General features: G+C 61.9%; 451 protein-coding genes, 10 tRNA genes and 1 other RNA gene (1 of these 462 running past the window's edge). 245 read left to right on the top strand and 217 right to left on the bottom strand.

Features of this window, described 5'->3' with window-relative positions:
- From GRI34_RS00735 to sppA, 4 genes are all read right to left on the bottom strand, one after another.
- Positions 1 to 1,476, bottom strand: partial view of an NAD(P)-binding protein gene (locus GRI34_RS00735; RefSeq protein ID WP_160594306.1) — the start only. Its footprint begins 1,578 nt before the window's first position; only the first 1,476 of its 3,054 coding nucleotides appear in the window; the start codon lies at positions 1,474 to 1,476; the stop codon falls past the left edge of the window.
- Positions 1,473 to 2,438 (bottom strand): carotenoid biosynthesis protein, encoded by a 966-nt coding sequence (locus tag GRI34_RS00740; protein WP_160594307.1) that lies wholly within the window; start codon positions 2,436 to 2,438, stop codon positions 1,473 to 1,475. Before GRI34_RS00740 ends, GRI34_RS00735 begins: the two co-directional genes overlap by 4 nt.
- Before the next feature lie 138 nt (positions 2,439 to 2,576).
- A tRNA-Val gene (locus GRI34_RS00745) sits at positions 2,577 to 2,651 on the bottom strand.
- An 86-nt stretch (positions 2,652 to 2,737) separates the two neighbouring features.
- A complete protein-coding gene (gene sppA / locus GRI34_RS00750; protein WP_160594308.1) occupies positions 2,738 to 4,615 on the bottom strand; it encodes a signal peptide peptidase SppA in 1,878 nt (625 codons plus the stop codon).
- A gap of 111 nt (positions 4,616 to 4,726) precedes the next feature.
- Between sppA and GRI34_RS00755 the strand changes: the two genes are divergently transcribed.
- Together GRI34_RS00755 and GRI34_RS00760 are read left to right on the top strand one after the other, a co-directional pair.
- Positions 4,727 to 5,752, top strand: a complete 1,026-nt coding sequence (locus GRI34_RS00755; RefSeq protein ID WP_160594309.1) for an aspartate carbamoyltransferase catalytic subunit — start codon at positions 4,727 to 4,729, stop codon at positions 5,750 to 5,752.
- The gene (locus GRI34_RS00760; RefSeq protein ID WP_160594310.1) at positions 5,749 to 6,981 is read left to right on the top strand and encodes a dihydroorotase; all 1,233 of its coding nucleotides are present in this window, start codon (positions 5,749 to 5,751) and stop codon (positions 6,979 to 6,981) included. The genes GRI34_RS00755 and GRI34_RS00760 overlap by 4 nt, the downstream gene beginning before the upstream one ends.
- 63 nt (positions 6,982 to 7,044) lie before the next feature.
- Here GRI34_RS00760 and GRI34_RS00765 read toward each other — a convergent pair whose 3' ends face one another.
- From GRI34_RS00765 to GRI34_RS00775, 3 genes are read right to left on the bottom strand one after another with little or no spacing between them, the layout of a single operon-like run.
- Positions 7,045 to 8,373 carry an SPOR domain-containing protein gene (locus GRI34_RS00765; protein ID WP_160594311.1) on the bottom strand — a complete coding sequence of 443 codons (1,329 nt, stop codon included), beginning with the start codon at positions 8,371 to 8,373 and terminating at the stop codon, positions 7,045 to 7,047.
- Positions 8,374 to 8,415: 42 nt separating this feature from the next.
- Entirely contained in the window at positions 8,416 to 8,946 is a 531-nt protein-coding gene (locus GRI34_RS00770; RefSeq protein WP_160594312.1) for a hypothetical protein, read from the bottom strand.
- 30 nt (positions 8,947 to 8,976) lie between these two features.
- Positions 8,977 to 9,693 (bottom strand): ParA family protein, encoded by a 717-nt coding sequence (locus GRI34_RS00775; RefSeq protein ID WP_100260617.1) that lies wholly within the window; start codon positions 9,691 to 9,693, stop codon positions 8,977 to 8,979.
- Between the two features lie 214 nt (positions 9,694 to 9,907).
- Here GRI34_RS00775 and GRI34_RS00780 point away from each other — a divergent pair, with 214 nt between their 5' ends.
- From GRI34_RS00780 to bfr, 4 genes are all read left to right on the top strand, one after another.
- A complete protein-coding gene (locus tag GRI34_RS00780; protein ID WP_160594313.1) occupies positions 9,908 to 10,900 on the top strand; it encodes an SPOR domain-containing protein in 993 nt (330 codons plus the stop codon).
- A gap of 67 nt (positions 10,901 to 10,967) precedes the next feature.
- Positions 10,968 to 12,230: a DUF418 domain-containing protein gene (locus tag GRI34_RS00785; RefSeq protein WP_234028109.1), complete on the top strand. Its 1,263-nt coding sequence runs from the start codon at positions 10,968 to 10,970 to the stop codon at positions 12,228 to 12,230.
- Between the two features lie 66 nt (positions 12,231 to 12,296).
- The gene (locus GRI34_RS00790; protein WP_160594314.1) at positions 12,297 to 12,488 is read left to right on the top strand and encodes a (2Fe-2S)-binding protein; all 192 of its coding nucleotides are present in this window, start codon (positions 12,297 to 12,299) and stop codon (positions 12,486 to 12,488) included.
- 120 nt (positions 12,489 to 12,608) lie between these two features.
- Positions 12,609 to 13,106, top strand: coding sequence for a bacterioferritin (gene bfr / locus GRI34_RS00795; protein WP_160594315.1), 498 nt, complete (start codon positions 12,609 to 12,611; stop codon positions 13,104 to 13,106).
- On the opposite strand, the gene GRI34_RS00800 is transcribed toward bfr, so the two are convergent.
- Positions 13,107 to 13,598 (bottom strand): DUF2721 domain-containing protein, encoded by a 492-nt coding sequence (locus GRI34_RS00800; protein ID WP_234028110.1) that lies wholly within the window; start codon positions 13,596 to 13,598, stop codon positions 13,107 to 13,109. It abuts the gene before it with no gap.
- A complete protein-coding gene (gene der, locus GRI34_RS00805) occupies positions 13,598 to 15,031 on the bottom strand; it encodes a ribosome biogenesis GTPase Der (protein WP_160594316.1) in 1,434 nt (477 codons plus the stop codon). Before der ends, GRI34_RS00800 begins: the two co-directional genes overlap by 1 nt.
- Before the next feature lie 88 nt (positions 15,032 to 15,119).
- On the opposite strand from der, the gene GRI34_RS00810 reads away from it, so the two are divergent.
- Complete coding sequence (locus tag GRI34_RS00810; RefSeq protein ID WP_160594317.1) at positions 15,120 to 15,698, top strand: CHAP domain-containing protein; 579 nt, start codon at positions 15,120 to 15,122, stop codon at positions 15,696 to 15,698.
- Here the strand turns inward: GRI34_RS00810 and GRI34_RS00815 are convergent, their stop codons facing one another.
- Together GRI34_RS00815 and GRI34_RS00820 are read right to left on the bottom strand one after the other, a co-directional pair.
- Positions 15,699 to 15,983, bottom strand: a complete 285-nt coding sequence (locus GRI34_RS00815) for a DUF3297 family protein (RefSeq protein ID WP_160594318.1) — start codon at positions 15,981 to 15,983, stop codon at positions 15,699 to 15,701.
- A 54-nt stretch (positions 15,984 to 16,037) separates the two neighbouring features.
- Entirely contained in the window at positions 16,038 to 16,283 is a 246-nt protein-coding gene (locus GRI34_RS00820; RefSeq protein WP_160594319.1) for a hypothetical protein, read from the bottom strand.
- Between the two features lie 147 nt (positions 16,284 to 16,430).
- Between GRI34_RS00820 and GRI34_RS00825 the strand changes: the two genes are divergently transcribed.
- Positions 16,431 to 16,515: transfer RNA gene (locus GRI34_RS00825), tRNA-Leu, on the top strand.
- A gap of 68 nt (positions 16,516 to 16,583) precedes the next feature.
- Complete coding sequence (gene tig, locus GRI34_RS00830) at positions 16,584 to 18,182, top strand: trigger factor (protein ID WP_160594320.1); 1,599 nt, start codon at positions 16,584 to 16,586, stop codon at positions 18,180 to 18,182.
- Positions 18,183 to 18,251: 69 nt separating this feature from the next.
- On the opposite strand, the gene GRI34_RS00835 is transcribed toward tig, so the two are convergent.
- The 3 genes from GRI34_RS00835 to GRI34_RS00845 are packed head-to-tail and all read right to left on the bottom strand — an operon-like array spanning position 18,252 to position 23,256.
- Positions 18,252 to 19,619, bottom strand: a complete 1,368-nt coding sequence (locus GRI34_RS00835; protein ID WP_160594321.1) for a cation:proton antiporter — start codon at positions 19,617 to 19,619, stop codon at positions 18,252 to 18,254.
- Positions 19,620 to 19,625: 6 nt separating this feature from the next.
- A complete protein-coding gene (locus GRI34_RS00840; protein WP_160594322.1) occupies positions 19,626 to 21,167 on the bottom strand; it encodes an amidase in 1,542 nt (513 codons plus the stop codon).
- A 40-nt stretch (positions 21,168 to 21,207) separates the two neighbouring features.
- Positions 21,208 to 23,256: a TonB-dependent receptor plug domain-containing protein gene (locus GRI34_RS00845; RefSeq protein WP_160594323.1), complete on the bottom strand. Its 2,049-nt coding sequence runs from the start codon at positions 23,254 to 23,256 to the stop codon at positions 21,208 to 21,210.
- 258 nt (positions 23,257 to 23,514) lie between these two features.
- Between GRI34_RS00845 and GRI34_RS00850 the strand changes: the two genes are divergently transcribed.
- The 3 genes from GRI34_RS00850 (at position 23,515) to GRI34_RS00860 (ending at position 26,506) form a co-directional block, all read left to right on the top strand.
- Positions 23,515 to 24,228, top strand: a complete 714-nt coding sequence (locus tag GRI34_RS00850) for an ATP-dependent Clp protease proteolytic subunit (protein ID WP_090478160.1) — start codon at positions 23,515 to 23,517, stop codon at positions 24,226 to 24,228.
- Positions 24,229 to 24,418: 190 nt separating this feature from the next.
- On the top strand, positions 24,419 to 25,684 hold the full coding sequence (gene clpX / locus GRI34_RS00855; RefSeq protein ID WP_090478163.1) for an ATP-dependent Clp protease ATP-binding subunit ClpX: 1,266 nt from the start codon (positions 24,419 to 24,421) through the stop codon (positions 25,682 to 25,684).
- Between the two features lie 147 nt (positions 25,685 to 25,831).
- Positions 25,832 to 26,506, top strand: a complete 675-nt coding sequence (locus GRI34_RS00860; RefSeq protein ID WP_325065164.1) for a response regulator transcription factor — start codon at positions 25,832 to 25,834, stop codon at positions 26,504 to 26,506.
- A 76-nt stretch (positions 26,507 to 26,582) separates the two neighbouring features.
- On the opposite strand, the gene GRI34_RS00865 is transcribed toward GRI34_RS00860, so the two are convergent.
- Positions 26,583 to 29,336, bottom strand: a complete 2,754-nt coding sequence (locus GRI34_RS00865) for a TonB-dependent receptor domain-containing protein (protein WP_160594324.1) — start codon at positions 29,334 to 29,336, stop codon at positions 26,583 to 26,585.
- Between the two features lie 108 nt (positions 29,337 to 29,444).
- Positions 29,445 to 31,013, bottom strand: a complete 1,569-nt coding sequence (locus tag GRI34_RS00870; protein WP_160594325.1) for a hypothetical protein — start codon at positions 31,011 to 31,013, stop codon at positions 29,445 to 29,447.
- A gap of 265 nt (positions 31,014 to 31,278) precedes the next feature.
- On the opposite strand from GRI34_RS00870, the gene GRI34_RS00875 reads away from it, so the two are divergent.
- The 10 genes from GRI34_RS00875 (at position 31,279) to GRI34_RS00920 (ending at position 42,796) form a co-directional block, all read left to right on the top strand.
- Complete coding sequence (locus GRI34_RS00875) at positions 31,279 to 31,662, top strand: hypothetical protein (protein WP_160594326.1); 384 nt, start codon at positions 31,279 to 31,281, stop codon at positions 31,660 to 31,662.
- A gap of 147 nt (positions 31,663 to 31,809) precedes the next feature.
- Positions 31,810 to 32,442, top strand: coding sequence for a lytic transglycosylase domain-containing protein (locus tag GRI34_RS00880; protein ID WP_234028111.1), 633 nt, complete (start codon positions 31,810 to 31,812; stop codon positions 32,440 to 32,442).
- A 6-nt stretch (positions 32,443 to 32,448) separates the two neighbouring features.
- Positions 32,449 to 32,751, top strand: a complete 303-nt coding sequence (locus tag GRI34_RS00885) for a TrbC/VirB2 family protein (RefSeq protein WP_160594327.1) — start codon at positions 32,449 to 32,451, stop codon at positions 32,749 to 32,751.
- Between the two features lies 1 nt (position 32,752).
- A complete protein-coding gene (locus GRI34_RS00890; protein ID WP_090478181.1) occupies positions 32,753 to 33,037 on the top strand; it encodes a type IV secretion system protein VirB3 in 285 nt (94 codons plus the stop codon).
- Entirely contained in the window at positions 33,027 to 35,462 is a 2,436-nt protein-coding gene (locus tag GRI34_RS00895; RefSeq protein WP_160594328.1) for a VirB4 family type IV secretion/conjugal transfer ATPase, read from the top strand. Before GRI34_RS00890 ends, GRI34_RS00895 begins: the two co-directional genes overlap by 11 nt.
- 20 nt (positions 35,463 to 35,482) lie before the next feature.
- Positions 35,483 to 36,631, top strand: coding sequence for a type IV secretion system protein (locus GRI34_RS00900; protein ID WP_234028112.1), 1,149 nt, complete (start codon positions 35,483 to 35,485; stop codon positions 36,629 to 36,631).
- The gene (locus GRI34_RS00905; protein ID WP_160594330.1) at positions 36,628 to 37,401 is read left to right on the top strand and encodes a TrbG/VirB9 family P-type conjugative transfer protein; all 774 of its coding nucleotides are present in this window, start codon (positions 36,628 to 36,630) and stop codon (positions 37,399 to 37,401) included. The genes GRI34_RS00900 and GRI34_RS00905 overlap by 4 nt, the downstream gene beginning before the upstream one ends.
- The gene (locus tag GRI34_RS00910; RefSeq protein WP_160594331.1) at positions 37,401 to 38,534 is read left to right on the top strand and encodes a TrbI/VirB10 family protein; all 1,134 of its coding nucleotides are present in this window, start codon (positions 37,401 to 37,403) and stop codon (positions 38,532 to 38,534) included. Before GRI34_RS00905 ends, GRI34_RS00910 begins: the two co-directional genes overlap by 1 nt.
- A 14-nt stretch (positions 38,535 to 38,548) precedes the next feature.
- Complete coding sequence (virB11, locus tag GRI34_RS00915) at positions 38,549 to 39,577, top strand: P-type DNA transfer ATPase VirB11 (protein WP_160594332.1); 1,029 nt, start codon at positions 38,549 to 38,551, stop codon at positions 39,575 to 39,577.
- A gap of 201 nt (positions 39,578 to 39,778) precedes the next feature.
- On the top strand, positions 39,779 to 42,796 hold the full coding sequence (locus GRI34_RS00920) for a TonB-dependent receptor (protein WP_160594333.1): 3,018 nt from the start codon (positions 39,779 to 39,781) through the stop codon (positions 42,794 to 42,796).
- A 56-nt stretch (positions 42,797 to 42,852) separates the two neighbouring features.
- Here GRI34_RS00920 and GRI34_RS00925 read toward each other — a convergent pair whose 3' ends face one another.
- Positions 42,853 to 43,569, bottom strand: a complete 717-nt coding sequence (locus tag GRI34_RS00925; protein ID WP_160594334.1) for a queuosine precursor transporter — start codon at positions 43,567 to 43,569, stop codon at positions 42,853 to 42,855.
- A 60-nt stretch (positions 43,570 to 43,629) separates the two neighbouring features.
- Here GRI34_RS00925 and GRI34_RS00930 point away from each other — a divergent pair.
- Positions 43,630 to 43,706: transfer RNA gene (locus GRI34_RS00930), tRNA-Arg, on the top strand.
- Positions 43,707 to 43,711: 5 nt separating this feature from the next.
- Here the strand turns inward: GRI34_RS00930 and GRI34_RS00935 are convergent.
- The 10 genes from GRI34_RS00935 to leuC form a co-directional block, all read right to left on the bottom strand.
- Positions 43,712 to 44,494, bottom strand: a complete 783-nt coding sequence (locus tag GRI34_RS00935; protein WP_160594335.1) for an NUDIX hydrolase — start codon at positions 44,492 to 44,494, stop codon at positions 43,712 to 43,714.
- Positions 44,495 to 44,776: 282 nt separating this feature from the next.
- Complete coding sequence (gene grxD / locus GRI34_RS00940) at positions 44,777 to 45,109, bottom strand: Grx4 family monothiol glutaredoxin (RefSeq protein ID WP_090481791.1); 333 nt, start codon at positions 45,107 to 45,109, stop codon at positions 44,777 to 44,779.
- Positions 45,110 to 45,150: 41 nt separating this feature from the next.
- Positions 45,151 to 45,384 (bottom strand): BolA/IbaG family iron-sulfur metabolism protein, encoded by a 234-nt coding sequence (locus GRI34_RS00945; protein ID WP_090481794.1) that lies wholly within the window; start codon positions 45,382 to 45,384, stop codon positions 45,151 to 45,153.
- Between the two features lie 4 nt (positions 45,385 to 45,388).
- Positions 45,389 to 45,715, bottom strand: a complete 327-nt coding sequence (locus GRI34_RS00950; RefSeq protein ID WP_160594336.1) for a DUF1476 domain-containing protein — start codon at positions 45,713 to 45,715, stop codon at positions 45,389 to 45,391.
- Positions 45,716 to 45,788: 73 nt separating this feature from the next.
- Entirely contained in the window at positions 45,789 to 46,787 is a 999-nt protein-coding gene (locus tag GRI34_RS00955) for an NADPH:quinone oxidoreductase family protein (protein WP_160594337.1), read from the bottom strand.
- The gene (gene leuD, locus GRI34_RS00960; RefSeq protein ID WP_160594338.1) at positions 46,784 to 47,395 is read right to left on the bottom strand and encodes a 3-isopropylmalate dehydratase small subunit; all 612 of its coding nucleotides are present in this window, start codon (positions 47,393 to 47,395) and stop codon (positions 46,784 to 46,786) included. Before leuD ends, GRI34_RS00955 begins: the two co-directional genes overlap by 4 nt.
- The gene (locus GRI34_RS00965) at positions 47,395 to 48,237 is read right to left on the bottom strand and encodes an N-acyl homoserine lactonase family protein (protein ID WP_160594339.1); all 843 of its coding nucleotides are present in this window, start codon (positions 48,235 to 48,237) and stop codon (positions 47,395 to 47,397) included. The genes leuD and GRI34_RS00965 overlap by 1 nt, the downstream gene beginning before the upstream one ends.
- Positions 48,238 to 48,259: 22 nt before the next feature.
- Positions 48,260 to 48,418, bottom strand: coding sequence for an isopropylmalate isomerase (locus GRI34_RS00970; RefSeq protein ID WP_160594340.1), 159 nt, complete (start codon positions 48,416 to 48,418; stop codon positions 48,260 to 48,262).
- A gap of 68 nt (positions 48,419 to 48,486) precedes the next feature.
- Complete coding sequence (locus tag GRI34_RS00975; RefSeq protein ID WP_160594341.1) at positions 48,487 to 48,870, bottom strand: GFA family protein; 384 nt, start codon at positions 48,868 to 48,870, stop codon at positions 48,487 to 48,489.
- 23 nt (positions 48,871 to 48,893) lie between these two features.
- Positions 48,894 to 50,327 carry a 3-isopropylmalate dehydratase large subunit gene (gene leuC, locus GRI34_RS00980; protein WP_160594342.1) on the bottom strand — a complete coding sequence of 478 codons (1,434 nt, stop codon included), beginning with the start codon at positions 50,325 to 50,327 and terminating at the stop codon, positions 48,894 to 48,896.
- 93 nt (positions 50,328 to 50,420) lie between these two features.
- Here leuC and GRI34_RS00985 point away from each other — a divergent pair, with 93 nt between their 5' ends.
- The 3 genes from GRI34_RS00985 to GRI34_RS00995 are packed head-to-tail and all read left to right on the top strand — an operon-like array spanning position 50,421 to position 52,131.
- Entirely contained in the window at positions 50,421 to 50,816 is a 396-nt protein-coding gene (locus tag GRI34_RS00985) for an acyl-CoA thioesterase (RefSeq protein ID WP_100260674.1), read from the top strand.
- A gap of 56 nt (positions 50,817 to 50,872) precedes the next feature.
- On the top strand, positions 50,873 to 51,634 hold the full coding sequence (locus GRI34_RS00990; RefSeq protein WP_160594343.1) for a fatty acid desaturase: 762 nt from the start codon (positions 50,873 to 50,875) through the stop codon (positions 51,632 to 51,634).
- Entirely contained in the window at positions 51,631 to 52,131 is a 501-nt protein-coding gene (locus tag GRI34_RS00995; RefSeq protein ID WP_325065165.1) for a sterol desaturase family protein, read from the top strand. The genes GRI34_RS00990 and GRI34_RS00995 overlap by 4 nt, the downstream gene beginning before the upstream one ends.
- 36 nt (positions 52,132 to 52,167) lie before the next feature.
- Here GRI34_RS00995 and GRI34_RS01000 read toward each other — a convergent pair whose 3' ends face one another.
- From GRI34_RS01000 to GRI34_RS13170, 13 genes are all read right to left on the bottom strand, one after another.
- Positions 52,168 to 52,326 carry a YqaE/Pmp3 family membrane protein gene (locus GRI34_RS01000; protein WP_090481816.1) on the bottom strand — a complete coding sequence of 53 codons (159 nt, stop codon included), beginning with the start codon at positions 52,324 to 52,326 and terminating at the stop codon, positions 52,168 to 52,170.
- A gap of 80 nt (positions 52,327 to 52,406) precedes the next feature.
- Positions 52,407 to 52,757, bottom strand: a complete 351-nt coding sequence (locus GRI34_RS01005; RefSeq protein WP_100260677.1) for a YbaN family protein — start codon at positions 52,755 to 52,757, stop codon at positions 52,407 to 52,409.
- 1 nt (position 52,758) lies between these two features.
- Positions 52,759 to 53,166, bottom strand: a complete 408-nt coding sequence (locus tag GRI34_RS01010) for a SufE family protein (RefSeq protein WP_160594345.1) — start codon at positions 53,164 to 53,166, stop codon at positions 52,759 to 52,761.
- Positions 53,167 to 53,209: 43 nt separating this feature from the next.
- Complete coding sequence (locus tag GRI34_RS13165; RefSeq protein ID WP_198507657.1) at positions 53,210 to 53,383, bottom strand: hypothetical protein; 174 nt, start codon at positions 53,381 to 53,383, stop codon at positions 53,210 to 53,212.
- On the bottom strand, positions 53,380 to 53,616 hold the full coding sequence (locus GRI34_RS01015; RefSeq protein ID WP_100260679.1) for a hypothetical protein: 237 nt from the start codon (positions 53,614 to 53,616) through the stop codon (positions 53,380 to 53,382). The genes GRI34_RS13165 and GRI34_RS01015 overlap by 4 nt, the downstream gene beginning before the upstream one ends.
- Before the next feature lie 32 nt (positions 53,617 to 53,648).
- Positions 53,649 to 53,942, bottom strand: a complete 294-nt coding sequence (locus tag GRI34_RS01020; RefSeq protein WP_160594346.1) for a hypothetical protein — start codon at positions 53,940 to 53,942, stop codon at positions 53,649 to 53,651.
- Positions 53,939 to 54,253: a hypothetical protein gene (locus GRI34_RS01025; RefSeq protein ID WP_160594347.1), complete on the bottom strand. Its 315-nt coding sequence runs from the start codon at positions 54,251 to 54,253 to the stop codon at positions 53,939 to 53,941. Before GRI34_RS01025 ends, GRI34_RS01020 begins: the two co-directional genes overlap by 4 nt.
- Positions 54,253 to 54,564, bottom strand: coding sequence for a hypothetical protein (locus GRI34_RS01030; protein ID WP_160594348.1), 312 nt, complete (start codon positions 54,562 to 54,564; stop codon positions 54,253 to 54,255). The genes GRI34_RS01025 and GRI34_RS01030 overlap by 1 nt, the downstream gene beginning before the upstream one ends.
- Positions 54,564 to 54,869: a hypothetical protein gene (locus tag GRI34_RS01035; RefSeq protein WP_199800089.1), complete on the bottom strand. Its 306-nt coding sequence runs from the start codon at positions 54,867 to 54,869 to the stop codon at positions 54,564 to 54,566. Before GRI34_RS01035 ends, GRI34_RS01030 begins: the two co-directional genes overlap by 1 nt.
- 24 nt (positions 54,870 to 54,893) lie before the next feature.
- A complete protein-coding gene (gene pspC / locus GRI34_RS01040) occupies positions 54,894 to 55,268 on the bottom strand; it encodes an envelope stress response membrane protein PspC (protein WP_090481839.1) in 375 nt (124 codons plus the stop codon).
- Positions 55,265 to 55,561, bottom strand: coding sequence for an envelope stress response membrane protein PspB (pspB, locus tag GRI34_RS01045; RefSeq protein ID WP_090481842.1), 297 nt, complete (start codon positions 55,559 to 55,561; stop codon positions 55,265 to 55,267). Before pspB ends, pspC begins: the two co-directional genes overlap by 4 nt.
- Before the next feature lie 3 nt (positions 55,562 to 55,564).
- The gene (gene pspA / locus GRI34_RS01050) at positions 55,565 to 56,437 is read right to left on the bottom strand and encodes a phage shock protein PspA (protein ID WP_407692127.1); all 873 of its coding nucleotides are present in this window, start codon (positions 56,435 to 56,437) and stop codon (positions 55,565 to 55,567) included.
- Complete coding sequence (locus tag GRI34_RS13170; protein ID WP_199800090.1) at positions 56,434 to 56,586, bottom strand: hypothetical protein; 153 nt, start codon at positions 56,584 to 56,586, stop codon at positions 56,434 to 56,436. Before GRI34_RS13170 ends, pspA begins: the two co-directional genes overlap by 4 nt.
- Before the next feature lie 158 nt (positions 56,587 to 56,744).
- On the opposite strand from GRI34_RS13170, the gene pspF reads away from it, so the two are divergent.
- From pspF to rbfA, 10 genes are all read left to right on the top strand, one after another.
- The gene (gene pspF, locus GRI34_RS01055) at positions 56,745 to 57,767 is read left to right on the top strand and encodes a phage shock protein operon transcriptional activator (protein WP_160594349.1); all 1,023 of its coding nucleotides are present in this window, start codon (positions 56,745 to 56,747) and stop codon (positions 57,765 to 57,767) included.
- Positions 57,768 to 57,894: 127 nt separating this feature from the next.
- Positions 57,895 to 59,478, top strand: a complete 1,584-nt coding sequence (locus tag GRI34_RS01060; RefSeq protein ID WP_234028114.1) for a type II secretion system protein GspD — start codon at positions 57,895 to 57,897, stop codon at positions 59,476 to 59,478.
- Between the two features lie 265 nt (positions 59,479 to 59,743).
- The gene (locus GRI34_RS01065) at positions 59,744 to 60,871 is read left to right on the top strand and encodes a S8 family serine peptidase (RefSeq protein ID WP_160594351.1); all 1,128 of its coding nucleotides are present in this window, start codon (positions 59,744 to 59,746) and stop codon (positions 60,869 to 60,871) included.
- 192 nt (positions 60,872 to 61,063) lie between these two features.
- Positions 61,064 to 61,621: a ribosome maturation protein RimP gene (rimP, locus tag GRI34_RS01070; RefSeq protein WP_160594352.1), complete on the top strand. Its 558-nt coding sequence runs from the start codon at positions 61,064 to 61,066 to the stop codon at positions 61,619 to 61,621.
- Positions 61,621 to 63,288 carry a transcription termination factor NusA gene (nusA, locus tag GRI34_RS01075; protein ID WP_160594353.1) on the top strand — a complete coding sequence of 556 codons (1,668 nt, stop codon included), beginning with the start codon at positions 61,621 to 61,623 and terminating at the stop codon, positions 63,286 to 63,288. Before rimP ends, nusA begins: the two co-directional genes overlap by 1 nt.
- Entirely contained in the window at positions 63,269 to 64,018 is a 750-nt protein-coding gene (locus tag GRI34_RS01080) for a DUF448 domain-containing protein (protein ID WP_160594354.1), read from the top strand. The genes nusA and GRI34_RS01080 overlap by 20 nt, the downstream gene beginning before the upstream one ends.
- Entirely contained in the window at positions 64,015 to 66,534 is a 2,520-nt protein-coding gene (infB, locus tag GRI34_RS01085; protein WP_160594355.1) for a translation initiation factor IF-2, read from the top strand. The genes GRI34_RS01080 and infB overlap by 4 nt, the downstream gene beginning before the upstream one ends.
- Positions 66,531 to 66,956, top strand: coding sequence for a PaaI family thioesterase (locus GRI34_RS01090; RefSeq protein WP_325065166.1), 426 nt, complete (start codon positions 66,531 to 66,533; stop codon positions 66,954 to 66,956). Before infB ends, GRI34_RS01090 begins: the two co-directional genes overlap by 4 nt.
- Positions 66,953 to 67,495 (top strand): DUF1697 domain-containing protein, encoded by a 543-nt coding sequence (locus GRI34_RS01095; RefSeq protein ID WP_160594356.1) that lies wholly within the window; start codon positions 66,953 to 66,955, stop codon positions 67,493 to 67,495. The genes GRI34_RS01090 and GRI34_RS01095 overlap by 4 nt, the downstream gene beginning before the upstream one ends.
- Positions 67,495 to 67,896 (top strand): 30S ribosome-binding factor RbfA, encoded by a 402-nt coding sequence (rbfA, locus tag GRI34_RS01100; protein WP_160594357.1) that lies wholly within the window; start codon positions 67,495 to 67,497, stop codon positions 67,894 to 67,896. The genes GRI34_RS01095 and rbfA overlap by 1 nt, the downstream gene beginning before the upstream one ends.
- Positions 67,897 to 67,899: 3 nt before the next feature.
- Here the strand turns inward: rbfA and GRI34_RS01105 are convergent, their stop codons facing one another.
- A complete protein-coding gene (locus tag GRI34_RS01105; protein WP_160594358.1) occupies positions 67,900 to 69,531 on the bottom strand; it encodes an AbgT family transporter in 1,632 nt (543 codons plus the stop codon).
- A 103-nt stretch (positions 69,532 to 69,634) separates the two neighbouring features.
- On the opposite strand from GRI34_RS01105, the gene GRI34_RS01110 reads away from it, so the two are divergent.
- The 7 genes from GRI34_RS01110 (at position 69,635) to GRI34_RS01140 (ending at position 76,665) form a co-directional block, all read left to right on the top strand.
- Positions 69,635 to 70,213 (top strand): thymidine kinase, encoded by a 579-nt coding sequence (locus tag GRI34_RS01110; RefSeq protein ID WP_160594359.1) that lies wholly within the window; start codon positions 69,635 to 69,637, stop codon positions 70,211 to 70,213.
- A gap of 37 nt (positions 70,214 to 70,250) precedes the next feature.
- Positions 70,251 to 70,940 carry a site-2 protease family protein gene (locus tag GRI34_RS01115; protein ID WP_090481887.1) on the top strand — a complete coding sequence of 230 codons (690 nt, stop codon included), beginning with the start codon at positions 70,251 to 70,253 and terminating at the stop codon, positions 70,938 to 70,940.
- On the top strand, positions 70,940 to 71,938 hold the full coding sequence (gene truB, locus GRI34_RS01120) for a tRNA pseudouridine(55) synthase TruB (protein WP_160594360.1): 999 nt from the start codon (positions 70,940 to 70,942) through the stop codon (positions 71,936 to 71,938). The genes GRI34_RS01115 and truB overlap by 1 nt, the downstream gene beginning before the upstream one ends.
- 7 nt (positions 71,939 to 71,945) lie before the next feature.
- Positions 71,946 to 72,215 (top strand): 30S ribosomal protein S15, encoded by a 270-nt coding sequence (gene rpsO / locus GRI34_RS01125; protein ID WP_090482753.1) that lies wholly within the window; start codon positions 71,946 to 71,948, stop codon positions 72,213 to 72,215.
- 182 nt (positions 72,216 to 72,397) lie between these two features.
- Complete coding sequence (pnp, locus tag GRI34_RS01130; protein WP_160594361.1) at positions 72,398 to 74,683, top strand: polyribonucleotide nucleotidyltransferase; 2,286 nt, start codon at positions 72,398 to 72,400, stop codon at positions 74,681 to 74,683.
- Between the two features lie 182 nt (positions 74,684 to 74,865).
- Positions 74,866 to 75,927 carry a methyltransferase domain-containing protein gene (locus GRI34_RS01135; protein WP_160594362.1) on the top strand — a complete coding sequence of 354 codons (1,062 nt, stop codon included), beginning with the start codon at positions 74,866 to 74,868 and terminating at the stop codon, positions 75,925 to 75,927.
- A 57-nt stretch (positions 75,928 to 75,984) separates the two neighbouring features.
- On the top strand, positions 75,985 to 76,665 hold the full coding sequence (locus GRI34_RS01140; protein ID WP_160594363.1) for a spermidine synthase family protein: 681 nt from the start codon (positions 75,985 to 75,987) through the stop codon (positions 76,663 to 76,665).
- A gap of 14 nt (positions 76,666 to 76,679) precedes the next feature.
- Here GRI34_RS01140 and GRI34_RS01145 read toward each other — a convergent pair whose 3' ends face one another.
- Positions 76,680 to 77,831: a GGDEF domain-containing protein gene (locus GRI34_RS01145; RefSeq protein ID WP_234028115.1), complete on the bottom strand. Its 1,152-nt coding sequence runs from the start codon at positions 77,829 to 77,831 to the stop codon at positions 76,680 to 76,682.
- Positions 77,832 to 78,052: 221 nt separating this feature from the next.
- Positions 78,053 to 78,730 carry a GcrA family cell cycle regulator gene (locus tag GRI34_RS01150; protein ID WP_160594365.1) on the bottom strand — a complete coding sequence of 226 codons (678 nt, stop codon included), beginning with the start codon at positions 78,728 to 78,730 and terminating at the stop codon, positions 78,053 to 78,055.
- A gap of 71 nt (positions 78,731 to 78,801) precedes the next feature.
- On the opposite strand from GRI34_RS01150, the gene GRI34_RS01155 reads away from it, so the two are divergent.
- On the top strand, positions 78,802 to 79,704 hold the full coding sequence (locus GRI34_RS01155; RefSeq protein WP_160594366.1) for an ABC transporter permease: 903 nt from the start codon (positions 78,802 to 78,804) through the stop codon (positions 79,702 to 79,704).
- Positions 79,705 to 79,751: 47 nt separating this feature from the next.
- Complete coding sequence (locus GRI34_RS01160) at positions 79,752 to 80,849, top strand: FAD-dependent oxidoreductase (protein ID WP_160594367.1); 1,098 nt, start codon at positions 79,752 to 79,754, stop codon at positions 80,847 to 80,849.
- On the opposite strand, the gene GRI34_RS01165 is transcribed toward GRI34_RS01160, so the two are convergent.
- Both GRI34_RS01165 and queF read right to left on the bottom strand, forming a co-directional pair.
- The gene (locus tag GRI34_RS01165; protein WP_160594368.1) at positions 80,839 to 81,627 is read right to left on the bottom strand and encodes a DUF1499 domain-containing protein; all 789 of its coding nucleotides are present in this window, start codon (positions 81,625 to 81,627) and stop codon (positions 80,839 to 80,841) included. The genes GRI34_RS01160 and GRI34_RS01165 overlap by 11 nt on opposite strands.
- Before the next feature lie 12 nt (positions 81,628 to 81,639).
- Entirely contained in the window at positions 81,640 to 82,098 is a 459-nt protein-coding gene (gene queF / locus GRI34_RS01170; protein ID WP_160594369.1) for a preQ(1) synthase, read from the bottom strand.
- Between the two features lie 103 nt (positions 82,099 to 82,201).
- Here queF and GRI34_RS01175 point away from each other — a divergent pair, with 103 nt between their 5' ends.
- The 9 genes from GRI34_RS01175 to GRI34_RS01215 all read left to right on the top strand — a co-directional run bounded on the left by GRI34_RS01175 (position 82,202) and on the right by GRI34_RS01215 (position 90,458).
- Positions 82,202 to 83,335, top strand: coding sequence for a hypothetical protein (locus tag GRI34_RS01175; protein WP_160594370.1), 1,134 nt, complete (start codon positions 82,202 to 82,204; stop codon positions 83,333 to 83,335).
- Positions 83,336 to 83,372: 37 nt separating this feature from the next.
- The gene (locus GRI34_RS01180) at positions 83,373 to 84,206 is read left to right on the top strand and encodes a sulfurtransferase (protein WP_160594371.1); all 834 of its coding nucleotides are present in this window, start codon (positions 83,373 to 83,375) and stop codon (positions 84,204 to 84,206) included.
- Positions 84,207 to 84,208: 2 nt separating this feature from the next.
- Entirely contained in the window at positions 84,209 to 85,417 is a 1,209-nt protein-coding gene (gene metC / locus GRI34_RS01185) for a cystathionine beta-lyase (protein WP_160594372.1), read from the top strand.
- A 2-nt stretch (positions 85,418 to 85,419) separates the two neighbouring features.
- Positions 85,420 to 86,487: a mechanosensitive ion channel family protein gene (locus GRI34_RS01190; protein ID WP_160594373.1), complete on the top strand. Its 1,068-nt coding sequence runs from the start codon at positions 85,420 to 85,422 to the stop codon at positions 86,485 to 86,487.
- 97 nt (positions 86,488 to 86,584) lie between these two features.
- Positions 86,585 to 87,343, top strand: a complete 759-nt coding sequence (gene cobA, locus GRI34_RS01195; protein WP_160594374.1) for a uroporphyrinogen-III C-methyltransferase — start codon at positions 86,585 to 86,587, stop codon at positions 87,341 to 87,343.
- Positions 87,340 to 87,636 (top strand): DUF2849 domain-containing protein, encoded by a 297-nt coding sequence (locus GRI34_RS01200; RefSeq protein ID WP_090481934.1) that lies wholly within the window; start codon positions 87,340 to 87,342, stop codon positions 87,634 to 87,636. Before cobA ends, GRI34_RS01200 begins: the two co-directional genes overlap by 4 nt.
- Complete coding sequence (locus GRI34_RS01205) at positions 87,636 to 89,267, top strand: nitrite/sulfite reductase (protein ID WP_160594375.1); 1,632 nt, start codon at positions 87,636 to 87,638, stop codon at positions 89,265 to 89,267. The genes GRI34_RS01200 and GRI34_RS01205 overlap by 1 nt, the downstream gene beginning before the upstream one ends.
- The gene (locus GRI34_RS01210; RefSeq protein ID WP_160594376.1) at positions 89,260 to 89,706 is read left to right on the top strand and encodes a DUF934 domain-containing protein; all 447 of its coding nucleotides are present in this window, start codon (positions 89,260 to 89,262) and stop codon (positions 89,704 to 89,706) included. Before GRI34_RS01205 ends, GRI34_RS01210 begins: the two co-directional genes overlap by 8 nt.
- Positions 89,703 to 90,458: a phosphoadenylyl-sulfate reductase gene (locus GRI34_RS01215; RefSeq protein ID WP_160594377.1), complete on the top strand. Its 756-nt coding sequence runs from the start codon at positions 89,703 to 89,705 to the stop codon at positions 90,456 to 90,458. The genes GRI34_RS01210 and GRI34_RS01215 overlap by 4 nt, the downstream gene beginning before the upstream one ends.
- A gap of 48 nt (positions 90,459 to 90,506) precedes the next feature.
- Here the strand turns inward: GRI34_RS01215 and GRI34_RS01220 are convergent, their stop codons facing one another.
- The 4 genes from GRI34_RS01220 to obgE form a co-directional block, all read right to left on the bottom strand.
- A complete protein-coding gene (locus tag GRI34_RS01220; RefSeq protein ID WP_160594378.1) occupies positions 90,507 to 90,929 on the bottom strand; it encodes a hypothetical protein in 423 nt (140 codons plus the stop codon).
- Between the two features lie 112 nt (positions 90,930 to 91,041).
- Positions 91,042 to 91,953, bottom strand: a complete 912-nt coding sequence (locus GRI34_RS01225; protein WP_160594379.1) for an NAD-dependent epimerase/dehydratase family protein — start codon at positions 91,951 to 91,953, stop codon at positions 91,042 to 91,044.
- Complete coding sequence (gene proB / locus GRI34_RS01230) at positions 91,950 to 93,071, bottom strand: glutamate 5-kinase (protein WP_160594380.1); 1,122 nt, start codon at positions 93,069 to 93,071, stop codon at positions 91,950 to 91,952. Before proB ends, GRI34_RS01225 begins: the two co-directional genes overlap by 4 nt.
- Positions 93,072 to 93,078: 7 nt before the next feature.
- Positions 93,079 to 94,140, bottom strand: coding sequence for a GTPase ObgE (gene obgE / locus GRI34_RS01235; protein ID WP_160594381.1), 1,062 nt, complete (start codon positions 94,138 to 94,140; stop codon positions 93,079 to 93,081).
- A gap of 112 nt (positions 94,141 to 94,252) precedes the next feature.
- On the opposite strand from obgE, the gene GRI34_RS01240 reads away from it, so the two are divergent.
- Positions 94,253 to 94,522 carry a hypothetical protein gene (locus tag GRI34_RS01240; protein ID WP_160594382.1) on the top strand — a complete coding sequence of 90 codons (270 nt, stop codon included), beginning with the start codon at positions 94,253 to 94,255 and terminating at the stop codon, positions 94,520 to 94,522.
- A gap of 10 nt (positions 94,523 to 94,532) precedes the next feature.
- Here GRI34_RS01240 and GRI34_RS01245 read toward each other — a convergent pair.
- The 3 genes from GRI34_RS01245 to GRI34_RS01255 all read right to left on the bottom strand — a co-directional run bounded on the left by GRI34_RS01245 (position 94,533) and on the right by GRI34_RS01255 (position 96,828).
- Positions 94,533 to 94,608: transfer RNA gene (locus tag GRI34_RS01245), tRNA-Thr, on the bottom strand.
- 29 nt (positions 94,609 to 94,637) lie between these two features.
- A complete protein-coding gene (locus GRI34_RS01250) occupies positions 94,638 to 95,519 on the bottom strand; it encodes a hypothetical protein (RefSeq protein WP_160594383.1) in 882 nt (293 codons plus the stop codon).
- Positions 95,512 to 96,828, bottom strand: a complete 1,317-nt coding sequence (locus GRI34_RS01255; protein ID WP_160594384.1) for a replication-associated recombination protein A — start codon at positions 96,826 to 96,828, stop codon at positions 95,512 to 95,514. Before GRI34_RS01255 ends, GRI34_RS01250 begins: the two co-directional genes overlap by 8 nt.
- A 101-nt stretch (positions 96,829 to 96,929) precedes the next feature.
- On the opposite strand from GRI34_RS01255, the gene GRI34_RS01260 reads away from it, so the two are divergent.
- Together GRI34_RS01260 and GRI34_RS01265 are read left to right on the top strand one after the other, a co-directional pair.
- Entirely contained in the window at positions 96,930 to 97,577 is a 648-nt protein-coding gene (locus tag GRI34_RS01260) for a PadR family transcriptional regulator (protein WP_234028116.1), read from the top strand.
- A 74-nt stretch (positions 97,578 to 97,651) separates the two neighbouring features.
- Positions 97,652 to 98,089 carry a hypothetical protein gene (locus GRI34_RS01265; protein ID WP_157799495.1) on the top strand — a complete coding sequence of 146 codons (438 nt, stop codon included), beginning with the start codon at positions 97,652 to 97,654 and terminating at the stop codon, positions 98,087 to 98,089.
- Positions 98,090 to 98,101: 12 nt separating this feature from the next.
- Here GRI34_RS01265 and GRI34_RS01270 read toward each other — a convergent pair whose 3' ends face one another.
- The gene (locus GRI34_RS01270; RefSeq protein ID WP_160594385.1) at positions 98,102 to 99,271 is read right to left on the bottom strand and encodes a glycosyltransferase family 4 protein; all 1,170 of its coding nucleotides are present in this window, start codon (positions 99,269 to 99,271) and stop codon (positions 98,102 to 98,104) included.
- A gap of 174 nt (positions 99,272 to 99,445) precedes the next feature.
- On the opposite strand from GRI34_RS01270, the gene GRI34_RS01275 reads away from it, so the two are divergent.
- From GRI34_RS01275 to GRI34_RS01285, 3 genes are all read left to right on the top strand, one after another.
- Entirely contained in the window at positions 99,446 to 100,603 is a 1,158-nt protein-coding gene (locus tag GRI34_RS01275) for a phosphoserine transaminase (protein ID WP_160594386.1), read from the top strand.
- Positions 100,604 to 100,694: 91 nt separating this feature from the next.
- Positions 100,695 to 102,278, top strand: coding sequence for a phosphoglycerate dehydrogenase (gene serA, locus GRI34_RS01280; RefSeq protein WP_160594387.1), 1,584 nt, complete (start codon positions 100,695 to 100,697; stop codon positions 102,276 to 102,278).
- A gap of 28 nt (positions 102,279 to 102,306) precedes the next feature.
- Positions 102,307 to 103,419: an ATP phosphoribosyltransferase regulatory subunit gene (locus tag GRI34_RS01285; RefSeq protein ID WP_160594388.1), complete on the top strand. Its 1,113-nt coding sequence runs from the start codon at positions 102,307 to 102,309 to the stop codon at positions 103,417 to 103,419.
- Here the strand turns inward: GRI34_RS01285 and GRI34_RS01290 are convergent.
- The 3 genes from GRI34_RS01290 to GRI34_RS01300 are packed head-to-tail and all read right to left on the bottom strand — an operon-like array spanning position 103,416 to position 105,836.
- Complete coding sequence (locus GRI34_RS01290) at positions 103,416 to 104,027, bottom strand: glutathione S-transferase (RefSeq protein WP_160594389.1); 612 nt, start codon at positions 104,025 to 104,027, stop codon at positions 103,416 to 103,418. The two genes, GRI34_RS01285 and GRI34_RS01290, sit on opposite strands and share 4 nt — an antisense overlap.
- A complete protein-coding gene (gene trhO, locus GRI34_RS01295; RefSeq protein WP_160594390.1) occupies positions 104,020 to 104,973 on the bottom strand; it encodes an oxygen-dependent tRNA uridine(34) hydroxylase TrhO in 954 nt (317 codons plus the stop codon). Before trhO ends, GRI34_RS01290 begins: the two co-directional genes overlap by 8 nt.
- A gap of 47 nt (positions 104,974 to 105,020) precedes the next feature.
- Complete coding sequence (locus GRI34_RS01300) at positions 105,021 to 105,836, bottom strand: aldo/keto reductase (protein WP_160594391.1); 816 nt, start codon at positions 105,834 to 105,836, stop codon at positions 105,021 to 105,023.
- A 126-nt stretch (positions 105,837 to 105,962) separates the two neighbouring features.
- Between GRI34_RS01300 and GRI34_RS01305 the strand changes: the two genes are divergently transcribed.
- The 3 genes from GRI34_RS01305 to GRI34_RS01315 all read left to right on the top strand — a co-directional run bounded on the left by GRI34_RS01305 (position 105,963) and on the right by GRI34_RS01315 (position 108,831).
- Positions 105,963 to 107,252 (top strand): adenylosuccinate synthase, encoded by a 1,290-nt coding sequence (locus GRI34_RS01305; protein WP_160594392.1) that lies wholly within the window; start codon positions 105,963 to 105,965, stop codon positions 107,250 to 107,252.
- 28 nt (positions 107,253 to 107,280) lie between these two features.
- Positions 107,281 to 107,793 (top strand): L,D-transpeptidase family protein, encoded by a 513-nt coding sequence (locus GRI34_RS01310; RefSeq protein ID WP_160594393.1) that lies wholly within the window; start codon positions 107,281 to 107,283, stop codon positions 107,791 to 107,793.
- A gap of 66 nt (positions 107,794 to 107,859) precedes the next feature.
- Positions 107,860 to 108,831: a helix-turn-helix domain-containing protein gene (locus tag GRI34_RS01315; RefSeq protein ID WP_160594394.1), complete on the top strand. Its 972-nt coding sequence runs from the start codon at positions 107,860 to 107,862 to the stop codon at positions 108,829 to 108,831.
- Here the strand turns inward: GRI34_RS01315 and GRI34_RS01320 are convergent.
- From GRI34_RS01320 to argH, 4 genes are all read right to left on the bottom strand, one after another.
- On the bottom strand, positions 108,828 to 109,601 hold the full coding sequence (locus tag GRI34_RS01320) for a precorrin-2 dehydrogenase/sirohydrochlorin ferrochelatase family protein (RefSeq protein WP_160594395.1): 774 nt from the start codon (positions 109,599 to 109,601) through the stop codon (positions 108,828 to 108,830). The two genes, GRI34_RS01315 and GRI34_RS01320, sit on opposite strands and share 4 nt — an antisense overlap.
- Positions 109,601 to 110,860: a diaminopimelate decarboxylase gene (lysA, locus tag GRI34_RS01325; RefSeq protein ID WP_160594396.1), complete on the bottom strand. Its 1,260-nt coding sequence runs from the start codon at positions 110,858 to 110,860 to the stop codon at positions 109,601 to 109,603. Before lysA ends, GRI34_RS01320 begins: the two co-directional genes overlap by 1 nt.
- A 63-nt stretch (positions 110,861 to 110,923) precedes the next feature.
- Positions 110,924 to 111,160, bottom strand: a complete 237-nt coding sequence (locus GRI34_RS01330) for a hypothetical protein (protein ID WP_160594397.1) — start codon at positions 111,158 to 111,160, stop codon at positions 110,924 to 110,926.
- On the bottom strand, positions 111,160 to 112,494 hold the full coding sequence (argH, locus tag GRI34_RS01335) for an argininosuccinate lyase (RefSeq protein WP_234028117.1): 1,335 nt from the start codon (positions 112,492 to 112,494) through the stop codon (positions 111,160 to 111,162). Before argH ends, GRI34_RS01330 begins: the two co-directional genes overlap by 1 nt.
- A 55-nt stretch (positions 112,495 to 112,549) precedes the next feature.
- Between argH and GRI34_RS01340 the strand changes: the two genes are divergently transcribed.
- Positions 112,550 to 113,107, top strand: a complete 558-nt coding sequence (locus tag GRI34_RS01340) for a TlpA family protein disulfide reductase (protein ID WP_234028118.1) — start codon at positions 112,550 to 112,552, stop codon at positions 113,105 to 113,107.
- On the opposite strand, the gene GRI34_RS01345 is transcribed toward GRI34_RS01340, so the two are convergent.
- From GRI34_RS01345 to GRI34_RS01355, 3 genes are all read right to left on the bottom strand, one after another.
- Positions 113,108 to 113,183: transfer RNA gene (locus GRI34_RS01345), tRNA-Val, on the bottom strand.
- 56 nt (positions 113,184 to 113,239) lie between these two features.
- Positions 113,240 to 114,013, bottom strand: a complete 774-nt coding sequence (locus tag GRI34_RS01350; protein ID WP_160594400.1) for a Crp/Fnr family transcriptional regulator — start codon at positions 114,011 to 114,013, stop codon at positions 113,240 to 113,242.
- Positions 114,014 to 114,159: 146 nt separating this feature from the next.
- On the bottom strand, positions 114,160 to 114,972 hold the full coding sequence (locus GRI34_RS01355) for a Crp/Fnr family transcriptional regulator (protein WP_199800091.1): 813 nt from the start codon (positions 114,970 to 114,972) through the stop codon (positions 114,160 to 114,162).
- A 63-nt stretch (positions 114,973 to 115,035) separates the two neighbouring features.
- Here GRI34_RS01355 and GRI34_RS01360 point away from each other — a divergent pair, with 63 nt between their 5' ends.
- Complete coding sequence (locus GRI34_RS01360) at positions 115,036 to 116,013, top strand: asparaginase (protein ID WP_160594401.1); 978 nt, start codon at positions 115,036 to 115,038, stop codon at positions 116,011 to 116,013.
- Between the two features lie 3 nt (positions 116,014 to 116,016).
- Here GRI34_RS01360 and GRI34_RS01365 read toward each other — a convergent pair whose 3' ends face one another.
- The 3 genes from GRI34_RS01365 to fmt form a co-directional block, all read right to left on the bottom strand.
- Entirely contained in the window at positions 116,017 to 117,126 is a 1,110-nt protein-coding gene (locus GRI34_RS01365) for a zinc-binding dehydrogenase (protein WP_160594402.1), read from the bottom strand.
- An 82-nt stretch (positions 117,127 to 117,208) separates the two neighbouring features.
- Positions 117,209 to 117,958: a tRNA pseudouridine(38-40) synthase TruA gene (gene truA, locus GRI34_RS01370; RefSeq protein ID WP_160594403.1), complete on the bottom strand. Its 750-nt coding sequence runs from the start codon at positions 117,956 to 117,958 to the stop codon at positions 117,209 to 117,211.
- Entirely contained in the window at positions 117,955 to 118,863 is a 909-nt protein-coding gene (gene fmt / locus GRI34_RS01375; RefSeq protein WP_160594404.1) for a methionyl-tRNA formyltransferase, read from the bottom strand. Before fmt ends, truA begins: the two co-directional genes overlap by 4 nt.
- Positions 118,864 to 118,915: 52 nt before the next feature.
- On the opposite strand from fmt, the gene recR reads away from it, so the two are divergent.
- The 4 genes from recR (at position 118,916) to GRI34_RS01395 (ending at position 121,777) form a co-directional block, all read left to right on the top strand.
- Positions 118,916 to 119,512, top strand: a complete 597-nt coding sequence (gene recR / locus GRI34_RS01380; RefSeq protein ID WP_160594405.1) for a recombination mediator RecR — start codon at positions 118,916 to 118,918, stop codon at positions 119,510 to 119,512.
- A 63-nt stretch (positions 119,513 to 119,575) separates the two neighbouring features.
- Entirely contained in the window at positions 119,576 to 120,142 is a 567-nt protein-coding gene (locus GRI34_RS01385; RefSeq protein WP_160594406.1) for a peptide deformylase, read from the top strand.
- On the top strand, positions 120,129 to 120,326 hold the full coding sequence (locus GRI34_RS01390; protein ID WP_160594407.1) for a hypothetical protein: 198 nt from the start codon (positions 120,129 to 120,131) through the stop codon (positions 120,324 to 120,326). Before GRI34_RS01385 ends, GRI34_RS01390 begins: the two co-directional genes overlap by 14 nt.
- A gap of 53 nt (positions 120,327 to 120,379) precedes the next feature.
- The gene (locus GRI34_RS01395; RefSeq protein ID WP_160594408.1) at positions 120,380 to 121,777 is read left to right on the top strand and encodes a DNA recombination protein RmuC; all 1,398 of its coding nucleotides are present in this window, start codon (positions 120,380 to 120,382) and stop codon (positions 121,775 to 121,777) included.
- Between the two features lie 3 nt (positions 121,778 to 121,780).
- On the opposite strand, the gene GRI34_RS01400 is transcribed toward GRI34_RS01395, so the two are convergent.
- From GRI34_RS01400 to GRI34_RS01435, 8 genes are all read right to left on the bottom strand, one after another.
- Positions 121,781 to 123,532, bottom strand: a complete 1,752-nt coding sequence (locus GRI34_RS01400; protein ID WP_160594409.1) for an amidohydrolase — start codon at positions 123,530 to 123,532, stop codon at positions 121,781 to 121,783.
- Between the two features lie 46 nt (positions 123,533 to 123,578).
- Entirely contained in the window at positions 123,579 to 124,409 is an 831-nt protein-coding gene (locus GRI34_RS01405; protein WP_160594410.1) for a TrmH family RNA methyltransferase, read from the bottom strand.
- Position 124,410: 1 nt separating this feature from the next.
- Complete coding sequence (locus GRI34_RS01410) at positions 124,411 to 124,689, bottom strand: HPr family phosphocarrier protein (RefSeq protein ID WP_160594411.1); 279 nt, start codon at positions 124,687 to 124,689, stop codon at positions 124,411 to 124,413.
- On the bottom strand, positions 124,686 to 125,111 hold the full coding sequence (locus GRI34_RS01415; RefSeq protein ID WP_100260748.1) for a PTS sugar transporter subunit IIA: 426 nt from the start codon (positions 125,109 to 125,111) through the stop codon (positions 124,686 to 124,688). The genes GRI34_RS01410 and GRI34_RS01415 overlap by 4 nt, the downstream gene beginning before the upstream one ends.
- Before the next feature lie 69 nt (positions 125,112 to 125,180).
- Positions 125,181 to 126,077, bottom strand: coding sequence for an RNase adapter RapZ (gene rapZ, locus GRI34_RS01420; RefSeq protein WP_160594412.1), 897 nt, complete (start codon positions 126,075 to 126,077; stop codon positions 125,181 to 125,183).
- Entirely contained in the window at positions 126,074 to 126,532 is a 459-nt protein-coding gene (locus GRI34_RS01425; RefSeq protein ID WP_160594413.1) for an HPr kinase/phosphorylase, read from the bottom strand. The genes rapZ and GRI34_RS01425 overlap by 4 nt, the downstream gene beginning before the upstream one ends.
- On the bottom strand, positions 126,529 to 128,094 hold the full coding sequence (locus GRI34_RS01430; RefSeq protein WP_160594414.1) for an ATP-binding protein: 1,566 nt from the start codon (positions 128,092 to 128,094) through the stop codon (positions 126,529 to 126,531). The genes GRI34_RS01425 and GRI34_RS01430 overlap by 4 nt, the downstream gene beginning before the upstream one ends.
- On the bottom strand, positions 128,087 to 128,851 hold the full coding sequence (locus GRI34_RS01435) for a response regulator transcription factor (RefSeq protein WP_100260752.1): 765 nt from the start codon (positions 128,849 to 128,851) through the stop codon (positions 128,087 to 128,089). The genes GRI34_RS01430 and GRI34_RS01435 overlap by 8 nt, the downstream gene beginning before the upstream one ends.
- Positions 128,852 to 128,983: 132 nt before the next feature.
- Between GRI34_RS01435 and GRI34_RS01440 the strand changes: the two genes are divergently transcribed.
- Positions 128,984 to 130,624, top strand: a complete 1,641-nt coding sequence (locus tag GRI34_RS01440) for a phosphoenolpyruvate carboxykinase (protein ID WP_160594415.1) — start codon at positions 128,984 to 128,986, stop codon at positions 130,622 to 130,624.
- Positions 130,625 to 130,700: 76 nt separating this feature from the next.
- Here GRI34_RS01440 and GRI34_RS01445 read toward each other — a convergent pair whose 3' ends face one another.
- Positions 130,701 to 132,245, bottom strand: coding sequence for a DUF1570 domain-containing protein (locus GRI34_RS01445; RefSeq protein ID WP_160594416.1), 1,545 nt, complete (start codon positions 132,243 to 132,245; stop codon positions 130,701 to 130,703).
- A 183-nt stretch (positions 132,246 to 132,428) separates the two neighbouring features.
- On the opposite strand from GRI34_RS01445, the gene GRI34_RS01450 reads away from it, so the two are divergent.
- Positions 132,429 to 132,905 (top strand): DUF937 domain-containing protein, encoded by a 477-nt coding sequence (locus GRI34_RS01450; RefSeq protein ID WP_160594417.1) that lies wholly within the window; start codon positions 132,429 to 132,431, stop codon positions 132,903 to 132,905.
- A 3-nt stretch (positions 132,906 to 132,908) separates the two neighbouring features.
- Here the strand turns inward: GRI34_RS01450 and GRI34_RS01455 are convergent, their stop codons facing one another.
- The 3 genes from GRI34_RS01455 to GRI34_RS01465 are packed head-to-tail and all read right to left on the bottom strand — an operon-like array spanning position 132,909 to position 136,822.
- Positions 132,909 to 134,540: an FAD-dependent oxidoreductase gene (locus tag GRI34_RS01455; RefSeq protein WP_160594418.1), complete on the bottom strand. Its 1,632-nt coding sequence runs from the start codon at positions 134,538 to 134,540 to the stop codon at positions 132,909 to 132,911.
- Between the two features lie 24 nt (positions 134,541 to 134,564).
- Positions 134,565 to 136,418 (bottom strand): DUF885 domain-containing protein, encoded by a 1,854-nt coding sequence (locus tag GRI34_RS01460; protein WP_160594419.1) that lies wholly within the window; start codon positions 136,416 to 136,418, stop codon positions 134,565 to 134,567.
- Between the two features lie 38 nt (positions 136,419 to 136,456).
- Entirely contained in the window at positions 136,457 to 136,822 is a 366-nt protein-coding gene (locus GRI34_RS01465; protein ID WP_160594420.1) for a DUF3597 domain-containing protein, read from the bottom strand.
- A gap of 118 nt (positions 136,823 to 136,940) precedes the next feature.
- Between GRI34_RS01465 and GRI34_RS01470 the strand changes: the two genes are divergently transcribed.
- Complete coding sequence (locus GRI34_RS01470; protein WP_318247367.1) at positions 136,941 to 137,153, top strand: hypothetical protein; 213 nt, start codon at positions 136,941 to 136,943, stop codon at positions 137,151 to 137,153.
- Positions 137,154 to 137,172: 19 nt separating this feature from the next.
- Here the strand turns inward: GRI34_RS01470 and GRI34_RS01475 are convergent, their stop codons facing one another.
- Together GRI34_RS01475 and GRI34_RS01480 are read right to left on the bottom strand one after the other, a co-directional pair.
- Positions 137,173 to 137,844 carry an energy transducer TonB gene (locus tag GRI34_RS01475; protein WP_160594422.1) on the bottom strand — a complete coding sequence of 224 codons (672 nt, stop codon included), beginning with the start codon at positions 137,842 to 137,844 and terminating at the stop codon, positions 137,173 to 137,175.
- 163 nt (positions 137,845 to 138,007) lie between these two features.
- Complete coding sequence (locus GRI34_RS01480; protein WP_090482077.1) at positions 138,008 to 138,664, bottom strand: alpha/beta hydrolase; 657 nt, start codon at positions 138,662 to 138,664, stop codon at positions 138,008 to 138,010.
- A 126-nt stretch (positions 138,665 to 138,790) separates the two neighbouring features.
- Between GRI34_RS01480 and GRI34_RS01485 the strand changes: the two genes are divergently transcribed.
- The 3 genes from GRI34_RS01485 (at position 138,791) to GRI34_RS01495 (ending at position 141,487) form a co-directional block, all read left to right on the top strand.
- Positions 138,791 to 139,837: a cysteine desulfurase family protein gene (locus GRI34_RS01485; RefSeq protein WP_160596343.1), complete on the top strand. Its 1,047-nt coding sequence runs from the start codon at positions 138,791 to 138,793 to the stop codon at positions 139,835 to 139,837.
- Positions 139,838 to 140,054: 217 nt separating this feature from the next.
- The gene (locus GRI34_RS01490; protein ID WP_160594423.1) at positions 140,055 to 141,161 is read left to right on the top strand and encodes a cysteine desulfurase family protein; all 1,107 of its coding nucleotides are present in this window, start codon (positions 140,055 to 140,057) and stop codon (positions 141,159 to 141,161) included.
- Positions 141,158 to 141,487, top strand: coding sequence for a 2Fe-2S iron-sulfur cluster-binding protein (locus tag GRI34_RS01495; protein ID WP_160594424.1), 330 nt, complete (start codon positions 141,158 to 141,160; stop codon positions 141,485 to 141,487). The genes GRI34_RS01490 and GRI34_RS01495 overlap by 4 nt, the downstream gene beginning before the upstream one ends.
- On the opposite strand, the gene GRI34_RS01500 is transcribed toward GRI34_RS01495, so the two are convergent.
- Together GRI34_RS01500 and GRI34_RS01505 are read right to left on the bottom strand one after the other, a co-directional pair.
- Complete coding sequence (locus GRI34_RS01500; protein ID WP_160594425.1) at positions 141,484 to 143,172, bottom strand: mechanosensitive ion channel family protein; 1,689 nt, start codon at positions 143,170 to 143,172, stop codon at positions 141,484 to 141,486. The two genes, GRI34_RS01495 and GRI34_RS01500, sit on opposite strands and share 4 nt — an antisense overlap.
- A gap of 101 nt (positions 143,173 to 143,273) precedes the next feature.
- On the bottom strand, positions 143,274 to 143,831 hold the full coding sequence (locus GRI34_RS01505; protein WP_160594426.1) for a DJ-1/PfpI/YhbO family deglycase/protease: 558 nt from the start codon (positions 143,829 to 143,831) through the stop codon (positions 143,274 to 143,276).
- A 98-nt stretch (positions 143,832 to 143,929) separates the two neighbouring features.
- Here GRI34_RS01505 and parC point away from each other — a divergent pair, with 98 nt between their 5' ends.
- Positions 143,930 to 146,227 carry a DNA topoisomerase IV subunit A gene (gene parC / locus GRI34_RS01510; RefSeq protein WP_160594427.1) on the top strand — a complete coding sequence of 766 codons (2,298 nt, stop codon included), beginning with the start codon at positions 143,930 to 143,932 and terminating at the stop codon, positions 146,225 to 146,227.
- 76 nt (positions 146,228 to 146,303) lie between these two features.
- On the opposite strand, the gene GRI34_RS01515 is transcribed toward parC, so the two are convergent.
- The 6 genes from GRI34_RS01515 to GRI34_RS01540 form a co-directional block, all read right to left on the bottom strand.
- Entirely contained in the window at positions 146,304 to 146,834 is a 531-nt protein-coding gene (locus GRI34_RS01515) for a hypothetical protein (protein ID WP_160594428.1), read from the bottom strand.
- Between the two features lie 276 nt (positions 146,835 to 147,110).
- Complete coding sequence (locus tag GRI34_RS01520; protein WP_160594429.1) at positions 147,111 to 148,295, bottom strand: CCA tRNA nucleotidyltransferase; 1,185 nt, start codon at positions 148,293 to 148,295, stop codon at positions 147,111 to 147,113.
- A 19-nt stretch (positions 148,296 to 148,314) separates the two neighbouring features.
- Complete coding sequence (locus GRI34_RS01525) at positions 148,315 to 148,908, bottom strand: CoA pyrophosphatase (RefSeq protein WP_160594430.1); 594 nt, start codon at positions 148,906 to 148,908, stop codon at positions 148,315 to 148,317.
- Positions 148,905 to 149,453 carry a DUF1285 domain-containing protein gene (locus tag GRI34_RS01530; protein WP_160594431.1) on the bottom strand — a complete coding sequence of 183 codons (549 nt, stop codon included), beginning with the start codon at positions 149,451 to 149,453 and terminating at the stop codon, positions 148,905 to 148,907. Before GRI34_RS01530 ends, GRI34_RS01525 begins: the two co-directional genes overlap by 4 nt.
- A gap of 38 nt (positions 149,454 to 149,491) precedes the next feature.
- The gene (locus GRI34_RS01535; RefSeq protein ID WP_160594432.1) at positions 149,492 to 150,013 is read right to left on the bottom strand and encodes a GNAT family N-acetyltransferase; all 522 of its coding nucleotides are present in this window, start codon (positions 150,011 to 150,013) and stop codon (positions 149,492 to 149,494) included.
- 50 nt (positions 150,014 to 150,063) lie between these two features.
- Positions 150,064 to 151,248 (bottom strand): PQQ-dependent sugar dehydrogenase, encoded by a 1,185-nt coding sequence (locus GRI34_RS01540; protein ID WP_160594433.1) that lies wholly within the window; start codon positions 151,246 to 151,248, stop codon positions 150,064 to 150,066.
- On the opposite strand from GRI34_RS01540, the gene GRI34_RS01545 reads away from it, so the two are divergent.
- The 3 genes from GRI34_RS01545 to GRI34_RS01555 all read left to right on the top strand — a co-directional run bounded on the left by GRI34_RS01545 (position 151,247) and on the right by GRI34_RS01555 (position 154,150).
- On the top strand, positions 151,247 to 151,873 hold the full coding sequence (locus GRI34_RS01545; RefSeq protein WP_160594434.1) for a ribonuclease HII: 627 nt from the start codon (positions 151,247 to 151,249) through the stop codon (positions 151,871 to 151,873). The two genes, GRI34_RS01540 and GRI34_RS01545, sit on opposite strands and share 2 nt — an antisense overlap.
- A complete protein-coding gene (locus tag GRI34_RS01550; protein ID WP_199800308.1) occupies positions 151,870 to 152,790 on the top strand; it encodes an oxidoreductase in 921 nt (306 codons plus the stop codon). Before GRI34_RS01545 ends, GRI34_RS01550 begins: the two co-directional genes overlap by 4 nt.
- 211 nt (positions 152,791 to 153,001) lie before the next feature.
- A complete protein-coding gene (locus tag GRI34_RS01555) occupies positions 153,002 to 154,150 on the top strand; it encodes a site-specific DNA-methyltransferase (protein ID WP_160594436.1) in 1,149 nt (382 codons plus the stop codon).
- A gap of 30 nt (positions 154,151 to 154,180) precedes the next feature.
- On the opposite strand, the gene GRI34_RS01560 is transcribed toward GRI34_RS01555, so the two are convergent.
- Positions 154,181 to 154,840, bottom strand: coding sequence for a ferredoxin reductase domain-containing protein (locus tag GRI34_RS01560; RefSeq protein ID WP_234028120.1), 660 nt, complete (start codon positions 154,838 to 154,840; stop codon positions 154,181 to 154,183).
- Between the two features lie 355 nt (positions 154,841 to 155,195).
- Here GRI34_RS01560 and GRI34_RS01565 point away from each other — a divergent pair, with 355 nt between their 5' ends.
- The gene (locus GRI34_RS01565) at positions 155,196 to 155,975 is read left to right on the top strand and encodes an outer membrane beta-barrel protein (RefSeq protein WP_160594438.1); all 780 of its coding nucleotides are present in this window, start codon (positions 155,196 to 155,198) and stop codon (positions 155,973 to 155,975) included.
- A gap of 192 nt (positions 155,976 to 156,167) precedes the next feature.
- Positions 156,168 to 157,283 carry a dihydropteroate synthase gene (gene folP / locus GRI34_RS01570; RefSeq protein ID WP_160594439.1) on the top strand — a complete coding sequence of 372 codons (1,116 nt, stop codon included), beginning with the start codon at positions 156,168 to 156,170 and terminating at the stop codon, positions 157,281 to 157,283.
- On the opposite strand, the gene GRI34_RS01575 is transcribed toward folP, so the two are convergent.
- A complete protein-coding gene (locus GRI34_RS01575; RefSeq protein WP_160594440.1) occupies positions 157,280 to 158,062 on the bottom strand; it encodes an SDR family oxidoreductase in 783 nt (260 codons plus the stop codon). The genes folP and GRI34_RS01575 overlap by 4 nt on opposite strands.
- Positions 158,063 to 158,191: 129 nt before the next feature.
- On the bottom strand, positions 158,192 to 159,607 hold the full coding sequence (locus GRI34_RS01580; protein WP_160594441.1) for a sigma-54-dependent transcriptional regulator: 1,416 nt from the start codon (positions 159,605 to 159,607) through the stop codon (positions 158,192 to 158,194).
- A 186-nt stretch (positions 159,608 to 159,793) separates the two neighbouring features.
- Here GRI34_RS01580 and GRI34_RS01585 point away from each other — a divergent pair, with 186 nt between their 5' ends.
- The 14 genes from GRI34_RS01585 (at position 159,794) to GRI34_RS01650 (ending at position 171,850) form a co-directional block, all read left to right on the top strand.
- The gene (locus GRI34_RS01585; RefSeq protein ID WP_143089643.1) at positions 159,794 to 159,919 is read left to right on the top strand and encodes an aa3-type cytochrome c oxidase subunit IV; all 126 of its coding nucleotides are present in this window, start codon (positions 159,794 to 159,796) and stop codon (positions 159,917 to 159,919) included.
- An 11-nt stretch (positions 159,920 to 159,930) separates the two neighbouring features.
- The gene (locus tag GRI34_RS01590) at positions 159,931 to 161,055 is read left to right on the top strand and encodes an NAD(P) transhydrogenase subunit alpha (protein ID WP_160594442.1); all 1,125 of its coding nucleotides are present in this window, start codon (positions 159,931 to 159,933) and stop codon (positions 161,053 to 161,055) included.
- 28 nt (positions 161,056 to 161,083) lie between these two features.
- Positions 161,084 to 161,368, top strand: a complete 285-nt coding sequence (locus tag GRI34_RS01595) for an NAD(P) transhydrogenase subunit alpha (protein ID WP_160594443.1) — start codon at positions 161,084 to 161,086, stop codon at positions 161,366 to 161,368.
- On the top strand, positions 161,368 to 162,885 hold the full coding sequence (locus tag GRI34_RS01600) for an NAD(P)(+) transhydrogenase (Re/Si-specific) subunit beta (RefSeq protein ID WP_234028121.1): 1,518 nt from the start codon (positions 161,368 to 161,370) through the stop codon (positions 162,883 to 162,885). The genes GRI34_RS01595 and GRI34_RS01600 overlap by 1 nt, the downstream gene beginning before the upstream one ends.
- Before the next feature lie 3 nt (positions 162,886 to 162,888).
- Positions 162,889 to 163,230, top strand: coding sequence for a hypothetical protein (locus GRI34_RS01605; protein ID WP_160594444.1), 342 nt, complete (start codon positions 162,889 to 162,891; stop codon positions 163,228 to 163,230).
- A 56-nt stretch (positions 163,231 to 163,286) separates the two neighbouring features.
- A complete protein-coding gene (locus GRI34_RS01610; protein WP_160594445.1) occupies positions 163,287 to 164,471 on the top strand; it encodes a parallel beta-helix domain-containing protein in 1,185 nt (394 codons plus the stop codon).
- Between the two features lie 2 nt (positions 164,472 to 164,473).
- Positions 164,474 to 165,472 (top strand): SO2930 family diheme c-type cytochrome, encoded by a 999-nt coding sequence (locus GRI34_RS01615; protein ID WP_160594446.1) that lies wholly within the window; start codon positions 164,474 to 164,476, stop codon positions 165,470 to 165,472.
- Positions 165,469 to 166,446: an alpha/beta hydrolase gene (locus tag GRI34_RS01620; protein ID WP_160594447.1), complete on the top strand. Its 978-nt coding sequence runs from the start codon at positions 165,469 to 165,471 to the stop codon at positions 166,444 to 166,446. Before GRI34_RS01615 ends, GRI34_RS01620 begins: the two co-directional genes overlap by 4 nt.
- 76 nt (positions 166,447 to 166,522) lie before the next feature.
- The gene (locus tag GRI34_RS01625; RefSeq protein ID WP_160594448.1) at positions 166,523 to 167,218 is read left to right on the top strand and encodes an aspartate/glutamate racemase family protein; all 696 of its coding nucleotides are present in this window, start codon (positions 166,523 to 166,525) and stop codon (positions 167,216 to 167,218) included.
- 112 nt (positions 167,219 to 167,330) lie between these two features.
- Positions 167,331 to 168,491 (top strand): deoxyguanosinetriphosphate triphosphohydrolase, encoded by a 1,161-nt coding sequence (locus tag GRI34_RS01630; RefSeq protein ID WP_160594449.1) that lies wholly within the window; start codon positions 167,331 to 167,333, stop codon positions 168,489 to 168,491.
- On the top strand, positions 168,484 to 169,182 hold the full coding sequence (locus GRI34_RS01635; RefSeq protein WP_160594450.1) for an NAD(P)H-binding protein: 699 nt from the start codon (positions 168,484 to 168,486) through the stop codon (positions 169,180 to 169,182). Before GRI34_RS01630 ends, GRI34_RS01635 begins: the two co-directional genes overlap by 8 nt.
- A gap of 10 nt (positions 169,183 to 169,192) precedes the next feature.
- The gene (locus tag GRI34_RS01640; protein WP_160594451.1) at positions 169,193 to 169,633 is read left to right on the top strand and encodes an ABA4-like family protein; all 441 of its coding nucleotides are present in this window, start codon (positions 169,193 to 169,195) and stop codon (positions 169,631 to 169,633) included.
- A 56-nt stretch (positions 169,634 to 169,689) separates the two neighbouring features.
- On the top strand, positions 169,690 to 171,246 hold the full coding sequence (locus GRI34_RS01645; protein WP_160594452.1) for a long-chain-fatty-acid--CoA ligase: 1,557 nt from the start codon (positions 169,690 to 169,692) through the stop codon (positions 171,244 to 171,246).
- Positions 171,247 to 171,256: 10 nt separating this feature from the next.
- The gene (locus GRI34_RS01650; protein ID WP_160594453.1) at positions 171,257 to 171,850 is read left to right on the top strand and encodes a DUF938 domain-containing protein; all 594 of its coding nucleotides are present in this window, start codon (positions 171,257 to 171,259) and stop codon (positions 171,848 to 171,850) included.
- A 61-nt stretch (positions 171,851 to 171,911) separates the two neighbouring features.
- Here the strand turns inward: GRI34_RS01650 and GRI34_RS01655 are convergent, their stop codons facing one another.
- Positions 171,912 to 172,043, bottom strand: a complete 132-nt coding sequence (locus GRI34_RS01655) for an entericidin A/B family lipoprotein (RefSeq protein ID WP_090482176.1) — start codon at positions 172,041 to 172,043, stop codon at positions 171,912 to 171,914.
- 122 nt (positions 172,044 to 172,165) lie between these two features.
- On the opposite strand from GRI34_RS01655, the gene GRI34_RS01660 reads away from it, so the two are divergent.
- On the top strand, positions 172,166 to 172,390 hold the full coding sequence (locus GRI34_RS01660; protein ID WP_234028122.1) for a hypothetical protein: 225 nt from the start codon (positions 172,166 to 172,168) through the stop codon (positions 172,388 to 172,390).
- Between the two features lie 8 nt (positions 172,391 to 172,398).
- Here GRI34_RS01660 and GRI34_RS01665 read toward each other — a convergent pair whose 3' ends face one another.
- Complete coding sequence (locus GRI34_RS01665; protein WP_199800093.1) at positions 172,399 to 173,931, bottom strand: CpaF family protein; 1,533 nt, start codon at positions 173,929 to 173,931, stop codon at positions 172,399 to 172,401.
- A 190-nt stretch (positions 173,932 to 174,121) separates the two neighbouring features.
- Between GRI34_RS01665 and GRI34_RS01670 the strand changes: the two genes are divergently transcribed.
- Complete coding sequence (locus GRI34_RS01670; RefSeq protein WP_160594455.1) at positions 174,122 to 175,846, top strand: hypothetical protein; 1,725 nt, start codon at positions 174,122 to 174,124, stop codon at positions 175,844 to 175,846.
- Positions 175,847 to 175,863: 17 nt separating this feature from the next.
- Here GRI34_RS01670 and GRI34_RS01675 read toward each other — a convergent pair whose 3' ends face one another.
- Genes GRI34_RS01675 through rfbF form a run of 5 tightly spaced genes read right to left on the bottom strand, consistent with a single transcriptional unit; the run spans position 175,864 to position 180,368 of the window.
- Positions 175,864 to 176,769 carry an NAD-dependent epimerase/dehydratase family protein gene (locus GRI34_RS01675; RefSeq protein WP_160594456.1) on the bottom strand — a complete coding sequence of 302 codons (906 nt, stop codon included), beginning with the start codon at positions 176,767 to 176,769 and terminating at the stop codon, positions 175,864 to 175,866.
- Positions 176,769 to 177,995 (bottom strand): class I SAM-dependent methyltransferase, encoded by a 1,227-nt coding sequence (locus GRI34_RS01680; RefSeq protein ID WP_160594457.1) that lies wholly within the window; start codon positions 177,993 to 177,995, stop codon positions 176,769 to 176,771. Before GRI34_RS01680 ends, GRI34_RS01675 begins: the two co-directional genes overlap by 1 nt.
- Positions 177,995 to 178,552 (bottom strand): dTDP-4-dehydrorhamnose 3,5-epimerase, encoded by a 558-nt coding sequence (rfbC, locus tag GRI34_RS13455; protein ID WP_160594458.1) that lies wholly within the window; start codon positions 178,550 to 178,552, stop codon positions 177,995 to 177,997. The genes GRI34_RS01680 and rfbC overlap by 1 nt, the downstream gene beginning before the upstream one ends.
- A complete protein-coding gene (gene rfbG / locus GRI34_RS01690; protein WP_160594459.1) occupies positions 178,549 to 179,601 on the bottom strand; it encodes a CDP-glucose 4,6-dehydratase in 1,053 nt (350 codons plus the stop codon). Before rfbG ends, rfbC begins: the two co-directional genes overlap by 4 nt.
- Positions 179,601 to 180,368: a glucose-1-phosphate cytidylyltransferase gene (gene rfbF / locus GRI34_RS01695; RefSeq protein ID WP_160594460.1), complete on the bottom strand. Its 768-nt coding sequence runs from the start codon at positions 180,366 to 180,368 to the stop codon at positions 179,601 to 179,603. Before rfbF ends, rfbG begins: the two co-directional genes overlap by 1 nt.
- 108 nt (positions 180,369 to 180,476) lie before the next feature.
- Between rfbF and GRI34_RS01700 the strand changes: the two genes are divergently transcribed.
- From GRI34_RS01700 to GRI34_RS01710, 3 genes are read left to right on the top strand one after another with little or no spacing between them, the layout of a single operon-like run.
- Positions 180,477 to 181,436 carry a glycosyltransferase gene (locus tag GRI34_RS01700; protein WP_160594461.1) on the top strand — a complete coding sequence of 320 codons (960 nt, stop codon included), beginning with the start codon at positions 180,477 to 180,479 and terminating at the stop codon, positions 181,434 to 181,436.
- 2 nt (positions 181,437 to 181,438) lie between these two features.
- Positions 181,439 to 182,068, top strand: a complete 630-nt coding sequence (locus GRI34_RS01705; protein WP_160594462.1) for a class I SAM-dependent methyltransferase — start codon at positions 181,439 to 181,441, stop codon at positions 182,066 to 182,068.
- Positions 182,061 to 182,447: a GtrA family protein gene (locus GRI34_RS01710; protein ID WP_160594463.1), complete on the top strand. Its 387-nt coding sequence runs from the start codon at positions 182,061 to 182,063 to the stop codon at positions 182,445 to 182,447. The genes GRI34_RS01705 and GRI34_RS01710 overlap by 8 nt, the downstream gene beginning before the upstream one ends.
- 56 nt (positions 182,448 to 182,503) lie before the next feature.
- Here GRI34_RS01710 and GRI34_RS01715 read toward each other — a convergent pair whose 3' ends face one another.
- Positions 182,504 to 183,727, bottom strand: a complete 1,224-nt coding sequence (locus GRI34_RS01715) for a glycosyltransferase family 2 protein (protein WP_160594464.1) — start codon at positions 183,725 to 183,727, stop codon at positions 182,504 to 182,506.
- A gap of 148 nt (positions 183,728 to 183,875) precedes the next feature.
- Between GRI34_RS01715 and GRI34_RS01720 the strand changes: the two genes are divergently transcribed.
- The 3 genes from GRI34_RS01720 (at position 183,876) to GRI34_RS01730 (ending at position 189,082) form a co-directional block, all read left to right on the top strand.
- On the top strand, positions 183,876 to 184,775 hold the full coding sequence (locus tag GRI34_RS01720) for a DMT family transporter (protein WP_160594465.1): 900 nt from the start codon (positions 183,876 to 183,878) through the stop codon (positions 184,773 to 184,775).
- 55 nt (positions 184,776 to 184,830) lie between these two features.
- A complete protein-coding gene (glmS, locus tag GRI34_RS01725) occupies positions 184,831 to 186,654 on the top strand; it encodes a glutamine--fructose-6-phosphate transaminase (isomerizing) (RefSeq protein ID WP_160594466.1) in 1,824 nt (607 codons plus the stop codon).
- Positions 186,655 to 186,727: 73 nt separating this feature from the next.
- Positions 186,728 to 189,082: a putative bifunctional diguanylate cyclase/phosphodiesterase gene (locus GRI34_RS01730; RefSeq protein WP_325065167.1), complete on the top strand. Its 2,355-nt coding sequence runs from the start codon at positions 186,728 to 186,730 to the stop codon at positions 189,080 to 189,082.
- Here GRI34_RS01730 and purQ read toward each other — a convergent pair whose 3' ends face one another.
- The 3 genes from purQ to GRI34_RS01745 form a co-directional block, all read right to left on the bottom strand.
- Positions 189,083 to 189,760, bottom strand: a complete 678-nt coding sequence (gene purQ, locus GRI34_RS01735; RefSeq protein WP_160594467.1) for a phosphoribosylformylglycinamidine synthase subunit PurQ — start codon at positions 189,758 to 189,760, stop codon at positions 189,083 to 189,085.
- Positions 189,760 to 189,993 (bottom strand): phosphoribosylformylglycinamidine synthase subunit PurS, encoded by a 234-nt coding sequence (gene purS / locus GRI34_RS01740; protein WP_160594468.1) that lies wholly within the window; start codon positions 189,991 to 189,993, stop codon positions 189,760 to 189,762. The genes purQ and purS overlap by 1 nt, the downstream gene beginning before the upstream one ends.
- A gap of 126 nt (positions 189,994 to 190,119) precedes the next feature.
- The gene (locus GRI34_RS01745; protein ID WP_160594469.1) at positions 190,120 to 193,032 is read right to left on the bottom strand and encodes a M16 family metallopeptidase; all 2,913 of its coding nucleotides are present in this window, start codon (positions 193,030 to 193,032) and stop codon (positions 190,120 to 190,122) included.
- Positions 193,033 to 193,421: 389 nt separating this feature from the next.
- Between GRI34_RS01745 and GRI34_RS01750 the strand changes: the two genes are divergently transcribed.
- Entirely contained in the window at positions 193,422 to 195,656 is a 2,235-nt protein-coding gene (locus GRI34_RS01750; protein WP_160594470.1) for a TonB-dependent receptor, read from the top strand.
- A gap of 94 nt (positions 195,657 to 195,750) precedes the next feature.
- Positions 195,751 to 196,632, top strand: a complete 882-nt coding sequence (locus GRI34_RS01755) for a diacylglycerol/lipid kinase family protein (RefSeq protein ID WP_160594471.1) — start codon at positions 195,751 to 195,753, stop codon at positions 196,630 to 196,632.
- Positions 196,633 to 196,636: 4 nt separating this feature from the next.
- On the opposite strand, the gene purC is transcribed toward GRI34_RS01755, so the two are convergent.
- Positions 196,637 to 197,443, bottom strand: coding sequence for a phosphoribosylaminoimidazolesuccinocarboxamide synthase (purC, locus tag GRI34_RS01760; RefSeq protein WP_090482785.1), 807 nt, complete (start codon positions 197,441 to 197,443; stop codon positions 196,637 to 196,639).
- Positions 197,444 to 197,623: 180 nt separating this feature from the next.
- On the opposite strand from purC, the gene GRI34_RS01765 reads away from it, so the two are divergent.
- Positions 197,624 to 198,520, top strand: a complete 897-nt coding sequence (locus tag GRI34_RS01765) for a hypothetical protein (RefSeq protein ID WP_160594472.1) — start codon at positions 197,624 to 197,626, stop codon at positions 198,518 to 198,520.
- 5 nt (positions 198,521 to 198,525) lie between these two features.
- Here the strand turns inward: GRI34_RS01765 and GRI34_RS01770 are convergent.
- The 5 genes from GRI34_RS01770 to infA form a co-directional block, all read right to left on the bottom strand.
- A tRNA-Phe gene (locus tag GRI34_RS01770) sits at positions 198,526 to 198,600 on the bottom strand.
- A gap of 92 nt (positions 198,601 to 198,692) precedes the next feature.
- Complete coding sequence (gene yacG / locus GRI34_RS01775) at positions 198,693 to 198,881, bottom strand: DNA gyrase inhibitor YacG (protein WP_160594473.1); 189 nt, start codon at positions 198,879 to 198,881, stop codon at positions 198,693 to 198,695.
- Positions 198,874 to 199,824, bottom strand: coding sequence for an Rne/Rng family ribonuclease (locus GRI34_RS01780; protein WP_160594474.1), 951 nt, complete (start codon positions 199,822 to 199,824; stop codon positions 198,874 to 198,876). Before GRI34_RS01780 ends, yacG begins: the two co-directional genes overlap by 8 nt.
- On the bottom strand, positions 199,817 to 200,392 hold the full coding sequence (locus GRI34_RS01785; protein ID WP_160594475.1) for a Maf family protein: 576 nt from the start codon (positions 200,390 to 200,392) through the stop codon (positions 199,817 to 199,819). Before GRI34_RS01785 ends, GRI34_RS01780 begins: the two co-directional genes overlap by 8 nt.
- A 6-nt stretch (positions 200,393 to 200,398) precedes the next feature.
- Positions 200,399 to 200,644, bottom strand: a complete 246-nt coding sequence (gene infA / locus GRI34_RS01790) for a translation initiation factor IF-1 (RefSeq protein ID WP_007163491.1) — start codon at positions 200,642 to 200,644, stop codon at positions 200,399 to 200,401.
- 260 nt (positions 200,645 to 200,904) lie between these two features.
- Between infA and GRI34_RS01795 the strand changes: the two genes are divergently transcribed.
- Positions 200,905 to 203,592, top strand: coding sequence for a TonB-dependent receptor (locus GRI34_RS01795; protein WP_160594476.1), 2,688 nt, complete (start codon positions 200,905 to 200,907; stop codon positions 203,590 to 203,592).
- 13 nt (positions 203,593 to 203,605) lie between these two features.
- Here GRI34_RS01795 and GRI34_RS01800 read toward each other — a convergent pair whose 3' ends face one another.
- The 4 genes from GRI34_RS01800 to GRI34_RS01815 form a co-directional block, all read right to left on the bottom strand.
- Entirely contained in the window at positions 203,606 to 204,394 is a 789-nt protein-coding gene (locus GRI34_RS01800) for an esterase/lipase family protein (protein ID WP_325065168.1), read from the bottom strand.
- A complete protein-coding gene (locus GRI34_RS01805) occupies positions 204,391 to 206,001 on the bottom strand; it encodes a WS/DGAT/MGAT family O-acyltransferase (protein WP_160594477.1) in 1,611 nt (536 codons plus the stop codon). The genes GRI34_RS01800 and GRI34_RS01805 overlap by 4 nt, the downstream gene beginning before the upstream one ends.
- Before the next feature lie 120 nt (positions 206,002 to 206,121).
- Positions 206,122 to 207,309 (bottom strand): BaiN/RdsA family NAD(P)/FAD-dependent oxidoreductase, encoded by a 1,188-nt coding sequence (locus GRI34_RS01810; protein WP_160594478.1) that lies wholly within the window; start codon positions 207,307 to 207,309, stop codon positions 206,122 to 206,124.
- Between the two features lie 7 nt (positions 207,310 to 207,316).
- Positions 207,317 to 208,591, bottom strand: a complete 1,275-nt coding sequence (locus GRI34_RS01815) for an APC family permease (RefSeq protein ID WP_160594479.1) — start codon at positions 208,589 to 208,591, stop codon at positions 207,317 to 207,319.
- Between the two features lie 77 nt (positions 208,592 to 208,668).
- Between GRI34_RS01815 and uvrC the strand changes: the two genes are divergently transcribed.
- Positions 208,669 to 210,636 (top strand): excinuclease ABC subunit UvrC, encoded by a 1,968-nt coding sequence (uvrC, locus tag GRI34_RS01820; protein ID WP_199800094.1) that lies wholly within the window; start codon positions 208,669 to 208,671, stop codon positions 210,634 to 210,636.
- A 162-nt stretch (positions 210,637 to 210,798) separates the two neighbouring features.
- Positions 210,799 to 211,617: a universal stress protein gene (locus GRI34_RS01825; protein WP_160594480.1), complete on the top strand. Its 819-nt coding sequence runs from the start codon at positions 210,799 to 210,801 to the stop codon at positions 211,615 to 211,617.
- Between the two features lie 25 nt (positions 211,618 to 211,642).
- On the opposite strand, the gene GRI34_RS01830 is transcribed toward GRI34_RS01825, so the two are convergent.
- The 9 genes from GRI34_RS01830 to hisG all read right to left on the bottom strand — a co-directional run bounded on the left by GRI34_RS01830 (position 211,643) and on the right by hisG (position 222,294).
- The gene (locus GRI34_RS01830; RefSeq protein WP_160594481.1) at positions 211,643 to 213,430 is read right to left on the bottom strand and encodes a DEAD/DEAH box helicase; all 1,788 of its coding nucleotides are present in this window, start codon (positions 213,428 to 213,430) and stop codon (positions 211,643 to 211,645) included.
- Between the two features lie 201 nt (positions 213,431 to 213,631).
- Positions 213,632 to 214,561, bottom strand: coding sequence for an acyl-CoA thioesterase (locus GRI34_RS01835; RefSeq protein ID WP_160594482.1), 930 nt, complete (start codon positions 214,559 to 214,561; stop codon positions 213,632 to 213,634).
- 31 nt (positions 214,562 to 214,592) lie between these two features.
- Entirely contained in the window at positions 214,593 to 215,435 is an 843-nt protein-coding gene (locus GRI34_RS01840) for a cupin domain-containing protein (RefSeq protein WP_160594483.1), read from the bottom strand.
- Positions 215,432 to 216,592 carry a GNAT family N-acetyltransferase gene (locus GRI34_RS01845; RefSeq protein ID WP_160594484.1) on the bottom strand — a complete coding sequence of 387 codons (1,161 nt, stop codon included), beginning with the start codon at positions 216,590 to 216,592 and terminating at the stop codon, positions 215,432 to 215,434. Before GRI34_RS01845 ends, GRI34_RS01840 begins: the two co-directional genes overlap by 4 nt.
- 147 nt (positions 216,593 to 216,739) lie before the next feature.
- Positions 216,740 to 218,896 (bottom strand): sodium-translocating pyrophosphatase, encoded by a 2,157-nt coding sequence (locus tag GRI34_RS01850; RefSeq protein ID WP_160594485.1) that lies wholly within the window; start codon positions 218,894 to 218,896, stop codon positions 216,740 to 216,742.
- A 146-nt stretch (positions 218,897 to 219,042) separates the two neighbouring features.
- Complete coding sequence (thiL, locus tag GRI34_RS01855; protein WP_325065224.1) at positions 219,043 to 219,906, bottom strand: thiamine-phosphate kinase; 864 nt, start codon at positions 219,904 to 219,906, stop codon at positions 219,043 to 219,045.
- A complete protein-coding gene (nusB, locus tag GRI34_RS01860; protein ID WP_160594486.1) occupies positions 219,903 to 220,355 on the bottom strand; it encodes a transcription antitermination factor NusB in 453 nt (150 codons plus the stop codon). Before nusB ends, thiL begins: the two co-directional genes overlap by 4 nt.
- Complete coding sequence (gene hisD / locus GRI34_RS01865; protein ID WP_160594487.1) at positions 220,352 to 221,641, bottom strand: histidinol dehydrogenase; 1,290 nt, start codon at positions 221,639 to 221,641, stop codon at positions 220,352 to 220,354. Before hisD ends, nusB begins: the two co-directional genes overlap by 4 nt.
- Positions 221,641 to 222,294, bottom strand: coding sequence for an ATP phosphoribosyltransferase (hisG, locus tag GRI34_RS01870; RefSeq protein ID WP_090482266.1), 654 nt, complete (start codon positions 222,292 to 222,294; stop codon positions 221,641 to 221,643). The genes hisD and hisG overlap by 1 nt, the downstream gene beginning before the upstream one ends.
- A 43-nt stretch (positions 222,295 to 222,337) precedes the next feature.
- Between hisG and GRI34_RS01875 the strand changes: the two genes are divergently transcribed.
- Complete coding sequence (locus GRI34_RS01875) at positions 222,338 to 223,405, top strand: DUF2332 domain-containing protein (RefSeq protein ID WP_160594488.1); 1,068 nt, start codon at positions 222,338 to 222,340, stop codon at positions 223,403 to 223,405.
- Here GRI34_RS01875 and GRI34_RS01880 read toward each other — a convergent pair.
- The 4 genes from GRI34_RS01880 to GRI34_RS01895 are packed head-to-tail and all read right to left on the bottom strand — an operon-like array spanning position 223,402 to position 226,306.
- On the bottom strand, positions 223,402 to 224,304 hold the full coding sequence (locus tag GRI34_RS01880) for an alpha/beta fold hydrolase (protein ID WP_407692139.1): 903 nt from the start codon (positions 224,302 to 224,304) through the stop codon (positions 223,402 to 223,404). The genes GRI34_RS01875 and GRI34_RS01880 overlap by 4 nt on opposite strands.
- Entirely contained in the window at positions 224,304 to 225,119 is an 816-nt protein-coding gene (locus tag GRI34_RS01885; protein ID WP_160594490.1) for an SDR family NAD(P)-dependent oxidoreductase, read from the bottom strand. The genes GRI34_RS01880 and GRI34_RS01885 overlap by 1 nt, the downstream gene beginning before the upstream one ends.
- 12 nt (positions 225,120 to 225,131) lie before the next feature.
- Positions 225,132 to 226,022: a pirin family protein gene (locus tag GRI34_RS01890; protein ID WP_160594491.1), complete on the bottom strand. Its 891-nt coding sequence runs from the start codon at positions 226,020 to 226,022 to the stop codon at positions 225,132 to 225,134.
- A gap of 11 nt (positions 226,023 to 226,033) precedes the next feature.
- A complete protein-coding gene (locus GRI34_RS01895) occupies positions 226,034 to 226,306 on the bottom strand; it encodes a BolA family protein (protein WP_160594492.1) in 273 nt (90 codons plus the stop codon).
- Between the two features lie 60 nt (positions 226,307 to 226,366).
- Between GRI34_RS01895 and GRI34_RS01900 the strand changes: the two genes are divergently transcribed.
- Positions 226,367 to 226,960 carry a J domain-containing protein gene (locus tag GRI34_RS01900; RefSeq protein ID WP_160594493.1) on the top strand — a complete coding sequence of 198 codons (594 nt, stop codon included), beginning with the start codon at positions 226,367 to 226,369 and terminating at the stop codon, positions 226,958 to 226,960.
- Here GRI34_RS01900 and GRI34_RS01905 read toward each other — a convergent pair.
- The gene (locus GRI34_RS01905; protein WP_160594494.1) at positions 226,957 to 227,586 is read right to left on the bottom strand and encodes a glutathione S-transferase family protein; all 630 of its coding nucleotides are present in this window, start codon (positions 227,584 to 227,586) and stop codon (positions 226,957 to 226,959) included. The two genes, GRI34_RS01900 and GRI34_RS01905, sit on opposite strands and share 4 nt — an antisense overlap.
- 51 nt (positions 227,587 to 227,637) lie before the next feature.
- Positions 227,638 to 228,483 (bottom strand): oxygenase MpaB family protein, encoded by an 846-nt coding sequence (locus tag GRI34_RS01910; RefSeq protein ID WP_160594495.1) that lies wholly within the window; start codon positions 228,481 to 228,483, stop codon positions 227,638 to 227,640.
- Between the two features lie 55 nt (positions 228,484 to 228,538).
- On the opposite strand from GRI34_RS01910, the gene GRI34_RS01915 reads away from it, so the two are divergent.
- Both GRI34_RS01915 and GRI34_RS01920 read left to right on the top strand, forming a co-directional pair.
- The gene (locus GRI34_RS01915; RefSeq protein ID WP_160594496.1) at positions 228,539 to 229,531 is read left to right on the top strand and encodes an AAA family ATPase; all 993 of its coding nucleotides are present in this window, start codon (positions 228,539 to 228,541) and stop codon (positions 229,529 to 229,531) included.
- Positions 229,532 to 229,628: 97 nt separating this feature from the next.
- A complete protein-coding gene (locus GRI34_RS01920; RefSeq protein WP_234028124.1) occupies positions 229,629 to 231,767 on the top strand; it encodes a transglycosylase domain-containing protein in 2,139 nt (712 codons plus the stop codon).
- A gap of 11 nt (positions 231,768 to 231,778) precedes the next feature.
- On the opposite strand, the gene GRI34_RS01925 is transcribed toward GRI34_RS01920, so the two are convergent.
- Both GRI34_RS01925 and GRI34_RS01930 read right to left on the bottom strand, forming a co-directional pair.
- Complete coding sequence (locus tag GRI34_RS01925; RefSeq protein WP_160594498.1) at positions 231,779 to 232,180, bottom strand: PaaI family thioesterase; 402 nt, start codon at positions 232,178 to 232,180, stop codon at positions 231,779 to 231,781.
- Entirely contained in the window at positions 232,173 to 232,631 is a 459-nt protein-coding gene (locus GRI34_RS01930) for a PaaI family thioesterase (RefSeq protein ID WP_160594499.1), read from the bottom strand. The genes GRI34_RS01925 and GRI34_RS01930 overlap by 8 nt, the downstream gene beginning before the upstream one ends.
- 138 nt (positions 232,632 to 232,769) lie before the next feature.
- On the opposite strand from GRI34_RS01930, the gene GRI34_RS13175 reads away from it, so the two are divergent.
- Genes GRI34_RS13175 through GRI34_RS01940 form a run of 3 tightly spaced genes read left to right on the top strand, consistent with a single transcriptional unit; the run spans position 232,770 to position 234,787 of the window.
- Positions 232,770 to 232,931, top strand: coding sequence for a hypothetical protein (locus GRI34_RS13175; protein ID WP_199800096.1), 162 nt, complete (start codon positions 232,770 to 232,772; stop codon positions 232,929 to 232,931).
- 15 nt (positions 232,932 to 232,946) lie between these two features.
- Positions 232,947 to 233,912, top strand: a complete 966-nt coding sequence (locus GRI34_RS01935; protein WP_160594500.1) for a hypothetical protein — start codon at positions 232,947 to 232,949, stop codon at positions 233,910 to 233,912.
- On the top strand, positions 233,900 to 234,787 hold the full coding sequence (locus GRI34_RS01940) for a transposase (RefSeq protein ID WP_160594501.1): 888 nt from the start codon (positions 233,900 to 233,902) through the stop codon (positions 234,785 to 234,787). Before GRI34_RS01935 ends, GRI34_RS01940 begins: the two co-directional genes overlap by 13 nt.
- A gap of 7 nt (positions 234,788 to 234,794) precedes the next feature.
- Here GRI34_RS01940 and GRI34_RS01945 read toward each other — a convergent pair whose 3' ends face one another.
- From GRI34_RS01945 to pyrE, 10 genes are read right to left on the bottom strand one after another with little or no spacing between them, the layout of a single operon-like run.
- Complete coding sequence (locus GRI34_RS01945; protein WP_160594502.1) at positions 234,795 to 234,935, bottom strand: hypothetical protein; 141 nt, start codon at positions 234,933 to 234,935, stop codon at positions 234,795 to 234,797.
- 14 nt (positions 234,936 to 234,949) lie between these two features.
- Positions 234,950 to 235,435 (bottom strand): Holliday junction resolvase RuvX, encoded by a 486-nt coding sequence (gene ruvX, locus GRI34_RS01950; RefSeq protein WP_090482313.1) that lies wholly within the window; start codon positions 235,433 to 235,435, stop codon positions 234,950 to 234,952.
- Positions 235,414 to 236,655 carry a DUF3089 domain-containing protein gene (locus GRI34_RS01955; protein ID WP_160594503.1) on the bottom strand — a complete coding sequence of 414 codons (1,242 nt, stop codon included), beginning with the start codon at positions 236,653 to 236,655 and terminating at the stop codon, positions 235,414 to 235,416. The genes ruvX and GRI34_RS01955 overlap by 22 nt, the downstream gene beginning before the upstream one ends.
- A gap of 1 nt (position 236,656) precedes the next feature.
- On the bottom strand, positions 236,657 to 237,766 hold the full coding sequence (locus GRI34_RS01960; RefSeq protein WP_160594504.1) for an AI-2E family transporter: 1,110 nt from the start codon (positions 237,764 to 237,766) through the stop codon (positions 236,657 to 236,659).
- Complete coding sequence (gene lepB, locus GRI34_RS01965) at positions 237,767 to 238,669, bottom strand: signal peptidase I (RefSeq protein ID WP_160594505.1); 903 nt, start codon at positions 238,667 to 238,669, stop codon at positions 237,767 to 237,769.
- A complete protein-coding gene (gene acpS, locus GRI34_RS01970) occupies positions 238,627 to 239,028 on the bottom strand; it encodes a holo-ACP synthase (protein ID WP_090482326.1) in 402 nt (133 codons plus the stop codon). Before acpS ends, lepB (GRI34_RS01965) begins: the two co-directional genes overlap by 43 nt.
- The gene (locus tag GRI34_RS01975) at positions 239,025 to 239,297 is read right to left on the bottom strand and encodes a hypothetical protein (protein ID WP_160594506.1); all 273 of its coding nucleotides are present in this window, start codon (positions 239,295 to 239,297) and stop codon (positions 239,025 to 239,027) included. Before GRI34_RS01975 ends, acpS begins: the two co-directional genes overlap by 4 nt.
- Positions 239,294 to 240,034 carry a pyridoxine 5'-phosphate synthase gene (locus tag GRI34_RS01980; protein WP_160594507.1) on the bottom strand — a complete coding sequence of 247 codons (741 nt, stop codon included), beginning with the start codon at positions 240,032 to 240,034 and terminating at the stop codon, positions 239,294 to 239,296. Before GRI34_RS01980 ends, GRI34_RS01975 begins: the two co-directional genes overlap by 4 nt.
- Complete coding sequence (locus tag GRI34_RS01985) at positions 240,031 to 241,056, bottom strand: serine hydrolase domain-containing protein (protein ID WP_160594508.1); 1,026 nt, start codon at positions 241,054 to 241,056, stop codon at positions 240,031 to 240,033. The genes GRI34_RS01980 and GRI34_RS01985 overlap by 4 nt, the downstream gene beginning before the upstream one ends.
- Before the next feature lie 8 nt (positions 241,057 to 241,064).
- A complete protein-coding gene (pyrE, locus tag GRI34_RS01990; protein WP_160594509.1) occupies positions 241,065 to 241,643 on the bottom strand; it encodes an orotate phosphoribosyltransferase in 579 nt (192 codons plus the stop codon).
- Positions 241,644 to 241,843: 200 nt separating this feature from the next.
- On the opposite strand from pyrE, the gene coxB reads away from it, so the two are divergent.
- The 14 genes from coxB (at position 241,844) to GRI34_RS02060 (ending at position 253,197) form a co-directional block, all read left to right on the top strand.
- Positions 241,844 to 242,920 (top strand): cytochrome c oxidase subunit II, encoded by a 1,077-nt coding sequence (gene coxB, locus GRI34_RS01995; RefSeq protein WP_407692128.1) that lies wholly within the window; start codon positions 241,844 to 241,846, stop codon positions 242,918 to 242,920.
- 54 nt (positions 242,921 to 242,974) lie between these two features.
- Complete coding sequence (gene ctaD / locus GRI34_RS02000; RefSeq protein WP_160594510.1) at positions 242,975 to 244,687, top strand: cytochrome c oxidase subunit I; 1,713 nt, start codon at positions 242,975 to 242,977, stop codon at positions 244,685 to 244,687.
- A gap of 82 nt (positions 244,688 to 244,769) precedes the next feature.
- A complete protein-coding gene (locus GRI34_RS02005; RefSeq protein ID WP_234028126.1) occupies positions 244,770 to 245,729 on the top strand; it encodes an alpha/beta fold hydrolase in 960 nt (319 codons plus the stop codon).
- Positions 245,730 to 245,809: 80 nt separating this feature from the next.
- A complete protein-coding gene (locus tag GRI34_RS02010) occupies positions 245,810 to 246,730 on the top strand; it encodes a heme o synthase (protein ID WP_160594511.1) in 921 nt (306 codons plus the stop codon).
- 123 nt (positions 246,731 to 246,853) lie between these two features.
- Positions 246,854 to 247,426, top strand: a complete 573-nt coding sequence (locus tag GRI34_RS02015) for a cytochrome c oxidase assembly protein (protein ID WP_160594512.1) — start codon at positions 246,854 to 246,856, stop codon at positions 247,424 to 247,426.
- 67 nt (positions 247,427 to 247,493) lie between these two features.
- Positions 247,494 to 248,315 (top strand): cytochrome c oxidase subunit 3, encoded by an 822-nt coding sequence (locus GRI34_RS02020; protein WP_160594513.1) that lies wholly within the window; start codon positions 247,494 to 247,496, stop codon positions 248,313 to 248,315.
- Between the two features lie 85 nt (positions 248,316 to 248,400).
- A complete protein-coding gene (locus tag GRI34_RS02025) occupies positions 248,401 to 248,979 on the top strand; it encodes an SURF1 family protein (RefSeq protein ID WP_160594514.1) in 579 nt (192 codons plus the stop codon).
- Positions 248,980 to 249,030: 51 nt separating this feature from the next.
- The gene (gene thrC, locus GRI34_RS02030) at positions 249,031 to 250,422 is read left to right on the top strand and encodes a threonine synthase (RefSeq protein WP_160594515.1); all 1,392 of its coding nucleotides are present in this window, start codon (positions 249,031 to 249,033) and stop codon (positions 250,420 to 250,422) included.
- Positions 250,422 to 251,312, top strand: a complete 891-nt coding sequence (locus tag GRI34_RS02035) for a class I SAM-dependent methyltransferase (RefSeq protein ID WP_160594516.1) — start codon at positions 250,422 to 250,424, stop codon at positions 251,310 to 251,312. The genes thrC and GRI34_RS02035 overlap by 1 nt, the downstream gene beginning before the upstream one ends.
- Positions 251,313 to 251,320: 8 nt before the next feature.
- Positions 251,321 to 251,692: a dihydroneopterin aldolase gene (locus GRI34_RS02040; protein WP_160594517.1), complete on the top strand. Its 372-nt coding sequence runs from the start codon at positions 251,321 to 251,323 to the stop codon at positions 251,690 to 251,692.
- Complete coding sequence (locus tag GRI34_RS13250) at positions 251,692 to 251,997, top strand: Rossmann fold domain-containing protein (RefSeq protein ID WP_160594518.1); 306 nt, start codon at positions 251,692 to 251,694, stop codon at positions 251,995 to 251,997. The genes GRI34_RS02040 and GRI34_RS13250 overlap by 1 nt, the downstream gene beginning before the upstream one ends.
- A gap of 26 nt (positions 251,998 to 252,023) precedes the next feature.
- Positions 252,024 to 252,236, top strand: coding sequence for a MoaD/ThiS family protein (locus GRI34_RS13255; protein ID WP_234028127.1), 213 nt, complete (start codon positions 252,024 to 252,026; stop codon positions 252,234 to 252,236).
- Positions 252,229 to 252,696 (top strand): molybdenum cofactor biosynthesis protein MoaE, encoded by a 468-nt coding sequence (locus GRI34_RS02055; RefSeq protein ID WP_325065169.1) that lies wholly within the window; start codon positions 252,229 to 252,231, stop codon positions 252,694 to 252,696. The genes GRI34_RS13255 and GRI34_RS02055 overlap by 8 nt, the downstream gene beginning before the upstream one ends.
- A gap of 75 nt (positions 252,697 to 252,771) precedes the next feature.
- On the top strand, positions 252,772 to 253,197 hold the full coding sequence (locus GRI34_RS02060) for a hypothetical protein (RefSeq protein ID WP_160594520.1): 426 nt from the start codon (positions 252,772 to 252,774) through the stop codon (positions 253,195 to 253,197).
- A gap of 59 nt (positions 253,198 to 253,256) precedes the next feature.
- On the opposite strand, the gene GRI34_RS02065 is transcribed toward GRI34_RS02060, so the two are convergent.
- The gene (locus GRI34_RS02065) at positions 253,257 to 253,769 is read right to left on the bottom strand and encodes a hypothetical protein (protein WP_234028128.1); all 513 of its coding nucleotides are present in this window, start codon (positions 253,767 to 253,769) and stop codon (positions 253,257 to 253,259) included.
- A gap of 189 nt (positions 253,770 to 253,958) precedes the next feature.
- On the opposite strand from GRI34_RS02065, the gene rplU reads away from it, so the two are divergent.
- The 3 genes from rplU to GRI34_RS02080 all read left to right on the top strand — a co-directional run bounded on the left by rplU (position 253,959) and on the right by GRI34_RS02080 (position 255,484).
- Positions 253,959 to 254,450 carry a 50S ribosomal protein L21 gene (rplU, locus tag GRI34_RS02070; protein ID WP_160594522.1) on the top strand — a complete coding sequence of 164 codons (492 nt, stop codon included), beginning with the start codon at positions 253,959 to 253,961 and terminating at the stop codon, positions 254,448 to 254,450.
- A 12-nt stretch (positions 254,451 to 254,462) separates the two neighbouring features.
- Positions 254,463 to 254,732: a 50S ribosomal protein L27 gene (gene rpmA / locus GRI34_RS02075; protein WP_006833595.1), complete on the top strand. Its 270-nt coding sequence runs from the start codon at positions 254,463 to 254,465 to the stop codon at positions 254,730 to 254,732.
- Between the two features lie 212 nt (positions 254,733 to 254,944).
- Entirely contained in the window at positions 254,945 to 255,484 is a 540-nt protein-coding gene (locus GRI34_RS02080) for a GNAT family N-acetyltransferase (RefSeq protein ID WP_160594523.1), read from the top strand.
- A 57-nt stretch (positions 255,485 to 255,541) separates the two neighbouring features.
- On the opposite strand, the gene GRI34_RS02085 is transcribed toward GRI34_RS02080, so the two are convergent.
- On the bottom strand, positions 255,542 to 256,420 hold the full coding sequence (locus tag GRI34_RS02085) for a metal-dependent hydrolase (protein WP_160594524.1): 879 nt from the start codon (positions 256,418 to 256,420) through the stop codon (positions 255,542 to 255,544).
- A gap of 114 nt (positions 256,421 to 256,534) precedes the next feature.
- On the opposite strand from GRI34_RS02085, the gene GRI34_RS02090 reads away from it, so the two are divergent.
- The gene (locus GRI34_RS02090; RefSeq protein ID WP_160594525.1) at positions 256,535 to 257,131 is read left to right on the top strand and encodes a TetR/AcrR family transcriptional regulator; all 597 of its coding nucleotides are present in this window, start codon (positions 256,535 to 256,537) and stop codon (positions 257,129 to 257,131) included.
- Here the strand turns inward: GRI34_RS02090 and GRI34_RS02095 are convergent.
- Positions 257,128 to 258,222: a S41 family peptidase gene (locus GRI34_RS02095; protein ID WP_160594526.1), complete on the bottom strand. Its 1,095-nt coding sequence runs from the start codon at positions 258,220 to 258,222 to the stop codon at positions 257,128 to 257,130. The genes GRI34_RS02090 and GRI34_RS02095 overlap by 4 nt on opposite strands.
- A 66-nt stretch (positions 258,223 to 258,288) precedes the next feature.
- On the bottom strand, positions 258,289 to 259,026 hold the full coding sequence (gene ygfZ / locus GRI34_RS02100; RefSeq protein ID WP_160594527.1) for a CAF17-like 4Fe-4S cluster assembly/insertion protein YgfZ: 738 nt from the start codon (positions 259,024 to 259,026) through the stop codon (positions 258,289 to 258,291).
- Between the two features lie 17 nt (positions 259,027 to 259,043).
- On the opposite strand from ygfZ, the gene GRI34_RS02105 reads away from it, so the two are divergent.
- Together GRI34_RS02105 and pyrC are read left to right on the top strand one after the other, a co-directional pair.
- Positions 259,044 to 259,889 carry a patatin-like phospholipase family protein gene (locus GRI34_RS02105; RefSeq protein WP_160594528.1) on the top strand — a complete coding sequence of 282 codons (846 nt, stop codon included), beginning with the start codon at positions 259,044 to 259,046 and terminating at the stop codon, positions 259,887 to 259,889.
- Between the two features lie 13 nt (positions 259,890 to 259,902).
- Entirely contained in the window at positions 259,903 to 260,940 is a 1,038-nt protein-coding gene (gene pyrC, locus GRI34_RS02110) for a dihydroorotase (protein ID WP_160594529.1), read from the top strand.
- Here pyrC and rarD read toward each other — a convergent pair.
- A complete protein-coding gene (gene rarD / locus GRI34_RS02115; RefSeq protein ID WP_160594530.1) occupies positions 260,918 to 261,820 on the bottom strand; it encodes an EamA family transporter RarD in 903 nt (300 codons plus the stop codon). The two genes, pyrC and rarD, sit on opposite strands and share 23 nt — an antisense overlap.
- A gap of 180 nt (positions 261,821 to 262,000) precedes the next feature.
- Between rarD and GRI34_RS02120 the strand changes: the two genes are divergently transcribed.
- Entirely contained in the window at positions 262,001 to 262,492 is a 492-nt protein-coding gene (locus tag GRI34_RS02120) for a glycine zipper 2TM domain-containing protein (RefSeq protein ID WP_160594531.1), read from the top strand.
- Between the two features lie 212 nt (positions 262,493 to 262,704).
- Positions 262,705 to 263,418 carry a hypothetical protein gene (locus GRI34_RS02125; RefSeq protein WP_160594532.1) on the top strand — a complete coding sequence of 238 codons (714 nt, stop codon included), beginning with the start codon at positions 262,705 to 262,707 and terminating at the stop codon, positions 263,416 to 263,418.
- A gap of 12 nt (positions 263,419 to 263,430) precedes the next feature.
- Here the strand turns inward: GRI34_RS02125 and astD are convergent, their stop codons facing one another.
- Complete coding sequence (gene astD, locus GRI34_RS02130; RefSeq protein WP_160594533.1) at positions 263,431 to 264,831, bottom strand: succinylglutamate-semialdehyde dehydrogenase; 1,401 nt, start codon at positions 264,829 to 264,831, stop codon at positions 263,431 to 263,433.
- A 100-nt stretch (positions 264,832 to 264,931) separates the two neighbouring features.
- Positions 264,932 to 266,329: a protein adenylyltransferase SelO family protein gene (locus tag GRI34_RS02135; protein WP_160594534.1), complete on the bottom strand. Its 1,398-nt coding sequence runs from the start codon at positions 266,327 to 266,329 to the stop codon at positions 264,932 to 264,934.
- Positions 266,330 to 266,409: 80 nt separating this feature from the next.
- On the opposite strand from GRI34_RS02135, the gene GRI34_RS02140 reads away from it, so the two are divergent.
- The 5 genes from GRI34_RS02140 to GRI34_RS02160 all read left to right on the top strand — a co-directional run bounded on the left by GRI34_RS02140 (position 266,410) and on the right by GRI34_RS02160 (position 272,114).
- Positions 266,410 to 267,276 (top strand): alpha/beta fold hydrolase, encoded by an 867-nt coding sequence (locus GRI34_RS02140; protein ID WP_160594535.1) that lies wholly within the window; start codon positions 266,410 to 266,412, stop codon positions 267,274 to 267,276.
- Positions 267,273 to 268,418, top strand: a complete 1,146-nt coding sequence (locus tag GRI34_RS02145) for a glycosyltransferase (protein WP_160594536.1) — start codon at positions 267,273 to 267,275, stop codon at positions 268,416 to 268,418. Before GRI34_RS02140 ends, GRI34_RS02145 begins: the two co-directional genes overlap by 4 nt.
- Positions 268,419 to 268,555: 137 nt before the next feature.
- Positions 268,556 to 269,332 (top strand): tetratricopeptide repeat protein, encoded by a 777-nt coding sequence (locus GRI34_RS02150; RefSeq protein ID WP_325065170.1) that lies wholly within the window; start codon positions 268,556 to 268,558, stop codon positions 269,330 to 269,332.
- A 21-nt stretch (positions 269,333 to 269,353) separates the two neighbouring features.
- The gene (locus tag GRI34_RS02155; protein WP_160594537.1) at positions 269,354 to 270,706 is read left to right on the top strand and encodes an outer membrane protein assembly factor BamB family protein; all 1,353 of its coding nucleotides are present in this window, start codon (positions 269,354 to 269,356) and stop codon (positions 270,704 to 270,706) included.
- A 52-nt stretch (positions 270,707 to 270,758) separates the two neighbouring features.
- The gene (locus GRI34_RS02160; RefSeq protein WP_160594538.1) at positions 270,759 to 272,114 is read left to right on the top strand and encodes a methyltransferase family protein; all 1,356 of its coding nucleotides are present in this window, start codon (positions 270,759 to 270,761) and stop codon (positions 272,112 to 272,114) included.
- Between the two features lies 1 nt (position 272,115).
- Here the strand turns inward: GRI34_RS02160 and GRI34_RS02165 are convergent, their stop codons facing one another.
- The 3 genes from GRI34_RS02165 to GRI34_RS02175 are packed head-to-tail and all read right to left on the bottom strand — an operon-like array spanning position 272,116 to position 274,599.
- On the bottom strand, positions 272,116 to 272,418 hold the full coding sequence (locus GRI34_RS02165; protein WP_160594539.1) for a putative quinol monooxygenase: 303 nt from the start codon (positions 272,416 to 272,418) through the stop codon (positions 272,116 to 272,118).
- A 14-nt stretch (positions 272,419 to 272,432) separates the two neighbouring features.
- Positions 272,433 to 273,803 carry a glutamate--cysteine ligase gene (locus tag GRI34_RS02170; RefSeq protein ID WP_160594540.1) on the bottom strand — a complete coding sequence of 457 codons (1,371 nt, stop codon included), beginning with the start codon at positions 273,801 to 273,803 and terminating at the stop codon, positions 272,433 to 272,435.
- 40 nt (positions 273,804 to 273,843) lie between these two features.
- Complete coding sequence (locus tag GRI34_RS02175) at positions 273,844 to 274,599, bottom strand: 16S rRNA (uracil(1498)-N(3))-methyltransferase (RefSeq protein WP_160594541.1); 756 nt, start codon at positions 274,597 to 274,599, stop codon at positions 273,844 to 273,846.
- Positions 274,600 to 274,638: 39 nt separating this feature from the next.
- Between GRI34_RS02175 and ubiA the strand changes: the two genes are divergently transcribed.
- The 3 genes from ubiA to cobT all read left to right on the top strand — a co-directional run bounded on the left by ubiA (position 274,639) and on the right by cobT (position 278,155).
- Positions 274,639 to 275,556, top strand: a complete 918-nt coding sequence (gene ubiA / locus GRI34_RS02180; RefSeq protein WP_160594542.1) for a 4-hydroxybenzoate octaprenyltransferase — start codon at positions 274,639 to 274,641, stop codon at positions 275,554 to 275,556.
- A 99-nt stretch (positions 275,557 to 275,655) separates the two neighbouring features.
- A complete protein-coding gene (gene fsa / locus GRI34_RS02185) occupies positions 275,656 to 276,315 on the top strand; it encodes a fructose-6-phosphate aldolase (protein WP_100260882.1) in 660 nt (219 codons plus the stop codon).
- Positions 276,316 to 276,325: 10 nt separating this feature from the next.
- Positions 276,326 to 278,155: a cobaltochelatase subunit CobT gene (gene cobT, locus GRI34_RS02190; RefSeq protein WP_160594543.1), complete on the top strand. Its 1,830-nt coding sequence runs from the start codon at positions 276,326 to 276,328 to the stop codon at positions 278,153 to 278,155.
- Here the strand turns inward: cobT and GRI34_RS02195 are convergent.
- Positions 278,152 to 278,682, bottom strand: coding sequence for a DUF2306 domain-containing protein (locus tag GRI34_RS02195; RefSeq protein ID WP_160594544.1), 531 nt, complete (start codon positions 278,680 to 278,682; stop codon positions 278,152 to 278,154). The two genes, cobT and GRI34_RS02195, sit on opposite strands and share 4 nt — an antisense overlap.
- 101 nt (positions 278,683 to 278,783) lie before the next feature.
- Here GRI34_RS02195 and GRI34_RS02200 point away from each other — a divergent pair, with 101 nt between their 5' ends.
- The 3 genes from GRI34_RS02200 to GRI34_RS02210 are packed head-to-tail and all read left to right on the top strand — an operon-like array spanning position 278,784 to position 281,909.
- Complete coding sequence (locus GRI34_RS02200; protein WP_160594545.1) at positions 278,784 to 279,458, top strand: nitroreductase; 675 nt, start codon at positions 278,784 to 278,786, stop codon at positions 279,456 to 279,458.
- Positions 279,459 to 279,484: 26 nt separating this feature from the next.
- Complete coding sequence (gene cysS, locus GRI34_RS02205; RefSeq protein ID WP_160594546.1) at positions 279,485 to 280,930, top strand: cysteine--tRNA ligase; 1,446 nt, start codon at positions 279,485 to 279,487, stop codon at positions 280,928 to 280,930.
- Between the two features lie 40 nt (positions 280,931 to 280,970).
- Complete coding sequence (locus GRI34_RS02210; protein WP_160594547.1) at positions 280,971 to 281,909, top strand: D-2-hydroxyacid dehydrogenase; 939 nt, start codon at positions 280,971 to 280,973, stop codon at positions 281,907 to 281,909.
- Here the strand turns inward: GRI34_RS02210 and GRI34_RS02215 are convergent, their stop codons facing one another.
- The gene (locus GRI34_RS02215; RefSeq protein WP_234028129.1) at positions 281,910 to 282,269 is read right to left on the bottom strand and encodes a hypothetical protein; all 360 of its coding nucleotides are present in this window, start codon (positions 282,267 to 282,269) and stop codon (positions 281,910 to 281,912) included.
- A complete protein-coding gene (locus GRI34_RS02220; RefSeq protein ID WP_160594548.1) occupies positions 282,259 to 282,474 on the bottom strand; it encodes a hypothetical protein in 216 nt (71 codons plus the stop codon). The genes GRI34_RS02215 and GRI34_RS02220 overlap by 11 nt, the downstream gene beginning before the upstream one ends.
- Before the next feature lie 175 nt (positions 282,475 to 282,649).
- Between GRI34_RS02220 and GRI34_RS02225 the strand changes: the two genes are divergently transcribed.
- Positions 282,650 to 283,291 carry a S24 family peptidase gene (locus GRI34_RS02225; protein ID WP_160594549.1) on the top strand — a complete coding sequence of 214 codons (642 nt, stop codon included), beginning with the start codon at positions 282,650 to 282,652 and terminating at the stop codon, positions 283,289 to 283,291.
- A 32-nt stretch (positions 283,292 to 283,323) separates the two neighbouring features.
- Here the strand turns inward: GRI34_RS02225 and GRI34_RS02230 are convergent, their stop codons facing one another.
- Positions 283,324 to 284,265 (bottom strand): hypothetical protein, encoded by a 942-nt coding sequence (locus GRI34_RS02230; protein WP_160594550.1) that lies wholly within the window; start codon positions 284,263 to 284,265, stop codon positions 283,324 to 283,326.
- A gap of 144 nt (positions 284,266 to 284,409) precedes the next feature.
- Here GRI34_RS02230 and GRI34_RS02235 point away from each other — a divergent pair, with 144 nt between their 5' ends.
- A complete protein-coding gene (locus GRI34_RS02235) occupies positions 284,410 to 285,051 on the top strand; it encodes an MBL fold metallo-hydrolase (RefSeq protein ID WP_160596355.1) in 642 nt (213 codons plus the stop codon).
- A 36-nt stretch (positions 285,052 to 285,087) separates the two neighbouring features.
- On the opposite strand, the gene GRI34_RS02240 is transcribed toward GRI34_RS02235, so the two are convergent.
- Positions 285,088 to 285,486 (bottom strand): MAPEG family protein, encoded by a 399-nt coding sequence (locus GRI34_RS02240; protein ID WP_199800098.1) that lies wholly within the window; start codon positions 285,484 to 285,486, stop codon positions 285,088 to 285,090.
- 243 nt (positions 285,487 to 285,729) lie between these two features.
- Between GRI34_RS02240 and rpmF the strand changes: the two genes are divergently transcribed.
- The 5 genes from rpmF to GRI34_RS02265 all read left to right on the top strand — a co-directional run bounded on the left by rpmF (position 285,730) and on the right by GRI34_RS02265 (position 288,736).
- Positions 285,730 to 285,909: a 50S ribosomal protein L32 gene (gene rpmF, locus GRI34_RS02245; RefSeq protein WP_090482457.1), complete on the top strand. Its 180-nt coding sequence runs from the start codon at positions 285,730 to 285,732 to the stop codon at positions 285,907 to 285,909.
- 27 nt (positions 285,910 to 285,936) lie between these two features.
- Complete coding sequence (plsX, locus tag GRI34_RS02250) at positions 285,937 to 286,974, top strand: phosphate acyltransferase PlsX (protein WP_160594551.1); 1,038 nt, start codon at positions 285,937 to 285,939, stop codon at positions 286,972 to 286,974.
- Complete coding sequence (locus tag GRI34_RS02255) at positions 286,971 to 287,936, top strand: beta-ketoacyl-ACP synthase III (protein WP_160594552.1); 966 nt, start codon at positions 286,971 to 286,973, stop codon at positions 287,934 to 287,936. The genes plsX and GRI34_RS02255 overlap by 4 nt, the downstream gene beginning before the upstream one ends.
- A gap of 106 nt (positions 287,937 to 288,042) precedes the next feature.
- Entirely contained in the window at positions 288,043 to 288,342 is a 300-nt protein-coding gene (locus GRI34_RS02260) for an integration host factor subunit alpha (protein ID WP_090482821.1), read from the top strand.
- 16 nt (positions 288,343 to 288,358) lie between these two features.
- Positions 288,359 to 288,736, top strand: a complete 378-nt coding sequence (locus tag GRI34_RS02265) for a MerR family transcriptional regulator (protein WP_160594553.1) — start codon at positions 288,359 to 288,361, stop codon at positions 288,734 to 288,736.
- On the opposite strand, the gene GRI34_RS02270 is transcribed toward GRI34_RS02265, so the two are convergent.
- The 5 genes from GRI34_RS02270 to GRI34_RS02290 all read right to left on the bottom strand — a co-directional run bounded on the left by GRI34_RS02270 (position 288,719) and on the right by GRI34_RS02290 (position 295,188).
- Positions 288,719 to 289,528 (bottom strand): class I SAM-dependent methyltransferase, encoded by an 810-nt coding sequence (locus GRI34_RS02270; protein WP_160594554.1) that lies wholly within the window; start codon positions 289,526 to 289,528, stop codon positions 288,719 to 288,721. The two genes, GRI34_RS02265 and GRI34_RS02270, sit on opposite strands and share 18 nt — an antisense overlap.
- A gap of 43 nt (positions 289,529 to 289,571) precedes the next feature.
- Entirely contained in the window at positions 289,572 to 292,994 is a 3,423-nt protein-coding gene (gene smc, locus GRI34_RS02275) for a chromosome segregation protein SMC (protein ID WP_160594555.1), read from the bottom strand.
- Positions 292,995 to 293,024: 30 nt separating this feature from the next.
- Entirely contained in the window at positions 293,025 to 293,771 is a 747-nt protein-coding gene (locus tag GRI34_RS02280) for a thioredoxin domain-containing protein (protein WP_160594556.1), read from the bottom strand.
- 114 nt (positions 293,772 to 293,885) lie between these two features.
- Positions 293,886 to 294,614 carry a thioredoxin domain-containing protein gene (locus tag GRI34_RS02285; RefSeq protein WP_160594557.1) on the bottom strand — a complete coding sequence of 243 codons (729 nt, stop codon included), beginning with the start codon at positions 294,612 to 294,614 and terminating at the stop codon, positions 293,886 to 293,888.
- Positions 294,601 to 295,188 carry a DUF721 domain-containing protein gene (locus tag GRI34_RS02290; protein WP_160594558.1) on the bottom strand — a complete coding sequence of 196 codons (588 nt, stop codon included), beginning with the start codon at positions 295,186 to 295,188 and terminating at the stop codon, positions 294,601 to 294,603. The genes GRI34_RS02285 and GRI34_RS02290 overlap by 14 nt, the downstream gene beginning before the upstream one ends.
- Positions 295,189 to 295,202: 14 nt before the next feature.
- On the opposite strand from GRI34_RS02290, the gene mutY reads away from it, so the two are divergent.
- Entirely contained in the window at positions 295,203 to 296,222 is a 1,020-nt protein-coding gene (gene mutY / locus GRI34_RS02295) for an A/G-specific adenine glycosylase (protein ID WP_160594559.1), read from the top strand.
- Here mutY and GRI34_RS02300 read toward each other — a convergent pair.
- Positions 296,219 to 296,440, bottom strand: a complete 222-nt coding sequence (locus tag GRI34_RS02300; RefSeq protein ID WP_160594560.1) for a hypothetical protein — start codon at positions 296,438 to 296,440, stop codon at positions 296,219 to 296,221. The two genes, mutY and GRI34_RS02300, sit on opposite strands and share 4 nt — an antisense overlap.
- A gap of 110 nt (positions 296,441 to 296,550) precedes the next feature.
- Between GRI34_RS02300 and GRI34_RS02305 the strand changes: the two genes are divergently transcribed.
- The 3 genes from GRI34_RS02305 to GRI34_RS02315 all read left to right on the top strand — a co-directional run bounded on the left by GRI34_RS02305 (position 296,551) and on the right by GRI34_RS02315 (position 299,404).
- Positions 296,551 to 297,855: a serine hydrolase domain-containing protein gene (locus GRI34_RS02305; RefSeq protein ID WP_160594561.1), complete on the top strand. Its 1,305-nt coding sequence runs from the start codon at positions 296,551 to 296,553 to the stop codon at positions 297,853 to 297,855.
- Positions 297,856 to 297,935: 80 nt separating this feature from the next.
- Positions 297,936 to 298,718 carry an NAD(+) diphosphatase gene (gene nudC / locus GRI34_RS02310; protein WP_234028244.1) on the top strand — a complete coding sequence of 261 codons (783 nt, stop codon included), beginning with the start codon at positions 297,936 to 297,938 and terminating at the stop codon, positions 298,716 to 298,718.
- On the top strand, positions 298,715 to 299,404 hold the full coding sequence (locus GRI34_RS02315) for a DsbA family oxidoreductase (RefSeq protein WP_160594563.1): 690 nt from the start codon (positions 298,715 to 298,717) through the stop codon (positions 299,402 to 299,404). The genes nudC and GRI34_RS02315 overlap by 4 nt, the downstream gene beginning before the upstream one ends.
- Positions 299,405 to 299,441: 37 nt before the next feature.
- Here GRI34_RS02315 and GRI34_RS02320 read toward each other — a convergent pair whose 3' ends face one another.
- From GRI34_RS02320 to mgtE, 5 genes are all read right to left on the bottom strand, one after another.
- Positions 299,442 to 300,749 (bottom strand): YjiH family protein, encoded by a 1,308-nt coding sequence (locus GRI34_RS02320; RefSeq protein ID WP_160594564.1) that lies wholly within the window; start codon positions 300,747 to 300,749, stop codon positions 299,442 to 299,444.
- A 187-nt stretch (positions 300,750 to 300,936) separates the two neighbouring features.
- Positions 300,937 to 301,182 carry a hypothetical protein gene (locus GRI34_RS02325; RefSeq protein WP_199800099.1) on the bottom strand — a complete coding sequence of 82 codons (246 nt, stop codon included), beginning with the start codon at positions 301,180 to 301,182 and terminating at the stop codon, positions 300,937 to 300,939.
- 173 nt (positions 301,183 to 301,355) lie between these two features.
- Entirely contained in the window at positions 301,356 to 301,490 is a 135-nt protein-coding gene (locus tag GRI34_RS02330; protein ID WP_100260903.1) for an entericidin EcnA/B family protein, read from the bottom strand.
- A gap of 119 nt (positions 301,491 to 301,609) precedes the next feature.
- Positions 301,610 to 301,999 (bottom strand): DUF1489 family protein, encoded by a 390-nt coding sequence (locus tag GRI34_RS02335; protein WP_160594565.1) that lies wholly within the window; start codon positions 301,997 to 301,999, stop codon positions 301,610 to 301,612.
- 198 nt (positions 302,000 to 302,197) lie between these two features.
- Positions 302,198 to 303,649, bottom strand: a complete 1,452-nt coding sequence (gene mgtE / locus GRI34_RS02340) for a magnesium transporter (RefSeq protein ID WP_160594566.1) — start codon at positions 303,647 to 303,649, stop codon at positions 302,198 to 302,200.
- A 103-nt stretch (positions 303,650 to 303,752) separates the two neighbouring features.
- On the opposite strand from mgtE, the gene GRI34_RS02345 reads away from it, so the two are divergent.
- The 7 genes from GRI34_RS02345 to GRI34_RS02375 all read left to right on the top strand — a co-directional run bounded on the left by GRI34_RS02345 (position 303,753) and on the right by GRI34_RS02375 (position 309,512).
- On the top strand, positions 303,753 to 304,214 hold the full coding sequence (locus GRI34_RS02345; RefSeq protein WP_090482517.1) for a peptidylprolyl isomerase: 462 nt from the start codon (positions 303,753 to 303,755) through the stop codon (positions 304,212 to 304,214).
- Positions 304,214 to 304,645 (top strand): hypothetical protein, encoded by a 432-nt coding sequence (locus tag GRI34_RS02350; RefSeq protein ID WP_160594567.1) that lies wholly within the window; start codon positions 304,214 to 304,216, stop codon positions 304,643 to 304,645. Before GRI34_RS02345 ends, GRI34_RS02350 begins: the two co-directional genes overlap by 1 nt.
- Before the next feature lie 13 nt (positions 304,646 to 304,658).
- A complete protein-coding gene (miaB, locus tag GRI34_RS02355) occupies positions 304,659 to 306,002 on the top strand; it encodes a tRNA (N6-isopentenyl adenosine(37)-C2)-methylthiotransferase MiaB (RefSeq protein WP_160594568.1) in 1,344 nt (447 codons plus the stop codon).
- 93 nt (positions 306,003 to 306,095) lie between these two features.
- A complete protein-coding gene (locus GRI34_RS02360) occupies positions 306,096 to 307,127 on the top strand; it encodes a PhoH family protein (RefSeq protein ID WP_160594569.1) in 1,032 nt (343 codons plus the stop codon).
- On the top strand, positions 307,128 to 307,619 hold the full coding sequence (gene ybeY / locus GRI34_RS02365; protein WP_160594570.1) for an rRNA maturation RNase YbeY: 492 nt from the start codon (positions 307,128 to 307,130) through the stop codon (positions 307,617 to 307,619). It begins immediately after the preceding gene.
- A gap of 17 nt (positions 307,620 to 307,636) precedes the next feature.
- Positions 307,637 to 308,557: a hemolysin family protein gene (locus GRI34_RS02370; RefSeq protein WP_160594571.1), complete on the top strand. Its 921-nt coding sequence runs from the start codon at positions 307,637 to 307,639 to the stop codon at positions 308,555 to 308,557.
- Positions 308,558 to 308,627: 70 nt separating this feature from the next.
- Complete coding sequence (locus tag GRI34_RS02375) at positions 308,628 to 309,512, top strand: LysR substrate-binding domain-containing protein (RefSeq protein ID WP_160594572.1); 885 nt, start codon at positions 308,628 to 308,630, stop codon at positions 309,510 to 309,512.
- On the opposite strand, the gene GRI34_RS02380 is transcribed toward GRI34_RS02375, so the two are convergent.
- The 7 genes from GRI34_RS02380 to GRI34_RS02410 form a co-directional block, all read right to left on the bottom strand.
- Positions 309,509 to 310,411: a lysophospholipid acyltransferase family protein gene (locus GRI34_RS02380; protein WP_160594573.1), complete on the bottom strand. Its 903-nt coding sequence runs from the start codon at positions 310,409 to 310,411 to the stop codon at positions 309,509 to 309,511. The genes GRI34_RS02375 and GRI34_RS02380 overlap by 4 nt on opposite strands.
- A complete protein-coding gene (locus GRI34_RS02385) occupies positions 310,383 to 310,805 on the bottom strand; it encodes a Fur family transcriptional regulator (protein ID WP_090482542.1) in 423 nt (140 codons plus the stop codon). Before GRI34_RS02385 ends, GRI34_RS02380 begins: the two co-directional genes overlap by 29 nt.
- Before the next feature lie 72 nt (positions 310,806 to 310,877).
- Complete coding sequence (locus GRI34_RS02390) at positions 310,878 to 311,315, bottom strand: MucR family transcriptional regulator (RefSeq protein ID WP_160594574.1); 438 nt, start codon at positions 311,313 to 311,315, stop codon at positions 310,878 to 310,880.
- A 117-nt stretch (positions 311,316 to 311,432) separates the two neighbouring features.
- Positions 311,433 to 311,885, bottom strand: coding sequence for a GNAT family N-acetyltransferase (locus GRI34_RS02395; protein WP_160594575.1), 453 nt, complete (start codon positions 311,883 to 311,885; stop codon positions 311,433 to 311,435).
- Positions 311,882 to 312,499, bottom strand: coding sequence for a tRNA (adenosine(37)-N6)-threonylcarbamoyltransferase complex dimerization subunit type 1 TsaB (tsaB, locus tag GRI34_RS02400; protein ID WP_160594576.1), 618 nt, complete (start codon positions 312,497 to 312,499; stop codon positions 311,882 to 311,884). Before tsaB ends, GRI34_RS02395 begins: the two co-directional genes overlap by 4 nt.
- Before the next feature lie 36 nt (positions 312,500 to 312,535).
- Positions 312,536 to 313,144: a malonic semialdehyde reductase gene (locus GRI34_RS02405; RefSeq protein WP_160594577.1), complete on the bottom strand. Its 609-nt coding sequence runs from the start codon at positions 313,142 to 313,144 to the stop codon at positions 312,536 to 312,538.
- A gap of 27 nt (positions 313,145 to 313,171) precedes the next feature.
- Complete coding sequence (locus GRI34_RS02410; protein WP_160594578.1) at positions 313,172 to 313,753, bottom strand: NifU family protein; 582 nt, start codon at positions 313,751 to 313,753, stop codon at positions 313,172 to 313,174.
- Positions 313,754 to 313,850: 97 nt separating this feature from the next.
- On the opposite strand from GRI34_RS02410, the gene GRI34_RS02415 reads away from it, so the two are divergent.
- From GRI34_RS02415 to GRI34_RS02455, 9 genes are all read left to right on the top strand, one after another.
- Complete coding sequence (locus GRI34_RS02415) at positions 313,851 to 316,787, top strand: M16 family metallopeptidase (RefSeq protein WP_160594579.1); 2,937 nt, start codon at positions 313,851 to 313,853, stop codon at positions 316,785 to 316,787.
- Between the two features lie 111 nt (positions 316,788 to 316,898).
- Complete coding sequence (locus tag GRI34_RS02420) at positions 316,899 to 318,272, top strand: class II 3-deoxy-7-phosphoheptulonate synthase (protein WP_160594580.1); 1,374 nt, start codon at positions 316,899 to 316,901, stop codon at positions 318,270 to 318,272.
- Between the two features lie 481 nt (positions 318,273 to 318,753).
- A complete protein-coding gene (locus tag GRI34_RS02425; RefSeq protein WP_234028130.1) occupies positions 318,754 to 319,470 on the top strand; it encodes a GGDEF domain-containing protein in 717 nt (238 codons plus the stop codon).
- Positions 319,471 to 319,640: 170 nt separating this feature from the next.
- Positions 319,641 to 320,876 carry an ergothioneine biosynthesis protein EgtB gene (gene egtB, locus GRI34_RS02430; RefSeq protein ID WP_199800203.1) on the top strand — a complete coding sequence of 412 codons (1,236 nt, stop codon included), beginning with the start codon at positions 319,641 to 319,643 and terminating at the stop codon, positions 320,874 to 320,876.
- Complete coding sequence (egtD, locus tag GRI34_RS02435; RefSeq protein ID WP_160594582.1) at positions 320,873 to 321,871, top strand: L-histidine N(alpha)-methyltransferase; 999 nt, start codon at positions 320,873 to 320,875, stop codon at positions 321,869 to 321,871. Before egtB ends, egtD begins: the two co-directional genes overlap by 4 nt.
- A gap of 53 nt (positions 321,872 to 321,924) precedes the next feature.
- Positions 321,925 to 322,584, top strand: coding sequence for a retropepsin-like aspartic protease family protein (locus GRI34_RS02440; protein ID WP_160594583.1), 660 nt, complete (start codon positions 321,925 to 321,927; stop codon positions 322,582 to 322,584).
- A 40-nt stretch (positions 322,585 to 322,624) separates the two neighbouring features.
- Positions 322,625 to 323,368: a trehalose-phosphatase gene (gene otsB, locus GRI34_RS02445; RefSeq protein ID WP_160594584.1), complete on the top strand. Its 744-nt coding sequence runs from the start codon at positions 322,625 to 322,627 to the stop codon at positions 323,366 to 323,368.
- Entirely contained in the window at positions 323,353 to 325,152 is a 1,800-nt protein-coding gene (locus tag GRI34_RS02450; RefSeq protein ID WP_160594585.1) for a glycoside hydrolase family 15 protein, read from the top strand. The genes otsB and GRI34_RS02450 overlap by 16 nt, the downstream gene beginning before the upstream one ends.
- A complete protein-coding gene (locus tag GRI34_RS02455) occupies positions 325,149 to 326,537 on the top strand; it encodes an alpha,alpha-trehalose-phosphate synthase (UDP-forming) (RefSeq protein ID WP_160594586.1) in 1,389 nt (462 codons plus the stop codon). Before GRI34_RS02450 ends, GRI34_RS02455 begins: the two co-directional genes overlap by 4 nt.
- 7 nt (positions 326,538 to 326,544) lie before the next feature.
- Here GRI34_RS02455 and GRI34_RS02460 read toward each other — a convergent pair whose 3' ends face one another.
- Positions 326,545 to 327,003, bottom strand: a complete 459-nt coding sequence (locus GRI34_RS02460; RefSeq protein ID WP_160594587.1) for a response regulator — start codon at positions 327,001 to 327,003, stop codon at positions 326,545 to 326,547.
- Between the two features lie 135 nt (positions 327,004 to 327,138).
- Between GRI34_RS02460 and GRI34_RS02465 the strand changes: the two genes are divergently transcribed.
- Positions 327,139 to 327,918, top strand: coding sequence for a tyrosine-protein phosphatase (locus GRI34_RS02465; protein WP_160594588.1), 780 nt, complete (start codon positions 327,139 to 327,141; stop codon positions 327,916 to 327,918).
- A gap of 64 nt (positions 327,919 to 327,982) precedes the next feature.
- A complete protein-coding gene (gene trxB, locus GRI34_RS02470) occupies positions 327,983 to 328,948 on the top strand; it encodes a thioredoxin-disulfide reductase (protein ID WP_160594589.1) in 966 nt (321 codons plus the stop codon).
- A 22-nt stretch (positions 328,949 to 328,970) separates the two neighbouring features.
- Here trxB and GRI34_RS02475 read toward each other — a convergent pair whose 3' ends face one another.
- Genes GRI34_RS02475 through GRI34_RS02485 form a run of 3 tightly spaced genes read right to left on the bottom strand, consistent with a single transcriptional unit; the run spans position 328,971 to position 330,880 of the window.
- Entirely contained in the window at positions 328,971 to 329,420 is a 450-nt protein-coding gene (locus GRI34_RS02475; RefSeq protein WP_160594590.1) for an MAPEG family protein, read from the bottom strand.
- Between the two features lie 11 nt (positions 329,421 to 329,431).
- The gene (locus GRI34_RS02480; RefSeq protein WP_160594591.1) at positions 329,432 to 329,866 is read right to left on the bottom strand and encodes an MAPEG family protein; all 435 of its coding nucleotides are present in this window, start codon (positions 329,864 to 329,866) and stop codon (positions 329,432 to 329,434) included.
- A 54-nt stretch (positions 329,867 to 329,920) separates the two neighbouring features.
- On the bottom strand, positions 329,921 to 330,880 hold the full coding sequence (locus GRI34_RS02485) for a threonine ammonia-lyase (RefSeq protein WP_160594592.1): 960 nt from the start codon (positions 330,878 to 330,880) through the stop codon (positions 329,921 to 329,923).
- 65 nt (positions 330,881 to 330,945) lie between these two features.
- On the opposite strand from GRI34_RS02485, the gene GRI34_RS02490 reads away from it, so the two are divergent.
- The 6 genes from GRI34_RS02490 to GRI34_RS02515 all read left to right on the top strand — a co-directional run bounded on the left by GRI34_RS02490 (position 330,946) and on the right by GRI34_RS02515 (position 337,278).
- Positions 330,946 to 332,157, top strand: coding sequence for a saccharopine dehydrogenase family protein (locus GRI34_RS02490; RefSeq protein WP_160594593.1), 1,212 nt, complete (start codon positions 330,946 to 330,948; stop codon positions 332,155 to 332,157).
- On the top strand, positions 332,157 to 333,446 hold the full coding sequence (locus GRI34_RS02495) for a S41 family peptidase (protein WP_160594594.1): 1,290 nt from the start codon (positions 332,157 to 332,159) through the stop codon (positions 333,444 to 333,446). Before GRI34_RS02490 ends, GRI34_RS02495 begins: the two co-directional genes overlap by 1 nt.
- A 183-nt stretch (positions 333,447 to 333,629) precedes the next feature.
- On the top strand, positions 333,630 to 334,325 hold the full coding sequence (locus tag GRI34_RS02500; RefSeq protein WP_160594595.1) for a hypothetical protein: 696 nt from the start codon (positions 333,630 to 333,632) through the stop codon (positions 334,323 to 334,325).
- Positions 334,326 to 334,336: 11 nt separating this feature from the next.
- Entirely contained in the window at positions 334,337 to 334,969 is a 633-nt protein-coding gene (locus tag GRI34_RS02505) for a hypothetical protein (RefSeq protein ID WP_090482613.1), read from the top strand.
- 99 nt (positions 334,970 to 335,068) lie between these two features.
- On the top strand, positions 335,069 to 336,058 hold the full coding sequence (locus tag GRI34_RS02510) for a peptidyl-alpha-hydroxyglycine alpha-amidating lyase family protein (protein ID WP_160594596.1): 990 nt from the start codon (positions 335,069 to 335,071) through the stop codon (positions 336,056 to 336,058).
- Positions 336,059 to 336,099: 41 nt separating this feature from the next.
- Positions 336,100 to 337,278 (top strand): carboxynorspermidine decarboxylase, encoded by a 1,179-nt coding sequence (locus tag GRI34_RS02515; RefSeq protein WP_160594597.1) that lies wholly within the window; start codon positions 336,100 to 336,102, stop codon positions 337,276 to 337,278.
- Between the two features lie 9 nt (positions 337,279 to 337,287).
- Here GRI34_RS02515 and GRI34_RS02520 read toward each other — a convergent pair whose 3' ends face one another.
- Positions 337,288 to 338,259 (bottom strand): hypothetical protein, encoded by a 972-nt coding sequence (locus GRI34_RS02520; RefSeq protein ID WP_160594598.1) that lies wholly within the window; start codon positions 338,257 to 338,259, stop codon positions 337,288 to 337,290.
- Between the two features lie 129 nt (positions 338,260 to 338,388).
- Positions 338,389 to 339,351, bottom strand: a complete 963-nt coding sequence (locus GRI34_RS13410) for a DUF3137 domain-containing protein (protein WP_160594599.1) — start codon at positions 339,349 to 339,351, stop codon at positions 338,389 to 338,391.
- Between the two features lie 65 nt (positions 339,352 to 339,416).
- On the opposite strand from GRI34_RS13410, the gene GRI34_RS02530 reads away from it, so the two are divergent.
- On the top strand, positions 339,417 to 339,974 hold the full coding sequence (locus GRI34_RS02530) for a LemA family protein (protein WP_160594600.1): 558 nt from the start codon (positions 339,417 to 339,419) through the stop codon (positions 339,972 to 339,974).
- Between the two features lie 188 nt (positions 339,975 to 340,162).
- Positions 340,163 to 341,365, top strand: a complete 1,203-nt coding sequence (locus GRI34_RS02535; RefSeq protein ID WP_160594601.1) for a type III PLP-dependent enzyme — start codon at positions 340,163 to 340,165, stop codon at positions 341,363 to 341,365.
- 12 nt (positions 341,366 to 341,377) lie between these two features.
- On the opposite strand, the gene GRI34_RS02540 is transcribed toward GRI34_RS02535, so the two are convergent.
- The 6 genes from GRI34_RS02540 to GRI34_RS02565 form a co-directional block, all read right to left on the bottom strand.
- The gene (locus GRI34_RS02540) at positions 341,378 to 342,145 is read right to left on the bottom strand and encodes a hypothetical protein (protein ID WP_160594602.1); all 768 of its coding nucleotides are present in this window, start codon (positions 342,143 to 342,145) and stop codon (positions 341,378 to 341,380) included.
- 49 nt (positions 342,146 to 342,194) lie between these two features.
- Positions 342,195 to 342,887: a nitroreductase gene (locus GRI34_RS02545; protein ID WP_160594603.1), complete on the bottom strand. Its 693-nt coding sequence runs from the start codon at positions 342,885 to 342,887 to the stop codon at positions 342,195 to 342,197.
- Between the two features lie 66 nt (positions 342,888 to 342,953).
- Positions 342,954 to 343,943: a hypothetical protein gene (locus GRI34_RS02550; RefSeq protein ID WP_160594604.1), complete on the bottom strand. Its 990-nt coding sequence runs from the start codon at positions 343,941 to 343,943 to the stop codon at positions 342,954 to 342,956.
- 78 nt (positions 343,944 to 344,021) lie between these two features.
- A complete protein-coding gene (hemA, locus tag GRI34_RS02555) occupies positions 344,022 to 345,242 on the bottom strand; it encodes a 5-aminolevulinate synthase (RefSeq protein ID WP_160596360.1) in 1,221 nt (406 codons plus the stop codon).
- Between the two features lie 106 nt (positions 345,243 to 345,348).
- Complete coding sequence (gene murI, locus GRI34_RS02560) at positions 345,349 to 346,146, bottom strand: glutamate racemase (RefSeq protein ID WP_160594605.1); 798 nt, start codon at positions 346,144 to 346,146, stop codon at positions 345,349 to 345,351.
- A gap of 55 nt (positions 346,147 to 346,201) precedes the next feature.
- Complete coding sequence (locus tag GRI34_RS02565) at positions 346,202 to 346,909, bottom strand: LuxR C-terminal-related transcriptional regulator (protein WP_160594606.1); 708 nt, start codon at positions 346,907 to 346,909, stop codon at positions 346,202 to 346,204.
- Between the two features lie 184 nt (positions 346,910 to 347,093).
- Here GRI34_RS02565 and plsY point away from each other — a divergent pair, with 184 nt between their 5' ends.
- The 5 genes from plsY to GRI34_RS02590 all read left to right on the top strand — a co-directional run bounded on the left by plsY (position 347,094) and on the right by GRI34_RS02590 (position 352,279).
- Entirely contained in the window at positions 347,094 to 347,693 is a 600-nt protein-coding gene (gene plsY / locus GRI34_RS02570; RefSeq protein ID WP_160594607.1) for a glycerol-3-phosphate 1-O-acyltransferase PlsY, read from the top strand.
- On the top strand, positions 347,690 to 348,805 hold the full coding sequence (gene dprA / locus GRI34_RS02575; protein ID WP_160594608.1) for a DNA-processing protein DprA: 1,116 nt from the start codon (positions 347,690 to 347,692) through the stop codon (positions 348,803 to 348,805). The genes plsY and dprA overlap by 4 nt, the downstream gene beginning before the upstream one ends.
- Positions 348,802 to 349,467 (top strand): hypothetical protein, encoded by a 666-nt coding sequence (locus GRI34_RS02580; RefSeq protein WP_160594609.1) that lies wholly within the window; start codon positions 348,802 to 348,804, stop codon positions 349,465 to 349,467. The genes dprA and GRI34_RS02580 overlap by 4 nt, the downstream gene beginning before the upstream one ends.
- A gap of 83 nt (positions 349,468 to 349,550) precedes the next feature.
- A complete protein-coding gene (gene topA / locus GRI34_RS02585; RefSeq protein WP_160594610.1) occupies positions 349,551 to 352,097 on the top strand; it encodes a type I DNA topoisomerase in 2,547 nt (848 codons plus the stop codon).
- Positions 352,097 to 352,279, top strand: coding sequence for a hypothetical protein (locus GRI34_RS02590; protein ID WP_160594611.1), 183 nt, complete (start codon positions 352,097 to 352,099; stop codon positions 352,277 to 352,279). Before topA ends, GRI34_RS02590 begins: the two co-directional genes overlap by 1 nt.
- A 10-nt stretch (positions 352,280 to 352,289) precedes the next feature.
- On the opposite strand, the gene GRI34_RS02595 is transcribed toward GRI34_RS02590, so the two are convergent.
- From GRI34_RS02595 to lepB (GRI34_RS02610), 4 genes are read right to left on the bottom strand one after another with little or no spacing between them, the layout of a single operon-like run.
- Complete coding sequence (locus GRI34_RS02595; protein ID WP_160594612.1) at positions 352,290 to 353,543, bottom strand: MgtC/SapB family protein; 1,254 nt, start codon at positions 353,541 to 353,543, stop codon at positions 352,290 to 352,292.
- Between the two features lie 12 nt (positions 353,544 to 353,555).
- Positions 353,556 to 354,461 (bottom strand): GTPase Era, encoded by a 906-nt coding sequence (era, locus tag GRI34_RS02600; RefSeq protein ID WP_160594613.1) that lies wholly within the window; start codon positions 354,459 to 354,461, stop codon positions 353,556 to 353,558.
- On the bottom strand, positions 354,458 to 355,129 hold the full coding sequence (gene rnc / locus GRI34_RS02605; protein WP_234028131.1) for a ribonuclease III: 672 nt from the start codon (positions 355,127 to 355,129) through the stop codon (positions 354,458 to 354,460). Before rnc ends, era begins: the two co-directional genes overlap by 4 nt.
- Positions 355,126 to 356,025, bottom strand: coding sequence for a signal peptidase I (gene lepB / locus GRI34_RS02610; RefSeq protein ID WP_160594615.1), 900 nt, complete (start codon positions 356,023 to 356,025; stop codon positions 355,126 to 355,128). The genes rnc and lepB (GRI34_RS02610) overlap by 4 nt, the downstream gene beginning before the upstream one ends.
- Positions 356,026 to 356,078: 53 nt before the next feature.
- On the opposite strand from lepB (GRI34_RS02610), the gene pgi reads away from it, so the two are divergent.
- The 10 genes from pgi (at position 356,079) to GRI34_RS02660 (ending at position 366,362) form a co-directional block, all read left to right on the top strand.
- Positions 356,079 to 357,662: a glucose-6-phosphate isomerase gene (gene pgi / locus GRI34_RS02615; RefSeq protein ID WP_160594616.1), complete on the top strand. Its 1,584-nt coding sequence runs from the start codon at positions 356,079 to 356,081 to the stop codon at positions 357,660 to 357,662.
- Entirely contained in the window at positions 357,659 to 358,645 is a 987-nt protein-coding gene (locus GRI34_RS02620; protein WP_160594617.1) for a calcium/sodium antiporter, read from the top strand. The genes pgi and GRI34_RS02620 overlap by 4 nt, the downstream gene beginning before the upstream one ends.
- A 206-nt stretch (positions 358,646 to 358,851) precedes the next feature.
- Complete coding sequence (locus GRI34_RS02625; RefSeq protein ID WP_160594618.1) at positions 358,852 to 360,243, top strand: DEAD/DEAH box helicase; 1,392 nt, start codon at positions 358,852 to 358,854, stop codon at positions 360,241 to 360,243.
- Positions 360,244 to 360,307: 64 nt separating this feature from the next.
- Positions 360,308 to 361,663 (top strand): glutathione-disulfide reductase, encoded by a 1,356-nt coding sequence (gene gorA / locus GRI34_RS02630; RefSeq protein WP_160594619.1) that lies wholly within the window; start codon positions 360,308 to 360,310, stop codon positions 361,661 to 361,663.
- A gap of 46 nt (positions 361,664 to 361,709) precedes the next feature.
- Complete coding sequence (locus tag GRI34_RS02635; protein ID WP_160594620.1) at positions 361,710 to 362,558, top strand: hypothetical protein; 849 nt, start codon at positions 361,710 to 361,712, stop codon at positions 362,556 to 362,558.
- A 132-nt stretch (positions 362,559 to 362,690) separates the two neighbouring features.
- Positions 362,691 to 363,245: a TspO/MBR family protein gene (locus tag GRI34_RS02640; RefSeq protein ID WP_160594621.1), complete on the top strand. Its 555-nt coding sequence runs from the start codon at positions 362,691 to 362,693 to the stop codon at positions 363,243 to 363,245.
- A 31-nt stretch (positions 363,246 to 363,276) separates the two neighbouring features.
- Positions 363,277 to 363,522 carry an accessory factor UbiK family protein gene (locus tag GRI34_RS02645; RefSeq protein WP_090482686.1) on the top strand — a complete coding sequence of 82 codons (246 nt, stop codon included), beginning with the start codon at positions 363,277 to 363,279 and terminating at the stop codon, positions 363,520 to 363,522.
- 32 nt (positions 363,523 to 363,554) lie between these two features.
- Positions 363,555 to 364,154 (top strand): DNA repair protein RecO, encoded by a 600-nt coding sequence (recO, locus tag GRI34_RS02650; protein WP_160594622.1) that lies wholly within the window; start codon positions 363,555 to 363,557, stop codon positions 364,152 to 364,154.
- On the top strand, positions 364,151 to 365,218 hold the full coding sequence (leuB, locus tag GRI34_RS02655) for a 3-isopropylmalate dehydrogenase (protein WP_160594623.1): 1,068 nt from the start codon (positions 364,151 to 364,153) through the stop codon (positions 365,216 to 365,218). The genes recO and leuB overlap by 4 nt, the downstream gene beginning before the upstream one ends.
- Positions 365,219 to 365,249: 31 nt before the next feature.
- Positions 365,250 to 366,362, top strand: coding sequence for a glycosyltransferase (locus GRI34_RS02660; protein WP_160594624.1), 1,113 nt, complete (start codon positions 365,250 to 365,252; stop codon positions 366,360 to 366,362).
- Between the two features lie 4 nt (positions 366,363 to 366,366).
- Here the strand turns inward: GRI34_RS02660 and GRI34_RS02665 are convergent, their stop codons facing one another.
- Together GRI34_RS02665 and GRI34_RS02670 are read right to left on the bottom strand one after the other, a co-directional pair.
- The gene (locus GRI34_RS02665; protein WP_160594625.1) at positions 366,367 to 367,638 is read right to left on the bottom strand and encodes a phospholipid carrier-dependent glycosyltransferase; all 1,272 of its coding nucleotides are present in this window, start codon (positions 367,636 to 367,638) and stop codon (positions 366,367 to 366,369) included.
- Positions 367,639 to 367,681: 43 nt separating this feature from the next.
- Entirely contained in the window at positions 367,682 to 368,068 is a 387-nt protein-coding gene (locus GRI34_RS02670) for a hypothetical protein (protein ID WP_325065171.1), read from the bottom strand.
- Between the two features lie 71 nt (positions 368,069 to 368,139).
- On the opposite strand from GRI34_RS02670, the gene GRI34_RS02675 reads away from it, so the two are divergent.
- The 3 genes from GRI34_RS02675 to GRI34_RS02685 are packed head-to-tail and all read left to right on the top strand — an operon-like array spanning position 368,140 to position 370,533.
- Positions 368,140 to 368,679, top strand: a complete 540-nt coding sequence (locus GRI34_RS02675) for a TetR/AcrR family transcriptional regulator (RefSeq protein WP_234028132.1) — start codon at positions 368,140 to 368,142, stop codon at positions 368,677 to 368,679.
- 40 nt (positions 368,680 to 368,719) lie between these two features.
- The gene (locus tag GRI34_RS02680; protein ID WP_160594626.1) at positions 368,720 to 369,925 is read left to right on the top strand and encodes a trans-sulfuration enzyme family protein; all 1,206 of its coding nucleotides are present in this window, start codon (positions 368,720 to 368,722) and stop codon (positions 369,923 to 369,925) included.
- Positions 369,922 to 370,533 (top strand): 2-hydroxychromene-2-carboxylate isomerase, encoded by a 612-nt coding sequence (locus tag GRI34_RS02685; protein WP_160594627.1) that lies wholly within the window; start codon positions 369,922 to 369,924, stop codon positions 370,531 to 370,533. The genes GRI34_RS02680 and GRI34_RS02685 overlap by 4 nt, the downstream gene beginning before the upstream one ends.
- Before the next feature lie 4 nt (positions 370,534 to 370,537).
- On the opposite strand, the gene GRI34_RS02690 is transcribed toward GRI34_RS02685, so the two are convergent.
- The 3 genes from GRI34_RS02690 to GRI34_RS02700 are packed head-to-tail and all read right to left on the bottom strand — an operon-like array spanning position 370,538 to position 372,684.
- Positions 370,538 to 370,936, bottom strand: a complete 399-nt coding sequence (locus GRI34_RS02690) for a TadE/TadG family type IV pilus assembly protein (protein WP_160594628.1) — start codon at positions 370,934 to 370,936, stop codon at positions 370,538 to 370,540.
- On the bottom strand, positions 370,936 to 371,415 hold the full coding sequence (locus GRI34_RS02695; RefSeq protein ID WP_090482707.1) for a TadE/TadG family type IV pilus assembly protein: 480 nt from the start codon (positions 371,413 to 371,415) through the stop codon (positions 370,936 to 370,938). The genes GRI34_RS02690 and GRI34_RS02695 overlap by 1 nt, the downstream gene beginning before the upstream one ends.
- Before the next feature lie 3 nt (positions 371,416 to 371,418).
- Entirely contained in the window at positions 371,419 to 372,684 is a 1,266-nt protein-coding gene (locus GRI34_RS02700; protein WP_160594629.1) for a TadE/TadG family type IV pilus assembly protein, read from the bottom strand.
- Between the two features lie 239 nt (positions 372,685 to 372,923).
- Here GRI34_RS02700 and apaG point away from each other — a divergent pair, with 239 nt between their 5' ends.
- Entirely contained in the window at positions 372,924 to 373,322 is a 399-nt protein-coding gene (gene apaG, locus GRI34_RS02705; protein ID WP_090482842.1) for a Co2+/Mg2+ efflux protein ApaG, read from the top strand.
- 7 nt (positions 373,323 to 373,329) lie between these two features.
- On the opposite strand, the gene GRI34_RS02710 is transcribed toward apaG, so the two are convergent.
- From GRI34_RS02710 to argJ, 4 genes are all read right to left on the bottom strand, one after another.
- Entirely contained in the window at positions 373,330 to 374,868 is a 1,539-nt protein-coding gene (locus tag GRI34_RS02710) for a Ppx/GppA family phosphatase (RefSeq protein ID WP_160594630.1), read from the bottom strand.
- Positions 374,865 to 376,994 carry an RNA degradosome polyphosphate kinase gene (locus GRI34_RS02715; RefSeq protein ID WP_160596363.1) on the bottom strand — a complete coding sequence of 710 codons (2,130 nt, stop codon included), beginning with the start codon at positions 376,992 to 376,994 and terminating at the stop codon, positions 374,865 to 374,867. Before GRI34_RS02715 ends, GRI34_RS02710 begins: the two co-directional genes overlap by 4 nt.
- Positions 376,995 to 377,151: 157 nt before the next feature.
- Positions 377,152 to 377,949 (bottom strand): inositol monophosphatase family protein, encoded by a 798-nt coding sequence (locus tag GRI34_RS02720; protein ID WP_234028133.1) that lies wholly within the window; start codon positions 377,947 to 377,949, stop codon positions 377,152 to 377,154.
- Positions 377,946 to 379,172, bottom strand: a complete 1,227-nt coding sequence (gene argJ / locus GRI34_RS02725) for a bifunctional glutamate N-acetyltransferase/amino-acid acetyltransferase ArgJ (RefSeq protein WP_160594631.1) — start codon at positions 379,170 to 379,172, stop codon at positions 377,946 to 377,948. The genes GRI34_RS02720 and argJ overlap by 4 nt, the downstream gene beginning before the upstream one ends.
- 113 nt (positions 379,173 to 379,285) lie before the next feature.
- Between argJ and GRI34_RS02730 the strand changes: the two genes are divergently transcribed.
- The 3 genes from GRI34_RS02730 to secA all read left to right on the top strand — a co-directional run bounded on the left by GRI34_RS02730 (position 379,286) and on the right by secA (position 383,153).
- Positions 379,286 to 379,906: a TonB family protein gene (locus GRI34_RS02730; protein WP_160594632.1), complete on the top strand. Its 621-nt coding sequence runs from the start codon at positions 379,286 to 379,288 to the stop codon at positions 379,904 to 379,906.
- 104 nt (positions 379,907 to 380,010) lie between these two features.
- The gene (locus GRI34_RS02735) at positions 380,011 to 380,280 is read left to right on the top strand and encodes a hypothetical protein (RefSeq protein ID WP_100260971.1); all 270 of its coding nucleotides are present in this window, start codon (positions 380,011 to 380,013) and stop codon (positions 380,278 to 380,280) included.
- Positions 380,281 to 380,390: 110 nt separating this feature from the next.
- Complete coding sequence (gene secA, locus GRI34_RS02740) at positions 380,391 to 383,153, top strand: preprotein translocase subunit SecA (RefSeq protein WP_160594633.1); 2,763 nt, start codon at positions 380,391 to 380,393, stop codon at positions 383,151 to 383,153.
- Positions 383,154 to 383,172: 19 nt separating this feature from the next.
- On the opposite strand, the gene GRI34_RS02745 is transcribed toward secA, so the two are convergent.
- Positions 383,173 to 383,787, bottom strand: a complete 615-nt coding sequence (locus GRI34_RS02745; RefSeq protein ID WP_160594634.1) for a GNAT family N-acetyltransferase — start codon at positions 383,785 to 383,787, stop codon at positions 383,173 to 383,175.
- A gap of 60 nt (positions 383,788 to 383,847) precedes the next feature.
- Here GRI34_RS02745 and GRI34_RS02750 point away from each other — a divergent pair, with 60 nt between their 5' ends.
- Positions 383,848 to 384,585, top strand: a complete 738-nt coding sequence (locus tag GRI34_RS02750; protein ID WP_160594635.1) for a sulfite exporter TauE/SafE family protein — start codon at positions 383,848 to 383,850, stop codon at positions 384,583 to 384,585.
- 8 nt (positions 384,586 to 384,593) lie between these two features.
- Here the strand turns inward: GRI34_RS02750 and GRI34_RS02755 are convergent.
- Both GRI34_RS02755 and GRI34_RS02760 read right to left on the bottom strand, forming a co-directional pair.
- Positions 384,594 to 384,668, bottom strand: a tRNA-Asn gene (locus GRI34_RS02755).
- 98 nt (positions 384,669 to 384,766) lie between these two features.
- Positions 384,767 to 385,549, bottom strand: coding sequence for an NAD kinase (locus GRI34_RS02760; protein WP_090480121.1), 783 nt, complete (start codon positions 385,547 to 385,549; stop codon positions 384,767 to 384,769).
- A gap of 126 nt (positions 385,550 to 385,675) precedes the next feature.
- On the opposite strand from GRI34_RS02760, the gene GRI34_RS02765 reads away from it, so the two are divergent.
- Positions 385,676 to 386,995: a bifunctional diguanylate cyclase/phosphodiesterase gene (locus tag GRI34_RS02765; protein ID WP_160594636.1), complete on the top strand. Its 1,320-nt coding sequence runs from the start codon at positions 385,676 to 385,678 to the stop codon at positions 386,993 to 386,995.
- Here GRI34_RS02765 and mfd read toward each other — a convergent pair.
- Together mfd and GRI34_RS02775 are read right to left on the bottom strand one after the other, a co-directional pair.
- Positions 386,992 to 390,477: a transcription-repair coupling factor gene (gene mfd, locus GRI34_RS02770; protein ID WP_160594637.1), complete on the bottom strand. Its 3,486-nt coding sequence runs from the start codon at positions 390,475 to 390,477 to the stop codon at positions 386,992 to 386,994. The two genes, GRI34_RS02765 and mfd, sit on opposite strands and share 4 nt — an antisense overlap.
- Before the next feature lie 55 nt (positions 390,478 to 390,532).
- Positions 390,533 to 390,811: an FAD assembly factor SdhE gene (locus tag GRI34_RS02775; protein WP_090480114.1), complete on the bottom strand. Its 279-nt coding sequence runs from the start codon at positions 390,809 to 390,811 to the stop codon at positions 390,533 to 390,535.
- 57 nt (positions 390,812 to 390,868) lie between these two features.
- On the opposite strand from GRI34_RS02775, the gene recG reads away from it, so the two are divergent.
- Together recG and GRI34_RS02785 are read left to right on the top strand one after the other, a co-directional pair.
- Positions 390,869 to 392,932, top strand: coding sequence for an ATP-dependent DNA helicase RecG (recG, locus tag GRI34_RS02780; protein WP_160594638.1), 2,064 nt, complete (start codon positions 390,869 to 390,871; stop codon positions 392,930 to 392,932).
- A 41-nt stretch (positions 392,933 to 392,973) separates the two neighbouring features.
- A complete protein-coding gene (locus tag GRI34_RS02785) occupies positions 392,974 to 393,654 on the top strand; it encodes a hypothetical protein (protein WP_160594639.1) in 681 nt (226 codons plus the stop codon).
- Here GRI34_RS02785 and GRI34_RS02790 read toward each other — a convergent pair whose 3' ends face one another.
- Both GRI34_RS02790 and GRI34_RS02795 read right to left on the bottom strand, forming a co-directional pair.
- Positions 393,655 to 394,986, bottom strand: a complete 1,332-nt coding sequence (locus tag GRI34_RS02790) for an ABC1 kinase family protein (RefSeq protein WP_160594640.1) — start codon at positions 394,984 to 394,986, stop codon at positions 393,655 to 393,657.
- Positions 394,979 to 395,452, bottom strand: a complete 474-nt coding sequence (locus GRI34_RS02795) for a low molecular weight protein-tyrosine-phosphatase (protein WP_160594641.1) — start codon at positions 395,450 to 395,452, stop codon at positions 394,979 to 394,981. The genes GRI34_RS02790 and GRI34_RS02795 overlap by 8 nt, the downstream gene beginning before the upstream one ends.
- Before the next feature lie 111 nt (positions 395,453 to 395,563).
- Here GRI34_RS02795 and GRI34_RS02800 point away from each other — a divergent pair, with 111 nt between their 5' ends.
- From GRI34_RS02800 to GRI34_RS02820, 5 genes are all read left to right on the top strand, one after another.
- Positions 395,564 to 397,426 (top strand): putative nucleotidyltransferase substrate binding domain-containing protein, encoded by a 1,863-nt coding sequence (locus GRI34_RS02800; protein WP_160594642.1) that lies wholly within the window; start codon positions 395,564 to 395,566, stop codon positions 397,424 to 397,426.
- Positions 397,419 to 398,093, top strand: coding sequence for an exonuclease domain-containing protein (locus GRI34_RS02805; protein ID WP_160594643.1), 675 nt, complete (start codon positions 397,419 to 397,421; stop codon positions 398,091 to 398,093). The genes GRI34_RS02800 and GRI34_RS02805 overlap by 8 nt, the downstream gene beginning before the upstream one ends.
- Before the next feature lie 111 nt (positions 398,094 to 398,204).
- Positions 398,205 to 398,483, top strand: a complete 279-nt coding sequence (locus GRI34_RS02810) for a DUF4212 domain-containing protein (protein ID WP_090480089.1) — start codon at positions 398,205 to 398,207, stop codon at positions 398,481 to 398,483.
- 11 nt (positions 398,484 to 398,494) lie between these two features.
- Positions 398,495 to 400,270 (top strand): sodium:solute symporter family protein, encoded by a 1,776-nt coding sequence (locus tag GRI34_RS02815; protein ID WP_160594644.1) that lies wholly within the window; start codon positions 398,495 to 398,497, stop codon positions 400,268 to 400,270.
- 103 nt (positions 400,271 to 400,373) lie between these two features.
- Entirely contained in the window at positions 400,374 to 403,739 is a 3,366-nt protein-coding gene (locus tag GRI34_RS02820; protein ID WP_160594645.1) for a hybrid sensor histidine kinase/response regulator, read from the top strand.
- Here the strand turns inward: GRI34_RS02820 and GRI34_RS02825 are convergent.
- Positions 403,709 to 404,344 carry a response regulator transcription factor gene (locus GRI34_RS02825; RefSeq protein ID WP_160594646.1) on the bottom strand — a complete coding sequence of 212 codons (636 nt, stop codon included), beginning with the start codon at positions 404,342 to 404,344 and terminating at the stop codon, positions 403,709 to 403,711. The two genes, GRI34_RS02820 and GRI34_RS02825, sit on opposite strands and share 31 nt — an antisense overlap.
- A 6-nt stretch (positions 404,345 to 404,350) precedes the next feature.
- On the bottom strand, positions 404,351 to 406,282 hold the full coding sequence (gene acs / locus GRI34_RS02830; RefSeq protein WP_160594647.1) for an acetate--CoA ligase: 1,932 nt from the start codon (positions 406,280 to 406,282) through the stop codon (positions 404,351 to 404,353).
- A 141-nt stretch (positions 406,283 to 406,423) separates the two neighbouring features.
- Here acs and GRI34_RS02835 point away from each other — a divergent pair, with 141 nt between their 5' ends.
- From GRI34_RS02835 to GRI34_RS02875, 9 genes are all read left to right on the top strand, one after another.
- Positions 406,424 to 407,812 (top strand): DcaP family trimeric outer membrane transporter, encoded by a 1,389-nt coding sequence (locus GRI34_RS02835; RefSeq protein ID WP_234028134.1) that lies wholly within the window; start codon positions 406,424 to 406,426, stop codon positions 407,810 to 407,812.
- 316 nt (positions 407,813 to 408,128) lie between these two features.
- Positions 408,129 to 409,865, top strand: coding sequence for a site-specific integrase (locus GRI34_RS02840; RefSeq protein ID WP_234028135.1), 1,737 nt, complete (start codon positions 408,129 to 408,131; stop codon positions 409,863 to 409,865).
- 614 nt (positions 409,866 to 410,479) lie between these two features.
- Positions 410,480 to 411,757: a hypothetical protein gene (locus tag GRI34_RS02845; RefSeq protein WP_160594649.1), complete on the top strand. Its 1,278-nt coding sequence runs from the start codon at positions 410,480 to 410,482 to the stop codon at positions 411,755 to 411,757.
- Positions 411,758 to 411,800: 43 nt separating this feature from the next.
- Positions 411,801 to 412,223, top strand: coding sequence for a MucR family transcriptional regulator (locus GRI34_RS02850; RefSeq protein ID WP_234028136.1), 423 nt, complete (start codon positions 411,801 to 411,803; stop codon positions 412,221 to 412,223).
- A gap of 718 nt (positions 412,224 to 412,941) precedes the next feature.
- The gene (locus GRI34_RS02855; protein WP_160594651.1) at positions 412,942 to 415,662 is read left to right on the top strand and encodes a hypothetical protein; all 2,721 of its coding nucleotides are present in this window, start codon (positions 412,942 to 412,944) and stop codon (positions 415,660 to 415,662) included.
- Positions 415,659 to 416,165: a hypothetical protein gene (locus GRI34_RS02860; protein ID WP_160594652.1), complete on the top strand. Its 507-nt coding sequence runs from the start codon at positions 415,659 to 415,661 to the stop codon at positions 416,163 to 416,165. Before GRI34_RS02855 ends, GRI34_RS02860 begins: the two co-directional genes overlap by 4 nt.
- A 256-nt stretch (positions 416,166 to 416,421) precedes the next feature.
- A complete protein-coding gene (locus tag GRI34_RS02865) occupies positions 416,422 to 417,003 on the top strand; it encodes a recombinase family protein (protein ID WP_160594653.1) in 582 nt (193 codons plus the stop codon).
- Positions 417,004 to 417,274: 271 nt separating this feature from the next.
- A complete protein-coding gene (locus tag GRI34_RS02870; protein WP_160594654.1) occupies positions 417,275 to 421,051 on the top strand; it encodes an N-6 DNA methylase in 3,777 nt (1,258 codons plus the stop codon).
- A gap of 170 nt (positions 421,052 to 421,221) precedes the next feature.
- Entirely contained in the window at positions 421,222 to 421,671 is a 450-nt protein-coding gene (locus tag GRI34_RS02875; protein ID WP_160594655.1) for a DpnI domain-containing protein, read from the top strand.
- A 132-nt stretch (positions 421,672 to 421,803) separates the two neighbouring features.
- Here the strand turns inward: GRI34_RS02875 and GRI34_RS02880 are convergent.
- A tRNA-Pro gene (locus GRI34_RS02880) sits at positions 421,804 to 421,880 on the bottom strand.
- Positions 421,881 to 421,997: 117 nt separating this feature from the next.
- On the opposite strand from GRI34_RS02880, the gene thyA reads away from it, so the two are divergent.
- The 5 genes from thyA to GRI34_RS02905 all read left to right on the top strand — a co-directional run bounded on the left by thyA (position 421,998) and on the right by GRI34_RS02905 (position 427,060).
- Complete coding sequence (thyA, locus tag GRI34_RS02885; protein WP_160594656.1) at positions 421,998 to 422,924, top strand: thymidylate synthase; 927 nt, start codon at positions 421,998 to 422,000, stop codon at positions 422,922 to 422,924.
- Between the two features lie 77 nt (positions 422,925 to 423,001).
- Positions 423,002 to 424,333, top strand: coding sequence for a 3-methyl-2-oxobutanoate dehydrogenase (2-methylpropanoyl-transferring) subunit alpha (locus tag GRI34_RS02890; protein ID WP_160594657.1), 1,332 nt, complete (start codon positions 423,002 to 423,004; stop codon positions 424,331 to 424,333).
- Positions 424,330 to 425,391 (top strand): alpha-ketoacid dehydrogenase subunit beta, encoded by a 1,062-nt coding sequence (locus GRI34_RS02895; protein WP_160594658.1) that lies wholly within the window; start codon positions 424,330 to 424,332, stop codon positions 425,389 to 425,391. Before GRI34_RS02890 ends, GRI34_RS02895 begins: the two co-directional genes overlap by 4 nt.
- Before the next feature lie 5 nt (positions 425,392 to 425,396).
- Complete coding sequence (locus GRI34_RS02900; RefSeq protein ID WP_160594659.1) at positions 425,397 to 426,692, top strand: dihydrolipoamide acetyltransferase family protein; 1,296 nt, start codon at positions 425,397 to 425,399, stop codon at positions 426,690 to 426,692.
- Between the two features lie 291 nt (positions 426,693 to 426,983).
- Positions 426,984 to 427,060, top strand: a tRNA-Asp gene (locus GRI34_RS02905).
- A 65-nt stretch (positions 427,061 to 427,125) separates the two neighbouring features.
- Here the strand turns inward: GRI34_RS02905 and GRI34_RS02910 are convergent.
- From GRI34_RS02910 to GRI34_RS02930, 6 genes are all read right to left on the bottom strand, one after another.
- A complete protein-coding gene (locus GRI34_RS02910) occupies positions 427,126 to 428,577 on the bottom strand; it encodes an MFS transporter (RefSeq protein ID WP_234028137.1) in 1,452 nt (483 codons plus the stop codon).
- Between the two features lie 47 nt (positions 428,578 to 428,624).
- On the bottom strand, positions 428,625 to 428,858 hold the full coding sequence (locus tag GRI34_RS02915) for a DUF2842 domain-containing protein (protein ID WP_160594660.1): 234 nt from the start codon (positions 428,856 to 428,858) through the stop codon (positions 428,625 to 428,627).
- Positions 428,855 to 429,427 (bottom strand): 5-formyltetrahydrofolate cyclo-ligase, encoded by a 573-nt coding sequence (locus GRI34_RS02920; protein WP_160594661.1) that lies wholly within the window; start codon positions 429,425 to 429,427, stop codon positions 428,855 to 428,857. Before GRI34_RS02920 ends, GRI34_RS02915 begins: the two co-directional genes overlap by 4 nt.
- 80 nt (positions 429,428 to 429,507) lie before the next feature.
- Positions 429,508 to 429,675: non-coding RNA, 6S RNA (ssrS, locus tag GRI34_RS13475), on the bottom strand.
- 10 nt (positions 429,676 to 429,685) lie between these two features.
- Entirely contained in the window at positions 429,686 to 430,027 is a 342-nt protein-coding gene (locus GRI34_RS02925; protein ID WP_160594662.1) for a cell division protein ZapA, read from the bottom strand.
- Positions 430,024 to 430,215 carry a hypothetical protein gene (locus tag GRI34_RS02930; RefSeq protein WP_160594663.1) on the bottom strand — a complete coding sequence of 64 codons (192 nt, stop codon included), beginning with the start codon at positions 430,213 to 430,215 and terminating at the stop codon, positions 430,024 to 430,026. Before GRI34_RS02930 ends, GRI34_RS02925 begins: the two co-directional genes overlap by 4 nt.
- A 176-nt stretch (positions 430,216 to 430,391) precedes the next feature.
- Between GRI34_RS02930 and tkt the strand changes: the two genes are divergently transcribed.
- From tkt to GRI34_RS02945, 3 genes are read left to right on the top strand one after another with little or no spacing between them, the layout of a single operon-like run.
- Complete coding sequence (gene tkt / locus GRI34_RS02935; protein WP_160594664.1) at positions 430,392 to 432,371, top strand: transketolase; 1,980 nt, start codon at positions 430,392 to 430,394, stop codon at positions 432,369 to 432,371.
- A 27-nt stretch (positions 432,372 to 432,398) separates the two neighbouring features.
- Positions 432,399 to 433,406 carry a type I glyceraldehyde-3-phosphate dehydrogenase gene (gene gap, locus GRI34_RS02940; RefSeq protein ID WP_160594665.1) on the top strand — a complete coding sequence of 336 codons (1,008 nt, stop codon included), beginning with the start codon at positions 432,399 to 432,401 and terminating at the stop codon, positions 433,404 to 433,406.
- An 11-nt stretch (positions 433,407 to 433,417) separates the two neighbouring features.
- The gene (locus tag GRI34_RS02945; RefSeq protein ID WP_160594666.1) at positions 433,418 to 434,617 is read left to right on the top strand and encodes a phosphoglycerate kinase; all 1,200 of its coding nucleotides are present in this window, start codon (positions 433,418 to 433,420) and stop codon (positions 434,615 to 434,617) included.
- Here GRI34_RS02945 and GRI34_RS02950 read toward each other — a convergent pair.
- Positions 434,614 to 435,372, bottom strand: coding sequence for a flavodoxin family protein (locus GRI34_RS02950; protein ID WP_160594667.1), 759 nt, complete (start codon positions 435,370 to 435,372; stop codon positions 434,614 to 434,616). The genes GRI34_RS02945 and GRI34_RS02950 overlap by 4 nt on opposite strands.
- Positions 435,373 to 435,492: 120 nt before the next feature.
- Here GRI34_RS02950 and GRI34_RS02955 point away from each other — a divergent pair, with 120 nt between their 5' ends.
- From GRI34_RS02955 to GRI34_RS02970, 4 genes are read left to right on the top strand one after another with little or no spacing between them, the layout of a single operon-like run.
- Positions 435,493 to 436,386: a fructose bisphosphate aldolase gene (locus tag GRI34_RS02955; RefSeq protein ID WP_160594668.1), complete on the top strand. Its 894-nt coding sequence runs from the start codon at positions 435,493 to 435,495 to the stop codon at positions 436,384 to 436,386.
- Positions 436,387 to 436,440: 54 nt separating this feature from the next.
- Positions 436,441 to 437,070, top strand: coding sequence for a thiamine phosphate synthase (thiE, locus tag GRI34_RS02960; protein ID WP_160594669.1), 630 nt, complete (start codon positions 436,441 to 436,443; stop codon positions 437,068 to 437,070).
- A gap of 50 nt (positions 437,071 to 437,120) precedes the next feature.
- The gene (locus GRI34_RS02965; RefSeq protein ID WP_234028138.1) at positions 437,121 to 438,332 is read left to right on the top strand and encodes a L,D-transpeptidase family protein; all 1,212 of its coding nucleotides are present in this window, start codon (positions 437,121 to 437,123) and stop codon (positions 438,330 to 438,332) included.
- 17 nt (positions 438,333 to 438,349) lie between these two features.
- Complete coding sequence (locus GRI34_RS02970) at positions 438,350 to 439,024, top strand: M23 family metallopeptidase (protein ID WP_160594670.1); 675 nt, start codon at positions 438,350 to 438,352, stop codon at positions 439,022 to 439,024.
- Position 439,025: 1 nt separating this feature from the next.
- On the opposite strand, the gene GRI34_RS02975 is transcribed toward GRI34_RS02970, so the two are convergent.
- Positions 439,026 to 439,397 (bottom strand): elongation factor P, encoded by a 372-nt coding sequence (locus GRI34_RS02975; RefSeq protein WP_234028139.1) that lies wholly within the window; start codon positions 439,395 to 439,397, stop codon positions 439,026 to 439,028.
- Between the two features lie 162 nt (positions 439,398 to 439,559).
- Between GRI34_RS02975 and efp the strand changes: the two genes are divergently transcribed.
- From efp to GRI34_RS03010, 7 genes are all read left to right on the top strand, one after another.
- Positions 439,560 to 440,123: an elongation factor P gene (gene efp / locus GRI34_RS02980; RefSeq protein WP_090480322.1), complete on the top strand. Its 564-nt coding sequence runs from the start codon at positions 439,560 to 439,562 to the stop codon at positions 440,121 to 440,123.
- Positions 440,124 to 440,126: 3 nt separating this feature from the next.
- A complete protein-coding gene (locus GRI34_RS02985) occupies positions 440,127 to 440,480 on the top strand; it encodes a hypothetical protein (RefSeq protein ID WP_160594671.1) in 354 nt (117 codons plus the stop codon).
- Between the two features lie 9 nt (positions 440,481 to 440,489).
- Positions 440,490 to 441,308, top strand: coding sequence for an inositol monophosphatase family protein (locus GRI34_RS02990; protein ID WP_160594672.1), 819 nt, complete (start codon positions 440,490 to 440,492; stop codon positions 441,306 to 441,308).
- Positions 441,309 to 441,367: 59 nt separating this feature from the next.
- Positions 441,368 to 441,452 (top strand) — tRNA-Leu (locus GRI34_RS02995).
- An 83-nt stretch (positions 441,453 to 441,535) separates the two neighbouring features.
- Positions 441,536 to 442,132 (top strand): hypothetical protein, encoded by a 597-nt coding sequence (locus tag GRI34_RS03000; RefSeq protein WP_160594673.1) that lies wholly within the window; start codon positions 441,536 to 441,538, stop codon positions 442,130 to 442,132.
- Positions 442,133 to 442,195: 63 nt separating this feature from the next.
- Positions 442,196 to 444,031, top strand: coding sequence for an SLC13 family permease (locus tag GRI34_RS03005; RefSeq protein WP_199800100.1), 1,836 nt, complete (start codon positions 442,196 to 442,198; stop codon positions 444,029 to 444,031).
- Positions 444,032 to 444,192: 161 nt separating this feature from the next.
- The gene (locus tag GRI34_RS03010; protein ID WP_160596370.1) at positions 444,193 to 445,485 is read left to right on the top strand and encodes an amidohydrolase; all 1,293 of its coding nucleotides are present in this window, start codon (positions 444,193 to 444,195) and stop codon (positions 445,483 to 445,485) included.
- A 113-nt stretch (positions 445,486 to 445,598) separates the two neighbouring features.
- Here the strand turns inward: GRI34_RS03010 and GRI34_RS03015 are convergent, their stop codons facing one another.
- Together GRI34_RS03015 and GRI34_RS03020 are read right to left on the bottom strand one after the other, a co-directional pair.
- Positions 445,599 to 445,781, bottom strand: coding sequence for a hypothetical protein (locus GRI34_RS03015; RefSeq protein WP_006832439.1), 183 nt, complete (start codon positions 445,779 to 445,781; stop codon positions 445,599 to 445,601).
- Positions 445,782 to 445,802: 21 nt separating this feature from the next.
- The gene (locus GRI34_RS03020; RefSeq protein ID WP_160594674.1) at positions 445,803 to 447,401 is read right to left on the bottom strand and encodes an isocitrate lyase; all 1,599 of its coding nucleotides are present in this window, start codon (positions 447,399 to 447,401) and stop codon (positions 445,803 to 445,805) included.
- Positions 447,402 to 447,410: the final 9 nt, after the last annotated feature.

Consider the following 447,410-nt stretch of genomic DNA (forward strand, 5'->3'; position numbering starts at 1 on the left):
ACTGCGAATCGTGTTGTTGAAGCGCGCCCACTCCGACTTTTGCGCGATCAGGTCGCGGCAGATGATCGGATGGGCAGCCGGGGGGATGGCCAAGACCAGGGCGTCGTAATCGTCTCCCGCTGTCAGCGTCAGGGGAGGCAGGGCGTCTTCCCACTCGGTCCAGTGGGATTCGAGATCGGCACCGGACGCGCGCAGCTTGTCCCCGTCCCTGATCTGTTCGAACCGGGGGCGGTCCGGCCAGACATATTGCCCGCTCTTGAGCTGGCGTAGCGGGTCGTAGTCGCCGCCGAGCAGTTCGACCTGCCGGCCCAGCTCGACGCTTTCGATCTGCTTTCCGTCGGCGGATGGCACCAGCCGATCGACGCGATGGAAGAATTCGACCTTCACGCCGCGCTGCTTAAGGACCTCGTAGATCGGCTGGACTATCGCATCACCGGTGGCGCTGTTGAACTTCCAGATGATTGCGCCCTGATAGGTCGCCGTGTTCATCAACGAGACGACCATGGTCCCCGCCTCGACTTCGCCCGGCTTCGTCCAGTCGCCTTGCGGATATGCGAAGATCAGATCGTAAAGACTGCGGATGAGGGACGAATCCAGCGTGATCTCGTCGGCGCCATGCGATCTCAGCCAGTCGCGATAATCGAGGTGATTGACGCGCTCGAGATTGGCTTCGGGATCGAACAGGAGACCGTCGCGGAGCGAGCCGATCAGGCTGGAAAGGCCAAGATCGACGAAGATCCAGAAGTGCCGGAGGTCCGCATCCTTCTCGAGGAGAGGACGCGCGCGGCGCTGGATCCAGCTGCGCAATCCCGATGCCGCATCGGCCAATAAGTTATGATGGTGGGCGCCATGCTTCGCCGGATTTTCGACAAGCGTCTGCACAAGCTGCATGGCATCGCGGATCAGGACGCTGGCAGCTTGGGCGACGAGGTGTTCAATTCCGAGAAACAGCCGCACGATCATGCGGCGCCACCACGGCAAGGAAGACAGGTCGGGATGGTTGGAGAACGTGATCCCGTGCGTGCCGAGCATTTCGCTCTCGATCCATTCAAGAACCTGGGCAATGCGGCCCCAGATATCGGGCGCCTCGGTTAGGCCAGGCGTCCCGGGCATCACGGGCACGCAGAAAGGCCATGGTTCATACTCGCCGTTGCGGCGATCCATCAGTGTCAGCGTCGTCTGCTGGGTAAAGGCCTTGTCCCAAGTTTCGAAAGGCAGGTTTTGCGCTTCGCCATAGGCTTCCTGCACCATGCGGAATGCGTTCTGGTAAGCACCCATGAACACATGGAGGCCGTGCTCCTGCACCCGCTCGCCGTGTTCGGGATTGCGCCCGGTGGCGCATTTGCCGCCCAGCCTCCAGCCCAGCTGGTAGATGGTAATATCGTACTTCCTGCGCTGCTCTGGCGCGCTGAGATAGAAGGCGGTGACAATGCCAGATAGGCCGCCGCCGAGGATGGCAACGCGAGTCTTGGTCATGGATTTGCCTCCGCACGATCCTGGAGCGTTTCAGCCACGACCTCGCCCTGCTGCGGGTAAAGCGGCAGGTCCGTACGGTTCGCGAAGAGGTGGAATGCGGCGAAGAAAGCCGGAATTCCCATCACGAACGGCGAAATCAGGTGGACATCCTCGATTTCCGGATAGCCGAGCCAGGTGTCGATCAGGGCCATGCTGGCGTAGAGGCCGACGGGAATGGCGATCATGAACCGTGAATTCATGCCGGGTGCCGGATCGAGCGGCAGGCGTCGTTCCACCAGGCGATAGAGGAAGAAGACGGTAAAGCTCGCGAGAAGCCAGCCGCGGAAGTTCTCGAGCGGCACGCCGAAATGCGGACCCGGATCTACCCAAACCCATGCCGGATGGCCCACCTCTCCGGGCTGCAGTTTCTTGGTCAGGCAATCCAGGCTGTGATCGGGGCAGGGATGGTAACTCATGACCGGGTCCATGGTCAGGTCCCATGCGGTCATCACCATGGCGCTCAGAAGGCTCAGCCAAATGATCGGGACGATTGCCGTACGCCGCGAGACCGGCCCGCCTTCCGCAATCAGGTTTGTGATGATGTAGCTGGGGTAGAACATCATGTACCAGGCAAGCGGGATCAGCAGCGGTATGCGGTCGAACAGTTTCCAGCCCAGGACGTGCGTATAGAAATAGGGGCCGAAAATCATTCCCGTGCTCTCGCCGACGAACTCGAAGCCGAACGAAATGAAGACCGCCATGAGGAAGAGGGTAAGCGCACGCTTCCAGCCAAGCAGCATAAAGGAATGGCCGAGGCAGATCGCGGCGGCCGCTGGCACAAGAATGCCCCACGGTATCCGTTCCAGCGACATGTTGAACCCGCCGGTCCTTATGCCGACATAGAACAGCACCACTGTTAGAAGTGTCAGGATCAACCAAACGGCGGCCGGAATCCGGCCCAGCCTGCTGGTAATAGCCCCCATAAATTTCCCTCCGCACAAGTGGGCGTTACCGCCTCTGTCTTATGCGACCACGAAGAGCATCGTAGGAGTGCGCGGCGGAAATGCAAGCTGGGCTCCATAACGGAGACGCTGTCGATCCAAGTGCGATGGGAAATGTCATGGTGGGCGCGGCAAGGATTGAACTTGCGACCCCACCCGTGTGAAGGGTGTGCTCTACCACTGAGCTACGCGCCCGTCGCATGCGGTCGCGGCGGGGGCCGGACGCTGGACAGGGACGCGCCTTTACGCAGCGAATCGGGGCATTGCAAGTGCGCCGGGCGCTACTGCCCGAACAGGGAAATCAGGCCTTTCAGGAAGCCACGGTCTTCCGATGCCTGTCGCCCGCCACGCTCGGTCGTGGGGCAGGCGAGGCAGTAAGCCTGCGCGCCACGCGTGCCGAGAAGCCTTCCGGCATCAGTCATCACGCGGTCCAGTGCCTGCGTTTCCTTGCGGGCGAAAAGCGCAAAGACATCGCGTCCTTGCGCGTCCTCTTCGCCAACCAGCCATTGCCGCAACAGGGTATCGGTCGTGCTGGGCGGGGTGCCAAGGTAGGCCGCATGCCATTCCCCGTCTGCCAGTTCGGCCTGTCCGGCGACCCAGGCGAGCGCTTCTTCCAGACCGCCATATTCATCGACCAACTGAAGTTGGCGCGCGGTGCCGCCGTCCCAGACGCGGCCCTGACCAACCTCGTTGGCTTGCTCCATCGTCATATTGCGAGCCTTCGAAACCCGCGTCAGGAAGTCGCGATAGCCGTCCTCGATCGACGCCTGGAGGATGCGGTCGACTTCGGGAGTGAGGCCGCCGACGATGTCCGGCTGGCCGGACAGTGGCCCGGTACGTACCCCGTCGCTGGTCACGCCAATGCTGTCTGCCGTCCTCTCGAAAGTGGGAAGCACGGCGAAAATGCCGATGGAACCGGTAATGGTTTCCGGCTCTGCAAAGATGTGGTCGGCGGGCGTGGAGACCCAGTAGCCGCCGCTCGCGGCGACATTGGCCATCGAAACCGCAACGGGAATGCCGCGCGCCTTGTGGCGCAGGATCGCATCGCGGATGGCCTCGCTGGCGAGGACCGACCCGCCTGGCGAATCGACCCGCACGACGAGGCCCGCGAAGTCGCGCTCGAGCGCCGCGTCGAGGAGATCGGCGATACGCGTGCCGCCCGCGGTACCGGGGCCAGCCTCGCCGTCGACGATTTCGCCGGCGATGGTCACGATACCGATGGGTTTACCGTCACTCGGCAGCGGATTGTCCTTCAGCCAGGCGTCAAATTCGGTTGCGGGGAAGGCGTTGGGCAGCTTGCTCCATTTGTCCGTTCCGACCAGTTCGACCACGCGCGCGTTGAAGGCATCGCGATTGCCGAGCTTGTCGACCAGCCCTGCATCGAATGCCGCCTGCGCCAGGTCGCCCTGCGCCGCTTCGACCCATTCGGCGGGCGATTGTGTAATCAGATCGAGGTCGACAGCCGGCCGCGCCTTTTTCACGTTCGCCTGCCACTCTTCCCACAGCGCTCCGTAAAGCGCCCGGGCGTTCTCACGCGCAGGCTCGGACATGGCGGTTTGCGTGTAAGGTTCGACCGCGCTCTTGTATGTGCCAACGCGGTAGACCCGTGCGTTGACGTTGAGGCGGTCGATCAGGCCCTTGTAATAGAGCCGGTGCCCGCCCGGCCCGGCCACCACTGCGCCGCCCAGCGGGTTCATCCAGACCTCGCTTGCGTGCGCGGCCAGAAAGACGCCGTCGTCTGCGTAGGCGGTGGCATAGGTCAGCACGGGTTTGTCCGCCGCCCGCACGCGGTCCATTGCCTCGCCGATGTCTTGGAGATGCACCTGGCCGGCGCCGAGAAACCGCTCTAGGTCGAGCACGACAACATCGATACGATCGTCACCGGCCGCGGCATCCAGAGCACGTACGATATCGCGGGCTTGGTACTCGCCGACGGGCGCTTGCGATGAAAGCAAGGCCTGCAGCGGATCGATCCGGCTGCGCTCTTCCACCACGACCCCATCGATTTCCAGCAGCAGCGCACCCTCGCGAACCTGCGCAGGGCTAGGGCGGGTGGTGAGGATTACGAACAGCATGCCGAAAAACAGCAGCATGAACAGCAGGACAAGGCCGTCCTTCACGCCAACCAGAAGCCGCCAAACCTTGCCCGCAAATCGCATTATAACTTACCCCGGAATACTCTTCGGCAACCGATCTAGGGAAGCTTTGCCGCCCTTGCCAGCCGAATGTGCTTGAGGGTGCGATGGCTCTCGACTAAGGGCGTGGCTTTAATGACAGCTTCGCAATCACAGCCCCACGCATCCCGCTATCCGGCGGGAGCGCAGGCCTTCCCGCATCGCGACCTGCTCGGCATCGGCCAGCTGGAGCGCCACGAAATCCTGTTTCTGCTCGACGAGGCGGAACAGTGGGTCGATCTCAACCGCCAGCGGCAAAAGCATAGCGACAGCCTTGCCGGACTGACGATCATCAACGCATTTTTCGAGAACTCGACCCGGACGCTGCTGAGTTTCGAGATCGCGGGGAAGCGTTTGGGGGCTGATGTGGTCAATATGCACGCCGCTCAGTCCAGCGTGAAGAAGGGCGAGACGTTGATCGACACAGCGATCACGCTCAACGCCATGCGGGCCGATGCCATCGTCATCCGGCACGGATCGAGCGGGGCGACGGGCCTTATCGCGGACAAGGTCGACTGCCCGGTTCTCAACGCAGGTGATGGCCAGCACGAACATCCGACGCAAGCCCTGCTGGACGCGCTGGCCCTGCGCCATGCGCTGCGGGAGAGAGGGCAATCCGGCGATGATTTCACCGGCCTCACCATTACCATATGCGGCGATATCCTGCACAGCCGGGTCGCGCGATCGAACCTCTTGTGCCTACAGGCGCTGGGGGCAACCGTCCGCCTTTGCGCTCCACCCGCGCTCATGCCTTCGGGCATCGAAGCCATGGGTGCGCAAGTGTTTCATGATTTCGACGCCGCGCTGGACGGAGCGAATGTGGTTATGATGCTGCGTCTCCAGACAGAGCGCATGAGCGGACAGTTCATTCCCTCCGCGCGGGAGTACCACCACCTCTACGGCCTGACTGCCGCCCGCCTTGCCAAGGCCGGAGAACATGCGCTGGTCATGCATCCCGGGCCGATGAACCGTGGCGTGGAAATCGACAGCGACGTAGCCGACATGATCGACCGCTCGATAATTACCCGGCAGGTCGAAATGGGCGTGGCTATCCGCATGGCTTGCCTCGATGTCCTGACTCGCCGTGCGCGCGGGGTCGAAGGATGGGGAGAGGTCGCATGAAGCAGACGCGCGCCCTGACACTTACCGGCGGCAAGCTGGTAGCACCCTGCGGAATTATCGATGGCAATTTGCGCATCGCGGAAGGCCGTATCGCTGCATGCGGCGATGCCCAGCCGCAGGATGGGGACGAGATTGTCGATGCTGGCGGCAAGCTGGTCGCGCCGGGGCTGGTCGACCTTGGCGTCTTTGCGGTCGACAAGCCCGCATTCCATTTTGGCGGCATTACCCGTGCAGCGCTGATGCCCGACCAGTCTCCCGCGCTCGATCTGCCGAGCCGCGTTTCCTATATCGCGAAGAGCGGGAAGCTCGACCTGTGGGTGCATCCGCTGGCAGCCGCGACGCGCGGACTTGCGGGAACCGAGATTGCCGAGATCGCGCTGATGCGCGAGGCGGGGGCGCTAGGCGTTTCTACCGGTCGTGGCTGGATAGCCGATTCCGGCGTCATGCTTCGCCTGCTGCAATATGCAGCCATGCTCGACATGCCGGTCATCGCCCATTCCGAAGATGCAGCCCTTGTCGGCGATGCGGTTGCAACGGCAGGCGAATACGCAACGCGGCGCGGACTGCCCAACGCACCGGCCGAAGCCGAAGCAATCGCCATCGCGCGCGACCTCGCTCTGGCGGAGATGGCGGGTGCGCGCATCCATTTCAGGCAAGTGACAACGCGGGCCGGGCTCGAACTGGTGCGGCGCGCGAAGGCTGGCGGCCAGCGTGTCACCGCAGGCGTGACGCCCGCGCATTTCATGCTGTCCGATCTTGCCACGGTCGATTTCCGCACGTTCGCGCGCCTGTCACCGCCCTTGCGCAGCGAAGACGACCGCCAAGCGGTCCGCGAAGCGATTGCGGACGGCACCATCGACGTGATTTCCAGCGGCCACGACCCCCGCGGTCCGGAAGACAAACGCCAGCCCTTCGCCGATGCGGAACCCGGCATGGCAGGGGCGGAAACCCTGCTCGCGATGGCGTTGACCCTCGTTACTGACGAAATTGTCGACATGGCCCGTGTATTCGATCTTGTGTCGACCAATCCGGCCACGATCCTCGGGGTCCCGTCTGGATCGCTGGAAGTGGGACTGGAAGGGGACGTCGCGCTGATCGATGCGGAGAAACCCTGGGTCGTCCAGAGCGCGCGCATGGCAGCCACGGCAGGCAATACGCCGTTCGACGGGCAGCCCACGCAAGGTCGCGTGCTGCGCCTGTGGAAGGGCGGCGTGGAAATCGGACTCTAGGATAAACGAACCCCCGCCGGATTGCTCCAGCGGGGGTCAGGTCTTGGCTTATGGCTGCGCGTCTTAGCGCGCTGCGACCCTTATTGCCGCATCGCCCAGGTGCCCGGGGAGCGGATTGGTGGAAGCGTAGGCAATGCAGCCTCCGCCCTTGCCCTTGACGCTGGAGCACATGCCCTGCGCTGAATCCTTGGCGAAACCGGCTGCGGCAACGCGATAGTAGATCTTGCCGTTCACGCGCGCCTTGGTGATTACCTTCTGCGCATCTGCGAGTTCGGGATACATCTGTTGGAACTTGCGCCAGCCGTCCTGAGCATCGGACATCGAGAAATACGATCCGAGCTGAATGTTATAATCGCCCTTTGCCAGCGCGATACTCGGGGCAACCTTCGGAGCGGGCTTCGCAGCGGGGCGCGATGCCGGAGCTGCAGCTTTAACTTCGGCCTGCGGAGCCGCAGCGATTGCGACAGGTGTAGGCTGGACCATCTCTTCAGCGACGAATTGCTTGCGCGGAGCGGCCTCGAGACCGGCATCTGCAAGCTGTGCATCACCAAAATCCTGCACCTGCGGAGCCGCGTTTACGGCAGGCAGTTCGCCGGCAAGGGCGAAGCTTGGTGCGGGCTCTTCGACCACGACCTCTTCTTCGACCGTTTCGGCAGCCAGCATCGGAACGCTGGGATTGTTCGAGAGGGCGAGCATTGCAGGCTGGCCGGAGTCGGCAGCGAAATCGACACCCATGAGGTGAGCGACACGAAGGCGGGTCATCCGCGGATCGGCGAGGGCGCCCCATTCGGCCATGCGCTCGCCGACTTCGTTGGCAGGCACGTCTTCCATCGCCATCAGGCGGGCTTCACGCCACTGGCCCGCAAGGGCGTAGGCATAGGCCAGGTTCTGGCGCGTCTTGGCGGTATTCTGACCGCCGCGAATAGCGTTGCTCAGCACGTGGACGCCGCGTTCCGGCTGGCCGGCCAGCGCGATTGCGAGGCCGAAATCAGCCGGGTCGAGCGAGGCTTCCCAGCGCTCGAGCGTTTCGATCGCACCGAGTTGGTCGCCGGCACCGATCTGGGCGAGGGCAAGGCTCACGACGGTGCGCGGACCCGTGTCGCCGAGAGCGACTGCGTCGGAAAAGGTCTGCGAGGCAGACTGGAAACGGCCTGCTTCGAGATAGGCATTGGCCAGCAGCGTCCGGCTGTGCGCATCGCGCGGCGATGCCAGCACGGCAGCTTCTGCGTGCTTGACCGCCTTGTCGGCCTTGCCCTTTTGCAGCGCGACTTCGGCTTTGGCAGCCGAATGCGAAGCGGTAGGTGCGACCTTGCCGGTGCAGCCGGCGAGGCCCGTGGTTGCCAGGGCCGTGGTGACGGCCAGACGGACGAAGAGTTGGTTTCTGGTCTGCATTAGTGCTTACCCCCTAAAGGCGATCCCACGTCCTTGGTTTGCTTACTTGCCGTCATGCTGCACCTGGGCAGCAAGGGCGGCGATTTCCGGCATTTCGGCCAAAAGGCCGTCGAGTGCGTCCGTTACCAGTTGCTGTGCGCTGGACCCGCGGACGGTGCAGGCGAGGCGCAGCATCAGGTGACGTTCCTGGTCGAGGCGCAGCGTGAAGGCTGCGCGCTTGCCCCGGCGCAGCGCGGATTTGCGCTGGACGGGTTGTTTGTTTTCCGGCTTCTTCTCGAGCTGAGTTGCAATGCGATCGAGCGAAGCGCGTACCTGATTCGGCTCGCCACTTTCGTTGGCGGCTTTCGGAGCGATCGAGACTACGTCGGCAGGCATTTTCACCAGCCCGGCCTCAGGTACGGCGCTTTGCGCTTCGTCACCCATGTCGTTCCAGCCCAGATCTTCCAGGTTTGCTGCCGCTGCTGCGCCGTCGACCGGCCCGATGGCCGTGGACTGCGGCCGCATGGCAGGCTTGGCGCCGCCCTTGCGTGCGAGCAGGGTGGAAGAGAGCGATGCGAAATTGGCGTCAGACATCCGGCTAGCCCCGCCTTTCCTTGTTTGCTCTTACTGGGCGACCCGACGGCCGAAGCCACCGGCGGGACGATAGGCACCTGGTTGCGCGGCCTGCGTATTGGGCGCGGCGAAGACGGTGCGGCGGAAATTTTTCTCAAGGCGATCCGCAATGTATTTCCACAAAGCGGTCACCTCGGCAGCCGAACGGCTTTCGGGATCGACTTCCATCACGGTACGGCCATCGATCATCGAAGCAGCGAAATCCGTGCGGTGGTGAAGTGTGATCGGGGCGACGGTACCGTGCTGCGACAGCGCGACGGCGGCTTCCGATGTAATCTTGGCTTTCGGCGTTGCCGCGTTGACCACGAAGATCAGCGGCTTGCCGGCGCGTTCGCAAAGGTCGACCGTGGCACCCACGGCGCGCAGGTCGTGCGGGCTGGGGCGTGTCGGAACGACGATCAGTTCAGCCACCGAAATCACCGACTGGATAGCCATGGTGATCGCCGGCGGCGTATCGAGAACTGCAAGCTTGAAACCCTGCTGGCGGAGAACCGCCAGGTCGTTGGCAAGCCGTGCGACGGTAGTCTGGGCGAAAGCGGGAAGTTCCGCCTCACGCTCATTCCACCAGTCGGCAAGCGAGCCTTGCGGGTCGATGTCGATCAGGACGACCGGGCCTGCGCCCGCTCGTTGCGCCTGAACGGCCAAATGTCCGGAGAGCGTGGTCTTGCCCGATCCGCCCTTCTGCGATGCCAATGCCAATACACGCAAGGCTGGTCCCCCTGATTGCGCTTCTAACCAGTCGAGCCACAAGGTTGTGACCCTCTCGATAGAAGGAGATCGCAGACTACCCCTAATTTAGGGTTAATTTTGCGGCACATTCATTTGCGAGGGCTGGGCCGCGCGAGGATTGGACTTTGTTAAGTTTGGCTTTCGTATAGGATCGCGCGAACCGGGATACGCGGCGGACAGGTGAGGGGCAGCGATGAAATTACGAGAAAGCACATCCGCAGTCGCACTGCTGTGCATGGTCCTTGCAGTTCCGGCGCAGGCGGACGTGAAGGCGGGGGTCGATGCGTGGACTGCAGGGAATTTTGCTGCCGCTGTCGAGGAATGGAAGGGCCCTGCCGTGCAGGGCGATCCCGACGCCCAATTCAATCTCGCCCAAGCCTATCGTCTGGGTAGAGGCGTTGAAGCCGACCTCGGGCGAGCGGAGGCCTTGTACGCGCAGGCTGCGGCGAGCGGTCATATCCGCGCTGCCGACCAATACGGGTTACTGCTGTTCCAGACCGGCCAGCGCGAACAAGCAATGCCGTATATAGAAGCAGCCGCAGGGCGGGGTGAACCGCGTGCGCAGTATCTGCTCGGCATAGCGCATTTCAATGGGGACCTCGCCGCAAAGGACTGGCCGCGCGCGTATGCCCTGCTGACCCTGGCAAACGGTGCGGGCATGCCGCAGGCTGCGGGTGCGTTGGCGCAGATGGACGAGTATATTCCTCTCGAGCAACGCCAGCAGGCACAGCCGCTTGCCGCATCGCTCAAGGCAGAGGCAGAGGCCACTCGTGCTCGCGAACTTACTGCTGTCGATCTCGCTCTCGGAAAACCTCCTACTGCCGGCGATGCACCGCAAGTCGTTGAAAAACCGCAACCGGTCACGGTGGCAAAGGCGGAGCCGACTTCCACACCTGCGCCCATTGCGCGCGCGGTACAGCCCAAGCCCCCAGCGCCTCGAAAAACCGCACATGAGGCAACCGGCCCCTGGAAAGTCCAGCTCGGCGCCTTCGGTGTCCCGGGTAATTCGGAGCGCCTCTGGTCGAGGATTTCCTCGCGCGGTGAAATCGCCGGGCGCGAACGGATCGAGCGCAAGGCCGGCAATCTGACGATCCTCCTCGCCGGTGGCTATGCCAGCAAGCAAGAAGCCTCCGCTGCCTGCGCTTCGTTGAAGCGGTCGGGACAGGAGTGCCTTGTCACCCGCTAGGCGGGACCAGTCCACTGAAGGGCTTCCAGGCCGCGCCTATCGCCCTATGAGGGGGCGAGGGGGAATCATGGACCAAGACATCGCCACGCCCGACCGGCCGCAGCCGGTAGCCGTTTCAGGCAGTCGGATCACCAGCCTGGACTTCATTCGCGGCATCGCCGTGATGGGCATCCTCGCGGCGAATATCTTCGCCATGGGGCAGCCGTTCACGGCCTACATGTATCCCACGGCGTTCACCGTGCCGCACTCGGCGGCAGAAGGCTGGATGTGGGTGACGCAGTTCGTGCTCATCGACGGAAAGATGCGGGGTCTTTTCAGCCTGCTCTTCGGGGCGGGGCTTTACCTCTTTATGGAAAAGACCTGGGCGAAGGGCGGGACCGTGTGGCTCCAGATCAAGCGCCTCCTGTGGCTTAGCCTGTTCGGGGCGATCCACTTCTTCTTCATCTGGCGTGGGGACATCCTGTTCCTATACGCCCTTTGCGGCCTCATCGTCGTCGCCATCTTCATCGGCATGAGTATGCGTAAGCAGCTCGCCTTCGGTATCCTCGCCTATATTGTCGGGACACTCCTCTACGGCAGCCTCATCGCAATGCAGTTCGTCGCAGATGCCGAGGTGGACAGCGCGGTCTACGGGCAGATGCAGGAAGAGCTTCAAAAAGGCGCCGAAGAGGACCTGCAGGACGGCAGGCTCGAAACCCAGATTCGGCAGGACGGCACCTATGGGGACTACGTGACGCATAACATCTCGGCCCATGCCGGGGACCTTGCCTTCGTGATGTTCTTCGCATTCGAAACGCTGCCGCTGATGCTCTTTGGGATGGTGCTTTATCGAAAAGGCCTCTTCGACGGACGCTGGAGGCCGCGATCCCTCGGCGCCTCGGCATGGGTAAGCCTGCTGGTCGGGGGCGTGCTGACTCTATGGATTGCGCTCGCGACGAAGGCGGGCGGCATCACATATTACGGCTCGCTCGCCGCTTTCGTCGGCTGGACGCATATCCCGCGCCTGTTCATGGTGCTCGGTCTCGTGATCCTGCTGGCCATCCATGCGCCAACAGCGGGCGGCTGGCTTTCCGACCGGATCACCGCCGCCGGGCGGGCCGCATTCACGAATTACCTCGGCACCTCGATCGTGATGCTGTTCGTGTTCGGAAATTGGGGCCTCGATCTTTTCGGGCGCTTCGGCAGGACGGAGCTTTACCTGGTGGTCCTGGTCAGCTGGTTCGTGATGTTGCTTTGGTCGAAACTGTGGCTCGACCGATTCCGCTTCGGTCCGTTCGAATGGGCCTGGCGCTGCCTTACATACGGCAGGGTGTTTCCGATCCGCCGCTGAGGACTTGCTATTGCGAGTAAGTCGCAATATACCTGCTCTTGCGAATCAATCGCAAGGAGTTCGGCGGTGTATACCTGCATCTGCAATGCCATCAGGGAAACGGACCTTCGCGCCACCGCTCGCCGCGTGTCCGGTGACGCCGAAGCTTGCTATGCAGCGCTGGGCAAGCGGCCCAATTGCGGTGCCTGCCTCGACGAGGCCGATGCGATCATCTTCGAAGAACGCGAGATGGCATTCGAGCCGGCCGGACGTTCCTGATCGCTACTGAAAATCGCTTGCAACTGTAGGTTTTCTGCCGTTTTTTGCACTCGGCGGGCTTGCCGCCCGTCAGCTCCTCGCGCATAATCCTCTCGCTCAACAACACGAGGGAACAGTGCCATGAAGGGCGATGCCAAGACGATCGAGTTTCTCAACAAGGCGCTGACCAACGAGCTGACGGCAATCAACCAGTACTGGCTGCACTACCGCGTCCTTGCGGATTGGGGCGTGTCCAAGCTGGCCGAATACGAGCGGCACGAATCCATCGACGAGATGAAGCACGCCGACATCCTCGCCGAGCGCATCCTGTTCCTGAACGGGCTTCCGAACTTCCAGGCTATCCACAAGCTGAAAGTCGGTGAAACGGTCGAGGAAATCCTGAAAGCCGACCTCGCTATGGAAAACGAGGCCATTCCGCTGCTGCGCGATGCGATCGAGCATTGCGAAAGCGTCCGAGATTTCGTCAGCCGCGAGATCTTCGCCCGTATCCTGGAAAGCGAGGAAGAGCACGTGGACTTCCTAGAAACGCAGTTCGACATGATCGAACGGATGGGGCTGCAGAACTACGTGCAGCTCAACTCCGAACCTGCAGGCGACACGCAGGTCAACGCCGGCTGATCAGCCGCGTTTTTTGCGCTGCATCATGCGTTCGTGATTGCGCCGCGCAGCTGTCCGGGTTTCTAACAGAAAGGACGCGAGGCCAGCCATCAGCAGCGCCATCGTGACCAGCCATGACACGGCCACCAGCGTGCCAAGCGGCGTCCGCACGAAGGCGCTGATGAAGAGCAGCATGATGACCACGCTGATCGTGAACGCAGAGGCAGTGCTCAGCATAACGGCCCGCTGGGCGTAGACGCGCCTTTGTTCGAGCGCGGGCAATTCCTCGACGAGGTCGCCTGCGGTGTCGTTCTCGTCCGCGGCAAGGATACGCTCGATCTTGTTCGCCACCCAGATCAGGCGATTGGTCATCACATTCATGACCGCACCGATACCCGCGAGGAGGAAGGCGGGCGCCAGGCTGAGCTGGACCACGTTCTGAACGCGGAGGCTCGAACTCGTCCGCTCGATCAGGTCGATACCGGGCAGGCTGACCAGCAGGTCGAACAGCATCAGCGCCCGCCGCTGTAATTGCCGCCGCCGCCCTTGTTGGCGTTGTAAGGGTTCTTCGGGCTTTTAAGGACCACGCGCACCGGAACGGCATCGAAGCCGAGCTTGGCGCGGATGCCATTGACGAGGTAGCGCTCGTAACTCTTGGGCAGATCGTCGAGGCGCGTACCGAACACCACGAAGCGGGGCGGGCGGGTGCTGGCCTGCGTGATGTAGCGCAGCTTGATGCGGCGACCGCCGGGGGCGGGGGGCGGATTGGCCTCCAGCGCATCGTCGAACCAGCGGTTGAGTGCTGCTGTGGGCACACGGCGGCTCCATGCCTCGCGGATTTCGAAGGCTGCCGACAGCATGGTGTCGAGGCCCTTGCCGGTCTTGGCCGACACGGCGAAGAGCGGCACGCCGCGCACCTGCGAGAGGCCCTCGTTCAGTGCCTCGCGAATTCCGTTGAACAGGGAGCTGGCGTTTTCCGCGATGTCCCATTTGTTGATCGCGACCATCAGTGCGCGACCTTCTTCCAGCGCCTGGCTCGCGATCTTGAGATCCTGGTGTTCGAGTCCCTGCGTCGCATCGAGCAGGAGAACGACAACTTCGGCGAAGTCGATGGCGCGCTTGGCATCTGCGACGGACATTTTCTCGATCTTGTCCGTCACGCGGGCACGCTTGCGCATACCGGCGGTATCGATGAGCCTTATTTCGCGGGTCTCGTTCGCCTTGGGGTCGAACCATTCCCAATCGACCGCGATCGAATCGCGGGTGATGCCTGCTTCCGGACCCGTCAGCAGTCGATCTTCGCCGAGCAGCCGGTTGATCAGGGTGGATTTACCTGCATTCGGCCTGCCCACGATGGCGAGCTTGAGAGGCCCGGCAGGGGCGTTTTCATCATCGCCTTCGAGGGATGCGGCTTCTTCTGCCGCCTCAGCCTCTTCCGACTTGGAACCGATGATAGGCCAGAGACCGCCGAACAGGTCGGCGATACCTTCGCCGTGTTCTGCCGAGACGCCGAGCGGCTCGCCGAGGCCGAGCGAGTAGCTTTCGTAGATGCCAGCCTCTGCCGCCTTGCCTTCAGCCTTGTTGGCCACCAGGACGACCGGCACTTCCTGCTCGCGCAGCCAGCGGGCGATTTCTTCGTCCAGCGGAGTGATCCCGGCGCGCGCATCGATGACGAACAGCGCCGCGTCTGCGCCTTCGAGGCTGACTTCGGTCTGCTTGCGCATCCGGCCGGGCAGCGTGGCGTCGTCCTCGTCTTCCCACCCTGCGGTATCGACGACCGTGAACTGGAGTCCGGCAATCTCGGCGTCGCCCATCCGGCGATCGCGCGTGACGCCGGGCTGGTCGTCGACCAGGGCAAGTTTCTTGCCGATCAGCCGGTTGAACAGGGTCGATTTGCCGACATTGGGTCGGCCAATAATGATTACGGTGGGTTTGGTGGCGTTCATTCTGCGCGGCAAGTGGCGTTTTGCGGGCGCTATGGCAAGGAAAAGGCGCTTAGGCAGGTATTAACCATGGCGCGCTATCCGTTACGTCATGGGTACGAAAAGGATCGCCGCAACGCTCTTTGTCGCCTGCCTCGCACAGGAGGCACCGGCGCTTGCGAACAGCGAAACCGCCGAGTTGAGCGCCTATATCCAGTGCGCTCCTTACGCCCGCGAAATCTCAGGTATTGAAATTTATGGCGATGCGCGGACCTGGTGGACCCAGGCGCAGGCTCGCTACGAAACGGGAACCCTCCCGCGAGAAGGCGCGGTCATGACATTCCGCCCGCACCGCTCGATGCAGCTTGGCCATGTTGCCACGGTAAGCAAGGTGCTCGATTCGCGAAGGGTCCTGCTCGATCACGCCAATTGGTCGCCGATCGACGGCAAGCGGGGTCAGGTCGAGAAAGACGTTCTCGCCATCGACGTATCGCCCGACAACGACTGGAGCGAAGTGCGCGTCTGGTACGCGCCAATCGCCGATCTCGGTAAAACGCCCTGGCCGATCGAAGGCTTCATCTACGCGGACAAGCGAAAGGCAGGCGAGAGCGCACCTCGTCCGCGCATAGCGACAGCACGTCCCGACCCTTCAAGGAATTTCCTGTCGGCTTTCGCCGAATACGCTGACTGATCAGTCGGCCTTGCGAACAGGCGCGTCGTCGCCGAGATCTTCGTACCAGGCTTCGACCGGGCCGTTCAGCTTGAGCGTCAAGGGATTGCCCTTGCGGTCCAGCGTCTTTCCGGCCTGCACACGGACCCATCCGCCCGAGATCGAATATTCCTCGATATCGGTGCGCTGACGGCCCTTGAAGCGGATGCCGACGCCGCGCTTGAGCACTTCGACGTCGAACTTGTCGCTCTTCGGATTGACCGAAAGCTGGTCGGGCGGGAGGTCGGTTTTGGTGTCTTCGCTCATGGAGCGCGCCCCTAATCTGGCTTTGCCCGTGCTGCAAGGCCAATTAGCCCAGCGTCAGTCTGGCGGCATGACGGCGGCGTCCATCGCGATTTCGCCAGCGCCGTCTTTCCCGCCTTCCATCGCCGCGCCCATGCGCTTCTCTGCCTTTTTGTCCTGTCTATCAGGCGCGCCCCGGTCCTGGAGCACATCGCCTTCGCGTTCCCCCTCTGCCGCCATTTCGCGTGCAGTCTTGGGATCGGCGTCGGGGTCGATCGCGGGTGGGGTTGCGGGAGGAATGGCCGGTTTGTCGTAATCACTCATGGGGATTTCCTTTCCCCTTGCGAACGAACCCGGTGTACAGGCTGTTCCTGCGTCCATCGCCGCGCTTGCCCTTTTCGCCCGACACGACTAGAGGCACGCGCCTATACGCGTGGCGTGCGCCGCTAACGCGCAGCTTCGTTCGGGTTAGCGGGCGTGGCGGAATTGGTAGACGCGCTGGTTTTAGGTACCAGTATCGAAAGATGTGGGGGTTCGAGTCCCTTCGCCCGCACCAATCCGTCACGGACACGTTCAGCCTTCGCGCCTTATTAGACACTTGGAAAGTCACGAGTTCTCAAACCCATGCAGATCAAAGAAACCGCCAACGACGGCCTGAAGCGCGCCTACACGATCACCCTGACCGCCAAGGAAATCGACGGTCGTGTCGATGCCGAGGTCGCGAAGATCGCCCCGCAGGTAAAAATGCCCGGCTTCCGCCCCGGCAAGGTTCCCGCGAATCTCGTTCGCAAGATGCACGGAGAGCAGCTCCACGCGCAGTCGCTCAACGACATGATCCGCGAATCGGTCGACAAGGTGATGGCCGACAACGAACTGCGTCCTGCCATGCAGCCCAAGGTCGAACTGAACGAGGGTTATGAAGAAGGTAAGGACGCACAGATTTCGGTCGAACTCGAAATCCTGCCCGAAGTAGAAGCGCCGTCGACCGACGGTCTCGAAATCGAACGCCTGACCGTTCCGGTTTCCGACGAGCAGGTGATGGAATCCATCAAGACGCTCGCCGACAACAACAAGAGCTACAAGGACGCTGCCAAGTCCAAGAAGGCCGCCGACGGCGACCAGCTGATCATCGATTTCGTCGGCCGCGTCGACGGCGAGGAATTCGAAGGCGGCAAGGCCGAGAACACCCCGCTCGTCCTGGGTTCGGGCATGTTCATCCCGGGCTTCGAAGAACAGCTCACCGGCTCCAAGACCGGCGACAAGAAGACCATCGAAGTCACCTTCCCCGAAGATTACCAGGCGCAGCACCTCGCCGGTAAGAAGGCCGAATTCGACGTCACCGTCCAGCAGGTGAAGGTCGAGGGCGAAACCAAGATCGATGACGAGTTCGCGAAGAACTTCGGTCTCGACGGTCTCGACAAGCTTAAGGAACTGATGCGCGGCCAGCTCGAGCAGGAAACTGCCGGCCTCACCCGCACCCAGATGAAGCGTTCGCTGCTCGACCAGCTTGCTTCGGGCCATGACTTCGCCGTGCCGCAGGGCATGGTCGATGCCGAGTTCGAGCAGATCTGGACCCAGCTCCAGCAGGAAGCCGCCCGTTCGGAAGATCCCGAAGCGATGCTGAGGGAAATCGAAGCCGAAAAGGACGACTACCGCTCGATCGCCGAACGCCGTGTGCGCCTCGGCCTGCTGCTGTCGGAAATCGGCCAGCAGAACAACGTTCAGGTCACGCCGAACGAGATGAGCATGCTCATCCAGCAGGCTGCCCAGCAGTACCGCGCGGAAGATCGTGAGCGGTTCATCCAGTACGTCCAGTCCGAACCGATGGCTGCCGCCCAGCTGCGTGCGCCGCTCTATGAAGACAAGGTCGTCGACTTCCTCTTCGACAAGGCCGAGATCACCGAACGCGAAGTGACGCGCGAGGAACTCGAAGCCGCGATCGAGGCGGACGAAAGTGAAGAAGCGGCGAAGCCGAAGAAGAAGGCTGCGGCGAAGAAGAAGGCGCCGGCCAAGAAGGCTCCGGCCAAGAAAGCTGCAGCGAAGAAGGACAAGAAGGCTGACGAAAAGCCTGCGGCGAAAAAGGCTGCTGCAAAGAAGGCTCCGGCCAAGAAAGCTGCTGCCAAGAAGGATGAGGGCGAGAAGAAAGCCCCCTCCAAGAAGGCCGCTGCCAAAAAGTCTGCCGCCAAGAAGGCTCCGGCCAAGAAGGCTGCAGCAAAGAAATAAGCTCAATAGCTTGAGCAGATTTAAGGGGCGGCGGGAGCGATCCTGCCGCCCTTTTTCTTTGCCTGAATATCATAGGGGCTTCTTCACCTTTTCCACCGAGAGCGGGGTGTCGTCGGGGCTAAGGCAGTCGATGTTGTCTTCCTGCCCTTCGTGAATGTGGGCCCGCTTGTTCTCCACGTGCCGGATCAGCGGACCGGCCAGCACGCCGTGTACGACGACCGAGACAAGGATAATAAAGCTCGCTGTCGCCCACAAAAGGTCCAACCCTTCGAAATCGGCGTGGTTCTGCCCGTAGGCGAGGTAATAAATCGACCCCATGCCGCGCACGCCCAGGAACGCGACGGCGAACTTCCCCACCAGCGGCAGGTCGCAATTCGCCTCGGCCAGAAGGCCTGCAAGCGGACGGATCACGAAGATCAACGCGAGGCCGACTAGGGCTGCAGGCCATGTCAGCGCATCCAGCACGCCGCTCGCCAGCATTGCACCGAAGCTGAAGAGCACGGCGACGAGCACGATCTGTTCGATCTGATCGATAAAGTGGTGGCTGAGCTTGTGATACCGGCTGCGATTTTCGCGCTGGCGGGCGGTCACAGCGCCAACGAAGACGGCAATGAAACCGTACCCTTCGACCATTTCCGCAAGCCCGTAGCCGAGGAGGAGGGTGCCGAGAACGATCAGGCCCTCGCTGGTCGAATATTTTGGGTGCTTGGCGACGTCCCCATCTTCTTCCACGTCTTCCATCTTGGCGTCAGCTTCGCGTTCGAACACGTACCAAGCACCGGCGCGCCCTACGATCCAGCCCATGGCAACGCCCGCGACAATCCGCCAGACCAGGTCCAGCGCAACCCATTCCAGGGTCCAGGCGCCCAGAGACGTCATCCCCACCGCCGCAATAGCGAGATAGGTAAAGGGAAATGCGAGGCCGTCGTTGAGGCCCGCCTCGACAGTCAGCGAAAAGCGCACGTCGTGTCGCTCGTTCTCGCCGGGAGGGCCCACTTGCACGCTGCGCGCGAGCACAGGGTCAGTCGGCGCCATCGCCGCGCCGAGAAGCAGGGCCGATGCAGGTGCGAGGCCCAGAGCCCACCAGCCAAGCAGCGATACGGCGAGGATGGTCAGTGGCATGGCGATGAGCAGGAGCGGCCAGATCTGCCTCCAGTTCTTCCAGTTCGCGGGCCTATCGATCGCGATGCCTGCAGCCATCAGTGATGCGATAACGATGAATTCGGTCACATACTCCAACGCCACGGCATCGAAGCCGTCGACGGTCGGATTGATATGCGGCAAGCCCAGAGGCAGCGAGAATAGGAGATAACCCGCTGCGACATAGACGATAGGCAGCGAGAGCCAGAACCGCGCCAGCCATTTTTCGAGCGATACAGCCAGGATGAGGCCGAGCCCGAAGATGACGAACATGAAAATGCGCGGATCAAATTCCATGTCTTACTACTGCTCGGCGCTGCTATCGGGTTCCCACCTGCGGAAAGATGGCTCCGGTATCTGGGCGCTGCGGACGGCTTCGTATCCTGCGCCAAGCTGAAGCACCTCGAAGTCCCGCCACTTCGCGCCGTAGAAGCTGATGCCGACGGGAAGGCGTTCGATCGCTCCCATGGGTACGGTCAGGTGGGGGTAGCCGGCGATGGCCGCGGGGGATCCGAAGCCGATGCTTCCGTTGAAATTGTCCCCGTTCACGAGATCGCTCGTCCAGGAAGGACCGCGCGTGGGCGCGACGAGGAATTCAACGTCGTGCTGTGCCAGCAGCGCGTCCAGCGTCTCTTCCCCTGCGATCCTGACCGCATTCTCGCGCGCTTTTTCATAGGCTTCGCGGTCGGTCGTCGTCTCCGCCAACTCGAAGAGTCCCTGACCGAACCAGCGCATCTCCTCGCCCGCGTTGAACTTGTTGAAGGCGATCACTTCGGCGAGCGTGCGCGGCAAGTCTTCGCCCGGCAGGCTGGCGAGGTACTTGCCCATCTCTTCGCGCAATTCGAACATCAGCACGGTGAAGCTGTCTTCGTACATCTGCCCGTTCACATCGAATTCGATGTCGACCAGCACCGCACCAGCATTTTCCAGGTCGGACAGGGCCTGTTCGAAGACTTCGGCAACATCGGCGCGATTTCCGATCTGCTTGCGCATCACACCGATCCGCTTCCCGGCAAGCGAGAAATCCGTCAGCCCGTTGAAATAGTCAGCCCTGCGCGGCACGCCGACAGTGGCTTCATCGGCGGCGTCTTCGCCTGCGATAGCAGAAAGCAGGAGCGCGGCATCAGCAACCGTGCGGGTCATCGGCCCGGCAGTGTCCTGCGTGCTGGAAATCGGCACAACGTGTGTCCGGCTGACGAGGCCGACGCTCGGCTTGAAACCGACAATACCGTTGATGCTGGCCGGGCAGGTGATGGAGCCGTTCGTCTCCGTCCCGATCGCCGCCCAGGCAAGCCCGGCCGCCACCGCCGATCCGCTTCCGGAGGATGATCCGCAGCTATTGCGGTCGATGGCGTGCGGGTTGCGGGTCAGGCCGCCGACGGCGCTCCATCCGCTGGTCGAGGAATCGTCCCGGATATTGGCCCATTCGGACAGGTTCGTCTTGCCGAGCACCAGCCCGCCTGCGCGCCGCAAGTTCGCGATAAGCGGTGCGTCGCGTCCGGTCATGTTGTCGATCAGGGCAAGACTACCCGCTGTCGTGGGCCATTCGCGGGTTTCGATATTGTCTTTCACCAGCACGGTTCGCGCCGCAAGCAGGCTGGCCGCATTGATGGCCTGTGCTTCGTGGCCTGGATCGGGGTCGTAGGCGATGACGGCGTTGAGCGTCGGTCCGGCATCGTCGAGCGCGGCAATCCTCTGCGCATAAAGCCGCGCCGTCTCTGCCGCGTCGGGAGTACGCTCCGACACATCCATCTGCTCATTGGCAGGAGGCGTCGCGACCCCCTGTGCTGCGAGCGGGGTGGCAAATGCGAACAGCGCAGCGGCGCTAAGGAGGCGAGGCGTCATGACGCCTTCCTGCCACAGCCATCAGGCTTTGCAAATCGGGCTAGAAGTCCCCGCTGACCGAGAAGCGGAAGATCGGGCCGATCCGGCGGTCGACTTCCTCGCTGAAGAGCACGTCGCCATCGGGCCGCGGACCATCGAATACGGTGCGCGAGAAGTAATTTCGCGCGCCGAACGCGTTGCCGTAATTTGCCCGTACCGTCAGGCCGAAGACGTCCTTGTTCTCGATGAAGAAGTTCGCGAATGTCGGGCCTTCCCAGCCGCGTCCGATTTCGAACCTGCGCGAATAGCCCGCAGGATTGTTCGAGAACAGGCTTACGCCATAGGCCCAGTCACTGCGCGGCACGTCGTGTCGGAAATCGACGTCGATCATATCGATCAGGTCATAGGAAAACGGGCGATCCTCACCTGTGAAAGGGTCCGTCACGCTCATCCAGCGCTTCACCGCGTCGAAATCGATGCGCGCACCGGGTATCCCGATCGGGTCGAGATTGAGCGTGCCGGACAGCTCCAGGTGCAGGCGGTCGGCGCTGCCGATGTTTCCGCGCGCCTCTCCGCCATCCTCAAGCGGGAACCAGTCGATGAAATCCTCGAACCAGCCCTGGCGCGCTTCGAACTTTATCGATCCCCATTTGCCAAGGCCCTTGTTGACTTCGAGCTCGAGGTCCCAGCTCTGGTAGGGCACAAGCTCGTTATTCCCACCATTCTCGTTCTCGTCATTGAGCGAGACGCTGGCGAGGAAGTCGCCGAAAGATAGCTGGCTCACGCGGCGTGCCGCTGTGATCGAGATGTCGAGATCCTCTTCGGGTTTCCAGGTGAGGGCAAGAGAACCCTTGGGGCGCTTGAAGCTGCGTGAGTTCGCAGCTGCGCCGGTCTGTTCGATGGTCGAGAATTCGGCCGATGCGATCGCTTGCAGGGATAGAGTCGGGGACAGGCTCTTCGAATAGCTTAGCGACCCCTCGTAGCGATCCTCGCTTACACCGCCATTACCGCCTGGGAAGGGAATGGGTTCAAATTCGCCGCCCGGGCCGAGTGTGAACAGTGCAGAGACCCGGTCGAGGCGGTTGAATGCCGCTTCGCCGGATAGTTGCCAGTCCGCATCCCACATCGACCAGCCATATTCGAAGCGACCGATCCGTTCGCCTTCACCATTCGTCTGGTGATAGCGCGACCCGTCCGAAGGCGTGTCGTCGTCGAACGTATCGATCAGGTCGTTGGTGAAGTTATCGCGCTCGAAGCGCTCCAGCGCGATGAGCTTCAGGCGGCCGGGACCAAGCGGGAACTCGATGTCTCCGCCGATCTCATATTCCGGGCCATCCTCTTTGACGCGCACGTCGCGAAACCGCATCGGCCCGATAACCGGCGTGCCGGTTTCCGGCACATTGCGGAACAGGAAATCCTCCCCGTAGCTGAGATTGAGGTTGGCAGTGACATCCTCGCTGAAATTGTACGTGAAATTCGTCGACAGCTTGGGATTGTCGTAGCCGCCAGAGAACTTCGATACCTGCTCCTCGATCAGGGAGCCGTCCGGGCCGAACACGAGAGTGGGTCCGTCCGCGCCGAAACGATTGTTGTCGTTGGAAAGGGAGACGGTGTAATCCAGTCGACCGCTGCTTCCCGACAGCGAGATTTCGCCTCCGAACAGCTGGGCTTCGGTGTTGTAGGCACGAAAGCCCGTGTTCCAGCGAAACTGGCCCGACGGTCCCGTGCTTTCGTAAATGACATTGGCAACCAGGCCGGTAAGGCCGGGGATGTCGGTCGTGTTGCCGTCCACCAATTCGATCCGGATCACGTCATCGGCAGGGATACGGGCCAGCTGGTCGCGCAGACTGTCGGACTTGCTGGAAAAACGTTCTCCGTTGACAATAACGTTCTGGCTGGCCTGGCCCAGACCGCGTTGCCCGTTGTCATTACCGCCTGAGATGCTGAAGCCAGGAATGCGGCTGACCATGTCGAGCGCGTTGCGCGGGGCAAACTGGGTGAAGAAGGCAGGTTCGAACACGCGCGAACCGGTGTTCTGCGGGGCGGGCTCACTCGGCGGTGCGGCCGCATCGTCATCCGCTTCCTGGGCGATGGCAGGCGACGCCAGCATAGCAATCGCGGCGCAACTACACAGCGCTAAATATCTGTTCGACAAGGGTTTTGCTTTCCTCTCCATATCCCTCGTTTACAAACGTAGGCGATGGGCGGAATGCGGCATCGACAAAGGACTCGCTACGCCCGACGAACGGCATTTTCGTCCGACGAACGGCTTGCAGTGCGTGCTAGTGGTACGGGCCGTGGTTAAAACCCTTGAACATCGCGCTAGCTATCGCGACATAGACGCGAACCAATCGATACGAGGAATTTCATGATCAACCTGTTCGGCGACGATGCACACGGCACCCAAGGCCAGTTTACCCGCGATCCCGTGACGGGGGCGCTGGTGCCGACCGTTGTCGAACAATCGAGCCGCGGCGAGCGCGCTTTCGACATTTTCAGCCGCCTGCTGCGCGAACGCATCGTGTTCGTGACTGGCCAGGTCGAAGATACGATGGCTTCGCTGATCGTGGCGCAGTTGCTGTTCCTCGAAAGCGAAAACCCTTCCAAGCCGATCAGCATGTATATCAACTCGCCGGGCGGCGTGGTGACGGCTGGCATGGCGATCCATGACACCATGCAGTACATCAAGCCGCGCGTGTCGACGGTCTGCATCGGACAGGCCGCTTCCATGGGCAGCTTCCTGCTGGCCGCAGGCGAGCCGGGCATGCGTATTGCGCTGCCCAATGCCCGCGTCATGGTGCACCAGCCTTCGGGCGGCGCACGCGGCATGGCATCGGACATCGAGATCCAGGCACGCGAGATCCTGCGCATCCGCAAGCGGATGAACGATCTTTATGTGAAATACACCGGCCAGAGCCTGACCGACATCGAAAAGGCGATGGATCGCGACACCTTCCTCGAAGCCGACGAAGCCATGAAATTCGGCATTGTCGACAAGGTCTTCGAGGCGCGTCCGGAAAACGAAGGCGACGACGAGCCCACCAAGGACGAAGACAAGGGTTCGGGCGGCGCGCCTGAATAAATAGTGTTAATCGGCGCGGGATTTCCGTCCCGCCGCCGGACTGTTGCGAAATTGTCGTAGGAATTGAGCAACCTTGCCGCTTCAGCTTGTGGCAAGGGGATGGAATTACCTAGGATATTGACCCAATCCCGCACCGGCCTAGAGTCGGCGAATCCCAGTCTGTGGGCGGATCAGCGGGGCAGAGCAGGAAATGACCAAGTTGAGCGGAACCGATAGCAAATCCACGCTGTACTGCAGCTTCTGCGGAAAATCGCAGCACGAAGTTCGCAAGCTGATCGCGGGCCCGACCGTGTTCATCTGCGATGAATGCGTGGAATTGTGCAACGACATCATTCGCGAAGAAACCAAGGCCGGCATTTCGGGCAAGAAGGACGGCGACGTCCCGACCCCGTCGGAAATCTTCGCCACGTTGAACGATTACGTGATCGGCCAGGACCGCGCGAAGCGCGTCCTCTCGGTTGCCGTGCACAATCACTACAAGCGCCTGAAGCATGCCGGTAAGGCCGGCGATGTCGAACTGGCAAAGTCGAACATCCTGCTCGTCGGTCCTACCGGCTCGGGCAAGACGCTGCTGGCGCAGACGCTGGCGCGCACCTTCGACGTGCCCTTCACGATGGCCGATGCGACCACGCTGACCGAAGCCGGTTACGTGGGCGAGGATGTCGAGAACATCATTCTCAAGCTGCTCCAGTCTTCCGACTACAATGTCGAAAAGGCCCAGCACGGCATCGTCTACATCGACGAAATCGACAAGATCACCCGCAAGGCGGAAAATCCCTCCATCACCCGCGACGTTTCGGGTGAGGGCGTGCAGCAGGCGCTGCTCAAGCTGATGGAAGGCACGACCGCCAGCGTTCCGCCGCAGGGCGGTCGCAAGCATCCGCAGCAGGAATTTCTGCAGGTCGACACTACGAACATCCTGTTCATCTGTGGCGGTGCTTTCGCAGGCCTCGAAAAGATCATTGCCGACCGCCTGCAGAAGCGTTCGATCGGCTTCGGCGCGCATGTCGCCGATCCGGACAAACGCCGCGTGGGCGAACTGCTGGAAAAGGGCGAGCCCGAAGATCTGCTGAAGTTCGGCCTCATCCCCGAATTCGTCGGTCGTCTGCCCGTCATCGCGACGCTGCGCGACCTGGATGTCGATGCGCTGGTTACCATCCTGACCGAACCGAAGAACGCACTGGTCAAGCAGTACCAGAAGCTGTTCGAGCTCGAAGATGTCGAACTGACATTCCAGGAAGATGCGCTCAAGACGGTTGCCGAGAAGGCGATCAAGCGCAAGACGGGTGCCCGCGGCCTTCGTTCGATCGTGGAAGGCATCCTCCTCGACACGATGTTCGACCTGCCCGACATGGACGGCGTCACCGAGATCGTGATCGATGCCGATGTAGTCGAAGGCAAGAAGGACCCGATCCAGGTCCACGGCGGGAAAAAGAAGAAGGAAGAGGCAGCCTAAGCCTCTCTCCCATCTCGAGAAACATGACGGCGTCCGCTTCCAGACCGAAGCGGGCGCCGTTTTGTTACAGCCTGCGAAAACCGGTCATATGGCAGTCACATCCCGCCGCCATCACTCCTGAAATATTGGGGCTTAAGGACTTCGCGGGTGAGCGTAACCACTATCTTGATGACCGGCGATGACGGGGACGTCTTCGGCGATTTCGACCATGGCGATGTGCAATATGTTTTCGGGCGCCTGACGCCTGCCGGGCCGGGCCGGCTGATCGAGGGGCCGATCTGCGCCTTCATCGACTGGGTTCTGACGGACATGTCCGGCCTCGAAATGTGTCGCCGGCTGAGGGCAGATCCTCGCACGTCGTCGGCCCACATCACGATGATCCTCGAAAGCTGCGATGCGGAAGACAAGCGGCGCGCGCTGGCTGCCGGGGCGGATGATTATCTCGTTGGCCCGGTTGACCGCACCACGGTGCTCGATCGGGTGCTGGCCCTGGGAACAGGGCGCTCGGGAACTGCAGCGCTCAAGACTTTCACTCTGGGCGAGCTGGAGATCGACATGGATGCGCTTCAGGCCCGCTGGGCGGACAAGCCCATATCGCTACGCCCGAACGAATTCCGCCTGCTGCGATACTTCGCGGAAAATGCGGACCGTGTCCTTTCGCGCGACGACCTGATTGAGGGGCTCGGAAAGCAGGAACCGCCGATCGACGAAAGAACGGTGGACGTGTGGATAGGTCGCTTGCGCCGCGCCCTGCGCGCAGCCGGTGCGGGCGAACCCATCCGTACAGTCAGGTCGCTGGGCTACGTTTACGACAGCCACTGATCGGCGACCGGATAACAAGAAAAAGGGCCGCCTCTCATATCGAGAAGCGGCCCTTTTCCGTTGGGAGCTGGCAGTCCTAGAATTTGAGCGAGGCGCCGAGGCTGATGCTGCGGCCGACCTGATAGCTGTTCACGTCGATGCGTGTCTCGCCATTGGTCTGGAACTCTTCGTGATCGGTGCCCGTGAGGTTGCGCGCTTCAAACTTGAATTCAAGCTCGCTGCCGAGGAATTCGACGCCTTGGCGGGCCACGAAATCGAGCTGCAGTCCGGGCTCCTCAATGATGTCGGGCAGGGGGCCTGCACCACGGCTCGTCACACGTTCGCTGGCGTATTTCACCAGCACGGTGAACTGGCTGAGACGGTCGAGATCTTCGAGGCCCAGTTGCAGATTGACGATATGATCCGACTGCCCGGTCAGAGGCACGCCGTCGTCGAAGAAATTCGTCGCCGGCTGGTCTGCGAACGGGAAGACGGAAGCGATGTCATCATCGGCAACGGAGATTTCCGACTGCGTGTAGGTGTAGTTGGCAATCGCGACGAAGCGCTTGCTGTCGAACCATTCGCCCAGATCGTAGAGATCGTAATTCCACTGGAACTCGACCTCACCGCCGTAAAGCTGCGCCTTGGGGGCATTGGCGAAGCCCGAAATGATATCGTTGTCCGAGAAGCTGGTGAAGACCTCAATCGGGTTCTCGATATCCTTGTAGAAGCCAGCCGCACTAATGCGGCTGCCTGCGCCGAAGTAATATTCGAAACGCGCCTCGGCGTTGATCAGCTCGCTGTCGACCAGGCGAGGATTGCCGTTAAACTGGCGGTTCGTTTCCGGATCGAAATAAGTCTGGAAGATAAGCTCGCGGAACTGGGGCCGGGCGATCGTCTTGGATGCGCTGGCACGGAACTGCAGATCGTCGCTGATTTCCCAGGTCAGTGTGCCGCCCGGCAGCCAGTAGTCGTTCGACAGCGAGGTGCCGCTGGTGGAACCCAGCGGTTCGGCGAAAACCTCGACCGCTTGGACCGATTGCTCTGCATCCTCGTAACGCACGCCGATATCCAGTGCGACCACATCGAAGGGCGTGATCGCCAGCTTCGCGTAAGCCGCATGGATTTCGAGGTCGGCGGCGAATGCGGGGTCGCTCTGGGTCGTTTCGAAGATGTTGTATTCGAACGGTCCGATGCCGGCTGCTTCCTGCGCATCGCGATCGAAGCCGAGCGCGATCAGCGAATCGCCCAGCAGGTTGTCGGGGCGGAACGCGCCGAATGCATCGGGATAGGCGCTGGAGGCGCGGATATCGAACTCGCGGCGGGTCGAGAAACGGCTGGTATCGGTATAGGCATAGCCCACCGTCGCGCTCAGCCAGTCGGCGAAGAAATAGCCGACGTCGGCACCGCCGTAATAGAGGTCTTCCTTGAGATCGGAAAAGGCCACGATCGCGCCACCGCGCTGCGGGTCCAGCGTGTTGAGGAATATGCCGCCGAGCGGGTCGTTCTCGTTATTGGTGCGTACGTAGGTGAACTCGTACTCAAACGGGGCCTCGCGCTTGGTCTGGGCATAGCCCCCGCGCAGGTCGACCGACAGATCGCCGAACTTCAGTTCCGCCACGCCTTGCGTGTTGAAGAGCTGGCGTTCGAACCACGAGGTGTCCTGGATGATTTCCTCGTCATCGTCCTGGAAGTCGATCCCGCGTGCGAGCGAGGCGCGCTTGAGCGTGTCGTGGATGAACAGGTTGGTGAGGCGGAACTTGTGCTGTCCCACCTCCAGCCCGAAGCCGAGCATGGCGTTCGCCAGCATGCGGTTGTCGGTCACGAACTGGTCGAAGTCGGTATCGAGATCCAGAGCCTCGTTGGCCGCGGTCTGGCGCGTGATGAAGCGGTTGCGCCACTTGTTGCTGAGAGACGCCGTGGCAATCACGCCGAACTGGCCGTCCTCGAATACGTCGAACGCCGTACCGGCCGTGATGCCGCCGGAGAAATTGACCGGAAGATCGCCCTTCTGGAGAAGGATGAGGTTGGGATCGTTGAGCTCGCCAAGGATGCCCTGCAGGTCGACATCGTCGTCCCCGATACGCGCGCCGCTGTCGAAGAAGCCCTGCAGCGCGTCGTAATTGGAAACCTTGCGGCGACCGTTATCGAAACCGGTACAGTCGTAGTCGCTGCCGTAGTATGTGTAGCCTGGGCCGAAGGTTGTCTCGCTATCGCCGCTGATCGAAGCGGACACGGTGACGAAGCTTTCGGTCGGGATGGCGCGAGTGGTCAGGTTGATCACGCCGCCGCCGAATTCGCCAGGGAAGTTGGCCGAATAGGTCTTCTGGACGAGGCTGGATGCGACAACGCTGGTCGGGAAGATGTCGAGCGGCACCACGCGGCTGAGCGGCTGGGGCGAGGGCAGAGGCAGGCCGTTGAGCAGGGCGAGCGAGTATCGGTCACCGAGACCGCGGACATAGACTAGCCCGTTGCCTTGGGTCGAGAGGCCGGTCACGCGGCCGAGCGCGCCCGCGATATCACCCTCGCCGGTGCGGGCGATGCTTTCGGTATCGAGAACCGTGATGACCTGGCTGGACGATCGGGTCACGTCGCGCTGGCGGCGACCCGTGACGATGATCGAACCGCCGGGGACGGAAATGTCGGGCTGGGCCTGCTCTTCGACATCGGCGATGTCGTCGGGAACGGTATCGTTCGCGTCCACGATATCGTCGGTCAGCTCCTCATCCGGCACCTCTGCTTCTGTCGGTGGCGGGCCTTCGGCGCCCGTGCTCTGCGCCAGAGCGGCTGCCGGAAAGGTGAGGGCGGTTGAAAGCAGGAGCAGCCCTGCCAGCTGCTTGCCAGTGGACATTTGATGACCCCCTTAAAAAACTAGGTCGAAACTGGAGAGGCCTGGGCCTCGAAAGATGTGAGGGCGGGGGCAGCGCATGAATGCGCCGCCCCCGCCCTGATTGTGCGATCAGTTGTAAACCGGCAGGCTGTCGCAGCCAGACACGGCGTTATCGAACGTCACCGTCGCCGAGTTGCAGGTCCAGCCGTTCACCCAGGTGTCGTTGCCCGGGAAGGCCGCGCCGATGTTGCTCGGCAGCTCGAAGAAGCTCGACCATGCGGTCACATCGAAGACCGGCACGGCGTTTTCGTTCGAACCATTCACGAACAGCATCGAAAGCGTGTTGATGAAGGCCGAATTGTTGTTGCTGCCAGCGTCGAAGACGGCGGCGATTTCGGCGTCGGTCGCGCCCGAGCTGTCACGGAACGGGTCCGAGCAGTCGAGGACCAGCGAGTCGAAAGCGAGCGGACCGGCTTCGTCAGCGCCCGTGGTGCGAGTCAGCTCTTCCTGGCCATCGATGCGCAGGCAGGGTGTGTCGTTGGCCGAAACCACGACCGAGTTGGCGATGCGGTAGTCCGCAAAGCCGCGGATGCGGATGACCTGATCGTCGGCCTTCTGGTGAACGAAGGTCGCGTTCGAGATGCGCGTGTCCTGACGCGGTGTCGAGTCGTTGAAGGCGTTGTCCGAGTCGGCTTCGATGATCGTGTCGCCGGCGCCCGGGCGCTGGATCGCAATCACATATTGCAGGTTTGCCTTCACACCGGTGTCGGTATCGATGCTGTCGTCTTCCGCGCCAACCACGATCATGTTCTTCACATTCACGCGTCCGCCGAAGAATTCGACGCCGTCATCCGAGCTGTTGTAGCTCATTATGTTTTCCAGCGTCGTGCCCGAACCGATGCCGCCAGTGGTCAGCGACTGAAGTTCGTTGTCGCCCGAAAGGACGAAGCCCGAATAGCGGATCTGGACGAACTTCATACTGCCCGAGCTGTCGCCCGGGGTCGCACCGCCGAAGATGGCCGGATCGGCTGCACCTTCGACCTGGCGTTCGCAGTTGACGCTGCCCGGCGTTGCGCCCGAAGCGATACAATCGGTGACCGGAGCGCGGCCCGAAAGGACGACGCCGCCCCACTGGCCCGACGAGTTCGCACCATTGATGCCGATGACGTTGTCGCGGCTGGTGAAGATGATCGGGCGGGTGGCCGTGCCGTCCGCCTGAATGGTGTTGCCGCGGTTGACGTTCAGGAAGCTCGAACCCGAAGCATAGATGATCACGCCCGGCTCGATGGTCAGCTCCACTTCGGTATCCGAAAGACCGTCGCTCGCGTCGGGAGCGGGGCCGCCGTCGGTGCCCACGTCGACGCGGCCGTTCATGCGATAGAGCAGGCCTTCGATATAGGGCAGGGTGATGCTGGCGTTGATGCGCGAGGGCAGCGTGCAGACGCGGTATTCGCCGGTCGGGCCCGTGATCGTGCCGTCATCGGTGAGGCCCTGCGGGTCGCTGATCGTGGGGCAGCCGTTTGCCGGCGTCACGGTCGAGGGCGGCGGTGTCGGGGTCGGGGTGGGAGCAGGCGTTGCCGGCGGATTGTTGATCGTGATGTTGCCGCCGGTGCCGGGCGAAACGATTTCGTCGGCGCCGCATGCGGACAGGGCGATGGCAGAGCAGCCCAGGACGAGCGAGCGATGGATATTGGTCACGGGTACGGTCCCCTCAAAAACCGGATGAGTCGGATGAATTTCGAATTGCGAATTCGTGATCGCGACTCGCCAGCTAGGAGCGGCGTGTGACAGTTTGTGACGCTTCGTGACCGTTATGTTGCAGTTTCAACAGCTTTCACCGACGATCCATGAGATCGCGGCACATTTCGCCGGGCATTGCAGATTTGTGACAATGTTACGGTTTTATTGCAGTCGCTGAAATCTTCGCTCAAAAAGCCATTCAAGAAAGAGTGGGAGAGAAAAGATGTCCTTCGCCGTCGCAGCAGCGCTTCTGGTTATGGGTAGCGGGCCGATCGAAGTCGTTTCCAACGCCGAGCCGAGCTACAACATCGGGTATGAGGAGCTGGTGGCCGGGGATCCCGCCGGTGCTCTCGAGGTGCTCGAGGCGCAGTCGGGCGCCGATGCTCAGGATCCGGCGCGACTCATCAACCACGGGGTCGCTCTGGCGCGTCTTTGTCAGCACGAGGCCGCACGTGAACGCTTTCAGCAGGCCGCCCGGCTGGACGACCGTTATCGCCTGGAGACCGCAGATGGATCATGGGTCGACTCGCGTGTGCTCGCGCGTCGCGGCCTCGCGATGATCGATAAAGGACGCACCACCGGCTTCGCATCGCTGGCCAGCCGCTAAGCCGACAGAACACCACCGAGACGCCCGCTTTCCTTTACGGAGAGCGGGCTTTTTCATTGGGGAAAGAGTTTTCCCCAGGCATTCAGCTTCTTGTCACCCTCGTGTCATGTAAGGTCTTCAGAGGGGCCGCACGGAGGGTGTTCGACGATGATTCGTACACGATGGGTGCTCCACGCGATTTGCGTAGGCGGAGCATTCGCCGCTTTCCCGGTGAAGGCGGATGTCATGGAGATCGATGCTGACGGAGCGCGCTGGATAGCCGGCGACCGCGCCGCCACCGAAACTGCGCCCGACCAGTTCATCTTCCCGGCCGATGGCAATGAGCCGGTTCCCGAAGGGCTTGCCATCCCAGATCATGTCATCGCCGACCCCGCTGCGCATTCGGCAGGCGTGCCGGAAATCTACCGCGCCAAGATTGCCGAGCTTTCGCAGCGCTTCGACCTGTCGCAATCGCTCCTCGAAGCAATGGTCTGGCAGGAAAGCCGCTGGCGGCACGACGCCGTTTCGCCTGCGGGCGCGCAGGGCCTCGCCCAGCTGATGCCCGCGACCGCGCGCGAACTGGGCGTGGATCCGCGCGATCCTTTCGCCAATCTCGAAGGCGGGGCGCGTTACCTGAGAGCGCAGCTCGATCGCTTCGACGGCGATTTGGAAAAAGCTCTCGCTGCTTACAACGCCGGTCCGGGGCGCGTGGAGCGTGCAGGCGGCGTACCGCGCATTCGCGAAACACAACTTTACGTGGCCTCGATCATGGGCCGCCTTGCAGATCATTCACGGGAGTAATCCGACTTGAAATCGCTTGTCACCCGCTCGGCCGCACTGGCCATGTTGCTCTGGCCCAGCGCCGCTTTCGCGCAGGGCGCAGACCCCGCAGGCTCGGGCCCGATCGTCAATGCGCTGTCGTGGCTGCAGGGCACCTTGCTCGGCAATGTCGCAACCGCCGTGGCCGTCATGGCTGTCGCTGCCGTTGGCTTCATGATGCTGACCGGTCGCCTCAACTGGCGCTTTGGCGCAACCGTGATCATCGGCGTGTTCATCCTGTTCGGCGCGGCCTCGATCGTTGCCGGTATCCAGGGCGTGGCGGCAGGCTGACATGACTGCGCTCGTCCGCCACCCCGTTCATAAGGCGCTCACCCGGCCGCAGATGTTTGCCGGCGTGACGTTCAATTACTTCATCATCAACGGGGTGGTGACGACTGAGATATTCCTCATCACGGGCAGCTTCTGGGCGCTTTTCGCCGCGCTCGTCATGCATGGCGTGGGCTATTTCGCCTGCCTGCGCGAACCGCGGATTTTCGATCTCTGGATGACCAAGGTCAGCAAATGCCCGCGTGTGAAGAATTACAAGCGCTGGGGGTGCAACAGCTATGCCGCGTGACCGCAAATGGATCGGGCCCGCTTCGTGGAGTGCGCGGGAAGCTAGGGCTGGCGACCGCCTGCCCTATTCGCGTATGGTGGACGAAAATACCGTCCTGCTGCGCGACGGCAGCGTGATGACCGCAATCCAGGTCCCCGGACTACTGTTCGAGACCGAGGATAGTGAGGCATTGAACGCCCATGCCGCCACGCGCGAGGTGGTGCTGCGCTCTACGCTCGACGCGCGCTTCGTGCTTTATCATCACGTTATCCGGCGCCGCGTTTCGATCGACCTCGAAGCGGAATTTCCCGATCCCATCAGCCGCCATATCGATGCGCGCTGGAAAGAGCGGCTCGGCTCGGGCCAATTGTTCGTCAACGACCAGTTTATCACGCTGATCCGCCGTCCAGCACGCGGGAAGGCTGGCTGGGCCGAAAAGGTGTCCAAGCGCCTCAAAGGCCGCAAGGAGCGGCTGGAAGCCGATCCCAAGGACCTGCGCAGCCTGCGCGCGGCAGCACAGGGGCTTATCGCTTCGCTGCAGGCCTATGGTGCGGTGCCGCTGGGAGATTACTTGGGCGCACAGGGCAATACCAATTCCGAAATGCTGGAGCTGCTTTCCGCGCTCTACAACGGCGAGATGCGCCCGGTGCGCAAGCCTGCGGACGACGTCGATGTCGGCCACATGCTGCCCTATCGCCGTGTCAGCTTCGGTCTTGACGCGATGGAGTTGCGCGGATCCGGCTCGCCCGACTTCGCAGCCATCCTGGGCCTCAAGGATTATCCCGAGGCGACCAGCCCGGGCCTTCTCGACGGCCTGCTGCGCCTCCCGTTCGAGATGGTCGTGTGCGAAAGCTATGCCCCGGCCGAACGCCAGACCGCGCGCGAACGGATGGACCTGTCTATCCGGCGCCTGAAATCGGCCGATGAAGAAGCCATGGCCGAACGGGCCGACATGATGGCGGCACGCGATGCGCTGGGGAATGGGGCCGTGGGCTTCGGCGACCATCACCTCACCGTAATGGTGAAAGAGCGCGATCTCGCCCGCCTCGATGATGCAACGGCGGCCTGCAGTGCGGCGCTTGCCGATACCGGCGCGATTTCGGTGCGCGAGGATACGAACCTCGAACCCGCTTTCTGGGGCCAGTTCCCTGGTAACGAGGGCTATCTCGTGCGGCGCGCGCTTATCTCCAGCGCAAACATGGCGAGCTTCGGTTCGCTGCACGGCTTTGCGCTCGGCCAGGCGAAGGGCAACCACTGGGGCGATGCAGTCACTTTGCTGGAAACCACCAGCGCGACGCCATTCTTCTTCAATTTCCACCACGGCGACCTCGGCAATTTCTCGGTTATCGGGCCGAGCGGTTCGGGCAAGACCGTAGTCATGAACTTCCTCGCCGCGCAGGCGCAGAAGTTCAAACCGCGTACCGTCCTGTTCGACAAGGACCGCGGCGCGGAGCTTTTCGTGCGCGGGATCGGCGGGCGTTACGACAGCATTCGCGCGGGCGAGCCGACCGGTTTCAACCCGCTGGGCCTGTCCGATACCCCGACGAACAAGGCATTCCTGCGTGACTGGCTTGGCGTCCTGCTGAACGCGAACGGGCCGGAAGAAGAGGCGACGATCGCCCATGCGGTCGATGCAGCCTATGCCAACGACGCCTCGCTGCGCCGCCTGCGGCACTTCAAGGAGCTATTGTCCGGCAGCAAGCGCCCGCAGCCGGGCGATCTGGCAGACCGCCTGTCGGCCTGGATCGGCGAGGGCGAGAAGGCCTGGCTGTTCGACAATGCGGAAGACCGGCTGGACCTGTCCGCCCGGGTACTCGGTTTCGACATGACGGCGCTGCTGGAAAACCCCGCGCTGCGCACGCCGACGATGATGTACCTCTTCCACCGGATCGAGGAGCGGCTGGACGGCAGCCCCACGATGATCCTGATCGACGAGGGCTGGAAGGCGCTGGACGACGAGGTCTTCGCTGCGCGCATCCGCGACTGGCTCAAAACGCTGCGCAAGCGCAATGCGCTGGTCGGATTCGCGACGCAGTCCGCGCGCGATGCGCTGGAAAGCCGCATCTCGACCGCACTTGTCGAACAGACCGCCACCATGGTTTTCATGCCCAACAGTCGCGCCCGGGCCGAAGATTATTGCGATGGCTTCGGCCTCACCAGCCACGAATTGGCCCTGATCCGCAGCCTGCCTGCCCACAGCCGCTGCTTCCTCGTGCGCCAGCCCGACGCAAGCGTGGTGGTCCGCCTCGACCTGTCCGGCGCCCCTGAAGTGCTCACGCTGCTGTCGGGCCGCGAAAGTTCGGTTCGCCGCCTCGACCTGCTTCGCGAAGCAATGGGCGATGCGCCCGCCGACTGGTTCCCCGCTCTGACCGGCTCGGCATGGCCGGGCGGTGCGCAGGACAGCGCCCATAATGACGACATTCAGCTGGGACTTGCAGCAGAATGACAAGCGCAGCCTGCCAGCAAATGACGGACCAGGTCGGCAACGGCGTCGCCGCCGCCCTGCGCGGTGTCGACTGCATGGCAGGCGAAGCTTCGGCCATGGCGTTCGGCCGCCTGTTTGCGCCGGGTGGGGCCCTTGGCACCACGCTGACGATCCTGCTGACGCTTTACATTGCGATCTTCGGCTTCCTCCTCCTGACGGGCAGGGCCAATATCGGAGTGCGCTCGCTTGTCCCGCGCATGATGACGCTCGGCTTGGTACTTACCTTCGCGACCAGCTGGGTCGCCTATCAGAGCGTGGTCTGGAGCCTGGCAGTGGGAACGCCCGATTACCTCGCAGGCGTTCTTACCGGCACGCAAGGATCGGCCACAGATACCTTCGCCCAGAAAATCGACGTGGTCTTCATCGCCATCCAGGAAGCGAGCGGCAGCAACACCGATTTCTCCGCATTCTCGCCGCAAGGATTGATGTGGCTAGGCGCGATGCTGTTCATGCTCGGCACGGTCGGCCTTCTGGTCACGACCAAGATCGCACTTGGCATCCTTGTCGCAATCGGTCCGGTATTCGTAGTGCTGGCGCTATTCAACGGCACGCGCGGGCTGTTCGTCGGCTGGCTCAAGGGCCTGGTGATGTGCGCCCTGGCACCGCTGTTCGCGGTGCTGGGCGGGTCCATCATGCTCGAACTGTCGGTCCCGATCCTCTCGTCGATCACCGCCACACCCGGCACCGTCCCGGCGCAAGCGGGCATGGCCCTCTTCATGATCGGAGCGGTGCACGTCGCACTGATGGTGCTGGTCCTGAAGGTCGCAGGAGCCGTGGTATCCGGCTGGACCGTTTTCGGCCTCGCGTCGGGCAAGTCCGAACGCGATGAGCAAACTGCAGCCGCTCCCGCTGCGGTCGCGCAGCCGCATCTCATCGCTGCGCAGGCCGCCACGCAGGCGAGCGAACACGCGCGCCGGATCGATATTTCGGCAACTGCCACCGCGCCTGCCGCAAACGACGCTTCGGGCGCAGCCGGCAGCGTGCGCAACACCAAGGTCTATGCGACCGCTTCAGCTAACACTCAGGCCGGGCCCGATAAGGCGGGACCCAGCCGGACCATGGGGATCGGCAGCCGGTTCAAGTCCGCGCCGACCCGCGGTCCAGCCCCTTCAATGGAGAAACCGTCATGAAACGCGCAGTCCTGACCGCGCTCGTCCTTGCACTGTTTGCGACACCGGCACTGGCGGACGCGCGGCTGAAGCAGGTCATGTACGACGAATATTCGGTCCTCACAGTGCCAGGGCGCGTCAACGTCCAGGCCAGCATCGTGTTCGGCGACGACGAGACTATCGAGAACGTGGCAATCGGCAATTCGGCAACCTGGCAGGTAACGCCGAACAAGCGCGCCAACATCCTGTTCGTCAAACCGCTGGAGCCGCGCGCCGCGACCAATCTGACCGTCGTCACCAGTAAGCGGACGTATCTGTTCGACCTCGTGGCATCTCCGACGGCCAAGCCTCTCTATGTTCTGCGCTTCGACTATCCGGTTGAGCCGGAAGACGAAGTTGCCGACACGCAGCTGGCCGAAGCCGATGCGGCTACGAGTGAGGGTGAAGTTCCTGCGCAGACATTCGATCCGGCCGACATCAATCTCGCCTGGAGCGGCGAGGGCGAAGCATCGCTTCTGCCCGACAGCGCTTTCGACGACGGACAGACCACCTATCTGAAGTGGCCTGCCGGGCGCGACGTGCCTGCTATCCTCGTCACCAACAGCAAAGGCGAGGAGGGGCCGGTGAACTACACCGTCAATGGCAACACGATCGCCATCGACGGCGTACCGCGTGCGATCATCCTGCGCACCGGTGAACGCACTGCGACGCTGGTGAATACTGGACCAGAACGTGCCTCTACCACCCAGCAGCGCGGCGATGCCGTGCTTGCCCAAAGGGAGACGAAGTGATGCGTCTTGCTATGCGCCTGCCCGAAAAGAAGCCCGGCGACAGCAACGCGGCAAATGATTTCGATCCGCGCGATGAAACCGATGCGGAAGTTATCGACCTTGCCCAGCGCAACGCCTTTCCCGCCGTGGCCCGACCGGGCGGAAAGTCCGACGCGCTCGGCATGGTCGCAGGGATCGCGATCGTCGCGGGCCTGGGTGCCGTCACCTTGTGGAGCATGAGCGCGGCGCGGATGCCCGAACCGCAGGGCATCGGCGGGCAGCAGGCGCCGCAGCCTGCAGTGGCGCCGACGCAGGTCGCTCCGGCCCCGGCAGCGGTGGTCGCTCCGCCGACGCCGAGCCAGCAGGCTGCGATGGCCGATCCCGCACCTGCACCGGTCCTTGCTGCAGCGCCTCAGACGATGCCCGGACCCAACCCCTACAGTAATCCGACCGTCGTTTTCGACGCGGGCAGTCCCGTCATAACCGGGCCTGCTGCCGCAATCGCTGCAGAAGCAGCCAGCGGCGCGGCAACGGCCAGCGGCAATTCCGCCAACGACTTCGCCAGCCGCGTAGGCGGTGTCGGCGGTGCTCCTGCGCAAGCCAAGGCGATGACCAATCCTTCGACGACCGTCACGCAAGGCACGCTGATCCCCGCTATCCTGGAAACCGCCATCGACACCAATGTCCCCGGTTTCGTGCGTGCTGTGGTCAGCCAGGACGTGCGCAGCTTCGATGGCAGCAAGGTGCTGGTCCCGCGTTCCAGCCGCCTGATCGGCCAATACCAGTCAGGGATGCAGAACGGCCAGAAACGCGCCTATGTCATCTGGACGCGCCTGATCCGGCCCGACGGAGCATCGGTGAACCTCGCCTCGCCCGCCATCGGTTTCGACGGCACGACCGGGCTCGAAGGCAAGGTCTCGGGCGCCGGTTTCTTCCAGCGCTTCGGGTCTGCCATGCTGCTTTCGGTGGTTGGCGGCCTCGGCACGCTTGCGACCGGCGGTGCAGGCGGCATCGTGCTTGGCGGCGCGAGCCAGTCGGCAGCTTCCACCGCCGCACATCAGGACGGCCAGCGCGGCCCCACGGTGCGCGTGAAGATGGGAGAACCTATTCGTATCTTCACCGCCCGCGATCTCGACTTCTCGAAAGTCAGCTGAGGCCTCGATCGATCATGGCCGCCGATATCCACCCAATCCTTGCCGATCCCGATACGGACGAAGCACCGGCAATCGACACTGCAGGCGAGCGGAGCGTTTATCTCGATGCCTATCTCAAGCCCTTCGCGGAGTGGCTTGAGCGCGACACGGTCACCGAGATCCTAGTCAATCGCCCAGGCGAGGTGTGGGTCGAAGATGCCGCTGCAGGCGGGATGCACAAGGTCGAGCGTCCCGATATCGACGACCGCCTGATCCAGCGCTTGGCGGAACAGGTGGCGCGAGTCAGCCACCAGGGCATCAACCGCGAGCACCCTTTGCTTGGCGCAACCTTGCCTGACGGCGCGCGTATCCAGTTCTGCGGTCCGCCCGCTGCGCGGAAGCATTGGGCCATGGCCATTCGCCGTCATCGCCGGCTCGATCTCCCGCTCGATGCGTATGATGCAGGGCCGCTTGCACCGCGTGAGGAAGGCCAGCTTCCCGATGCGCAGGCCGAGCCTATCGCATTCCTGCGCGAATCCGTGCGCCAGCGCCGAACAATCCTCGTTTCGGGTGGCACCAGCACGGGTAAGACTACCTTCCTCAATGCCATGCTCGGCGAAATTCCAAGCCGGGAACGCGTCGTCCTCGTCGAGGATACGCCGGAGCTCAAGCTGCCGGGCGCGAACGGCGTCGGTCTGGTCGCAGTTAAAGGAGAGCTGGGCGAGGCCAAGGTTACCGCCAACGAGCTATTGCAGGCCGCCCTGCGCCTGAGGCCCGACCGGATCGTGCTGGGCGAATTGCGCGGTGCGGAGAGCGTCAGCTTCCTGCGGGCCATCAACACGGGCCACCCGGGCAGCTTCTCGACCATCCATGCGAACAGCCTGCGCGGCGCTCTTGAACAATTGTCGCTGATGGTCATGCAGACGGGAATCGGCCTCACGCGGCAGGACACGATCGCCTACGCAGCAAGTGTTATCGACATGGTCGTACAGCTCGAACGAAGCCCGGATGGGCGGCGAGGCATCGCGCAAATCGCCAGAAGCGAGGATTTGCTCGAAGCGTGACATTTTGGCGTGGAGGTTCCGCAAGGCCCCCATGCCGTAACGTCAACTATGACGCGCCATCTTCTCGCAGTCGCAACATATCCATCGCAAACTGCTGTTGCAGCGCAACAATCGTGCGCTGAACCTTGCCTGAGCGCGAATTCGTGATAGCTTTTCCACCCTAGGCCGCCCTGAGAGCGGTCAGGGATGAGGAGAGGGATTATGAAGATCAGAGCAGGCCTTCTGGCCGGTATCTGTGCGGGTGCGCTCGCCGTTCCAGCCTATGCACAGGATGTCACCGGGGACGACAGCGAATCCGGCATCGCGGAGAATATCGACCCTTCGCGCGTCATTATCGTGACCGCGCAGCGCCAGGCGCAGAGCCTGCAGGAAGTCCCGATCGCTGTCAGCGCCTTCGATGCCGAAGCACTCGAAGCGCAGCAGATCGAGAATGCCAGCGATCTCCAGCTCACCTTGCCCAACGTTTCGTTCACCAAGTCCAATTTCACCAGCGCCAGCTTCACCATCCGCGGGATCGGTGACCTTTGCGTCGGCGTCACCTGCGATGCGGCGACCGCAATCCATGTGAACGGTTCTCCGTTGTTCGGCACCCGCCTGTTCGAAGCGGAATATTTCGATCTCGAACGCGTCGAGGTCCTGCGTGGCCCGCAAGGCACGCTGTTCGGACGCAACGCGACCTCGGGTGTGGTCAACGTCGTCACCGCCAAGCCCGACCTTTCGGGCTTCGGCGCTGCAGCCGAGTTCGAGTACGGCAATTTCGACAGCATTCGCGCCAAGGGCATGGTCAATGTGCCCATCGGCGACAGCATCGGCGTTCGCGTTGCCGGTTATTACCTCAATCGCGACGGCTATACCGAGAACCTGTACGACGGATCGAACATCGACGGGCGCGACATGTACGCCATTCGCGGTTCGCTCCGCTTCGAGCCCACCGCTTCCACCACCATCGACCTCATGGGTTTCTATTTCCACGAGGAAGATGATCGCCTGCGTATCCAGAAACAGACCTGTCAGCGCGACCCTACCGGTGTGCTCGGCTGTCTTAACTCGCGGCGCGACTTCGACAGTGCCAACGCCAACGCAACGCTTGCATCGGTCCTGACCTCGGCGGAACTTTTCACCATCCAGGGTCTGCCGGCTTCGCTTGCTCTTGGCAGCGTCTATGGTCCTGATGGCTTCGCCAATTTCGACGAGCCCGACGACGTGCGTGTTGTGAACACGCCTTTCACGCCCGACTACTTCGCCGACGAACTGCAATTGCAGGCACATCTCGACCAGGACATCGGATCGATGAACCTGTCGCTGACCGGTATCTATCAGGAGACCACCGTCGACAGCCGCCAGGACTACAACCTCGGCGTTCTGGACCGCAGCGGGTACGTAACCGGTCTCAACACGCTGCAGTTCTTCGCGGACAATGGCGTACCGATCACCGATCCGGGAACGGGCGCGATCCTGGGTTTCATCCCGGGTTCGAGCGCATATTTCTCCCCCATTGCGGATGCGCTGATTCCAAACGGTCCCAATGGACAGCTGTGCACGTCCGACAATGACGACGAAAACTTCGGGGCCTTCGAAGGCAATTCGATCTGTTCGGACGCGCCGCTCAGCTTCGACAGGTCGGTCCAGTACCAGACATCGTGGTCGGCGGAAGCGATCCTTTCCAGCGATCTCGACGGGCCCTTCAATTTCCTTATCGGCGGTATCTACGCCAAGTCGGAAGTGAGCGAGAACAGCTACTATGTGAACGCGTTCGGACTGGACTACGCCACCGGTATTCTCGGCACATTTGCGGCGTTTGCGAATACCGACCCGGCCACGGGAGACCCGGCACCGCTGCCGCCGTCCTATCTCGCGACCTCCATGTACCGGAACAATACAACGGACTTCTCGCTCGAGAGCTTCGGCATTTTCGGCGAAGTCTATTTCGACATTACGGACCGGCTGAAGTTCACTGGCGGCCTGCGTTACAACGACGACAAGAAAACCGTCGAGGCGCGCACCACGCTGGCAAGCTTCCTCAACCCGTTTTCCAATACCGGTGACCCGTTCACCTCACCGTTCGTCGGCGGTTTCGATGCCGACCCGGGCACGGATGGAAATCAGCTGCTGCAGACCCGTGAGGTCGCGTTCAACGAGATCACCGGACGCGCCGTGCTGGATTACGAGATCAGCCCGGACAACAATGTCTATTTCTCCTATTCGCGCGGTTACAAGTCGGGTGGTATCAACCCGCCGCTGTCGCCGATCTTCGCGGTCGAGGAGAGCTTCGGGCCCGAGCAGATCGACGCCTTCGAGATCGGTTCGAAGAACACCTTCCTCGATGGCGCCGCGCAGGTGAACCTCACCGGCTTCTATTACGACTACAAGGGCCTTCAGCTCAGCCGTATCGTCGCGCGTACTTCGGTCAACGATACGATCGACGCCAAGATCTGGGGTCTCGAGCTCGAAACGATCATTTCGCCGAGCTACAACTGGCTGATCAACATGAACCTCAGTTGGCTCAATGCCGAGGTTGCAGGGGACCAGTTCTTCTCCAACCCGCGTGACCCGGGTGGCGGCGATCCCGATGCCGTGATCATCAAAGATCTCGGTAACGGCTCGCTCTGCGCGATCACCGGTTCGGGGGCAGACGCCTTCGTCAACTTCCTGAACCCGTTCTTTGGGCTTCAGGGAACAAGCGAATTCCCGGCTGACGGCGGTATCGCTTCCTCGGGCGCGTTCGGTATTTGCAGCATCTACGAAGCGGCAGCCGCAGGCGCTATCGGGCTGGTCAATCCCGACCTCGCGCCGCTGCAACCGGCGATAAACAGCTTCGGACCGCTTTCGGTCCTGAGCCCTGGTGTCGAAGTGAACCTGAAGGGTAACAAGCTGCCCCAGGCGCCTGAGTACAAAGCCTCGATCGGCGTTCAGTACACGGCCGAATTCGGAAGCGGCATGACGCTGGTTCCGCGCCTCGACATCGCGATGACGGGCGAGCAGTACGGCAATGTATTCAACGGATCGGTCAACCGCATCGCTCCGTTCGTGCAAGCCAATGCGCAGGTGCAGCTGAACTCTGCCGACGAGCGTTGGTATGTCCGGGCATTCGTCCAGAACATCTTCGACTCCAACTCGGTTACGGGTCTCTACCTGACCGACGCGTCGTCGGGTAACTTCACCAACATCTTCACTCTCGACCCACGCCGTTATGGTGTTGCTGTCGGAGCGAAGTTCTAAGGGACCCTTTCAAAAGGGGAGAGGGAGGGGCGGTCCATCGGGCCGCCCCTTTCGTATCAGGCGTCCTTGCCGGTGGTCGCGAAGGGTGAGAAATCGGTGTCCGTGTCAAACAATTCGACGCCTTCGGCCGCCTTTAGCTTTCCGACGACCGCGTATGTCACGGGGGTCAGCACCGCTTCCCAGACAACCTTAAGCAGCCAGTTCGTGACCATGACGATCAGAACGTCGCGCGTCTCCCACACGCCTAGGAAGGCCACGGGATAGAAAATCGCGCTGTCCACCGCCTGCCCGAACACGGTCGAGCCGATAGTCCGGCTCCATAGCGCTTTGCCCTTGGTCCAGATCTTCATTCGCGCAAGGACGTAAGAGTTCACGAACTCGCCCGCCCAGAAGGCCATGATCGAAGCCAGCACGATGCGCGGCACTTGGCCGAACACGCTCTCATAGGCCTCTTGACCGTCCCAGCTTTCAGCCGGCGGCATCGCCACGACGACCCAGCTCATGAAAGCCATGAAGATCAAGGCAGCGAAGCCGACCCAGATGACCCTGCGTGCCTTGGCATAGCCATATACCTCGGTCAGCACGTCCCCGATGACATAGCTGATCGGGAAGAACAGGATGCCTGCTCCAAAGGTGAAACCGGCGACGGTCGACAATTTCGCCGCCCCGATGACGTTCGACAGCAGCAGCACGGCTACGAAGCTCGCCATGACGATGTCGAAATAGCGAAAGCGGCGGGGCGCGCTCGGGGCGTGTGTGTCGGGCTTATCCATAGAGCGCTGCCTATCCCCGATTGGCGCACGCGCAAAGGCACGTTATGGGCTGAACCGCGCGCGCCCGTAGCTCATCTGGATAGAGCGCGAGACTTCTAATCTTGAGGCAGCAGGTTCGAGTCCTGCCGGGCGCGCCAATTCTTCAGCTTCGATTTGCGCTGGTCAGCTCTTCGCGGGTGATCGGGTAACCGAGATCGTCGGGTATGGTGAGGTAGGAGCCGTCCGGCTCATCTACCACTTCGGGCGTGATTACGCGGACCGGGGTTTGCCGGGCGTGGTCGCGGGCCTCGTCGAAGGTCGTGAATTGCGCCAGGCGTTCCAGGTTACGGCGCGTTGGGAAGATCAGCGAGATGTCGCCGCGCTCCGCCATACGCAACGCTTCGGCGGCGCTGACCCAGAAGAGGTGCGTATTTTCGGTAGCGTCGACTTCAATATCGACCGCGCCCGTACCGAGATCGGCGAGGTAGAACATGGTGTCGAAGATCCGGTTGTGCGCAAGGCCAAGCGGAAGCCAGCGGGCAAATGGGGTGAGCTCATCAAGATCGAGAGAGAGGTCGAACGTATTCAGAACCGGGGCAAGCGCACGTTTTTCGAGCAATAACGCGCGAGCATCGGCAGCGCGCTGCGCGTCCATTGCCCCGGTGAGGCCTAGCGCGAGCCCGGTCTCTTCGAGCGTCTCCCGGATGGCCGCGATGCGGTGTGCAACCTCGTCTGTATCGTCGTCGACGTTGGCTACCTTGGCGGCGAGATCATAGTCTTCGGGATCGACCCTGCCGCCCGGAAAGACCGCCATTCCTCCTGCGAAGGACATGGTGCGCGAGCGGATGGTTATCAGGATTTCGGGCTCCGGCGCCGAACGGCCCTTGCGGAAAACCACCAGCGTCGCCGCTGGTATGGGATCGGGAGTTTCAGCCGTGGCGTTCATCGTCAATGGTTGTGCAGCCAGTGCCGCCGCTTGCCAAGCGATTATCGGGCGGCGTGTCGGAGTTTTTTACATAGTTGATGGACCGTGACGCGTTGTTAACCATCGCACTTCGCGCAAATCCGGGCACGCGCGGTTTTGGCACGGGGCCTGCATAACTGTTCGCATACTGTTTGGTCTTCGAGGGGCGGATCTTCCCTGGTTCCCGATCCGCTTCACACCAAATAAAAGGCCCGCCTGGACGTCCCCCAGGCGGGCCTTACCCGTTTCAGAGCTGGTAAAAACTCAGCTTTCGGCCTTGGCGACCTGTTTTTCATCCATCATCTGTTGAAGCTCTCCGGCTTCGAACATTTCCATCATGATGTCGCTGCCGCCGACGAATTCGCCCTTCACGTAAAGCTGGGGGATGGTCGGCCAGTCGGAGAAGGACTTGATGCCTTGGCGGATTTCCATGTCCTGCAGAACGTCGACGCTTTCATAGGCGACGCCGCAATGGTCGAGGATGGCGACCGCGCGATTGGAGAAGCCGCACTGCGGAAACAGCGGCGTGCCCTTCATGAAGAGGACGACGTCGTTACCGCCGACGAGATCGGAGATGCGTGAATTTACATCGGACATATGTGCCCTGCCTTTGTCTATGACTTGAATCTGGTGAGGATTCAGGTGGGGGCTTGGGTGGTGAGTTGCAAGGCGTGGAGTTCGCCGCCCATCCGGCCGCCCAGCGCGTCGTAGACCAGCTTGTGCTGGGCTACGCGCGTCTTGCCCGCGAATTGCGGGGCGGTGACCTTTGCCGCCCAGTGGTCGTTGTCCCCCGCAAGATCGCGCATCTCGACGACAGCGCCCGGCAGCGCTTCCTCGATCAGGGCAACGATATCGTCTGCCTTCATCGGCATCGGATTACTTCTGGTCGCTCATGAACTGGCGGCGCGCCTCGACCGAACATTCTTCGAGCTTAGCGCGGATGTCGGCTTCGCTTACATCGCAATCTGCGGCCGTCAGGTCGCCCAGCAGCTTGCGGACGACGTCTTCGTCACCGGCTTCTTCGAAATCGGCCTGGACGACGGCTTTCTTGTAAGCGTCGGTTTCCTCTTCGGTCAGGCCCATCAGACCCGCAGCCCATTCGCCCAGCAGGCGATTGCGGCGCGCGGCAATCTTGAATTCGGTTTCCTGGTCGAAGGCGAACTTGGATTCTTCGCCGCGTTCGCGATCCTTGAAGTCGGTCATGTCTATCCCCTTGGAAGAAGTTGCCTCTCGAATAGGTATCGAGAGGCAAAGGAGCAAGGGCGAGAACGCCCGATCAGTCCATTGTCACGACGAGTTTGCCGATGGCGCCGCGATTTTCCAGCTTGGCGATGGCTTCGTGTGCGCGTTCGATGGGATAGGTCTCGCTGACCAGCGGGTTGATCTTGCCTGCTTTCCAGAGGTCGAACAGCTCCGCGATATTGGCGTTGTTGCGCTCCGGCTCGCGGGCGGTGAACGCGCCCCAGAACACGCCGCGAATGTCGCAGCTTTTCAGCAGCGTCAGGTTGAGCGGCATCTTGGCGATCCCTGCCGGAAAACCGATCACGAGGAAGCGGCCTTCCCACGCGATCGAGCGCAGGGCCGGTTCGGAATAATCGCCGCCTACGATGTCGTAGACGATGTCTGCGCCATTGGGGCCGACAGCATCCTTGAACGCTTGGGCGAGCGCCTTGGACTGGTCCTTGTCGAACGGCGCGCGCGGATAGATAACCACTTCGTCGGCGCCTGCCTGTTTGGCGACTTCGCCCTTCTCCTCGGTCGAGACGGCGGCCACGACGCGGCAGCCATAGGCCTTCGCGAGCTCTACCGCGGAAAGGCCCACACCGCCTGCCGCGCCAAGCACGAGGACGGTTTCGCCTTCCTTGATGTCTCCGCGATCCTTCAGGCCGTGGATGGTCGTGCCATAGGTCATCAGGAGCGCGCTTGCCTGCACGAGGTCGATGCCTTCGGGCACTTTGAACAGACGTGCCGCTGCGACGGCGACCTTTTCCTGCAGGCCGCCGTTACCGACGCCGCAGATCACCCGGTCGCCCACGGCGAAGCCTTCGACGCCTTCGCCCAGCGCTTCGATGGTGCCGGAAATCTCGCCGCCCGGCGCGAAGGGGCGCGGTGGCTTGAACTGGTACATGTCGCGGATGATCAGCGTATCGGGAAAGTTGATCGCACAGGCGGCAACGTCGATCAGGACTTCGCCCTTGCCGGGCGTGGGCGCGTCGATTTCCTCGACCACCAGGGTTTCGGGGCCGCCCGTTTCCTTCGACAGTACTGCTTTCATGCTGCGTCTCTCCGGTATGATTGGGGCGCGTCGAGCCAGGGGAGGCTGCCTGCGCGCGTCTTTTCGTGTGCTTCGATGGCTTCGTCGCGTTTCAGCGTGAGGCCGATTTCGTCCAGCCCTTCCAGCATGCAATGCTTGCGGAACGGGTCGATGTCGAATGCGAAGCGATCCTGGTAGGGGGTCGTCACGACCTGGTTTTCCAGGTCGAGGGTGATAGCGTCGGTCTTCGCCACTTCGAGCAGGCGGTCGACCTGCTCCTGCGGCAATTCGACGGCGAGGATGCCGTTCTTGAATGCGTTGCCGGCAAAAATGTCCGAGAAACTCGGCGCGATCACGGCGCGAAGGCCCATGTCCAACATCGCCCATGCCGCGTGTTCGCGACTGGAGCCGCACCCGAAATTATCGCCCGCGATCAGGATAGGCGCACCGGCGAAATCCTCCACGTCGAACGGGTTGCCGGGTGCCTGCCTGATCGTCTCGAAAGCGCCCTTGCCAAGCCCTTCGCGGCTCACCGTCTTCAGCCAGTGCGCAGGGATGATAACGTCGGTGTCGACGTTCTTGAGGCCGAGCGGAATGGCGCGGCCGCTAATGACAGTGACCTTGTCCATTACTTTGCCGATCCGGGAAATGCGGGGAGGCGGTTTACGTGACGCGGATCGTGCTGGATCACGACCGTCGCTTCGAGGTTTTCTGCCATCTGGTCGAACCGGTGGAATGAGGCGAGCGTATCTGCGCGGTTGGTATTGAACGCCGGCACACCGCGGTTAGTCACCTGCTCTTCGAAGTGATAGAGATCGCCGGTCAGCATGACGTTGCCGGTCTCGGGAAGGCGGACCAGCAGGACCGAGTGGCCCGGCGTGTGCCCGGGCATTCCCTTGATGACGACCGAACCGTCACCGAACACGTCATGGTCCGACGCGATCCGCGTAACTTCGCCCTCGGCTCCTTCGGCCAGCCAAGGTGCCAGCTGTGCGCGGGTGGCTTCCATCGCGCCCGAGGTGACTGCTTCTGCGTCACCGCGTCCGATCAGCAGCCTTGCGCCCGCATATTCCGACGCCTGGCCGATATGGTCATCGTGATAGTGGCTTACCCCCACGAAATCGACGTCATCGGGCCCGAGGCCGATTTCCGCCAGCTGGTCGGCGATGGTCCTTTCGACGCTGAGCGTGAAGACCCACTGCGTGGCGCTGGAACCTTTCAACGCCGACGGCAGGCCTGCATCCCAAAGAAGATACTTATCGGCATTGCGGACGAGGTAGCAGCTGTCGGTCAGCGTCCGCGGCTCGCCGTCGTACAAATGGGTGTCGGAAAAGGGGCCCGCATCGCTCAGCTCGATGGTGCCGCAATCGAGACGCCACAGTTCCATATCCGGGGCGTCCTGCGCGCTTGCCGGGGCAGCGATGCCCAGAGCGAAAGCTGCGGCCGCCAGGGCGGTTCTGGTCTTTGTCATGCGGGCTCCTTGCGCTGGTAGATCAGTCCGTTTCGGGTTTTTCCCCTGAAGGAATCGGGCCGGGCTGGTTCGGCTGGTTTTTCTTTTCGCGGCGCTTGTTCGCATAGAGCAGCGCGGCGGCGATAGCGGCCGATCCGATCGCACCTGCGATGGCGGCCTTGCCTTTGGGGAGTTTGGTCATGGTCTATCCAATGAGGTGCCTTAACGTTTGGTGCAAGCTTTCGCCGCGAGAATGTGCCCAGGATGCGGTCACAGGAAAATTTCCCTGCCAAACGCTCCGGGCGGCCGCCGATGCTGTGGAGGGGCAGATCCATCCCAGTGAAGACCGTCGATTGTCCTCACCTCGACACCCTCCAGTTCGGCAGGATCGAAGATACGCACATTGACGCCGACGCGGTCACCCTCGGCATTTTCGGTCAGCGTCCAATGCGTCGTAGTGCCGCAGGCAGAGCAGAAATGCATTTCGACAAACTGTTCATCGGCATCGGCATCCGCGCGGCGGTAGCCTGTCGGCACCCCGGAAATGGTGACTTCTGCTTGCGTGAAATACCCCCAGGCACCCCCTGATTTCCGGCATAGCGAGCAATCGCACAGATTGATGAACTCTGGTGCTCGCGCCACTTCGACGCTCACATTTCCGCAATGACATCCGCCCTTCATGGGGCAAGCTTTCGCACATCGACGAGGTGACCCGCAACCGCCGCGGCAGCCGCCATGGCGGGGCTCATCAAATGGGTGCGAGCGCCCGGACCCTGGCGGCCCACGAAATTGCGATTGCTGGTCGACGCGCAGCGCTCTCCCGGCGGCACTTTGTCGGGGTTCATGGCAAGGCAGGCGGAACAGCCCGGTTCGCGCCATTCGAAGCCGGCATCGGTGAAAATGCGGTCCAGCCCTTCGTCTTCAGCCTGTTTCTTGACGAGGCCGGATCCGGGCACGGCAATCGCCCAGCGCACATTGGCGGCTTTGGTACGGCCATTCAGGACCGCTGCGGCAGCGCGCAAATCCTCTATCCGGCTGTTGGTGCATGAGCCGATGAAAACGTTCTCGATCGTGACATCTTCCAGCGGCGTTCCCGGTTCGAGGCCCATGTAGTCGAGGCTTTTGCGCGCGGCATCCTGCTTGGAGGGATCCGCGAAGGAATCGGGCGAGGGGACCGTGTCGCCGATGGCCACCACGTCTTCCGGGCTGGTGCCCCAGCTCACCGTCGGCTCGATGTCGGAGGCGTGGATGACCACACTCTTGTCGAAGACGGCGCCATCATCGGTGGCAAGCGAGCGCCACCATTCGACTGCGCGGTCCCAATCCTCGCCCTTGGGTGAATAGGGGCGACCCTTCAGATAGCGGAAAACGGTTTCGTCAGGTGCGATGATCCCGGCGCGGGCGCCACCCTCGATGCTCATGTTGCAGACGGTGAGGCGTCCTTCGACGCTCATTTTCTCGAAGACCTCTCCGCGATATTCGATGACATGGCCGGTGCCGCCCGCGGTCCCGATCACGCCGATGATGTGCAGGATGAGGTCCTTGGGCGTGACGCCGGGGGAGAGAGCGCCTTCGACGCGCACTTCCATGCTTTTCGACTGGCGCAGCAGGAGCGTCTGGGTGGCCAGTACGTGTTCGACTTCGCTTGTGCCGATGCCGAAGGCCAGCGCGCCGATCCCGCCGTGAGCCGCCGTGTGGCTGTCGCCGCACACGATCGTCGCGCCGGGAAGAGAGAAGCCCTGTTCGGGCCCGACGACGTGGACGATGCCCTGTTCGCGCGCGACGGCATCGATGTAGCGGATACCGAATTCGGGCGCATTCTTCTCCAGCGCCGCCAATTGCGCCGCGCTTTGCGGATCGGCAATCGGAAGGCGTGAACCATCGGCGGCCAGGCGCGCCGTGGTGGGCACGTTGTGGTCGGGGACCGCGAGGGTCAGGTCGGGACGGCGAACCTTTCGCCCGGCGACCCGCAGCGCCTCGAACGCCTGCGGGCTGGTGACTTCGTGGACCAGATGCCGGTCGATATAAACGAGGCAGGTGCCGTCGTCCTGCCGTTCGACAACGTGGGCGTCCCAGATCTTTTCGTAGAGTGTGCGCGGTTTGCTTGCCATTTCGCGCACAGGTTTGCGGCAGGAAAGTCACGCGCGCAAAAAGGCAAATCCAGAGTCTTCCAAAGTTAACCTATCCGTGCTTTACTTACACTCATGTCAGCAAAGCCCTTCGCCTTTCCGATCCGCGTGATTCCCTCCGATATCGATTTCATGGGTCATGTGAACAATGCGCGCTATCTCAACTGGGTGCAGGACGCGGTCCTCGCCCACTGGAACAAGATCGCGCCCGCCGAAGAGGTGGCGAGCAAGGCATGGGTCGCGCTCAAGCACGAGATTACCTATCGCAAACCGGCGTTCCTCGATGACGAGGTGATCGCCAGCACTGTGCTCGAAAAGGTGCAGGGTGCGCGTGCATTCTACTCCACCGTGATCCAGCGCGGGGAAGAGGTTCTGGCCGAGGTGAAAAGCGCGTGGTGCTGCATCGATTCCGAAACGCTGCGTCCCGCACGCCTGCGCGAAGAAGTGACGAAGTTCTTCTTCAAGGACTGAGCCTCGCCTGCGCGAACCGCTTGTCCTAAGCGGTCCGGACAGGGTACAACCGCTTCATGGGCGCATCTCCGAACACGAAGACCGGAAACAGGCGGCAGGCTGCAATCGGCCTTGCGCTGGCGTTAGCCATCTTCGCAAGCTGGCTGGCGCTGCATCTCTTCGCGATGTTCATGTTCGAGCTGACCTGGCAGACGCTTCCGTTCGCTCTGGCGCTGGCTTTGGTGCAATGCTGGCTTTCGGTCGGCCTGTTCATCGTTAGCCACGATGCGATGCACGGCTCGCTCGCGCCGGGTGGCGGGCGGCTCAACGGGCTCATCGGCGGAGCGCTGCTGTTTCTCTACGCGGGGTTCGGCTGGCGCAAGATGCGCGATGCTCACTTCGCGCACCACAAGGCTCCCGGAACGGCCGACGATCCCGATTTCAGCGCAGACCATCCGACGCGGTTCTGGCCGTGGTACGGCACGTTCCTCAAACGCTATTTCGGCTGGCAGTCGGTGCTGTTCGTCAGCAGCGTGGTGACGATATACTGGGCCCTTTTCTCCATATCGGCCCTCAAGATAGTCCTGCTCTACGGGGCGCCCGCAATCGCTTCCTCGTTGCAGCTGTTCTACTTTGGCACCTATCGCCCGCATCGACACGACGATGTCGGCTTTGCCGACCGACACAATGCGCGCAGCGATGGCTTCTCAAGCCTTGCATCGCTCGCCAGCTGTTTCCATTTCGGCTATCATCACGAACACCACCTCGCGCCGCATGTCCCATGGTGGGGCCTGCCCCGCGCCAGGAAGACCATGTCGCTGCCAGAGATTTCCAAGTGAGCATTCCTGCAATCCTCCTTACCGTATTCCTGTCGATCGCAGGGATGGAACTGTTCGCCTGGTGGGCGCACAAATACATCATGCACGGATGGGGCTGGGGCTGGCACCGCGACCATCATGAACCGCATGACAATGTCCTGGAAAAGAACGACCTCTACGCGGTGACGTTCGGCACCATCGTCTTTGCGATGTTTGCCGTCGGTTATGTCTGGTCGGATCTGCTATGGTGGATCGCCTTCGGGATCACCTGCTATGGCCTCATCTACACCTTCGTCCATGACGGCCTGGTGCATCAGCGCTATTTCCGCTGGGTGCCCAAGAAAGGCTACGCCAAGCGGCTGGTCCAGGCGCACAAGCTGCATCATGCGACCATCGGCAAGGAAGGCGGGGTGAGCTTCGGTTTCGTCCTCGCGCGCGATCCGGCCAAGCTGAAGGCGGAACTCAAGCGCCAGAAGGACGCAGGTATCGCCACCGTACGCGAAAGCGCCGGAGCCTGAGGCCCCGGCGCTTCGTGTTCTAATCGGTGTGTGCCGTTAGCGGGCGTAGTTCACATACAGGCCGTGGATCAGTCCCGGGATAAAGCCCAGCAGTGTCAGCACGACATTGAGCAATGTGGTGCCGCCGAGCCCATGCTTGGCAGCGACGCCGAGCGGGGGGAGCAGGATCGTGGCGATGAGAATGAGAATTGCCATTTGAGAGTGTTCCTTTCGGTCGACCCTCCCATCCGTATGTTACCCTAACGGACTGAAACGCATCGCGTTCCTGAGGCCGTCTATTCGTTGCGCGTCGCAATCCAGCTGCCGGCGATCACGAGGATGGCGATGGAAATGTAATACCAGGGCTCTCCCAGCGTGTACCAGGTAAAGACGGCACCGGTGGCCATGGCGCCGATCGCCATGGTCTTGGCCCTGCGGCTGATCGCGCGCCGTTCGCGCCAGTCGCGCACCTGCGGCCCCCACGTGGGATGGTCGAGTATCTTCTTTTCCAGTTCTGGGCTGGAGCGAGCGAAGAAATACACCGCCAGCAGCAGGAAGGGCACCGTTGGCATGATCGGCAGGAACGCCCCGATGGCGCCCAGTCCGACGAACAGGAAGCCACATGCGCGATAGATGTGGCGCCGCATCCTAGGCGGCCGCGATCCGGGCGGCGTGTTCCTGGACCAGCGCGATCATGTTCGGCACGCCCTGCGTCCTGTTGCTGGAAAGCTGGTTCTTGAGATCGAAGGGGTCGAGTGCGGCGGCGATGTCCATCTGTGCCACTTCGCTGGCCGGCTTGTCCTGTACTGCCGATATCACCAGGGCGACGATGCCCTTGGTGATCGCCGCATTGCTGTCGGCAAGGAAGTGGAGCTGGTTGGCATCGCCCGTCGGATAGACCCAGACCGCCGCCGAACATCCGCGCACAAGCGTGGCATCGGTTTTTAACGGATCGGGCATGGATTCGAGATCGCGCCCTAGTTCGATCAGCAGACGATATCTCTCGTCGCCTTCGAGGAAGTCGTATTCTTCGGCAATGTCATTGAGTGAACGCATGGCGGCGGCATTTAGCCAGCTAAACCGGCGGCGTCCATCGCGCTCAGCCGGCCAGCCCTCCGGGGCGGGTGAATGCATAGTAGATGACGTAGAACCAGCCGAAAAATCCCTGGATTATCGCCCAGAGGATCGATTGGTGCTGGCTCCAGCTGATGGCGACGGCGATTGCGCTTCCAAGGCCTATACCGGCTTGTGCTGCATTGTTGGTCGCGCTCACAGGTCCACTCCGCTGGCAATCGCTTCGAGCTTCTTGATCCGCTCGCGCAGGTCGGCAAGTTCGATACGGGCCGCGCCCATCGCGCTGCCGGTGTCTTCGGGTACGGGCGCATCGTGTTCCAGCTGGCGGCGCTTGAATTCGATCCAGTCGTGCCATGCCCTCAGCAAGGTGCCGGCGACAATTACCAGGCCGATCAGCGCAGCGCCTGCGATTATGAGTGTCGGTTCGAACATTTCCCCATGTCCTCCTTGAACCCGAATGGTCCTCAGTTGTCCTTTTCGACCTGCTTGTCGCGCAGGGCTTCGATCTCGGCGGAAATCCGCCGCGTTTCTTTTGCGTCGAGCGAATTGCCATCGGTGGCGATGCGCTCCAGCACCTTGATGCGTTCGCGCAGGTTTTCGATCTCGCGCTGGGCTTCAGGATCGTCATTCTTTCCGACCCACTGCTGATTGCCCTGCTTGTCCTGGATGATACCGGCCTGGGCGCGATACTTCGCTGCCATGACCTTGCCGACAGCGACGATCATTACGATCAAGACTACTGCGATAGGCCAGTTCATCGTGCGGTCTCCGCTCTGGCAGGCAAGTCCTCGATCTGTTGAAGATCGCGAAGCTCGTCGATCTGCGAAGCCAGGGCGTGATTGCTGTCGGTCGCGATGCGTTCGAGCACGCGGAGGCGTTCTTCGATCTTGCTGTAATCGCCGTTGGAGTAGCGTGCCTCCTGGGCTTTCGCCTCGGCTTCTCGCACTTTGAGCTCTGCACGGCGTTCTTCATGCTCGACCTGGCGCCGATGGATGAGAATACCGGTGGTCATGGCCAGCAGCGCCGCAATCAGGACGAAGCCGAAGATCAGAAACAGGTTCGGATCCATCAGTTCGCCTCCGACTTGTCGCGAAGACGGTCGATCTCGTTGGTCAGGTGATAGCCGCTGTCGGTGACAATGCGCTCGACATTGCCGAGGCGGTCTTTCAGCGAACCCAGTTCGGCGCGAAGTTCGGCGTTTTCCTGGGTGAGCAGCTTGACCCGCTCCACCGCCTGGTCGTTTTTGGGATAGACCGACTTGCCCCAGCTGTTCTCCAGCGGATAGCCGTTCTTTATCTTCATCCAGTTTGAAACCAGGTAGCCCACGGTCATGATGGCCACGGATACGATGATGGTCGTTTCGGTAACCGGGAAATCCATCACGCTTTCTCCCTGTTCAGTGATCCCAAGGGCACGCCGCTGCCTTCGTCATCGACGCGGCGCTGGTCGCGAAGAGCTTCGATCTGGGTTGCGACATCATATCCCTTGTCGGTCACGATCCGCTCGAGCACCTGAACGCGGTCTTCCAACTGCTGCACCTTGCTGGCGTATTGCGCTGCCTGCTCGGCAGTGGCCTGCGCGGTAGTCTGGACGTTCATCTCGGCGAGCTTTTGCTGGTGCTTGGTCCAGATCGCGACGATCGGGATGCTCAGCGCCAGGATCGGTATCAAAAGCGCGGGATCCATAATTCCTCTCCCCTCGGTCCCGCTTTAGCGCAGGCGTTCGATTTCGGCCGTGAGGCGCGGATTGTTGCTGACGTAGAAGGTTTCAACGTCGGCGAGGCGGCGGTCGATATCCTTCATCTTGCCGCGGATTTCGCGGGCCGTGCGCTTCGGGTTCTGCCGCACGCCCTGCCAGTACTTCTGCTCGGCAGGCTCGGAGTAGAGATGCGCAGGCTTTTTGTTCAGCAGGATGCCGGCAACGAAGTAGGCGAGGATCGGCCAGCCCATCGAGACAGCCAGGATCAGGAAGCCCAGGCGGATCCACAGGGCGTTGACGCCTGTGTAGTCCGCGATGCCGGAGAGAACCCCCATGAACTTCGCATTCTGCTTGTCACGATAGAGAGTGGTACGGGGGGAGTTCACTTTGCTGCTCCTTTTTTCTCGGCAATCAGCTGTTCGAGTTCGCGCAGCTGTTCATTGTCCTGCTCGCTGTCGTGGACGAGGCGGGCGGGGCGGAATTCGGGGTTGTCGGAAGCGACGAGCCGCTCGACAGTGTCCATCCGGTCATCGAGGCGCTTGGCGAGATTGTAGAGCTCTTCCAGCAGCGCTTCGTCGTCGGTGGTGATGGTGGCGGACGTCTTCCACTTCGTGATGTAGTGCAGGACGATCCACGGGAGGGCGATGAAGATCGCCACGATTGCAAAAATCTCGTCCATGGATCAGTCCTCCTTCTTCGCGTCGGATTTGCCGAGCGCCTTCTTCATCTGTTCAAGTTCATCGTCGATCGCATCGGCGCCTTCGAGCGCGGCAATCTCGTCGGAAAGGCTCGGCTGCTTGCTGCCATCGGAGATGGACAGCGCTTCGGCACGGCCTTCGGCATAGTCGACGCGGCGTTCGAGTTGGTCGAAACGGCTGAGCGCATCGTCGACGCGGTCCTCGGTCATCAGGCTGCGCAGCTTGACCCGGTTCTCCGCGCTTTCCAGGCGGGCGGCGATCGCTGTCTGGCGGCTGCGTGCTTCGCGCAGGCGGTTCTGCAGCTTCTGGATGTCCTGCTCGTAAGCGCGCAGCGCGTCGTCGAGCACGGCGATCTCCTGCTTGAGCTGGTCGCTCATGTCGGCAGCCTTCTTTTTCTCGACGAGGGCCGCGCGAGCGAGATCTTCGCGATCCTTCGACAGCGCAAGGGCCGCCTTTTCGCCCCAGTCGGCCTGGAGCTTGTCCAGCTTGACCGTGTGGCGGTGCATTTCCTTCTGGTCCGCGATCGTGCGTGCCGCGCTCGCGCGGACTTCCACCAGGGTTTCCTCCATCTCGAGGATGATCATGCGGATCATCTTCTGCGGGTCATCCGCCTTGTCGAGCATGTCGTTGAAATTGGCGGCGACGATATCGCGGGTTCTGCTGAAAATGCCCATCAAGGGTGCTCCGGTTGAGAAAAATTCGTTGATCTTCGTATTCACTGTTTCGGGATTGGTCCAATCTCTTGCGCGCTGCGCTTCGCGGTCAATCCGTGCAAGGCGCTTGCCGTGCGGTTTGGGGGGACGGGCCGAAGCGTCGGGACTAATGCGCTCCGGCCCGAGGGGGGTATTGTCGGTCACGCGATTTCTACCTGTTCGTAGGAAGCGACGACCGCGACCGGGCTGGTCAGGGAGATTTGCGAGCTCAGCACGACGAAGGCCGTCATGGCCGCGATGCTGGCAAGGGCAGCTTGTCCGAGCTGGGTCTGGAAGAATTTGCGGTCGTACATGGTTGTCCTCCCTGGACTGGAATGCGTTGTTGTCCTGTGTTCAGCAAAGGGCGTGCCAAAACGAATAAGGAGCGGAAATCCAACGATTTTGAAATTTTCGACGAACGGCATGATGGCGGGTATTGCCAACCCTTGGGAAAATTCCCTATCTATTGGCCATGGAACGGGAAAATCAGTTCATAGGGCAGTCTGGCGCCTTCCTGGACGCGGTCGAGCGGACCAGCCGTGCAGCGCCCATGCGGCGCCCCGTCCTCGTGATCGGCGAGCGCGGGACCGGCAAGGAGCTGATCGCCGAGCGCCTGCACCGCCTGTCCACCCGCTGGGACGAACCGCTCGTCACCATGAACTGCGCCGCGCTGCCCGAGACGCTGATCGAGGCCGAGCTGTTCGGACACGAAGCCGGAGCCTTTACCGGTGCTACCAAACAACGCGCCGGAAGGTTCGAGGAAGCCGACAAGGGCACTTTGTTTCTCGACGAATTGGGTACTTTGTCGATGGGCGCACAAGAACGACTGCTGAGGGCAGTCGAATATGGCGAGGTCACGCGGATCGGTTCTTCGCGCCCCATGCGTGTGGATGTGCGGATCGTGGCGGCGACCAACGAAGACCTGCCAGCCAAGGCAGAGCGCGGGGAGTTTCGCGCCGACCTTCTCGATCGGCTCAGCTTCGAGGTCATCACGCTTCCTCCCCTGCGTGTGCGAGAAGGGGATATCGGCGTGCTGGCGGACTATTTCGGCCGCCGCATGGGCGCAGAGCTCGGCTGGGAAGCATGGCCGGGCTTTGCCGAGCATGTCGCAAAGGAATTGGAAGAGCATCCCTGGCCCGGCAATGTGCGCGAACTGCGCAATGTGGTCGAACGCGCGGTCTATCGCTGGGACGATTGGGACACGCCCATCGGTCATGTCCAGTTCGACCCGTTCGACAGTCCTTGGAAGCCGATCTCTCCGACGACACAGAAAAAGGAGGTGGCCCAGCAGTCCGCGCAGCCCACCGCCCAAATCGCACCAGATCTCGATCAGGTCGAAGATCTGAAGGCTGCGGTGGATCAGCACGAACGCACGATACTCGAGCACGCGCTTGGCAAGCATCGCTGGAACCAGCGGCAGACGGCGAAGGCTTTGGGTCTCAGCTACGATCAGCTGCGACATGCGATCAAGAAGCATGGATTGATGGAAGAGTAGCCCGTCCGACTGGCCCCGCTCGTCCTGTCGCAAACCGGCCACAGGCGGGGGAATATTCCGAAAACCCTATTGCCGCGCGGCCAATGTTCGATATGCCTGTGCTCAGGGACTGGGAATTTTTCGAATAATGATGGCGGTTCACGCCCGGGTCGCAGGGCATCGTATACCTTTTGCCATTCTGGCGTTGCTTGCAGCGATTGCAGCCGTGTGGCCGCTCGCCACCGCTTCGGCTCAGGTCGTACCCTCCGTCCTGGAGGAAGTCAGGCTTGTATCCGAGGATGAAGGCGCGGCGACATTCATGCTGCGCTTTTCGCCCGCCGAACCGCGCGTGGCGACCGTCGACACAAACCCCACCAGACCGGAACTCGTCATGGCGACAACGCTCAAGGTCGGCCGCGTGCCGGACCGGCAGAGCTATCGCGGCCTGGTTCGCTCGCTGCAATTCGTGACCGAAGGCAGCAGCCTCGTCCTCCGGTTCGACACGGCGCGCCCCTCGCGCATACGGGCAGAGGAAATGGGCAACAAAGCGGTCCAGGTCCGTGTCGAGATGGTCAGCGACGAAGAAACCCTCGGCACGCGTCCGATCGGCTCGGATGGCGAAGAGGTGGTGCCGCAGCAGGAATTGCAGCGCGGGCCGGTTGACAGTTACCAGCCTGGCGATTCCTACGAGTTGGTATTTCTCAAATACGCTGACGTTTCGGAAATCGTGGGCCTGCTCGCCGAAGGAGCGGAGATCGCGCCGAACGATGTATTCATCCGGCGGGAGCCCGGCTTCGGATCGCCCGGTGCAAACCAGTCGACCAGCTATATCGGCGCCCCGCAGCAGGCCGAGCGCGACGATCAGCCGCTTGGTCAGAATGTCGGCAGCGGCCTTGCCGTGGACCGCCGTCTCAACGCGATCTGGATCACCGGAACGCCCGAACGGATCGAGCGGGTGAAGCGCCAGATCGAACTGATCGACGTCCCGGTGGACAGCGTTATCCTGGAAACGCAGTTCGTCGAACTGACCGAAAACGGTGCGCGCAACCTTGGTATCGATTTCACCAATTCCAACGGGCAGATAGCCGTCGGCAACCTGGCGACCGGCGGCTTCCTGCCGTTCGGGGTCGATCCCAACGACGTTCTGCCTTCCGGTCAGTTGCAGGCCGCGATCTATGCGCAGATACAAAAGGGCGAGGGGCGTATCGTCTCGCGCCCGAGGATCGCTGCGCAAAGCGGGTCGACAGCAAAGATCATCACGGGCGATGCGTTGCCGATCCTTACCTCGATCCAGCTGTCAGGCGTGAATGGTGTTTCCCAGCAGGTCCAGTATGTGAACGTCGGCGTCACGTTGCAGATTGCTCCACGCGTGAGCACGGATGGGTACATCACCTCGAAGATATACGGCGTCGTGTCCAGCGTGACCGGCTTCAGCCAGGGCTATCCCACGATAAGCCAGCGCGAGGCGGAAACCAGCGCATCGGTGCGGGATGGAGAGACCTTCGTCATCGGTGGCCTGACCCAGGAAAACGTCCTGACGACCAAGTCGAAGATCCCGCTTCTCGGTGACATACCGCTTATCGGTGCAGCCTTCCGCAACGAGCGGTCCACCAGCACTACCACCGAATTGTACATCGTTATCACGCCAAGGATCGTGCGCCATCGCCGGTTCGAGCAACGCGATGCAAATAACGAATTAGAAACACAAGCTTCGGGGGGGATCGAAGAGTAGGGTTGCACGCCTCGCAGAAGGCGCTCGTCAAAGAAAATGAACGTAGAATTTCGCTCGTTGGAAATGCTTCCGACGACAATACTATTCGGCCTAAATAAAAGCAAAAATCAATTCGTCTCCCAAATGCAACAATTGGTCGATAAAGCCGAAATTTACCATTTTTCTTAGCTCTGGCCCCCTCGACAGGTCTTTTCATCCGGTTACACCTCCTACCCATCAGTCCAGCACGGGTCGCGTGCTGCTGAGACTTTTGGAGGGACTATTCATGAAAGCTAAGACTCTGGCCGTGCTCGCGGCTCTTCCGATGCTGGCGGTTGCCGCACCGGCCCAAGCGAAGGCGGGCGAGAAGATCGCCAACAGCTACATTTGCGTTTTCGACAAGTCGGTCTCGCGCGGCAATGCCAAGGCAGAAGCCAATCGCGCGGCTCAGGCAAGCGCCGCCCAGGTAAAGCACGTCTACTCGGTCGCCCTGCGCGGTTTCGCAGTGAACGCCGCTCCGCAGGCAATCGAGAACATGAAGCGCAACAACCCCAACATCGCTTATTGCGAGCAGGACCAGATCGTTACCGCAATCCAGGTTCGCGGCATGGCTCCCGGTGGCAAGAAGGGCGGCAATGGCGGCGGTGGCGCACAGCCTGCGCAAGAAACGCCCTGGGGTATCGCCCGCGTCGGCGGCGGTGCACCTGGCAACTTCGCCACTGCATGGGTCCTCGATAGCGGCATCCAGCTCGACCACCCAGATCTCAATGTCGACGTAGCGCGCTCGCGCAGCTTCGTGCGCGGCGACGCGGGCGACCAGAACGGCCACGGTACTCACGTCGCCGGCACGATCGCGGCAATTGACAACAACATCGGCGTGATCGGCGTTGCGCCGGGCGCTCCGGTTGTTGCAGTCCGCGTTCTCGACCGTCGTGGTTCGGGTTCGAACTCGGGCGTGATTGCGGGCATCGACTATGTCGCGCAATACGGTCAGCCGGGCGACGTTGCCAACATGAGCCTTGGCGGCGGTATCAGCACCGCGCTCGACCAGGCAGTCATCAATGCTGCGGCGGGCGGCGTACGTTTCGCCCTTGCTGCTGGTAACGAGCGCGACCACGCCAACAACCACTCGCCAGCTCGTGCAAACGGTCCCAACGTTTACACGATCTCTTCCTTCGCAATCGGCGACAACTGGTCGAGCTTCTCGAACTTCGGCAACCCGCCGGTCGATTATGCAGAGCCGGGTTCGTCGATCAAATCGACCTGGACCGGTGGCGGTTACAACACCATCAGCGGCACCTCGATGGCCACCCCGCACTTCGCTGGCATCCTGCTTCAGGGCAATGTCGGCAATGGTGGCCGCGTCAACGGTGATCCGGACGGCAATCCGGACGTGATCGGCGTCGTCAACTAAGGCGGCCCACGCAGTCAAAAAGGGGAGGGGGTCCGGTGTCATGCCGGGCCCCTTTTCTTATTTCTTGCTTTTTGAGGGACTCGCACCTATCTCCCCTCGCATCCCGACATTGTCGCAACTTTGTAGGGCTGGCGCCGAAAGGGGCCGGCACCGAACCCCGTTGTCGCAATGCAAGTCCGAACCGGAGTATGAATGGCCGATATCGACCGCTTGACCGAAGTCATCGAACCCGAAGCGAATGCGCTGGGTTTCGATCTCGTGCGCGTCAAGATGATGCCGTCCGAAGCCGGTGATGGCGGGATGGCATTGCAGATCATGGCCGAAGACCCGGCGACGGGCCAGCTGGTGATCGAACAATGCGCCGCGCTCTCGCGCCGCGTTTCCGACCGGATCGACGAGCTGGAAGAGCAGGGCGACGTGCTGGTCGAAGGGGCCTATCACCTCGAAGTCAGCTCGCCCGGTATCGACCGTCCGCTGACCCGTCCCAAGGATTTCGCCAACTGGGCCGGACACGAAGCCAAGATCTCCATGGATAAGGGCTTCGACGGCCAGCGCACATACAAGGGCGAATTGAAAGGCATCGAAGGCGATGAGGTTCTCATCGAGGATGCCAAGGCGGGCGAGGTGAAACTCGACCGCAACCAGATCCACTCGGCAAAGCTCGTCTTGACCGACGCGCTCATTGCCGCCACCCAGCCGCTCGATACGAGCGGTGCCGACGACATCGAAGAAGAAAAGGCAGACGACTGATGGCCAGTGCCATTTCCGCCAACAAGGCTGAACTCCTCGCGATTGCTAACGCCGTCGCATCGGAAAAGATGATCGACAAATCCATCGTGATCGAAGCGATGGAAGAGGCGATCCAGAAGTCTGCCCGCAACCGGTACGGTGCGGAAAACGACATCCGTGCAAAGCTCGACCCGCAGACTGGCGACCTTCGCCTGTGGCGTGTCGTCGAGGTCGTCGAGGAAGTGGAAGACTACTTCAAGCAGGTCGATCTCAAGGCTGCACAGAAGCTCGAGAAGGACGCCAAGATCGGCGACTTCATCGTCGACCCGCTGCCGCCGGTCGATCTCGGCCGTATCGACGCGCAGAGCGCCAAGCAGGTGATCTTCCAAAAGGTCCGCGATGCCGAGCGTGAGCGTCAGTTCGAAGAGTTCAAGGATCGCGCTGGCGAAGTTATCACCGGCGTCATCAAGTCGGTCGAATTCGGCCACGTGATCGTCAACCTCGGCCGTGCCGAAGGCGTCATCCGCCGCGACCAGCAGATCCCGCGTGAAGCCGCCCGTGTCGGCGAACGTGTCCGCGCGCTCATCACCAAGGTGGAACGCAACAACCGCGGCCCGCAGATCTTCCTCAGCCGCGCGCACCCCGATTTCATGCGCAAGCTGTTCGCGCAGGAAGTGCCCGAAATCTATGACGGCATCATCGAGATCAAGGCAGCCGCCCGCGATCCAGGCAGCCGCGCCAAGATCGGCGTCATCAGCCACGATAGCAGCATCGACCCGGTCGGTGCCTGCGTCGGCATGAAGGGTAGCCGCGTCCAGGCCGTCGTGCAGGAACTGCAGGGCGAAAAGATCGACATCATCCCGTGGAGCGATGACGGCGCAACCTTCATCGTGAACGCACTCCAGCCGGCCACCGTCAGTCGCGTCGTGCTCGACGAGGAAGACGGCCGCATCGAAGTCGTCGTGCCCGACGACCAGCTTTCGCTGGCCATCGGCCGCCGCGGCCAGAACGTGCGTCTCGCCAGCCAGCTGACCGGCAACCAGATCGACATCATGACTGAGGAAGAAGCCTCGGAGAAGCGCCAGAAGGAATTCGCCGAGCGCTCGAACATGTTCGAAGCCGAACTGGACGTCGACGAAACGCTTTCGCAGCTGCTCGTCGCCGAAGGCTTCGCGGACCTGGAAGAAGTCGCTTACGTCGAGCTGGAAGAGCTCGCGAGCATCGAAGGCTTCGACGAGGAGCTGGCGGAAGAACTCCAGAACCGCGCCAAGGAAGCACTCGATCGCCAGGAAGCTGCGCACCGCGAAGCGCGCCGCGAACTGGGTGTCGAAGACGACCTTGCCGAACTGCCGCACATGACCGAAGCGATGCTCGTCACGCTCGGCAAGGCAGGTCTCAAGACGCTCGACGATGTCGCCGATCTCGCGACCGACGAATTGATCGCCAAGCGGCGTGAGGCACCGCGTCGCCGGAACAACAATCCGGACGGCCCGCCGATGCGCCGTGATCGCCCCCAGCGCGAAGCCGACAAGGGCGGCGTGCTCGGCGAATACGGCCTGACCGAAGAGCAGGGCAACGAGATCATCATGGCTGCCCGCGCGCACTGGTTTGAAGACGAAGAGGAAGCTCCGGCTGCTGCCGAGACGACCGACACGCAGGAGGCCGCCGATGCGGACTCCACCCAATGAGCGCCTGACGTCCGACATCGCTGAAGTCTCGCGGCCCCGTAAACCGGAGCCCGAGCGGCGCTGCGTGCTAACGGGAGAGACCGGTTCGCGCGATGCGCTGGTGCGCCTGGCTGTTTCGCCTTCCGGTCTTGTCCTGCCCGATGCGCAGGAAAAAGCACCGGGGCGTGGCGCATGGGTATGCAGCGACCGTGCCGCAATCGAAGAGGCATTTGCGAACGGCAAGCTGAAGGGCGGGCTTTCGCGCGCCTTCAAGACCGGCGACCTGGAAATTCCGGCCAACCTGCCGGAAAAGATAGAAGATGCCCTGACCCGGGTATTTCTCGACCGCTTGGGTCTCGAAATGCGCGTCGGAGCGCTTATCTTGGGTACGCAACGCATTGCCGAGACCGCCCGTAACGGAGGTGTGGCGCTGTTGCTGCATGCCAGCGATGCGAGCGAGGACGGACGCAAGAAGCTGGACCAGGCCTGGCGCGTCGGCAGCGATGCCGAAGGGTCTGGAATGCGAGGGTGGACACTCCCACTGGACCGTGACGCACTGTCTGTGGCATTGGGCCGCGACAATGTCGTCCATTTCGCTTTGGCCGACGATGCATCGGCCGCAAGGATACGCAAACCCTTGATGCGCCTCATGCATTATCAGGGGCACACTATCCCGGCCGACGATGGGCGTGCCTCTACGCGCGCCGAAGACGATACGAACGATACGCAGAAGAGAAACGAGCAAGAATGAGCGACGAAGAGAAAAAACCTGCCCGCAAGCCGCTGACCCTGAAGGGTGCTCAGCCGGGCGAGGTCAAGCAGACCTTCAGCCACGGCCGCACCAACAAGGTTGCGGTCGAGGTGAAGCGCCGCCGCAAGCTCGTCAAACCCGGCGAGGCGGCACCTGCGCCAACGCCGGCACCGGCTCCCGAGCCGGAAGCGGCACCTGCTCCTGCGCCTGCTCCTGCAGCCAAGAAGCCTGCGCCCAAGAAGCCGGCCGCGGACGCGGAAACCCCGCAGGAACGCGTTGCCCGCCTCCAGCGCGAGGCCGAGGAAGCGCGCCTGAAGATGGCCGAAGAGGCCCGCAAGCGTGATGAGCAGCAGGCGAAGAAGGCTGCCGAGGACGAGAAGAAGCGCGCCGAAGACAACCGCAAGGCTGAGGAAGAAGCGGCCAAGCAGGCGGAGAAGGCTGCGAAGAAAGCTCCTGTTGAAGCCGCAACTGAAGAGGCTGCACCTGCCGAGGATGCTGCGTCCGAAGCGACGCCGACCCCGGCTGCGCGCAGGTTCACGCCCGTCAAGCGTCCGGAAATCAAGAAGCCGGAACGCAAAAAGAAGGACGAAAAGCCCGCGCGCACCGCAGAAAAGCCGGACAAGCGCCGTTCGGGCAAGCTTTCCGTCAACAAGGCGCTCAACGAGGACGAAGGCCGCCGTGCACGCAGCCTCGCGGCACTTAAGCGTGCGCGTGAAAAGGAACGTCACCTGCAGGGTGGCGGTTCGAACAAGCCGCGCGAAAAGCAGGTCCGCGATGTCGTGGTCCCGGAAGCGATCACGGTCGGCGAACTGGCCAAGCGTATGGGCGAGAAGGGCGCAGACCTCGTGAAGGAGCTCTTCAATCTCGACATGATGGTCACCGTCAACCAGACGATCGATCAGGATACGGCGGAACTGCTCGTCGAACAGTTCGGCCACAACATCCAGAAGGTTTCGGAAGCCGATGTCGACATTACCAATGATGAGGATGTCGATCCGGAAGAAACGCTGAAGCCGCGTCCGCCGGTCGTCACCATTATGGGCCATGTCGACCACGGGAAGACCAGCCTGCTCGACGCGCTTCGCGGGGCCAATGTGGTCAAGGGCGAAGCTGGCGGCATTACGCAGCATATCGGCAGCTACCAGGTGAAAACGAAGGGGGGCGACGAGATCACCTTCCTCGATACGCCGGGCCACGCCGCCTTTACCGAAATGCGCCAGCGCGGTGCGAATGTGACCGACATCGTCGTCCTGGTGGTCGCTGCCGATGACGGCATCATGCCGCAGACGATCGAGGCCATCAATCACACCAAGGCTGCGGGTGTTCCGATGATCGTGGCGATCAACAAGATGGACAAGCCCGAAGCCAATCCGGACAACATCCGCAACCGCCTGCTCGAACATGAAGTCATCGTCGAGAAACTGTCCGGCGATGTGCAGGACGTGGAAATCTCCGCCAAGGAGAAGACCGGTCTCGACGAACTGCTCGAGAAGATCGCGCTCCAGGCCGAACTGCTCGAACTGAAGGCAAACCCCGATCGCATGGCGGAGGCCACCGTGATCGAGGCGCAGCTCGACAAGGGCCGCGGCCCGGTCGCCACCGTGCTCATCACGCGCGGTACGCTGGAGCGTGGAAACACCTTCGTCGTCGGCACCGAAAGCGGGCGTGTCCGCGCGATCGTCAACGATCAGGGCAAGCAGATCAAGAAGGCCGGTCCTTCGATGCCTGTCGAAGTCCTGGGCCTCGGCGGCGTGCCGAGCGCAGGCGACGTGCTGACAGTGGTCGAGAACGAACAGCGTGCCCGTGAAGTGGCCGAATATCGTCAGGAAAAGGCGACCGAGAAGCGCACCGCGCTTGCTCCGACCAGCTTCGATACGATGTTCAACAACCTCGCTGCCAACGTCATCGAATTCCCCGTTTTGGTGAAGGCCGACGTGCAGGGTTCGGTCGAGGCAATCACGACCGCGCTGCACAATCTCTCGAACGACGAAATCAAGGTCCGTGTCCTGCATGCAGGGGTCGGTGCGATCACGGAAAGCGACGTGTCGCTGGCGGCTGCCTCGAATGCTCCAATTATCGGCTTCAACGTGCGTCCGAATGCCAAGGCACGCGAACTGGTGAAGCGCGACGGCGTCGAGATGAAGTATTACGACGTCATCTATCACCTGACCGAGGAAATCGCGAAGGAGATGGCAGGCGAGCTGGGTCCGGAGCGGATCGAGCATGTCGTCGGCCGTGCCGCGGTCAAGGAAGTGTTCCGTTCGGGCAAGAAGGACAAGGCCGCAGGCCTGCTGGTCGAGGAAGGCGTCATCCGCAAGGGTCTGCACGCACGTCTTACGCGCGACGACGTCATCGTCTCGGCCACGACCATCGCCTCGCTGCGCCGCTTCAAGGACGATGTGGACGAAGTCCGCACAGGTCTCGAATGCGGTGTGGTCCTTGCCGACACCAACGACATCCAGCCGGGCGACCAGCTCGAGGTGTTCGAGGTCGAGGAGCGTGAACGCACGCTGTGAGGGATACCGAGAAGGAACGCCCGCATAACCAAGGTGCCGCCCACGCGGATCTGATAGGTGTCGAGTTCGATTGCTTCGATGCGGAGCGTGAGGAAATCACGCTCCGCTTCACCGCGCCGGACAGCTTCATCACGCCGCGCGGTACCGTGCAGGGCGGGCTTGTCGCAGGCTTCCTCGACGAGGTCATGGGCTGGGCCCATGTCTGGGCTACCGACCACGAGGAAGCACCGCTCAACCTCGACATCACCATGACGCTGATCCGGCCCGTGATGGCAGGTCCGCTGGTCGGCAAAGGCCGCGTAATCAAGCGCGGTCGCCGTGTGATCTATCTCGAGGGTGAGTTGTTCGACGACGCAGGTAACCTGCTCGCGCGTTCGACCAGCACGGCGATCCCTACACCGCGCCCCGGCAGTGAGGCATGAGCACTCGCCTTGCACTGCTCGGCAGCATCAACATCGGCGGCAACCGCATCAAGATGGCGGACTTGCGCGATCGCATGAGCGCCCGTGGCTTCGGTGAAGTCGAGACTGTGGCCGCTAGCGGAAATGTCATCCTGAGCAGCAAGGAAGACGAAGAGGCGCTTCGTGGCCGAATCGTCCGGCTGATCGAGGAAGACTTTGGCATCACCGGCTTCGTTGTTGTGCGGACTGTCGAAGAGGTTCGCTCTGCGATCAATGAAAACCCCTTCCACGGTGAAGGCTCCGACAAGATGGTCCACACGATATTCCTGCCGCGCCAGCCCGACGAAGGCGGCTTTGAGCGCCTGCTGGCTGACCATCGCGAACGCGGCGCCGAACGGCTCGCATTGGGACCTCGCGTCCTCTACCTGGATTATGTTCACGGTGTGGGGGTCTCGGACCTGACCGGCCGTTTCATCGAGAAGCGGCTCGGCTGCCGCGGGACTGCGAGGAACATGACCTCGCTCAAGCGCATTCTTGGAAAGATGAAGGATTACGCCTGATGGCCAAGCACCAGCAATCGACCTCGGAACAGCAATCGGTTCGCGTCCTCAAGGTGGGCGAACGGGTGCGCCACATCTTGTCCGAATTGCTCGCGCGCGGGGAAGCGCATGACGATGTGCTGCGCGCGCACAACATCGCTGTGACCGAAGTGCGGATGACGCCCGACCTCAGGAACGCCAAGGCTTATGTGAAGCCCTTGCTCGGAAAGGACGAGGCAGAGGTTCTGAAGGCACTGCGCACCAACACGGCCTTCTTCCAGAAGGAAGTGGCGCAGCGCCTCGGCCTCAAATTCGCGCCGAAACTAAATTTCCAGCCCGACGAAAGCTTCGATGAGGCGGACCGGATCGAACAGCTCCTCTCCGACCCCAAGGTCGCACGCGACCTCGGGGAAGAAGAGTAAGCCTTACTGCATGATTGCCGGGTCCGCCGCCGAGGGCAGTGTATAGCCGACCGGTGCATCGGGCCCGAGCGGGATGCCGAGGTAGAACCAGCCCACGATCAGCAGGACGCCCGAGATCAGCAACCAAACCGAATAGGGCAGCATCATCGCGGTCAGGCTGCCGAGGCCGAAGTCCTTCACCCAGCGCTGGGCGAAAACCAGGATCAGCGGGAAATAGACCATCAGCGGCGTGATGATATTCGTCGCGCTATCGCCGACGCGGTAGGCCGCCGTTGCGCCTTCGGGGCTGATGCCGAGCAGCATGAGCATCGGCACGAGGATCGGGGCGAGCAATGCCCATTTCGCACTGGCCGAACCGACGAAGAGGTTCAGCAGGCCCGCGAAGATCACCATGAGGCCGAGGACGAGCGGCAGGGGCAGGCCCGTGCTCTCGATCCCCGCAGCGCCGTGCACCGCAGTAATAAGGCCGAGGTTGGACCAGCCGAACATTGCAACGAAGTGCGCGGCAGCGAAGGCGAGGACGAGGTAATAGCCCATATCCTTCATGCTTTCCGCCATCATGTTCACCAGGTCGCGGTGGTCCTTGATCGTGCCCGCAGCGCGGCCATAGGCCCAGCCGGTCAGCAGGAAGAGCAGGAAGAAGCCTGCCACGAGCGACTGGTAGAGCGGACGCAGTTCCGTGTGGATCGAACAATCGGCTGCCGGAATGCCCTCGCAAGCGGCCTCGTCGACCAGCGGGGTGCCGGGGGCAAAGACCATCAGCACCCACAGTCCGACCACGAAGAGCGCTGCAAGACCTGCTGCGCGCAGGCCCTTGCTGGCCTTTTCCCCGTCGACTTCGACGGGCGCTTCGTCATTCGCACCCGCAACCGCGCCCTTGGTCCAGGCGCCGAGGCGCGGTTCGATGACCTTGTCGGTCACGTACCAGATGATCGGCAGGTAAAGCACCGTCATCGCCACGATGAAATACCAGTTACCGGCGATGTTGGCTGTCCATGTCGGGTCGAGCGCGCTGGCGCCAACCGCTTCCTCGGTAATGCCGAACAGCAGCGCATCGAGCTGGCCGGGCGAGACATTGGCGGAGAAACCGCCCGAAACACCGGCGAATGCGGCAGCGATACCGGCAAGGGGATGGCGTCCGGCGGCTGCGAACAGGATACCGGCGAGCGGGATGAGGACCACATAGCCTGCGTCGGCAGCGTGGTTGCCGATCATCGCGACCAGAGCCACCACCGGGGTCAGCAAGGCCTTTGGAGCGCTCTTGACCGCTTTCGACATACCGGCAGCGAAAAAGCCTGAGCGTTCGGCAACGCCTGCGCCGAGCATGACCACAAGAACGTAGCCAAGCGGGTGGAAGTGCGTGAATGTCTTGGGCATTTCGACCCAGAGCCGCTGGATATTATCCGGCGACAAAAGGCTGACCGCTTCGATCACCAGCGCACTGCCGGTGTTCTCATCCAGCGCGGTCGGATGCTGGGCGGAAACGCCGCTCACCGCAGCGATCACCGATATGACGACCAGTGCAATGATCAGGTAGAAGAAGATAAACACTGGATCGGGCAGTCTATTGCCTGTTCGCTCCACCCATCCCAGGATGCCTGTCTGCGTATTGGCTGCCGTGTTCGCCTCTGCCATCGAATATCCCTGTCGCTTGTCTTTTCTTTGCGGTCGGGGCGTCATCCCCAATCCTGTCTGACGGTCTCCTTAACAGCTGTGGCCGTGCGCGCTAGGGCAAGCCATGGCCAAGCTGTATTTCTATTTTGCCAGCATGAACGCGGGGAAGAGCTCGACCTTGCTCCAGACCGCGTTCAATTATGGCGAACGCGGGATGAAAGTATCGCTGTGGACCGCCGCACTCGACGACCGGCCGGGCTTTGGCGCGATTTCCAGCCGCATCGGTCTGGCGAGCGATGCAAACCGCTTCGAGCAGCAGACCGACATCGCGGCGCACGTACTGGCTGAACATGCCGAGACGCCGCTCGCCTGTGTGCTGGTGGACGAGGCGCAATTCCTCACTCCGGACCAGGTCTGGCAATTGGCGAAACTGGCCGACGAGGCGGACATTCCCGTTCTTTGCTACGGCCTGCGTACTGATTTCCAGGGAGAGCTGTTTCCCGGCTCTGCCACCCTGCTCGGCATTGCGGACAAGCTGGTCGAGATGAAGGCGGTCTGCGATTGCGGGCGCAAGGCGACAATGAACCTGCGGGTCGATGAAAACGGTAAGGCAGTGAGCGAAGGCGCTCAGACTGAGATCGGCGGCAACGACCGCTACGTTGCCATGTGCCGCAAGCATTTTTCGCAGGCGCTGGGGCAATAGGGGTGCGCAGGCGCGCTCTGCACCCTATCTTGGTTCGATGACGGAAACACTCATTCTCGCGGCGATCCTGATCCCGTGCCTGATAATCGCCATCGTGTTTCACGAGGTTGCCCATGGCTGGGCGGCGCTGGCACTGGGAGATCCCACGGCAAAGGAGAAGCGCAGGCTTTCCTTCAACCCGGTTCGCCATGTCGATCCGGTCGGCACTTTGCTCGTTCCCGGTGCGCTGGCGCTGTTTGGCGGGCCGGTTTTTGGTTGGGCCAAGCCTGTACCGGTGAACCCCCGCCGCCTCGACAATCCGCGCTACGGCATGATGGCTGTCGCAGCAGCCGGACCGGGGATGAACATCGCCCTTGCTTTCCTGGCCGCCATCATCGTCGGGATTGCCGCGGCTTTCGCGACCAATTGGGGTTCGTCATTGCCGGAATGGGCGCTGACCGCCTTCACCTACTTTATTCTCATCAATACCTTCCTTGCCCTGTTCAACCTCCTGCCCATTCCGCCTTTCGACGGCTCGCACATCCTTGGCGGCCTTTTGCCGCGTAAATGGGCGAGGCACTGGCAGAAGCTCCAGGCGCTGGGGATGACGCTGATCTTCGTGATCATCGCAGCTGCCTGGATATTCCCCGATGCGCGGTGGATCGAGAGGACAATCTGGCCACCGGTGATGTGGATCATGGAATTCTTCGTGGGCATTGCGCAGTCGGTCGAACTGGCACTGTCCTGATGAGCGCTGCAAAACCCGCTCCGCACGGCTGGATCGTGCTCGACAAGCCGCGCGGGCTTGGTTCGACGCAGGCCGTGGGCATGGTCAAGCGCGTGCTGCGTCAGGGCGGCCATGCCAAGACGAAGGTCGGCCACGGCGGCACGCTCGATCCGCTGGCGGAAGGCGTGCTGCCCATCGCGCTCGGCGAGGCGACTAAGTTGGCTGGACGAATGCTCGATGCCAACAAGATCTACGAATTCACCATCCAGTTCGGCGAAGAAACCGACACGCTCGACACCGAAGGCGAGGTAATCCAGCGCAGCGATCGCCGCCCGCCGATGGCCGCTATTAAGGCGGTGCTGGAGCACTTCACCGGAGAGATCGAGCAGATCCCGCCGAAATATTCCGCCCTCAAGATCGACGGCAAGCGCGCTTACGACCTCGCCCGTGCCGGCGAAGAAGTGGAGATGAAGACGCGGCGCGTCACGATCCACAGCCTGACCATGGCGGGGGAGCGCGAGGATCCCGAGCTGCGGTCTGCCTTCCAGACCAGCGCAGGGCGTCCCGACCCTTACGATGTAGCGGCTCCGCTCGAACTGGCGGAGGCCGTGACGCTGACCGCGCATGTGTCGAAAGGGACATACATCCGCTCTCTTGCACGGGACATCGCGCGTGCGCTTGGAAGTGTCGGTCACGTCACCTATCTCAGACGCGTCAAGGCCGGTCCCTTCCATGAAAATCAGGCGATTTCGCTGGACAAGCTGGAGGAAATCGCTAAGGGCGCGCCTCTTGAACACCTACTCCTGCCGCTAGAGGCGGGGCTGGACGACATCCCGGCTCTATCCCTCGATCCCGACAGCGCGCAGGCGGTCCGCCAGGGCCGGGTATTGTCGGACCTGCCCCACACCGACGGGCTCTATTTCGCGAAGCTGGAGGCTACTCCCGTTGCGCTGGTGGAACTCATCGGAGGAACGGCCAAGGTCGTCCGGGGCTTCAACCTACCGGATGTCGCGGAGTAGAATGAATATGACGATTACCGCCGAGAAGAAGCAAGAGATCATCAAGGACAACGCGCAGGCAGACGGCGACACCGGTTCGCCCGAAGTACAGGTCGCGATCCTGACCGAACGTATCCGCAACCTGACGGATCACTTCAAGGCCAACCACAAGGACAATCACTCGCGTCGCGGCCTTCTGATGATGGTCAACAAGCGCCGTAACCTCCTCGCCTATCTCAAGAAGAAGGATGTGGAGCGTTACAACGCCCTGATCGCGAAGCTGGGTCTTCGTAAGTAAGAGTTTCGAGGAGGGCGGCTCGGCAAGGGTCGCCCTTCTTCGCATTTGGCCTCCTGCGCAATCCGGCACAGGAGCTTCAATGAGGCAGTACATGACGCCTCGCACCGGACCGGGACGGTATACCCGGCACAAGTAGGCCCCGCTCCGCAATATGGCGGCCCGCGGGTTCATAAGGAAAATACATGTTCGACAAGAAAACCGTATCGATTGAATGGGGCGGAAAAACCCTCACTCTCGAAACCGGTCAGATCGCCCGTCAGGCTGACGGCGCCGTTCTGGCCACTTATGGCGAAACCGTGGTGCTGTGCGCCGTGACCGCCGCCAAGAGTGTACGCGAAGGGCAGGACTTTTTCCCGCTGACCGTCCACTACCAGGAAAAATTCTCCGCCGCGGGCCGTATCCCGGGTGGCTTCTTCAAGCGCGAAGGCCGCGCAACGGAGAAGGAAACGCTGACTTCCCGCCTGATCGACCGCCCCGTGCGTCCGCTCTTCCCGGAAGGCTTCTACAACGAAATCAACGTCATCGCTCAGGTCCTGTCCTATGACGGCGAAACCGAACCCGATATCGTTGCGATGATCGCTGCTTCGGCTGCACTGACCATTTCGGGCGTGCCCTTCATGGGCCCGATCGGCGCGGCACGCGTCGGTTTCTCGAACGATGGCGAATACATCCTCAACCCGAGCCTGGGCGATGCGCTTGGCGAAGACGGTCGTCTCGACCTCGTCGTCGCTGCGACGCAGGACGCGGTGATGATGGTCGAATCCGAAGCCAAGGAACTGACCGAAGAGGAAATGCTCGGCGCAGTCATGTTCGCGCATGAGGAAAGCCGCAAGGTTATCGGTGCAATCATCGATCTGGCTGAACAGGCTGCCAAGGATCCGTGGGAAATCGACACCTCGGACGATACCTCGGCGATCAAGGAAAAGCTGCGCGGCATCGTCGGCGACGACATTGCTGCTGCGTACAAGCTGACCAACAAGTCGCAGCGTTCGGACGCGCTCAACGCCGCCCGCGAAAAGGCCAAGGAAGCTTTCGCCGACGAAGAGCCGCAGACGCAGATGGTCGCAAACAAGGCGGTCAAGAAGCTGGAATCGGAAATCGTTCGCGGCGCCATCCTCAAGGACGGCCAGCGCATCGACGGCCGCAAGCTGAACGAAGTTCGCCCGATCGAGGCGATGGTCGGCCTGCTGCCCCGTACCCACGGTTCGGCTCTGTTCACGCGCGGTGAAACGCAGGCAATCTGCACCACCACGCTTGGCACCAAGGACGCCGAGCAGATGATCGACGGCCTCGAAGGCCTGTCGTACAACCACTTCATGCTGCACTATAACTTCCCGCCCTATTCGGTCGGCGAAGTGGGTCGCTTCGGCTTCACCAGCCGCCGCGAAACCGGTCACGGCAAGCTCGCATGGCGCGCGCTTCACCCGGTCCTGCCCGATCATGAAGATTTCCCGTACACCATCCGCATCCTGTCGGACATCACCGAATCCAACGGCTCGTCCTCGATGGCGACCGTGTGCGGCGGCTGTCTGTCGATGATGGACGCCGGTGTGCCGATCGAACGCCCGGTTTCGGGTATCGCGATGGGCCTCATCCTCGAAGGCGACGACTTCGCCGTCCTGTCGGACATCCTGGGTGACGAAGATCACCTCGGCGACATGGACTTCAAGGTTGCCGGTTCGGAGAAGGGCATCACCTCGCTCCAGATGGACATCAAGGTCGCCGGCATCACGCAGGAGATCATGAAGACCGCACTGGCGCAGGCCAGCGAAGGTCGCGCGCACATCCTGGGCGAAATGCAGAAGGCCCTGGGTTCGGCTCGTGGTGAAGTGTCCAAGCACGCTCCGCGTATCGAAACGATGCAGATCGACAAGTCGAAGATCCGCGACGTTATCGGCACGGGCGGCAAGGTCATTCGCGAAATCGTCGCAGAGACCGGTGCCAAGGTCGACATCGACGATGAAGGCGTGATCAAGATCAGTTCCTCCAACGCCGACGAGATCGAAGCCGCGAAGAAGTGGATCGAAGGCATCGTCGAAGAGGCGGAAGTCGGCAAGATCTACACCGGCAAGGTCGTCAACATCGTCGACTTCGGCGCATTCGTGAACTTCATGGGCGGCAAGGACGGTCTCGTCCACGTCAGCGAAATGAAGAACGAGCGCGTGGAAAAGCCGACCGACGTCGTTTCGGAAGGCCAGGAAGTTAAGGTCAAGGTCCTCGAGATCGACAACCGCGGCAAGGTTCGCCTGTCGATGCGCGTCGTCGACCAGGAAACCGGTGAAGAGCTGGAAGACACCCGCCCGCCGCGCGAACCGCGCGGTGACCGTGGCCCGCGTGGCGGCGGTGGTGGTCGTGGCGGCGATCGTCGTGGCGGCCGTGGTGGCCCCCGTCGCGATCGCGGCGATCGGGACGGCGGAAACAAGGACGGTGGCGGTGAAGCCCACGTCCCTGACTTCCTCAAGGACTGATCCGGCACCAGCCGATTGAAGAGGGGCCGCGGGGAAACCTGCGGCCCTTTTTTCGTGTGCTGGCGGGATGTGCTATCGTCAGGTCAGGATGGCGCCGCAGCACAACGCGCGAGTCGCCCCTCAAAGAACCACAGGTCGCATCGGAGCCGCCGGGTCGCTTAACCGCATGAGGGAGAGCGAAGATGAGCGAACAGATCGATATGGCGAAGGTGGAGGAACTGGCCGGCAAGGTGATCGGCGATGTGGCAGGCGCGCTCAGCCTCTACATGGCGTACCTGGGCGACCAGACCGGTGTTTTCGAAGCACTCGACGAAATGGGCCGCGTAAGCGTGGCTGAGCTTGCCGAACACACCGGCATGAACGAGAAATACCTGCACCAGTGGCTCGGTTCGGTCAGCGCGGCGGGCTACGTCAATTTCCACCCTGAAGACGAGACCTTCTCGATCAGCTCGGAACAGGCGCTGATTTTCTCGCGGGAAGGGCAGCCAGCCTGCATGCAAGGCTTCATCCAGGCGGTCGTCTCGCAATACGAAAGCCACGAGAAGGCGGTGAAGACGTTCAAGAGCGGGAAGGGCCGCCCGTGGAGCGACCAGAGCGAATGCTGTTTCTGCGGTACCGACCGTTTCTTCCGCCCCGGCTATGCCGCCAATCTCACCAGCGAATGGATACCCGCCCTCGACGGGGTTGAGGAAAAGCTCAAGGCGGGGGCCAAGATCGCCGATATCGGCTGCGGGCATGGCTCCTCGGCCATCCTGATGGCTCAGGCCTATCCGAAATCGACAGTCCACGGATATGACTTCCACGAACCCTCGATCGAGGAAGCCAGGCGCAAGGCGAAGGCTGCCGGCGTCGACAATGTGCAGTTCGAAGTCGCCTCTGCGCAGGACTATCCGGGCGAGGATTACGATTTCGCCTGCATCTTCGATGCGTTGCACGACATGGGGGACCCGGTCGGCGCATCGCGCCATATTCGCGAGACGTTGAAAGACGACGGCACCTTCATGCTGGTGGAGCCAATGGCCGGCGACAGCATGGCCGAGAACATGCATCCTCTGGGCCAGATATTCTACGCCTTCTCGACCACGGTCTGCACGCCCGCCTCGCTCGCCCAGGATGTCGGCCTCGGGCTCGGCGCGCAGGCAGGTCAACAACGCCTGACCGAAGTGCTGGAGGATGCTGGCTTTCAAAAGGTACGCCGCGCATCGGAAACGCCGACAAACATGGTTCTCGAAGTCACCGGCTAGCTATCGCAGGCGAGGCTAAGCCGCTATCGGGGCGGTCAACACCTGCTGGAGATCCCGATGCTGCCGCGCGAAACCGTCGCCACTGCCGAAGTGCCCAATGGCGAAACGCTGACCCTGATCAGTCATGGACGCGATTTCATCATCATGGTCGGGCGCGACGAATTGATGGGCACGCGCATGCAGTTCAGCGAGGAACAGCTTGCCGAACTGACCCTTGCCGAGCTGGGCCGTGAAAATCCACGGGTGCTGATCGGCGGCTATGGCATGGGCTTTACCTTCCGCAAGGCGCTGGAGAAGGCGAGCGAGGGTGCTGAGATCGTCGTGGCAGAGGTCGTGCCGGAAATCCTCGAATGGGCGCAGGGTCCGCTTGCCGAATTGACGGGAGACACGCTCTCCGACCCCCGCGGGGATGTGGTCCTGTGCGATGTGGCCGCTTTGATCGACGATGCAAACGACGGGACCTGCGACAAGTGGGACGCGATCCTGCTGGATGTCGATAACGGGCCGGACGGGATTGTGCGCGATGGCAACCAGCGGCTCTATTCTACGACGGGGCTCGGCAAGGCTCGAGACGCATTGCGGCCCGGTGGTATCCTCGCCGTCTGGTCGGCGGCGCCCGATTACAAGTTCACCCGCAGGCTCAAGGAAGCGGGCTTCGAAGTCGAAGAGCGCCGTGTCCGCGCCCGGCCCAACAACAAGGGCCCGCACCACACGATCTGGTTCGCCCGGAAACGCTAGGGGCGACCAGCGTCTTAGGCCGCTTGGGTCAGGGGTTTCTTGGCCTGCTGGAATTCCGCGATAGAGACGCTGCGATCGCGGCCTGCTTCCTTGGCGGCGTACAGTGCCTTGTCGGCGCGGTTCATGGCCACCGAAAGCGCATCGCTGCGTGACATGGCGGTGAGGCCTGCACTGGCAGTCACCGGCAGGTTCATGTCCGGAACCGCAACGCTGACAGCCTGGGTAATGCGCTTACGGGCTTTCTCGGCAGTGTTCTGCCAATCGTCTGAATAGATGAGAACGACGAACTCTTCCCCGCCAAGGCGGGCCACGAAAACATCGTCGGACCTCAGCGCCTGTGCTGCTGCCACGAGGACCCGATCACCCACCTCATGGCCGTACGTGTCGTTGACGCGCTTGAAGTGATCGCAATCGATGATCGCAAGCCCCGAGGGATGTCGCGCTGTGTCGAAAGCGAAATGCTGTTCGAGGCCACGGCGGTTGGCAATATTTGTCAGGGGATCGATCAGCATCATCTGCTCGGCAGCCTGGATGTTGGCGAGTGCGCGGTCGCGTTCCAGTTTCACGCGGCCGAAGCCGTTCATGATACCGAGGAAGGTGACGATCAGGTCGAAAGACAGCGCGCCCAGCACCAATCGCGGCCAGTGCGGAATGGTCTCGCGGGCAAAGAATTCATATGCAAACGCGCACAGGCCCAGCAAGACGAGCGGTCCCCAGACGATAGACTGCATCTTTGCAACGCGGCTATCCCGACGAATGGCCGCAATCAGGCTGTTTCCGAGCAAAAAGGTCGCGCCAAGCAGGGCGAAGTCATGCAACTGGTGGAATATCGGCCAATTCCCGCCCAACAGCGTCGCTCCTGCGGCGAAGATGCCAAGCGGCAGGATGTACCAGAGGTGACGGCGGTGATGGGCGAGATCGATATGCCGTTCTACGTAAGTGGCAAAGAACGGTCCGGTACACGCGACGCCGAGCGCAAGCGCGACCTCGCCAAGTGCCCGATTATCCAGCCCCCCAAAGAGGTTTTCGCCAGGGCCGAAGGAAAGCAGTGCAATCGTCATCGCAGCAAAACAGGCGATGCGGAGCGAACACCACAAGAGATAACTGCGGCGGACAAAGGGATAGAGGGCCAGCGACGTTACGCTGACCACGATCGCTATTCCCATAAAGGCGCCGAATGACGCGCTTGCCCAATCCATGACGATCCTTGTCTTCGAACGTGCCCATTAACATAGGACACACTCCCCTTTTCGCAGGAAGAGATGACAGGGTGGTCAATCGATATGGTTTAAGGAAAGGAAAGATTTCGCGAAAAATGGCGGTTTTCTACCATTTTTCGCGGAAATCAGCTCTTTAGACTTTGGCGCGGCGTCCTGTGCCGGTCCGCTTAGCGGACGCGCGGGCCGCCAAAGGGAAGGGGCGGAGGGGGACGGCGTGCACCGCGTGGCAACTGCGCCTGATAGGCCCGTCCGCAATGCTCGACGCAATAGGGGAAGCCCGGGTTCACGGCTTCACCGCAGAAGTGGAAATCGGGTTCGCCCGGGTGGCCCATGGGCCAGCGGCAGACCTTGTCGGACAAATCCAGCAGGCTGGTCTTGTCGGCGATCGAGGGATCGGGCTTTGCCGGAACCAGTCGGCGCGGCGGCGCGGGGGGGATCGGCGGCTGCTGGTCACCGGGGCCCTGGCGCAGGAAGCCGCCAGGACCGACCGAAACGATCTTGGGCAGGTCAGGCGTCTTATTGGGCAGCGGCTGCGAGGGCGTTGCGTCCGAACGCGCGGCAGTTGCAGCGGGCTTGGGCGCCGGTGCGGGGGTTGCAGGCTTGGCTGGTTTTGCAGCTGCGCGCGGTGCCGCTTTCTTCGGCGCAGGCTTGGGAGCCGGCTTGGCAGCCTTCTTCTTCTCGCCGCTCTTGACGGGCGAGGGCCGGGATTTGAGGCCGAGGCGGTGCGCCTTGCCGATTACCGCGTTGCGACTGACGCCGCCGAGTTCCTCGGCGATCTGGCTGGCGGTGGAGCCGCCTTCCCACATTTTCTTTAGCGTCGCGATCCGTTCGTCGGTCCAGCTCATACCTATTCCGTATTCCTTACATGGCCCGACGTAGCTTGCCAGCCGGGATGCTTGGCCCTAGGCGCACGCCCATGGCCGATCAAGTCCAACCCGCCACTCCCGCCGTGCCGCAAGGCGATGCTTCGTTCACCGAGAATAATGCCGGGAGGAAGGGTCGTTTTCCCGCTCGCGGAGAACCGGTGATTACCGGGATCAACCGCATCGGGTTATGGAGTCTCTATATTAAGGAGGTTCGGCGTTTTCTCAAGGTCCAGACGCAGACGATCTGGGCTCCGGGCGTATCTACCTTCCTCTTTCTGGTGATATTCACCGTCGCGATGGGCCGCGAGGGGCGCGAAGTGCTGGGCGTGAACTTCGCCACCTTCGTTGCGCCGGGCCTCATCGTCATGGGCATGATGCAGAATGCATTCGCCAATTCGAGCTTCTCGCTCCTGTCCGGCAAGATCCAGGGCACGATCATCGACCTCCTCATGCCGCCCCTGTCGGAAGGCGAACTGATGGGCGGCATCGTCGCTGCAGCGGTCACCCGAGCGATCTTCGTCGGCGGTGCGGTGGCGCTGGCCATGGCCTTCTATCCCGGTGTCGATTTGTCGCTGGCACATCCCTGGGCGGTGGTCTGGTTCGGCCTCATGGGCGCCGTCATGCTGTCGCTGCTCGGTCTGCTCGCATCGATCTGGGCGGAAAAGTTCGACCACAATGCGGCCGTCAGCAATTTCGTGATCGCCCCGCTCAGCCTGCTGTCGGGCACATTCTACCTGATCGACAACCTTGCGCCCGTGTTTCAGACCATCAGCCGCCTCAACCCGTTCTTCTACGTGATCAGCGGCTTCCGCTTCGGCTTCCTCGGCAAGAGCGACATCGGCGATACCAACGAAGCAGTGGTGAATGGCGCGATCGGCCTTGGCATATTCAACCTGCTGCTCGCCTTCGCGGTCTATCGGGTGCTCAAGTCGGGCTGGAAAATCCGCAACTGAGCGATGCCGCAGTTCCGCTGGCGGGCGATTGGCGGTAGACCGCCGGAATGAGCGGCAAAACCCTTTTGCTGATTGGCGCCGGACATGCGCACCTCGGCGTCATCGACGATATCCGGAAGAACGGGCTGCCGTGCGAAAGGGTGGTCATCGTCGAGCCGCGCAGGGCGATGCACTATTCCGGCATGATCCCCGGTTGGCTGGCGGCGGAATACCGCGCGAGCGAGGCGATGATCCCTCTGCAACCGCTGGTCGAAGAGGCCGGAATCGAATGGATTCAAGCCTCGGCTATCGGGATCGACGCTTCAGGAAACACCGTCCGCCTGGACACTGGCGATGATGTTGCTTTCGACATCTGTTCAATCGCTGTGGGTGGGGCTGGCCGTGCGAGGCGCGTCCTTGGCGATGACCCCCGCCTCTTCGATATTCGTCCCATCGATCGGTTCGTCGACCGCTGGCGCGATCTGCGCGATGGCGCTGCAACGCCGCGCCGTATCGCTGTCGTGGGCGGCGGGGCAGGCGGGCTGGAGCTTGCTTTCGGCTTCGCCAATGCGCCCATGCCGAAGAAGACGCGTGTTACCCTGATTGCCGGAGAGGGCGGGCTCTTGCCCGATCACGCGGCATCCGTGCAGCGCAAGGCGCGGGCGGAGCTGGCCGCACAGGACATCAGGCTGATCGAGGCCGATGCCTCCTTCGAGGACGAAGGCCTGTGTGTTGCCGGGCATGAGTTGAAACCGCCGGAGCTGGTCGTCGCCGCGATCGGCAGCGGAGCGCCGGACTGGCCGCGAGAAAGCGGGCTGGCTGTCGACAAGGACGGCTTCATCGAAGTCGACCGTTACCAGCGCTCCTGCAGTCACCCTTGCATCTTCGCGGCCGGTGACGTCGCCCGCCGCACCGACCGGCAACTGCCGCATTCGGGCGTGCATGCAGTCTACGCTGGACCGGTGCTTGCGGCCAATCTGCGCCGCGCCGCGAACGGGCAGGCACCGACGAACACCTATCGCGGCAGGGGAATGGATTTCTACCTGTTTAATACGGGTCGCGGCGAGGCCATCCTAAGCTACGGACGAATTGCGCTGAAAGCCCGCTGGCTGCGCAAGCTCAAGGATTGGCTGGACCGGCGCTGGATCGACCGGTTCACTCGCTGAGGCGGTTCTCGATCGCTTCCGACAATTCGCGCAACCGTGCTGCGTTGTAGCCAAGGTCCGACAGGCCGACACGGCTGACCGAGCGCAGGTCGATCTCGCCATCGCGCACGCGGGCGACCACATCGTCCTTGAAACCGAACAGGAAGGTTTCCGCCACGCCTTCGACCCGTCCGCCGTCGACATCGCTGGTCACATCGGAAAGCCCGATATCTTCCATGGCGAGCGCGACCGCGACCATCGCGTCGCTGGCATCGCCCGAGTAAGTGATCGTGGCGAGGTCGGGATAGCTTTCGGCTATGATCTGTGCGTGCGATTGGGAGGCAAGCGGGCTGTCCATATCACTCCAGGCGTCCAATTCGCCGAGCGGTGTGGCATAATCGTTGAGCGGATTGGCCGAGACCTGGGCCCGTTTTTCGCGGGTCCATTCGGTGAACTGCGGCGGATCGGTGACGTCGGTGGCGACGTCGTGGATCGGCGGAACGCTTTCGGCAGTGGATGCGACCGAAGCGAGGCCCCCCATCAAGGCGGCGGGAATGGCGAGCGCGAGGGCGGCCTTCCACCACTGGCCGCGCGGGCCTTTCCAGAGAATCGCGACAAGTGCGATGACGGCCACTAGCGCCGTGATGCCGATCAGGATCGGTCCCCACTCCCGCACCATCGTGCCCAATGCAAAGCGCCAGTCGATCAGCCCGAACTTCGGTCCGAAGACGGCAGCGGCAAACCACAGGACCAGCCCGACGGCCAGCCACAGGGCGATCTTCGGCAGCTTCGCAATCATCGCATTTTCTCCCTATCCGCGCCCACGATAGGACGAGACGCCCTGATCGGGAAGCCAAAGCTCTGCCGGCGGGGCGCCGCTCTGCCAGAAGACGTCGATCGGAATGCCGCCGCGCGGATACCAGTATCCGCCGATACGCAGCCAGCGCGGCTTCATTTCATCGAACAGGCGCTGGCCGATGCCGACCGTCACGTCCTCGTGGAAGCCATTGTGATTGCGGAAGGAACCGAGGAAAAGCTTCAGGCTCTTCGATTCCACGATCGTTTCGCCCGGCGCATAGTCGATCACGAGATGCGCGAAATCGGGCTGGCCGGTTACCGGGCACAGCGAGGTGAATTCCGGCGCGGCGAACCGGACCAGGTAAAGCTGGCCCGCACGCGGGTTGGGCACGTAGTCGAGTTCTGCCTCTTCGGGAGAAGTGGGCAGGGGGCTGTTCTCGCCAAGGAACTTGGGTGTCGGTGTGTCGCTCATGCCGCGCATCTGCCGCGAATGTCGTCCCGGCGCAAGGAGGGGCTTGGATGCGCATCCTTCACCGCCTATTCAGCGCGCCTCCCCGACCAGACCGGCCGTTACCATGAATATGCGTACTACCCCTCTTCTTGCTGCCCTCCTGCTTGCCCTGCCTGCTTCTGCAGCGGCGCAGCGCGTACAGGATTTCCAGCTCCCGCCGTCGAACCCGACCCCGACGCCCACGCCGCAGGTGCAGGGCCCGGTGGATGACGAAGCGCCTGTCACGACCCGTCCGCGGGTGATCGAAACCGCACGGCCCACGCCCGCGCCGGCCCAGCAACCAGTCCCGGCGCCTCAGGGCGCGCCGACGCCTGCTCCAACGATTGCTTCGGAGCCCGTCCTAGAAACCGCGCCGCGCCGCGTTCCCGACCAGACCCCAGCCATTGGATCCGCGCGCCCGGCAGGCGACACTCTGCAGAATGGCGACACTCTGCAGAATGTTGCCCCGCAACCAGGGCCGGCTGCAACGGACACCGCGATTGATCCTCCCGGCTCGATAACCCCGCCAATCATCGAGCCCATTGCGCCAGACGAACCGGTCGAGGATGCGGAAACAGAGGAGGCGGAAGGATTTCCCTGGCCGATTATCCTGGCAGCGCTTGCGGGACTGATAGCCATGGGCCTCGCGTTCTTCGCTTGGCAGCGCAAGCGCGCGAGCGCGCCGCCGCCCACGATCGAGCGTCCCGTCGTGGCGCCGAAAAAGGCGGCCGCTGCTGCACCGGTAGCCAAGCCCGTGCAGCTCAAGGTGGAAGCGATCAAGCTGACCCGCTCCTTCGCAAATGCGACGCTCGATTACCGGGTGAGCGTACTGAACCGTGCGACCTCGGCCATGTCCGGCGTATCGGTTTCGGGTGACCTCGTCTCTGCACATGGAAATTTGCCGGTGGAACAGCAGGTTGCATCGCCCGGGCAGGACCTGCCCGAGCAACACGTGTTCGAACGGATCGCGTCCGGCCAAAGCGTGCGTTTCGATGGGAAAATCCAGCTTCCGCTCGCCAATGTCCATGCCGTACGTCAGGGGCAGATGGCGTTGCTTGTCCCGCTCCTGCGGCTGAAAGTAAGCGACGCGAAGAGCGAACCTACAGTCCAGACTTTCGTCATCGGGCAAGGCGAGGCGAATGCCGGGCGTGTCGCACCTTTCCGGCTCGACGAAGGGCCGCGCAGCTGGAGCCCGATTGCGGCCCGCGCGCTTGACTGACATCGACAGCCTTGCGCCCCCGCGCTAGCACGGGGTGATGTACAAGCTTGTTTCGACAGAATGGCTCGCAGCGCGGATCGGTGCCGATGACGTAATCATTCTCGATGCGACCATGCACCTGCCCGATAGCGGCCGGGACGCACAGGCGGAGTTCGGGCAAAGGCATATACCGGGCGCGCGGTTTCTGGACCTTGCTACTCTGACCGATCCCGATTCCAGCGTTCCCAAGGCCATGCCGACGGCGGAGCAATTTGCCGACCGGATGCGCGAACTTGGCGTCGCGCGCGGCGCCCGCATCGTCCTTTATGACGACAGCGATATCCGCAGCGCGGCCAGGGCGTGGTTCCTGTTTGATCATGCGGGTGAGCCGAAGGTGGCCGTGCTCGACGGCGGACTTGCCAAGTGGATCGCCGAGGGGCGGCAGGTAGATGAAGGCAATCCGGCCCATGCGCCGCGCGACTATCCGGAGCCGCACATGCGCCGCGACGTGCGCGGCAAGCAGGACATTATCGACGCCATCGAAAAGGGCGATGCCCAGCTTGTCGATGCCCGCGACGCGGCGCGCTTTGCGGGCGAAGAGGGCAGCGGGTCCGAAGGCCATATTCCGGGTGCAGTCAATGTCCCTTTTGCGCGGCTGCTGAACGAGGACGGCACCTATCGCAGTTCCGATGAAATTCGCGATATCTTCGAAAGCGCAGGCGTCGACCTCGACAAGCCGGTCGTCACCAGCTGCAATAGCGGAATGACGGCCTGCGTTCTCCTCTTCGCGCTGGAATTGGCGGGCAAGGACAATGTCGCGCTGTACGATGGCAGCTGGATGGAGTGGGGCGCCGATCCCGATACGCCCAAGGCCAGGGGCTCGGCTGGCTGACCATGGCGGGCTCCAAGGGAAAGCAGGGCAAGGGCACGCGCCTGGTGACGACGGGGCGGACGGGCGATTTCGCCGAACACGTGGTCAATCCGCCGGTTTGGCGGGCCAGCACGCATCTCTACCCCGATTGCGCGGCGCTGCGCGAAGGGCCCAAGGCGAATGAGGACGGGCGCTTCTTTTACGGCAGGCGCGGCGCGCCGACGCAATGGGCACTGTCGGACGCGCTGACCGAGCTTGAGCCTGGCGCACATGGCACGGTCCTCTACCCCAGCGGCGTTGCGGCCATCGTCGGGGCGCTCATGGCGGTGCTGAAGGCAGGCGACGTCCTGCTCGTTACCGACAACGCCTATGACCCGACCCGAAATACGGCGATGGGCCTGCTCAAGCGCTTCGGTGTCGAGAACCGATTTTTCGACCCTCTCGACCTCGATGGATTTGCGGAAAAGTTCTGCGACCGGACCAAGGCGGTCATGCTGGAAAACCCCGGTAGCCTGACGATGGAATTGTGCGATATTCCTGCGCTCGCCGCGATTGCGAGGGATCAGGGTGCGGTCACCCTGATGGACAACACCTGGGCGACCTCGCTCGGCTTCCCGGCGCTGGAGCGCGGCTGCGACATTGCAATCATGGCGCTAACCAAGCATGTCGGCGGCCATTCAGACCTGATGATGGGTTCCGCCAGCGCGGGCGAGCGCTGGTATCGCCGCCTGCGCATGACAGCGCAGCAGCTTGGCCACGTCGTTTCGCCCGACGATGCGGCACTTGCACTCAGGGGGCTGAGGACGATGGGTGTGCGGCTGCAACGCGAAACAGCCAGCGCCCTCAAGATTGCACAGTGGCTGGAGGCGCGCGGCGATGTGGCGCAGGTGCTGTGCCCGGTCCTGCCCGGATCGTCGGGATACGAGCTTTATGAGCGCGACTTTACCGGCGGCTGCGGCCTGTTCAGCTTCGTTCTCAAGGACGGCGACGATGCGGCACGAGTGCGCCTGATCGATGCGTTGCAGCTGTTCGGCATCGGCTACAGCTGGGGCGGCTTCGAAAGCCTTGCCCTGCCGTTCGACGTGCCGAGCGTGCGCAGCGTGATGGATTGGCCCAAAGAAAATTGGGGGATTGGCGATAGCTGCGGAATTCGCCTATCGATCGGTCTCGAAGATGCAGACGACCTGATCGCCGATCTCGATCAGGCCTTCGTGGCAATGGATAAAGGATAGTCGTGCAGGGCGATACACCACCCGCAAGCAGTGAAACCCCGCAAGCCGATACGGTAGAGCAGGCTTGGTCCCTGGCCGAACCCGCGCCGGAAGAGACCGCCGTCGCGGCATCGGAAGGCATCAGGGAAGCGGTCAGCGAGAAGAGCGCCACGGTCGGGTCGATCGTCGACACGCTCGATTCCCTGGCGCTGAGCTTCGGCGACATGCGCATTTCGCTGTTCGACGTGCTGATCGTCGCCACAATCCTCGTCGGGGTGATCGCCTTTGCGTGGTTCATCAGTAAATTGTCGCGGCGGCTTGTGCGTCGCATCACAAGGCTGGACGATACGCAGCAATTGCTGGTCGAGAAGATTATCACCATCGCCATCTGGGCGGCGGCATTCTTCCTCGGCATCGACCTGCTGGGCATCGACCTCACCGCGCTGGCGGTTTTCTCCGGTGCCTTCGGCCTCGCCATCGGTTTCGGTCTCCAGAAGACCTTCGGTAATTTGATCGCGGGGATCATCCTGTTGATGGACAAGTCGATCAAGCCGGGAGACGTCATTGCAGTGACCGATGCCGCCGGCAACGAAAGCTTCGGCCAGATCCGCAAGATCGGCGTGCGCGCGGTTTCGGTGACGACCCGCGACCAGCGCGAATACCTCATCCCGAACGAAAACCTAATGATCAACCAGGTGGAAAACTGGTCCTATTCGTCGAAGAACGTGCGGATGCAGGTGCCGGTGGGCGTCAGCTACGAAGCCGATATGAAACTGGCAGAAGAGCTCATGCTCGAAGCGGCCAAGTCGTGCGACCGCGTGCTGAAAGCGCCGCCTCCCACCGTCTGGATGGCCGAATACGGCGATAACTCGGTCAATTTCATGATCCACTGCTGGATCAAGGATCCCGAAGACGGTGTCGGCAATGTGCGCAGTGCTGTGCTCAAGAAGCTGTGGTGGTTGTTCAAGGAGAACGGCATCGAAATCCCGTTCCCGCAGCGCGACCTGCATATCCGCTCGAGCGACCAGCTCGACCGCTGGTTCGAGATGATGATGGCCCGCAGCGGCGGCGACCAGGTTACAAAAGAATAGTTTTGCGCGCGCACAGCGCTGATTTCAAAATCTGCGCTACCTGCCCACGCACTCATTCTGATTGGCGCGCAAAAGCCATGCAGCGCATCTATGCGTCATGGCAAATACCGGAACCATCTATCTCGTCGGCGCGGGGCCGGGCGATCCCGACCTCCTGACGCTGAGGGCTGCACGCCTGCTCGATCGCGCGCGGATCATCGTCCATGACGGTCTCGTCGATCCTGCAATTCTTGCGCTCGCCCATCCCGAGGCCGAGCTGATCTCGGTCGCGAAACAGCGTTCGAAGCACACCATGGCGCAGGAAGACATCTGCGACCTGCTGGTGCGCATTGCCCGCTCCGGCGAAGATGTCGTGCGCCTGAAGGGCGGCGATCCCTTCATTTTCGGGCGTGGTGGCGAAGAAGCGGAAGCGGCTCGCGCGGCGAATGTGCCGGTCGAAGTTGTCCCGGGCATCAGTGCCGCCAACGGCGCGGCGGCGGCAGCGCAGATTGCGCTCACCCATCGCGATGCATCCTCGATCGTCAGCTTCGTCGCTGGGCAGTGCAAGGGGCTGAAGGACCAGGACTGGGCCGGACTTGCCGGCAAGGGCCGCACTCTCGTCATCTACATGGGTGTGAAAACCGCGCCGCAGATTGCGGAAAAGCTAATGGAAGACGGGCTCGCGCCCGACATGCCGGTGGCCGTGATCGAGAACGGTGCGCGCCCCGAAATGCGCGTGCTGCGCGCTCCGCTGGCTGCTCTTCCGGACCTCGTCGAAGCAGAACAGGTGGTCAGCCCCGCGCTGATCGTCATCGGCGAGGTGACGGCGCGCGATAACCTCTCGCTCGCGGCTCTTGCACAGGAGGCTGCGCGATGAGGATCTTGACCGGCAACGACCTCAAGACGGGTGCAGTCACCTGGTGGACCGGCAGCGACTGGTCCCTCCATGTCGAAGACGCCGTCGACGTGACCGGCAGCGAGGATGAAATCGCTCGCCGCGAAGAATCCGCCCGCCGCGTCAACGCGCCCTATGCGATCGACGCCACCATGGACGAAGGCAGCCCTCGTCCTTCGCACATCAAGGATCGCGTTCGCGCGATCGGCCCGACGGTGCGTCCCGATCTCACTCTCAAACCCGCCGATCCCGACATCGGCAACTGGGTGATCTGATGTATAAGTACGATTCATACGACCAGCAGATGGTCGATGCCCGGGTCGAGGAATTCCGCGACCAGGCACGCCGCCGTCTGGAAGGAAAATTGACCGAAGACCAGTTCAAGCCGCTGCGGCTGATGAACGGGCTCTATCTCCAGCTGCACGCCTATATGCTGCGCGTCGCCATTCCCTATGGCACGCTCGACAGCCGACAGATGCACGCGCTGGCCGATATCGCGGACAAGTACGACCGCGGATACGGGCACTTCACCACGCGCCAGAACATCCAGTACAACTGGATCAAGCTGGAAGATGCTGCCGACATCCTGGCCGATCTGGCCAAGGTGGAAATGCACGCTATCCAGACCAGCGGGAACTGCATCCGCAATATCTCGTCGGATCACTTCGCTGGCGCAGCCGCCGATGAGGTCGTCGATCCAAGGCCTTATGCCGAATTACTGAGGCAATGGTCGAGCTTCCATCCCGAGTTCAGCTACCTGCCGCGCAAGTTCAAGATCGCCGTGATCGCCAGCGATACCGATCGTGCAGCCATGCGGTTGCATGACATCGGCATCCAGATCGTGGAGCAGGACGGCGAACTCGGCGCCGCCTTCTATGTCGGCGGAGGCATGGGCCGCACGCCGATGATCGCGCCCTGCATAAACCCCTTCGTCCCGCTCGACCAATTGGTCACTTATGCCGAGGCGTGTCTGCGGGTCTACAACCGCCACGGACGGCGAGACAACAAGTACAAGGCGCGGATCAAGATCCTCGTCCACGAAATGGGCGCGGAAGAATACACCCGCCAGGTCGAGGCTGAATTTGCACATCTGCTGGAGCAGGGCGTCGAACCGCCGTTCGCCGAACTTGAGCGCATCCGCACCTTCTTCGAGGACCCGCTTTTCGAAGCGGACCTGACCGATGATATCGACCGCTCCGATCCCGATTTCGCCCTCTGGGTCGACCGCAATACGGTTGCACACAAGGCGGATGGATACGTGTCCGCCGTCATCAGCCTGAAGCCGGTGGGCGGAATTCCCGGCGACGCGACGACCGAACAGATGCACCTCATGGCCGACCTCGCACGGGATTACAGCTTCGACGAGCTGCGCGTGATGCACACGCAGAACATCGTCCTGCCGCACGTCCGCAAGGCCGACCTCCATGCGCTGTGGACCGCTCTGGAAGCAGCAGGGCTGGGCAGCCCGAACCTCGACACGGTCGAGGACATCATCGCCTGCCCCGGCCTCGATTACTGCAGTCTCGCCAATGCGCGCTCGATCCCCGTCGCGCAGCAGATTTCCGAGCGCTTCGCCGCCAATGGCAAGACCGAGGCGCTCGGCCAGCTCAAGCTGAAGATTTCCGGATGCATCAATGCCTGCGGCCACCATCACGCAGGCCACATCGGCATTCTGGGCGTCGATAAGAAGGGCGTCGAAAACTACCAGCTCCTGCTCGGCGGGAGCGAGGCGGAGGATGTCAGTCTCGCCAAGATCACCGGCCCCGGCTTCGACGAAGCAGGCATCGTCGATGCGGTCGAAACCGCCGCCGACGTCTACCTGCGCGAACGCCAGGACGGCGAGCGCTTCCTCGACACTTACCGCCGTATCGGCATGACCCCCTTCAAGGAGGCCCTCTATGGCTGACTTCGTTTCCGACACCGACACGCTCATCCGCTATCGCGAAGACGAGCCCGTCGATCACGCGGCGGTGACGGTCGATTCCTTCCTCGACCAGTCGAACGCCAGCGCCGTGCGCGTGGAACCGGGCGACGATGCGCGCGAACTGATCCCGCATCTGGAACGTCTCGCGCTGGTGGAAGTGAACTTCCCCGCTTTCGGTGACGGGCGCGGATATTCCTCCGCTCGCCTGCTGCGCGAGGCCGGATACGAGGGCGAACTGCGCGCCGTGGGCGATGTGCTGGTCGATCAGGTCGCCTATATGCGCCGCTGCGGCTTCGATGCGTTCGAACCCGACGCGGCCTTGAACGAGGACGACCTCGAAACCGCTCTCTCGCGCTGGCCGGAAGTCTACCAGCCCGCCGCCGACAGTCGCACGCCGATCTGGGCCAAGCGGCACGCATGAACGAAACGCACGCCATCGACCGGCTCGACACGGGGCCACGCTTCGCGGATCAGGACGCCATCCGCCTGAACCGAATGTTTCGCGGCACCGAAACGGAAGACTGGCTGCGCGCTGTGGTCGACGGCAATTTGGTGGGCGACATCGCTCTGGTTTCCAGCTTCGGAGCGGAAAGTGCGGCACTGCTGCATCTTGTCTCGCGGATCGACGACAGCATTCCGATCCTGTTCCTCGACACGGGCAAGCATTTTCCCGAAACGCTCGCCTATCGCGACGAATTGACGGATTTACTCGGCCTCAATCGGGTCGATCTCTATCCCGAGCTTTCCGATCTCGAAAAGCGCGACGAAACGGGTCTTCGCTGGTCATACGACCCGGACGGATGCTGCGAATTGCGCAAGGTGCGTCCGCTGGAAAAGGCGCTGGCGCGTTACGATGCCAGCCTCACGGGCCGCAAGGCGTTCCAGTCCACCACCCGCGCCAATCTGCCGCGTTTCGAAGTGGATACCTCGGATGCGCAGGGGCGGATGAAGATCAACCCGCTGATCGACTGGGATGCGGACCGCATCGCTGCCTATTTCGAAGAGCACAAGCTACCGCGCCATCCGCTGGTGGAACGCGGTTTCCCCTCGATCGGCTGCTCGCCCTGTACCCGCGAGGTAAAGCCCGGCGAAGATCCGCGCGCCGGTCGGTGGAGCGGTTGGGACAAGGTGGAATGCGGCATCCACAAGCCGGGCGAGGAACCGTTCCTTTAAGAACAAAGGGCGCGAGGGACAGATCCCCCGCGCCCCGATTGGTTGAACTCAGCTTTCTACGCGTTCGACGACCGCGGTTTCGCCGGCGGCATTGGTCGACGTCCAGACGCCGTCTTCGCCGATCTGCTCGGTGTTGCACTGCTGCTCTGCCGGCGTGTCATCGTCCACATAGGCTTCATCGGCAGTGTAGCAGTACTGGCTCGGCGACTTCTGCTCCCACCTTCCGGTCTCAACCACTTCGCCATTGAGCGACTGCGTGTAGGTTCCGTCGGTGCGAAGATCCTCGTCGTATACGTTACCGTCCGAAGAGGTGACACGGTACATGCCCGGGGTCGGCTGGCCGTCAGCAGCAATGCCGGACTCGTCCATCATCGCGGTTTCTTCTGCCGGTTCGTCTACGACTTCCTCTTCGGCAGCCTGCGAACAGCCTGCCAGAATCGCCGCGCTTGCGACGAGTATCAGTTTTCTCATGAAGACCTCCACAGCGACCCGTGAATGAAGGCGGATATTTCCGCTCACGACTCGCAACCCTGACGCGAGACTAGGGGTGGAGAGCGGTAAGGGCAATTGCGCCCTTGCGAGATCAGAGCCAGCCTTCCTCGCGATACCATTGCGCGGTCAGCTTAAGGCCTTCGCGGCTTTCGACATGCGGCTCCCACACGGCGGCGGGCACTTTCCTGGCGGAACGGGAAACCCAGTTCGGATGGGTCATGTAGCCGACCCGGTCAGCAGTCAGGCGGGCCTTGTCGCCGCGCAGAAGCTTGTCGGCCCTTGCACCCAGTTCCAGCACATTCTTGGGGAGGTGGGGGGCGAACACCCTGCGGCCCACGGCCTGCCCGATGGCTTTAGCCAGTTCGTCATGGCCCCAACCGCCCTCGCGCCCGTCGTCTGGTTCGAAGGTCTTGCGCCGCACAAGGGCGGGTGAGGCATCGACGAGGTCGAGCAGGAGGCGCGCAAGGTCGTTGACGTGGATGAGCGAGCTGGCGCCGCGCGGGGGCAGGGGGAGGAAGCCGAATTTCGCGCTGCGGAACATCTCGAAATAATCGACATCGCGCGGGCCATATACGCCGGGCGGTCGCACGGTCGTCCAGTCGAGGCCGCTCGCCTCGACCAGCTTTTCCGCTTCCGCCTTTGATGCGCCATAGGCCGACAGACCCGGCTCGCGCGCGGCGAGGGAGGAGACGAAGACGAAGCGCTTCACCTTCTTGGCCTTGGCGGCCTCGATCAGGCGGACGGTTCCTTCGACATTTGCCTCGCGGAAAGCAGCGGGGTCGGGGGTGTTGGTGAGACCTGCCACATGGATGACGGCGTCGGAGCCTTCGCAAAGTGTTTCCAGTGACACGGTGTCGGACAAGCTGCCGTCGATCCACTCCACCCCCACCATTTCGTCCTGCGCGCGGCGAGTCAGCGCCCGAATTGTGATTTCCCGATCGCCAGCGATGTCGAGCACTGCCCGGCCGACGAAGCCGGTGGCCCCTGTCAGCGCGACGATCATGCCCGTACCATGTGGTCGCGGTGGACGACGGCGGCGCGGGGCGCATAGCCGAGCTTGTCGGCCTGCTCCTCTTCGCGCAGGCCCACGATCTGGCGGCATTCGGCGGCGCTGTATTCGACCAGGCCCTGACCCAGCCGCTCGCCCTTCGCACCGTGGATTGCGACAAGGTCGCCGCGCTGGAAATCGCCCTCGACCGCCGTGAGGCCTGCCGCGAGCAGGCTGGCGCCGTTGGCGAGCGCGGCGGTGCAGCCGGGGTCGACGGTCAGCACGCCTGCCGGGGCAAGCCTGCCCGACAACCACGCCTTGCGTGCGCTCTCCTCGCCCTGTGCGGTGAAGAGCGTGCCGGTCCCGCTGTCCAGCGCCCTGCCTATAGGCGCGTCATGCGTGCCGTTGATGATCGCGAGGCAGATACCGGCGCGCTCGGCAATCCGCGCAGCCTGCAGCTTTGCCACCATGCCGCCAGAGCCCATGCCCGAACCCGATTCCGTGCTCGCCATGGCGATGACCTCGGGTGAAACGCCCTCGACCTTTTCGATCAGCTGCGCGCCATCTTCGCTCGGGAGGCGATCGTAGAGCCCGTCGACGTCGGAGAGCAGCAGGACCGCATCCCCGCCCGCAGCCTGCGCCACGCGGGCGGCCAGCCGGTCGTTGTCGCCGAAACGGATTTCTTCGGTCGCCACGCTGTCGTTCTCGTTGACCACCGGGACCGCGCCGGTTTCGACGAGCCGCTGCAGCGTTGCCGAGGCGTTGAGATAGCGCCTGCGATCCTCGAGGTCGCCCAGTGTCACCAGCATCTGCGCGGCGAGCATTCCACGTTCCGCCAGCGCCTCTCCCCAGACCCGCGCCAGTTCGACCTGCCCGACCGATGCCGCCGCCTGCGCGTCGGCAAGGCTTGCGCGGCCACCCTTCGGCAGGCCCAAGCGTGCGGCACCCAGCGCAATTGCGCCGGAGGACACGACGATGATCTCGGTGCCCGCTTCCCTCAGTTCAGCCAGTTCACCCGCCAGCGTCGCCAGCCAGTCGCGCCGCGCTTCGCCGTTTTCGATCAGCAGGGCCGAGCCGACCTTGACGATCAGCCGCCTGGCGGAACGGATATCGGCGAGGGAGGCTATGGCCATCGCGCGGTCAGAGAGGCGACCAGTCGGATGCTTCGTCGGCATCTGTATCGTCGACGGGGGCGGCCTTGGTTTCGGTCGACGTGCGATCGGGCAAATAGCTCAGGACCGCGTCCATCAATTCGTCGATCCCTTCGCCGGTCGCGCCGGAGATAGAGAAGACCTTTTCCGCCCCTGCAGCCAGCAATTCATCGGCAAAGGCCGCGCCCAGTTCCTTGTCGGCAAGGTCGAGCTTGTTCAGCACGACCAGCTGCGGCTTGTCGAGCAGGCCGGCGCCATAGGCCTCCAGCTCCGCATTGACGGTCTGGTAGGCGTCCGCCGGGTCCTCGCCAGCAATGTCGATCAGGTGGATCAGCACGCGGCAGCGCTCGATATGGCCGAGGAAACGGTCGCCGATGCCTGCGCCGTCGGCAGCACCCTCGATCAGGCCGGGAATGTCGGCAACGACGAATTCGCGGCCCTTGTGCCGCACGACGCCCAGCTTGGGCACCAGCGTGGTGAAGGCATATGCCCCGACCTTCGCGTTGGTATTCGTGACCTGGTTGATGAAGGTCGACTTGCCAGCGTTCGGCAGGCCCAGCAGGCCCACGTCCGCAAGCAGTTTGAGCCGCAGCCAGACCCACATTTCCTCGCCCGGTTCCCCCGGCTGGTGCTGGCGCGGCGCGCGGTTGGTCGAGCTCTTGTAGCTCGCATTGCCGCGGCCGCCGATGCCGCCTTCGAGGAAGACGACCTGCTGGCCGACCTCGGTGAAATCGGCGAGCACCTCTTCCTTGTCCTCGGACAGGACCTGCGTGCCGACGGGGACCTGGATCACCAGGTCGGGCGCGCCGGCGCCAGTGCGATCGCGGCCCATGCCGTGGCCGCCGCGCTTCGCCTTGAAATGCTGCGAGTAACGGAAGTCGATGAGCGTGTTCAGGCCTTCGACCGCTTCGAAAACGATGTCGCCGCCCTTGCCGCCATTGCCACCGTCGGGGCCGCCATACTGGATGTATTTCTCGCGCCGAAAGCTGACGGCACCGGGGCCTCCGGAACCGCTTTTCAGGTAGATCTTGGCTTGGTCGAGAAAGTGCATTGCGCGCCTCTAATCGTTTTTCCCGCCGATGGCGAGTATTGGTGGCCCCTAGGCTGGGCGCCGTGCCGAATTGTCTTTGCGCCGCGCCGCTTTCGCACCTACTCGGGCGCTCATGCAGTTCGACGATCTCATGCGCCGCTATTTCGCCACCCCGGATCTGACCGAAGTAACTCCGGCAGGTTTGGAGGCGGGCATAGAACGCTGCCGCGTGGACCTCGGCCTCGAAACAGACCCAGGCAAGCGCTTTGCCCTCTGGTCGCTGCTCTTCATGCTCGGCGCGGCGCCCGATCTCGACGTGGCATTCGAAAACGATGACGAGCGCGAAGCCGCCCGCAACTTCATGGACCTGATGGCCGCAAGCGAGGCTGGAGGCGAGGGCTAAAGGGGGCGGGTGGTGCCGGCTGCAGGAGTCGAACCCGCGACCTGATGATTACAAATCAACTGCTCTACCAACTGAGCTAAGCCGGCCTGTTCACCCAACGACGCGCGCCTTTGGGCTAAAATGCGCCGAAGGTCCAGCCCTCTGTGCGTGCAATTTCATCGGTAAGCCCTGGCGGCGCCCAGCGTTCCCGTTCGCCGGCCACTTTGCGCAGCCATGCGGCCGTTAGCAGCGCGTCGGAAGCGTGGTCGTCGATTGCTCCGCTGCCGGATACCGCAGGCGACTCGAGGACGGTGAGCGCAGCATTTAGGTCCTCGATCGTGCGCATCTTTGCGCGCCCTGCGCTGCGGCCTGCCTCCAGCGCGGCCAGGCTGGTATAGATCTCGACCAGAGCCGAACCGGAAGGGGGCAGCGGGTCGACCGGCCATACGGGCAGGCGACCGCGCAGCTGGTGCAGCATCCGCATGCCGGTGAGGCTGGACTTGCCGACCTGCGCCGCGCCGACGAGGTTGAAGTTGGAATAGGGTTTGCAGCCCATGCTGGCCTGCACCTGCTCGGTCACGCGAAACCGCCCGCGCCGGTGGTCGGCATTGTCGCAGAAGAAGTGTGCGCCGGTATCGGTGCCATCGCGGAAATAGGGACGGTAGGACGGGTGATCGACAAAGGCCTGTGCGCCGAGGTTTGCTTCATGCGAGCAGATGTCGTCGATCAGCGCCCACAGGGAAGGCGCGTGCGGCAGGAGCACGTCGTTCGCAGGAAAAAACGCGCCGCAATCTGCATGGGGGAGGGAGATGCCCAGATCGACCCCGACCAGGGTATCGTCCGGCAGATCGTCGCGCAGAATGGCGAGCACGTCTTCGCGGCCCCAGCCTTTTCCGCGTTCGACGAGGACGGGCGGGCCGCCTCCGACATCGGCGATCGCGACGGCAATGCCTTTCTGCTTCGCCCCTTTCGCCCCCGACCAGTCGATCGCCACGAAATGGCCGAAGCGGTCAGTCACGTTCGCGCCTTAGCTTGTCCCAATAGTCCAGACGCTTCTTCACCTCGCGCTCAAACCCGCGCTCTACTGGCTGGTAATAGCTCTGCGGCTCCATTTCGTCGGGCCAGTAATTGTCGCCCGAGAAGCCGTCTTCGGCGTCGTGGTCATAGCTGTAGCCCGAACCATAGCCGATATCCTTCATCAGCTTGGTGGGCGCGTTGAGGATGTTCTGCGGCGGCATGAGGCTGCCGGTTTCCTTCGCGCTCTTGAACGAGGATTTCTGCGCCTTGTAGACCGCATTCGATTTGGGCGCGGTGGCGAGATAGGTGCACGCCTGGACGAAGGCCAGTTCGCCCTCCGGACTGCCGAGGAATTCGTAGGCGTCCTTCGCCGCCATGCACTGCACCAGCGCCTGCGGGTCGGCCATGCCGATGTCTTCCACGGCCATTCGTACCAGCCTGCGGGCAAGGAAACGCGGTTCTTCACCGGCAGTGAGCATGCGCGCAAGGTAATAGAGGCTCGCCTGCACGTCGCTGCCGCGCACGGCCTTGTGAAGCGCGGAAATGAGATTGTAATGGCCTTCGCGGTCCTTGTCGTAGACCGCGACGCGCCGCTGGAGGAACTTACCGAGCGCCGCGGGATCGAGAGGATCCTCGATCTTCGCATTGTAGAGCGTTTCCGCCTGGTTGAGCAGGAAGCGTCCGTCGCCATCGGCGCTCGCCACCAGTGCATCGCGCGCTTCGGCCGTGAGGGGCAGGGGGCCTTCCAGTTCCTCCGCCCGGTCGAGCAATTGGCCGAGCGCCTCGCGGTCGAGGCGCTGGAGGATCAATACCTGCGCGCGGCTCAGCAGTGCGGCGTTGAGCGCGAAGCTGGGGTTTTCCGTCGTGGCGCCCACCAGCGTCACCGTGCCGCGTTCGACGAAGGGGAGGAAGCCGTCCTGCTGGGCGCGGTTGAAGCGGTGGATCTCGTCCACGAACAGCAGCGTGCGCTGGCCTGCCTGCGCAGCCTTGTCTGCGGCGGCGAAGGCTTTCTTGAGGTCGGCCACGCCAGAAAACACTGCACTGACGCTTTCGAAGCGCATGCCCACGCTGTCGGCCAGCAAGCGCGCGATGGTCGTCTTGCCAGTGCCTGGCGGCCCCCACAGGATCATGCTGGAAAGGCGCCCTGCGGCCACCATGCGGCCGATCGCGCCTTCGGGCCCGGTCAGGTGATCCTGCCCGATAACCTCTGCAAGCGAATTGGGACGCAGCCGGTCGGCGAGCGGCGCATCTTCGCGCACGCTCTCGGTCGCGGGCCTCTGGGGGAGATCTTCGGGAAACAGGTCGGCCATTGATCGGATCACATAGTGCATTCGCCGACAAATTGCAGGGGGCGCTTGCGCTCGCGCATTTAAGATATATCTTAGAAATATCGAAGATATAGGACTAAGCGATGCACAAGGCTCATAAATGGCGCAAGATGCGCAAGCTCGGAAAAATGCCCTACGCGGCGATGATGGCCGGTGGCTGGGACGATGCCTTCGGGCGTGACGGTCCCTTTGGACCCGGAGGACCGTTCGGCCCGGGCGGTCCGTTCGGCCCCGGCGGACCCTTCGGAAAGGGCGGTGGCGGTCGCCGTCGTCGCCGGATGTTCGGCTCGGGTGAACTACGCCTCGTCCTGCTCAAGCTGCTCGCCGATGAAGCGCGCCATGGGTACGAACTGATCAAGGCGGTCGAGGACCTGACCGGCGGCAGCTATGCGCCCAGCCCGGGTACGGTCTACCCCACTCTTTCGCTGCTCGAGGACGAGGGCGCGATCGTGCCTGCCAAGGGCGACGAGACCCGCAAGGCTTTCGAGGCTAGCGACGCCGGACGTGAAGAGCTGGAAGAGCGCGCCGAAGAGGTCGAAGCGCTGTTCGACCGGCTTGCCGGGCATGGCGAACGCCGCCGTGCCTATGCGACGCCGGAGATGTTCCGTGCGGTCGGCAACCTTGCCACCGTGCTCAAGAACCGCGCTCGCTCGGGCAAGCTCGATGACGACACGATCCGCGAAATCGTCGACCTGGTGGACGAATTGGCGAAGAAGATCGAACGGCTCTGATCTGCCTCAATCTTGCGTCTTGCGGCCCCGACGCTAGTCTGGTGGCCGAGGGACGCGAGAGGGAGAATTATTAGATGGATAGTGCGACAAAGGCACCCTGGCACCTATGGGTGGTCGGGATCGTGACGCTGTTGTGGAACGGCTTCGGCGCGAACGATTACACGCAGACGCAGCTGCGCAACATGGATTACCTCAATTCCATGGGGTACCCGCAGGCGGGCATCGATTATCTCGACCAGTTTCCTGCCTGGGCGGAAGCCGGTTGGGCACTGGGCGTATGGGGCGCCGTGATGGGATCGGTCCTGCTCCTGCTGCGCAGCCGCTTCGCCGTTTGGTCCTTCGTTATCTCGCTCATCGGGATTGCGCTGACGACGGTCTATGAAGCGGGGGCGGACATGCCTGCCGAACTGGCTGAAATGCAGCCCGGCTGGTTCCCGATCCTGTTGTGGGGCCTTGCCATCTTCCAGCTCTGGTATGCCTGGTCGATGAAGAAGAAGGGTGTCCTTCGCTGAGGCGAAACCCGTTCAGGCGGCTGTGCGGGAGGCGTGCAGCCGCAGATAGGTATCCACCACCGCCTGGTTGATCGCGTCCCATGAATAGGCGCGCGCGGCTTTCTCGCCGTTCGCGCCGTGGGCAAGCCGCAGGGCATCGTCGGTGCAATAGGGCGCCAGTGCTTCGGCGCAGCCTTTCGAGAAGGCATCGTCCTTGCTCGGCGGGACCAGCTGGCCGGTTTCGCCCGGCGTGACGAGGCTGGCGGCCCCGGTCGCCCCGGCGGCGACCACTGGCAGTCCGCAGGCCATCGCTTCCAGCGTCACGTTGCCGAAAGTCTCGGTGATGGAGGGATTGAAGAAGATGTCCCCGCTCGCCAGCGCGCGACCAAGGTCCTTGCCCGTCTGGAAGCCCACGAAGGTGCCGCCGGGCAGGGCCTTCTCGAACCAGCCGCGTGCCGGACCGTCACCGATGACCAGCACCTTGTGCGGCACCTGCATCCGCCGCAATTCGACGATGGTGTCGGCAAAGACGTCGAGACCCTTTTCCATGACCAGCCGGCCCAGGAAGACGATAGCCACATCGTCGTCCGCAAGGCCGTTGGCGCGGCGCCATTCCATGTCGCGGCTGGAGGGATCAAAAATCTCGCGGTCGACCCCGCGCGACCAGATGGAGATGTCCTCGTGCATCTCCTGCGCTTTCAGTTCGGCTATCTGGCTTTCCGACGGCGCGACCAGCGCGTCGCAGCGATTATAGAACCGCCGCAGGCCCGCCTCGACGACAGGTTCGAGGAAACCGAGGCCGTAATAGCGCGGATAGGTTTCGAACCGCGTGTGCACGCTGGCGAGCACCGGGATGTCCTGCGCCCGGGCCCATTTGAGCGCCTTGTGCGCCGACGGATCTGGTGAGGAAAGGTGCATGACATTGGGCGCGAAGCGTTCAAGATCGGCCTCGACCTTGCTGCCGAGCCGCAAGGGCAGGCGATATTCGCCGCGGCCCTTCACCGGCATGCGCACGTTGGGCACGTTCACGAGATCGCCCGTCGCTTCGAAATCAGGATTGTCGACCACGGGCGAATAGACACGCAGCTTTGCGCCCTGCCTGAGCAGGTAGTCGGCCAGCCGGTTGAGCGCCTGGTTCGCCCCGTCGCGGGTGTAGTTGTAGTTCCCGCTGAACAGCGCGATGCGTAGATCCGTAACGTCCATCAAGGCGGGCTTTAGGCAAGTGGAACGATTTTGGCGAGAGGGCGCTTCATTCAACACAGCCGCCCTTTCCCGACGCATACCTATTTCGCATTGACTCGCCGCACCGCAACATTATTGCCGCCGATGGGCCACGCGGTCCCAACGCCGCGCGAGCTCTCTGCAAGGAGAGAATACATGACTGCCGAACCGACGCTCAAACCCGAGCGCCCTTTCTTTTCGTCCGGACCGACTGCCAAGCACAAAGGCTGGTCCGCTTCCAACCTCAAAACCGAATCGCTCGGACGCTCGCATCGCAGCGCCCTTGGCAAGTCGCGGCTGAAATATGCCATCGACCTGTCGAAGGAGATGCTCGGCGTGCCAGAGGATTACCTCGTCGGCATCATGCCGGCATCGGACACCGGCGCGCTGGAATGCGCGATGTGGACGATGCTGCGCCCCGATCGCCCGGCCACGGTCGCGGCGTGGGAAAGTTTCGGCAACGTCTGGATCCAGGACGCGGTCAAGCAATTGAAGCTGCCCAAGCTGACCACGCTCGACGCCGATTACGGTGAAATCCCCGATCTCGCCTCGATCCCGCAGGAAAACGACGTCGTCTTTACCTGGAACGGCACGACTTCAGGCGCGAAGATCCCGAATACCGACTGGCTGGCCGAGGGCCGCGAAGGCGTGACCATCAACGATGCCACCAGCGCCGTTTTCGCGATGGAGATGGACTGGGCCAAGCTCGATGCCACGACCTATAGCTGGCAGAAGGTGATGGGCAGCGAAGCCCAGCACGGCATGCTGATCCTCAGCCCCAAGGCGGTAAACCGGATCGAGGAATACGATCCCCAATGGCCGCTGCCCAAGCTCTTCCGCCTCAAGAAGGGCGACAAGATCAATCGCGGCATTTTCGAAGGCGCGACGATCAACACGCCGTCCATGCTGGCCACCGAAGATTACATCGACGCGCTCGAATGGGCGCAGGCGATGGGCGGCCGCAAGGCGATGTTCGAACGCGCCGATGCCAATGCCAAGATCGTGCTCGACTGGATCGAATCGACCCCGTGGCTGCGCAACATGGTCTCCGACCCTGCCAAGCGTACCAACACCGGCGTGTGCTTCGTCTTCCAGGGCGATTGGTACGACAGCCTGTCCGACGAGGATAAGGCCGGCGTTCCCAAGAAGATCGTGAAGCTCCTTGAAGACCGCGACGTCGGTTACGACTTCAACGGTTATCGCGATGCCCCGCCGTCCCTGCGCATCTGGTGCGGCGGCACGGTAGAGCAGGAAGACCTGAAGCGTCTCCTGCCGTGGATCGAGTGGGCCTACGAGCAGGTCAAGAACGGCTGATCCGGCTGGCGGCCCCACGAGAACGGGCCGCCGCCTTCCCCCCTAATTACTGCCCCGTGCAAAGCCGGGAAAACGACAGGAATATTCCGTCATGAGCAAACCTAAAGTCCTCATCAGCGACAAGATGGACCCGAACGCCGCGCGCATTTTCGAAGAGCGCGGCTGCGACGTCGACGTCATCACCGGTGAAACGCCCGAAGAACTGAAAGCCCGAATCGGCGAATACGATGGCCTCGCCATCCGGTCTTCGACCAAGGTGACCAAGGAAATCCTCGACGCGGCGACCAATCTCAAGGTCATCGGCCGCGCCGGTATCGGCGTCGACAATGTCGATATCCCCTATGCCAGCGGCAAGGGCGTGGTCGTGATGAACACCCCGTTCGGCAACTCGATCACCACCGCCGAACACGCCATCGCGATGATCATGGCGCTTGCCCGCCAGATCCCGGCCGCCGATCGCCGCACGCAGGCGGGCGAATGGCCGAAGAACGATTTCATGGGCGTCGAAGTGACCGGCAAGACGCTGGGCCTCATCGGCGCAGGCAACATCGGCTCGATCGTGGCCAGCCGCGCACAGGGTCTCAAGATGAAGGTCATCGCCTTCGACCCCTTCCTGACGGAAGACCGCGCAGTCGAGATCGGGGTCGAGAAGGTCGATCTCGACACGCTGCTCGCCCGTGCAGATTTCATCACGCTGCACACGCCGCTGACCGATGAAACCCGCAATATCCTCAGCCGGGAAAACCTCGCCAAGACCAAGAAGGGCGTGCGTATCGTCAATTGTGCGCGTGGCGGCCTTATCGACGAGGCGGCGCTGGCCGATGCGCTCGACAGCGGACAGGTCGCAGGCGCGGCGCTGGACGTATTCCAGACCGAACCGGCCAAGGACAGCCCGCTGTTCGGCAAGCCCAATTTCATCTGCACGCCGCACCTTGGTGCCAGCACCAATGAAGCGCAGGTCAATGTCGCTTTGCAGGTGGCAGAGCAGCTCGCCGATTACCTTGTGAACGGCGGCGTCACCAACGCGCTCAACATGCCTTCGCTCAGCGCGGAAGAAGCGCCGAAGCTGCGCCCCTACATGGGCCTTGCCGAAAACCTCGGCAGCCTCGTGGGCCAGCTTGCCCACGGCAATCTCACCAAGATCAGCATCGAGCGCGAAGGCGCAGCAGCCCAGCTTTCGGGCAAGCCGATCGAAGGTGCGGTGCTGGCCGGCCTGATGCGCCAGTATTCGGACACGGTGAATATGGTCAACGCGCCCTTCCTCGCGAAGGAGCGTGGCCTCGATATCCGTTCGATCCGCCACGAAAAGGAAGGCGCCTATAACACGCTGCTGCGCGTGACCGTGGGCACCGATAGCGGCGACCGTTCGGTTGCCGGTACGCTGTTCGGCGCCGATGCGCCGCGCCTTACCGAAATTTTCGGCGTGCGTATCGAAGCGGAGCTCGACGGGCACATGCTCTACATCGTCAACGAAGACGCACCGGGCTTCATCGGCCGTATCGGTTCGCTGCTCGGCGAAAACGGCATCAACATCGGCACCTTCAACCTCGGCCGCCGCGAAGCGGGCGGGGAAGCGGTGCTGCTCTTGAGCGTCGACCAGCCGATCCCGCAGGACGTCGTCGACAAGGCCTGCGCGCTGGAAGGCGTGAAGACCGTAATGCCACTGGCATTCTGATGCGCGATGGGGCAGGGGCGCTGGCCGTATGACACAGCCTGACGATCTCCTGCCCATCGGGCTCGAAGACGCGCTGCCTGCGCGTGCCGCCGCCATCACCAGCGCCATGCGCCAGGTGCTGCAATCGATGGACGCGCATGGTTACGACCGCGTGCGCCCGCCGCTGGTTGAATTCGAACAATCGCTTGCCGGACGCATGGAAGGCGTGGCGACGCGCCGCATGATCCGCTTTACCGATCCGGAAAGCTTGCGCACGCTTGCCCTGCGCAGCGACATGACCGTGCAGGTCGGGCGGATTGCCGCGACCTCGTTGCGCGATGCGCCGCGCCCGCTGCGCCTTTGCTATGCGGGCGAGGTCGCCACGATCAAGGCGGACCAGCTCGATCCGGCTCGCCAGCGCTTGCAGTTGGGTGCCGAACTGGTCGGCAGCGACAGCGTGGCCGCGGCTGCAGAAGCCGTGTCGGTTGCGCTCGATGCGCTGGAGGCTGCCGGTGTCGATGGCCTGTCGGTCGATTTCACCATGCCCGACCTTGTCGATACGCTGGCCGAAGAAGCGCTACCGCTCGACGTGGAACAGCGCGAGGCGGTGCGCCGCGAACTCGACATGAAAGATGCAGGCGGCCTCAAGGCTGTCGGCGGTGCTGCTTATCTTCCGCTGCTCTACGCGGCGGGTCCGATGGAACAGGCCCTGGAAAAGCTGTCGGCACTCGATGTCGGCGGCGTGCTGGCCAGCCGGACTGCGGCGCTGCGCGAAGTGGCCGCAATCCTTGGCGACCGCGTCCGCCTCACGCTCGACCCTTCCGAACGCCACGGTTTCGGATACCAGAGCTGGTTCGGCTTCACCCTCCACAGCGACAAGGCGCGCGGCGCGCTGGGCCGCGGCGGCACCTATTCAATCAAGGGCAGCGACGAGGCGGCGACCGGCTTCTCCCTCTACATGGAGCCGATCCTCGAAGCTTTGGGCAAGGGAGAAGCGGAGAAGCGCGACACGGTGTTCCTGCCGCTCGGCCACGACCGCTCCGCAGCGGCAGCCCTTCGCGCCGATGGCTGGCGCACTCGCGCGGCCGTCAATGCAGAAGACGATGCCGCAACGCTCGGCTGCACGCACCGCCTCGAAAACGGCGAACCGAAACCGCTTTAGGCTGCTTCCGGCTCCCACTTCGGATATTTGGTCATGATGGCCGCGAAGAGGTCGGACGTCACATGGCGTTCGAGCCATGCGGCCACGTTGGCAATCCCTGCACTGCCGAACCAGTCGCGATCGTGGTTGGCGCATTGTCGCACGAACGGGAAGATCGCGATATCGGCGAAACCGCGCTGCTCGCCGCACAGGTTGGGCTGGCCTACCAGCCGATCATTCAGGCGCTTCAGGTGATCGAGGCACTGCGCGCGGTGTTCCAGCGGGTCGGCATCTTCATAACGCGTGTAGTATTTGTAGCGGTCGAGGTGGTGCTTGAACGGCCCGTCGGTCGCTTGCAGCAGCTCTGCGTCCTGCCGATCCAGCCAGCCTTCGGGATCGTTTTTGCCAAGCGCCCAGCGCATGATGTCGAGGCTTTCCTCAAGTACAGCGCCGTCATCGGTGACGAGAACGGGAACGGTCCCCTTGGGCGAGACTTCCAGCATCGCTGCAGGCTTGTCGCGCAGCACGACCTCGCGGTGTTCCTTCTCCACCCCGCTGATGTGCAGCGCCATGCGCGCCCGCATCGCATAGGGACAGCGGCAGAAGCTGTAGAGGATCGGCTCAGCCATTGTCGCCGTCGCGGTCCAGCACTTTGCCGACATGGGCTTCACCCCTCTCGCGGGCGAGTTTCGACTGGCGCTGGCGTTCGGCATAGCGGGCGCGCTGTTCGTCGGTGCGCTCCGCATGGCAGTGGCGGCAGGCGACGCCTTCCTCGTAGGTCTCGTGCGCAAGGTCCGCAGGCGACAGCGGCATGCGGCAGGCGCGGCACAGCGTGTGTTCGCCGATTTCGAGGCCGTGCTTCACGCTCACCCGCTCGTCGAAGACGAAGCATTCGCCTTTCCAGAGGCTTTCTTCCTCGGGCACTTCCTCGAGGTATTTGAGGATCCCGCCCTTGAGGTGGTAGACCTCGTCCAGCCCTTCGGATTTTACGAAAGCGGTCGATTTCTCGCAGCGGATGCCGCCGGTGCAGAACATGGCGATCTTTGGCGTCTTGCCCTCGGCCTCGAATTCGGCGCGGCGGGCGCGGAACCACTCGGGAAATTCGCGGAAGCTCTTCGTTTCCGGGTCGATGGCGCCCTCGAAAGAGCCGATCTGCACCTCGTAATCGTTGCGGGTGTCGATCACGATGGTGTCGGGATCGGAAATCAGCGCGTTCCAGTCCTCCGGCGCGACATATGTGCCCACGCCCTCCATCGGGTCCAGATCGGGCTGGCCCATGGTGACGATCTCCGCCTTCACCCGCACCTTGCTGCGATAGAAGGGTATGGTGTCCGCGCGCGATTCCTTCACTTCCAGATCCCCGCAGCCCGGCAGCGCGCGGATATGGTCGAGCACCGCCTGGATGCCCGCATCGCTTCCGGCGATCGTGCCGTTGATGCCTTCATGCGCCAGCAGCAGCGTACCCTTCACGCCGTGCTCTTCGCACAGCGCGGCAAGGGCAGGGCGCAGGGCCGACGGATCGTCGAACCGCGTGAAGTGATAGAGCGCGGCAATACGGATGGGGTGCTCGGTCATGATGGCGCGCCTTTAGCAGCGTGCACGCGGCCTCGCACCCCTCCTGTTCAGCAGAATTCGCTGGGATCCGGGCCCATGCGCCCGTCTTCGCTGTCGAGCGCGTCGATCCGCGCCATCTGGTCGTCCGACAGTTCGAACGACAGGGCCTTGAAATTGGCCTCGATATGCTTGCGGCTGCTGGCCTTGGGAATGGTCGAGAAACCGTGCTGGATATGCCAGCGGATGATGACCGCGCTGGCGGGCTGGCCGGTTTCTTCCGCAATGGCTTCGATAGTCTCGTTCGACAGGCCTTCGCCCTGGCCGAGCGGCGACCAGCTCTGGGTGACGATGCCCATTTCCTCGTGCACCTTGCGCAGGGCGCGCTGCTGGAAGCTGGGGTGCAGTTCGATTTGGTTGAGCGCCGGGGTCACGCCCGTTTCTTCGACCAGCTTGCGCAGATCCTGTTCGCGGAAGTTGGAAACGCCGATGGACTTGGCCTTACCCTCCTCGCGCAGTTCGATGAACGCCTTCCACGTGTCCACGAATTCGCCCTTGTCGGGGCAGGGCCAGTGGATCAGCAGCATGTCGACATGGTCGCGGCCCAGCCGCTCGAGGCACTTTTCCGCCGCGCGCTTGGCCCGCTCGTACCCCTGGCTTTCGTTCCAAACCTTGGTCTGCAGGAAGATGTCGGACCATTCGCCCACGCCTTTGCCGACGCCCTTTTCGTTCTGGTAGATGGCCGCCGTGTCGATCAGCCAGTAGCCCACGTCGATCGCGGTCGAGACGGCTTCGGGCGCCTTGTCCTCGTCGATCTTGTAGGTGCCGAAACCGAGCTGGGGGATCTGGCGGCCGTCGTTCAGGTTGAGCGTGGGATAGTCGGTCATAAATTCTCCTTTGCCTGAACAATGGAGAAGTGGCGTCGAAGTTTCCCCGATCTGCCTTGCCCCCTTGGCTGCAAACGCCTAACGCGACGCGCGTTTGTGCATCCCTAGATCGCGAGTAGCTTTTCAATGGCCAACGTCACCGTAATCGGCGCCCAGTGGGGCGATGAGGGCAAAGGTAAAATCGTCGACTGGCTGGCCAGCCGCGCCGATGCCGTCGTCCGGTTCCAGGGCGGCCACAATGCCGGCCATACGCTGGTCATCGACGGGAACGTCTACAAGCTTTCGCTGCTGCCCTCGGGCATCGTCTCGGGCACGCTGTCGATCATCGGCAACGGCGTGGTGCTGGACCCGTGGGCGCTGAAGGCGGAGGTCGAAAAGCTGGAAGGTCAGGGCGTAACCATCACCGCCGACAATCTTGCGATTGCCGACAATTGCCCGCTGATCCTGCCGATCCACCGCGATCTCGACGGCCTGCGCGAAGCGGCTGCCGGCTCGGGCAAGATCGGCACTACCGGCCGCGGCATCGGCCCGGCTTATGAAGACAAGGTCGGCCGCCGCGCGATCCGAGTGTGCGACCTCGCGCATCTCGACCATCTCGAACCGCAGCTCGACCGCTTGTGCGCCCACCATGACGCATTGCGCGCCGGTTTCGACCAGCCGCCGGTCGACCGCGAAGCGCTGCTCGAAGAATTGCGCGGCATTGCCGATTTCGTGCTCCAATATGCACAGCCTGTCTGGAAGCGCCTGAAGAAGGTGCGCAAGGCCGGAGCGAAAATCCTGTTCGAAGGCGCGCAGGGCGTCCTGCTCGACATTGATCACGGCACCTATCCCTTCGTAACCAGCTCCAACACGGTCAGCGGCACGGCGGCGGCAGGCAGCGGCCTCGGCCCCAATTCGACGGGCTATGTGCTCGGCATCGTCAAAGCCTACACCACGCGCGTCGGTAGCGGGCCGTTCCCGACCGAGCTCGAAGACGACGTCGGCAAGGGCATCGGCGAGCGTGGCCACGAATTCGGCACCGTTACCGGCCGCCAGCGCCGCGTCGGCTGGTTCGATGCGGTAATCGTGCGCCAGAGCTGTTCGATCAGCGGCGTCACCGGCATCGCGCTCACCAAGATCGACGTGCTCGACGGGCTGGACGAGGTGAAGATCTGCACCGGCTATCGCCTGCGCGGCAATGTCTATGACTACTTCCCCAGCCATGCCGCCGACCAGGCGGAGGTGGAGCCGATCTACGAGACGATGGACGGCTGGAAGGAATCGACCGCCGGGGCGCGCAGCTTCGCGGACCTGCCCGCCAATGCGGTGAAATACATCCAGCGCGTGCAGGAGCTGATCGAAACGCCCGTGGCGCTGGTGTCCACCAGCCCCGAGCGCGACGATACGATCCTTATGCGCGATCCATTCCTCGACTGATCATGCAGGCAGTGGCAGGATGCGGCTCATGCGTATCCTTTCGCTGCTTTGCCTCCTACTCCTGACAGCGTGCTCGCAAGCCGTGCCAGAGGCGCGTGCGCAACAGGCGCAGGACGGTGAGCGGGCGGATTTCGTGCTGGTCGACAAGTCGGACCGCACGCTTTGGGTTTACCAGGCGGGCAAGATCATCCGCACCTATGACGGCCTGCAATATGGCGACCAGCCGGTCGGCCATAAACGCTTCGAAGGGGACGAGCGCACGCCCGAAGGCCGCTACACCATTACCTATGGCAACGAGCAGTCAAGCTACTACCTCAGCCTCTATATCGACTATCCCAATGCCGCCGACAAAGCCTATGCCAAGGCGCGGGGGCGCTCGCCCGGCGGGCTCATCTTCCTGCACGGCCAGCCCAATGGCATGCCCTTCGATGCGCGCGTTCCGGGCGACTGGACCGATGGCTGCATCGCCCTTTCCAACCGCGAGATCGCGGAGCTGTGGTCGCTGATCCCCGATGGGACGCCGATCGAAATACGCCCCTGAATTCTTGACACGATCACTGTTTGTTCTCACAAAGTTCTCCTACAGAGACTCGTGAGAGGTGATTCCATGCAGGCCGATTTCAGTTACGAGCCGGTGTATGACGGGGCCGGATGCCAGCTTGGCGTGACCATATTGGCGGACCGCGATGCCGTGCGCGCACAGATGCGCGACGATGCGGTGGCGGCGGGCTTTCGCGTGCTGGAATGCTGTCGGCTGGACGAGTTTGCCAGCGGCTCCATCGCGGCTCTGGGGGACCTCGTGCTGGTCGATTGCCTTGCAGCCGATGCCGAAACCATGGCTTTGCTCGCCCGGCTCGATATGCGCGCCGGGAAATCGGGCGCGCAGATGGTGATCTCGACCGGTATGGACGCGCTCGATGCGGTGTTCGGCTGTTTTTCCATGTCGGGAGCGCAAATCCTCGTCGAACCGGGACGTGCCGAACGCATCATCGCTGTCGGACGGGTGCTGGCCGATGTGCCGAACCTGCGGCTGCGCGAACTGGCGGAAGAAGACCGGCTGATGCTCCTTCGACTGACCGAACAGGTCGGCAAGATGGCAGAACGGATCGAACGCCTGTCTCCCGGACAGCGGGAAGGCGGGGGCGCCTTCCGGCTGGAAGCGGCGGCACAGGCCTGGCGCGGACAGGATGCCGCTGGCGGGGCGGGCAACGGAGCCAGCCTGCCCGATGCGGCTGCTATCCGCGCCGTCATTCGCCGCCGCCAGATGCGCGCCAAGTTCTTCGATGCGGACCTGTTCGCCGATCCGGCATGGGACATATTGCTCGATCTCGCCGCCGCGCGCGCCGGAAGGGAACGTGTCAGCGTCACTTCGCTGTGTATCGCGGCTGGCGTTCCTGCCACCACGGCGCTGCGCTGGATCACGCAAATGGTCGAAAGCGGCCTGCTGCTGCGCATTCCCGATCCCGCCGACCGCCGCCGCGCGCATATCGCGCTGGCCGATAGCACGGCCGATGCGATGGCACGCTATTTCCGCGAAGCCGGTATCGGCTCGAGCCACCAGATCGCGGCGGTGGCCTAGCCCTTCCTGATCACGACCCGTCGGCCGCTGGTCGGTGAATCCTCGCACGGCAGGAGATGACGCGCCGCATCGGCCCGCGCACGGATGAGGATCGCTTCCGGAACGCCGCTATCGTGCAGCACGTGATCGGCCTCTCCTAGCGCGCGCGCCTGCCGGATAGTGAGGTCTTCAGGATCATCGCTCGTCAGCAAGATTTCCAGGACCTCGTCTGCTACAGGATCGTCACTGTCCTCTATCCAGCGCTCTACGTCCTCTACACTCTTCGCGGCCATTACATCGAGCGCGCCCCCCTGCGAAAGCGCACCATCCAGCGCACGACGGCGGTCGTCGCCGGAGGGAAATTTCGCCCGGATTTTGTCGCGCGCGTTGGATAGCGCCTCGGCCAATCCGCCAAGATTTTGCGGCAGGATCGCTTCCAGCCGCAGGCGCAGGTGCTTCGCCAGTCCGGCAGAGGCACCGCCCGTGCTCACCGCGACCAGCACGGGATCGCGTTCAAGCAGGCTGGGCAATGTAAAGTCGCACAGGTCGGGTCTATCCGCCACGTTTACCAGCAGGCCGAGCCGTTTCAGCCGCAGCGCCGCCGCCTCTGCCGCGCGCTCGTCGGCGAGTGCCACAAATGCCAGTTTCGCATGATGCGCTTCGGTCTCTGCGCAGGGAATGCCCCCGGCGCGTCCGACAAGCCGTGCCTTCGCCTCCGCCATTTCGCCGCTGCCCACCACCACGACCCGCTGGCCGGAAATGCGATGGAATAGCGGGAGCGAATGCAACATCAGTCGAGCCACTCCGGCACGCGTTCCGCATCCATGATCGCCCCTGCCGCAATCCGGTCGGCGACAGTCGCGAAACGGTCCCCGTCGACCAGCACTTCTGCCACGAAACCACGCGAATTGTAGCTCGATGCCATGGTCGCGCCATAAGCACCTGCGGTGCGGAAAACCGCCAATTCTCCGGCGATCAGCGCATCGCATTCGCGGTCCATCGCGAAGGTGTCGCCCGTTTCGCAGATCGGGCCGACGATGTGGGCGGTCATGCGCTGTCCGGTAGGCTCCACCGCCTCGAAATCATGCCACGCACCGTACATGGCAGGCCGGGCGAGATCGTTCATTGCTGCATCGACGACCACGAAAGGCCGTTCGATCCCGCGCTTCACGCGCACCACGCGGGTTAGGAGGACACCCGCGTTCCCGGCAATCACGCGCCCGGGTTCGAACATCAGGCGCACGTCCCAGCCAGCCGAAACCCGCGCGACCATTTCGCCATAGGCGGCGGGCGAGGGATATTCCTCGCCGCTCTTGTACGGCACGCCAAGCCCGCCGCCGAGATCGGCGTGGGTCACCTTGCACCCTCGCGCACGGAGATCGGCGATCAGCTGCCCGACCTTTCCGAAAGCGGTTTCCAAAGGCTCCAAATCGGCCAGCTGGCTGCCGATGTGAACCGCAACGCCGCGCATATCGAGGCCGTCTTCGCCCGCCAGCGAAGCGTAGATTTCGACTGCCCGGTCGATCGGGACACCGAACTTGTTCTCGCGCTTGCCGGTAGAGATCTTCTCGTGGGTTCGCGCATCGACATCGGGATTTACGCGCAGCGCGCAGGCGGCCGTCTTGCCGAAGCGGCGGGCAATGGCCGCCAGCTCGTACCCTTCCTCTTCGCTCTCGATATTGAACTGGCCAATGCTGCATTCGAGACCCTGCTGCAGTTCGTCATGGGTCTTGCCGACGCCGGAGAACACGATGTCTTCCGCTTTCATGCCAGCCGCCAGCGCGCGGGTAAGCTCACCACCAGAAACGACGTCGGCGCCATACCTCATGTTCGCCAGCACGCGCAGCACGGCAAGGTTCGGGTTGGATTTGACCGCGAAGGCAATGTGCGGATTGTCGAGCGCGGAAAGCCCTTCGCGATAGACGCGGGCGTGGCGTTCAAGCGTGGCGCGCGAATAGACGTAAACCGGTGTGCCGACCGCTTCGGCTATCTGGGTAAGCGGCACGTCCTCTGCATGGAGGACGCCATCGCGGATCTGGAAATGGTCCATGGGCAGCGCGTTTGCCGAATGGCCAAGGCCAAGTCTAGCAAGCCTTGCTTGTCCCGCTGCAACCTACTCCGGCGGAAGATCGAAGGGATCGTCCTCTCGTTCTTCGGAACGGGTGCGCAATTCTGTGCTGCGCTCCGGAGCGGCCTGGGGATCGAGCTGGAGCAGGTCGTCCGCATCCGGCTGCACTTCGGCACCGAACGGCGCCGGCGGCAGCGTCTCGCCAGCCAAGGGCTTCAGCTGCGCCTTCTGCCCGCAGGCGGACAGCAGGGTGAGGGCGATAATCAGGGCGCCAAGGCGCATCAGAATTTCTCCAGCCGCTTGCGGGCATCTTCTACCTGCTGCCTTACCCGCTCCGGCGCGGTCCCGCCATAGGAAGCGCGCGCGGCGACCGAAGCATCGACCGAAAGCGCGTCGAAAACGCGTTCGTCGATACGGCTGTCGATGGCCTTGAGATCGTCGATGGCAAGGCCGTCGAGGGCGACACCTTTCTCGTCGGCCAGCTTTACGGCGGCGCCGGTGATGTGATGCGCCTCGCGGAAAGGAATGTCCGCCTGCCGCACGAGCCAGTCGGCAAGGTCGGTCGCCGTGGCGTGCCCTGCTTCCGCAGCCTTGCGCATCCGGGCCTTATCGAAGCCGCTGTCCGCTACCATTCCCGCCATCGCCGCGAGCGAAAGGTCCATCAGGCCCGCAGCCTCGAAGACCGGCGGCTTGTCGTCCTGCATATCCTTGGAATAGGCCAGCGGCAGGCCCTTCATCGTCACCATCAGCGCCGTGGTGCACCCGATCACGCGCCCCGCATGGCCGCGCACCAGTTCGGCGGCGTCGGGATTGCGCTTTTGCGGCATGATCGAGCTGCCGGTCGACAGCGTGTCGGGCAGTTTGACGAAGCCGAAGGGCTGGCTGGTCCAGATGATGAACTCCTCAGCCAGGCGCGAAAGGTGCAGGGCGCACTGGCTTGCGGCCATGAGGTAATCGAGCGCGAAATCGCGATCCGACACCGCATCGAGGCTGTTGCGGGTGGGCCGGGCGAAACCCAGCGCCTTTGCAGTCATCTCGCGGTCGAGATCGAAGCCGGTTCCCGCAAGCGCCGCCGAACCGAGCGGGCATTCGTCCATCCGCTCCAGCGCGTCTGCAAACCGCGAGCGGTCGCGCACCAGCATTTCGAAATAGGCGAGCAGGTGGTGGCCAAGCGTCACGGGCTGCGCGGTCTGCAAATGGGTGAAGCCGGGCATGATCGTGTCGGCATGCTCGTCGGCGCGGGCGACCAGCGCGTGGAGCACCGCGTCTATCCCTGCGATCGCGCGTCGATTGGCGCTGCGGACCCACATGCGGAAATCGGTCGCCACCTGGTCGTTACGGCTGCGCGCAGTATGGAGCCGCCCCGCGACCGGACCGACGATTTCGGTCAGCCGTGCCTCGACGGTCATGTGGATGTCTTCGAGGTCCCAGTCCTCGGGCACGCCGTCCGCTTCATATTCCTCGGCAATCTGCGCCAGGCCCTTGTCGATCGCGGCGGTGTCCGCTTCGCTGACGATGCCCTGCCTGGCCAGCATGGCGACATGGGCGCGGCTGCCCGCGATGTCTTCGCGCCACAGCGCCTTGTCGAAGGGGATAGAGGCGTTGATTTCGCGCATTATCGCGCTAGGCCCTTCGGCGAACCTGCCGCCCCACATTGCATTGGAGCCTTTATTGTCCCGCTTATCGCTCACGCTGATCGTCACCCTGGGTCTTGCTGTGTCCGCCTGCGATAGGAGCGCACCCGATGAGGCGCAAGAAAGCGGTGCTTCACAGATCAAAACCGGCGAGATCGACCGCACCTATGCCGACAGCCTGATGCCCGCCATCAATGTAAGCGATCCGGACGGGCGGCAGATCAATCTGGGCTCATTGCAGGGCACGCCGGTGCTGCTGAACCTGTGGGCGACATGGTGCGCGCCGTGCAAGAAGGAGATGCCGCTGCTCGATGCTCTTGCCGGCGACTTCGACGACCAATTGCACGTCATTACCGTGAGCCAGGATGCGGGCGGCGCGGAAAAGGTCGCTCCCTATTTCGCGGCGAACGAATTCGCCTATCTCGAACCGTGGATGGACCCGCAGAACGAGCTTGGCCTGCACTTCGACAACACCCCGCTGCCGACCACGATCCTCTACGATGCGCAGGGGCTGGAGGTCTGGCGTGTGGTGGGCGACTACGACTGGTCGAGCGACGAAGCACGCGCGGCCATTGCAGAGGTTGTCGGGGAATAGTGGTGGGCGCTGACGGGCTCGAACCGCCGACCCTCTCGGTGTAAACGAGATGCTCTACCAACTGAGCTAAGCGCCCCCTTGTGGGGTGAAGCGCGCATGTAGCGCGGTTTCGCGCCGGGTCAAGCGCGAGATTCAGTTCCAGCCTTCGTCCAGCTTCAGCGCACCGTCGCCATAGAGGTAGTCGGCATTGAAGCGCGCATAACGCTTCAGGCGGTCCCAGTCGTCGGTGTAAAGGTCGCCCCGCCGGATTTCGGCAACACCCAATTCTCGCAGCTTGCCGACAGCGCGATTGGCATGGATTGCGCTGACCCCGCACATGTCGGCCAGGTCCAGCTGGGTGAACGGCGTGCGCAATGCGCGTGGGACGGTTCGCCCGATAAGCTCCAGCCTCGTATGCAGTTCTGCGTAGAGATGGGCGATACGCTTCGGCGCGTCGAGCTGTTCGAGAATCTGGATCCATTTGCGATGGATCGAGGCGTCGAGCAGTGTGGCAAACCACATGGCACGAGCGATATTCGGGCGATCCTGCATAACCGTGCGCAGGCTCTCGTGGCTGACGCTGCCGATCTTGACCGGGCCTGCCGCAACAATGCTGTGATCAAGGCGCTTCAATGCGAACCCGTGCAGGTCGACGAAATCTCCCGGCACTTGGACGCCGACAATGTAGCGACGGTCGCCGGACTCGATTGTACGAAACACATAGCCTTCGATCAGCATGGTGCTCTTGTTCGTGACGTCGCCTCTTTCGAGCAGGCGTGTACCGTCGCCGTGTTCTTCCACGGTTTCGATAAGGCCTTCGATGTAGTTCAGGTCGTCCTGATCGAGATGTTCCCTCAATCGTCCGGCGAGAAATTCGCCGGTCAGCGGGAAATCGGAAGACCGTATGTCACCACGAATTGCGTCCATTGCGCGCCGATAAAGCAAGCCGCTCGCCCGAGGTCTATTGACGCATGTTAGCTTTCTGTTCGTTTCTGCCTTCAGAGCGCATTTTTGACAGCCCGCAGGTTGTCATATGTTATAACCCGCCGCGTACAGCGGATCTCACCGGGCCTTCAGAGCCCATCCTGCCGCAATGACAATGCGCCGTCACCATAGAGATAGTCTTTCTCGAAATCCGCGAAACTTTCCAGTTTCTCGCGATTGCAGATGCGCACCTCTCCGCGATTGAAATCGGCGATCCCGCTCTTGCGCAATTCGCCGATCGCGCGATTGACGTGGATTGGAGTGGCGCCGCACATGTCGGCCAGGTCTGCCTGGGTGAGCGGGGTGTCGAAGCCGTCTTCAAAGGCAAGGCCAACCATATCGAGCCTGCACCAGACCTCGGCAAAGATATGCGCGATGCGCTGCGGCACCTTGAGCTGTTCGAGCTTCATGATCCATTCGCGATGCATGGCTGCATCGAGCAGGGTGGAGAACCAGAACAAGCGGGCCAGATGCGGCTTTTCTTTCATCACTTCGGCAATGCGTTCGTGCGGGACCAGCCCGACTTTGGCCTGCCCGACGCATTCAATGTTATGATCCAATCGCTTGAGCGCGAAACAGTGCAAGTCCACGAAATCGCCAGGGACGTGGAAACTGACACCATAGCGCCGATCCCCTGAATCCAGCGTTCGCAGCATGAAGCCGTCGATCAGCATGGTCGAATGATCGCAGATATCGCCGCGAGAAATCAGGCGGTGGCCATCGGGAAGTATCTCCACACGGGAAACCAGCGATTCCAGTTCGACCTTCTCTTCTTGCGACAAGTCGTGGCGCAACCGGCCTTCCAAGAACAGGCCGGTATTAGGGAAACGCTCCAGTTCAGTAGACGCAGCTATCGCTTCGCTCCCGTATCGAAGCCCGAATTGCCGGCGCTTCTTACCCAAATGGCATTATAACATATGATTGGTCCCGTGACCTGAGAAATCTTTCTCGCTATCGCGGCGCTCATGACGACCAGACTCCAAGTCCTTGCAACCGGTGGCACTATCGCCGGTATCGCCGGTTCAGCGATCGCCAGCGATTACCGCGCAGGCGAAATCGGTATCGAAGACTACCTCGAGAAGGTGGGTGGCCTGGGTCTGGAAGCGCAGCTGTCCGGTCATCAGATCGCCAATATCGATTCAGGCGATATCGGCCCAACGGTATGGAATGCGCTGCACGCCGCCATCTCTACGGCCCTCGCCGACGAGGGCTGCGATGGTGTGGTCGTCACTCATGGCACGGATACCCTCGAAGAGACCGCATTCCTGCTCGACCTGACCCTGCCAGCTACGAAGCCGGTGGTGGTCGTTGGCGCGATGCGCCCGGCCGACGCTGTGGGCTATGACGGGCTGCGCAATTTCGCCAACGCCGTTCGTGTCGCGAGCGATCCGGATGCCGCCGGTCGCGGCGTACTGGTGGTGATGGGCGACCGCGTTTTCGGCGCGCGTGACGTGCGCAAGGTCCGCACGCGGGGAACCGATGCTTTTCGCGGCTTTCCGCGCGAATCTGTCGGGCTCGTCACGCCCGCTTCGCTCGAATGGTTCGGCGCTCCGTGGCGCGAGGACGAGGCTTCCGCATTTGCGTGGTGCGACGACCTGCCGCAGGTCGTGATCGCCTATGCCCATGCCGGATTGTGCGCCGAAGAAGTGCTCCGCCTGGTGGGTGACGAAACGCGCGGGATTGTCATCGCAGGCGTGGGCGAGGGCAATATGCCCGAACGCGTGCGGCAGGAACTGGCGCTGCTGGCGCAGGGGGGCATCGCCGTCGTTCGGGCCAGCCGCACCGACGAAGGACTGGTCGACCGCGAGGCCGAAGACACGCCGAACGGTTTCGTCGCCGCCCGCGCGCTCAACCCGCAGAAGGCGCGCATCCTGCTGCAATTGCTGCTGGCAAGCGGGACCAGTGATCCCGCCGCCATCCAGCGCGCCTTCGACGGGCGTTAAGCGTCAGCCGTTCGGCAAGACGAGGTATTTCTCGCCCGTCTTCATCTGGCGATAATCTAGGATCGCTTCCTTCGTGAGCATGCCTTCCAAGTCGACCTTGGTTTTGTAGCTGCTGGCGAAAGTGGTGGTGAGGTTGTCGAGCACGCGCTTCCTCATCCGCATCACCGTTTCCATGCCCGCCGTCTGGAGGAAAGGTGTCAGCAGCCAGCCCGACAGCGTCCAGCCGAAACCGTAGGACGGGGTCAGCGTGGTCGGCCCGAAGTCGAGACGACCGTAGATGAACATCCGCTTCTGCTGGTTCGAACCATAGCGCGAATATTCGGTCATCTTGCCCACGGCGACCTGTTCCATCGCCTTGAAGCAGGTGTCGACCATCTGGCCGCCGCCGATGGGATCGAAGCCGTAGAAGGCGTCGGTTTCGTCGATGGCCGCCTTGAGGTTGCCCATGAAATCATCGTCCGATGAATTGACGACATGGCTGGCGCCGAGCCCCTTGAGCAGGTCCACCTGCTCCTGCTTGCGCACGATGTTGACGAGGCCGAGGCCGTCTTCCTGGCAGATCTTGACCAGCATCTGGCCCAGGTTCGATGCGCCGACCGTGTGCAGGATCGCCTTCTGGCCGTCCATCTTGGCGTTTTCGGCAAAGCCGAGCGCGGTCATCGGGTTGACGAAGCTGGAAGCGCCCGCTTCCGCACTGTGATCGCCGAGCGGCAGGCACATGGCGGCGTCCGCGATAGCGTACTGGCTGTAGGCATTGCCAGGAACGCAGGCGACGCGCTGGCCCATCAGCGCCTTGGCCATGTCGCTATCGCCGGTGGCGACGACGGTGCCGGCACCTTCGTTACCGGCGGGCAGGCGCTGGCCGTGACGGGCCTTGGAGCCGGTGTTGAAGGGTTCGGGCATCTTCGCGACGACCTTGCCGTGCGAATATTCCGCATTCTCGAAATCCGCCGCGCCGGTCAGGATGGCGAGGTCGGAAGGATTGATCGGGGCCGCTTCCATCTTGACCAGGACCTGGTTGCCGGTCGGGTCGGGGAAGGTGCTTTCGGCGATCTCGACGGTCAGCGTGCCGTCGGATTCCAGAGTGGTGAAAAGCTGTTTGCCGGTGGTCATCCAATTCCCTTTCGTTGCTTTACGAAACCTGTTTGCGGCCTCGCTACGCCTCGAAATGGGACTTGGCTAGGGTGCCGTTACGTCAGTTGTCGTCCGGATAGGTCGCCGCGACGAAATAGAGCCCGTGGGGCGGCGCGTTGAGGCCCAGTTCCTGCCGGTCGCGCGCTTCCAGCGCCTTTTTCACATCGCCGACGGCCCAGCGGCCCATGCCCACGAGCGCGAGGCAGCCGACCATGGAGCGCACCTGGTGATGCAGGAAACTGCGCGCTGCGGCGTGGATCAGGACGTGGTCCCCGTCGCGTTCGACATCGAGGCGGTCGAGCGTCTTTTGCGGACTGGCGGACTGGCAATGAGCAGACCGGAAGGTCGTGAAGTCGTGGTTGCCGACCAGTGCCTGCGCGGCTTCATGCATGGCTTTTTCGTCGAGCGGCTGAGGCACCTGCCAGGCGCGGTTTTTCTCCAGCGTCAGCGGGGCGCGGCGATTGGCGATCCTGTAGACATAGCTGCGCCCCGTGCAGGTGAAACGTGCGTGCCAATCGTCCGGCACCACCTCGCAATGGGTTACTGCCACCGGATCGGGGCGGAGCTTGGCGTTGAGCGCCTCCATCAGGCGAAAGGGTTCGATATCCTTCTCGATGTCGAGATGGCTGCGCATTGCCAGCGCGTGCACGCCCGTGTCTGTCCGCCCGGCGCTGGCCAGCCGCACTTCCTCGCCGGTCACCGCGAAGGCCGCTTCCTCGACGGACTGCTGCACGCTCGGGCCGTGGGGCTGGCGTTGCAGGCCGAAAAACGGCGTGCCGTCGAATTCCAGGGTGAGCGCGAAACGGGTCACGAAAGGCGCGTGCCTTTGGCAATCGGATTGCCGCGCAGGAAAGTCTCGAGGTCCATGCGCGGCTTGCCGGCCCGCTGCAGTTCGAGCGGACGGATCGCGCCGTCGCCGCATGCGATGGCGAGGCGGTCATCGAGCACTTCTCCCGGCTCTCCCGACCCCTCGCATGTCTCTGCGCGCAGCAGTTTCACCCGCTGGCCGTCATGTTCGAACCATGCGCCGGGGAAGGGCGAGAGGCCATGTACATGACGCACGACCTCTTCTGCCGGACGGGCCCAGTCCAGCCGGGCCTCCGCCTTGTCGATCTTGGTGGCATAGGTCGCTTCTGCATCGTCCTGTTCGACAGCGTGCAGTGCGTCGAGATCGATGAGCGTGCCGACCATCAGCTGCGCGCCCAGTTCGGCCAGTTCCTCGGTCAATTCGCCCGTGGTCTTGTCCTCGATCGGTGTGCGCACGGTGGCGAGCATGGAGCCGGTATCGAGGCCTGCTTCCATCTGCATGATCGTGACCCCCGTCACCTCGTCACCCGCCATGATCGAACGATGGATGGGCGCTGCACCGCGCCAGTGCGGCAGGATGGACGCATGGACGTTGAGGCAGCCGTGTTCCGGCGCATCGAGGATCGCCTGCGGCAGGATCAGGCCATAGGCCGCGACCACCGCGATATCGGCATTGAGCGCGGCAAAAGCCTCCTGCTCTTCGGCGGATTTAAGCGATTTGGGATGGCGCACCTCGATCCCGAGCCGGTCTGCCCGTTCGTGCACGACCGTCTTCGTCAGTTCCTTGCCGCGGCGGCCGCCGGGGCGGGGCGGCTGGGTGTAGACGCACACGACTTCATGCGCCGCATCGACCAGCGCCTGCAGCGTGGGCACGGCGAAATCCGGGCTTCCCATGAAGATTATGCGCATGACGTGTTCTATGGCCTTTCTTGGTCGCGCCTGCGCCCCTATCTGTGCACGTATGGCATCGCAAGAGATCGAGACTCTGGCTTCCGCGCTGGCGCGCCTTCCCGGCCTCGGCCCGCGCAGCGCGCGGCGCGCTGTGCTGTGGCTCGTCAAGCGCCGCGAAAGCGCGCTGCCCGCTCTGCTCGAAGCGCTGGCGACAGTGGGCGAGGCGCTGGTCGAATGCGACACCTGCGGCAATGTCGACACCACCAATCCCTGCGGCATCTGCGCCGATCCGCGCCGCGACGGCAAGGGCCTGTGCGTGGTGGAGGACGTGGCGGATCTATGGGCGCTCGACCGGGCGAAGCTGTTCACCGGCAAGTACCACGTGCTCGGCGGCAAACTGTCGGCACTGGATGGGATTCGCCCGGAAGACCTCAATATCGCCAGCCTTCTCTCACGCGTCGAGGCGGGCGGGGTGGACGAGGTGGTCCTCGCCATGAACGCAACGCTCGAAGGCCAGACCACCGCGCATTACATCGCCGAACGGCTGGAGGATTTCCCGATCCGCATCACGCAGCTGGCGCATGGCCTGCCGGTGGGCGGGGAATTGGACTATCTCGACGAGGGCACTCTGGCGCAGGCGCTACGTGCGCGGCGGCCGCTCGGCTAATCGATCAGTCTAAGCAGCCCAATTCTGTTGAATTGGTCGCATTCAGCGCTTATCTGACCCCCCATGGCTATCCGTGAAATCCTCGAAGTGCCGGATCCCCGGCTCAAGACCGTGTCCGAACCCGTAACCGAGTTTGATGACGAGCTGAAAACGCTGGTCGAGGACATGTTCGAAACGATGTATGCCGCGCCCGGTATCGGCCTCGCCGCGATCCAGGTCGGCGTGCCCAAGCGCCTGCTCGTCATCGATCTTCAGCCCGAAGACACCGATGCCGAGCCGGAAGAGTGCGATCACGGCGGACACCACCACCACCATTATCCGACCAAGAAGGAACCGCGGGTCTTCGTGAACCCTGAAATCCTCGATCCGGCGGAAGATCTGGCGAGCTATCAGGAAGGCTGTCTTTCGGTCCCCGACATCTTCGCCGATGTGGATCGCCCGGCCACCTGCCGCGTGCGGTACCAGGACCTCGACGGAAAGGTGCACGAAGAAGAGATGGAAGGCCTCATGGCCACCTGCATCCAGCACGAGATGGACCATCTTGAAGGCATCCTCTTCATCGACCACCTTTCGCGCCTCAAGCGCAGCATGGCCCTGAAGAAGCTGAAGAAGCTGCGTGAGGCAGCCTGACCGGATCAGCTGGTCGCAGGCGGCACTGGCCGGACTGCTTTTCGCCCTGATCAGCTGCACCTGGCGCTATCTCAGCGACGGTGCGGATTTCGACGAGCTCGCGATCCGCTTCGCCGCCTATTTCCTCGCCTTCTCGGTGGGATTCTATTTCCTCTACAACCTAGTCGTGAAACGCCAGCGGTAGATAGCTTGTCGCGTCCTCTGGCGTTCTCTCTCCGTTCCGCCTAATGTCGCGGGATGGACCCAATGATTTTCATACTCGTAGCATTGTTCGGCGGCCTCCTTTTCGGTGGGCTTGCCGGCTGGTTCTTCGGTTCGCGCCCGGTCGCGGAATGGAAGGCGCGCCACGCGGAACGCGATGGCGAGGCGAAGGACCTGTCCGAAAAGCTTTCACGCATGGCGCCCGAACTGGCGACCATGTCGGATCGCGCGGCCCGCGCGGACGATCTGGCGCGCAAGCTGGACGAGGAACGTGAAGCACACGGTGCCCTGAAGGCGAGGGCAGCGGGCTTCGAAGAACAGAAGCGCCTGCTGGAAGAATCGCGCGCAAATCTGCTCAAGGAATTCGAGAATACCGGGGCCAAAGTGCTCGGCGCGGCGCAGGAAAAATTCCTCGAGCGGGCGAGCGAGCGGCTGGGACACTCGGAAAAAACCTCGGAGGAAAAGATCAAGGCGTTGCTGCAACCGGTCGGAGAGCGGCTGGCCAAGTACGAAAAACAGGTCGCCGACCTCGAAGAAAAGCGCACCGATGCCTTCGGACGGCTCTACCAGCAGATCACCGAAATGCAGCGCGGGCAGGAAGAGGTCCGGCGCGAGGCACAGCGTTTGGGTAACAGCCTTACCAATGCCCCCAAGGCGCGCGGGCGCTGGGGTGAACGGGCCTTGCAGAACGTGCTGGAACAGTGCGGCCTGTCCGAACACACCGATTTCATCCTCGAACAGTCGGTCGACACGGAAAGCGGACGCCTGCGGCCCGATGCCATCGTCAATGTGCCGGGCCAGAAGAAGCTGGTGATCGATGCGAAAGTGTCATTGAACGCTTACCAGGCTGCCTTCGAAGCCGAGGACGATGGGGAGCGCGCTCGGCATATGGACCAGCACGCCAAATCGATGCGCGGCCACGTCCAGACGCTCGGCTCCAAGGGTTATCAGAGCCAGTTCGACGACGCGCCCGATTACGTGGTCATGTTTGTCCCGGGCGAGCATTTCGTGGCCGCTGCACTCGAACACGACCCGGAACTTTGGGATTTTGCGTTTCATAACAAGGTCCTGCTTGCGACGCCGACCAACCTTGTCGCAATCGCGCGGACCGTCGCGCAGGTCTGGCGGCAGGACACGATCGCCCAGGAAGCGGTCGCCATCGGAAAGGCCGGGGCAGAGCTTTACGACCGTCTGGCTGTTGCCGCAGAGCACATGAAACGCGTCGGCGGCGGGTTGGAAACCGCGGTCAACAATTACAACAAGTTCGTCGGCAGTTTCGAGCGTAACGTCCTGTCCGCCGGTCGCCGCTTGTCGGAACAGGGCATCGAAATCGGCAAGCGCGAGATCGAGGAAGTGCCCAAGGTCGAGGCGACACCGCGCTACAATGCGGAAGACGCCGCGCAGATCGAGGATGGCCGCGAAGCCGCGGAATAGGCCCTATCGCTCGTAGACGATCCGGCCATCGACGATGGTCATCACGATCTCTCCGTCCAGCAGCTTCGCAGGATCGCTCCGGGCGAGAGTGAACGGGTCGATGTCCATGACCGTTATATCGGCCCAGCGCCCGGGCGCGATAATGCCGGTCTCCTCTTCGCGGAAGCCCGCATAGGCCGACCACGAGGTGTAGGCGCGGATCGCTTCCTCGATGGTCACTGCCTCTTCGGGATACCATCCGCCCGCGGGCTTCAGGTCCTTGTCGCGCCGCGTGACGGCAGCGTGGAGACCGTAGAAGATGCTGTGATCGCTGCCCGGATTGTCGGCGTTGAAGGTCATCCGTGCGCCATTTCGCAGCAATGTGCGCCAGGCATAGGCGCCGCGAACGCGGTCCGCGCCGAGCCTGTCTTCGGCCCAGGTCTTGTCCTCCACCGCATGTGGCGGTTCCATCGATGCGATGACGCCCAGTTCGGCAAAGCGGCCCATATCTTCGGGCGCGATGACTTGGGCGTGCTCAATCCGGTGGCGGTTGTCGCGCGCTCCGGGCGTCTCGGCAAAAACACGCTCGAGAATGTCCAGCGCCTCGCGGTTGCCCGCGTCACCGATGGCGTGGATGCCGGTCTGGAAGCCCGCTTTCATCGCCGCTTCGTTCAACTCGCGATCGAAGCCGTAGCCGCTCCCACTAACGCCGCGATGGCCGGGACGGTCCGCGTAGTCTTCCAGCAGGCGCGCGCCCCGAGAGCCCAGCGCCCCGTCGTAATAGGCCTTCACCGAACGCGTCACGAGCATGGAATCGGTGTCGCTGTCCGGCCCCCTCGCGATCCAGCGGCGCATCAGCGGCTCGTCGCGCAGCGAGAGCATGGCGTAGACGCGTATCGGCAGATCGTCGCTCGCTTCCAGCGCGGCGAACGTCTCCATCGCGTGGGTATCCGCGCCCGCTTCATGGACCGTGACATAACCGTCGCGGGCCATCTGCATCAGACCCTTGCGCGTCTGCCGCATGCGGGTTTCGAGCGATGCCGTCGGGATCGCCTTGTCCAGCATGGTCGTGGCCCGGTTGAGGAACAGGCCGCTTGGCGCACCATCGTCGCTGAGTCGCATTTCGCCGCCCTCGGGCACTGCGCTTTCGGCAGTAATTCCGGCTGCATCGAGTGCCTCCTGATTGGCCCACAGCCCGAAGCCATGGAGGCTGCGCATCACGACGGGATGATCGGGTACGGCTGCGCTCAATAGAGCCTTGTCGGGATAGGCATTGGCCCAGGCGCCTTCGTCCCAGCCTGCGCCGATAATCCATTCCCCGGCAGGCAGCATCTTCGCGCGATCGGCAACCAGCGCGACGGCCTCGGCTTCGGTCGCGACATCGGTGAGATCGACAACATCCAGCTTTGCGCCGAATTCGACGACATGGGTATGGGTGTCGACTAGACCCGGCAGGACCGTCGCGCCGCGAAGGTCGACTATGCGCGTTGCGGCACCCTGCCACGCAAGCACCTCCTGCGCGCTTCCGGCAAACACGATTGCACTATCGTCGATCGCGACTGCCTCGGCGTCAGGTCGCCAGTTCGATCCATCGAACGGCGCGTCGGCGGCAGGATTGCCCTCCCCGTCGGGGTCGCCCCAGGCAAGCGTATAGACCCGCGCGTTGGTAAGGATCAGGTCGGCCGGATCGGTCTCTGCCACTTCGACAGGGGCAGTGACGCAGGCTGACAGGAGCAAGGCTCCTGCTACTCCGGCTATCCTCAAGCTTTTCATCATCGCGTCCTCTCCCTTGCCGCGTCTTGGCAGCAATTCGGACGCGGGATCAAGCGGTTCCGCTGTCGAGAGCTGCCAGCACCTCATAGCCAAGCACTGCGGCTGCGACTGCGGCGTTGAGGCTGTCGGCGCGGCCTTTCATCGGCATGGTCACGCGAAGGTCGCAGGCCATCTCGTATTTTTCGGGCAGACCCCGGCTCTCGTTGCCGACCATCACGAAACAAGGCGCGGCATAGGGGGCGGAGCGATAGGGCTGTGCATCGCGCAGCGAGGCGGCAACCAGCTGGCCTTCGCCGCCACGCAGCCATTGTTCGAAATCTGCCCATTCGGCTCGCGCAACGCGGCGTGTGAAGATGGCGCCCATGCTGGCGCGCACCGTCTCCACGCTGAAGGGATCGGCACAGTCGTCGATCAGGATCACGCCGCCTGCGCCAATGGCATCCGCGGTGCGGAGCATAGTGCCCAGATTGCCGGGATCGCGCAGCGCCTGCGCCACCAGCCAGATATCGGCGGAGGTGCGGTCGAGCGCGGCAAGCGATGTGTCGAATTCCGCAAAGACGCCTGCGACCGCCTGCGGATTGTCCTTGCCGGTGATCTTGGCGAGGATATCGGGCGAGGTTTCGATAATCTCGCCTCCCGATGCCTCGACCGCTCGCTCCAGTTCGGTCAGCAGCGGGTGCGGATCGCGCTTGTCGGACAGGACGAGGGTTTGCGGAACATGCCCGCTCTCGCGCGCATCGGTGAGCAGGCGGAGGCCCTCTGCGAGGAACTTGCCCGCCGCCTTGCGGTGCTTCTTTTCGCGCAGGGCGCGCAGCGCCTTGACCGTGGGATTGGAAAAGCCGGTGATGATCCGGCGCGCGTCGCTGCGCTCGCGCGTCATGTCAGGGTTCTCCGAAACCGTCCTCGATCATGGCGGACAGGTCGGCCATGACAGTGTCGGCACCGTTTCCCGCAACGATGAGTTCGATCGTGTCGCCCTTGGCCGCGCCCAGCATCATGAGACCGAGGATGCTGCCGCCTGCCGCTTCGTTACTGCCCTTGGCGACGCGCACCGAACAGCCTTCGGGTACTTCCGCGACCGCGCCGACGAACTTGGCGCTGGCGCGTGCATGCAGGCCGCGCTGGTTGACGACGGTGAGGGTCTTGCGAAGCTCGCTCAACTTGCCTTCCGTTCGCTGTCGATTTCCTGCCCGAGGAATTCGCTGGCCACGGTGATGTAGTTGCGGCCCGCCGTTTGCGCGGCGTTCACGGCATCGACGACGTTCATCGACTTGCGCGCGCCTGCCAGGCGGATGAGCATCGGCAAGTTGATCCCGGCGATGACCTCGATCCGGCCGGTATCGAGGAGCGAGATCGCGAGATTGGACGGTGTGCCGCCGAACAGGTCTGTCAGGATGATCGCGCCATCGCCGTCATCGACCTTTTCGATGGCGTCGGCGATGTCCTTGCGCCTGAGTTCCATATCGTCGTTCGGGCCGATGCAGATGGTGGCGACACCTTCCTGGCGGCCAACGACATGCTCCATCGCATCGATAAAATGCTCGGCCAGTTTGCCGTGGGTAACGAGAATCATTCCGATCATGGGAAGTGAGCCGTGCTGTGCTTTCCGAAGGTGTTAGCTTTGTCTGTCGACCATTATGCGGCGAGGGAATCAGCGGCGCTCGAGCGGATCGGCGGGGCGGCTTCCCAGATTTCGGTGAATGACCGTGGGCGAAAATCCTGCCTCGCGCAAGACCTCGGCTGCGCGTTCGGCGCTGTAGACCGACCGATGGCGCCCTCCGGTGCAGCCGAAAGCAATGTTCAGGTAGCTGCGACCCTGCGCGGCGTAGCGTGGCAGCAATTCGCGCAAAGTGTCTGAAATCCGCGCAAAAGACGGTCCGAAGGCAGGGTCGGCAGAGATATGCGCCGCGACGTCTTCGTCGAGGCCGGTCTGTTCGCGCAGGCCGTCGATCCAGTGTGGATTGTCGAGGAAACGCATGTCGAAAACGAGGTCGGCGAGCGGGGGCATGCCTCGCGCGAAGCCGAAGCTGGACACGGTGATGGTCATGTCGCGCGTTTCGCTGTCGGCGAAGCGTTCGCGGACGACTTGTTGCAATTGGTTGGTCGAAAAACCGGTTGTGTCGATGACGCTGTCGGCCCAGCGCCGGAGCGGCTCGAGAAGCTCGCGTTCGGCGGCAATCCCGCCAGCGACCGGGCGGCCGCGTGCCATGGGGTGGGGCCGGCGGGTCTCGTTGTAACGGCGTTCCAGCTCGGCGGTCGAGCAGTCGATGAACAGGGTCATCAGCTCGATATCATCGCGCTGGGATAGCAGTTTGCACTGATCGATGGTTTCGGACGGGACGAAGCCGCGGGTCCGCGAATCGAAGCCGATCGCAATCGGTGCCGGGTGGTCGCTTTCGGTCCCGACCAGACCGGAGAGGAGACGGATCGGAAAATTGTCGATCGCTTCCCACCCCAGGTCTTCCAGGACCTGCAAAGCGGTACTCTTGCCCGCACCGGAAAGGCCGGTGACCAGTAGTACGCGTTGCTTTTGCGAGTCGTCGCTCATCGCGCCTTCTTAGCACCGCCATCCGAACGGTATGGAACCCTCAACCCGTGTTTATCCAACGCGTATTGCGCGCGCAGGGCCTGGATGGCGTCACCCGGCCTGAATTCCACCAGCGGAATTGGGATACCGAGTATCTTGCGATGCTTATCTTCAAGGGGGAAGCGCGCCGCTTTGTCATTGAGGTCCAACACCAGCGCGATTGGAGCAGTCGTGGTTGGAAGCTCGACGATACCGACATTGCGGACTTCGATCTGGCCGGTGGTTTCGGGGGGAGGACCGGCGATCACGATACCGTCCGAAAGGCGCAGAGATATGCCATCGTCGCCGATCAATTCGGCCCCGCGATCGATAAGAGCCAAGGCAAGCGACGTCTTCCCACTTCCCGGCGCCCCGCTGATCAGGATCGCGCGCCCGCCGAGGCACACGCAGCTTACATTGAAGAGCGCTTCGCTCACCGCGCGGCGGGAAGGCTGAGCACAAGACAGGCGCCTTGCACGCCGCCGGGCCGCATCTCTGCATGCAGGGTCCCGTCATGCGCTTCGGCAATGGTGCGCGCGATGGCGAGGCCGAGGCCGGAGTGATTGCCGAAATCCTCGCCTTCCGGCCGATCGGAATGGAAGCGGTGAAAGACTTTCTCGCGCTTTTCTTCCGGGATGCCCGGCCCGCAGTCTTCTACGGCAAGGTCTATGATGCCTTCGCGCCGTGAAAGGCGGACCGTGATCGGGGCATCCTCTGGCGAGAATGACACGGCATTGTCCAGCAGGTTCTCGATCACCCTTTCAAGACGCATTGCGACGCCCATGATGGTGTAGGATCCGCCCTCGGCATGGATTTCGACAGAGCGCCCTTCGTTCTCGCCCCGCTCTTCGCGGCTGGCGACAATATTGCGCACGAGCGTATCGAGATCGACGGGCTCGAATTCTGCGCGCGAGAGTTCGGCGTCAATCCGGCTGGCGTCTGAAATCTCGGTGACCAGTCGGTCGATCCGGCGGACATCATGGGTCGCGATATCGAGCAGTTGGGCGCGCAATTCGGGGTCGTCGACCTTGGCGAGGCTCTCGGTCGCGCTGCGCAGGCTGGCAAGCGGGTTCTTGATCTCGTGCGCCACGTCGGCAGCAAAGCTTTCCACCGCGTCAATGCGATGCCTCAGGGCGCCGGTCATGTCCGAGATAGAGCGCGCCAGCATCCCGATCTCGTCGCGGCGCTCGGGCAGGCGGGGGACCTCCACCGCGCGATCACGGCCCTGGCGCACGCGCACCGCAGCCTGGACGAGTTGACGCAAGGGACGCACGATCGTCTGTGCGAGGAAGAACGACAGCAGGGTCGAAACCAGCAGGAACAGCAATACGATTACTGCAACCGTGCTGCGGGCGGCGCGTACGCTTTCGGTGATGTCGACGGGATTGCGGGTCAGCAGCAAGGTGTCGCCATCCAGCCCGACCGGCGCGGCCGCGTTGATGACATGTGTGCCGTCCGGAGCGTCGCGCAAGACGATTTGCGTCAGGCTTTCTTCGCGCGCGCGGACCAATTCGGGCCAGGCCGACGCTTCGTCGCTTTCCGGGTCGACATAGTCGGGCAGGGCGGGCGCGCCGACGATCCGGTCGAACCACCGGTCCATCCGGTAGGCGATATCCCTTTGATCGACCTCGGCCGGTTCAGGGAGGTCGAAGCTGGGCGGTGCCAGCTTGAAGCTGTCCGATTCCAGCTCTCCCCCCGGGCCATAGACCCTGAGGCGCAGGCGCTGTTCCTTGCCGATCTGGATCAGCAGCGCTTCCTGGCGCTGTACCGTGGCGCCTGCCAGCGCTTCGGCGGTGATCTGCGCTTCGACCAGGGCGAGCTTGAACCGCTCGTCCAGCAATTGCTTGCGATAGCTGTCGAGATAGAGGACGCCGCCGCCAAGGAGCACCAGCGGCAGGACGTTCACGAACAGGATGCGGCTGGTGAGCGAAAGGCGGCGCGACCAGCGCAGTTTCTCAAGTCGTGGATCGCCCTTGAGGACGCTGCCCTTCTCAGCCATCGCTGAAGCTGTAGCCCGCGCCATAAAGCGTTTCGATCGAGGAGAAATCATTGTCCACGCTGCGGAACTTGCGCCGCATGCGCTTGATATGGCTGTCTACGGTACGATCGTCGACATAGGTGTCGTCGGGATAGGCGGCATCCATCAGCTGGTTGCGGCTCTTGATGACGCCCGGATGCAGCGCGAGTGCCTCCAGCAGCAGGAACTCAGTCACGGTCAGCGACACCGGCTTGCCGTCCCAGGTGACATGATGGCGGGCAGGATCCATGCGAAGGCGACCGCGCTCGATAATTTCGGCGGCTTTTTCCCCGACTTCGAGCGGCAGGGGGCGCCGTGCATCCGAGCGGCGCAGGATCGCGCGGATGCGTGCCAGCAGAAGACGCAGCGAGAAAGGTTTGGCGATGTAATCGTCTGCGCCCATCTGGAGGCCGGCTTCCTCGTCCTGCTCGTCGTCCTTGCTGGTCAGGAAGATGACGGGAAGGGCGGAGTTTTCGCGCAGGCGGCGCAGCAATTCCATCCCGTCCATCTTGGGCATCTTGATGTCGAAAATCGCGAGGTCCGGCGGATTGTCGAGCAGCGCCGTCAGCGCGGCTTCGCCGTCGGAATAAACGCGCGTGGCAAAACCTTCTGCCTGCAGCGCGATAGAAACTGTTGTCAGGATGTTGCGATCGTCATCGACCAGCGCAATGGTCGTGCGGTCGTCCGCCTGCGGTGTGGCGCCCTGCGGGGCGGTGGCCTGTTCGCCTTGGTTTTCCATGGTTTGTGTCGGGTAACGCTTTTCCTTACGCAAGACAACGCACGCCGCACACGTTCTGGGCATTCCTGGCCGATGGTCGTTTGACGTTGCGGCAGGGCGGGACTAAAGGATCGGTAAGGGCGGCGCATTCGTATGCGCCAGCGATTCCCGGACACATTCCGCTCACCAGCGCTGGAGATTTCAGTGACCTTTCCGCTTTCCACCTCGCTTGCCTCGCAGGGCTTCGAGATCGATGCGACGATCCATCCCAATCTCACCTCCGAAGAACTGACCGCAGCCGCGCTCGAGCGGGGCGAAGGTCGCCGCGCCAAGCACGGCCCGCTGGTCGTGCAGACCGGCAAACACACCGGCCGCAGCGCGAAGGACAAGTTCATCGTCCGCAACGCCGAAACCGAAGACACGGTCTGGTGGGACAACAACGCCTCGATGAAGCCGGAACATTTCGCTGCCCTGAAACAGGATTTCATGGCGGCGCTGGCCGACAAGGAAGAGCTGTTCGTGGCCGACCTGTTCGGCGGTTCGCAGCCGGAATACCGCGTCAACGTACGCGTCATCAACGAGCTCGCCTGGCACAACCAGTTCATCCGCACCCTGCTGGTGCGCCCGACCGAAGCCGAACTCGAAGGTTTCGTCCCCGAATACACCATCGTCGACCTGCCGAGCTTCAAGGCGGACCCCGAGCGTCACGGCTGTCGCAGCGAGACGGTGATCGCGGTCAATCTCGAAGAAAAGCTGATCCTCATCGGCGGCACCAAATATGCTGGCGAAATGAAGAAGAGCGTGTTCGGCATTCTCAACTACCTGCTGCCGCCCAAGGGCGTGATGCCGATGCACTGCTCGGCCAACATCGGCCCCGACGGCAAGAGCGCGGTGTTCTTTGGCCTGTCCGGTACCGGCAAGACCACGCTGTCGGCCGACGCCAGCCGCACGCTGATCGGCGATGACGAGCATGGCTGGTCGGACACGGCGGTCTTCAACTTCGAAGGCGGCTGCTACGCCAAGATGATCCGCCTCAACCCCGAAGCAGAACCCGAAATCTACGCCACCACGCGCATGGAGGGCACCGTCCTCGAAAACGTGGTGATGGACGATGACGGCGAAATCGATCTCGACGACAACACGCTCGCCGAAAACACCCGCGGCGCCTATCCACTGTCCTCGATCCCGAACACGTCGGACGACAACATGGGCCCGCCGCCCAGCAATGTGATCATGCTGACGGCCGATGCCTTCGGCGTCCTGCCTCCGATCGCGCGCCTTACGCCCGACCAGGCGATGTATCACTTCCTGTCGGGCTACACCGCGAAGGTAGCCGGGACCGAAATCGGCGTGACCGAACCCGAAGCGACGTTCTCGACCTGCTTCGGTGCGCCCTTCATGCCGCGCCACCCGTCGGTCTACGGAAACCTGCTCAAGAAGCGTATCGCCGAAGGCGGCGCGCAGTGCTGGCTGGTCAACACCGGCTGGACCGGCGGCAAGTACGGCACCGGCAACCGCATGCCGATCAAGGCAACTCGCGCCCTGCTCAACGCGGCGCTCGACGGTAGCCTCAACGAAGCGGAATTCCGCAAGGACCCGAACTTCGGCTTCGAAGTGCCGATCGCGGTCCCGGGCGTCGACAGCCAGATCCTCGATCCGCGTTCCACCTGGGACGATAAGGACGAATACGACCGCACCGCCACCAAGCTCGTGCAGCTGTTCGTGGACAATTTCGAACCCTTCGCAGCCCATGTCGACCAGGGCGTGCGCGACGCGGCACCTGCTGCCGCCTGACGGTTCCCACAGTTGGAGAGGAGAGCCCCCGGGCCGCGATCAAACGCGGCCCGGGGGTTTTCATTTTGGGGTGCGATCAGTCCTCGTCCGCGCTTTCGTCGAGCATGGGGACATCGGCATCGATCGCCGAAGGCCACCAGGGCTCTCCTTCCGACGCGTGCTGGAGCTGGCCAAGATAGCGCTTCGCCGCTCGCACCAGCCCGCCGCCATGCGGATCGGACGAGAGCGGGCGCAGGGTATTCATGGCGCGCGTAATCTGCCCATCGCCTGCATACATCAGGCCCAAACTCATCCCCAGGTTCTTGTCGAAGGGGGCCAGTTCGTATGCGCGCGCCAAGGCGTGCCGTGCGTTTTCGCTCGGCATTGCGCCGCGCTGGATGAAGCTGCGGTAGAAGTAGATCAGCGGGAGCGGATGGTCGTTCTCCAGCGCATTCAGCTGGCTGAACGGTATCATCGCCGCCTTGAACGCGGCATCTTCGTCATCGGCCTCTTCCGCCTTGCGGAATAGCGCATAGCCTTTTTGCACATAGGCATTCTTGCGCGATGCATCGAGTGTGATCGCAGCATCGGCGGCCGCAATGGCGGCATCGTCGTTGCCAGCATCAAACTCCGCTTCGGCCAGCGCTGTGAGCACGCCTGCGTCATCAGGATATTGCGCAGCGACAGCGCGCGCGTCTGCGACAACTGTCTGCGCCGTTTCGTCGTCGACCCCGCGCTGCGAACGCATGCGTACGCTCATGATGGCCTCTTCCCCTTCCGACAGCTTGCGAATGGAGACCGGGGCAATCTGGATCATGTCCGGCTGCAGGACGAAGTTCATCATGCGTTTTTGCCTGAGGTAATTGTCGAGTTCGCGATCAAGCTCATCGAGATCGCCGAATACGGCGCGGCCGGCCTCGATGGAGGGCGTGCCGCGTGCGACCTGCAGCCAGTATTCACCCAGCTGGCCGCTGCGTTCGTCGCTGAAGGTGAGCATGTGATACAGTGCCCAGCTGCGACCGTAGAACGCGTCGTACCGGCCTCGACGCGTGCTTTCGTAAAGTTCCTGGTCGAGCAGTTGCTCAACCGTCACTTCGTCGGCGTGAGCCAATTCCATACCGCGATGCTGCGCCGGCCGCCCGATCTGGACTGTCCCGTTTCCGTTGAAACTCGCCGCAGCGAAAAATTCTGCCGCGCCTTCGCTCATCCAGCGCGGCATCGCGAAGCGGGTGGTGGAGATCAGGAAGTGGTGCGCATATTCGTGCAGCAGGACGGTGGTCGAAAAGCTGGGATACCCTTTCTTGTTGCGGATATCCTGTACGAACGCCCGCGAAGCGCCTGCCCTCGGGACATAGAAACCGGCGATTGTCTTGCTCTCTGTGCCTGCCAGTTCGCGGATGTCGCGCTGGCCGCCGACCACGAAGATAACCACGCGGCTGGAAGGACTGGGGGCCTCCAATTGCTTGTTGAGCACGAACGCCATTGCCGAATGATAGCGTTCAAGGTTCTCCGCAAACCGGCGAATGTCCTTTTCCCTGTCATCGGCATAGATGACGAAATGCTCGCTCGATGCTTCGTACCAATCCGCGCGCGCAGGCGAGGAAAGCGCGAGAAGCGCCAGAATAGCGACCCAATACTTCATTTAGTCCCTCCAGTTGGGAGTGAAACTAATATATATACTTGTGAAGGCAACATCCCTTTCGAAGTTTCTCCGCAAAACACGTTGACTGCTGCATGACAGCCGGCGCGAATAATTCAGTCGCGGACTAGGAAAATCGCGCCCGGCGGCGCAGGGTAGGAATTCGATTCGAAAGGGAGATTAGTTATGAGCCTCGCCAGAATGCTTCAGGACAGCGGCGCGATTGCCAGCATGGCACGCGAGCTGAACATCGACGAGCAGACCGCCCGTACCGGTGCAGGTGCCCTGCTGCCGGCCATCGTCGCCGGCATGGGACGCACAACGGCCGGATCGTCGGGCCTCGGCGGGCTTGGCAGTATCATTGGCGGCCTCGGCGGTGGCGGCCTGCTGGAATCCGTCCTTGGTGGCGGTCCGACCGATACCGGCAAGGGTAACGACATCCTCGGCACGATCTTCGGCGGCAAGGAGACCAGCCGCGGTGTCGCCAGCGAAGTCTCGGCCATCACCGGGCTCGATGAAAACCTGCTCAAAAAGATGCTGCCGATCCTCGCGATGGCGGTCGCCGGTTACATGGCCAAACAGGCTGGTGGCGGCAGCGCCCAGCAGGGCGGCGGCCTTGGCGGTATTCTCGGCTCGATCGTCGGCGGACTTGCCGCGCGGTAACACCTAGTCGGCGGGCTGTTTCCTCGACAGTCCGTCGATATAGTTCCAGATGCGACTGACCACGACGGAGCCTTCGCCGACGGCACTGGCGACCCGTTTGACGGACCCGGCGCGTACATCGCCCACGGCAAAAATCCCGTCGGCGCTGGTTTCGTAAGGGGAACTGCGCCCGGCATCGTCTCCGGAAAGGACGAAGCCTTGCTCGTTGGTCTTGGCGAGGTCCGATAGCCATTGCGTATTCGGCGCAGCGCCGATCATGATGAACAGGGCCCTGGTCGCGATCTCCTCATCGCCATCGGGGCCGCTGAGCGTCACGGCCTCGAGGTGATCCTCGCCATGCAGCGCGCTTGCCTCGGTCTGGTAATGGATCGTGATCGCCGGGTCGGCCACGAGCCTGTCAGTCAGATATTTGGACATGCTGTCGGCAAGGCTGTCTCCGCGTACGACGATATGGACGTGGCGCGCGGTGCGGCTGAGATACATCGCTGCCTGCCCCGCCGAATTGCCACCGCCGATCACGACCGCTTCGGTGTTCGAACAAAACCGCGCTTCCATATCGGTGGCTGCGTAGAAAATGCCCTTGCTCTCGAACTCGGCCAGCCGGTCGAGGGGGAGGCGGCGATACTGGACGCCGGTCGCGACCAGCACGGTTTTCGCGCACACCTGGTCGCAATCGTCGAGATCGGCGCAAAACGTGCCGTCCTCGCGGCGGACCAATCCGCAGACCTGGCGCGGCATGGCGAAGCGCGTGCCGAACTTCATTGCCTGGATCTGTCCGCGATAGACGAGATCGGAGCCGCTGATACCGGTCGGGAAACCCATGTAGTTTTCGATGCGGCTGCTGGTGCCGGCCTGTCCGCCGATCGCTGTGTCTTCCACCACAAGTGCCTGCAGCCCTTCGCTTCCGGCATAGACTGCGGCTGCCACGCCCGCAGGTCCCGCGCCGACGATCAGCAGGTCGTAAACCGTCTCGCGGCAGACATCCATGTCGAGGCCGAGATATTGGGCCATCTTGCGCGGGCTTGGATCATCGATCACCCGGTCCTGGCCGAGGATAACCGCCGGGCGGTGTTCAACGAGGCGACACGCTGCAAGCGCCTCGTCGTCATCGCCGTCGAGGTCCAGCGTCTGGAAGGGGACGCGGTTGCGGCTAAGAAAGCGTTCGACCGATTGCACGGCGGCATCCTGGTCGGCGCCGATCAGCTTGATCGCGCTGTTGTTGCCCTCGAACTGCTTGCGCCTGCGGGCAGCGAATACGCTCAGCACGTGGTCCGATAATTCCGGGATGCGCGACATGAGGTCCAGCATCTCCTCGCGCGGGACCTCGAGCGTGCGCGTGTCCTTCGCGGCGCGCATTGGCAACGTATGCGATCCCGCATTAAGGAAGGCGATCTCCCCCATGAACTGCGTCGGGCCGAGCGAGCTGTCCATCAGGCGGTCCCCGGAAAACGGATCGACGACCTCGATTTCCCCGTCGAGCACGTAGACGAAACGGTCCATCGCGTCGCCTGCCTCGGCCACCATAGCGCCCTTGTCGTAAGATCGCTCGGTGCCAAGTTCGCGCAGGCAGGCGACGTGATCGTCGGCCAGTGGAACGCGCGGCATCGTCTCCAGGTTTTCGCCGATCTGTTCCATCAGGCCCTTCGTTCAACTCCGGATCTAGGCGGAAGCGGACGCGATATAGCGCTCCACATTCCGCTCCAGCACATCCATCGGCACATTGCCGCCCAGGATCACTGCATCGTTGAACGCCTTGAAGTCATATCGGCTCCCGAGTTCACTCTCTGCGCGCGAACGCTGGTCGACGATGCGGCTGTGGCCGAGCTTGTAGCCGGTCGCCTGACCGGGCCAACTGCAATAGCGATCGACCTCGCTTTCGACTTCGCCGCGCTTGCTACCATTACGTTCGACGAAGAACCGGACCGCACGTTCGCGGCTCCAGCCCTTGGCGTGAAGGCCGGTGTCTACCACCATACGGCACGCACGGAAGGCGAGGCTTTGCAGGTAACCGAGGCGGCCAACCGTAAATTCGTCGTAGGCGCCCAGTTCATCGGCCATTTGCTCGCCATAGAGCGCCCACCCTTCGCTGAACGGATTGAAGGCCAGGATCGAGCGGATGAGCGGCAGGCGATTGGAATATTCGCCTTCCCAGACGTGGCCGGGGATCGTCTCGTGATAGGTGAGGTCGGCGAGGTCGTATTTGCGGTGCAAATCGGTGTCTCGCAGATTGATCCAGAAGCGGCCCGGGATGGAGCCGTCCTTGCTGCCGGCGCCGCCATAGGCGCCCGGCGCGCCAACTTCTTCGGCCGGCGGGATGCGCTTCACTTCCATGTTCGGGTCGACCAGCGTGTTGAAGGCACGCGGCATCTGGGCCTTGATCCAGTTCACCCGGTCCCAGATGAACTCCATGATCTCTTCGCGGCCGGGATCGCCTTCTGCGAACTTGTAGCGCGGGTCGTTGCCCAGTTCCTGCATCCGCTCGCCCACCGAACCGCTGGTATAGCCGATCTCGCGCAGGATCGGGTCCATGCGCGCATGCAGCGCATCAAGTTCTTCGAGGCCCTGGTTGTGCACCTCGTCGGGGGTGAGCGTCGTGGTCGTGCTCGAACGCAGGGCCCAGGCGTAAAATTCCTCGCCGCGGGGGCGGGCGGAAATGCCCGGCGCATCGCTGGCGACGGCGCGTTCGGCGCGCAGTTCGGCAAGCTGGCGTTGGAGCGCCTCGGCAATCGGACCGGTTTCCAGTGTCAGCGCGCGGTTGGCGTGGCTTTCGGGCATGCCCTTGGCATTGAGCTTGGCGCGCAGATCGTCTGCGAAAAGCTCGCCCTTGCCGGCGCTGGCGATGGTCTGTTCCATCTGGCCGATCGCCTTGTCGAGCAGGAAGGCGGGCGGAACGACCCCCATCCCGCGCGCCGCGCGAATGCGGGCGAGTTCACCGTCGAAGACCGACGGCATCTGCTCCATGCGCTCGATATAGGCGTCGGCACCGTCGCCGTCCTCGACATTGTGGCTGGACTGCATGAAGCGCGGAAGCGCGAGATATTCGCCCACGTTCTGGATGACGACATAGGGAGCGGTCCGCCAATTGCCGACCGGCGTATCGCCATAGGGCAAGGCAAAGCCGTCGAGCGCGAGTTCGTAGGCGCTTTCGACGACTTCGAGATTGGTCAGGTTTTCGCTGTCGAGGCCGTCACGCGGGAAGGCGCGGACGCGTTCGAGATCCTGCTTGAGGGTCGAGGCGTAGGCCTGTTGGCCCGCGGGCGACTGGTCTTCGAGCTTGCCGCGCAGGTGCGCGTATTGGCCGGTATCGACGCCAAGTCCTGTGGCGCGCTCCGGTTCATGGCCGAGGAGGTTGTAGCCGACGACTTCCAGCAGGCGTTCGGCGCCGATGGCCTGGGCCGCCGAAATGCCTTCGGGCCGGGGGATCGCGGCGCATCCGCCGAGGGTGAGAGCGCTGGTCGCGCCAAGTCCTGCGATGAACCGGCGGCGGGTGGTTTCAAAGGTTTGGGTGGTCATGCGCGGCGGTTTGGGGCCGCCGCGCTCACCTTGTCAAATCAATCGAGGAATTCGGGCGGGACGCGGCCGCCATTGGCCGACAATTCCTGCATGGTGCGGCGGTGCAGCCAGATGTTGTCTTCCGCTGTGCCGCTGTAATCGGCGCGGCCGAGTTCCTGCGCCAGCGCCTTGCGATTTTCATAGCTGGAATCGACATTGATGAGTTTCATCAGGTCGACGATGCTGGTGCGCCAGTTGAGGCGATCCGCACCCGGCATGGAATCGAGGCTGTTCTCGACATTGACCATGGGCACGCTCTGGTCCTGCTGCGGGGGTACGCCGGTAGGGGTGGTCGCGGGCGGCGCTTCCTGCGCCTTGGCTTCCTTGCCGAAAATCGCGTCCTTGATCTTGCTGAAAATTCCCATCGAGTTATCCCCTTTATAAGTTTTGAAGCAGCCAAACTGACTACACATTTGTTAAACGGTGAAGACGTCCTGACGTTCCGCCGCTAAACGCCGGATGAACCAATCGAATTTCGGGGAAATGATGCTAGACACAGTTCTATCGCTAACAGTCCTTGCTGCGGCCCTGCTGGTCTTCGGCGCGTGGATGCTGTGGAAGCGGACCGGTAATCTCAAGAACGCGGGCCTGATGGTGCTGTTGGCGATTATCGCCGTCGTCAACGTGATGATCTGGACGGTGCCCACCGCAGACGGAGAAGCCCCGCTCGACAAGGTCGAACGGGGCTCTCGCTGACGCTGCCCGATCGGGAGGCTCAGTCGGGCAGCTGCCAGAGGACGGAGCCGGTATAGCTTCCCGCGACCGGCTCGCCCGAACGACCGCGGGCGGGCTCGAACTTCGCGCGTTTCTGGACCAGCACGCAGGTTGCGGCATCGAGTTCGGAATGACCGGTGGAGCGGGTCAACTGGCAACCCGTAACATTGCCGGTCGCCGAGATATCGAGCTTGAACGTGGCGGTGCCGGTCAAATCGCGGCGCGCCCAGCTCGACTTGTAGTCGCGGTCGCTTAGCCAGCGGCCCGGGTCGTTGCGCGGCTTGGCGCCGACCGGATCGAAGCCGCTCGGCGTGGGCGAGGGCACCGGATCGAGCTTGGTCGGGCCGGGCTTCGGCATGGGCTGCGGCGGCAGAATCAGCTCGGTCGTCGGGATGACCGGCTTGATGTCCGACAGCGACAGGTCGGGCTGCGGCACCGTGATGGGCGGGGTCGTGGCGACCTCCGGCACGGCATCGGTGGCCGGTTCGGGCGGAGGCGGGGCCGGAGGCGGCGGATCGGTCTTTACGTTGATCGCCGTGACGATGTCATCCTTCTCGATAATGCCTGCCGTGACGGTCAGGCCGGTAATGACGGCGAAACCGATGGCGGCCTGCACGCCGATGGCGGCAACCATGCCGGCCGGCGATGCCTTCCTGCTATCTGCATAAGCCATAGTCTTTCCTCTCCTTGCGACTCCAATCTGCAATGTTACAACATTACACCAAAAAGGCAAGGCGCACGGATTCGGAGCCCAAGGCGAGGGGACCCGCGCGGTCGGGAAAGGTATGAATTTTCAGACGATTGAGGGCGCCAAACGAATGGCGCCCGTCACCGGATCACTTGATCGGGCAGCTCGGATCGAGGCGGAAGTCGAGGTAGTTGTCGACCGACTTCATCAGCTCTTCTTGCTCGTTCTCGAAGAAGTGGTTCGCACGCGGGATTTCTTCGTGGTGCACGGTGATGTGCTTTTGCGTGCGCAGCTTTTCGACGAGCTTGGTGACCGCGCCCGGCTGTACGACCGTGTCCTGCGCGCCGTGGATGAAGATGCCGCTGGCGGGGCAGGGTGCCAGGAACGAGAAATCATACATGCTGGCAGGAGCACCGATGCTGATCCAGCCGCGGATTTCCGGGCGGCGCATGAGCAGCTGCATGCCGATCAGCGAGCCGAAGCTTACGCCTGCAACCCAGGTGACCGATGCATCGGGATGGACCTGCTGCACCCAGTCGAGCGCGCTCGCCGCATCGGACAATTCGCCGATGCCGTTGTCGAAGCTGCCCTGGCTGCGGCCGACGCCGCGGAAATTGAAGCGCAGGGTGGCAAAGCCGCGATTGACGAAGGTCTTGTAGAGCCGCTGCGTGATCTGCTCGTTCATGGTGCCGCCGCCCTGCGGGTGCGGGTGGAGGATCATCGCCACGGGCGCGCGCGGACGCGGTGCGGGAGAGAAACGGCCTTCGAGGCGGCCTTCGGGGCCGGGAAAGATCACGGTCGGCATGGGGAGGTGTACCCTGTCGGAAATTTTCGATGGCGCAGGCCGGATATGGCTTGCGCGAGGTTGCGCGCTATATAGGGTTTCGCTGCGAAATCGCAATTATATTGAGCACGTCCCGTCAAGACACGAATTTATCTCGATCATGCCGCCACCACGCCGCTGCGCCCCGAAGCGCGCGCCGCAATGGACGAAGGCTTCGACCTCTGGGCCAATCCGAGCAGTCCGCATGCCGAGGGACGCAAGGCCCGCGCCGCGCTGGAAGATGCCCGCGAGCGGGTGAAACAGGCGCTCGGCTGGGAGGGGGAGGTGATTTTCACCTCCGGCGCGAGCGAGGCGGCGGCGCTGGCATTGGGTCACGCGAAAGCTGGAGCACGGCTGGTGTCGGCGGTGGAACATGATGCAATCCTCAAGGCTGCCCCCGATGCCGAGAGGCTGCCTGTCTTGGACGATGGTCAGCTCGACCTTAAAGTCCTGCAGGAGGCTATCGATCGTGAGCGGCCACTGGTAGCAGTACAGCAGGTCAACTCCGAGACCGGAAATCGGCAAGTCGTCGACATCATCCACCAATATGTGACCGATGCTGGAGGATTGTTACTGTCCGATGCAGCCCAGTCGGAAGGTAAGCTGACACTACTGCCGTGCGATATGGCGATCATCTCCGCGCACAAATTCGGCGGCCCCATTGGCGTCGGCGCACTTCTTTTGAAGGATTTTGCCATGCTCGAGCCGGCTGGCGGTCAGGAGCGTGGCTATCGTCGCGGCACCGAGAACCTGCCCGGCGTGCTCGGCATGGCGGCGGCGCTGGAGGCTTGCGACGATCCCTATTTCGACCCGGCCATCCTCAAACCGCTCGACCAGCTCGCACAGGAATGCCGCGAGCTGGGCGGCACGTGGCTCTCCGACCGCCTTTCGGACCCCACGCCCTATATCCGCGCCATCGCCATGCCCAAGATGAGCGGCAGCGCGCAGGTCATGCGCTTCGACATGGCGGGCATCTCGGTCTCGCAAGGCAGCGCCTGTTCAAGCGGCACGATGAAGACCAGCCACGTCCTCCAGGCCATGCAGGTCGAACCCGAGGTGGCCGATCGCACCATTCGCGCCAGTTTCGGCTGGAACACCACCCGCGAAGAAGTGGAACGCTTCTGCGAGGTATGGCTTGAATTGGCGAAGGCATGACGTTCATCGCGACTGCCTGCGCCGCCAATCCCTTTCCTACTCCGGAACGACGGGCCACGATCCGATCCATGATGAATTCAGTTCTCCTGCGCACAAGGCAGCAAGGTGTCACCCTGGTGGCTCGTGCGAAAAATCCCGCAATTCCGGGCGTCTTGAGGCATTCCGAGCGGGTGACAGGGTGTAAACTTCGTCGCCTTTGCCCGGCGCAGGTAGCGGCATGATCTACCTTGACTACCAGGCCACGACCCCGCTCGCCTCCGAAGCGCGCGATGCCATGATGCGCTGGCTCGACGGGCCGGGCGGCACCGGATTCGGCAATGCGCACAGCCCGCACAAGATCGGCCGCGAGGCCAAGGCCGCGATCGAATTCGCGCGCGACCAGGTGGCGGCTCTGTTTCCGGCAGGCGGGAAGGTGATCTTCACCTCCGGCGCGACCGAGGCGCTCAACCTCGCCATTCGCGGCACGCGGGCAAGGGACGGGGGTGGCGGAACCGTCAGCGTGTCCGCCATCGAACATTCCGCCGTGCTCGATACCGCGAAGGATGCGGGCAAGTGCCATGTGCTGAACGTCGCCAAGGACGGACAGTGCAACACCAAGCAGGACCTGCCGCAGGATACCCGGCTGGTCTGCCTCATGCAGGTCAATAACGAGATCGGTGTGATCCAGCCCACGGTCGAGTGGCACCGCAAGGCGAAGGAGAACAACGCGCTCTACCTGTGCGATGCGGTGCAGGCCTATGGCAAGATAGAAGTTACCGGCGCAGACATGATCGCCATCAGCGCGCATAAGTTCCACGGGCCGAAAGGCGTGGGTGCCTTGTGGGTGCGCGACGGGGTCGATTTGCACGAAGTCCAGACCGGCGGCGGACAGGAATTCGGCCTACGCTCCGGCACGCTCTCGCCCGCGCTGATTGCGGGAATGGGCGCTGCCGCTGCGGAAGCCAAGGACCGCATGGAGCAGGATGCCGAGCACGTGCAGAAGCTCTGGAAGCGGGCGACCGAGATCTTCGACAAGTGGGAACTCAACGGCAGTGCCGAAGCGCGCTATCATGGCAACCTCAATATTCGTCCGCGCGGCCCCAATGGCGGCGGCCTCGATGTGGGCCGGTTGATGAGCGAGTGCCGCAACGTGATGTTTTCGGCAGGGTCCGCCTGCGCGAGCGGGTCGGGGCGCACCAGCCATGTGCTCGAAGCGATCGGCCTGCCGAAAAAGCTCGCCAAGGCGTCCATCCGGCTCGGCTTCGGGCGCTACACCACACTCGAAGAAATCGAGGAAGCAGGCCGCATCATCAACGAGGCAGCACAGGCGCAGGGATCGCTATGAAGGTCGTTTTTCACACTACCGAGGGCAAGCGGGTGGAAGCCGAAGGCAATGCGGACGACAGCCTGCTGCGCGTGGCGCAGGCGGCAGGCATGCCGCTGGAAGGTACGTGCGAAGGGCAGATGGCCTGTTCCACCTGTCATGTGGTCGTCGATGCGGAATGGTTCGACCGGCTGCCCGAAGCGAGCGAGGAGGAGGAAGATATGCTCGACCTTGCCGCAGGCGTGCGCCGGACCAGCCGGCTTTCCTGCCAGATCGTGCTTGAGGACGACCTCGACGGACTTAGCGTGGCGATCCCTGCCGAAAGCCACGACATGAGCCGGGGCTAACCCGCCTCGTCCATGCGCACCTCGCGTTCGCGCGGGATGTAGGCGGGGACGGGTTCGTTGCCTGCCGCCGCGTCCATCCTGGAGGCTGCTGCCAGCATGTGTTCGCGAAGGCGGCAATGCATCGCCCAGCCGACCTTGGGATCGACGGCGCGGACCATGAAGCGCACGACCATCGCCTTGGCATTCTGGTCGATGACTTCGCAAACGGCATCTTCGGGATCGATGACGTCGTCGTCGTTCTCGATGAATTGGGAGAAGGGTTCGCGCAATGCCTCCACATCGGCGCGATTGTCGAGTTCCAGCTCGACATGCATCATCAGGCTCGCGTCTTTCTTGGTCCAGTTCTCGAAGCTTTCGCTGGTGAAGGCGCTGACGGGTGCGATGACGCGGCGCTCGTCCCAGGTGCGCAGGCGCAAGTGGGTGAAGCCGATCTTCTCGACGTAGCACCACTGGCCATCGTAATGGACCGCATCGCCGATCCGCGCGGTCTGGGCGAAGGCGATCTGGACGCTCGCCATGATGTCGCCCAGCACCTTGCGCGCGGCGAAGACGAGGACGAGGCCCATTACCCCGGCCGACGCGATAATGGAAAAGCCCAGCGTGGTGGAGATATTGCTGGCCACCAGCAGGAAGCCGGCACCCGCCAGCAATAGCGCCGCAGTAATGATCCGCCGGATCGCGCTGAGCTTGGTGTAGAAGTTGCGGTCCTCGTTGTTCTCGGGCGCCTCGAGTTTTGTCGTCCGGCGATCGGTGGCGAAATCGAACAGCGCCTCGATCACGGAGAGCGCGATGCCGAGGATGGCGGCAACGATCAGGATGAGCTGGAGCGGGTCGAGCAGGTCGCGCACCGGACCGGAGAGGCGGAAGAAGGTCTCCCTGACGAGCGCGATGGTCCCGGCAAAGGCCAGCAGCGTCGCGGGCAGGTGAACCGCGCTCACGACACCGTGCCGCTTGGTTTCCTCGTCCAGTCGCTTGCGCCATTTGTTGAGGGCGAAATAGGTCAGCGCCGCGGCCAGCGCACCGACCAGCAGGATGATGGGCAAGGCGATGACCTCCCACCAAGCCAGTGTCCAGAACGCCTGCTTGCGCAACGGTGCCGGCAGCATCTCCTCGAACGCGGTCGGGCCGTAGACTTCGTAGAGCGCGGGGACATTGTCGACGGTCTGGCGACTGAACACCCAGAGCGGCTCCCCATCAGGGGCCTGGACGCGGGCGATGCGGATGGGGACCGACCGTTTGTCCAGCGCCAGCCTGCCGATAGTGATGGAACGGCGCGGCACGCCTGCCATCGGGTCTTCGCTGCTGGTCGCGGTATCGACCGCGTCGGGGCGGTCGGGCAGGGCGGTCCAGTCCACTGGGACGGAGCGATGGACGAGATCGTACAGCTTCGCCGCCAGATCCTGTGGGTCGCCGCCGGCAATATTGGCCATGTCGAGCCCGGCGGCGGCGCTTTCCCAGTCGCCCGCTTCGCCAGCCGCGAGAAAGCTTTCCATAAGCCCCATCGGGGTGTCGAGATCGAGCGGCGCGGTCGGCCCGGCCTCGAATTCGAGTTGCTCTACCTCGTAGACGTAAGGCTCGCTATCCTCCGCAACTGCGATGCCTTGCGCCATGACGGGAGCCGCAGACAAACCGATGGCGGCAAGCAACAGGATCAGGATCATGCGAAGCGGTGATTGTTTCCCCATGCATTCCACAATGCTTGCGCGCCGCCATGGGTCCGAAAACGAAAAACCCCGCCGCATCGCTGCGGCGGGGTCTTCCTCACCCCTCGAGAGTGATTTACCGGTTAGGCGCTTTCGAGTTCGCGCTTCTCGACCGTTTCACCGAGCATTTCGATGAGGGCCTTGCTGAATGCCGGAATGTCATCGGGGTTGCGGCTGGTAATGATGTTGCCATCGACCACCGCTTCCTGGTCGACCACGGTTGCGCCTGCGTTCTTCAGGTCAGTGCGGATCGAGGGCCATGCGGTGACCGTCTTGCCCTTGATGAGATCGGCTTCGGCGAGCAGCCACGGCGCGTGGCAGATCGCTGCGATCGGCTTGCCGGCCATGTCGAATTCGCGAACGATCGCAATCGCACGCTCGTTCATGCGCAGGATGTCGGGGTTCATCTGTCCGCCCGGCAGGAGCAATGCGTCGTAGCCCGAACAATCGGAAATCTCGTCGACCGTCTTCTCTACGGCAACACTGTCGCCCCAATCCTTCTGGTCCCAACCCTTGATTTCGCCCTTTTCGAGACTCACGACGGTGGTTTCGAAACCGGCGTCTTCGAGGTTGGCCTTCGGCTTCATCAGTTCCGACTGTTCAAAGCCGTTGGTGGCGAGGATCATGATGCGCTTTGTCATAAGGTAACTCCTTGATTTCGTGTTACCCATGCAACGCGTGGGGACAGCGCTGCGTTCCGTACTGACAGCCGAGCCGTGGCTCTGATAGGGCAGGGCGTATGGCCACTACCGATCTTGATGATTCTGGCGTCGATCCGTTCGACGCGATCGTTGATGCACCTTTCGATTCCGCCCTGTCGGAACGCTATCTCGTCTATGCGCTGAGCACGATTACCGCGCGTTCGCTGCCCGACCTTCGCGACGGGTTGAAGCCGGTTCACCGCCGCTTGCTGTGGACCATGCGCCAGCTGAAGCTGGATCCATCGAGCGGCTTCAAGAAGTCCGCCCGCGTGGTCGGCGAAGTCATCGGTAAGTACCACCCGCACGGCGACACCGCCGCCTATGACGCGATGGTCCGTCTCGCCCAGGATTTCGCGCTGCGCTATCCATTGGTCGAAGGGCAGGGCAACTTCGGCAATATCGACGGCGATAACGCCGCGGCTTACCGTTATACCGAAGCGCGCCTGACCAAGACCGCGATGCGCCTGATGGAAGGCTTGGACGCGGGCACCGTCGACTTCATCCCGACCTACAATAACGAGGAAGAAGAACCGGAAATCATGCCGGGTCTCTTTCCCAACCTGCTCGCCAACGGTGCCAGCGGGATCGCGGTGGGCATGGCGACCAACATCCCCTCGCATAATGTCGCCGAAATCGTGGATGCGACGCTCGAAGTGATCGACAATCCCCACGTCGAACACCCGCGCCTGATGGAACTGTTCAAGGGGCCGGACTTCGCCACAGGCGGGGTCGTTCCCGAAAGCGCGGATACGATCAGCCATGCCTATGAAACGGGACGCGGGTCGTTCCGCGTCCGTGGGCGATTCCATGCGGAAGAGGCGGAGAAAGCCGAAGATCGCGAAGCGGGCATCGAGCGGCTGGGCGGCGGCCAGTGGCAACTGGTCATTTCCGAAATTCCCTACCAGGTCGCCAAGGGCAAGCTGATCGAGCAGATCGCACAAGCGATCGCCGACAAGAAGCTGCCGATCCTGGAGGACGTGCGCGACGAAAGCGACGAGTCCATCCGCATCGTGCTGGTGCCGCGCAGCCGCAATGTCGATCCCGAGCTGTTAAAGGAGAGCATCTACAAGCTCACCGACATGGAAACGCGTTTCGGCCTCAACCTCAACGTGCTGAATGCCAGCCGCACGCCGATGGTCATGGGTCTGAAGGAACTGCTCGAAAACTGGATCGCCAGCCAGATCGACATCCTCCAGCGCCGCAGCCGCCACCGGCTTGAACAGATCGCCAAGCGGCTAGAGCTGGTCGAAGGCTACATAATCGCCTTCCTCAACCTCGACCGCGTGATCGAAATCATCCGGACCGAGGACGAGCCGAAGCCGGTGATGATGGAAGAGTTCAAACTTACCGACCGGCAGGCCGAAGCGATCCTCAACATGCGCCTGCGGTCCTTGCGCAAGCTGGAAGAGATGCAGCTGCGCAATGAGAAAGACGAGCTGCTGAAAGAACAGGACGAGCTCGAGAAACTGCTCGGCTCCCCGGCCCGCCAGCGCACGCGCCTGAAGCGCGACCTCAACACCTTGCGCAAGGAATACGGACCCGAAACCGATCTCGGCCGCCGCCGCACGACCATCGAAGAGGCTGCCCCGGCAGTCGAATTCAGCATGGACGCGATGATCGAGAAGGAGCCGGTTACGGTCATCCTTTCGCAAAAAGGATGGGTACGCGGGGCCAAGGGGCACCTGCCGCTGGATCAGGAATTCAAGTATAAGGAAGGCGACGGTCCGGCCTTCGTCCTCCACGCTCAAACGACCGACAAGCTGTTGCTGGTCGGGGCCGACGGACGGGTCTTTACGCTGGGCGCGGACAAGCTGCCCGGTGCGCGCGGGTTCGGTGAACCGGTCCGCAACACCCTCGACATCGAGGCGAGTACGCAGATCGCGGCGGTCATCGTCCATCGCGAAGGGCAGGAAGTGCTTCTTGCCGCCGATACCGGAAAGGGTTTTGCCGCCACCACCGACGCGATGCTGGCCGAAACCCGCAAGGGCCGCCAGGTCGTCAATCTCAAGGGCGATGCGAAGCTGGTCGTGGCGCGGACTATCGAGCAAGGGCACGACCATGTCGCGGTCGTCGGCGACAATCGCAAGCTGGTGGTTTTCAACCTCGAAGAACTGCCGCGGCTTGCCAAGGGGCAGGGCGTGAAGCTGCAAAGCTATCGCGATGGCGGCTTGTCGGATGCGACCACGTTCAAGCTCGAGGAAGGGCTTAGCTGGACGATGGGCGGCAAGGGCGACCGGACCCGGACCGAAGGCGATATGTGGCAGTGGAAGGTCGCGCGTGGCGGCGCAGGGCGCCTCCCGCCGCAAGGCTTCCCGCGCGACAACCGGTTCGGATAGCAAAAAGGCCGGAAGCGCTTTCGCACTCCCGGCCCCTTGCGACCCTGAAACTGGGCTCAGGGAACTAGTAAAAGGCTTATTCGCCCGTGGTTCCGGCAGCCGGAGCCGCCTGCGCCATGGCAGCATCGATCTGCGCGTTGGTCAGGCGAGCCATCAGGCCATGGTCCGTCGCGTCGAAGTGAGTACGCAGCAGGGTAACCTTGTTCGTTTCGTCACCGCCACGGGCGAGGACGACGTTGTCGCCGTTGATTTCGAGGACAGTACCGAGCGGGGCGTGCGAAGCGTCCATAGCTGCTGCGCCGACCACAAGGGCCGCATCGCGCTTTGCAGCCGCTTCTGCGAGCTGTGCGTCGATCATGCCGTCGAGCTGTGCCTTGGTCACGGTGATGGTCGGACCGGTTTCGCCCTGGCCGTACATTTCGACGCCCAGCGGAACCTTGTGCTTGCCGGTATCGAGCACGGCCTGACCGTTTTCAACCGAAACGATGGTGCCGACGGCATTGCCTTCGGGACCGGTCACGGTTGCGCCTGCAGCGACCTGCTCGTTAGCAAGGGCGGGGGTGGCGGCAAGTGCGACGGCAGCGAGGGCCAGCTTTGCGATCTTCATGGATGAACTCCTAGACTTGTTCAGATTGTGCGAACCCCATGCGCATCTTTGCGCGCTAAGGATCCTGCGGAAAATTTGAGCGGCTGGGGAGATCGAGGCCTCACGCCGGTGCCGCATGCCCCCTCCGGGAAGCGGGCGCTCTATGACAAAACGACCGCCGGGAGGCAACCGTGTGGCCCCTTTATGTTGCATTGCAGCTTAAGCGAAGCTGAAGGCGAGGGCGAGCCGAGCCTCATGCGCGACGAATTGTGGAGATCGCGTGCTGCAGCGCAGCGATCAGATGTTCGAGCTGGCGGAAAGTTCCTCGTCGAGCAGTTCGGCGACACGGTCGGCGCCGGGGAATTCTTCTTCGACCCAGCGTGCTTCGACCGCCCGCAGGATGCGGGCGACTTCGGGTCCGGCGCCGACCCCGCGCGCGACGATCTCGCCGCCTTTCAATGGCAATTGCGGAACCTCCCAACCGGCCAGCGCGGCGATGTTCGAGCCTGCGATCAGCAAGCGATCACGCGCGCACTCGATACCTTCGCGATAGGCGAGGGCACGCGGGGCAGCGGCATCGTCCTCCTTGCGCTCCGCGATGCAGGAGAGGCGCGCTCGCTGCGCCCGCGACAGACGCAATCGCGCGGCAACGGCTTGGGCGATCGAGGCAATGGGTGGAAGCAGCGCGGCCAGGCGGCGGACCGGATCGCCCTCGGCACCGAGCCGGGCTTCGTGCGCGATCAGGCTGCCGAAGACCTTTTGCTCGCGCTCGCGTGCCTTCGGCAGGATCACCTCGAGGATGCCGTGCTCTGCCATCAACGCGATTGAACCGCGTGGATCGGGCAGCGAAAGGATGCCGAGCAATTCCATCGCAACACGTTCGCGGCTGAGGCCCTTGAGCGTATGTGCCAGTTCCGAGCAGGCCGCGATCGCTTCGTCTTCGGGAGCATCGCCGAACCGCGCCTGGAAACGGAAATAGCGCAGGATGCGCAGGTGATCTTCCCGGATGCGTTCGCGTGCATCACCTATGAAGCGGACCCGGCGATCCTCAAGGTCCTCCAAGCCGCCGAAGTAATCGTCGATCTCGAGCGTTTGGGGGTGCGCATAGAGCGCGTTGATAGTGAAGTCGCGCCGCGCCGCATCTTCGCGCCATTCCTCAGCGAAAGCGACCGTGGCCCGGCGTCCATCGGTCGAGATATCGCGGCGCAGGGTCGTTATCTCCACCGGACCGTCCGGCAGGACTGCCGTAACCGTTCCATGGTCGATGCCGGTCGGAACCGTACGGATTCCCGCCTCCTTGCAGCGGTCGATTACGGCATGGGGAACCAGCGTCGTGGCAAGGTCGATATCGTGGATTGCCTTGCCCAGCAGAGTGTCGCGCACCGCACCGCCGACATAGCGCGTGTTATCCGCGCCCAGCGCATCCACAAGGGCGGCGAGGTCGGCGCGTTTGGTCCAGTCGGTGTCGGGCAGGCGGGTCATGGCAGCGCCTTTAGAACGCTCAGCCCGTCCACGCCAGTCGCCGCGAGAGGTTGATGCAGATCGCGGCGGTCACGCCCCAGATGCGATAACCTTCATGGTCCATCTCGTAGTAGCGGCGCATCGCGCCTTTCCAGAACACCTCGTTTTCCTGCCAGTTCTCGGGTCGCATGAGGAGCGATAGCGGCGCCTCGAACCAGCTTTCCACCTCGCGCGGGTCGGGACGGATCGGCAGGTCGTGGGGGACGGTGGCCAGAACGGGCGTAATGTCGAAACCGGTGCCGGTCTGATAGCGGTCCGTCGTGCCGATCACGCGCACGTGCTCACGCTCGATCCCCAGTTCCTCCCATGCTTCGCGTAGCGCAGCGTCGACCGCGTGCTCTCCGTCATCCAGCTTCCCGCCCGGAAAGGCGACTTGTCCCGGATGGTCGCGCATGGTGCGTGGTCGCTGGGTCAAGAGGACCGTCGGGTCTTCTCGATCCGTCACCGCGATGAGGACGGCCGCATCGGCCGTGCGGTCGAGATCGGCGAAACGTTCGTCGCTCAGCAGGTCGGGCGAGGGCGCGGCGTGGCCCTGCTCGAACAAGTGGGTGAGGCGATCGAACAGTTCGCTCATGCAGGCAGTAGCGAGAACCGCTCTCCGCCGCTGGTCACACTCCAGTCCTCGCCGTGCTCCAGCGCAATCTGGGCGAGCTGTTCGTAGGTCGAGCGATTAAGGCGTGCCTCGCAGCCGCGCCTGACATGGACATAGAGGCGGGGTTTCTCGGCATCGCCAGCCGCGCGGATGGGATTGTCCGGTCCCGCGACAACCAGTTCATCGGTGTTGATGCGAAAGGCGAGGTTGCCATCCGTCTCGCTGACGTCAGTGGCGATGAAGCAGGCGTCCTCGACCTCGATGGATAGCTTCTGGAACGGGGTGACAAGCCAGTACCCGCCATCGTCTTCGCGCCTCAATAATCCCGCGAACGCCCGGACCATGGCGGGGCGGGAGATGGGGCTACCTTCATGCAGCCACGTTCCATCCTCCTGGATCTGCATGTGGCTTTCGCCGGTCTGTTCGGGCGTCCATTGCTCTACGGGAGGCAGCTTGCGCGCCTCGACCTGTTCGGCAATCTGGGCGAGCGACAGTCCGGCAAGTTCCGGGGGAGGGGTATATACCATGCCCCGCTATTTGGGGCCGCTCGCGGCTCAGCGCAACTCTATGCAGGCCACGGTCCGAGCATGCCTTCGTTCGGGAGCACGCCGGGATTGCTTGTGCGGACGAGCAGCCGCTCCTTTTCGAAGGGACCGGGGCAATGCCAACCGCCCGTATGCTGCGCAGTGAAGTCCCAGCGCGCGTAATATTCCGGGTCGCCGATCATAACCTGCGGGAGGGGCATGGCGCCGGTTTCAAACCCGCTTTCGACCGCCCCAAGGCTCGCTGCCATCAGGGCCTTGCCGAACCCTTCGCCCTGCCGTCCGGGCATCACTGCGACGGGACCGACCATGATCATCGGGTGTGGCCTGCCGTCGGGATCGACGAGGGCAACGGGCCACAACTGGATCGTCCCGGCAAGATAATCATTTTCGTCGAGCGCGGCGAAGCTCAGCGCTTCAAGCGCGTCTATCCCCTCGCGGATCCGATAGGCGGTGCGGGCGTGCCGCTGCTCCCCGAAAGCGGCGTCGAGCAATTGCTCGACCAGCGCAGGGTCGATTGCGGAGAGGGGAACGATAGTCGCCATAGCGGCGCGGCGATTAGGGCCGCGCCGCCATCAAGTCGACCAAGTTTCGCTTATTCGGGGCGAAGTTCCAGCAGGCGGCCCGTTTCCCCGTCTTCGAGGACCCAGAGCGCGCCATCCGGACCTTCGATGACCGAGCGGATGCGGTTGCCCATGTCGTAACGCGCCACTTCGCGCGCGTTCTCGCCATCAACCTCGACCCGGATCAGGGCCTTGGTCTTGAGGCCGGAAATCATCGCGTCGCCCTTGAGGCCGGGGAACAGGTCCCCGCGATAGAAAATCATGTTTCCGGGCGCGATGACCGGGGTCCAGTTGATCGCGAACTTCTCGAACCCGTCGTCTGCGGTGTGGTCGGGAATGTTGTCGCCATCGTAGTGATCGCCGTTCGAGCGAAGCGGCCATCCATAGTTGGCGCCGCGCTTGACGAGGTTGAGTTCGTCGCCGCCTGCCGGACCGTGCTCGATTTCCCACAAGCGACCGCTCGCATCGAAGTCGATGCCGAGCAGGTTGCGATGGCCCCACGACCAGATCTGGTCGCTCGGGCTGCCCTGTCCGGCCAGCGGATTGCCGGCCGCAGGCGTGCCGTCGAGATTGAGGCGCACCACGGTGCCGAGCGTGTTCGAGGTGTCCTGTGCCGGTTCCATCTTCTGGCGGTCGCCGCTCGTGATGAAGAGATATTGCTCGTCCGGGCTGAAAGCGATGCGGTGGGAATAGTGACCGCGTCCCGTGACCTTGGGTGCCTGGCGCCAGATCACGTTCAAACCTTCGATGCTGCATTCATCGGCCTGCTGGCATACCAGCGTGCCACGACCAACCACGGCACCGCGCATGTCGCCCTCACCGGCTTCTGCCCAGCTTATATAGATCGTGCGGCGGTCGGTGCCTTGGCCTGCCTCGCTGGGTAGGAAAGCAATTTCGCCCAATCCGCCCTGGCCGCCATAATCGACCTCGGGCACTCCGGTGACAGTGCCAAGCCTTCCGCTCGCAAGGTCCTTGAACTTGATGCTTCCCGCCTGCTCGGTGATGAAGATCATCCGGGTGCCGGGGAGGAAGGCCGAAGCCCATGGATCGGCGAACGATCCGTGTTCGGTGATCGCGAACTCGCCTGAAAATTCACCTGCCACTGGGGTTGGCGTCGATGTCGCCGAGCTGCCTCCATCGGTGGAGTAACCGCCTCCGCAGCTTGCGGCCATCAGCAGCGGGGATAGGGTAGCGGCAATAACCGATAGGCGTTTCATGATCTCTTTTTCTCCCGAACAAGGTCTAGGCCAGGCCCCGCTGATTATCGGCGTGGACGAGGCCGGGCGCGGACCGCTTGCCGGTCCGGTTGTCGCTGCCGCCGTGGTATTATGCAACCCGTGCCCCGAAGGCCTCGACGACTCCAAAAAGCTCAGCGCCGCTCGCCGTTCCGCGCTGGAGCCGCAAATCGTCGAAAATTGTGCCTGGGGCCTCGGTATCATCGACGTTGAGGAGATCGACAGGATCAATATCTTCCAGGCCACGATGCTGGCGATGACGCTCGCCGTTTCCCGTCTGGTGGACGCTTTGGGAGACGAGCCCGAAGCGGTGCTGATCGACGGGAACCAGACGCCGCATGGCCGCTGCGACACGTGGCGCTGGCCTGCGCGCGCGATCGTGGGCGGGGACGGGAAGGAAAAGGCGATCGGTGCCGCTTCGATCCTGGCCAAGGAATATCGCGACCGCGTCATGCGCGATGCGGCAGCGCGTTTCCCGCACTATGGATGGGAACGCAACGCCGGTTATGGAACGCCCCAGCATCTCGAAGCATTGCGAACACACGGACCGAGCCCGCTGCACCGCCGCAGCTTTGCGCCGGTATCGCAGATGGAGATGTTCGCGTGACCTTTGCCTATTCCGATATTCCCGACCAGAGCGGCAAGACCGCGATCGTCACCGGCTCCAATACCGGCATCGGGCTGGAAATTGCACGTGGCCTGTCGCGCAAGGGCGCGCGGGTGATCCTCGCCTGCCGCGATGGGGACAAGGCCAAGGCGGCGATGGACGATATCGCGAGCGGACCGGAGCAGGCCGATCTCGATTACCTTCATCTCGACCTCGGCAATCTCGCCTCGATCCGCGATGCCGCCGAAGAGGCCAAGGGCGAAAAAAAGATCGACATCCTGGTCAACAATGCCGGGATCATGGTGCCGCCGCTATCGCACTCGATCGGCGGCGCGGAATCGCAGTTTGCAGTAAACCATCTCGGACATTTCGCCTTCACCGGCCTGTTGCTCGACAAGCTGGCGCAGGACGGCGGTGCGCGGGTCGTGTCGCAGTCTTCGATCGCGCATAAGGGCGCCAAGATCGATTTCGACAATCTCGATGCGCGCCACGGCTATTCGCGCACGAAGTTCTACGGCCAGAGCAAGCTGGCCAACCTTCTCTTCGCGCTCGAACTGGACCGGAGGCTGCGCGCTGCAAATTCGCCGGTCGTATCGATCGCCTGCCATCCGGGCGTCGCGCAGACGGAACTGACACGCCACCTCGGCCTGCTTGGTAGCGTTTTCGGCCCCGTCATCGGGCTTGCCCTCAACTCTGCCGAAGACGGTGCAATCCCGGCCTTGCAGGCCGCCACAGATCCGCAAGCCGAGGGCGGCGACTATTTCGGCAGCTGGGGCTTCCGCGAAATGAGCGGCAAGGCATCGGGCAAAGCCTGTGCGACACGCACGGCCCGCGACCCTCTGCTGGCTGCCCGCCTGTGGGAGAAATCGATCGACCTGACCGGCGTCGATCCGGGCCTTGCGCCCGCCGAGAGCTGATCCGGCCCAAAACACCGACAAAAAGAGTCTTCCGGGTCACACCGCATCATCTTGAGTCCGCCGAATCCGTGCGGACTCAACATCTTGTGGGGGACTCCTTTCGTTCTCCCTCAGGAGTTGTGTGTCGCTGCGATATGCAACCCAGAAGCTGCTTGACGTGGACTCGGTTTGGACTCACCCTGTGGATAACTAAGCCAAAGGGGACGGTCACATGGGGGTCATCGAGACCACGAAATCGCGCGTTCAGCGCACCGAGAAGGCGGTCGAACTCCCGCTCGAACTGCCCGTGGGCAAGATCCTCGATGGCGATTGCGTGGAAGCCATGCGCTCCATCCCGACGGCCAGCGTAGACCTGGTCTTCGCCGATCCTCCGTACAATCTCCAGCTTGGCGGCGACCTCAATCGTCCCGACGGCAGCCATGTCGATGCGGTGACCGACGACTGGGACAAGTTCGATACCTTCAAGGCCTATGACGATTTCACCCGCGCCTGGCTGACCGAGGCGAAACGCATCCTGAAGCCCGACGGCGCGCTGTGGGTCATCGGCAGCTATCATAACATCTACCGCGTCGGCGCGATCCTGCAGGACCTGGGCTTCTGGATCTTGAACGATATCGTCTGGCGCAAGTCGAACCCGATGCCGAACTTCCGTGGCACCCGTTTCACCAATGCGCACGAGACGCTGCTTTGGTGTTCGCAGGGCGAGAAGGCGAAGTACCATTTCAATTACCGCGCGATGAAGACGCTCAACGACGAACTGCAAATGCGCAGCGACTGGGTTCTTCCCATCTGCAACGGGGCAGAGCGGCTGAAAGAGGGCGGCCACAAGGTCCACCCGACGCAGAAGCCCGAAAGCCTGCTTTACCGCGTGCTGCTGTCGACTACGGAAAAGGGCGACGTGGTGCTCGATCCTTTCTTCGGCACCGGTACGACCGGCGCAGTGGCCAAGCGCCTCGGCCGCCAGTGGATCGGCTGCGAGCGCGAAGGCGTCTATCGCAATGCCGCGCTGAAGCGGATCGAGAAGGAACTGCCGCTCGACGAAAGCGCGCTAACCACGATGCAGGCCGGCCGCAGCGCGCCCAAGGTGGCTTTCGGCGCTTTGGTCGAAAACGGCTATCTCAAGCCCGGCACCGAATTGTTCGACAAGAAGCGGCGCTGGAGAGCGACCGTGCGCGCCGATGGCTCGCTTGCTTGCGGAAAGCAGACGGGCAGCATCCACGGTCTCGGCAAGGAGCTACAGGGTGCGCCCAGCTGCAACGGCTGGACCTTCTGGCACTACGAAGTCGATGGTGCAGATGGCAAGGATGTGCAGCCTATCGATGCCGCACGCCAACTGTACCTGCTGGCGGTAGAGGACTGAGCGAGCGGCGCTTCGGTCCGGCGGAAGAGCCTACTCATCTTCGCGAACCAAACGGTCCTCGCTTACACCCCTGGCCTTGAGCGCTTCCGACACGTCGTCTTCCATGGGAGGCGGCCCGCAAAGATAGAATGTGCTGCCGAAATCGAGACCGGCATTGTCGAGGTAATCGCCGTCGATCTGGCCATGGTGGATCCCGTGGACGTCTTCGTCGCTCAGGACGAGGTCCAATCGAAGCCCCGGCATATTCTCGAGCTCCTCGCGAAGGATGATGTCTTTCTCATTGCTGTTGGAGAAGATCAGCCGGTAGCCGTCCAGCGATCCGTGACTTTTCTGCCGGGCGCGAAGGATGGCGATAAACGGAGTCAGCCCAGCACCACCGGCAATGATTACACCGGGCCCCTTGTCTTCGATCGCGCCCCATGGGTCTCCGATAATGACGCCGTCGCCCGCCTTCATCTTGCCGATCTGCTCGGTGACGCCATCGTGCGAAGGGTAGGATTTGATAGTGAACTGCAGGTGGTCCGCGCCGGGTAGCGAAGTGAAGGTGAAGGGGCGCTTTTCCTCCCGCCAGCCGTCACGGTCCAGCGCAAGATCGGTTGCCTGACCGGGGCGGAAATCGAACCCGTCGGGCTTTGCAAAGGTCAGTTCGTGAACATCGTGGGTGACCGGGCGAATGCTCTGGAGGGTCATTTGATGGGACATTGAAATCTCGTGTTGCTCCCGGAACTTACCCGGGCAGTCTGCAATCGGAGCAATGGGCGAGGGCCGCTGGGGGTTCCCCTAAGACTGTCGCTCGCCGAAGCCGCCGGTGCTGCGCGGGGCATGGTAACGGGAACGATGATCGTTCTGTGTCGACGGCGGGGCGGAGCATTTCCGCGGTCGCTCGGCGCCCCGAAAATGGCGGATTAACGCCGCTCCTGCACCAGTTGTCGTAGGAGTGCAGGATTGCCACAGGTTCCCGGGATTTTGGCTGGAACCTGCCTTGCGGAGCCTCGTTGGACCGGCTGATGCGCGATGAGCGCAGATCAATTTATGGAGCAAACCCTTGAAGAAAGTTCTTCTCACGACCGCTGCGGCCGCCGGCCTGATAGCTATTCCCAGCGCAGCCGCTGCGCAGGGTTCATACGTTAGCGTAACTGGCGGTTACGTATTGCCGTCGGATTCCGACAATAGCGGCGAAACCACTGCCAATATCGCCGCAACCGATGATTTCGGCGCCATTCCCTCGGGCACCAGCGTGGGCTGGAATACCGAGTTCGACAATGGTTTCGAAGCCAGCGGAGCCTTCGGTTATGCAACCGAATCCGGCCTGCGGTTCGAAGGCCAGCTGTTCTACAACTCCTATGATGTCGAGACGCATAGCGGCCTCACCGTCGGGGGTGGCAATATCGACGCCGTCGACGTCGCTGTGCTCACCCGCGGTCCCGCCGACGATGCCAACCCGACAGTTGGTGCCGTGATTGCCGATGGACAGGGCGATGTGTCGAATGTCGGCCTCTTCGGAAACGTCTACTACGACATTGGCGGTCCTGACGCGACCTTCAAGCCGTTCGTTGGTGCGGGCCTCGGCTATCAATGGACCGACGTTAATTACCAGCCCTCGGGTGTGGACGTTGCCGATGATAGCGATGGCAGCTTCGGTTACCAGCTGATGGCTGGTGCTGGCTTCGAAGTAAGCGAAGGCCTCGATATCTTCGCCCAGTACACCTACCGCGACAGCTTCAACGATCCGGAAGTCGAGTTGAATCTGCTTCCGGCGACTCTTGAAGTGGAAACGCAGCAGTCGATCGTCTCGCTCGGCGTGCGCTTCAATTTCGGCGGTTAAAGGTCGCCTCCAAAGCTATGAGACGGGCGGTCCTTCAGGGGCCGCCCGATTTCACATCAACCGAATTGCTCTCGAAGAGGGCTACGGCGAGAGCGAAACAAGGCCCATTTCGCGAAAGAACTTGGAATTCTCTCTCAACCAGCGTGTTCCATGTGTTCCATCCTGTCGGCAATCGGCTAGGACGGTCCTACTATGAGCGATCAAGTCTACATCCGCCCCGTCGGCTTCGCGCCGGGTCCCCAATCCGAACATGGCAATGCCATCCGGCTGGCAGGGACGATGGTCTACGCCAGCCGCTTTGCCGTGATATTGCGCCGCGACGGGGAGGTCGTCGAACGGCTTCTCGCCTCGGTCGACACGATCGACGAGGTTATGGGCGCCTTGCCCGACGAAGTAGGCGCAGAGGCCGAGGCGCAATGGGCAAACCTCACCCTGGCGCATCCGCCAATGCAGCTCGGTAACCGCGCAGTCGCATTAGACCAGCCCCAGGTCATGGGCATCCTCAATGTGACGCCGGACAGCTTCAGCGACGGCGGCGAATTCATGGACAAGCCCGGCGTCCAGCGCGAGGTCGCTGCCGGCATGCTAGAGGCGGGGGCGGCGATCATCGATATCGGCGGTGAAAGCACGCGGCCGGGTGCCCAGCCGCTGTGGGAAGGCGACGAGATCGAGCGCGTTGTTCCGGCGATCGAGGCCTGTTCCGCGATGGGGGCCGCGATCAGTATCGATACGCGCAAGGCAGCGGTCATGGAGGCCGCACTTGAAGCGGGCGCGCACCTTGTGAACGACGTCTCGGGTCTCAAGCACGATCCGCGCAGCGGAGAAGTGGTCGCTGCCGCTGGTTGCCCCGTTGTACTGATGCATGCACCGGGAGCGGGGGGCGAAGATCTCCATGCGAACGGCGACTATGACGCGGTCGTATTTGATGTCTTCGATACCCTGCGCGCACGCCGCGACGCCGCTCTTGAGGCGGGGATCGAAGCGAAGAACATCATGCTCGATGTCGGGATCGGCTTCGGCAAATCTCTGGCCGACAATCTCGCCCTGATCAACGCCCTGCCTATGTTTCACGCGCTGGGCCACCCGCTCCTGTTCGGGGCGAGCCGCAAGCGCCTGATCGGTGCGTTGAGCAAGGAGGCGCCGGTGGAGCAACGTCTCGGTGGTAGCGTTGCCCTTGCGCTCGAGGCAATGCGGGGCGGGGCCCAGGTTTTGCGGGTGCACGACGTCCCCGAAACCGTGCAGGCGCGCAACGTCTGGCGCGGCCTCAGGGACGCCGCACTGACCGATTTCAGCGACCTGCCGGGCTAGCTTCCCGGAGAAGCTGCCGAGCCCGCCAGTAGACCGCCGTCGAGCGTGAGCTCGCTGCCGGTCATATAGCCGCTCTCGTCGCTGGCGAGGTAGACGCAGAGCGCGGCAACCTCCTCGACCGTGCCGAAGCGCTTCAGGGGCGTATCGGCAACAAGCGCCGCCATGCGCGCATCGCGGTCGGGACCGTCGCCAAGCATCGGCTCCCAGATTTCGGTGAGGATGGCGGCAGGATGGATCGAGTTGCAGCGGATCGCCCAGCCGTTCTGCGCAGCGTAGAGCGCCACGGACTTTGAATGGTTACGCATCGCCGCCTTGCTCGCCGCATAGGCCGCGGCACCTGGAATGCCGACGAGGCCGGAACGCGAGGACATGTTGATGATCGATCCTGCACCCTTGGCCTTCATCGCACGAAGGGCATAGCGACAACCAAGAAAGCAGCCGTCGGTGTTGACCGCATGGACGCGATGCCATTCGGCAAGGCTGGCGTTCTCCGGATCGTGCGCGGCAGGGCCGTCCTCGAAGCCGGTGATCCCGGCGTTGTTGACCAGCACGTCGATTGCCGGAAACGCTTGTGCAAAAGCGTCCCAGTCCGCCTCGCTCGCCACGTCCAGCCGGGCGAACTCGCAGCCAAGCTCCTGAGCTGCCGTCCTACCTTCGGCGTCGTCGATATCGGTCAGCACGACGCGCGCGCCTTCGGCCTTGAAAGCTGCACAAATGGCCTTGCCGATACCGCGCGCGCCGCCGGTGACGACGCACAGTTTTTCGTTCAGTTTTTGCATGGTGTTACCTCGGGAAATTCAGGTGCAATTCGGGCCGCGATTGCAGCCACGTGGACAGTCGTTCCGCCTCAGCGGTGTCCCTTGTTCACCTGAATTACTCCCGTTCGGTTCGACCCGTCTTCTAGCAGATCACGCAGCGTTGTCGATGCCGAGGTCGGAAAGCTTGCGATAGAGGGTCGAGCGGCCGATGCCGAGACGGCGCGCGACTTCGGTCATGCGTCCACGGTAGTGTCCGATAGCCAGGCGGATGATGTCGGCCTCTATCTCTTCCAGCGGACGCAAATTGCCGTCGTCTTGGTAGAGTAGCACGCCAAGCCCGCGGGCACGGCTTTCGCCTCTGTGCCCGTCGCCGAGCAATTCGGCCAGCTGCGGGAAGCTCTCGGCCGTGAGTGCTTCGCCATCGCAGAACACGGACGCGCGGAAGAGCACGGCCTGGAGCTGGCGAACGTTGCCGGGCCAGTCGTAGGCTTCCAGCAGCGAAAGGCCGCTATCTGCGATCGAGTGGTGCTTGAGACCCGGCTGTTCGGCGATGCGGGAGAGGAAATAGCGGGTGAGGGCGGGAATGTCGCCCAGCCGGTCGCGCAAGGGCGGGAGATAGATGCTGGTGGCGGACAATTTGTCGCGCAAAGCCTCGGAAAACTCGCCGTTCTCGATGAGGATGTCGAGAGGAACGTCGCTCGCGCCGAATACGCGGACATCGACCCTGAACCCGTGCGATGCGCCGGTCGGCCTGACTATACCGCTATCGAGCATTTCCGCGAGACGTTCCTGGATGGACAGATCGATACGGTCGATCTCGTCCAGCATCAGTGTCCCACCGTCACAGAGCTCTATCAGGCCCACCTGCTTGTCGAATGCCCCAGGAAAGGCGCCTTTTTCGTGGCCGAAGAGAAGGGATTCGAGGGAGTTGCCCGGCATGCCTGCGCAATTCACCAGGCGTACCGGTGCCTTGGAGCGCGTCGATGCCTGGTGCATGGCACGCAGCAGCATTTCCTTGCCGGTGCCCGTTTCGCCTTCGACAAGGACATGGCCGTGACCGCGCGCGGCGGTGGCTGCCTTGGCGAGAGCGGTGCGGAACGGCGCCGCCGTGCCCACCATGGCGTCGAAGTCCAGCACTTCGGAGAGTTTCTCCGTCATGGGCTGCAATTCGTCCTTCGGCGCTTCGCGGCGCGTCGCGCTGCGAAGGGCGGACAGGAAGCGTTCGGGAGCGATGGGCTTGATCAGGTAATCGGTTGCACCCGCCCGCATGGCTTCGACCGCCAGCAAGGGCGAAGTGCTCGCCGTCAGCATCATGACCGGAACCTTGGGGTGATCCGACTTCAGGGTGCGAATGAAGTCGCAAGCATTGTCGCCCGGCACCCACTGGTCGAGCAGGACCGCGCCGACCTGCGAGCCTTCCTTGGAGGCCAAGGTTTTCTGCGCTTCTTCGCAGCTCTCGACGACAAGCGTACGCCATCCTTCGCGCGCGGCGAGGGCGGTGACGAGGCGGCTTTGCGCCGGCTCGTCGTCGATCAGCATGAGAAGACGGCCTTCCTGACTCGCCATGGTCCCGCATACTCCCTTCGGCGCGCCTGCATGATCGCGGGCCCGCTGCCCAAGGGTCTATCGCAAATGGGTAAAGGGGCGATTAAGCCTGAATTTCGGCGGTGGATCGGGGAATTCAGGCACTTGTCGAAGATTAATCAGCGTTCTAGGGGTTCGGGGAATGAGTTAACATTTGAGGGACTGAGTATGGAACCGGGCAACGACATGAAAGCGCATAGCAAGACCTATGGCTCTTTCATCGGAATGCTTAAGTGGGCAATTCCCGTAATTGCGATCATCACTGCGATCGTCGTCATCCTGATCTCCGGTTGAGCGCGCACTAGATGCGGATCGCTGTTCTGGCTGAGAGAGGCGCTGGCGAAAGCCGCGTCGCATTGACGCCGGAGACGGCAAAAAAGTTCATCGCACTGGGGGCCGATGTCGCGGTTGAAGAAGGCGCAGGGGTAAGCGCCTCCATCACCGACGAAGCCTATCGCGACGCCGGGGCCGAAGTGGCCACGGCGTCAAAGGTCGTGGATGGCGCCGACATCGTGCTGGGCGTGCAGGCTCCCGATGTGGCGCTGCTTGCGGGTGCGAAGCCGGGTGCGTGGGTCGCTGCGACATTCGATCCTTTCCGCGAGACAGCGCGCGTCGAAGCCTATGCCAAGGCAGGGCTGGAAGCGCTGTCGATGGAATTCATGCCGCGCATCACACGTGCGCAAAGCATGGACGTTCTCTCGAGCCAGTCGAACCTGGCGGGCTACAAGGCGGTTCTGACTGCGGCCAATGTCTACGGCCGCGCTTTCCCGATGATGATGACTGCTGCCGGTACGGTGCAAGCGGCCAAGGTCTTCGTGATGGGCGTGGGCGTTGCCGGACTTCAGGCGATCGCCACGGCCAAGCGGCTTGGCGCGCAGGTCTCGGCAACCGATGTTCGCAGTGCCACGAAAGAACAGATCATGTCGCTCGGCGCGAAGCCGGTTTTCGTAGAGGATGTCGCTGGCATCGAAGGCGAAGGATCGGGCGGCTACGCCACAGAGATGAGCGAGGAATACCAGAAGGCACAGGCCGAGCTGGTATCCGGCCATATAGCCAAGCAGGACATCGTCATCACGACCGCCCTGATCCCAGGGCGCGATGCACCGCGCCTGATTTCGGACGCCCAGATCGCCAGCATGAAACCGGGCAGCGTCATTTTCGACCTTGCCGTGGCGCAGGGCGGAAATGTGGAAGGCTCGCAGCCCGACCAGGCTGTCGAGAAGCACGGCGTGAAGATCATCGGCTATTCGAACACGGCCGGACATCTGGCAGCCGACGCCTCGGCGCTTTTCGCCCGCAACCTCTACAACTTCCTCTCCGCCTTCTGGGACGAAGAGGCCAAGCGCCCCGTGCTGGACGAGGAAATCGGCAACGCCGTGCGCCTGACGCAAGGCGGCAAGATCGTGCACGAGAGGCTGACGACGCAGTAATTACCTGACCCGGGGAGGGGTCACGACAATGGACTTCATTTCGATCCTGTCGATCTTCGTGCTGGCGTGTTTCGTCGGCTATTACGTGGTCTGGTCGGTCACGCCCGCGCTGCATACGCCGCTGATGGCTGTGACCAATGCGATTTCCTCCGTGATCATCGTCGGCGCCCTGATCGCGGCGGCGGCGGCGAATGTGCCGGGGGCGAAGTGGCTGGGGCTGCTCGGCATCGTGCTTGCCAGTGTGAACATCTTCGGCGGGTTCGCGGTGACGGCGCGAATGCTCGCCATGTACAAGAAGAAGGAGAAGAAGTGATGCATCGCCTTCTCCTTGCTGCGCCTTTCGCGCTGCTGGCCACGCCTGCCCATGCCGCAACCGGCGAGGCCGTGAACCCTTGGGTAGCGCTCGCCTATCTCGTGTCGGGCGTGTTCTTCATCCTCGCGCTGCGCGGCCTGTCCTCGCCCGCGACGAGCCGGACGGGCAACCGCTTCGGCATGATCGGCATGCTGATCGCGGTCGTGACCACGCTGTTGACGCAAATTCCGCAGAAAACCGGCGATTTAGCGAATAGTTACGTCGGTCCCGATTTTGCCAGCCTCGGCGAAATCCTGATCGCAATTGCCATCGGCGCGATCATCGGCGTCACGATAGCCCGCCGCATCGCCATGACCGCGATGCCCGAACTGGTCGCGGCTTTTCACTCGCTCGTCGGCCTTGCCGCGGTGCTGGTGGGCTGGGCGGCCTATCTCAATCCCGGTGCCTTCGGCCTGCTGGTCGGTGATGGAATAGGCGCGGTTTCCAAGGTCGAGATGGGTCTCGGCATCGCGATCGGTGCGATCACTTTCTCCGGTTCGGTCATCGCCTTTGCGAAGCTCTCTGGCCGGATGAGCGGATCGCCGATCCTGCTGCCTGCGCGCCATGTCATCAATCTGGGCACTTTAGCTGCGATCATCGTGTTTACCGCGCTGTTCGCGATGGCCGGGCCTTCCGAGACCATGCCGCTGATCATCGCGCTGACGGTTCTGGCCTTCCTCATCGGCTTCCTGCTGATCATTCCCATCGGCGGGGCGGACATGCCGGTCGTGGTCTCGATGCTGAACAGCTATTCGGGCTGGGCGGCGGCAGCGATGGGCTTCACGCTCGGCAATACGGCGATGATCATCACCGGCGCGCTGGTCGGCTCGTCGGGTGCGATCCTGAGCTACATCATGTGCCGGGCGATGAACCGCAGCTTCATCTCGGTGATCGCAGGCGGCTTTGGCGCTGAAGACGGCGCCGGCGGGGGCGAAGCGCGCGAAGCAAGACCTTACAAGCAGGGCAGCGCAGACGATGCCGCCTTCATGCTCGAACAGGCCGAGAAGGTCATCATCATCCCGGGTTACGGAATGGCGGTGGCACAGGCACAGCACGCGCTGCGCGAAATGACCGACATTCTCGAAGAGAAGGGCGTGGACGTGAAGTTCGCGATCCACCCCGTCGCAGGCCGCATGCCCGGGCACATGAACGTGCTCCTCGCCGAAGCCAGCGTAGATTACGACAAGGTTTTCGAGCTGGAGGATATCAACAGCGAGTTCGCGCAGGCCGATGTCGCCTTCATCATCGGCGCGAACGACGTGGTGAACCCGGCGGCGAAGACCGACAAGTCCTCGCCCATCTACGGCATGCCCGTGTTCGACGTCGACAAGGCCAAGCAGGTCTTCTTCATCAAGCGTTCGATGGGCGGCGTGGGCTATGCCGGGGTCGACAACGATGTCTTCTACATGGACCAGACCATGATGCTGCTTTCCGATGCGAAGAAGATGGTCGAGGAAATCGTGAAGGCGCTCGATTAACCCATGCGCAAGGCAATCATCGGCATCGCCCTGGTGGCGATCCTCGGCTTTTTTGCCTGGGGCTATTTCGGCGGGATCGAACGCGTCACGGCGGGGCGCATCGAAAGCGTGCTGGTGGACAAGGGTATCTCACCGCCCGTCGCGGCCTGCATGGGCACCCGTATGGCGGAACGCCTGTCGCTCAACCAATTGCGCAAGCTGGAAAACCTCCAGGCGCGCGACGGCGAGAGCGCGGTGCCGCTCACTATGGCCGAATTCCTCGAGCGCCTGCGCCGCGTAGACGACCCCGAAGCGATCGAGGTCGTCGGCACCTCGGCGGCAATCTGCTCGTTCACGACGCGTTAGAGACGCTTGCAATAGCTCCCGATAGCGGCACTATGTGGGCCGAGAGGGAGACACTTATGATCCGCACTGCATTCGCCGCGACGCTGCTCGCAAGCACCACTCCGCTGCTGGCCGAAACCCACACGATTTCGCCCGGAGAAGGCGCGCAGGAGCGCTTGCAGGAAGCGCTCATCCTCGCCCAGCCTGGCGACGAGATCGTCCTCGAGGCAGGACGATATGCAATGAGCGACGGCCTTAGCCTCGACGTAGACGGCGTGACCTTGCGCGGTGTGGGGATGGACGGGACGGTGCTGGATTTCACCGGGCAACAGGGCGCGGGCGAGGGGCTTCTCGTCACGTCTGACAATGTCACCATGCGTGATTTCGCTTTGGAAAATCCCAAGGGCGACGGCGTGAAGTCGAAAGGCGCCGACAACATCGTCTACCACCGTATCCGCGTGACCTGGACCCGCGGTCCCCATCCGGAGAACGGGGCCTATGGCATTTATCCGGTCGAAAGCACCGGCGTGCTGGTCGATGGCGTCAAGGTCACCGGGGCTAGCGATGCAGGTATTTACATCGGCCAGTCCAACCGGATCACCGTGCGCAACTCGATAGCCGAGGCGAATGTGGCGGGGATCGAGATCGAGAACAGCCGGAATGCGCTGGTCGAACACAATATTGCGACCCGGAATACGGGCGGCATCCTCGTCTTCGACCTTCCCAACCTCCCGGTGATGGGCGGCGGCAATGTAATCGTCGCGAACAACCTCGTGGTGGCCAACGATACGCCCAATTTCGCGCCTCCCGGCAATATCGTGGCAGGTGTTCGGCGAGGGACCGGCATCATGGTGATGGCGAACGAGAATGTGCTGATCGAGGACAACATCCTCTCGGGCAACCCGACCGCACCGGTCATGGTGATCGCCTACACGCAGCCTTACGACGACGATCGCTACAATCCGCTGCCGCGCGAAGTGGTGGTCGGGCCTAACCAGTTCGATGGCGGCGGTTACGATCCGCAGCTCGATGGTGCCGAGATGCTGCTTGCGGCATTCGGGGGCGAATTGCCTCCCGTGCTGTGGGACGGCCTGGGTTCGCTCGCTGCCGTACAGGGCACCATGGGCTGGAGCCTAAATTTGCCCGAAGCGGGCAAGGGGCTGGGCGGTGCGCAGCCTGCGCTGATGTCGGTCGATGCGCCTACCACCGAGTTCGAGCGGGATGGTATCGGCGCTCCTGCTGAGCTGGACACACGTTTGTAGCCATGAAGCAATTCGGCATTCTCGCCTGCGCGGTTCTCGCTTTTGCCTCTGCGGTAGCGGTCGAGGCGCGCCTCGTTGCCCCGCAAGTGTCCGATGCTGCGATCCAGGGCGAGGGGCTACCGCGCACGCTGGAGGAATTCGGGTTCTTCATCCACGCGGATGCGCAAATACCAACGCTTGGCGTAACGCCTTACCGGCTGAATACACCGCTCTATTCGGACGGGGCGGAAAAGCTGCGCTTCATCTATTTGCCGCAGGGCACGCAAATGCAGGCAGACGGCGAAGGCCTGATCGATTTCCCTGTCGGCACGGCCCTGATCAAGACCTTCGCATTCGGCGAGGGTGACGCCCGACGCCTCATCGAGACGCGCGTGCTGCTGCACCGTTCCGACGGCTGGCTCGCACTCCCCTACGTCTGGAATGAGGAACAGTCAGAGGCACGCCTCGCGATCGCTGGCGCTCGCGTACCGGTGACGACGCCTGCGGGTGGGGAAATCAGCTACCGCGTACCCAATAAGAACCAGTGCAAGGAATGCCACGGTCTAGACGATGCGGTCGTTCCGATCGGCCCCAAGGCCCGCAATCTTTCGCAAGAATGGCTGTCGGCAAATCTCGGAGAGCTTCCGGAGGGCGCGGATACGCTGCCGGTTTGGGAAAATCGTTCGCAGTCGAGCACGGCTGCCGTTGCTCGAGCTTTTCTGGATGTGAACTGCGCGCATTGCCACCGCCCCGGCGCGACCGCGTCGAACAGCGGTTTGGACCTGCGTTGGGAGCAAGAGGACACCCATGCTATCGGCATCATGAAACGACCTGTAGCTGCCGGCCGCGGCGCCGGAGGATTGCTCTTCGACGTGGTGCCCGGAAAGCCGCAGAAATCAATCCTGCTTCACCGCATGCTCAGCAATGAGCCCGGGGTAGCCATGCCCGAACTCGGCAAGGCGACGATCGACAGGGAAGGCGCCGATGCCGTGCGTCGCTGGATCGAGGAGATGCCGCAGTGAAGTGGGTTTTTCGGATATTCGCCGCAGTCCTCGTTATCGGATTGATCGCCTTCCTTTTCTTGCGCACACCGGACACCGACCGCGACGAGATGTGGGCCAAATATGGCGCGGCTCCATCGCAAGCCGTTAAGCTTGCCGACGGACGTGAAATTCACGTTCGCGACGAAGGGCCGCGCGATGCGCCCGTAATCATGCTCCTGCATGGCTCGAACGCCGATCTTCACACGTGGCAACCCTGGGCCGAAATTCTCCGGGAAGACTACCGTGTGGTGCGGTACGACCAGCGCGGCCACGGACTGACCGGCGCCGCCCCCGATGCGGAATACACCCGCGAGGCCTTCGTTTCGGATGTCGATGCGGTTGCCGACGCGCTCGAGCTGGACACGTTTAACCTGGCTGGAAACTCGATGGGCGGCTGGATCGCGATGGCCTATGCGCTTGAGCATCCCGAGCGTCTGGAGGGATTGGTGCTAGTCGATGCGTCGGGCGCACCGATCGAACGTGAGGGGTCGGGCAACCTCGCTTTCAAGCTCGCTTCGATGCCCGTGGTCGGAAACGGCCTTAGCCAGATGCTCCCCCGCTCCTTGGTTGCGAAAAGCCTGTCGCAAAGTGTCTCGAACCAGGCTGTCGTCACCGATGCGGCGATCGACCGCTATTGGGAAATGGCGCGCTATCCGGGCAATCGGGCCGCCACGCGCAAACGCTTCAGCACCCCGCGCGAAGGGTTCACTGCAGAGCAAGCCGCAGGAATGACGGTCCCGACCCTGGTTATCTGGGGCAAGGAAGATGCGCTGGTGCCGTTTGAAGGCGGCGAATGGTATGCGCGCAATATCCCGAACGCCACGCTCGTCGCGTATGACGGAATCGGCCACATCCCGATGGAAGAAGCTCCGGAGCGCAGCGCTGCCGATCTGTCGGAATGGCTGGCCCAAACTCTCTCCACCCAGGACACCGAAACTGAGGAACCGCAGTAGCGCACGTCCGTTCTAGGGCGTTGAAACACAAGTCGCATCGTGCGGTGATAACAGGGTAACGGGAAGGAGCGCGCAATTGCGCAAATTGGGTCTCATCGGGGGCATGAGCTGGGTTTCGACCCGCGCCTATTACGAACGCATCAACAAGGAAATCCAGCGCCGCTCCAACTTCATGTCGAGCGCGCCGCTACTGATCGAAAGCCTGGACTATTCGCTGATCGCCAAGGCCAAGCAAGCCGATGACTGGGATGCAGTCGCTTCGTTGCTGGTGGAAAGTGGCCGCCGCCTGGAGAGTGCCGGTGCCCAAGGCATGATCATTGCCGCCAACACCATGCACAAGGTCTACGACCGCGTGGCCGAAGGGCTATCCATTCCTGTTCTGCACATTGCAGACAGTGTCGGCGAAGCGATGAAAAAGGCCAATTGCGATAATGCGGCCCTGCTCGGAACGCGGTTCGTGATGACAGAAAGTTTTTATCGCCAGCGCCTCGTCGCACATGACGTCGACCTGCTACCGCCCGATCCGGGCGACGTGGAACTGGTCGATGGCATCATCTACAAGGAATTGATGCTCGGCAGGGTCACGCGGTCCGCCGAACGAGCGCTGAAGACGATCATCACCAACAAGGACAAGGAAGGCGCGAAAGCCATCGTCCTTGCCTGCACCGAATTGGAGATGGTGGTCGACACGGATGCGAATGTGCTGCCCGTCTTCGATTCCACCGACATTCACTGCCGCGCCGCTGCGGAATGGATGCTCGCCGACAATTGACCGGCATCGCCCGTTTTTTGGCACGCAGCGTCGCTTTTCGCCGATAAGCGGGCAAGTTCCCATTTCGTTCACGTTGTCGCGCGGATTCGGCTGACCTAAGCCTTGGCGCTCCATGAACAGAGCTCCTTACGCTGCCGATCCCGCTGCTTCGCGCGGACGCGAATTTCCCGAAGACCGTGACGGCACGCGTGGTCCGCGCAGCGAATTCCAGCGCGATCGCGATCGCATCATCCACTCGATCGCTTTTCGCCGCCTGCGTTCCAAGACGCAGGTCTTCGTGGCGCCTGACGGCGATCACTATCGAACCCGCCTCACGCACAGCATCGAAGTTGCCCAGATAGGACGCGTCATTGCGCGCGAACTGGGGCTGGACGAGGATCTTACAGAGGCTTTGTGTCTCGGCCATGATATCGGCCATCCACCGTTCGGTCACGCAGGCGAGACCGCGCTCGAAGAGGCGATGGTCCACGCTGGCGGCTATGACCACAATGCGCAGGGCATAAGGATGCTGGCGCGGCTGGAGAGTAATTATCCCGACCATCCCGGGCTTAACCTGACCTGGGAAACGCTCGAGGGTCTCGCCAAGCACAATGGTCCCGTTTCGGCAGCCAACTGGGCGTTGAGCGACATCGATGCCGCTTACCCGCTGGAACTCGGTCAATGGCCCTCTCTTGAAGCGCAGGTGGCGGCAGTCGCGGACGACATCGCCTACGACAATCACGACATCGACGACGGGTTGCGCGCCGGTTTCCTGTCGCTCGACGATCTAATGGAGATCGATTTTCTCGCGGACCAGTTCCGGGCGGTGGAGAAGCGTTTTCCGCACATCTCGCGTGACAAGCAGCTTCGCGAACTGGTCCGCAGCCAGATCGGCCTTATGGTGAACGACGTGCTTGAGCACACGCGCAAGAACATCGTTGGTCTCGACACCGTCCAGCAGGTTCGCGAAGCTGGTAAGCAACTCGCCGGTTTCTCGCCGGATATGGCGGACCGGGAACGTATGCTGAAAAAGTTCATGTACCAGCGGCTGTATTACCATCCGGAGCAATTGCAGACCGCGGAACGCGCGCGCGACGTAATCGCCCGGCTGTTCGTGGCCTATCAGCAAGATCCCACCACTATGCCCGACGATTGGCTTGAACGCCTTCCCGACACCGATCCGGAAAAGAGCCGCCACATTGCCGATTTCATCGCAGGCATGACCGATCGTTTCGCGATCGACCAATGCACGCGGATTTACGGACGCGCTCCGCAGGGGTTGTCCAATGTCTGACGGTGCTCTGCGCCTGTGCGTTATCGGCGCAACCGGCCTCATCGGTGGCAAGGTGATGGAAGAGTGTATCGGCCGCGAGGACGTGCGGCTTTCCGCGATTGCCCGACGCGAGGCAAAGCTTCCACGCGGTATTCGCATGGAGCTGTTCGTTGCCGAACCGGCAAAGTGGGGTGAGGTTCTGGAGGCGCTTCGCCCCAAGGCGGTGATTTGCGCACTCGGCACCACCTGGAAGAAAGCGGGGGAAGACGAGGAAGCCTTTCGTGCGGTGGACCAGCACCTTGTGCTGGAGACCGCGCGCGCTGCTAAGGAGCAGGGTGTAGACCGCTTTGTCGCAGTCAGCTCGGTCGGCGCGGATACGGCCTCGAAAAACTTCTACCTCCGGGTAAAGGGTGAAACCGAGCGCGAACTGACGAAGCTGCGCTTCAATCGCCTAGATATCCTTCGACCCGGCCTGCTGCGCGGAAAGCGAGAGAATGACCGCAGGATTGGTGAGCGCATTGGTATTGCTGCCGCGCCGGTCGCCAACCTCCTCCTTCACGGCAAGTACCGCCAGTATCGCGCAATAGAGGCTGAAACCGTTGCGCAGGCTGCCATCTCTCTTGCAAAAAGTGCGGCGAGGGGGCGCTTCGTGCACGACAACGACGCGATCTTGCGAGCGGCCAAACGCCTGCCGCAATTGATCACCGACTAGGAGAGCGAAGATGTGGGACACCGTTTTCTCGATAGCCAACGCATTGGCCTTGCTGATGTGGGTGGCGCTGGTGTTCCTGCCGCGCTGGCCAGCCCTGCTTGCGGCTATTCTCTATCTGGGCGTGGCGCTGTTGAGCGCAGCTTACGCAGTGTTCTTGATCGCCGTAGTGGCTGGCATCGTCCCGGGTGGCGAGGGTGGTAATTTCTCGTCGATCGAGGGCGTGCGCCAGATTTTCGCAAGCGACGCCGGTGTCACCATCGGCTGGATCCATTATCTTGCTTTCGATCTCTTCGTCGGCCTGTGGATCGCTCGCGATGCCGACGCGAAGGACTTTTCGCGGCTGGTCCAAGCCCCGATCCTTTTCGCCACATTGATGGCGGGTCCGCTCGGCCTCGTCCTGTGGCTCGTGATCAGGGAACGGCGTGCCCGTGCCGGAGGCCGCTGGCAATAGGACCCTTGCTCCCCGCACCATGCATGGCATGATGGCTGGCTAGGGAGACAATGGCGATGACCGGAACCGGCGAACAGAAGCTTACTTTCGACGAATTCATTACGCACTGGGCCAGCGAACGACCTGACACGGTTGTGCTGGAAGAGGGTGATGACGCTATCACCTACGCCGGTTTCGAACGGCGGAGCCGCAAGATTGTAGCGATGTTCAGCGAGCGGGGTTTGACCAAAGGTGACCGGATTGCCTGGCTGGGGAAGAACGCACGCCACTATTTCGAATTATTCTACTCTGCCGCGCGAATGGGCGTGGTGATGGTGCCGATCGGCTGGAGGCTGGCAGCTCCGGAGGTCGCCTATATCCTCAAGGACACGGTCGCGAAGATTTTGTTTCTCGGCGAAGGGTTCGACGACATGGCCGCCAAGGCCGTGTCCGAATTATCTGAGAAGCCCCAAGTGATGGGGCAGAAAGCTGCAATCGCCGCGATCGACCAAGCGGATGAGGCGCAATTCGAGCCGGCGGGACCGGACGATGCCGTGCTCCAGCTTTATACCTCGGGCACGACCGGCAACCCAAAGGGCGCGGTGCTCACCAATCGCAACCTGTTCTCGCTTCGCATTCCCAGCCAGGAAGAAGGCCAGCCGTGGTCCCTGTTCGATGAGGACGAGGCCATCCTGGTCTGCATGCCTTGCGCTCACATCGGCGGAACGGGGCTCGGCGTCATGGCGATGGGCGCGGGTATCCGGTCTATCGTGCAGGCAGAATTCACGCCCGATGGTGTCCTCGACGGGTTTGAACAGGGCATCACGCGCCTGTTCATCGTTCCGGCTGCCTTGCAGATGGTCGTCCAGCATCCGCGAGCCAAAACGACCGACATGTCCGCTGTCAAATATGTGCTTTATGGTGCCGCCCCGATCCCGCTCGACCTTCTGCGTGAGGCGGTTCGCACCATTCCCGAGGCCGGTTTCCTGCAATGCTATGGTATGACGGAAACGACCGGTACCATCGCAGCACTGCCGCCGGAGGATCACACCCTCGAAGGAAACGAGCGGATGAAGTCATGTGGGAAGGCGGTGGCAGGCGTCGAACTGAAGGTGATCGGTGAAGACGGCGAAGAACTGAAGCGCGGCGAGGTGGGTGAGCTCATCTGCAAGAGCCCGTCCAACATGGCGTGTTACTGGAACCTGCCTGACGCGACAGAAAGCTCCCTAAAGGACGGCTGGATGCACACGGGCGACGCAGCGTACATGGATGATGATGGATATGTCTTCATCCAGGATCGCATCAAGGACATGATCATATCTGGCGGCGAGAATGTGTATCCGGCGCAAGTCGAGAGTGCGATCTACGGCCACCCCGCGGTCGGAGAGGTCGCCGTGATCGGAGTCCCCGACGAGACTTGGGGGGAAGCAGTGAAGGCTTGCGTCGTTCCCAAGGCGGGAAGCGAGGTCGACGAGGCGGATATCATCGCATGGACAAGCGAGCGGTTGGCCAAGTTCAAGGTGCCCAAGAGCATCGATGTCATCGACGTCATGCCGCGCAACGCCAGTGGCAAGATCCTCCGCAAGGATCTACGCGCACCGTACTGGGAAGGCCGGGACAGACAGGTCAATTGAGGCGCGCTGTATGAAGCGCCACGCGCCGGCCACCGCGCGCAATTCGGCAGCGCTCGCCCAAGTTCTCGGTCAGGAGCTTCCGGAAACGGGGCGGGTTCTCGAAATTGCCAGTGGTTCAGGGGAGCATGCTCTGTTCTTGGCCCGCCGCTTTACGACCCTGGTCTGGCAGCCGAGCGATATCGATCCCGAGGCACTGGCCTCTATCGATGCCTGGTCGGGTGAAGCAGAACTCGAGAATCTTGAAAGAGCGATCGCGCTGGATGCGGCGGATCCCGCTTGGAGCATGGAATATGTCGACGCGATCCTATGCGTCAACATGATCCATATCAGCCCCATTGCGGCAACGGTGGGTCTTTTCGCAGGTGCTGGAAAGACCTTGGCGCGCGGCGCCCCGCTAATCCTTTATGGGCCATTCTTCGAGGAGGGTACCGCCACCGCTCCTTCGAACATTGCATTCGACGAGAGCCTGCGCGAGCGTAATTCTGAATGGGGGTTGCGGCAGGTCGGCTGGCTGGACGCGCTAGCCGGCAAGAACGGGCTATCCCGCTCGGCGAGGTACGAGATGCCCGCCAACAATCTCGTGCTCGTTTATCGCAAGGCCTGACACGAAAATGCCCGCCGTTATTGCGGCGGGCGTTCGGTTCGATACGGCAGGAGAGGAAGCATCAATCGATCGCTTCTTCACCGGCCTTACCAACGGAAGAGATGTCTTCGCCAAGGCCCTGCACCGTATTGCAGGCAGTGGCGGAGAGGCTCAAAGTCGTGAGCCCTAGTGCGAGAATAAGTTTCTTGATCATGGCTTCCTCTTTCGCCTGAAAGCACGCTTGTGGCAATTTTCAGTTGAAAAATCCATGAACCAAATGAGCCGGCGTTTCACCCGACCCTTGGAGCAGGGCAGTTCGTCGCCCATATGCGCGCCATGAAAGCGTTCCTGACATTCGCCAGCGAAGCGGAGATCGTCGCCTTGTGGGGCATTGCGTGCCTCTCCGCGGCGATATTCGCGCTTGTCATGGAGCGGCGTCGTAGCAAGCGGACCAGTATCGACAACGTCGGCTGGGTCCCCTGGACGGGCCTGTTCCTTACGTTCGCCGTATTGGGCGGAGCGCTTCTTGTCGTCTCAATCCCAGGTGTGATCCGGGGCTGAATGCAGGATTAGAGGCAGGCTTCGAGGTAGGCTTGGTCAAATCCGAACTGGCGAGCCTTCTCGAGCGTATAGGGTCGCAGGCCGCTGGAGCGGAATTCGCCCATGATCTTGCCGTCTTCGCTTTCGTCGAGATACTCGAACTTGAACAATTCCTGCGTCACGATCACGTCGCCTTCCATCCCGATCACCTCGGTGATGTTGGTGGTGCGGCGCGAACCGTCGCGAAGACGCTTCACCTGCACGATTAAGTCGACCGATTCCGCGATCTGGCGGGAGATGGCTTCCTTCGGGATTTTGATGTCGCCCATCAGGATCATGTTTTCCATACGGCCGAGGCATTCGCGCGGGCTGTTGGCGTGAAGCGTACACATAGACCCGTCGTGGCCCGTGTTCATGGCGGCGAGAAGGTCGAAACATTCCGCGCCACGAATCTCGCCCAGGATGATGCGGTCAGGACGCATACGCAGGGCGTTCTTCACAAGGTCGCCGATGGTGATGGCGCCCTGGCCTTCAAGGTTCGGCGGACGCGTTTCCAGCGGCAGCCAGTGGGGCTGCTGCAGGCGAAGTTCGGCGGCGTCCTCGATGGTCAGAACGCGCTCGCCCGGGTCGATCATCTTCGACAGGGCGTTGAGCATGGTCGTCTTACCGGAACCCGTACCGCCCGAGATGACAATGTTCATCCGGCAGGCACCGGCGATCTTGAGCGCGGTACACATTTTCTCGCTCATCGAGCCAAAGCCCTGAAGCATGTCCAGTGTGATCGGCTTCTCGGAGAACTTACGAATCGAGATCGCGGTGCCGCGCAAGCTGAGCGGCGGCACGATGACGTTCACACGGCTGCCGTCCTTCAGGCGGGCATCGGCCAGCGGGGTGGTCTGGTCGACGCGGCGGCCGACCTGGTTCACGATGCGCTGGGCGATCTGGAACAGGTGGCCCTCGTCGCGGAAACGGATCGGCGCCAGCACCAGCTTACCCGATTTCTCGATGTAGGTCTGGTCCGGGCCGTTGACCATGATGTCGGACACGTCCGGATCGTTGAGCAATTCTTCGAGCGGACCGAACCCGAGCAGTTCGTCGACAAGCACCTTCTCCAGCGCAAACTGTTCACGGCGGTTGAGCGTGACCTTCAGTTCGGCCAGCACTTCCATGATGATCGGGCGGAATTCTTCCGACAGCTCGTCCTTGCTGAGCGTAGCAGCCGCTTCGGGGTCGACGCGTTCGAGCAGGCGGGGAAGGACCTGTTCCTTGATCTTGTGGACGCTGGCTTCGAAACCGCCGACTTCGCTATCGCCGGAGTGGGTAGCATTCATGCGTTCCGACAGGCGCGCCATGGCATCGCTGTTGCGATCATTGCCTGCGCCTTCGGCGGCAGGTGCGCCTTCTTCGGGAAGGGGCGGAAACTGTTCGCCGCCTTCGTCGGCATCGTCGCCAGCGGCTTTGGAACCGCCAGCGCCACCGCGCATCGGTTTCGCCACGCCAAACTGCGGACGAGCGCCGGAACCCATTCCTCCAGCACCGTTCTTGCGTCCGAATGCACTCATGCCAAACCCCCGAGGCTCACTATCCATATGACGCGCTACTTTTGCCGAAAGGATGGCAAATCACGCCTTTGCGGTTGTGGTGAATAATTCGGAAACCTTGATTTTTTCCTAACTTCAAGAGCTGGGAAATCGGCGGAAAGATGTAGCCCAAGGCTTGCTCAAACTCGCGGCTTGTCGATAGGCCGAGAGTATGAACGAAGCAGCGAACCGCGCGGGTCATTGGCGAAGCAAGCCACATGGCGCGCTTTTCTCGGCCTCGCTGCTCTTGTGCTTCTTCACACTGCTTCTCAGTGTTATCGATACCGACGCTCTGCCCCGCTATTACTTTGTCAATCAGGACCGATGGGCTGCCGCCTATTTTGCTGTCATATTGGGGTTGCTGGCTTTCTACCGTGAGACGGCGAGACCCCGCGTATCCCCACCCCGGTTTCGTGAAATTTGTTTGGCGGCGTTTGTCGTCGTGGTGACCGGTTATGTCGGTCACTATTTATTGCTCTTCGGCTACCCTGTGACACGGGATGAACTCATGGCCGAGTTCGATGCGGAGATTTTTGCATCTGGCGAATTGGCGGCCAATGTGGCGCCGCAGTGGCGCGACTATGTTGTAGCCATGGCGCCGCACTTCCGGCTCCCAATCCACGAAAATGCTGCATGGGCGTCCGCCTACCTGCCCATGAATGCAATGATTAGGGCAGGTTTCGGTAGTGTTTTCGATCCAAGTCTCCTGAATCCGCTATTAGCTGGAATTGGGCTGATCGCGCTTTGTGATGCCGCAAAGCGACTGTTCCCGGAATCTGCAACGCCTCAATGGGTGGTTCTTGGTGGCTATCTGCTTTCTGCCCAGATTCTTATAACTGGAATGACTAGCTATGCGATGACCGGACATCTTGCGACAAGTTCAGTTTGGCTGAGCTTGTTTCTTAGAGACACGCGATGGTCGCACGCTGGAGCAATGGCGATCGGCGTTTTGGCAATCGGGTTACATCAAATTGCCTTCCATCCCCTGTTCGCAGGGCCAATTCTTCTGACGCTACTCCTGCATCGGCGATGGTACCTGTTTGCTGTTTATGCCCTCACATATGGAGCGGCTATCCTCGGATTCACCTCATATCACTCGTGGGTTGCTGGCGGATACGATTTCCAAGGCTCCAACTCTTTAAGTGAAGGCGGGTCCGCTTTCTTTGATTTCCTACGCAATCAGGTTTTGCCCCTGTTGCGGATTCCATCCATTTCGTCATTTCTATTTATGGAGTGGAATCTCCTGCGTTTCTTCGCGTTTATGCCGGCCTTTGTTCTGCCGCTTCTATTGCTGAGTGGTCGCGCTCTGAAGTCTAACCGCGGGATTTCGGTGCCTCTGATGGCTGGTCTGCTTATTACGTTGGCCGTGCTGTTCCTCGTAATTCCCTATCAGGGGCACGGCTGGGGCTTTCGGTATCTGCATGGTCTCCTGCCGAGTGTCCTGCTCTTGTGTGCCTACGGGTATGCCTCGCTCCAACAGGAAAACGGTGGCGGAAGGGCATTGCCGATCAAGAGCATGGCCCTGGCAACACTGCCCGCCATCGCATTTCTGACGGTGTCATCCCAAAAGTTCGTCGCGCCTTATGCTGAGGCTACTGAAATCATCAATCAACAGGATGGAGACTTTGTCCTGGTTGATACAACGAGCGGGGATTTTGCAGTCGATTTGGTCAGAAATGACCCTTATTTGCGGAATCGACCACTGATCTTTGATCCGAGATTTCTCACCCAAGACAATATCGCGGAATTATGCGGGCGGGGGACCATTTCCCTGGTCAGGAAAACTGACCTAGCGCTGCCCGAAATTGGCTCAAGCAGCGGCGAGACCATTGATATTGCCGCTCTTGAGGAATGGCTGTCGTCTCAAGAATGCTACCGCACCCCGGTCGCGAAATGATATGTGCCCCGGTTAGCCTATGGCGATGCCGGACTGATTAGACCCTCTTTTTCCAAGGTGCGCGCGATTGCGGCCTGCCGAGAAAACTGCGGGGTGAAGCAAACCTCTTCTCGAAGGCGCTTAGTTGCTGCAAACAGAGACTGAGGCTCTCCATCTGGTAAATCCCTCTTCCCGAATTCGAGCGATACAGGCACTCCAGTCTGATCAGCGACCTCTTCCACGAATTGTCTTACGGGAACTGGAGTTCCAGTTCCAATGTTCACGGGGCCCACAACGCTGGAGTTTGCCAAGGCCCAAAGGGCGGAAGCTACGTCCTCTACGAACATGAAGTCGCGCTGTTGCGTACCCGACGAGAAGATTGCCGGCTTACCTTCACGGATTGCCGATATCAGGGTTCCCAAGAGGCGTTCAGGTCGATCGCCGGGACCATAGGGAAAGAATATTCTGCCCCACGCGAGCTCGAAGCCGAGGATTGGCGATGCTGCGCGTAGGATCTCGAAGAGGGATGCCTTGGACTGGCCATACAAACTTGCTGGCTTCACTTCAGTAGCGCACTCATCGAGACACTGATCATCCCACGCGTATTCTGCACAGCTTCCCGAAACCACCACTCTTTTGCCACCTGCTTTCACAAAGGCCCTGACGAGCTCTAGCGAGCTCGAAACCCAATCGAGATTTTCTGGCGCCGACCAGAATTTTCCTGGCTCGGCATACCAGGCGAGATGAATTAGCAAATCGGGTCGGATATCAGCCAGCGCGGCACGCATGGTTTCGTGATCATGAAGATCACATTCGTGGAATCGAGGGTTTGGCAGGTCAATATTAGCCCTGCCGATCGCGAAAACCTCGTTTTCGGATCGAGACGCTATCTTGGTGACGTGTCTGCCGATGAAGCCGTTTGAGCCTGTGATGGCGATGCGCATCACAAGACCCGCATTTCAGGTACCGCCACAATGAATTGCACATCCCAATGGCAAAACTCTCTCAACTGCTCGACCACTTCGTCTTGCAGATTCCAAGGAAGGATCAGGATGAAGTCGGGCCGGTCAATTTTCAGTTGCGATTTCTCCAGGATCGGAATGCGGCTGCCTGGCATATATTTTCCGATCTTGGAGTGACTTAGGTCGACTACGTATCGCACTTGATCGGGCCGTACACCGGAAAAATTCAGCAACGTATTGCCCTTGGCTGCCGCGCCGTAACCCACGACTTTCTTTCCGTTGGCCCTGGCTTCAATCAGGAAGCTCAGAAGGTCGTCTCTTATCTGCTCGGCCTGCCCTTGCAGCTTCGTGTAAAAGCGCTCCTCATGAACGCCCGCGTCTCTCTCCAATGAGCGGATGGTCTCTACATTGTTGGTTTCTTCACGCTCGGTCTCTCCCGCCTGACAAGCATAGATGCGCAAGCTTCCTCCGTGGGTCGGTAGCTGATCGGCATCAAAAATTTTCAATCCATTGGCGGCGAAAATTCGTTCCACAGCCAGCAAGGAGAGATACGAGAAATGTTCATGGTAGATGGTATCGAACTGCCGCCCCTGGATCAGTTGGAGCAGGTGCGGAAATTCGAAACAGGCGACGCCGCCCGGTTTCAGCAATATTGAGAAACCCGCGACGAAGTCGTTGATATCGGGCACATGGGCCAAGACGTTATTGGCCACCATCAAGTCTGCCGAACGACCTTCGTCCGCCAGAGCCTTGGCGCAATCCACGCCGAAGAATCTTTCGAGCGTCTCAATTCCTTTTGCGCGCGCGGCGCTGGCCGTGCTGCTGGTTGGCTCGATACCGAGATTTGGGATCCCGGCCTGCTTGAAGAATTGGAGCAGGTAGCCGTCGTTCGACGCGACTTCGACCACATGCGAGTTTGCATCCAGTCCCAATCGCTCGATCATCATTCCGGCCAATTTCTCGCTATGCTTCAGCCAGCCGGACGAGAACGAACTGAAATATGCGTAGTCGGGAGTGAAAAGCGCATCGTGAGCTGCGAAATCTTCTGTCTGTACGAGCTTGCACGCATCGCAAACCAGCACCCTCAGTGGAAACCAAGCCTCTGGCTTATGTAATGCGTCTTCATCGAGATATGCGTTCGACGGCGGGGCGCTACCGAGATCGATAAGCGAGGTAGTGAGAGGCGCGTCGCAATGCCGACATTTCATCAGTCTATACCTTCGAAGTCGTCTTCAATTGGCTTGTGTGTCAAATCCCGCTCCGACATTTGACTGATCGGGATTGGCCAATCGATGCCCAATCGCGGATCAGTCGCCAGAAGGCCGCCTTCGTGGGTGGGCGCATAGTCACGATCATGAAGATACAGCAGCTCAACATCATCGGTAAGCGCTTGAAATCCGTGGGCAAAACCACGGGGGATCAACAAACTCTTCCGATTGTCGGCGCTGAGGTGAGTGCCGAAGGCAGAAAGAAACGTGGGAGAGCCGCGACGAAGGTCGACAGCAACGTCGTAAACCTCGCCCGCCAGACAGGTCACGAGCTTGGTTTCATCATGCGGCGGCAACTGGAAATGCAAGCCTCTCACAGCGCCGCGCTGAGCGGTGCAGCTGTGATTTACCTGTCGCACTGGGCCGTCCCATCCCCACTCTTCAAAAACGGACGGTTCGAATACCCGACAGAAACTGCCCCGTGAATCCTTGATGGGAGCCCGCTCAATGACCCACAGGCCCTCGACGTCGGTTGGCGATGCTGAGATGCCAGTCACGAGACTTCGTAGTCGCTAATTTGCCTTATGCAGCACTTCTGCATGTCGGCTTGGTCTCGATATTCTGCATACCATTCTAGGGTGCAATCAAGGGCTTGTTCGACGGACCAACGTGGATGCCAACCCAGTTCGTCGATTGCCAAGGAACTATCGATTTCCAGTAATTGAGCTTCGTGAGGACCGGACTCAGTCCCCGCCCGCCAGGAAAAATCGTTATGACGAGACGCGATATAATCTGCGACCCAGGAGACTGTTCGTTCATCGCCAAGGGCCGGTCCGAAATTCCAGGCTCTGGAGTAACTAGTAGGCTCTCGTACCATCGCCTCGACCAATGATACATAGCCACCCAGCGGTTCCAGGACATGCTGCCACGGCCGGGTCGATGACGGCGACCGAATGATGAGCGGTTCAGAGCAATCCAATGCGCGCATGGCATCGGGGATGAGCCGGTCGACAGCCCAATCGCCGCCCCCAATTACATTGCCCGCTCGGGCCGATGCAAATTCGATGCCGCTTTGCGAGAAGAAGCTGTTTCGCCAGCTAGTAGTGACCAATTCCGCGCAAGCCTTGCTGGCAGAATAGGGGTCCTTACCACCCAGAGCGTCCTTTTCACTAAAGCGCCGGCCGGTCTCGTCGTTGGCATAAACCTTGTCGGTGGTCACATTGAGTACGGCCTGAAGTTCTGGTGCCGTCCTCAGGCAGTCGAGGAGATTGACCAAGCCAACCACGTTCGTTGCAAATGTACCAACCGGGTCATCGTAGGATGTCCTGACCAGAGGTTGGGCCGCAAGATGAAAGACGATCTGGGGCGAGGCTTTTTCAACTGCCTTTGACAGCGAGCTTAGGTCCCGAATGTCGCAGATCAGATGATTTTCTAGGACACTTGCCACCTGAGCCACTTCGAAGAGCGAAGGTGAGGTGGGCGGATCCAGCGCGATACCGCTCACTCGTGCTCCGGCATTGGCGAGCATCAGGGACAGCCAACTCCCTTTGAAGCCGGTATGACCAGTCACGAGGACGCGGCGATCCTGCCAAAACCGGTGGTCCATCAAGCGGGCTTCCACGGTGCGGAACCACTATCCCACATGCGTTGTAGCTGCATCTTGTCGCGCAAAGTATCCATCGGTTGCCAGAAACCGTGATGCTTCCACGTCATCAATTCTCCGTCGGAGGCCAAGCCAGTCAAAGGCTCTTCTTCCCAAACCGTGGAATCTCCGGAAATCCTGTCGATCACGGTCGGCTCCAGCACGAAGAATCCTCCGTTTATCCAGCCGCCGTCCCCTTGGGGTTTTTCCTCGAAGTTTCGAACTGCGTCGCCTTCCAGCACCAGAGCTCCGTACCGTCCCGGCGGTTGAACGGCCGTGATGGTAGCCTGTCTGCCATGGGAAGTGTGGAAATCCACGGCTGCGCGGATATCGACATCGGACACGCCGTCGCCGTAAGTCATGCAGAATGAACTGTTGTCGAGATAATCGCGAACTCGCTTGAGGCGCCCGCCGGTCATTGTGGCTTCGCCGGTGTCGACCAGAGTTACCTTCCAGGGCTCGGCGTTTCTTCGATGGATGGTACTGGTGTTGCGTGCAAGATCGAACGTCACGTCGGATACGTGCATGAAGTAGTTCGCGAAATACTCCTTGATCATGTAGCCCTTGTAGCCACAGCACACGATGAAATCCGTAATGCCGTGCGCAGCGTAACTATGCATGATGTGCCAAAGGATCGGTCGCCCGCCAATCTCGACCATAGGCTTTGGGCGGACGACGGTTTCTTCGCTTAACCTGGTCCCCAACCCGCCGGCAAGGATGACTGCTTTCACTTTCTGATCCCTCGTTGCCGCACTTTCAGGTCCCTGCTAACCTCCACGCGTTGGATGGGGCAAGTGTGGTTAACATATTGTTGAGTGGTGGGGGTTATTGCGCACAGCATGCAAACTGCGGATAAACCTTGGTTGTCGGTGATACTCCCGGTCCATCACGGCGAAGAATGGGTCGGTGAAGCACTGTCGTCTATCGCTTCTCAAGCCGATCCCGGGATTGAAATCCTTGTTATCGACACGAGCTCCGACGACGCAACGCGCAATATTGTCGAGAGTTATGCCGACAGGCTGAATTTACGTTTCATCGACGCCGGAGAAGCAAACGGTTGTACCGCCAAAACAAACTTGGGTGTACGTCACGCCCAAGCACGGCACGTCTCATGGCTTTGTCAGGACGACTTATGGCTCCAAGGCCGGACCGAGGCCGTGCGGTCATGGATCACCCAGGATCCAGATGCAGTACTTCACCTCGCGCCCAGTGCGATCGTTGATCGTTCCGGAAAAACGTTAGGCGTCTGGAATTGTCCGTTTGACGAGGACGGACTGGCGATCGCCAAGGATGGATTGCTGGAGAAACTTCTTGTCCAGAACTTCGTCGCGGTGGTCAGTCCTATTGTCAGGCGAGACGCATGGCTCGAAGTTGGCGGAATTGACCGGGACCTTTGGTATACCGGGGACTGGGACCTTTGGGTCAAGTTGGCTTGTCACGGAGGCGTTCGATACCATGAACAGGTGACGGGCGGCTTTCGCATTCACGATCAGTCCGCGACGAGCATCGGTAGCGTGGACGATAAAGAATTCGAGAGTCAGCATTTGGCCGTGATCGACCGATACTTACATGAGCTACCCGCAGAAAGCGCAGCGCGGGTGAGGTCCATGGCGGAAGCTTCGATCCACGTTAATGTCGCACTCGCTTCTGCTGCGCACGGCGATATCAGCAAGCTGCCCAATGCAGTTTGGGCTGCGGTCAAATTGGGCCCGAGCAAGTTGGTCGACTACGTCCAATACTCGCGAATTCTCGAACGATCACTGCCGCGTGTCAGGGCAAAAATCAGTGGGAGCCTGTAACAATGGCGATTGGACCAACCGTCCGCCGCTTGTTCGGCAAATATGAACCCCAGATCGCGGCACTGTACCGGTCGATCTACATCGACCTCGACGATTACATTGGCCAGATCGAGCGTTGGGTGAAAAACCCGAAACGGATCCTGGAGATCGGAGCCGGGGAGGGGGCGGTAACAGAACGCCTGGCAGAAGCATTCCCGAACGCGTCGATCACCGGTATTGATATCACCGATAATGTCGGTCGCTTATATGCTGGTCCGACTGGAAAGGTTACCTTCGAGCAGAAGACCGTTCAGGAGGTCGCAGCATCGCAACCCGGTTCGTATGACTTTGTCATTTTGTCCGATGTTCTTCACCACGTCCCCATTAATCTCCGGCCCGAAATACTATCCTCTGCTCGACAGTGCCTGTCGAAGGATGGTCTGATGATATTCAAGGATTGGGGAAGGGCGCGCACTCCCATCCATCTGATGTGTTTGGCAAGCGATCGCTACCTGACGGGCGATGACGTCTCGTTCCTCACAGCTACCGAGGCCGAGAAGCTGCTTGCTTACCATTTCGGAGCTTCTGCGATAGCCGATCGAACTACTATCGCTCCATGGAGCAACAACTACGCTTTCCTCATCAATGGCTGACATCGAGTCTTTGACCAGACATCCACGGCGCTATCTGGTTGTCGGTGTCGTATGCGCTGCGGTTCACAACGGCATCATGTTCGGGATGGATCGGCTCGGCGCCCATTATGTCGCCTCGCTCGTCCTCAGTTTCGCCGTGCTCGCGCCCTTGGGGTACTTCCTGCACAGCATTTACACGTTCGCACGCGAAGTTCAGCCCATCAGATTTGTGCGGTTTGCGACGGGTCTTCTCGCCGGATTCCCGATCAATCTCGTCCTGATGGTGCTTTTCGTATCGGTTTTGGGGTTAGGTGTGCCGCTGGCCACTCTTGTATGCACGGCTCTGCTTTTCGTCTGGAATTTCGCTTCCGCGAGATGGGCGATCTTCCTGCATCGCTGAACCCAACTCCCCGATAAGATCCGGCGAAGTTAAAGGGGTGGCTTGTTGCGCGACATTCAATCCACCGAAGCAAACTGCGATTCATTGCCGGCGATGATCGACAGTAGAAAGCCGCCGATGATGGTTTGGACGCCTATGCCCCCAAGCGTTGCAAAGATGACGAGTGGCAAAGGATTTTCCAGTGCGCCAAAACTCGCATCAATCCACTGATAGGCCACTGCGGCCAATCCGATTGCGCTGCCGGCCAGCATCACCAGGCCGGACAGCAGCATTCGCTCCAAGGTGAACCATCGAGAATGCTGGCGGATTGTTGGTCGCAGAATCCTGTACCCGTTCCTCACTCCATGGAAGTGCGCCGCGAGGGCCATGATCAACCCAAGGTGCCCGCATGTTGCCAAGAATCCGGCGACAATGTTCCAGCTAACACCGAATACGCTCGGGCTTGGTAGCACTCCGAAATATGTCATCGTGGAGAAGGTGAAGATTGCCAGCGCTATGATGAGCGCAGCAGCCCCAGGTACGCCGAACACCCAGGTCGGGCTGAGCATGAAGAGGTAACGCAGGTGGCGCCAGCCGTCGCGCCAGGGGCGCAGGTGCGGCTCCCGATCGCGAAGGTCCGGACTGAGGGTGGCAGGAACTTCGACCATGTCGAGCTTCAGCAAGGAGGCCTTGATCACCATCTCGCTCGCGAATTCCATCCCGCTTCCAGTGAGCTTGAGCTTTTCGAAAGCATCTTTCGTCAATGCCCTAAGCCCGCAATGAGCATCGCCCATGCCGGTGCGGAAAAACAGGTTCAATATGCCGGTAAGAGCTGGGTTGCCGATATGCCGGTTCTTCCAAGGCATCGCACCCGGCGCAATCCCTCCGCGGAATCGATTGCCCATGCAGACGTCGTGCCCCTCCTGAAGCTTCGCGACCATGGCCACGCCTTCAGTGAAGTTATAACTTCCATCGCAATCACCCATGACGATGTAGCGACCCCATGCGCCGCGGCACCCGCCGATCAAGGCTGCCCCGTAACCCTTCTCTGCAACCGGTACGACACGCGCGCCGAGCTCGGTCGCGAGCGCCTGGCTGCCGTCAGTAGAACCATTGTCGGCAATGACTATCTCACCCGACAGGCCGAGCTCCGAACTCATTCGCGCCAACGCTTCTAGTGCATTGCCGATACAATGAGGAAGGGAATCCAACTCGTTCAGGCAAGGCATGACAATCGTGACATCCGGACGTTCCTGATCCGAACCGACCGAGAATTCTTCCGATTGTATGGCTTCTGACATCACCGCCCCCCAAGCACCCTATAAACGCATTCCCGCTTTCCTTGAAGAAGTTTGGTAAACGCTTGGTAAAGATGCCGCTGTCTGGCAATGGCGAGCATCGTAACTTAGCGATCCTCTTCCGAGCGAATATCCCAAGGCAATTCCTCCCATGCACCATTCCGAACGTCGCGGCATCCTGCTCGCCTTGTGCGGTTTCGCGCTGCTCAGCGTCGGGGATGCGGTGATCAAAACGATGGCTGGGGAATGGTCGCCGCTCGCGGTGGCGAGCGTGCGGTTTGCGATCGGGGCAACGGGGCTTTCGGCTTTGTTGGCCATGACCGAGGGACCCAAGGCGTTCCGGCCGGCCAATCCGAGGCTCCAGTTCGTCAGAGGTGTGTGCCTCGCGGCTGCCTCCTTGATGTTCTTCTCCGCGATTTTCGTTATGCCGCTTGCAACGGCCATGGCGCTGGCATTCGTAGCGCCCGTGATTGTCGCGGTTCTTTCCGGCCCCTTGCTGAGCGAAAAGGTCCGTCCGGCCGTCTGGCTGGCCTCGATCATCGCCCTTGTCGGAGTGGCGCTCGTCCTTCGACCTAATCTATCGGCGCTCGGCCTTGTCGCCTTGCTGCCGCTGGCGTCCGCTTTCTTCTTCGCGCTCATGGTCATCGCCAATCGCGCCAGTGCCGGGCAGGGGAGCGCCCTTTCGATGCAGGTATTCATGCAGGTCGGTGCCATGCCGGTGCTGCTGCTCGCGGCTCTTGGTGGTCATTTCTCCGGTGTCGAAGCACTCGAGGTGACAATGCCGGACTGGACAATCATTGCCCGCTGCGCGGTCGTTGCCGTGACTGCCAGCAGTGCGCATTGGCTCGTTTACATGGGCACTCAGCGCGCTGGTGCGTCGACGATTGCGCCCACGACCTACGTCCAGATGCTGGTCGCCACCAGCCTGGGCTGGTGGTGGTTCGGCGATGTGCCTGACCTGATGACGCTGGTGGGCGCGGCGGTCATCATCGGAGCTGGATTGATCCTTTGGTGGAGCACGCCGCGCGGCCCCTCCGCCAACAGCCGTTGATCACTCGTAAAAAACGACTAAGTCACCACCGCATCTTTCTTTTGGAGCTGTTTGTATGTGCGGAATTATCGGGATCGTCGGCAACGAACCGGTTGCGGAGCGACTGGTCGACGGCCTGAAGCGTATGGAGTACCGCGGTTACGACAGCGCCGGTATCTGCACCATCCATGATGGAACCCTCATCCGTCGCCGGGCAGAGGGGAAACTGTCCAATCTTGTCAATGTCTTGGCGGACAACCCTGCTGCGGGCGAAGTGGGTATCGCCCATACGCGGTGGGCGACGCACGGCGCACCCACAGCCAAGAACGCCCATCCGCACGCTACCGATCACGTGGCACTGGTGCACAACGGCATCATCGAGAACTTCAAGGAACTGAAGGCCGAACTGATCGCGGACGGACGGAAACTCGAGAGCGATACCGACAGCGAGGTGGTTGCTCACCTCGTTTCGCGGCGGGTCGAGAATGGTGAAACCCCGAGTGAGGCGGTGGCCAACGTCCTGCCGCGCCTGCGCGGTGCATTTGCGCTTGCTATAGCATTTCGTGATCATCCTGACATGCTAATCGGTGCGCGTCGTGGTTCGCCCCTTGTCGTGGGTTACGGCGACGGAGAAACCTATATCGGGTCGGACGCCCTCGCTCTGGCACCGTTGACGCAGCAGATTACCTATCTTGAAGAAGGTGACTGGGTCGTCGTGACGCGCGACGGTTCCGAGATCCACGACGAGGACGGCAACAAGGTTGAGCGAGAGGTTAAGACCTCTGGTGCGTCCGCTGCTTCGGTCGAGAAGGGAAATTATCGCCACTTCATGCAGAAAGAGATTTTCGAACAACCGACCGTCGTTGCACAGACCCTCAGTTCCTATTTGCGCCAGTCCGACAACTCGGTGGCGCTTCCCCAGTTCGATTTCGATATTTCATCGATCCGCCGCGTCACGATTGTCGCGTGCGGGACGTCCTATTACGCCGGCATGGTCGCGAAATACTGGTTCGAGCAATTTGCGCGCGTGCCGGTCGATATCGACGTTGCGAGCGAGTTCAGGTACCGGGAGCCGGTGCTGGAAGACAACGGCCTTTCGCTGTTCATTTCGCAGAGTGGTGAGACGGCAGACACGCTTGCCGCATTGCGCCATTGCAAGGAGCAGGGGCAGACAATCGCGGCCGTCGTGAATGTTCCGACAAGCTCGATGGCCCGCGAAGCGGATCTGCTTTTGCCCACCCATGCCGGCCCGGAAATAGGCGTCGCTTCAACGAAGGCATTCACGTGCCAATTGGCGGTTCTGGCCGCGCTTGCTGCGCATATGGCCGTAACCAAGGGCCTGATGAACCGCGAGGAAGAGCAGGAGGTTGTGGAGCATTTGCTCGAGGCACCGGCCTGCTTGAACGCGGCGCTTGATCACGACGACGATATTGCTTCGATGGCTCACCTGATCGCCCCGGCAAGGGATGTCTTATATCTCGGCCGGGGGCCTGATTTCCCGATGGCTCTCGAAGGCGCGCTGAAACTCAAGGAAATCAGCTACATCCATGCAGAAGGCTACGCCAGCGGTGAGATGAAGCATGGCCCGATCGCGCTGATCGACGATGAGGTTCCGGTTATCGTGCTGGCCCCGTCAGGACCTCTGTTCGAGAAAACCGTTTCGAACATGGAGGAGGTTCGCGCCCGCGGCGGACAGATCGTGCTGATTTCCGATGCCGAAGGGCTGGAAGAGGCTGGTGAAGGCTGCATGGCCACGATCGAAATGCCCAAGGTCCATCCGCTGATCGCGCCGCTGGTATATGCGGTTCCGGTCCAATTGCTTGCCTACCATGTGGCTTGCGTGAAAGGCACGGACGTCGACCAGCCCCGCAACCTCGCCAAGTCGGTCACGGTCGAATAAACCCCGACGCGAAAATTTGCTTTTCGGTCTTAGGTTTACGCGCGGCTAACCTTTCAAGGTTAATCGTGCGGGTGTGAGCCAGACGACAGAGAACCAAGCGATAAATGCAGAGGAACTGACTGCACGTCAGGTCCTTGGCATGTCGAGCGTAGACGGTTCTGACTGGTCGCGGGTTCATGGCCATCAATACTCGCTCGTGGCGCGTCGTGCGTTTGTCCGCACGTTGTTCCACATGATTGCCTTCGCTCTGGTTGCCTATGCCACCTATGCGAAGGTTCCTGCGGTCATCCTCGTCGCCTGGGGCTGTGCGCTCTCACTTAGCATCGCTCACGCCTTCATTCTCGATCGCAAGTTGAGGATCGCTGAGGCAGGACGTTTCGATCCCGAAAACGTTCGGGCTCACGCCATGTCCTCGGCAAACAAGGGCGCAGTCTGGTCGCTGGGAATCGTGGCCTTGTGCGCTTTGGGCGCGGCTGGTGAGCTGATCACGATCTGGATCATCCTGTGCTTCCTCGTCGTGTCCACCGTGACGAGCCGCTACAGCGTGCCGCTCAGTACGATAACGTTTCTTCTCGCTGCATCGGTTGGGCCACTTCTGGTGGCGCTGATGAATGGCGACGGGCTGCTTGCCGCGATGATCGGGCTGACGATGCTGATCGGCACGCTCGGCACCTTCGAGATGGCGCGGATGCGGGTAGGGGCACGCCTTTCCGAGCTGGTCATGCAGGAAAAGAGCGAAGTCGTCTCCATGCTGCTGCGCGAATTCGAGGAGGGCGAAGCTGACTGGCTTTGGCATATCGACACTGCTCGCAAGTTGCGCAATGTCAGCCCCAGGCTCGCATTCGCGCTTGGCAGCACGCCAGCAGCAGTGGAAGGCCAGTATTTCCTGAAACTGATCTCGGGCGAGAATTGGGAGGCGGGGAACTTCCCTGCCAGTCTGCGAGACTTTTCCGATAGGCTGAAGGAGCGCGAGAGCTTCTCCAACCTGACGGTTAGCGTAATTATCAATGGCGAGCGGCGATACTGGGAAATTTCCGGCACTCCGGTCCTGGACGAAAAGGGTGTGTGGCGCGGCTTCCGCGGGGTCGGGTCCGACGTCACGGTCAAGCACGAGAGCAGTGAAAAGATCGCGTATCTGGCGCGCTATGACACGCTGACCCAACTCCCTAACCGCCTGATGTTGAACGAGACCCTGCGCGATGCCCTGGCATATGCGGACAAATGGCGTTCGCGCTGCGCCTTCCTGATGATCGATCTGGATCGCTTCAAGGCGGTCAACGACTCGCTCGGCCATTTGATCGGCGACAAGATGCTGGCCGAGGTTGCAGGACGGCTCGCGCCGCTCATGGACGAAGGCGAGACGTGCGGCAGGCTCGGCGGGGACGAATTCGCAATCGTCGTCCAAGATGCATCTGACCGGCGCCGAATCGACACGCTGGCCAAGACAGTGATCGCCGCGCTTTCTGCACCGTATCACGTCGAAAACCACATCCTTTATGTCGGCGCGAGCGTCGGCTCGGCTCTCGGGCCGCGCGATGGCAATACTGTCGAGGAATTGCTGCGCAATGCCGACCTAGCTCTTTACCGGGCGAAGGACGAAGGCGGCGGCATTCACTGCGAATACCAGCCCGAACTCCATGCAATCGCCGAGGAGAAGCGCCAGCTCGAATTCTCGCTACGCAGCGCGCTCGAGAACAATGAGATGGAAGTTCACTACCAGCCTGTGGTCGATTCAAAGAGCGAGGCCGTGGTCAGCTTTGAGGCACTGCTGCGCTGGAACAGCAAGGTGCACGGGTTCGTAAGCCCGGCCAAGTTCATCCCTCTGGCCGAAGATACCCGGCTCATCGTCCCCATAGGCACCTGGGTGCTCAATGAAGCGTGCCGCGAGGCTGCAAATCACTGGCCATCGCACGTGAAGGTGAACGTAAACGTTTCGCCCGAGCAATTGCTCGAGCCCGATTTCGTCGGAACAGTCGTGAGGGCGCTGTCACACAGCGGCCTGTCTGCAGAGCGGCTCGAACTGGAAGTGACGGAAAGCATTTTCCTGCGCGATGCAGGGGTCGTGAGAAAGGCGCTCGAACAGTGCCTGGCGCTGGGTTGTTCGGTTGCATTGGATGACTTCGGGACAGGCTATTCCTCGCTCGGCTACATCCGCAAGATGCAATTTACGACCATCAAGGTCGATCGCATGTTCGTCCAGGGAGCGGCGCAAAACAGCCCTGAAAGCCTCGCCATCATCCGTGCCGTCGTTGCCATGGCCGAAAGTCTCGAGATGACAACCACGGCAGAGGGCGTCGAGAATGAGGACGAAGCGGAGCTAATCCGTCGCCTGGGATGCACGAAAATTCAGGGATACCACTTCGGTCGACCGATGCCGGTTGCCGAGGTACGAAAGATTTTCGCACGGGACGAAGCCCGGTCGGCGTGATCAGGCGTCCGCGAGTGAGCGAATAGCCGATTCAAACAAGGCCAGTCCGTCGGTCCCGCCATGTGCAGCATCGACTGCGCGTTCCGGGTGAGGCATCATTCCGAGCACGTTGCCCGAAGCGTTCAGCACGCCGGCGATGTCGCGCTGCGAGCCATTGCAATTTTCCATGTAGCGAAACGCAACGCGGCCATCGCCTTCGATCCTGTCGAGAGTGTCGTTGTCAGCGAAGAAATTCCCGTCGTGATGGGCGACCGGAATGCTGATTTCCTGTCCTGCCTCATAGCCGGACGTGAAGATCGATTGCGCATTTTCGACCTTCAGGCCGACATTGCGACAGATGAAAGTCTGGCCCGCATTGCGCATCAATGCTCCTGGAAGAAGACGCGCTTCAGTGAGTACCTGAAAGCCATTGCAAACGCCTAGGACAGGCACGCCGCGCTCGGCAGCACGCACTATCTCGCGCATGATCGGGCTGTTTGCGGCCATCGCGCCCGAACGCAGGTAATCGCCGTAGGAAAAACCGCCTGGCAGGGCGATGAAGTCCAGCCCGTCCGGAAGCTGCGCATCGCCGTGCCATACACGGACCGGTGCGGAGCCTGATACCTTCTCGATGGCAACCGCCATGTCGCGGTCGCAATTGGAGCCCGGAAAGGTGACGACAGCTGCGCGAAAACCCATCAGTCGAGCTTCTCGATGCGGTAGTTTTCGATCACCGTGTTGGCGAGCAGCTTCTCGCACATTTCGGTGAGGGCCTCATCGCTCGTGCCGTCAGCAATATCGAGGTCGATAGTGCGACCGATCCGCGCGCTTTCGACGCCGGAGAAGCCGAGCCCTTCGAGCGCGTGGTGAACCGCACGGCCTTGCGGGTCGAGGACGCCGGGCTTGAGGCTGACAAGGACGCGGACTTTCATGGGCTTTGCCTTTGATCGCAAGGATTGGAATTCTTGCGCGCGCCTATGCCGCGCCCCGGCCAGCGAAGCAAGTCGCCGACCGGGGTTTCGGGCAGATTATCAGGCCTTCGGACAGGCCTGCAGGGCCTATTCGGCTGCTGGCTTGGGTACGATAGCGATCTCAAGCGCCTGGTCTGCATCGAGATAGCGCTGCGCAAAGGCGCGGATATCTGCCGGTGTGACCGAACGGAGGACCGATTCGTATGTGCGCACACGGTCCAGGCGATCGCTTTTCAGCTGCGCGGCCTCAAGCGAGCCGAGCCAATAGCCATTCTCGCGCCTGTCTTTCGCCAGCTTCTCGAGTTGCGGATTGAGTGCACGGGCGAGAAGATCGTCATCGACAGGAGAAGTGCGCATTTCGCTGGCAATTTGAGAAATCGTTTCGAAGACCAGGTCCTGGTTTTCCGGGGCGACGATTGCTGCGGCGATCAGATATCCGAAGTCGTCGAAGGTATCCGACATCTCCAGCCCGGCAATTGGCGTATAGGTCGCCCCGAGTTCTTCGCGCAGCGTTTCGAGCAAGCGAAGGCGAAGCGCTTCGGCAGCCAGCGTCCCGACCACTTCTTCCCTGAAATCTCCGTCATCGGTGGTGGGCCAATAGACCTGGACCATGCCCTGATCGGCCGCGCCGGAGTGATAAAGAGTCCGCTTGCTGCGATCCTGCGCAAAATCCACCAACCGCGCGCTGGCGAAGTTGTTCAGCTCCATCGGACGTTCCGGCAGGGCACCGAAGGTCTGCGCGACTGCATCGATGATCGCTTGTTCGTCGATGTCTCCGACGACGGTGATCTCGATCGGGGAGTTTGCAAGGTTAGGCGAAACCGCAGCACGCAGATCCTCGAGAGTGGTGCCGAGCAGGACTTCCTCGCTTTTCGCACCGAACCGGACATCGCCATTGGCAATGATACGCGGCACTGCAGAGCCTGCTACCGCCTGCGGGTTAGCATCGAGACGAGCGATATAAGGCGGGATCAGCGCTTTCCATTGGGCCTCGGCTTCCTGGCGATAACCCGGCGCGGTGAGGAAAGCTGCAGCGGTCTGCATCTGGATCAGGAAATCCTCGGCCTTTGTCGAACCGGGAACATGGAAATGGTCGTTGGCGACAAACATGCCCGTCCGCACATTGCGGCCGGCAAAGATGCGCTGCAGTTCATCGAGGTCATGCGCCTCAAGCGCCGCGGTCGACGAAATCGCGTTCAGCATCGTGGATGCTGCAGGCTCTGCTTCGCCGAATGCAAGCTCACCCGAACCGATCCGGACATGGAAGAGAATTTCCTTGTCCTTAAAATCGGTCTTTTTGAGGTTGAGCATGACGTTGTTGTCGAACCGCAGCTCCCGATAACCGAGGTCTTCTACCATCCGGTCGGCAACCACCGATCCAGGCGCGCCAAAGTCGTCATAGGCGAAAGCAGCCGTAACTGTCTCTTCGGGAGCCGCGACCGCAACCTGTGAAGAGGCATTGTAGGCTGCGAGTATCGCGTCCTCGCCCCCCTCGATGTCCTGTTTGCTGGCAATATGGATCAGCGGCGCAGAGCCGGTGAAGTTTTCACGGAAGGCTTCGTGGATTTTCTCTGGAGTGAGGTCGGCGCGCACGCTTTCGAACCCTGCGAGCCGCGTTTCAGGCAAGGCGAAAATGCGCTCGTCCCTGACCGTCGCGAGGATACCGTCTGCCAAGGCCTGGCTGGGGCGGGTGCCTTGGCGCTCGGCGCCGTTGCGAAGGCTGGTCTCGAGATTGTTGAGTGCCTCGTCGAGTTCGCTCTGCGTAAAGCCATGCAAGGTCGCGCGGCGGATTTCCTGTTCGGCAGTGGCAAGTGCCTCGCGCCATTGGCCATCCTTGGCGACCAGCTGGATGTTCGATTGCGTGGCTCTGTCGAAGAAGTCGGAGGTCGCCAGACGGCCTCCCAGAATCGATCCTTCCGGATCGCGCGCCAAGCTCTGGAGGCGACGATTGACGACCATGGCAGCCAATTGAAGCTGCAACGCCTTGCGCCCTTGCGCCACGGTGCTGAGCTTGCGCTCGTAAGGTGCGAAGCGGTCGATCTGGACGATGTAGTTGACTGCCGGGTCCACGAAATATCCGGCCTGGGCGGGACGATCGAAATCGATCGCGCCGCGCTCGGTCTCGGTCAGTGGAGCGGCGGGCTTTTCCCAATCAGAGAAGCGTTCGCGCACCATGGCCTCAATGTTATCGGGTTCGACATCGCCGACCACGATAAGCGTCGCATTGTCGGGCCGATAAAAACGCTCGTAGATGCCGCGCAGTTCTTCGGCGGAGATGGACGCGGTGACTGCGCTTTCGGTCGGGTGGCTTATGTTGGTCGCAAACGGTGTGCCCGGTGCGATGAAATTCTGATAGGCCATCCCGAACCGCCGGTTGAAGGTGTTGCGGGTCTGGATTTCCGATTGCAGGATGCCGCGCTCGCGATTGACCGCTTCAGGGTCGAAGGTCAGCTCGGAGCCGACTTCGCGCATCAGCATCAACCCGGTGCCGATCAGTTCGGCGTCGTTGCGCGGCAGGCTCAGCTTGTAGGTGGTGTCCTCGAAAAAGGTGCTCGCATTGGTGTCGGCCCCGAACTTTAGTCCTTCACGTTCGAGCAGTTTGACCATTTCGCCTTCGGGAATGTTGGTCGAACCGTTGAATGCCATGTGCTCGATGAAATGGGCAGCGTTGAATTGGCCTTCCTTCTCGTCGATCCAGCCAATGTCGAAATTCATACGCAGCACGACTTCGTCCTGCGGAGTCTCATTGCGCAGGATCGCGTATTTCAATCCATTGTCGAGAATGCCGTACCGCACGGCCGGATCGGCCGGCACATCGTACACCGGGAAGTTCCAGCCCGTCAGCCCGGTCCGCGCGGGAAGGCCCAATTCCACGCTGGATGTGGTTGCCGTGGTCGAAGCGACAGGAGCTGTGGTGTCGGAGTAAGTGGTGCATCCAGCCAGCGTCAGCGCGATCAGCGGCGTGGCGACCAGAATCTTGCGAATGGAAGGATTTTTCATAGTGCGTCCCTGTTTTTCCGCCGCACCAAGCGGCAGTCCCGACGCCCACTGTAACCAGTCGATTTGAAAGCAGAAGTCCCCGTTCCCGCGAATTCTATTGAATTTCGTGCAAACGCGACAAACAGCCAAATAACATCTACGAACTGCTGGACTACAGAAGTAATTGTCCGACGAGATGCTGTATTGGCCTAGTATGGCACTGCGCTGCAAAACGCTTTCTCGCCTGCGAACTGTCTGTCACCGCATTGCAACATAGCGCTGAAACCCGCAGGCATCTGCGCTTTTGCGACTCCAATTCGCTCCCGCATGGGCTAATGGCGCCTGGTCAATTCCCCTTCTCCATCCCACCAACCCGCGCCGGCAAGCGCTGGGCCAAAAGGATCATCCCCATGATTGACCGCTCCCTTACTCTCCGCCTTCTCTCCGCCAGCACGCTGGCACTCGCATTCGCGCAGCCGGCTCTGGCGCAGGATGTCGACAGCTCCGACACCGAGGCAACCGGTGCCGAAGTGGCCGAAAACGGCCAGCTCGACATGATCGTCGTGACCGCCAACCGCCGCGAAGAAAACCTGCAGCAGGTGCCTGTGTCCGCCGCCACCCTGTCGGCCGACGCGACCCGCAGCATCTTCGACGCCGGTGCCGATATCACCGCACTCTCGGCCCACGTCCCGGGCCTGTTCGTCGAAAGCTCGAACGGCCGTGCGGCGCCGCGTTTCTATATCCGCGGTCTCGGCAACACCGATTTCGACCTTGCAGCTTCGCAGCCGGTCTCGGTCGTCATGGACGATGTCGTCCATGAGAACGTAACGCTGAAGAGCTTCCCCATCTTCGACGTCGAGCGCGTCGAAGTGCTTCGCGGTCCGCAGGGAACGCTGTTCGGCCGCAACACGCCCGCCGGTATCGTAAAGATCGACACCGTGAAGCCGGGTGATGATTTCGCAGTGACCGGCTCGGCCAGCTACGGCAGCTTCGGCTCGGTCGCCATCGATGGCGGCGTGACCGTTCCGGTCGCCCCGGGTCTCGCTTCGGTCCGCCTTTCTGGCATGTGGCAGCAGCGCGACAACTGGGTCGACAACGGCTTCACCGGTGAAGAAGACGCGTACGGCGCCTATACCGACATCGCAGGCCGCGCGCAGATCCTGCTGACGCCGAGCGATCGCCTGTCGATCCTGGGTAGCTACTCGATCCGTGACCTCGACGGCACCTCGACGCTGTTCCGCGCCAACATCCTTGGCCCGGGCAACAACGACCTCAACGAGAACTACGACCGCGACACCGTGTTCTACGATGCCGGTGCCGGTAACCAGGCGCAGTACAAGGCCGAGATCATCACCGGTAAGGTCGATTACGAAGCAGACTTCGCCACGTTTACCTCGATCACCAGCTGGGCCGACAGCGAAGGCTCCAGCCGCGGCGACATCGACGGTGGTTTTGGCGCAAGCTTCCTGCCCGTCATGGGGCCGGGCTTCATCCCGTTCCCGTCCGATACGCAGGATTCCATCGAGCTCGACCAGTTCACGCAGGAAGTCCGTCTCGCCAGCAACGGCGGCGGCGCGCTCGACTGGCAGGTCGGCGGTTTCTACTTCGACAGCGACTTCGACGTGACCACGGTCGGGTTCGACTTCCCGCCTTCCGTCACGGTCAACCACACCAACGAAAGCTGGGCGGTGTTCGGCCAGGTTACCTCGCAGCTGACCGACACGATCAAGCTGACCGGCGGCCTGCGTTACACCGAAGACGACAAGGCATTCTTCGTACGTGATGCGGCCGATCCGCAAGCCCGCGAAGTGTCCGATGAACGTCTGAGCTGGGACCTGGCGGCGTTCGTGGACCTCACCGCCGATGCGAGCGTCTATGCCCGCGTTGCCAGCGGTTTCCGCGCCCCGACGATCCAGGGCCGCGACGTGGCATTCTTCGCTCCGCCTTCGATCGCGACGAGCGAGAAGATCATGAGCTACGAAGTCGGCTTCAAGTCGGAATTGGCCGATCGCCGCGTGCGCCTGAACGGTGCTGCATACTTCTACAACATTGAAGACCCGCAGTTCTCTGCGGTCGGCGGTGCCGGAAACCTGGTGCAGCTGGTCAATGCGGCAGACGGTCGCGGCTGGGGCTTCGAACTGGACAGCGCGTTCCAGATCACCCCTAATTTCCTTGTGACGGCCGGTGCCAGCTACAACAACACCGAAATCCGCGACGAGAACCTGGCAGTCGGCATCTGTGCGCAGTGCACCGTGCTCGACCCGATCGTGAACCTGTCGGGCACCGACCGTGCGCTGGTGGACGGCAACCCGTTCCCCAACGCGCCCGAATGGATCGCCGACCTGACTGCACGCTATGCGATCCCGCTTGGCAGCGTGGGTGAACTGTTCGCCTACACAGACTGGACCTATCAGGGAGAAACCAGCTTCTTCCTCTACGACAGCGCGGAATATGTCGTCGACAACCAGATCGAAGGCGGTCTGCGCGTCGGTTATGCCAAGCAGGACGGCACGTTCGAAGTCGCTCTCTTCGCCCGCAACATCACCGATGCGGACAATGTGAAGGGCGGTATCGACTTCAACAACAACACCGCGTTCGTGAACGATCCGCGCGTGATCGGCCTGTCGGTTCGTTTCGACTACTAAGCGACGCGATAAGCGATGGAATTGGGGCCGGGAGGGATGACCTTCCGGCCCTTTTTCGTGGCGCAGGATCGTACGGGTGCCTAAATGCGGTCCGATGGCTGCGCTCGACCTCGTCTATAATCCCGTCTCGGGCAGTTTCAGCCAGTCGCATCTCGACGCTCTCGTGAGCGAGCTGGAAAGGCAGGGCTTCGTCGTGACCCCGATGCCGACCACGGCTGAGGGTGCGCAGTTGTCAGGTTCGGCCGATCTGGTGTGCGTACACGGCGGTGACGGCACTCTGCGCGATACAGTTCAGGCTTTGGGAGAAAGGGCGGGGGAGACGCCGATGTGCGTCGCGCCCTCCGGGACAATCAACCTTGTCGCACGGGAACTCGGCTATGCGCGCAAGCCTGCGGCCTTCGCTGCCGACTTGCGTGCTGCATGGGAACGGGGCCGGGATACGTGGGTGCAATCGCCCCTGTACCGTTTGGGCGAGATGCCGATCGTCTCGTGCCTGTCCATCGGCCCGGACAGTCATGCCGTGGCGCGCGTCGACGGCAAGCTGAAGCAGCGGATCGGTCGCTATGCCTATATCGTTGCACTGGCGCAGCAGATGCGCGACTGGCCGCGCGATACGATGACCATTCGCGGCGAATTGGCGAGTGGAGAGCCGTTCGAATATGAAGCGGAAGCCGCCATTGTCAGCCATGCGGCTCTTTATGCCGGTCCGTTCCAGGTCAGCCCGGAGGCGGCGCTGGCAGCAGACTCGGTCGAGCTTATTACGCTCAAACGCTCCACCCGCATGGGCACGATTGCGCTCAGCCTTGCGGTAATGCTGCGCCTGCCGGTGGCGAAGCTTGGCATTGCCGAGATCCGTTCGTGCCGCAGGATCGAATTCGATCGCTGCGTAACGCCGGTACAGGTCGACGGCGACCACATGCCCGACTGCGCCTACGCAATCGGGCCGAGCGGCATGACTCTGAGCTACGTGGTCTGAGCGCTTACTTCTTGGCCGGCTTGGCAGGGGTGCGAAGACGGCCGCGATGGGCGTTCATGTCGAGCACTTCGCCGGGGCCGTTGTCTTCATTCTGCAGCAGGCCGAGACGGCGCGCCACTTCCTGATACGCTTCGCTTTCACCGCCAAGGTCGCGGCGAAACCGGTCCTTGTCGAGCTTCTCGCCGGTGTTGATATCCCACAGGCGGCACCCGTCGGGGCTGATCTCATCGGCCAGGATCACGCGACTGAAATCGCCGTCCCAGATGCGGCCGAATTCCAACTTGAAGTCGACGAGGCGGATGTCGATCGCGCTGAACATTCCGCTCAGGAAGTCATTGATACGGATCGCCATGCTCGACATGTCCTGCATCTCTTCATGGCTGCACCAGTTGAAGCAGGCGATTTCCTCTTCGGAAACCTTGGGGTCGCCGAGGCCATCGTCCTTGTAGCAATATTCGATCAGAGTGTGCGGCAAAACCTCGCCTTCCTCGATGCCGAGGCGCTTGGACAGCGATCCGGCAGCCACATTGCGCACGACGACTTCGAGGGGGATGATCTCGACCTGGCGGACCAGCTGTTCGCGCATGTTGAGGCGGCGAATGAAGTGCGTCGGAATGCCGATGTGCGACAGGCGCGTGAAGACATATTCGCTGATGCGATTGTTGATCACGCCCTTGCCGTTGATCGTGCCCTTCTTCTCTGCGTTAAAGGCGGTCGCGTCATCCTTGAAATACTGGATGATCGTGCCGGGTTCGGGGCCTTCGTAGAGGATCTTGGCCTTGCCTTCGTAGATCTGGCGGCGACGTGACATGGGCGGATTTTCCTTCGCGCTCAAAAAACTGCCGCCCCGGCAGCGCGATCGGTGAATATCCGATTGCCCCGGGGCGTCGAGAATGCGCCTTTACAGCGAATACAAGGGGGACGCAATCATACCGGGTGCGCCTTCGAGAATGCTTGCAGGCGGCCGCGAGGGAGGGCAGCACAGGGGCGAATGTCCGCTCCTTTTCACTATCGCCATTCAGGCCTTTACGTCTCCAGCGATCTTTGCCTGCCGGAATGGGAAGGCTTTGCTTGCGAAGACGGAGACGATGTCCGCATCACATTGGAGAGCGGGCAGGGGCCGGATTACAAGGAGGCTGATGGCACAATCGTCGAACGGGAGGTGATCCGATTCGCCATCGATGGTGTCGGGGTGTGGGAAATCGCCAGCGGGAACACGATCCGCATTTATCCCAGGGAAGGCGTGTCCGAGCGCGAATTGCGCTTGTTCACCCTCGGTAGCGCATGGGGTGCCCTTGGATACCAGCGAGGGCTGGCCATGTGGCACGGCAGCGTCGTGGCAAAGGATGACGAGACGATCTTGTTCTGCGGCGATGCGGGCATGGGCAAAAGCACAATGGCGGCGGCAATGCTGGCGCACGGCTGGGCGCTCGTTTCGGACGATCTCAGCCGTGTCGATGCCGACTTACAAAGGGCGATTGTCCACCCGGCCAGTACGCGCATCAAGCTGTGGCGTGACGCGATAGAACTCTTGGGCTGGGAAAAGCACATCCTCCAGCGCGACCATTTCCGCGACTACAAGTTCCATTTGAGCGCGCCCGATCATCATGGCGGAGCGGGGGCCCTTCCCTTGGCGGCAATCTTTGTATTGGCCGAGGGGAATCGGTTCGAGATAGAGCGTCTGGAAGGCCATCGGGCAGTTAAAGCCGTTCTCGCCGCCACGGTCTATCGACCGGAAATGCTCGAAGCGCTGGATGGTTGGGTGGGGCAGGCCCAAATCGCGGCACAGATCGTTGCTCGCACACCTGTTTTCATCTTGCGGAGACCACGCGATCTCGGGGCTCTAGGCAAGCTTGCCCAAACGGTGGAGGAACATCTGTCTGAGTGAGAAGGTGGTGCCCAGGGGCGGAGTCGAACCACCGACACGACGATTTTCAGTCGTCTGCTCTACCACTGAGCTACCCGGGCACACTGCTTCGGCAAAAGAGGCTTAAACCAGCCCCGTGAGCAATGAGAGCGCGCCTATGGCGAAGCTGGCGCGCCTTGGCAAGGGGGGAAATTCACTCTTCCTTGCCGCCGACCACTTCTGCAGCGATTTCTTCGGGCATTGCAGGGCGGCCGGGCACCGAATAACCATCGCCGAACCATTTCGAAAGGTCGCGGTCGCGGCAGCGCGAGGAACAGAAAGGCGCGTGTTCCTGCGAGCGCGGCTTCTTGCAGATCGGGCAGGGACGGTTCTTGCTAGTCATGGGCAACGATTTGGGCAGCGCCGCTCTCGATGGCAAGGCCCGGATCGGTCTCTATCTTTACCGGACGACCCGTCCGGCGCTCCAGCTCTGTAATCCATTCCGGCTTGAGCTTCGCCTTGAGGGCGGGATGGATAGTCAGAAGCGTGGTTCCAGCCCCTTCGACGCGCTCGGCCCGACGGATTGCCATGCGGGCCGCCATGCCGGTGCGGGAGGTAGCAAAACGGTGCAGGAGCGATGGCCCCTCCAACCGCGCGACCAGTTGGACGAAGCCGAAGCCGTTCATGGCGGTCCTTTCGTGCGGCCAGTCGTCCAGAGCATCATCCAGGGCGGCATCGACGACCTTGCGGTCCGCCTTGGCTTCAAGGGTCGGGAAGTCGATCCCGATGGAGCCGCCAATATCGAACTGCCTCAAGGTAGCGGCGATCGCCGGGACCGCTCTCACGGCAAGTTCGCGTGGTGGGAGGTCGCCATCGATGTCGATGAGCGTCATCGCCGGAGTGACGCAGAGCAGTATCGAGCCGCCGTCAAAATCGATCTGGCCGCTCGATGCCTCTTGCCAGATTGCTTCCCAGCTTCCTGCTGGGAAGCGGTGAACAATCTTGGCGCTGGAGAACACGTCGGGTGCTGCGTTCTGCACCGTCTCGACCGGGCGAGACGCCGGCAGCTTGTATCGTCCGCGTTCGGTCATGGCGGCGCGGGTGACTAAGCAGGCTATCGTCGATCCCTCGCTTGCTTCGCGCGGCAACTTGTCGAGAAGGATCTCGCGCCCGTCCTCGAGAAGTCCCGTGCCGCGCGTACCGCGTTTCGTGGTGAGCTTGGCCGATACAGGCTGGCCTGCATGAAGTTCGCCATGCCAGCGGCATTTCGCCGCAATCACCGTATCGCCGTCGAGCAGGATCGCGCGTATCTCGCCGATCCCTTCTTCGACCAGCCAATCAGGCAATTGCGAAGCCCGCCGCCTTCAGCAGCGCCCTGGTTTCGTAAGGTGGCAGCCCGACTACGCCCGAATGGCTACCCTGGATGCGCGAGATCAGTCCCTCGGCAATACCCTGGATCGCATAGCCGCCAGCCTTGCCGTCCCATTCGCCGCTGGCGATATAGGCATCGATCTCTTCTGCGGAGAGGCGCTTGAACATGACGATCGTTTCGCTGAGCTTCTCGCGCATCGTGCCGTCGGGTGCGCGTAGGGCTATCGCTGACAGGACGCGGTGGCGCCGACCCGACAACAGGGCCAGGCATTCGCGAGCCGTTGCCTCGTCTTCCGCCTTGGGCAGGATCCGCCGACCGGCAGCGACAACCGTATCGCCTGCCAGAACGAAACCTTCGTTCGAAGCGGCAGCCTCGGCCTTTTCGCGGGCCATGCGTTTGGCATAGTCGCGCGGGAGCTCGTCCTTGGCGGGTGTTTCGTCGATATCTGCAGGTGCGATCGCATCCGGCGTTAGGCCAAGCCGCGCGATCAATTCACGGCGGCGCGGGCTGGCGGATGCTAATATGAGAGTGGGCTTGCCCACGGCGGCTTATTGCGGGCCGGGGCCGCCGCGTCCGGGCATGAAGCGGTAGGTGATGCGCGCCTTGGTCAGGTCGTAAGGCGTCAGTTCGCACAGCACCTCGTCGCCCACCAGGACGCGAATGCGGTTCTTGCGCATCTTGCCTGCCGTGTGGCCTAGCACCTCATGGCCGTTCTCGAGCTCGACGCGGAACATTGCATTGGGCAGCAGCTCCACAACGCGCCCGCGCATTTCGAGAAGTTCTTCCTTGGCCATTCGTATCCTTAGTCAAAAATGCAGTTCATCGGTTTGTGTCGCGCGCCCATAGCGGCAGGCGGGATAAAAGGGAAGCGTTAGGCATTAGGCGTTCAAGACGTAGTCACGCGACAAACCGTTACACAGTGGCTGTTTGATCGAAATTGCGAGCGCCCTATGCCCGGCCGGGGATGAGGGACGGAATGACCAGACAGGATTAGTCTTTGATCAATTTACGTTCCCGCCAATCCGCGAGTGTGCTTGCGCTTGTCCTGACCGGCATGCCGGTAATCGCTTCAGCAGACGAGCAGGAGCCGCAATCTTTGCCCGATCCCGAGGAGATCGAAGCAAGCGTGCCTCCGGCCGCGAACGATACCATCGTCGTGGAGGGCACCCGCATCCGGGGCCAGTTATTCGTGGAGGAGAAACCGATCGCCGAATTCGACGAAGCGGACATCGCCTCGTTCGGCGCGAGTTCCATCGCCGACGTTATTGCCGCCATCGAACCTGCGACGGGAAGCGGCGCTCGCGGCGGACGTGGAGGCGGCCGTCCCGTCTTCCTCATCAATGGTATCCGCGTGTCCAGTTGGCGCGAATTCCGCAGCTACCCACCCGAAGCTATCCGTAAGGTCGAGGTCTTTCCCGAGGAGACCGCGCAAAGGTTCGGCTATTCACCGGACCAGCGGGTCGTGAACATCCTCCTCAAACCCGATTTCAGCAGCGTTACCGCCGAAGTCGAATACGAAGGGCCTGAAAGCGGTGGCTTTACGCGCAACGAGCAGGAACTGACCTTCTTGCGGATCAGCGATAAGGGGCGCTTCAACGTCAATATCGACATCGAGGATTCCAGTCTCCTTACCGAGGCAGAGCGCGGTTTGACCGTCACTAACGGTACGCCGGGCGAAGCCGCATTCCGCAGCCTGCGACCCGATACGATGAGCGCCGAGGGCACGATAAACTACGCCCGTGCTTTCCAGGAATCCGGCCTGTCTCTCAGCCTGAACGGAACGGTGAACCATTCCGAAAGCCGCAGCCTCTCGGGACTGTCGAGCGACGGCCTCGTGCCGCTCGAACGACGTAGCGATATCGATACGGTTTCGGTCGGCGGCACGGTGTCGCGGCCGCTGGGCGACTGGAACGCGGTCTTTACGAACAATTCGGTCTTCACGGACTCCCGCACCGAGATCGACAGTTTCGACGGAAGCGGTTTCGATGTGGCGAACAATCGCACCTGGCGGCTGGACAACGCTCTGACCCTGACCGGCTATCCGATTAGTCTGCCCGCAGGAGATATGAGCGTAACGGTCGACTACGGACTGGACTGGGTTCGCCTAACTAGTGACGATACGCGGACCGATTTCGAAACCGAGCTCACGCGGCGAAGGTTGAATGGGAAGACGAACATTTCGGTCCCGGTTTCCGAGCGGGGCGGCCATTGGGGTGCCATTGGCGGCGTAAGCGTGAATTTCAGCTCCGGATTCGAGGATCTTTCGGATTTCGGGACCCTCGCGAACTGGAGCGCGGGCATCAACTGGAGACCGACCGACACGCTTGGCTTCAGTGCAACGCGCATATGGCGAGAAGTCGCTCCCGGTCTCGCCAGCCTCGGCAATCCGCGCATCGATGAATTCAATGTCCCCGTGTTCGACTATGCGAGCGGCGAAACCGTGCTTGCGACCTTGATCACCGGCGGCAATTCCGACCTTGCCGAAGAAACGCAGGCCGACTGGAAATTCACCGGTAACTGGGAGCTACCATTTTGGGAAAATGCCCGGTTCCAGGTCGATTATGGCATCAACCGTTCGCGCGATGTCACGGCTACCCCGGGCTTCAGCGCTGCTTTCGAAGAGGCGTTTCCCGATCGCGTGACGCGCGATCTGACCGGTGACTTGCTGGCGATCGATCGTCGTCCTCTAACGCTTTACGAAACGCGCAGCCGGATCGTGTCTTTCGGCCTCAACGCGCGTGGCCAGATCGGCAAGGCACCCGAACGGCCCGAGCGCGGCGAGCGCGGTCAAGGTGGTCCCCCGGCCGCTGCCGGACGTAGCGGGCGAGGCGGTGGAGGTTTCGATCCGGCAAGGATGGAGGCCATGCGCGAGACCTTCTGCAAGACGCCCGAAGGCGAGATGCCTGACCTGTCCGGCGTCCCGGAGATGTTCCGCTCACGGCTGCTCGACGAAAACGGCAATCCCGACCCGGAGAAGGTCTCTGCTGCCCGCGCGCGGTTCTGCGGCGAGGATGCCGAGCGGCGTAGCAAAGAGTTCGCTGCCATGCGCACGGCGATCTGTGCCGACCCGCCGCAACTCGACGGCCTACCGGAACAGGTGCTCGCCCGCCTGCGCGGGGAAAACGGCGAGATCGATCCCGAGAAGGTGAAGGCGATGCGCGAGCGCATGTGCTCGGCCTCGGCCGACGGTGAAGGCCAGCAATCCGGAGAGCGCCGCGGAGGAGGTGGCTTCGGCCGGATGTTCGGTGGCAATTCGAATGATACTCGCCCGCGTTACTTCCTCAGCATCAATCACAATATCGCGCTCGAGAACGAGGTTTTGCTGGCACAGGGTGGTCCCCTGTTCGACCAGCTTGCGGGCGATGTCCTGCAGGGCGGTGCGATCTCCGAGCATACCTCACGCCTCGAAGCGGGCCTCTTCTGGCAGGGCTACGGCCTGCGCCTGTCCGGCCGCTATACGGGCGAGGCGACGCTGCTGGGCGGCGACACGCCGGGATCGAGCGACCTCTTCTTCGGCGATTTGGCCACGTTCGACATGCGTTTGTTCGCCAATCTCGGCGAAATCTTCAAGAAGGACGAGGGCTGGATGAAGGGCCTGCGCCTCGCTTTCGTGGTCGACAACGTATTCGACGCCCAGCGCGAGGTGCTGGACGAAAACGGCGAAGTGCCGGATGCCTTTGCGCCCGAGCGGATCGATCCGGTCGGACGCTATCTCGGCATCGATATCCGCAAGGCCTTCTAGGCCGCTGCAGGCCTCAGTGCAGCGAGCGTTGGGGGAAGACGATCCGTGCCCATAGGGGGGCGTTGAACGGCTTCCACCCGCCTTCCTTCTGGGCGAGGCGGTCGGCGATGGCGTAGACGGCGGCCGGATTGACGCCGAGGCCGCAATGGCTGGCGAGCACTTCGATGTTCTCGCAGTCCTCGCGGTCGCCTTCCTGCACCGAGCCGCGCCAGTGTACGACACCGTCCGTCCGCGTGAGGATCGACGTGGTCGGAACCGGAGGCGCTTCGGCGAGCTTCTGGAAATTCTCGCCTTTCATGACCTCCGGCTCCTTGCCGTTGAGGTATTCGAACAGGCGGCGGGCATTGGTGTGGTTGCGATCGTCGGAGATCGGGCTGCCGAGGCTGATGACCTGGCGGACCTTCTCCGGTGCAAGCTTGGCCAGTTCGCGCGCGAATACGCCGCCAAGGCTCCAGCCAACGATGCTGATCGGACGGCCGGTCCGCTCGTAGACTTCGTCCACACAGCCCAGCATCGCCTCGATGCGGGCCTGGTCCACCTTGATATTTCGCCCGAGGTTCCAGCCGGCACAATCATATCCAAGGTCGCACAGCAAGCGGCGCAGCGGTCCGGTTGAATAATCGGACGCCATGAAGCCGGGCAGCACCAATACGCCATGCCCGTCTCCGCGCGGAAGCAGGCTCATGAATGGGCGCAGGGCATAAAAGCTGGCCAGTTCGCCCATGGCGCGGCCAGGTTCGGCCAGCGCCAGGATGCGACTGGGAGGACGCGCGTCGACCCGTGCGGCGGTTGCTTGTGTCACGATTTGGTTGTTCCTTTCCCTTTCGGGGCAGCCTTTGAACGGCTGGCGACCCTTTTGGTGCCCTTCTTGGCGGGCGCCTTTTTCGTTGTCGTTGCGGCCTTCTTGGCCGGTGCCCGCTTCTTGGCGGCGGGCTTCTTTGTTGCAGGTTTCTGCGCCGAAGGCTTCTTCGCTGGAGCAGCCTTTGCACCGCCCTTGGCGGCATCGCGCAGTTCTTCGTAGGATGCGCGAATGCACTCCACGTAGAATTCCGGATCGGGCAACATCTCGCGGTCGGCGGTAAAGGCGATGGTCGCCTCGTCCGTATAGGACTGCACGACATGGCCGAGCCCCAATCCGTCGGTGAGGCAAAGCAGCCCCATCATGCTCTGCATCTTTGCGCCGGCAGAATAGATCGGGATGGGCGGTCCGGGCACATTGGTCACGACCGTCGTGAAAATCGGGCCGACCCCGCGATTGGCGAGGCTGAGGCGGCTGTAGAGCTGCGCACCGAGGGCCATGAAAAGGGCAGGGCTCGCCTTGCTCATCTCCGTCATGTTCCGCGCGCCCAGCGCATCGGTCATGGCCTTGGAATTCTTCGTGCGGTCGTGGACCCACTCGAGGCGCTCGATCGGGTCTGCGATATGGGTGCCGAGCGGCGCGATCATGGCTGCGACCTGGTTGCCCATCGTGTCCTTTTCGCTGCTCGAACGAACCGAGATAGGCGCCATCGCGGTAAGCGTTTTCTTCGGCAGTTCGCCCTTGTCCTCAAGGTAACGCCGCATCGCCCCGCCGATGATGGCGAGGAAGACGTCGTTGACCTTGGCGCCTTCGGCGGCGGTCCGGATTGCCTTGATCTCTGCCAGCGGGACGCTGACCCCTTCGACGACGCGGTGAGGAGAGATCTTCTTGTTGAAGCGCGTCTTGGGGGCGATCATCTCGGTCGAGACGTCGAAATCCTTCGCGGCCAGGCCCTTCAGCGCCTTGGCGAGACCGGGCGCGGCTTTGGCGGCCACTTCCAGTTGCTTGAGGGGATTGGTGATCGCGTTGAAATAGCTCTTGCCCAGCAGTTCGACCGGGTTGGGTACCTTTTCGGGCTTCCAATTATCCGGCGTTTCGGGCGGCGGCTGGTCGGGGCGCAGCGTGTGGGTCGCCTCCATCAGGTCGATCCCGCTCATCCCGTCGATCGCCGCGTGGTGGACCTTGGTGATGTAGGCATAGCTGCCCTTCTTCAGGCCTTCGACGCCGTCGAGCCCCTCGACGACCGTGATTTCCCACGGCGGGCGGCTGAGGTCGAGCGGGCGGGAAAAGACGCGGGCCGCCTGAATGCACAGCTGTCGCCAGTCGCCCGGCGCAGGGAGGGCGACGTGCCGGACATGGTATTCCAGGTCGAAATCGGGATCTTCGATCCAGTAGGGATAGTCGAGATCGAAGGGCACGCGAACGAGGCGCTGCCGCATGGTCGTGGAGAGTTGCAGCCGGCTTTCGATGAAGCCGAGAATGTCCTTGAAGCGTACGAAACCGCCGGGCGCGGTACTGGGATCGTAGATGAGGATGGAGCCGATATGCATCGGCGAATTGCGCGTCTCGAGCGCGACGAAACTCGCGTCCATGCCCTGCAGTTGCTGCATATGTTCCTTTCCAGCCACCGCAGCACACGAAAGCGCTCGGTAACTCTCCCCTGCACGGCCGGTTTTTGCCGGTCCGAAAGAAGGAAGCTAGCAGCATTGTGCAGCGCGTCAAATCGCGCGTTACAGCGCTTCCCCGGCGGCAACGCCGCTCGCCCAGGCCCACTGGAAATTATACCCGCCGAGCCAACCGGTTACGTCGACCGCTTCACCGATGGCGTAAAGTCCGGGGACCTGCTTCGCCTCCATCGTTTTCGACGATAATTCGTTGGTCGAGATACCGCCGATCGTGACTTCGGCCTTGGCGAAGCCTTCCGTGCCATTCGGCCGGAACTCCCACCGCTTGAGCCGTTCATTCGCAATGCGCAGCGCCTTGTCGGATGCATTGCCGAGATCGCTTTGCACCCCGAGCTTTTCCGAGAGGATGTCCGCCAGCCGGTCCGGCAGTTCATCGCGCAGAACGCTGCGCATCGTTGCCTGAGGCGTTTCGCGCTTACGTTCGAGCAGCCAGTCGGCGTCGCGCCCGGGCAGGAAGTCGATCAGAACCGGATCGCCGGGTTTCCAATATGACGAAGCTTGCAGGATCGCGGGGCCTGACAGGCCGCGATGTGTAAAGAGAGCAGCTTCAGGAAAACTCGCCTTTCCGGCGCGCGCCACGACCGGTGCGGAGACGCCCGAGATTTCGCGGAAAAGCACCTCTTCGCCGCCCAATGTCAGGGGGACCAGGGCAGGGCGGGGCTCGACGATCTTCAGGCCGAATCTGCGGGCCAGATCATAGGCAAAGCCGCTCGCGCCCATCTTGGGGATCGACGGCCCGCCGGTCGCGAGCACCAGCGAGGCGCCGTGGTAGGTCCCGCTGTTCGTGACGACCCTGAAGCCATCCTCCTGATCGACCGTCTGCACGTCCTCGTTGCAGCGAACGGTCACTTCGCCGCCGAATTCGGAGGCCTTATCGCATTCTGCCAGCAGCATCGCGACGATCTGCTTGGCCGAGCCGTCGCAAAACAGCTGTCCCAGCGTCTTCTCGTGCCACGCGATATCGTAGCTTTCGACCAGTTCGAGGAAATCGCGCGCCGTGTAACGGGCCAGTGCACTCTTGGCGAAATGGGGGTTCGCAGAGAGGTAATTCGCCGGACCAGCGCCGATGTTGGTAAAGTTGCACCGGCCCCCGCCCGAAATGAGTATCTTCTTGCCGGGAGCGTCCGCTTTTTCGAGCACCAGCACGCGTTTGCCCCGCTGGCCTGCACGCGCCGCGCACATGAGCCCCGCGGCGCCTGCGCCGAGGATTATGGCATCGAAGTTGTCCGGCATTGTGGCCTCAGGCTTCTTCTGTCGGCTTCTGGCGCGCTGCAACGAAATAGAGGACCGTGCCGACAACTACGAGCACGCCGAACATGGTCCACGCCTGCTGGTCCGCATGGCTGGCAATCCAGACCGAGGCAGCGAAAGCCAAGACGGCGACAATCAGGTGCAGCGGATTTATCCGGCCCTCGCGATGCTCGATCATCGGCAAGGCTGCTGCCGTAATCACATAAGTCAGCAGGCGGGATAGCGTGCTTGCCGCTGCGAGCGCGAGGAAGCCGCCCCACACGGCGAACAGGGCCGATGCGACACCGTAGAACAGGATCGAGTTTGCAGGTGTCAGGAAACGCGGGCTGACACGCTCGAACCACTGGGGCAGCATCCCCTGTTCGGCCATGCCGTATGCCATGCGCGGCACGACGATCAGTCCGCCGAGGCTATTGGCGGCGATCGAGAAACCTGCGCCCACTACGATGACCAGCGCGCCCCATTGTCCCAGCGCCACTTCCGCCGCCCCTGCGAGCGCGTTTTCATTGGCGCCTTCTTCGGGACCGATGGTGAGATAGGCCCAGATGACCAGAGCATAGAGGATGGTGACACCGGCCAGGACAGTGACGAGTACGCGCGGAATATCCTTTTTCGGGTCGCGCACCTCGCCTGCCGGGACGGTCACGCCTTCAAAGCCGATGAAGGCGTAAAACAGCAGCAGGACGACGGATTCGACCTGGCTGAATTCGGGCAGGACCACAGTTTTGTGCGTGAAGGCGCCGAAGATCGCTACGCCGATGATAAGTATCAGCGGCGTCAGCTTGAGTGCCGTCAGCAATCCCAGCGTATTGACCGAACTGCGCATGCTCAACAGCGTCACGCCCGTCAGCGCGAGGATCGTGACCACCACGGTGGCGGTTGCCGCCGTGTCGTTCTCCAGCCATGGGAATACCGCCGCGAAATAGGCGATCATGACGTGGGTGTTCGCGGCCATCGCGACCGCGCCCGATGCATAGCGACCCCACCCAGCCTGGAAGCCGGCAAAACTGCCGAAAGCTGCCTTGCCGTAGAGCACCGGTCCGCCGCTGCCGTCGAAACGTGCGGCAAGCCACGCGAAGGTGAGAGCCAGCGGCAGGAACATGATCCCGCCGATCACCATCAACCACGGCGCGAAGCTGCCGACGGCCGCGACCAGCACCGCGGGCAGGGCGAAGATTCCCGACCCGATCATTCCGTTGATCTGGAACAGCGAGGTGCCCCAGAAGCCGACTGTGCGCGGCGGCGCTATCTTTTTCCCGTCCATGCCGACAATCCGTGCCCTCTATGGCCTTTGTGCGCAAGCGATTGAGTATGGCGCGTCCACCGCCTATCTCCCCCCTCATGTCGCGTAGCAAGGCCGGTTCCCCCAACGATCCCAGAGGCAAGGAGCGTTTCCACGAGGAACGCGCCACCAAGACCGTGGCCAGTGCGCAGCCGGACCTGGAAGCGGGGATCACCGCCATCCGCGAGACGGTGAAGACGCTCAAACCCCGGCCTGGCGTCTACCGGATGCTCGATACGCGCGGCGACGTGCTCTACGTCGGCAAGGCCCGCAGCCTGAAGGCGCGCGTCGCCAACTACACCCAGATCAACGGCCTTTCGAACCGCATCGTGCGCATGATCAGCCAGTGCCGCGCGATGGAGATCGTGGTCACCAATTCGGAAGCAGAGGCGCTGCTACTGGAAGCGCAATTGATCAAGCGCTACCGCCCGCCGTTCAATGTGCTGCTGCGCGACGACAAGAGCTTTCCATTCATCCTCCTGCGCGCCGATCATGCCTTCCCGCGCATCCAGAAACATCGCGGGGCGCGGCGGGCAAAGGGCAATTACTACGGGCCCTTCGCCAGCGCAGGCTCGGTCAACAAGACGCTGAATGCGCTGCAGAAACTGTTTCTCCTGCGCAGTTGCACCGACAGCTTCTTCAACAATCGCGACCGGCCCTGCCTGCTTTACCAGATCAAGCGATGCAGCGCGCCGTGCGTGGGCCGCATCGACGAGGAAGGCTATGCCAGCTTGGTGGACGAGGCGAAGGATTTCCTGTCCGGCAAATCCTCCGCCGTGCAGGCGAATATCGAAAAGCAGATGGCGAAGGCTGCCGAAAGTCTCGACTTCGAGACCGCGGCGATCCTGCGCGACCGGCTGCGCGCGGCGACGTTCATCCAGGGCTCGCAGGCGATCAACGCCAGCGGCGTCGGGGATGCCGATGTCTTCGCGCTGGCGAAGAAGGGCGGGCAGATCGGCGTGCAGGCCTTCTTCATTCGCGGAGGGCAAAACTGGGGGCACCGCGCGTTCTTCCCGCGCAATACGGGCGATCTGGAGGAGGCACAGGTTCTGGCCGACGTGCTGCTCCAGTTCTACGAGGAAGTCCCGCCGCCCAAGACTATCCTGACCGATCGCGAACTGGCCGAACAGGAGCTTATCGCCGAAGCTCTTGCGGAAAAGGCCGGCCACGCCGTCGCCATCTCGATCCCGCAGCGCGGCGATCGCCGCAAGCTGATGCAACAGGCCCAGCGCAACGCGACCGAGGCGCTGGAGCGGCGGCTGGCCGAAAGCGGGACCAAGGCTCGCATCCTGCGCGAACTGGCCGAATTCCTCGAGCTGGAAGAAGTGCCGCAGCGTATCGAGATCTACGACAACAGCCATATCCAGGGCGACAAGGCGCTGGGTGCGATGGTGGTCGCCGGTCCCGAAGGCTTCGAAAAGGGCCAGTACCGCAAGTTCAACATCAAGACCGCCAAGACCAATGACGATTTCGGCATGATGCGCGAGGTCATGCAGCGCCGTTTTCGCAAGCTTGCCGAGACCGAACGCGACGACGAGGCATCGCAGACGGGCAAGGGGCACGAGGCGATCTGGCCCGACCTGCTGCTGATCGATGGCGGCAAGGGCCAGGTGTCGAGCGTAATGGCCGTCTTGGAAGACCTCGGCATTGCCGACGACGTACCGGTGATCGGCATCGCCAAGGGGCCGCATCACGGCCGCGAAGGGCGCGAGGTGTTCCACTTCCCCGACGGGCGCGAGAAGACGCTGCCGGTCAATTCGCAGGTGCTGTTCCATCTCCAGAACCTGCGCGACGAAGTGCACCGCTATGCCATCGGCGCCCACCGCGCCAAGCGCAGCCGCGCTATCACCGCCTCGCCGCTGGACGAGATCCCGGGTATCGGCCCTGCGCGCAAACGTGCGCTCTTGCTCCATTTTGGCACCGCCGGGAAAGTGAGGGCCGCTGCGCTGGGGGACCTCATGCGCGCTCCCGGCATCAGCGAAGGCGTCGCTCGGCAAATCTACGACTTCTACCACGCAGGCGGTTGAGCCGTCCGATTGGACGGCAGCCACACTCTCCTGTATCTTTTGGGGCGACGGCTCAAATTTGAGCCAGATCAATGAACGGCATCGCCAGAGCGCTATCCTGACTGCATCGAATCCGGAAAAATAGCCTCGGCTGCCGGACCAACGCCAAGTGGGAGATCCGCCATGAAATCGATCCTGTTCAACGCATTCGCCGACAAGGGCCATCCGCAGCGCCTCGACCTGGCGCTAGACCTCGCGCGCGCTTTCGACGGCCACCTTTCGGTGCTGAACGCCGTTCCTTACGAAGCCGCAGGCACGATCGATCCCTATGGCGCGGCGTTTGCGGCCATGGTGCCGATCTGGCGCGAGGAGGCGGCGAAGCTGAAAGCCGAGACGGAAAAGGACCTCGCCAACGAAGGCGTGGCCTGGGACTGGATCGATTGCGCGGGGCCGGTGTCGCTCTCGCTGATCCGCCATTCCACGCTGGCCGACCTCATCGTGATCGGTGAAAAGGAACCGCGCAGCGGCGGCAAATCGCCATCCTTCACGGCCGGTGAAGTGGCGCTGGGCGCAGATTGCCCGGTGCTGGTCCTGCCTGACGAGTGCAAGCGGCTCGATTTCGACAAGACTGCCGTCGTCGCCTGGGACGGATCGTCGGAATCCTCCCATGCCCTGCGCGCTGCGGTTCCTCTTTTGGCGAAGATGAAGGCGGTCTATCTCGTCACGGTCGGCGAAGGAAAGAAGGGCGACAAGGATTTCGACCTGCCAGCCATTCGCGGTGCCGACTATCTATCCCGCCACGGGATCGGTTGCGAGATCGTGCAGGTCGCGGCAGACGACAAGGGCGTCGCCCACGCGATCCAGTCTGCGGCCGACACACGTGATGCGGGCCTGATCGTGATGGGCTGCTACGGCCGCCTGCGCCTTGCCGAACGGCTGTTCGGTGGCGTGACGCGCGCCATGCTCACGGACGTAAAGGTGCCTCTCCTCCTCAAGCACTGAGGCGGAGAGGACATAGCACGCCGGGTCAGCCCTGTGCGGGCTTGCCCGGCTTGCGCTTGCCCGCGAACTTCTTGCCCGCTCCCGGACCCTTCTTGAAGGGTTTGCCCGGCTTCTTTCCGCCGGGACCCTTGCCGAAGGGCTTGGGGCGAACGCGCGGGCCACCGCCGCCATGTTCACGGCGGTTCTGGCGTGCCTCGATCCGGGGCCCGTCGGGCGCCGCTTCGATCAGGATCGCGTCCTGCTCGTCTTCCGAGCTCGCAGTGCGGGCAACGGCATCGGCGAACTTGCCGGCGACGTTATTCGGGATCTGGAACCAGGTTTCGTGCTGGCCCACGCGGATGGCACCGATCTCGTTGCGCGTGATGTGACCACGGCGGCAGAGTAGCGGCAGGATCCAGCGCGGCTCGGCGTTCTGGCGACGCCCGACACCGATCTTGAACCAGGCCACGTCCTCGAAACCGGGACGGTGACGGTCGGCCTTGGCCTTTTCGCGCGCTTCGGGCGTGTTGGCGACCAGTTCCTCGGGTTCGGGAAGGCGCGCACGGTGAGTGTTCACCAGTGCCGCAGCGATGTCTTCGGGCGGCATGCGTGACAGCAGGTCGGCCGCCATTTCGCGATCTTCGTCGCTGAACTCGCGCGGCTCGGTCAGCCGCTCCATCAGGCGCGTGCGATCCTTCTTGCGGATCTGCTCGGGCGAGGGTGCGTCCATCCATTCCGCAGCGATCTGTGCGCCGCGCAGCATGCCTTCGACCCGGCGACGACGGTTGTAGGGCACGATGATCGCCGCCGTACCCTTCTTGCCCGCACGGCCTGTGCGGCCCGATCGGTGCTGAAGGGTTTCCGCATCGCGCGGGATTTCGACGTGGATGACGAGGCTGAGTGTCGGCAAATCGATGCCGCGCGCTGCAACGTCCGTAGCAACGCAGACGCGCACGCGCTTGTCGCGCAGGGCCTGGAGGGCCTGGTTGCGTTCCGACTGCGAATGTTCGCCCGAAAGCGCAACGGCTGCGAACCCGCGCTCCTGCAGGGTCGCATGGAAGCGGCGGACATTGTCACGCGTGGCGCAAAAAAGGATCGCCGTTTCTGCCTCGTGGAAGCGCAGCAGGTTGACGACGGCGTTTTCGATCTCGGCGGGCGAGACAGTAATCGCCTGGTAGCTGATGTCGCCATGCCCGCGGTCTTCGCCGCGCAGCGAGAGGCGCAGGGCGTCCTGCTGGTAACGCTCCGCCAGGCGCACGATTTGGCGCGGCATGGTGGCCGAGAACAACAGGGTGCGGCGCGTTTCGGGCGAGGCGTCGAGGATTTCCTCGAGGTCGTCGCGGAAGCCCATGTCGAGCATCTCGTCCGCTTCGTCCAGCACGACGCCAATCAGGCCCGAGAGGTCCAATGCGCCGCGTTCGAGATGGTCGCGCAGGCGGCCCGGGGTACCGACGACGATCGCGGGACCAGCACGTAGCGCGCGGCGTTCCTTGCTCGCGTCCATTCCGCCTACGCAGGTCGCGATGCGCAGACCTGCCTTGGCATAGAGCCAGCCGAGTTCGCGGCTCACCTGGAGGGCGAGTTCGCGCGTCGGCGCGATGACCAGTGCGAGCGGCTTTTCTACCAGCGCCAGATTGCGGGTTTCTTCCAGCAGGGCGTCGGCCAGCGCCAGCCCGAAAGCTACGGTCTTGCCGGAGCCCGTCTGGGCGGAAACGATAAGGTCGCGGCCTTTCGCGTCGTCCGCGATCGTGGCGGATTGGACGGGGGTAAGGTCGGTATAGCCGCGCTCGGTCAGCGCTTCGCCGATCATCGGCGGGAGAGTTTCGAAAGACATAGGGCTCACGGGCATTGGCGCATCGACACATGCGACGCGCGGGGAAACAGGAATCCGGCTGCTCGCGGTCCGTAAAGGCACGTGCGCGAGAGGGAGAGCGCGGCGGAATTCGAAAAGCCGTCGGCGCGTTCAGGCGGCCCTATAGCGGGATTCGACCCGTTTGGCTCGTTTTATTTTGCACCTGCGAAATGAGGTGCGAAATCAAGTCTCGTCCTTGCCCTTTGCGCGCCGGATCACGCCTTCCTGAGCAACGCTGGCGACCAGCTGGCCGTCGCGGTTGAATATCCGCCCGCGGTTAAATCCGCGACCGCCACCGGACCACGGGCTGTCGGTTGCATAGAGCAGCCATTCGTCGGCGCGGGCAGGGCGATGGAACCAGATCGCATGGTCGAGGCTGGCGCCTTTCAGCTCGCCACGCGCCCAGGACAGGCCGTGGGGCAGCGCGCTGGTGCCGAGCAGCGTGAAATCGCTCGCATAGGCAATCACGGCGCGGTGAAGCGCGGAATTGTCCTTGATCGCGGGCAAGGGGGCCACGGTGCGGAACCAGCTGTGCGCGGCAGGTGGCTTGGGCTCCGCATTCATCCAGTGCAGCTTGTCGGACGTGCGCATCTCGATCGGGCGCGGGCGCAGCATGAGCGAGCGCTGTACGTCGGAGACGTTTTCCATCGCGTCGAGGAAGCGTTTCCTCAATTCGCTGTCGGGCAGAAGTTCTTCCGGCGGGGCTACGTCGGGCATCACGCTGTTGGCGTGCTCCAGACCTTCCTCAGGCCGCTGGAAACTGGCCGTCAGGTTCAAGATCGCGCTCGGCTCATCGTCGCCGACCTGCTGGCGCGCGACGACGCGGCGATTGGCAAAGGACCGACCGTCGAAATCGGCTGCGACCGAATAGTCGATGTCGATGCCTTCCCGGCCGCCGCGCAGGAAATAGGCGTGAAGGGAGTGGGCTTCCATTCCATCCGGCGCGCTGGCCTGCGCTGCCTGAAGGGCCTGCGCCACGACCTGTCCGCCGAAAACCCGCCCGATGCCGCCGGGCTGCTGGCGCCCGGCGAACCGGCCATCGCCCTTGTCGGTAACGGTCAGCAGACGGATCAGTCCGGCGACGAGTTCTTCTGGAGTCTTGGTGTCGGTCACGCGGCGGCTTTGCTTCGGAGTGCGCGCAGCGTCAAGCGCCCCCGGCTCCGAGCCGCCGCATGACCCGCCATGCAAGCGATTTTGCGCGATTGGCGTGAGGCCACCTGCCGGGCGCTTTCGGAGCGAAGCCGCGCTGGCGCAGGGAGCCGTTGAAACAGCGCGCGGCAGCTTCGGCATAGCTCCATTCGCTGCGCCAGGTGATGGAGAGCGATATCGAGCTGGCAGGGCCGTTGCGCACGAAATGCGGTGCCATCACGGGGACGTAGACTGCCTCCTGCGGATCCAGTTCGAACGGGGTGCCGCCCTTCGCGAGCGTATCGTCCCAAGACAATTCGCGTGGGCCGCCGAGGTGATAGCTTTCATGCACCGTGTCCGGCGCGAACGCAGGATCGCCTGCGGGAAACTGGGTCATGACCTTGGTGCCGGTCAGCTGCAGCAGGATGTTGTGCTCGGGATCGAAGTGATAGGGGGTCACCGCATTGGGGCTGGAAATAAAGACATAGCCTTGCGGGGTCAGCATCGGACCCGTCCTGCTCTCGATGACGGGGCGAAGTTCCTCAAGCAGATCGACCAGCAGGTCACGATAGGCAGGAACCTGCTCGATATTCTTGAGCACCGCCCAGCTGTCACTCTCTGCAATACGCCGGATCGTGTCTTCGATAGTCAGCCCGTTCGGCGCCGGCTTGCCGTCGACGCCGATCGGAAGGTCGCCGCGGTTGTATTCCACGCTCTCTGCAGGAAGCTGTGAAGCGAGCCCCGCCAGTGCATCCAGCGTCAGGCGCGGCTCGTCTGCGAGGGAATGGCTGAGCTTGTGCGGCACTTCGGGATAGGAACGCGCAAACTGGTCCCTGCTTTCCTGTCCGAAAACGGTCATTGCCTCGCCTCCTGCCGCTTTTCCTCGATCCACGCCATCACAGCGCCGAGCGCCCGTCGCCATCCGTGGCCCACGGGGATCGTATAATAAGCGATCTTCCTGCGCTCGGACCAGATACGTTCGATCATGGAATGGCCCGGCTCCGCGCAACTGTCGCACCATTGGATATCTTCATCTTGCAGCAGAACCAGGTTCTCGATCTGGAGCTGGAGACCGGGCGAATAGCGTGCAAAATCCTCGTCGAAAGCAGTCTTGAATGCATAGGATCCCGGTGGCGTAAGGAAGGTCGCCAGCATGGCAACCGGTCCTCCGTCGCACATGAGCGTGAGTCGCTCCAGCCGCCCGAGAACAGCTGCGCTGGCCAGCGCTTTCCTGAAGACTTCCGTCGTGCGCGGGTCGGCGGCAATGGCCGATCCTGCGTCGCCCTTCCAGCCGCGTTCTTCAAGGGTGAGGAACGCTTCAACCCACTCGCCGATACCTTCGCTGGAACGATGCCGCACAACCTCGAGTGAGCCGCTCTCCGCTAATCGTTTACGCTGCCTGCGCAATTCCTTTCGCGCCTTGGTTGTCATCGAACGGGCAAGATAGCGGTCCGGTGACTGCGAACTTTCCAGCAGTGCACGTTCGGCCGAATAAACGGTACGCATCGGCCTGTTCGCGTGACGGCAGGCCTGTCGAAGACCTTGTGCGATATCATCGTCCGGCGAGACCTGCCGAAGATGAAAGAAGAGCGATCGCCCGGCAGTAGAGTCGAAATAGTCGAGGCATGCGGCCCAGAACTTCGTCTCGTATCCGGCGGCGACCAGCGGCACTCCGCAGAACATATTGGGATGCAGCCATGCTGCAAGGTGCGGGATCCGACGCCCGTGGTATCCATTCGATCGCTGCACCGGCATCAGCCCGCACAAACGCCCGTCTTCGACAAGCAATGCAAGTGCCACCTCGCCTTCGGGGTCGAAAGCTTCCAGCGAAGGCAGGAGAAACCAATTTTCGTAGAAAGGATTGGGCGATATCGCATGGTCGGCGAGAGAACGCCATGCAGCCTCTGGCAAGGCTGAGGCGGCATCTTTCCATGAGCTGACATGTAACCCGTCGGGTAGTGGGCAGGAGGCGGGGTTGGCTGCAGCGCTGTGCGATCCCTTGCCTGCGTTTTCCATCGTCCCGGCCCCCTAGCGGCGCGAGTAGCTCGCCGCCGATCCAAGACTAGCTTCAATCCGTCACGTTGCAAACCAAGCAACGCAACTGAAAAGGGCGGCGGCACCCGAAGATGCCGCCGCCCCGATGTGCGTAGATGATTCCGGAGATCAGCCAGCTGCGAGAGCTGCGAGAAGCAGCAGTGCAACGATATTTGTGATCTTGATCATCGGGTTCACGGCCGGGCCCGCGGTATCCTTGTACGGATCGCCCACGGTGTCGCCGGTCACGGCAGCCTTGTGGGCTTCCGAGCCCTTGCCGCCGTGATTGCCGTCTTCGATGTACTTCTTGGCGTTATCCCACGCACCGCCGCCGGCGGTCATGGAAAGCGCCACGAAGATACCGCCGATGATCACGCCGAGGAGCAGGGCTCCGACGGCGGCAAAGGCGTTTTCCTGGCCTGCAAGGAACAGGATGGAGAAGTAGACCACGATCGGTGCCAGAAGCGGAAGCATCGAAGGCAGGATCATTTCCTTGATCGCAGCCTTGGTCACGAGGTCCACCGTGCGGGCATAGTTGGGCTTGCTGGTGCCTGCCATGATGCCCTTGTCGTTGGCGAACTGTTCGCGCACGTCGACAACCACGTCACCGGCAGCGCGACCCACGGCGGTCATGCCCATCGCACCGAAGAGGTACGGGAGCAGCGCGCCAAGCAGCAGGCCGACGATGACATACGGGTTCTCGAGGCTGAAATCGACGTCTGCATCCGGGAACAGCTTGGCCAAGTCGGTCGTGTAGGCGGCGAATAGCACCAGCGCGCCGAGGCCCGCCGAACCGATCGCATAGCCCTTGGTCACGGCCTTGGTGGTGTTGCCCACGGCATCGAGCATGTCGGTCTTTTCACGAACGCTGTCGTCGAGACCCGCCATTTCCGCGATGCCGCCCGCATTGTCCGTCACCGGACCGTATGCGTCGAGTGCCACAACCATACCCGCCAGCGCCAGCATTGCGGTGGCTGCATAGGCGATGCCCATGAGGCCAGCGAGCTGGAAGGTGGCGATGATGCCCGCAACGATCACGATCGTCGGAAGCGCGGTCGATTCAAGGCTGATGGCGAGACCCTGGATCACGTTGGTACCGTGGCCCGTCTCCGAGCTCTTGGCGATCGAGCGCACCGGACGATAATTCGTGCCGGTGTAGTACTCGGTGATCCAGATGATCAGGCCGGTGATCGCAAGACCGATCAGCGAGCACCAGAACAGGTCCATGCCGGTGAATCCGACGACCTGTGCTGCCGTGCCTTCTTCAGCCAGCGGAGCGCCCGGGTCGATGCCTGCGACAGCACCGCCGATTTCCGTCCCCATACCGCCCAGCGCATAACTGATGACGGCATAGATTAGCGGAATAGCGAGTACGGCCGAGACGATGAAGCCCTTGTACATCGCTCCCATCACGTTCGTGCTGCCCTTGCCGAGCTTCACGAAATAGGTGCCGATGATGCTGGTCACGATGCACGCGCCGCCGATCAGCAGAGGCAGTGCCATCATGGGCAGCAGCAGGTCGCCCAGAACTTCGCTGAAGAGCAGCGCGGTCAGGACCATGGTGACGCCCACGGTGACGACATAGGTTTCGAACAGGTCGGCAGCCATGCCGGCGCAGTCGCCCACATTGTCGCCCACGTTGTCGGCGATCACAGCCGGGTTGCGCGGATCGTCTTCGGGGATGCCTGCTTCGACCTTGCCGACGAGGTCGGCGCCCACGTCTGCGGCCTTGGTGAAGATACCGCCGCCAAGACGCGCGAAGATCGAGATCAGCGATGCACCGAAGGCCAGACCGACGAGGCCGTAGACCACTTCGTCGCTATCGGCAGCAAAGCCGCCCGGGCCGACGAGGTACCAGAAGAACACCGCGATCGAGAGCAGGGCGAGGCCAGCAACGAGCATGCCGGTAATGGCACCAGCGCGGAAAGCGAGGGTTAGACCCTGCTGAAGCCCGCTCTGCGCTGCAGCTGCGGTACGCACGTTTGCGCGCACCGAAATGTTCATCCCGATAAAGCCTGCAACGCCCGACAGGACAGCGCCGATCAGGAAGCCGACAGCCGGCCACAGGCCGAGGAACACGAACACCAGAACGGCGACGACGACGCCGACCATGGCGATGGTGGTGTACTGACGCTTCAGATAGGCTTGTGCGCCCTCCTGGATAGCGCCTGCGATTTCCTGCATTTTTTCATTGCCGGCACCCGAATTGAGCACCTGGCGGCTGGTTACGAAGCCGTACACGACGGCCAGCAGTCCCAGCACAATTGCTATGAGAACTAAGTCCACGAAAATTTCCCCTCCCTTTTTATGTTTATGCTTCTCGACCTTGGGAGATGTCGGAGCACGTGGGCGAGAGGTATAAGGGCCATGTCTTACGTGACAAGGCCCGAAATCGCGGCAAACGGCGGGTTTTGCCCCGCTATCCCGCAATATCAGTGCGTGTAGCCGAGATCGCCCTGTGGCGGCTGGTTATCGAGCAGGACCTCATGGTCGCCCAGAAGTCCGACTTCGCCGATGCGTGTGACCTCGAGCTGGTCGTCGAGACCGGCCGGTCCGGTGCACAGGAGAACGTAGTCATCGCCCCAACGGATGGCATCGTCGAGGCGACCTTGCGGGGCGAGATTCAAGAGCGGGTCACTATCGAGGCTCAGCGTCACTCCGCTAGCGCGAGCGATGCGCGAAGCGTCGAGAAGGAGCCCGTCGGAGACGTCCATCATCGCTGAGACGTGCGGCGCGAGTTCCTGTCCGAGCGCAAGCTGCGGCACGGGGCGGCGATAGGCGCTATCGTCCTGGTCGGTGTCGTCGCGCAAGGCTTCGAGGCCAAGCATGGCATAGCCGATCCGGCCGGACAGGTAGACCGCATCCCCGGGCCTTGCGCCGCTGCGTGACGGGACGGGGCGATGGGTTGCCCGTCCGATTGCGGTGCACCCCCAAACGCGCTCGCCTCCGCCGCGGACGGTATCTCCGCCGAGGAGCGGGACGTCGTAGGTTTCGAGGACTTCGCGCAAGCCAATGACGAAGCGGTGATCGTCATCGCCCAGCATATGCGAGATAAGGACGCCGACGGGCTTTGCGCCCTTGGCAGCAAGGTCGGACAGGTTCACGGCGACCAGCTTCCACGCCACATCGGCAGGGTCCTGCCCCGCCAGCGTGTGGACGCCCTCGATCATGGTGTCGTGGCTGAGGACGAGCGTTTCGTCCCCGAGTTCGATCACGGCCGCGTCGTCTTCAAGTCCGCGCGCGGCGGGCGATGTCGCCAGCGCCTTCAGCGCGTCGATGAAGCCCGCTTCGTTCAGCGTCCCGTCTCTTTCGCGACGGAGTCGAGGATGCCGTTGACGAACTTCGCTTCGCGATCGTCGAAGAAGGCCTTGGCGACATCCACATATTCGCTGATCGAGGCGGCCTTGGGCACGTCGACACGGGCCAGCAGTTCGTATGTGCCGGCACGCAGGATCTGGAGCATGGTCTTGTCGAGGCGTGCGAGCGTCCAGCCCGAGGCAAGGCGCGCGGTCAGGAGGTCGTCGATCTCTTCGCGGCGGGCATCGACGCCCTTCACGACATCGTCGAAAAACGCGACATCGGCGTCGGCATATTCCTCGTCCTCGATGACCTTGCCGAGGCGGTGCTGGTGGAATTCGTCAAGCAGGCGGACGGTGGAGGTGCCCTCCATCTGCTGCTGGTAGAGCGCCTGAACGGCGCCGAGACGGGCGGCGCTGCGGGCCTGGGAGCGGGGGGCTGTGTTCACGGGAGCCTCTTGGAAATGGAGAGAGCATGGGCGGGAAGCCCTTCGGCCTCGGCCAGGCGAACGGCGGCAGGGCCGATCGCGGCGAGGGCATCGGGGCTCGCGCCGATGAAGCTGGTGCGCTTCATGAAGTCGAGCACGGACAGGCCGCTCGCAAAGCGGGCACGGCGGCCGGTCGGAAGGACGTGGTTGGGACCGGCGATATAGTCGCCGACGGCCTCGGGCGTATTGCGTCCGAGGAACACGCTGCCGGCATGGCGCAGTTTTGCGAACAGCGGTTCGGGATCGTCGACGGCGATTTCCACGTGCTCGGCAGCCAGCCGGTCCGCAAGCGGGATCACATCGTCGAGCGTGTCGACGATGACCACGAGCCCGTGATCGTCCCAGCTTTGCTTGGCAGTCTTGGCCGTCGGCAGGTTCATGAAGGCAAGGTCGATCGCATCGCTTACCTGCGCGGCGAAAGCGGCATCGTCGGTAATGAGAATCGACTGGCTGGTCGGGTCGTGTTCCGCCTGGCTCAACAGGTCGGCGGCGATCCAGTCAGGGTCGTTCTTGCCGTCAGCAATGACAAGGATTTCGCTGGGTCCGGCAACCATGTCGATGCCGACCACGCCGTAAAGCTGGCGCTTGGCCTCGGCGACCCAGGCATTGCCGGGGCCGGTGATGACATCGACCCGCTCGATCCGCTGGGTGCCATAGGCAAGGGCGGCGACCGCCTGCGCACCCCCGACGCGCCAGATCTCGTCGACCCCTGCCACATGGGCGGCGGCGAGGACCAATTCGTTCACTTCGCCCTTCGGCGTGGGCGTGGTCACGACCAGCCGGTCTACACCCGCAACCTTGGCGGGGATCGCATTCATCAGCAGCGAGGAAGGATAGGCTGCGCGTCCGCCCGGGACGTACAGACCCGCCGCCTCGACGGCCGACCAGCGCGCACCAAGGCGCATGCCGATGCTGTCGGTATAGTCGCGATCTTCGGGAAGCTGGCCTTCGTGATAGGCGCGGATGCGGGCCGCCGCCGTTTCGAGGGCCTCGCGCAGTTCGGCATCGATTGCGTGATAGGCCTGTTCGCAGGCTTCACTGGAAATCGACCAATCGCCATCGCTTGACAGGTTATGGCCGTCGAAGCGCGTGGTGTATTCCACCAGCGCCTTGTCGCCGCGTTCGCGCACTTCGTTGAGAATACCTGCCACATCGCGGCCGACCTGCATATCGCTTTCGCGCCGGTCGCGCACGACGCGGGCGAACTTCGCCTCGAAATCGGCATCGGTGGTGCGCAGCAACAGCATCAGGCCGCGTTCCTCTGCTCGCTGTCTGCACGGAAAGCCTCGACCAGCTCGGCCACGCGCGGATCGGTCTTCAGCGCGGCGCGGTTCACGATCAATCGCGCGGAGATGTCCATGATGTGGCTGGATTCCACGAGGCCGTTCTCACGCAAGGTCGTGCCCGTCGAAACGAGGTCGACGATCCGCCCTGCAAGGCCGAGCTCGGGCGCGATTTCCATCGCGCCGTTCAGCTTCACGCATTCGGCCTGGATCCCCATCCGTTCGAAATGGCGGCGGGTAATATTGGGATATTTGGTCGCAACGCGCAGGTGGCTGGCGCCATTCGTCGCACTTGCACCCTTGGGCTCTGCAACTGCGAGGTGACAGTGGCCGATATCGAGATCGACGGGCGCATAGAGCTCTGCATAATCGAACTCTTCTATTACATCAGAGCCTACAATGCCCATTTGAGCGGCGCCGTGGGCTACAAAGGTAGCCACGTCGAATGCGCGCACGCGGATCAGCCGCATATCTTCGCGTGTGGTGGCGAAGGTAAGCGAGCGGTTGCTCTTGTCGTGAAAGCCATCCTCGGGCACCACGCCGGCGCGCGCCATCACGGGCAGCGCCTCGTCGAGAATGCGCCCCTTGGGCACGGCGAAGGTCAGTCCACTAGTCATTGCGTGGCGCAAATAGGGGCGCAGGCAGGAAAGGGCAACGCATATGACCGCTGGCGGCGTAATGGATATCGTTTCGGTCCCCGAAGCTATCGAATGGCAGGCGACGCATGCCGAACAGGCGGGCGCCCCAGGGACCGCGCAAGTCGTCCGCGCGCTCCTGGCGCTGGAGGATAGCGAGGCGGCGACCGCGCGCAGGATCTTCGCGTGGCGGGGATTGAGCCTGCGCGATGCGATGCCGCTTAGGATTGCCGGAGGCATTCACAACCTCCTCCTCACCGGCGACGAGCCGCGGCTGGAGGCGCTTTACGCCGGGCGAATGCCGGCCCAGGCGGATGCCGACGCCCTCATTCGCGAGCTGGTAGAAACCCACGATACGCGGCTTCTTCCATGGCTCGACGGGCCGCCGCAAACCAATGAAGCGGGGCGCTCTGCAAGCTTCGCCGCGGCTCTGCTCTGGTTGGCTGACGGGCGGACTTCGCAGCAGTTCGAATGGCTTGAGATCGGCGCCAGCGCGGGCATCAACACGATGATGGGCCGCTACCGCTATGAACTGGGCGATGTGCATGTAGGCCCACAAGGCAGCCCCATGATCATCACTCCGGAGTGGCGCGGCAATTCCCCGCCGAATACCGGCTTCACCCTGGTGTCGGCGCGCGGAAACGACATAGCACCGGTCGACCTGACGGATAGAGCGGAGGCCTTGCGGCTCAAAAGCTTCGTCTGGCCCGAGGCGACCGGACGAATGGCGCGTATCGATGCGGCGATCATGCTCGCCGAAGACGGGCCGCCGCACATCGACAGGATGGACGCCGGCCAGTGGGTGAAAGCGGAACTGGAGAAGCCGCAGGAGCAAGGCGTTACCCGCGTTCTCGCCCATTCAATCATGTGGCAGTACCTGCCCGATGCGACCCAGGACCTGATCGAAGAGGCCATGCAGGACGCCGGCGCGCGTTCGAGTGAGGACAAGCCTTTCGCCCACATCTCGCTCGAAACCAACCGCGAGACCTTCGCCCACGAGTTGCACGTGCGCTACTGGCCTGATGGGTGTGAGGCGGTGCACCTGGCGAATGCCCATCCGCACGGGGCATGGGTGGAATGGCTGGGCGGCTAATCCGTCTGTGCCAGGAAAGCGTCCATTGCCGTATTTACCGCATCAGGCGCTTCCCACGGTACGAAGTGACCGCAATCGGGCACTTCGACAAGGGTCAGCTTCTCGACATACTTGCCGAGTTCTGCCGTGTTTTCAGGTGGAAGGGCGAGATCGTCCTGCGCCCAGATTACCAGTGTCGGTATCGTAAGCTTGGGTAGCTCAGGGGGCGACCAGCCTTCGGGCGGTTCGTAAGGCGCATCGAGCGGCGGGATGTCGATCGGACTGGCGCGATACCAGTTGAGCATCGCAAAAGCCGTATCGCGGTCCTGCCAGTCTTTCAGCAGGATAGCGCGCTCTTCTGGCTCCATCTTGTCGGGTGCGTCCCAGTTGATCTGGTCTGCAAGGATGCCGATCAGGCCTTGCTCCCTTACCAGCTCATCCTTGGCCGGATCGCGGAAACCGCGCATGTACTGGCTTGCCTCTCGCTGGACGGGCGAGGTGTAGAGCAATTTCTGGAAGACGGCGTGATGCGGGGCATTGGCTATGACTGCGCGGGGTACGCGGCCCATCTGTTCGCCTGCCATGGCAACGCCCCATGCAATCGCGCCGCCCCAGTCATGACCGACAATGGTGAATTCGCCGATCCCTAGTGCTTCGGCGAGAAGGAACACATCGCCGACCAGCTTGTCCGGCGAATAATCCTCTACGTTTTCGGGGGTGCTAGATCCGCGATAGCCGCGCTGGTCGGGCGCCACGCAGCGGAAGCGATCCTCGAAATGCGCGATCTGGTTGCGCCAGGTGCGGTGGTTTTCCGGGAAGCCGTGCAGGAAGATAAGGGCAGGGGCATCGGTCGGCCCGGTATCGACGACGTCGAGTTCGATGCCATTCGCCAGCGCAACGCGTTTCTGCGGCCAGTTCATCATTCTTCGGTCTGCATTTTTTCCATATAGCCGGATGCGACCATCGCGGCGACCTGGTCGAAAAGCGCATCGGGCGTACGGCGCATCTCGCCCATGGCTTCTTCCATCCCTTCGGCCACGATGATCTCGCGCTGACCCTCGGCCACCGCATCGACGATCCGGCGGGCGGCATCATCGGGGCGGATGCCGTTGTCGATCACCTTGTCGCTACGGCCACGCTTGCTGCCATCGGAGGTCAGGGCATTGCGGCTGACATCGGTGGCGACCGATCCGGGACATATGACATGGACGCCGATATCGCTCCGGGACAATTCGCCGCGCAGGGCGTCGGCATAGCCGATCAACCCGTGCTTCGCCGCGCAATAGGCGGTGCGCATCGGCACGCCGACCTTGCCGGCGATCGAGGAGATGAAGAGCAAATGCCCGTCACCGCGTTGCGCGAAATGCGGTAGCAGCGCCTGCGTCGCGGCGATCTGGGCGGTGAGGTCGATTTCGATGATGTCGCGGTAGACCTGCATCGAAGTCTGGACGGCAGGGCTGCGCTGCGAAATGCCCGCATTGGCAACGAAAATATCGACGTTGCCTTTCCAGCCGATCGCCTGCTCTGTCGCGGCTTGCATTGCCGCTTCGTCGCGGACGTCGAACGGGAGGATGAGCGTGTCGGTGCCGAGACCGGAGGCGACCTCTGCCAGGCGCCCCTCGTCCCGCCCGGACAGAATGACATTCGCGCCGCGACCTGACCAGTCGCCTGCCAGTGCAGCACCGATCCCGCTACTGGCGCCGGTAATCCAGGCGGTCTTTCCCTCGAAACTCATCTGTGTCCCTCCTCAAGGATAAGTGACGGTCTTGGGTGCACCGTCGGGCAATTCGATCCGTTCTTCGCTGTCCCCGGGTACGACCGGGAAGCGGCCTTCTCGCCAGTCTTCCTTGGCCTGCTGTATCCGGTCGCGGCTGGAGCTGACGAAATTCCACCAGGCGTGGCGGTTGCTGCTGAACGCTTCCCCGCCCATCAGCATCACGCGCGCACCGGATCTGCTTTCCAGCGTCATGTCGCGGCCCGGCTGGAGGACGTTGAGCGTGTATTTCTCGAGCGGGTGTCCGTCGACGCTCGCCTCGCCGCCAACCAGCATCAGCGCGCGTTCGTCGGCGTCTTCTTCTATGGGAATAGCACCGCCGGCCTCCAGCACGATCTCGGCATAGATCGTATCGGCATAGGTCGTTGTTGGTGCGCGTTCGCCCCACAATTCGCCCATGATGACGATAGCCTTGGCGCGGCCGTCTTCGACGATCGGCAGGTCCTTGCGCTCTTCGAATGCGGGGTCGATCTCTTCGCGCCCATCCGGCAGCGCCAGCCAGGTCTGCATCCCGTACAGCTTCGGTCCGGCCTTGCGCTCTGCTTCGGGCGAGCGCTCGGAATGAACGATGCCACTGCCGGCGGTCATCAGATTTACCTGTCCCGGGCGAATGGTCGAAAACGTGCCCAGACTGTCGCGGTGGTCGATCGCGCCTTCGAACAGCCAGGTCACCGTCGCCAGGTTGATGTGCGGGTGGGGGCGGACGTCCATGCCGCTGCCAAGATCGAGCTGGGCGGGGCCGAACTGGTCGACGAAGATGAAGGGGCCGACCATGCTGCGCTTCTTGGCGGGGAGAACCCGTCGGACCTCGAACTGGCCGAGATCGTGGGTCGTCGGCTGAAGCGTAAGGTCGATCTGGCTCATTGCGGCTCCCCTTAGCTGGTCGGTGCAGATGCCTGGATGGATAGGGCGTGGACACGCTCGCCCGGGATATCGCCCAGCGCCTTGTTGACCATGCGCTGGCGTTCGACGCGGCTCTTGTCGGAAAAGGCGGGGGCCTCGATCACCACGGTGAAATGGGATTCGCCGCTACCGTCGTCGCCCGCATGGCCGTGGTGCTTGGCGCTGTCGTTGATTACTTCGAGGCGTGTCGGAGCGAAGGCGTCCGTCAAAAGCCGTTCCATCTCTTGTTGAACCGGGCCTGCCATCGGATCGTTTCTCCTTTTCGCCTCTTTCCATACAGGGATTCGCTCCCCATCCTAGAACGAATGCGCCAGACAAAGTTTCACGGAAGATACGAAGACACCGGAAGAGTGTGCGAACACCCGACTTGCAGGGAGGCAGGGGAGTTTCGTGCCCCGGGCGGGGCCGGGCACGGCTTCGACGGACCCGGCAGGTGGCGCTGGATGTGCCTGGAGCACGTACGTGAATTTAACGCAGGTTACGATTGGTTCGAGGGCATGACGGCCGAGGAAATCCTCGACGCGCAGGGCCCTGCCAGCGGCTGGCGAACGGAAAGTCCGAGCTTCAGGCCGACTGCCGGCGTGGACGGCATGCCGCGCTGGGCGGATTACGACGACCCGCTCGAAGCGATTTCAGCGCGGGCAAACGGGTTCAAGAACAAGGCCCGACGCCAGGCGGAAATGGCGATGGACGGAAGGTTCAGCCGCGACGAAGCCGAGGCACTCGATACCATGGGCCTCGGTCTCGACGTCGATCGCAAGGTCTTGCGGCGGCGATATTCAGAACTCGTCCGGCGCTACCACCCCGACAGGAACGGCGGCGACCGGGGCTACGAAACGCGGCTGAACAAGGTCGTCGAAGCCTACCAGACGCTGCGCAAGAGCAGGGCGATCGCCTAACCCCGCTGCTCAGAGACCAGTTGCATGTCGATTGCCTTGGCTTCCTTGTAGGCAGGCCGTTCGCGTAGGCGCTCGGCGTAGGCCTCGAACACTGGTCGTTTCGGTATCGTGCCGAATTGCAGCCCCCAGTCCACCTGGCTGCCGACATAGACGTCAGCCATGGTGAAGCGGTCGCCGCAGACATAGTCGCGGTCCGCCATTAGCGTATCGAAGGTGTCCATCGCGCGCTCGTAGCTGCCGAAGCCCAGCATGCCTTGCTTTTGCGGATCGTCGACGCCCCAGCCCATGCTGTTGGCGATGACAGCCTGTTCGACCGGACCGGCTGCAAAGAACAATCGGCGGAAATAGGCGGCTTTCTCGTGCGGCTCGGGAAGGAGCCCGGCATCGGGATGCATTTCGGCTAGGTAGTGGCAGATGGCTGCCGCCTCGGTCACGGTGTGGATGTGATCGCCATGATGGTGCACCAGCGTCGGCACCTTGCCGAGCGGATTCGCCTTTAGGAAAGCTTCCGACTTGGCGGCCCATTCTACCAGTTCCGTATCGTAATCCGCGCCGACTTCATGCAGTGCCCAACGCGCGATCTGGCCCCTGCTCATTGGGTTGGTGAAGAAGGTATATTCGGCCATGTGTCGTCTCCTCTGCGCTTTGCTCTAGCAAGCCGCACCACCACACGCGTGTCAATTCTGGCGGAAGGCCCAACGCAGTGTCTTGCCTACGCCCCAGGTCGCCGCTCTGGCCGGAAATGCGCCTAGACCGGGCCGCTCTAGCCCGAGCATGGAGCGTGCGAAGGGCGGCAGCAGCGCCACCGCTTCCGCCCCAAGCACGGACTGGACTGCCGGTGGTGCCCCTTCCGGCCGCTGTGTGAGAACGAGATCGGCGATTTCGCGCGCCTTTGGCGATGTCGCGAGATCACTGCGCAGCTCGCGGAATATCTGCTCGGCCTCGCGCCGGTCGAGCGGGACCGGATCGGCGCCGAGAGCGCGGGCGATAACGGCGAACTGGCGATAGTATTCGTCCTGCTCGCTGCCCGGCATATCCGGACGGACATGACGCAAGTAGGCCGCCAGGAAGCTGGTGGCTTCGGCAACGTGGACCCAGGCGAGGGTGCGCGGATCGCTTGCGGAATAGGGTGATCCGTCGGGCAGGGTGCCGCCCACTGCGGCATGGATGCGATTGACCCGCTCTATCGCAGCCTGCGCGTCGTCGCGATGGCCGAAAGTCGTAACTGCGATGAACCGCGCGGTGCGCCGCAGCCGGCCATGCATGTCGGAGCGGAAGTTGGAATGGTCGAGCACGCCCTGAAGCGCGTGCGGATGGAGCATCTGCAAGAGCAGGCCGCGGATGCCGCCCACCATCATGCCCACGATGTCCGCGTGTACCATGCGTATCGGCGTGTCTTTTTCGAACAGGGCATCGTCCGAAACGGGGACCGGCTGTTCCCCGCCCTCGACATCGTTGAACACGCCGCGCACCCGCTCGACGAGCTTCATGCGGATGCGTTCTGAAAGCGGGTCTTGGGGCATTGCTGGCCAATATAGGCTTGGCTCGGCCAAGATAAATCCCTACCTCGCCCCTGCGATGAACGAGATGACCGACAAGACCTTCGACGCGGCTGCCAAAACCGTCCTTCCCGCACCCGATATCGAGGTGGATGTCCGCGAGACATTCGGCATCGATATCGACTGGAAAGTCCCGGCGTTTTCCAAGCCTGACGAACGCACGCCTGACCTGGACGAAAGCTATGTGTTCGATCCGGACACGACGCTCGCCATTCTCGCGGGCTTCGCGCACGACCGCCGGGTGATGGTCCAGGGCTATCACGGCACGGGCAAGTCGACCCACATCGAACAGGTCGCAGCGCGTCTCAACTGGCCATGTATCCGCATCAACCTCGATGCGCATATCAGCCGTATCGACCTCGTCGGACGCGATGCCATCGTGCTGCGCGATGGCTTGCAGGTTACCGAATTCCGCGAAGGCCTGCTGCCCTGGGCGCTCCAGCACCCGGTCGCGCTGGTGTTCGACGAATACGATGCAGGCCGCCCGGACGTGATGTTCGTGATCCAGCGCGTCCTCGAACAGCAGGGCAAGCTGACTTTGCTCGACCAGAACCGCGTGATCAGGCCGGATGCGCATTTCCGTCTTTTCGCCACCGCTAACACCGTCGGCCTCGGCGATACCAGCGGGCTTTATCACGGCACGCAGGCGATCAACCAGGGTCAGATGGACCGCTGGAACATCGTGGTCGGCCTCAACTACCTGCCCGCCGAGACCGAGCAGAAGATCGTCGAGGCGAAGAACCCGGATATCGATCCGAAGATCCTCGCCGACATGATCAAGGTTGCCGACCTTTCGCGACAGGGATTCATCAACGGCGATATCTCGACCGTGATGAGCCCGCGTACGGTGATCACCTGGGCGCAGAACTACGCCATCTTCAAGGACGTGGGCTTTGCCTTCCGCCTTTCCTTCCTCAACAAGTGCGACGAGGAAGAACGAATGCTGGTGGCCGAATACTACCAGCGCGTTTTCGGCGAAGACCTGCCCGAAAGCGTAGTCGGCAAGAGTTAAGGTTGAGCCCCCTATGAATGACTGTGTTATTTGTGTAGCACAGTAGGTCATGGGCGTACTCGATTCCATCTTTCGCAGGCGGCGCGGCGAACCGGCGATGTCATCGCATCGCGGCTTCTATTCGCTGCACGATGGCTTCGACGACGAGGCCTGGGACGCACGTTGGGACGACCTCGACGATGCGCTCGCCCGGCAGGAGCAGAAACGCCTGCGGCCGTGGCAACGCGATTACTGGCGCGGCCGCCGCAAACGCTGGTGGTTCGTCCGGGCCATTGCCGGCGTGCTGGCGCTATTCATCGTCCTTGTCGGCTGGCTGGCGATCACGGCGCCGCTGGGCAAGTCTCTTGAACCGATCGCGCCGCCGCAGATCACCCTGCTGGCGGCGGACGGAACGCCGATCGCCCGCAATGGGGCGATTACCGACGAGCCGGTCGATGTCGACCGACTGCCGCCCCATGTGATCCAGGCCTTTCTCGCGATCGAGGACCGTCGTTTCTACAGCCATTGGGGCGTCGACCCGCGCGGGATCGCCCGTGCTGCGGTGACCGGCACCGGCGGGGGCAGCACGATTACACAGCAGCTCGCCAAGTTCACCTTCCTGACTCCCGAGCGAACGCTGACCCGCAAGGCTCGCGAGGCATTGATCGCGTTCTGGCTGGAAAGCTGGCTGACCAAGGACGAGATCCTCGAACGCTATCTGTCCAACGCCTATTTTGGCGACAATGTGTACGGCCTGAGAGCGGCGAGCCTCCATTATTTCTATCGCCAGCCGGAAAACCTGCGGCCTAACCAGGCGGCCATGCTGGCAGGGCTGCTGCAGGCTCCGAGCGCCTATGCCCCCACCCGCCATTACGACCGGGCCGAAAAGCGCATGCGGCTGGTCATCCAGTCGATGGTCGCAGCGGGGTACATCTCCGATGCGCAGGCTCGCGCGATGAAGTCTCCCGCACTCGATGTGCGCATGAAAAGCGACCTTCCCACCGGCACGTATTTCGCGGACTGGGCCTTGCCCGAAGCGCGCGAGCTGACCGAAACGGGCTATTCGCGACAGACGCTCACCACGACGCTCGATAGTCGGCTCCAGAATATCGCCCGCAACGTGACGAGCCGTGCGCCTCTCGGGAATGCTCAGGTGGCACTTGTCGCCATGCGCACCAATGGCGAGGTCGTGGCGATGATCGGCGGCAAGGATTATGCGAAATCGCCCTTCAACCGTGCCACGCAGGCAGAGCGGCAGTCGGGCTCCACGATCAAGACCTTCGTCTACCTCGCCGCGCTGCGGAACGGGTGGAGCCCCGACGATACTATCGACAATACCGAGATTACCGAGGGCAGCTATCGCCCGCGCAATGCCAACGGCCGCTATTCGCCTACCATCACCCTGCGCGATGCCCTGGCCCAGTCCAGCAATGTCGCGACGCTGCGCCTCTTCAATGAGGTCGGCTCGGAAAAGGTCATCGAGACTGTCCGCGACTTCGGCATCACGGGAGATTTCACACGCGGCGATCCGAGTATTGCGCTCGGTTCGGCCAGCATGAACCTGCTCGAAATGACCGCAGCCTATGCCGGCATTGCAGCAAATTCATTCCCGATAAGGCCGCACGCTTTCGCCAAGGAAGAGAAGGGCTGGTTCCAGCGTCTTTGGGACGGCAATGACAGCTTGAGCGGTTCGACACATTCCGAGATCGAGGACATGCTTCGCGCCGTGATCAACGAGGGCACCGGCCGGCGCGCGATGCTGTCCGGGCCGAACTTCGGCAAGACCGGCACCAGCCAGGAGAACCGCGATGCTCTGTTTGTCGGCTATGCAGGAGACCTCGTGGTCGGGGTCTGGATCGGGAACGACGACAATTCGCCGCTCGATGGTATTTCGGGTGGCGGGCTTCCCGCACAGATCTGGCGCAACTTCATGACGCAGGCACTTGGCGCAAGTGCTGCGCCCGATCGCCCCGGTCCGCGTTCGAACGAGGACCCCGGCGGTCCGGTCGAACCGCTCGATGTGCCCGATCTGGAGGACATCCCCATTGGCGACGGTAACTCGCGCCTGCGCATCCGCGACGGCGAAGCGGTTTTCTCGACGGAAATCGATGGCATCCCGGTCGATATCCGCATTGGAGACGAAGGCGTTTCGGTATCCGAAGAAGCGATAGAGGAAGCGCGGCGCAGAGCCGAAGAACAGCGTTATGAGGCGATTCGCGAAGAATTGGAGCGGCGCGGCGCGCTCGAAGCGAACTAGTCTTTCGCTGGTTAGGCCATCAGCACGTTCATGACGGCGGTCGCGATGGGGCGATCGGGATTATCCTGCCACGCCTCGACCGTGATGTTTGCACTGCGGCGACCCAGCTTCGTGACGCGGCCGCTTGCGTAAGTCTCGCGGCTCTTACCCGCAGACAGATATTGCACGGTGATATTGATCGGTTTCAGCACCGCCTCGCGATCCCTTTGCGCCAATAAAGCGCGCAGAGCCGCGTAGCCTGCGGTCTCCAGCAAGCCGCCGGTTGCGCCCCCGTGATAATGCTCGGGCCGCCCTTCGACGGCTTCGACGAAATCGACGCGCATAACTGGTGTATCGCCGTCCCATTTCGCCAGCTTGATGCCGAGTGATCGGGCGTAGGGGGTGAGGACACTGATTTCGGGATGCTCAGCCATTTGGCACCTCCCGCGTGTCGGCTCCGCCGATTTTCATGAAAACGCCCTGGATATGGGCGACGGGATCATCGACATCGCCGTCATGGGCGAGGCCCCTGACGAATGCGGCGCTGCGAGTCAGGCGGTAGCATTGCGACCGTCCGTAGACCGATGCGCCTTCTCGCGCCGGGCGCACGTAATCGACCCTGAGATCGAGTGTCGCAATGGGTTCGAAGCGATCCATCTTTTTCCAGATCGCGAGGCCGCTCGCCATGTCCATGAGGCTCATGATCGGGCCCGATGCCAGAACCTGCTGCCCATCTTCGCCGAGCAGGTCGGTACGCCAAGGGAGGGTGAGTTCAACCCAATCTTCACCGTGGTCGGAATAGGCAAGGCCCAGCCAACCCGAGTGCCCCCTGCTGGTGAGGACGGGCGTGGCGGCGCGCGGATCGAATTTGGCGGTTTCGGTCATGGTTTCACGCGGCGATAGCGCCGGGTTCCCGCAAGTTACAGCCTTTTAATTCGATCCAGGCGCGTCAAACCGCCAGCCAGTCCCAGCGCGGCGAAAGCAGGACATTGGCGTCCGGCTCCGCGCAACAGGGAGCACACAATGGAACTTCCCAAGATCGATATTTCCAACCTGCCCGGCCTCGACACCGTCACCGGCCTTTTCGGCAGCTTTTCCGCTGATGGTGGGCCGACCGTGGACGACCGCGTGATCGTGATCATGGTCTATGTCTACGAAACCGTAGAAACCCAGGCCTTCTTCTAAGGACGGGCCGCCGCAATGAGGATCGATCCGGAATTGCGCGCGCTGCGGGGTGATCGCACCTCGCAGCGCAAGGCGCAAAAGGCTTTGGAACGGGTGCGCGACGATTGGCGCAATGGAACGGCACGGGAGGTGCTGGAAGAACTTGGATCCTATGGCGAAGGCGCGACTTTCGAAGATTGCCCGGCTTTGTGTGCGCTGTTCGATGATTGTGCCGAGGCAGGCCAGCTCGTGACTGCGCTGATGCAGCCCATGATGGCTTGCCTCTCTCGGAACCCGCTAGGGCAAGTGCCCATCCGGCATCAGCACTCCAACGGTTTGAGCGTGCTCCAACTCGCCTATTCCGGGCGGGCGGCGCTCAGTGTCTTGAGTTACTCCGAACTCGATTTCGTACCGGGAGCTTCCGCGTGCTTTGCGGGCGGAGAACGGCATGAAGCGGTCCTGGTTGGGAGCGCCGATGTACGAATGCTCGAATTGCTTGCAGAGCGAGACCAAAGCGCAGCAATAGACTGCACAACGCGCCGTGTGATGGCGGGCGAAACCTTGCGTTTCGAGGGTCGTGAGCAGACGAAATCGATCCTGCAGGTGCATGGCCGCATGGTGATACTGCGCCTTTCCCGGACCGAAGAAGTACCGGCCGATGCCTGCGAATACGCACTGGAAGACGGACGATTGATGCACAGGGCCAGCGGCTCCCGTCAGGAAAGTGGTCGGGAGATGAAGGCTGCCCTGCTTGGGCGGATGGGGCGACGCGATGCGGCGCCTGTACTGGCGCGAATGACGCGCGAGGGGAGCGATCACTTGCGCTGGCAGGCGATGCGGGAATGCCTTGCCCTAGATAGCGGCGTCGGCTTTGCAGCGCTTTCCGATCTTGCGGGAAATGCCGGTGATCCGCTTGCTGCCACCGCAGGCGCCTTGCGTGCGCAGCTCATTGAAACCTACCCACAACTTGCAAGATTGGACGAAACGCCATGCCCCGCCTGATCGAACAGTGCGACACACGCTCGCACGGCTTGTCTGCTTGCCTGGATATGCTTTCCGTGGGCTTCGATCCCGAAGACGAGATAAGCCTCGATAACGCATCGCTTGCCTTGCGGCGACTTAGCAACGACCGAAACTTTCTCGGTGACCTTCTGATCGAACAGCTCAAGCAGAACCATCACGAGGGCGGCCACGAAAGCGGCTACGGCCCTCAGGCGATTATCCTTTCGCCGAACATGGGCAGCTTCTTCCTGCGAGCAAACATTTGGCCGAGCGAGGATGAAGCCTGCTTCAGGGCCAGCGGCGCGAAGACATTCGTTTACGGAATCCCGCACGACCACAATTTCAGCTTCTTGACGGCAGGCTACTTCGGACCCGGCTATCTGAGCGATTACTACGAATACGACTACGAAAGCGTGGCGGGATGTAAGGGCGAAAAGGCAGGGCTGCGGTTTGTCGAGCGGTCCGCCCTGACCGAAGGCAAGCTGATGCTCTACCGCGCCCACCGTGACGTGCACGCGCAACTGCCGCCGCAAAGCCTTTCCGTCTCGCTAAACGTCATGCACGTGGACCCTGCCAAGGGCTGGTATGACCAATACGGCTTCGATCTCGAGAATGATGCCGTTACGGGGATTCTCAACCCCACTTCCACCGAGTGTTTCCTGCGCTGCGCAATCGGAATCGGAACCAAAGAAGCGCTGAATTTCGCGGAGTGGGTGGGCAAGTCGCACCCCAGCGACCGTATGCGTCTCGCCAGCTACGAGGCGAGAAGCAGACTGCTGGACAAGGCTGGCCGCGACGTGCTGTGGCGGCAGGCAGAGCACAGCGGCAGCATAATGCTCGCGGCCGAAGCCGCTTCGCGAAGAGCTGTGCTCTAGGAGCTTTCTACCAAAGGGTCCGGATTGTCAGGACGAAGAGCAGGGCGATGACGGCGAAGCCAATCAGGCGTAAAATCCTGCCACGTCGCCTCGCCCTGATTTTCGTATTACCTTCGTAGACGTCGAACACGTCGAACAATCCCAGCATTTGCGACCCTCTCCCTAAAAACCCCCTCCCGCCAGCGCGTCTATAGCGCCTTGCAGGATGACCGCTGCCGCGTGGGCATCGATACGTTCGGCGCGCTTTGCCCGGCTCATGTCCTGTCCGATCATCGCGGCCTCCGCGCTCGCGGTCGACCAGCGTTCGTCCCACAGCAGCACGGGTAAGTCCAGCGCGGTAGCAATGTTCCGTGCATAAGCCCGGCTAGCCTGGGCGCGGGGGCCCTCCTTGCCGTCCATGTTCCGGGGCAGGCCGATGACCACGCCTTGCACCGCGCGCTCCTTCACGATCTCGCGAAGCTTGCCGCAATCCTGGGTGAACTTGCCGCGTGGCAGGGTCTTGCCCGCGGTGGCAAAGCGCCACCCGGCATCGCACGTTGCAACGCCGATTGTCTTGGTCCCGAGGTCGAGCGCGAGCAGAACCCCGCCGTCAGGTAGAAGGTCGCCGAATTCTAGCCGGTTGTCGGTTACGATTGCCGCGTCGTCCATGTCCGCACCCGGTTGAGGACGTCTTCCTGCAAGTTCTTCCAGAACAGCGGGATGTCGTAGACGTGGTAATTGCCACCCGGCAGCACGCCCGGGCCGAGATCGGGCGCATCGCCGATCCGCAGGATGCCCGCTTCGTCGCAGCGCGCAGGCACGGCACCCGGGACCAATTCGGCGGAACTCATGTCCGCGCTTGGCTTCAGCGTGCCGAGATTGTCGGAGGCAGGAACTGAGCCTCCGGTCATGCCGGACAACGGATTGACGCACAGGACGCTGTCATCCTGGCCGCGCGCACTGCTATCCAGCCCGGGCAGGGCACTGTATCGCTGCAGCAACTGCCCCGGGTCGCCATCGTCTGTGAAGCTGAGAAACGAGACGATGCAGCTCGCTTGTTCACCCGTGGCGCAGGCCGGATAGGGAAGGGACGGCAGATCGTGTTCGACCGATATCGGCCAACCCGGCGCATAGACCGCTGCAATCCGGTCGCGCAGCGGCGTGTCGGCGACCTTATCGCGTAGAAGGCGCAGTATGTGGACCGAGCCTTGGCTATGACCCGCAAGGACGATCGGTTTTTCGGCATCCACGCTTTCAACGAAATAAGCGAACGCCTGGGCGATGTCGGCATAAGCGGCATCGATTGCGCGGCTCGCCTCGTCCTGCTCGGTCAGGAACGCGCCTACGGCGGCCTGCCTGTATTTGGGCGCCCAGATTTCGTCGGCTCGATTAAACGGGCTTGCAAGACCTCTCAGGAACACGCGAGCAAGACGGTCGGTCTCGGCATCGTTCAGCGGTGCGTTCCATTCGCCCAATGCGCCTTTGGTGTAACTGGTAGGGGGCACGAAAAAGACTGCGAATGACGGCGTCTCGCTCGCATCGGCAGCTTCCCCGCGCTCTGAACCCACGGTGGCGAAAGGCGCGGGTCCATCTATGCTCTGTTCGGCGGCGGGAGCGTCTGGAGAGGGCGTGCGGCTCGCGGGATCGGGTGCCACCTGCGCGACGGCGGGTTGGTAGCGCGCCGGATCGTCGGTTCCGATGCCTGGTCGCGAATACCACATGGCGGGATCTTCATAGGCGTTGGCGGCGAGCGCTTCCTGCTCGACGAATTCACCGCGCGGCACGAACGCGATCTCCGTCGCCTCGCGCCCATAGATGGCAAGCGCAATCGCGCCGACGATGATGATCGCAATGATTATCGCCACGAAATAGAGGAATTTGCGTGCCATATCAGGCCTCTGCCTCCGTTATCTCTGCGCTCTCTCCAAGCTTCGCCAAACGCTCTGAACGCCGTTCCAGCGCGACCTTCATCATCGCCAGCATCGGGTCGGCGAGCGCGAGGCCGAGGATCCCGAAAAGCACCCCGAAGATCAGCTGGGCCGAGAGGACGAGGCCGGGCGCAAGGTCGACCGTCTTCTTGGCGATCATCGGGACTAGGATGTAGCCGTCGAAGTTTTGGACGAGGAAATAGACGAAAATCGTATAGAGCCCCATGTCCACTCCGCCGGAGAACCCGACCAGCACCATCAGTACGCCCGAGATGATCGCGCCGATATTAGGGATAAAGGCGAGCAATCCGGTCAGGAGTCCCAGCAGGGCGGCCATCGGCACGCCGTAGAGGGCGAGCAGGGCCCAGGTGAAGATACCTTCCGCGACCATGCCGACCAGCCGTCCGGCGAGCAGCCTGCGCATCGTATAGGCCTGATAGCTAAGCGTGTCGTAGAAGGCTTCGCGCTTGTTCGCCGGGACCATCCACGCGACGCCGCGCTCGTAGATGCGCGGGTCGATCGCGAAATAGACGCCGATGATAATAATCAGCACCAGCGTCGTGACACCTCCGAAAAGGCCGCCGATTGCGCGGGTGACAGTACCGACGCCGCTCATGAGATTGCCCATCATCGACTGGATATCTTCCGTCCGCACCGCAAAACCCTTGCTGCGCAGATATTCGAGGAAACGCTCCAGTTGCATTTCGATGATCGAAGGGAATTCGGCCGCCTGTTGCGAAATCTGCGAACCTGCGAAGTAAACGAGCCAGACCAGGAAGGCGGTTGCCAGCAGCAGGACGATGGCCACGCGCCAGTTGCGGCCGATGGGCAGGGCGCGACCCAACAAGCGCGAACCGCCATCGATCAGGGCTGCAAAAACCATCGCACCGAAGATGACGAGCAGCGATTGCGACAAATGGACCGCAAGCGCGATGAGGCCAATGACGAGGCCCCAGGTCAAAGCGCGGGCCGCCTCGAAACGGAGGCGCGGATCGCCTATGCGTGTTGGGCTGGCACCCGGATTGTCGTCTTCTGCCGCCAGACCGGGGTGCGCGGCTTTGTTTTCAGGCATTTATCCTTCGGGCTCCTGCGATATGGCAGGGCGCAGAGTGGTCCAGGAACGGTTTTCGCGCAAGCTGGTAAACCAGGTCACAGGGTTGAGCGAGGTCGTGCCGTCGAGCGAGAAGGTGATGAATTCTGCGCGCCCGCCGATGTTTTCCAGCGGCACGGGGCCGAGGAGCCCGCGCGAGGAATTGAGTTCGCGGCTGTCGGAAGAATGGTCGCGATTGTCGCCCATCACGAAGACTTCGCCTTCGGGAATGGTCATCGGTCCGAAATTGTCGAGCTGCGTGCGCGTGTGGTCGATGACAAGGTAATTCGCCCCGTTCGGCAGCGTTTCGCGCAGGACCGGAACGCGGCAGACCGGCTTGCCATCATCATCGGTCACCAGAAAGCTCGGATCGCCGAAGCCCCAGCAAGTGGAGTTCGCATCGACCGGCAGGTCACGCGCGGGCTCGACTTCCTGCGGGACTGGCGTGCCGTTCAATTCGATACGACCATTGACTACCCCGATCGTATCGCCGGGCAGGGCGACGACGCGCTTGATGTAATCCTCGTCTCGCTCCGGATGGACCGGAATAACGATATCCCCGTACTCGGGCGTCGAGCCGGCAACCCGCCAGTCGCCGCGCGGCGCGAGGTGGAAGCTGACCGAGGACCAGTTCCAGCCATAGGGATACTTGCTCACGACCAGCCGGTCGCCGACCAGGAGGTTCGGCAGCATCGATTCTGACGGGATGTAGAACGGCTTCGCGATGAAGCTGTGGAACGCGAAGACGGCGAGCAGCATCAGCGCCAGGCCGCGGATTTCCGCGAACCAGTTTACCTTTTCGTCTTGCTTGTCGGATTTTGTCACGGCCGGTGTGTCGATACTCAAGCGGGATGGGCCTCGATGATGACGAAGGCCTGTGCCCATGGATGGTCGTCGGTGAGGGTGAGATGAATGCGCGGCTCATGGCCGTGCGGGACCATTTCGGCAAGCCTTTGTGCAGCGCCGCCCTCCAGCGCCAGGGTAGGGGCGCCAGAAGGGGCGTTCACCACGCCGATATGTTTCATGAAGACCCCGCGACGAAAGCCGGTTCCGACCGCCTTGGAGAAAGCTTCCTTTGCGGCAAAGCGCTTCGCGTAGGTGCCGGCGATGGTGAAGGGGCGCTTGCGGGCCTTGGCTCGCTCTATCTCGGTGAAGACGCGCAGTTCGAACCGTTCGCCATAGCGGTCGAGCGAATTCTGGATGCGCTCGATATTGCACAGGTCGGAACCCATTCCGATGATCATGCTGCCCTCGAAATCATGACGGTAAGGATGATCAGCATCATCCAGTGAATGAAGACCTGGCTCTTGACCAAGGGATGGTCGATCTCGCCCTTTGAGCGTTTGAATGCGCCAGCATAGCCGATCACCTGGATGATCGGCCAACCTATCGCAAAGGCGAGTGCGGCCTGCTGCGCTATCGCATAGGCGAGCAACCCTATGCTCAACAGGAAGGGGATAACGGCTGCCAGCCCCCACAGCTGCTCTTTACCGGAAAGGGCGGGCTGGCTCACCGCGCCTCGTCCATCAGTTCGCGCATATGGCGTACAGCACTCTCCAGTCCGACGAAGACCGCTTCGCCCACCAGGTAATGGCCGATGTTGAGCTCAGCGATCTGGGGGATGGCAGCGATGGGCTGGACGTTCTCGTAAGTGAGGCCGTGGCCCGCGTGGGGCTCAATGCCGTTCTTGGCCGCAAGCGCCGCCATGTCGGAAATCCGCTTCAATTCGCGGGCCAGCTTGTCGCCGTCGCCGTCGAGATGGGCGTGGGCATATTCGCCGGTATGAAATTCCACGACCGGAACGCCGAGCTTGAGCGCGGCATCCAGCTGGCGCTCGTCAGCCTCGATGAACAGCGACACGCGGATGCCGTTATCTTTAAGTTTCCACACGATCGGGGCGAGCGTGTTGTGCTGGCCCGCTGCATCGAGGCCGCCCTCGGTCGTACGCTCCTCGCGCTTTTCCGGAACGATGCAGGCGGCATGCGGCTTGTGAGCCAGCGCAATCTCCAGCATCTCCTCGGTCGCGGCCATTTCCAGATTGAGCGGGAGATCGGTTGCTTCCTGGATGCGTCTGAGGTCGTCATCACGGATGTGCCGACGGTCTTCGCGCAGATGCGCCGTGATCCCGTCGCCGCCGACACGGGCGACGATTTCGGCCGCGCGGACCGGGTCGGGATGGTCACCGCCACGGGCGTTCCGGATGGTGGCGACGTGGTCAATGTTGACGCCAAGGCGTAAAGGGTTGGTCATTCGGTGCACACCGCTGCAGACAGGATTTCATAGCTCAGTCCCTCGCGGCTCCAGACTTCGCCGAAAGAGAATTGTTCCTCGCTTTGGCCGATGAAAGCGGCAATGGCTATATTGCGTTCCGGCATTATGAAATTGCGTGCCTGATAGCCGCCGATTGCGCCGCGTCGCTCGATGATCCGCACTGGCGCGTCGCAGCCATTAAGCGCGAGTATGCTCTCCCACTGGCCTAGTGCCGTGTAGCCGAGCTCCGGCACACCCTCCCACATTTCCTCGCGCGCGGCATTCGATAGGAGGTGCCCCGTCATCAGCGCCCGGTCGAATGCTATAAGGTCGCGGGTTGTGCCCGCCAGTCCGCCCGACGCACCGTAAGGGGCAATCTCGGAGGCAGGAGTGCCTGTCATACTAGGCGCCAGACGCGTTTCGGGCGTTACGAACCCGGCCTCCAACATCCCGGCAGGTGCAGCGATGCGCTCTTGGAAGAGATCCGCCAAGTTCTGCCCAGTAACCCGTTCAAGGACTTTGCCGACAAGTAGCGTATCGCAATTGTTGTAGTCGAATTCTCCGCCCGGTTCGCGCGCGCGACGTTCGACGCAAACCATCGGATCCAGCGGTTTAGAAGGGTCGGATACGACGCTTGCATCATCCTCAGGGTTATAAAGGCCGGACTGATGGCGCAGCAGCTGTCGAAGGTTCGGAGCGCCGGGGCCGATCTCAGGCCACTCTGTCAGATAGGCACTGACCGGCCGGTCGAGCGAAATCGTGCCTTTTTCGACTTCCTGCATCACGAGAGTGGCAACGACCTGCTTAGTCACCGATGCCCACGGCCAGAGGTTTCCCCTGCCCATCGACGCCCCGGCGATTAGGCCGCCGGAGATCCGGATTTCGCCGTCAAATGCGTAGGCATCGACAATCGGCTGAAGGCGTTCCTGGGTTAGCAGCGATGCGGTTGGGGAAGAGGTGCTGTAAATGAGACCGTCTGGCGGAGGACAGCCGGTCAGCATGACCGCCGCCAAAACCGCCATGGCTGATCTCACTTGCGGCTTCCCGGTTTGGTGATCTCAATTGCGGCCAACTCGTCCGGAACCTCGTCCTCGTCATAGGTCGGGAAGTTGATATCGATCAGCGGGAAGAACGGCACGCCCAGATCGGCAGAACCATTGCTGCGGTCGACCAGCGATACTTCGGCTATGACTTCTCCGCCCTCGCGGCCCACGGCGGCAATCGCCTCGCGGCTCGAGAGGCCGGTGGTAACGACGTCCTCGACCATCAGCACTTTGGCGCCCGGGTCGATCCGAAAGCCGCGGCGCAGGTGGAATTCGCCGTCAGGCCGTTCGAGGAACATCGCGTCCTTGCCCAGAGCACGTCCCATTTCCTGCCCGATGATGATGCCGCCCATGGCGGGGCTGACAACCACGTCGATATCGTTGCGGATTTCGCGCGGGATCTTCTGGGCCAGCGCTCGGGCCAGCCTGCCCGCCCGGTCGGGGTTCATCAGCACGCGCGCGCATTGCAGATAATGGCCGCTGTGCTTGCCGCTCGAAAGCTTGAAATGGCCTTCGAGAAGGGCTTCGCTGGCGCGGAATTCGGAGAGGATTTCATCTTCTGTCATGTCGCTTCGGCTCAAAGCGCGTCCGGCCCGATTGCGCAAGAGGCAATGCAGGATGCACATTTTTCTGCCCCCAGCGCTTGAGGCATGCGCCATGTCTATCTATAGGGCGGCCCAACCGGGCCCTCGTTGCAGGGTCGCTTGCCCCTGCGCCGTTAGCTCGCTTTCGGCACATGCAGCGGAGGATTCGCCCGGACGATGACATGACACGAAAGAGTGCCAAGACGATGAAATTCCTCGGTTTCCACCGGATTGTCGCCAGCCTGGTAATGGCGTTCGCCCTGGTCTTCGGATCGCAGACCGCGATTGCGCAGGATGCTGCCGAAGCTATCGCAACCGAACAGCTCGAATCTGTCGATCCGGCAGAGGCAGCCGACGTTGCCGATCCGGGTGCCGTTACGGAAGGTAGCGGAGCCTACACGCCGATGAAGCCGACCGAAGGTATCGGCATGCCGGTGGATGCGGGCCTCGATATTCAGCCGCAGTTCTCGGAAACCGGCGAGTTTGCTTACGGCCTGCACATCGGCCTCATCTGGGTCATGGTCGCGATCAGCCTCTTCGTCCTCGTGCTGATGCTCTACACGATTTTCCGTTTCCGCCGCTCGGCGAACCCGACGCCTTCTAAGACCAGCCACAACACGCTGATCGAAGTCATCTGGACGGTTGTTCCGGCCCTCATCCTGCTTGCCATCGCGATCCCCTCGATCACGCTGATCGCCAAGCAATACGAGCCGATCCCCAAGGATGCCATCACCATCAAGGCGACCGGCTACCAGTGGTATTGGGGCTATACCTATCCCGACAATGGCGAGTTCGAGATTATCTCGAACATGCTCGACGACGCCGAAGCAGAAGCGCGCGGCGAACCGCACCAGCTCGCTGTCGATAACCGCATGGTCGTCCCGGTAGGTGTTCCGATCCGCATGCAGATCACCGCTGCCGATGTGATTCACTCGTTCGCCGTGCCGAGCCTGTGGTTCAAGCTCGATGCCGTTCCGGGTCGTCTCAACGAGAAGATCCTGATGGTCGAGAAGCCGGGTGTCTATTACGGCCAGTGCTCCGAACTTTGTGGCGCACGCCATGCCTACATGCCCATTGCCGTCGAAGCGCTTCCGCTGGAACAGTACAACCAATGGGTCCTCGCGCAGGGTGGCACGATTGCCGGTGCAGAGGAAACTGGCGATCTCGATGCAGAGCTCGCTCCGCTCCAGGAACCTGAAAGCACTGTAGAAGGTGCTGCCGGTGCCGGTGAGTTCCCGGTCGAAAACCCGACGACCTGATTACGCCTTTAGAATTCAGTCCGCTGACGAAAACGCATTCGAGAGTATAGCAAGATGGCCACTACCGCCGACAGCTTCCAGGCCCACGACGACCACCACGCGCATGATGCCCATCACAAGCCCGGCTTCTTCGCACGCTGGTTCATGTCCACGAACCACAAGGACATCGGTACGCTCTACCTGATCTTCGCGATTGTCGCGGGTATCATCGGTGGCGCGATTTCGGGCATCATGCGTGCCGAGCTCGCCGAACCGGGCATCCAGTACCTGCAGTATTGGGCGCAACTGATGGGCGGCGCGGCGGATATCGATAGCGCGCTGCACATGTGGAACGTGTTCATCACTGCGCACGGACTGATCATGGTCTTCTTCATGGTCATGCCCGCGATGATCGGTGGCTTCGGCAACTGGTTCGTCCCGCTCATGATCGGCGCGCCCGACATGGCGTTCCCGCGCATGAACAACATTTCGTTCTGGCTGACGGTGGCAGGCTTCCTGTCGCTGATTTTCTCGCTCTTCGTTCCTGGCGGTATCGGGCCGGGCGCGGGCGTTGGCTGGACCGTCTACGCACCGCTTTCGACCTCTGGCTCCACCGGCCCGGCAGTCGACTTCGCGATTTTCTCGCTGCACCTAGCAGGCGCAGGCTCGATCCTTGGTGCGACCAACTTCATCACCACCATCTTCAACATGCGTGCGCCGGGCATGACCCTGCACAAAATGCCGCTGTTCGTGTGGTCGGTGTTGGTCACTGCCTTCCTGCTGCTGCTGGCCTTGCCGGTTCTCGCGGCGGCAATCACCATGCTGATTACCGACCGTAACTTCGGCACGACCTTCTTCGACCCCGCAGGCGGTGGCGACCCGATCCTTTACCAGCATCTGTTCTGGTTCTTCGGTCACCCCGAAGTGTACATTATGATCCTGCCGGGCTTCGGCATGATCTCGCAGATCGTCGCAACCTTCAGCCGCAAGCCGGTCTTCGGCTACCTCGGCATGGCCTACGCCATGGTCGCGATCGGCGTCGTCGGCTTCGTCGTGTGGGCCCACCACATGTACACGGTCGGTCTCGACGTGAACACGAAGATGTACTTCACCGCAGCGACCATGGTCATCGCGGTCCCGACCGGCGTGAAGATTTTCAGCTGGATCGCCACCATGTGGGGCGGCTCGATCGAGTTCAAATCGCCGATGGTCTGGGCGCTGGGCTTCATCTTCCTGTTCACCGTGGGCGGCGTGACCGGTGTCTATCTCGCCAATGGCGGCGTGGACGATGTGGTCCACGACACCTACTTCGTTGTTGCCCACTTCCACTACGTGCTGTCGATGGGTGCCGTGTTCTCGATGTTCGCCGGTTTCTACTACTGGTTCCCTAAGATGAGCGGCCGGATGCACTCCGAACTGCTTTCGCACCTGCACTTCTGGGGCTTCTTCATCGGCGTGAACGTGATCTTCTTCCCGCAGCACTTCCTGGGCTGGCAGGGCATGCCGCGCCGTTACCCGGACTATGCGGACGCCTACACCTACTGGAACGAGATCAGCACCCTCGGGTACATGATCATGGCTGCATCGATGGTCCTGTTCTTCGTGAACATCATCTATGCCTTCGTCGCCGGCAAGAAGGCCGAAGACAACTACTGGGGCGAAGGCGCAACCACGCTCGAGTGGACGCTTTCGAGCCCGCCACCGTTCCACCAGTTCAGCGAACTGCCGGTGATCGAAGAGCATCACGATCACCACGACCACATGCCGCGCGGCGCCAAGCCCGCCTGAGCTGTATAGTCCACTGGACAATGACAAACGGCCGGTCCCATGAGGGATCGGCCGTTTTGTTTTGCGCGAAGGATAAGCTCGAATGCCTGAAATGCGGATGATCGATGTCGGAGAGCTGAGCCTGCGCTGCGCAGTCGAGGGCGAGGGCCGCCTTGTCATCATGGTGCACGGGTTTCCGGAAAGCTGGTACAGCTGGCGGCACCAAATCGGGCGGATTGCCGAGGCAGGCTTTACCGCCTGCGCCATCGACGTGCGCGGCTATGGCGGATCAGACAAGCCGCACCCGGTCGAAGCCTACGCGCTCGAACGTATCGTCGGGGATTTGGTCGGCCTGAAAATGGCCTTGCAGCCGGACCGGCCCGCGATCCTGATCGGGCACGATTGGGGCGCGCCCATCGTGTGGAACACCGCGCTCACCCATCCCGAACACTTTCGTGCCGTGGCGGGGCTGTCGGTGCCGTTTGCAGGAGTACCCCAGCGCCCTTTTACCGAGGTGTTTCACGAGCACTTCACCTCGCAGGGAAAGTACTTCTACCAGGAGTATTTCCAGGCCGAGGGCGTGGCCGAAGCGGAAGCCGAGAAGGACCCGCGCGACTGGGTGCACCGGATGATGTACTCGATCAGCGGCGATGTTCCTCCGGGCAGCTATTGGGACAAGCCCTATGGCGCGACTTTCCTCGAGGGACTTCCCGACCCGCTACCCGTGCCCTGGCTCACCGACGAGGACCTCGATTTCTACGAGGCGGAATTCAAGGCGTCGGGCTTTCGCGGCCCGCTCAACCGATATCGCAATCACGAACGGGATTTCGAATGGTTGCAGGGCTGGAAGGGCAAGCAGATAGAGCAGCCATCGCTGTTCATCGGCGGCACCCGCGATCCCGCAACCTTCCTCTTCGGTGCCGTGACCGATCCGGTATGCATGATGAAATTCTTCGCCCCGAAGATCGAAGGGCACATCCTCGACAATGTCGGTCACTGGACGCAGCAGGAGCGCCCGGAGGAAGTCAACAAACTGCTGCTCGAATGGCTCGGAAAGCTCTAATGCCTCGTTACGCAGTCCGCCTTCCCGAGACGGCTTGGACAGGACCTCGTAACAAGGTATAGGCGGCGCCAGCGAATCCCATGACCGAAGCAGCCCCCATAACCCAGCTCCCGGCGGACTGGCGCGACTTTTACGCGCTGACCAAGCCGCGCGTGATGAGCCTCGTGATTTTTACTGGCCTGTGCGGCCTGCTGGCTGCGCCTGGGACGATTAATCCGGTGATCGGTTTCACCGCCATCCTGTGTATCGCGCTCGGCGCGGGCGGGGCGGCTGCTCTCAACCAGTGGTGGGAAGCGGACATCGATGCGGAAATGAAGCGCACCTCGCAGCGTCCCCTGCCGACCGGCAAGATGCAGCGCACGGACGCCCGCGATTTCGGCATCCTGATATCCGGCGCTTCCGTGGTTATCATGGGCCTGGCGGTAAACTGGCTGTCGGCGGCCATCTTGGCGCTGTCCATCGTCTATTATGCGGTGATCTACACCATCTGGCTGAAGCCGCGCACGCCGCAGAATATCGTCATCGGAGGCGGGGCAGGGGCCTTCCCGCCGTTGATCGGATGGGTGGCCGTTACCGGCGACATAACCCTGATGCCGGTGGTGCTGTTCGCAATTATCTTCACCTGGACGCCGCCGCATTTCTGGGCGCTCGCGCTATTCGTGCAGAGCGATTACGCGAAGGTCGGTATTCCGATGATGCCGGTGGTGAAGGGCGCCAAATCGACGCGTCGCCAAATCCTGGCTTATTCCGTCATCCTGCTTCCCATTGCCATCGCGCCATGGCTGATCGGCGGAACCGGCGCGATCTACGGGATTTCGGCCTCCGTCCTCTCGCTGGTATTCCTTGCGCTGTCGTTTCCGGTCGCCTTTCGCGAGCCGGTAGAAGGCGACAAGATGCTCCCGGAAAAGCGCCTTTTCGGCTATAGCGTCCTATATCTCTTCGCCCTTTTCGCGGTGCTCGTCGTTGATCGCATCGCCGCCCAATACGGAGCCGCCCTATGACCCCCGAAGAAAAAGCCGAATTCAAGCGCCGCCAGAAGAGCCGGAACCTCGTCCTTGGCGGGATCCTTCTGTTTCTTGCAGTGCTTTTCTACATGATCACGATCGTGAGGATGTGAGGATAAAGTGACTGCCGCAACGCTGGAGACACGCAAGACACGTACCGCGATGCTGGCCTTGCTGGGCGCCGCTGCGATGCTTGGCCTCGGTTACGCTGCGGTGCCGCTTTACGAGTTGTTCTGCCAGGTTACTGGTTTCGGCGGAACGACACAGCGCGCCACCGAAAGCGAAGCCAGCCTCGCCGAGCGGATGGGCCAGGCTGCCGGTGGAAAGCAAATATCGATCCGGTTCGACGGTTCCGTCGCACCGGGCCTCGGCTGGGACTTCAAGCCGGAACAGCCGACGGACACGGTAACCATCGGTCAGCGCGACATGGCGATCTATGTTGCGAAGAACAATTCCGACCAGCCGATCACGGGCACGGCGACGTTCAACGTCATGCCGGTCCAGGCGGGTGCCTATTTCAACAAGATCCAGTGCTTCTGCTTTACCGAGCAAACGCTTCAGCCCGGACAGGAAGTCCGCATGCCGGTGCTGTATTTCGTCGATCCCAAGGCGCTGGACGACCCCAACATGGAAGGTGTCGAACAGATCACGCTTTCCTATACTTTCCACCGCGCGATAGATTCTGCAGAGTAGACCCTAGACCCGCGCGCCATGGCGCTTTAAGGGCAGCGCGATAACGCGAATACAGGACGCGAGTATAATGGCTGGCAACGTCAATCACGAATATCATATCCTCGAACCCGATATCTGGCCGCTGATCGGCTCGCTGTCGGCGCTTACCTTCACCAGCGGCATGGTTCTCTTCATGCACGAGATGGCGAGTGCACACCTTGTGCTCGGTCTCGGCATTGCCGGCCTGATCGCCACGTTCTTCGCGTGGTTCGGCAACATCGTGAAGGAAGCAGAGCGCGGCGATCACACGCCGGTCGTCCAGCTGCACATGCGTTACGGCATGATCCTGTTCATCGCTTCCGAAGTGATGTTCTTCGTCGGCTGGTTCTGGAGCTGGTTCGATTTCGCCCTGTTCCCCTCGGAAATCTCCGAAGTGGTGGGTGGCGTCTGGCCTCCGGCGGCGATCGAAGAGGTCATCAATCCCTTCAGCCTTCCGCTGCTCAACACCATGATCCTGCTCTGCTCGGGCACCACGGTTACCTGGGCGCACCACTCGCTGATCCACGGTGATCGCGATGGCCTGAAGAAGGGTCTGTGGCTCACGATCATCCTGGGCGCCGTCTTCACCATGATCCAGGCATACGAGTATGGCGTCGCTCCGTTCGCGTTCGGCGGCAACACCTACAGCTCGGCCTTCTACATGGCGACCGGCTTCCACGGCTTCCACGTGCTCGTCGGCACGATCTTCCTGATCGTCTGCCTCGTGCGTACCTACAAGGGCCACTTCACGCCCCGCCAGCACTTCGGTTTCGAAGCTGCTGCGTGGTACTGGCACTTCGTCGACGTCGTGTGGCTGTTCCTCTTTGCCGTCGTCTACGTCTGGGGCGGCTGGGGAGCCGAATTCCACTGATGCCTTCCGGCTTGCCGGATATTGAAAGGGGCAGCCCGGCATTGCCGCGGCTGCCCCTTTCGCTTTCGATCGAGACAATAACACCATGACCACCCGCATTCCCGCCATCCCCACGATCAGCGTGGCCGCTGCCATCGCCGCGATGATTGCTCTCGGCTTCTGGCAGTTGGGCCGGATGGACGAGAAGGAAGCGCTCATTGCGCAGGCCGAGCAATCGCTGCGCATGTCATCTGAAGTCGCCTACCCGGACGATGCGGCAGGCATCGAGGATGTGCTTTACCGCAGGACCACAATTTCCTGCGAGGATGTGACGAACACCACGACGGTGGCTGGCACCAATAGCCGCGGTGCAAAAGGCATGGCGCACAGGGCGAGCTGCGTCCTGGCAGATGGCCGGACCATTATTGTCGATCTCGGTTTTTCGCGCAGCCCGCAACCGGTCGAATGGGAAGGCGGCGAAGTGCGCGGCACGATCGCGCCAGGCGGACGTGTGGTGTCCGCAGACGGCCAGGCAGGTCTCGAACCTCTCGCCAGCCCCGATCCGCGCAACCTCCCGAACAATCACCTCGCCTATGCAGGCCAGTGGTTCTTTTTCGCGCTCACAGCCCTGGTGATCTACATCCTCGCCCTGCGTCGGCGTGGCACGCGGGCTAAAGACGATTAAAGAGCCGCTTGCTTGCCCGGTCGGCAGCACCTCGCTAACCGCCTTCTCACGATGAAATACGTCTCCACCCGCGGCAGCGCTCCGACGCTCGATTTTGCTGGCGTCACACTGGCCGGCCTCGCCAGCGACGGCGGCCTTTACGTGCCTGAAGAATGGCCGCAATTCACCAAGGACCAGATCGCGGACATGCGCGGTCTGCCTTATGCCGAAGTCGCCGCCCGTGTGATGGAGCCCTTCGTCGGCGACTGCCTGACGCCCGAGCGTCTGCGCGAGCTAACGGCCAAGGCCTACGGTCGCTTCGCTCACAAGGCCGTGACCCCGCTGGTGCAGCTGGACGAGCAGCATTGGGTGCTCGAGCTGTTCCACGGTCCGACGCTGGCGTTCAAGGACGTGGCCCTGCAGATGCTTGGCCTCTTGTTCGAGGAATTTCTGGCCCGGGAAGAGGGCAGCCTTACCATCGTCGGGGCGACGAGCGGTGATACCGGCAGCGCCGCGATCGATGCGGTTGCGGGGCTCGACAATGTCGAGATCTTCATGCTGCACCCCAAGGGCAGGGTCAGCGACGTCCAGCGCCGCCAGATGACCACGGTGCGTGCGCCCAACGTCCACAACATCGCCATCGATGGCAGTTTCGACGATGCTCAGGCGATGGTGAAGCGCATCTTTGCCGATGCCGACGTCACCGCAACGCACCGGATCGGTGCGGTAAACTCGATCAACTGGGCCCGGCTGATGGCGCAGGTGGTTTATTACTTCACCTCTGCGCTGCAATTGGGCGGGCCCGAGCGCAAGGTCGCCTTCAGCGTACCCACCGGTAATTTCGGCGACGTCTTTGCAGGCCATGTGGCGGCGCGGATGGGGCTTCCCATCGAAAAGCTGCTCGTCGCCACCAATGTGAACGACATCCTGCATCGCGCGCTGGCGGACGGCGACTATTCGACCGGCACCGTCACCGCGACCGCAGCGCCAAGCATGGACATCCAGGTCAGTTCCAACTTCGAGCGCCTCCTCTTCGACGTCGGTGGGCGCGACGGCCTTGCGATGGCCGACCAGATGGTGGCCTTCGATGCGCAAAAGGCGATGCGGCTTACCAATGCCCAGCGTGAGGGCGCAGCCGCATTGTTTGCGAGCGCACGTGCGGATGCCGACGACATGGCTCAGGCCATGCGCTGGGCGTTCGAGCAGTGCGACGAAATGCTCGACCCGCATACCGCCATCGGCCTCCACGCGGCCCGCACCGCCGGGATCGATCCTACTGTGCCAGTCGTGACACTCGCGACGGCTCATCCGGCCAAGTTCCCCGACGCCGTCGAACGGGCGACCGGGCTGCGTCCGCCCCTGCCGACGCGCGTGGGCGACCTGTTCGCGCGCGAGGAAAGCTATGTGGAATTGCCCGGCACCTACGAGGCCGTGCGTGCCCACATCCTGGAGCACGCGGCCTGATGGCTGAGCTCGTGCGCGATCCCATGCTTATGGTCGGGGAGGGCTGGGATGCCTATCGCCTGCTCGATAGCGGGCATGGCCGCAAGCTGGAGAGCTTCGGCGATTACAGTTTCATCCGCCCCGAACCGCAGGCCATGTGGTCGCCGCGTAGCGACGACTGGCAGGCCGACGGGGAATTCATTCCCGGCGCTGACGAGGATGGCGGCGGTCGCTGGCACTTGAACGACAGCCTGCCCGAAGCGGGCTGGACCCTCGGCTATGACGAGGTGCGCTTTACCGCACAGCCGACGCCCTTTCGCCACCTTCAATTTTTCCCCGACATGGCGCCGGTTTGGGACTGGATGCGAAGCCAGCTCGACGGGCGTACCGATGCGGAGACCATGAACCTGTTCGGCTACACCGGCGTCGGTTCGCTCGCGCTCAGCCGCCACGGCCGGGTGACGCATGTCGATGCGAGCAAGAAATCGGTTGCGCAGGCCCGCGAGAACGCTGCGCTTTCTGGCATGGAAGATCGCCCGATCCGCTGGCTGGTCGACGATGCGATGAAGTTCGCCGCACGCGAGGTTCGCCGGGAAAATCGCTACGACGGCATCATCCTCGATCCGCCGAAATTCGGCCGCGGCCCGAAGAACGAAACCTGGCGACTTGAGGACGGCCTTCCCGAACTGGTTTCCGACTGCCGCAAACTGCTGGACGAAAACAGCCGCTTCCTGTTCCTGACGGTCTATGCCGTCCGAATGAGCAGCCTCGCGCTTGGCGGACTTCTCGAAGAGGTGTTCGCCGACCTTCCCGGCAAGATCGAACATGGCGACCTGGCTGTACGCGAAACCGGCGAAAACGGACGACATTTGCCCACTGCGATTTTCGCACGCTGGTCCAATCCGGGTTAGGGGGACCCATGAACGATTCGCTGATCCTCGAAGTTGCGGACTTCGAATACGACGTCCTCACCGGAATCTATTCGGAAGAGACGGGCAAGCCGCAGCCGCTGCGCTTCACGATCCAGGTCCGGATGAAGCCGCTTGCGCATTACGATGCGGACACTTCGCTCGACGATTCCAAGAACTACATGGACCTCAAGTTCGCCGCTTCCGAAGCGCTTCCTGAGGGTGTTCACTTCAAGCTGATCGAAGCGGTGGCCGACCACGTTTGCGAAACGCTGTTCCTTCAGGACAAGCGCGTCGAGGCGGTAACGGTCAAGATCGTCAAGCTGGCGATTGCGGAAGCGGGCGAGAAAATCGGGATTACGTTGCATCGCGAGCGCCGCTGATGAAGCGGATCGAGGTCGAGGGACTACCGGAAGAACCGCTCGCCGCGGCGGGGCTGTTTCACCAGAACTGGCTCGATCCGATCGAGCGGGCGCTGTCTGGCGGGCAGGACGTTGTCGTGACAATGCCGTCAGCCGACCATACCCACACCGAATGGCGCCGCGCCGCCGCAGCCATGCTGGCGCGCAAATATACGCCGCTCCGCGTCAATGTCGCGGCAGGCGAGGGCGCTGCGCTCGACGGGATCATAGAGTACCTTGCCAAAGCACCGGGCGTGACCGGGCATTATCTCGAGGCTGCAAAGTGAGTGTCCGGATCCTTTTTCTTGGACCTTTGCGGGATTTGGCAGGGCAGGACGACATGCAGGTCGAGGGCACGCTCGATTGGGATCGCCTGCTGCAGACCGTGAGCCCCCTAGTCGCCGCACAACTTCGTGAGGAACGCGTCAACATCGCCTGCAAGGGCCGCGTCCTGGCCGACAAGACTGCACTACTGGCAGAGGACGGAGACGAGGTAGCACTCCTCCCCCCGGTGAGCGGTGGCTAGGCTTAACCTGTCGACACCGCGTGACGTGCGCCTGCTTGGTCGCGGGATGTCCATCGGCGAAGCGCTGGCAGCCTTCAACGCATCCTATCCCGACGCGGGCGGCACTGCGTCTTTTGTTGGCAAGGTCCGCAGCGACAACGACGTAAAAGCGCTGGAGCTCACTCACTACGAGCCGCTCACACTTCCGGGGATGGAAGAGCTTGCGCAAGCTGCGTCTGAAAAGTTCGGTCTTGCTGGAGTATTGGCCTGGCACCGCGTGGGCGTGATGACGCCCGGCCAACCTATCGTGCTGGTGGCCGCAGCAGCCGCCCACCGCCGGGAGGCCTTCGATGCGGTGGATTTCCTCATGGACCACCTCAAATCCGCATCCTGGTTCTGGAAGCGCGAGCGCCGCGGCGATGGCTGGCACTGGATCGAACCGCGTGACCAAGACCGGCGCGACCTCGCGCGCTGGAAATAATCTCGCCGAATTGATCTCGATCAAGGAATCGGTGGGCCGTGAGCGGCATCAAGTCTCCAACACAGGAGACGCACAATGGTTAAGCACTTCAGCCGCGAACTGGTAGCCGAACAGGCCCGCATCGTCGAAACCCCGGTCAAGCACCACGAGGTCGACCGGACCTTCGAATTGCCGAAGGGTCTCTATATCGCGACCGTCGGACTTTATCTCGGTTTCCTTGCGGTCATGGCAACCGGCCTGCCGACTGCCGGCCTTGCAATCCCGATGGCCATATTCGCCTTCTTTATCGTAGCCGGGTTTGGCGTGCCTACGATCTGGACGCGCCTGGCGCCGGAGACGAAGTCGAAGCCGATGAGTTGGAGCCAGCTCCGCTCTCAAGGCATTTCTACCCACACCGGACGCCTCCCGATGCGCGATGCCGCAGTCCAGGTCCTGATCCTGCCGGCCATCGTATTCAGCTGGGGCATCATTGCAGTCACCATCGCATCGATCGTGCGATAGGAGAGGGGAGCGCGGGAGGCGCTGGCCTAGTCGGCCTCCCGCGTTTTCAGCTTGAACTATTAGTCCGCACGTTCGCGTAATTGCGCGAGCGTGCGGTCTTCTTCGCTTATCAGTGAAATGATCCGTTCGCGTGCCTGCTTGATCGCGGTCACGTCTTTGGCGGCCACACGCTTTGCGGTATAGAGGGTGTCGATATCGCCGAGCGGCACCGCTGCCACGCTGCGTGCCGAATCGAGCTCGGCAAGTGCGACCTGCGCGCTGGCCCAGGCTTGCGAACCCTCCGCCGTATTCGATGCCGCCGCGACGAGGCGCTGTGCCCTTGGGGCAAGACGCAGAAACTCTGCGTGGGCTTCTTCCGTGCGGGAGACGAGGGCGGGAAGCACGACGTCCAGCGTTCCGTCCAGATCGATCTCGACTTCGGGTACCTCGATCGTCTTGCGCTCCGGAGAGGCAAAATTGCCGTCCACCCGTTCCACATCCCGCACGGCGAGCGATGGGTAATCGCCACTCGAAGCGGCACAGCCGCCGAGGGTGAGGATGAGAGCGGTAGAGAAACTTGCAATTCGCAGCATCGCGCTCACATAGCATGCGGCAGGACGCGCGCCAGCGTGAAAGGCAAAAAATGCCAGCTGCCAGCGTTGACTTGATGGCGGGATTCGCCTAACGGCACGCTTCTTTCCGGGCCCGCCCTAGGTGGGTCGACGGGTGCGCCGTAGATTCGCAAGGATGCGGCACAGCAATTTGAACGAGAGATAACGACCATGTTCGCAGTAGTGCGCACGGGCGGCAAGCAATACCGGGTTGCCGCCGGAGACAAGATCGCGGTTGAGAAGCTGGCTGGCGAAGCCGGTGATACCATCACGCTGGGTGACGTCCTGCTTGCAGGCGAAGGCGACACGCTTTCGGATGCCGGCAAGGTAACCGTTTCGGCTGAAATCATCGCCCAGGCGAAGAGCGAGAAGGTCGTCGTTTTCAAGAAGCGTCGCCGTCACAACTATCGTCGCAAGAACGGTCACCGCCAGATGATGACGCTGCTGCGCATCACCGACGTGGGCACCGGCGGCGCCAAGAAGGCCGCTCCGAAGAAGGCCGAAGAAAAGAAGGCTGCTCCGAAGAAGGATTCTTCCGAAGAGAAGGCTGCGCCCAAGGCCAAGAAGGCAGCGCCCAAGAAGGCTGCTGCTACCAAGGCGGCTCCCGCCAAGAAGGCTCCTGCCAAGAAGGCAGCAGCCAAGAAGACCGAATCCAAGAAGTAAGGAACCCGGACCATGGCACATAAAAAAGCAGGCGGTTCATCGCGTAACGGTCGCGACTCAGCCGGTCGTCGTCTTGGTGTGAAGAAGTTCGGCAGCGAAAACGTCGTCGCCGGCAACATTATCGTGCGTCAGCGCGGCACGAAGTTCTACCCGGCCGTCAACGTCGGCATGGGCAAGGACCACACGCTGTTCGCGCTTACCGACGGCGTCGTCCGATTCCACTCGGGCAAGCTCGGCCGCAAATACGTATCGGTCGACCAAATGGCAGAAGCCGCAGAATAACCGGACAATCCGATAACGGGGTCGTCCACACGGGACGGTCCCAGCCGGGCTAACGATCCGGCAGACGAAGAGGGAGATGGGGCCGACCCGTCTCCCTCTTGTCGTTTCTCCCTCTTCAAAACCGCATGGGCGAAAATTGCCTTTCGCCATCACGCAATTGTCACGCGTCCGGCCTAGGAGCCCGGAGCGTGGAACTGACGGGGAGTAAACGCATGTTCCATATCACCGAGAGGCTGCTGTTGCGGCCTGCATGGCCCGAAGATGCCGAGGCACTGTTTGGCGGGATCGCCGACCAGGGTGTCGTCCGCAATCTTGCCCGCGCGCCGTGGCCGTATCTCCCCCAACATGCCCGCGAATTCGTCATGCGAAAGCAGAACCCGCACTATCCGGTCTTCCTGATTACGAGGCCCGGTGACAATGGCTCCGACCTCATCGGCTGCATCGGCATCGATGCAAGCGGCGACGAGGTTGAACTTGGCTACTGGATCGCTCGCCCCTTCTGGGGCCGGGGATACGCCACCGAGGCAGCGCGCGGTGCGCTGGAAGTCGCGAAACTGCTTGGCCACGATCGGATCACGGCTGGTCACTTCGTCGACAATCCCGCTTCGGGCAAGGTGCTGAGAAAGCTCGGCTTCCGTCCGACCGGGCAGACTGCGCCGCGCCACAGCTGCGGTAGGGGCGAGGACGTCGATTGCGTCATGTACCGGCTCGAACTCGCAGCTGACGAAGGCGACACGCTCCAAGCGGCCTGACACCAAAAAGGCCCCGCGATCGCTCGCGGGGCCTTTCTTGCGACCCGATGGCTCGGGTTATTCGGCCGGGAGAAGTGCGTCTTCGAATTCGCCCTCGTACAGTCCAATCAACTCGCGGTCGTCGTGATCCCACGGGTGGAAGCCGGGCTTGAAATAGCTCAGCCACGCCGGGAAGATGCGGCGCACGACGCCCGGCGAGACCGTGAGGTACTTGAACAGGCCCCACTTCGCCTTCCAGCCGGTGATGCCATCCTGTTCCAGTAGGTTGAGCGAATCGATCCAGCGGTTCTTGAAGAAGCGTGCCGTGACGGTGATCATCACCAGGCTGCGAACCTTCCATCGGCGCCACTTCGACCAGTCGCGCGTGGCGTGGTTCCAGGTGTCGTAGGCGACGCCCTTGTGTTCGATCTCTTCGGCCGAATGCCAACGCCACATATCGCGCACTTCGGGATCCGCGTCCTTGAAATGCGCCGGATTGTCGAGGAATTCCGCCGCCATCATGGCGGTGTAGTGTTCGAGCGCCATCGTGACCGCGAGGTTGGCGATGGCAGGGCGACCCTTGGTGAGTTCGAGCATTTCGGCGACGCGCTTGTCGATCGCCTTGATGTCATACCCGGCGTTCTCGGCCAGCTTGTTGAAGGCGATGTGTTCGCGGGTGTGATTGATTTCCTGCCGCACGAATGCGCGGATTTCCGCTTCCAGCTTGGGATCGGCACCTTCGCGGTGCGCCTTGACGGCCTCGATGAAGAAAGCTTCTCCGCGAGGGAAGGTAGCGGACAGCGCATTGTGCCATGCCGTGCCGAACGGCTCTCCGGCCCACCAACGGCGCGGGGTGGTCCCGCGATTGAAGCGCTCGTCGCGCACAGTGATGGTGAGATCGTCCGGGGTCGGCGCGGTCTTGGCGGTTGCGGTATAGATGGGGAGGGGGGCGTTCATGTCCTGCTCCGTGGCTAACTTACATCATTGTAAGTAGTGGCTACTGACATAAGTGTCAATAAGGATTGCGAGCGGCTTCCCCTGTCCGTCGCAATGGTTTACCGGTCTGTCCCGATGGCAACACGCAAACGACTTTCGCCCGAAGAATCCCGCCTCGCCGCCCTTGAAGCGGCCCGCGCCCTCCTCATCGAAACAGGTCCGCAGTCTGTTACCTTAAAGGCTGTGGCGGGACGGATCGGGCGCACGCATGCGAACCTGCTCCACCATTTCGGCTCGGCAGCCGGGCTGCAGAAAGCGCTGGCTGCCCATCTCGCCGAGACGGTCTGTTCGACGATTGCCGATGCCGTGCGCGCCAGCAGGGCAGGGCTGGGCAGTCCGCGAGAAGTCGTCGATCTTGCATTCGACGCGTTCGACAAGGAAGGTGCAGGTGCGCTCGCCAGCTGGATGATCCTTACGGGCAACGAGGATGCGCTGACGCCTATCGTGGAGACAATCCACAAGCTGGTCGACGAAATCGCTCCGCATGAAGCCGATCATGGCGACACGACGCACGTCCATGAAGAAACACTCGCGCTCGTATTGATGGCGATGGGCGATGCCCTGATCGGCACCGCCTTGTCCCGCTCGCTCGGTTTGCCGTCCACCGCCGCGCGCGATCGCGCGGAGCGGATGCTCGTTCGCACCTTGGAAAGCGCCGAAAGGGCGAGCTAGTCGCGCCTGCGCGGACCCTTCCATTGCGGAAGATCGAGCTCACCTTCTGCGAGCTGGGCCAGGACACGGTCCAATAGCTGAGCCCGTTCTCCTTCCGCATCGTTTCGCAGGTTTTCCACGGCGGCTCGGAATGCCGCCGTCAGCGCTGCCTCGGCAGGGACTTTCACTTCGGGCGTAACGCCGACGTGCTCCCAATTGATGCCGGTCACCGGGTTGATTGCCCGTCCGGTGGGAATGAACGCGGTAAACCCATGTGCCAGCGCCACCGGCCCGCCGGGATTGGCCCCGCCACCCGTGGTTTCGCCAAACAGCGTCCCGCGTTTCTGCGTCTGGATATCGTAGGCCAGTTCCTCTCCGCCCGAGAAAGTGCGGCTCGAGGTCAGGACATAGACCGGCCCGGTGTAGCGCGTTTCGACGCTCTGGTTGGTCCAGAATTCACGGGTCCGGTCTTCGGTCCGGTCGTAGATGCTGTTGAGGTGTCGGACATCGCCTTTGGCGAAGAGGTGGCTGGCAAATTGCGCCACCGCCGCGGGATCCCCGCCGCCGTTGGAGCGCAGGTCGATAAGTAATGCCTGGCTGCCGGAAACGAGCTTGATGGCCGCTTCATAGGCCTGCGCAACCGCTTCGGGCGGACCGAAAAAACGCAGGTCGATATATCCGATATTGCCCGGCAGCATGGCGGTCCTGGCGACACCGAAGCCGTGCAGCGCCATCTGGCGGCGCGTCTCCGCGACTTCCTCGGCACTTGGAGATCCGTCGGCATGGTCGCCCTGCGGTACGAATTCCGGGTCGTAGCGCAGCTGCAGATGACGGTCGTCTCCTGCTTCGCGCAGATCGCTGCGCAGTGCTTCTGCGAAGGCAATCGCCGTTTCGAAGCGGTCATATTTCCCGCTTTCGAGAAGAGATTGCAGTTTGTCGGAGGTCTCCCTCGCTTTTTCCGGGAAGACGTATCTGTCGGCCAATGCCTCACCCAAAGCGCTCACAACGTCCGCACGCACTTCGGCGTTGATCGGTCTATCGGCCGTGTCCTGAGCGCTTGCCGATGAGGGCGCCAACGCCAGGGCAGCCAGGCATATCAGGCGTTTGATCATTGAATTCTCCCGTTCTTGGTCGATTTTGTACGACGACGGGATAGCCAACGACTACAACTGTAACCATCACTCCTCGACGAAGGCATGCCCAAGCCAGACGGGGGCCGTTGCGGGGTCGATGTCGGCAACGCGCAGATGGTCGACCGCCAGCCCGAGTTCGGCATAGGCTGCCTTGCGCCGCTTTTCGTCGGATGTGGCGAGTGGGACCACCATCAGGCGGCGGTTGACCTTGCTGCGCCAATTCATCCGCGCGGTATTTTCCTGGCCGATGTAGCATCCCTTGTCGAAAGCCACGCCGTGCAGCTCCACAGCATTTGTCTCCAGCCACAGGATATCGCCCATTTCGCCGTAGCCTTCCGGAACCCCTAGAGCCAGGCGATGCGCGCGATAGGCCTCGTCAGCGGCCTCGTCATCATCGGAAACTGGTGCCAGCCACCGCTGCCCCAATGACGCTAGGCGCGGGTCGGCTGCGCCGCCATCTCCCGGCTCTTTCTGCCAATGGACGCCAAGGCTTTCGTCAACGCCGATGTCGATCTTGCGGCGCAAGCGGTAGAGGGAGAGGCGCTTGGCGAGGCTTTCAGCCTGTTCTTGCTCGCAATCGAGCAGGATCTCGCCATCCGCAGCTGGCCACACAAACATGTCGAACATCATCTTGCCCTGCGGTGTCAGGAGCGCTGCGTAAACCGGCAAGACCCCCGAGACGTCGTTGGTTAGAAGTCCCTGCAAGAAGGCAGCGACATCCTCCTCCCCGTCGGTCGGGGTCAAGCGGACAAGGGCGCGGTCGAACAGGCGGCTTGCAGTCATGGGTGACAGATAGGCGGATGCTGGCCATAGGCAATGTCGTGGACTTCGATTTCGAACAATTGGTCTTCTCCGGTGGGGGAATACGGTGCTTCTGGCATGGCGGTTTCCTGGCCGAAGCGGGCGATGCGCTTGCGCTCGACCCAGTCAGGATCAGCGGAGTTTCCGGCGGCGCCCTGAGCGCGGCCACCTGGATCGGAGGCCGTGAACGCGATCTGCTGATGCTCATGACCGACGCCTTCGAGATCAATGAAGCGAACTATGCCCGCAATCGATCGAATTTCACGCCGCATCAGGAAATCTACCGCGCTGTGGTCGAAACGACGCTGGATGCCGAAGCGATCGAGCGGATAGCCGAAGGTCCGCAGTTCCAGGTCTATCTGTCGTGTCCGCCCCGCGGCATGCCGCCCATGGCCGCCGCGCTCTTTTACGGGGTGCTCTACAAGCTGGATCAGGCGGTCCGTTCCACTCCCCACCTGACCTGGCCGCGCCATGCAGGCCTGACGACATTGTGCGTGGATGCGAGGCAGGCGGCCCGCGATGGTGCCCTGGTGGACCTTATCTGCGCCGCTGCGACAATTCCCCCGGTATTCGATGTCCCGCAGTGGGAGGGAGACCGCGTGCTCGACGGTGGTATGCTCGACAAAGCGCCGCCGCCCCAGCCGGATGAAGGCCGCACGCTGACGCTGCTATCGAGCCGCTATGCCCACTTCCCCGATGAGGCACGCAAGACCTACGTACAGCCAAGCCGTGAAGTCGCTGCCGACAAGATCGACTTCGCCAATGCCGAAAAGGTCACACGGACATGGGAGCAGGGTGAAGAGGATGCGCGGTCATGGCTGGCAGATCAGCGAAAGCATGGCTAAGGGAAGCGCGATCATGACACAGACACTCACCATCCGCCGCCCCGACGATTGGCACCTGCATTTCCGCGACGGAGCGACGATGGAAGCGGTCGTGCCGCATACCGCCCGCCAGTTCGCGCGAGCGATCGTGATGCCGAACCTGTCGCCCCCGGTCACCACCAGTGCGCTGGCGAGAGCATACCGCGACCGGATCAACACGGCGGTGCCGGCGGGTGTCGACTTCACGCCGCTAATGACCGCCTATCTCACCGACGAAACCGTCCCGGCGGATCTGGCTACGGGCTATGTCGAAGGCGTACTCACCGCTGCCAAGCTCTACCCGGCAGGTGCCACTACCAATTCGACCCACGGTGTCACAGACGTGGCCAATATCGAGCACGTCCTCGAGAAGATGGCGGAAATCGGGATGCCGCTGTGCGTCCACGGCGAAGTCACCCACGCCGATATCGATATCTTCGATCGCGAAGCCGTGTTCATCGACCGGGTACTTGCCCCGCTGGTGCAGCGCCTTCCGGAACTCAAGATCATCTTTGAACACATCACCACGCGGCAAGCGGTCGACTTCGTGGATGCGTCGGGTCCCAACATCGTGGCGACGATTACGCCGCAGCACCTCCACATCAACCGCAACGCCATCCTGGTGGGCGGGATCAGGCCGCACATGTTCTGCCTGCCGGTGGCCAAGCGGGAAGAGCATCGTCTTGCACTGCGCAAGGCCGCGACCGGTGGATCGGCCAAGTATTTCCTCGGCACCGACAGTGCGCCGCACCACCGCCATGACAAAGAATCTGCTTGCGGCTGTGCAGGGATCTTCAACGCGCCTTTCGCGCTGGAAAGCTATGTCACGGTGTTCGACGAGGAGGATGCGCTGGACCGGTTCGAAGCGTTCGCCAGCCTGAATGGTCCGGCTTTCTATTCCCTGCCCGTCAATGAAGAGACGATCACGCTGGAAAAGGTCGCAGTCGAGGTTCCGGACGAAGTCGACGGCGGGGAGGCGCGCATCGTCCCCTTCCACGCCGGGGAAACGCTCAACTGGCGGCTGGCGTCCTAGAGCGGCTCCAAAGGTCCCAGACGAAGATCGCCGCGGCTGTCCAGATGCAGGCGAAGCAAGCGGCCTGCGCCCATTTCAGTTCTTCGCCGAATACCGTGAGGCCCAGTAAGAAGACGATGCTGGGCGCAAGGAACTGGATGAAGCCCAGCGTAGAGTAGGGCAGCTTGCGCGCAGCGATGGCGAACAGCAGGAGCGGGAACGCGGTCAGCGCGCCGCCCAGCATGATCGCCGCGCCGAGCCCGAAGGACTGGGTGAAAGAGGACCCGGCAGGCAAGCCTGAATAATATATTGCGACACCTGCTGCAGGTAGGCTCAATAGCATGGATTCGATGGTGAGGCCGGGCAGGGCGCCCACGTCCACTTGCTTGCGGATAAGACCGTAGGTGCCGAAACTCAGCGCCAGGGTCAGGCTGATCCATAGCGTCGTCAGCGCTCCGGCCAGCAGCATGGAAACGCCGATCCCCGCCAGAGCGACCGCCGCCCACTGCGCGCGGCTCAATCGCTCTCCCAAGAGCAGCGTGCCGAGCAGCACATTGACGAGCGGATTGATGTAATAGCCGAGGCTGGCCGCGTAGACATTGCCCTGCTGGATTGCCCAAACATAAACGACCCAGTTGACCGCGATCAGAGTTGCGCTGGTCAGCAGGAGCAGCATCACCTTCGGTGTCGCAAAGGCGGCTCTGAGCTGGGGCAATTGCTTTCTCACGGCCACGATTACGAGACACAGGGGAAGCGTCCAAAGAATGCGCCAGCCGACAAATTCGAACGCCGGAACCTCTTTCACGAGAAGCAGGTACAGCGGCAGGAATCCCCAAATCACATAGGCACCCAGCGCAGAGGTAAGGCCCGAACGGCGCTGGTCGGATTCTGTCGTGTCCATGAACCGCTGCCGCCTAGGCCCGGTTCTATCGGGCCGCAAGCCTCAATTCGTCGTGTGTTAATACTCAACTCGTCGAGACTGAACAAAGCTGACTGCGGCGTTGCAAATCGTTCAGGAAGCGGCGCGTAATCCTGAACGCCATCGACGCACCCGAGTCGAATACGACCAAGGATTTGAACTATGGCAACGTTTCTCAAGACTGCTTCGCTGGCCCTCGCGGCCACCGGCCTCACCCTCGCCGCTCCGGCATCTGCCGCAGTACCGGCCCATGCCGCCCCGCAGGCACAAAGTGTCGCGGCATCGATCGCCGGCGACATGACTTACGAGCATGGCAAGAAGCACAAGCGCAAGCACTGGAAACGCCATCATCGCGGCCATTACGACGACTATCGCGGTTATCGCGCACCGCGCCCTTATTACATGGGTTACGACCGCGATTACGGACAGCCGGTCTATCGCAACACCCGCATCTGGCGCGGCCGCGACGGACGTTACTATTGCGAGCGCGAGAACGGCACGACCGGTCTCCTGATCGGTGCAGGCGTAGGCGCACTGATCGGCCATGAGGTGGCCGGTCGCGGCGGGGACCGTACGCTCGGGGCAATCATCGGCGGCGCTGCAGGTGCCCTTCTTGGACGCTCCATTGATCGCTCGAGCACCCGCTGCGGCTAATCAGACAATAGCTTGAGGCCGTGCCCACCCGCGGCTGATAGCGCGACCTTCGGGTCGTGTCGGGCGTCGTCCGCACCCTCACCAGAGGGGCGGGCGGCGCCCTTTATGCTAGAGTGCTACATTGTCCCGCATTGAGCCATGCTTGCGCAGCGTATGGTCAATTTGGCGCGGGGAGGGCATATCACTCTGGAATTGTGCCGGAGATGCCAGAAATGAAGCTGCGCCTGATTGCCCTTGCTGCCCCCATCGCGATGCTCGCCGCCTGTTCGGGCGGCAATGGAGATGCCGAGGACGGCGATGACATGAACGCCGCCAGCCAAGGCGCGCTCAACGAAAATCTCGCGACCGATCCCGACCTTGCGAACAGCAGCGAAGAAGGCGCCGCATTGTCCGGCACGGGAAACCAGAACATCCCCAAGATCGACACGTCAGAGCGCGCGATCGAGGATGCACGCAGCCGGGCAGTCCAGATGGTGGGCGGCAGCGCCAATATGGACGCGCTGCCGACCGCAAAGCGACTGGGAGAGGACGCAGCGGACACGCCAGCCATGGTCCAGGCGGCACGCGCGCTTCAGGGCCCCGGCAACACCAATTGCTTTGAAAAAGTGAGCTATTCGGCTTCGTGGTCGGCTAAACTTCCGGCCGAATTCCCGATCTATCCACGCGGCAACACCATCGAGGCCGCGGGCAGTGACGACGGATCCTGTTCGGTTCGCGCTGTCACCTTCCGCACCGGCGTGCCGAAGAGCGATGTTCTGGCATTTTACGCCACCCGCGCAGATGACGCAGGTTACAAGGTTGAGCATGTGCTCAAAGGCGGCGAAAACGTCCTGTCTGCCATCGATGGGCAGAGCGCGATGGTCATCTATGCTCGCACAATCCCGGGCAAGGTCACCGAAATCGACCTCGTTACCAGCAAACGTTGAGGCCCGCCGGGATCAGCCTTCCTTGAGGCCGATCCCTATGCTGGCACGCGGTTGGTCCATTTCCGTACTAGCGACCGGATAGGCGCAGTAATCCGCGGCATAGAAAGCTGCAGGACGGTGATTGCCCGAAAGTCCGACGCCGCCGAACGGGGCGGCAGATGATGCACCGTTGGTTGGACGGTTCCAATTGAGAATACCCGCGCGTGCTTCAAACCAGAAGCGCTCGAAATCTTCTGGCTTACCACCCATCAGCGAGGCGGAGAGGCCATAACGCGTGTTGTTGGCTTCCGTGATGGCCGCGTCGAAATCATTCACGCGTATCACTTGCAGCAGCGGCCCGAATAGCTCGATATCGGGCCGATCGCTCATTTCGGTCGCATCGATAATGGAAGGCGACAGGAAGGGAAGCTGTTCGTCGGGACGCTTCATATGCATCACCGGCTTGCCACCGCGACTGATCAGCGCGACGAAGCTTTCCGACAGGAGGTCTGCAGTCTGGTTGTCGATGACGGTCCCCATGAAGGGCTGCGGATCGGCAAAGGGTTCACCGACGATCAGTTTCTCCGCCAGCTGTTTCACCGCCGGGACGATCTTGTCGTAAATGCTATCTACCACGATCAAGCGGCGCGCTGCGGTGCAACGCTGGCCCGCAGTCGTGAAAGCGGACTGGATGATTGTTGCCGCGGCATCCTCGATCTTGGGCGTGTCGAGCATGACGATCGGGTTGTTGCCGCCCATTTCCAGTGCGACGATCTTGGCCGGATTGCTTGCCAGCTTGCGGTTGATCGCAATTCCCGCGCGAGCCGAACCGGTGAAGAGGACGCCGTCGACCATCGCGTGTTCGACCAGCGCCTTGCCTTCTTCCACACCACCAAGGAGGCATTGGACGACGCCTTGCGGAATGCCCGAGGCATTGAAGCATTTCACCAGGAATTCGCCGACGGCGGGAGTCTTCTCGCTGGGCTTGAAGATCACGACGTTACCCGCGATCAGGGCGGGCACGATGTGGCCGTTGGGAAGGTGCGCCGGGAAGTTGTAGGGGCCGAGAACAGCCATCACGCCATGAGGCTTGTGACGCAGGGCCGCCGTACCTTGAAGCGCACTGTTCAACTTTTTCTGGCCAGTGCGTTCAGCATAGGCCGTGACCGAAATCTCTACTTTGCCGATTACGGCTTCGACTTCGGTTTTGGCTTCCCATAGGGGCTTGCCCGTTTCGCGCGCGATGAGCTCCGCGAAAGGCTCGGCCTGCTTGCGCACTTCGTTGGCAAAGCGGCGGACAAGTTCGATGCGCTGGCCGACCGGCTGGCGTGCCCAGTCGGTTTTCGCCTTTACGGCCGTATCAATCGCTTGCTCGACGCTTCCGGCTTCGCCCTTCCAGAGCAGTTTGCCGGTGGCCGGTTCGGTAGAAATCATTTCGGCTTGCGACACGTATCGTCCCTTCCTCTCGCTCAAGCGAGCTTCTCGCGCCGCCTATGTGACAGCCGCGCCTGCGCGTCAAATCAAGTGTGCTGCCCTAGCGCTCATCGGAGAGAACGGGTGCCGGACCGTGGGCGCTGCCCATGCGACGCAGCGCCTTGATCTTCGAGTGGAGCGGAGCCCAGTCGTCGTCCCTGTCGATCGCGGCCCAGATGGCTTCGACCTCCTCGATCAGCATCGATTGAGGCGCTTCGTCGGACCAGTAGTCATGCGTGTCCGAGGCAGCTTCGTATCCTGAAAGTGCAGCGGCAAGATCGCCATTCGCATTCCTGCCACCCCGGTGCCGGAAAAAGAACTCATCCGGCTGTGCCTCGCTTTCCGCCATCAGTGCCTCGCAGGTGCCGACCAGCCGCGCGTCGTCGTCACCGCCCTTGGGCACCACGCCAAGACGCCAGCACCAGCGCCTGGCGATCGCATCCATGTAGAGCGGACCGAAGCGTTCCATCGCCGCAATGAGGGGCGGGGCGTCACAGATCAGCCTCAGCGCAATCGCGAACTGGCCGCAATTCCAGTGCAATGCCTCGGGCTGGCGACCGAAGGCATAGAGGCCCGAGTGGTCGAAATAGGCTGCGGTGAAACCGGGCTTCCATTGCGGCAGGAAACGCCAGGGGCCGTAATCGAAACTCTCGCCAGTGACGTTCATGTTGTCGGTGTTGAGCACGCCGTGGACGAAGCCTGCGACCATCCAGGCGGCGGCCAGATCGGCCAGCCGCTCGACCACTTGGTGCATCAGGCGCACCGCGGGCTCATCGCGGCCCGGTGCTTCCTCTGGCGGGGGAGGGCCAGGAAACTGCGTCAGGCAGTACTCGACCAGCGCTTCCATGTGCTCTTTCTCTTCCAGGGCCAGCAAGCGCTGGAAAGTGCCGATGCGGATATGCCCGTGACTCAGCCGCGTCATGACCGCCGATCGCGTGGGCGAGGGTTCGTCATTGCGCTGGAGTTGCTCGCCGGTCTCTATGACACTGAAAGTTTTCGACGTATTCACCCCGAGCGCTTCGAGCATTTCGGTGGCGAGGATTTCGCGCACTGCACCCTTCAAGGTCAGGCGGCCGTCGCCGGCTCGGCTCCACGGAGTCTGGCCCGATCCCTTTGTGCCGACATCGAGCAGGCGGTCCTCCCCGTCGCGCAGCTGCGCAAAGAGAAACCCGCGCCCGTCACCCAGTTCGGGATTGTACACGCGGAACTGGTGTCCGTGATAGCGCAGGGCGAGAGGGTGGGGCAGGTTATGGGGCAGCGGGGAAAATCGACCGAAATGACGTGCCCAGTTCTCGTCGTTCAGGTCCGCTAGGCCAACCGCTGCCGCCCAGCGATCGTTGCGAAACCGCAATTTCGTTTCGGGAAAATCGGCCGCTTCGACTGGATCGCCAAGCCAATCACTCAGGCCTAGGATCGGCGTGTCGGGACGGTAGGCGGCAGGGTGTGGGGCATCTGGCATCGCATTGGAGATGTGGTCCCGAGACACTGCACGCAAGTCATGGCTCGAAATTTGCCGCGCTAGGCGCTACCGCGCTTTCTATGAGCACTGAATACAGCGAGCGTAGCTGGCAAAGCGCCGAGGGCCTGACCCTCTATTTCCGCGATTATGGAGAGGCGAACGATCGCCCTCCGGTGTTGTGCCTTCACGGCCTGACCCGCAACAGCAAGGATTTCGAAGACGTCGCGGCGCATATCGCCGAGCAGGGCTGGCGAGTGATCGTGCCCGACATGCGCGGTCGCGGGAAAAGCGATTACGCCGAAGACAGCGCAACCTATGCCGTTCCGAATTATATCGGCGACGTCCTGGCGCTGCTCGAACAGGAAGGCATCGAGAAGTTCGTTTCGATCGGCACGTCGATGGGCGGTCTTATGACCATGCTGATCGCGCAGGCCATGCCGCAGCGTATCGCTGCCGCACTGCTCAACGATATCGGTCCGGTGGTCGATCCGGCGGGCATCGAGAAGATCCGCACCTATCTGGGGCAGGGCCGCAGCTTCCCGACCTGGATGCACGCAGCGCGCGCGCTGGAGGAAGTGCACGGGGAATCGCATCCATCGTTCGATACGGAAGACTGGATCGCGATGGCCAAGCGCGGGATGACCGTGTGCAGCAATGGCCGCATCGCCTTCGATTACGACATGAAAATCGCGGACCCGTTCAACGATGCCGACGAAAATGCGGTCCCACCCGACCTGTGGCCCGGTTTCGAGGCGCTGGCGAGCAATCCGCTGCTGCTGGTGCGCGGCGGACTGTCCGCCTTGCTGAGCGCCGATGCCTTCGCCGAAATGCAGAAGCGCGCGCCCAATGCCGATGTCGTGGTCGTGGAAGATGCCGGACATGCACCCACTCTGGATGAGCCGGAAGTGCGCACGGCCATCGATTCCCTTCTCGCCAGCGTAAAATGAGCGCGAAATCCGGCGGCGGCGTGCCGCGCGTCCTGCACCTGCAATCGACCTTCGCTGCGGGCGGCAAGGAGCGCCGCACGGTTGAGCTGATCAACGCTTTCGGGGGCAGGCTGGCCCATACAATTGTTTCGGCGGAACCGGATCGCTTGGACGCGGCGGATGGCATCGCCAACGGTATTCGCGTCACGCTGCAGCCGGATTTCCCGAGCCTCAAGGGCACACCGCTTCCCGGGCGACTGATGAAGATCGCCAAGGCCATGAAGCCATACGACCTAGTGCTCACCTATAATTGGGGCGCGATGGATGCGGTGATGGCGCACACGATGTTTTCCGAAGCGCTCGACCTGCCGCCGCTGATCCATCACGAAGACGGCTTCGATGAAAGCGAACTGAAAAAGCGCAAGCGCAGCCGGACCTGGTATCGCCGGATCGCGCTGGGTAAATCCTCGGGTCTGGTCGTGCCGTCCGAGACGCTGGAGGAGATCGCACTCGTCGAATGGCAGCAACCGCTCGGCCGCGTGAAGCGGATACCGAATGGCATCGACACCAAGGCCTTCGCCATGCGGCCCAAGCCCGACACCTTGCGCCTGATCAAGCGCAAGGGCGAATATTGGGTTGGCACTTTGGCGGCGCTGCGTGCCGTGAAGAACCTGCCGCGTCTGGTGCGCGCCTTTGCACCCATGGGCGGCGACTGGCATCTCGTCATTGTCGGCGAAGGCAATGAGCGCACCGCGATCGAGGCCGAGATCGACCGGCTGGAATTGCATGACCGTGTCCACCTGACCGGCGCCGTCAAGGACCCGGCGCGGGTCATCGGCCTGTTCGATATTTTCGCCCTGTCGAGCGATTCGGAGCAGTTTCCCCTGTCCGTGGTCGAAGCGATGGCGGCAGGCCTTCCTCTCGTCGCGCCCGATGTCGGCGATATCAAGGACATCGTGGCAGAGGAGAACCGCGAGTTCATTACACCAGCGGGCGACGAGGGCGCGCTATCGGCCTATTTGCGCGACATGGCCCGCGATCCCGTCCGCGCGGAGCGGATCGGTGCCGCCAACCAGGCCAAGGCTCGTGCCGAATTTGATCGTGACAAGATGGTTGCGACCTATCGCCGCCTCTATTCCAGCGCCATGCGCCGGGAGTTCTAGCGCGGGGCGCAGCGTTTCATCGCGTGTTCACCCGTCGGGGGACAGGCTTGCTCCCCGGATGGACAGGCATTGCCCTCTTATCGCGCTATGCCTAAAGACCCGGCCACAGATTTGCCTTTAATGGAGACCGAGCCGCAGTGGCCCGCAAACCCAAGACCGAACTCACCCGCGAAGAGAAGAAATCCCGCGCCGAGGCTGCCGAGCAGGAAGCCCTCCTGCGCGAGGTCGACGATGCCGTCCGCCAGGGCGACATGGAAAGCTTCATGGGGACTTATGGCAAGCCGCTGATCGGCGTGCTGATCGTCGGTCTTGCGGCATTCGGCGGCTACCTTTGGTGGGACAATAGCAACGAAGCGGCCACCGAAAGCCAATCCGAAGCGCTCGTGGTCGCACTCGACCAGCTTGAGGCAGGCAATACCTCGGCTGCCCTCGAACGGCTCGACGGCGTGGAAGGCGAAGGCACTCCGGCAATCAGCGCCAAGATGCTGCGCGCAGGAATGGCTGCGGAAGAAGGCAATTCCGAAGAAGCGGCCAAGCTGTTCGGGGAAGTCGCTGCCAACGAAGGTGCGCCGCAGACGCTGCGGGACATCGCGCTGATCCGACAGGTCACTGTGCAATTCGACTCGATGGCGCCGGCTGAAGTCGTTGCCAAGCTCCAGCCGCTGGCGACGCCGGGCGAGCCGTTCTTTGCGACTGCCGGCGAGCTTGTGGCCCATGCCTACCTCAAGCAGGGCAAGCGCGCGGAAGCCGGTGCGTTGTTCGGGCAGATAGCCCGCGACGATGCGACGCCGGAAGGCACCCGTGCACGCGTGCTCAACATGGCTGGTGTGCTCGGCGTAGATGCCGTGGACGATGTCGAGGAACTGCTCGACAGCCAGCGTGTCGACAACCAATCCGACGCATCCAGCGAATAACCGATCATAGACGGACCCAAGATGAGCCAGACAAAAGTCAAATCGATCACGCGCGGCATGATTGCCGCAACCCTGGCCCTGGGCCTGGGAGCCTGCAACGGCGGCCTGTTCGGGGGATCCGACGACAAGAAGACGACCCCGACCCTCGGCGATCGTGAGCCGATCCTTTCGCGTATCGAAACCGGCGCGAAGGTCGATCCTTCGCTGGCTGGCGTTTCGGTGGTCCTTCCGCCGGCGCAGGCCAATGCAGAATGGGGCCAGGCAGGCGGCACCGCCAGCAAGAGCTACGGGCACCTCGCCCTTTCGCAAACGCCGACCCGCGCATTTACCGTCGATGTGGCCGGGGCCGATAATCGCCAGCGCCTGGGCGCTTCGCCCGTCATCGGCGGCGGCAAACTGTTCGCCATGGGGACCGATGGCCGCATCTCTGCCTTCGATGCGCAAAGCGGTGCGCGCCAGTGGACTTACCAGTCGCAATTGAGCGACGATACGCGCCCGTCCGCGTTCGGCGGCGGCGTCAGCTACGGCGCTGGCAAGGTCTACGGCACGGACGGCGCCGGCAACGTCTTCGCGCTCGACGCGCAGACCGGTGCCGAACAGTGGAAGGTGAAGCCGGGCGGTCCGCTGCGCGGTTCGCCGACGCTGGCCTTCGACAACGTCTTCGTTATGACGCAGGACAATCTGCTCTACGCGCTAAACGCAGCGGACGGCAGCCTGCAGTGGGACGAATCGGGTTCGACGACCATGGCCGGCGTGTTCGGCGTTGCTGCTCCGGCCGCAGGTCAGGGCACGGTGGTCGCCGGATACACATCGGGCGAACTCATCGCCTATCGCTATGAAAACGGTCGCAGCCTGTGGGCGGACGCCCTGGCGCGTACCTCGATCTCCACACAGGTCGGTGCGCTGTCGGACATCGACGCCGATCCCATCATCGATAATGGCCGCGTCTACGCGCTTGGCCAGGGTGGCCGCATGGCCGCCTACGAGCTCGTCACGGGCCAGCGCCTGTGGGAACTCAACGTCGCCGGCATTTCGACCCCGGCCATTGCTGGCGAGTGGATCTTCGCGCTGACCGACGATGCGCGGCTGATCTCGATCCAGCGCAGCAGCGGCAAGGTCCGCTGGCTGACGCAGATGCCGCGTTACGAGAACGAGGAAAAGAAGAAGAACCCGATCTTCTGGCAGGGTCCGGTTCTTGCCGGCGGCCAGCTGTGGGCGGTGAATTCCAACGGCGAGATCTGGCGCATCAGCACCGGTGAAGGCTCTGCCACCCTGTTCACCGAGCTGGAAGAGGCGATCAGCCTACCCCCCGTGGTCGCGAACGAAACGCTCTTCGTCCTCGACGACAGCGGCACGATCACCGCGTTCCGTTAAGCACGCGATAGTTTTCGTGCCGTTTACCATTGCCGCGCTATAGGGTGCGGCAATGGCTACGAACGCACCTGTTCCGGATACGCGTCCAGCAAGCGATGTCGCGCCAGCCGTCGGGCTGGTGGGGCTTGCCGCTTTGCTCTTGTGGGTGTGGATCGCGCGCGATTGGGCGGGAATTGCCGAATTCTGGGATCTGCCGGGTCCGCGTGAGCCTCTGGTTGGACCCAATGCAGCCATTGCGGGCTTGGTCTTCATTACGATCCCGATGGTTGCGTGGTCGATATTCATCGACAAGGTGCACCTGCGCCCCTCGACCGGCATCGACTGGACGCTCGCGAAGAGTCGCAAGCCCGATCTTGAGACCTCGCTGACCAAGATTGCGGGACTGTGGGCGACCTGGGCGATCCTGGTCGCGCTTTATTGCCTGTGTCGCTGGTACTGGACCGGTAACTACATCTACGCGCTCAAGGTGCTGGCGGTGATGGGCGCTGCGATGGTGGTGCTATCGGTGCCCTATGTCCTGTGGCTCGACCGCGTGATGAAGAACCCGCGGGACCATCCCTGGCATTTTGGCGCCATGCTGTTCATGCGCGACGACTGGGACCGCGCAGAGGTGCTGAAGCACTGGCGTGCGTGGATCATCAAGGCGTTCTTCGGCGCTTTCATGATCTCGATCGTGCCGGTCAATTTCGCCAATGTGGTGAACGCGGACTTCTACGAGTTCCTGTCCAACCCCGTGGTCTACGCCGTAGTGCTGATCAACCTGCTGTTTCTGATCGATGTGATGGTGGGCGCGGTCGGGTATATTGTGACCCTGCGTCCGCTGGATGCGCATATCCGTTCCGGCAACCCCTTCCTCGGCGGCTGGCTGGCGGCGCTGATCTGCTATCCACCCTTCGTGTGGGGCATCCTCGGCAACGGGCAGGTCATGAGCTACGAACACAATGTCGAGCAGTGGCATTACTGGCTGGCCGGAAACGAGGTAATCCTGTGGCTGTGGGCCGGATTGCTGGTCTTCCTGACTGCGATCTATGCGTGGGCGACCTTCGCCTTCGGTATCCGGTTTTCCAACCTTACTTATCGCGGTGTCCTGACCAATGGCCCGTACCGCTTCACCCGACACCCTGCATACCTGTCCAAGAACCTGTTCTGGTGGTGCAGTGTGATGCCGTTCCTGGTCGTCAACCAGAGCCCGGTGGATGCGATCCGCAACACCTTCTTCCTGCTGTGCGTCAATGGCATCTACTATTGGCGTGCGCGCACGGAAGAAGCGCACCTGCTGGCCGAGGACCAGAAGTACCGCGACTATTATGCGTGGATGGGGCGCAACGGCCTGATCACCGCGCCGCTGACGAGGTTGTTCGCGAAATTTGCGCCGGGGCCCGCGGCATCCGCACAGCCTGCCGAATAGGTCAGCCGAGCGGCTGGCCGTCGTCGGTTTCGTAGATCCGCAGGTCGCGCGACACGGGCGGGTTGTTCGCCATGACTTCCTGGAAAGCCGCCATGTGGGCGGATTTGCCGTGCGCATCGAGCGCTTCCTTGTCGCGCCACCGCTCGAACAGGACTAGCGTGTTGGGATCGGCGAGGTCGCGCGCGAAAGTGTAATCGAGGCAGCCGTCTTCTGCCCGGCTTGCGCGGACCATGGTGATGATCGCGTCCAGCGTGTTGCTGTCGATACCTTCGGCCAGTCGGATCGTGCCGTTAATCTGGATCATCGCCGTGTCCTCTCTCAGAAGCTGTATTTGTAGACTCGCTTGATGTCGCCGCCCCATTCGCCGTGATAGCGATCGAGCATGACCTGGGCGGGTACCTTGCCGCTGGCGACGATCTCGTCGAGCGTTTCGAGGAATCCGGTTTCGTTGTCGCCCGAGGTATTGAGCCTGCCGCGTGCAGCAAGGCCGGATCGGGCCACGGCGAGCACTTCCTTCGCCATGTCGCGCAACTTGCCACCACCGGGAATTGGCGCGTCGAGCGCCAGCTTCGGCACCGCGTTGCGCAGGCTCTCGCGCTCTTCCATCGTCCAGTCCTTGACGAGGTCCCACGCCGCATCGAGTGCGCCCTGGTCGTAGAGCAGGCCGACCCAGAAGGCGGGCAGGGCACAAATGCGGCTCCACGGACCGCCGTCGGCGCCGCGCATTTCGAGAAAGCTCTTGAGGCGTACTTCGGGGAAAGCGGTGGAAAGGTGATCCCACCAGTCGCTTTGCGTCGGCTTTTCGCCGGGCAGGATCGACAGCTTGCCATCGAGGAAGTCGCGGAAGCTGAGGCCTGCCGCGTCGAGGTACTTGCCGTCGCGGAAGACGAAATACATCGGCACGTCGAGCATGTAGTCGACCCAGCGTTCGTATCCGAAGCCGTCTTCGAACACGAAGGGCAGCATGCCGGTGCGATGCGAGTCGGTGTCGCTCCAGATATGGCTGCGATAAGACAGGTATCCGTTGGGCTTCCCTTCGGTGAAGGGCGAATTCGCGAACAGGGCCGTTGCCAGCGGTTGCAGCGCAAGGCCGGTGCGGAACTTCTGCACCATGTCCACTTCGGACGAATAGTCGAGGTTCACCTGGATGGTGCAGGTCCGCAGCATCATGTCGAGGCCGAGAGTGCCGACGCGCGGCATGTGCCGCATCATGATCTCGTAACGGCCCTTGGGCATGATCGGCAGCTCTTCGCGGGTCTTGTCGGGCCACATGCCGAGGCCGAGGAAGCCGACGCCGCAGTCTTCGCCGACGCGCTTCACCTGATCGAGGTGTCGTCCGGTTTCGGCGCAGGTCTGGTGCAGGTTTTCGAGCGGCGCGCCGGAAAGTTCCAGTTGGCCGGCCGGTTCGAGGCTGACCGTCCCGTCGTCGCCGCGCATGGCGATGACCTTGCCGCCTTCCTCGACCGGCTCCCAGCCGAACTGGCGCAGCGACATCAGTATGTCGCGAATGCCGCCTGGTTCGTCATAGGAAGGGGCGCGGAAATCCTCGCGGCGGAACACCAGCTTTTCATGCTCTGTCCCGATGCGCCAGTCGGCCTTTGGTTTTTCGCCAGACTGCATCGGGGCGACCAACTGGTCGCGCGATTCGATGATCGGGTCTTCCTTGGCGGAGGTGTCGCGCGTGCTCATTGGGTGGCGTTAGAAAACCCAATCCCGCTGCGCAAAGGATTTATTCCTCGTCGATCCAGTCGCCTGCTTCCGCCATCCAGACCGCTATTCCCGCAATCGCCGCGGTTTCACCGCGCAGGACGCGGGGGCCGAGGCTGATAGGGCGGGCGTTGGGATGGGCGCGGATCGCCTCGCGCTCGGCATCGTCGAACCCGCCCTCGGGCCCGGTGAGCAGGGCTGCAGGGCCGTCTGCATAGCAGAAGGCGTCGGCCGCCGGTTCGCCGCCTTCCTCGTCGGCGAAGAAAAGCAGGCGGTCTTCGGGCCATTCGCGCAGGAGGGCGTCGAGCTTCACCGGCTCTGCCACCTGGGGCAGGGCAGTGCGGGCACATTGCTCCGCCGCTTCGGTGACGATGGCAGACGCACGGTCGAGGTTGAGCTTGTCTGCGACACAGCGCCGCGTGATGACCGGCGCGATCCGGTCGACGCCCAGCTCGGTCGCTTTTTCCAGCACCATGTCGAAGCGGTCTTTCTTCAGCAGCGCGGGGCACAGCCAGAAATCCGGCACCGGTTCGCGCGGGCGTTGGTGGTGGGTCGGTTGCAGTGTCACATGGCGCTTGCCCGCTTCGACCACTTCGGCGGCCCATTCCCCGGTCACGTCGTCGCACAGGATCACCGCATCGCCGGGGGACACCCGCATGACCTTGGTCAGGTAGTGCGCCTGATTGCCCTCTATCTGAACGGTCGTATGGTTCGAAAGCTCGGTTTCGACGAACAGGCGGGGAGCGCTCTTGGGCGGCCAGGCGGGTGTTGCAGGCATGGCTAGCCTGTTGGCGTCTCGCGCAGTAGGAAGCAAGCGATGAACGACAGCCCCGCAACCCAGCAGATCGTCCCCGACAGCGAGCACCGCGGGCTGGTCGAACGCCTGCCGCAATTGCCGCGCGATCTTGCGATGCTGGCGCGGTTCGACCGGCCGATCGGCTGGTGGCTGCTGTTCTGGCCCTGCGCATGGGGCGTGTGGCTGGCAGGCGCAGGCTGGCAGTTCGCGCTGCTCGGCTGGTTATTGCTCGGCAGCATCGCCATGCGCGGTGCGGGCTGCGTCTACAACGACATCGTCGATGCCAAGCTCGACCGGCAGGTGGCGCGTACCGCCAGCCGCCCGGTGGCGAGCGGGCGCGTGTCGAAGAAACTTGCATGGGCCTGGCTGGTCACGCTGAGCCTCGTCGGGCTTGTCGTCCTGTTGCAACTGGAGCCGCTGGCGCGATTGGTCGCTTTGGCGAGCATTGCGCTGGTCGCGGCCTATCCCTTCATGAAACGGATCACCTGGTGGCCGCAGGCATGGCTCGGCATGGTCTTCACCTGGGGGCTGCTGGTCGGCTTCACCCATTTCCGCGCCGATAATCTCGACGCGCTAATCGCAATGTATGCGGGCGCTGCGCTGTGGGTGATCGGTTACGACACGATCTACGCCATGCAGGACCGCGAAGACGACGCGCTGGTCGGCATCCGCTCATCCGCACTCCGCCTTGGGGGCAGGGTGCGCGGGGGCGTCGCGCTGTTCTATGGTGCAGCCGTGGCCCTTTGGGCGCTTGCCTTCTGGCTATACCGGGCGGACTGGATCGCCCTCGTCGCCCTGCTGCCCGCCGCCGCGCATCTGGTTTGGCAGGTCGCCACCCTCGATGGCGACGATCCCGACAATCCGCTGGAACGCTTCCGCGCCAACCGCTGGACCGGTGCGCTGGTCGCTGCTGCGTGTTTCGTCGTCGGCAATGCGTGAGCAAAGGGTGGTTCACAGGCGGCCAAGCCTTGACTCATAGCCCGCAATCGCCTTGCAGCGGGTAACACCTTTTCTCGCCTTTTTGCGGAGCGCACACCCATGAAATTCTTCGTCGACACTGCCGATATCGCCGACATCAAGGAAATGGCCGACACCGGCCTGCTCGACGGGGTGACGACCAATCCCTCGCTGATCGCCAAGTCGGGTCGTGATTTCATGGAAGTGACTAAGGAAATCTGCGGTCTTACCGATGGCCCGGTCAGCGCCGAAGTCGTCGCGCTCGACCATGAAACCATGATGAAAGAAGCGGAAACGCTGCGCCGGATCGCGGACAACGTCTGCATCAAGGTCCCGCTGACGATCGACGGCCTCAAGACCTGCAAGAAGCTGACCAGCGACGGCACCATGGTCAATGTGACGCTGTGCTTCTCCGCCAACCAGGCGCTGCTGGCAGCGAAGGCTGGCGCGACCTTCGTGTCGCCTTTCGTCGGCCGTCACGACGACAACGGCTTCGACGGCATGGAACTGATCGCCGATATCGCGCAGATCTATTCCAACTACGGCTTCGAAACCGAAATCCTAGTCGCCTCTATCCGCAACCCCGTCCACGTGCTGCAGAGCGCGCGGATCGGCGCCGATGTCGCCACCATGCCGCCTGCCGTGATCAAAGGCCTGTTCAAGCACGTCCTGACCGACAAGGGGCTGGAAGGCTTCATCAAGGACTGGGAAAAGACTGGCCAAAGCATCCCGACGTCCTAACTAGGCCTACGTGACCGACCAGACACCCCTCGACCGCTTCAAGCAGGCATTGACCGGCACCGCGCGCGCCCTGGCGCAGGAGCCGGAGGTCGAGGTTGCGTGGAGCGCGGACAGTCCGAGCCAGTCGGGCAAGAACTTCCGCGTTCCGCTGCCCGGTCGGACGCTGCCCAAGGACCAGGCGACCGAGGCGCGCGGCTTTGCCGACAGCTTCGCGCTGCGCCTGCGCCATCATAACGAAGCGCTGCACAATCGCGGCGCGCCGCCTGAACCGATTGCCAGAGCTTGCTACGATGCGATCGAGCAGGTGCGCTACGAGGCGATCGGCAGCACGCGCTATTCCGGCATTCGCGACAATCTGGACGCGGCGGTCGAATTGCGCACGGCGAGCGATCCGATCGCGCGCGCCGATGCGGCAAACGAAGTGCCGCTGCCGACCGCGCTCTCGCTGATGCTCCGCGAGGCGCTGACGGGCGAAGCGATCCCCGAACGCGCCAAGGCAGGCGTCGACATGGTGCGCGAGGATATCCTGTCGAAGATCGGCAGCGATATGGACGATCTTGCAGGCGCACTCGATGACCAGCGCGCCTTTCAGGACCTGACCATAGAAATGCTCCGGCATCTCGAACTCACTCTGCCCGATATGCCCGAGGACGAGGGGCGCGAGGACGGTGACGAGGACGAGGGCGATACGCCCGAAGAAGACCAGGACACCGACGAGGAAGACGAGGGCGAGGCGCAGCCGCAGGAAACCGACGCGCGCGGTGAGGTTACCGACGGCGAGGCCGATGGCGATGCCGACCAGGACGTCGAGGGCGAACAGGAAATGTCCGACGGTGATCCCTCGGACGAAGAGGGCGAGGGCATGCAGCCCGTCCGCCCGAACCGCCCGTGGACCGATCTGCCCGAAGATTTCGACTACCGCGCCTATACCGACAAGTTCGACGAGGTGATCGAAGCGCCCGAGCTGTGCGACCACGAGGAACTGGACCGGCTGCGCGCCTATCTCGACAGCCAGCTGGCGGGCCTGCAGGGCATCGTCACGCGGCTCGCCAACCGTCTCCAGCGCCGCCTCATGGCGCAGCAGAACCGCAGCTGGGATTTCGACCAGGAAGAAGGCCTGCTCGATGTCGCGCGCCTGACCCGCGTGGTCGTCAGCCCCGGCCATGCGCTCTCCTACAAGATGGAGCGCGATACCGAGTTCAAGGACACGGTCGTCACGCTGCTGATCGACAATTCGGGCTCCATGCGCGGGCGGCCGATTTCCATCGCCGCAATCAGCGCCGACATCATGGCGCGCACGCTCGAACGCTGCGGCGTGAAGACCGAAATCCTCGGCTTCACCACCCGTGCGTGGAAAGGCGGGCAGAGCCGCGAGGCATGGCTCGCCGATGGCCGCCCCGCCGATCCGGGGCGCCTCAACGACCTCAGGCATATCATCTACAAGAAGGCCGACGAGCCATGGCGCCGCGCGCGCCGCAATCTCGGCCTAATGATGCGCGAAGGGCTGCTCAAGGAAAACATCGACGGCGAAGCGCTGCTGTGGGCGCACACCCGCCTTCTCGCCCGCCCCGAAGACCGCCGCATCCTGCTGGTCATCAGCGACGGTGCGCCGGTCGACGACAGCACGCTTTCGGTGAACCAGGCGGGCTATCTGGAAGGCCACCTGCGCAAGGTGATCGAGTGGATCGAGAAGCAAAGCCCCGTCCAGCTCGCCGCCATCGGCATCGGCCATGATGTGACCCGCTACTACAAGCGCTCGGTGACGATCATGGACGTCGAACAGCTCGGCGGCACGATTATCGAGCAGCTTGCGGGCTTGTTCGAGGTGGAGAAGAGCTAGGGCCGCAAAGCGTAGCGGCGCCGCGGATCGCCCTTGGCGAGATATTTACCCACTAAAAACATCGCGATGCCGAGGATCGCCAGATTGGTGGCGATAAAGATCGTCCAGAAGGCGGCTGGGCTCAGTACGCCTACCACCCCAAAGCGTGGATTGGTAGCAAGCTGGCTAAATCCCGCCATCAGAAGACCCGCATAAGAAAAAGCGAAGCGCATCTGATGATTGCGTAGCCAAGCTGGATCTCGTGTCAGGTTCCACTTCCACAGAGCGAAGATGCCTATGAGCGAGCTAATCCCGCCCACGACAATGAACAGGTGGAAAAAGCCCCAACCGCTTGACCCAAACTCGAGGACGGTTGCTGGTACAAAGACGACGACGCTCGTCGTTACTAGCATGGCTAAGACATAGGCGCAGGCCCATCGCCGGTGACGCAGGTCTCCCTTGGGAAGGAGAAAAACAATCGCGCCTGTCACAATTGCAAGAAGTGCCGCGCCGATATGGATCTGCAGCAAGATCGAGAGGTCAGCCATATCCATTCTCCTCCGCAAATGTCGAGCCTACGCTAGCTGCACTATTTACGCAAAACACTCGGCGATGTAGCCAATCGATCAGCGCATGTTAGGTCCCGGGAATGAATGTATCTGAAGCCGTCCAGTCACGCCGGTCCGTCCGCGCCTTTACCGACCAGCCGGTCGATCGCGACACTCTCACCCGCGTACTCGAAAAGGCGCAGCGTTCGCCCTCGGGCGGCAATGTCCAGCCGTGGAATGCCGTCATCCTCACCGGCGAACCGATGCAGGCGCTGTTCGACCGGGTGGCGCAGGAATTTCCCAAGGGGCGCGCGGCGCTGAAGCCTGAATACGATATCTATCCCAAGGGCCTCGATGGGGTTTACGAGGAGCGCCGCTTCGGCGTGGGCGAGGATATGTACGCGGCGCTGGATATCAGCCGCGAGGACAAGGCCAAGCGCCTCATGTGGTTCGCCAATAACTTCCGCGCATTCGGCGCGCCGGTGCTGATGCTGGTCCACACGCCCAAGTATATGGGCCCGCCACAATGGAGCGATATCGGCATGTGGCTGCAGACGATCATGCTGCTGCTGCGCGAGGAAGGGCTCGATAGCTGCGCGCAGGAAGCCTGGGCTGCCTACAGCCCGCAGGTCCGCGAGATGGTCGACATTCCCGAAGACCACATCTTCTTCTGCGGCATGGCCATCGGCTATCGCGATCCGGATGCTCCGGTGAACCAGTTCGATGTGAAACGCGCAGCCCTCGACGAATCCGTGCGCTGGGAGGGTTGGCAGTAGCCTCCCGCGCACCTAATGGCCTGCGCATGACCGAAACGCCGCTCAAGCTGTTCAACTCGCTCACTCGCGAAATCGAGACTTTCACCCCCGTCCACCCGGGCGAAGCGCGCGTCTATTCCTGCGGTCCGACGGTCTACAATTACCAGCATATCGGCAATATGCGCGCCTACGTGTTTTCCGACACGCTGGGCCGCGTGCTGCGCTGGAAGGGCTATGACCTCACCCATGTGATCAACATCACCGATGTCGGCCACCTCACCTCCGATGCGGACGAGGGCGAGGACAAGATGGAGAAGATGGCGGCCAAGGCTGGCAAGTCCGCCTGGGATATCGCCAAATTCTACCAGGAAGATTTCGAGCGCGACCTTGCCCGGCTGAACATCACCGGCAAACAGCACCCGCGCGCCACCGAATATGTCGAGCCGATGATCGAGTGGGGCAAGCGGATCGCCGACAAGCACTGCTACGAACTCGACAGCGGCCTCTATTTCGACGTCTCCACCGTCGACGATTACGGCCGCCTTGCTCGCGCGGTTACGGAGGAAGGCGAAGGCCGTATCAATGCCGTCGAGGGTAAGCGGAACGCAGCCGACTTCGCCATCTGGCGGAAAACTCCCGATGGCGAGACGCGGCAGATGGAATGGGACAGCCCGTGGGGAAAGGGCGCGCCCGGCTGGCACCTCGAATGCTCGGTCATGGGTGAGGCCCTGCTTGGCTTCCCCTTCGACATTCACACCGGCGGGATCGATCACCGCGAGATCCACCACCCGAACGAGATCGCGCAGAACCAGGCCTATTGCTGCACCAACGGCCTCGACAATGCCGAGAACAGCGGCGCGCGTATCTGGATGCACAACAATTTCCTCGTCGAACGGTCGGGGAAGATGTCCAAGAGCTCCGGCGAGTTCCTGCGCCTGCAACTGCTGGTCGATAAAGGCTACCACCCGCTCGCCTATCGCATGATGTGCCTGCAGGCGCATTACCGCAGCGAGCTGGAGTTCAGCTGGGAGGGGCTGGGCGCGGCGCTCACCCGCCTCAAACGGATCGTGATGGCTGTGGAGCGGCTGAAGGACGAAGCGGCGGGCGACCCCTCGCACCAAAAGTTCGCACCGATGCGTGAGAAATTTGCGAGCGCGATCTCCGATGATCTCAACACCTCCGTCGCGCTGGTGGCGCTTGAAGAGGCGTTGGCAGTCAAGAAGGTCGACGGCGGGGTGAAGCGCGCCGTGATCGAGGACATGGACCGCGTGCTCGGCCTCGACCTGTTCGATCTCTCTCGCGCAGACCTTCGCATCCGTCCTGCCTCGGCCGAAATAACCGAGGCCGAAATCGAAGCGGAGCTCATCCGCCGCAAGGAAGCCAAGGTCGCGAAGGATTATGCGACTTCCGATGCCATCCGCGCCAGTCTCGCCGACAAGGGCGTCGAGGTGATGGACGGCGATCCGCTCGGCTGGGAGTGGAAGCTGGGCTAAGTTGCGGTTAGGGACTTATCGGCAAGAGGAGAGTCCCCCGATGACAAAAGCCGTGATGTCCGCACTGATCCGCCCGCTGGTGGAGCCGCGCCTGCCCGATTGGGTTGAGCCGCTATGGTTCATGACCAAGGAACAGGCGCTGGAAATGGCGCCGGAGGCGGAAATCGGCTGGTTCGACCTCAACGAGAAAGAGCCGATGATCGAGATCGCGGAGGCCGCGACCAATCTCAAATGGCTGAACTCGATCTACGCGGGCCTCGACTTCATGCCGCTGGACCTCCTGCAGGAGCGCGGGGTCACGGTCACGAACGGTGTCGGCATCAACGCCATAACAATCGCCGAATATGTCGTCATGCTGATGCTCGCCCATGCCAAGGGGTACCGCGAGGTGGTGCGCGCGCAGGAGCGGCACGACTGGCTGCTCGACAGCCCCGGCAAGCGCGAGCTTTCGGGCGAGCGCGTGCTCCTGCTCGGCCTCGGCGCGATCGGCGGGCTTATCAAGACCCGGCTCGAGGCGTTCGACATGACGGTTGTGCCGGTGCGTCGATCGGGCGGGGAAGGGAACCTGCGCCCCGGCGAATGGCGCGAGAAGCTGGGCGAGTTCGATTGGGTAATCCTGGCAGTGCCGTCCACCGACGAAACCAAGGGCATGATCGGCGCATCGGAACTCGCGGCCATGCGCCCCAATACCGTGCTCGTGAACATCGCGCGCGGCGACGTGGTCGAACAGGATGCGTTGGTCGAAGCGCTACAGGCGAAGAAAATCGAGGCAGCCTTGCTCGACGTGACCGACCCCGAGCCACTGCCTGAAGATCACCCGTTGTGGGATCTCGAAAATGCGCAGGTGACCATGCACCTGTCGGGCCGCGCGCAGACCAAAATGTTCCAGCGCAGCGCCGACAGGTTCGTCGAGAATCTCGAACGATGGCACAAGGGTGAACCGGTCAGCCCGCAGATGGACCTTGCCGCCGGTTACTGATCAGGCGTCTTCGAGCAGGAGCAGCTCGCACTGAACCACCAGCCGCGGGTCGGGCATGATCCGGTGATCGACCTCGCTCACCCCGGCATCGGCGACCAGCTGTCCGGCGAGCATGAATTCATGGTCGGGCAGGGCGGCGATGAAACGCTCGCCCGCTTCGACCGCATTCTCGCCAGCAAAGAGGATGGAGAGGCTGTGCCGCGTGCCTGCGAAGGTAATGCTCGCCCACGCTTTCTCCGTGTGCGTCAGAACTTGCCCCTGGTGCTCGCCAAGCGCGATCAGGGCGTCTCGCAGGCGGTCGCCCGAACTGCGGCGCGGACGCACGGGCTTTGTGCGGGGAGGTTTGCATTCAACCGACATGCGTTGCCTCCTGCGTAAGAGCTTCTCCGCGCCCGGCCTCGAAACCCATCATGAACCCGCGAATGCGCGCTTCGGTCCCGCTCCGCGGCTCGCGTCCCATCCTGAGGTCCAGGACGAAGCGGGGATCGTGTGCCGCGAGGCGCCCGAACTTCGTCGGCGGCATCTCGTGGGTGCGAAGGAACTTCTCGATGGATCGAATCAGCATGTGCGGTGCTCCCCTTTGGCTGTCCGGATTGACGAATCGCTCGCCGTGTTCTCTATTCGTTCCAGCCGAAATCCTACTTGTCTAGGAAAAATCCTATGCTATAGGAATTTTCTCTGGCGAGTTCTTCGGGAAGCGCGGATTTGTGCCAATCACGAGAGTTGGCAAGGAGTTAAGGATGGCGGAAAAACTCAGCGCGGATCGGGCGCGACTGGTCGAACTGGCGGAATCGAACAGGACAAGCCTGTCGGCCCTTTCGTCGATGTTGGGCCGTAACCCCAGTTACTTGCAGCAATTCGTGCGCAAGGGCAGCCCGCGCAGGCTGGAGGAACAGGACCGGCGCAAGCTGGCGGAATTCTTCGGCGTGGGCGAAGTGGAATTGGGGGCGGATCCGGACCTTGCCCGGCCACGCGAATCAGACGACTTTCTGGCCGTGCCCCGCCTTGCTCTCGACGCGTCGGCGGGACCTGGCGCGGTTTCCGCAGAGGAAATATCCTTCGACAGCTTCCGCTTTTCGCGCCGCTGGCTGCGCGAGATGGGTCTGGAGGGCGCCGATCTTTCCGCGATCCGCGTGGAAGGCGACAGTATGGAGCCGACCCTTCGCAGCGGGGACGAGATCTTCGTCGACCGCAACAAGCGCGCGGGCGAGGGAATCCATGTAGTTCGCATCGGCGACGTGCTGCACGTCAAACAGGTGCAGGCCAGCGCGCCTGGGCGCATCACCTTGATCAGCGCGAATGACGCCTATGCACCCATCGAACTCGCCCGCGACGAGGTCGAGGTAATCGGACGCGTCGTATGGAAGGGCGGCAGGGTTTGAAATGATTTGCGGCGTGGTGACGATAGCCGCTCTCAATCGGCCGCAATCGTAATCCGTTTGAAAAACCCTTTCTCCTCGGCATCTGGGATTTCCGCCGTGATACCGTAATCACCGGGCTCCAATGCAAGCTTGAAGTAGCCGATCGCGCCCTGCGGCATGTCGTGAATACCCCCGACGAAGCGCGCCGGGGCAGGGGTTTGCTGGCCGTCGACCGGGAAGAAATCCGGCCACCTTGTTGCGGCACCGACATCCGTATCCTGCTCGATCCGGAAGACATGCGCATCGTGGCCGACGAAGTTGTTGTACAATTGCTGTTCGGCAAATCGTACCCTCACCGAATTGTCTCCGGGTTTGAAAGCGCCGTCGGAAATCTCGTATCCTCGATTGGTCAACGTCAGCGTAACGTTCGCCTCCGGCTCCGCCATGCCGCCTTCCTCTTCAAGGACCGTCAGCGGGAAAACCATCCCGAGTTCGCCGGGTACGGGGTTGTAATTGTGCTGCACGCCGTTGGTCTTTACGTAGCACTCGACGAGGTAATTCCCCGGTTCCAGGTACATGGTGGCTTCCCCGGTGATCCCGTCGGACATCATCCCCGGACCGCCTAGCCAGGTCAGGTCGCCGACCCAGGCCGGCATGGTCGACGCGATTGCGGCCGCCTTTTCCATGTCTCCTTCGATCGCTGCCGTAAGGCTTTGTTGGATGGGCACGACGACCTGTTCGTCCACCATGTGAGCGGTGATCCCATCGGGCAGGCGGTAGACGAGGGCGTGATGGGTCATTCCGCTATTGTTCACGACGCGGATAGTCGTCCAGCCGGACTTGATTGTGTCCGGCCCGGTAAAGGCCATGCCCTGTACTTCAAGCTCGAGAAGGTTTGTCGCCGGCTGGGCCGTTTCGGCCGCTTCGGGCGAGCAACCCGCCACTGACACCGCCAGTATCGCTGCGATCGCTGCATTCTTCATAAGGTCCCCCATTTCAGCCCCCCCGAAGTCGGGAAGGAAAGCAGGGATATGCAAGTCTGGCAAATCACGCGCCTAACCCGGCGCACTCCCGAACTTGCATTCGGTGCCCGCTACAGCCATCTCGCCATTATGACCGACACGCCCAATCAGCCCCCGATGAAAGCCGGTATCGTCCCGGTAACGCCGCTCCAGCAGAACTGCTCGCTGATCTGGTGCACGAGGACGAACAAGGGTGCCCTGATCGATCCGGGCGGGGATCTCGACAAGCTCAAGGCCGCGGTCGCCAAGACCGGGGTGGAACTGGAAAAGATCCTCATCACGCATGGCCATATGGACCATTGCGGCGAAGCGGGCGTGCTGGCCAAGGAGCTCGGCCTGCCGATCGAAGGCCCGCAGGAGGCCGACCGGTTCTGGATCAGCCGACTGGAGGAAGACGGCGCGCGCTACGGGATGAACAGCCAGGTTTTCGAACCGGACCGCTGGCTGGAGGATGGGGACACCGTCACGGTTGGCGAACTGGAACTCGAAGTCATCCACTGCCCGGGGCACACGCCCGGCCACGTGGTCTTTTTCAACCGGCCCAGCAAGTTCGCCATCGTCGGCGACGTCCTGTTCCAGGGCAGCATTGGACGCACAGATTTCCCCATGGGCAACCACCAGGACCTGATCGACGCGATAACGAAGAAACTCTGGCCGCTGGGCGACGACGTGACGTTCATCCCGGGTCACGGCCCGACCAGCACTTTCGGTCAGGAGCGCAAGACCAACGCCTTTGTGAGCGACGCGGCGCTTGCGTGAGAAGCGGGCCGGACACGCGCCCGGCCCGCACGTTCCTTAGATTACCCGCATCGCAATCAGCGTGGCCATCACCGCGAGCCCCAGAAGGGTAAGCATGGTGATCAGAGTGCCGATCATGCGCGGCTTGGTGCCGGTTTCCGCATCCATGCCCATGCCGTGCGCGACGCGGCCCAGCATGTAGATCCCGGCCACCCAGGCGAGCCATGGCGCGCCCTTGCCGCTGATTTCGATCGCAGCGATAAGGATGAGCACAAAGGGCGTGTTCTCCACGAAGTTGAGCTGCGCGCGCATCCGGCGGGTCAGCGGACCGCCTCCGTCGTCGCCGTGAATTGTCTTGGTTACACCGCGCATCTGGCCGACGCGCACCGCCAGCCACAGGTTGATAAGTGCTGCGGCAGCCGCTGCTGTCAGAGTGACAGGTAGAAACAAACCCATACGATCCCTCCCTTGTGATTTCTCTCGCGAACCCCATCTCGAGCTATAGGCAAGGGCCGGGCCATGCAATGTGTAGTCGGTGACAACGCACAGCGCTTGCACTGAGGCGAAAATTCGCTATAGCGCGCGCCTTCACCGTCATGGTCGAGAAGTTTCGGGTTTAAGCGCACTTGTGCGTTGCCGGACCTTCCACTAGGGCGGCCACCGAAATTGATTGTAATTGTTTGAGGAACAGGTGCCGCCATGGCCGTCCCCAAGAGGAAAGTATCGCCCCACCGCCGCGGCAACCGTCGTGCGCACGATTCGCTCAAGGTCGAAGCTCATCACGAGTGCTCGAACTGCGGTGAACTCAAGCGTCCGCACAACCTTTGCCCGCATTGCGGTTTCTACAACGGGCGCGAAGTCATCGCCGTCGGTCTCTAAGACCGTCACCGTAAGCCGGAGATCGTCATGAGTTTGCCGCGTATCGCTATTGACGCGATGGGCGGCGACGAAGGCGTGCGCACCATGATCGACGGTGCCGCGATGGCGCGGCGCCGCCACGATCGATTCAAGTTCCTGCTGGTCGGCGATGAAGAGCGCATCAAGAATGCGCTTGCCGATCACCCGGGGATGTCGGGCGCTTCCGAAATCCTGCATTGCGAAGATGTGGTCGAGGGCGACGAAAAGCCTTCCAAGGCCCTGCGCCGTGCGAAGACGACCAGCATGGGCCTGGCTGTCGACGCCGTTAAGCGCGGCGAGGCTGGCGCAGCCGTCTCTGCCGGAAACACCGGCGCGCTGATGGCGATGAGCAAGCTTGCCTTGCGCACCATGCCAGGTCTCGACCGGCCCGCCCTTGCAGCGCTGTTGCCGACGCTGGGCGACAACGACGTCATCATGCTCGACCTTGGTGCGAACCGCGAATGCGACGCGCGCAACCTCGTGCAGTTCGCCATCATGGGCGCGGCCTATTCGCGTATCGTGACCGGACGCGAACGCCCGCGTACGCGCCTGCTCAATATCGGCACGGAAGAAACCAAGGGCACCGAAGACATCCAGAACGCAGCCGAAATCCTGCGCGGGGCTACCGGCCTCGACATGGAGTTCGAAGGCTATGTCGAAGCGGACAAGATCAACCGCGGCGAATGCGATGTGGTCGTTTGCGACGGGTTTTCCGGCAATATCGCGCTGAAGGCGATCGAGGGAACGGCGCGTTTCGTGACCGACCTGCTGCGCCGGGCTTTCACCAGCTCGATCCGCTCCAAGGTGGGCTTCCTCGTGTCGCGCCCTGCGACCGAGCTGCTCAAGCATCATCTCGACCCGAACAACCACAACGGGGCGGTCTTCCTCGGCCTCAACGGCGTGGTCGTGAAAAGTCACGGCAGCGCGGACGCCACCGGCGTTGCCAATGCCGTGGAGGTCGCCGCACGCCTGCTCGAGGACGACATCCTCAACCGCATCCGCAAGGATCTTGGCGAGGTGGGCAGCGAAGGATTCGCCGCGAAATGATCCGTTCGGTCATCACCGGCAGCGGCAGCGCGCTTCCCGCCAACTGTGTGACCAATGCCGAAATGGCCGAGCGCGTCGACACCAGCGACGAATGGATCGTGGAACGCACCGGTATCCGCCAGCGCTATATCGCGGGCGAGGGCGAGACGACGTCTACCCTGGCGACGCAAGCCGCCCGCAACGCCCTTGAAAACGCAGGCGTCGATGCGAGCGAGATCGGCCTGATCGTTCTGGCGACCGCGACGCCCGATCACACCTTCCCGGCAACCGCCACACAGGTCCAGCATGCACTGGGCTGCGGCGGGGGCGTGGCCTTCGATGTGCAGGCCGTGTGTTCGGGCTTCCTCTACGCTCTGGCCACCGCCGACTCGATGCTGCGCACCGGCATGGCAACCAAGGCGCTGGTGATCGGCGCAGAGACTTTCAGCCGCATTCTCGACTGGGAAGACCGCACCACCTGCGTCCTTTTCGGCGATGGCGCGGGGGCAGTAGTGCTCGAAGCGCGCGATGTGGAGGAGGACGGACCCGGCATCCTGTCGACCAAGCTGCATGCCGACGGCGCGCATCGCGAATTGCTCTATGTCGATGGCGGTCCATCGACGACCGGAGAGGTTGGCAAGCTGCGGATGAAGGGACGCGAAGTGTTCCGCCACGCAGTGGTCAACCTAGCCGATGTCTTGCGGGAAGTAATTGGAAATACGGGGATTTCTGCCGAAGAAATCGACTGGGTCGTGCCGCATCAGGCCAATGCCCGCATCCTTGATGCGACCGCGCGCAAGCTCAATCTGCCGGCAGAGAAGGTGATCGTCACGGTCGACAAGCACGCCAATACCTCGGCTGCTTCGGTCCCGCTGGCGTTCGATGTTGCGCGCCGGGACGGCCGGATAAAACAGGGCGATCTCGTCATGTTCGAAGCCATGGGCGGCGGCTTCACCTGGGGTGCTTCGCTCGCCCGCATGTAAGCTCATAAACAAATGACGCATTCGGTTGTAAAACACTACTGAATACAGTATGTTGCCATTTCTAAATCGGACCCAGGGTCGCGACTGGGGAGAGTGAGAAATGGACATGATGCGCTCGGTGGGAACTTTGACCCGTGCCGATCTGGCTGAAACTATCAATCGGAAGATGGGCCTGAGCAGGGCCGAGTCGCTCGATCTGGTGGAACAGGTGCTCGACAAGATGTCGCAGGCCCTGATCCAGGGTGAGAACGTCAAGATTTCCGGTTTCGGCAGCTTCGTTCTGCGCGACAAGAAAGAGCGTATTGGCCGCAACCCCAAAACCGGCGTAGAAGTGCCCATCACGCCGCGCCGCGTCATGACTTTCCGGGCAAGCCAGCTGCTGAAGGATCGCGTCGCCAACGGCTAACTGCTAAGGGGATCGCATGGCCGAATTCGACGATCACAAGGAGGAAGGTGCGCTGCGCACCATCGGTGAAGTAGCGCGCGCGACGGGCATCAAGACCCATGTCCTACGCTACTGGGAGCAGCAGTTCCCCAGCCTCAAGCCCCTGAAACGCAGTGGCGGGCGCCGGTACTACCGGGCCGAAGACGTCGCACTGGTCGAACGGATCGACCGACTCGTTAACAAGGAAGGTTATACGCTCAAGGGCGCGAAATCCGCGCTGCGCGGCGTGCCTGACCAGCAGGCTGCCGCTCAGGAAACGAGCGTTCCCAATCCCGGCGACGCCGCGGCAATCTACCTTCCTCGCCTGAAGGCGCTAAGGAACGACCTTCGTACAGCATTAGAGGCCGCGGGCTAAGCCAAGACCCTCATTATCCGGCCTGCCGATGACCATGCGCAGCGGCCCGTCGAAGAACGGCTGCGTGCGCAAATGCCCGTATTTGCGATCCCACTCGCCGCTTTCCAGATCATCGGAAAGGGCCGTGACGAACCGGTCGACTGCCTCGTCCGAAACCAAGCTCCAGCTGGAACATGCGAGCCGCGCGGCTGGATTAAGGAAGCGCTCGGGCCGTCCGTAATAGGCTTCATTGAAGCCATCGCTGCAGTCCAGCGGCACGGGGACGGGCTGGACTTCCACATTGCCTCCCAAGGCGTCCACGATCCTCGAAATCCGCGGGAAGCGCGCTGCTTCGACGGCGCGCACTTCGGGAATGTAATCGCTCAGCCAGTAGTCGTGCATCAGCTCCGGATCGCACACCAAGAGGACGACCGGGCCGATCGTGACCCGGCGCATTTCCGACAGGCCTTCTTCGAGATCGCTCCACTGGTGGACGGTAACGCTCGCCATCGAGGCATCGAAGGATTTGTCGGGAAAGGGCAGGTCTTCCGCCGTGGCATCGATCGCCTCTACTAGATGTGCAGGACGCTGTGCCCGCATGGAACGCGACGGTTCGACTGCCGTGACCTCACGATCGGTCGTCTCGTAGGACCCGGCTCCTGCGCCGACATTCAAGACGGTCTTTGCATCGCCAAGCGCGCGGTGGATTTGCGCTTCGATTATCGGGTCCGGTTGGCGGAATTGGGCATAGGTTCCTCCGATGTCGCCGTAATCGACATCGCCCGCACTGCCATCACCTGTCCGTTGCGTCATCATTGATCCCCCGCCGCACCACGCAGCGGGATTATCCGACACGCTATTCCGCGGCCAGAAGTTCTTCCGCGCCGCCTAGGTCGACGCTGACGAGGCGACTGATGCCCTTCTCAATCATCGTGACACCGAAAAGGCGATGCATCCGGCTCATCGTCACGGCGTTGTGCGTGACGATCAGGTAACGCGTGTTGGTTTCACGCACCATTGCGTCGAGCAGGTCGCAGAAGCGGTCGATGTTGGCATCGTCGAGCGGCGCGTCGACTTCGTCGAGCACGCAGATCGGGGCGGGGTTCGTCAGGAACAGCGCGAAGATCAGCGCGGTGGCGGTCAGCGCCTGCTCCCCGCCTGATAGCAGGGTGAGCGACTGGAGCCGCTTGCCCGGCGGCTGGGCGAAAATCTCGAGGCCGGCTTCGAGCGGATCGTCGCTGTCGATCAGCGCAAGATGCGCTTCCCCGCCTTCGAACAGGCGCGTGAAGAGACGCTTGAAGTGGTCGTTCACCTGCTCGAACGCCTCGCGTAGCCGCTCGCGCCCTTCGCGATTAAGGCTGCCGATCGAGCCGCGCAGGCGATTGACGGCCTCGCGCAGTTCTTCCTGCTCGGCCGCGTTCGAACCGTGCTCGCTCTCGATCTTTTCGAGCTCTTCGGCCGCGACGAGGTTCACGGGCCCGATACGCTCGCGGCTGGCGGTGAGGCGATCCATCTCCTCGCCTTCCTGGTCCGCCGACTTGACCTCGGATTCCTCGAACTCGAACTTCGCCGGCAGGAGGGGTGGGGGCGACTGGAAGCGTTCGCCCGAAATCCGCGCCATCTCGATCCTGCGGCCGTCCTGATTCTCTGCCCGTTCGGACAGGCCGGCACGATTTTCGCGGGCAGCCGCCAGTGCCTCGTTGGCGGAGGCAAAGGCGCGGTCGGCATCTGCGGCGAGCTCGTTCGCCTCGGCGACGGCGGCTTCCGCTTTGGCCAATTCGGTGCCGAGGCGTTCTCGGACCTGGTCGCCCTGTTCGATCTCGCGCATCAGCCCTTCGGGCTTGGCGGCGAAGACCGCGCGCTCTTCCTCGATCTCTTCGAACCTGCGGGCCATGTCCGAAAGGCGGCGCGTCGCCTCGCCCGAGCGGGCCTGCCAGTTGGCCATGTCGCTGCGCTGCGCCGCCGTGCGTTCGCGTGCGACGGCAAGCGACTGGTCATGAGCGGCAAGTTCTGCCGCGCGCGCCTGCAGGGTGGAGCGGGCGGCCTCATTTTTCGCCCGCGCAGCATCGAGCGAGGCGCGACCGGCTTCGGGATCCGGTAGGGCGGCTTGCTTGGCCTGCGCTGCCTCCAGCTCCGACTGTGCAGCGGAAAGCAATTCGCTGTGTTCGCTTTCGGCGCGTTCCAGCTCTTCCAGCCGAGCGGCAATGCGTTCGCGTGCGGCCTCAGCCTGGTCGAGGGCGCGCAGCGCTTGCCGTTCCGCATCGGCAGTCGCGGCGAGTTCGCGATCGGCGGCTATCAGGTCCCGTTGCAGTGTACCCAATTCGTCGCTCGCGCGGGCTTCATCAACCTGCGCGGTCGAAACCGCCGATTGTAGCGCGGGGAGCTGCTGCGCCAGCTCGGCGAAGCGATTGTCCGCTTCCAGCCGGGCTGCCTCCGCTGCGCCTTCGCCTCGAACGACAAGGCCGTCCCACCGGCGAAGGTGGCCATCGCGGGTGACGAGGCTCTCGCCGGGGGCGAGCGTGCGCCCGTCGTCGCTGTCCGCGACATGGACGAGCGCGAGCCGCGCGCGCAATTCGTCGGGGCACTGGTCGAGGTGGTCAGCGAGGCTGTCTGCCACCGCTTGCGGGGCGTCTGCGCCGGTCCAATAGCGCCCTTCCGCCCCTTCGTCCGGCAGGCCAAGCAGCGCCTTGCCGTCGCGGCCCAGAGCGGCTGCTGCCGCCCGTTCATAGCCCTTGGCCGCGCGCACGCCGTCGATGGCCTGTTTGCGGCCCGATCGCTTGGCGGCTGCGCGCTCGCGTGCTTCGCGGTCGCGGAGGAGGGCATCGTGTTCGCGCTGGATGCCGGACAGCTCGGCCTTGGCGGAAGAGAGTGCGCTCGATGCTTCGTCGCGCGATGCCTGAAGCTCGCTCTTGCGGGCCTGCATGGTTTCGATCGCCGCACGCTTGTCTGCCAGGGACCTGGCTGCCTCCTCGGCGGCGGCCGTGGCGCTTTCAAGCGCGCCATCGACATCTTCTCCGGCGAGCGCCTGGCGCTGTTCGGTCATGCGGCGGCCTTCCGCCTCGACCCGTTCGAGCCGCATCCGGGCCTGCGAGATTTCGGCCTCGACGACGCGCCATTCGGCCTCGACACCGGCATTATCGGCGGTGGCCTTGGCAAGGGCGAGTTCCGCTGTGCGGCTGGCGCGTTCGGCATCTTCGCTCTGCGCGACGAGAGACGGGCGGCGATCCTCGTTGGCGGCGAGGTCCTTCTCGCTGTTTGCGAGTTCCTTCTCCAGTCGCGCGAGCGCTTCTGCCGCGTCCTTGGTCATGCGGTCGGCATCACCGCGATCTTCTTCCAGCCGCTGTTTCTGGCGGTCGAGGTCGGCAAGGCGCTGTTCGGCAGCCTCGAGCTGGCTGGTGAGGGCGGCCATGCGGTGGCCGTGCGCGCTCGCATCGTCGCGGCGGTCGGCCTGTTCCTCGCGCGCTTCGGCCAAAGCCTCGGCAGCCGCGCGCTGTGCCTTTTGGGCTTCATCGGCAGCCTTCTGCGCTTCTGTCACCCGCGCGTCGGCTGCGGCAGCGGCCTTCTTGGCCTCTTCGGCTTCAGAGGCAGCATCACGCCAGCGGGCGAATACCAGCCGCGCCTCTGCGGTTTTGATCTGGTCGGAAAGTTTCTTGTAGCGTTCCGCCTGCTTTGCCTGCCGCCGCAGGGAGGCGATCTGGCTGTCGAGCCCGGCCATGAGATCTTCGAGCCGCGCGAGGTTGGTTTCGGTGGAGCGCAGCTTGCTCTCCGCATCCTTGCGACGGACATGGAGGCCCGCGATCCCGGCCGCCTCTTCGAGCATCTGGCGGCGTTCGACGGGCTTTGCCGCGATGACCTGCGCGATCTTGCCCTGGCTGACGAGGGCAGGGGAGTGCGCACCGGTGGCGGCATCGGCGAAGGTGAGGGCGACGTCCTTGGCGCGCACGTCCTTGCCGTTGACCCGGTACGCGCTGCCGGCCCCGCGTTCGATGCGGCGGATGACCTCCAGTTCGTCGCCATCGTCGCTTTCGGCGGAGAGCTGGACTTCGGCGAAGTCGCGCGGCGGGCGCGTGGCGGTGCCGGCGAAGATGACGTCCTCCATCCCGCCCGAGCGCATCGACTTTGGCGAGTTTTCGCCCATCACCCAGCGGATCGCTTCGAGGAGGTTGGATTTACCGCACCCGTTCGGGCCGACCACGCCGGTCAGCCCGGGTTCGATGCGCAGGGTGGACGGCTCGACGAAGCTCTTGAAACCGCTCAGTCTGAGCTGTTTTATGAGCATCGTCGCCGTGTCCCCCCTCTAGCCCCGGCCTTACCTGGCGCCGGCGCGTTGCAGGATTGGCTCGATCTGCGCCCACTGGTTCCCGTCGAGCCGCTGGCCGTTGAGGAAGAAGGTGGGCGTGCCGGTGACGTTCAGTTCATCGGCGGCAGTGCGCGATGTGGTCGCGATCGTCTCGATCGCTTGCGCATCGGTCAGGCAGGTGCGGGCCTGGTCTGCGGACAGGCCGCGTGCCGCGAAGAAATCGATAAGGCCGGCTGCCTGGGCGAGCTGGAGAAAGCGCTGTTCCGGAGCTGCCTGCATGGCACCTTCGTACGCGGCGGGGTTCGCCTGTAGCGTTTCGCCGAAAGTTCCGAGCGAAGCCCAGGCCTGGTCGGACAGGGCATGGAAGCTTTCCGGAGCGCCGCATTGCGCAAGCGTCGAAATCGTCACGTCGAGCGGATCGCGCAGCAGCGGACGGATTTCATAGCTCACCACGCCGGTATCGACGTAATCCTGCTGCAGCGGTGCCGAGCCGTTTTCCGCGAAGTAGGCGCACGCGCCGCAGGTGTGGCTGGCAAATTCCACCAGCTTCAGCGGCGCATCGGGATTACCGATAACGAATCCGCCATTGTCGGTCTTGCTGGCTACTTCAAGCCAGCTCGTGCCTTCTGGTGCGGGGATCGCAGCAATCGCATCACCTTCGAGCGAACCGGCGCCGGCCTCGTCCGATGTATCGCCACACGCTGCAAGCGTAAGGGCGAATGGTGCAAGAACGGCAAGGCGCAAACTGGTTTTCATCGGAATCCTCTCTGGTGGGCAGGTAGGCTAAGCCAGGGTTTGTGCCGGGTGAAGCGCTGTAGAGGCGGTGTCCACAGGGCTGTCCCCGACAAATGCAACCATGAAGTTGCAGAGCTACTTCTTGTAGAGCGCGTCGAGATAGGGCTGGAGGCGAGGCCAGTCATGCGCATCGAGCGTCTCGCCGCCCATGATGAAGGTCGGCGTTCCTCTTAGCCCGTACTTTGCGACATCTGCCTGGCTTTGCGCCGCAATGGCCCGTGCCCTGTTCTCATCCTTGAGGCAGTCGTCGAGTGCTATGCGCGAGTATCCGCGGGTTTCCATGATCTCGTAAAAGTCGAGATCGCTGGCAATCGCTTGAGAGCGGGCTGCAAAGCTGCCGAAATTCCAGCGGGCCATTTGCGCCTGGGTCATGCTTCGCGCCTTCGCCATCCAGTCGGGGTACTTCATCAGCAATGCGGTGTGGTTCGCGAAGAACTTGTCAGGCGCACCGCATTGCGCCGCAAGGGCAGCGGTCAGATCGACCGGATCGCGGATCAGGTGGCGCACTTCGTAAGAGACTTTGCCGCTCGGCACGTAGAGCAGCTTGATCGCGCTTTCGCCGGTTTTCGTGAACTCTGCACAGTGCGAACAGGTGTAGCTCATGAACTCGACCAGCCGCGCTTCGGCATCGGGATTGCCGAGAACATGGCCGCCGTCGACTTCGTTGATGACCGTATTCCAGTTTCCGCGCGGTTTGCTGTTCGGAAGGTCCTGGGCAGCGGCGGGAAGCGAAGCAAATGCGGCAGCGGCGGCGAGGGCGCTCGCGGCGAATTTGGCAAGGGTTTTCACGTCAGTCGGTTCCATCTTCTTCTTGCGATCCGAGCCCGCGCGCCAGCGATTCCAGCACGGCACGCAGTTCAGGATCCCCGATATCGCGCAAACTGTCGCCGAGTTCCATCGGTATCGGCTTGAGCGAAGGCGGGGCTTTCGCCTTCTGCTTTGCCTCGGGCGGCTTAACCGCACCTTGCCGGAGCTTGATCCGCGCCACTGCCTTATAGCCGAAGAAGCGGTTCACCCGGTCGATGATCTCGGGCAGGACCTGCTGGATCAACGGGGCATGGGCGGGTTTGACGACCAGTTCCAGAATGCCTTCGGATTTCTCGCCCGGCGGGAAACGGATCATTTCCGGCGTGCAGACCTGCGAATGCGTATCGCCGACTATCTCCGGCCAGCGGCTCACGATGGACGATTGGACGAAGCCGAAGCGCCGGAAAGCGGGCCGCCCGATCTGCGGCATGAGATCGGAGATAGCCTTGGCCTGGCCGCCCCGTGGCCGTTCGTACGGCTTTCCCGCCTTGCCCTTGCCGGACGGTTTCTTCGGCTGGACCGGCTTATTCGGGGATTTGGGCTTGTCGCTTTCCATTAGGCCCGCGCTCATGCCATAGGCTGCGCGTGGCCGCCAGCATCTCCGACACACTTCTCGCATGGTATGACACGCACGCCCGCGACCTGCCGTGGCGTGCGCGCCCCGGTGCGCCGCCGACCGACCCCTATCGGGTCTGGCTTTCCGAAGTGATGTTGCAACAGACGACGGTTGCCGCGGTGAAGCCCTATTTCCAAGCTTTCACCGAGCGCTGGCCAACGGTTCGGGATTTGGCGGCGGCACCGGAAGAAGACGTCATGGCGGCGTGGGCAGGGCTTGGCTATTATTCGCGTGCGAGAAACCTCGTGAAGGCATCGCGCGCCGTCGCCGCCATGGGCGGCTTCCCAAGTTCCGAGACCGAGTTGCGCGACCTGCCCGGCCTCGGTGCCTACACGGCTGCCGCCGTCGCCGCGATTGCGTTCGGGAAGCGTGCGGTGGTCGTAGATGCCAATGTCGAGAGAGTGGTTTCACGGCTCTTCGCGATCGAGGAGCCGTTGCCGTCCTCCCGCAAGATCATTCGCGAGCGAACTGACGAGATCACACCTGAAAACCGGGCGGGTGATTTTGCCCAGGCGATGATGGATCTCGGTGCGACGATCTGCACGTCGCGCGATCCGAAGTGCCTGCTGTGTCCACTATCGGCGTCGTGTGAGGGCCGGAAAAACGGCGATCCGGCGCGCTATCCGGTCAAGGCACCGAAGAAGGCCAAGCCCGTCAGGAAGGGGCAGGCTTACTGGATCACGAGAGAGGATCATGTCTGGCTTGTGCGCCGTGTTGGAACGGGAATGCTTGGCGGAATGCGCGCGCTTCCCGATGACGGATGGTCGGCGAAGGGCGACGGGCACAAGAATGCTCCGACCGCTGGCCCGTGGCGCGATCTGGGGCTTGTCCGGCACACCTTCACACATTTCGCGCTGGAACTGGCGGTGTGCGAAACGCAAGCGACCTCCGACCCCCTGGATGAAGGGGAATGGTGGCCGCTCGACAGGCTCGACGAAGCGGGATTGCCGACGCTGTTTGCAAAGGCGGCGCGGCTGGCGCTTGCCTAGATAATGCCGCCGCCCAGCGTCAGGCGCAGGGCCGCGATCAGCAGCACGATGATGTTGAAGTTGCGGCCCAAATTGCTCGACGAGAGCTGGCCGACGATGATGCCGATTACGATCAGCGGCAATGCGAGCCAGTTGGCCCAGCCCAGCAAGGGAATGGTGGCCGGGATGACAATGACGAGCGAGACGATTCCGAACAGGAATGAGAGAAGGTTCAGCATGTGTCCTATATGGGTAGGACACTGGCACAATTCAAGAGTTTCAATTCGCAATTGACCGTTCAGCATCGCTTCCGCACAAAAGGCGCGAAAAGAACTTCGAGAGGATTCCCATGGCCTACCGCAATTTCGACGATGCCCAGCTTTCGCGCCGTTCGCTGCTGAGGGGCGGGGCGTGGCTGACCGCCGGTGCAGCCATTTCGGGCCTGCCGGGCGGCAGCCTGGCGCTGGCGCACAGCAAATCGGCGGACTGGCCCATGGTCTCCAAGCTGGTCGACAAGTATGTCTCCGAAGGCAAGGTCGCCAACATGGCGGCTGCGCTGGGCTGGGGTGACCGCGATCCCCTCCTCATTGCGCAAGGCACGCTGGCGATCGGCGGCGCAACGCCCGCGGACATGGACAGCCTCTATCGCATCTATTCGATGACCAAGCCGGTCACCGGCATGGCGACCATGATGCTCATCGACGAGGGCAAGCTCGGTCTCGACCAGCCGCTGGCCGAAACGCTGCCCGCATTCTCCAAGATGATGGTGCAAAAGACCTATGACGGTTCGGTCACCGATCTCGTCCCGGCAGAGCGCCCGATCACGATCCGCCACCTCCTGACGCATACGGCGGGCCTTGGCTATTCGATCATCCAGAAGGGCCCGATCCGCGAACAATATGTGAAATACGGCGTCGTGCCCGGCCAGGTGACGCGCCTGCCGATCCCGGGCCTCGGCCGCGAGGAAGCGATCCGCGGCCTCGACAAGTTCGCCAACAATCTCGCCCAGCTCCCGCTGGTCCTGCAGCCGGGCAGCAAATGGAGCTATTCGGTCAGCCTCGACCTGCTAGGCCGCGTGATCGAAGTCGCCAGCGGCATGAGCTTCGACGAATATTTGCGCACGCAGATTTTCGAGCCGGCTGGCATGAACAGCACGTTCTTCCGCGTTCCGAAGAGCGAAGTGCCGCGCCTCACCACCAATTACGGCATCATGGGGGGCACACCGCTGCCGCTCGATCCCGCAGGCGCGTCGATCTATCTCGACGATCCGGCATTCCCGTTCGGCGGGGCGGGGCTGGTTTCCAGCCCGCGCGATTACGACCGCTTCCTCAAGATGCTGCTCGGCTATGGCGAAATCGACGGCAAGCGCGTGATGAGCGAAGCTGCGGTCAAGCTCGGCACCTCGAACCTGCTGCCGGAAACCGCCGTCACAGAGGGCACCTGGGTTGAAGGGCAGGGCTTTGGCGCGGGCGGCCGCGTTTCGGACGGCTCATTTGGCTGGGGCGGCGCTGCCGGAACGGTGGCTTTCGTCAATTACCCGGCGAAGCTGCGGGCAAGCCTCTACACCCAGTACATGCCGTCCGAAGCCTATCCGATCCATGAAGGCTTCCCCAACGCCGTACAGGCCGACCTTGCAGCCATGATGGGCGCGTAAGCGTCGTGCTTTCCTTTTCCGGATCGCGCCTTGATCGCGCCGACCATGTCCGCGCCGATCCGGAGCGGCTGGCCGGCTACATGAACTGGAAGGCTCGCCTGCTCGCACTCGACGGATTGATGCCGTCGATGGACGAAGCAGGGCGCCTCGGCTGGGGCACGCTGGCAGACGCAGGAGAAGATGCGGAGCTGGTGTTCCTCGGTCTCGACGAGGGCAAGGCCTGCTTTGCAGCCGTCCCGCCGCGTGGCGACGCCAGTCCGCGTATGGCGAATCCGCAGCTCTGGTCGCTGATGGCGAATCTGCAGCCCGACGATCTTGCGCTCTATGGCGGCGCACGCAGCATCGTCGACTGGCATGCGCGCCACCGGTTCTGCGCCCAGTGCGGTGGCGATACGAAGCTGGCCAAGGGCGGCTGGCAGCGCGATTGCACCGCGTGCGGGGCAAGCCATTTCCCGCGCACGGACCCGGTCACGATCATGCTGGTCGAATATGACGGCAAGCTGATGCTCGGCCGCGGACTGGGCTGGCCGGAAGGAAGCTTTTCCGCACTCGCAGGCTTCGTCGAACCGGGCGAAAGCATCGAGGAAGGCGTCGCGCGCGAAGTGTTCGAGGAAAGCGGCGTGCGCGTACGCGACGTGACTTATGTCGCCAGCCAGCCGTGGCCGTTCCCCAGCCAGCTGATGATCGGGTGTCACAGCCATGCCGATGACGACGCACTGACCATCGACGAAACCGAGATGGCGGAAATCAACTGGTACACGCGCGACGAGGTGAAAGCCTCGCTGGCAGGCGATGGTCGCTTCCGCGCACCGCCACCCCATGCCATCGCGCATCACCTCATGCATTGGTGGATCCACAAATGACCCAGCCCCGCAAGATGACGATCGATATCTGGTCCGACGTGATGTGCCCTTGGTGCCTCGTCGGCTGGGGCAATCTGTCGCAGGCGCTCCAGCAGCTGGAAGGCGAGATCGAGGCGGACGTGCGCTGGCACGCTTTCGAGCTCAATCCCGACATGCCGGAAGAAGGCGAGGAGCGCACCGCGCATATCGCACGCAAATATGGTCACACGATCAAACAGTCGAAGGAAGTGCAGGGCCAGATGCGGCAGGCTGCCGATGCGGCTGGCGTCTCGCTCGATTACGAGGGGCCGGACCCTGCGCCAGATGCGATGATGTGGAACACGTTCGAAACGCACAAGCTGCTGACCTGGACGGGCGAACGGCACGGCGCGGCAAAGCAAACCGAGCTCAAACTCGCCCTGTTCAAGGCGCATTTCAATGCCCGCCAGCGGATCGGCGAGCGGGAAGTGCTGCTTGATGTGGCGGAAAGCGTCGGGCTCGGCCGCGACGCCGCGTCAGCCGCGCTCGACGACGAGCAGGTCGCCCACAAGACCCGCGCCGAAGAGCGCGCGGCATGGGACATGAACATCAGCGGCGTGCCCGCGATGATCCTGGAGGGCCGGTTCATGGTGCCCGGTGCCCAACCGCCGGAATCCTACGTCAATGCGCTGAGGCGGGTGGCGGAAAAGACGTCTGCGGCTGGGTGAGCGGCTTACGGTCGATAAAACCGCGTTTTCAGGAGCGTCAGAAAATTAGCGCGGCGCTCACGACTGCCATCGGTAACAGTATCAAGGTCCGCAGCAGGAAGATCACCACGAGATCGACAAGGTTCAGCGGCAGCGACGATTTCAGCATCAGTAGGCCGACCTCGGACATGAAGATAAGTTGTCCGACCGAGACCACGGCCACCACGAAGCGCGTCGACATCGCGGGTATGTCCGCAGCGGCTACGGCAGGTAGGAAAACTTCGACAAATCCAACGATCATGGCCGGGGCTGCCTCGGCCGGATAGGCTACCTGCAGAGCAGCCAGCAGCCATGCGAAGGGCTGGCTCAGAATGGCGAAGAAGTCGGTATACTGCACAATTATCGTCGCCACCAAAGCGATGAACATCCCGGCGGGAATAAGACCCAGCCAGATGTCGAGTATGTTCGCGGTGATACCCTTGGCAATTTTGGAAGAGGGCGGGGCACTCGAAGCCTTGCTCAGAGCGGCGTCGAGGGCGGTAGCGAAGGACGGAGCCTGCGTCGCTTCGCGGTCCATGGCGAAGCCGTCGACCAAATAGCTGTCGGCCTTCCTGCTGAGTGGCGGGATGCGCGCCATGATCATCGCGCAGACAATGCCGGTAAGCGTCAGGACACCGTAGAACGGCAGGAAATAGGCGTCCAAATCCAGGAATGCGACGATCACATAGCAGAACGCGATCGAAACGATGGAAAAGTTGGTGGCGATGATCGCTGCCTCGCGGGCGGAATACTGGCCTGATTCGTACTGCTGGATGGTCACAATGACGCCGACCGAACTTCCTCCAAGCCATGACGCTATCGCATCGATCGCGCTGCGGCCGGGTACTTTGAACAGCGCCTTGAACGGGCGTTCAACAAGGACACCGAAGAAATCCATCAATCCGAATTCGGTAATGAAGGGCAGAATGATGCAGGCAATACCGATGGTGACGAGCGCCGGAACGAAGAGTTCGTTGAGTACCGTCACGCCCGTGTCTTCACCCCATATCCATTCGGGTCCGATCTGCCAGAAGATCACCACGGCGCTCACCGCGCCTGCCACGCGCAGCAGCGTCCATGCCAGTCCAGGTCGGAGGATCTGCTCTGTCGCGCTCTCCGACGCGCCGCGCGGCGTGAAGGCGTATGCAATGGTTGCCAATGCAGATACGATGCACAGGATTACGACCGTGATGGGCAGGACTGGTGACGCAACGGCCAGTATCCAGTCCGTGAAGATGGCCATCGGGATCTTGATCCCGACGTCTTGCGGGATCGGGAGGAGGAAAAATGCCGCGCCAATTGCCGACGGCACGATAAAGCGCAGCAAATTTGCGCCCCTGTCAGATTTTTCGCTGCTGATGCCACGCCCCCTTGAACCGAAATCATTCGGGGCGACCCTGCGCCATGGGTGAAGCAAAGCCGTCAGGCGGTCAAATAGCGCGAATCAGGAATTCACAGAGAAACGCCCCACAGAGTCAGTCTGCGGGGCGTTTCTGTCAGCAGGATTTGCGGTTTTAACTGGACCGGTCGTCCTGAATGGCCTGCAAGGTCTTTTCACCTTTCATCGCGTCCTGCGCCGGGTTGTCCGAGCCCACTTCCGGCTCGCGATTTTCGGGGTCGAATGCGCGGTTGAGTTCTCCGCGTGTGCCGACCTGGCGATTTACTTCGCCACCGGACCGGCTCTGCTGCGACGGGGTGTCGTACTTCGTAATCTCGTCGATGAGGTCATTGTCGGGGTGCATGGATTGGCGTTCGGGCATATCAATGTCTCCTTTGCCAAACCAACGGGTAAGCCCTTGGCAATGTTCCGCATTTCATCGCACCGCGCGCTCGTTTTCCCGAGGGCGAGAGCAGGCAGGAGCAATCGGCAAAGAAAAAGGCGCCGCCCGCTTGGGGCAGCGCCTCTTTCGAAAGCCTATCGGCTTGGTGTGGCTTAGCAGTTACCTTCTACGCCGTCGGCACAATCGGTTGCGGATTCGACGTCTTCGCCGATGCCGTCGATCGTGTTGCAGGCCGAAAGCAGGATGGCCGAGCTGCCGAATGCGAGCATTGTTAGGAATTTCTTCATAGTCACTCTCCGATAGCGCAGACCGACGGCGCGCCATGTTTTATCAGTCGGTGACGTCATAGCGATGCGAACCGGATGCGGTTCCGCAGAGGCGTGTCGTAAGTCTTTGGGAAATAGGGCTAGATCAGCCCAAGCCGCTCCAGCTTGCCGGCGAGCTTGCCGGGCAGGGCGTCGCCGATGTCCTCGCCTTCCTCCAGGTCGCGCGGCGGATCGCCCTTGAGATAGCGCCAGCCCTGGTGGGCGCGCTTGGGGCGGGGCAGGACGCGAACCAGTTCGGGCTTGAGGTCGATGGACCAGCGCCCATCCTTCGTTTCGCTGAAGCCGAGGATTTCGCTCCGCGCCACGATCGAGTGCTGGTGAATCCAGTAGAGCGAGCCACCGATGCACTGTTCCCACTTGGTCGGGCGATAGCGAGTGGTGAGGTTCGGACTGCGCCGCTGCGCATACCAGCTTTCGATGTCGCCGTAGCTTTGCGCACCGAAAGCGATCTTGGTCAGGTTGAGCGGCATGGGACCGATGTAGTCAGCAAGGCCCGAACCGCAATGGCGAGAACCGGCTTTCCTACAATGGCGCGGCTGGGGCAGGCATACGTCATGGACTGCGCTTCTCGCCCCTCATGCACGCAATCGCGCCACTTCGAGGGTGGTTTGCAGCCCGAGGATTTTTTCTCTCAGGACCGTGTTCCACCCGTTCCACTCTGTAGGAGATCAGACGACCTGCAACGCCACGGCAAGGCCGAGAAAGGCGAAGAAGCCCATCGAGTCCGTGATCATGGTCACGAAGACGCTGGACGCCACCGCAGGGTCCTGGTCCAGCCGGTCGAACGCGACCGGGACCAGCACGCCGGCAAGCCCTGCGGTCACCACGTTGATGACCATCGCCAGTGCGATCACTGCGCCCAGCAGGGGCGTGAAGATGACCGCCGTCGCAGCGCCGATCAGCACCGCGATGGTCACCCCGTTGAGCAAGGCAACGCGCAACTCGCGTGTCAGGATGCGCCGCGTGTTGCTGCGTGTCAGCTGGTTCATGGCGATCGCGCGCACGGTCACGGCCATGGTCTGCGTGCCCGCATTGCCGCCGATGCTGGCGACGATGGGCATAAGTACAGCCAGCGCGACCAGCTTCTCGATAGCGGCACCGAACGCGGCGATGATGAGCGATGCGATGAGCGCGGTGCCGAGGTTGGCGACCAGCCAGCGCACGCGGCTGGAGTAGGCCTCGCGGATCGGCTCGTTGATGTCGCCTTCGCCTGCGCCAGACATGAGCAGGGCGTCCTCGCCCGCTTCTTCGGCGATGATGTGGACGATATCGTCGACCGTCATCTGGCCCACGAGGCGGCCGTCCTCGTCCACCACGGCGGCGGAGATGAGCCCGTATTTCTGGAACATCAGCGCGACCTCTTCCTGATCGAGCATGGCCGGGATCAGCGTCTGGTCCCGCTTCATCACGTCGCCCAGCGCGATGTTGCGCGGCGTGCGCAGGATCCACGAGAGGTTGCAGGTGCCGACCGGATGATGGCGCTGGTCGACGATGAAGACCTCGAAGAAGTCCTCCGGCAATTCGCGCCCGTCGCGCAGGTAATCGATCAGGTCGCCGACGGTGATGTGCTCAGGAACCGCCACGAACTCGCGGTTCATCAGGCGGCCCGCGGTCTCTTCGGGATAGGACAGGGCCGACTGGATGGCGATCCGGTCTTCCGGTTCCAGCTCGGCGAGGATGGCGCGCTGGTCGTCTTCGTCCAGATCCTCGATCAGCTGGACGGCGTCATCGGTTTCCAGCTGTTCCGCGATCTGCGCCACCGCATCGGCGGGCAGCGCTTCCATCATCTCTTCGCGGACGTAATCGTTGAGCTCGGCAACGACTTCGCTGGTCATCAGGTCGGTGATGGCCGCGGCGAGCTGGTGCCGCTCTTCTCGATCAAACAGTTCGAGAAGGTCGGCGACGTCGGCGGGGTGGAGCGGTTCGACCAGGTCGTAGACCGCACCGGTCTCGCCCGCTTCCAGCGCGTCCTCGACCGAGGAGACGAACTCGCGCTTGAGCGTGTTCTCCTCGTCCATACGCTCGTCGTCGATGCGGTCGTCCGGACGCGCGCCTTCGTCCTGCTCCTCGGGGGCCAGGATCACGTCGTCATCTTCAAGGGGCCGCTCGTGCTCCGCCATCGGGGCCAACCTCTAGGCAGTGGGCCTCATAAAGCAAGCAGAGGGTGACATGAGGCTGTGAACGCCTATGTAGGCGCCAACCGAATTACAGGAGACAATACCAATGGCCGACAAGCTGACCTTCACCCTCGACACCGGCGACGGCGAAAACAAGGACGTGGTGATCAAGCTGCGTCCCGACCTCGCGCCCGGGCACGTAGAGCGCATCACGACGCTGGCGGGCGAAGGCTTCTACGATGGCGTGGTCTTCCACCGCGTGATCCCCGGCTTCATGGCGCAGGGCGGCGATCCGACCGGCACCGGCATGGGCGGCAGCGACAAGCCCGACCTCAAGGCCGAATTCAACAGCGAACCGCACACGCGCGGCACTTGCTCGATGGCCCGCACCCAAGTGCCCGACAGCGCGAACAGCCAATTCTTCATCTGCTTCGACGATGCCGAATTCCTCGACGGCCAGTACACCGTCTGGGGCCAGGTCGAGAGCGGCATGGAACACATCGACGCGCTCCCCAAAGGCGAGCCGCCGGCAAACCCGGGCAAAATCGTGAAGGCTACTGTTGGCTAATGCCTGAAAAGCGCCGCCTTTCTCCCGCTGATAAGAAGGCGCTGTCCTACGCAAAGGACAGGCGCAATTCGTATGGCGAGAATGACAAGGCGGCGCGCAAGGCGATTCCGGCTCGCAAGGCCGGAGAGAATCGCAAGAACAGACGCAAGGCAGGGCAAGCCCTTGATGCGTATGAGAGCCTCGACGGGGGCTCTGCCGACTTGATGGAAAGCTCGCTGACGCACGATATCGAACGCGTCGGCGGGTGGAAGAAGTGTCCGGATCAACCGCTGCGAGATCACATTTCTCAACAAGACTACCGTCGCGACTTCCGAGATGGGCGGAAGCGGTGGTCTCGCAAGAATTACGAGGAAGCGAAAGACGAGGGGCGAACGTCATTCGCATTAAGTTGGCGTGGTTCGGACGTTGAGTCCGAGTTCAAATCTGAGTAAAGCGCCCACTCCCATGAAACCGCACAATTCCCCCAAGACCTACAGGGTCAAGAGCTTCGGCTGCCAGATGAACGTCTATGACGGCGAGCGCATGGCCGAGATGTTGGGCGAGCAGGGCATCGTGCCTGCGCCTGAGGGCGAGGATGCCGACCTCGTCGTGCTTAACACCTGCCATATCCGCGAAAAGGCGGCGGAGAAGGTCTATTCGGACATCGGCCGCCTGACCAAGGCTGGCCGCGAGGCAGGCAAGGAGCCGCTGATCGCGGTCGCGGGCTGTGTTGCGCAGGCCGAGGGCGAGGAGATCATGAAGCGCTCTCCCGCGGTCAGCATGGTCGTCGGCCCGCAGGCCTATCACCGCCTGCCGGAAATGCTCGAAAAGGCAGTGAAGGGCGAGCGGGCGACCGACACCGACATGCCGGCAATCGCCAAGTTTGCCGCGCTGCCAGAGCGCCGCCGCACCAATCCGGCGAGCTTTCTCACCGTGCAGGAGGGCTGCGACAAGTTCTGCACCTATTGTGTCGTGCCCTATACCCGCGGAGCGGAAATCAGCCGCCCCTATGCGGACCTCTTGACCGAAGCGAAGAAGCTGGTCGATGCGGGCGCGAAGGAAATTACCCTGCTCGGCCAGAACGTCAGCGCGTGGAGCGGCGAGGATGAGAAGGGCCATTCGGTCGGCCTCGCAGGCCTCATCCGCGACCTTGCGAAGGTCGATGGCCTCGCGCGCATCCGCTACACCACCAGCCACCCTGCCGACATGGACGACGATTTGATCGCCGCGCATGGCGAGATCGACAAGCTCATGCCCTTTCTCCACCTGCCGGTGCAGGCGGGCAGCGACCGTGTCCTCAAGGCCATGAACCGCAGCCACACGGCGGAAAGCTATTTGAGGCTGCTGGAACGCTTCCGCGCCGCGCGGCCCGACCTTGCACTCTCGGGCGACTTCATCGTCGGCTTCCCCGGCGAGACCGATGCCGAGTTCGAGGAAACTCTCGCGCTGGTGGACGAGGTCAAATACGCGCAGGCCTTCAGCTTCAAATACTCGCCGCGTCCCGGCACCCCCGCCGCCACGATGGACGGGCAGGTCGCCAAGGACGTCATGGACGAGCGCCTGCGCCGCTTGCAGGACGCGCTCAATCGCGACCAGCTTGCCTTCAACGAGGCAAGCGTGGGACGGACGTGCGAAGTCCTCGTGGAGCGCAAGGGCAAGCACTCCGGCCAGTGGCTCGGCAAGTCGCCGTGGCTCCAGAGCGTGTGGTTCGAAGGCGACGCGCAGATCGGCGATCTCGTGCAGGCCGAATTGGTCGAAGCGGGGCCGAACTCGCTTGCCGGAAAGTTGCGGGAAACCGTCTCCGCTTGATGACATCCGCGTGACTTTCCACCGGATCGTCGCGCCATGACTTGCGCAAGCCTGGACAGAGCCTAGATTCCGACTCGGAAACGAAAGGAGCGCATGGCTCGTAAACCCGCACCGAAGGCCCATCAGGCTTTCACACCGCCGCCCAGTCCGCAGCGTGAAGTTCGCCGCGCACAGATCGACATCAGCTTCGATAACCAGAGCCTCTTGGGCGCACTGTTCGGGCAATTCGACGCCAATCTGGTCCAGGTCGAAAACCGCCTCGGCGTTTTCATCGCGGCACGCGGCAATGATCTACATATCGAAGGCCCGGAAGACAGCGTGGCGCGCGCTCGCGACGTCCTGAACGAGATGTATGACCGGCTTTCGCAAGGGCAGGACCTGGATGCAGGCGCCATCGAATCGCTGATCTCCATGTCCAACGAGCCGACGCTGGATGGCATCATGGATGCAGAGCCCAAGGGCCCGCCGATCATGATCCGCACGCGGCGCAAGACCATCGTACCGCGCAGCGCCATGCAGGCGACCTACATGCGCTCGCTTACGCGCGACGATATCATCTTTGCGCTCGGCCCGGCGGGTACCGGCAAGACCTATCTGGCTGTTGCGCAGGCCGTGGCGCAGCTTATCAATGGCAGTGTGCAGCGCCTGATCCTGTCCCGCCCTGCGGTGGAGGCGGGCGAGAAGCTCGGCTTCCTGCCGGGTGACATGAAGGACAAGGTCGATCCCTATCTGCGCCCGCTCTACGACGCGCTTTACGACTGCATGCCGCCCGAACAGGTGGAGCGGCGGCTGGCGTCGGGAGAGATCGAGATCGCGCCCATCGCCTTCATGCGCGGCCGCACGCTGGCGGACGCCTTCGTCATTCTCGACGAAGCTCAGAACACCACGCGCGAGCAGATGAAGATGTTCCTCACCCGTTTCGGCCAGAACAGCCGCATGGTCATTTGCGGCGACCCGCGGCAGGTCGACATTCCCGGCGGTGACGGCATGAGCGGCCTTGCGGATGCGGTCGGCAAGCTGGAAGGCGTCGATGGTTTCGGCACCATCCGCTTCACCGCCGCCGACGTCGTCCGCCATCCGATCGTGGGGCGCATCGTCGAGGCTTACGAAGGGCCGGCGGCCTAGGTGCAACTCGATCTGGAAATTGACGGCTGGCCAGGTGAAACCGATTGGGCAGCCTTATCGGAAAATGTGCAAGATGCTGCGGCTTCGGTCGAGCCAGCCCTTGCATCCGGCCGCCTGGTCACCAGCATTCTGTTCACAACCGACGACGAAGTTCACACACTCAACAAGGAATGGCGCGGCAAGGACAAGCCGACCAATGTGCTGTCTTTCCCGATGTTGGAGCGTCAGGACTTGCTCGAATTGGGCGATGAGGGGCCGCCCGAAATGCTTGGCGATATCGCGCTGGCATTAGAGACTTGCGAGCGTGAAGCGGGTGAGAAAGGCGTCTGCCTGAGGGACCACACAGCCCACTTGCTGATTCACGGTTTCCTGCATCTTGCAGGGCACGACCACGTCGATTCCGACGAGCAGGCCGCTGCCATGGAAAAACTCGAGATCGAAGCGCTTGCAAAATTGGGTATAGCGGACCCATATGGGGACCGCGACAAATAGGAGTACGCACCCGGCCCATGGCCAATTCTTCCACCCCCGCCGGAGACGCGGAGAGTAGCAGCGGGCTGTGGCCCGCGATCCGTAAACTGTTCGACCCCGATAGCGGCGAGCGCTCCCTGCGCGCGCAGCTCGAAGAGGCTATCGACGAACACGAAGGCGAGAACGGCGATTCCTCGGCCGAAGACGATGCCAAGGGCGACCTGTCCGGCGTAGAACGCCAGATGCTGCGCAACCTGCTGCATTTCAGCGAGCACGATGCCGATGACGTCGCGGTGCCGCGCGGCGAAATCGTGGCCATGTCCGCCGATGCAAGCTGGGACGAGTTGGTCGAGACTTTCTCGGAGCACGGCCATTCGCGCATGCCGGTCTATCGCGGCCAGCTCGACGATGTAATCGGCATGATCCACATCAAGGACGTATTCCCCTTCCTGGCGGAGAAAAAGGAGCCGCCCGCCGACTGGACCGTGCTGATGCGGCAACCGCTCTATGTCCCGCAGACGCGCAACGCGCTCGACGTGCTGGCAGATATGCGTGCTCAGCGCATGCATCTGGCAGTCGTCATCGACGAATTTTCCGGCACGGACGGGCTGATCACCATCGAAGACCTCGTCGAAGAGATCGTCGGGGAGATCGAAGACGAGCACGACGAATTGCCTGAGGAATGGATCGTGTCGATCGGCGAAGGGATGTGGGACTGCGACGCCCGTGCCGAACTCGACGACGTGGCGCAGAAGGTGGATCCCCGCCTCGCCGAGGTCGAAGAGGCGGTCGATACGCTTGGCGGCCTGGCTTTCGTTCTGGCAGAACAGGTCCCGCCGGTTGGCAAGGTTCTGGAACATGAAAGCGGCTGGCGGATTGAAATCCTCGATGGTGACGAAACTCACGTTAAACGCATGCGCCTGCATGAGCCGCCCTCAGGTGCCGCCACGGATGAGTGACCGCTCTGTTGCAATATTTTGCACATTGGTCCTCGACAGCGTCGCCGGGGCGCAATAGGCCGCAGGCAATATGGCTGTCCGCAGACTACCTCCCTTGCGCGCCCTCGAGGCATTCGTCCGAACGGTGCGGCTGGGCTCTGCTCGCGCCGCAGCGGATGAATTGGGCTTAAGCCCTTCAGCGCTGTCACGGCGTATCGGGAATCTCGAGGATTTCGTCGGCAAGAAGCTCTTCACGCGGGCACGTCAGGCTATGCAACTTACCGACGACGGCCATGCGTTCTACGAAGCTGTGAATCCCCAGCTTGAAGCCCTGGCAAGGGCGGTCGAGAGCCAGTCCGACAATCTTTCCGTCCTGCGGTTGCACTTGGGCGTGTTGCCGCTGTTCGGAAGCCAGAGGCTATTTCCGCGCCTGGCGGAATTGCGCGCGCGTCATCCGCTGCTCCACATCGATATCGACACCGGCCCTCATCTCGAAGACCGGGTGGGTGACACGCTGGATGCGGCGATTATCCTGTCGCGCGGGCCTGCCAGCGGCCTCCACGCCGTGCGGCTCGACTTCAACATGGTGCACGCGATCGCGAGCAAGGAACTCGCCGCGAAGCTCGGCGACAAGCCGGATCCGGAATTGCTCGGGCGCCAGACCTTCCTGATCCACAACGGATTGCCCGAAAGCTTCGTCGCCTGGAAAGACGAGCTGGGCCTCAGGGATATCGAGCCGGCGGCAATCGATCACTTCGATTCGGGACAGCTCATGCTCGAGGCTGCTGCACAGGGCCTGGGCATCGCGATCATGCACGACGATCACTTGCGCCGCGCAGCGGACGATCGCCTGACCGATCTCTACGGGGTCGAGGTCGAAAGCCCCTATAGCTACTGGTTCGTCTGCAAACCCACAGCTCTGGAAGAAAGGCCGGTGCGCCTCTTCCACGATTGGCTCGTGAAGGCCGAGCTTTAGCCTTCCGCTTCGGCTTGTGGCGGTTTGTATCGCACTGCGTCGACAACGTGCTGATAGTCGCGCAGCGGCCCTCCGAGGTTCGCGACAAGTCGTTCTTCGATCTCTTCACGCGCCTTGGCCGCAATGGCTTTGCGACCGTGGTATTCTTCCGGACTGAAAGGTTCGAGATAGTGGAGGCGCAACTTGAATGTCCCGCGCCGTGCCATGACGCGCATCGCGTTGTGCAATCCACTTTCTTCGCCGATCCAGCCGATTTCCTCTGAATTCGTGCCGTAATCGACGACAACGGGCTGCACCATTACACCTGGAGGAGGCGGCTCCAGGACCGAGATCATGCTGGACTTGAAGGGTAACAGGGAATGTCCGTCGGTAACGGTCCCTTCCGGGAAAACGGTGACGGACCAGTTGTCTGCCAGGGCTTCCTTCAGCGCATTGATCTGTTCAGCCACACCCATGCGGTGTTCGCGTTTGACGAAAACCGTCCGGTTGAGGCTGCAGAGCCAGCCGATGACGGGAACCTGGCTCAACTCGTACTTCGCGACGAAAGCGGTCCCGCTGGCTCCTGCCATGGCGAGGATGTCGATCCACGACACGTGGTTTGCAATAAAGAAGACATCGCGGCGAAGGGGGGTGCCGACCACTTCGACCCGGGCTCCGACGACCCGCGCCGTGTAGCGCAGGAAAAGCATCGGGAAGGGCGAGCCGTAAGCAAAAATGCGGAAGGCATAGTGTAACGGTACGAAGAACAGCAGAAGCAGGACGATGCCGACTAGACGGAGGATGAAGCGGATCCATCCGATCAGTGTCAGGGGAACCTTCTCGCCGCGCGCCGCGGCCAGCCGCTTCTTGGAGTAACGCTCCAGACGGCGCTCAGCTTTCGCGGTCGAGGCGGACGCCATAAAGCTCCATGCGATGGTCGACGAGACGATAGCCCAGTTTCTCGGCAATCTGCTTCTGCAGGGCTTCCAGTTCAGGATCGACGAACTCGACGACCTTGCCGCTTTCCACATCGATTAGGTGATCGTGGTGCGCTTCCGGCGCCGCTTCGTAGCGAGCGCGGCCGTCACCGAAATCGTGCCGGTCGAGAATGCCGGCTTCTTCAAACAGGCGAACGGTACGATAGACCGTGGCAATGGAGATGCCGGGATCGATCTTGTTGGCGCGTTCGTGCAGCATTTCCACGTCAGGATGATCGTCACTCTCCGACAGCACTTTCGCAATAACGCGACGCTGCTCGGTAATGCGCAGTCCCTTGTCAGCACAAAGCTGCTCTAGATCGATCTTCTGGTGCAATGGGGCTCCCCGATTGAAAACGCCCCGCACCCTTATCGGGCCGGGGCGTTGTTCTCAAGCAGGCAGTGCTGATTAAGCGGCTTTACGACGTCCGCGCTTCTGGCCGGGTTTGCGGCCAAGACCGATCTTCTTGGCGAGATCGCGACGCGTATCGGCGTAATCGGGTGCAACCATCGGATAATCGGATGAAAGATCCCAACGCTGACGATATTCGTCAGGAGTCATTCCGTGCTCTGTCGAAAGGTGCCGCTTGAGCATTTTCATCTTCTTGCCGCAGTCTAGGCAAACAATGTGGTCTTTTTTAATGGACGAGCGGATGGAAACGGCCGGATCAGGACGGACTTCTTCAGCGGCATTGCCGCCTTCGAGGCCGGACAGTGCAGCATAGACATTCGAAATCAGCGTCGGCACGTCGTCAACGGCAACGCTGTTATTGCTGACGTGGGCAGCAACGATATCCGACGTCAACGTAATGAGCGTTTCGGACATGTCGGTTTCGAATTGATCCATAGTGCAAAATCTCCCTTTTCTTGTGGCTATAACCAAGTCCAAGGGGTGTCTACTCAAAATTGTACAAAACCGCCACTTTTGTCGCATGTATACAAGAATCCGCTGAGAAGCAGCCGCTTAGAGCGCTTTCCCGAATGTGACCGCGTCGATTTTTGTGCCGTCCTCGGTGCGGTAATAGTCCTTTCGCCTGCCTATCGGCACGAAGCCGGCAGATCGGTAGACTTTCTCGGCCGGGTTGTTTGCCCGCACCTCGAGAAAAACGTTGGTGGCTCCCATCCGGGCCGATTTTTGCAAGAACTCAGCGATCAGTTTGCTACCGAGGCCATGTCCCCGTTTTTCAGGTAGTACCCCGATAAGAAGTAATTCCACTTCGTCGAGCACCTTGCGTGCCAATACAAATCCCGCGGCAGGGCTGTGCTCGTCGGGATACCGCCCCGCCTCATCGAACAGGATCAGAAAGCCAGAAGAAAGGGCCAGTGAGTCCTCTACTTGGCGACGCGTCCATGCTTCACGCCAGTGAGGATCAAACGCGGCATCCATGACCGCCATGGCCTTATCCAGGTCGTTCATCGCGATGGCAGTTTGGCGTCCGGCCCGCGTCCATACAAGGGTGAGAGCTGGTCGGTGAGCAAGGCTTCAGGAACCGCATCGAAGCAAGAGGCATCGGGGAGGGCGGTCACGACCCTGTCCTCCGGATGACCGATCATCGCGGCCAGATCTCCTGCGCGCGAACCGGCAATCGTTGCGCGGGCCGCCCGTTGTGCGGCGTTTTCCGGCGTCAGGGAAGAAAGCTCGCACAAGGGCAATCCGTCGGATCCGAAATCCTGGACGAACCATTCGCCATGGCCGCCATTCATGCAGACGGTGACATCGCTCGCTCCTTGGTCGCGCGCTATTGCGGCTACGAGGGCAAGCGTCTGATAGCCGCGAACCTGGACGTTCCAGGCGATGCCCAATGAGCGTGCGGCGGCAAGACCGATCCGTACTCCGGTAAAACTTCCCGGGCCCAGCGAAACGCAGATCATGTCGGCTCGACCACGGTTCTCAAGGCGAGAGATCATGGGGACAAGCTTTTCAGCATGACCGCGGCCGATCGTCTCGTGGAATGCTCCCACGGCGCGCCCCTCTTCGAAAAGCGCAACCGAGCAGGCTTCTGTGGCAGTTTCTATCGCAAGCAAACGCATGGATGCGCAGTGCCCCACCCTTGCTTACGCTTCAAGTCAGGCGATTGAGTTGAATGTGTCGAAGTCCGGTCGCGGGCTGCGATCGAAAATCGTTGTCGCATCGCCATAACCGATCGAGCAGATGAAGTTGGTCCTGTGTTTCGGGTTGTCCCCGAAGAAGGCCTTGTCGACCGCGTCCGCATCGAAACCCGACATCGGACCGCAGTCGAGACCGACGGCGCGTGCTGCGATCATGAGGTAGGCGCCCTGAAGCGAGGAATTGCGGAATGCGCCTTCCTTGCGTCCTTCCTCGTCGCCATTGAACCAGCTCTTGGCGTCAGTATGGGGGAAGAGCCAAGGGAGCTCTTCATGGAAGTCGATGTCGTACCCGATGATAGCCGTAACCGGGGCAGTCAGGATCTTGTCGGTGTTTCCTTCCGACGCACAATCGGCGAGCTTCTTCTTTGCATCTTCCGATTTCACCCAGATTATGCGCGAGGGCTGCATGTTCGCCGATGTCGGCGCCATCTTCAGCAATTCGTAGATTGCATGAATCTGTTCGTCCGACACTTCTTTTTCGAGCCAGCCATTATAGCTGCGCGCCTCGCGGAATACCTGGTCGAGGGCGTCGGCGGAAAGTGTGGTGTCGTGAAACTGCTTGGTCATCGAATACTCGCGTGTCGAAATTGATATTCAGGCTGCGCGAACCTCAACGACCTCCGGGACGTAATGTTTCAACAGGCCCTCGATTCCGTGTTTCAGTGTGGCTGTCGAGGAAGGACACCCTGCGCAGGCGCCCTGAAGCTGCAGATAGACAATACCGTCGCGAAACCCGCGATACTGGATGTCGCCGCCATCGCCCGCAACTGCCGGGCGCACCCGGGTTTCCAGCAATTCGTTGATCTGGGCAACGATATCGGCATCAGCCTCGTTTTCCTCAACAAGCAAATCTTCGTCATCCGCCGGGACGGAGATTCCGCCTGCGGTGCCTGCAGCAAAAAGCGGAGCCTCGGACACGAAATGATCGAGAAGGATGGAAAGGACCTGCGGCTTGAGGTCGGCCCAACTCGCGCCCGGCGCGGCCGTCACGGTCACGAATTCGCCGCCGAAGAAAACGTTCACCACCTCTCCGGTGTCGAAGATCGCCTGGGCCAGCGGACTGGCTTCCGCCGCTTCGGGCGATGCGAACTCGCGGGTCCCCTGGCCCATGACGGGACGTCCCGGCAGGAACTTGAGGCTGGACGGGTTGGGCGTGGTTTCGGTTTCGATGAACATGCTGCGCATGTAGTGATGCGGGCCCATAGCGGCAAGCGAAGCTATCATTTGTTCGTGTTCACTGGTCCTTCACCGGCACCGTACCTATACATGAGCGATGACTGATATTCCGCGCGCCTTCCGGCGTCTCGCGCTTTGCCTTCCACTTTCCCTGCTCGCGGTGCAGCCGCTGGCGGCACAGGGCATCCCGGTGCCGTCCTCGCTCCAGGCAGAGGGGGAGGTTCCCTGGATTTACGAGGGCAGCGACGTCCCGCGCGACGAGGAATGGCTGTTCGGAGAGCTTGATAACGGACTGCGTTACGGCGTTCGCGAGAACGGTGTTCCGCCGGGCCAGGTCTCGATCCGTGTCAGGATCGATGCGGGTTCGCTCTATGAAGAGGACGACGAACTGGGGTATGCCCACTTGCTGGAGCACCTGTTGTTCCGCGAGAGCAAATACCTCGGGATTTCGGAAGCTATACCTACGTGGCAGCGCCTCGGCGCTACCTTCGGCAGCGACACCAACGCCGAGACCAGCCCGACGCACACGGTCTACAAACTGGACCTCCCGAATGTAGACCCGGCGAAGCTGGAAGAGAGCATGAAGCTGCTTTCCGGCATGGTCCGCGCGCCTGTCCTGTCGGATTCCAATGTCGCTACCGAAGTGCCAATCGTTCTGGCAGAGAAGCGCGAACGTGGCGGCGTGAACGAGCGCGTTTCCGAAGCGTCCTTGCAGACGCTCTTCGCCGGTCAGCGGCTGGCGGAGCGGATCACGATCGGCACTGACGAGAGCCTTCGCGGCGCTACCGGCGCTTCGGTGCAGGCCTTCTACGACCGCTGGTACCGCCCGGAAAACACGGTGATCTCCGTGGTCGGCGATCTCGACCCGGTGCTCTTTGCGAGCCTCATCGAAAAATACTTTGCCGATTGGGCGGTTGCGGGCGAGCCGGTGCCTGCCCCGGCCTTCGGCGATCCCCTCCCGCCAGCGGGGGCGAATGTAGCCAATCCGGTAGGCGATGTTGCAGTCATAGTAGAGCCGTCGCTGCCGCGCGCATTCACATATGGCTACTTCAGGCCCTGGCGACAGGTTCTTGACACCATCGTCTACAATGAAGGCCGCCTGCGCGAGCAGCTTGCGCTCCAACTGATCAACCGCCGGTTGGAGGCGCGCGCGCGTTCGGGCGGCAGTTTCCTCTACGCCCAGGCGAACGAGGCGAAGATCAGCCGGTCGACGCACGTCACGCTGGTCCAGTTTGCACCGCTGACGGAAGATTGGGAGCAGGCGCTTGCCGATGTCCGTTCAGTCATCGCCGATGCACTCGCCAACCCTCCGACGCGCGAGGAAATGGAGCGCGAACTCCAGGAAATGGAAGTCGGCTACACCAATCTGGTCGAACAGCGCTCGGTCCTTGCCGGATCGGGCTATGCCGACGATCTGGTCAATGCGGTCGACATCCGAGAGGCGATTGCTGCGCCCGAAACCTTCCTGATGGTGTTCAATTCCATGCGCGAAAAGGCCACGCCGGAAAACGTGCTGGAGGAAACGCGCAAGCTGTTCAGCGGCAACGTCGTTCGCGCGACCTATATCACCCCGGCCGCCGACGAAGCGACCGAGGAGAGCCTTGCCGCGGCCCTTTCCGCACAGGTCGATGCCAGCGACGATGCCAGGCTGGCCGCACAGACCATCTCCTTCGACGAGCTTCCCCCCGTCGGGGAGCCGGGCGAAGTGGTTGCAAGGGTTCCCCATTCCATCGGCGATGTAGAGCGGGTCGAATTTGCCAATGGCGTCAAGGCGCTGTTGCTGGCCAACAATCACGAACCCGGCCGCGTCGCGGTGAAGGTCCGCTTCGGCGGCGGCTTGCGCGCGTTCGACGAAGACGAGGCCGCGATCATTCAGCTGGGCGAGGGTGCACTTATCCAGTCGGGCCTTGGCGAACTGGGTCAGGAAGAGCTCGACCGCCTCGCAACGGGTCGCAAGATGGGCTTTGACTTCGCGATCGGCGAAGGCGCGTTCTCCTTCAATGCGCAGACCCGTAGGCAGGACCTTGCCGACCAGCTCTATCTGTTCGCCGCGAAGCTGGGCATGCCCCGCTGGGACGCCGCCCCCCTGGAACGCGCGAAAGCCGCTGCCCGGCTCGCTTACCAGAGCTATGGAGCAAGCCCTGCCGGTATCATCAATCGTGATCTCGAATATTATCTCTACGGGCAGGACCGGCGCTTCCTTACGCCGACACCTGAAATGCTCGATGCGGTTTCGCTGGCCGAATTCCGCGACACATGGACGCCGGCCTTGCAGCAGGGGCCGATCGAAGTCCTGATCTTCGGCGATTACGACAAGGAAGCGGCCATTGAGACCCTGCGGGGCACGTTCGGTGCCCTGCCGACGCGCGCGCCGCTGCCTGCCGATGTCGCATCTGGCCAGTTCGGCTTTGCAACACCCGGCGAGACCCTCGTTCGCAACCATTCGGGAGAAGCCGACCAGGCTGCCGCCGTAATTGCTTGGCCGGTGGGTGCAGGCCCGAAGGAAATCCGCAAGTCACGGCAGCTCGCAATCTTGACGGAGGTGTTCAACAACCGACTTCGCGATGCAATGCGCGAACGTGCGGGGGCCAGCTATGCGCCCGTGGTTCGCCTGGATTGGCCGACAGACGTGGAAACCGGCGGCACCGTCACGGCGCTGGCGCAGCTGCGCCCGTCAGATGTCCCGACCTTTTTCCGCGAGGCAGACCGCATTGCCAGCGAGTTGACCGTAACGCCGCCGAGCGAGGACGAGCTTGCCCGCGCGACGGAGCCGCTCCGCAATTATTACGAGCGGATTTCGAGCGGGAATTACTTCTTCCTGCTCGAGTTGGAGAATTCGACGATCGATCCGCGTCGCATGATGGCCTTGCGCGGTTTGCTGAACGACTACTCCAGCACCACTCCCGAAGCGATGCTGACGTTGGCCCAGGAATACTTTGCCGGGACGCCGGGCTGGCGCATGGCAGTTATCCCCGAAGGCCAGGAACTGGCTACTGCAGCCACCGCATCGGGAGCAGCTGCGACGGGTCGCTGAGACCCGATCACGGCAATCGCGCTTTTGCGCTGGCCAAGTTTATGCTGCTTGCGCGAAAAGGGCGGATGCGGTTGCGTGGACGACCGCATTTATTGGAAGAATGGAATTGTAATGGCACGCGAATGGGCACCCGATAGCTGGCAGGACTTCGAAGCACGGCACCTGCCGCGCTATGAAGACGCCGCTGCGCTGGAGGAAGCGACGACTGCGCTGTCGAGCCATCCGCCTCTCGTCTTTGCCGGTGAAGCGCGCGCGCTGAAGGCCGATCTTGCCGAGGTGGCAGAGGGCAAGGCCTTCCTGCTGCAGGGCGGGGACTGCGCCGAAAGCTTCGCAGAATTCCATCCCAACAACATCCGCGACACTTTCCGCGTGCTGCTGCAGATGGCCGTCGTCATGACCTTCGCCAGCAAGAAGCCTGTCGTGAAGGTCGGACGCATGGCGGGTCAGTTCGCCAAGCCGCGCAGCTCGGATACCGAAACGCAGGGCGACATGACCCTGCCTAGCTACTTTGGCGACAACATCAACGGGATCGATTTCAATCCGGAAAGCCGATTCAACGACCCGCAACGTATGGTTCGCGCCTATTTCCAGGCATCGTCTACACTCAACTTGCTGCGCGCTTTCGCAGGTGGCGGTTATGCGAACCTGCGCCAGGTGCACCAGTGGACGCTCGATTTCATGGGTCGCAGCCCCTGGGCAGACAAGTTCGGAAATCTTGCCGATCGCATCGGTGAAGCGCTCGATTTCATGGAAGCATGCGGCATCGATCCGGCAACCGTCCCGCAATTGCAGGGCACCAGCTTCTATACCAGCCACGAAGCGTTGCTGCTGCCTTACGAGCAGGCGCTGACGCGCCAGGACAGCCTGACGGGCGACTGGTACGACACCAGCGCCCATATGGTCTGGATCGGGGACCGCACCCGCTTCGAAGGCAGCGCGCACATCGAATTCGCGCGCGGTATCGGAAATCCGCTCGGTATGAAATGCGGCCCCAGCCTCGAGACGGATGCGCTTTTGAAGCTGCTCGACACGCTCAATCCAGCGCGAGAGCCGGGCCGGATCACGCTGATCAGCCGCTTCGGGCACGATAAGGTCGAAGACGGACTGCCGCGCCTCGTTCGCGCGGTGAAGGCCGAAGGACACCCGGTGGTGTGGAGCTGCGACCCGATGCACGGCAATGTCGTAAAATCGGACAGTGGCTACAAGACGCGGCCATTCGACCGCATCCTGACCGAAGTGAAGGGTTTTTTCGCAGTGCACCGTGCAGAGGGCACCCATCCGGGAGGCATCCACGTCGAGATGACCGGCCAGGATGTGACAGAGTGCGTCGGCGGCGCTGTCGCCATTACCGACGAAGCGTTGAAGGATCGATACCACACGCATTGCGACCCGCGCCTCAACGCCGCGCAGTCGCTGGAACTGGCTTTCCTGATCGCAGAAACGCTCAATGCCGAGCACGAGCAGGTGAGAGCCGACGCGGCCTAGCGCCCTTAGTCTAGGTAGCTTTCCTTAGTCGCTTCCTGACCCGGACTTCGCATCCGGCTGCCATTCCTGCCGCAAAGGCAGGAGGCATTGCTTGGATACGGGCGCTCATATTGGCAGGATTGATTTGCCTTTGGCAATCGCAGCAGCGGTCGCCTTCTGCGCTGCTGTGGCGGCGGCGCTTGTCTCCTCGGTGATCGCACTTGCGTGCGCCGGAATTGGGCTTGGATTACTGCTGTTCCGCAACTCGCGCCGGGCGAGGCGGCTCGCATCGCGAAACTGCCAGTTGGCCCGCAGTGTTGCTCACTTGGAGGTTGCGGAAGGCTTGGCTGGAATTGGCCGGTGGTGTGTGGAGTTACCCGAGGAACGGCATATCTGGTCAGAAGAGATGTGCCATATCGCCGGCTTGCCCAAGGGAACGGCCCCGACGCACCAACTACTTGCCCGCCTAATGCCGGACGGCCTTTCCCAATTGCGAACCACATTGGGTGCTCACGCCATCGACCCCATGCCCTATGTCGTGGAATTCGACGTCGTCCTGCGCACAGGCGAAGAGCGGGTGCTAAGAGCACGCGCGCGCAATGATTTTGGTCCTGACGGTGAACGTGAGCGCGTCTTCATGGTCGTAAGGGACGTAACGGAAGACTATGCCGTCGTTCGGCAGGTCGAGGAAGAAAAGAAGCGCGCCCTCGAACTCGCGGCGGAAGCGCAAAAGGAAGCGAATACGGACGCCCTGACAGGGCTGGCCAGCAGGCGAGCGATCATGGCTTCGCTGGACCGGTCTATCCTCGAAGCACAGAGGTCGCATGCCGATTATTCGATCGTCATCTTCGACATCGATCATTTCAAGCAGATCAACGATCGCCACGGACACACGGTGGGCGACCGCGTCCTCAGCCACCTTTCCGAAATCGTCGTGCGCCAGGCGCGTGGGGCTGACCATGTGGGCAGGGTTGGCGGGGAGGAGTTTCTCTGGTTGCTCCCCAATTGCGATGCAAAAGCGGCCTTCGATGCTGCAGAACGTTTGCGCTGGGCGATCGAGGCCGGGACGCATTCTGCACCCATTCCCGAAATCACGATCAGTGCGGGTTATGCGACCTTGGCGCCGGGTGAGGGTGCGCTGACACTTTTCGCCCGAGCCGATGCCGCGCTTTATGAGGCAAAGCGCAACGGACGGAACCGCGTTGCCGATGCGGCGTGATGGCACCAAAACCATCAAAGGTTAGCGTGTTGAAAACAGGTGGTTTACCCCCCTTTCGTGCCGGATGATTTTTCTTCATGATGGCAGCGATTGCCGGAACCGGCAGTGATTTGAGCAATTGGGAACACTGAACCATTTGGGGGAGCGCGCCGATCACTTATCGCGCGGCACTGCAGAACATCAGCCCCGCAGGGCTAGCTAACGATTTCGCAGCGACCCGTTCGCTCAGCGAAGCGCTGGTCGAACCGCTTTCCGAAGCGGACGCGACACTCCAGTCGATGGAAGACGCTTCGCCCGCCAAGTGGCACCTCGCGCATACGACTTGGTTCTGGGAGACGTTCCTCCTGCGCGACCACCTCGACGGATATAGACTGTACGACGATAGCTGGCCGTTCGTGTTCAACTCCTATTACGAGGCCGAGGGCGAGCGTATCCACCGCTTCACTCGCGGGATGCTGTCGCGCCCGACATTGGCGGAAATCGTTGATTGGCGAACAAAGGTCGATGAGGCGATGAAGCCCCTTTACGAACGGGAAGAGCTGCGGCCCCTGATCGAACTCGGAATCGCGCATGAACAGCAGCACCAGGAACTGCTGCTGACGGATATCAAACACGCCCTGTTCCAGAACCCGCTCGGCGTGGCGATGTGGCAGGATGCTATCACTCCTCCTGCGAAGACTGCCTCAGGAAAATGGCATTCCCACCCCGGCGGTATCGCGCGGATCGGGCATCAGGAACCGGGATTCGCATTCGACAACGAGGGCCCGGATCACCGCGTCCTGCTGGAGCCGTTCGAACTTTCCGCCGGTCTGGTCACAAATGGCGAGTGGGTCGAATTCATTGCCGACGGCGGCTACGAAACCGCATCGCTCTGGCTGTCGGACGGCTGGGCGTGGGTTAAGGAAAACGGCATTGCTGCGCCGCTGTACTGGCGCGGCGAGGAGGCTTTCACGCATTGCGGCTGGCAAGACAGGGACCCGGACGCTCCTGTGACCCACATCTCCTATTTCGAGGCCGATGCCTTCGCAACCTGGGCTGGCAAGCGGCTTCCGACGGAATTCGAGTGGGAAGCCATCGCAAGGGGGCAGGAGGGCGAGCTTGTCGCGCATGATCCGGCTGCCGGAAACCAGCTCGACGCGGCTGCCCCGCCGATTCCGGTCGGCAGCGACGGATTGTTTGGGGACTGCTGGCAATTCACACGTTCAGCATACCTGCCCTATCCGCGTTTCCAGCCCGCCGAAGGTGCGGTTGGCGAATACAATGGCAAATTCATGAGCGGGCAGTTCGTCCTCAAGGGCGCAAGCTGCGCGACGGCGCGCGGGCATTCGCGCGTTAGCTATCGCAATTTCTTTTACCCGCACCAGCGCTGGCAGTTCACCGGCCTGAGGCTCGCGAGGGACGTATGACTGCAAATCAAGGGATCGCATTGGTCGAGCGCGATGAGGACGGGGTCGACAAGGCCTTTCGCAGCGATGTACTGGCTGGCTTGCAACAGACGCAAAAGGCAATCCCTGCGCGCTGGCTCTACGACGATGCCGGCTCACAATTGTTCGAAGACATCACGTCGCTTGAGGAATATTACCCGACCCGCGCGGAAACACAGATTCTCGAAGCGCGGAAGGACGAATTTCGCCGGCTGATCGGCGCGGATCGCGCAGTCGTCGAGTTCGGGTCTGGCAGCTCGGTCAAGACCCCGTTGTTGCTCGAGGCAATCGCCCCTGCGGCCTATGTTCCGCTGGATATTTCCGGCGATTTCCTGCGCCAGTCGTCCGCCGCCCTGGCAAAGAAATTCCCTGGCTTGCCCGTGCTTCCCGTCGAAGCGGATTTCATGAAGCAGGTCACCCTGCCTGCCGAAGTCGAAGAGATGCGAAAACTTGGCTTCTTCCCGGGATCGACGATCGGCAACATGGTCGCCCGCACTGCGGTCGACCTTTTGCGTTCCATGCGGGCAACACTGGGCGGCACCGAGGGAGAGAGACCGTTGCTCCTGATCGGTATGGATCTGGTGAAAGACGTTGCCGTCCTCGAAGCGGCTTATGACGATGCAAGGGGTGTAACGGCCGAATTCAATCTCAACCTTGTGCGGCGCATAAATCGCGAATTGGATGGCACGATCCCCGTCGACGATTTTGTTCACAGGGCTATCTGGAACGATGATTTCTCGCGGATCGAGATGCATCTCGAAGCGAAGTGCGACATGGATTTCGAAGTCTGCGAACAGCGCTTTTCCATGGCTGCGGGCGAGACGATCCACACCGAAAATAGCCACAAATTTAGCCCACGCAGTGCGAATCTCTTGCTGCTGGCTGGCGGCTGGACGCCCATGGCGCGCTGGACCGACGACAAGGACCGGTTCTCGGTAATCCTCGCCGAGGCCAGCGAGCATCGTAACGCTCCGTAATTACCGCTGCGCCGTTCATGGACGATGGGGGATAGCGTCCCTATATCGATGTCATGGAAGGCCAAGCGATCCTGTCGGCAATAGCGGAACTGGTCCGGGCAATCCCGCGTTCGGGGCTGCTCGTCGCCACCATCGTCGCGCTCGTCGCAGGCTGGATCGGATCGATGATGCTGCGCCGCAAGATTGCGGGCGGCAGGCTGGTGCGTTCCGTCAGCACGCTCGCGCTGGTCGGCATTCTCGTCACCGTTTTCCTGCAGGTGGCCCGGTTCGATCCGCGCCTCGACTCGATGACGCAGATCGGCCTGCCCGAGCAGACGATCGTAGGTGCGGAAACCGTCATCCCGATGGCCGCCGATGGCCATTACTGGTTGCGCGCCAATGTGAACGGTGTGCCGACGCGCCTTATGGTCGATACCGGCGCAACACTGACGGCGTTTTCCAGCCGCTCGGCAGATGCCGCAGGGCTCGAACCGAGGCCCGGCGGTCTGCCGGTCATGCTTGGCACTGCTAACGGAACGGTCACGGCCGATCTGACTACGGTGGAAAGCCTGTCCTTCGGCAATATCAAGGCCGAGGGCCTCGATGCGGTCATTGCCCCCAACCTTGGCAACACCAACGTGCTGGGGATGAATTTCCTCTCGCGTCTCGAAGGTTGGCGCGTAGAGAATGGCGACCTCATCCTGACGCCGGGTTCCGCCTTTCCGCAACAGTGAGCGTTTGACGCGGCGGCCTCAGCCGCTAAGCACGGGGGCGATGGCCAGCTCACCCTCGCTACCGCCTCCACCCAAGTTTCACGACCTGCTCGCGCGGGATCGCTTGGCCCTTTTCCTCGATTTCGACGGGACGCTGGTCGAACTCGCGCCAGAACCTGGCGCTATCGATGTGCCGCAGGACATGGTCGATCGCCTCCATCGGCTGCGCGACAGGCTCGATGGCAGGCTGGCGCTCGTGTCCGGTCGCGCGCTCGACGATCTGGAAAACCATCTCGACGATATCATGGTCTGCCGGGCGGGGTCACACGGCGTTTCCCGACTGTTGGCCGACGGTTCGCGCTTGGGGCGGGCGCCCGAGGGGCTGCCCGACCCGGTTGTCATGCAATTGCGCGAATTCGCGGCCGAACACGGCTTGCTCTATGAACCGAAGAGCCATGGCGGGGCGATCCATTTCCGCAGCGCCCCGGAGAAGGAAGAACAGGCCGTCGCGTTCGCCCGTTCTGTAGCGGAGGCGCACGACTTGCATCTGGCCACCGGCAAATCCATCGCGGAAATCGTGCGACCGGGCGCCAACAAGGGCGGGGCGGTCCGAGCTTTCCTGTCGGAACAACCGTTTGCAGGTTCGCTACCGGTATTCGTCGGGGACGACACGACCGACGAAGACGGCATGGCGGCTGCAAACGAATGCGGAGGTTTTGGCATTGCCGTGGGTGAGCGCGACAGCGACAACGCCCGTTATCACCTGAGCGGCGTGAGTGCCGTGCATCAATGGCTGGAACTGTGACACAAAGCTCTCTCGAACTTTTTCCTATCGGCAATTGCCAGGTCAGCGCCCTTGTGGACGAGCGTGCTGGCTTCGTCTGGGGCTGTGTTCCGCGCGTCGATGGCGATCCGGTCTTCTGCTCGCTGCTGAATGGCGACAAGGTGGACGAGGGCGTTTGGCGCTTCGAGCTGGAAGGGCAGGTGTCGTCGAGCCAGCACTACGAACGTAATACTCCAATTCTCGTCACCCGCCTCGAAGCCGAGGACGGAAGTGCGGTTGAAATCACCGATTTCGCGCCGCGTTATGAAGGATCGGGGAGAATGTATCGCCCGGTTGCCTTCATCCGCATCGTGCGCCCCGTTGCGGGCGCGCCGCGGCTGCGCGTGCGTCTTGCGCCCCTCTATGGCTATGGCAGCGCAGAGGCCACGACGACCAACGGCACCAACCACATCCGTTACCAGCTTGGCGACCAGACCATGCGCCTCTCGACCGATGCCCCGGTCGGCTACGTCCTCGAAGGAAGAAGCTATCGGGTGGAGGCGGACCAGCACTTCTTCCTCGGCCCGGACGAACCCTTCGTCGGTAATATCCGCAGCGAAATCAGGCGGATGGAAGCCAATACGCGCAAGTACTGGCAACACTGGGTTCGTGGCCTGCACATCCCGCTGGAATGGCAGGAAGAGACCATTCGTGCGGCCATCACGCTCAAGCTTTGTCAGCACGAGGAAACGGGCGCCATCGTTGCCGCGCTTACGACTTCGATCCCCGAAGCAGCGGGGAGCGAGCGCAACTGGGACTATCGCTACTGCTGGATCAGGGACAGCTACTACACCGTGCAGGCGCTCAACCGCCTCGGCGCGCTGGATGTGCTGGAGAAGTATCTCGCCTATCTGCGCAATATAATCGACAAGGCGCGCGGAGGGCAGATCCAGCCGCTCTATTCCGTCATGGGCGAAGCCGAACTGCACGAGAGCTTTGCCGAGAACCTCGCGGGCTATCGCGGGATGGGGCCGGTTCGCGTCGGCAATGCCGCGTACAAGCAGGTTCAGTACGATTGTTACGGCCAGATCGTCATGCCTACCGCGCAGGCGTTCTTCGACACCCGACTGCTTCGAATGGCGGACGAGACCGATTTCGCCCATCTCGAGGAAGTGGGCGAGGCTGCCTGGGCCAAGCACGACAAGCCCGATGCGGGTCTTTGGGAATTCCGTACGAGGCAGGAAGTCCATACCTATTCGGCCGTGATGTGCTGGGCGGCGTGCGACCGTCTGGCCAATGTCGCTGCGCGCCTCGGCAAGGGCGACCGGGTGCGGTACTGGAAGGACCGCGCAGAGGCGATCCGCGCCAAGATCGAAGAAAACGCATGGAGCGAGGAGGGCGACCATTACGGCGCCAGCTTCGAAAGCGATTATCTCGACGCGAGCCTGCTCCAGATGGTGGAACTTCGCTATCTCGCGCCCGACGACGAGCGCTTCCTGAAGACCTTTGCTGCGGTGGAACGCGACTTGCGGCGCGGCGACCATATGCTCCGTTATGCGGCCGAGGACGATTTCGGTGCGCCCGAGACGGCATTCAACGTCTGCACCTTCTGGTTGATCGAGGCGCTGCACCTTACGGGCCGAAGCAGCGAGGCGCGCGACCTCTTCTGCGCCATGCTGAGCCACACCACGAAATCCGGCCTAATGAGTGAGGATCTCGATTACGAGACAGGCGAACTTTGGGGGAACTTCCCTCAGACCTACTCGCTGGTTGGAATAATAAACTCGGTCGGATTGTTATCGAAACCATGGAGTGACGTCAGGTGAGCCAAGAAGCGCGTCTTGTGGTCGTCTCCAACCGGGTGGCAGTGCCCAAGGCGCGCGGTGCGGCAGGAGCCCAGGGCGGGCTCGCAGGGGCATTGAATGCCGCGCTCAAGGATCGCAGCGGGGTCTGGTTTGGCTGGTCCGGCGAAGAGGCCGAAGAGCATTCGGGCGAAATTTCAACGCAAACTACCGACGGCGTGACGACTGCTACGATCGATCTCTCGAAACGCGACGTCGACGAATATTACAATGGCTATGCCAATTCGACCCTCTGGCCGCTGTTCCACTACCGTCTCGACCTTGCCGAGTATGAGCGCGAAACCGGCAAGGGCTACGAGCGCGTCAACGAACGCTTCGCGGAAACGCTGCACCCGCTGATCGAGGACGATGACATCGTCTGGGTCCACGACTACCACCTCATCCCTTTGGGAGAGAGGCTTCGGTCTCGCGGTGTCAAAAACCGGATCGGCTTCTTCCTGCATATTCCGTGGCCGCCGACGCGCCTGTTCGTCTCGCTACCCTATCACGAGCGGCTGGTGCGCACGATGCTGCACTATGACCTGCTCGGTTTCCAGACGCAGGAATGGCTGGACAGCTTCCTCCACTATTGCCGCACCGAACTGGGCGCCGAGGTCGACGATGCCACCGGCTCGATCACGCTGGACGGTCGCACCACAATTGCGCGCGCCTATCCAATCGGCATCGACTGGGACCATTTCACCGGCCTGAAAGATACAGGCGATTCTCGCCAGGCGGAACAGCGGCTTCTCAGCTCGACCCGTCGCCGGACCGCGATGATCGGTGTCGACCGGCTCGATTACTCCAAGGGCCTGCCGGAGCGCCTAGACGGCATCAGCCGCTTTTTCGATCGCTTTCCCGACCGTGTCCGCGACCTTGTCTTCATCCAGATTGCGCCGCCCAGCCGGGAGGATGTCGAAAGCTATCAGCAAATTCGCGCCCTGCTTGAACAGAAAGCCGGACAAATCAACGGCGCACGAAGCGAGGTCGATGTCGTCCCGGTGCGGTATGTGAACCGCGGTTACAGCCACGCGGAGCTCTACGGTTTTTTCCGCGCTGCCAAGATCGGTCTCGTCACGCCGCTGCGCGACGGAATGAATTTGGTAGCAAAGGAATATCTCGCCGCACAGGATCCCGAAGACCCGGGCGTCCTGATCCTGTCGAGGTTTGCCGGTGCGGCAGCTCAGATGCAGGATGCGCTGCTCGTCAATCCGCACAGCCCGGACGATCTGTCTCACGCAATTGCGACTGCACTCGATATGCCGCTTGAGGAACGACGCAGGCGCTACGAAGCGCTGATTTCCACGGTTCGCGATGACAATGTCCAGGACTGGACCAGCAACTTCCTGCGCGATCTGGATGCGCGCTAGGCGAGATCTAGAGCATCACCCGCTTTTCGGGCGAATCGCGCCATCGGCCGGCCTTTTGCTCCAGATGTTCCATTAAACTGCGATGCTGCGGTCGCTCGGCGCGCGCTTTCAGGACAAGATTGACCTCGTGCAACAGCATCTTGGCGTTGAACGGTTTGCGGATGAAGGCTTGGGCGCCGTTGTAATAGGCGTGACTTTCATCATCCGCACCTGATAATCCGGTGAACATGATAACGGGCAGGTCGTAATTTTCTGCAGAACTGCGCAGCGACCGAAGCACTTGTGCCCCTGTCATCCCCGGCATGTCATGATCCAGCAGCAGAAGATCAGGCCTGCGCCAACGCAACAGGTCGAGGGCTTTTTCGCCATCTGGCACCCAGCCGCATACGTGACCTGCTTCGAACAGGATTTTGCTGGCCATGTCCGCGATGATTTCGTCATCGTCTGCAATGATAATCTTTGCCATTCCCGCTGCCCTTCAGTCGCTGCTCGTTCGTTCGGAGCGATAAGGCTGCAATACAAACCCGCGGTGGGCGCGCCTATACGCGTTCGCCCTTAGGGCACATTGCGGGATCAGTGCGTGCCTGCCACACCGCGACCCATGATTCGCGAACCTTTCATCGAAACCGACGGCATCCACAATTTCCGCGATTACGGAGGGTGGGAGACCGCCAACGGGGCGCGGGTGAAGACTGGGCTGCTGTGGCGTTCGGGCCAGCATGTCGATGCCAGCGACGATGACCTAAAAGCGATCGGCAGCTTGCACATCCGCACCGTGATCGACTTACGCGGTCAAAGCGAGCGGGAACGCAATCCCTGCCGCCGGATCGAGGGCTTCGATGGCGAGGTCGTGTTCTACGACGGCGAAACCAGTTCCAGCCCGCCGCACATGGATGTCGACGCGGAAACCACGACAGCCGAGTTTGCGCGCAAGCGAATGATCACCGTCTACACACGAATGCCGCGCAATCCGGCCATGACCGAGATGTTCGGTCGCTATCTGAAAATTCTCGCAGACCGGGAAGGGGCCAGCCTCGTCCATTGCTTTGCCGGCAAGGATCGTACCGGTATCGCGGCCATGCTCTTGCTGCATATTCTTGGCGTCGACCGCGATCGGCAGATGGCGGAATTCCTGCGGACCAACGATGCGCCAAGCATGGATGTGCTGGCCGCGCAGTCGGTGCCGGGGATTGAGGCGCGGCTGGGGCGCAAGCTCGACGATGATGCGGTCAAGGCACTGCTCGGCGTTCAGGAAGACTACCTCGCGACATTCTGGAAAGAGGTTGAGGCAGACCACGGATCGCTCGATCGATACATCGAAGACGCCTTAGGTGTGGATGAACCCCTGCGCGAGCGCCTGCGCAGCGCCTATCTGGCGTGACTCTCGCCCGACCAATCCCCATATATCGCCTTCGCTTCAATTCAGACGATCCAGAGACAGTTTCATGGCTACCCATCGCACCAAAATGCTCATCATCGGTTCCGGCCCGGCCGGTTATTCCGCCGCCATTTACGGCGCGCGTGCGATGATGGAGCCGATCGTGGTGCAGGGCCTCCAGCCCGGCGGCCAGCTGACGATCACGACCGATGTCGAGAATTATCCCGGCTTTCGCGACGTGGTGCAGGGCCCCTGGCTGATGGAGGAAATGAAGGCGCAGGCCGAACATGTCGGCACGCGCATGATGTGGGATACGATCGTCGAGGTCGATCTCGAAAACGGTTCCCCCTTCCGCGCCGTGGGCGACAGCGGCGATGAATATATCGGCGACGTCCTGGTGATCGCCACCGGGGCACAGGCCAAATGGCTCGGCGTTCCGGGTGAACAGGAACTGGGCGGCAAGGGCGTATCGGCCTGCGCCACCTGCGACGGGTTCTTCTATCGCGGCAAGAAAGTCGCCGTCATCGGTGGCGGCAATACCGCTGTCGAAGAAGCTCTGTACCTTACAAACCATTCGGACGACGTCACCCTGATCCACCGCCGCGATGAACTGCGTGCGGAGAAGATCCTGCAGGACCGCCTGCTGAACCACCCCAAGATCTCGGTCCTGTGGAACAAGACGGTCGAAAGCTTCGAGGCGGGTGACAATGGCGCGCTCTCGCACTTGCGGCTACGCGATACGCAGACCGGCGAGGATAGCGATTTTGCCTGCGATGGCGCTTTCGTCGCGATCGGCCATGCGCCCTCGACCGAACTGTTCAAGGGCAAGCTGCCGATGGACGACAGCGGCTATTTGCTGGTGGAAGCGGGAACACCGAAGACGTCGATACCCGGCGTGTTCGCAGCGGGCGACGTGATGGACCATACCTATCGCCAGGCCGTAACCGCAGCCGGCACCGGCTGCATGGCCGCGCTCGACGCCGAGCGCTTCCTCGCGACTCTCGAAGTGGCGGAACGCGAAGCGGCGGAGTAAGATTACCCCGCCGCATTCGCCCTTACAGGTGAATGTCGAAGGTGACGATCGCCGCGTGGAAGATCATCGCCATCAGCACGATGCTCGATAGGGCAAACAGCACGAAACGCACGAGCACGCGGTTGCTGGTTGACTGGACCAGCGAGTGCATGACCCTGAGGCCAACGTAAATCCACGCCAGTAATGCGTTCATGCCGTCGCCGTAGCCGGTTATCGCCAGCACCAGCGCGATGGCGTAGAACACGGTCGGGGCTTCGTGCAGGTGGTTGTAATTGTCGGCCTTCCAGCTGACTTTTTCCGGCAGTTCGGCCCGCAGGCTTGCACCCGTCGTACCGACGAGGTTAGCGGCATCGATCTTCGGATTTCGGCTCATGGCTGGAATGCGGGTACCGTACATCCAGCACCACATGATCATGGTCCAGATCGCCAGCGCCACGACGGGCTGGAGGATGGGCGAGTGTGCGATATCCATCTGACCTCTCCTTAAACGGCGAACATGGTGAGGGTGACGGCACGGACTGCCAGGTAGGCAAGCGCAATTGTCGCCAGCACGAACAGCGGGAAGCGCACCGAGACGGTGTTTACCGTCGCCTGCCAGACCGAGTGAACGATGCGAAGGCCGACATAGAACCAAGCCGCCAGCGCATCGACGCCGGTGCCGCCAAGCAGGGCGATGATCACGACAGCCGGATAGAAGATGGTCGGCTGCTCCATCAGGTGCGCATAGTTATGGGATTTCCACTGCACCTTGTCGGGCAACACGCCTTCGAGGTCCTGTCCCCGACCGCCTGGCTTGGCATTGCCGAGGTCCATTCCGCTCTTCTTCATCGCCGGAAAGCGGGTGAAGGCCATCCACAGCAACATGATGAGCGACCACGCGATCAGCACCGCTGCCGGTGCCAGCATTTGAGCCTGCATTGAAAGAACTCCCTCCCTTTGTGCCCGCATGGGTGATGCGGGCCGCGCCGATTGTCAAACCCCGCGTAGCGTTTCAGCAAAGCTGTCAGCATCTGTGTTGCCGCCGGTGATCATGATGACAGTGCCCTCGTCCAGCATTACCTTCCCGGCAAGCGCCGCCGCGAGCGCTGCGGCGCCACCGGGTTCCACGACGAGGTTGAGCTTCGAAAAGGCAAAGCGCTGCGCCTCGCGCACCTCTTCGTCGGTAACAGTTACTCCGGGCTCGGCGCGCCCGTGAAGCACGTCTAGGTTGATTGGCTTCGTCGCATCGGGCTGCAAGGCGTCGCAAATGGTGGAAGGCGGATCATCGGCTACTTGCACGATTTCGCCTGCCTCCAGCGCTTGTCCGACCATGTCCCACCCGTGCGGCTCGACTACGTGGATCGCGCTTTCAGGGCAGGCGAGTGCGAGGCCGGCTGCCAGTCCGCCACCGCCACAGCACACGATCAGACGTGACGGGGCCCGGCCCAGCTGCTGCTCGATCTCTATACCTGCGCTTCCCTGTCCCTCGATCACCCAGGGATCGCCGAAAGCGTGGACCAGCGTCCCGCCGCGTTCTGCAATCAGTTTGGCTGCGACCTCGTCGCGGTCTTCGCCTGGACGTTGGTAGAGCACGATTTCTGCACCAAGGGCGCGGGTGGCTTCAAGCTTCACCCGCGGCGCGTTGCGCGGCATGACGATGGCAGCCTTGATCCCGAGCTTGCGAGCTGCCCAGGCGACACCTTGCGCGTGATTGCCCGAAGAAACCGCGATAACACCACGCGCCCTTTCTTCCTCGGTCAGGTTCGAAAGCCGCCACCAGCCGCCGCGGATCTTGAAGGCGCCGACAGGCTGGAGGCTCTCGGCCTTCACATGCACTTTTACCCCGCCAACTTCGACAGGAAGCAGCGGGCTCGGCGGCAGGATTTCGGCGATCGATGCGGCGGCATCGATGACGCCCTGTCTCGTCGGTTTGCGCATATCGTCTCGGATCATTTGGCTGCGATAGCGCATTTCGCTAGGGGGCAGGCAAGAATCGAATTCAGCTAAGAGGTTTTCTCATGTCGACAGTTCTGGTCATCGGCGCAGGCGGCGTCAGCAGCGTGTGCGTCCACAAGATGGCGATGAACAAGGATATCTTCACCGATATCCATCTCGCCAGCCGCACCAAGAGCAAGTGCGACACCATCGCCGCCAGTGTGAAAGAGCGCACCGGCGTCGACATCAGCACTTACGAAATCGACGCGGAAGAAGTCCCGGCGATGGTCCGCCTGATCAAGCAGGTGCAGCCGAGCCTGGTCGTAAATCTCGCGCTTCCGTACCAGGATCTGCCGATCATGGACGCCTGCCTCGAAGCTGGCGTCGATTACCTCGACACCGCCAATTACGAGCCCAAGGACGAGGCAAAGTTCGAATACCACTGGCAGTGGGCCTATCACGACCGCTTTAAAGATGCGGGGATCATGGCGCTGCTGGGATCGGGCTTCGATCCGGGCGTGACCAGCGTCTTCACCATGTGGCTCAAGAAGCACAAGCTGAAGACGATCCGCCAGCTCGACATCCTAGACTGCAACGGCGGTGACCACGGTCAGGCCTTTGCGACCAATTTCAATCCTGAAATCAACATCCGCGAAGTGACTGCGCCTGCGCGCCATTGGGAAAATGGCGAATTCGTCGAGACCCCGGCAATGGGCAAGAAGGTCGAGTTCGACTTCGAGGGCGTAGGCCCGAAAAACATGTACATGATGTACCACGAGGAGCTGGAAAGCCTCGCCAAGTTCAATCCTGAACTTGAGCGTGCGCGCTTCTGGATGACCTTTGGCGATGAGTACATCAAGCATCTCACCGTGCTGCAGAACGTCGGCATGACGCGGATCGATCCAGTCCGTTACCAGGGCAAGGACATCATCCCGCTGCAGTTCCTCGCAGCCGTCCTGCCCAAGCCCGAAACGCTGGGCGAAACGACCAAGGGCAACACCAATATCGGCGTCATCGCGACCGGCGAGGCGCTCGACGGTTCGGGCGAAAAGACGTTCTACATCAACAACATATGCAGCCACGAAGCGGCTTACGAGGAAACCGGCAACCAGGCAGTCTCTTATACCACCGGCGTACCCGCGATGATCGGGTCGGCCATGATGGTCACCGGCAAGTGGGAAGGCGACGGCGTCTTCAACATGGAAGAGATGGACCCCGATCCGTTCATGGAAATGCTCAATGAACATGGCCTGCCCTGGCAGGTGAAGGAACTGGACGGCCCGGTCGAATTCTGATGCGCGTGCAAGCCGCGCTTGGCGCTATCGCACTTGTCGGCGCAGCGTCCGGCGCGGCTGTTCAGGCACAACAATCCGGGCAGCCGGTGGCGCAAGCGGCGTTCGACGCTGCTGCGGCCTGGGGGGAGTTCGAAACCCTCCTGCGCGGCAAGTACGCGTATATTGAGCGCGACGATATCGACGTCGATGCGCAGCTGGCGCGGTCCAAAGAAGTCGCCCTCAAGTCCGAAAACCCGGCCCAGTTTCGCAAGGTAATCCACCAGACTGCGCTGACATTCATGGACCCGCATCTCATTGTCGGTCCGTTCACGGATGATGATTATGCCATCGTGATGACCGCAGCGGATCTCGATCTCGCCTTCATCGACGGAGAGGCGAGGATCGTCGATGTGCGGCGGAATTCTCCCGCTTTCGAGGCAGGGCTGAGGCCAGGCGATACCATTGCCTTGATCGACGGAAGCCCCGCTTCCAATGCCGCGCTCTTGCCCTTCGGCGATGTCTTGCCCGAACCGACGGATGCACAGCTCGACTACGGCCTTACGCTAGCTGGCAACGGAAAGCGTGCCGGTCTGCGCAAGCTCGTCGTCAGAAAGGCGGACGCCAGTGTCCATGCGATCGAACTGGCCTCGACGCGGGACTGGGCAAACAGCCTGCGTGATCGACCGACCGTGGACCTGCGCTTCATCGGCCAGGACGACAGCGTTGCCGTCATCACTCCGCTGAATTCGCTCGGCAAAAACGAGACCATCGCAGCTTTCGATGCGGCAATGGAGGAGGCCACGGGAGCGAGCGCCGTGGTACTCGACATGCGCGAAACGCCGAGCGGGGGGAATACCGAGGTTGCGCGCTCGATCATCGGGCACTTTGTCAGTGAGGCGCAGCCTTACCAGATGCATCGCGTCCCTGTTTACGAACGCGAATTCACGGTCCCGCGCCAGTTCGTGGAATACGTTATGCCGCGCGAGCCATATTACGGAGGCCCCGTTTTCGTCCTGCATGGACGCTGGACCGGGAGCATGGGAGAAGGGATCGTAATCGGCATGGACGCCGCAAGTGATGCCGTGACGATCGGCTCGGACATGGGAGACTTGCTCGGCGGGCTGTGGAATTACGACCTCGAGCACAGCGACGCCAGGGTAGACCTTGGCGGCGAGGCCTTGTTTCACGTCGACGGAACGCCGCGCGAAGACTACATTGCGCAAGTAGAGATCATGCCTGCCAGTACGGCACGCGACGGAAGCGATCCGGCCATCGCGCGGGTGCTTGAACACCTCAAGAAAACCGATTGAGAGTTCTCTGCCTTAACATAGGTGATTTCTGGCGTGGCAGCGCCGCCACAGCGTGAAGACTGTGTAGAGATCATCACCAAGCAGGATTGACCGTCAATCCGTCGTATATATACCTCATGTCGTCTTTACAGGGACGCACCGGGACGGAATCATCCGCCCGGCTGATTGAGGGGTACGTAACCAATGAAAAAATCGATTGCAGCCCTCGGGCTGCTGAGCCTTGCCGCATGCGCAAATCCGTATGTGGGCACGCCCTACACTGCGCCTGCCGTACCAGTGACATCCGTCGCCATCGTCGATGACACGCTCGGCGACGATGCGGTCGCATATGAGGCGGCCTCGACCATGGGCAACTTCGGCCTGCTCGGCGCACTTATCGACGCTGGCGTTCAGGGCTCGCGCAAGAGCCGCGTCAACGAGGCGCTGGAAAGCGTGAACCACACGCCCGAAGCAAACTTCGAAAGCTATCTCATCGCTGCATTGGCAGAAGCCGACATCGAAGCTGCGATGCTCGACGGTCCTGACCGCGACAAGCGCGAGTTTCTGGAAGACTATCCGACTGCACCCGAAGGTGTTCAGGCGCTGATCGACTTCAATGTCACCGCCTACGGATACGTCAATTCGGGCAATCAGCTTTGGCGTCCGACCGTGGCGGCCGACGTCAGGATGATCGATGCCGGTACCGGAGCGACGCTGATGGAAAACCGCATCATCTACAATCCGGTCGATGCACAGGCTGGCATTGTCACTATCGCGCCGAGCCCCGATTATGCGTTTCAGAACCGTGAAGACATGATCTCCCAGCCCGAACGCCTGGCTGAGGGCATCGATGTCGCGCTCAAGGAAGTGGCGGAAACTGCCGTCCGCCTGATGCGGTGACGGGGTTCGCGATGAAGAAAGCGACGCTTCTTCTCGCGGCGGCTTCGGCGGCTCTGGCCGGGTGTGCGACAACCACGCCCAGCTATCCCGCCACGCTGTCGTTCGATCGTACGGACTGCGCCGATGCACCGGAAACGGTCACGGCAGTCAGCTTGACGCCGGATAAGGACAAGAAGATCTGGGTGCTCGACAACGAGCTTTCGGCCAGCGGCCCGTGCCTCGTGCGCAATGGGTCGTCGGGCCCCTACATGGTCTTTGCCCTGCCGGATCCGAGCCGTGCCAAGATGGTAGAGTTGGGCGCCGCGCTCGATTTTGCTCGGGTAGTGTCGCCGCAAGTGGTGCTGCTGGATGCCGATGGCGTGGAAACGCGCGCGTTTACGCGTGACCAGTACATGTTCCGTCCCGGTCTTCTGTCGGTACAGTTCGTGCCGCAAGAAAACGAACGGTACGCGCTGGTGACTGTCGATCCGGAGCCGATCGGGGAGAGCCATGACACGATCGTCGCCGGTACTGCGACGACGACCATCTATACCGGCTTCGGTGCGTCCAACTGGCGCAGCGGGCACGAAGCGATGATGTCGCGCGGGTTTTCCTACGAAGGACCGATCCGTGCGCTGGTCTACCGTCCTGACAAGGAAAAGTAGATCCAGTCGTGATTGAAACGGGGGCGGGGAGGCGAAGTCTTCCTGCCCCCTTTCACGTTTGCCTTTGACGCGGACGGCTCGCGGCATAGTATCGCGGCCATGAGCAAGCAGATCGCCCTGGTCACATTACTCGCAGCGGGCGCGCTTGCGTCCTGCAACGCCCAGCCGCGCGAGCAGGCGTCTCGCATCGCTATCGACAGCGAATGGCCGGAGTTGCCGGAAGACGCAGTTTTCGGGCAGCCGAGCGCGGTCGATGTCGATAGTCATGGCCATGTCTTCGTCCTTCACCGCGCAGGCCGCGAGTGGGTAGAGCCGTTCACCATGCAGACTATCGCGCAGCCGACAGTGTTCATGTTTTCACCCGAAGGCGCGCTTCTTGCCCGCTGGGCTGCCGACGAACTCGTCATGCCGCACGGTCTCTCCATCGACGATGAGGACGATATCTGGATCACCGATGTCGCGCGCGAACAGGTCCTGCGGTTTTCGCACGATGGCATCCTGCGCTCCGAATGGGGCGTTCGCGGTGAAGCGGGGCAGGACGGTGAGCATTTCGGCCGTCCTGCGGACATCGCCTTTCTCGGCGACACGGTGCTTATCGCCGATGGCTACACGAACAACCGGATCGCGCGTTTCGACCGCGAAGGCAACTTCCTCGGCCAGTGGGGAGAAGCGGGACAGGACGCCGGCGAATTCGACCTGCCCCACGGCATTTCCACCGATGGCGAGCGGATATTCGTGGCCGATCGGGAAAACGCGCGTATTGCCGTCTTCACCACAGATGGCGAACCGGCAGGAGAGTGGCGCGGCCTCGAACGCGGGCACACCTACAGCGTAAAACCGCTCGGCGGCGGCTGGACCTTGGCGGTCGAGGGGCGGGATATGCTCGATCGCAATGGAGCTATCGTGCGCGTCTATCGTCCGGACGGGACGGTCGAAAGATCGTTCGATCTCGGCCTCGAAGGCGACAATGCCAGCCTCGGGCACGACATCGCGATCGATCGCGCGGGCCGGGCCTACATGATCGACGTCTACGGCAACCGGGTCATCCGCTTCGATCTGACCGGAGTCGAAACCGACCGGGACGATTAGGCCTCTTCCCTCCGGGCGCGCTGCACCCTAAGTCGCGGCGCATGGAAACAAAAGCCGGCGACCCCGGGGCATTTGCCCATTTCGACCTCAACCGCGTCAGCAGTCCCGCGTTCGTCGTGGACGCTGCCAAGCTGCGCGCAAACTGCCAGATCCTGGCGGAAATCCGCGACGAGGCCGATATCAAGGTGCTTTCTGCACTCAAGGCGTTCTCGATGTGGGCGACCGCGCCGATCATCGGCGAATATCTCGACGGCGTGTGCACCTCGGGCCTGTGGGAAGCGCGGCTGGCGAGCGAGTTCTACGACGGCGAGATCGCGACCTATTCGGCGGCCTATAAACCGGAAGAGCTGGAAGAGGTCTGCCGCCTTTCGGACCACGTAATTTTCAATTCCCCCGGCCAGATGGAGCGCGCCACCCTCATCCTCGACGCCGCGCGCGCGGCTGGACAGGATTTCGACGTCGGCTTGCGCATCAACCCGATGCACCCGACCGGCGAGGTTCCCCGCTACGACCCGTCCAGCCCCGGAAGCCGCCTCGGCTTTCCCATCGATCAGCTGACGCCGGAAATCATGGAAGGCGTCGACGGGATCCACTTCCACAATCTGTGCGAGCAGGATTTCGAACCGCTCCATGCCACATGGGACAAAGTCTTCGACGCGATCGAGCCTTGGTTCGGCCAGCTCAAATGGATCAACATGGGCGGCGGTCACCACATCACCCGCGCCGATTACCAGCGCGAGGAGCTGATTGAATTCCTGCGCGACGCGAAGGAAGACACAGGCGCGGAAATCTATCTGGAACCGGGCGAGGCCGTGGCGCTCGATGCAGGCATCCTCGTCGGCACGATCCTCGACACCGGCCATAACGAACTGCCGGTCGCAGTCGCCGATATCTCAGCGACCTGCCATATGCCCGACGTGATTGAAGCCCCCTATCGGCCCGCCATGCTGGGCGAGGCAACGGACCACGAGACGCCTGAGGTCCGCATCGGCGGTCCCTCCTGTCTCGCAGGCGACGTGATCGGCGACTATCGCATTCCCGGGGGCGCGCAGGTCGGCAAGCGCTTCGCCTTTCTCGACCAGGCACATTATTCGATGGTGAAGACCAATACATTCAACGGCGTCCAGCTACCCAGCATCTACCTCTGGGATAGCGAAATCGACCAGCTCGAGCTGGTGAAGGAGTTCGGCTACGATACGTTCAGGGACCGGTTGAGCTGAACGAGGGGGTCAGCACTTCGTCGACCGCAGAAAGTAGATACCGCGATTGCCTTTGCTGGCTATAAGTTCCCGCTCACCATTCGCGGTCGCTTCGATCCACACCGGATCGCGTCCGGCGAGACTCTGATAGATATAGCCAGCGGCAACCGTCTGATTGTCGATCACCTCGCATAAATAGCTTCCGCCCCGGGCGTCGCTGGCGATGATCGAACCGGGATCGAAAACATCAGTCCCCGGTTGCCATTCGCTCACGTAGTCCATGGTTGTCGCTCCACCTCGGTCGCGCCAACTGACCAGATAGCTTTGACCGTCTGGTGCGACATCGATGCTCTCGAGCTCCAGCGTATCGGAAAGAGTCGTGAACAGGATTTGAGGCTGCCCCGAGGGAAGGTCGATGCGCAGGATGTTGAAACCGCTACCGGGCAGGTTTTCGATCGCCGCTATGAACGATCCATCGACGGAGAAATCGCACGACTGAATACGCCCGCTGAAGAAATGCTCGACGAGGGCCGGATTGAAAATGCGTATCTTGTCGCTGGTGGTCGACGTCAGGGAATAGGCTGTCCTGCCGCCTTTGGCTGTCGCAATGCACTGAACCTTGTTCGCGCTGACCTCGCCATCATGGAGAACTTCCCGGCCAATGACCGAAATGGAGCCGTCCGCATTCTGCTCGTAGCGGGTTTGGTAGAGAGTGCGGTGCTCTTCGGTGAGTACTCTACCTTCATCGGGGGCGTGGTCCATTCCGCGCGTCCGCCCGTCGCCCATAACAAAGGCGGTCCTGCCATTCGCGAAGTCCTTATCGAGAATTTCGATGGTAGGCTGTTTGCCTGACAGCGAGTGGACATAGGCCGGAACGATGGGGGCGCTCGACTCGTCATCCTTGCCGCCTCCGCCTTTGCCCTTGCCGTCGGGCGGACCGGCTTGGGCAGCAACTGAGAAAATCAGTGCGAGAGATAGGGCGATAGTGGCTTTGCCAAGCATGGTCGATCCTCCACAGACATGGGTGGTTCGCGACCTTACGGGCAGATATTCTCCATGAATCGGGTGTGTCGTAATTGCACGATTGCGACATTGGCAGTTCCTCGAACCACCAGGCCCCTCCGAGAGAGACTATCCCCCGGGGCCTTTTTCACTCGGTTTCAACCGGTTCAGAGCCAGAGCTAGATCCGCCAGCCGGGCAAACTGCCCGATTGTCTCGCGCACGAGAAAGGCGTCTTCGTTGTGATCGAGCGATCCGCTTTCGAACATATTGCTGCTCTTGATCGCCATCACCATGCTGCCGCCGGTGAACAGGACCGCGCTGTGCTTGCCGCCCAGCGAATGTTCCAGCGCCAGGACGCGCTCGATATATTCTGGGTGCATCAGCCAGCGCGCTTCGGTCTGGTCGGTGGTGTAGATGTCGAAGCGGTCCTCGAATTCGGGGCTGACCATCTGGGCGCGGTCGAGGACCTGCCCGTCGATCTTGATGGTATCCTTTGCGCCGCCGAAGAACTTGCTGAACGCACCGTCGGGGGCAAGCAAGGTAGTCCCGTGAAACGGCTGGTCGAAGCCGATCGACAGGATCACACCGCGAAACACCGTGACCCAGCGGCGGTTCTTGCCCGATCCCCGGCGTTCTTCGAGATGTGCCTCGTGCAGCAGCAGTGAGTGTCCTGCCGCTTCACCCGCCCACATGTCCTCGAAACTGGCGCGGTCATGCGAGGGGAGCATCGAATAGTCGCGCGCCTTGCCGAATGCCTCGCTGCCCTCGCAATCATGGCGGTAGGCAAGGCCTAGCGCATCGGCGATCGCCTCGTTGATGCCGGTTTTAACCTGCTTCTTTGCCTTGTGCTTCGGCACCTGGCTCCACGCCCAAGCCCCTCCGGCTGCAATGGCGGTGATCCAGAACTTGGGTTCGAGGGGAAGCGGGGCGAGGATGAAGAGGAATGCGGCAAGGGGGAGCAGGACGAGGCCGGATTTGAACAAGCGGTCATGCGACTGCGCGATCGCATCCTGGCGCACCTGGCGTTGGCCCTGCAGCCATTCGCCAAGCTCGCCTGCCATCAGCCGGTCGGCGTCCGGATATTCGATCACGCGTACTTCCCCCCTTAACCCTTGTTCCCTATCATACCCGCAGACATCGAATAGGGGGTTAAGGAATGGAAGTGGTTGCAATCGTCCTGATCGCGCTCGTCGTGCTGCTCGCGCTGGTCGTCATCGGCATCTACAACCGACTGGTCGGGCTGCGCCAATCGGTGAATCAGGGCGTTGCGGACATCGACGCACAGCTGCGTCAGCGCCACGACCTCATCCCGAATCTCGTGGAAACGGTAAAGGGCTATGCCGGACACGAGAAAGAGACGCTCGATGCCGTGATTTCCGCGCGTAACCAGGCGGCTAACGGGCCGATCTCTTCGGGTGACGAGCAGGGTTTGCGCGTCGCGCTTGATCGGCTGCTGGCTCTGGGCGAAGCCTATCCGGACCTCAAGGCCAGCGCGAACTTCCAGGAATTGCAGCGCGAGCTAACCCATGTGGAAGACAAGCTGGCAGCGGCTCGCCGGGCATTGAACGCGGCGGTTTCGCGGTACAATACGGGCCGCGCAAGCTTCCCTGCTGTGCTGTTCGCGGGACCGCTGGGTTTCCAGGAAGCGGACTTCCACCGCCTCGACGACAGCGAGAAGGGCGTGGTCGACGCCGTCCCGAAGGTCGGATTCTGACGGCACGGCCTATCGCAGCTCAGGCCCGCTGCAACCGGCGAAACCTTGCAATCGGGTGCGCAGTTTTCACTTGCAGTTCATGACACACGAAGTATATGCGCGCCTCCTGCTGCCCCAAGGGGACTTCCTAACCGCAAGGCAGCTTGTCGTTTCATGGCTCGCAAGAGCTGTTTAGGGGGTCCCTTGAGTTGCAGCATTTTCCTGACGCCCGGTCCGTAGCTCGCGCCCTCGCGCCGGACGAGCCCGTAATCCTCAATCGCCCGCACGCCGCTGCGCGCGCTGCCCGTTTCTTCGTCGAGAAGTTTCCGGGCAAGTCGCTCTATGCGGTGAAGGCGAATCCCTCGCCCGACCTGTTCCGCATCTTGTGGGACAATGGCATTACGCATTATGACGTCGCCTCCATTGCCGAAGTGCGCCTGACGCGCTCGGTGCTGCCCGATGCGACGCTGTGCTTCATGCACCCGGTCAAATCGCGCGGAGCGATTCGCGAAGCTTACTTCGAGCATGGCGTGAAGACCTTCAGCCTCGATTCGAGTGAAGAGCTCGCCAAGATCGTCGAGGCAACGAGCGATGCCGACGGCAACCCTGCAACCGACCTGCGGCTCTGCGTCCGCCTGCGCGTTTCCAGCGAACACGCGGCGCTTAGCCTTGCATCGAAATTCGGTTGCGATCTGACCGAAGCGCCCGCGCTGTTGCAGGAAACCCGCCAGTATGCCGACTGGCTAGGCGTCTGCTTCCATGTCGGAAGCCAGGCGATGAGCCCCTTCGCCTATGTGCAGGCGCTGGACCGCACGCGCGCCGCGATTGCGGAGGCTTCCGTGGTCATCGACATGATCGATGTGGGAGGGGGCTTCCCCAGTGTCTATCCGGGCATGGAACCGCCGCCGCTGGAAGATTACTTCACCATCATCCACCAGCACTTCTATGCGCTGCCGATCGCCTACAACGCGGAGTTGTGGTGTGAGCCCGGCCGCGCGCTGTGCGCGGAATACTCCAGCCTCGTTGTGAAGGTCGAAAAGCGCCGCGGCGAGGAACTCTACATCAACGACGGCGCCTATGGCGCACTCTTCGATGCCGCGCATGTCGACTGGAAATTTCCGGTCCGCGCGTTGGAAGACGACCTCATCAAGCCGGAAATGGACTTCGCGTTCTATGGTCCGACCTGCGACGATGCCGACTATATGCCGGGACCGTTCAGCCTGCCGGAAGACATCCAGGCTGGCGATTACATCGAGATCGGCATGCTTGGTGCCTACGGCGCGGCGATGAAGACCGATTTCAACGGCTTTGGCTCTGCCGAACGCATCATCGTCGAGGACGAGCCGATGGCGAGCCTTTACGACGGCAGCCGCACGCGTCCCGCCGCCGACAACGTCGTCAGCCTCAGGTAATTCCTCGTCTGCTTACCCGTGCTCGGCGCGATGGCGATCGAGCACGGAAGCGACACGTCCAAGTGCTTCCCCCACGTAATCGGGGAAGCGCTTCTCGCCGAATTCGAAAATCGCATTGTGGGCAGCGGCGATGCGCTGCGCATCGGCCCAGTCGATCCCGAGGTCGATCGCCCACTCGCGGAACTCGTCTGCCGCACCCGCGCGCGGCTCAAGTGCCTTGGCGAGCGTGGGGTGGAAGGACAGGCGCTTGATCATTGGAAGCAGGGACAGCGGGAAGCCCTTGTCCAGATAGACGAAGGTGTCGTCCACGTGAATCGTTCCGCTGGGGCGGTGCAGGGCGAGAACCGATGAAAAGTGCACGCTCTCGTCCTCGCTGACGAGCGGCACGCCGCGTGGGACAGAAAAGGAAAGGTCGGGTCCGAACCTCTCGTTCATCGCATCGTCCTCGCAGCGCAATTCCTGCCAGGGAAGCGCGGGGAATTTGTCGACATGGCGCGCAGTGCCGAACAGTTCTGCTTCGGGATAGGCCTCGTGCATCCATTCGCAATGAATGGTGTGAAACGGATGCAGGTTGAGGATCGCAGCGACCTTGGCATCACCGACAATGCCATCGATCTGGGCGCGGATCCCATCGTCGAGCGTATAGCTGTCGAGGAAGACGAAATTTCCGTCGGGCAGTCTGACAAGCGAGCATTGGGTGCCGATTTCCAGCAGGCCGATCCTGAATTCGCCCCTGACGGTCCAGAAGCCGTCACCCAAATCTACCAGTGTGTCTGCCAAGTCGTCCTCCTGTTCGCCTTCATAACCTGCGAACAGGCGTTTCTTTCCCTCAGTCGAAGCCGACGAACCTGGCCGCCTCGCTAACCTCGCGGCGGGTTATCTTTACCGGATTGGCGGGGAAGTCGGGGTCCGGCCAGCCCATGGCAACCGCTTTCATGATGACCTGATCGTCGGGAATGCTGGCGTGTTCTCGCACCACCGGCGATTGCATGATGCCTTGCGAATTGATCACGCAGCCAAGTCCGCGGCTCCAGGCGGCGTTGACGAGCGCGGTGGTGACGGCGCCGCAATCGAAAGGCGTGTCGTCGCTGCCGGACAATTCCTTGTCGTAGGTAATGATGACACAGACCGGCGCATCGAACTGGCGAAAGCCGCGCAGCACCCAGTCCTGGCGCTTCTCCTTGTCGTCGCGCTCGATACCCATGGCTTCGAACAGCTGTACGGCGCAGCCGATCTGCCGCTCGCGATGGACGCCGGCGAAAGGCTCCCCCCGGCGGAACTCGCGGCTGTCAGGCACGCCTGCGAGGATGTTTTCGGTGTTGCCCTTGCGGATGGCGTCGAGCGGCGCACCGGTGATGACATGGAAATGGTAGGGCTGTGTGTTCATCGAGGAGGGCGAGCGCATGGCCAAGGCCAGCACTTCCTCGATCAACTCCCGCGGCACGGGCTTGTCGAGATAGCCTCGAATGCTGCGCCTTCCGCACACCACTTCTTCGTAGGACTGTTCCCGATTACCGCTCACACGTCTCTCCCGTTTCTTTAGGCGACGCCTTTAGGACAAGAAAGGGGAGCGGCGAAAGGGCTTCGATCACTGCCTGCCCGAAATCGACCCCGCGAAGCTGATTATCGAACCATCTTCAGCTGCACCGAAGTAGGTCATGCCGATGCCGATCTCGAGCCCCTGTGGGCCGAAGAACCAGCCAGTAAACCCGCCGCCGACGCTGTTGTCGGGTTTCCGGTTCAAAGGGGCGGCAAAACTTTGAATCGAGCCGTCGATCCCCGCTTCTCCTCCGAAGGTGCCAAATTGTGTCCGGGTGGCGGAGAGCGAGCCGTCAGACTGGAACTGGCGTCCGACAAGGGTAACGTCGAGATTGATAATGCCGTTGCCCGGATTTGCGGTCAGCGTGACGGTACTCTCAGAGATGCTGTACTGGCTGGGCGCCGCGCCCGGGTTCTCGACGAATACGTTCCCGGTCACGGAAAACTCGGTGTAGGTCACGGTGGACGATGGCCGGTCATCCAGTCTCGTCGGCACGCCAATGATGCAGGACATAGTCATCGTACCCGCGCCCGGCCTCACGAACAAAGCTGTTCCGCGCGAATACTCGGCCAGAGAACTGCCGAGCGTCGGGGTTCCGAAGAAGAACCGGTTGGGGAAATTGACTGCATCGACCACGCGATATGCGGTTGTGTTGGCAATGCTCGTAGTGACGATATCGGCCGGGGTGAAAACGTTGGAAAACGCCACACCATCGGGCGATTGACCGGTAATGGTCCAGGTTTGTGTTTCCGCGACATAGTCTTGTGACAGGGCGGACGGCGGTTCGGGATACCGCGTGAAGCCGCCGGAATCGATCGGATTCTGGACATTGTAAAGTCCGCCGCAGGCGGAACGAAATTGCTGGTCACCGGAAAGGTCCGCGAATTTCGTGTAGCTGGCGGGAGTCGGCGTCGGAGTAGGTGTGGGTGTCGGTGTCGGGGTCGAACCTCCGCCCGAAGTTGGCGATCCGCTATCGCCGCCACCGCAAGATACGAGAAACAAAGCTGCTGCAAGAGCACCTCCGCACCGGTAATTCATGATTTTCGCCCCCAAATAGTCAGCCTTATTAGCTGTACTTGGGATATGAATTACTGCTCATGCGAATTGAGGCAAGCTTCAGGCAGCCCTTTTCAACTCCAAATCCATGCGGTCCCAGATTTCGACCAGAGCAGCGACCAATTCGTCCATCATCGCCTCGCTGTGCGCGGGGCCGGGTGTGAAGCGCAAACGCTCCGTACCGCGCGGGACGGTCGGGAAATTGATCGGCTGCACATAGACGCCGTATTCGGCGAGCAGGATGTCGCTGATCTTCTTGGCGCGTACCGGATCGCCTACCATGAGGGGCACGATATGCGTGGTGCTGTCCATGACCGGCAGGCCCGCCCCCCGCATCTTCGCCTTGAGGCTGGCGGCTGCTCCCTGCTGGGCGTCGCGTTCTTCGCTGGAGCCCTTAAGGTGGCGCACCGCTGCGAGCACACCTGCGACCAGCACCGGGCTGAGCGAGGTGGTGAAGATGAAGCCGGGCGCATAGGAGCGGATGCAGTCGATCACGCGGGTGTCGGCCGCGATGTATCCACCCATGACGCCGAAAGCCTTGCCCAGCGTGCCCTCGATGATGTCGATCCGGTCGGCAGCCTCGTCACGTTCCGTAATTCCGCCGCCGCGCTTGCCATACATGCCGACCGCGTGGACTTCGTCGACATAGGTGAGGGCGTTGTACTTTTCAGCCAGGTCGCAGATCGCATGGACCGGGGCGACATCGCCGTCCATCGAATAGACGCTTTCGAAAGCGATCAGCTTGGGTGTCGCCTCGTCTTCCGCGGCCAGCAATTCTTCGAGATGTTCGAGATCGTTGTGACGGAAAACACGCTTCTCGCAGCCCGAATTGCGAATGCCGGCGATCATGCTGGCATGGTTCAATTCGTCGGAGAAAATCACGCAGCCGGGCAGCAGCTTGGCCAGCGTCGAGAGCGTCGCATCGTTCGAGACATATCCGCTGGTGAATAGCAGCGCGCCATCCTTGCCGTGCAGGTCGGCCAGTTCCTGTTCCAGCTCGACGTGAAGATGCGTGTTACCGCCGATATTGCGCGTGCCGCCCGAGCCTGCGCCAACATCGTGAAGCGCATTTTCCATCGCTTCGATCACCTTGGGATGCTGGCCCATGGCGAGATAGTCGTTGGAGCACCAGACGGTGATCGGCTTCGGGCCGTTGTGGCCGTGGAAGCATCGCGCATTGGGGAACGCGCCCTTGTTGCGCATGATGTCGATGAACACGCGATAGCGGCCTTCCGTGTGGAGGCGGTCGATCGCTTCGTCGAAGATCTGGTCGTAGTTCACCCGGGTTTGCCCGTCAGCGCCGCCCGTCAGCGGCAATTTCTGCGGGGTCACATAGTGTATGAAACACCGTTTCGCCACCGCGATCTTTGCGAACGATTCGCAAGGATCAGAAGTGGATTAGCCTCGAAATACCGTGCCGGGCGAAGGCCGGAGCCAGCCGTTCGAAGTCGTCCATATCGCCGGTAGTCACGGCAATGTCGCCTTCGGAGGCATCGAATTGCTGACCATCGACGAGATAAGCGACACGCCGCGCGATGCCGGCGGCACCGTGAACAAAGGTGACATCCTTGCCGAACGCTTCGCGTAGTTCCGGCTCAAGCAAGGGGAAGTGGGTGCAGGCCAGCACCACCGTATCGAGATTTTCGCCGCCCGCTTGCAGGACGAGACCGGATGCAGCGCGGGTAACGTCCTCCACGCTGACCTCGTCGCCGCGCAGTTTCGCTTCTCCCAAGGCGACGAGATCGTTGGCGCCGTAACGCAGCAGCGTCTTGCCGCTGGCGAACTCCTTTTCCAGATCGTCAACATAGCGCTGGCGGACCGTCGCTTCGGTTCCCAGCAGGCCGATGGTGCCGGTCTTCGTGATGGCGGCAGCGGGCTTGATAGCGGGCACGGTCCCGACGATCGGTGTTTCCAGCACATCGCGGACCATGCCGAGCGCAATCGTGCTGGCGGTGTTGCAGGCAATACATATTAGGCGCGGTTCGTAGCGTTCGGCCATTCGCCCGAGCAGGCCTGCAACCCGCGCTGCGACTTCCGCCTCGCTCTTTGCGCCGTAGGGAAGTCCTGCAATATCGGCGGCATAGATGACCGGCGCCTTGGGCATCAGCTTGCGCAGCTCTGCGAGCACAGTCAGCCCGCCGACGCCAGAATCAAACATCAGGATAGGTTTGGCGGCATCGACCATGGGGACCGCATGGCCGATGCCAATTTGTCAGTCAATCAGGCCTAAGGCCCGGTATTCATTGCATAGGCTTCAAGGCGGCGGGCAGGACCGGCCTTCCGCGCTCCCGGAAGGCGAGGAAAGCGGGTTCAACAAACTCGCTTTCGCTGACGCGACCGTCCTTGTTGGCGTCATTGGCCTCCATGAAGGCCTGCTGCGCCGAGATCCCGGTAAGGATCACTGTGCCCAGCACATCGTCTTGCGAGGCGAAATTCTTTGGCGCTTCACCGACTTCGATAAAGCCGGATTCGTCTGTGTCGGTGGTACGGAATATCCAGCCCAGCCAATCACGCAGTTCCTCGTCCGTGACTTTCTCGTAGGCGAGGTCGCTTCCTTCGAGCACGACTGCCCCGGAGGCCTCCTCGTCCGAAGGGACCATCGTCGGTTTGCCACCTCCTTGCAATACGAGGCCAAGCGCGATCACGGTTGAAACTATCATCAGAAAAACTCCCATTTTTGCGTATCGGAGTTTGCTGTCTGGTCGATCATGCCGGTCTTTGACGAGGTCCGGCGCCTGGGGTCCGGTGTCACCGTACTCTTCGGAAGCCGCAAGCATCTTGGCCGCATCGATGGACGAGGTCACATCCAGCTTGGTCCGCGCCATCTTGAGGCGCTTTTCCACCGCATGATGCGAAATGCCGAGATCGAGTGCGATCTGCTTTGCAGTACGGTGCCCCAGCCAAAGGCGCAGGCACTCCTTCTCCCGTTCGGTCAGTCGTTCTAGCAAGGGATCGCGACTGGGGGAGGGGGGCGTGGAGGGGAGATCAGGTAAGTTCACGTTACGCCATGGATAGCGACCTTGTCGTACAAGCCCAAGTACGGTCGATTGGTACCTGGAGATTGGACCGTATCCGAGGCAATGATCCAAAAAACGTGCTGTCCAAAGCGGCCATGTTGGCTATGCATGGCGAATGACTGGAGACATCACACTGAACGTGCTGTGGGCAGCCTTGCTGGGGTATGGCTTCGGGTCGATCCCGTTCGGCCTGATCCTCGCCAAGCTGGCCGGGAAGGGCGATATTCGCCAGCAGGGTAGCGGAAATATCGGGGCCACCAACGTGCTGCGTACCGGCAGCAAGGGGCTGGCCGCAGCGACGCTGTTGCTCGACCTTGCGAAAGGGTTCGTGCCGGTGTGGCTGGCGGGAATGTGGTTCTGGCAGGACATGGGCTGGGCCGCCCTGTTCGCCGTCATCGGTCATGCGTTTCCCGTGTGGCTCGGGTTCAAGGGCGGCAAGGGTGTGGCCACCAATGCCGGCGTCAGCTTCGCGCTCGCCTGGCCTATCGGCGTCGCTTACGCGATTGTCTGGATCGGCGTCCTTGCGATTTCGCGCATCAGCTCGCTGGCGGGGATGAGTGCGGTTGTGGCTGCTGCGGTGATGGCCTTCGTCCTCGGCATTCCGACATTTGCCAAGGTGCTGACGCTGATCGCCGTGCTGGTGATCTGGCTCCACCGCGAAAACATCAAGCGGCTGGTAGCGGGCACCGAACCCAAGGTCGGCTCTTCCAAGTGAACGAGGCAGTCCGGCCGCAGGCTGCGGCGCTGTCGCAGCAGGAGGCGTTCGCGCGCATTCGATTGCTGCGCTCTCCCAATATCGGACCGGTCAGCTACGCCATGCTTCTGGCGCGATATGGCAATGCGGTTGCGGCGCTGGAGGCTTTGCCCGACTTCGGAAAGAAAGGCGGCCGGCAATATCGCGCCGCACCTCAGGATCGCATCGAACGTGAGGTGGAGGGCGTGCGCGCTGCGGGCGCGAAGTACCTCTTTCACGACCAGCCCGATTATCCCGCGCTGCTTGCCGAAATCGACGGCGCGCCGCCGATTATCACCTATCGTGGCGACCTCTCGCTGGCGGCGAAGCCCTGCGTCGCCATGGTCGGCGCGCGCAACGCCAGCGCCGCTGCGGTCAAGCTGGCGCGCGAGTTCGGGCAGGGGCTGGCAGAGGCGGGCTTTACGGTGGTGTCGGGCCTTGCACGCGGCATCGACGGCGCGGCGCACGAGGGCTCGTTTCCAAGCACCATCGGCGTCATCGCAAGCGGGATCGACATCGCCTACCCGCCGCAGCACACCGACCTGCAGGAGCGTATCGCCTCCGAGGGCTTGCTGATCGCAGAGCAGCCGCCCGGCACCGAACCTCGCGGCAGCCACTTTCCGAGCCGCAATCGCATCATCGCAGGGCTGGCGAGCGGGACGCTGGTCGTGGAGGCAGCGGTCAAGTCGGGCAGTCTCATCACCGCGCGGCTGGCAGGCGAGGCGGGGCGCGAGGTCATGGCGATCCCGGGCAGCCCGCTCGAAGCGCGCAGCCACGGCTGCAACCATCTCATTCGCGAAGGCGCTGTGCTGGTGCAGGCGCCAGTAGATGTGGTGGAATTGCTCACCGGCTTCGACGGCAGCCCCCGCTCGACCTTCCGCGAGCCGGTATCGCCCTTCGATTTCGAACCGGCCGAGATGGCTGGGGCCGAACCCGCCGACATCGCCTCGCTCCTGACAACCGCGCCGGTCGCTATCGACGAACTTATTCGTCAGTCAGGCGAAAGCGCTGCGGCAGTGCAGCTGGCGTTGCTGGAGCTGGAGATCGCTGGGCGGCTGGAACGACATGCGGCGGGACGGGTGAGTTTGAAATGACTTCGGAAAATTTCAAATTGATAAGCGGCACTAATGTGCGGCTCTTGCGGTCCGCGCCGAACATCGTTCTGGGTTATTTGGTTTTCCTGACTGTGCCGTACGTCTATTTGGACGTTTATGCCTACGATAACGATGCGGCGTATTGGTTATTGGGATTAATCACCTGGGGCGCCACCTACATTCTTTTCCTCAAACTGATGAAGGTTGGAGGTTACCTCGAAAATGGACAAGGTGGAGGGCTCGGCACCTACTTCGTCCTCGGACTCGGCATAGGGATTTTGGTGGTCTTGGGATTAATCGGGTTTGCTTTCCCTGGCCTTTATCTTCTTATGCGTTGGTTGCCCGCATACTCGAGGGCGATTGCGACGAACGACGGTGTGAACTCGTCCATGTGGTGGAGCTGGCGCCAGACCGAAAAGTTCCAATGGGTTCTGGGCCGCGCGATGATTGGGCCCCTGTTTTGCTACGCTGCAGCGATCGCAGTAATTATTCACTATCAGTTCGTCTATTACCCCGAAGGCGAAAGATCGATACCATACGAACTTTTCTCCAGCGTTTTTACGAACTTCTTGATCAATCTAGCGACAGTCTGGCTGACCATCCTTGGTATCTCGGCCTACGACCTTGTCAGCGACGAGCAGTCAGCTGGATTGCAAAGTTGAAAAAGGTCGCTTGACGACCCGCGAACCGAACTGAAAATCGCGCGTACATACACGTACACACGTAAGGGACCGTTTTTACCCCCATGCAACTGGTTATTGTTGAGTCGCCCGCAAAGGCGAAAACCATCGAGAAATACCTTGGCAAGGACTTCAAGGTCCTCGCTTCATACGGCCATGTCCGCGACCTGCCGCCCAAGGATGGCAGCGTTCGTCCGGACGAGGATTTTGCGATGGACTGGGAGCTCTATCGCGACAAGCAGAAGCGCTTCAAGGAAATCAGCGATGCTGCCAAGCAGGCCGACCGCCTAGTCCTCGCGACCGACCCTGATCGCGAAGGGGAAGCCATCAGCTGGCACGTCCGCGAATTGCTGGCCAAGCGAAAGGCGCTGCCGGAGAAGGTCGACCGCGTTACCTTCAACGCCATCACCAAACAGGCCGTCACCGATGCGATGAAGGCCCCGCGAGAGCTCGACCAGCCGTTGATCGACGCATATCTTGCGCGCCGCGCGCTCGACTATCTCTACGGCTTCACGCTCAGCCCGGTACTGTGGCGCCGCCTTCCCGGTGCAAAGAGCGCCGGTCGTGTCCAGTCGGTCGCGCTGCGCATCATCGTCGATCGCGAGATCGAGATCGAGCATTTCAAGGCCGACGAATACTGGTCGATCATCGCCAAGCTGGAACAGGACGGGACGGAATTCGACGCGCGCCTGGTCAAGTTCGACGGCAAGAAGCTCGACAAGCTGACGCTCGGCGATGAAGGCAGCGCCAAGGCCGCGCAAAAGGCGGTCGAGGATGCGCGCTTCACCATCGAAGACATCGAAACCAAGCCGCTCAAGCGCAATCCGGCCCCGCCTTTTACCACCTCGACCCTGCAACAGGAAGCTGCGCGCAAGCTGGGCTTTTCGGCCAGCCACACCATGCGGCTTGCCCAGTCGCTCTACGAGGCGGGTGCGATCACCTACATGCGTACCGACGGCGTGCAGATGGACGGCAGCGCGATCGACGCCTGCCGCAAGGCCATCGCCGATCGCTACGATGCTTATTACATCCCCGACAAGCCGCGGTTCTATTCAAGCAAGGCCAAGAATGCGCAGGAAGCCCACGAGGCTATCCGCCCGACCGACTTTAAGCGTGACCGGGCAGGCTCCGGCGACGAGGGCAAGCTTTACGACCTGATTTTCAAGCGCGCGATGGCCAGTCAGATGGCCGCCGCCCAGCTCGAACGGACGACCGTGACGCTGCGTGACGGGACCGGCCAGCACGAGTTGCGCGCGACCGGCCAGGTCGTGAAATTCCCCGGCTTCTTCGCCGTCTATCAGGAAGGTCGCGACGACAGTGGGGACGATGACGAGGACGGCCTGCTGCCGAACATGAGCAAGGGCGATGCCCCTGCGAAGAAGGCAGTCGAAGCGAACCAGCACTTCACCCAGCCGCCGCCGCGCTATTCGGAAGCGAGCCTGGTCAAGAAGCTGGAAGAGCTCGGCATCGGCCGCCCATCGACCTATGCCAGCACGATCCAGACGCTGCGCGACCGCAACTATGTCCGCATGGAGAAAAACCGTTTCTTTGCAGAGGAATCGGGCCGCCTCCTGACAGCATTTCTCGAACGGTTTTTTGAACGCTACGTGGCCTTCGAATTCACCGCCGGCATGGAAGACGAGCTGGACGAAGTTTCGGCTGGTGAAGAGGAATGGAAGGCCTTGCTGGCCGAGTTCTGGAAGGACTTCAAACCCAAGACCGAAGAGATCATGGAGAAGAAGCCTTCGGAAGTGACCGAGGTGCTCGACGATTTCCTGTCCGACTATCTTTTCCCCGAGCGCGCCGACGGCAAGGACCCGCGCCATTGCCCGCTATGCGAGACGGAAGGCCGCGAAGGCGGTCGCCTGGCGCTGCGCGGTGGTCGCTTCGGTGCTTTCGTTGCCTGCGCCAATTACCCCGAGTGCAAGTTCACCCGCCAGTTCGCCAAGCCCGGCAGCGAGGGTGACGACGGGGCCAATGACGGAGTCATGGGCGAAGACCCGGAAACGGGCCTTCCGGTAGAGCGCAAGACCGGCCGCTTCGGCCCCTACGTCCAGCTGGGCGAGGGCAAGGACGCGAAACGCGCGAGCATTCCCAAGGATCTCGACGATTTCGATCTGGAATGGGCACTCAAGCTTCTGAGCCTTCCGCGCATTGTCGGTGCGCATCCGGAAACCGGCAAGGAAATCGAGGCTGCGATAGGGCGCTACGGCCCGTACCTGCGGCATGACGGCAAGTACGGAAAGCTGCAGAACACGCGCGAAGTGTTCGAAGTCGGCATGAACCGCGCCGTCGACATCCTTGCCCAGGCCGCCAACCGCAAGGGCGGCGGACGCGGCAAGGCCGAACCGATCAAGACGCTGGGCGAACATCCCACCAGCGGCGGCGAGTTGAAGGTCATGCCGGGCCGCTATGGGCCCTATGTCACCGACGGCACGACCAACGCCACGATCCCCAAGGACATGAAGCCCGAAGATGTGACCGAAGCGCAGGCCATCGAACTGATCGACGCACGCGCCGCCAAGGGTCCGGCCAAGAAAAAACGCAAGGCCCCGGCCAAGAAAAAGGCGGCGCCGAAGAAGAAGGCAGCGGCGAAGAAGAAGGCCGACTGATGGGCAAGGAACGCTTCGAGCGTCACAAGCAACCTTGGACTGGCGAGGAGGCGGGTCAACTCCGCACCCTCGCTGCCAAGGGGCAGGGGCTGAAGCAGATCGCAAAGGCTCTGGGACGCAGCGAGGAATCCACCAAGGACTTTGCGAAGAAGAACAAGATCAAGGTCGCGAAAAAGCGCTGACGGCCCTCGACTAGAGCCGGAGATATCCGACTACGAGACTGGCCGCCAAGGCGACCATGCTTGTCCCCAGCGCCCATGCTGCAGGGCGGGCTTCGCGCTTGCCGTACACCAGCGTCACGCCCAGCTTCACTGACATGTTGGCAAGGATGGTCCCGGCGATTGCAAGCGCGGCCAGCTGGGGGGCGATCGTCCCGGGTTCGAGGCCGCCTGCAGTCACGATTGCCGCGTCCACGTCCATGCTGCCCATGAGCAACAGCAAGATCGCTATCCCCTGTTCGCCGAACTCCTCCTGCGCCCATCGCGCTGCAACGGCGGCAACAGCAACGAAGGTGACGAACGTCAGGGCAGGCAGCAATGCAATCGGATTACCGGGCGGTGCCGGTCCGGTCGTGGACGGAGCATTGCGGTAAAGACGCCAAGCCACGGCAAAGCCGACCAGCAACGCAGGTGCGACCACGATCACGAAATGCGGGAGCAGGCTTGTTGCAAGGACCCCGACAAGCACGATCACACGCAGATACATCACTGCACTGGCAAGGGCGATACCGGCGTTTTCGGCCCCGCCGCCAGAGCCTGCGCCGATCTTCTGCGAAAACGAGTGGGTGACTGCGGTCGAGCTGTAAAGACCGCCGATCACCGCAGTGGCGATCGTGCCGCGGCGTGCCCCGAACAGGCGGTTCGCCACGTAACCGGCAAAGGAAAAGCCCGTGACGATGATGACCACCAGCCACAGATTGCGCGGCTCCCACGCGTCATAGGGACCGAAGCGACCGTCCGGCAGGAACGGAAACACCGCAAGGGCGATGACGGCATAGCGCGCGAAGGCCTTGATATCGTCTTCATCGAGTAGTCCGACCCAGCGATGCACGTCGTTCCTCAGCGCGAGGAGCAGGGTGACGAGGGCGCCGCCTGCCACCGCTAGTGCGCCTTGGCCGATACCGGCAAGAAACCCGAGGCCAAGCGTGACCATGGCCGCGACTGCAGACGTAGCATCGGGCTTGCCGTTGTCCAGCACCGAACGCGAATATCCGATGGCAATAACGGCCGCAGCACCCGCAAGCAGTACGCCCGCGGCGATTTCATATCCGATGGCAGACAGAATTCCCGAAAGCCCTGCGGCGAGCGCAAGCAGGGTGAAGGTACGGATACCGGCAACCCTGTGCCCGTCCTGCGCTTCACGCAGTTTCCATCCGCGCTCCAGCCCGATCATCAACCCGACGGCGATCGCTGCGCCGAGATGCGGGAGGATGTCGAGCCAGTTCATCCGGAAAGCATCCTAGCGGGTCCAGTCGAGGCCCATTTCCTCAAACATTTCCTTGTCCTCGCTCCAGCGTTCATCGGTCTTTACGTGCAGGAAGAGATGGACCTTCTGCCCGAGCAATTCGGAAAGCTCTTCGCGCGCGGCCTGGCCGATAGCCTTGATGCGGCTGCCTCCCTTGCCGAGAACGATGGCCCGCTGGTTGTCGCGCATGACCACGATCTGCTGGTGGATCTCCACGCTGCCATCAGGCCGTTGGATGTATTTCTCCGGGCGAACGGCGCTGTCGTAGGGGAGCTCCTCGTGCAGCTGCTGGTATAACTGTTCGCGCGTGATCTCGGTGGCGAGCATCCGCTCGCTGGCGTCGCTGACCTGGTCCTCAGGATAATGCCACGGGCCTTCGGGCATCATATCGGCTAGCGCTGCCTTCATTTCAGGCACGCCGTCGCCTGTAAGGGCGGAAACGAAGTAGACCGTCTCGAATTTGACCTTTTCGTTCAGCTCCTGAGCCAGTGCAAGTAGCGGCTCCTTCTTCGCGCGGTCGACCTTGTTCAGGACGAGGATCTTGCGCTCCGGACGCGATGCGATCTGCTCGATCAGCGGGTCGAGTTCATGGCGGCGCTGCTTGATCGGATCGACCAGCAGCAGGATCGCATCGGCGGCTTCCGCGCCTTCCCAGGCGGCGTTGACCATCGCGCGGTCGAGGCGGCGCTTGGGCGCGAAGATACCGGGCGTATCGACGAGGATCATCTGTGTCTCGTCGTGCAGGGCAATGCCCATCATTCGCGCACGCGTTGTCTGCGCCTTTGCACTGGTGATGGCGACCTTTTGCCCAACAAGCTGGTTCACGAGGGTCGATTTGCCCGCATTTGGGGCGCCGATCACGGCGACGACGCCGCAGCGGGTCTGGCTGGTCTCGCTCACGCGTATTTCTCCATGAATGCTTTTGCGGCGGCCTTCTCGGCTTCGCCCTTGCTGCCGGCGGTCGCTTCCGCTTCGCCGACCTTGTGTACCTTTACGCGCACAGTGAACTTGGCAGCGTGATCGGGGCCCGACCTGTCGATGACCTCATACTCCGGCGGCTTGCGGCGACACCCTGCAGCCCATTCCTGCAGGGCGCTCTTGGGATGTTTGCTTTCACCGGCACCGCTTTCGAGGGCCGGACGCCACAGAAGGTGGACGAGCTTGCGAGCCTCTTCGAACCCGTTGTCGATGAACTGCGCACCAAGCAGCGATTCCATCACATCGCCGAGGATATTGTCGCTGTCCCTGCCGCCGTCCGCACGCGCCTGTTTGGAAATGCGGATGTGGTCCGACAGGCCGATGCCGCGCGCAACGGTGGCGCACATTTCGCGGCTGACGATTGCGTTGAGGCGCTGGGCCAGCTTGCCTTCGGGCGCCTCGCTCTGTTCGAACAACCAGTGCGCGATGGACAGGCCAAGGACACGGTCACCGAGGAATTCCAGACGTTCGTAATCCCGCTTTTCGCCCATGCTGCCGTGGGTCAGCGCGGCACGCCACAAGGCATCGTCATTGACCGAAAAGCCGGTCTTCTCGAGCCATACGCGTGCACCGGGGTCGAGACCGCTCAAATGCCTTCTCCAATCCGGTCCCAGCGTGCTGCCGTGAACCACGTCCAGGGCAAAAGCCATTCGGCGCTGCCATCGGTCGACCACAAGACCATTCCGGCGCGCCCGACGAGCAGTTCCTCGTCGATGATGCCGACGCCCTGGCCGCCAACGGCAGGGTAACGGCTATCGAGCGAATTGTCGCGATTATCGCCCATGACGAATATCTTGCCCGCTGGCACGACGAAGGGCGCAGTGTTGTCGGGATCGATCATGACCGGGCGGCCATTGCCATCGACCATCAGTTGGCCATTGGCATCGCTCAGCGGGCGGCCGCCGACATTGCCGAAATCGATGGTCATGTAACTCTTGCCCGAGGGCAGCGTTTCGCGGAACTGGCGATAGCGGCACAGATTGTCGACGACCACGCCGCCATCTGCGCGACAAGCGGTGTTCGAGCTCATCGGAATCTCGGCATAGCCTGCCTCTTCGCGCTGGACCGGTTGTCCGTTGAGCACCAGCTGACCGTCACGAACCGCAATCGTATCGCCGGGCAGTCCTATCGCGCGCTTTACGTAGTCGGTCCGGTCGACGGGGTGTTTGAAGATCACGACGTCGCCCCGCTCGGGCATGCTGCCGAATATACGGTCCTTGGGACCGGGCAGGCCAAGCGGCAGCGAATTTTCGTTATATCCGTACGGCCATTTGGCGGCGACCAGGTAATCGCCGATCCTCAGGCCCGGAAGCATGCTTTCGGACGGAATCGTGAAGAAGCTGGCGATTAGCGTGCGGAACAGAAGGACAGCAAGGACCAGCTTAAGGCAGAATTTAAGGAAGCTGCCCCAGCTTTCCTCGTCCTTTTTCGTGTCGGTCACATTCGTATCCGCGCGGGTTTCGCTCTTTGCGGGGTTCTCAATCATCGCGGCATTCCCTAGTCGCACTAACACCGTCACGAAAGGACTTTTGCCAAGCCATGCCAAAGACTGCCGCCGACCTATGGGACGAACTGCGTGACCTGCCCCAGCCGACCCTGCTCGAACTCTTCAGCGCGGTGCGCGACGGAGGCGAGGGGGCAGACGAGCCGGGCGGTGCAGAGCGTGTTGCCATGCTGTCCGAGCGGCTGGAACTGGCAGCGGATCGACCGGAAGACCCGATGGCACCGGGCGGCATCCTGTTCGACTGGTCCAAGACCCATCTCGACCGGGCCGTGCTCGACCGGTTCGAGGCGCTTGCCGATACGATGGATTTCACTGGCCAGCGCGAAAAACTGTTCGCCGGCGAAGTGGTCAATCCGACTGAAGGCCGCGCGGCAGACCACTCCACCCTGCGCGGTGTCGGCGACCCGGCGAAGGTCGAAGAAGCGGCTGCCCTCATCGACCGGATGGGCATGCTGGTCGAGGCCATCCACCAGGGCGCTTTTGGCGAAATCGCCCATCTCATCCATATCGGTATCGGGGGAAGTGCCCTTGGCCCGGCGCTGGGCGTCGATGCCCTCAGCCGCGACCTGTCGCTGTGCGATGTGCATGTTGTCTCGAACATCGACGGCGTCGCGCTGGAAGCGGCTTTCGCGAAATGCGATCCCGCCAAGACGCTGATCGCTGTCGCCAGCAAGACCTTCACCACGATCGAGACGATGACCAATGCGCAAAGTGCGCTGAAATGGCTTTCGGACAATGGCGTATCCGATCCGTCGGGCAGGGTGATCGCGCTAACAGCGAACCCCGAAGGTGCCGTGGAATGGGGCGTCGACGAGACGCGCATCCTGCCGTTCCAGGAGAGCGTCGGCGGGCGCTATTCGATCTGGTCGTCGATCGGTTTCCCCATCGCGCTGGCGGTGGGCATGGACGATTTTCGCGAGATGCTGGCAGGCGCTGCGGCAGTCGATGCGCATTTCCGCGATACCGACGGGCGCGAAAACCTCGTGCTGCGGGCTGCTTTCGCGGATCTCTATTACACGCGCGTTCGCGGATGCCAGACGCGGGCGGTCTTCGCCTATGACGAGCGGCTTGGCCTGTTTCCCGACTATCTCCAGCAGCTGGAAATGGAGAGCAACGGCAAGCGCGTTACCGCAGACATGCAGCCCGTCGACGGCCCGACCGCGCCAATCACATGGGGCGGGGTTGGCACCGATGCGCAGCACGCGGTCTTCCAATTGCTCCACCAGGGCACCCATCTCATCCCGGTGGACTTCATTGCCAGTGCGGCACCCGGAGACGATCTCGATCCGGCGCACCACCGCATCCTGTTGATGAATTGCTTCGCGCAAGGTGCCGCCTTGATGGCAGGCAAAAAGGGCGAAGATCCGGCGCGCAATTATCCCGGCGACCGGCCGAGCGCGACGATCCTGTGCGACGATCTGGATGCCGCAACGCTCGGCGCCCTGATCGCATTTCACGAGCACCGTGCCTTCGCCAGCGCCGTCCTCATGGGCATCAATCCCTTCGACCAGTTCGGCGTGGAACTCGGCAAGCAAATGGCCAAGGCGATCGAGCAAGGCGGCGAAGAGTTCGACGCCAGCACCGAAGCCCTGCTCCAAGCGGCAGGCCTCGCCGAGTGACGACCTCCATCCTGCTTCTGCTGCTCGGTTTCGCCCTTTTGGTAGGCGGAGGCGAATTGCTCGTCCGCGGCGCGTCGCGCCTGGCGGAAGAGATGGGCCTGTCGCCCATGCTGGTCGGCCTTGTGATCGTCGGGCTGGGAACATCCACGCCGGAACTCGCGGCAAGCGTCCAGGCAGCGCTTGCCGGATCGCCCGGTATCGCGCTCGGCAATATCGTCGGGTCCAACCTCGCGAACACACTGCTCATTCTTGGAGCGGCGGCGCTCATTTCGCCGATCGCCGTGCGCGGCAGCGTGCTGTGGCGCGACGGTGTGGTCGGTTTGGCCGGGGTTGTCGTCCTATTGCTCGCGGGCAACTCCATCGGACTGGACCGGGTTGCAGGCACAGGAATGCTGCTGGCACTCACCGCCTATATCGCATTCGCTTACCATCAGGAGCGGACGGGACACCAGCTACAGGCGGCAAGCCAGAGGACCGCCGCCGCGGAACACGCCGATCCGGGACTGCACGATCACCCGCGGCCCGACCGCAAGGGGCTGGTAAAATCAGTCGCCTTCTTCCTCGTCGGGATTGTCCTGATCGTCGCCGGCGGCACGGTCCTCGTCGATGGAGCCATTGAAATCGCTAGCGCGCTGGGAGTTTCCGATACGGCCATCGGATTGACGGTGGTAGCTGCCGGGACATCGGCGCCGGAACTCGCCACCACGATCATCGCTGCGTTGCGCAAGGAAAGCGACATTGCGCTCGGCAATGTGCTTGGCTCGAACATCTACAACATCTTCTTCATCGGCGGGGTGACGGGACTCGTCGCACCGGGCCCGATACCGAACAGCATCCTGACGGGCGACCTTTACATCCTGTTGCTGGCAGCTATCGCAGCAATCGTGTTTTCATGGACGGGCGGTCGGCTTGGGAGGCGTGAGGGCGGCCTGCTGCTGGCGGCCTATGTCGGGTTTCTGGCCTACACCGTCAGCGCGATCTGACGTAAGTTTGATTGACTTTGTGCGGCGCAGCATCCACATGAGGGCCATCGAAGCGCGCTAGCCAGCGTGAAGCGGCGATTTGAGAGACATTCATCGCCCCGGCCGCGCCTCGGTCTTTTTCCAATGACTTCCCTTTTCACGCGGGTCGTTTGACACCCGCGCCGCGCGACCAATCGGTCTGCGCGCCGCATATAATGCGAGTACTCATGACAAAATTCACCGATCTCGGCCTTTCCCAGCCCGTTCTCCAGGCGCTGGACCTTAAAGGCTATTCCGAGCCGACGCCGATCCAGGCACAGGCCATTCCGCCCGTTTTGGAAGGCCGCGACCTGATGGGCATCGCCCAGACCGGCACCGGCAAGACCGCAGCTTTCATGCTCCCGAGCATCGACCGGCTGCGGGATGCTGAAAACCAGACGCCGTTCAAATCCTGCCGCATGCTGGTGCTTGCGCCGACACGCGAACTGGCCGGACAGATCGCCGACAGTGCCAAGGACTACGGTGCGCTGGCCGGCCTGAAGGTCCATTCGATTGTCGGCGGCACATCGGTCAACAAGGACCGTAACAAGCTGCACCGCGGCACCGACATTCTTGTCGCCACTCCGGGCCGCCTGCTCGACCTGATCGATCAGAAGGCATTTAAGCTCGACGGCGTCGAAATCCTCGTCCTCGACGAAGCGGACCAGATGCTGGACCTCGGCTTTATCCATGCGCTTCGCCGGATCAGCCAGTTGGTGCCGGAAGATCGCCAGACGCTGTTCTTCTCGGCCACCATGCCCAAGCAGATTCAGGAACTTGTCGGCAAGTACTGCCGCAATCCGGTCAAGGTCAGCGTAACGCCCGAAAGCACGACGGCAGAACGCATCGACCAATATCTCTTCATGGTCCAGCAGGATGAAAAGCAGACGCTGCTGGAAATGGTCCTGTCGGAACGCCACAAGGTACCCGGCAAGTTCGAACGCGTTCTCATCTTCGCTCGCACCAAGCACGGTTGCGACCGAATCGTGAAGAAGCTTGGCCAGGCCGGCATTCCCGCCAACGCCATCCACGGCAACAAGAGCCAGCCGCAGCGCGAACGCGCGCTCGACGAATTCAAGCGCGCCAAGACGCCGATCCTCATCGCGACCGACGTCGCTGCACGCGGGATCGACATTCCGGGCGTGAGCCATGTGATCAATTACGAGCTGCCCAACGTGCCGGAGCAATACGTCCACCGCATCGGCCGTACCGCGCGTGCAGGCCGCGACGGCGTGGCGATCGCCTTTTGCGCCGAGGACGAACGCGATTACCTCAAGGACATTCGCAAGAAGACCGACGCCGAGTTCGAGCGGCTGCCGCTCCCTGACAACTTCCGCGCTGTCGTCGAAGGCGTCGGGCCGACCAAGCGCGCGGCCCCCGGGCAGCGTATGGCGAAGCCCAAGGTTCGCCCGACCGGCAATGCTGCTGCCAAAAAGCCGAAGCCCAAGAACAAGCATCCCAACCGGGCCGGTGCGCCCAAGCGCGATGGTGCGCCGGGCGGAGGCAAGCCGCGTGGTGGCCGCCCCGGCGGAAATCGCAATCGCAACCGTAACCGCAACCGATCGCACGGCGTAAGTTAACTCGGAACTTGCCATCACGCTCACTGTTGGCGAGAGACACGCGCAAAGCTGACAGGAGCGCCGGATGGCCGATACCGAATACGATTACGACCTCTTCACCATCGGCGCGGGCTCCGGCGGGGTGCGTGCCAGCCGCGTGTCGGCAGCACATGGCGCCAAGGTCGCGATCGCCGAGGAACACCGGGTCGGCGGGACCTGCGTCATTCGCGGCTGCGTCCCGAAGAAGATGCTCGTCTACGGCGCGCATTTTGCCGAAGACCTCGAGGACTGCCAGAAATTCGGATGGGAGATCGAAGGGAAAAAGTTCGACTGGAAGACCCTGCGCGACAATGTTCTGGCCGATGTCGACAGGCTTGAGGGTGCTTATACCGAAACGCTCGATAACCACGATGTCACGATCTTCCACGAACGTGCGGAAATCACCGGTCCGCATGAGATTACCCTCGCAAGCGGTAAGAAGGTCACTGCGAAGTATATCCTGATTGCGACAGGAGCCCGTCCGCGCATGCCCGAATGCCAGGGCGCGGAGCATGCCATCAGTTCGAACGAGGCATTCCATCTCGATGAATTGCCGAAGAAGGTGATCATTGCTGGCGGCGGTTACATCGCCAATGAATTCGCCGGTATCTTCAACGAATTCGGCAGCAAGGTCGACATCGTCAATCGCGGCGACAGGCTGCTGCGCAGCTATGACGAAGCCGTTCGCGACCGCTTGCTACAGATCTCGACGATGAAAGGGATTAGCTTCCGCTTCAACACGACCTTCGAATACATCAAGCCATGCGAAGACGGCGGCTATTTCGTCAAACTTTCCGACTGCGAGGAAGAGCACGCGGACCTCGTCATGTTTGCGGTCGGCCGGCTTCCGAATACCGAGGGTCTGGGTCTCGACGCAGCAGGTGTCGAGCTTGGTGACGGCGGCGAGATCAAGGTCGACCGGTTCAGCAAGACCAATGTCGATCACATCTATGCCGTGGGCGACGTTACCGATCGCGTCCAGTTGACGCCGGTAGCCATTCGCGAAGGTCAGGCATTTGCCGACACCGTTTTCGGAGGCGGAGATCCGGTTGCGGTCGACCATAGCTGCATCCCCAGCGCCGTCTTCAGCCATCCGCCGATTGCGGCAGTCGGCATGACCGAGGGTGAGGCGAAAAACCAGCTGGGCTCGGTCAAGGTCTACCTCTCCGACTTCCGCCCGATGAAGAACGTACTCGCCGGTCGCAACGAGCGCAGCCTCATGAAGATGATCTGCGATGGCGACAGCGGGAAGATCGTCGGCATTCACATGATCGCACCCGAGGCGCCCGAAATGATGCAGGCGGCAGCGATCGCGGTGAAGGCTGGTCTGACGAAGGCGGATTTCGACGCGACCACGGCAATCCATCCGACCATGGCGGAAGAGCTTGTCCTGATGCGCTGATCCTGCGTTCAGCCGGGTGTCAGCCAAGCCTGAGCAGGATTGCGTGATGCGATATCTGCTCCCCCTTGCTGTAATGCTGGGCGCTTGTGCACCTGCGCAGGATGACAGCTCCAGCGCAACCGCCGATCGCGAATACGCGACGCAAGTGGAGGCTCCGACGCCCGATTACGCGATGCTCGTGAAGCAAACGCGGTTGGAAGGCGAAAGTTATGTCCGCCGCGACGCGACCGGGCCGATGCCGCCAGACGCGAAGGCTGTCGGGCAAAGCTGGTTCGAACGACTCGAAGCCGAAAACCTGCTCCTTGGCGCTGGGTTCGACGGAAAAGGACCTAGCGGCGCGGTCACGCATCTCGATGTCGGCATGACCGAGAGCGAGTTCCGGTCGTGGACCACGCAAAACGGGTTGGATGTTCCCACCCATATCTCCTGGTCGTTTGTCCCTCCGATGAACCTGCCTGCGGTGTCCGAAGCGGCAAGCGAGGGCATCCGCGTATGGCCGGCATCCTCGGCGCGTACGGGCGCGCAAAACGAAGCGCTGCTGGCTGGCCGGGTGGAATTGCGCGACGGCTGTTTCTGGGCAACCGAAGGTGAGGGGGAGGCCGACAAGCTGGCTTTCTTCCATGCCGAGATCGGCCTCGATCGCGATAGCGAAGGGTATTACATCCTCGTCGATCGCGTTGGGGGGCAGACAAGAGCGCGGCTCGGCGAAGCGATGAGTTGGGGCGGCCCTCCCACGGCGTACATCGCGCCGGAAGCCGAACGTGACTTGCGCGCTGCTTGCGGCGATGCCCCGATCCTCGTTGTCGGTTCACCCGAGAGCAGCGAACGCTTTCTGACCAGTTACCCCCATCTGAGGAACCCCGTGGCCCCACCACCGCCGCCCGGCGCAGACTAGGGCGCCGCCAGCTAGGAAACCCAGCACGATCCCTCGAACCGTCCCGATCCGGCATGGTTCGGTGCCCCATGTTGCCAGCCGGTGCTGGGGTGGTCACAAGGTAAACAAACGAATCGCCTGTGGGGGTTTTCGATGAACGTATTGGCTTCGCGCGGACAATTGCGCGCAAGTTTCATTCGCTGGGCGCTGTTCACGGTGCCGCTGTGCGTATTGCTCGGTTTCCTTTCCGGCCAGCTTGGCGGGCCCGACAGCTACTGGTTCCAGGCGCTCGAAAAGCCCGGCATTTATCCGCCGCCTGCAGCCTTCGGCATCGTCTGGACCATCCTTTACGTGATGATCGGCCTTGCGGTCGCGCTCGTCTGCGCTGCGTGGGGTGCGCGCGGGCGCGGTATCGCGTTAACGGCCTTCGTCGTACATTTCCTGCTTAACCTGGCTTGGACGCCGGTGTTCTTCGGTATGAAGGAGCTCACCTTTGCCCTCGCGGTATTGATCGCGATCGATGTCACGCTGCTGGTGGTAATCGCCCTGTTCTGGAAGGTCCGGCAGTTGGCGGCGATTCTGCTGCTGCCTTATCTTGCATGGGTGCTGTTCGCGACCGTTCTCAACTGGCAATTCTTGCAGCTCAATCCCGACGCTGATGGCGGCACGGTTGCGGGCGGTTCGGAGCGTGTGCGCATCGGCAATTGAAGCGCGACCCATTCACGCCTAGATAGCTGTCATGCAGAGCCAGAACCCCATGATCGCCGACTTCGTCAAACTCGCCAATTCGGCGGCAGGCACGCTTGCGGGCATGACCCGAGAAGCGCGCGAAAGCGCGCGTGAACGCGCCAAGGAAGCATTCGGCGGAATGGATTTCGTGACGCGCGAAGAGTTCGACACGGTCAAGGCTATGGCCGCCCGTGCCCGTGAAGAATGCGACAAGCTGGCAGAGCGCATCGCCGCGCTCGAAGCCAAGCACAAGTGACGCTTGCCCCTGCCTTGGGGTAGGGGACCAGGATGCACCTTTCCGCGCCAGCGATAGTAATTGCCGCCCGTCCGCACGGCGAGACGGCGGTTATCGCGCGCTTGCTGACCGAAGAAAGCGGCGTGATTGCCGCCTATGTAGCTGGTGGACGGGGGCGACAGCTGCGCCCCGTGGTCATTCCGGGAAACCTCGTCGAAGCGGAAATACGCGCGAAGTCCGATAGCCAGTTGCCGTTTGCCCGGCTGGAGCTGGCGCAGAGCCGCGGCCCCTGGCTGACCGAGCCGCTTCCGGCATCGGCGATCGCCTGGACCTGCGCCTTGACGGCGTCGGCCCTGCCTGAACGCAATCCCTATCCAAGCCTCTACAATGCGCTCACCGCGCTGCTCGACGCGGTCTGCAACGCCCCGTCCGCACGCGGCTGGGTGCCTGCGCTGGCGAGCTATGAAGTGCTTCTTTTGCGGGAGCTCGGCTATGGCGGGCAGCGACCCGAGATAGCGGGGCTTGGCGAGGCCTTGGAAATTCTCGACCGTTCGGAGGGCCTCATAGCGCGCTATCTCCTTGCCGACACACGCGCCGACGTTCTAGCCGCTAGGACTGTACTGAGGCAGCGTCTGGGACGGATCGAAACATGAAGATTGCGGTATTGCCGGGTGACGGCATCGGGCCCGAAGTCACGCGTGAAGCGCTCAAGGTGCTCGATGCGCTGGCGCTGCCGCAGCTCACCCTGTTCGAAGGAGACGTGGGCGGCATTGCCTACAAGCGTCATGGTCATCCCCTTCCCGCCGAAACGCTGGAAATGGCACGTGCCGCGGACGCCGTCCTCTTCGGAGCCGTCGGCGATCCGGAATGCGACACGCTCCCGCGCGAGTATCGTCCCGAACAGGCGATCCTTGGCTTGCGGAGCGAACTCGGGCTGTTTGCCAATCTGCGCCCTGCCGCCGGATTTCCGGGTCTCGAGGACCTGTCCCCGCTCAAGCCCGAACTGGCGCGCGGCATCGATCTTCTTGTGGTGCGCGAGCTGAACGGCGACGTCTATTTCGGCGACAAGGGGGAGCGTGACAGCGCAGGCGGCAGGGAAGGCTGGGACGACATGTCCTATAACGAAGCCGAAGTCCGGCGCATCGCCCACAGCGCATTTCGCGCCGCGCAGAAACGCCGCAAGAAACTAACCAGCGTCGACAAGGCTAACGTGCTCGAAACCAGCCGGATCTGGCGTGAAACCGTCATCGAACTGGCTGGCGAGTATCCGGATGTCGAGCTCGACCATATGTATGTCGACAATGCCGCGATGCAGCTGGTGCGCAGCCCGGGCCAGTTCGACGTGATCGTCACCGGTAACCTTTTCGGCGATATCCTGTCAGACCAGGCCAGCGCCTGCGTCGGGTCGATCGGATTGCTCGCCAGCGCCAGCCTAGGCGAACGCACGACCGAATTCGGTACGTTCGGCCTCTACGAGCCGATCCATGGCAGCGCTCCGGATATCGCAGGTCAGGGCAAGGCCAATCCGGTCGCCGCGATCCTGAGCCTCGCCATGCTACTGCGCCATTCGCTTGGCCGCGATGCGGATGCGAACCGGATCGAGCGCGCAGTTGCTGCCAGCCTTTCCAGCGAAATTCGCGGTGCAGACCTCGGCGGTAGCGCGAGCACGCAGGAGATCGGCGATGCCATCTTGAGGCATCTGCAAGCAATCGCTTGAGAATTGCCGCACCCTCCGCAAGGGTCGCGTCATGAACCCGACCGGACCCCAAGGCAGTCTTCAGCTGGCGATCATCCTGCCGACGCTGAACGAGCGCGACAATCTCGCCCCGCTTGTCGAGCGGATCGACCGGGCCCTTGGTGAGACCGGGTGGGAAGTCCTGGTTGTCGATGACAATTCGTCGGACGGCACTGCCGAAGAAGCTCGTAGGCTGGCGCGGACGGACCACCGCGTTCGGGTCATCCAGCGCATTGGTCGACGGGGCCTTTCAAGCGCTGCGATAGAGGGCTTCTGCGCGACTGCCGCGCCTTACTGCGCGGTAATGGATGCCGATCACCAGCACGATCCCAAGCTGCTTGCCCCGATGCTCGAAGCGGTGCGATCGGGCAGGGCGCAAGTCGCCGTGGCAAGCCGGTTTGCCAAGGGCGCAAACACTGATGAATGGGGCCGTCCGGACCGGGTGCAGCTTTCCAATGTCGCTAACGCCTTGGCGCGTAAACTGACCGGCGTGAAGCTGACCGATCCGATGAGCGGATATTTCCTCGTGCCGACCGAGACTGCGCTCAAACTGGTGCCTGGGTTGTCAGGTATCGGTTTCAAGATCCTGTTGGACCTGCTGGCAACCTCCGAGGAACCGCTCAAGGTCGCGGAATTCCCGCTGGATTTCGCCGCCCGCCGCTCCGGAGAAAGCAAGCTCGACCGGGCGATCGCTCTCGATTTTCTTGCCGGCCTCTACGACAAGATTTTCGGCAAGTTCATTCCGACGCGTTTCGCCCTTTTCGGGACAGTGGGCGCTCTCGGCGTGCTGGTCCACATGGCGATCCTTTACCTGTTCCTGCTACTCGCCGGAGCGAACTTCGCATGGAGCCAGGCGATCGCCACGCTAGGCGCGATGACCTTCAATTTCTGGCTCAACAATTTCCTCACTTATCGGGACCGGCGCATCAAGAAGGCGAGCGAGCTCCTGCGCGGCTGGGCAAGCTTCGTGGCGGCATGTTCGGTCGGGGCAGTGGCAAACGTGGCCATTGCGACAATGCTCTTCCAGCGCGGTTTCCACGAAATGCTGGCGGCCTTGATCGGCATAGCGATCGCATCGGTCTGGAATTACGCCTTGTCGAGCCGCTTCGTATGGGGCCGCTTTTAGAGCGTTATCGCCAACTTTCGATCCACGTCCAGACCGCGAAACTGTCAGAGCGTTGGAGTGGTTCTGCGGCGAGGATCGGATAGAAAAATACAAACAGCAGAACGCTTGCGACCGGCACCGCAATTGCCAGCTTTCGCCAGCGTGCTTTCCATAAATCGTCGAGCGAGAGGGCCAGCGCGATCAACAGAAAACCGCTCGGCAGGAAGTAGTGATAATAGAATTGCGTGGACTTCTGGGCGAATAGCCAGAGGCCGAGGCTGACCCCGTACAGCAGGGCGATCGCACCGTGAGCGGCCTCGCGATGCATTATTCCGCGCAGCGCACACCACACGATCGCAGGCAGGCCGAGCAACATCGTCAAAGGGTTGCCGACAAGCATGACGCCGCGCTGGGCCCGGTCGACCTCTTCATAGAGATACCAGATCGCACGCAAGTTCAGCATCCATTCCGGCCAGGTGGATTCGTAAGGATGCCTCGTCAGTACCTGTGTTTGCAGGTCGAGCATGAGCCGGTGGTGCGCAAGGATCCCGTTCTCGATCCCATTCACTTCGAACGAATACCCGGGTGAGAAAGTTATCCAGTAGACCGCCAGGGGTACCAGCCCCAGCCAGATAAATGCTTCTGCGAGCGTAATTCCGGGCACGGGCGAGCCGCGGCGCGAGAGCACAAGGCGCCTGCGTCCGGCTTTCCAGCGCAGCGCCAAGAAAGCGAGGCCCGGGACCATCGCAACAGGGACGGCATTCCATTTGCTCGCCAATGCAAGGCCGAGCGCGACGCCCGCCAGCGCCAGCCTCCACCGGCCGGTCTCCGGTTCGCGCATGGCTCCAGCCAGCTGCCAGAATGCCGTTGCCAGCGCCGCAATCATGAAGATGTCGAGCATGGCGATGCGCGCATGGACGAAGAGGTGGAATCCCGTCGCGAGGAAGACGCCCGACGTGAGCGTGGCAAACCTGCTGAGCGTTGCGAACCAAACGGCGCGCATGGAGGCGAACAGGGCAAGCATCCCGGCGATCGAGGGTAAAATGCGCCAGCCCCACGAATTATCACCCAGGATGGCGATTCCCAGCGCGATCATCTCCTTGCCGAACAAGGGATGCTCGCGGTTGTTGAACTGCTCCAGGATGAGCAACTCGCGCGCCGCGGGCACGTAATGCACTTCGTCGAAGTAAGGAGCGCTCGGGATGGCGAGGTTCCACAGGACGAGCAGCCAGAAGCCGAGTGCCAGCGCTACGCACCAGCCAAGAGGATCCAGAGGCTGCTCGGGTGCGCGCGTCATCACGCGCTGGCTTAAGCAGCGGCGGGGCGCGCCGCAACCCGGATCATTTTTCCATGCGCGCTTCCAGCCAGAAAAGGCGCGCGACCATCGCCAAAAGTCCGATGCTCGCCGTGGCAGCAACGAAGAGAGTCCACGGGATCATCCTCATCCCGGCGGCGCGTGCGCGCGGCGCGATGAGGAACACTGCAAGGACGACGGCGAAAAGCAGGTCCCACCAGACCTGGACGCCCCACAGGTTCTGGGTGTGATTGGTCCAGACGAGCAAAACGCCTTCGCGTGCGATCGTGACGGCGGTGAATGCGCCGAACCCGGCTGCCAATGCCGCCGCCAGTATTGCGCTGCCGGTCTTTGGCGAACCGGAAAGGACGTAAACGAGGGCGAGCATGGCCGATCCCAAGCCGGCGGCAGCGAGGATTTCGAAGGCGGACACTGACATTCTCCGAGTCGTTTGTAGCGAGTGCTACACTTGTAGCTGTGTGTAGCACTCGCTACAAGTCGCGCATGAAAGCGACCAGGATGTCCCGGGATACCTTACTCCCTATCCTTTCTGCCCATGTGCTTCAGCACGGTTTGGGCGGCCTGTCGCTTCGTCCGCTTGCCAAGTCTGCGAACACGAGCGACCGGATGCTGCTGTATCATTTCGACAGCAAGGAACAGCTGGTCACGGCCTTGCTGGATCACCTGGCGATGCAGTTCACACTCGCGCTTGATAGCCATTTCCCCGCAGAACGATCGCCCTCGCGCCGCGCCTGCGCAGAGGCGGTGTACGAAATCACGGGGCAATCCGATTTCGCTCCCTTCCTTCGCGTGTGGTGGGACATCGTGGCCGGATGCGCTGGCGGTAATGCGGCCTATCTCGGTGCTGCGGGCCGGATCATGGACCAGTTGCTGGTTTGGGTCGTCGATCATCTACCCGAAGACGATCCCGATCCCCGCGGAGGAGCACGCGCAGTCCTAACGGTGATCGAGGGCGCGCAAATGCTCAGGGTCATCGGCCGTGACGAGATCGCCAAAGCGGGGCTTTGCGCCCTCGAAGGCTGACCCGCTTGCGGCAGGCAGTGCGCATGCTATCCCGCAGGCGATGAAGAAAACCACCGGAACCGACCGCTCGATTACCTCAAACTGGCGTCCTGCCACGCAGGCTGTGCGCGGCGGCACCTGGCGCAGCGAACATGGTGAGACGAGCGAGGCCCTGTTCCTGACCTCGGGCTATACCTACGACAATGCGCAAACCGTAGCGGACCGCTTCGCGGGCGAGGCGGACGGGATGACCTATTCCCGGCTCCAGAATCCGACCGTCGCTATGCTGGAAGAACGCATCGCCCTGATGGAAGGCGCCGAAGCTTGCCGCGCGCAGGCGAGCGGGATGGCAGCGATGACGACCGCTCTGCTATGCCAGGTCTCGGCCGGCGACCATGTCGTCGGTGCGCGGGCCGCCTTCGGTTCGTGCCGCTGGCTGCTGGATCATCTCCTCCCGCGCTTCGGTATCGAGACTACCGTCGTAGACAGCGCCGATGACGACGCTTGGGAAGCAGCCATTCGCCCGAACACCAAGGTTTTCTTTTTCGAGACCCCGGCAAACCCGACGCTCGATGTGGTCGATCTTGCCCATGTCTGCGAGGTTGCGCGTGCGCACGGGATCACGACCGTTGTCGACAATGCCTTTGCCACCAGCGCGCTCCAGAGGCCGATGGATTTCGGTGCGGACGTGGTGGCTTACAGCGCGACAAAGCTGATGGACGGGCAGGGCAGGGTGCTCGCCGGGGCCGTATGCGGTTCGCAGGAATGGATCGACGAAGTCCTGCTGCCGTTCCAGCGCAACACCGGCCCCAATTGCGCGCCGTTCAATGCTTGGGTCGTCCTGAAGGGCTTGGAGACGCTAAGCCTCAGGGCACATCGGCAGAGCGAGAATGCCGTGGAACTCGGCAAATCGATCGAAGCGCGTGTGCCCAAACTGTTGCATCCCGGCCTCCCGAGCCACCCGCGCCACGAATTGGCCAAGCGCCAGATGAGCGCCACAGGCCCGATTTTCGCCTTCGATGTCGGCGATAGGAAGACCGCTTTTGCCATCTTGGATGCGCTCCGGCTGGTCGATATCTCGAACAATATCGGCGATGCGCGCAGCCTGATGTGTCACCCCGCCAGCACCACCCATGCCGGGATGACGCAGGAGGCGCGCGACGAAATGGGCGTGACCGAAGGACTGCTGCGGATCAATGTCGGCCTGGAAGACGTCGAGGACATCAAGGAAGATTTCGACCAGGCACTGAAGGCGGCCGGACTATGAGCAAAACGATAGAACTGATCCTCGATCTGGGTGCTCCCAACGGCTATCTCGCCTGGTATCCGCTCAAGGAAATCATCGAGCGAACCGGAGCGAGCTTGCAGGTCACGCCGGTATTTCTTGGCGGGATGCACAAGCTGACCGGCAATTCTCCGCCGATGATGCGCGATGCCAATGTGAAGGGCAAAGTCCCCTACGCCGCGCTCGAATTCCAGCGATTCATCGACCGGCACGAGCTGTCGGCTTTCCGGATGCACCCGAATTTGCCGTTCAACACGATCCTGCTCCAACGCATACTCATAGCGTCGAGCGATCAGGAAGAGATGCAGCGGCTTGTCGACCTGTTCCAGCCAGCCGTGTGGGAGCGCAATATCGATTGCAGCGACGTCGACGTGGTCGGCAGCGTTTTGGAGGAGAGCGGCTTCGATGCCGAACGTTTCCTCAAGGCGGCGCAGGATCCGGACGTGAAACAGAAGCTGATCGATAGCACCCAGTCAGCCGTCGACCGCGGTGCTTTCGGCATCCCGACCTTTTTCATCGGCGATGAAATGTGGTTCGGAAAGGAACGCCTGGAGCAGATCGAAGCCTATCTGACGGGCGGGAAGCCCTGACCGGTCAGGTCGGCAGATAGATCGATTTCGTCTGCGTCAGCCTGATCGGGGGCAAGGGCGCGAAGGGAATGATCGGCTGGATCACGATCGTCATGGTCATCGTGCCGGTCTCCGTATTGTTGACCGTTGCGCGATTGAAGGTGAGCGTCTGGACGGCGTTGGGTGCCACCCCGACGAGCGATTGGCGCGTCACGGAAATCACGTCCGCATCGCTCGCTGTACGCTCGACCTTGGCATAGCGCAGGCCTTCACCCATCGCATTGCGCATCGAGCCGTTGGCGTTGAACACCAGGCCGAAGTTGAGGATGCCGATCATCAACGCAATCAGGACGGGCAGGGCTATGGCGAATTCGACGCCGAAGGAGCCCGCATCATCGCGGCGAAGGTTCCGGGCGAGCGCCATCACTGGAGCCTCACGATGCTGTCGCCGGTTACCGTCGTGCCTTCGTAGGCAGCGACCTCGCCCGTGAACATTCCGGCGAGCCCGCGCCAGTTGAACCCGGTGGCAACCGGTTCGACGATCGAAACACTGACGAAACGCTTGGGCACTTCGCCGGCGGCACAGGTATCGTTGAAACTGCTCATGACCGTGCCGTTGCATTCCAGGATATAGGTCACGGTGACATCGCTCGCAGGCCGACCGCTGGCGGCCATGGCTTCGGCGACGAGATAGCTGGTGTCCGTGCTGGTCGGGCGCTTGGCCAGGGCGAGGTCCGTCGTGCGCTGCGCGGCCTGTTCCAGGTCGATGCGCGAGGCGACGATGATCGACAGGTCGGTCATGCCAAGGAACATGAGTGCGAGCAGCGGTGCGGTCAGGGCCAGCTCGACAAAGCCGACGCCCGAAATGTCGTCGCGAAGCTTGCGGAAGAAATGGAACAGCATGGCTTACTCCACTACCCGGATGGTGAATGCGGCGGTGTTGATGGCGGTCAAGTCGGGATCGCAATTATTGTCGATATTGTTTGCGCCGCCGAAGCTGACCCGGTTCGTCACGATCAGTAGGCACTGGGCGGTTTGCGCCGAATCCCCGTTGTAGGTCAGGTCGCTGGTGGGGAAGTAGATAGCCCCGTGCAGATTGATGTTCGACCCGCCATTGATCGTGTTGCTGAGGTCGGAAGAGATACGGTCCTGGTAGAACAGGATGCCGCCCCACAGGGGATCCTCGGCCATTGTTTGCGCCTTGATGTCGATGTCGGCGCCGCCGTTGATGGACAGCGTTGCGACTGTATTGGGGCTACTTCCGGTGAGGACTATGGTTACACCGCCGGTCGTGCCCGGGGCCATCCGCAATACTGCGCCTGAGTTTACCGTAAGGGTGCCGCCGTGGATTACGTATACACCGGGATTGAAATAGGCCGTCCCGGCAATGCGCAGCCCGTTGTTGTAGCGGCACGGGTTGAGCGTAAGCGTGTCGCTCGGACGGACGCGGAAGTTGTTCTGGGGGCAATCGTTGTGCCAGGTCAGGTTGCGATCCGCGAGCGGATCCTCGACCGGCAGACCGTAGGAGACCAGTGCGGCATCCGCAGGAACATTGCCGCTGCCGTAATCGATGCCGCCGACGCTGAGCACGAGATTGGTGTCGAGATAGCTCGAACCGCCCAAATCGACCGATACGCCTCCGGGCGAGTTGGAAGATACCGGGCAGCCGAGGTTGACCAGAGCGCTACCGAAGACCTCGATCCCGGTGCCATCGTCTGCCAACGCGCGCACACAGGGATTGCCGGTTGCCACTGCAGTTGCGACTGCGCGGGTGCGGATGGTCGGCGGCGTATCGAGGAAGATCGACGAAAAGGCGAGAACCTGGCTTGTCGTGGCAACCACCTCAATGGCGCCATTGTCACCCGACCATGCGCCCGAGGTGGGCGGGGTGGACACCAGTTCGATCGTGTGGGCGGTGTTGGCGGTGCGCCCCACTTCGCTTGTGACCGCCGCATTGTGATCGCGGCCGAACGACATGGCGAGTGCGCCTGCGACTGCACCCGTGTCGACCGCCTGCTGCATCTGGCGTTTCCAGAGATACCACTGGACCGTGTCGACGCTGATGCCGGCCGCACCGATGAGAGCCGTGGTCCCGGCTCCTGCCATGAGCAGGATATTGCCCGAGACGTCTTTTCTCAGGCGTTTCAGAAATGTCCCGATACGGTTGCGCATCCCTGTTTCCCCGGTCGTCAAATTCGTCACGATCCGGAATTAAACAGGCCTTGCTAAGAGTTCGTCGCGAACCGCGGTAAACCGATGTTAACCATAGGCTCTTTCGAAAGGATCAGCCGGTCACCCGGGATGAATCTGGATACTTGGAGAGCTTTCGGAGCAAAAAACGGCGGATAAATGCCGTTTTGGCGCCCTTGGAACCTTGTCCAGTGCTCGACAATTCCTAACTTGTGACTGTGATCAAGGAGCTATTTCAACACGCCGCCACGACCGACGGGATCACCGTCCGGGTCGCCGTGAATTTCCTCCCGGAACAGTCCCAACCCGATGCGGACAAGTGGTTCTGGGTCTATCACATCCGGATCGAGAACGGCTCGCACGAAACCGTCCAGCTCAAGACCCGCCACTGGCGCATTACCGATGCGCGCGGAATGGTAGCGCATGTCGATGGCGAAGGTGTGGTCGGCGAACAGCCTTCGCTCGCCCCGGGGGCAAGCCACGACTATGTATCCGGCTGCCCGTTGGAAACGGCATTTGGATCAATGGAAGGGTTCTACACCTTCCACCGCGAAGACGGCTCGCCCTTCGAGGTTCGCATTCCCTTCTTCCCGCTCGCGGCGCCTGCGACCGCGGACTAGGTAGGAATTACTCCTCTTCATCCTCTTCTTCGAGGTCGTCCTCGAAGTGGAACTCGCCTGTTTTGATCTTGGGTTTGCGATCCAGCCATTCGGCCAGGATCTCGAAGTCCTTCGTCAGCGGCCATGTAGCCAGCGCTGCGCGGCTGTTGTCGAGGTACAGGACGAGAGACTTCTTCTTCAGCCGCAGGCGGCTCGAGGCCAGGGCCGTTCGCGCTCCTGCGCCAAGCCTTCGGGCCAGTCGGAAGCCCAAGCCCCAGGTCACGCCCTCACGCAGGTCGTCATCGCAGGCCAGAACGCGCAGCTTCTCCGGAAGTGAGGTGCGACCGAGGCTGCCGAATAGCGCTGCACACATCATGGCGCGATCGCGCGCGTCGCAATCGATCCAGCGCTTGTCCAGCGCCCATTCGGTGGCGTGGTTGACCCGCATATTCGGTTCTACGCGCTGGAGCGCGAGTGCAAGTTGTGCAGCGGCTAGCCGGATCCGCTCGTTCCGTTTTCCCGCGCCATTGGCGAGTTCGACAGTCCATCCCACGATGCGGGTGGCGTCAATGATGGGCGCATCGCGCGGCTCTGCGAAGGCGTGAACGCCCGCGAGCAACGGGTCGAGCGAACGGGTGATGTCGGACAGCTGGCTGAACAGCAGTCCTTCGCGGATGCCCCAGCTGGAGAACACAAGCTGCTCGGGCTTCAATTCGGCCAGCAGAGGACGAAGAAGCGCAGCCGCATCAGGAAGATAATTGGCGCGCATGTCCGAGATTCCGGAAATCTGCACCAGTTCGTCGGGATCGGCGTCCACGAGATCGTCAGCCAGTTTCTTCGCGTCTTCTACCGAGAGGCAAAAGCCGTGCGGATCGGTTAGCGGGTAGTCGCTGTCGCGCATGGCGTAATGGGCAAGTGCGCGCCAAGTGCCGCCAATCATGTATAGCGGCCCGCCATGGTTCGATGCCCAACCGACTTGCGAAAGCGCTTCATGCACTGTCGCGCCGAAGTCGTCTGCTGCGGCGCGCTGTGCCGGGAGACGCAGGGTTCCAAACGGCAGGCTGACGGCGTCCTTGCACTCGCCTTCACCGATCGACACCAGTTCGAGGCTGCCGCCGCCAAGGTCAGCGACCATGCCGTGGGTTCCGGGAAAGGCCCCGATCGCGCCGAACGCCGATGCGCAGGCCTCTTCTTCGCCGGACAGGAGGCGAGGCGACAGGCCAAGCGCTTCGACGCGTGACAGGAATTCTGCGCCGTTCGACGCATCGCGTGCGGCGGCGGTGGCTACGGTCTGGACATTGTCGATACCGCGGTCCTGAATGATGAGCGCATAACGTTCGAGCGCAGCCAGCGCTTCGTCCATCGCTTCGTCGGGAATGCGGCCGGTTTCCGAAAGGTCGCGTCCCAGCCGCGCAGCGACCTTCTCGTTCCACACTGTCTCGGGCGCACGCGCGGTTCCTTCGTAAAGGACGAGGCGCACGGTGTTCGAACCGATGTCGATTACGGCTCGGGGCGGATGGAGGAGGCGTCTCTGCCACTTGGCGCCGCTCGTCTTCACTGAAGTCATTTGCGCGCTCCGCTAAGGGTCAATCGGGGAACCTCATGGCTTTGCAGGGCCGATCCACGACCGGACAGCGAGGGGTTCGACATGAAGTATTCGTGGCAGTTGAACCCGTCCTCGCCCTTGCGCATCCGTTCGTACTGGCCGTTGGAATCGAGGCTCCAGCTTTGTTCGGTGTCGAGGATATTGGCGAGCATCACTTGGCCTAGAAGCTGGTCGTGTACGGTCTTGTTGGTGACCGGGACTAGTACTTCGACCCGGCGATCGAGATTGCGGCTCATGGCATCGGCGCTTGTCAAATAGACCTTCGCCTGCCGGCTTGGCAGCGTCTTGCCGTTTGCGAAGGCCCACAGGCGACCGTGTTCGAGGAAACGCCCGATAATCGATTTCACGCTGATGTTCTCGCTCATGCCCGGAATGCCCGGGCGTAGCGAACAGATGCCGCGCACGACCATGCGGATCTCCACGCCAGCCTGGCTCGCCTCGTAGAGCTTGTCGATCAGTTCGCGGTTGGTGATCGAATTCATTTTCACCCAGATGCCGGATGGTTTGCCCGCCTTCGCATTTTCGATCTCCACGTCGATCAGGTCGTAGAGTTTCTGGCGCATGCCGATGGGCGAAACGGCGATCTTCTCCAAAGCGTCCGGTTCGATATAGCCGGTGATGAAATTGAACATCTTGGCTGCATCGCGGCCGAGGGCGGCATCGGCCGTAAAATAACTGAGGTCGGTATAGATGCGCGCATTGACCGGGTGATAGTTTCCGGTCCCGAAGTGGCAGTAGGTACGGTATCCGTCCTCTTCGCGGCGGACGACGAGGCTGACCTTGGCGTGGGTCTTCCATTCGGTGAACCCGTAGATGACCTGGACGCCTGCCCGTTCGAGCTCGTTCGCCCAGCGCAGATTACGCTCCTCGTCGAAACGCGCCTTCAGCTCGACCACTGCGGTCACGGCTTTGCCGTTCTGCGCAGCCTCGACCAAGGCGGCGATCACGGGTGACTGGTCGCCAGCACGATATAGGGTCTGCTTGATCGAGACGACGCTTGGATCGACCGCGGCCTGGTGCAGGAAGTCGACCACCACTTCGAAACTTTCGTAGGGGTGGTGGATGACGATGTCTTTTTCCCGGATTGCGGAGAAGCAATCGCCATCATGCGCCAGAACGCGTTCGGGATAGCGCGGGGAGAAGGGCGTGAACTTGAGGTCGGGGCGGGGCTCGTTGCAGATCGACGAGAGGTCGTGCAGCCCCAGCATGCCTCCGGTTTTCACGATCATCGCGGCATCGACATCAAAATGCTCGCGCAAGAGCGCTTCGGCCGACGCATCGCATTCGTCGTCAAGTTCCAGCATGACCGCGCGACCACGGCGTCGCCGCTGGATGGCGGTGCGGAAGTAGCGCACCAGGTCTTCAGCCTCGTCCTCGACCTCGATGTCGCTGTCGCGCAGAACCCGGAAAACCCCGTCGCCGAGGATCTTGAAACCCGGGAAGAGCTGGTCCGCGAACTGGGTAACCAACTGTTCGATCGCGACGTAGATCGCCAGCTCGCCCGGCACGCGAACGAACCGCGGGACGCCTGACGGGATCAGAACCATCTCTACCAGCTCGCCCTTGCGCTTCCCGCGCTTAAGGCGGAACAGCACGCCCATTCCGCCGCTCGCCACGAAGGGGAAGGGGTGCGACGGGTCGATCGCTTGCGGAGTGATCAGCGGAAGGATGTCGGTGGTGAAATAATCTTTGAGGTACGATTGCGCCTTGCGGTCCAACTGGTCGACCGTCGCGATCAATATGCCTTCGCTAGCCAGCAGGTCTCGCAGCACTTCCAGGCTTTCCTGCTGGCGATCTTCCAGTGCCAGGACCTGTTCGCGGATCGCATCGAGCTGTTGCCGGGGACTGAGGCCGTCGATCCCGGTGGTTTCGATACCGCGCTGTACCTGTCCTTCGAGACCGGCAATCCTGACGGTCGTGAACTCATCCAGATTGCTGCCGGAAATCGACAGGAAACGCAGGCGTTCGAGGAGGGGATAACGCTCGTTCTCGCTTTCCGCGAGGACGCGACGATTGAAGCTGAGCCAGGACAGTTCGCGGTTGGTGTAACGCTCCTCCGCTGCTTGCGGCTCGACCGGCGTATCCACGCCTGCCTCGTGCGTTTCGGCGTCATCGCCGGAACTTGGAGCATTGCCTAAGGTCACGAATATTCCTTCGATGGCTGCCTTGAGAATGTAGGATGAAGGTGCGCTATTTGAAACCCGTCCTCCAAGTCACCGATTGTCGGGGATGGTCAGATCACCGTCACATTTCGGCATAGAGCCTCGCCAGATCGTCCCACAAGGCGGGGCTTGCAGCGCCGATCAGGCCCGTGCGGCCATGTTCATCGACCCGGTAGGCCGATCCGTCCGGGCGAGCGGCTTTTCCGCCCGCTTCTTCAAGCCAAAGAGTGCCCGCAGCATGGTCCCAAGCCAGCGTCCGCTCGAAAATTGACACATCGTTCTCGCCAAGGGCAAGGCGGGGGTATTGCTCGGCCGCGCAGTACGGGATGTCGACGAGTTCGTAGTTCGGCTCGATATGGCGCTTCGTCGCTTCGCGCTGCGCATCGTCCATGTAGACGAGCGATATTGCTGCAACTGGTGGTGTGCGGCCTGACGGGTTCGCCGTGACCTTTTCGTCATTCACGAAAGCGCCGTTCCCGCGGTGGGCGGCGCAAAAGCGACCGGTGAGGCAGTCGTAAATCCATCCGGATTGAGTGAAACCGCCGCTTGCCCGCGCGATAAGCATACCGAAAGGGGCATGACCGGCAGCGAAATTTCGCGTCCCGTCCACCGGATCGACGATCCAGCAATCGTCGCTCAGCCGGTCGAGCGCTGCAGGATCATCGTGCGCCGCCTCCTCTCCGACGAAGGCGAGGCCGGGTTCAATGGCGTAGAGGGCTTCGCGAAGCCGCTTTTCGGCATCACGGTCGGCTATGGTCACCGGATCATTGCCGCCCTTGTCCTCGACATCGCCGGAGGTCAGCTTGCGGAAGCGCGGCAGGATCGTCGCGTCGGTTACGCGCTCCATCAAGGACCTGATCTGGCGGTCGAGCGCCTTCAAGAGCGGTAATCCGCGTTGATCGAGATGTAGCCATGCGTCAGATCGCAGGTCCAGACGGTGGCCTTGCCATCACCCATGCCAAGATCGACATCCATCCGTACCTCTTCGCCCTCAAGGTGTTTAGCGACGGGCGCTTCGTCGTAGTCTGCGAGGGGTTGCCCTTCCCTGGCCGCCCACACACCGCCGAACCCGATCGACAGGCGATCCCTGTCGGCTGGCTCTCCGGCCTTGCCGACAGCCATCACGACCCGGCCCCAATTGGCATCTCCCCCTGCAATCGCAGTCTTCACCAAGGGCGAATTGGCGATGGATAGCGCCACCCGCCGGGCGCTTTCATCGTTCTTTGCGCCCGTAACGGCGATCTCGATGAACTTCTGTGCGCCTTCGCCGTCGCGCACGACCAGTTGGGCAAGCTCGCGACACACCTCCAGCAGGGCTGCGTAAAACGCATCCGCCCCGACATCGTCCCAGGAAGACAGTTCGCCATTGCCTGCCTTACCGGTTGCGAAGGCAAGGACGGTGTCGCTGGTGGAAGTGTCTCCATCGACCGTAATGCAGGAGAAGGTTTCCGCGTTGGCCTTCGACAGCAGCTCCTGGAGGAAGGCCGGCGCCACGGCTGCATCGGTGAAGATATAGCCAAGCATGGTGGCCATATCGGGGGCGATCATGCCGCTTCCCTTGATGATGCCGCACATCTCCACGCGCGTTTCGCCGAGCATGGCTGCTGCATGGGCACCCTTGGTGAAAGTGTCGGTCGTGCCGATCGCCTGCGCCGCCTCTTCCCACCCGCAGGTTGGGGCGTCGAGGACGGCAGCGATGCCTTCGCGCGCCTTGTCCTTGGGCAGGGGCACCCCGATGACGCCGGTGGAAGAGACGAGGACCTCGCTCGGCTTGCAGTCGAGCGCCTCGGCGACCTGCGCCATGATCTGTTCTACCGCCTCGCGTCCGCGGATGCCGGTAAAAGCGTTGGAATTGCCAGCATTCACCACCAGCGCACAGGCCTCGCCGAGCTTCACCTGCTCACGCCCCAGTTCGACTTCGCTCGACGCGCAGGCACTGCTGGTGAAAACGCCTGCCACGCTCGTGCCCTCGGCCAGCTTGGCAAAGGTGAGGTCGGCGCGGTCCCATTCCTTGTAGCGCGCGCGGGCCACGCGCAGCTCTACGCCCGCGATAGGCGGCATGTCGGGAAAGGGCCGGGCGAGCGGAGAGGGAGGCAAATCCATAACGTGTGGCTTATTCGCATGACCGGTTGCGTCAAGCCGTATCGCGCGATACCCCGTCCTATGTATTTGCTGCGGTAATTTCTTATCGATTTGCAGGTGCGGAAGGGGTCGCAATGTATAAATTCTTTACGCTTCTGGCTGTAACAGTATCCGCGCCGGTGGTGGCGCAAGAAAGCGAAACAGTTCAGCCGGTCCGGACACTGCCGATCGCGCCAGCGGAAAAGGCGCAGCCGACGGAAAATCCCGCCAACTGGGTGACGACTAACGATTATCCTAACTGGGCGGAACGCAGCGGATCGCAGGGCAGGGTCGTGACGGAACTGGTCATCGAAAAGTCCGGGCGGGTCAGTGCCTGCCGCATCACCGTCAGCAGCGATATTCCAGACCTCGACCGCATCGCTTGTGCGAAATTGATGGAGCGCGGCCGTTTCAAACCCGCGCGCGACGAGAAGGATATCCCGATCGCTTCGCGTTACGAACAAGCGGTCCGCTTCGTCCTGCCTGGTGCGAAGCGTTTGCCCAGGGAGCGTCGCTTCATCCTTGAATACGTCGTCGATCGCGACGGATCGGTGATCGAGTGCCGTGTAGAAGGCGTGCCCGAAGACGTGAAGAAAAATCCATGCGATGCTCCGCCTACTTTCGAGCCTCCACGCGCCGATGACGGGACGCCCGAACAGAGGCGTTATAGGCAATCACATATCGTAGAGCGGTTGCCGCTCAGCGACGACGACTGATGGCAGTTCAACTTGTATTCACCAAATACCGGCAAGCATCGAATTAGGGAAAACAGGGAGTCGGGGTGGACGCCATGCATATTACGCATTATCTAGGTCGGACGATGACCAGACGTCTTCTTGCCTTTCTCGCGCTCCTCACCGGCCTTGCGGCCATGGGTGCGCCCGTACAGGCGGCATTCGATGGCACGACGCGGATCGGTGTGGAACAGCGCGCCGACCAGGACGATGCGAAGGACGCACAGTCCCCCTGCTCGGAAAAGCAGCGCAAACAGAAATCCCGGACCGACAAACTTGCTCCGTGCAAGGAACAGCAGCCGGTCACGATCTATATTCCCACGGTGATGTTCGGCGCTGACCGCGCTTACGAATAACTCCTGACAATTAGATCCGGTTTCATGCCCGGCACCCAACGATGGTGCGCGGGCATTTTCTCTTAATTCGCCAGCAATTTAGCTCGCTCATTCGAGGCCTGCGCCCCACCATGTTCAAGATTCTCGCCAAATCCCTTTTCGGTTCTTCCAACGATCGCTACGTCAAGTCGATCGGTAAGATCGTCAATGAAATCAATGCTCTGGAGCCTCAGCTTCAAGAACTTTCTGATGACGAGTTGCGCGCCCAGACGGAGAAGTTCCGCGCTCAGCTGGAAGACGGCAAGACGCTGGACGATATCCTGCCCGAAGCCTTCGCAACCGTGCGCGAAGCGTCGGTTCGCGTCCTCGGCATGCGTCACTTCGATGTGCAGATGGTCGGCGGCATCGTGCTCCACCGCGGTGAAATCGCAGAGATGCGAACCGGTGAAGGCAAGACGCTGGTCGCGACGCTCGCGACCTATCTCAATGCGATCGAGGGCAAGGGCGTCCACGTCGTCACCGTGAACGATTACCTCGCCCGACGCGACGCGGAATGGATGGGCCGCTTGCACCAGTTCCTCGGCCTGACCATCGGCGTGATCGTGCCGAACCTCAACGAGATGGAACGCCGCGACGCCTATGGCGCGGACATCACCTACGGTACGAACAACGAATTCGGGTTCGATTACCTGCGCGACAATATGAAGCACGAGCGCGGCCAGATGGTGCAGCGCCCCTTCAATTTCGCCGTGATCGACGAGGTCGACTCCATCTTGATCGACGAAGCGCGTACGCCGCTGATCATTTCGGGTCCGACCGAGGACAAGTCCGATCTCTACGTTTCGATCGACGCGATCGTGAAGGATCTCGATCCCGAATGGTACGACGCGGACGAAAAGACGAAGAACATCACCTGGACCGAAGAAGGCACCGACGCGATCGAGGAGAAGCTCAAGGAAGCCGGCCTCCTCGAAACCGACAATCTCTATGACGTCGAGAACACGCAGGTCGTCCATCACCTCGACCAGGCGCTCAAAGCCAACATCATGTTCAAGAAGGACACGGATTACATCGTGAAGGACGAGAAGGTCGTCATCATCGATGAATTCACCGGACGCATGATGGACGGACGCCGCTGGTCGAACGGTCTTCACCAAGCGGTGGAAGCCAAGGAAGGCGTCAAGATCGAGCCGGAGAACCAAACGCTCGCCTCGATCACATTCCAGAACTATTTCCGCATGTATCCCAAGCTGTCGGGCATGACCGGTACGGCCGCCACCGAAGCGGCGGAATTCTGGGACATCTACAAGATGAACGTGGTCGAGATCCCGACCAATGTCCCCGTCCAGCGCATCGACGAGGACGACGAATTCTACAAGAACACGCTCGACAAGTTCGAAGCGATTGCAAAGGCGATCCGCGAGAAGAACGAGATCGGCCAGCCGGTCCTCGTCGGCACGGTCTCGATCGAGAAATCCGAGCTTCTCAGCCAGTTCCTCGAGAAGGAAGGCGTCGCCCACGAAGTTCTCAACGCCCGCCAGCATGAGCGCGAAGCGCATATCGTCGCGCAGGCCGGTCGTCCCGGTGCCGTGACCATCGCCACCAACATGGCCGGTCGCGGTACGGACATCCAGCTTGGCGGCAACGTCGAATTCCGCGTCGAGGAAGAACTCGCCGACATGCCCGAAGGCCCCGAGCGTGACGCTGCGATCGCCAAGATCAAGGAAGAAGTCGCCGCCGAACGCGAGAAGGTTCTCGCATCGGGTGGCCTGTTCGTCCTGGGTACCGAACGCCACGAAAGCCGCCGCATCGACAACCAGCTCCGCGGCCGTGCCGGGCGCCAGGGCGACCCTGGTCTCAGCCGTTTCTACCTGTGTCTGGAAGACGATCTCCTGCGCATCTTCGGGCCGGACACGCTGTTCGCCCGCATGATGAATTCGAACCTCGAAGACGGCGAGGCGATCGGTTCGAAATGGCTGTCGAAGGCCATCGAGACCGCGCAGAAGAAGGTCGAGGCGCGCAACTACGAAATCCGCAAGCAGGTCGTCCAGTACGACGACGTCATGAACGACCAGCGCAAGGTCATTTACGAACAGCGCGCCGAGATCATGGACAGCGAGGCGGTGGACGATGTCGTCGTCGATATGCGCCATGATGCGATCAACGCTATCGTCTCCGAAAACTGCCCGCCGGGTTCCTATCCGGAGCAGTGGAACGTCGAAGGGCTGAAGACGCGTCTCGACGAGGCGTTCGGCATGAGCTTTCCGCTCGAAGACTGGCTCGAAGAAGACCAGATCGAACCGGAAATCATCGAAGAGCGCATTCTTGCCGAAGCGGACGCTCGCATGGATGCCAAGATCGCCAATGCCGATCCGGGTCTGTGGCGCCGCATCGAGAAGAGCCTGCTGCTGCAGGAACTCGACCACCAGTGGAAGGAACACCTCTCCACTCTCGACGCCCTGCGCCAAGTCGTGTGGCTGCGTGCGCACGCCCAGAAGCAGCCGATCAACGAGTACAAGCAGGAAGCCTTCGCGCTATTCCAGCGCATGCTCGACAACCTGCGCGAAGACGTGACCGCCAAGCTGCTGCGTATCGAGCTTGCAGAGCCCGCTCCGCTGCCGGAAGTCGAACTGCCGGAATTGCCCGATTTCCTCACCGGCCATATCGATCCGCTCACCGGGGCCGACAACTCGGCCGATGGCGACGGTTCGGAGAGCCGCGCCGACCTCTTCGGCTCGCTTGCCGGAAGCCCGCGCGCAGCTGCCAGCCCGGGTGGTGCATCCTCCCACGAAAACCCGTTCGCGGACATGGAAATCAGCCGCAACGCGCCGTGCCCCTGCGGTTCGGGCAGCAAGTACAAGCACTGCCACGGCTCGGTCGGCGCGAAAGCCTGATTGCCCTGCAACCCCGTTGCTATGAGCGGCGGGGTTGGCGAAGCATTGGAACCAGCGGAGGCGCGTCCGGCGTCGGCCTGATCTCGCCAACGGGCTCGAACCCGCACGAGGCATAGAACCCGGTATTCGCCGGGTTCGAGTTCTCCAGATAGGCGGGCATCTCCGCCCGGTCGCACGCATCGAGCACGGGCTGGATCAGCTTCCGGCCAAGGCCGGTGCCCTGCTTTTCGGGCCTTACGCCGATGCTGAACAGGTAGGCATGGGGAAAGGTCGGGTGGCTCTTCTCCATCGCCTCTCCGGTCTTCACCGCGCGCGCAATGGCTGCCGGTCCGCTATAGACCAGCGTCGGCAGCGCGAAGAGGTAATAGTCCAGCCTGGTGAACAGCGTGTCCGTTCCGGGCAGTGCCCACATGCATGCGCCGTCAGCGCCTGCGCGGTAAACGAAGCCCCGGGGCACATAGATACGCTTCGCCTGATGGCGGAATAGGGCACGAATGGCCGGATAGCGGCCGAGCATCCAGAGATTGAAGGGATCGTTGCGGAACGCCTCGGCCGTGATGTCGCCAACGAGGCCGCCTTCTCCCGTTCTCGCGCGCACCAATCCGTCGCCCAATTCGATATCGTCCGCTGTCATGCAATCCCCTCCCGAATTCAGAGGCTAGATGCGAACCTGCACGCGGTCTAGGTGATTGCGATGCTGCCGCTCCTCATCGCGTTCTTTGTCACAGCCTTGCTCTACGCAAGCGTCGGTTTCGGCGGCGGGTCGACTTACAATGCGCTGCTGGCGCTGTCGGGCGTCGATTACCGCATCCTCCCGATGATCGCGCTGGCGTGCAACATCGTGGTGGTGGCCGGCAGCACCGTCCGTTTCGCAAGGGCGGGTGTGACGCCGTGGCGTCAGGCCGGGGTGCTCACCGCAATTGCTGCGCCTGCCGCATTGCTAGGAGGGCTGACCCCGATATCGGAGACAGCGTTCCTGACGCTGCTGGGTGCTGCATTGTTGCTGACTGCGGCGACGATGCTGGTCCCGGTGCGGGATACGGAAGGGCAGTCTCAGAACCGCGGGGCGTGGGCATGGCTGTTCGCTGCGCCGCTCGGGTATTTGGCCGGACTGGTGGGGATCGGCGGAGGCATCTTCCTCGCGCCGCTCCTGCACTTGGTGAAATGGAATTCGGCACGTGCCATCGCCGCGACTGCCAGCCTGTTCATCCTCGTGAACTCGCTCTTCGGGCTGGCGGGCCAGATCCTGAAGGGCGGGGAGGGCAGGTTCGTTGCCGCGCTTGATGTGGGCCTGCCGCTGCTCGTCGCCGTGGCGATCGGGGGGCAGATCGGCAGCCTACTGGCGCTCAAATACCTTCCCCAGCGCTGGATACGATGGGGCACGGCCGCGCTCACCGCGTGGGTGGGCGCGCGCTTACTTTTTGAATTGTAAGAGAAAAGTGGCTCCCCGAGTTGGATTCGAACCAACGACCAAGTGATTAACAGTCACCTACTCTACCGCTGAGCTATCGGGGAGCAGCCTGTACGGCAGGGGTGCGCCTATATGGGCGGGGATTTGCTTTGGCAAGCGGGCTTTTGCAAAAAATTGCGGGTGCCTTGCCCGGCGCCGCTTCTCAGACCTGGAATTGCTCCGCCACGATGCGTTCGTCGAGGGTGTGCCCGGGATCGAACAGCAGCGTCAGGGTCTTGTCGCGCGCGATCTCCAGCCGGACTTCGGCGACGTCGCGCAGCTCGCGCTGGTCGGCCACCGCAGCCACAGGGCGCTTCTCCGATTCAAGCACGCGGAAGGTGATGCAGCTGCGATCAGGCAGGATCGCGCCCTTCCAGCGGCGCGGGCGGAACGCGGAAATCGGGGTGAGGGCGAGCAACTGGGAATCGAGCGGCAGGATCGGCCCGTCGGCAGACAGGTTATAGGCGGTGGAGCCGGCGGGTGTCGACAGCAGCACGCCGTCGCACACCAGTTCCTTGATCCGGACCTTGTCGTCCACCAGCACTTCGATCTTCGCGGTCTGGCGGGTTTCACGCAGCAAGGACACTTCGTTGATGGCGCAGAACCGCTCTGTCCGCCCGTCCTGCGTTTCCGCCTCCATCGCCAGCGGGCTGATATTCAGCTCCTTGGCGCGCGCAAGGCGGCTCAGCAGCTTATCGGGCTGGCGGTTGCGGTTCATCAGGAAGCCGACGGTGCCCAGGTTCACGCCATAAGCGGGAATGATCCGCCCGGAATCGAGCATGGAATGCAGGCTCTGGAGCATGAAACCGTCGCCGCCAAGGACGACAACCGCATCCGCCTCTTCGATAGGAACCCAGTCGGCAAGCGGGCGATAGACTTCCGCCGCAGCTTCCTGCGCGCGGTCCGAATCCGATACCAAGAGTGCCAGTCGGTTATAGTCGGCCATTGCCTGTCCCGTTTTCGACCATCTTCGGACGGCCCTTGAAGCGAACCCCTATGGGCGAGCGTCCCATTTGGCAACAAATGCGGAAATTCTGGCAATATTTGCCGCGCGAGTGGATAAGCAGGTCCCATGGGTCGCGCAGATGAAACGATTATGGACGAAACGAAGGACATCCTGACGGGCCTTGCCGACCCGGCGCAACTGCGCCGGACGGTCGCGCGCTGGCAGTCGGAATGGCCGGAACCGGGCGGGACCTGCCCCATCCACGCGATGCTGATCACGATCGGCCGGATCGACACCGTGAACGTAGCGTTCGGCGAAAGCGCGGGCGACGTGGCCCTTGTCGAAGTCGCCCAGCGAATCCGCCATTTCGCTTCCGATGAACTGGAAAGCGGCGTCTGGCTCGCCGCGCGGCTTAACGGCGGCAATTTCATGCTGCTTGCGCGCGAAGAATGCAGCCGCGAACGCTGGCAATGGCTGGCGGAAGCTCTCTGTGATGCCATTGCCGGTCCCATCGCAAGTCCCGGCGGTGGCGCAAACTTGCGACTGTGGCCGCGCGCCGCCTTGATGCGGGCAAGCGAGCATGACGATGCAGACACGATGCTGGATCGCTTGTCCGAACTGGCTGAACGTAACCGCCAGTCGGCCGGATCGCGCATTGCCTGGTCGAGCGGGGTCGTGGCGCAGGGCAAGCGGTCGAGCCACGAGTTAGAGGCCGACTTGCTCGCCGCGATCGACCGTGATGAAATCGAAATCCTTTTCCAGCCGCAATTTTCCCTCGACGATGACAGCGTTATCGGGGCCGAGGCGTTGGCAAGATGGCATCACCCTGTAATCGGCAAAGTCGGGGCAGGCGCCCTGTTCCAGATCGCGGAACGGGCCGATCATACGGCCCAGCTTTCGCGGCACATCGCAGAGCGCGCGCTGCAGGGTGCGCGCAGTTGGCCGGAGGGCCTGCGCCTGTCGCTGAATATCACTCCTGCAGACTTGGCGGTCGAGAACTTCGCTCTCGACTTTGCGCGCTTGTCCGATTCTGTGGGCTTTCCGATGGAACGGGTGACCCTTGAGATCGTCGAACAGGTCTTGCTCGCGGACCTGGACCGGGTGAAGAGTGTGCTTGACCAGCTCAAGCTGCTCGATTGCCGGATTGCGCTCGACGATTTCGGCGCAGGTTTTTGCAACTTCCGCTACCTCAAGGTTCTGTCGCTCGATTGCATCAAGCTTGACCGGTCGATGGTGGATGGTGTGATCGAGGATGAGCGTGACCAGGCGGTTTTTCGTGCCATCATGGGCATGGCGAGCGCGCTGGACCTGAGTGTCATAGTCGAAGGCGTTGAAACCCAGGAGCAGCGGGATTTCTGCGCACGCGAAGGCTGCGAATACTATCAGGGTTTCCTGCGCGCAGAACCGATGACCGCCGCGGAATTCGACAATCTTGTGAGCAGCTAGGCCTTCTCGCGCTTGCGAGCTTTGCGCGCGATCCCGGACAACCCCTTCGTCAGCTGGAACAGGCCGTTCAGCCTGCTCTCCGGCGAATTCCACGCCCTGCTGATGACCAGCTTCATATCGGGGCGCAGCTTAGCGGTGCCTTGGAGCCGATCGACATAGGCGATGAGGCCCGGACCGTCGGGGAAATTGTCCTGGTGGAACGTCACCAAAGTGCCAGCCGCGCCGACGTCGATCTTTGCGATGTTCGCCTCTATCGCCTGCAGCTTGATCCTGATCAGCCTGACGAGGTTTTCCGTGGCCGAGGGCAGCGGGCCGAAACGGTCGATCATCTCTGCCGCCAGCGCTTCGATCTCGGCAGCATTTTCTGCATCATTCAGGCGGCGATACAGTGCCATGCGGACGGCCAGGTCCGGCACGTAGTCTTCCGGGATCATGATCGGGGCATCGACCGTGATCTGCGGGCTGACAGTCTCGGGCTTGGCTTCGAGGCCCATCTCGCCGGCCTTGGCCGCCAGGATCGCGTCTTCCAGCATCGACTGGTAGAGTTCGAAGCCGACTTCGCGGATGTGGCCGGACTGCTCGTCGCCCAGCAGGTTACCCGCGCCGCGTATGTCGAGGTCGTGGCTGGCGAGCTGGAAGCCCGCACCGAGGCTGTCGAGATCGCCGAGAACCTTGAGGCGCTTTTCCGCGACCTCGGAAAGCTGCGTGTCCTTTTCGTACGTCAGATATGCGTAGGCGCGAAGCTTTGCGCGACCCACACGGCCACGCAGCTGATATAGCTGGGCCAGGCCGAAGATATCGGCGCGGTGGATTATGATCGTGTTCGCACTCGGCAGGTCGAGACCGCTTTCAACGATCGTGGTCGCGAGCAGGACGTCGTACTTGCCTTCGTAAAACGCGCTCATGCGTTCTTCGATTTCGCCTGCGCTCATCTGGCCGTGTGCGGACACGAATTTCACTTCTGGCACGTTCTCGTGCAGCCAATCCGAAATGGCGTCCATGTCGGAGATCCGGGGCACGACGATGAAGCTCTGCCCGCCGCGATGGTGTTCGCGCAGTAGGGCTTCGCGCATCACCATGTCGTCCCATTCCATCACGTAAGTACGCACTGCCAGCCGGTCGACGGGCGGGGTCTGGATGGTCGAGAGTTCGCGCAGGCCCGTCATCGCCATCTGTAAGGTGCGTGGGATCGGCGTAGCGGTCAGGGTAAGCATATGCACGTCGGCGCGCAGCTGCTTGAGCTTTTCCTTGTGCGTCACGCCGAAACGTTGCTCCTCGTCAACGATGACGAGGCCGAGTTCCTTGAACTTGGTGTTCTTCGACAGGATTGCATGGGTGCCGACGACGATATCGATATCGCCTTTCTCCAACCCCTCGCGCGTATCCTTCATTTCCTTGGCGGAAACGAGGCGCGACAGGCGGCCGACCTTGAGCGGGAAGCCGTTAAAGCGCTGGCTGAAATTCTCGAAATGCTGGCGGGCGAGTAGGGTGGTCGGGGCGACCACGGCGACCTGCTGTCCGTTCATGGCCGCAACGAAGGCTGCACGCAGCGCGACCTCGGTCTTGCCGAAGCCGACATCGCCGCACACCAGCCGGTCCATCGGCCTGCCGCTTTCGAGGTCCGACAGCACATCGGCGATGGCGCGGTCCTGGTCGTCGGTTTCCTCGTACTGGAAGCGGTCGAGGAACTGGTTGTAGGGTCCTTCTTCAACCTCCAGCACCGGCGCTTTCTTGAGCGCGCGCTGGGCTGCAACCTGCATGAGTTCGCCTGCAATCTCGCGGATACGCTCCTTAAGGCGCGCACGGCGTTTCTGCCATGCCTCGCCGCCGAGCCGGTCGAGCTGAACCGCCTCTTCGGACGAGCCATAGCGGCTTAGCACGTCGATATTCTCGACCGGGATGAACAGCTTGTCGCCGCCGCGATATTCGAGCTGGACGCAGTCGTGCTTCGACTTGCCCACCGCGATCGGTTCGAGGCCGAGATACTTGCCGATGCCGTGTTCGGTATGAACGATCAGGTCGCCGACGGAGAGCGCCTGAAGTTCCGCCAGGAAGGCATCGGCATCCTTGCGCTTCTTCTTGCGGCGCACGAGGCGGTCGCCGAGGATGTCCTGCTCGGTAAGCAGTTCCATCTCGTCATTGGCGAAGCTGGCCTCCAAGGGGAGGACCATGGCGGCAGGCTTGCCCTTGGCCGACAGGCCAAGCGCTTCCTGCCAGCTTTCCGCCAGCGCGACCGGCTGGCCCGCTTCCTCCAGGATCGAGGCGATGCGCGAACGGCTGCCTGTCGAATAGGCCGCGAGGAGGGGGCGTTTGCCCGCCTTGCCTAACGCCTTCAGGTGATCGGCTAGGACCGGATAGACGTTGTCGCCGCGCGCACGCTCGGGTGCGAAATCGCGTCCCGAACGGAAGCCGAAGCTGACGACCGTATCGCTCTCCGGCTCGTCGAAGGGCGTCGCGCGGTGGGCGGGGGCCTCGGCGAGGGCGGATTTGAATTCGTCCTGCGTCAGATACAGCGCCTCGGGCTTCAGCGGCCGGTAATTGCCCTTTGCCTGACCTGTGGTCGCGGTGCGTTGTTCGTAATAATCGGACACGTCCCCGATGCGCTCTTCCGCAGCGGCGAGCGATGCCTGGTCGATCACGACGAGATCGTCTTCGCTTAGGTGATCGAACAGGGTCGTCAGGCGCTCTTCGAACAGCGGGAGCCAGTGCTCCATCCCCGCGAGCCGCCTACCGTCGCTCACCGCTTCATAAAGCGGGTCCTGCGTCGCATTGGCGCCGAACATTTCGCGATACCGGCTGCGGAAACGCTTGATACTGTCTTCGTCGAGCAGCGCCTCGCTGGCAGGCAGCAGCAAGTGATTGCCCAGCCGCCCGGTGCTCATCTGGGTGTTGGGATCGAAGCTGCGCAGCGATTCCAGCTCGTCGCCGAAAAAATCGAGGCGCAGCGCTTCGTCCATGCCGGATGGGAACACGTCCACGATCGAGCCACGGATCGCGTATTCGCCCTTGTCGATGACCGTGTCGGTGCGGCTGTAGCCCTGGCGTTGCAGGAGCGCGGCAAGGCTTTCGCGGCCGATCTCCGTGCCGGGTTTGAACTCGCGCACGCTCTCGCGAATGCGGAACGGCGTGAGGACGCGCTGTAGCACGGCATTGGCCGTGGTTACGACCAGCTGTGCCTTCGCCTTTCCCGTCTGCAGGCGGTGCAGCGCGGCGAGGCGCTTGGCGCTGACCGACAGGGCCGGGCTGGCCCGGTCATAGGGGAGCGAATCCCAAGCGGGAAATTCGATGACTTCCAACTCCGGCGCGAAGAAATGCGCCGCATCCGTCACGGCCCTCATCGCCGCATCGTCCGGCGCAATGAAAACCGCGCGTCCGGTGCTGGCACGGGCGAGGTCGGCCATCACCAGCGGCTGCGCACCGCGCGCGACCTGTGCCAGCGTCAGCGGCTGTTTTGCTTTGAGGATGCGGGAAAGGTCGGGCATTGAAGGGACAGCGCGATAACGCGCCGCGTGTTCCCGTCAACGCACTAATGCGCGCTCAGCGCGGAATATCGACGTAATCGAGCTCTTGCATCTTGGCCATCAGCGCGCCTTCGAAACGCGGCGGCGTGGGCTGGGTCTTGAGCGCCCAGGCCATCACGTCGACATCGTCTTCTTCCAGCAGGGCTTCGAACCAAGCCAGTTCTTCCGCGCCCCAATCCGCATGATAGCGGTCGAAGAAGCCGCCGATCATGTAGTCGGCTTCGCGGGTGCCACGGTGCCAGGCGCGAAACCGGGCGCGCTGTTTCCTGCCTTCGAAGGTGAGCAATTCTGCCATGGCTGCGCGGGTAGGGCACTCGCCAAATGCGCGCAAGCGGCTATAGCGCAAATCACTATGCGGCCCGACGTGCTCAATCCCCTGTTTGCCGAAACCGACACGCTGGAAGGCGTGGGGCCAAAGCTGAAGAAGCCGCTGGAGAAACTGGGCCTCACGCGGATCTGGGACGTCGCCTATCACCTGCCCGATCGCTTCGTCACGCGGCGCGCGGTCGAAACGCTGGACGAGGCGGGCGAGGGCGAGAATATCGTCATCCGCCTGACCGTGACCGAACATCGCGGCGGCAGGTCGCCGCGCGCGCCCTATCGTGTTCTGGCGCAGGACAGCATCGGAAATGTGCTGTCGATCACCTATTTCGGCCGCGCCTCCTATACGGCGAAAAAACAGCTGCCGGTGGGCGAGACCCGCTGGGTGGCGGGCAAGCTGGAACGGTACGGCGACATGCTCCAGATGGTCCATCCGGATCACGTGGTGGAAGAAGGCGGCGATACTCTCCAGCGCTTGTGCGAGCCGGTCTATCGCCTGTCGGAAGGCCTGACGCAGCCGAAAGTTGCAGGCCTGGTTGGCCAGGCGCTGGACCGTTGTCCCGCACTGCCCGAATGGATCGAGCCGACGCAGGTCGACAAGCACGACTGGCCCGCCTGGCAGGAGGCCATGCGCCTTGCGCACAAGGGCGAACACAAGGCTGCGCGCGACCGGCTGGCTTACGACGAACTGCTGGCCAACGCGCTGGCGCTGATGCTGGTCCGCGCGGATAACCGCAAGCGCAAGGGCCAGCCGCTCCAAGGCGATGGCAGCTATCGCGGGAAACTGGACCTGCCGTTCCCGCTGACGGGCGCGCAGAAGCGGTCCATTGCCGAAATCGAAGGCGATATGGCGCAGGAAGCGCCCATGCTGCGCCTGCTCCAGGGCGATGTCGGTGCGGGCAAGACCGTCGTCGCGCTGGAGGCGATGCTGATCGCGGTGGAGGCAGGGGCGCAGGCCGCCTTGCTGGCACCGACGGAAATCCTCGCCCGCCAGCATTACGAGAGCCTGCGCCGCATGGCCGAGCCGACCGGGGCAGAGGTCGCGCTGCTCACCGGGCGCGACAAGGGCAAGGCGCGCGAAGCGACGCTGATGGGCCTGCTCGACGGAAGCATCGACTTCGTCGTCGGCACCCATGCGATATTCCAGGACAAGGTGGCTTATCGCAATCTGGCCATGGTGGTGATCGACGAGCAGCACCGCTTCGGGGTCGGACAGCGTCTGATGCTGGCGAGCAAGGGCAAGCGCGCACCGCACGTGCTCGCCATGACGGCCACGCCGATCCCGCGCACGCTGACGCTCGCCCAGTATGGCGAGCTCGATGTGAGCAAGCTGGACGAGCTTCCGCCTGGCCGCCAGTCGATCGACACCGTGGTTATGGGGCAGGACAAGATCCCTGCACTGGCGGAGCGGCTGGCCGCGCAGTTCGAGCAGGGAAGGCAGGCCTTCTGGGTCTGCCCGATGGTGCGCGAAATGGACGGGCCGGAGGAAATTGCTGCGGCCGAGGCGCGCTACGCCTCGCTGAAGGAGCGGTTCGGCGACGACGTGGTGATGGTCCACGGCCAATTGGCACCGGAAATGAAGGACGCCTCCATGGAGCGCTTCGCCCGCGGCGATGCGCGCCTGCTTGTGGCGACTACGGTCATCGAGGTCGGTGTCGACGTTCCCAATGCTACGCTGATGGTGATCGAACAGGCAGAACGCTTCGGGCTTGCGCAATTGCACCAGCTGCGTGGCCGGGTTGGGCGCGGAAGCGAAAAGAGTTTCTGTGTGCTCCTCCATGGCGAAAACCTGTCCGAAACGGCGCAGAAAAGGCTGGCTTTGATGCGGGAAACACAGGACGGCTTCCTGCTCGCCGAAGAGGACCTGCGCCTTCGCGGTGGGGGCGAATTGCTCGGCACGCGGCAATCGGGCGACACGCCGTTCAGCATCGCGAGTTTCGAACAGATCACGGAGCTTTTGCCCAAGGCCCACGACGATGCGCGCCTGTTGATGGAACGTGACGGGGGGCTGGAAGGAAAGCGCGGGGAGGCGGCGCGGATCCTGCTCTATCTCTTCGAACGCGATTTCGGCGTGAAAACCCTGCGCGGGGGCTAGTAAACGGGCTCGCAAGCCCTAAAATGCCGCCGGGAGGAAGCATGTTCGGCCCCGATCCAATCGACCTTTACGATCCGACGCCCTACGGCCCTTTCGCCTATTATGGCCATTTGCTTCTTGGGACTGTGGCCCTGCTTGCCGCTTCGATCGCCTTCTTTGCACGCAAGGGGAGCAAGCGACATCGAGCCGCGGGCTTTGTTTTCGCGGCGGCCGTCGCGATCACCTGCCTGACATCGATAGCCATGCTGGCCAATGTTTTTATTCCTCCGCTCTTGATGGCCGTATTTACCGCTGCCTATGCGGTGGGTGGTGCATGTCTTGCCTTGCAAAAAGGCACCACGACCGTGCGGACAGCCGAAGTCGCGCTGACCGTTTTCGAGATTGCAGGCGTGATCCTCTTCCTTCGAATAGCTTTGGCTGCAGTGCAAGACGGGCTCATTCCCGCATTCGGCCCCGTTGTCATAATAACCATTCCGCTGATTTTGCTCGCCGGTGACCTAAACTGGTTTCTCAAAGCACAAGACCGCACAAGACTGAGGACAGCGCGCCATCTGAACAGAATGGTGTGGGGCTTCGTGGTAGTACTGCGCGCTCCGCTCGTGGAGTTGGCGGCAGGCGGGCTACCAGTTCCCCCGCAGGTGGTTATCGCGGGGCCCATCCTGCTAGGGTGTGGTATGCTGTGGTACTTCCAACGACGCTACGGCACCTTGAAAAAAGCCTGATCACGCGGTTTCCGCTAGTATGCGCTCGACCGTGCCGCGAACGTCGACGCGCGCACCCAGCCTTGCGCCGAGCAGGGCGGTGCCGCTGACCTTGCGCTGGACGAAGAGGGTTTCGGGCGGAGGGAGGTGCCAGCTCGCCTTGTCTTTCGCGATCGGCATGACTTCCTCGCGGATTTGCGGGACGAAAGCGCGGTCGCCGAAGTCGAGTTGCCCCTCGCGCGACATTTCCGTGACCACGATATCGATCGCGCGTTCGATGCGCTCGGGATGGCGTTCGATAGCTTGCGGGGCAATGAAACCGGCAGCCACCGCTTCGTCGCGCACGCGCGGGCGATCTTCGGCAAGGCCCGCTTCAAGCAAGCGCCGGTAATCCGCCGATATCGCGGGATCGACTTTCCTTGCCGCGCCGAAATCGAGCAGCACGATCTGCCCGGTGTCGGCACGATAGCGGTAGTTGGCAAAGTTGGGGTCGGTCTGCATGAATCCGAAATCGAACAATTCGCGCCCGACCAGTTCGATCAAATTGGCGAAGGCCACGTCGCGCACATCCTGCGGCTCGTCGGCCAGCGCCTCGATCGGGCGTCCTTCCTCGAAACTCATCGCCAGGATTTGCGAGCGTGTAAGTGCGGGATCGAGTGTGGGAAGGGCAAAGCGATCGTCGCCCTCAAGCAATTCGGCATAGCATTGCATCATGCGGCCTTCGCGCTCGTAATCCGCTTCCTCGCGCAGTTGGGCCTTCGCCGCAGCTAGCATCGGCGCAATGTCGAGTTCCTCAGGTAAAAGCCCCGTCATCCGCAACAGTCCGGCCACGTTGTCTACGTCGGATTCAATGCTCTGCGCGACGCCGGGATACTGGACCTTGATGGCCAATGTCCGGCTGTCGCGAGTAAGGGCGCGGTGCACCTGCCCGATCGATGCTGCGGCAATCGGTCTCGGCTCGAACCGCCGGAACTGCTTGCGCCAGTCCTTGCCCCATTGCTCCGCAAGGACCTTGTCGAGCTGGCGCGGCGGCATGAAATCGGCCTGTTCGCGCAAACGGGCGAGGATGGCGGCAAGCTCGGGCGGCAGGACATCGCCTGCGTCCATGGAGATCATCTGGCCCAGCTTCATCGCCGCACCGCGCATATGGGCGAGCCGGTCTGCAAGGCGTCTGGCGTTGCCCGGCGTCAGCAGCATCTGGTCCATGCTGGGCCGCTCGCCCGCAGCAAGACGCCGCGCCCCTTCGCCCAGCGCGCCTGCAACCATGCCTCCGGCAAGGCCGCCGAAGCCTGCCAGCCTCCCTAGGCGGGACGAGGGAACCGAGCGCGCGCGGCGCTTGTCTTCATCAGCCATTTTCGGACAACATCACGGCCACCAGCGCCTGGGCCCCGGCATCGACCTCGCTCCAGGTAATGGCAAATCCGTCGGCCCCGCCGTAGTAGGGATCGCCGACCTCGCGTCCTTCCTGCCCGGGCAGGATATCGAGCAGCATGGCGGTTTTCGCCTTGCCATTGCCCGGATCGCGCCGTGCGATGTCCTGCATGTTCGAGCGGTCCATGCCGATGATGAAGTCGAACTCGTGAAAATCTTCCTTCGACAACTGCCTGCCGCGATAGCCGGTGATGTCGATCCCTTCGCTGCGGGCCTGGTCGATGCTGCGCGGATCGGGTGGTTCGCCCACGTGGTAGCCGGCAGTCCCCGCGCTTTCGACCTCGACTTCGAGGCCCGCATTCTCGGCCGCGCGCCTGAAAGCAGCTTCGGCGAGGGGGGAGCGGCAGATATTGCCGAGACAAACGAACAGAACGGATTGGGATGCCATGACGCTTGAACGTGGCAGGCAAGCAGGGGTTTCCAACCATCGGCGATTATGTGGGATGCGTAGGAGAAAGGTCGCAATGCGGATTTTCGCACGATCTGCTATGAGTACGCGATGGCGAGCGAATTGAGCGAGATCGAGAGCTTCCTTAGAGCAACCGCTCCCTTCGACCGGCTTGACGAAGAGCAGGTCCGCTCAATCGTCCGCAAGATCACCGTTCGCTATTTCCGCACCGGCGATGAAATCCTGCGCAGCGGAGAGCACAACGACTTCCTGTTCGTCGTGCGATCGGGTGCGGTCGAACTGCGACTGGCCGGGGACGAGTTGACCGCGCGGCTGGAGCGAGGCGGGTGCTTCGCTTTCCCCTCTCTGCTACGCGGCGGCGAGGTGCGCAATACGACGACCGCACTGGAAGACACGCTCTGTTATTTGCTTCCGGCGGACGACTTCCATGGCTTGCGGAAAAACTCGCAAGGCTTTCGCGACTATTTCGCCGATAGCGAGCAGGAACGCATTCGCAGCGCGGTCCGCGACCTCAAACGCAATCGTTCCCAATCGCTCGAACAGATAACAATCGGCTCACTGGTCCCGCACCGCGAGCCGGTGTCGTGCAGTCCCAATCTTTCGGTAGCCGATGCCGCCTCGCTCATGAGCGACCGGGACGTCAGTACATTGGCCGTGTGTAGCGACGGGCGGCTGAAGGGCATTTTCACGGACAAGGACTTGCGCAACCGCGTGGTCGCCATGCGCAGGTCGCTCGATGCGCCGATTTCCGACGTCATGACGCCGTCCCCGCTAACGCTTCCGGAAGGGGCGAGCCTGTCCGAAGCCATGGCAATGATGGCAGCCGGGGGCTTCCGGCACATTCCCGCCCTCGGCCCCGCAGGAGAGCTGCGCGCAATCCTGAGCGCGACCGACATCCTCGCGCATCTTGGCGACAGTGCGATCGACACGGGAATGCTGGTGTCGAATGCCGCGACGCCCGACGCCCTGATAGCGGCCTCGAGGCAGATTCCCGATGGCTTTGCGCGCATGGAGGCCGGCGGTTTCCATGCCGAGCACACCATGCGTTTCACCTCGGCCCTCGGTGAGGCGGTGCACCGCCGTGCGGCCCAGCTGGCAGAAGCGGAACTGGGGCCGCCTCCGGTCCCCTATGCCTTGCTGGTATTCGGCTCGCTTGCCCGCGGCGAACAATTGGTTGGATCGGACCAGGACAACGGCATTGTGATCGATGATGCAGTGGACGGGGCAGGGCGTGACTACTTCGCCGATCTGGGAGGCCGCATTTCGGATATCCTGAACGAGGCGGGCTATGTCTATTGCAACGGCGGGATCATGGCGAAGAACGCCGATCAGCGGCTTACCGTCGGCGAATGGCGGGACCGCTATTCGCGCTGGATATCCGATCCCGACGAAGACAGCATCCTGCGCGCGACGATCTTCTTCGATATGCGCGCTGTGCACGGTTCTGCCGAGCTTGCGGCGAAAGTGCGCGGTCCTGTGCTGGAACAGGCGGAGGCTAGTCCGCTGTTCGTCAGTTATCTGGCGCGCGATGCCCAGCGCAGCCGCGTGCCGCTGGGCATCTTCCGCAACCTGGTGCTGGAAAAATCGTCGGACGGGGAGAAGGTGTTCGACGCCAAGGCGCAGGCCATCCTCCCGGTCATCGACATCGCTCGCAGCCTTGCCTTGTCCGAGGGCATTGCCGCCGTCGGCACGCTCGAACGGCTGGATGCGCTGGCCGAGGCAGGCAAGATGGCGCGGGGCGATGCGGAGAGCCTGAAGGACGCATTCCTGCTCGTGAACGAGTTGCGCATCGCACATCAGGCGGCACAGGTGCGCGCCGGTATCGCGCCCGACAACCGCATCGCTCCGGCGACTCTTTCGCCCTTGGAGCGCGATTACCTGAAGGATGCATTCTCCGTCGTCAGGGCTGGGCTGGAATCGCTCAAACGCAATCTGGCGGGCGGCATTGCGTGAACGGGTGGGCCGCTGGCGTTTCGCGCGCGGCTTGAAGGCCTGCGCTGCGGCCGACGACGAGGTCCTGACCCGCTACGCCGGTGCTACATGGCCTTCGCCGGACCTTCCCGCACGCGAGGCGCCGCTGCTGGCGCTCGATTTCGAGCTCGATGGCCTGGCGCGGAATGCCCATGTCCTGCAAGCGGGATGGATCGGTTTCGATAGTGGCGGGATAGCTCTTGCGGGAGCACGATCGATCGATGTGCGCAGTCTCAGGCAGTTGGACGATAGCGCTGTCGCAGTTCACGGCATCGGAGAAGAGCGAGCGCGGCAGGGCGTGGCATTGCAGGAGGCAGCGCGCAGCTTCCTGGGCGACCTTACGGGCAGGATACTGGTCGCCCACGGCGCATCGATCGAGCGAGACGTCATCCGGCGGATATCCAGGGCGATGTTCGGTATCGAAGCGCCGGTGCGCTCGATCTGCACGCTGCAACTGGAACGGAGGATCAGTCCCAACCTGGTGGTTAGCGATGCCTATCGCCTGTCAGCCGCGCGCAAGCGGCACAATTTACCCGCCTATGCCCAGCACGATGCCCTGTCCGATGCCTTGGCGGCTGCCGAACTGTTCCTGGCCCAGCTTTCGAAGCTGCCGCCGGACGTCAGGTTGGGATCGCTCGAAAGCTGGTAGCGGGCCCTATTAGACTTATGTCGCTCTCGCCCTTGTGACGTCTCTTCCATAGCCTCGTGCAGAAGCTCCCGAATCTGCGGGTGCTCGACACATAGGAAGAAGGGGGAGGCCATGGCCGAAACAAACGAAACCCATGAAACCAGCGAAGCGGAGGGCGCCTACTGGCGCGACAACATCCGCCTGCTGGTCAGCTTGATGGCAATCTGGTTCGCCTGCTCCTTCGGGGCGGGCATCCTGTTCCGTGAATGGCTCGACCAGTTCATGCTCGGTGGATACCCTCTCGGCTTCTGGTTCGCCCAGCAGGGTTCGATCTACATCTTCATCGCGCTCATCGTCTTCTACGTCGTCAGGATGAAGAAGCTCGAGCGCAAGTACGATCTCGACGACTAGAGGAGGCGATCATGGACACACAGACCCTGATTTACATTTTCGTCGGCCTCAGTTTCGCACTGTACATCGGTATCGCGATCTGGTCGCGCGCCGGTTCGACGAAAGAATTCTACGTTGCCGGCGGCGGGGTGAACCCGGTCGTCAACGGCATGGCGACGGCGGCCGACTGGATGAGCGCGGCAAGCTTCATTTCGATGGCCGGCCTCATCGCCTTCCTGGGCTATGATGCTTCGGTCTACCTGATGGGCTGGACCGGCGGCTACGTGTTGCTAGCGCTGCTATTGGCACCGTATCTGCGCAAATTCGGCCAGTTCACCGTACCCGATTTCATCGGCACGCGGTACTATTCCAAGACCGCACGCGTGGTGGCGGTGATCTGCCTGATCTTCATCAGCTTCACCTATATCGCAGGCCAGATGCGCGGCGTGGGCATCGTGTTCTCGCGCTTCCTCGACGTGCCGATCACCCTGGGTGTCATCATCGGTATGGGCATCGTCTTCGTCTATGCGGTGCTCGGGGGGATGAAGGGCATCACCTATACGCAGGTCGCGCAATATTGCGTGCTGATCTTTGCCTATATGGTTCCGGCCTTCTTCCTCAGCTTCATGATCACGGGCAATCCGATCCCGCAGATCGGGCTGGGTTCGACGGTCGACGACGGGTCCGGGTTATACGTGCTGCAGAAATTGAACCTCGTACTATCTGACCTGGGCTTCGGAAATTACACCGACGGTTCCAAAAGCATGATCGACGTGTTCTGCATCACGCTGGCCCTGATGGTTGGTACGGCAGGTCTGCCGCACGTCATCGTGCGCTTCTTCACCGTGCCCAAGGCATCGGATGCACGCAAGTCGGCAGGCTGGGCGCTGATCTTCATCGCCCTGCTTTACACCACCGCTCCGGCAGTCGGCGCCTTCGCCCGTCTCAACTTCATCGATACGGTGAACGAGACGAGCTATACCGAGGCACCCGGCTGGTTCAAGAACTGGGAGCGCAATGATCTCATCGCTTTCCAGGACAAGAACAATGACGGCGTGATGCAATACCGCAGCGGCGACGCCTTCGAAGGCGCGCCGGAATTCGCGGAAGGCACCGGCCCATCCGGCGAGCGTGTGGTGACCAACGCTCCTGTCGCCGACAGCGAGAACGAGGTCTATGTCGACCGCGACATCATGGTGCTGGCCAATCCGGAAATCGGCAATCTGCCGGGATGGGTGATTGCGCTGGTCGCAGCCGGCGGCTTGGCCGCGGCCTTGTCTACGGCGGCCGGACTGTTGCTAGTGATTTCCAGCTCGGTCAGCCACGATCTGCTCAAGTCCACCTTCAAGCCGAATATCTCGGAGAAGGGTGAGCTGCTCGCGGCCCGTGTCGCGGCGACTGCGGCAATCGTGGTGGCTGGCTATCTCGGCATCTACCCACCGGGTTGGGTGGCGCAGGTCGTGGCATTCGCCTTCGGGCTTGCTGCCGCCAGCCTGTTCCCGGCCATATTCATGGGCATATTCTCCAAGTCCATGAACAAGGAGGGAGCCATTGCCGGCATGGTCGTCGGCCTCGTCTTCACCTTCGGCTACATCTTCTACTTCAAGTTGATGAACCCGGCGGCGAATGTCGCGGAAAACTGGCTGTTCGGTATCTCGCCAGAAGGTATCGGCGTGGTCGGCATGGTGCTGAACTTCGCGGTCGCGATCGCGATCTCGAAGGTGACTGCCAGCCCGCCGGTCGAGATCCGCAAGCTGGTGGACTCCATCCGCGTACCGCGCGGTGCCGGGGACGCCCACGCGCATTGAGTGTGACAGGTCGTAGCAGGAAGGGGCGGTGCCGACAGGTGCCGCCCTTTTCGTTGCATAATCGGACGCTTGCGATAGCTTCGGTCACGGAGGGAGGAATGCGATGCTGTTCGGCGCCGCGATAGCTGCAGCGACACTGTATCTGATCGCGCTGTTCTGGATTGCCGCGCGGCAGGACCGTCGGGTGGAGGAAGGGTTCTCCCCTTCGCGCCGTCGTCGGGACTGGATCTACGGTCTATCGCTTGCGGTCTACTGCACGAGCTGGACTTTCTTCGGCGGCGTCGGGTCGGCGGCGAACAGTGGACTGCACTATTTGCCGATCTACCTTGGCCCGATCCTGGTATTCACCTTCGGCTTCGGCTTGGTGCGCCGCGTCCTTGCCCAGGCTAAGGCCCAGCATTCGACCTCGATCGCGGATTTCCTGTCGGCGCGATACGGCAAGAGCGCGAGCGTGGCGGCGCTGGTCACTATCATCGCGACAGTCGGATCGCTGCCCTACATGGCCTTGCAATTGCAGTCGGTCGGCAGCTCGCTGCTCGCGCTCGATCCTGAGTTGCAGGCAAGCGTTTCGGCGCAGGAACTTGTCCTGCTGGTCGCAGCCAGCATGGCGTTGTTCGCCATCCTGTTCGGCTCGCGCCGCGGGGACATGGCAGGTGACAATGCCGGGCTCGTCCTGACGATTGCAGTGGAATCGGTGGTAAAGCTTCTAGCGCTGCTGGCAGTCGCTGCGCTGGCGGTGGCGGTCCTTGCCGGTGTCCCGGCAGAAGCCACGGTGTCTCCCTTTTCGATGGCGCAGCTGGACGCGCGTTTCGTCATCCTGACGATTATTGCCGCATGCGCGGCCCTGTGCCTGCCGCGCCAGTTCCACATGGCTTTCGTCGAAGCGCAGACCGATCGCACGACGCGAACCATGCAGTGGCTGTTCCCCGCCTATCTGGTCCTGACGTCGCTGGTTATAGTGCCTATCGTGCTCGCGGGAATGGCAGTGCTTCCCCAGGGCACGCAGGCCGACATGATCGTGATGGCCTTGCCCCTTGCGACGGGCAGCGAGGCATTGGCGCTGCTTGTGTTCATCGGCGGATTCTCGGCGTCGACCGGCATGATCGTGGTGGCCAGCGTGGCCCTGTCGACGATGATCACGAACGACCTTGTTTCCCCGCTGCTGTTCCGCAGGGAATTGCGCGGCACGGGCGATCGCACCCGGCTCGCCGCACGGCTCCTCATGGTGCGCCGCCTCATCATCGCGGCGCTGCTCTTCCTCGCCTATCTCTTCTATCTCGGCTTCGGAGCGGTGGCGGACCTCGCAGGGCTCGGCACGCTGGCATTTGCCGCCATGGCACAATTCGCGCCCGGCCTCGTGCTTGGAGTGACGAGCCGCCACGGGAACAAGGGCGGCATGGTTTCCGGGCTGGTGGCGGGATTTGCATGCTGGCTGGTCCTCCTGATCGTGCCCGCAGCAACGGGCGAACCGGCAATTTTCGCCATCCACCCCGATCCGCTGGTCTCGGGGGTATTGCTCAGCCTCGGGGTGAATATCGCGGCATACTGGATGGGATCGGCAGTGAGCCGCGAGACACTGGCCGATGCCGCGCAAGCTGCCGCTTTTGTCGGCACTACGCCGCCGGGCACGCGGCCGGGTTTCATCACGGCCAAGCGCGTAGCCGACATCCGCCTCCTTCTCGCCCAGTTCGTCGGCCAGAAGCGTGCCGGTGCAGCGATAGAGGCGATGGGGACGGGGCTGCGCGACAGCGATCCTGCGGACCAGGAGATGCTGGCCATGGTGGAGCGCACCATCGCAGGCGTCGTGGGCACTTCGTCCGCGCGCATGCTCTTGTCGAGCTGGTCGCAGGGTGATCCCGTGCCGCTCGAACAGGTGGTGGCCATGTTCGACGAGACCAACCGGCGCCTCACCTTCAGCGGAGACCTGTTGCAGCTCGCGATCGAGAACATCGACCAAGGTGTGGCGCTGGTCGACAAGGACATGAACCTCGTCGCGTGGAACAGCCGCTACCAGGAGATGTTCGCCCTGCCGGATGAATTGGCGAGCGTTGGCACCCCGATCGCCGACCTGATCCGCTTCAACCTGCGGCAGAGCGGTACACCCGACGCGGAAATCGAGCTCCAGGTCTCTCGAAGGCTCGAGCATATGCGCGCAGGTCGCCAGCACCGGATGGAGCGCGAACAGCACGACGGGCGGATCATGCGGATCGTCGGCAATCCGGCGCCCGGCGGCGGATATGTGACCAGCTACAGCGACGTGACCGCCGACCGCAGGGCGGAACAGGCGCTCGAATCAAAGGTGGCCGAGCGCACGCAGCAATTGAGCGAGGCCAATGCGGCGCTCGAAGCGGCAACACGCTCCAAGACGCGCTTTCTCGCGGCTGCCAGCCATGACCTCATCCAGCCCCTTAACGCGGCCCGCCTGTTCGCCTCGGCCTTGGGCGAGGAGGTGCGGGGCAGGGACCAGCTGGTGCGGCTGGTCAAGGATCTCGACGGCTCGATCACCTCGGCTGACCGCCTGATCCGCGCCTTGCTGGATATTTCCAAGCTCGACGGTGGCGGCATCGAACCGCGCTTGGAACCGGTCGCGCTCGACGATATTTTCGACGAGATCATGCGCGAATTTGCCGTGCAGGCGCACAGCAGGGGCCTGCGCTTCGCGCGCGTTCGCAGCAGCGCCTGGATTTTGACCGACCGGGCCTTGATGGCCAGCATCGTACGAAACCTCATGAGCAATGCGATCCGTTACACACAAAGCGGCGGCGTGCTCCTGGGTGCGAAAAGGGTCGGTGACGCAATCGATCTATGCGTTTGCGATACCGGTCCCGGCATTCCGGAGAAGGACGTCGAGCGGTTGTTCGACGAATTTCAGCGCGGGGAAACCAGCGACAGGGAAGGCCTAGGGCTTGGCCTCGCGATTGTCAGGCGTATTGCGGCCTTGCTGGATGTAGAAGTCGAGACGCGCTCCGTGGTCGGGCAGGGGACGACTTTCGCAGTGCGCCTGCCGGTCCTGCGCTGGGGTGCGCGGACAGCGGTCGCTCCCAGACGCAAGGCCTCGACGCTGGCCAATGCGCGCGTGCTCGTGGTCGATAACGATCCCGCCGCCCTCAGTTCGACCACCGCCTTGCTAAAGAGATGGGGGCTGGAGGTCGTCTGCGCGCTCGGCGAGGAAGAGGCGCTTCGTGCCGCGCCCGCCGCGCCTGACGTCGCGCTCATGGATTTCCGCCTCGACGGCGATGCGCGCGGCGATGGCGTCTATGAAAAGCTGTGCGCACACTGGGGTACACGCCCTCCGGCCATATTGCTGACTGCCGAAGCGGGAGAGGAGACGGAGCAAGCCGCACGGCGCATGGGGGCCAATCGCCTGCTCAAGCCATCTTCGCCCGCCGCATTGCGAGCCCTGATCTCCGATTGCGTCGCCCGCAGCGGGGCCGCCAGTCAGCCCGAGGCGGATTCCGCCGCTTCCTGATCCACGACCAGCTTGGCGGCCAGCAATACGGCCTGCGTCCGGTTCACCACGCCAAGTTTGCGGAAAATCGCCGTGATATGGGCTTTGACCGTGGCTTCGCTGATATTCAGTTCGTAGGCGATCTGCTTGTTGAGCAGGCCTTCGTTGAGCTGTGCCAGGATACGCCGCTGGGCAGGGGTGAGCGTCGCGATTTTCGCCAGGTCTTCGTCAGGTTCGGCATCGGTCTCGGGAAACCATCCGTCGCCGTCTCTGACGCAGGCGAGGGCATCACGCATCTGCTCCAGCGGCGCGGATTTCGGAATGAAGGCTGCAGCGCCGAGCTGGCTGGCCGCCGCATAGACGCGCGGATCCTCGCTTGCCGAAACGATAGCCACGGGAAGGGCGGGGAAGTCCTGCCGAAAGTCCATGAGCGCGGACAATCCGCGGGAATCTTCCATGTGCAGGTCTAACAACAGCGCTTCCGCACCGATTTCCACTTCCGCGCGCGCTTGTGCCGCGGACGAGGCTTCCACGATCTCTGCCTCCGGCCAGACCTTGCCCACCGCATGGCTCAACGCCGTGCGGAAGAGCGGGTGGTCATCGGCGATGATAATACGCTGCGTCATAGGCGATCAGCGGTTCTGCCGCCCCTCGATCAGCCGCTCGACGAGGCTGGGATCGGCGAGTGTAGAGGTATCGCCCAGGGAACCGTAATCGTTCTCCGCGATCTTGCGTAGGATCCGGCGCATGATCTTGCCGGACCGCGTCTTGGGAAGGCCGTCGGTGAATTGGATATGGTCGGGTGAAGCGATCGGGCCGATCTCCGTCCGAACATGATTGCGCAGTTCGGTGTAAAGGGCGTCGGACCCGTCCTCGCCCGCGTTGAGCGTGACATAGCAGTAGATGCCCTGGCCCTTGATGTCGTGCGGGTATCCGACGACCGCGCTCTCGGCGACCAGCGGGTGCGAGACCAGCGCGCTTTCCACCTCGGCGGTGCCCATGCGGTGGCCGGACACGTTGATCACATCGTCCACGCGGCCTGTTATGCGGTAATAGCCGTCCTCGTCGCGCTTGCAGCCATCGCCGGTGAAATACTTGCCGGCGTAGGTGCTGAAATAGGTCTGCACGAAACGTTCGTGATCGCCGTAAACGGTCCGCGCTTGACCGGGCCAGCTGTGGGTGATGCACAAATTGCCCTCGTTCGCGCCTTCCAGCACCGCGCCGTCATTGTCGACCAGCTGGAGCCGGACGCCGAAGAAGGGCAGTCCGGCGCTGCCCGGCTTCATGTCATGCGCACCGGGCAAGGTGGTCAGCATGCAGCCACCCGTTTCGGTCTGCCACCAGGTGTCGATGATCGGGCAGCGCTCTTCCCCGACCACCTCGAAATACCAGCGCCATGCCTCCGGATTGATCGGTTCTCCGACCGTCCCGAGCAGGCGCAGCGAAGAGCGGTCGTGCTTGGTCACGAAGTCGTCGCCTTCGCGCATCAGCGCGCGGATCGCCGTGGGTGCGGTGTAGAGAATATTGACCTTGTGCTTTTCGACCACCTGCCAGAAGCGGCCGTGATCGGGATAATTCGGCACGCCTTCGAAAATGACCTGCGTGGCCCCGTTCAGCAGCGGCCCGTAGGCGATATAGCTGTGCCCGGTGACCCAGCCGATATCGGCGGAACACCAGAAGACTTCGCCCGGCTGGTAGTCGAAAATGTAGTTGAAGGTCGTCGCCGTCCACACGCCATATCCGCCGGTCGTATGGACCACGCCCTTCGGCTTCCCGGTCGAACCCGAGGTGTAGAGGATGAAGAGCGGATCTTCGGCATCCATCGGCTCGCACGGGCAATCCGCGTTGGAGCGGACGTCATGGTACCAGTGGTCGCGGCCCTCGGTCATCGGAACGTCTGCGCCGGTGTGCTTCACCACCAGCATCCCGTCGAGCGGAGTGTCGTGATCCGGCTCTGCCAGGGCGGCATCGACATTAGTTTTCAGCGGCACCCGCTTGCTACCGCGCAGGCCCTCGTCTGCGGTTACGACGAAACGGCTGCCGCAGCCCTCGATACGGCCGGCCAAAGCCTCGGGCGAGAAACCGCCGAATACGACCGAATGGATCGCCCCGAGCCGTGCGCAGGCGAGCATGGCCAGCACGCCTTCGATAATCATCGGCATGTAAATCGTGACGCGATCACCCTTCTTCACGCCGATGGCCTTGAGCGCATTCGCCATAGCGACGACTTCGGACTGCAACTCGCTATAGGTCAGCGTGCGACCCGCGCTCTGCGGATCGTCCCGCTCGAAAATCAGGGCCGTCGCATCGGGGCGCGAGGCGGCATGGCGGTCGACGGCATTGTGGCACAGGTTGAGCTTCCCGTCCGCGAACCACGCGATGTCGACCGGGTCGAAAGACCACTCACCGCCCTTGGTCGGTGCCTTCACCCAGTCCAGCCGCTCCGCCTGCTCGAGCCAGAACGCATCGCTGTCTTCGACCGAACGGCGGTACATCGTTTCGTAGTCGCTGCTGGTGCAGTGCGTGGCTGCCGAACTCTGCGGGCGTTTGACGGTGTCGAGCATGAAAGTGTCTCCCTTCAGCGACGGCATAGCAGGTAAGCGGCCAGTCGCGCTTTCAGACGAAGGTCTTACGACCAATCGCCCATTTATCCAGTCCAGCCTTGCCCATCATAATCGCCCGACAAGAAAAAGAGGGAGGTTGGAATGACTGGGAAGTCCTTGAAACTGGCGTTGCGAACCGGCTTGCTCGCTTCGACCTGCCTGATCGCCGTGCCAGTTTCGGCGCAGGATGCCGACGTCGAGGAGCGTCTCGAGCGCCTCGAAGCGCTGGTCATGCAATTGGTGGAACGTCTCGACGCCAAGGATGGCGAAATGGATGCGGCCCGCGCGGAAACCGTCGCGGCCACGCAGCAGGCGCTGGCCGAGACCCGCGCCCTGCAACTGCGGCAGGAAGAACTGGCCGCGCAGATCGACGAACCCAAGAAGCAGGAAGACAAGGGCTTCCGCGTCGGCAACACAACGGTGTCCTACGCCGGCTATGTAAAGCTCGACGCGATCAGCCAGCGCACCAGCGGCGGCCAGGTCGCCTCCGGCAGTATCGTGCGCGACTTCCTGATCCCCGGGGCCATCCCCGTCGGCGGAGACGGGTCGGGCTGGGACACGGATTTCAACGCCCGCCAATCGCGTTTCATCTTCAAGACCGCGACCGATGTCGGCGCCGAACATACGCTCAATTCGCAGATCGAGCTCGACTTCATGGTGACTCCCGACGGGGATGAGCGGATTTCCAACGGCTACACACCACGCCTACGCCAAGCCTTCATCACTTATGACAACTGGCTGTTCGGCCAGGCCTGGACGACCTTCCAGAATGTCGGGGCCTTGCCGGAAAGCCTCGACTTCATCGGCACGACGCCGGGCACGATCTTCGCCCGCCAGCCGATGATCCGCTACACTGACGGCGGGCTGATGCTGGCGGTGGAACAGCCCGAGACGACCGTGACATCGAGCACGGGCGCGCGGGTCATAGCGGGCGACGATTCGCTCCCCGATATCGTTGCCCGCTATAATTTCAGCGGCGACTGGGGCTCGCTGTCCGCATCGGGCATCCTGCGCAATCTCAAGATTTCGGAGGACGATTTCGGCACTGATGGCGACAGCGCGTTGGGGTACGGGGTCAGCTTGTCCGGCAAGCTCAAGCTGGGCGAACGCGACGATTTCCGGTTCATGGGAACGGTGGGTGACGGGTTGGGGCGCTATATCGGCCTCAACATCGTCAATGATGCCGCGCTGGACCTCGACGACAATCTCGACCCGATCTTCACTTATTCGGGTTTCGGAGCCTATCGCCACATGTGGTCCGACAAGGTCCGCTCCAACATTGCGGCGTCCTATTTCAAGGCCGACAATCCGGTATTGCTGACCTCCGGTGCGGTTACCGACGAAAGCTGGAACGTGCTGGCGAATATCATTTACTCGCCCGTCAAACCGGTCGATATCGGGATCGAGTATATGTACGCGGAACGCACGCTGGAAAACGGCCAGTCGGGCAATCTGCAGAAAATCCAGGTATCGACGAAATACTCGTTCTGACTTCAGGGCATGTAAGCCCGCAAACGAAAACGCGCCGCTGGTGGCTGGATGTTCCCAAAGGAATGCCAGGCCGCCGCGGCGCGATTTTAGTTCGTGATCGAAATGGTCGGGGAGAGAGGATTTTGGACAGACTGCGTCACAAGGCTTTGAGGCGCCTATCTTTCTGATTTCACGAGGGGAATTTCCTGACCGCTGTATAGGAAACTGTATAATCGGTGCTCAATAATTCGGTCCTATATCGGCAGGTAAGTTGCCGAACCAAACATAAAAATAGCCTCGATTGGCGTGCTCGTTCTCGCTCTGTAGGCGTTTGCAGATGAGCACTACACGAAAGCGCGCGAAGGCGTGCACGCCCGACAAATACCTTTGGCTGCGAGGCTCTATCTATTGGTTCCGATATGGAGTGCCGAAACGTTTCCAGTCTGTGGAAGCACGCAAGCTGATTCAGGTTTCGCTAAAGACCAATGATTTGCGAGAGGCTCGTCTTTTAACGGGCAAAATGCGGGCAGATTTACATTCGGAATGGGAAGGCCGGTTGAATGGCTCTGCAAGCCCAGCCGCTTACCCGCCCGATCATCTTGATATGACTTTGGAAGCTACCGAGGCGGCATATTCGCGCATTCGGCCCAAGCTGGAAAATCTCGCCAAACAGCAAGAGCTTGATAACCAGCAGGCCTATGATGCCTACCTGCGCAAACTTCGCAACACTCGCGATGATTTCCTGAGGGCTAAGGCTTGTAAGCCCTTATCCGTTTGGTCCGATTTGGCTGATCGCCGCATCAGCAAAAATAACTGGATTCTACCGCAAGGGTCGGAAGGCTACGACACATTTGTCGACATGATCGCTGAGGCAGCAATTGAGGCCTTTAATATCGAGATTGCTAGGCGAGAGGGCCAGTTTGCTGCTGAGCCATCGAGTCTGGTCGTTAAGGCTGGCCTAAAAGCCAAAGATGACACCGCCAAGGACGGGGAGACCATTCTTGATCTCTTTGATCGCTATGCGGCTCAGCGGCTGGCAGAGGGCAGAAAACGCGAAGATGGTATCACCCAAGACCGAAAGGTGATTGATTCATTTGCGAAGTTCGTAGGCCCTCGCAAAAGTATCAAGGGTCTCACCCCAGCGGATATTAGAGATTGGCGCGATACGCTCGCCGCACTGCCTCCAACCTATCAAAAGGCTAAAGCCTATGAAGGCCTATCAATGCGCCAAGCCGCTGCGAAGGCGAAGGCTATCGGTGCGAAAACTATCAGCCCAGTTACTGTCAATAAGCACCTATCAACACTGTCTCCATTTCTCGGCTGGTGCGTTACCAATGCCTATGCAGACAGGAACCCATGCGACGGGCTGTTCTTCGGCATTGTAAAAGGAAAGAACCCTAGGCCGCCGTTCTCAAAGGGGCAGCTTGAGAAAATCTTTGCTTCCTCTCTCTTCACTGGCTTCTTGCGTGAGGGGCAAGAGCATAAGCCTGGAATCCAGAGAGCGGATGATTGGCGATATTGGATACCGATTGTTTGTTTGTTCACCGGAGCAAGGGTTGGGGAAATCGCGCAGCTTCGGATCGAAGACATTCAGCTTGATGATGGCATACCTTTCCTGCTCATTCGACATGACGAGAGCACAGGACAGCGCACCAAGTCAGGTGCCAGCCGCGTTTGCCCCATTCACAGTGAGCTAAAGCGGATTGGCTTTCTAAGCTTCGTGGAAAGACAGCGGAGCCGAGCCAATGGCAAAGCAACCTGTCAGCTATTTCCAGAATTAGAGCCGAATGAGAGAGGCCATATCGGCGCAAAGCCTTCTCGCTTCTGGCGTGACTATCTCAAGCGAATTGGTGTCAAATCCGGCAATGATGGCCTCGGAGCGCATTCCTTCCGCCACACAATGGCCGATGCATTGCGGACCGCTGGCTATCTGGATGATGAGATTGAAGTAGCTTTGGGCCACAATCAGAAGACCGTCACCGCTGGTTACGGGAGGGTAAGGCAAGGGACTGTCAAACGCATCAACACGATGCTGGAAGCTATAACCCACAGCTATATTTCATTCTCGAAATAGCCCTGCCCTATTGAGGATTCAGGATTGGCAAAAAGGTTAGATTAGATGGCAATCTAATCAACCTGATAAACGCCCTATGCCGAGGTAGAAAATAAGCCCTTATAACAAACATGAAATAAGCTATTGTCTGAAAAAATGCCATAAAAATTTTTTCAAAGTAAAAATGAATGAAATAAATCACCGACGATTTATGGGCTCAGAGAAATCGTGCAAACACGAATCACGCCGGACATGAGGTCCGGCGGAATTTATTTGTATTTGCAAGGAATTTTTTATGAGTAAACCGCATTCATTTTCAAAGGAATTAAAGACTAAGCAGTTGTTCGAGTCTAAACGGGCTCGCACTGGCGGAGCGATATTCATTGGCAAGGGGCATTTGATAAAATCGCTTTGCATGAAGACTCTAATTTCAGAGATTAATTGTAGGGCTGGATTTGTATTGATGGAATATGGATCGTTTTACCTAGTTTTATGTAATTCAGGAACTGGGACAGTCATTTCAACTAAATAGATCATTTGTATTCTCCCTTTGTCCTCCCTTTAGGTGTCACCAATATACTTAAAGAGGAGGAAGGGGGGAGGGGGCTATACTAGAAACACTTTGGGGATTGTTGGTGGAAATAGAGCGGGAAAATGCGTCCTATTTGAACCTGCGTTTAGAGCCTTGCTCCGATGAAGCTCAGGCGTTCGTCTGTAAGGTTTCAAGCCAGACATGGGCTTCAAGTGACAGCAAGCGCCCCAGGCCTTCTAAACTACACGAAGAAGCTACAGGGGCTTTTATAGCCGACTTGCTCACTTGTCATGCTCAAGACCCTTCAAAGTGTCTCTACCGTTCGATGATGGCATCTAGCTTCACGGGGGAGCGCATTGGTTATCGCGCTTTTAGACGGCTGGTCGAAGGCTCGGTCTCTGCCAAACTTGTATCGGTTGTGGGCGGAACTGGGGGAGGAAACGAGATTGGGTTGGCAACTCGCTTCAAGGCAACGGTATCACTGATTAGTTTAGCTGATAAATGCGGCATTGACCTCGAGAAGCTAGACACGCATTTCCGCCCTATCCCCCGCCCCTCTCGTATCGCCTATCCCTTATTGCTTAGGGGCGCTTCTAGACAGGTAGGGTGCAAGAAGGAGCAGGGTCGAAACATTCCAGTCGATTATGGAAAGCCTGAGGCCGCTGCGCTTGCAGAGCAGGTGAACGATCTGAACACCTTTTTTGCAGACATTCAGATCGAACCTGCAAGCGATCACTTGGCCTTCCATCGTATTTTCAACGAGGGCGACACTCGTGGGTTTGCTTGGAACAAAGGTGGTCGTCTCTACTCCATGGGCAACAGTTATCAGCAGCGGAAGCACGCGGTGCGCTCCTGCATGAAACTAGAAGGTGAGGCTGTTGTCGAGATCGATATTAGAGCCAGTCACCTAACCATCCTACACGCCAAACTAGGCCAGGCCTTCGACCCAAGTTCCAGAGACCCATATTCTCACCCTGCGATTCCGCGTGAGGTGTTGAAGGGGTGGGTAGCAATGACTCTGGGGCATGACCGTTTTCATCGAGCTTGGACAAAAGATAAGAAGGCCGACTACCACAATGAGACAGGGCGTGACCTACGCAAAGATTTCCCCATCAAGGGCGTTCGAGAAGAAGCTTTGAAACTCCATCCAGTGTTGCGCGGGTGGCCCACCTGCGATGTTCGGTGGGGTGATTTACAATTCATCGAAAGCTGTGCTGTGATTGATACTGTGCACCAGCTGGCCCGAGAGCCTAGGCTTCCTGCGCTCCCGGTGCATGACTCAATAATTGTGCCAGTGTCTAAAAGGGAATTGGCGTGCTCGGTGTTAAAGGCCAACTTCAAAAAACATGTCGGAGTTGAGCCAGCTTTGTCGATCAGGTAGGCACCTTCTACTGGATGATTATTTCTCATTGCGGAGCAGAAATTTGCGAAACGAAGACCTGATCGTCCTAGCGGTTGATATTACCTCGGCCTACGTTGCTAGCAACCAGATTGCTTCCGAAAGGGTGGGGAGCCTAGTTGCGAACATCCATGGTGCACTCGCTAACCTTGGCAAGGAACAGTTCGAGGCCGAAGCTCCGGAACCTGCCGTGTCGATAAGGGCCAGCATCAAGAAGGATCATCTTGTTTGCTTAGCATGTGGCAAGAAGATGAAGATGCTTAAGCGGCACCTTTCAACTGAGCATGGCATGACGCCCAAAGAATACCGCGAAGCCTACGGTCTTCCAGATAGCTACTCTCTTGTAGCTCCGGACTATGCAAAAACCCGAAGCGACCTCGCTAAGAAAATTGGCTTGGGCAAAAACCCAAATCAAAAGCGCGGCAGGAAGGCGGCTGGTAGCAAATAATACGACCAAGCTCAGCCGGAGGACCTGACATACCGCAGGAGGCTTGAGAATGCCCCAGGATTGCGTTTTGGGGCCATTTGGCCAGTAGGGTAGCCAAAACAAATAAAACGCACAGAGGGCCCTTAAAATCGCTTACGCGGAGAGGCGAAGTTTGCGATTATTATAGGGGCTATGGAAAATAGAAGTCTTAGAATTTATTGGTATTGATTAAACCTATCCGTTCATAAATTTTCACTCGAAATAACTTAAGCTCACAAACCTATCTTCATTTAGATAAGTTCAGAAATGTTTATGTAAGTTTAGGCCTCTGCGAGCCATTTCAACGCCCACCGGCCTTTGGCAGGAAGATAACCGCAAAATCGATGGTTGGTTGGGTTGTTTGAAGTCAGGCCGCGCTGATCCTCCAATCCTCACATAGCGAATGTCTGCTTTGGTCGGCTGGCAAGAAGCGCCGATGTCAGGTTTTGGGTGGAGAGCTAACTCCCATTTTTCTCAGATCTGCGTTCAGCAAGAAACGAGAGGCATAACTATTATGCCTTTGGACGCGCTATATAATTTGCCGCGCTCCGTTTCGTTGAATTGGGGTCAATCGAAGCATTGTCTTGCGAGCAACCAATGAGAATTGGTCAGAAGTTTGTCGGTCGTTTGGATTTAGGCTACATTGAGATCAACTGCAAAACCTCAATTGGGACCTCAGATGACGAGACGAGTCTACTTGATGACAACAGCAATCTGTCTGTTTGTGCAGCCCCAAAGTGCCTTGGCTCAAGACGAAGGGGAGAAATTAACTAGAAGCCTCACAATCACAACTGCGAAATGGGGAATAGATCTTTTAGTAGCTGCGCACGATAGTATCGACGATCCGGAGTACATTCCTCCAGTGGACACTGGTTCAACTGGAGAGGTTATGAAGCGTGTCGTCGATAATTTTAACAGGCAGAAACTGTCCCTTGAGGGGCCTATTACGGTAAAGGAGGCTACAGTCGAAGCTGTTGCTGACGCTGGCTTGGCGCTAGCGATCTATAGCACAGGCGGCTCTGCGCTCGTTCCGGCAACAATCATTAGAGCTGGAATCCAGGCTGGATCGGACAAGTATTTCGCCGCGGAGCGCGCCGAAGTGGATCAGCAGTTGAGGTCATATCTCGCAGCGAAAGAAGAGAGTATCATTGCTGAGACAGGACTAAGCTACCCCGAGTTACGAAAACTGCCCCCTGCCGCGTTACGTGCAAAGCTAGAGGAAGGAACTGCGGCGTTTGGCGCAATCGAAGAAAACGTTGCTGACCCGCTTTTACAAGAAACGTCGAAACGGCTGATTGTCAGCACGATTATAAACACTCAAAAATCGACACTCGATTTGGTCGACGAAAACACTTTCCAAATTGCCCAACTCCAATCGGGCCTGGGTGAACTGAATTCTAAGTTTGATCAATACAGGCAGATTACTGATGCTGTCCTTTCCGAGCATGATAAGCGTATAACTGGCCTTGAAGAGTCGGCGAGACTATTAGAAAGTTCGATTGCACAGCTTGATAGCCGAGTTGCTATGAATTCCGATTCTATCGGGCTTATCCAAGATTTGATGTTCTCGAAGTTATCTTCCGTTGAGAAGGTTGAAGCGTTGAAGGGCGGATTCCTTGCGCACAGGTATTATTGTCCAAGCGATGCTGAAGCGTGCGAAAAGGAGGCCGTGAAGGCTGACTTGATCTCGCATTTCGAAGCTCAAGCAGAATTTGAAGCGAATATCAAAGCAGCGGGGAATTTAATCGACGATACCAAACAAGTGATCGGGATTGCTGAAGCACTAGGTGTCGAGACCGGAAAAGCGGGAGAGATTGTCCAATTTGGATCGGTTGCTCTGTCCGCGTTCACCTCATATGCGACTGGAGATTATTTGGGTGTCGTGTCGTCGATCACGGGTGCCTTCGCGAAGAAAAAACCGGATCCTCAGTTGGCAATGCTTCGGCAGATGGATGCGAAGCTTACTCAAATATTGAGGAATCAGCAGGCTCTAAGCAATCAGATGAAAAGCATTAGTGAACGTGTCGATATTCATTTCGATAAATTGAACGAGCGATTTGATACTGTGGAGTTCGGTATAGATCGGATCGGCAGGCTAGCGGCAACGGCACTTAACGAGGATTGGCGATCGTGTCCGAAGTTATACGAGCACGCCCTTGATCCGGCAAACGCGGCTGCATTCGGGTTCAATCCTTCAACAGGTCGATTTCCCAGCTTTGACAAGGCAAGTCAATTCGCTTTCAACTTTAACTATGACGCCGAAGCCTGTGGTCAAAAGATGGACAATACCTTGGGCCAATTCTCCAGCCAGTCGTGGTTCATTAACTTTCTAACAAAGGAGATAGACGTCAAGGCGGAGAATTATGTTCTTAAAGAGCTCGCTGAGAATCAAGCGGCGAGTTGGAAGTTAAATGCAGATTACATTAGAGCATCTGGGATCTCATCAGCAGAGGCAATGTTTTCCTATTCCCGGCCCGCTCAATCGTTTGACCAACTTGAGAATCGGATCGATGGCCTGCGAGGCCTAGGAGCTTGTGCCGAGGATCGAAAAATTGAAATGGTCGCTCTTGAGCGATTAGTATGCGTGAAATTGCCTATTGCAGAGCAAAATGTTCCAGAAGCGACCGCTAATTTACTCCGCGTTCCTATGTCAGCCTCGCACGCTCGAGACGTCATTAAGTGGGCTTTGTTAGAACATAATCTCGCAAATTTTTCTCAATTTGCAGATCAAGACAATCCTGTATCGCTAGCAGACGTCCTAGAAGATCCGCGTATCGCGCCCATGTCTCGGTCGGAGCAACGGCTAGAAGATGCATTGACCACTCTCGACGTCGCGATTGCCAATTTGGCGATGCCTGTCGGCGATCTAACGATTCTCAGTATTGCAAGAGCATTGACTGATCCTCCGGCCGATACCGGTAAAGCGTCGGAGCAAACAAAAGTCGTGAGAGAATTATTGTTAAGGAGGAAAATTCTAGCAAGAAACGTCGCAACTTTTTTGGTTCGGGAGCGAATGGGTCTTTATGATGGAGAAAATCCGTCCGGTGTTGAACCCGACCGAGGAGCTTACGCAGCAGCTCTAAACTTCGCAAAGTCGACGAAAGAAGGTGATCCGCTCATATTGTTGAACACCTTACTTGGACCGAAATCAGTCCTACGGAAGAGTGAAGATGGATTGGTATTTATCGAGCTTTTGCCCGGTGGTGAAAAGGCCGACGCGGTTCTGGTTGAGCTTCCCGGGCCCGCCTTGGTATTCAGCGGGGAGATAATTTATACGAACGACATTTATGAATTGAGCAAGCTACGCTCTTTGGTCGTTGACCGATTGATGAACTTCAAAGCGCTAAAAGGCCTTTCCATGGACGATCGGGAGCACTTTTCAATAAATGCGATCCGCGCTTCGCAAGGATCTGAGCAATGAAGCGCGCGATGCTGATCACTATACTCGCATTTGGTGGGTTAGTTTTCTCAGATCCTGCTCAAGGTCAAGCTCAGATTGAGAGATGCAGCGAAGCTGCAAACGTAAAGTATGTTGAATTATATGCTGCTATAAATACTGAGGCTCATAAGAACGCATATTATTCTGTGGAAGCGGAAAAGTATGAGGCCAAGGTTCGGGAGATAGTTCGCTTCATTTTCAATAAATCCACCAAGGACCAAGGTAAGCTCATGGCCGTCCCACCTGCGCCACCCATCATGCAACTGGATCCAGTGTCTCTTGGGGTTGCAGGGCAGAATGAATGCACCAACATCAAAGGCGGCACTTTTGTTGGGCCATGGACGGGTCGAGCTGAATATAAAAGGTTGGTCAAAAAGAAAGAAGAGTGGGAAGAGCTAAGGAAAGATCGAAGCGCAATTCTCGATCGTTTTTCCAGAGCGAGGGCAAACCTAAAGCTCATCAAGGATTTTCTCGCCAATTTTTAATCGAGAGCTGGTCGCAAGGCCTTGAGAATTGTTTTCAAATGGTTCTAAAAATTGGCTCAGCAATCGAAAGAGCCGCAGAAGGTAACCTGTTGGCGCCAAATTGAAGATTGGTGCTTGCAAAGTAAAGGAGCTCGAAACTTGTAAGCTTTGAGCCACCCTCAAAGCCATTACCGGAAATGGCTCAAAACCTACTAGACTCTTTTATGAGCCTAGCGCATAAACTTACTCATATCTTTTGAGCGAGTCGGAGTGCCATATGAGCCGCATTGCATATTTCAGGGTTTCTACCGAAGGTCAGAGCATTGAAAGCCAGCGAAAAGCTTTGGGTGGCAGCTTCGACAAGGAGTTTGCCGATGAAGGTGTGTCAGGTGCCACTAGGGCAGTTGATAGGCCAGGATTTGCAGACCTGCTCTCGTATGTGCGTGAAGGCGATACAGTTTGCGTAACTGCGATAGACCGTTTGGGTCGCGATGCTTTGGACGTTCAAAGCATAGTTCGTGATCTAATCGGCAAAGGTGTCATCATAGATGTTCAAGGCCTTGGGCCGATAGCCAAAGGCGTTGGTGAACTTGTGGTGGCTGTGCTTGCTCAGATTGCCGATATGGAACGTCAACGTATCAAAGAGCGCTGCGATGCAGGTAGAGCGGCAGCTAGGGCTTCATTGGCTAAGAGCGGTAAGACCCATAGAGGCAAGGTTAGCCTAGGCCGTCCAATGGCTGCTGATGCTTCCGCCGTGGCGCAGTGGAGAAAGGCTAATAAAGCTAGCATTTCACAGACGGCGAATGAGTTTGGTTTATCTGCCGCGACAGTGAAACGCTATTGCATGTCGCAGCGGTGATCGACGCTATGCCTCATTCTAATTCAACGATGCGGAGTCGGTCTCTGGCTTTATGAGCACCCGTCTGCGGGTGAGCGGGAGCGAAAATGCTGTGCGAAGAGCGGCGGTTGGAGTTGCGGCAAGTTCGTGAAGTGGTTCAAGAACTTGAATCACGAGAAGCTGCGCGTCCACTTTAGGTGGTCCATTCACATTTACTGATAAGGCCGTCGCAGACCTTGAACCGATTTAAATTTTGGCTTGGCTGTTTCAGTCAAAAAGGAAATGCGTGGCAATGCCCAAGAAACCTTCGGAATCTGCTTTTGATGAAGCAATTCGCACTATTCGAGAAACCAAGAAGGGCCAGGAGGCGGCCATGTATGGCCCGCTCCGCGATATATTTTGTGACGTTCTTGGCTATCCCCGCAGTTCCGTTCACATTGATATTGCTGGAGAGGCCGGAAGGCCGGACGTAACTTGTCGAGCCCCGTCAGGGATCATGGATCGTAACGGAAAGTCACTCGATATCGATTGGATGGTTGTCGAAGCCAAGGACGAACACGACGCCTTTTCGACAATTAGTAGGCGGGAGGCGATCTTCGCTCAAAAGGCGAAATACGTTCGCCCCGATACGGCTTGGTTCATCATGGCTGATCCTACCATAATTGTTGCTCGTCCCGTGATGAATTCGACGCATGATAGCGCGAGTGATATCATTTTTACTTTGGACTCAGCGACGGACGAGGCTCAGTTCCGGAGCACCTTTGCTCGACTGTCATATGGTGTTGCCGGTGTTCCACAGCGCTTAAGGGCATTTCGCGAAGGCGATACCAGCCTCATTGCCACTGAGAAGCTGACATTGTCAGAGAACGCCACAAAGCGTCAGGAAAATCAGGTCGCCGTTGCTCGGCGTAACTTCTACGAAACCTTGCGCACAACGACCAGTCACTTGCAGGAATCTACCCTTGGAACCCTGCATTCAGTTCTTAACATGGCAACCGATGTTTCAACCGCCTGGAAGACATTCGCTGACAAATACCCCGATGCATCTTTCGATCCATACACCTTAACTGCGACAGCAAAGCCCAACAATTACGAACTGGCAATTACATATGGCGGTGACGTTGCCCGCCTTAATCGAAAGCTTAAAAAGGCGGGAAGCATCGCGCGATTGGCGCTCGATGGATTGCCAGAATTCAAGGCGAGGCTGAACGGCAAAGAGAACGACGCGAAAGAGGAAAAGAAGATATTAGAGATGTTCGCGACTGAAACCGCGAACCTCATTCTTGCACGTATTTTGCTTATCCGCTTCTTTGAGGATCACGGCTTTTTCGGTGCCAATCGCTTCCTCTGCAATGGCGGTGTTGAAGCTTTCCAGATGCTTCGAGAAAAGTTCGCATTCGGATACACTCGGTTGCTCAAAATGGCCTACGAAAAGGCCCAAGCGCTTTATGCGGCTGCATTTGACGAAACCGAACTGGATTGGGTTTTCGCGACGAATGATGCGAACCTGTCTAACGCTATCGAATGGGCGATGTATCAGCTATCGCGCTACGATTTCACTACGGTGAAAGGCGACATTCTCACTGGCGTTTATGACCGGTTTCTCGACCGCGAACAGCGTAAGAAATTTGGGGAATATTACACTCCACCTTCGATCGCCCGTTACATCGTAGATCGTCTAGAGTTGAAGCCGGAAGATCGATTTATGGACCCGGCTTGCGGGAGCGGAACGTTCCTTATCGAACGCTACCAACAAGTGGTCGGGGAAGATGCCGATCAAGGACTTGCAACCTATTCAGAAGTAGTCGCGGCGTTGGCCCGATTGGCAGGCAATGACCTAAACACGTTTTCTGCCGTTTTGGCGCAAATCCAAATTCTCTGGCACGTTCTTAGTTTCAAAGATGATTTGATCGCAGCAGAAGAGTTTCCCGATATCGCAATCAGCGACAAGGCGAACAGCATCATTCGGCCAGGGGTTGAATTCTCTCAGCACGGTCGCTTTGTCGAACTCGACCGCCCATCCTATGGCGGGATCGGGGGCAATCCACCCTATGTCCGACCAGAACGCTCTGGCGAAATCGACGAGGCTACCAAGCAGTATTTCGAGAGCGATCGCGAAGAATGGAAAGGTATTTCCGCCGAGGCTAACCTCTATGCTCTGTTCATCTACCGGGCGCTCGATGGTTGGTGCCGCCTCCCTAACAAGTGGGGCGAAGGTGCCGGGCGGCTTGGGTTTGTTGTGCCGCTCGCCCTGTGCGGGACCAAGGAAAATGCAGAGCTACGGCAGCTGTTCGCTGCCGATGGCCGCTGGACGATCAGGGAAATTGTCGATTTGGAAGTCATCTGGCGTAACGTGTTTGACGCCGACGTTTTGCCGATCGTCCTGATTGCGGAGGCGCGACCGCCCAGATTGCCGCTTGATCCCAAGTGGCTGGACAGATCGGAGCCTCTGCCGGATCGGAAAGCTCTGCGATACCAAGTCCGCGCCGCACGGCTACAACCTTGGATTGATGCTCGCCTTGCGAAAGCTGCGCCAGAAACAGCAGATGTCTGGCGGAGCCTTTCGAAACGAAATCAGAAACGGTGGGAGCATGATCAAGTCACTATCAAACTGGCCGACAAGAGGTGCATTGATTTTGGCGATGGCACGAAGCGCCCCACCTTCAACCTAGCAGGGATCCCAGCTTCGCGCCTCGACTATGCAGACCTTTTCACCCCCGATGGTCGGATTGTAACTCGGGTAACCCCGGAGCGACGAACGATCATCAATAAGCTTCGCGCAAATCCGCAAATGTCATCGGCTTTCCAGGAATATTGGTATAAGAGGAAAGGGGCGAAGAAATCGGCTTCGGACTCAAACAGTCTTCACCTACCGTTGGTAAGTCAGCAGGCCGATGGATTGCCACGCGGGTCAGTCACATTGGTAAAGCCCGCGGGCGATCTCACAATGTGGGAGCATCGCGAGATGATCTCTCGCGGTATCGTCTTTGCGGGCCGCAAGAAGGATGCCCCCAAGGGAAGGGGACACACAATCTACAAAGCCGAGAACATTGTTTCGGGCGGGATTCATGGCGACCCACAAGATCAAGGCATCGACATTTCAGCGGCTCGCAACCGTTACCTATTCGAATATATGGACATTTTGCCTGAACGCCTTTGGGCGGTTGCTCGAATTGAACGCTCTCCCAACGCAGTGCCTTTCGATCCCCGCAAAGTGGCGTTCACAGATACCGCGACAATATTCGCGCCTCGGGCTGAATTGGTTGACGTTCCGTTCGATATGATTTTTGTTTCCAGAATATACCGCTATTATTACGCTCTTGCGGCCAAGATGTCATACTTAAATACTTATCGTGGCGACATATATCCAACAAATCTGCGTTTATTGCCTTGGAACGATGCCATTGCGGATAAGGCCGTTGAGCTGGAGGGATTGCGAGGCGATCTAGTTAGTGCGTGCGAAAACCATTTCCGGACAGAGGCAGCGATGTTTGCGGCGCTAGGCCAGTTGCCGATCAAGCCCTTCCGCGAAGTTGTTAAGGAAGCGGTGAAAACGACCGGCAGTAAGGTCGAATGGTCCGAAAGCCTCAACAAGGGAACGGAGGCAATCGAAATCGCGCCCGATAGCAAGGCGGTCGCCGATGGGGATGCGTGGCACATCCAGATCTCGGAATATTTACTCGATTGGGTGAAGGTTCCGGATGAATGCGCAGCGCTTGGCCTCGCTATGGCACTCTCGGCCCGCGCGGGAACTTCAAAGAAGATGGTAGATCGTGCGATTCTGCTCGATATGCCGATCCCATCCAACGCCGATTCACGCGACAAGTTCGATGCCGTAGTGAAGCAATTTCGAGAGTCCGATCACGCCAGCGCAATCGATGCGGTGGTGGACAAGATCGATGCTCTTATCGGCCCCGCACTTGGGTTGGCAGAGGATGACATAGCGTCGATCCGAGCGGACATGACAGACGACCCGTTCTTGCGGAATATTACTCCACGTTGGCCTGCGACGGAAACCCGAATTCATGGCTATCGAACGGGGCTGGACAGCTCAGACCGCTATAGTTGATGTAGCAATGTTAAAGCTTAGAAAACTTAGAGCCTGGAAGTCTTTGAATTACGAGCATGCGGTCCACCCTTAGCGGCTCCACGCGACACAAAAGTCCTTGCACTTATTGGTATTAGGTTGAGCGGGCAGCATCACCACTCCATAACTTAGTGTGCAGCGAAGGGGATTTGATGCCGACGGACAAACAGAAACTAGGCGATTTTGGCGAAAATTTGGTCGCTAAGTCCTGCTCTTGCCCGAAATGCAAGCGGAGCAAGACGCTGAAAAAGCTTCCACCAAATTTTAAGTGCGCTGATCTGATTTGCGATTTCTGTGGCTATCTGGCGCAAGTGAAAACTGCGAATGTCGGAGATGTCGAAAAGCTACCATTGAAGATCTTAGGGGCGGCTTGGGGCCCTCAGAAGGAGCGAATGGATGCTGCTATCTACTTTCCACTCTTTCTGGTTCTCTCCGAGAAAGAAGGTAGTGCTGCGGCCATTTACTACTTGCCCTCCGATCTGCAATCACCAGAGCTCTTCAAGCCTCGGAAACCATTAAGTGAGAATGCGCGACGAGCCGGTTGGCAAGGCTTCATCTACGATATTTCGGCAATCCAAAGCCATTTCGTTCGGCTTGTCTAATCGCAGAAAGATGCACACGAGAGGTGGCCGATAGTGTCCACCGCCGCCTCTTTCGTGCTATGTATATTTTAATGTATAATTCCGACGCGGCATTTCTCAGTAACAAACTGAAAAATGACGCTTTTATGGAAATGGTCGGGGAGAGAGGATTCGAACCTCCGGCCCCTGCCTCCCGAAGACAGTGCTCTACCAGGCTGAGCTACTCCCCGACCGGATCGGCCCGCAGTGAACAATCGCTGCGGGTGCGAAGCAGGCGCGCCCTATAGGTGTGGATTGCGGCACACGCAAGCAGGCATTTTGCCGAAAATCGGGATAGGGCTTCCGCCGTGTCACACCAGCATTACGAACAGCAATATCTCGACCTCATGCGCCGCATCTGGCGCGAAGGCGACGAACGCCGCGATCGCACGGGCATTGGCACGCGATCCGTGTTCGGTGCGATGCTGCGCTTCGACCTCGCCGGGGGCGCAATGCCGCTGATCACCACCAAGCGCGTCTACTGGAAAACCGCCACGCGCGAGATGCTGTGGTTCCTCACGGGGGACACCAACATCCGCCCTCTGGTGCAGCAGGGGGTCAAGATCTGGAACGAGTGGCCGCACGCGAAATATGTGAAGGCGACCGGTCAGGACATCTCGGTCGAGGACTTTGCGCAGCGCATCGCGGATGATGCGGACTTTGCCGCGAAATGGGGCGATCTCGGCCCGGTCTATGGCAAGCAATGGGTCGACTGGCCGGTCTACACGCCCACGGGCGATGGCAGCTATGCCCGCACCGGCAGCGTCAACCAGGTCGCCGAGGTCGTCGAATCGCTGAAGTCGAACCCGGGTAGCCGGCGCCACATAATCGAGGGTTGGAACGTCGCCGAACTCGATTCGATGGCGCTGCCACCGTGTCACAAGACCTATCAGTTCCATGTCGCAGGCGATCGGCTGAACTGTCTTCTCTACCAGCGCAGCTGCGATGTCGCACTGGGCCTGCCGTTCAACCTGTGGTCGGCGGCTCTCTTGCAGCGGATGATCGCGCAGCAGGTCGACCTGGAGCCGGGAGAACTCGTCTGGACCGGAGGGGATACGCACCTCTACCTCAATCACGAGCACTTGGTGGAAGAGCAACTGTCGCGGGAACCGCAAGGGCATCCGACCTTTGAGATTCTGCGGCGTCCGGCCTCGATCTTCGACTATCGCATTGAGGATTTCGCGGTTCACGACTACACGCCGCACGGGCCCATCAAGGCGCCCGTCGCAGTGTGATCCGGCTCTCACTTGACCGTTTCACTCCTGTGAAATAAAATAACGCGCAAGCGTAAGATTGCGTCTGGAGAGAGTTTATGGCCGAACGGCCCCCCGCCGAGGGAGATCGGAATGCCGCGAGCGCGGGCGACAATCGCCCTGCGCTTTCGCTCCATGTCCCCGAACCCAAGTACCGTCCCGGCGATACGGTCGATTTTTCGCACATCCAGGTTCCCGAGGCTGGCGCTCAGGCACGGCCCGACGAAACCGCCGATCCGAAGGAAATGCTGGATCTCGCGCATGACCTGATCCGCGTGCTGGGTGAAGACAACAAGGCGCACGGACCCTGGGATCCCAAGCTCGATCCCGAGACCTTGCGCACGATGCTTGGCCACATGGCCATGACGCGCGCTTTCGACGAGAGGATGTTCCGCGGCCAGCGCCAGGGCAAGACCAGCTTCTACATGAAGTGCACCGGCGAAGAGGCGACCAGCGTGTCCGCATCCATGGCGCTTGCCGCCGACGACATGATCTTTCCCAGCTATCGCCAGCAGGGCATCCTGATCCAGCGCGGCTATCCGATGATCGAGATGATCAACCAGATCTACTCGAATCGGGGCGACAAGCTGAAGGGCCGCCAGCTGCCGATCATGTATTCCAGCCGCGAGCACAGTTTCTTCTCGATTTCGGGCAATCTCGCCACGCAAACCCCGCAGGCGGTCGGCTGGGCGATGGCAAGTGCGATCAAGGGCGACAGCCGCATCGCCGCCACCTGGGTGGGCGAGGGGAGTACGGCGGAAGGCGACTTCCACTCCGCCTGCCTGTTCGCGACCGTCTATAACGCGCCGGTCATCCTCAACGTGGTCAACAACCAGTGGGCGATCTCCAGCTTCAGCGGCTTCGCCGGGGCGGAGCGTTCGACCTTCGCCGCGCGCGGCGTGGGTTATGGCATCGCCTCGCTGCGCGTGGACGGTAACGACCCGCTCGCCTGCTATGCGGCAGAGCAATGGGCCGCCAATCGCGCCCGCGCCAATGCCGGGCCGACGCTGATCGAGTTCTTCTCCTACCGTGCTGAAGGCCATTCGACCTCCGACGATCCGAGCGGCTATCGTAGCGCGCAGGAGCGCGAAGAATGGCCTCTGGGCGATCCTGTCATGCGCCTCAAGAACCACCTCATCGCCATCGGCGAATGGGACGAGGAACGTCAGGAGAAGATGGACCTCGAAGCGGCGGAATACGTCAAGAAGGTCACCAAGGAAGCGGAAGCCAACGGCATCCTCGGCCATGGCCTGCACCATCCGTTCCGCACCATGTTCGAAGACGTGTTCGAAGAGCTGCCCTGGCACCTTCAGGAACAGAGCGAACAGGCGATCCGCGAACGCGAGACCAAATTCCCCGAAGGACTCCCGAACGGAGGGAAGGGCGCATGAGCGACACGCAAACCAAGACTGCGCCTGCTTCGGAAGAGGGCACTGAACGCCGCCTCAACATGATCGAGGCGATCAACGAAGCGCTCGACGTGACCATGTCGCGCGACGACAATATCGTCGTGATGGGCGAGGACGTCGGCTATTTTGGCGGGGTTTTCCGCTGTACCGCCGGTCTCCAGGAGAAATACGGTAAGAGCCGGGTCTTCGACACGCCGATTTCCGAATGCGGCATCATCGCCGCCGCAGTCGGTATGGGCGCTTACGGCCTGCGCCCCGTGCCCGAAATCCAGTTCGCCGATTACATCTATCCAGGCCTCGACCAGCTGATCTCCGAAGCGGCGCGCCTGCGCTATCGTTCGGCAGGCGAATATACTTCGCCGATGACGGTCCGCAGTCCTTTCGGCGGCGGCATCTTCGGCGGCCAGACGCACAGCCAGAGCCCGGAGGCGATCTTCGCCCACGTCTCTGGCCTGAAAACGGTCATCCCGGCCACGCCTTACGATGCGAAGGGCCTATTGATATCCTGCATCGAGGACAATGACCCTGTCATCTTCTTCGAACCGAAGCGCATCTACAACGGCCCGTTTTCCGGCTATTACGACAAGCCAGTGCAGCCGTGGAAGAGGTTCGATGCGAGCATCGTGCCCGAAGGCCACTACACAATCCCGCTCGGCAAGGCGCGGCACGCGACAGAAGGCGAGGAACTCACCATCCTCGCCTACGGCACCATGGTCCACGTGGTCGAAGCGGTCTGCGCAGAGAAGGGCGTCGAGGCCGACATCCTCGACCTTCGCACGATCGTCCCGCTCGACATCGAAGCGATCGAGGAAAGCGTGAAGAAGACCGGCCGCTGCCTGATCGTCCACGAGGCGACCCGCACCGCCGGTTTCGGCGCCGAACTCTCGGCGCTGGTGACCGAACGCTGCTTCTACCATCTCGAAGCCCCGGTCGAACGCGTGACCGGCTTCGACACACCCTATCCCCACAGCCTCGAATGGGCCTATTTCCCCGGCCCGATCCGCATCGGCGAGGCCCTCGAAAAGATTCTGGCGGAGTAACCGCAATGGCAAAGTTCGTATTCAACATGCCCGACATCGGCGAAGGCATTGCCGAGGCGGAAATCGTCCAGTGGCACAAGAAAGTCGGCGACACGGTTCGTGAGGACGAGGAATTCGTCGACATGATGACCGACAAGGCGACTGTCCCGATGGAAAGCCCCGTCGACGGCAAGATCTTGGAGATCGCCGGCGAAGAGGGCGACATGGTCTCGATCGGCTCCATGCTCGTCGTGATCGAGGTCGAAGGCGAAGTGCCCGAAGATGTCACGGAAGACGTCGAACCTGCGCCTGCTCCGAAGGCTGAGAAAGTCGAAGAGCGCATCGAGGTGGAAACCTCCGACGCGAGCGATGCCGACGATGCGATGGCGGCCGATCCCAGCCCGCCGCCGGCTCCGACACCGACGCCCGCGCCCGAACCTGCTCCGGCACCTTCGGCGAAGGTTCTCGCCACGCCTGCCGTGCGCAAGCGCGCCAAGGACCTCGGCGTCGACCTCTCGCAGGTAAAGCCTGCCGAAGATGGCCGCGTGCGTCACGGCGATCTCGACCAGTTCCTCTCCTATAACTCCGGCTATTCGGCGGCTGCGCCGACCCGCCAGGACGAGGAGAAGAAGGTCATCGGGATGCGCCGCCGCATCGCCGAGAATATGGCGGCTTCCAAGCGCAACATCCCGCACTTCTCTTATATCGAGGAAGTGGACGTCACCGATCTGGAAGTCCTGCGCGCGCAGCTGAACACCAATCGCGGTGACAAGCCGAAGCTGACGATCCTGCCGCTGCTGATCACGGCGATTTGCAAGACCTTGCCGCAGTTCCCGATGATCAACGCGCGCTATGACGACGAAGCGGGCGTGGTGACGCGGTTCGGTGCGGTCAATATGGGCATGGCGGCACAGACCGATGCGGGCCTCATGGTGCCGGTCATCAAGAATGCCCAGGGCATGAACCTGTGGCAGCTCGCCAACGAGATTTCGCGGCTTGCGGAGGCGGCCCGCAACGGCACGGCCAAGAAGGAAGAGATGGAAGACGGCACGCTCACCGTGACGTCTCTCGGACCGCTTGGCGGCGTGGCGACCACGCCGGTCATCAACCGGCCGCAGGTCGCAATCATCGGACCGAACCGGATTATCGAACGCCCGATGTATGTCAGCGACGGTGCTGGCGGGGAACGGATCGAGAAGCGCAAGCTGATGAACGTCTCGATCAGCTGCGATCACCGCGTCGTCGATGGTTACGATGCGGCGAGTTTCGTCCAGGAGCTCAAGAAGCTTCTCGAAACGCCCGCATTGATACTGGTCGACTGATCAGGGCGCGGGCGCCTGGTAACAGTCGTACTGGATATCGATCGCCGATTTCGCGACCAGCGCGCCGCCTCCAAGCAGCGCCAGCGATGCGGCGAGTAATGCGCCCTGCAACATGCGACTTCCCCCGTTACCCCACGTGGAAATGCGTGGGTCACTGTCGCGCGCAAGTGGTTACTTTCAGGTAAATTGCACCGCGGGAAAAAGAAGCGAAAAAAGGCGAGAAAACTGCATTGACAGGAATCGGACCGCCGCCTAGATGCGCGGCTCCCAAGAGGCACAGCGCCTAGATGCGCGGGTGTAGCTCAGTTGGTTAGAGTATCGGCCTGTCACGCCGAGGGTCGCGGGTTCGAGTCCCGTCACTCGCGCCACTTGGGACATTCTTCGAATGACGGATGCGAGAGCGGGGCTTCGGCCCCGCTTTTTCGTTTGGGCGTTATTGCGCGGCTGCGCTTTCGCGAAGGCGGCGCAGGTTCTCCTCGTGCCCGCGTTTATCGATCTTGTAACGCGTGACGAAGAACAGCGCGCTCAAATATAGCACGAGCAACGACGGTGCGTAGAATGCGCCCAATTTCCATATCGTGTCCGTATCAACCGTTCCGGGATCCGCGCCTTCGGGGAAACCGATGCCCGACAGGATGAGGCCGGCGGCCAGCACGCCCAGGCCTTGCGTTGTTTTCCGCGTGAAGGTCATAGCGGCGTAGTAGACGCCTTCGGACCGGCGCCCAGTCTTCACCTGGTTCGCTTCGACCAGATCAGCGATCATGGAGAATGAAACTGCCTGGACCGCGATGATGAGCGCGAGGTCGATGACATTGACGCCGAGGACGATCGGGAACAGCAGCGGGTCCCCGTTTTCGGGCATAATTCCCACCAGCCGCAGCAAAACAGGCGCGGGCTGGATCGTGAAAGCGAGCAGGCCGAGAACAATGACCGCTGGCTTCTTGCCAATCTTGCGCGTGGCCCAGGGTGCCAGCAGGAAGCCGAACAGGGCCGACAGGACCACTGTGCAGGTCCAGAGGAAGATCTGGTACGACGAAAATTCCCAGAAATAGGTCAGCAGCAGGTAATTCAGCGAAGCTGCAAGCCCGGTCGCGATGGCGAAAAGCACGGTCGCGAAGAACAGCGCAATGAAGCTCTTCTCGCTCAGCGTCTCGATCATTTCGCGAAAGATCCTGCCGACGCTGTATCTCTCGGACCGGGTCACGGGGCGATGCAGGTGAGAAATGCGGCTATGCGTGCCGACCGCCGAAATCATGACGAAGATGAAGATTAGCGCGCTGCCGATCATGCCGTAGGTGGCGTAGGCATCCCGATCGAGGAGCCCTTGTGGGCCTGTCAGCAGCGCACCGAACATGATCACGCTCATCAGGGCGCCGAAGGTCCAGCCGAAGAACAGGCGATAGGATTGCAGGCTGGTCCGCTCTTCGTAATCGGTCGTCAGTTCGGGGATCAGCGCCGAACTGGGCGTTTCGTAAAAGGTGATGAAGGTGCGGATCAGGATCGCGAGGCTGGTCAAATAAAGGAACAGCGAGGTCTGGCCCATTTCGGGCGGATTCCACAGCAGGAAATAGCTCAGCGCCACCGGGATGGCCGCCGCATACATGAAGGGATGTCGGCGGCCCCAGCGCGATTGTAGATTGTCGGACCAGTAGCCGACCAGCGGATCGGACACCGCGTCGAACACCAGCGCTATCAGTATGGCGAGGCCGACCAGTGAAGGCTCCAGCCCGATGACGGTGCCGTAGAAAATCAGCAGGAAATAGTCGAAGCCGTTGTTCTTGATCCCGAAGGCGGCCGCCCCCGATCCGTGCGCCAGCTTCAGCCAAACAGGCATCTTCTCGCTCGCGTCGACGGACGCTGCCGTCGCCATTGTCTCATGCGTCAAGGGGCTCTCCTCCCGTTACGGGGAGGGTAGGGCACTTGGGCGGGAGGTCAATCTTTCTCGGGCGGGGCGGACCAGTGACCTGTTTCCATCCAGGTCAGGAAACGACGCAAGGGGGCGAGCCAGATCAGGCCGAGGAAAAGATAGATCACGGTCTGCACCAGCGCGTTCCAATCGCCGATCAGGCCGGGAAGGTAGCGGGCGATCAGGATGCCGTAGACGAGCAGGGCAGCCAGAAGTCCGAGGAGTCCGACGGGAATGCGCCAGGTGGGTTCGTCTCTCATGCGAATGGTCCGTAAAAGCGTGTGGTCGTTACGATGGCGTCGAGGCGTGCATCGTGATCCTCGGTGGGCAGGCTGTCTACGCGCTGGCAGTCCCAGGCGAGCCCGATGGTGCGGGTATCCGGATGCGCGGATAGCCAGCGGTCGTAGTGGCCCCCACCCTGACCGAGCCTCTCACCGCTATCGGTAAAGCCGATGAGCGGCACGAACAGCACGTCCGGTTCCAAGGTGGGCGCGTCGGCGTATGGCTGGAGCAGGCCGAATGGTCCGACCTCCAGGTCTTCTTCGTCGAACGGATCGGAGTGGCGGGCAAATTCCATCGGTGCATTGCGGCTAGCGAAGCGCGGGAGGGCGATTTCGTGGCCCCTGTCGAGGAAGAACTTGGCATAGGATGCCGCGGGTGCCTCGAACGGGTTTGCCCGGTACAGTCCGATCCTGGCTCCTTGCGGGACCAGGTCCAGAAGCGGCGCGGGCGGACGATGAAAGACAAGCGCGCGCATACTGTCCGGCAGCGCCGCCACCTGGTCGCGGCGCGCGGTGCGCAATTGCTTGCGAAGTTCGTCCTTGGTCAAATACCCACCTGCTTATCTCGATGAGGCCGTAAGCGCCCGGCCGCGCTCAAGCAGCGAAGCGGTAGCGCGACAAATCAGGTGACGGGACCGCCATGGGTCGTTGCCGGAAAATCCTCTGACGCCTTCACGTCAGGTGGGCGCCATATATCCAGATCGCCAGGACAAACCCGCCAATCCGGTAGGGACGGCTCCCTTGGATTGCTTATAGCCTCAGGGATGTTCATGCGGCTCGTGCCGGGCAGCCCCGTCGCCGCCTATTTAGGAGGCCGCAGGTCCACCCTCAAGGGCCGATGCAGCGTTTTCGAATGCGGTGGCCAGGCGTTCGAGCCGCGCGGCAATGGCATCGCCCTGTCCGGCATCGGTATTCGCCGCAGCAGGCGCAGCTTCCACGGGTGCTTTCTTGCCTGCCTCGTCCACTTCGTCGGCCAGCATCAGTGCAGCGAACAGGAGATTCTTCGCCTCGTTCGCGGTGAGGTTGCCGCCCATGGCCTTGAGCTTGGCATCGACCATGCCGGCGAGATGTTCGACATGCTGTTCCTGACCGTCTGCGCAGGAGACGGTATAGGAGCGTTCGCCGACGGTCAGCTTGACGTCGCTCATCGCTCCATCTCCGCGATCAGCGTGTCGAGTTCGGCAAGGCTGGCGCTCACCTGGTTGCGCAGCGCGTCGTGCTTCGCGGCGAGATCGCCGGATTGCCCCGCACTCCCTGCAAGAGCGGCCTGCGTCTCGATTCGCGCGAGCGCTTTTTCAATCCTGTCGATGGCAGATAAGATGCGCGCTTCGCTCATGGCGGGAAGAAATACCAAGATTGGCGTTGCAGCGCAAAGGTTTGCACCGTGCTGTTGATAAATCGCTCCAAAACCGGGTGTCCGTGCATCTCTGGCGCACCGAGGTTGACCTCGCGCGCGGCGTTCGCGAAGGGTGCGCGCGCGTCGAATCGACCCCTCTCGCGGAGATACAAAGCATGACAATCGACACTGCCCGCATGGTCCAGATGGCCAACGCCATCAGGGCTCTTTCGATGGATGCGGTGCAGGCGGCGAATTCGGGGCACCCCGGCATGCCGATGGGCATGGCCGATGCCGCGGCCGTGCTATGGTCGGAATACCTCCGCCACGATCCCAAGGCACCTGACTGGGCAGACCGCGACCGTTTCGTGCTGTCGGCAGGTCACGGGTCGATGCTGATCTACTCGCTGCTCCACCTTGCCGGGTACGAACAGCCCACGATCGAAGACATCCGCAACTTCCGCCAGATCGGCAGCCCCTGCGCAGGACATCCGGAAAACTTCCTGCTGCCAGGCGTGGAATGCACCACCGGTCCGCTGGGCCAGGGCCTGGCGATGGCAGTCGGCATGGCCATTGCCGAGCGTCATCTCAACTCTGCCTTCGGCAACGCCCTGGTCGATCACAAAACCTGGGTGATCGCGGGCGACGGCTGCCTTATGGAAGGCATCAACCACGAAGCGATCGGTATCGCCGGCCATCTCAAGCTGGGCCGGATGAACGTGCTGTGGGACGACAACAATATCACCATCGACGGTTCGACCGACCTTTCGACCAGCGAAGACATCAAGGCCCGCTACGAAGCGACCGGCTGGCACGTCACCACCTGTAATGGCCACGATTTCGACGACATCCGCCGCGCGCTGGACGAAGCGCAGGCCGACGAACGCCCCTCGCTGATCGCCTGCAAGACGGTCATCGGCAAGGGTGCTCCGACCAAGCAAGGCACCAGCGCAACGCATGGTGCGCCGCTTGGTGACGAAGAGATCGCAGCTGCGCGTGAGGTGCTGGGCTGGGATGCCAAGCCCTTTGAAATTCCCGAGCAGGTCTATGCCGACTGGCGCGCAAAAAACGCGGACCATGCCAAGGCCCGCGACGAATGGCAGGATCGCCTCAACGCGAGCGGCCAGCGCAAGGAATTCGAACGCCGCATGGCGGGCGACCTGCCCGAAAGCTTCAGCCTCGATAATTACATCCAGAAGCTGATGGCCGAACCGCAGAAGGTTGCCACCCGCAAGGCCAGCGAAATGGCTCTGGCGCAGATCAACGGCAAGCTTACCGAAACCATCGGCGGCAGCGCCGACCTCACCGGTTCGAACAACACCAAGGCTGGCGGGATCGGCCCGCTCACGGCCGACGATTACTCGGGCCGTTACATCTATTACGGCATCCGCGAATTCGGCATGGCCGCCGCGATGAATGGCATGGCGCTGCATGGCGGCGTGATCCCCTACGGCGGCACCTTCCTCGTCTTCACCGATTATTGCCGCGCTGCGATCCGCCTGTCGGCCCTGCAGCAGACCCGGGCGATCTATGTCATGACCCATGACAGCATCGGCCTTGGCGAAGACGGCCCGACGCACCAGCCGATCGAGCACGTGCAGAGCCTGCGCATGATCCCGAACCTGCTCGTCATGCGTCCGGCGGACGTCGTCGAAACGGCGGAGTGCTGGGAAATCGCGCTGCGCGAAAAGGACCGCCCGACGGTCCTGGCACTGACGCGCCAGGGCCTGCCACAGCTGCGCAATGCACCCGATGAAACGGACATGTGTTCGAAGGGCGCTTACCGCCTCAAGAAATCGAGCAACGCCCACAAGGTCACGCTGGTGGCCAGCGGTTCGGAAGTGCACGTCGCTCTCGAATGCGCAGAGCGGCTCGAGAAGGAAGGCATCGGCGCCAGCGTGGTTTCGATGGTCTGCACCCAGCTCTTCGACGAACAGTCCGCAGACTATCGCGCCGACATGATCCCGGCGAACACACTGCGCGTGAGCGTCGAGGCGGGTACCACCTTCGGCTGGGAACGCTACACCGGGACGGATGGTCTCAACATCGGCATTGACCGCTTCGGCGCATCGGCACCGGCCGGCGATCTCTTCAAGAAATTCGGTCTCACGGCGGACGATATCGTTCCGCAAATCATGAACAAATTGCCTAATTAAAACAAGGTTTAAGCAGGAGCTTCTCGCATGGCTACCAAGGTTGCAATCAACGGTTTCGGACGCATCGGTCGCCTGGTGGCGCGCGCTATCCTGGAGCGTGACGATCACGATCTCGACCTCGTGTCGATCAACGATCTGGCCGACACTAAATCGAATGCCCTGCTGTTCCAGTACGACAGCACGCACGGCCGCTTCCCCGGCACTGTGGAAGTCGGCGACAATGCCATCATCGTGAACGGCAAGTCGATCGCGGTCACTTCCGAGCGCGAACCCGGCAAGCTGCCGCACGGCGAACAGGGCGTCGACATCGTCCTCGAATGCACCGGCTTCTTCCAGTCCGACGAAGCATGCCGTCCTCATCTCGACGCAGGTGCCAAGCGCGTCCTGATCTCGGCCCCGGCCAAAGGCGTTTCGGCAACCATCGTCTACGGCGTGAACCACGATGTGCTGACCGCCGAAGACGTGATCGTCTCGAACGCAAGCTGCACCACCAACTGCCTGTCGCCGATGGCCAAGGTGCTGCACGACACCGTCGGTATCGAGCGCGGCTTCATGACCACGATCCACAGCTACACCAATGACCAGCGCATGCTCGACCAGATGCATGGCGACATGCGCCGTGCCCGTGGCGGTGCGCAGAACATGATCCCGACCACCACCGGCGCTGCCCGTGCGGTCGGCCTGGTCCTGCCGGAACTCGCCGGCAAGCTCGACGGCAGCTCGGTCCGTGTGCCGACCCCCAACGTCAGCCTCGTCGATCTCGTCTTCACGCCGGGCCGCGACACCAGCGCGGATGAACTGAATGCTGCGCTGAAGGCCGCGGCAGAAGGTCCGATGAAGGGCGTTCTCGACTACACAGACCAGCCGCTCGTCTCGAGCGACTTCAACCACTATCCGGCAAGCTCGACCATCGACAGCCTCGAGACCAGCGTCATGGAAGGCAAGCTGGCTCGCGTGGTTTCGTGGTATGACAACGAGTGGGGCTTCTCCAACCGCATGATCGACACCGCCGGTGTCATGGCGAAGTTCCTCTAAGGAACGCGATGATGGCCAGCTTCAGGACCCTCGACGACCTCGGTGATGTTGCAGGCAAGGTCGCGCTCGTGCGCGTCGACCTCAACCTGCCGATGAAGGACGGTTCGGCCACCGACGTTACGCGCGTCGAGGCGGTCAAGCCGACCATTCTCGAACTGACCGAGAAGGGCGCGAAGGTCCTGCTGCTGACTCATTACGGACGTCCGAAGGGACAGCGCCACTCGACCATGTCGACCAGCTTCGTGCAGGGCGACGTGGAAGACGTGTTGGGCAAGGAGATCATGTTCATCCCCGAGGTGATGGGCCCGGTGGTCGAACAGTCGATCGGCATCCTGCGCAATGGCGATATCGGTCTGCTGGACAATGTCCGCTTCTGGCCCGGTGAAGAAGCCAACGACCCCGAATTTGCCAAGGGCATTGCCGCCCACGGCGATTTCTACGTCAACGACGCTTTCTCTGCCGCGCACCGTGCCCATGCTTCGACCGAGGGGCTGGCGCATCATCTTCCGGCTTATGCGGGACGCGCGATGGAGGCCGAGCTCAAGGCCCTCGACGCAGCGCTCGGTAACCCGGAAACGCCGGTCGCAGCCGTGGTGGGCGGGGCCAAGGTCTCGACCAAGCTCGACGTGCTCGAAAATCTGGTGGGCCGCGTGCAGCACCTGATCATCGGCGGCGGCATGGCCAATACTTTCCTCGCCGCGCGCGGTGTGGATGTCGGCAAGTCGCTTTGCGAACACGACCTGACCGCCACTGCAAACAAGATCATGGACACGGCCGATCACGCCGGTTGCACCGTGCACCTGCCCTACGATGTTGTGGTGGCGAAGGAATTCGCGGCGAACCCCGCATCGCTGCGGACCTGCAACGTGCACGAGGTCGGCCCGGACGAGATGATCCTTGATGTCGGCCCGCAGGCTGTCGAAGCGCTGGGCGACGTGCTCAAGACGTGCCGCACGCTGGTGTGGAACGGCCCGCTCGGGGCCTTCGAGACGGAGCCTTTCGATGCAGCGACCGTCGCGCTCGCGCGCACTGCGGCTGCACTGACGCAGGACGGTTCGCTGACCTCGGTCGCAGGCGGGGGCGACACCGTCGCCGCGCTTGCCCATGCAGGGGTGAAGGACGATTTCACCTTCGTTTCGACCGCAGGCGGCGCCTTCCTCGAATGGATGGAAGGCAAGGACCTTCCCGGCGTCGCTGCGCTGACTGCCTAGCGGTATTCGGGGTTCGGCGCGTCGAAGCGGCGGCCCTCGTTCCACAGATCGACCGAGTTGCCGTGGCATGGGATGCCGCCGGCGTCCTTCAGCATGCGCGCCATGTGCATCAGGTTCCAGGTCATGAAGGTCGTGTTGCGCTTGGTGAAATCGTTGTCGAAACCGACATAGCCCGACCCGTCTTCCTTCGCGTCGCCATAGCTCGGGCCGGGCCCTGCCTCGCCGATCCATCCCGCATCGGCTTGCGGCGGGATGGTGTAGCCGACGTGCTGCAATGAATAGAGCACGCCCATGCCGACGTGCTTGATGCCATCTTCGTTGCCCGTGACGATGCAGCCCCCGACCTTGCCGTAGAAGATATACTGACCCCGATCGTTGCGCTGGCCGGAGTGGGCATAAAGCCTTTCGATGAGGCGCTGGCAGACGGATGATTTCTCGCCCAGCCAGATCGGCGTGCCGATCACCAGAATATCGGCGGCCTCGACCTTCTCCCAGATTGCCGGCCAGTCGTCACTCGGTGCGCCATGATCCGTCATGTCGGGATAGACGCCAGGCGCGATGTCATGATCGACCAGTCTTACCTGCTCGAGCGAGACGTCGTTTCGCACCAGGATCGTCTCGACCACGCCAAGCAGCTTGTCCGTGTGCGAGCCGTCGGGCGATCGCTTCAACGTGCAGTTGATCGTCAGCGCCTTGAGGTCGGAAAAGTCCGTCTTGTTCTCGGCGCAAAGGCGCTCTTGGGTATCGTCCAGCATTGTCTCTCCTTTGCCACTATTACGAACGAGGGCGGGTAAAGTTACCGGCAGGGCGTTGCGGCAGGGCGAAGCCCTTTGTATGGGCCGCGCATACCTATGCATGCACCAGCGAGGACGGACATGAATTTCGAGGAAATGACGGCGAAAATGCGCGACGGACAGGGCTTTATCGCGGCTCTCGACCAGTCGGGCGGTTCCACTCCCAAGGCGCTTCGGGCCTATGGCGTGGAAGACGGCGAGTGGGACGGCGATGACGAGATGTTCGCCAAGATCCACGAAATGCGCTGCCGTATCGTCGATTCCCCGTCCTTCTCGAACGGCAAGGTGATCGGTGCGATCCTCTTCGAGAAGACCATGGAAGGCTGCAACGCCGAAGGTTCGCCCATTCCCGAATTGCTGAGCCGCCGCGGCGTGGTTCCTTTCCTCAAGGTCGACAAGGGCATGCATGACGTCGAAAACGGCGCGCAGCTCATGAAGCCGATCCCCGAACTCGAAGCGATGTGCAGGCGCGCGAAGGAACTGGGTGTTTTCGGCACGAAGATGCGTTCGGTCATCCACGAAGCGAACCGCGAAGGCGTAGCTGCCAACGTCGCGCAGCAGATGGATTACGGCCTGGAAATCCTGTCCTTCGGCCTCGTCCCGATCCTCGAGCCGGAAGTCAGCCTCGACAGCGCAAGCCGTCCGCAGGCGGAAGCCCTGCTGCTCTCCAACATGCTCGACCAGCTGGAACGGGTGCCGGAAGGCAAGCAGGTCATGCTCAAACTCACCATCCCGAGCGAGCCGAACCTCTACAAGCCGCTGATCGACCATCCCAAGGTGCTGCGTGTCGTGGCGCTGTCGGGCGGTTACAGCCGCGAGGACGCCTGCCGCGAACTGGCGAAGAACGACGGCATGATCGCCAGCTTCAGCCGCGCGCTTCTCGAAGTGCTTCAGGCCAAGATGGACGACCAGCAGTTCGACCAGGCGCTGGGCAATGCGATCGACGAGATCGCCTGCGCCAGCACCGGGGCCTGACACCTCTTTACGATCTGCTTGGCCTATCGGTCATGCGGCGATAGAGCGCGTTGCATGACCGAAACTCCGTGCCAGCTTTACCTGATCTCCCCGCTCGAAACGGGTGGGGATTTTCCGCAGCGTCTCGAACGGGCGCTCGATGCCGGGAAGGGCGTCGTGACCGCGTTCCAGTTCCGCGTGAAGGGACTGGACCAGCACGATGCTGCCGCGCTCGCCGAGCCGCTGCAGGAAATCTGCGCAGCTCGTGAAGTGGCCTTCATTGTCAATGACGACATTTCGCTCGCCAAGCGGCTCAAGGCCGACGGTGTGCACTTGGGCCAGGGCGATGGCGACCCGCGCGACGCAAGAGAGGAACTCGGTCGCGAAGCTCAGATCGGCGTGACCTGCCATGGCTCTCGCCACCTTGCCTTGGAAGCGGGCGAAGCCGGTGCAGACTACGTCGCATTCGGAGCCTTCTTCCCCAGCACGACCAAGGAAACCGAGCACACGGCGGACACGGACCTGCTCGAATGGTGGCACGAGATGGTCGAAATCCCCTCGGTCGCGATCGGCGGGATCACGCCTGCCAATTGCAAGCCCCTGATCGAGGCCGGGGCAGACTTCCTGGCCGTGTCGGGCGCGGTCTGGTCGGGCGATGAAGTCGAGGCAGTTCAAGCCTTTGCGGAGCAAATCGCCGCCGCGTGAGTTGTAGCTTCCGAAAGGGGCGGACTGCGCCCCGTTTTTGGGGAGCACTCATGCGCCAATTCCTGTTTATCGCCGCCTCGTCCCTCGCTCTTGCCGCCTGCGGCATGGATGGTGCGGAGGACGACACCGATACCAACACCGCTTCGGCAGAGACCGGGTCCGCGCCCGACCAAGGCTACGAAACCTATAGCGACGACAATTATGCCGACAGCATGGCGTCGAACGACGATGCGAGCGACACGTCAGGCAATTCCGACGCGCAGATCGAAGATCCCGAAGATCGTCCCGTAATGCAGGCGCAGATCGTGCTCGACCGGATCGGCTTCGGTCCCGGCGTGATCGACGGCAAGATGGGCATGAGCACCGAGAACGCTCTGACCGGCTTCCAGGAAGCGAACGACCTCGAAGTGACCGGCAAGCTCGACGAAAAAACCAAGAGCGCCCTCGCCGAGTGGGACCGCATTCCCGCTACGCGCGTGGTGACGATCCCGGCCAGCTGGGGCGATATCGAATTCAAGGAAATTCCCGAAGACACGGCCAAGAAGGCCGAGATGGAAAACCTCGGCTACACCTCGCTCGACGAGAAGCTGGCAGAGCGGTTCCACACCACGGTCGAGGTGCTGCGCCAGCTTAACCCGAATGGCCGCCCTGCAGGCGCTTCGGATTCGAGCGAGTCGAACACGAATGATGCCGAGGCCGATGCGCCCCCGACCAAGCGTCCCGTCGATGGCTATTTCCGCGCAGGCCAGCAAATCCGCGTCCCGAATATCGGCGGCGACGCCATCGAGCCGGGCGCGATCACCGACAAGGGCTGGCAGCAGACGCTGGCCGCGCTCGGCGTCGGTAGCGACCAGCCTGAGGTCGATCGCATCGTCGTGAGCAAGTCGGAAGATACGCTCAAGGCCTATCAGGGCGACAAGCTGGTCGCCATGTTCACCGTCAGCTCCGGTTCCAGCCAGTTCCCCCTGCCGATCGGCGAATGGGATATTCTGGGTGAAGCCTATAATCCGCCATATTCCTACGATCCCGAGGTCCTTGGTGAAGGCGAGGGCGAAACCTACCAGCTTCCCCCCGGTCCCAATGGCCCGGTGGGTGTCGTCTGGATCGACCTGTCGAAGGAACACTATGGTATCCACGGCACGCCGGAGCCAGAAACCATCGGCCGCGCGCAGAGCAGCGGCTGTGTGCGCCTGACCAATTGGGACGCTGCACGTCTTGCGCGAATGGTGTCGCCGTCGACACAGGTGATATTCGAAGCCTGATCGGCTAGGGAGGGGACATGAATATCGTCGACCGCATTCTCACCATCGTCGTCACCGCCACGATTACCAGCATCGTCTGGATCGTGGCGGGGGGTAGCCTGATCGAAAACGCGACCAGCGAAAGCCAGCGCAAGAACACCCGCCCTGCCGAAGTCGCGCCGAGCCCGGAGGCCACTCCCACCGGCGATGAAACTGCGGAAGAAGCCGCCGGTCTCGATACGGCAATGCCGACATCACCGGCACAGAATGCAAGCAACAGGCTGCTGATCCCGGTCAAGAACATCCGCATATCCGACCTGACCGATACCTTCAGCGATTCGCGCGGCGAAGGCGTACGCTTGCACGAAGCGATCGACATCATGGCCCCGACAGGAACCAGTGTCGTTGCGGCGGCACCCGGTACGGTGGAAAAGCTGTTTCGCTCGGATGCGGGCGGCAACACGATCTACGTGCGCTCGAACGATGGCGAGACCATCCATTATTACGCCCATCTCGATGAATATGCGGAAGGGCTGAAAGAGGGCCAGCGCGTGCGCCGCGGTCAGCGGCTCGGCACGGTCGGCTCCAGCGGCAATGCCTCGGAAGAGGCGCCGCATCTTCACTTTGCGGTACTACAGACGACGGCTGATGCGGAGTGGTGGGAGCCCGCCAATGCGGTGAACCCCTATCCGCTGCTTACCGGAGAGCAGTAGGTCAGTCTTCGAGCGGGCCGGAGCGGTGACAGCGCAAGCGGCCGAGTTTTCCGTCGCCTCCCAATTCCTGCAGTAGCCCCGAGGAGAGCAGCATCATCCGATGCCCCTTCATCGGTCCGCGGGTGAAAGTGACGCGCTTGCCTTCGAGCAGGTATGTGCCGACGCCTTTGTCGGTGCGATAGCTGGACGCGCCCGTAATCGCGAAATTATGCGCTTCCATCTCCTGCCAGGCAGGTCCGGTCGCGCTTCCGGGCAGTGCGCAGACATATTCGCCCTGTTCGAGCAGGCCCAGGCGGCCCTGAGCCTGTCCCGTGGCGGGGACGAGCGTGCAAAGCGAAGCTGTAGCGATGCTGATAGCGATGCGGCGTATCATGACCAATTCCTCCGCCGACCCATATAGGGCGGACAAGCTGAATTTTCCATTGCCTTGCCCCTTGGCCCCGGCTCGGGTAAGGCGCGCGGCGCACGACCGCCCCGCACGAATCCGCGTGTCATCCAAGGGGCGGCGCTCTTTCACATCGAAGGCAGGTTCCTCATGAAGATCAGCGGCGTGGACATCCGTCCGGGCAACATCATCGAATACGAAGGCGGCATCTGGAAGGTCGCCAAAATCCAGCACACCCAGCCCGGCAAGGGCGGCGCCTACATGCAGGTCGAGATGAAGAACCTGCAGGATGGCCGGAAGACCAACGTCCGCTTCCGCAGCGCCGACACGGTCGAAAAGGTGCGCCTCGATACGCAGGAATACCAGTTCCTCTATGAAGACGGCGACATGCTGGTTTTCATGGACCAGAACACCTACGAGCAGATCAACCTGCCGAGCGACCTGTTAGGCGATGCCCGCCCGTTCCTTCAGGATGGCATGCAGGTGAAGCTGGAACTGTGGGAAGAAAAGCCGATCTCGGTCGAACTGCCCGCACAGATCGAAGCCGAAATCGTCGAGGCCGATGCCGTGGTGAAGGGCCAGACCGCTTCGTCCAGCTACAAGCCCGCCGTGCTCGACAATGGCGTTCGCATCATGGTCCCGCCGCACATCGAAAGCGGCACGCGCATCATCGTCGACGTCTACGAACAGAGCTACGTCGGCAAGGCGTCCTGATCCGTGGGCAAGTCCATCGCCAGCCGGTTCGACAATGTCGATATCGCCAGGAGCACCCTGCGTGCGGTCATCATCAACGATGACGAACTGACGCTGGAGATGGATTTCTGCCTCGAGCCCGAGCACCCCGAATACGAGGCGCCGGGCGAGGGCGAGGAATGCTGCTTCCACCCCGGAATGCTCAAGTTCGCGGGCATTTCCAAGCTTAGCCTAGACCGCCGCGAAACCGGCGGCGAGGGCAAGCAACGCCGCTTCGCAATCGACAAATTCAACATTGAAGGCACGAAATTCGACATGGCCTGCGAGTGGGGGGACATCCACCTGCAAGCCCGTTCGATCCGCGTGCTCACCGAGTAAGAGATACCCATGGCCGCAATTTCCGGACTGATCCGCGTTATGGAGAAAGCCGCGCGCAAGGCGGGTGGCCGCCTGCGCCGCGATTTCGGCGAGATCGAACATTTGCAGGTGAGCCGCAAGGGCCCTGCCGACTTCGTGTCGAAAGCCGACATGCGTGCAGAGCGCACGATCTACGACGAGCTGCTACAGGCGCGCCCCGACTGGGGCTTCGAAATGGAAGAAGCCGGCACCATCGAAGGTGCCGAGGGCATGCCGCGCTGGATCGTCGATCCGCTCGACGGCACCAGCAATTTCCTTCACGGCATCCCGCATTTCGCGATCAGCATCGCGGTGCAGGAGCGCAAGCTGGGCAGTGACGATTGGGGCGATGTCACCGCCGCCGTCGTTTACAACCCCGTAACCGACGAAACCTTCTGGGCAGAAAAGAGCCGCGGTGCATGGCTTCACGACGGCCGGTTGCGCGTCTCCTCGCGCCGCGCGCCGTCCGAAGCGCTGATCGCGACCGGCATTCCCTTCCAGGGGCATGGCGATTTTTCCGAATGGTCGCGCATCTTCGGTGCCATCGGTCCCAATGTCGCAGGCATCCGCCGCTTCGGCGCGGCCTCACTCGACCTTGCGTGGCTCGCGGCAGGCCGCTTCGACGGTTTCTGGGAAAGCGGTCTAAACGACTGGGATACTGCAGCCGGTTGCCTGATCGTGCGCGAAGCAGGAGGCTTTGTTTCCGACTTCCGTGGCCGTTCGCAGCCGATCCATTCAAAGCAGGTGCTTGCCGCGAACGACGTCCTGCACTCCAAATTGCACAAGATGCTGGTGGGCGCGCTCAAATAGGGTGAAAACAGCGCTTGATGGCATGGGCGAGCGGGGCTAATCCCCGCCGTCCATCATGGGCCTCCGTGGCGGAATTGGTAGACGCGCTCGACTCAAAATCGAGTTTCTTACGAAGTGCCGGTTCGAGTCCGGCCGGGGGTACCACACGCTCTTTGCCGTAACCTTCTTGCCTGCCGGCACGAATGGTGGTGCATGACAGCCCACAAGGGGCGGCAAGGGGACTAATCTTGAAAACACAATCACTGGTGGGCGCGGTTGGCGCAGCGCTCCTGCTTACCGTGGCGAGCCAGGTGTTCTACATCACCGTCGTGTCGGGTTCCGAGAATGAAATGTTGCGGCCACTGACGTGGTTTACCGAGCTTTTCGCTTTCTCGGCAGTGTCGATCTTCGCGCTGGCCCTTGCCGCACGCAGGCCGGACCAATCGCCTCTATGGGCTGCCATCGCGGTGTCGGGTATGCTCAACCTGCTCCAGGTGGGCATGGGCCTTTCGATGTTCGCACCCGCCATGGAAGCCAGCGAGAGCGAGCCGCAATTGTTTGCGGCCATCCTTGCAGGCGCATTCTTCCTCTACTTCCTCGCCAAGCTGATTCTCGGCGCGGTGGCTATTGCGCTTGGCAGCGGCATTTGGCGCAGCGGCCCGGTCTGGGCGAAGGGCCTTGGCGTTTTGACGGCGCTTGCCGGGCTGGGGGCTATCGGCCTGAACCTGCTCGCGATGGTGGATGCCAAGGCGTGGACCTTCCCCGCTGGCGGCGTAGGCACGGTCGCGACCGCTCTCGTGGCTTTGTCCCTGCTGTGGGCGGAAAGAGCGCGCAGTACCGCGTAATCAGCCGGTCGAGGCGCGAAAACCCTTGATATTCCTGCCTAGCGGTGGAATTCATCGCTGCGAATGATCGGCATGCCGTCCTATCACGCGATTGCCGCAATGGCGGTTACCCTCGCCATGTTCGTCGCCTTTGCGCGCGGGCGAATGTCCATTGAGATCATCTCGCTCCTGACAATCGCGGTTATTGCGGTCGGTCTCTATTTCTTCCCACTCGAAGGCAGCGCACCCACGGACGGGCTGCAACTCGCTTTCTCGGGCTTTGGCCATTACGCCCTGATCACGATCTGTGCGCTTATGGTGATGGGGCGCGGCCTTGTCGTCACGGGCGCGCTTGAGCCTGCAGCGCGCTTTCTCGAGCGGGTGTTCAAGGTAAACCTCCAGCTGGGACTGCTGTTCTCGCTGGTGGTTTGTTTCGTCCTTTCCATGGGCGTCAACAACACGCCCGTCCTGGTCCTGTTGATCCCGATTTTCGTCGCCTTGGCGGAACGTGGGCTGATGCCTGCATCTAAAACGCTGATTCCGCTCAACGCGGCATCGCTGCTAGGCGGTCTTGCGACCACCATCGGGACATCGACCAACATCCTCGTCGTTTCCATCGCGGTGGACCTGGGGATGGAGCGAATGGGCGTGTTCCACTTTACCCCGATCGTCATCGTCGCCTGCCTGGTCGCCTTGCCATACGTCTGGCTAGTCATGCCGCGCATGCTGAAGAGCAACCGGATCGAGCAGGTGCACGCCCTGCGCAAGTTCGAGACGCGCCTGCGTATTACCGAGAATTCTATCCTGAACGGACGCGAATTGTCCGAAGTGGCCTCGCGCCTTCCCGACGGGATCGAATTTCATGACGTTCCGCCGGGACTTTTAAGGCCGCAGCATCGCTTGCTGATGACCGGCACGCACGAAGCGATCGAAGAAGCAATGTCAGTCCTGCGCGGCGACGCAGCGCCCAGCTGGGTAATCGACCGTATTCGCCGCAATTCGCATGACAAGGGCGTCGACATCGCAGTCGTCGAAATGACCGTGACTGCGGATTCGCGCCTGATTGGCCGGACGCTGCCGAGCTCAGGCATTGCAGACCTTTACGGTGTTGCCGTGATCGGCACGCACAGGCCAGAGCGCTTGCTTGGCGAAAAGGACCAGTACTCCGAAGGCGGCGACATGCGCCTGATTGAAGGCGACGTCCTGCTCGTGATGGGCCTGCCTGCGGATATCGAACATTTCGAACGTGCCGACGGCCTGCTGACACTGGAAGGCCGGCGTGAATTGCCGCGTCGTTCCAAGGCGGTGCTCGCGGCGACGATCATGGGCGCTTCGGTGGCGCTCGCATCCGTAGGCCTGCCGTTTTACGGATCGGGCGGCTTCTATCTCCTGAAGGTTCCGATTGCGATTTCGGCGCTGCTCGGTGCGATCCTGATGTTCGTGACCGGATGTGTGAAATTCGACCGTGTGGGCCGCGCCCTTTCGGCCTCGGTCATCGTGCTGGTCGCGGCCAGCATCGCGCTTGGCCGTGTGATCCTCGAAAGCGGGGCGGCGGACTGGATCGGCCTGGTGATGGCCAGCGGCCTGCAATATCTCACCCCGGCCGCATCGCTTGCCGTGATCATGCTCACCATGACGCTTATTACCAATTTCGCCTCGAACGCCACGGCTGCAACGGTCGGCACGCCCATCGCTTTTGCCATTGCGAACCAGCTGGGCCTGCCGCCGGAACCGATGGTTCTGGCCGTCCTTTTCGGCTGCAACCTCTGCTACGCGACCCCGATCGCTTACCAGACGAACATGCTGATCATGTCGGAAGGCAGCTACGAATTCTTCGATTACGTGCGCACTGGCGTGCCATTGGTGATCATCATGGTCGTCGCGCTCTCCGCCACTCTCGTTTTCACCTACGGGCTCTAGGCCTTCCCTACGGCCTCCGGGCGTGCCAGACAGTTGCGCAATCGAACGCCGGAAGTGGCTCCGGGGATTCCTTCCCCTGGACCGTGCTCCACGTGTTCCACTCTGTGGGGGAGATACCAGTGAAGTCCAACTTGCGTCCTACACTCGCCGCGCTCGCCGTGATGGCTTTCGCAACACCCGCCTCGGCGCAGGACCTGCGCGCTTCGCTGGCCGACGACATGCCCGGCCTGATGGAACTTTACCGCGACCTGCACGCGCATCCGGAATTGAGCTTCGAAGAGCACAAGACCGCTGCCAAGCTGGCCAAAAGGATGCGTGATCTCGGCTTCGAGGTGACCGAAGGCGTCGGTCAGACCGGCGTCGTGTCGGTGATGAAGAACGGTGACGGTCCGGTGGTCATGCTGCGCGCTGACATGGACGGACTGCCGGTGATCGAACGGACGGGGCTGCCCTTCGCCAGCAAGGAAACGGCAACGCCTGCCAGCGGCGTGACGACCGGCGTCATGCACGCCTGCGGCCACGATACGCACATGGCTGGCTTCATCGGCGCGGCGCAGCTGCTGGTCGAGCATAAGGATGACTGGCAGGGCACGCTGGTCATGATCCTCCAGCCCGCAGAAGAGCTTGGCCTTGGCGCGATCGCGATGATCGAAGACGGGCTCTACACGCGCTTTCCCAAGCCGGACTACGTGCTGGCCTTCCACGATGCCGCTGCGCCCGCTCCGGCAGGCACCATCGGCTATACGCCGGGCTATGCGCTGGCCAATGTCGACAGCGTCGACATCACAGTGAAGGGCATCGGCGGGCATGGTGCTTATCCGCACACCACGGTCGACCCGGTGGTGCTCGGCAGTGCCATCGTGATGAAGGTGCAGACGGTGGTGAGCCGCAATTCCTCGCCGCTCGATCCGGCGGTGATTACGGTCGGCAGCTTCCATGCGGGAGCAAAGCACAACATTATCTCGGATGAAGCCAAGCTGCAGCTGACAGTGCGCAGCTATTCCGACGAAAGCCGCCAGCTGTTGCTCGATGGCATCCGCCGCGTTGCGAAGGGCGAGGCGATTACGGCAGGCTTGCCCGAAGAACTGCATCCCGTGGTGACGGTCGAAGATCCATATACGCCCTCGACCTTCAACGATCCGGAATTTTCCGAAGAGCGCGCCGCATCCTTCCGCGCTCGTTTCGGCGAGGAGCGCGTGATGCAGTGGCCGGCGGTCATGGGAGGCGAGGATTTCAGCCAGTTCCGCCGCGCGTCGCCCGAAGACGTGAAGAGCATGATCTTCTGGATCAGTGGTACGACCGACGAAATGCTGACCGCGCTGAAGGAAGAGGGCAAGCCGCTTCCCTCGCTCCATTCGCCGTTCTGGGCCCCCGATGCAGAGAAGGTGGTGGCGACCGGCGCCGAAGCGCTGGCCGGTGCCGCGCTCGACCTGATGCCGCGCAGCGGAGGCTGACCCATAAATTGACGGCCGCCGCAGCATTGGGGGTGCTGCGACGGCCGTTTCTCCTCCCCAGGAGAAAGTATGGTCCGCGCTATCGTATCAATGCTTGAGCGCGGACGATCAGTTTAACCGTCCGAGGGAACGTAGGTCCCCAGGCGATGGTGCAGGGCGTTGATCTTCGCCAGCTCCTCGCGATCTTCGGTCTGGCGCGCGTAGCTCGTGAGAGCGGTGCGCAGGAGACGGAAATCGGCGGTCGAGAACAGGGCGCGTGCGCGGCCCGGCTCGGTCTTGGGAGTGTCTTCGGTCATCGTAGTCATCCTTCCTCTCCGTTAGGCTGCAGCGAACTGGTTCATGGTGTTGTCCTTGCCGCCGGCCTTCAGGGCCGCTTCGCCGGCAAAGTATTCCTTGTGGTCATCGCCGATGTCCGAACCGGCCATGTTCTGGTGCTTCACGCAAGCGATACCCTGGCGGATTTCCTCGCGCTGCACGTTCTTGACGTAACCAAGCATCGCCTGTTCGCCGAAGTATTCCTTGGCGAGGTTGTCGGTGCTCAGTGCAGCCGTGTGATAAGTCGGCAGCGTGATGAGGTGGTGGAAGATACCGGCACGCTTCGCGGCATCGGCCTGGAAGGTGCGGATCTTCTCATCGGCTTCGGCCGCCAGTTCGGTGCCGTCGTAGTCGATGCTCATGAGCTTGGCGCGGTCGAAACCCGACACGTCCTTGCCCTCTGCTTCCCACTTGTCGAAGATCTGCTGGCGGAAGTTGAGCGTCCAGTTGAAGCTGGGCGAGTTGTTATAGACCAGCTTGGCGTTGGGGATCACCTCGCGGACCCGATCGACCATGCCGGCGATCTGTTCGACATGCGGCTTCTCGGTTTCGATCCACAGCAGGTCGGCACCCGCTTCCAGCGCGGTGATGCAATCGAGCACGCAGCGATCTTCGCCGGTTCCGGGGCGGAACTGGTAGAGATTGCTCGGCAGGCGCTTGGGCGCAAGCAGCTTGCCGTCGCGGCTGATGAAGACCTGGCCGTTCTTGATGTCGGCAGCGTCGACTTCGTCGCAATCGAGGAAGCTGTTGTACTGGTCACCCAGATCGCCCGGTTCCTTCGAATAGGCGATCGACTTGGTCAGGCCTGCGCCGAGGCTGTCGGTGCGGGCAACGATGATGCCGTCGGGAACGCCGAGTTCGAGGAAGGCGTAGCGGATCGCGCGGATCTTCTGGTGGAATTCCTCGTGCGGAACCGTGACCTTGCCGTCCTGGTGGCCGCACTGCTTTTCGTCAGACACCTGGTTTTCGATCTGCAGGGCGCAGGCACCCGCTTCGATCATCTTCTTGGCGAGCAGGTAGGTCGCCTCGGCATTACCGAAACCTGCGTCGATGTCTGCGATGATCGGCACGACATGCGTCTCATGCTCGTCGATTTCCTTGAGCAGGCGGTGCGTGTTGACCGCGTCGCCCTTGGCCTTTGCTTCGTCGAGTTCGCGGAACATGCCGCCTAGCTCGCGAGCGTCGGCCTGGCGCAGGAAGGTGTAGAGTTCCTCGATCAGCGCCGGAACGCTGGTCTTCTCGTGCATCGACTGGTCGGGCAGGGGACCGAATTCGCTGCGCAGAGCGGCAACCATCCAGCCCGAGAGGTAGAGGTAACGGCGCTTCGTGCTGCCGAAATGCTTCTTGATCGAAATCATCTTCTGCTGCGCGATGAACCCGTGCCAGCAGCCGAGCGACTGGGTGTAGTTCGCCGGGTCGGCGTCATAGGCTTCCATGTCTTCGCGCATGATCTTTGCGGTGTAGCGCGCAATGTCGAGACCAGTGGGGAAGCGGTTCTGAACTGCCATGCGTGCAGCGCTGGCAGCGTCGATCGCGCCCCACGGCGCGCCGTTTTCCGAGATGGTCTGGCCGAGTTCGGCGATGCGGCTTTGATAGGTCATGGCGAATCT

Source organism: Qipengyuania aquimaris (assembly GCF_009827445.1).
In the GTDB taxonomy this organism is placed as follows: domain Bacteria; phylum Pseudomonadota; class Alphaproteobacteria; order Sphingomonadales; family Sphingomonadaceae; genus Qipengyuania; species Qipengyuania aquimaris.

Excerpts from the sequence above, each read along its gene's own strand:
- pnp (WP_160594361.1), top strand. The coding sequence starts at position 72,398 with ATGTTCGACAAGAAAACCGTATCGATTGAATGGGGCGGAAAAACCCTC.
- GRI34_RS01580 (WP_160594441.1), bottom strand. The coding sequence starts at position 159,607 with ATGGCGAGTCAGGAAGGCCGTCTTCTCATGCTGATCGACGACGAGCCG.
- GRI34_RS02265 (WP_160594553.1), top strand. The coding sequence starts at position 288,359 with ATGGCCGAATTCGACGATCACAAGGAGGAAGGTGCGCTGCGCACCATC.
- GRI34_RS00755 (WP_160594309.1), top strand. The coding sequence starts at position 4,727 with ATGACAGCTTCGCAATCACAGCCCCACGCATCCCGCTATCCGGCGGGA.
- GRI34_RS02040 (WP_160594517.1), top strand. The coding sequence starts at position 251,321 with ATGAACGATTCGCTGATCCTCGAAGTTGCGGACTTCGAATACGACGTC.
- GRI34_RS01490 (WP_160594423.1), top strand. The coding sequence starts at position 140,055 with ATGATCTACCTTGACTACCAGGCCACGACCCCGCTCGCCTCCGAAGCG.
- GRI34_RS02420 (WP_160594580.1), top strand. The coding sequence starts at position 316,899 with ATGGCACGCGAATGGGCACCCGATAGCTGGCAGGACTTCGAAGCACGG.
- GRI34_RS00800 (WP_234028110.1), bottom strand. The coding sequence starts at position 13,598 with ATGCTGTTCGACCTGCTGGTCAGCCTGCCCGGTATCGACCTGATCGAG.
- GRI34_RS01930 (WP_160594499.1), bottom strand. The coding sequence starts at position 232,631 with ATGACCGAAACCGCCAAATTCGATCCGCGCGCCGCCACGCCCGTCCTC.
- GRI34_RS01610 (WP_160594445.1), top strand. The coding sequence starts at position 163,287 with ATGATCCGCACTGCATTCGCCGCGACGCTGCTCGCAAGCACCACTCCG.
- infA (WP_007163491.1), bottom strand. The coding sequence starts at position 200,644 with ATGGCCAAGGAAGAACTTCTCGAAATGCGCGGGCGCGTTGTGGAGCTG.
- GRI34_RS02595 (WP_160594612.1), bottom strand. The coding sequence starts at position 353,543 with ATGAACTGGCTCGACATCCTCCCGCATCTCGGCGCAGCGATCGCCGTC.
- GRI34_RS01275 (WP_160594386.1), top strand. The coding sequence starts at position 99,446 with ATGACTGCCGAACCGACGCTCAAACCCGAGCGCCCTTTCTTTTCGTCC.
- pyrE (WP_160594509.1), bottom strand. The coding sequence starts at position 241,643 with ATGACAGAAGATGAAATCCTCTCCGAATTCCGCGCCAGCGAAGCCCTT.
- virB11 (WP_160594332.1), top strand. The coding sequence starts at position 38,549 with ATGGCCGCCGATATCCACCCAATCCTTGCCGATCCCGATACGGACGAA.
- GRI34_RS01385 (WP_160594406.1), top strand. The coding sequence starts at position 119,576 with ATGGCTATCCGTGAAATCCTCGAAGTGCCGGATCCCCGGCTCAAGACC.
- GRI34_RS01455 (WP_160594418.1), bottom strand. The coding sequence starts at position 134,540 with ATGGAACAGATCGGCGAAAACCTGGAGACGATGCCGCGCGTTCCACTG.
- GRI34_RS02135 (WP_160594534.1), bottom strand. The coding sequence starts at position 266,329 with ATGCCAGATGCCCCACACCCTGCCGCCTACCGTCCCGACACGCCGATC.
- GRI34_RS01925 (WP_160594498.1), bottom strand. The coding sequence starts at position 232,180 with ATGGCTGAGCATCCCGAAATCAGTGTCCTCACCCCCTACGCCCGATCA.
- GRI34_RS02375 (WP_160594572.1), top strand. The coding sequence starts at position 308,628 with ATGGCTGTCCGCAGACTACCTCCCTTGCGCGCCCTCGAGGCATTCGTC.
- GRI34_RS02665 (WP_160594625.1), bottom strand. The coding sequence starts at position 367,638 with ATGACGCGCGCACCCGAGCAGCCTCTGGATCCTCTTGGCTGGTGCGTA.
- GRI34_RS01755 (WP_160594471.1), top strand. The coding sequence starts at position 195,751 with ATGGCTGCGCTCGACCTCGTCTATAATCCCGTCTCGGGCAGTTTCAGC.
- GRI34_RS01955 (WP_160594503.1), bottom strand. The coding sequence starts at position 236,655 with ATGGCACGCAAATTCCTCTATTTCGTGGCGATAATCATTGCGATCATC.
- plsY (WP_160594607.1), top strand. The coding sequence starts at position 347,094 with ATGACTGGAGACATCACACTGAACGTGCTGTGGGCAGCCTTGCTGGGG.
- GRI34_RS02280 (WP_160594556.1), bottom strand. The coding sequence starts at position 293,771 with ATGAAAACCAGTTTGCGCCTTGCCGTTCTTGCACCATTCGCCCTTACG.
- obgE (WP_160594381.1), bottom strand. The coding sequence starts at position 94,140 with ATGCACTTTCTCGACCAAGCCAAGATCTACCTGAAAAGCGGTTCCGGA.
- GRI34_RS02170 (WP_160594540.1), bottom strand. The coding sequence starts at position 273,803 with ATGAGCACGCGCGACACCTCCGCCAAGGAAGACCCGATCATCGAATCG.
- rarD (WP_160594530.1), bottom strand. The coding sequence starts at position 261,820 with ATGGACACGACAGAATCCGACCAGCGCCGTTCGGGCCTTACCTCTGCG.
- GRI34_RS02080 (WP_160594523.1), top strand. The coding sequence starts at position 254,945 with ATGTTCCATATCACCGAGAGGCTGCTGTTGCGGCCTGCATGGCCCGAA.
- GRI34_RS00740 (WP_160594307.1), bottom strand. The coding sequence starts at position 2,438 with ATGGGGGCTATTACCAGCAGGCTGGGCCGGATTCCGGCCGCCGTTTGG.
- ubiA (WP_160594542.1), top strand. The coding sequence starts at position 274,639 with ATGAACGACAGCCCCGCAACCCAGCAGATCGTCCCCGACAGCGAGCAC.
- GRI34_RS00935 (WP_160594335.1), bottom strand. The coding sequence starts at position 44,494 with ATGAACGCCACGGCTGAAACTCCCGATCCCATACCAGCGGCGACGCTG.
- hisG (WP_090482266.1), bottom strand. The coding sequence starts at position 222,294 with ATGACTAGTGGACTGACCTTCGCCGTGCCCAAGGGGCGCATTCTCGAC.
- GRI34_RS00875 (WP_160594326.1), top strand. The coding sequence starts at position 31,279 with ATGTCCTTCGCCGTCGCAGCAGCGCTTCTGGTTATGGGTAGCGGGCCG.
- GRI34_RS01440 (WP_160594415.1), top strand. The coding sequence starts at position 128,984 with ATGCGCCAGCGATTCCCGGACACATTCCGCTCACCAGCGCTGGAGATT.
- GRI34_RS02515 (WP_160594597.1), top strand. The coding sequence starts at position 336,100 with ATGGAAACAAAAGCCGGCGACCCCGGGGCATTTGCCCATTTCGACCTC.
- GRI34_RS02175 (WP_160594541.1), bottom strand. The coding sequence starts at position 274,599 with ATGCCTGCAACACCCGCCTGGCCGCCCAAGAGCGCTCCCCGCCTGTTC.
- GRI34_RS02915 (WP_160594660.1), bottom strand. The coding sequence starts at position 428,858 with ATGAGAGACGAACCCACCTGGCGCATTCCCGTCGGACTCCTCGGACTT.
- GRI34_RS00925 (WP_160594334.1), bottom strand. The coding sequence starts at position 43,569 with ATGGATAAGCCCGACACACACGCCCCGAGCGCGCCCCGCCGCTTTCGC.
- GRI34_RS02730 (WP_160594632.1), top strand. The coding sequence starts at position 379,286 with ATGTATAAATTCTTTACGCTTCTGGCTGTAACAGTATCCGCGCCGGTG.
- GRI34_RS00780 (WP_160594313.1), top strand. The coding sequence starts at position 9,908 with ATGAAATTACGAGAAAGCACATCCGCAGTCGCACTGCTGTGCATGGTC.
- GRI34_RS02855 (WP_160594651.1), top strand. The coding sequence starts at position 412,942 with ATGACAACAGCAATCTGTCTGTTTGTGCAGCCCCAAAGTGCCTTGGCT.
- GRI34_RS00955 (WP_160594337.1), bottom strand. The coding sequence starts at position 46,787 with ATGAAAGCAGTACTGTCGAAGGAAACGGGCGGCCCCGAAACCCTGGTG.
- mgtE (WP_160594566.1), bottom strand. The coding sequence starts at position 303,649 with ATGGCGGAGCACGAGCGGCCCCTTGAAGATGACGACGTGATCCTGGCC.
- GRI34_RS02745 (WP_160594634.1), bottom strand. The coding sequence starts at position 383,787 with ATGACAGCGGACGATATCGAATTGGGCGACGGATTGGTGCGCGCGAGA.
- purC (WP_090482785.1), bottom strand. The coding sequence starts at position 197,443 with ATGTCACGTCGCCGCCAGATCTACGAAGGCAAGGCCAAGATCCTCTAC.
- GRI34_RS01765 (WP_160594472.1), top strand. The coding sequence starts at position 197,624 with ATGTCCGCTCCTTTTCACTATCGCCATTCAGGCCTTTACGTCTCCAGC.
- rimP (WP_160594352.1), top strand. The coding sequence starts at position 61,064 with ATGGCCGATATCGACCGCTTGACCGAAGTCATCGAACCCGAAGCGAAT.
- GRI34_RS02690 (WP_160594628.1), bottom strand. The coding sequence starts at position 370,936 with ATGGCGCTCGCCCGGAACCTTCGCCGCGATGATGCGGGCTCCTTCGGC.
- GRI34_RS02195 (WP_160594544.1), bottom strand. The coding sequence starts at position 278,682 with ATGGCTGACCTCTCGATCTTGCTGCAGATCCATATCGGCGCGGCACTT.
- GRI34_RS01670 (WP_160594455.1), top strand. The coding sequence starts at position 174,122 with ATGAACGAAGCAGCGAACCGCGCGGGTCATTGGCGAAGCAAGCCACAT.
- GRI34_RS01805 (WP_160594477.1), bottom strand. The coding sequence starts at position 206,001 with ATGCAGCAACTGCAGGGCATGGACGCGAGTTTCGTCGCGCTCGAGACG.
- GRI34_RS02510 (WP_160594596.1), top strand. The coding sequence starts at position 335,069 with ATGAGCAAGCAGATCGCCCTGGTCACATTACTCGCAGCGGGCGCGCTT.
- GRI34_RS01920 (WP_234028124.1), top strand. The coding sequence starts at position 229,629 with ATGTCATCGCATCGCGGCTTCTATTCGCTGCACGATGGCTTCGACGAC.
- nusA (WP_160594353.1), top strand. The coding sequence starts at position 61,621 with ATGGCCAGTGCCATTTCCGCCAACAAGGCTGAACTCCTCGCGATTGCT.
- GRI34_RS02500 (WP_160594595.1), top strand. The coding sequence starts at position 333,630 with ATGAAAAAATCGATTGCAGCCCTCGGGCTGCTGAGCCTTGCCGCATGC.
- GRI34_RS01160 (WP_160594367.1), top strand. The coding sequence starts at position 79,752 with ATGAGCGGCAAAACCCTTTTGCTGATTGGCGCCGGACATGCGCACCTC.
- GRI34_RS01145 (WP_234028115.1), bottom strand. The coding sequence starts at position 77,831 with ATGGGAATAGCGATCGTGGTCAGCGTAACGTCGCTGGCCCTCTATCCC.
- GRI34_RS03020 (WP_160594674.1), bottom strand. The coding sequence starts at position 447,401 with ATGACCTATCAAAGCCGCATCGCCGAACTCGGCCAGACCATCTCGGAA.
- GRI34_RS01910 (WP_160594495.1), bottom strand. The coding sequence starts at position 228,483 with ATGCCCCAAGACCCGCTTTCAGAACGCATCCGCATGAAGCTCGTCGAG.
- GRI34_RS01205 (WP_160594375.1), top strand. The coding sequence starts at position 87,636 with ATGTATAAGTACGATTCATACGACCAGCAGATGGTCGATGCCCGGGTC.
- astD (WP_160594533.1), bottom strand. The coding sequence starts at position 264,831 with ATGATTTCTACCGAACCGGCCACCGGCAAACTGCTCTGGAAGGGCGAA.
- GRI34_RS01935 (WP_160594500.1), top strand. The coding sequence starts at position 232,947 with ATGAGGATCGATCCGGAATTGCGCGCGCTGCGGGGTGATCGCACCTCG.
- murI (WP_160594605.1), bottom strand. The coding sequence starts at position 346,146 with ATGGTCGATGCCGCCAAACCTATCCTGATGTTTGATTCTGGCGTCGGC.
- otsB (WP_160594584.1), top strand. The coding sequence starts at position 322,625 with ATGGCCAGCTCACCCTCGCTACCGCCTCCACCCAAGTTTCACGACCTG.
- GRI34_RS01290 (WP_160594389.1), bottom strand. The coding sequence starts at position 104,027 with ATGGCTGAGCCGATCCTCTACAGCTTCTGCCGCTGTCCCTATGCGATG.
- GRI34_RS02520 (WP_160594598.1), bottom strand. The coding sequence starts at position 338,259 with ATGCTTGGCAAAGCCACTATCGCCCTATCTCTCGCACTGATTTTCTCA.
- GRI34_RS02225 (WP_160594549.1), top strand. The coding sequence starts at position 282,650 with ATGGCGGAAAAACTCAGCGCGGATCGGGCGCGACTGGTCGAACTGGCG.
- GRI34_RS02950 (WP_160594667.1), bottom strand. The coding sequence starts at position 435,372 with ATGCTGGACGATACCCAAGAGCGCCTTTGCGCCGAGAACAAGACGGAC.
- GRI34_RS01540 (WP_160594433.1), bottom strand. The coding sequence starts at position 151,248 with ATGAAACGCCTATCGGTTATTGCCGCTACCCTATCCCCGCTGCTGATG.
- GRI34_RS02750 (WP_160594635.1), top strand. The coding sequence starts at position 383,848 with ATGCTGCCGCTCCTCATCGCGTTCTTTGTCACAGCCTTGCTCTACGCA.
- thrC (WP_160594515.1), top strand. The coding sequence starts at position 249,031 with ATGAAATACGTCTCCACCCGCGGCAGCGCTCCGACGCTCGATTTTGCT.
- GRI34_RS02140 (WP_160594535.1), top strand. The coding sequence starts at position 266,410 with ATGAGCACTGAATACAGCGAGCGTAGCTGGCAAAGCGCCGAGGGCCTG.
- GRI34_RS01945 (WP_160594502.1), bottom strand. The coding sequence starts at position 234,935 with ATGCTGGGATTGTTCGACGTGTTCGACGTCTACGAAGGTAATACGAAA.
- ruvX (WP_090482313.1), bottom strand. The coding sequence starts at position 235,435 with ATGGACGACGCGGCAATCGTAACCGACAACCGGCTAGAATTCGGCGAC.
- trxB (WP_160594589.1), top strand. The coding sequence starts at position 327,983 with ATGGCTACCCATCGCACCAAAATGCTCATCATCGGTTCCGGCCCGGCC.
- grxD (WP_090481791.1), bottom strand. The coding sequence starts at position 45,109 with ATGTCCGATGTAAATTCACGCATCTCCGATCTCGTCGGCGGTAACGAC.
- GRI34_RS02490 (WP_160594593.1), top strand. The coding sequence starts at position 330,946 with ATGTCGACAGTTCTGGTCATCGGCGCAGGCGGCGTCAGCAGCGTGTGC.
- GRI34_RS01365 (WP_160594402.1), bottom strand. The coding sequence starts at position 117,126 with ATGACCACCGGCAAACAGCTTTTCACCACTCTGGAATCCGACGGCACG.
- lepB (WP_160594615.1), bottom strand. The coding sequence starts at position 356,025 with ATGATTGAGAACCCCGCAAAGAGCGAAACCCGCGCGGATACGAATGTG.
- mfd (WP_160594637.1), bottom strand. The coding sequence starts at position 390,477 with ATGCCCGACCTTTCCCGCATCCTCAAAGCAAAACAGCCGCTGACGCTG.
- GRI34_RS02955 (WP_160594668.1), top strand. The coding sequence starts at position 435,493 with ATGAATTTCGAGGAAATGACGGCGAAAATGCGCGACGGACAGGGCTTT.
- GRI34_RS01260 (WP_234028116.1), top strand. The coding sequence starts at position 96,930 with ATGCACAAGGCTCATAAATGGCGCAAGATGCGCAAGCTCGGAAAAATG.
- leuB (WP_160594623.1), top strand. The coding sequence starts at position 364,151 with ATGAAGATTGCGGTATTGCCGGGTGACGGCATCGGGCCCGAAGTCACG.
- rplU (WP_160594522.1), top strand. The coding sequence starts at position 253,959 with ATGTTCGCAGTAGTGCGCACGGGCGGCAAGCAATACCGGGTTGCCGCC.
- GRI34_RS02775 (WP_090480114.1), bottom strand. The coding sequence starts at position 390,811 with ATGGCAGAATTGCTCACCTTCGAAGGCAGGAAACAGCGCGCCCGGTTT.
- GRI34_RS02025 (WP_160594514.1), top strand. The coding sequence starts at position 248,401 with ATGACCACCCGCATTCCCGCCATCCCCACGATCAGCGTGGCCGCTGCC.
- smc (WP_160594555.1), bottom strand. The coding sequence starts at position 292,994 with ATGCTCATAAAACAGCTCAGACTGAGCGGTTTCAAGAGCTTCGTCGAG.
- ctaD (WP_160594510.1), top strand. The coding sequence starts at position 242,975 with ATGGCCACTACCGCCGACAGCTTCCAGGCCCACGACGACCACCACGCG.
- GRI34_RS02300 (WP_160594560.1), bottom strand. The coding sequence starts at position 296,440 with ATGCTGAACCTTCTCTCATTCCTGTTCGGAATCGTCTCGCTCGTCATT.
- pspB (WP_090481842.1), bottom strand. The coding sequence starts at position 55,561 with ATGGACGAGATTTTTGCAATCGTGGCGATCTTCATCGCCCTCCCGTGG.
- GRI34_RS01895 (WP_160594492.1), bottom strand. The coding sequence starts at position 226,306 with ATGGCAGGCCCGGTTCAACAAGAGATGGAACGGCTTTTGACGGACGCC.
- GRI34_RS02060 (WP_160594520.1), top strand. The coding sequence starts at position 252,772 with ATGGTTAAGCACTTCAGCCGCGAACTGGTAGCCGAACAGGCCCGCATC.
- lysA (WP_160594396.1), bottom strand. The coding sequence starts at position 110,860 with ATGGACCATTTCCAGATCCGCGATGGCGTCCTCCATGCAGAGGACGTG.
- gorA (WP_160594619.1), top strand. The coding sequence starts at position 360,308 with ATGGCCGATACCGAATACGATTACGACCTCTTCACCATCGGCGCGGGC.
- GRI34_RS02460 (WP_160594587.1), bottom strand. The coding sequence starts at position 327,003 with ATGGCAAAGATTATCATTGCAGACGATGACGAAATCATCGCGGACATG.
- GRI34_RS00810 (WP_160594317.1), top strand. The coding sequence starts at position 15,120 with ATGGGTACGAAAAGGATCGCCGCAACGCTCTTTGTCGCCTGCCTCGCA.
- GRI34_RS00985 (WP_100260674.1), top strand. The coding sequence starts at position 50,421 with ATGTCAGCAAAGCCCTTCGCCTTTCCGATCCGCGTGATTCCCTCCGAT.
- GRI34_RS02970 (WP_160594670.1), top strand. The coding sequence starts at position 438,350 with ATGAATATCGTCGACCGCATTCTCACCATCGTCGTCACCGCCACGATT.
- GRI34_RS02760 (WP_090480121.1), bottom strand. The coding sequence starts at position 385,549 with ATGGCCGACTATAACCGACTGGCACTCTTGGTATCGGATTCGGACCGC.
- GRI34_RS02155 (WP_160594537.1), top strand. The coding sequence starts at position 269,354 with ATGAGCCAGACAAAAGTCAAATCGATCACGCGCGGCATGATTGCCGCA.
- rpmF (WP_090482457.1), top strand. The coding sequence starts at position 285,730 with ATGGCCGTCCCCAAGAGGAAAGTATCGCCCCACCGCCGCGGCAACCGT.
- GRI34_RS01020 (WP_160594346.1), bottom strand. The coding sequence starts at position 53,942 with ATGAACTGGCCTATCGCAGTAGTCTTGATCGTAATGATCGTCGCTGTC.
- clpX (WP_090478163.1), top strand. The coding sequence starts at position 24,419 with ATGACCAAGTTGAGCGGAACCGATAGCAAATCCACGCTGTACTGCAGC.
- GRI34_RS02105 (WP_160594528.1), top strand. The coding sequence starts at position 259,044 with ATGCTGGCCATAGGCAATGTCGTGGACTTCGATTTCGAACAATTGGTC.
- glmS (WP_160594466.1), top strand. The coding sequence starts at position 184,831 with ATGTGCGGAATTATCGGGATCGTCGGCAACGAACCGGTTGCGGAGCGA.
- GRI34_RS01560 (WP_234028120.1), bottom strand. The coding sequence starts at position 154,840 with ATGACCCTCCAGAGCATTCGCCCGGTCACCCACGATGTTCACGAACTG.
- GRI34_RS01630 (WP_160594449.1), top strand. The coding sequence starts at position 167,331 with ATGAACAGAGCTCCTTACGCTGCCGATCCCGCTGCTTCGCGCGGACGC.
- GRI34_RS00965 (WP_160594339.1), bottom strand. The coding sequence starts at position 48,237 with ATGACAAAGACCAGAACCGCCCTGGCGGCCGCAGCTTTCGCTCTGGGC.
- GRI34_RS03015 (WP_006832439.1), bottom strand. The coding sequence starts at position 445,781 with ATGACCGAAGACACTCCCAAGACCGAGCCGGGCCGCGCACGCGCCCTG.
- topA (WP_160594610.1), top strand. The coding sequence starts at position 349,551 with ATGCAACTGGTTATTGTTGAGTCGCCCGCAAAGGCGAAAACCATCGAG.
- GRI34_RS01215 (WP_160594377.1), top strand. The coding sequence starts at position 89,703 with ATGAACGAAACGCACGCCATCGACCGGCTCGACACGGGGCCACGCTTC.
- GRI34_RS02410 (WP_160594578.1), bottom strand. The coding sequence starts at position 313,753 with ATGTTCATCGAAACCGAAACCACGCCCAACCCGTCCAGCCTCAAGTTC.
- GRI34_RS02345 (WP_090482517.1), top strand. The coding sequence starts at position 303,753 with ATGGCCGACAAGCTGACCTTCACCCTCGACACCGGCGACGGCGAAAAC.
- argH (WP_234028117.1), bottom strand. The coding sequence starts at position 112,494 with ATGCGCGAAATCAACGCCTCTATCCCCTTCGACAAGGCGCTGTGGCGC.
- acpS (WP_090482326.1), bottom strand. The coding sequence starts at position 239,028 with ATGATCATCGGAATGGGTTCCGACCTGTGCAATATCGAGCGCATCCAG.
- pgi (WP_160594616.1), top strand. The coding sequence starts at position 356,079 with ATGCCAAAGACTGCCGCCGACCTATGGGACGAACTGCGTGACCTGCCC.
- GRI34_RS02090 (WP_160594525.1), top strand. The coding sequence starts at position 256,535 with ATGGCAACACGCAAACGACTTTCGCCCGAAGAATCCCGCCTCGCCGCC.
- GRI34_RS01165 (WP_160594368.1), bottom strand. The coding sequence starts at position 81,627 with ATGATTGCGAAGCTGCCGAAGATCGCCCTGTGGCTGGCCGTCGGGCTG.
- GRI34_RS01350 (WP_160594400.1), bottom strand. The coding sequence starts at position 114,013 with ATGGACGCAATTCGTGGTGACATACGGTCTTCCGATTTCCCGCTGACC.
- secA (WP_160594633.1), top strand. The coding sequence starts at position 380,391 with ATGTTCAAGATTCTCGCCAAATCCCTTTTCGGTTCTTCCAACGATCGC.
- GRI34_RS02875 (WP_160594655.1), top strand. The coding sequence starts at position 421,222 with ATGCCGACGGACAAACAGAAACTAGGCGATTTTGGCGAAAATTTGGTC.
- GRI34_RS01015 (WP_100260679.1), bottom strand. The coding sequence starts at position 53,616 with ATGTTCGAACCGACACTCATAATCGCAGGCGCTGCGCTGATCGGCCTG.
- GRI34_RS02965 (WP_234028138.1), top strand. The coding sequence starts at position 437,121 with ATGCGCCAATTCCTGTTTATCGCCGCCTCGTCCCTCGCTCTTGCCGCC.
- GRI34_RS02035 (WP_160594516.1), top strand. The coding sequence starts at position 250,422 with ATGGCTGAGCTCGTGCGCGATCCCATGCTTATGGTCGGGGAGGGCTGG.
- GRI34_RS02765 (WP_160594636.1), top strand. The coding sequence starts at position 385,676 with ATGGGTCGCGCAGATGAAACGATTATGGACGAAACGAAGGACATCCTG.
- GRI34_RS01480 (WP_090482077.1), bottom strand. The coding sequence starts at position 138,664 with ATGCCGACCGTGATCTTTCCCGGCCCCGAAGGCCGCCTCGAAGGCCGT.
- GRI34_RS02820 (WP_160594645.1), top strand. The coding sequence starts at position 400,374 with ATGCTGTTCGGCGCCGCGATAGCTGCAGCGACACTGTATCTGATCGCG.
- GRI34_RS01745 (WP_160594469.1), bottom strand. The coding sequence starts at position 193,032 with ATGAAAAATCCTTCCATTCGCAAGATTCTGGTCGCCACGCCGCTGATC.
- GRI34_RS00895 (WP_160594328.1), top strand. The coding sequence starts at position 33,027 with ATGCCGCGTGACCGCAAATGGATCGGGCCCGCTTCGTGGAGTGCGCGG.
- rbfA (WP_160594357.1), top strand. The coding sequence starts at position 67,495 with ATGGCCAAGCACCAGCAATCGACCTCGGAACAGCAATCGGTTCGCGTC.
- recO (WP_160594622.1), top strand. The coding sequence starts at position 363,555 with ATGCACCTTTCCGCGCCAGCGATAGTAATTGCCGCCCGTCCGCACGGC.
- GRI34_RS01495 (WP_160594424.1), top strand. The coding sequence starts at position 141,158 with ATGAAGGTCGTTTTTCACACTACCGAGGGCAAGCGGGTGGAAGCCGAA.
- GRI34_RS02735 (WP_100260971.1), top strand. The coding sequence starts at position 380,011 with ATGACCAGACGTCTTCTTGCCTTTCTCGCGCTCCTCACCGGCCTTGCG.
- GRI34_RS01655 (WP_090482176.1), bottom strand. The coding sequence starts at position 172,043 with ATGATCAAGAAACTTATTCTCGCACTAGGGCTCACGACTTTGAGCCTC.
- GRI34_RS02145 (WP_160594536.1), top strand. The coding sequence starts at position 267,273 with ATGAGCGCGAAATCCGGCGGCGGCGTGCCGCGCGTCCTGCACCTGCAA.
- GRI34_RS01330 (WP_160594397.1), bottom strand. The coding sequence starts at position 111,160 with ATGCGCCTTGGCGCCCTGATTATCGCCCTCACCCTGCTGTCCGCCTGC.
- GRI34_RS02700 (WP_160594629.1), bottom strand. The coding sequence starts at position 372,684 with ATGCGCAACCGTATCGGGACATTTCTGAAACGCCTGAGAAAAGACGTC.
- GRI34_RS02495 (WP_160594594.1), top strand. The coding sequence starts at position 332,157 with ATGCGCGTGCAAGCCGCGCTTGGCGCTATCGCACTTGTCGGCGCAGCG.
- der (WP_160594316.1), bottom strand. The coding sequence starts at position 15,031 with ATGAACGCCACCAAACCCACCGTAATCATTATTGGCCGACCCAATGTC.
- infB (WP_160594355.1), top strand. The coding sequence starts at position 64,015 with ATGAGCGACGAAGAGAAAAAACCTGCCCGCAAGCCGCTGACCCTGAAG.
- fsa (WP_100260882.1), top strand. The coding sequence starts at position 275,656 with ATGAAATTCTTCGTCGACACTGCCGATATCGCCGACATCAAGGAAATG.
- GRI34_RS02695 (WP_090482707.1), bottom strand. The coding sequence starts at position 371,415 with ATGCTGTTCCATTTCTTCCGCAAGCTTCGCGACGACATTTCGGGCGTC.
- recG (WP_160594638.1), top strand. The coding sequence starts at position 390,869 with ATGCGGCCCGACGTGCTCAATCCCCTGTTTGCCGAAACCGACACGCTG.
- uvrC (WP_199800094.1), top strand. The coding sequence starts at position 208,669 with ATGTCGCGTAGCAAGGCCGGTTCCCCCAACGATCCCAGAGGCAAGGAG.
- GRI34_RS01445 (WP_160594416.1), bottom strand. The coding sequence starts at position 132,245 with ATGAAGTATTGGGTCGCTATTCTGGCGCTTCTCGCGCTTTCCTCGCCT.
- GRI34_RS01415 (WP_100260748.1), bottom strand. The coding sequence starts at position 125,111 with ATGATCGGAATGATTCTCGTTACCCACGGCAAACTGGCCGAGCATTTT.
- GRI34_RS02160 (WP_160594538.1), top strand. The coding sequence starts at position 270,759 with ATGGCTACGAACGCACCTGTTCCGGATACGCGTCCAGCAAGCGATGTC.
- GRI34_RS01715 (WP_160594464.1), bottom strand. The coding sequence starts at position 183,727 with ATGTCAGAAGCCATACAATCGGAAGAATTCTCGGTCGGTTCGGATCAG.
- GRI34_RS01705 (WP_160594462.1), top strand. The coding sequence starts at position 181,439 with ATGGCGATTGGACCAACCGTCCGCCGCTTGTTCGGCAAATATGAACCC.
- bfr (WP_160594315.1), top strand. The coding sequence starts at position 12,609 with ATGAAGGGCGATGCCAAGACGATCGAGTTTCTCAACAAGGCGCTGACC.
- leuC (WP_160594342.1), bottom strand. The coding sequence starts at position 50,327 with ATGGCAAGCAAACCGCGCACACTCTACGAAAAGATCTGGGACGCCCAC.
- GRI34_RS01010 (WP_160594345.1), bottom strand. The coding sequence starts at position 53,166 with ATGCGTTCACTCAATGACATTGCCGAAGAATACGACTTCCTCGAAGGC.
- GRI34_RS02975 (WP_234028139.1), bottom strand. The coding sequence starts at position 439,397 with ATGATACGCCGCATCGCTATCAGCATCGCTACAGCTTCGCTTTGCACG.
- GRI34_RS01830 (WP_160594481.1), bottom strand. The coding sequence starts at position 213,430 with ATGTCTTTCGAAACTCTCCCGCCGATGATCGGCGAAGCGCTGACCGAG.
- GRI34_RS02095 (WP_160594526.1), bottom strand. The coding sequence starts at position 258,222 with ATGATCAAACGCCTGATATGCCTGGCTGCCCTGGCGTTGGCGCCCTCA.
- GRI34_RS01430 (WP_160594414.1), bottom strand. The coding sequence starts at position 128,094 with ATGGCTGAGAAGGGCAGCGTCCTCAAGGGCGATCCACGACTTGAGAAA.
- GRI34_RS01645 (WP_160594452.1), top strand. The coding sequence starts at position 169,690 with ATGACCGGAACCGGCGAACAGAAGCTTACTTTCGACGAATTCATTACG.
- GRI34_RS02810 (WP_090480089.1), top strand. The coding sequence starts at position 398,205 with ATGGCCGAAACAAACGAAACCCATGAAACCAGCGAAGCGGAGGGCGCC.
- GRI34_RS00785 (WP_234028109.1), top strand. The coding sequence starts at position 10,968 with ATGGACCAAGACATCGCCACGCCCGACCGGCCGCAGCCGGTAGCCGTT.
- GRI34_RS01405 (WP_160594410.1), bottom strand. The coding sequence starts at position 124,409 with ATGACGCGCGAGCGCAGCGACGCGCGCCGGATCATCACCGGCTTTTCC.
- GRI34_RS01025 (WP_160594347.1), bottom strand. The coding sequence starts at position 54,253 with ATGGATCCGAACCTGTTTCTGATCTTCGGCTTCGTCCTGATTGCGGCG.
- GRI34_RS02870 (WP_160594654.1), top strand. The coding sequence starts at position 417,275 with ATGCCCAAGAAACCTTCGGAATCTGCTTTTGATGAAGCAATTCGCACT.
- GRI34_RS01905 (WP_160594494.1), bottom strand. The coding sequence starts at position 227,586 with ATGGCCGAATATACCTTCTTCACCAACCCAATGAGCAGGGGCCAGATC.
- GRI34_RS01300 (WP_160594391.1), bottom strand. The coding sequence starts at position 105,836 with ATGACCGACTATCCCACGCTCAACCTGAACGACGGCCGCCAGATCCCC.
- ygfZ (WP_160594527.1), bottom strand. The coding sequence starts at position 259,026 with ATGACTGCAAGCCGCCTGTTCGACCGCGCCCTTGTCCGCTTGACCCCG.
- GRI34_RS02550 (WP_160594604.1), bottom strand. The coding sequence starts at position 343,943 with ATGAATTACCGGTGCGGAGGTGCTCTTGCAGCAGCTTTGTTTCTCGTA.
- GRI34_RS02415 (WP_160594579.1), top strand. The coding sequence starts at position 313,851 with ATGACTGATATTCCGCGCGCCTTCCGGCGTCTCGCGCTTTGCCTTCCA.
- GRI34_RS01310 (WP_160594393.1), top strand. The coding sequence starts at position 107,281 with ATGCGTATCCTTTCGCTGCTTTGCCTCCTACTCCTGACAGCGTGCTCG.
- GRI34_RS02660 (WP_160594624.1), top strand. The coding sequence starts at position 365,250 with ATGAACCCGACCGGACCCCAAGGCAGTCTTCAGCTGGCGATCATCCTG.
- serA (WP_160594387.1), top strand. The coding sequence starts at position 100,695 with ATGAGCAAACCTAAAGTCCTCATCAGCGACAAGATGGACCCGAACGCC.
- GRI34_RS01595 (WP_160594443.1), top strand. The coding sequence starts at position 161,084 with ATGGACTTCATTTCGATCCTGTCGATCTTCGTGCTGGCGTGTTTCGTC.
- GRI34_RS01500 (WP_160594425.1), bottom strand. The coding sequence starts at position 143,172 with ATGGGGAAACAATCACCGCTTCGCATGATCCTGATCCTGTTGCTTGCC.
- GRI34_RS02405 (WP_160594577.1), bottom strand. The coding sequence starts at position 313,144 with ATGACCAAGCAGTTTCACGACACCACACTTTCCGCCGACGCCCTCGAC.
- GRI34_RS02330 (WP_100260903.1), bottom strand. The coding sequence starts at position 301,490 with ATGAAGAAATTCCTAACAATGCTCGCATTCGGCAGCTCGGCCATCCTG.
- nudC (WP_234028244.1), top strand. The coding sequence starts at position 297,936 with ATGAACTGGAAGGCTCGCCTGCTCGCACTCGACGGATTGATGCCGTCG.
- tig (WP_160594320.1), top strand. The coding sequence starts at position 16,584 with ATGCAGATCAAAGAAACCGCCAACGACGGCCTGAAGCGCGCCTACACG.
- cysS (WP_160594546.1), top strand. The coding sequence starts at position 279,485 with ATGACCGAAACGCCGCTCAAGCTGTTCAACTCGCTCACTCGCGAAATC.
- GRI34_RS01285 (WP_160594388.1), top strand. The coding sequence starts at position 102,307 with ATGACACAGCCTGACGATCTCCTGCCCATCGGGCTCGAAGACGCGCTG.
- yacG (WP_160594473.1), bottom strand. The coding sequence starts at position 198,881 with ATGACTAGCAAGAACCGTCCCTGCCCGATCTGCAAGAAGCCGCGCTCG.
- GRI34_RS00820 (WP_160594319.1), bottom strand. The coding sequence starts at position 16,283 with ATGAGTGATTACGACAAACCGGCCATTCCTCCCGCAACCCCACCCGCG.
- GRI34_RS01030 (WP_160594348.1), bottom strand. The coding sequence starts at position 54,564 with ATGGATTTCCCGGTTACCGAAACGACCATCATCGTATCCGTGGCCATC.
- GRI34_RS00840 (WP_160594322.1), bottom strand. The coding sequence starts at position 21,167 with ATGACGCCTCGCCTCCTTAGCGCCGCTGCGCTGTTCGCATTTGCCACC.
- GRI34_RS02485 (WP_160594592.1), bottom strand. The coding sequence starts at position 330,880 with ATGATCCGAGACGATATGCGCAAACCGACGAGACAGGGCGTCATCGAT.
- GRI34_RS02270 (WP_160594554.1), bottom strand. The coding sequence starts at position 289,528 with ATGACGCAACGGACAGGTGATGGCAGTGCGGGCGATGTCGATTACGGC.
- GRI34_RS01885 (WP_160594490.1), bottom strand. The coding sequence starts at position 225,119 with ATGAGTTTCGAGGGAAAGACCGCCTGGATTACCGGCGCCAGTAGCGGG.
- GRI34_RS02505 (WP_090482613.1), top strand. The coding sequence starts at position 334,337 with ATGAAGAAAGCGACGCTTCTTCTCGCGGCGGCTTCGGCGGCTCTGGCC.
- GRI34_RS01520 (WP_160594429.1), bottom strand. The coding sequence starts at position 148,295 with ATGACCCGCCTGCCCGACACCGACTGGACCAAACGCGCCGACCTCGCC.
- GRI34_RS02350 (WP_160594567.1), top strand. The coding sequence starts at position 304,214 with ATGCCTGAAAAGCGCCGCCTTTCTCCCGCTGATAAGAAGGCGCTGTCC.
- GRI34_RS02645 (WP_090482686.1), top strand. The coding sequence starts at position 363,277 with ATGCAGAGCCAGAACCCCATGATCGCCGACTTCGTCAAACTCGCCAAT.
- GRI34_RS01265 (WP_157799495.1), top strand. The coding sequence starts at position 97,652 with ATGGATAGTGCGACAAAGGCACCCTGGCACCTATGGGTGGTCGGGATC.
- trhO (WP_160594390.1), bottom strand. The coding sequence starts at position 104,973 with ATGACCGAGCACCCCATCCGTATTGCCGCGCTCTATCACTTCACGCGG.
- hisD (WP_160594487.1), bottom strand. The coding sequence starts at position 221,641 with ATGCTGTTGCTGCGCACCACCGATGCCGATTTCGAGGCGAAGTTCGCC.
- GRI34_RS01140 (WP_160594363.1), top strand. The coding sequence starts at position 75,985 with ATGCTGCCGCGCGAAACCGTCGCCACTGCCGAAGTGCCCAATGGCGAA.
- GRI34_RS00945 (WP_090481794.1), bottom strand. The coding sequence starts at position 45,384 with ATGCCGATGAAGGCAGACGATATCGTTGCCCTGATCGAGGAAGCGCTG.
- GRI34_RS02440 (WP_160594583.1), top strand. The coding sequence starts at position 321,925 with ATGGAAGGCCAAGCGATCCTGTCGGCAATAGCGGAACTGGTCCGGGCA.
- GRI34_RS02450 (WP_160594585.1), top strand. The coding sequence starts at position 323,353 with ATGGCTGGAACTGTGACACAAAGCTCTCTCGAACTTTTTCCTATCGGC.
- GRI34_RS01270 (WP_160594385.1), bottom strand. The coding sequence starts at position 99,271 with ATGGACGTTACGGATCTACGCATCGCGCTGTTCAGCGGGAACTACAAC.
- GRI34_RS02395 (WP_160594575.1), bottom strand. The coding sequence starts at position 311,885 with ATGAACGACCTGGATAAGGCCATGGCGGTCATGGATGCCGCGTTTGAT.
- GRI34_RS01450 (WP_160594417.1), top strand. The coding sequence starts at position 132,429 with ATGAGCCTCGCCAGAATGCTTCAGGACAGCGGCGCGATTGCCAGCATG.
- folP (WP_160594439.1), top strand. The coding sequence starts at position 156,168 with ATGAGCGATCAAGTCTACATCCGCCCCGTCGGCTTCGCGCCGGGTCCC.
- GRI34_RS02120 (WP_160594531.1), top strand. The coding sequence starts at position 262,001 with ATGGCAACGTTTCTCAAGACTGCTTCGCTGGCCCTCGCGGCCACCGGC.
- GRI34_RS02085 (WP_160594524.1), bottom strand. The coding sequence starts at position 256,420 with ATGAACGCCCCCCTCCCCATCTATACCGCAACCGCCAAGACCGCGCCG.
- GRI34_RS02480 (WP_160594591.1), bottom strand. The coding sequence starts at position 329,866 with ATGCAGGCTCAAATGCTGGCACCGGCAGCGGTGCTGATCGCGTGGTCG.
- GRI34_RS02315 (WP_160594563.1), top strand. The coding sequence starts at position 298,715 with ATGACCCAGCCCCGCAAGATGACGATCGATATCTGGTCCGACGTGATG.
- miaB (WP_160594568.1), top strand. The coding sequence starts at position 304,659 with ATGAAACCGCACAATTCCCCCAAGACCTACAGGGTCAAGAGCTTCGGC.
- GRI34_RS01795 (WP_160594476.1), top strand. The coding sequence starts at position 200,905 with ATGCCGGTAATCGCTTCAGCAGACGAGCAGGAGCCGCAATCTTTGCCC.
- GRI34_RS02215 (WP_234028129.1), bottom strand. The coding sequence starts at position 282,269 with ATGTCGGTTGAATGCAAACCTCCCCGCACAAAGCCCGTGCGTCCGCGC.
- rapZ (WP_160594412.1), bottom strand. The coding sequence starts at position 126,077 with ATGAGCGACGACTCGCAAAAGCAACGCGTACTACTGGTCACCGGCCTT.
- GRI34_RS00880 (WP_234028111.1), top strand. The coding sequence starts at position 31,810 with ATGATTCGTACACGATGGGTGCTCCACGCGATTTGCGTAGGCGGAGCA.
- GRI34_RS02860 (WP_160594652.1), top strand. The coding sequence starts at position 415,659 with ATGAAGCGCGCGATGCTGATCACTATACTCGCATTTGGTGGGTTAGTT.
- GRI34_RS00815 (WP_160594318.1), bottom strand. The coding sequence starts at position 15,983 with ATGAGCGAAGACACCAAAACCGACCTCCCGCCCGACCAGCTTTCGGTC.
- GRI34_RS01475 (WP_160594422.1), bottom strand. The coding sequence starts at position 137,844 with ATGGCTTATGCAGATAGCAGGAAGGCATCGCCGGCCGGCATGGTTGCC.
- GRI34_RS00890 (WP_090478181.1), top strand. The coding sequence starts at position 32,753 with ATGACTGCGCTCGTCCGCCACCCCGTTCATAAGGCGCTCACCCGGCCG.
- plsX (WP_160594551.1), top strand. The coding sequence starts at position 285,937 with ATGAGTTTGCCGCGTATCGCTATTGACGCGATGGGCGGCGACGAAGGC.
- sppA (WP_160594308.1), bottom strand. The coding sequence starts at position 4,615 with ATGCGATTTGCGGGCAAGGTTTGGCGGCTTCTGGTTGGCGTGAAGGAC.
- GRI34_RS01880 (WP_407692139.1), bottom strand. The coding sequence starts at position 224,304 with ATGAACTGGCCGCAGAAACGCGTTGCGCTGGCGAATGGCATCGAACTC.
- GRI34_RS02260 (WP_090482821.1), top strand. The coding sequence starts at position 288,043 with ATGATGCGCTCGGTGGGAACTTTGACCCGTGCCGATCTGGCTGAAACT.
- GRI34_RS01210 (WP_160594376.1), top strand. The coding sequence starts at position 89,260 with ATGGCTGACTTCGTTTCCGACACCGACACGCTCATCCGCTATCGCGAA.
- GRI34_RS01585 (WP_143089643.1), top strand. The coding sequence starts at position 159,794 with ATGGAACCGGGCAACGACATGAAAGCGCATAGCAAGACCTATGGCTCT.
- GRI34_RS00910 (WP_160594331.1), top strand. The coding sequence starts at position 37,401 with ATGCGTCTTGCTATGCGCCTGCCCGAAAAGAAGCCCGGCGACAGCAAC.
- GRI34_RS01135 (WP_160594362.1), top strand. The coding sequence starts at position 74,866 with ATGAGCGAACAGATCGATATGGCGAAGGTGGAGGAACTGGCCGGCAAG.
- GRI34_RS01530 (WP_160594431.1), bottom strand. The coding sequence starts at position 149,453 with ATGGTATATACCCCTCCCCCGGAACTTGCCGGACTGTCGCTCGCCCAG.
- GRI34_RS02925 (WP_160594662.1), bottom strand. The coding sequence starts at position 430,027 with ATGAGCGACGTCAAGCTGACCGTCGGCGAACGCTCCTATACCGTCTCC.
- GRI34_RS01220 (WP_160594378.1), bottom strand. The coding sequence starts at position 90,929 with ATGAGAAAACTGATACTCGTCGCAAGCGCGGCGATTCTGGCAGGCTGT.
- GRI34_RS01980 (WP_160594507.1), bottom strand. The coding sequence starts at position 240,034 with ATGACCAACCCTTTACGCCTTGGCGTCAACATTGACCACGTCGCCACC.
- GRI34_RS01065 (WP_160594351.1), top strand. The coding sequence starts at position 59,744 with ATGAAAGCTAAGACTCTGGCCGTGCTCGCGGCTCTTCCGATGCTGGCG.
- GRI34_RS00920 (WP_160594333.1), top strand. The coding sequence starts at position 39,779 with ATGAAGATCAGAGCAGGCCTTCTGGCCGGTATCTGTGCGGGTGCGCTC.
- GRI34_RS02890 (WP_160594657.1), top strand. The coding sequence starts at position 423,002 with ATGGCCGAACGGCCCCCCGCCGAGGGAGATCGGAATGCCGCGAGCGCG.
- GRI34_RS02945 (WP_160594666.1), top strand. The coding sequence starts at position 433,418 with ATGGCCAGCTTCAGGACCCTCGACGACCTCGGTGATGTTGCAGGCAAG.
- GRI34_RS01600 (WP_234028121.1), top strand. The coding sequence starts at position 161,368 with ATGCATCGCCTTCTCCTTGCTGCGCCTTTCGCGCTGCTGGCCACGCCT.
- GRI34_RS01675 (WP_160594456.1), bottom strand. The coding sequence starts at position 176,769 with ATGCGCATCGCCATCACAGGCTCAAACGGCTTCATCGGCAGACACGTC.
- GRI34_RS02065 (WP_234028128.1), bottom strand. The coding sequence starts at position 253,769 with ATGCTGCGAATTGCAAGTTTCTCTACCGCTCTCATCCTCACCCTCGGC.
- GRI34_RS02530 (WP_160594600.1), top strand. The coding sequence starts at position 339,417 with ATGGAAGTGGTTGCAATCGTCCTGATCGCGCTCGTCGTGCTGCTCGCG.
- GRI34_RS01180 (WP_160594371.1), top strand. The coding sequence starts at position 83,373 with ATGTACAAGCTTGTTTCGACAGAATGGCTCGCAGCGCGGATCGGTGCC.
- GRI34_RS00970 (WP_160594340.1), bottom strand. The coding sequence starts at position 48,418 with ATGACCAAACTCCCCAAAGGCAAGGCCGCCATCGCAGGTGCGATCGGA.
- GRI34_RS02815 (WP_160594644.1), top strand. The coding sequence starts at position 398,495 with ATGGACACACAGACCCTGATTTACATTTTCGTCGGCCTCAGTTTCGCA.
- acs (WP_160594647.1), bottom strand. The coding sequence starts at position 406,282 with ATGCTCGACACCGTCAAACGCCCGCAGAGTTCGGCAGCCACGCACTGC.
- GRI34_RS01515 (WP_160594428.1), bottom strand. The coding sequence starts at position 146,834 with ATGAAGATCGCAAAGCTGGCCCTCGCTGCCGTCGCACTTGCCGCCACC.
- GRI34_RS00950 (WP_160594336.1), bottom strand. The coding sequence starts at position 45,715 with ATGACCGACTTCAAGGATCGCGAACGCGGCGAAGAATCCAAGTTCGCC.
- GRI34_RS01650 (WP_160594453.1), top strand. The coding sequence starts at position 171,257 with ATGAAGCGCCACGCGCCGGCCACCGCGCGCAATTCGGCAGCGCTCGCC.
- GRI34_RS02580 (WP_160594609.1), top strand. The coding sequence starts at position 348,802 with ATGACTTCGGAAAATTTCAAATTGATAAGCGGCACTAATGTGCGGCTC.
- thiE (WP_160594669.1), top strand. The coding sequence starts at position 436,441 with ATGACCGAAACTCCGTGCCAGCTTTACCTGATCTCCCCGCTCGAAACG.
- GRI34_RS00760 (WP_160594310.1), top strand. The coding sequence starts at position 5,749 with ATGAAGCAGACGCGCGCCCTGACACTTACCGGCGGCAAGCTGGTAGCA.
- GRI34_RS02785 (WP_160594639.1), top strand. The coding sequence starts at position 392,974 with ATGTTCGGCCCCGATCCAATCGACCTTTACGATCCGACGCCCTACGGC.
- GRI34_RS03005 (WP_199800100.1), top strand. The coding sequence starts at position 442,196 with ATGATCGGCATGCCGTCCTATCACGCGATTGCCGCAATGGCGGTTACC.
- GRI34_RS02230 (WP_160594550.1), bottom strand. The coding sequence starts at position 284,265 with ATGGGGGACCTTATGAAGAATGCAGCGATCGCAGCGATACTGGCGGTG.
- GRI34_RS01000 (WP_090481816.1), bottom strand. The coding sequence starts at position 52,326 with ATGGCAATTCTCATTCTCATCGCCACGATCCTGCTCCCCCCGCTCGGC.
- GRI34_RS02235 (WP_160596355.1), top strand. The coding sequence starts at position 284,410 with ATGAAAGCCGGTATCGTCCCGGTAACGCCGCTCCAGCAGAACTGCTCG.
- GRI34_RS00905 (WP_160594330.1), top strand. The coding sequence starts at position 36,628 with ATGAAACGCGCAGTCCTGACCGCGCTCGTCCTTGCACTGTTTGCGACA.
- GRI34_RS01035 (WP_199800089.1), bottom strand. The coding sequence starts at position 54,869 with ATGGATCCCGCGCTTTTGATACCGATCCTGGCGCTGAGCATCCCGATC.
- GRI34_RS01615 (WP_160594446.1), top strand. The coding sequence starts at position 164,474 with ATGAAGCAATTCGGCATTCTCGCCTGCGCGGTTCTCGCTTTTGCCTCT.
- GRI34_RS01815 (WP_160594479.1), bottom strand. The coding sequence starts at position 208,591 with ATGGACGGGAAAAAGATAGCGCCGCCGCGCACAGTCGGCTTCTGGGGC.
- GRI34_RS01720 (WP_160594465.1), top strand. The coding sequence starts at position 183,876 with ATGCACCATTCCGAACGTCGCGGCATCCTGCTCGCCTTGTGCGGTTTC.
- fmt (WP_160594404.1), bottom strand. The coding sequence starts at position 118,863 with ATGCGCATAATCTTCATGGGAAGCCCGGATTTCGCCGTGCCCACGCTG.
- pspF (WP_160594349.1), top strand. The coding sequence starts at position 56,745 with ATGGAACGGGAAAATCAGTTCATAGGGCAGTCTGGCGCCTTCCTGGAC.
- GRI34_RS02865 (WP_160594653.1), top strand. The coding sequence starts at position 416,422 with ATGAGCCGCATTGCATATTTCAGGGTTTCTACCGAAGGTCAGAGCATT.
- GRI34_RS01900 (WP_160594493.1), top strand. The coding sequence starts at position 226,367 with ATGCGCCAGACAAAGTTTCACGGAAGATACGAAGACACCGGAAGAGTG.
- GRI34_RS01575 (WP_160594440.1), bottom strand. The coding sequence starts at position 158,062 with ATGCAAAAACTGAACGAAAAACTGTGCGTCGTCACCGGCGGCGCGCGC.
- GRI34_RS00845 (WP_160594323.1), bottom strand. The coding sequence starts at position 23,256 with ATGCTGGCGTCGCCTGCCATCGCCCAGGAAGCGGATGACGATGCGGCC.
- GRI34_RS03010 (WP_160596370.1), top strand. The coding sequence starts at position 444,193 with ATGGCTTTCGCAACACCCGCCTCGGCGCAGGACCTGCGCGCTTCGCTG.
- GRI34_RS02790 (WP_160594640.1), bottom strand. The coding sequence starts at position 394,986 with ATGGCTGATGAAGACAAGCGCCGCGCGCGCTCGGTTCCCTCGTCCCGC.
- GRI34_RS01225 (WP_160594379.1), bottom strand. The coding sequence starts at position 91,953 with ATGATCGTCGCGCTGACAGGGGCCACCGGCTTCGTCGGCCGGGCAGTG.
- purQ (WP_160594467.1), bottom strand. The coding sequence starts at position 189,760 with ATGGGTTTTCGCGCAGCTGTCGTCACCTTTCCGGGCTCCAATTGCGAC.
- GRI34_RS02020 (WP_160594513.1), top strand. The coding sequence starts at position 247,494 with ATGGCTGGCAACGTCAATCACGAATATCATATCCTCGAACCCGATATC.
- GRI34_RS02685 (WP_160594627.1), top strand. The coding sequence starts at position 369,922 with ATGAGCAAAACGATAGAACTGATCCTCGATCTGGGTGCTCCCAACGGC.
- purS (WP_160594468.1), bottom strand. The coding sequence starts at position 189,993 with ATGAAAGTCCGCGTCCTTGTCAGCCTCAAGCCCGGCGTCCTCGACCCG.
- leuD (WP_160594338.1), bottom strand. The coding sequence starts at position 47,395 with ATGGACAAGGTCACTGTCATTAGCGGCCGCGCCATTCCGCTCGGCCTC.
- GRI34_RS13250 (WP_160594518.1), top strand. The coding sequence starts at position 251,692 with ATGAAGCGGATCGAGGTCGAGGGACTACCGGAAGAACCGCTCGCCGCG.
- GRI34_RS01315 (WP_160594394.1), top strand. The coding sequence starts at position 107,860 with ATGCAGGCCGATTTCAGTTACGAGCCGGTGTATGACGGGGCCGGATGC.
- GRI34_RS01110 (WP_160594359.1), top strand. The coding sequence starts at position 69,635 with ATGGCCAAGCTGTATTTCTATTTTGCCAGCATGAACGCGGGGAAGAGC.
- GRI34_RS01700 (WP_160594461.1), top strand. The coding sequence starts at position 180,477 with ATGCAAACTGCGGATAAACCTTGGTTGTCGGTGATACTCCCGGTCCAT.
- GRI34_RS01470 (WP_318247367.1), top strand. The coding sequence starts at position 136,941 with ATGATGCTAGACACAGTTCTATCGCTAACAGTCCTTGCTGCGGCCCTG.
- recR (WP_160594405.1), top strand. The coding sequence starts at position 118,916 with ATGGCATCGCAAGAGATCGAGACTCTGGCTTCCGCGCTGGCGCGCCTT.
- GRI34_RS01875 (WP_160594488.1), top strand. The coding sequence starts at position 222,338 with ATGACCGCTGGCGGCGTAATGGATATCGTTTCGGTCCCCGAAGCTATC.
- rpmA (WP_006833595.1), top strand. The coding sequence starts at position 254,463 with ATGGCACATAAAAAAGCAGGCGGTTCATCGCGTAACGGTCGCGACTCA.
- GRI34_RS02360 (WP_160594569.1), top strand. The coding sequence starts at position 306,096 with ATGGCTCGTAAACCCGCACCGAAGGCCCATCAGGCTTTCACACCGCCG.
- GRI34_RS02380 (WP_160594573.1), bottom strand. The coding sequence starts at position 310,411 with ATGGCGTCCGCCTCGACCGCGAAAGCTGAGCGCCGTCTGGAGCGTTAC.
- rfbG (WP_160594459.1), bottom strand. The coding sequence starts at position 179,601 with ATGGACCACCGGTTTTGGCAGGATCGCCGCGTCCTCGTGACTGGTCAT.
- GRI34_RS01840 (WP_160594483.1), bottom strand. The coding sequence starts at position 215,435 with ATGACCGTTTTCGGACAGGAAAGCAGGGACCAGTTTGCGCGTTCCTAT.
- GRI34_RS02325 (WP_199800099.1), bottom strand. The coding sequence starts at position 301,182 with ATGCCCGAACGCCAATCCATGCACCCCGACAATGACCTCATCGACGAG.
- GRI34_RS01545 (WP_160594434.1), top strand. The coding sequence starts at position 151,247 with ATGATCTCTTTTTCTCCCGAACAAGGTCTAGGCCAGGCCCCGCTGATT.
- GRI34_RS01395 (WP_160594408.1), top strand. The coding sequence starts at position 120,380 with ATGGACCCAATGATTTTCATACTCGTAGCATTGTTCGGCGGCCTCCTT.
- GRI34_RS02825 (WP_160594646.1), bottom strand. The coding sequence starts at position 404,344 with ATGACGCAGCGTATTATCATCGCCGATGACCACCCGCTCTTCCGCACG.
- GRI34_RS01400 (WP_160594409.1), bottom strand. The coding sequence starts at position 123,532 with ATGATGAAAAGCTTGAGGATAGCCGGAGTAGCAGGAGCCTTGCTCCTG.
- GRI34_RS01060 (WP_234028114.1), top strand. The coding sequence starts at position 57,895 with ATGATGGCGGTTCACGCCCGGGTCGCAGGGCATCGTATACCTTTTGCC.
- GRI34_RS02895 (WP_160594658.1), top strand. The coding sequence starts at position 424,330 with ATGAGCGACACGCAAACCAAGACTGCGCCTGCTTCGGAAGAGGGCACT.
- GRI34_RS01915 (WP_160594496.1), top strand. The coding sequence starts at position 228,539 with ATGAACGAGATGACCGACAAGACCTTCGACGCGGCTGCCAAAACCGTC.
- GRI34_RS02200 (WP_160594545.1), top strand. The coding sequence starts at position 278,784 with ATGAATGTATCTGAAGCCGTCCAGTCACGCCGGTCCGTCCGCGCCTTT.
- egtD (WP_160594582.1), top strand. The coding sequence starts at position 320,873 with ATGACTGCAAATCAAGGGATCGCATTGGTCGAGCGCGATGAGGACGGG.
- cobA (WP_160594374.1), top strand. The coding sequence starts at position 86,585 with ATGGCAAATACCGGAACCATCTATCTCGTCGGCGCGGGGCCGGGCGAT.
- GRI34_RS00835 (WP_160594321.1), bottom strand. The coding sequence starts at position 19,619 with ATGGAATTTGATCCGCGCATTTTCATGTTCGTCATCTTCGGGCTCGGC.
- GRI34_RS02795 (WP_160594641.1), bottom strand. The coding sequence starts at position 395,452 with ATGGCATCCCAATCCGTTCTGTTCGTTTGTCTCGGCAATATCTGCCGC.
- GRI34_RS01435 (WP_100260752.1), bottom strand. The coding sequence starts at position 128,851 with ATGGAAAACCAAGGCGAACAGGCCACCGCCCCGCAGGGCGCCACACCG.
- GRI34_RS02220 (WP_160594548.1), bottom strand. The coding sequence starts at position 282,474 with ATGCTGATTCGATCCATCGAGAAGTTCCTTCGCACCCACGAGATGCCG.
- pyrC (WP_160594529.1), top strand. The coding sequence starts at position 259,903 with ATGACACAGACACTCACCATCCGCCGCCCCGACGATTGGCACCTGCAT.
- rpsO (WP_090482753.1), top strand. The coding sequence starts at position 71,946 with ATGACGATTACCGCCGAGAAGAAGCAAGAGATCATCAAGGACAACGCG.
- GRI34_RS02475 (WP_160594590.1), bottom strand. The coding sequence starts at position 329,420 with ATGGATATCGCACACTCGCCCATCCTCCAGCCCGTCGTGGCGCTGGCG.
- GRI34_RS02465 (WP_160594588.1), top strand. The coding sequence starts at position 327,139 with ATGATTCGCGAACCTTTCATCGAAACCGACGGCATCCACAATTTCCGC.
- GRI34_RS02675 (WP_234028132.1), top strand. The coding sequence starts at position 368,140 with ATGAAAGCGACCAGGATGTCCCGGGATACCTTACTCCCTATCCTTTCT.
- truB (WP_160594360.1), top strand. The coding sequence starts at position 70,940 with ATGAGCGCTGCAAAACCCGCTCCGCACGGCTGGATCGTGCTCGACAAG.
- GRI34_RS01665 (WP_199800093.1), bottom strand. The coding sequence starts at position 173,931 with ATGAGTGCATTCGGACGCAAGAACGGTGCTGGAGGAATGGGTTCCGGC.
- GRI34_RS01960 (WP_160594504.1), bottom strand. The coding sequence starts at position 237,766 with ATGCCTGAAAACAAAGCCGCGCACCCCGGTCTGGCGGCAGAAGACGAC.
- queF (WP_160594369.1), bottom strand. The coding sequence starts at position 82,098 with ATGAGCGACACACCGACACCCAAGTTCCTTGGCGAGAACAGCCCCCTG.
- GRI34_RS01605 (WP_160594444.1), top strand. The coding sequence starts at position 162,889 with ATGCGCAAGGCAATCATCGGCATCGCCCTGGTGGCGATCCTCGGCTTT.
- GRI34_RS01710 (WP_160594463.1), top strand. The coding sequence starts at position 182,061 with ATGGCTGACATCGAGTCTTTGACCAGACATCCACGGCGCTATCTGGTT.
- GRI34_RS02390 (WP_160594574.1), bottom strand. The coding sequence starts at position 311,315 with ATGGATCAATTCGAAACCGACATGTCCGAAACGCTCATTACGTTGACG.
- GRI34_RS02835 (WP_234028134.1), top strand. The coding sequence starts at position 406,424 with ATGACTGGGAAGTCCTTGAAACTGGCGTTGCGAACCGGCTTGCTCGCT.
- GRI34_RS01555 (WP_160594436.1), top strand. The coding sequence starts at position 153,002 with ATGGGGGTCATCGAGACCACGAAATCGCGCGTTCAGCGCACCGAGAAG.
- GRI34_RS01940 (WP_160594501.1), top strand. The coding sequence starts at position 233,900 with ATGCCCCGCCTGATCGAACAGTGCGACACACGCTCGCACGGCTTGTCT.
- GRI34_RS01095 (WP_160594356.1), top strand. The coding sequence starts at position 66,953 with ATGAGCACTCGCCTTGCACTGCTCGGCAGCATCAACATCGGCGGCAAC.
- GRI34_RS02305 (WP_160594561.1), top strand. The coding sequence starts at position 296,551 with ATGGCCTACCGCAATTTCGACGATGCCCAGCTTTCGCGCCGTTCGCTG.
- metC (WP_160594372.1), top strand. The coding sequence starts at position 84,209 with ATGGCGGGCTCCAAGGGAAAGCAGGGCAAGGGCACGCGCCTGGTGACG.
- GRI34_RS13175 (WP_199800096.1), top strand. The coding sequence starts at position 232,770 with ATGGAACTTCCCAAGATCGATATTTCCAACCTGCCCGGCCTCGACACC.
- GRI34_RS01525 (WP_160594430.1), bottom strand. The coding sequence starts at position 148,908 with ATGAGCGAACTGTTCGATCGCCTCACCCACTTGTTCGAGCAGGGCCAC.
- GRI34_RS02370 (WP_160594571.1), top strand. The coding sequence starts at position 307,637 with ATGGCCAATTCTTCCACCCCCGCCGGAGACGCGGAGAGTAGCAGCGGG.
- GRI34_RS01115 (WP_090481887.1), top strand. The coding sequence starts at position 70,251 with ATGACGGAAACACTCATTCTCGCGGCGATCCTGATCCCGTGCCTGATA.
- GRI34_RS02210 (WP_160594547.1), top strand. The coding sequence starts at position 280,971 with ATGACAAAAGCCGTGATGTCCGCACTGATCCGCCCGCTGGTGGAGCCG.
- GRI34_RS01825 (WP_160594480.1), top strand. The coding sequence starts at position 210,799 with ATGAAATCGATCCTGTTCAACGCATTCGCCGACAAGGGCCATCCGCAG.
- GRI34_RS01810 (WP_160594478.1), bottom strand. The coding sequence starts at position 207,309 with ATGCCGGACAACTTCGATGCCATAATCCTCGGCGCAGGCGCCGCGGGG.
- GRI34_RS02640 (WP_160594621.1), top strand. The coding sequence starts at position 362,691 with ATGAACGTATTGGCTTCGCGCGGACAATTGCGCGCAAGTTTCATTCGC.
- GRI34_RS02240 (WP_199800098.1), bottom strand. The coding sequence starts at position 285,486 with ATGGGTTTGTTTCTACCTGTCACTCTGACAGCAGCGGCTGCCGCAGCA.
- GRI34_RS00770 (WP_160594312.1), bottom strand. The coding sequence starts at position 8,946 with ATGTCTGACGCCAATTTCGCATCGCTCTCTTCCACCCTGCTCGCACGC.
- GRI34_RS01240 (WP_160594382.1), top strand. The coding sequence starts at position 94,253 with ATGCAGTTCGACGATCTCATGCGCCGCTATTTCGCCACCCCGGATCTG.
- GRI34_RS01105 (WP_160594358.1), bottom strand. The coding sequence starts at position 69,531 with ATGGCAGAGGCGAACACGGCAGCCAATACGCAGACAGGCATCCTGGGA.
- efp (WP_090480322.1), top strand. The coding sequence starts at position 439,560 with ATGAAGATCAGCGGCGTGGACATCCGTCCGGGCAACATCATCGAATAC.
- GRI34_RS01360 (WP_160594401.1), top strand. The coding sequence starts at position 115,036 with ATGACGACCAGACTCCAAGTCCTTGCAACCGGTGGCACTATCGCCGGT.
- GRI34_RS00990 (WP_160594343.1), top strand. The coding sequence starts at position 50,873 with ATGGGCGCATCTCCGAACACGAAGACCGGAAACAGGCGGCAGGCTGCA.
- tkt (WP_160594664.1), top strand. The coding sequence starts at position 430,392 with ATGACAATCGACACTGCCCGCATGGTCCAGATGGCCAACGCCATCAGG.
- GRI34_RS02165 (WP_160594539.1), bottom strand. The coding sequence starts at position 272,418 with ATGATCCAGATTAACGGCACGATCCGACTGGCCGAAGGTATCGACAGC.
- GRI34_RS02625 (WP_160594618.1), top strand. The coding sequence starts at position 358,852 with ATGACAAAATTCACCGATCTCGGCCTTTCCCAGCCCGTTCTCCAGGCG.
- GRI34_RS02005 (WP_234028126.1), top strand. The coding sequence starts at position 244,770 with ATGCCTGAAATGCGGATGATCGATGTCGGAGAGCTGAGCCTGCGCTGC.
- lepB (WP_160594505.1), bottom strand. The coding sequence starts at position 238,669 with ATGGGCACAGGCCTTCGTCATCATCGAGGCCCATCCCGCTTGAGTATC.
- GRI34_RS01255 (WP_160594384.1), bottom strand. The coding sequence starts at position 96,828 with ATGGCCGACCTGTTTCCCGAAGATCTCCCCCAGAGGCCCGCGACCGAG.
- GRI34_RS01535 (WP_160594432.1), bottom strand. The coding sequence starts at position 150,013 with ATGGCGACTATCGTTCCCCTCTCCGCAATCGACCCTGCGCTGGTCGAG.
- GRI34_RS02800 (WP_160594642.1), top strand. The coding sequence starts at position 395,564 with ATGGCGAGCGAATTGAGCGAGATCGAGAGCTTCCTTAGAGCAACCGCT.
- GRI34_RS01590 (WP_160594442.1), top strand. The coding sequence starts at position 159,931 with ATGCGGATCGCTGTTCTGGCTGAGAGAGGCGCTGGCGAAAGCCGCGTC.
- GRI34_RS01640 (WP_160594451.1), top strand. The coding sequence starts at position 169,193 with ATGTGGGACACCGTTTTCTCGATAGCCAACGCATTGGCCTTGCTGATG.
- GRI34_RS02290 (WP_160594558.1), bottom strand. The coding sequence starts at position 295,188 with ATGAGCGCGGGCCTAATGGAAAGCGACAAGCCCAAATCCCCGAATAAG.
- GRI34_RS01150 (WP_160594365.1), bottom strand. The coding sequence starts at position 78,730 with ATGAGCTGGACCGACGAACGGATCGCGACGCTAAAGAAAATGTGGGAA.
- argJ (WP_160594631.1), bottom strand. The coding sequence starts at position 379,172 with ATGGATTTGCCTCCCTCTCCGCTCGCCCGGCCCTTTCCCGACATGCCG.
- GRI34_RS02680 (WP_160594626.1), top strand. The coding sequence starts at position 368,720 with ATGAAGAAAACCACCGGAACCGACCGCTCGATTACCTCAAACTGGCGT.
- GRI34_RS02635 (WP_160594620.1), top strand. The coding sequence starts at position 361,710 with ATGCGATATCTGCTCCCCCTTGCTGTAATGCTGGGCGCTTGTGCACCT.
- GRI34_RS01080 (WP_160594354.1), top strand. The coding sequence starts at position 63,269 with ATGCGGACTCCACCCAATGAGCGCCTGACGTCCGACATCGCTGAAGTC.
- coxB (WP_407692128.1), top strand. The coding sequence starts at position 241,844 with ATGACACGAAAGAGTGCCAAGACGATGAAATTCCTCGGTTTCCACCGG.
- GRI34_RS01465 (WP_160594420.1), bottom strand. The coding sequence starts at position 136,822 with ATGGGAATTTTCAGCAAGATCAAGGACGCGATTTTCGGCAAGGAAGCC.
- GRI34_RS02285 (WP_160594557.1), bottom strand. The coding sequence starts at position 294,614 with ATGGAACCGACTGACGTGAAAACCCTTGCCAAATTCGCCGCGAGCGCC.
- proB (WP_160594380.1), bottom strand. The coding sequence starts at position 93,071 with ATGGCCATAGCCTCCCTCGCCGATATCCGTTCCGCCAGGCGGCTGATC.
- gap (WP_160594665.1), top strand. The coding sequence starts at position 432,399 with ATGGCTACCAAGGTTGCAATCAACGGTTTCGGACGCATCGGTCGCCTG.
- GRI34_RS00765 (WP_160594311.1), bottom strand. The coding sequence starts at position 8,373 with ATGCAGACCAGAAACCAACTCTTCGTCCGTCTGGCCGTCACCACGGCC.
- GRI34_RS01175 (WP_160594370.1), top strand. The coding sequence starts at position 82,202 with ATGAATATGCGTACTACCCCTCTTCTTGCTGCCCTCCTGCTTGCCCTG.
- tsaB (WP_160594576.1), bottom strand. The coding sequence starts at position 312,499 with ATGCGTTTGCTTGCGATAGAAACTGCCACAGAAGCCTGCTCGGTTGCG.
- GRI34_RS02255 (WP_160594552.1), top strand. The coding sequence starts at position 286,971 with ATGATCCGTTCGGTCATCACCGGCAGCGGCAGCGCGCTTCCCGCCAAC.
- GRI34_RS01890 (WP_160594491.1), bottom strand. The coding sequence starts at position 226,022 with ATGAGCCAGATCGACCTTACGCTTCAGCCGACGACCCACGATCTCGGC.
- GRI34_RS01200 (WP_090481934.1), top strand. The coding sequence starts at position 87,340 with ATGAGGATCTTGACCGGCAACGACCTCAAGACGGGTGCAGTCACCTGG.
- GRI34_RS01635 (WP_160594450.1), top strand. The coding sequence starts at position 168,484 with ATGTCTGACGGTGCTCTGCGCCTGTGCGTTATCGGCGCAACCGGCCTC.
- GRI34_RS01005 (WP_100260677.1), bottom strand. The coding sequence starts at position 52,757 with ATGCGGCGCCACATCTATCGCGCATGTGGCTTCCTGTTCGTCGGACTG.
- GRI34_RS02010 (WP_160594511.1), top strand. The coding sequence starts at position 245,810 with ATGACCGAAGCAGCCCCCATAACCCAGCTCCCGGCGGACTGGCGCGAC.
- GRI34_RS01845 (WP_160594484.1), bottom strand. The coding sequence starts at position 216,592 with ATGGAAAACGCAGGCAAGGGATCGCACAGCGCTGCAGCCAACCCCGCC.
- GRI34_RS00900 (WP_234028112.1), top strand. The coding sequence starts at position 35,483 with ATGACGGACCAGGTCGGCAACGGCGTCGCCGCCGCCCTGCGCGGTGTC.
- GRI34_RS02335 (WP_160594565.1), bottom strand. The coding sequence starts at position 301,999 with ATGCCGCTCAACCTGACCAAGATCGCTTTCGGTGCGCAAAGCTACGGC.
- GRI34_RS02840 (WP_234028135.1), top strand. The coding sequence starts at position 408,129 with ATGAGCACTACACGAAAGCGCGCGAAGGCGTGCACGCCCGACAAATAC.
- GRI34_RS02590 (WP_160594611.1), top strand. The coding sequence starts at position 352,097 with ATGGGCAAGGAACGCTTCGAGCGTCACAAGCAACCTTGGACTGGCGAG.
- GRI34_RS02710 (WP_160594630.1), bottom strand. The coding sequence starts at position 374,868 with ATGACTTCAGTGAAGACGAGCGGCGCCAAGTGGCAGAGACGCCTCCTC.
- GRI34_RS01460 (WP_160594419.1), bottom strand. The coding sequence starts at position 136,418 with ATGACCACCCAAACCTTTGAAACCACCCGCCGCCGGTTCATCGCAGGA.
- GRI34_RS01505 (WP_160594426.1), bottom strand. The coding sequence starts at position 143,831 with ATGACAAAGCGCATCATGATCCTCGCCACCAACGGCTTTGAACAGTCG.
- GRI34_RS00850 (WP_090478160.1), top strand. The coding sequence starts at position 23,515 with ATGATCAACCTGTTCGGCGACGATGCACACGGCACCCAAGGCCAGTTT.
- GRI34_RS01660 (WP_234028122.1), top strand. The coding sequence starts at position 172,166 with ATGAAAGCGTTCCTGACATTCGCCAGCGAAGCGGAGATCGTCGCCTTG.
- GRI34_RS01750 (WP_160594470.1), top strand. The coding sequence starts at position 193,422 with ATGATTGACCGCTCCCTTACTCTCCGCCTTCTCTCCGCCAGCACGCTG.
- GRI34_RS01680 (WP_160594457.1), bottom strand. The coding sequence starts at position 177,995 with ATGAAATGTCGGCATTGCGACGCGCCTCTCACTACCTCGCTTATCGAT.
- GRI34_RS01320 (WP_160594395.1), bottom strand. The coding sequence starts at position 109,601 with ATGTTGCATTCGCTCCCGCTATTCCATCGCATTTCCGGCCAGCGGGTC.
- GRI34_RS02900 (WP_160594659.1), top strand. The coding sequence starts at position 425,397 with ATGGCAAAGTTCGTATTCAACATGCCCGACATCGGCGAAGGCATTGCC.
- GRI34_RS02930 (WP_160594663.1), bottom strand. The coding sequence starts at position 430,215 with ATGAGCGAAGCGCGCATCTTATCTGCCATCGACAGGATTGAAAAAGCG.
- GRI34_RS01985 (WP_160594508.1), bottom strand. The coding sequence starts at position 241,056 with ATGGCGGTTTTGGCGGCGGTCATGCTGACCGGCTGTCCTCCGCCAGAC.
- GRI34_RS01305 (WP_160594392.1), top strand. The coding sequence starts at position 105,963 with ATGGCCAACGTCACCGTAATCGGCGCCCAGTGGGGCGATGAGGGCAAA.
- parC (WP_160594427.1), top strand. The coding sequence starts at position 143,930 with ATGGCCACTACCGATCTTGATGATTCTGGCGTCGATCCGTTCGACGCG.
- GRI34_RS02125 (WP_160594532.1), top strand. The coding sequence starts at position 262,705 with ATGAAGCTGCGCCTGATTGCCCTTGCTGCCCCCATCGCGATGCTCGCC.
- GRI34_RS02990 (WP_160594672.1), top strand. The coding sequence starts at position 440,490 with ATGGCCGCAATTTCCGGACTGATCCGCGTTATGGAGAAAGCCGCGCGC.
- GRI34_RS00865 (WP_160594324.1), bottom strand. The coding sequence starts at position 29,336 with ATGTCCACTGGCAAGCAGCTGGCAGGGCTGCTCCTGCTTTCAACCGCC.
- GRI34_RS01155 (WP_160594366.1), top strand. The coding sequence starts at position 78,802 with ATGGCCGATCAAGTCCAACCCGCCACTCCCGCCGTGCCGCAAGGCGAT.
- GRI34_RS13170 (WP_199800090.1), bottom strand. The coding sequence starts at position 56,586 with ATGTACGACCGCAAATTCTTCCAGACCCAGCTCGGACAAGCTGCCCTT.